This is a genomic window from Neisseria sp. 23W00296, assembly GCF_044772855.1.
Classification (GTDB): Bacteria; Pseudomonadota; Gammaproteobacteria; order Burkholderiales; family Neisseriaceae; genus Neisseria.
The window spans coordinates 1959897-2414773 of record NZ_CP173024.1; the positions used below are offsets into that span (position 1 = coordinate 1959897).

Sequence of the window (454877 nt, forward strand, 5' to 3'; positions counted from 1 at the left end):
AAGAATTCGAGTTAGCTTACGCGTGTCGATATCTGCAATGGCTACCGTTTTATTGCGCACCAAAAATTCCTGCAAACTCTCCGTTTCGCGAAAATTACTACCCAATAAAGGTAAATCACGAATAATCAAGCCGGATGCATGCACAGCCTTACCTTCGACATCTTCGGGATTGATACCTGTATTACCGATATGGGGATAGGTGAGTGTAACAATTTGCTTGCAATATGAAGGATCCGTCAGGATTTCCTGATATCCGGTCATGGATGTATTGAACACAACTTCACCGGACGCATTACCCTGGTAGCCGATAGATCGGCCGTGAAATACGCTGCCGTCGGCAAGAACGAGAAGAGCGGGAATAGTCATTATAAAAATCCTAGTAATTTCAATCTTCGCGAAAAAGCACGCATATGCCGTATATATGAGACATATTGCGTGCCTAATCAAATATCAAACCAAGCCGAAACGAGGGTGTGAATTGTAAACGAACGCACCACTCAAATTCAAGCAAACCTAAAATTTATTTTGTTTCAATCAGTTAATAAAACTTTTTGAAACCAAACTCAGATAATATCGGCAATATGTTTCGCCGCACGCTTCGCATCCAGCAAAATCAGTCCGAGTTTACCGCTTTCGTTGGCAATTAAAGCCAATACAGCATCGGGACCTGCTTGGTTTAAGAGAATATAACCGTTTTTGCCTTTAACCATTACCTGATCCAAATCACCGCAATTGAGTTCATTGGCAGCGTGACTTCCCAAAGCCAGCAGAGTTGCCGACATTGCACCGACACGATCCGGATCAAGACCATGTGGAATCAAAGTGGCAATCGGCAAGCCGTCGCTGGAAATTACGGCAGAAGCAGTAATATCCGCAGAAGTCGCATTCAAATCGCTCAATACCGAAATCAAAAGTTGTTCACGCATATTTGTAATCCAATTAATTTGTATCTTTTATATAAGATGCCGACATGACAGCATCAAGAATTTACCCGTAATACCAGAAATATTTCTGTTTATGACATTGAGGAATCACAACCAATATTTAAGCATACCGATTGCATAACACTTTAATTAAAGAAACAAACGCTTCCTTATTCAAATCCGGCATGCCTGCAACTACCAAAACCAGCTTCACTTTTCCCGCATATAATGGGAAGAAAGTCAGCTCTGTTTGCCCTGAAGGATCACAAATACCCCATGCATTATGATGGATATTGAGATTGTTTTTTACCAGCAGCTGATGCTTTTCACCTAAAGCGGCAACCTCGCTGGACATCAATCCGACTTCTTCCGCAGTCTCATGATGAAAACCCGCATTGGCAAAATACAGGCCGTTCGCATCGGCCAACAAAGCCTTACCGACACTTGACAATTGAGCCAACAGTTCGGGCAGCTGATCATCCGTCATACTGGACTCTTGGTATACAGGCTGCTCATCTCCATACAAGAACTCAAGTCTTTGCAAACGATAAAGCAAGTTCAACGCAGAATCGGCATCGTCGGTTTCAGCCCATGCCAAAAGATTATCCGTGCTGGCAGTTTCATCACCGGAGGCACGTAGCAAACCGTGCAGCAAAGTTCTGCTTGCACTCGGCACGTTGCTCGAAACAGCATAATAAGCACCCGCAGGTGTCACGCGCGGATATAAATTTGATTGTAAAGAAAGTGTAGAATCCATTTTATGCCTCTAAACCCGGATCAATTGAAAACAACATTGCACTGACCAACTGCTTGACATCTTCTTCTTCGCGCGCATCTACCTCAAACACAGGAACATTAAAATTATGTTGCGCCAAATATTTTTGATAAACATCAATTCCCGGCAAAGAGCGGACGTCCATTTTGGTAATCCCCACTACTAAAGGGGCAGTTTTCAGCAAGTCCTTAAACGCATCCAGAAAAAAAGTTAAGTCTTTTAACGGATTGGCACGAGTATTATCCAGCAACAAAATCAACCCCATACTGCCTTTGCTGAGAATTTCCCACATAAAATTGAAGCGCTCTTGACCCGGTGTGCCATACAGATGCACTTTTACATCTTCATCCAAGCGGATGACACCATAGTCCATTGCCACAGTAGTATGCCCTTTACGCACAAGTGTCATATCTGAAGCACGGGCATCGGTTTTAACCGGGGGATCATCCGACAAAGCTGCAATAGCAGTTGTTTTTCCCACTCCGACAGGGCCGGTAAAAATAATTTTATTCTCTTTCATTCCATTAAATCCTTATTTACCGCCAGATAATTTGCGCATCAAACGCTGCAATAAACCACGAGGCTGATTTTGCGAAGGAGTAACCGCACTTAACGCATCTTTAGACATCTTATTGTCGGGCACATGGGTGTTCACATTCATCGTACCCGATGCCAATTCTTTATTACCCTGAGCCGAGAATTCATTATCTGTTGCCAAATAGCCGGTAACATAGGTAGCAGCAAGATAATTGAGGATGTCGGCCATATCCAAAGGCATAACTTTATAAAGAATATTCAAGTTTACTGATGTCTTAGTCAGAAATGCCGATAAGCGCATAGACTCGGGAACAGGAGCCAACCGTGTCAGATTCGGCCACCTTTTTAAGGTAAACACCGTTTGCGGAGTCATCGGAAATACCAATCTGCCCTGAGCAGTCCAAATAGCCATCTGCCACAGGCAGGACATAATGGTCACTTTGGCTTTCTCTTTCCACTGAGGATTATCAGGAACAGATTTGCATACCACAGCCAAATGATCATCCTGACACATTTTTTCCAATTCTTCGGCACCAACAGTAAGCAAAACTCGCTGGATACTCGGGAATACAATCAAAACCGGCTTCCCACCCACTAAAACAGCAGTGTCCTGCTGGCGCTCACTGGATGCCCTTAACGCACCAAGCAATCCTCTTTGCGGATTAAAACGGCGGATAGTTGTTTTTCTGTTTTGTACACCGGCATTGACAGAAGTCGATTGCACTGCCGCATCAGGTTTCGCCTGTTTGGCTTCGACGACATTCCCTCCCTGCGCCAAACTCCTTAAAATAGGAAACAGCGTATCAAACTTTACCGGCTTGGGTAGATACGGAGCAGTAACGACAGGTTCATGAGCAGAAAAGACAACCACCGGAACATCTTGATAATTTTTTTTGGCCTCATGCCATGCCAGCATCCCCTTGCTGCCATCGACATCTACCAAAACCATATCGGGTTTATGAGCCGAACTCTGATCAACGATTTCATAATTTGTGGTGTTGTGCATTTTAAATGCCATTTTGAACACGGCATTCTGTTGCTCACCCATTTCCTGCAGCATTACCCGTACTGTCTTCACTTTCGGTATTAAATTATCCATTGTTCAGTACTCTTATTTATTGGAATTGCGATGAATACGCTGTTGCAACTGACTGATTGCCAAAACAACTTCTTCCGGCAAATTAGCCTCTTTTTCCCTCAGCAATCTTAAGAATTGTTCCAGCTTAACCCAATCCTCGGAACGCTCGTACAGATCGAACAACATAATGTACAACTGGGACTCTTGCGGATATTTTAAGACGGCCTGTTCCAATGTACCGATAGCCTGATCCAGCTGACCATACATCAACAGAGACTCAACTTCCTTCAAGGCCAACTCGGCAGGCGAAGTGCTTTCGTTCAAAATAGAATCGTTGCGCTGAACCAGTTCGCGGTATTTGACTTTTGATTGACGCGCACTACCTTGAAGATAACCTTGGCGCAAACCGATTTCACGAACCTGCTGTTCGCTTGGAGATTGCTCCAAATTATCAAAAACCTCATGCTGTCCCAAGCTGTAACCCCAGCCCAGCATACGCTCTTTAACCTGCCGCCCGTTAGAACCCAAAGAGTAATACAGCTTCCACAAGTGTTTGGCAAACTCGTTTACATCGGCATGTTGATAATCGAGTTTCAAGGCATCAATAATCAGACCGGCAGGTTTCTCGGCTTTTTGAATGGCTTTATTGTATTGGCGACGGGCAGTTTCATAATCCACTTGGTTTTTCAGAAGCTTGGCGGATTTCTCCGGTTTAACAAAACCGATCACCGCACTCATTTCTTCTTCCGTCATATCACCGACTTCGGCTTTGCCGATAATCAGCGGACTCGGTTTGCTCAAACGTCTGAATTCCTGACCGCTCTGATTCACGGCCACTTCAACAGTCGGAGCAGCAGAACCGCTGTATGTATCGGAATCGGACGACTCCAAACCTGTCTGCTCGCCGATTTGGCGTGCAACTTCCTGCATACCCCAATTCAGCTTCGATTCGGCCAATACGCGCAAGCCCAAATGGTTCGGATCGATTGCCAAACCGGCCTTGACGTATTCGGCCAACTTATTCTGCGGCAGCACGGAAGCATGGCGATCCAGCGTAGCCGACAACAAATCGACATCACCTACATTCAGGCAGAGATTGACCAATTCGACAACCAGTTTCTCTGGCGCATCGCCTTTCATATTATTCAGATAGCCCGCCAACGAAACTGCGGCCTTATCTTCATAGCCGAACTGTTTGTAAACCTGATATTCGGTCAGCGGATCGACTTCCTGTGCCGACACGGACGCGGTGGACAAATCCGTATTTTCGGTATTGTCCCAATCCCAGCTTTGCAGATCGTCATTCGAGGCATCCGACTGAACCGTCCACTCGTCCGGCTCGGCCTGTTCTTCCGCCTGTACTGCGGGGCGGGAGCCGGCATGCCTGCTTTTGGCTTTAGCCTGCACAGCCGACTGCTGTTCCTTCCCTCGCTGTTTGAGCAGGACGATAACCAGCGCAACGACGGCGACAATCCCAAGTATAAGTATGTAATCCAAGAATATCTCCCAATATCTGGCGTATCCAACAAACGGGCAGCATTTTCAAGACTGCGTAAAATTTGTTGTAGATCCGTTAATCCCTTAGCTTTTTATAATAGCATGACTTACAAAAAACCGAACATTTATCCCAATGTTTTACCAAATTAAACACACCGCTTATCTCTCAAAACAACCGACAGACTCGACATGTGCGGTTTGCGAAAACAAATTCATCACGCCTAGCGATTTGAATTTATAACCCTTTTCCACCAACACCGCCGCATCGCGCGCAAAGCTGGCCGGATTGCAGGAAACATACACGACCCTTGCGGGCATTTCAGACGGCCTCAGCGATTTTACCACTTCGTAAGCACCCGCACGCGGCGGGTCGAGCAGCATTTTGTCGGCACCGCGCCAGAAACGGGACAATCCGTCGGCACAAAACAGATCCGCCGTTTCAAACGACGCATTGCCGCAACCGTTCAGCACCGCATTGCGCCGTGCGCGGTCGGTCAGTGCGGGCAGACCTTCCACTCCCGTCACATGCGCACCGCTGCGTGCCAGCGGCAGCGTGAAATTGCCCAATCCGCAAAACAGATCGACCACCCGCTCGCCCGCTGCGGCGACAGCATTTCCACCGCGCGGCGCACCATCACATTGTTCAGCCGCTCGTTGACCTGCGTGAAACTGCCGACATCAAACGGCATTTCCACAGCGAAATCGTCCAGCCGGTAGCTCAAACCGCCCTGCCCCCCATATAAAGGCTCTTCACGATCGCCCGCTTTCCAACTCAGCAGCCAGCCGCTGCCCAACGTTTCCGACAATGCCCGCAAAGCGCCACGCTGCTTTTCAGACGGCCTCTTGTCCGTCAGCAGGCAAAGCGCCGTTTTGCCGCCGCCAACCGCAAATTCAATGCCCCGCAAGATGCCCGCAAACGTTTGCAGCGCTTCTTTCAACAAGGGCAGCACCGCCGACAGATGGCGCGGCAGCACCATGCAGGAAGATATGTCGGCAAGCCGGTTGCTCCTTTTTGCGCGAAACCCGATTTTCAGACGGCCTCCCTCGTCTGCCTGAACGCCGAAACGCCCGCGTTCGCGGTAGTGCCACGGCAAACCGTATACCGGCGCCAGCATCTGCGTGGGGCGCACTCTGCCGATGCGTTCGCACTGCTCCTCAACCGCGCGCTGCTTCATCGCCACCTGCGCGGCAAACTCCACATGCTGCATCGAACAGCCGCCGCATTCGGCATAATGCGGACACGGCGGCGTACGGCGGGATTCAGACGGCCTGAGCACACGCACCGCCTCCGCTTCATCGAAACGCTTCCCCGTGCGCGTCACCCGGCAGAGCACCCGCTCGCCCGGCAGCGCGTCGGTCACAAACACCGCCTTGCCGTCGCGGCGCACGATGCCGCGCCCCTCCGAGTCCCAACCCGACACATCCGCTTCAAACAGCGCCGCCAGTGCACTTTCGTTCCTTTCTGCTTTTGCTGCCACTATTGCCATTTCGCCACGCCCGTTGCGCCCAAACGCACAAAAAGGCGGCATTTTCCCACAAATCGCCGGGGTTTGCGGTATGATGCCGCCCCTCATTATCCTCACTGAAAACAACATCATGAAAAAACTAGGATTCAGTCTGCTCGCACTTGCCGCCGCGCCGGCCTTCGCAAACACCCCCGTTCCCGACGTCGCACCCGTCTCCTCCGGCCACCACGTCGTTATCAATATCCCCCAACAGCGCCTCTTTCTCTACACTGACGGCAAACTGTCGAAAATCTACCCCGTCGCCGTCGGCAAAGCATTAACGCAAACCACCATCGGCGCACACAAAATCGGCGCCAAAGCCTACAACCCCACCTGGCACATCCCCAAATCCATCCAAAAAGAACTGAACAACGGCGTCACCTCCATTCCGCCCGGCCCGAAAAACCCGCTCGGCCCCGTCTTCGTCCGACTGGGCGACCCGAAACTCGGCCTCGGCATCCACGGCACCAACGCCCCCGCCAGCGTACCCGGCGTGCGCAGCCACGGATGCGTGCGCATGAAATCGCCCGACGCCCTGCAATTTGCCAAAACCGTCTCCTCCGGCTCGCCCGCCGACGTTATTTACCAAATGGCATCGCTGAACGTCGACGGCGCGGGCAATCTCTGGCTGGCCGCCTTCCGCGACCCCTATAACAAGAAAAACCTCGACACCGCCGCCCTGCGCAAAAGCATCGCCGCCTGGTCGAAAGCCAACGGCAAAAACGTGTCCGCCAAACAAATCGACGCCGTGCTGAAAAACCGCACCGGCGCGCCCAACTGCCTCACCTGCGGCGGCAAAGGCAAAATCAGCGGCAGCCTGCAATCGCTGGCCTGGCTCTCCGGATCGGGCGCATTGAGCAAACCGAAAGCCGTCAAACCCGCCGCTCCCGCGGTCGACCAAACCCTGCCCGAAGGCAGCGAAATCGAAATCGACGCCGGCGACGACACCCTCAACAACGCCGCCCCCGTCCTGCCCGCCACACCCGTCAAACCCCGCGCCGCCGCGCCTGCCGCCTCCGACGTACCCGACGAAAGCGCAGACGGCAGCGACAACCTGTTCTGACCCGCCGCATCCCGTCAGGCCGTTTGAAAGCCTTGCCCGCAACGGACGGCTTTTCAGACGGCCTCTTTACCGCTCACGGAAACCCGCCATGCCCCGCCCCACCGTTCCCCCGCCCGCAGCCGTCTGTTTCAGCACCCTCGTCACCGTACAGGTCGGCGACCTCAACTACGGCAACCACCTCGCCAACGACGCCGTTTTGAAAATGGCACACGAAGTCCGCCTGCGCTGGCTCGCCTCAATCGGCCTGAGTGAAACCGACATCGGCGGCTGCGGCCTCATCATGAGCGCCGCCGTCGTGCAATACCACAACCAGGCCTTCCACGGCGACGAACTGCGCGCCGATGCCGGCATCGCCGAAACCGCCGCCGCAGGCTTCCGTTTCGACACCGCCATTATCCGCCGCCGCGACGGCCTGCCGATTGCTGCCGTCCAATGCCACATGGCCGCCTTCGACTACGACGCAGGACGCGTCCGCCGCCTGCCGCCCGAATTCCGCCAACGCCTCGCCGCCCTGCCCCGCGCCGACAGCACTGAGGCCGTCTGAAAACTCCGCGCCATGAAAAAAAGCAAACGCATCAAACTGTCCGTGTTTCTGAAACACGCAACCTTCTTTCCCGACACTCCGCCGCGCCAAGCCTGCCGTTTTGTCCGCCGCAAGGCCGATATGCGCTTCGGCGACGGTTTCGTCATGTATTCTTTCCGCCTGCCCAGCTGCCATGCCGCCTTTATCGTTGACGAACAGGCGGGACGCATCAGTGCCGAACAAATCGAAATCCGCCGCCCGCAGAAAATCCGCAGCAAAGCCCTGCGCGCCGTCCTCAACCTGAAAAAGCTGGTGCGCGGCAAATACCGCAAAAACATCGCCGCCCTCTACCGCGCCGACGGTGAAACCGTCGCCTTTCTGAGCAACGGCCTGAACTTCCTACTACCACCGCAGCGGCAAAAAACACCTGCTGTCGCTTATCATCGGCCCGCACGAAGCTTCGCGCGAACTGGTTAGGAACACCATGCAGCCGCTGCCCTTGAAACGAGTATTCGGCAAAATCGGCAAGGCCGTCTGAAAAAACCTGCTTCGCAGGTTTTTTCAGACGGCCTTGCCGTTTCAGACGGCCTTAAATTTTCGGCTGCCGCGCTGCCGTCAGCCACTCTGCTCCCTCCCCTGCGCCAAAGCGCGGGGGAGGGTTGGGGTGGGGGTGGCGGTTCGCAGAACCGCTTGTCCGCCGCCGTATAAACGCTGTTCACTCCCCGCCCCAGCCCTCTACCGTTTATACCCCAACGGGGTACAAGCGGTAGAGGAAACAGGTTTCAGACGGCCTCAACCCGTTTCTCCGATACGGTCAAACAAAACAACAAGGACACGATATGAGTTGGATTTACCTGATTACCGCCGGGCTGCTGGAAATCGGCTGGCCGCTGGGTTTGAAGCTGGCGCAGCAGGAAGGGCGCGCCCTGATCGGCACGCTGGCCGCCGCCGCCTTTATGGCTGGCAGCGGTTTTTGTCTGTTTCTCGCGCAGAAAACGATTCCGATGGGCACGGCCTATGCGGTGTGGACGGGTATCGGCGCGGCGGGCGCGTTTTTGGTCGGCGTGGTGTTTTTCGGCGACGCTTCCACCTTCGGCCGCTGGCTCGGCGCGTTTCTGATTATTTCGGGCGTAGTGGTGATGAAACTGTTGTCGTAAGGCGGCATGAAAAGAAAGAGGCCGTCTGAAACGCTTTCAGACGGCCTCTTTAAACTGTTCTGCTTAGTGCATTACCTGCGCGAGGAACTGTTTGGCACGTTCGCTTTGCGGGTTTTTGAAGAAGGCTTCGGGCGGGGCGTCTTCGACGATTTGGCCGTGGTCGACGAAAATCACGCGGTCGGCCACTTCGCGGGCGAAGCCCATTTCGTGGGTGACGCACATCATGGTCATGCCGCTTTGCGCGAGGTCTTTCATCACTTTGAGCACTTCGCCGACCATTTCCGGGTCGAGGGCGGAGGTGGGTTCGTCGAACAGAAGGACGGCAGGCTCCATCGCCAGGCCGCGGGCGATGGCGACGCGCTGCTGCTGGCCGCCGGAGAGTTCGCCCGGCAGGGCGTCTTTTTTGTGGGCGAGACCGACGCGTTCGAGCAGGGCGAGGGCTTTGGGCACGGCTTCTTCGCGTTTTTGTTTTTTCACCTGCATGGGCGAGAGGATGATGTTTTCCAGCACGGTGAGGTGGGGATAGAGGTTGAAATGCTGGAAGACGAAGCCGACTTCGGTGCGGATTTTGTTGAGGTCGGTTTTCGGGTCGGCGACGTTGATGCCGTCCACCCAGATTTCGCCGCTCTGGATGCTTTCAAGCTGGTTGATGGTGCGGATGAGGGTGGATTTGCCGCTGCCGGAGGGGCCGCAGATGACGACGACTTCGCCCTGTTTCACTTCAAGATTGACGTTGTTGACGACGTGCAGGTCGCCGAAGTGTTTGTTGACGTTTTTCAGTTTGATCATGATGGTTTCCAATGGTTTTTCGATTTCAACTTTACCGGAGTTGCGTTTTCAGACGGCCTTTTTCACCAGATAATTGCTTAATTCGACATATTTTTCCGGCGCGATGTGTTCGGCGCGGTCTTGCGGGTTGATGCCCACGGCCTGCAAGTCTTCGTCGTCCGCCAGCTCTTTGAGGTTGTTACGGATGGTTTTGCGCCGCTGGTGGAAGGCCAGTTTGACCAATTTGGCAAAATGCGCGAAATCCTGCGCCTGTCCGATGCGGTGTTTGAGCGGAATCATGCGCACCACGGCGGAATCGACTTTCGGCGCAGGATCGAACGATTCGGGCGGCACGTCTATCAGCATTTCCATCTCGAAAAAGTATTGCAGCATCACGCCCAAGCGGCCGTAGTCGTTGGTTTTGGGCGCAGCCACCATGCGTTCGACCACTTCTTTTTGCAGCATGAAGTGCATATCGACGACATCGTCGGCAATTTCACTCAGGTGGAACAAAAGCGGCGTGGAAATGTTGTACGGCAGGTTGCCGACGATTTTCTTTTTGCCCGCGATGCTGTTGAAATCAAACTGCAACACGTCGCCCTCGTGTATCACGAGCTTGTCGGCAAACGGCAGGGTTTTCAGACGGCCTACGATGTCGCGGTCGATTTCGATCACGTGCAGGCGGTCGAGCTTTTCCGCCAAGGGCTTGGTAATCGCCGCCAAGCCCGGGCCGATTTCGATCACCGTGTCGCCCGCCTGCGGCCGCACGGCGTTGACGATGTCGGCGATGATGCGCGTATCCTGTAAAAAATTCTGCCCGAAACGCTTTCGGGCTTGGTGTTCTTTCATAGTCGCACGCTTTGGGATAAAGTCGCGCATTGTAGCCCAAACGGCAGAAGGCCGTCTGAAAAGATGGGCTTGCCCCCTCCTCAAACTGTTTTACGAAAGGAATCCGCAATGAAAATCCTGTTACCCGCCCTTATCCTGCCGCTGCCGCTGCTGCTGGCCGCCTGCGCCGCCGACCACTCTTCGGGCGAAAACGGCTTTTACGGCGAAATCAAAGCGGGCGTGGAAACGTCGCACAGGCATTGAGGCAGCTTTGCCCGCTTCGGCGTTTCCCTAGGGTGTGTTGACAATCAGCCTTGCGGCCTGTAACGCCGATACAAAAAGGCCGTCTGAAAACACGTTTTCAGACGGCCTTTCTCTGTGATGGGAATCAGCGGTGGCGCTTGACCTGGCTGCCGATTACGCCGCCCAAAGCGGCGCCGCCGAGAGTCGAGCCGGTGTCGCCGCCGATCAGGTTGCCGGCCACGCCACCGATGACTGCGCCCGCAGCGGTGTTGCGCTGGGTTTGCGACATGCCGTTGCATGCGCTCAGGGACACGGCCAAGGCAACCAGTGCGGCAGTTTTGAGGTAAAACGGTTTCATGGGAGACTCCTTAACTTTAGGGGAAGAAAAAAACGCCATTTGCTACAATGGCGGCGCAAGGATACACAGGCCGCGCGTTGGCGGGTGTGTATCGCGGGTTAATCTTTCCAAAGGTTTGTTATGTCTGCCTACGCCTGGGTTCACATTGCCCATCTGTTTTGCGCCGTTGCCTTTGTCGGCGGCGTGTTCTTTGAAAGCCTGGTTTTGAGCGTGATGCACACGAAATCCGTGTCGCGAGAATCGCGCCGCGAGGTGGAAAAGGCGCTGTCGCGGCGGGCGGTGAAGGTGATGCCGTGGATTGTGGCGGGCGTGTTCGCTTCGGGCATCGGCATGGCCTGCCTGCGCTACCTGCCCAATCTTGCCGATCCGTTTGCCGCATCGTTCAACACCCAGCTTACCCTGAAAATCTGCCTCGCCCTCGGCATCCTGCTGCATTTTGTCGTTGCCGTAAGCAAAATGCGGCGCGGCACGCTGACGAAAAACTGGTCGCGCTACATCCATGCCGCCGTGCTGGCGCAGATGGTTTTGATTGTGCTGCTGGCCAAAACCATGTTTTATTTCGTGTGGTAGTCCGTCTGAAAAACAAAGAAAGGCCGTCTGAAACCCGTTTTCCGGTTTTTCAGACGGCCTCCCCGCTATCCAACCCGGCAGGCGAAACATCATGAGCGTATCCGATACCCGCCCCAAAAACCGCATCATCATCAGCTTTCTCGGCACTATTCTCGACAACGCATACGGCGCTGGGCGCTGGCAGAAATGGCGGCCGAACATCGCCATCCACCAGCACCCCGCCCAACGTTTCGACCGGCTCGAACTCTTTTACAGCGAAAAATTCCGCGAGCTGGCCGAACTTGTCCGCAGCGATTTGGCGCAGGCCGCGCCGCATCTGGCCGTCAGTCTCGTGCCGCTGGAGCTGGCCAATCCCTGGGACTTCGGCGAAGTCTATACCAAGCTGCACGACTGGGCGGCCGCCTACCCCTTCGAAACCGAAGGCGAAGAATATTTCACTCACATCACCACCGGCACCCACGTCGCCCAAATCTGCCTGTTTCTGCTGGTGGAAAGCCGCCGCATCCCCGGCGTTCTCCTGCAAACCGCCCCGCCCAAACGCCAGCGGCACAGCATGGAGCAGGGCGACTTCGGCACCATCGAAATCATCGACCTCGACCTTGCCCGCTACGACGCCATCGCCCGCCGCCTGGCCGCCGAAAGCGACGACGCCGTGCGCTATCTCAAAAGCGGCATCGCCACCCGCAACGCCGATTTCAACCGCATGATTGCCGAAATCGAACAAGTCGCCCTCAACTCCCCCGCCCCCATCCTGCTTTCCGGCCCCACCGGCGCCGGCAAATCCATGCTCGCCCGCCGCATCTACGAAATCAAAAAAGCCCGCCGCCAGCTTTCAGGCAGCTTTGTCGATGTCAACTGCGCCACCCTGCGCGGCGACAGTGCCGCCTCCGCCCTGTTCGGCCACAAAAAAGGCGCCTTCACCGGCGCCGCCGAAAAACGTGAAGGCTACCTCAAAACCGCCGACCGCGGCCTGCTCTTTCTCGACGAAATCGGCGAACTCGGCCTCGACGAACAAGCCATGCTGCTCAAAGCCATCGAAGAAAAACGCTTCTACCCCGTCGGCAGCGACCGCGAAAGCGAAAGCAGCTTCCAACTCATCGCCGGCACCAACCGCGACCTGCGCCGCGAAGCCGCCGCCGGCCGCTTCCGCGAAGACCTGCTCGCCCGCATCAACATCTGGCACTACCGCCTGCCCGCCCTGGCCGAGCGCCGCGAAGACATCGAACCCAATATCGACCACCAGCTCGCCGTCGCCTCGCAAGAACTCGGCCGCGCCACCCGCTTCAACAAAGAAGCCCGCACTGCCTACCTCGCCTACGCCCTCTCCGAGCAAGCCCTCTGGCGCGGCAATTTCCGCGACCTGGCCGCCAGCATCATGCGCCTGGCCACCCTTGCCGGCCACGGCCGTATCCAAAACGGACACGTCGCCGCCGAAATCGAGCGCCTGCAATGGCAGTGGCAGGACGGCCTGCCCGACAGCGTTTTCAGGCAGCCTGAACACCCGTCCGACCCCGCTTTCAGGCTGCCTGCCGACAGCGCAAGGCCGTCTGAAAACCATCCCGCCCTTCCCGACCAATTCCATCCATACGGCCAACCCGAAACCCCCGCCGATCGCATCCGCCGCATTCTCGAAGCCAAAGACCGCAGCTGGGACGACATCGACCGCTTCGACCAGCTCCAACTGGCCGCCGTCGCCGCCGAATGCCGCCGCCACAAAACCCTCGCCGCCGCCGGCCGCATCCTCTACCAAGCCTCCCGCCGCCAACGCGCCAGCCCCAACGACAGCGACCGCCTGCGCAAATACCTGCGCCGATTTGGTTTGGAATGGGCGGATGTGGCGGAGTAAGCGCCGTATGGCAGTTTCTTATGTTCAGAAGGCCTTTACACCGTTCAGGCCGTCTGAAAAACAGTCCCGATGCGGCGGACAAGCCTGTCGTTTAGCAGATAAAAAGCCGCCCGCAACCAATGCCGTTGCGGGCGGCTTTTTATTTCAGACGGCCTCTGTATATCGGCAGAGGCCGTCTGAAAACACAATTTCCACGACATGAAACCCTCATTGCCCCAAGCGGCTCAATGCACTCCCGCCAGTTCGGTTTTGCGGATTTCGTCCACCCAGAAATCGGGGCTGTTTTGCTGTTCGGCAAAGTGGCCGATGCTGGTGAAAACGTGGTCGGAGAAGCCGCCGATGTTGAGGATGTCGGCACGGGCGGGGGCTTGGGCGCGGGTGTAGGGCTGGATGTCGATGCACACCAGTTTGGCCTGCGGGCAGCGGCGTTTGAGGGTTTCCCATTCGCGCAGCATGGCGGTGCCGCCGTGCCAAGTGTTGCCGGTGTCGATCCAGCTTTCGTTGTCGGAAACGAAAATAACCAAATCGACTTGCGCTTTTTCGCGGTTGAGCAGGGCGAGCGGTGCGCTGCACGCGGTGCCACCGCCGCCGGTTGCGGCGAGTTTCTCGGCGTTGGTCATGATGCTGTCGCGCGGGTTGAGCCGCACGTTGACGACGTTTTCTGCAAACGGCAGCACGCGGGCGTGCGGGTTGCCGCGCAGCAGGGCGGCGGCGGTGAGGGCGGCGGCGTCGATGCAGCGGGTTTTGCTTGTCGCGCTGCCGCGGTAGCCGCTGACGGGGCTGTGCATGGAGCCGGAAACGTCGGGGCAGACGATAACGTTGCCGCGCACGGCGGGCACGTTGGCAACGGCGGTTTCCATGGCGTCTTGCAGGGCGTTGCGGATGTCGGCAGGCATGTCGTCGGATGCCGCTTGAAAAGCGGCCAAAAGCTGGAAGGGCAGCACGCGGGCGCGGGCGATGGCGGCTTTGTCGCGCAATTTGGACGCGGCGTCGCGCACGCTGCCTTCGCGCTCGAACACGCCGTGGCGCAGAAAGGTATTGAGATTTTGACGAAGCTGCTGCCACGAGCTGTTGCGGGCGATTTGCGCCCAGGCGGCGGTGTCCAAATCAAGCGCGGTGAGCATTTGGAAGGGTACGTCGGGCAGCTCGCCGCTGCGGTTGCGTTTGTAGGCCTCAAAAGCGCGGGTGAGCGGCGGCAGTGCGGCTTCGTCGCAGGGTTTGCCGATAAGCCATGCGAACCAAGCGGCGCGCCAGGCTTCCTGCGGTTTGGGGTGCACCATTTTGACGATGTCGGCGAGCGACGGCTTGTTGCCGACGGCGGCGTTCAGCAGTTGTTTTTCGTCGGCGGACAAGAGCCACGCCTGCATCAGTTTTTTCGGACGCGAGCCGAAGGATTTGCGGCCTGCCGCGCCGCTGCGGACGATTTGGGCGAAGTTGCGCAGCATTTTGCCGTTGTCGATAACTTGGTCGAAAACGCGGGCGAGCAGGGAAACGTCGCGCTGCGCCAGCACCGCCGCCAGCAGCGCGGGCATATCTTTCATATGGCCGTGCCTGCGGGCGTAAACGGCGGTTTGGGCGAGAAACAGCGGCGATACTTGGTTGGCTGGTTGCAGGGTTTGTTCGAGCTGGTTTTGGGCGGTGGCGTAAAAGGTGTTGTTCAGGCAGCCGGTAGCAGCCAGTTGGGCAAGCTGCTGCTCGGCGGTTTGGGTATAAGCCGCGCCGCCTGCTTCGTTGCGGGTGTCGGCGGGGAGAATGCGGTTTTTCAGGGATTGGAACAAGTTGGCATTAGCCATGGCATTTCCTTTCGTTTTGTTGAGGCCGTCTGAAAACGGCTTTTCAGACGGCCTTGGACGGGGTGGGCGGCCAGTATGGCAAAGCACGGCGGTAAACCGTGTTATCGGCACGGCGAAGGACGCCACTCTTCCAATGGATGCTTTGCCGCATCCGCCCGTTGGACAGTTCGGCTGCAAGGCAGCCTGAAAAATAGAGACGGCAACGGTGCAGCAAGAAATTGGAGAAATATCCGCGCTCTATCCGCTGAGCTACCCTGCCATTGATGGCGGCAGGGGCGGGACTCGAACCCGCGGCCTCGGGCTTATCAGGCTGTAATTCCTCCGGCATCTGCGGTTGCCGACGGCGGCAGCAAGGGGTTGGTGAGATGGTGCTCCCGCTCTACCTGACTGAGCTACCTTCACGCTGCGGCGCAAAGGGCGGGACTCGAACCCGCGACACAGAGATGATTAATGTAATCTCACCGGCATCTGCCTGCCGTGTTGGGTATATAGAAATCCGAATGCCAAGTACGGAACGGTTACGAAAAAATATTTTAAGATATTGAAACAATAGAAAAGATATTTTTAGTCCGCCTGGAAGCAGATTTTCGCCTAATACAATTTTATAGAATTAAAACTAGAAATTTATGCTTTTAAATACGTTAATTCGATATTTTGTGATATGGCAATATCTGCCCGCCACCTGACGAACAACGCAGGCCGTCTGAAAACCGTGCGGCGAAACGGCGCGATCGCAGCCCGTTTCCCGTACAATCCGCCTGTTTTCCACAACGGAGATTCCGCCATGACCCGCATCCCGTCCGTCGCCCTTGCCGCCCTGCTCGCCGCCTGCGCCGCGCCGGAAACTGCGCCGCAAGATACGCCTGCCAAGGCGCAAATTAGCAGCCAACGCGAGCAGTCGCGCACCATTCTGAACCAAGCGGTTGCCCTGTATCAGAACGGCGATTACGCCGCCGCGCTGCCGCTGTTTCGCCAGTCCGCCGCGATGGGCAATCTGAAAGCCCCGCGCTACATCGGCCTGATGTACCTGAACGGCAGCGGCCTGCCGCAAGACCCCGCGCAGGCGTTCGCGCAGTTTCAGGCTGCCGCCGACAAGGGCGACATCACATCGCAATACTGGCTCGGCTGGTGTTATGAAAACGGTAGCGGCACCGCGCAAAACTATGCCCAAGCCCTGCGCTGGTACGCCGTTTCCGCCCAACGCGGCGACCACGTCTCCGCCCCCGCCATGCTGGCGCTGGGCAGAATGCACGAGCAGGGCAAAGGCGTGCCTGCCGACCGCAAAACTGCTTCCGAGTGGTACCGCAAAGCCGCCGACGCGGGCGATGACAAAGTGAAAACCGAAGCACGCGAAGCCTTAGCAAACTTGTGAGAGCGCGACGATTCTGAAGTTGGATTGGCAGTGGGGCGGATAAGGGCGGCGGTACTCGGCGGTTTGCCGTGATGATCGCAATCGCCGTCCGCTGCCCGTTTTGTATGGACAAAGGCCGTCTGAAAAGTCTTTTTGCTTTTCAGACGGCCTTTTGGGGGGTTTTCAGGCTGCCTGAAACCGTTGCGCGCCTTGCTCCCTCCCCTGCGCCCCAGCGCGGGGGAGGGTTGGGGAGGGGGTGGCAGTTTGCAAAACTGCGTTTACCGCTGCCGTTGTCCCGTAAAAATTTTCCCAGCGGCAACCGCCCCTACCCTAGCCCTCCCCCGCAAGCGGGAGAGGGGATGCGCTGGCTGATATGTTTCAGGCTGCCTTATGCGAGCGTAGTTTCGCGGCGAAAAACACCAGTGTCGCCGCTACGGCCAGGGCGCAGCCCATGGCCAGGTGGATGCCGTCGAGCATTTTGGCCTGCGGCGTGGCGGCGGATGAGAGCTGTTCGCCGATATTGGTGGTGCCGACGAAAAACGCTGCGCCCAGTGCGCCGGCAATCGGGTTGATGGTGGTCATAATCGCCGCGCCGTGCGGGTTGAGCTGCTTGGGCAGGGCGTTTAAGCCGTGGGTTTCGCCGGTAACGCAGGCGGATACGGATACCGCCATCAGGGCAAACATCGCCGAGAGCGCGGCGGTTTGCGTGTCGAGCCGCAAAAACAGCCACATTACCGCCAGCGACACCACCATCATCACGGTGGCGGGCAGCACGACAAAGCGCCCACCTTTTTTGTCGAGCAGACGGCCAAACAGCGGCGCGGCGGCGGCCTGCGCGATGCTGGCGGGCAGCAGAATCAGGCCGGTGGCGGTGCCGGTGAGCAGCAGCACTTGCTGGGTGTACATCGGCATCATCAGTTCCAGCCCCAAAAACAAAAACACCGCGCCCGCCAGTATCACCACGCTGTACCGAAACTGCGCGTAGCCGAAGGCGCGCAGGTTCAACAACGGCGTGGCCAGCTGGAACTGCCTGCGGGCAAACCAGCCCACCAGCAACACCGAACCGGCGCTAATCAATACAAACTCGGCCATCGGCAGCGTGGAAAAACTACTGCTGGCGTACACCAGCCCGCCGAAACCGGCGACGGACAGCACCGCCGAGAGCGCGTCGATTTTCGGGCGGGTAACGCGGCTTAGGTTTACGATGAGAAACTTCGCCACCAGCGCCATCGCCGCCAGCATAAACGGCGCGGTAAAGCCAAACAGCACGCGCCAATGGGTGTGGTCGATGATGATGCCCGAGAGCGTCGGCCCCATCGCGGGCGCGGCGGTGAACATCATGGTAATCACGCCCATCGCCGTGCCGCGCCGCTGCGGCGGGTAAATCGACAAAATACCGTTAAACAAGAGCGGCACGAAAAACGCCGCCGACACCGCCTGCACCATCCGCCCGGCCACCAGTACGCCGAAAGTCGGCGCAAAGGCGCATACCAGCGAGCCGGTTAAAAACACCGCCTGCGTCAAAAGCACCATGCGGCGCGTGTCCAGCCATTGGATTACCCCCGCCGTAATCGGCGTAAACGCGCCCATCACCAGCAAAAAACCGGTGGTCAGCCACTGCACCGTGGTTTTGTCCACGCCGAAATCGCGCATAATCGGCGTGAGCGCGACATTGAGCAGCGTGTCGTTGAGATAACCAAAAAACGCGCCGATAAATAATGTGGCAACGATGGTTTTGGCGGGGAAGTCGGGGTGGTCGGCGTGGTATTCGGCGTCGGTTTGTCGGCCGTCTGAATCTGAAGCGTGCATGGCGGTTGACTAAAAATTTGAAAAGGCGGGGATTTTAACATGGGGAGAAGGATGGCTGACTCACCCCGCCGATACCGCATTTTCAGACGGCCTCCGTTCACAACCTACGTTTGGGCAGCGGGTAGTTACCGACGGTTATATGGAAAAGGTCGTCTGAAACCCTGTTTCGGGTTTTCAGACGGCCTTCGGTTTTGCCGCCGCCGTTGTCGGCAATGCTCTGCCTGCGGCGGCGCGTTTTATTTTTTGCTCAGTGTCAGTCCCGTCCAACCGAAGAGGAGGGTGAGCGCGAGGCTGAGGTAGCAGAAGAAGGCGTAGGGCAGGTAGTCGAGGACGGGCACGCCGAGGGCTTGGGCGATGAAGACGCCGCAGACGCTCCACGGCACGAGGGGGTTGATAACGGTGCCGGCGTCTTCCAGTGTGCGCGACAGGTTGCGCGGGTGCAGGCCGAGTTTGTCGTAGACGGGTTTGAAGGTTTCGCCCGCCAGCAGGATGCTCAGGTATTGTTCGCCGATCAGGACGTTGACGCCGACGGAGGTGGCGGCGACGCTGGCGGTGGCGCGTCCGGCGCCAGTGAGGAAGCGGCGGATGCCTTCGAGCAGGCTGGGGATGATGCCGAGGGTGAAGAGGAGGCCGCCGAGGCTCAGGCCGAGAATGACGATGGTTTGGGTGAAGAACATGCTCTCCAAGCCGCCGCGCGAGACGAGGCGGGCGATGCGGTCGAAGCCGTCGCCTTCGAGTTTGAAGCCGCCGTAGAACCAGCTGCCGAGTTTGGCGAGGTCGGGGCTGCTGTGCAGGTAGGTGAGGGCGAGGGCGGCGAGGATGGTGGCGAGCATGGCAACGATGGCGTTGACGCGGCGCACGGCGAGGACGACGAGCAGGGCAAAGGGAATCAGCGAATAGGCGTGAACGAGGCCGGAGGCTTCGAGCTGCTGGCGGAAGATGGCGGTGCTGTTGAGGTTTTCGGCGGCGACGGCGGGCAGCAGCCAGCCGGTGGCGAGGGCGGTGAGCAGCCAGGCAGGCACGGTGGTGTAGGCCATGTTTTTGATGTGTTCGAAGAGGTCGATGCCGACGATGGAGGCGGCGATGCCGGTGGTGTCGGAGAGGGGGGACATTTTGTCGCCGAAAAACGCGCCGGAGACGACGACGCCGGCGGTCATGGCCAAGTCGGCGTGGAAGGCTTCGCCCATGCCGATAAAGGCGACTCCGACGGTGGCGCAGGTGGTGAGGCTGCTGCCGATGCTGATGCCGATAAGGGAGGAGAGGACGAAGGCGGAGAGGTAGAAGTATTGCGGCGAGATAAGGCCGAAGCCGTAGTACATCAGGGTGGGTATCGAGCCGGACATCATCAGGGCGCTGACCATCAGGCCGATGAAGAAGAAGAGGTAGACCGCGCCCATGCTCTGGCTGAGGGCGGCAATCATGCCGCGCTGCATGTCGTCGTATTTGAGGCCGCGCGCGAGGCCGTAGGCAACCAGGGCGGTGATGGCGGCGATGATGGTCATGTGCGGCAGCCAGCTCAGGGAGATGATGCTGTAGCCCATGGCGGCGACGAGGACGGCAGCAACGGCGGTGGCTTCTTTGCGCGGCATGTCGATCAGGGGTTTGAAGGCGAACACGGTTTGGCTCCGTTTGTTTCAGTGTGAACAGCGGCGCATTGTAGCGTATTGACGCAATGTTTACATGATTTAAAGAAAGGCCGTCTGAAAACACGGTTTGTGTTTTTTCAGACGGCCTTTCTGCGCGGCGGACGGCGTTCAGACGGCCTGCAACAGCAGGCGGACGAGGTGTTCGTCTTGCGGCAGGGTGAGTTTGAGGTTGCGCGTGTCGCCTTCGACCAGCAGCGGGCGGATGCCGATGGCTTCGACGGCGGAGGCTTCGTCGGTGATGCCGCCCAAATCGGCGGCGGACAGGGCACGCTGCAATAAGGCCGTCTGAAAAAGCTGGGGGGTTTGCGCCTGCCACAGGGCGGCGCGGGAGACGGTGGCGGCGATGCGGTTGGCGTCGTCGGCACGTTTGAGGGTGTCGGCCACGGGCACGGCGAGGATGCCGCCCTGCTCCGCCGCGCCTGCCTGTTCGATGAGGCGGCTGAGGGAGGCGGCGGGCAGGCAGCAGCGGGCGGCGTCGTGGACAAGGATGCTGTCGTCTGCCGCCGCGATGCCTTGCGAGACCAGTTCGCGCAGGCCGTTGCGCACGGTTTCGGCGCGGGTTTGCCCGCCGACGCGGAAGACGCCGAATTTGGCGGGACTGTCTGTGGAGGCCGTCTGAAAAACGGTGTCGTCGGGCGCGAGGATAACGGCGGTGTAGTCGATTTGCGGGTGGTTTAGAAAGATGTTGACGGTGTGGCGCAACACGGTTTTGCCGTTGATTTCGACATATTGTTTGGGTTTGCCCGCGCCGAAGCGTGCGCCGACGCCGGCGGCGGGGATGAGGGCGATGTGGCGGCTCATGCGCTTTCGTCCTGCGCTTCGGCCGGGTCGGCCTCTTCCGGCTCTTCGGGCTCGGGCGGCGCTTCCTGCGCGGCTTCGGCGGCGGGCTGCCAGATGCAGCGTCCGCCGGTGGCTTGGTTGAGGTCGTCGAGGATGGCGGCGTGGGCAGCCAGTTCGCCAGCGTCGGCGGCAATGACTTTCAGACGGCCTGTACGTTCGGTTTTGGCGGCTTGCCGTGTGGCGGCGGAAGCGGCCTGTTCGTTCGGCGTTTCGCTGCTTTCGCCGACCAGGTCGAACTGTTCGCGGGTCATGGCAAGGTAGACTTCGGCGAGCAGTTCGCAGTCGATGAGTGCGCCGTGGTAGACGCGTTTGCTGCGGTCGATGTCGAGGCGGTTGCACAGGGCGTCGAGGCTGGCTTTCTGGCCGGGGTATTTTTCGCGTGCCATGGCGAGGGTGTCGGTCACTTCGCAGCCGAGTTCTTTGATGGTGGGCAAGCCCATGCGCTCGAATTCCATGTCGAGAAAGCCGACGTCGAAGCGGGCGTTGTGGATGATGAGCTCGGCACCGCGCAGGAAATCGGCGATTTGCGTGCTGACGGCGGAGAATTTGGGCGCGTTTTTTTCTTCGAGCACGTCGAGGGTGATGCCGTGCACCGCCGCCGCTTCGGCGGGGATGTCGCGGTCGGGGTGGATGTAGAGGTGGAGGGTGCTGTCGGTGAGCTGGCGTTTGCGCATTTCGATGCCGGCAAATTCGAGAATGCGGTCGCCGCGGTCGGGGTAGAGGCCGGTGGTTTCGGTGTCGAGGATGATTTGGCGTTCGCGTGCCATGTGTGTTCCTTCAAATAAACGGGCAACCGGTGCGGCTGCGGCCGCGCATTTTACCGCAAGGCCGCCTGTTTGGCTGTTCAGACGGCCTGATTGCCCGAAAATCAGGCAGAAAAGGGACTTTCAGACAAATTTTATTCTTTTGTTTTTCAAACAGATGGAAAAATATTTTATAACAGTAATAATTATCGTTTGATTTGGATGGAAAGTTGGGATAATATGCGATCCATCGAAGCAGACGGATGTTGCCGCAAGCAAGTAAGCACACGCAGGGAGGAAGAAATGTCCGAAACGATGTTCAAGCTCTTTGCCCCGGATATTTTACAGCTGCACCGGCAGATTTTTTCTTCATGGCTGGCTGTATCCCCGGCAAAAGATAACGGCGAACCGGCCGTATTCAGTAGCGTGTACGCCCATATCGACGGCCATTATTATTTCGCTCTGCCCGAACAGTGCCCCGCCCTCGACAGGCAAAACGGTATCGTACTGATTGAAAACGAAAAGGCCGATATCCGCCTGAGCTGGGTCGGTCGCACGCGGGAAGTTTCCTGCAAAGAATGTGTTTACCGCGAAGCCTGCGCCGTATTGCAGCGGCGCTGCGGAGGGGAGGCAGACTTCGACGAAAACTGCCGTCTGTTGGAGCTTGATCCCGAACAGGGTCATTTGAGCATCAGCGGCAAATACGATTCCGCGCTGTCTCCCAATCTTCTGCAACGCGCTCTTTATCCTGCCGCACAACGTGTTCCTGCGGCAGCCTGATGTAAAAGTTTTGGTAGTGGTTTGTGTTCCTTTTGCGCCCCTGTTCTCAGGGGCGATTTTTTTGTACGGCTTTTTTCAGACGGCCTTATCTGTCACAATCAGGCCGTCTGAAAAAGCTTATCCGAATATGCAACTGATCAAATATTTGCAGGCGCAGGGGCTGGGCAGCCGCAAGCAGTGTCTTTGGTTGATTGAAAACGGCTGCGTCGCGGTGAACGGCGAAATTCTCAACGGCGCAAAAACCGAAATTTCGCCCGCCGAAGTCTCTTCTCTGGCAGTTGACGGCGAAGCGGCAACGGTGATCCCCCTGCCTTATTTCTATATCGTGCTCAACAAGCCCGCCGGTTACGAAACCTCGCACAAACCGCGCGATTATCCGAGCGTGTTTTCCCTGTTTCCCGACCAGCTGCGCAATACCGATATGCAGGCTGTCGGGCGTTTGGATGCGGATACGACGGGCGTTCTGCTGATTACCAACGACGGTCAGTTCAACCACCGTCTGACTTCGCCGAAGCACAAAGTCCCCAAGTTGTACCGAGCCGTTTTGAAACACGCGGCGGACGAAGCGTTCTGCCAAACGCTGAAAAACGGCGTGCTGCTGCACGACGACAATGCAACAGTTTCGGCTGCCGATGCCGTGCTCGAAGATCCGCACACGCTGCTGCTGACGATTACCGAAGGCAAATACCATCAGGTCAAACGCATGGCCGCCGCTGCGGGCAACAGAGTGGAAAGCCTGCACCGCCTGCAATTCGGCGAATGGTCGGCGGAGGATTTAGCGGCGGGGGAATGGCATTTTGTTACTCTGTGACAGCGGTTGCGCCGACTGCCGCTTGTCCGCATCCGGCAACCGCTCGTACATCTGCGGTTTGCGCTCCTCGCTGCTGCCGCTAGTATGCGAAGCGTCTGACAGACGTTTGCTTTTTGGCAGACATGTGAGTAAGACGTTTTCCCCGTAATGTGTTTGGCCATCTATACTTCCCCTTGGTATAGATGGTATTTTTTTGCCTGCCGTTTTGGCCGATAGGACAGACAAAACCCCGAAGCGCGTGTCCGCTTCGGGGTTTTGCTGTGGTGGGCAGCTTATTTCATGCCGGGAAATACGCCTTTCATGCTTTTGGCCATACTCATCAGCTTGCGCATATTGTTACCGCTGAACATTTTCATCATTTTTTGCGACTGCTCGAACTGGTTGAGCATTTTGTTCACTTCCTGAACAGTCGTGCCCGCACCTGCGGCGATGCGGCGCTTGCGGCTGGCTTTGATGAGTGCGGGATTGGCACGCTCTTTCGGCGTCATCGAATTGATGATGGCTTCGACGTGTCCCATCGCTTTTTCCGCCGTGCCTTCGGGAATCTGCTGGGACAGGCGGCCGATTTCGCCCGGCATTTTCGACATCAGGTTTTCCAAACCGCCCATATTGCGCATCTGCTGGATTTGCAGTTTGAAATCGTTGAGGTCGAAGCTTTTGCCTTTGCGCAGCTTCTTCGCCATCTCTGCGGCTGCGGCTTCGTCTATGCCTTTTTGCACGTCCTCAACCAAAGTGAGCACGTCGCCCATGCCCAAAATGCGGCTGGCGATGCGGTCGGGGTGGAAGGCTTCGAGGCCGTCGATTTTTTCGCCGACGCCGATGAATTTGATCGGCTTGCCGGTAACCTGGCGCACGGAAAGTGCCGCACCGCCGCGCGAATCACCGTCCATTTTGGTGAGGACGACGCCTGTCAGCGGCAGGGCTTCGTTAAACGCTTGCGCGGTGTTGACGGCGTCTTGGCCGAGCATGGCGTCAACGACAAACAGCGTTTCCGTCGGATGAAGCGCGGCGTGCAGGGCTTTGATTTCGTCCATCATTTCCCGATCGATGGCGAGACGGCCGGCGGTGTCTACCATCAGCACGTCGTAAAAGCCGCGTTTGGCTTGGTTCAGCGCGGCCTGCGCGATTTCGACGGGCTTTTGCGAAGTGTCGGACGGGAAAAAGTCGACCTGCACCTGTTCGGCCAGCAGGCGGAGCTGTTCGATGGCGGCGGGGCGGTAAACGTCGGCAGACACCAGCAGGATTTTTTTCTTTTTGTCCTGCGACTTGATCAGGCGGGCGAGTTTGCCGACGGTGGTGGTTTTGCCCGCGCCCTGCAAACCGGCCATCAGCACCACGGCGGGCGGCGCGACGGACAAATCCAGCCTGCTGTTTTCTTTGCCCATCAACTCGATGAGCGCCTGGTTGACGACGGTAATGAAGGCCTGTTCGGCGGTGAGGTTGTCGGAAATTTCGCGTCCGACGGCTTTTTCTTTCACGGAGGCGACGAAATCGCGCACCACGGGCAGGGCGACGTCGGCTTCCAAAAGGGCGAGGCGCACTTCGCGCAGCGCGGGTTTGATGTTTTCTTCGTTCAGCGTGGCAATGCCGCGAACGTTTTTAAAGACCGAATAAAAGCGGCCGGTCAGATTGTCTAACATGGACTTCCTTCGAGTAAGCTGCCACGCGGACAGTGTAGTTTGATAAAATCGGCGCATTTTACACCAACCCGCGCGTTTGATGGATACGCGCCCAGCCGAAAGAGCGCCATGCCGATTATGCTGATTTGTCTGATGCTTGTTTACGCCGCTTTGGCCGCTTTTGTGTGGTTTTGGCGGCTGAAGAAAAACGCGGACGGCTATCCGCTGGGCAGGGAGCTTGCCGTTCTGGCTGCCGCCCTGCTGCCGCACGGCGCGGCGCTGCTGCTGCCCGTGCTGCACGACCGCATGCTGATTTTGGGTTTCGGCTATGCCACGGCGGTGATTGTATGGCTGATGCTGATGCTGTATCTGGCGGGCAGTTTTTTCTACCGCCTGCGCGGCTTGCAGCTGCTGCTTTATCCCCTGTCGGCCGCGCTGCTGCTGGTTGCCGTTTTGTTTCCCGGCCACTCGGCGGCCTACCGCCTGACCGACTGGCCGTTTATGCTCCACATTGTGTCGTCCCTGCTGGCATACAGCCTGTTCGGCATCACCACGCTGATTGCGGTGCTGATTTTGTGGCTCAGCCGCGATCTGCACAAACACACGCTCTCGCCCGCCCGCTCTTTTCTGCCGCCGCTTTTGAGCTTGGAAAAAATGATGTTTCAGGCGATGTGGGCGGGTTTTGCGCTGTTGACGGCGTCGGTGGTGAGCGGCACATTTTTCTCCGAGGCCGTGTTCGGGCGGCCGTTTACCTTCACCCATAAAAACCTGTTCGGCGTGCTGTCGTGGTTTATTTATGCGGCGCTGCTGCTCAAACGCGCCATGACCGCCTGGCGCGGCAAACGGCCGGCGGTGTGGACGATAGTCGGTTTTGCCAGTCTGATGCTGGCCTACGCGGGCAGCAAGTTTGTGTTGGAAGTGCTGTTGCACCGCTAAATGCCGCCCTGTACGGAAGAGGCCGTCTGAAAAATACTTTTCAGACGGCCTCTCCGTTTCATTTCGCCTTTTTCAGACGGCCTGTACATAAAACAGGCCGTTCTTGTGAAACGGCCTGCCGGTCAAACTTCCTGATTTTATTTGGGATCGCGCCCTGTTTTCTCTATTTCTGTTTATCGGCCTTTGTTTACTTGGCTTTGTGTAGCGCAATGTAATCCATCAGTAGCGCTTATGGCAAGAGTACTTATCGTTGATATTTTAATAAAGGCGCAAAATTGCCGAATTTTATCTTTTTGTAGCGGATTATGCTTCTAAAACCGAATTTGCGTCTGCTTGCCGATTTGTGCTTAAAATACCGTTTAGTCGAATGTAGTTGCAATTTTCTCGCGCAAAGGCCGTCTGAAAACGGAGCTGCAACGAAGTCAAAACCCGCCCTGCAGCCTCGGGCAAACCGTATGACGCCGTTTTCCGTTTTCCATTAGAATGCCGCCTTTTTTCAGACGGCCTCACGCCATGCGCCTCACCCACATCAAACTCTCCGGCTTCAAATCTTTTACCGACCCGACCACAATCCATGTACCCGGCCAGCTGGTGGCCGTTATCGGGCCAAACGGCTGCGGCAAATCCAATGTAATCGACGCGGTGCGCTGGGTATTGGGCGAGGCTTCAGCCAAGCAGCTGCGCGGCGAAAGTATGCAGGACGTGATTTTCAACGGAGCGGCCACCCGCCGCCCCGCGCCGAGGGCTTCGGTGGAACTGGTGTTTGACAACGCCGACCACTCCTTGCAGGGCGCATGGGGGCAGTATGCCGAGGTGAGCATCAAACGCCAGCTTACGCGACAGGGCGAATCAACTTATTTCATTAATAATCAGGTAGTGCGCCGCCGCGACATCACCGACCTGTTTTTGGGTACGGGCGTGGGCGCGCGCGGCTATGCGGTGATTGAACAGGGCATGATTTCGCGCATCATCGAAGCGCGGCCCGAGGAGCTTCGCGCCTATATAGAAGAGGCGGCCGGCGTGTCCAAATATAAGGAGCGGCGCCGCGAAACCGAAGGCCGTCTGAAAGACACGCGCGAGCATTTGCAGCGGCTGGGCGATTTGCAAAACGAGTTGGCGCGGCAGGTGGAAAAGCTGGAAAAACAGGCCGAAACCGCCGAACGCTACCGCTTTCTCACCGAGCAGCTCAACCGCCAGCAGGATTTGCTCGATTACAGCCAATGGCGGCAGTCGCTCGCCGCCGCCGACAAAGCCACCGCGCAGCATCAGGCTTTGCAGGCGCAGCAGGACGAGGCCGCCGCCCAAATCCAAACGCTTTCAGACGGCATCCGCGATTTGCAGCAAACCGAGCAGGCGCAGCAGCAGAGCGCACACGATTTGGCCAACCGGCGCGGCGTGTTGCGCGAACAGATTGCCCGCCTCGAAGAGCAAATCCGCCACCGGCAAAACCTGCACCAGCGCATCGAGCGCGACAAGCAGGCGGCGCAGGCGCAGATGCAGCGAATCCGCCAAGAAGAGCAGCAGATTCGCGCCTTGATGGAAGAAAACGACATGGCGTTTGAAGAGCGGCAAACCGAGTTGGCCGAACTGGCGATGCAGGTGGCCGAACACGAAGAGAGCCTGCCCGAACTGGAAGAAGCCCAAGCCGCGCTCAACGCCGCCTACCAGTCGCAACACGACGAAGCCGCGCGGCTCAAACGCGAGCTGGCCTTGAAGCAGCAGCAGCTCTCCCACGCGCAGCAAACCCTGCGCCGCCATGAAGAGCGCAAAGGCCGTCTGAATGCCGAAAGCCAAGCCCTCAACCTGCCCGATGCGGCCGACACCGCCGCCGCGCAGGAGGCCGCCGCGCTGCTGCAAAGCCAACAGGAGCATTACGAAGAGCAGATTGCCGCCGCCGAGCAGCGTTTGACCGCCGCGCGGCAGGCTTTTCAGACGGCCTCAACCCGTTTCCAAAACCTGCAACAGCAGTCCATCACGCTGCAGGCGCAGCAGCAGGCCATCTCGCAGCTTTTGGCGCAGCAGGAAACTGCCGATTTCTGGCCGCATACCGAATGCGCCGACGCGCCGCAGCTTTGGCAGCACATCCAAGCCCCGTCCGAATGGCAGCACGCGCTGGGCGCGGTGTTGGCCGAACGCCTGCACGCCCGCGCCGTACCCGATACCTTCGCGCCGCCCGCGCCGCTGCCGCAGGGCGCAGCCGCCTGGTTTTCAGACGGCCTCAGCGGCGGCGTGAAAAAATCCCTGCCCGCGCAAGCCCTGCTCAACCAAATCCAAGCGCAGCCGCCGTTTCAGACGGCCTTGCACCACTGGCTCGACGGCGTGTTGTGCGCACCGAACCTCGATTACGCCCTCGCGCACCAATCCGACTTGGGCGGCGGCCAAATCTGGCTCACGCCCGAAGGCCACCAAATCGACAAAGTCAGCGTGCTGCTTTACGCCACAAACACGCAGGAAAGCCTCATGGCGCAGAAAGCGAGTTTGGACGACATCGCCGCCTCGCTGGCCACCCTCGCACCCGAGTTGGAACACGCCCGCGCCGCGCAGCAGCAAGCCCAAGCCGAAGCCGAAGCAGCCGAGTCGCAACACCGCAGCCTGATTGGGCAGCAGCAACAGAACAGCCGCGAACACAGCCGCGCCCAGCAGCGCGCCGCCGAGCTGCTCACCCGCACCAACCAAGGCCAAATCCGCCGCGAACACATCGAGCGCGAGCTTGCCCAAATCGAAGAAGAAGCCACTGTATTGGCGCACAGTTCAGACGGCCTCGAAGACGACATCGCCACGCTGGCCGAAGCCGCGTCCGAACTCGAAACGCAGCAGCAGCACGCCGCGTCCGAGCGGCAAACGCAGCAAGGCCGTCTGAAACAGGCGCAGCTTGCCCTTTACGAAGCCAACCGCCGCTACGGTTTGGCCGAAGTGGCCGTACACAAAATCCAACAGCAGCAGCAAAACCATCAGGCGCAAATCCTGCGCCTGCAGGAGCAGGCCGAAGAATGGCAGGAGCGCCAGCAGGAGCTTGCCCTTGCCTACGAAACCGAAATGCAGGGCGACGAGCAGCACATTCAGCTCGAACACTTGGGCGAAGCCGTGCACACGCTCGACGAAGAATACGCCGAGTTGCAAAGCGCGTTGGCCGACACGCAGGCACAAGGCCGCGAACAATACGCGCAGCTGCAAGCCGCGCAAACCAAGCTGCCGCAGCTTCAAGCCGCCACCCAAACCGCCCTGTTGCAGCAGCAGGAAGCCCTGCTCAACGCCAAACGCTTCCACCAAAACCTCACCGAACGCGGCGCGGATTTGGACGCGCTTGAAGCGTCTGCCAAAGAAGCAGGCCGTCTGAATATCCAAAACAGCCAAATCGCCGACACCGCCCGCCAAATCGAAGCCCTCGGCGCGGTCAACCTCGCCGCTCTGCAGGAACTTGAAGACGCACGCGAGCGCGACGGCTACTACCGCAGCCAAAGCGAAGACGTACAGTCGGCCATCGCCCTGTTGGAAGAAGCCATCGCCCAAATCGACGGCAAAACCAAAGAGCGTTTCAAAGCCACCTTCGACGCCGTCAACGAAAAAGTCCAAACCTTCTTCCCCACCCTCTTCGGCGGCGGCGAAGCCGCACTGCACATGATAGGCGACGATTTGCTCACCGCCGGCGTATCCATCATGGCGCGGCCGCCCGGCAAGAAAAACTCCACCATTCATCTGCTCTCCGGCGGCGAAAAAGCCCTCACCGCCATGAGCCTCGTGTTCGCCCTGTTCAGCCTCAACCCCGCGCCCTTCTGCCTTTTAGACGAAGTCGATGCCCCGCTGGACGATGCCAACACCGGCCGCTTTTGCAAGCTCGTCAAAGAAATGAGCGCGCAAACCCAGTTCCTCTACATCTCGCACAACCGCCTCACGATGGAAATGGCCGAACAGCTCGTCGGCGTAACCATGCAGGAAAAAGGCGTATCACGCATCGTGGCCGTCAATATCCAAGAAGCCCTGAAAATGGCCGAGAGCGCGTAGGGTGCATGGGCGCAAAAAGGCCGTCTGAAACCCCCGTTTCGGTTTTTCAGACGGCCTTTCTTTATCTGACTATGCTTTCAGACGGCCTTACGCCTTACTCTGCCTAAAAATCCAATCCAACACCGGCGCGATGTTGTAGGCGTATTTCCAAGTGGACGTATGCCCCGACGCGCCGCCGGCATTAGCTTCTGCTGCGGTTTTAAACACCGTGCCTTTGGCAAAGGCAACGAAATTCACATTGGCGTTTTGCGCGGCGATTTTGTCGAAGGCCGTCTGAAACTTGTCGGCCGGCCATTGCGCGTTCCAATCGTCGGCGCGGGCGACTTTCGCGCCGAAGGCGGCGAGTTTTTCGGTGATGGCGATTTCGCCCGGGTAGGCTTTGGCATCGTCCTGCGACACGGTAATCCACCATTTCACGTTTTTCATCTGCGGCGTGAGCAGCGCGGGATTCCATTGGCAGGCAACGAGATACGACGCGGCGAAAAAGTCGGGATATTTGATGTTCATGGCGATGGACATCATGCCGCCGCCCGACTGGCCGGTGGTGTACAGGCGATTGCCGTCTATCGGCAACTCGGTTTGCAAGTGTTTGATTAGGTTGATGGTAGCATCGAGATAGTTTGACGCGGTGCTGGTGTCGTCGACAATAATTTCGTCAAACTCGGGCGCGATGACAAAGCAGGGATGCTGCGCCTGAAACCCGGGCGACGCCCACGCAATCGCGCCGTTGCCCTGATAGAGCGGGGCTTTGACGATGGTGCCGGTTACGCCCGCGTCGTGCATAAACAGCACCAACGGATAGCGTTTGCCGTCTTCGATATTCTTCGGCGCAAACAGGTTGTAGCGCACGGTTTTGCCCGTTTGTTTGTCGGCGTATTCGCGCTGGACGAAGTCGTCGAATACTTCGTTGATCACAGCGGCCGTCTGAAACGTTTGCCCGCCGATATTCACTTCGGCCGACGCGGCCTTGAGCGTGGGCGCACTGTCGCCCTTGTCGCCCGCCTTGCCCGGGCCGTTTTTGGCGGGATCGGCATTGGCGGATTTGCCTGCGGGGCGGCCTTTTTTCACGGTAAGCAGCGCGCCATCGTCATACGGATTGAGCTGTACAATCACAAAACGGCCGCGCTCGGACGGCATGCCGTCGGCACTCTGCGCCACATAAACGCGCTCTACCGTGCGCCCCGCCACGCTGTATTGCGACGGCTCAAGCGCGGCGGCAGACACATCGTCGCGGTACTTCACCGCCACCGCCACCAGCCGCATCCCGTCGCCAAACACACGGGTTACGGCAGTGGCCGACTCAACAGCATTATCCGACGCGCCGCCCAACGCGGCACAGCCACCCACGGTAAACAACACGGTTGCACCGGCAGCGGACAATAAAAATTCACGGCGGGTAGGCATGGGAACTCCAATCGGTTCAAATGAGAAAGGCCGCCTTTTAGCACGCTTTGCGGCGTGCCTCAACCGCAGGCCGTCCGCCGGAGCGCAAACAGGAAAGGCCGTCTGAACAGCCGTTTCAGACGTCCTTTGCTCGCTCGGGCTGCGTCATGAGGCCGTCTGAAAGCAAGGTTTCAAAGAAATGAAACCGCATGCTTGCGGGTTCGGCCGTTTTCACGCCGTTGATGCTTCGCTTTCAGACGGACTCTGCGTGCCTCTGTAAAACAAATTCAAACAAAACTTATTAAAAACAATGCTAAACAAGTATAATCGCTATCGTTTTTCAACTTTAACCACCATCAAGGACATCCTTATGAAATACCCGAAAAGCCGTCCCACCCTGCTCGCGCTGGCGCTGATGCCGCTGTTTGCCTTTGCCGAAGACGAAGCCGTGTTGGACACCGTTACCGTCACCGGTACGAAATCCGCCTCCCTCAACCAGGGCTATTCCACCGCAGGCACTTACGCGCCGCTGGGCATCGGCATGACCCTGCGTGAAACGCCGCAAAGCGTGAGCGTAATGACCGCCAAGCAGATGGAAGACTGGAAGCTCGACAGCCTGCGCAAAGTGATGGAACAGACCAACGGCGTTACCGTGAAAAGCGGCAGCGGCGGCAGCGACCGCTACACCGGCCTGCACGCAAGAGGCATGGAAGTACGCAATTTCCAAATCGACGGCGTACCCATGCGCAGCTCCGGTTTCAGCAAAGATTCGTGGACGGGCTGGGGCGGCATCGACACCCGCTCGCTCGACCGCGTGGAAGTGTTGCGCGGCGCGTCGGCACTCTTGGGCGGCACGGGCGATCCCTCCGCGCAAGTGAGCCTGGTCCGCAAACGCCCCACCAAAGAACGCCAAGGCGAAATCGGCATCGAAGCGGGCAGCCACAGCCGCGCAGGCATCAGCGGCGACCTCTCAGGCCGTCTGAACGACAGCGGTTCGCTGCGCGGCCGCATCGTTACCGGATACGAACGCAGCGGCTACCAAACCGAAGACGCGAAAATGCGTAACAGCAGCCTGTATGCCGTAGCCGAATGGGATGCCGCGCCCGACACCACGCTTTCCGTTGGCACGCAGCTGCAACACCGCCGCGAAACCGACACCCCCATCTTCCTGCCCACCGCCTACGACAGCGAAGGCTATCCGCTCAAAGACGAAATCAGCCGCCGCGCCAACAACTCAACCGCAGACACATCCTACAAATACAGCAGCCGCAACGTGTTCGCCGAACTGCGCCACCGCTTCTCGCCCGACTGGAAAGGCAAACTCGAATACAACTGGATGCGGAACACCATACACGACCGCCAAGGCTACGCGGCGATGAAAACCGATCACGACAGCCGCGAAATCGACCTCATCGAAACCCGCGACGACGAAAAAACCACCAGCCACAGCTTCGTCGCCTCGGTTGACGGCAAATACAGCCTCCTCGGCCGCAAACACGACATCATGGCCGGCATCAGCGGCTTTCACACCAAAACCCGCGACCCCGCAAGCTTCGCCCGCTACGACAACGCCTTCGGCCTGCACGACTTTCTAAACAACCGCAGCCTGCGCCCGGCCAACCCCGTACCCGACGCGGAATACACCGTTGACGACGACATCCGCGCCCGCCAAATCGGCGGCTACTTCGCCACCCGCTTCCGCCCCGTCGAACGCCTCGCCCTCATCGGCGGCGCGCGCTACAGCCGCATCACCATGCAAAAAGCCGAACACGTCGCAGGCACAAGCGAAAAAGTCAGCCGCAGCAAAGCCACACCCTACATCGGTGCCGTATTCGACCTGAACGAAAACCTCTCCGCCTACACCAGCTACGGCACATCGTTCGAACCCGTGTTCGAGCGCGGCCAAGACGGGCGTTTCCTCAAACCCACCACCGGCCGCAACGTCGAAATCGGCCTCAAAGGCGAATTTTCCGACCAACGCCTCAACGCCTCCGCCGCCTTCTTCGACACCCGCAAAAACGGCATGGCCAAATACGTAGAAAGCGGCGACTACTACGTTTCCGAAGACAACATCCGCACACGCGGCTTCGAGGCCGAAATCTCCGGCCGCATCCGCGACAACTGGTCGGCCAACGCAGGCTACACCCTGCAAAACCGCAAAGGCGGCGAAGACTCCTACGAAGCCGACCTGCCGCGCCACCAGATCAAACTCGCCACCACCTATGATCTGAACGAGCGCCTCACCCTCGGCGGCAGCCTGCGCTGGCAGAGTAAAACCAGCAACATCAACAAAAGCGCACTCAACGACGAAACCGACCCCGCCGCCCTCGAACGCGCCCGCCGCTCCGCCACCCAAAAAGCCTACACCCTGGTTGACCTGATGGCCGCCTACCGCATCGGCAAAAACGCCGAAGCCACGTTAAACGTGAACAACGTGTTCAACACCCGCTACCGTACCCTATCCACATTCCTCGCCTACGGCGAAGCGCGCAGCGCAGTGTTGGGCTTCAAATACCGCTTTTAAAAAGCGGCAAAAGGCCGTCTGAAAAACCTTTCAGACGGCCTTTTCATACGTAGGTTGGGTCAAGACCCAACAAGCCTTAAAATCCTAACAGCCACGTAGGTCGGGCATCCCGCCCGACCCCCGCTTTTAAAACCACCGAAAGAAAGGCACACCCATGTCCCTCAACCCCGTCTACCTCTGGAACCCGCAAAACTTTCCCGATCCGCAGGCCATGCTGCCCGACGGCTTCGACACGGCGCACCGCATCGTCTCCGAATGGGCCGGCCAACCCCTGCCGCAAGGCGCGGACACAAGCGCGTTTGACAAACTGGCCGGATACATCGCCGAAGCCGCCCGCAGCGGCAAAGCCTCGGCCGGCTTCAAAGCCGCTTACGCCGATATAGGAACCCAAGTGGCCGAACAACTGAAAAGCCGCGCCGTACTCGAACTGTACGAACATTATCTGGAGCTGATGCCGATACTGACCTGCCGCAGCGAAAGCCTCGCCCTCGTGCTGTACGACGCCAACGGCTACCTGCTGCTGCCCGACGGCCGGGAATACCCCGACCAAGAAACCCAAGACGAAATCACGGCATACTGGCGGCAGCGCGAAGCCGAAGAACAAAAATGGCGGCAGGAAAACAGGGGCCTGCCGAAGAACATCAAAGACTTCTACAAATACTTCCGCCCCAAAGTAGACGAACTGATGGCGCGCCACGGCTTCGAATATGCACCGCAACTGTTCAATCCGGCAGCATACGGACGCAAAAAAATGGAGCCTGATCTCATCATTTACGCCAAACCGACGGCAACCGGCCAGCAGACGATATACATCGACTACGAAGATATTTACAAAGACGGCGAATACAGCGGCCTAGGGTTGGGCTGGTATCTTTCCGACGAAACCGTGGAGCGGATTTACCTGCACGAGCTGGACAATATTCATCCGCGTTACGGACAAACCGAGAAAAAACAATTGATTAGGGGAGGAGTGGTCGATATGGAATACTACCTGACCCAAATGTGGTACCACACCGGCCCGTCAGTCAGCTACAAAACTGAAACCGAGATAGAGGCGCTGCTGGCCTATTGGGACCAGAAGCTGCGGGAAGTGGCGTGGATTGATACCTACGACGATGTGGAAGCCTATATTGCCGCCAATTTGGAAGAAATCGGCAGGCTGCACCTCCGTATCGTGATTTCCTACCTGCGCGGAGTAAAAGACCTCATCGCCGAAAAAGAAGAGTGGTTGCGGACTTATCAGATGGTCGGCAGGGAAGAGGAACTGCTGGAAAAATCGGTTTCCTATCTGATAAACAAACAGAAGGAAGAAAGTTAGACGCAGGGGCATACGTTGCCCCTTTTTAAAACCACCGAAAGAAAGGCACACCCATGTCCCTCAACCCCGTCTACCTTTGGAACCCGCAAAACTTCCCCGACCCGCAAGCCATGCTGCCCGACGGCTTCGACGCGGCATACCGCATCGTCTCCGAATGGGCCGACCAACCCCTGCCGCAAGGCGCGGACACAAGCGCGTTTGACAAACTGGCCGGATACATCGCCGAAGCCGCCCGCAGCGGCAAAGCCTCGCCCGACTTCAAAGCCGCTTACGCCGATATAGCCGCGTAGGTCGGGCATTCATGCCCGACGCGCTCCCGTTTGTGTTCCATTTGTCGGGCATAAATGCCCGACCTACCGCACCCCGCTTTCAGGCTGCCCTGATGCCGTCTGAAAAAGCCCAAAAGCCAGCCTGAAACCCCACCCCACCTTCCCCACAGGCAATCTCCCATGAAAAAAACCCTCCTCCCCCTCCTCCTCGCCCTATCCCTCCCCGCCCCCGCCGACCCCATCGACGACTTCGCCCAAGACGAGCTTGAGCGGCAAAAAATCCCCGGCCTTGCCGTCGGCATCTACCGCAACGGTAACATCGTCAAACAACAAGGCTACGGGCTGGCGAATGTCGAACACCAAATCCCCGTATCCGCCGACACCGTGTTTCAGACGGCCTCCATCGGCAAAATGTTCGCCGCCGCCGCCGTGATGCTGCTGGTGGAAGACGGCAAAATCCGCCTTGACCAATCCGTGCGCGCCTACCTGCCCGAAGCCCCCAAAAGCTGGCAGCCGATTACCATTCGCCACCTGCTCAACCACACCGGCGGCATCGGCAACACCGAAACCGACTGGCAGCAAAACAGCAGCGAAAAACACATGCTGCGCCGCATCTACGCCGCCCCGCTGCAATTCAAACCCGGCAGCCGCTGGGCATACAGCAACAACGGCTACGCCGTGCTCGGCGCCGTCATCACCCGCGTTTCCGGCAAACACTACGGCGAAATCCTGCAAGAACGCGTGTTCGCCCCGCTGGGCATGACCTCCGCCCGCGTCATCAGCGAGCGCGACATCGTCCCCCACCGCGCCGCAGGTTATGAGCTTGACGACGCCGACGGCAGCCTGAAAAACCAAGAATGGGTCGCCCCCTATCACAACCAAACCGCCGACGGCTCGCTCTACCTCTCGCTCAACGACTACCGCCGCTGGCTCGCCGCCGTAGAAGCCCGCCAAATCCTCAAGCCCGAATCCTGGCGCGAAATCTTCACCCCCGCCCGCCTCAACAACGGCGACACCTACCCCTACGGCTTCGGCTGGTCGCTCGTGCCCGCCCCCGACGGCAGCCCCATGAGCGGCCACCCCGGCGCATGGCAGGGCTTCAGCACCGAGCTGCGCCGCTACGAAGGCGACGGCACCGCCATCGTCGTCCTCACCAACCTTGCCGGCGTCGATACCGAAACCATCATCGAAGGCATCGCCGCGCGCACCAACCCGCGCTACCAAAAAACCCACGCCCCCATCGCCGACCAGCATCCCGCCCTCACCCGCGACTTCGAGCGCGTCCTGCTGCTCGTCAAACAAGGCAAACCGCACCCCGCCGTGCCCAAAGGCCGTCTGAAAGACCTGCACGCCAAATTCGCCGACGCAGGCAAGTGCCAAGCCCAGCCCACCCGCCACCAAAACAACGGCGACATCCAAGAGCGAGACTACCGCGTTATCTGCGAACGCCGCAGCTTTGAAGGCAACGCCGATTTTGTTAAGGGAAAAACGGTGAGATTGTGGTTGGAAGAGACGGGGGACGATAAAGCGCAGGGGCAATAGGCAGCCTGAAAACATTTTTAGTTTCGCCCCAGCCTGCTGCACTGATTTTCAGGCTGCCTTCACACAGCGCGGCTTGATTCCCGCTGCCGACAGCTTGGCGCGCGGCGAGTATTACCGCTGGCTGTGCTTCGCCATCAATCTGGAATACGCCGTGTTTGACCGTCTGAACAACGCGCCAAACGATGAAGAACACCGAAAATCCATCGGCTACGGCGATTTTGACACCGCGTTTGGCGCATTGCGTGCGCATCTGGCGCAGCATGATTACATCGTCGGCGGGCAATTTTCCGCGCTGGACCTCTACTACACCATGCTGCTGGTGCAGTTCACCCGTGTGAAACCCGTGGAAGGCATTGCCTGCGACGTGTTTGATGCCTACATCGCACGGCACACCGCCCGCGCTGCATTTGGCGAAACCATGGCTTGGACGGGGGAAGAGATGGCGAAAATGGGGATCGCGCAGTAAAACAAGTAAAGCAAAGGCAGCCTGAAAAGCGGAATTTAGCTTTTCAGGCTGCCTTTTTGCTATGCCAACTGGCGATATTCAACCTTAAAAATCAACCATTTCAACTATAATCGCTGCACGAACAACCCAAACACAGCCTGAAAGGAACAACCTATGCCCGCCGTCCGTCTCTACCACCCGCTGAACACGCTCAAACCCTTTGGCGACAACATCTGGATTGCCGACGGCGGCGAAATCCGCATGGCGTTTCCGCTCGGCGTCAAAATCCCGTTCAGCACGCGCATGACCGTGGTGCGGCTCTCGGACGGCGGTTTGTGGTGCCACTCGCCCATCGCCCCCACGCCCGAGTTGTTCGCGCAAATCGACGCGTTGGGCGAAGTAAGGCATTTGGTCTCGCCCAACAAAATCCACTACGCCCACATTAGCGCATGGCAGGCGCGCTATCCGCAGGCACTGGTGTGGGCAAGTGCTGGCGTGCGCGAACGGGCGGCGGCGCAGGGCATCGCCGTGGCGTTTGACGACGATTTGGGCGATGCCGCACCAAGCGCATGGGCAGACGATTTGGCGCAAATGCCGTTTTCAGGCAGCCGCGTGATGACCGAAACCGTGTTTTTCCACCGCGCCAGCCGCACGCTGATTCTGACCGACCTGATTGAAAACTTTGAAACCGCGCGCTTTCCCAGGGGCTGTTGACATTCAGCTTGCGAGACGGTTTTTTGAGTAAAAAATGCCCGAATGCAAGGAAAAAAGCGCAGCAAGGTTAGACACCTTGCGAGCATTTTTGACGCGGCAGGCGGGTATTTTTTGCCAAAAACACCGCCGCAAGGCTGATTGTCAGCAGCCCCTAACCGTTTTTGGGCGGGCGTGATGAAACTGGCGGGCATCGCCGACCCCGACGGCAAAACCCCCGCCGATTGGCGCGCCACCTTCAGCGACAAAGCCGCCGCCCGCGCCTGTCTGGCGCAAATGCTGGCATGGCAGCCTGAAAAAATCATTCTGGCGCACGGACGCTGCTACGGGTGCGATGCCGTCGCCGAGTTGGAACGGGCGTTTCGCTGGTTATGCTAGGCTGAAAGTGGCCGTCTGAAAGGGTTGAGGCCGTCTGAATCCATGTTCAGACGGCCTTGAGTTTTTTCAGGTTGCTTGGGGATGCTGCGGCAGCCTGAAAATCAGTTGTCCAGCAACACGCGCAGCATCCAGGCGTTTTTTTCGTGGGTCTGCATGCGGGTGGTTAGGAGGTCGGCGGTGGGTTCGTCGTTGGCTTCGTCGACGACGGGAAACAGCTCGCGGCAGGTGCGCACCACGGCTTCCTGCCCTTCGACCAGCTCGCGGATCATGGTTTTGGCGTCGTTGCGGCTGTTGCCTTCGGGTATCGAGGCGAGCTTGGCAAACTCGCCGTACGAGCCGGGCGCCAGTTCGCCCAAGGCTCGGATGCGCTCGGCCACTTCGTCCACCGCCAGCGCCAGCTCGTTGTATTGCTGCTCGAACATAGCGTGCAGGCTGTGGAACATCGGCCCGCGCACGTTCCAGTGGTAGTTGTGGGTTTTCAGGTAAAGGGTGTAGGTGTCGGCCAGTACTTTGGACAGGCCGGCGGCAATGGCTTGGCGTTGCGAATCGGTCATGCCGATGTTGATGCTCATGGGGCTTTCCTTTCAGGTTAAGGATTAAAAAGGGTTTTTCGGGAATGTGAAACCCGTCGGCATCATACCACAAATGAGAATACCGATAAATTACATAACTTGACACCCTGTCGCCCAAACGGCCGCTTGCATCACGCGGGGAAAACACGAAATCATCCGAAAGGCCGTCTGAAAACTGTTTTTCAGACGGCCTGACCGCTTTCAGACGGCCTATAATCGCGCTTTCCCAAACCGTCCCGTCAAAGGAAAACCCCATGACCCCCTTGGCCAAAGGCGTTGCCCTGTGCCTGCTTTCGCAAATCCTGTTTGCCGTGCTTTACCTGTTCAGCCACTGGATGCGGCCGATAAGCGGCACCGGCGTGTTCGCGCTGCGGATGCCCGCGATGGCGGCGGGGCTGTGGCTGATGGCGCTTTACGCCGTCGGCGCGCGCGTGATGGCGTCTTTCGCCCTGCGCCTGTGGCGCGGCGGCTGGAAAACGCAACTGCTGTTTCTAATCGGAACTGTCGACGTCGGCAGCCAGTTTTGGCTGTTTATGTGGGCACCGGTCAACGGCGAGGGCGTGAACGTGGCGACGGGCTATTTCCTCTTTCCGCTGGTGATGGTGCTGGTCGGTCGGCTGTGGCGCAAGGAGCGGCTCGGCCGCCTGCAAACCGCCGCCCTCGCCTGCGCGGCCGCGGGTGTGGCGCACGAATTGTGGGAGGCGGGGTCGTTTTCGTGGGCGACACTGTGGGTGTGCGGCCTCTATCCCGTGTATTACGTCAGCCGCGTGGCGATGAAAACGCCCGCTTTGCAGGGGCTGACGCTGGATTTGACGCTGCTGACACCGTTTGCCCTGTGGCTGCTGGCGCCGGGAAACATGCCCGCGCTGGTGGCCGCCGAACTGCGCTATTGGCCGCCGAACTGCGCTACTGGCTGTTGGTGCCGCTCCTGGGGCTGTTCAGCGCACTGTCGATGTCGGCCAGCCTGAAAGCGGGGCAGCTTCTGCCCGTGAGCCTGTTCGGCATGTTGAGCTACGTCGAACCTGCCCTGCTCTTTCTCGCCGCCGTGCTGGTGCTGCACACGCCCGTGCCGCCCTCGTCCTACATCACCTACGGCCTGATTTGGGCGGGACTGCTCCTGCTGGCGGCACACGGCTGGAACAGTTTCAGACAGCCTCCCGTGCAGGCATAAGGCCGTCTGAAAGCCGATACGGCGGCAAAGGCAAACGAAAGGCCGTCTGAAACCCAGAAAACGGGCTTTCAGACGGCCTTTTGCCTCTCCAACCTGCCGACGGTCGGTTGCCGGGATGCAGCGAGGCGGACGGATTACCGATACGGATACAGCCAGTTTAAGCGTAGCGCGCTTACGGTTTAAAGGCCGTCTGAAACCGATTAGGGATTTTCAGACGGCCTCTGTGATACGGAGTTTAATCAGGGAATTTGTCGGGGTATTTGGGTTTCCAGTTGTCGACAATATTCATGACAAAATCACGATGCTCTGGGTGAAGTTCAATAAAACGCAGACAGGCTTCTTTGGCATAGCGGAAAAATTGGCGTTCGGTCAGATATACCCTATGGTCTTCATCATCATAACAAACAGCAAAACATACTAAGCCATTATGAAAATGCATCTCCTGATAAGGACTTTCCCAATCTGGATAATATCCGTAACAACCTTCAATAGAAAAATCACCATATTGCTGCATTAGTTTCTGTATAGCTTGTAAAAAATATCCATCCAAATAGATACGATTAAGGTATTCTATAATGGTAATTTCTAAAAAACTGGGCATTTCATTAAACTCAATAAGTTTATAGTTTAATATATTTGTTTTTTTATAAGTAAGTTTATTCTGGATGAACATTTTCAATTACTCCTGTTTTTAATTTTGTTCTTGGATTAATCCCCATATACATTATGAATTTAATTCCATTAAACTCTACATTATGCATATAGCCTACTTTGTTCATTGCTTCTTCATACCCTTTCTCAGCCGCTTTCTTCGCCATCTCAAACATTTCCTTGTCCGAATACTTTGCAGGATCGTAAACGGTTTTGAGGCTTGATGTCTATTTATTCAGACAAAAATTTCCAAGAGTTCTCCACAACAAATAATTCTCTCTCTATTCCGATTCTCTTCATACTCTTTGTATACCTCATCAAGATATTCAAAAAAACTTAAATTAGTACACCTCACTTTTTCTATGTTTTCATTATAATGATATACTAAATTATTCATTTTTTTTTGTTATTAAGAAATAGTATTGAGTTTCACCCTCTAAAGAAAAGCAAAATATTTTTCCTAAAAAATCAAATGCACCAATACCTTGTAATTCATCAAACAGTTTCGCCTGAAACATAATTTGCGTACGCACACTCCAATAGGATCGATATAAAATGATGGGATCGTCATTCAAACCCCCCCCTGAGCATCTTCCGGCTAACAGCATAAAATCTCTAAATTCTCCATTTATACTGACATTGTATAGCGCTTCAATCTTCTTAAGCTCATATTCAGTATAGCCAACTACATTACCCAGTTCAGATTGACGTTGTTTGATTAAGTTCATTACTCTGCTATTGTCCATTATGGATTCACTCCTGTTGTTCCATGATAAATAGTTATATCCATATCAGGGTTTTGCATACCCAATCTACTAATGGGAACACCTCCTTTTTCTCCTTGACATCGTTCGCAAACACCCGCACTACTTTTTGATGTATTTTGTGCAGAAATTTCTACTTTGGCGTTACTTCCGCCGTAAACAACTATAGGTTGGAAAACGATCTAACAAACCAGACTCCGGATCAACCTGAAAGTTAGGGCTAAAGCCAGCCTATGCTTAGCTTATTTAGACAAAGATTTCCAAGAGTTCGCCACGGCAGATAACATGCTCTTTTTTAGATTCTTCTTCATACATATGATCTAGATACTCGAAAAGAGTCAAGCACGTACATTCAACGCTTTCTTCATTTTCATCATAGCAATAAACTAAATTATCGTTATGTTCTGTAATCAGATAGTAATATCTACTCTCATTTTCCCAAGAAAAACAGAATGTTTTAGCACTTTTTCCTACATATTTATATGCTCTTGCATTTAGCAAGAAATCCAGAAGTTTTATTTGGAATAATATTTGCGTTCTAACATCCCATGCTGGCCTATATAGGATAATTGGGTCATCACCAACGACTCCTCCTGAGCAACGGCCAGCTAACAGCATAAATTCCCGAAATTGCCCTTGTATATTGATATTGTATAAAGATTCAATTTTTTTTAATTCATGAATACTGTAACCAATAACATAAGGATTATTATCTACCAGTTTTTGTAACGTGCTGATAAATTTGTAGCTACTCATTAAGGGTTCACTCCCGTTGATCCGTGGTAAAAAGTTATATCCATTTCTTGATTTAGCTTACCCAGTATACTGATGGGTGTCTCACCTTTTGCACCTCTGCAATATTCGCAAGCTCCCAGCTTATCGCGAGATGTATTTTGTACAGCAATCTCTACCTTAGCATTAGTACCACCATAGGTTTCATTAATGTGGCTAGCTAATTTTATTTCAGCATGATTGAAGTTTTCAGCAGATTTTTTACCATTTTCTGCTGTACCAAGCGAACCACTATCACGCCTAATAACTTCATATTCAACATTATTTATTGTTACTTCATCAGGAGAATTACCTTTCCAACTTGAGCCACTAACACCCAAATAATGCTTGGTTTCTCCATTAATAGTTACTCGCGCAGCAGCAATACTAATATCTCTAGTATTATTTGAAGCCACCCAAAAAGTTAATTCATGCCTTAAAGCATCCACATCAATAGATGTTCCTTTAACCTCAGAAAGCCCTTTAACACGAATATTAGGCACATTGGTTTCAAAATAGTCTCCATCGCGCGGATGCCCTCCATCATGGTTTCCCAATCCATTACCAGCGCCATTGCCACCGTTATTGCCACTCAAACCATCGTTATGGATGCCGCCCGCACCGCCGTAGTTTCCTGACGGATTGCCGCTGCTGCTGTTGCCGCCGTTGTGGCTGCCGTGTCCTGCCGACGGGCGGCTGCCGTAATGGCCGCCGTGGGTGTACGGGATACCGGGTCTGCGGTTCGGCAGTGCGGTGTGGCCGCCGGAGTGGCCGGGATGCAGGGAGGCGGACGGATTGCCGATGCGGATACAGACGGTTTAAGCGTAGCGCGCTTACGGTTTAAAGGCCGTCTGAAACCGATTGGGGATTTTCAGACGGCCTCTGTGATACGGAGTTTAATCAGGGAATTTGTCGGGGTATTTGGGTTTCCAGTTGTCGACAATATTCATGACAAAATCACGATGCTCTGGGTGAAGTTCGATAAAACGCAGACAGGCTTCTTTGGCATATCGGAAGAATTGGCGTTCGGTAATATCAACCCAATCCCCTTCATCATCACAGTTATCAATTCGTATCATACCCTCTTCAAAATGGTATTTTGAAGAAGGGTCATTCCAATCAGGATAATTAGCAGAAGTGTATTCATGTGCATAACTATCATAATTTTTCATAATATTCACAATAAGATCTAAAAAGTCACCAAAAAAATATGCATGATTAAAAAGTTGCGATGCAGCTTCTTCTTTAGGATCATTACTAATTCTATTTTTAGGAAATAGAAAATCAACTTTATCTTGTTCCCTCCCAAATGGCACATAACAATTATTTTTTTGTAGGAAAGACATGTTTTATTACTCCTGTATTTTGTTTAATGCCAAAATCATCTTTTTATATAATCCATATAACCATAAAAGTCTATCCCATTAAACTCCGAAGAAAACTCCTGCTTATTCATCCGCATAGTTTCTTCATATTTTTTTAATGCAGCTTGTTTACCCATCTCTACCATTTGCTCATCGGAAATTTTAGCAGGATCATAAACTGTTTTTGGAATTTTAATATCTTTATATCCAACAACCTCCTTCTTATGATTGTAGATTGGAACCCTATAATAAATATGAGAAATACCATCTATATCCGATAATTCTTTTCTACTAATTAGATCTTCAACGGTCATTTTCCCATGGGGGTCGAGTGCCGCCAGTCTTTCCAGCTCTTTCATAAAGTTATCCTGATTGTGCCCGCCTTTGATACCGTTTCTATCGACACCATCCACATTGGCCAGATGGCGTTCCAAATCAGGGTTAAACCTAATATCGGGCGGCGGCGGGGGAGTGCCCTTGCCATCGCCACCCTTGCCGCCATTGCCTGCTCCGTCTCCGTTGAAACTACCGCCAGAACCATCGTTATGGATGCTGACTGTGCCGTTGTAGTTTCCTGACGGATTGCCACCGTTGTGGCTGCCGTGTCCCGCCGACGGGCGGCTGCCGTAATGGCCGCCGTGGGTGTGCGGGATACCGGGTCTGCGGTTCGGCAGTGCGGTGTGGCCGCCGGAGTGGCCGGGATGCAGGGAGGCGGACGGATTGCCGTGCGGGTTGCCGCTGCTGTGTGGGTTACTGCCGTGCGGCTTGCTGTGGTTTTCGCCATGCGGGCTGCCGCGGTTCGGGTGCGGGTTGCCGCCGTGGGGCGACCCCGATCCGCCGTGCGGTATGTCGCCGTGCGGGCTTCTGCCTTTTCCGGCATGGGGAATTTTGCCTTTGCCGAAGCGGCCGGGCACAACATTGGCGGCTGTTTCGGTACCGGCAAGGGCAAGGGCGACATAGGCCTGTTTTTCGGCGTCGCTGCCTGCCCAGTTGTTCATGTCGTTTTTGACTTGCCCGATTTGATTGCCGATGCTCTGCGATACATCGTCGGGAACGACGGTATTCCATGCAGCTCCGAAGAGCGGATTGATGCCTGAGGCATCGCCGGCATAGTTGGCAATGTGGTTAAAGCCGCGCAGGGCTGCGGCCGTTTTGTTTGCCGTATTGCCTTTCCAGCTGAGGGTGGGATCAAACGGGCGGAAGATAAGGTCTATTTCCCTTGTTCCAGACTCTATCAGCTTCTGCCCCTGCTCCGATTCGTACCGTTCCAGCCGGTTTAATCCCTGACTGACTGCCTGTACATATTCGTCGGGATGTTTGCGTGTGAGGCTTGCGCCTTTCGCTACGGCAAGCGCTTCGGGCGGCATGCCGTAGCCCATTTTAATCAGGTCGTCATAAGAGAAGCCTAATTTGACACCGTCGATGTGATAGTCGCGGAGCAGTCTTTCCGCTTGGGCAACACCCCTTGCCGCTGCTGCCGCATCAGCCTCTGCGCGCATGCCATCGGGCAGGGCGTTTTCCGTCTGCTCCCGCCGTTTCTCCGCGCCTAGCCCCGGCTCGACCGAGGGCTGGCAGGCGCCGGCAAAACAGGGGGCTTTTTCGGGCTCGACCAGGCGGCTGCGGCTGGCTGTACCGCTGACGGAGTAGCTGTAAACATCGCGCGCGCCTGTGGGGGCGGGATAGCCGCCGCCCGCTGCACCGTCGTAGCCATCGGCAGGATGCACCATTGAGCCGCTGATGCTGTACACATAGTTGGCTGCGCCGTAGCCGTCGGCCGCAGCCGCTCCTTTATTCCCGCCGTTGCGCACCGCGCTATGGTCAAACGGGGAGTGATCCTGCCAGGGATGGCTGCGGAAGCGGGTTTCGTAGCCGTAGTGGCCGCCGAAGCTGACATACTCGGTCTCGATATTCCCCGCCCGCATGGAAGATGAGGCAATAATGCCGAGATTGCCGTGGCGCTCTCTCACGTTGCCGCGTGCGCCGCCGAACAGGTGGTTTTTTCCGCCCGGTTCGTAGCTTTTTTTATCGACGAGTTTGAGTATGGCGGGATCGGTTGCCAACGGCTGTGCCGTTGCCTGCGCGGCTGCGCCGAACAGGGCGGAGGCTGCAAGCAGGATGGCGGCCAGTTTTTGTTTAAGGGCGGTTTTCATCATTTGTCTCCCGTTTGCGCAGGGTGGCATTGTCGGCTGCGCCTGTGCCTTCGGCCGCGTCTTCTGCTTTCGCATTCTGCGGATAGGACGGGGGGGTGCCGTTTTCGTACTTGCCGTAGGGGGTGATGTCGGAGAAGCCGACCATCAGGCCGTCTGAAGCTTTGACGTTTTTCTTCACGCTGTACGGCCCCATCCACAGGGTGTATTTCTCCTGATAGGCGGCTTCGTAGGCGGAAGTTTTCGGGGGAATGACGATGCGGCCGGTTTTTCTGTCGACGGCAAAATATTCGAGCTTGGTTTGCGCGCGCAGGGTTTCGGCGTTGTAGAGGTGCAGTTCGGTGCGGCTGCGGATGGTGCCGAATACGTCGACATTGACGAATACGTCGGTGTCTGCCGCTTCGGCGGGGACGATATCGAGGCCGCGCAGGAAAAAGACGGTCTGCACGAGGCCGCTGAGGTAGGCGGCATCGCGCGGGTTGGTGGTGAGGGTTTCGTTGCGGTAGCCGCCCAAGCCGTTGATGCCGAGGCCGAGGTTGCCGCTGCTGCCGGCGCCGCGCGAGCGGGTGAGGCTGTGTGCGGGGGCGTTGAGCACGGAAAGGGAACGGGTGGTGCTGTCAAGGCCGCTTGCCGAAGTGTCGGCGCGGGTTTGGTAGCTCGGATAGGTGTGGTCGGTGCGGGTGTCGGGGCTGTTGGCGTATTCGCCGCGTATCAGGGCGTCGATGGAATATCTGCCGCCGGTCATGCTGCCCGAGCCCTGGTCACCCATGGCGGAGATGTGGACGGCCGTCCTGCGTCCCTGCAATGCGGCGAGATCCATTTCTTTTACCGCCGCACGGGCGGAGGCGGCGACCAGCTCTTGCTCGACGGCAAAGCGTTTGCCGCCGCCGTGGGCGGGAATGCCGGTGAGTGTGCCGCAGGCGGAGAGCAGCAGGGAAGCTGCGGCGGAAAGCAAAAGTTTGCAGTGCATTTTTTATCCTTTACAAATAAATCTGTTGTGTAATTCTTTAGGCAGAAACGTATCGTTTTTAGTAAAGATTCGGATTCTATTTATTCCGTATGGGTTTGTAAACGGAATAATTAAAGGCCGTCTGAAACCCCGAAAACGGGCTTTCAGACGGCCTTTTGCCTTTATGCCGCGCCGCAGAAGGGCTAAAATGCGCGCTTTTTGCAACTTACGCACGAGAGCCCGCCGCCATGAGCAAAACCGTCCATTATCTGAAAGACTACCAAGCCCCCGCCCATTCCGTTTCGCAAACCGATTTAACCTTCGACATCGGCGACGATTACACCGAAATCACCGCCCGCCTGTCCGTGCACACCGAACGCGCGGGTGCGCCGCTGGTGCTCGACGGCTCGGCCGAACTCGTTTCCTTCAAAATCAACGGCGCGGATGCCGCCTATGTTCTCGAAAACGAAAAGCTAACCGTCACCGCGCCGCCTGCGGGCAGCTTCACCGTGGAAACCGTTACCCGCGTGCGGCCGTCTGAAAACAAAACCCTGATGGGTCTGTATGAAAGCGGCGGCAATCTTTACACACAATGCGAGCCCGAGGGCTTCCGCAAAATCACGTTTTACCCCGACCGTCCCGACGTGATGGCGGCGTTTACCACCACCATTGCCGCCGATAAAAAACGCTATCCCGTGCTACTGTCCAACGGCAACAAAACCGACGGCGGCGAGCTTGCAGACGGCCGCCATTGGGCAAAATGGCAAGACCCGTTTAAAAAACCGAGCTATCTTTTCGCTTTGGTTGCGGGCGACTTGGTCTGCACGGCCGACCGTTTCGTTACCCGCAGCGGCCGCGAAGTGGCGATTGAGTTTTTCACCCGCAAGGAAGACGCAGGCAAGGTGGGCTTCGGCATCGAGTCACTGAAACACGCGATGAAGTGGGACGAAACGCGCTTCGGCCTCGAATACGATTTGGACATCTACATGGTTGTAGCCGTGGGCGACTTCAACATGGGTGCGATGGAAAACAAGGGCTTGAACATTTTTAATACGTCCTGCGTTTTGGCCGACAGCCGCACCGCCACCGATGCCGACTTCGAGCGCGTCGAAGCCGTGATTGCCCACGAGTATTTCCACAACTGGACGGGCAACCGCGTAACCTGCCGCGACTGGTTCCAGCTCTCGCTGAAAGAGGGGCTGACGGTGTTCCGCGACCAAGAGTTTTCCGCCGACCGTGCAAGCCGCGCCGTGCGCCGCATCGAAAACATTTCCCGCCTGCGGACGTTCCAGTTTTCCGAAGACGCGGGGCCGATGGCGCATCCGGTGCGCCCCGCCAGCTATGAGGACATGAACAATTTCTACACTATGACCGTGTATGAAAAAGGCGCGGAAGTGGTGCGCATGTATCACACCTTCCTCGGCGAAGAAGGCTTCCAAAAAGGCATGCAGCTCTATTTCCGACGCCACGACGGCCAAGCCGTTACCTGCGACGATTTCCGCGCCGCGATGGCCGATGCCAACGGCTTCGATTTCGAGCAGTTCGCCCTCTGGTACAGCCAGGCAGGCACGCCGACGCTCGATATCACAGGCCGTCTGAAAGACGGAAACTTCGTGCTCACGGTCAAACAAACCGTGCCGCCCACGCCCGACATGACCGACAAACAGCCCATGCAGATGCCGCTCAAAGTCGGCCTGCTCGACAGCGCGGGCAAGTCCCTGACCTTCACATACGGCGGCAAAACCCTGACCGAGGCCGTCTTAACCGTCAGCCGCGCCGAAGAAGAATTCGTCCTCGGCGGCGCGGACACCGCAGCCGTACCCTCGCTCGTGCGCGGCCTCTCCGCCCCCGTCCACCTGCGCTACCCCTACAGCGATGCCGACCTCGGCCTGCTGCTCTCTTTCGACCCCGACCCCTTCGCCCGCTGGGAAGCCGGACAAACCCTGTTCCGCCGCGCCGTGGCCGCCAACATCGACGCCCTCGCCGAAAACCGCCCGCTGCCCGCGCACACCGCCCTGCTCGAAGCCGTCGGCCGCGTACTCGCCGCCGACATCGACCCCGCCTTCCGCACCATCCTGCTGGCCGTACCCGCCGAAGCCGAGCTGTGGGCGGACATGGAAAACATCGATCCCCTGCGCGTCCACCACGCCCGCGAAGCCCTGCTCGACCTGATTGCCACCGCCTTCCAAAACGAGTTCGCCGCCCTCAACCAAAAAGCCCGCGCGCAGGAAGAACAGTGCCCCAACCCCTACGAATACGCGCCCGAACCCGCAGGCTGGCGCGCCCTGCGCAACGTCTGCCGCGCCTTCATCCTGCGCGCCGACCCCGCGCATATCGCACAAGTGGCGCAAAACTATCCCGAAATGGCAAAAAACATGACTCACGAATGGGGCATCCTCAGTGCCGCCAACCACAACCCCAGCCCCCTGCGCGGCACCCTGCTCGACAACTTCGCCGCCAAGTTCGCCGACCAGCCGCTGGCGATGGACAAATACTTCTCGCTGATCGCCGCCTCGCGCCGCGCCGACACCCCCGCGCAGATTCAGACGGCCTTGCAGCACCCCGGCTTCAACGCGCAAAACCCCAACAAAGTGCGCGCCCTCATCGGCGGCTTCACCCGCAACATCCCGCACTTCCACTCCGCCGACGGCTCGGGCTACCGCTTTTTGGCCGACAAAATCATTGAAACCGACCGCTTCAACCCCTCGCTGGCCGCCGGCCTCGCCCGCGCCTTCAACATCTGCCGCCGCCTCGAACCCGCGCGTCAGGCTCTGATGCGCGGCGAACTCGAACGCATCGCCGCCGTGGCAAACCTGTCGTCGGAAACCGGCGAAATCGTCGGCAAAATCCGTTTGAGTTTGGACAAATAGCTTGGACAAATAAGACACAGAGGCTTTGCCGTGCCGAAAGGCCGTCTGAAAACAAAAAAGCAGCCCGTAAAGGCTGCTTTCTCTGTGGCGCGTTACTCAGTGATCCGACGCTTCCGCCGCGCCGATGCCTGTCATCGAGCGCACGTATTGGGCGTCGAAACCGGCTTTGTCCTGCGCGGCCTGCTCGGATTTGTCGAGCACGGAAACTATCCACGACACGACAAAGGCCAGCGGGATGGTAAACAGCGCGGGGTTGCCGTAAGGGAAGATGGCGCTTTCGTTGTGCAGCACGCTCACCCACACGGTGGGGCCGAGCACGATGAGCACCAGCGCGCCGATGAGTCCCGCAAAGCCGCCGGCCACCGCGCCGCGCGTGGTCAGCCCTTTCCAGAACATGCTCAGCATCAGCACGGGGAAGTTGGCGGATGCGGCAACGGCAAAGGCCAAGCCCACCATAAAGGCGACGTTTTGGTTTTCAAAGGCAATGCCGAAGATGATGGCGAGCACGCCCAAGCCCAAAGTGGCGGCGCGGGAAACGCGCATTTCTTCTTTCGGCAGAGCTTTGCCTTTGCGGATTACCGAAGAGTAAATATCGTGGCTCACCGCCGATGCACCCGACAGGGTCAGCCCGGCCACCACCGCCAAAATGGTGGCGAAGGCCACGGCGGAAATAAAGCCCAACAGCAGGTTGCCGCCGACGGCTGCCGACAAATGCACCGCCGCCATATTGGTGCCGCCGATCATTTCGTACACAGTTTTGCCGTCTTTCACCACCGCTTTGAAAAACTCGGGATTATTGGTCAGGAAAATAATCGCGCCAAAGCCGATGATAAAGGTGAGCAGGTAGAAATAGCCGATAAAGCCGGTGGCAACGACTACCGATTTGCGCGCTTCGCGGGCATCGGGCACGGTGAAAAAGCGCATCAGGATATGCGGCAGGCCGGCGGTACCAAACATCAGCGCCAAGCCGAGCGAGAGCGCGTCCACCGGATTTTTCACCAAGCCGCCGGGCGCGAGTATCGCCTCGCCGCTTGCATGCGTATCGACCGCTTTTTGAAACATCGCCTCCATGCTGAAACCGCTGGCATACAGCACCATAAACGACATAAACGTTGCGCCGCCCAGCAGCAACACGGCTTTAATCATCTGCACCCAAGTCGTCGCCAGCATGCCGCCGAACAGCACATAGGCCACCATCAGCGCACCGACAATCAGCACGGCAGACAAATAATTCATGCCGAACAAAAGCTGGATCAGCTTGCCCGCGCCCACCACCTGCGCAATCAGATACAGCATCACCACCAACAGCGAACCGGAAGCCGCAAACAGGCGCACCGGCGTCTGTTTCAAGCGGTAGGCCGCCACATCGGCAAAGGTAAACTGCCCCAAGTTGCGCAGCCGCTCGGCCACCAGAAACAGCACCAGCGGCCAGCCGACCAGAAAGCCCGTCGAATAAATCAGGCCGTCGTAACCGGTGGTGAACACCATCGCCGAAATGCCGAGAAACGACGCGGCCGACATAAAGTCCCCCGCAATCGCCAGCCCGTTTTGAAAGCCGGTGATGCCGCCGCCTGCGGTGTAAAAGTCTTCGGTGGAACGGTTTTTCGTCGCCGCCCACTTGGTAATCCACAGCGTCGCGCCCACGAAGATGAAGAACATAATCACAGCCGTCCAGTTGGTCGCCTGCTTCTCCACCTCGCCCGAGAACGCCTCAGCCCACAGGACACCCGAAGACAAAGCCGCCAGAGCGGCAAACAGAAATTTATTTTTCCCCATCATTTTTCTCCCTCCTGCGTTTCGCGTACCGCTTTTTGCGTCATTTCTTCAAATTTGCCGTTGGCCAGCCAGACATAGATCAGCGTAATCACAAACGAAAACACAATCACCAGCATCCCGATCCAGATGCCCCAAGTGGTTACCCCGTTGGGATTCACCTTAGCCGCCAGTACCTGCGGCGCCGTGCCGATTGTCCAGATAAAAGCCACATACACGGCGAAAATAGCGGCGGAAAAGCCCCAGCCCAGCCATGCTTTCTGTTTGGCCATCGAACGGAAGGCCGGATGCGCCAGCACCTTGGCCGCCCGCTCTTTTTCCGCGGCATGGTTTCGAGTTTGCGCTTTACTCATCGGTTTGCTCCTCTTTGAATATCAGTTTTCGGGTTTTTGCCGGAAGAGGCCGTCTGAAAGCCCCGTGTCCCGACATGCGCGGTTTATAAACAAGCCCGCCCGCCGCAGGCTAATTTTTTTTTCTGATGCCCTGCATCCGCTGCACAAATACCTTCCAAATATCCTTTTGATTTTATTTCTGTTTTCTCAAAACAAGCCTCACCATTCCGCTGCCGTTTTTTGTTAAAAAACGAAAAGCGGGCAGGCAAAAGGCCGTCTGAAAAACGTGAACAAACCTTTCAGACGGCCAAAAACCCGATGGGCTTGTACCATCGGGTTTTGCGTTGCCGTTTCTGATTTTACGGCGCGGTTTCGGCGTGCGAAGCCTGCCTGCGGTACGGTCTTACTCCGCTTTGCCCACGCCTTTGTCCAAGCCTTGGGTCAGGCCGTTGATGTCGCTGCCGTTGAGGCCGAGTTCTTTCAACAGGCCGTCAACCAGCGGGGCTTGGCTGCGGTAGCGCAATGCACTGTTAACCATTTGGTCGGCGAGGCTGCCTTGGGTTTGGCCGTCTGAAACGCTCTCGCCCGCCGCGCCAAGCGCGCCACCCAGGCCGTTGACCTGCAGAATTTTGATGCCGTCGATGTTTTCCATCGGGCGCACGGATTCGCGGATGATGTCGGGCAGGTGTTTCAACAGCGCGAGGCGGATTTGCATCTCGATTTGCTCCACGCTCAACACGTTGGCCGCTTCGTTTACCGCGCGTTTGCCCTCGGCATCGACTTTGTACTGCTGCTCCTGCGCCTGCGCCAGCAGCACTTTGGCATCGGCTTCGCCCTTGGCTTTGAGACGGAACTGCTCGGCTTCGGCTTCGGCGGCGATACGCAGCGCTTCGGCCTTGTCCTGCGCGGCCTGTTTCTCGGCTTCGGCGGCGACGGTTACCGCGATGGCTTCGCGCTGGGCGACTTCGGCGGCGGCAATCAGCTCCACCGCTTTGGCACGCTCGGCGCGCTCGGTTTCGCGCACGGTAATCACGCTTTCTTCTTCGCGCACGGCGGCGGCGCGGGCTTTGTCGGCTTCGGCTTTGGCTTCCGATTCGGCGCGGGATTTTTCGGCCACGGCGATGGCTCTGTCCTGCTCGGCCAGCTCGATGGCTTTGCGCCGCTCGACTTCGGCCTGCTCCACGGCCTGCGCTTTGCGGATGTCTTCGTTTTTGATGTCGCGCTCGGCGGCGATGCGTTTCAAATCCACTTCGCGCGCGGCGGCGATTTTGGCTTCTTCGGCTTCGCGTTTTTTCGCCGCTTCCTGCTCGGCAATGCCCGCCTCCTGCTCGGCGCGGCGCACGGCGATTTCGCGCTCCTGCTCCAGCTTGGCGTATTCTTCTTCGCGGGCGATTTTCAGGCGTTGCTGCTCGGCTTCGAGATTTTTGGTTTTTATCGCCAAATCGGTTTCCTGCTCGATGTCGTTGCGTTTTTTGCGGCGGCCTTCGATGGTTTCGGTGAGCTTGGTCAAGCCTTCGGCGTCAAACGCGTTTTGCGGGTTGAAAAACTCGAAGCTGGTCTGGTCAAGGCCGGTGAGCGATACGGTTTCCAATTCCAGGCCGTTTTTAAACAAATCTTCGCTGACCACCTGCTGCACTTTCTGCACGAAATCAACACGTTTTTCGTGCAGCTCTTCCATCGCCATTTCGGCGGCCACGGCGCGCAGGGCATCGACGAATTTGCCTTCGACCAAATCTTTCAACTCGTCGGGCGACATGGTTTTCATGCCCAAAGTCTGCGCGGCGGTGGCGATGCTCTCGGCGCTGGGTTTGACGCGCACATAAAACTCGGCCATCACGTCCACGCGCATACGGTCGCGCGTAATCAACGCCTGCTGCGCCGCGCGGCGCACTTCCAGTCGCAGCGTGTTCATGTTGACGGGGATAATTTCGTGCAATACGGGCAACACCATCGCGCCGCCGTTCATAATCACTTTTTCGCCGCCAAAGCCCGTGCGCACAAACGACACTTCCTTGCTGGCGCGGCGGTAGAGACGGGTGAGTATCAGGCCGAGCACAAACAGGGCGGCGAGAATAACGCCGGCAATGATGCCGATGGAAACTAAAGTCATGGGTTTTCCTTTTGTTGCGGTTGTCAAAATGCCTTGCGGCGGCGGGGTTCAGGCTGCCTTGTTTTGAAGGCCGTCTGAAAAAAGGGTTTGGCGGGGTTGGTGTTGATGGCTGTTGCTTCGTCGATCGGATACTTGAATCCGACGTTTTTTCAAATGCTTGCCGTTTGGCCAACGGTTGTCGGATTCGAGAATCCGACCTACGGGCTTTCAGACGGCCTAATCCACTAAGCTGCCGCTGGGATTGGCAATTGCTTTAAAGGTATTGCCCGAGAGCGACACCAGCAATACCGCCTCACCCTGTTGCAGCGTTTGGCTGCCGTCGGCTTCGGCCATCACATAATGCGTTTGGCCGAAGCCGTCTTTCACGCGCACTTGGGCAGGGCTGCCGGTGCGGGCTTGGCCGATCACAATCACGCCGACGCGGCCGATTAGCGTGTCTTGCGATACGGCGGTGGTTTCGTCTTTGGGCAGGATTTTGTACAACCCGCCGGCGGTGGCGCGCACCAGCGGCAGCGAAAGAAACCATACGGCGACGGCGGCCAAAGCCCCATTCAGATACACACCGAACACGGCGGCAAAGGCCGTCTGAAACACATAGCCCGCCAGCCCGTACACGGCAAGAAACACCACCAACAGCATCAACACCGGCACCCTGCCGACATACAGCCAGCTTAGAAAACGCACCATCACGCCGTCGGCCGCATCCAGCCCCACTTCGGCATGGGCGCTGTCGGCCAGGCTGTCGGGCAGCAGGTTGTCCAGCCACTCGCTCGCGCCGCCCAACAGCATCGACAGGATTTCGAGCGCACCGAGCAGCAGCATCAGCGCCAGGGCAATGCCGAAGATTTCGGTTTCGGGAGCGGTAATCAGATTCCACATCGGCGGTTTCCTTTATGGGTTTGGGGGCGTTCAGACGGCCTTTGGGTTTTTCAGGCAGCCTGAAAGCGGCTTCGTGTGTTTGTCGGATTCAAGAATCCGACCTACGTCTGCTCAATCGCCGCTCACATTCAACACCGGCGCAGCGTTTTCTTCGGAAAGCAGCACGGTCATCATATTGGTTACCAGCTTGGCTTTTTCGCTGTCGCTCATTTTCACGATATCGCGCTGCTCGAGCTGGCGGACGGTGCCTTCCACCATGCCGATGGCGCCGCGCACCAGCGCGTAGCGGGCGGCGATAACGGCTTCGGCCTGCTGTTTTCTCAACATGGCTTGGGCGATTTCGGGCGCGTAGGCCAGATGGGTGAAGCGGGCTTCGTCGATGCTGATGCCGGCGCGTTCGACGCGCTCCTGCACCATGTCGCGGAACTGCTCGAGAATATGCTCGGAATGGCGGGTCAGGCTTTCGGTATCTTCAGCGGCGTAGGGGTGGTGGGTGGCCAGCGCGCGCAGGGCGGACTCACTCTGTACCTGCATAAAATCGTGGACGTTTTCCACATCGAGCACGGCGGCGGCGGGGTTGCTGATGTGGTAAACGATGGCGGCGGCGATTTCAATCGGCGTACCGGCGGCGTCGTTCACTTTCAGCGTGGGGGTAACGTAGTTGCCCGAGCGCAGGGAAACGCTTTGGGTTTGGTAAATCAGCGGGATAATCCAGAAAAACCCGCTCTCGGACAGAATGCCGGAATAACGGCCGAAACAGGTGCTCACCAGCGCGGTGTTGGGCTGGACGATACGGAAGCCGCTTGCCGCCAGCACGATAAAAACAAACAGCGGCGCGGCCAGCATGCCGACGGTGGAAAACAGCGCCATGGCAATCAGTACGGCGGCAGCGGCCAGCATGGCGGCGGCAAGCCAGCCGTTGAGATAAAACATATTGTGTCTGCTGCTGGTTTGATTCATGGCGGGGTCTCCTTGATAAATGGCGGAACGGGATTTCAGGCTGCTTTCAGGCTGCCTGAACGGGCAGGTTTCAGTTTCAGACGGCCTTCGGGTTTGCGTAGGTCGGATTCTCGAATCCGACGTTTTCCCACAGGGAAAAATCCGCGCTGCCGGTTTTAACTTTGCTGAAGCCTGTGGTTTTCAGACGGCCTTTGGGTTATTTCAGGCAGTCTGAAAGCCGCTTCGGGTGTTTGTCGGATTCAAGAATCCGGCCTACGGAACTGACGCGAATCAGTGTTTTTCCAATTCTTCCCGGCACATGGCGGCGTTTTCGCGGCCGTTGTCGGTATTAAGCTGCTGCTGCGCCGCTGCCATCAGGCGGCAGCCTTTTTGCGGATCGGCGGGCACACCGCGCCCTTCGGCATAGGCCACGCCCAGATTGTTCTGCGCCTTGGCGTGCCCCTGCGCGGCGGCTTTTTCATACCACGGCACCGCCAAATCCCAACGGTTTTGCCGCATATAGTGGCCGCCTGCCTGATACTGCGCTTCGGCTTCGCCCGCTTCGGCACGGCGGACAATTTCCGCAGGCGGCGGCTCGGCTTCGGACTTGGCAAACAATTTGCCAAACGGCGCGGCATTCTGCCAACCGCCGCGCTCATCGGCCTGCTGCACCAGCCACACCAGCGCGGTGGCGGCGGCCAGCACAACCATCATCGCCAGCAGCGGCGCGGTCAGGGCATTGTCGTTGTTGCGTTTCATCGCGTCGTTTCTTTCTTCAGACGGCCTTCGGATTTGCGTAGATCAAATTCTCGAATCCGACGTTTTCCCACAGGGAAAATCTGCGTTGCCGGCTTTAACCTTGCTGAAGCCTTTGGTTTTCAGACGGCCTTTAGTTCTTTCAGGCTGCCCTAGCGCGCCAGCAGTTGGCGGATGCGCTGTTGCAGGCGTTCGCGCTGCTCGGGGCGGCCGTCGGGCAGAATCTGCGCCCAGTCGGCGTGTGCGGGGTCAATGCGTCCGCCGAAGCCGCCGAAGCCGTGCATTGTCAGACTGCGCTTTTTCCAATCCAGCGTAAAAACGGCAAGGGCGCGGCCGGTAGTCAGAACGCTGTTGATGCGCTTGAGCATCCACAGGGCGAACATTCCCATCGCCACCGACATCAGCAAAAACGGCAGCGCGTTGGCGGCTTTGAACGTGCCGTCGCTGTGGAAAAACAAATCGGGCAGCATCCGGTGCAGAAACAGAACCGACAGCGGCACGGTAAAACACGAAGCAAGCATGCCGAAACGCATGATGTTCACCGATTTTCGATCGGCATCGCTTAGGGAAACGGTTTTACGCCAAGTCAGCGGACGGCTGCCGTTTTGCTCGGCGGCCTGCAGTTCGGCAAGCGGGGTTTCGGGCTGGGGCATGGTTTTCTTTCCAATAATCGGGGCGGGGTTTTCTTTTCAGGCAGCTTTAGGGTCTTTCAGGCTGCCTGAAAGCTCTGTATTTCGTCATTCCCGCGCAGGCGGGAATCTTTTTTCAGCTTGGGTGATGGCGTTTTTTTCTGCCGTTTGCCGAAGCTCGCAAAAGATTCCCGCCTGCGCGGGAATGACGGCAGTTTTATTTTCAGACGGCCTTTGCCAAGCAGCCTGAAAGGCCGTCTGAAAGCCGCTTCGTGCACTTGTCGGATTCAAGAATCCGACCTACGGCACTCACTTTCCCGCCTTCAAAGCCGCCAGCCGTTCGGCGATGCGGTTGCTGCGGCTTAGGTCTTCCAGCTCTTTCAACTTGGCCAGCTGCGCCGCGTCGCTGCTGCTGTGTACGGCGTTTTGTCTGCCCATCACGCGGTCAAACGCGTTGCCGCTTTTTTCGGCGTTGCGGGCGATGCGCTCGATGTTGCCGCCGGTTGCGCCGCCGTCGGCTGCCGCGCTTTGCTGCGCGGCGCGCCAGTCTTGCAGCTGCTGTTGCATTTCGCGTTTTTTCGCTTGTAGGGCGGCGATAAAGCCTTCGAACTCTTTTTCCTGCGCGGCGCAGTCGGCGATGGTGTTTTCAAGCACCGGCAATCGCGCTTCGATGTCCATCTGCTCGGCGATGCCGCTTTCGGCCAAATCGTCGCGCTCGGCGGCCACGGCGGCGCGGATTTGGTCGGACAGCGCTTCGTGGCGGTTGCTCTCGTCGGCCATTTTTTTGGCGGCCAGATGTTTTTGCGCCAACACTTTACCCAGCTCGGCGCGTACTTCGTCCACCGCGCGCTCGATTTCGCGGATGCTCTCGTTCATCACCGCTTCGGGCGCCAGGTTTTCGGCAGCGTCAATCAGGGCGTGGAAGCCGCCGCTCACCAGGCGGCCGACGCGGCGGGACAGGGTTTCGCTCATTTTGTTTCCTTTCGTTTCGGGTTTCAGACGGCCTCTGCGCCAACCTCAGACGCACGGCGCACGATATCGGCCAGTTTCAAAGTGTTTTCAAGCTGTTGCAACACGGCATCGTCGTAGGCCGCGCCTTTGCCGGTAACGGCAAGCTGCAAAATGCTGTCGGTCAGGCGCACGATGCGCCACATCAGCTCGCGCTCGTATTTTTGCAAATCCTGCGGCGCGGCCTCTTCGGGCAGGTCGGCGGCCAGCGTGGCGGCCAAATCGGGCAGTTGTTCAAACAAGCGCGCAACGATATGCGAATGCACGCCCGCCTGTTTTTCGGCGTTCAACACGTTGCGCCTGGCAGCCTGAAAAAACTGCTCCTGCGCGGTGAGCGCGGATTCGTAATCACGCGTCTGCGTGTGCGCCAGTCTGGCCTGCTTCAACAATTCGCGGATTTTTTCCGACGGCGTATTCGCGCCTTCGATCTTCAACTCTGCAATAAAATCAGCGTCTTCCTGGCTAATCCGTACACTAACGGGGATGCGGTTGGTTGTATTCATATTCAAAATACTCTTTTCGTATTTATTTGAATACGAATATACAAAATCCGTTTGCAAAGCGCAACCGGCAGCTGTGTTTTTTTATGTAAAAGCGTTTTGCTCCGCCTGCTCTGCTATCATCGCCGCATTTTTCAAACCGAAAGCCAACCATGCCCCGCACCCCGCGCATGCGGCTGCCGCTTTGGTGGCGGCTGCTGCAATTTTTACTGTTTTTTCCTTTGCTGTGGACGCTTGCTTACGGCTTGTCCGAACTACCCGGCGAGCATTACGCGGCGGGCGACGCGCCACACCAAAGTTTCCGTTTCGCCGCAGCCGACGGCCGGGGCGGCTGCCGCGCCGAGCCTTTGGGCGCGAAAGCCGAACCGTGTACCCTGCCGCCGGGTTCGCCCTCTGCCGAACCAGTCTGCCGCGACTGGCGCGAACGGGAAATGAGGCTGTGCGTCCTCGGCGGCGACACCTACCAAATGACCGACCGCGGCGGCGGCTGGACGATAACCACGCGCTACCGCATCGAAAACGGCCGCGTCGTGCCGCTGTATTTCAAGCTGTTCACCTTCCTCCACGCCGGTGCGGCCTTCGTTCTTGTCTTCGCCCTGTACGCCGCCGCCGATTTCCTGCTGCGCCGCCGTTTGCGGCGAAAAGAGGTTTAGCAAATACAAAAAGGCCGTCTGAAAACCCTGACTCGGGGTTTTCAGACGGACTTTGCTGTATCAGGGTTTAACCTTGCGCGTATTGGGAAAGCAACTTGCGGAAGGCTTCGCCCGTTTCGGGATGTTTGAGGCCGTAGGCGAGGGTGGCTTCGAGGTAGCCGAGTTTGCTGCCGCAGTCGTAGCGTTTGCCGGAGAAGGGGTGGGCGAGGACGGGTTCGGTGTCGAGCAGGCGGGCGATGCCGTCGGTGAGCTGGATTTCGCCGCCCGCGCCGCGCGGCAGGTTGGTGAGCAGGTCGAAAATGCGCGGGGTGAGGATGTAGCGGCCGACTACTGCGAGATTGGACGGGGCTTCTTCGGGCTTGGGTTTTTCGACGATGTTGGTAATGCTCTGGAAGTTTTTCAGTTTTTCCACTTCGACGATACCGTAGGAGCCGGTTTGCGCGGGATCGACGGTTTCCACGCCCAAGACGCTGTTGCCGCTTTGGTTGTAGATATCGACCATTTGTTTTAACGCACCTTGCGGGGCGTCGATGAGGTCGTCGGCCAGGATAACGGCAAAGGGTTCGTTGCCGACGGCGGCGCGGGCGCACAAGACGGCGTGGCCGAGACCGAACGCTTCGGCCTGGCGGATGTAGAGGCAGGTGATATTGGGAGGCAGAATGTCGCGCACATGTTCGAGCAGTTGTCCTTTATTGCGCGCCGCCAATTCGGTTTCCAGTTCGTAGGCTTTGTCGAAATGGTCTTCGATGCTGCGTTTGTTGCGGCCGGTGATAAACACCATTTCGGTGCAGCCCGCGTCGATTGCTTCTTCGACGGCGTATTGAATCAAAGGTTTATCGACGATGGGTAGCATTTCTTTCGGGCTGGCCTTGGTGGCGGGCAGAAAGCGCGTGCCCATGCCTGCGACGGGGAAAACGGCTTTTTTAATCGACTTGGGGTTCATCGGTCTCTTTCATATTTTCCATACGGAGGCCGTCTGAAAACCTGTTTTCAGACGGCCTTTATTGTTGTCAGGCTTGGCCGAGCATGGCCAAAAGAGCGGCTTCGTCCAACACGGCCACGCCCAGCGCGTTGGCTTTTTCCAGCTTGCTGCCTGCGGCTTCGCCGGCGACAACGTAATCGGTTTTTTTCGACACGCTGCCGGAGACTTTGCCGCCTGCGGCTTCAATCATGGCTTGGGCTTGGTCGCGCTTGAGCGTGGGCAGGGTGCCGGTGAGGACAAAGGTTTTGCCTGCTACGGCTTCGTTGAGGCCGTCTGAAACGCCGTTTCCGCCGTCTGCGGAGCTTTCAGACGGCCTGTCGGCCAGCTCGTTTAAAAATGCGACGGTATGGCGCAACAGGGCGGCGTTTTGCGGCACGCTGCGCCATGCCTGCCAGTCGGCGGATAGGGCTTGGTCGGTAATGAGCGCGTCGGCATTTTTGCCCGCAAGTTCCCACAGGGCTTGGGCTTTGGTTTCGCTGATTTTGAAACCGGGCAAACGGGCGAGCCAGCGTTGCGGTTCGGCATAGTCGGCCGCGCGCAGGCTGACGGCTTGCGCTTTGGGCGCAACGCCTGCAAAGAGCAGCTCGTCTATCATGGCCTGCTGCGCGTCTTGGGCGAAAAAGTGGGCAACGGAGCGGGCGACGACTTCGCCGATGTCGGGCAGGCAGGCGAGTACGGGTTCGGGCGCGCGGCGCACGGTGTCGAGTGTGCCGAATGCCTGCGCGAGGGTTTTGGCGGTGCGCTCGCCGACGTGGCGGATGCCGAGGGCAAACAGGAAACGGGCGAGGTCGGGCGTTTTGCTGGCTTCGATGCCGGCGAGGATGTTTTCCGCCCACTTGGTCGGCTGTTTTTTGCTTTTGCCCACAGCCTGCGTGAGGCCGCCTGAATCTGCCCCGCCGTTTTCAGACGGCCTTTCGGCCTGTTCGGCGGCCTCTTTCATTTTTTGCAGTGTCGGCACGTCGAGACGGTAGAGGTCGGCAAAGTGGCGCACGAGGTTTTGCGCCACCAGCTGCTCGATTTGTTTCTGCCCCAAACCGTCGATATCCATCGCTTTGCGCGAGGCAAAATGAATCAAACCCTGTGCCCTTTGCGCGCTGCACAGCATACCGCCGCTGCAACGCGCCACCGCTTCGCCTTCTTCGCGCTCGATGGGGCTTTGGCAGATGGGGCATTGCGCGGGCAGGCGGTAGGGCGGATAAAGCGGCGTGCCGTTTTCAGAGTGCGAAGCCTCCCGCTCTCGGGGCGGTACCGCGTCGAACAAATCGCTTTGGACGTCCCGAGGGCGGGAGGCTTCGCACTCTGAAGCGGCAGCAGACGGCGCGGTCTGCACCGGCCGCCGCTCGAAAATCACGCGCACCACTTCGGGAATCACGTCGCCCGCGCGGCGCACCACCACGGTGTCGCCCACGCGCACGTCTTTGCGCGACACTTCGTCTTGGTTGTGCAGCGTGGCGTTGGTTACGGTAACGCCGCCGACAAACACGGGCTGCAAACGGGCAACGGGCGTTACCGCGCCGGTGCGGCCGATCTGCACGTCGATGGCTTCCACGGTGGTGAGGGCTTCTTCGGCGGGGAATTTGTGCGCAATCGCCCAGCGCGGCGCGCGCGAGATGAAACCGAGTTCGCGCTGCTGCGCCAAACTGTTTACCTTGACGACCATGCCGTCGATTTCATAGGGCAGGGCGGGGCGTTTTTGCTGCATTTGTTCGTAAAATGCCAAAACTTCGGCGATATTGCCGAAACAGCCGTAATTGCCCTCGGGCAGGCTGAAACCGAGTGTGCCGCAGTATTCCAGTTCCTGAATATGGGATTCGGCGGCAAAACCGCCTTCCTGCCGCGCGATGCTGTATGGGAAAAAATGCAGTTTGCGCTGCGCGGTAATGCGCGAATCGAGCTGGCGCAGGCTGCCCGCCGCCGCGTTGCGCGGGTTGGCAAAGGGTTTTTGGCCGGCTTCTTCCTGACGGCAGTTGAGTGCGGCGAAATCGGCTTTGAGCATTAACACTTCGCCGCGTATTTCGATCAGCGCGGGCGTGTTTTCTCCGTGCAGCCGCAGCGGGATGTTGGAGACGGTTTTCACGTTTTGCGTAACGTCTTCGCCCGTTGCACCGTCGCCGCGCGTGGCCGCCTGCACCAATACGCCGTCGCGGTAGAGCAGGCTGATGGCGAGGCCGTCGAACTTGGGTTCGATGACATATTGCGGATTGGCGCCACCCAAGCCGCCGCGCACGCGCTCGTCAAACGCCAGCATTTCGGCATGGTCGAACGCGCCTTGTGCGTCTTGCGGCGAAAAGGCGTTGGTAAGCGAAAGCATGGGGACTTCGTGGCGCACTTCGTCAAAGCCCGATAAAGGCGCGCCGCCGACGCGCTGGGTGGGGCTGTCGGGCAGTTTCAACTCGGGATGCGCCGCTTCGAGGGCTTCGAGTTGGCGGAACAGGCGGTCGTATTCGGCATCGGGCACGCTGGGCGCGTCGAGCGTGTAGTATTCGTAGCCGTAGCGGTTGATGAGGTCGGTTAATTCGCGGATTTTTTGTGCGGTGTCGTTCATGGCGTGATGGGATGGGGGTTTCAGACGGCCGTCTGAAAGCGCGGTTTCACAATGATTGGGAAAAGGTGTTTTTTACGGGCTGTTCAAAGGCCGTCTGAAAACTTTTCAGACGGCCTTTTGCGTTCAGACGGCCTGCGCGGCGTTTACGAAAACAGGCGCTGCGCCAGCTCGCCGCCGGGTTCGATGCCGACTTTCAGCATTTCGTCCTGACGCGCGGCAACGTAGCGGCCGACGTCTTTGAGCCATTCCATCGACAGCTCTTCCAGTTTGTCGTTCACCAAATCCAAGCCCAGTTCGCTGGAAAAACGCACGGTCAGATCCATGAAGCGGTCGAAGTTTTTGCTGCCTGCGGGCACGTTGGGGATGTCGAACAGGATGCTGAAGCCTTTGTAGGGTTGTGAGGCCAAAAGGGCGGCGGTGAAGGCGCTGCCGTCCATGGTGACAATGCTGAACAGCGTGCGGCCGTCGCCGCCGTCGAGATGGAAGGCGCCGTCGTGGCCGAGGGCGAAGCCTGCGCGTTCCACGGCGGCACGCAGTTCGCTGCCGCTGACGGAAGTACGCGAAATCAGGTGCATGGCGATGGTTTGGTCGACGCGCTCGCACAATTCGTCGAGCGGGCGGGCGGTTTCGAGGAAAGCGGGGATGTCCATCAGTTTCATGCCCGCATCGAGTTTGCCGGCAAATTCGTCCACCTGCCGGCCGAAATCTTCCAACTCCTGCGTGGTGGCCAGCCCCTTGCGCGAGATGGCCTGCATGGCGACGATAAAGCCCTGGTAGTAAACGTTGGGCACGGGTTCGACTTCCTGCCACAGGCCGTCCATGGTGCAGCCGGCGATGCGGAAGCGGTGGCGGCCGGAGAAGCGCGGCAGGGTGCGGAATTCCTGCGGCTCGCGCAGGGCGATGTAGGCCATGTAGTCGAAGCGGGGCTCGAACCAGGGCAATTCCTGTTTGACCATGTCGTCCAAGTCCATCAGCAGGCGGCCTTTGCGGGCGGCTTTTTCCTGCGCATGTTCGGGGCTGCCGACAGTGGCGAAGGCGTAGGCGTTTTCGGCCGTGCCCTCTTCTTGCAGGACGGGCTCGTTTTCTTCGGCTTCGGGTTTGCGGTCGGAGAGAATCTGCGCCATGACTTTGGCGGCTTTTTCGCGGGCGAGGCGGCGTTCGCGTTCGAGTTTTTCGGCAAAGGAGAGCGGGCGGCGCTCTTCTTCGCTTTCTCCTTCTCCATCTTCTTCGTTTTCCGCCACGGCATCGGCGTTTTCAGACAGCCTCTGTGCTTCGTCGAACAGGTCGGCGGCATTCGGCTCGGGCTGCGGCACGGCGGGTTTTTCGGACGGCTGCGGCGCTTCGGCGGCGGGCGTTTCGATTTGGGAAACGTCGGCTTCGCGCACGACCACCAGCGGCCTGCCCTGTCTGCCCTGCTCCTCCTGCCGGATGGCGGCCGCGCCGTGCGTTTTGCCGTCGCGCACCGAATTGGTGTGGCTTTCCATCAGGGCGTCTTTGTCGGAACTGCCGAACTGCTCGCGCATACGGCGGCGGTATTGGTTTTCCTGATACATGTTGTAGGCGATCACGCCCAGGATAATCAGCAGGCCGAATGCCGCCGCAATCCAGATTTTTCCGTCCATATGTTTGTCTGCGGGTTGTGAATCAAACGGCGGCGATTATAACGGAAAACCGCAATCTTCATCACTTTTGGCCGCCGCCCGGTTTCAGACGGCCGTCTGAAAGCCCCATGCGGCAACGGCGTCCCAATCGAAAAAACGGCCGGGGTCGCTTTTGCGGCTGGGGGCGATGTGCTCATGGCCGGTAACGGCTTCAATCGGATACTGCGCGCAAAGGGCGACCAGCAGGCAGCGCAGGCTTTGGTATTGCGCGTCGGCAAACGGCTCGAAGTCGCAGCCTTCCATTTCGATGCCGACGGAAAACAGGTTGCATTTTTCCCGCCCGCGAAACGACGACACGCCCGCGTGATAGGCCGTGTCGTCGCAGGAAACAAACTGCACTGTCTCGCCCGTGCGCGCGATAAAGAAATGGCTGGACACGCGCAAGTCTTTAATCACGCTGAAAAACGGGTGTTCCGCTTCGTCAATTTGGTTGGCAAACAGCTTTTCCACCGCACCCGTGCCGTATTCGAAAGGCGGCAGCGAAATATTGTGTATCACCGCCAGCGTGACGCGCTCTCCTGCGGGGCGCGGCTCGCAGTTGGGCGAAAATGCCTGCCGCGCGCCCTGCCAGCGGCCTTGGTTCCATTCGTTCATCGTTTTGCTCCAATGTTCGTGCAGGCCGTCTGAAAAAGCATCTGACGGCCTCCACGGGGAAGATTGGTTTTCAGACGGCCTCACATCAGCCAGCCGTCGGGCGTAACCGGGCGGTTGTCGAGCAGGCGCACAATGCCGACGACAACGCGGAAGAGATACCACAACGAAGCCAGCCAGAGTATCGGTATGCCGATAAGAATAACGGACAGCACGCCGCCGACGGCAAAGCCCAGCAGCGTGCCCCAAAACGTGCGGATCAGAAAACGGATATGGTCGGCATAAAACGTGCCCGCCATATCGTCACCTTTGACATAGGCGATGATAACGCCGATCAGCGCCGCCATGCCGCCGGTGAACACCGCCGCCGCATACAGGCCGTAAATCACATACATATAGTTGCGCCGCCGCTCCTCAGCCGCATCGGGCACGCCGTCCTGCCGCGTTTCCACGCGCACAGGTTCGACATCGATCACATCATAGCGCGCATTGCCGTTTTGTCTGTCCATTGCCGCTCCTTCGCCGCACAAAATGTCAAAAGCCGCACTTTACCCGCGCCGCGCCGACGAAGCAAACAGGCCGTCTGAAATTGCCCGCCGCAGCCGTTGCCTTTATACTGCCGCCCTTTGTTTTGCGCCTATCCCGTTATGAAAAAAGTGTTTTATACGGTTTTCGCCGCCCTCATATCGGCAGCCGCCGCCTTTGCCGCCCTGCTGTTCGCGCCGAAAACCCGCCCCGAACCCTACCGCCTCAAAATCGGCAGCGGGCAAGGCATCTCCGCCGTCGGCAGCCGCCTCGAAGCCGACGGCGTTATCTACAGCCGCCACGTCCTCACCGCCGCCGCCTACCTCACCGGCACCCACAACAAACTGCGCGGCGGCAGCTACAAACTGCCGCAAACCGCCTCCGCCTGGCAGATTCTGCAAAAACTCAAACGCGGCGACACCGACACCGTCACCATACGCATCATCGAAGGCACACGTTTCGCACAAATGCGCAAAATCATCGACAACACCGCCGATCTGCAACACGACACCGCAGGCTGGAGCGACGAGCGCCTGCTCAAAGAAATCGACCCCGAAGCCCCCGCCGCGCACGCCGAAGGCCTGTTCGCCCCCGACAGCTACGAAACCGACGCCGGCGGCAGCGACCTGCAAATCTACCGCCTGGCCTACCGCACCATGCAGAACAACCTCGCCGCCGCCTGGGACGAGCGCCAAAGCGGCCTGCCCTACAAAACCCCCTACGAGCTGCTCACCATGGCCAGCATCATCGAAAAGGAAACCGCCCACCCCGACGACCGCCGCCACGTCGCCGCCGTCTTCGTCAACCGCCTCAACAGCGGCATGCGCCTGCAAACCGACCCCGCCGTTATCTACGGCATGGGCGACGCCTACGCCGGCCGCATCCGCAAAGCCGATTTGCAGCGCGACACCCCCTACAACACCTACACCCGATCCGGCCTCACCCCCACCCCCATCGCCCTGCCCGGCAAAGCCGCCCTCGAAGCCGCCGCCCACCCCTCGGCGGAAAAATACCTCTACTTCGTTTCCAAAATGGACAACAGCGGCAAAAGCCAGTTCAGCCACACCCTCGACGAACACAACGCCGCCGTGCGCCGCTACATTCTGAAACGCAAATAGGCTTCGGCGCAGCCAAAACGTGAGGCCGTCTGAAAACGTGAGGCCGTCTGAAAACGTGAGGCCGTCTGAAAACGTGAGGCCGTCTGAAAACGTGAGGCCGTCTGAAAACGTGAGGCCGTCTGAAAACGTGAGGCCGTCTGAAAACGTGAGGCCGTCTGAAAACGTGAGGCCGTCTGAAAACGTGAGGCCGTCTGAAAACGTGAGGCCGTCTGAAAACGTGAGGCCGTCTGAAAACGTGAGGCCGTCTGAAAACGTGAGGCCGTCTGAAAACGTGAGGCCGTCTGAAAACCGCATTCGCGGTTTTCAGACGGCCTCCCTCCGCTGTACCGCGGCCTGCGGTACAATCCGCAGCCTGCCAACGACAACAATAGAGGATTCCGATATGCACAAACCCACCGACAAGGTTTCTCCGCAGCTCAAAGCCGACATCCTGGCCGAAGCCCTGCCCTACATCCGCCGTTTCTCCGGCAACATTTTCGTTATCAAATACGGTGGCAACGCCATGACCGAGCAACACCTGAAAGAGGGGTTCGCCAAAGACGTGGCCTGGCTGAAACTGGTCGGCATCCATCCCGTGATCGTCCACGGCGGCGGGCCGCAGATTAACGAAATGCTGGAAAAAATCGGCAAAAAAGGCGAATTCGTCCAAGGCATGCGCGTCACCGATGCCGAAACGATGGACATTGTGGAAATGGTGCTCGGCGGCCATGTCAACAAAGAAATCGTCTCGCTGCTCAACCAAAACGGCGGCAGCGCCATCGGCATCACCGGCCGCGACGGCCACTTCATCCGCGCCAAAAAGCTGCTGCTGGACACGCCGCAAGGCCGCGTCGATATCGGCCAGGTCGGCGAGGTGGACAGCATCGACACGGCGCTGGTGCACACCGTTATCGAACGCGGCGGCATCCCGGTCATTGCCCCCATCGGCGTCGGCAGCGCGGGGGAGGCGTTCAATATCAATGCCGACTTGGTGGCCGGCAGACTGGCCGAGGAATTGGGCGCGGAAAAATTGCTGATGATGACCAACATCACGGGGGTGCTGGACAAATCCGGCCGCCTGCTCACCAAGCTGACACCGAGCCGCATTACCGAGCTGACAGCCGACGGCACACTGCACGGCGGAATGCTGCCGAAAATCGCATCCGCCGTAGACGCCGCCACCAACGGGGTACGGGCGGTGCACATTATCGACGGCCGCATCCTGCACGCCCTGCTCTTGGAAGTGTTCACGGACACGGGCATCGGCACAATGATTTTGGGTCGGGAAGATTGAGCAAAGCGCCGTCCCTACCCGAATTGGCGGAACAAAGGCCGTCTGAAAGCGCAGCTTCGGCGAAGTCAAAGCCGCGCTTTCAGACGGCCTCTTCCGTTATCCGCTAACCAACCGCGTGCCATTTATGTGGCCGAAGCATCTACGCACACAAAAAGCCGAACGGTTTCCCGTTCGGCTTTTCTTTACCGCTGCAAGCAGATTATTGGACTTTGATTTCCACGTCCACACCGGCCGGCAGATCCAGCTTCATCAGCGCATCGGTGGTTTTGTCGGTCCAATCCACGATGTCCATCAGGCGCAGGTGGGTACGGATTTCCAGCTGTTCGCGGGAAGTCTTGTTCACGTGCGGCGAACGCAGGATGTTGAAACGTTCGATTTTGGTCGGCAGCGGAATCGGGCCTTTGACAACGGCACCGGTACGCTTGGCAGTTTCAACGATTTCCTGTGCGGAACGGTCGATCAGGCTGTAATCGTAGGCTTTCAGACGGATACGGATTTTTTGGTTTGCCATTGATTCGTTATCCTTCAAATTAAGCGATTACGGTAGACACAACACCCGCACCGACGGTACGGCCGCCTTCGCGGATGGCGAAGCGCAGACCTTCTTCCATGGCGATCGGAGCAATCAGTTCGACTGTGATGGCTACGTTTTCACCCGGCATAACCATTTCCACGCCTTCTTCCAGAGTAACCGCACCGGTCACGTCGGTAGTACGGAAGTAGAACTGGGGACGGTAGTTGGCGAAGAACGGGGTGTGACGACCACCCTCTTCTTTGCTCAGTACGTACACTTCAGCTTTGAATTTGGTGTGCGGGGTGATGGTACCGGGTTTTGCCAATACCTGGCCGCGTTCCACTTCTTCGCGTTTGGTACCGCGCAGCAGTACGCCGACGTTGTCGCCTGCCTGGCCTTCGTCGAGCAGTTTGCGGAACATTTCGACACCGGTACAGGTGGTTTTTTGGGTTTCTTTCAGACCGACGATTTCGATTTCGTCACCGACGTGGATGATACCGCGCTCTACGCGGCCGGTTACTACGGTACCGCGGCCAGAGATGGAGAATACGTCTTCAATCGGCAGCAGGAAGGGTTTGTCCACGGCACGCTCGGGTGTCGGGATGTAGCTGTCCAGTGCGTCGGCCAATGCAAAGATAGCGGTTTCGCCGATGTCGGAAGTGTCGCCTTCCAGTGCTTTGAGTGCGGAACCTTTGATGATCGGCACGTCGTCGCCCGGGAATTCGTAGCTGTTGAGCAGGTCACGGATTTCCATTTCAACCAGCTCCAGCAGCTCTTCGTCGTCAACCATGTCGCATTTGTTCATGAAGACAATGATGTAGGGTACGCCTACCTGACGGGCAAGCAGGATGTGTTCGCGGGTTTGCGGCATGGGGCCGTCGGCTGCGGAACATACGAGAATCGCGCCGTCCATCTGGGCAGCACCGGTAATCATGTTTTTCACATAGTCGGCGTGACCCGGGCAGTCTACGTGGGCGTAGTGGCGGCCTTCGGTTTCGTATTCTACGTGGGAGGTGTTGATGGTGATGCCGCGGGCTTTTTCTTCCGGGGCATTGTCAATCTGGTCGTAGGCTTTGGCCGCGCCGCCAAATTTTTTGGCCAAAATGGTGGTCAGTGCGGCGGTCAGGGTGGTTTTACCGTGGTCGACGTGACCGATGGTACCGACGTTTACGTGCGGCTTGCTGCGTTCGAATTTTTCCTTAGCCATGAGCTAATTCCTTTACAAATAAAGATCACAAAGAACAAAGGCCGTCTGAAACGGATTCCAGAATCTTCAGACGGCCTGGCGGGGTACCGAATCAGCCTTTGCGGGCTTCGGTTACGGCTGCGGCCACATGGGCGGGCGCTTCCGCGTATTTTTTAAACTCCATGGAGTAAGTGGCGCGGCCTTGGGTGGCGGAACGCAAATCGGTTGAGTAACCGAACATCTCCGCCAAAGGCACTTCGGCACGGACTTTTTTGCCGCCGATACCGTCGTCGTCCATACCCAATACAATGCCACGACGACGGTTCAGATCGCCCATTACGTCGCCCATGTACTCTTCGGGAGTTTCCACTTCCACTGCCATAATCGGCTCGAGGAGAACGGGGTTGGCTTTTTTCATACCTTCTTTAAAGGCCATGGAAGCAGCCAATTCAAATGCAATCTGCGAAGAGTCCACATCGTGGTACGAACCGAAGGTCAGGCGGACACGGACGTCGACAACAGGGTAACCGGCAACAATACCGTTAGACAGGGTGTCGCGGATACCTTTATCTACTGACGGAATGAATTCACGCGGAATCACACCGCCTTTGATCTCGTCGATAAATTCGTAGCCCGCACCGCCCGGTTCCAACGGCTCCATTTTGATCACAACGTGACCGTACTGGCCTTTACCGCCGGACTGTTTGACGTGTTTGGCTTCGGATTCGACTTCTTTGCGGATGGTTTCGCGGTAGGCCACCTGAGGCGCACCGATATTGGCTTCAACACCGAATTCGCGCTTCATGCGGTCTACAATGATCTCCAAGTGCAGCTCACCCATACCGGAAATAATGGTCTGACCGGATTCTTCGTCCGTGCGCACACGGAAAGAAGGATCTTCCTTAGCCAAGCGGTTCAGGGCAATACCCATTTTCTCTTGGTCGGCCTTGGTTTTCGGCTCGACAGCAATGTGAATCACCGGCTCGGGGAATTCCATGCGTTCCAAAATAATGGGAGCGTTTTCGGCACACAGGGTTTCGCCTGTAGTTACATCTTTCAGGCCGATGGCAGCGGCAATGTCGCCTGCGCGGACCTCTTCAATCTCCGTACGGTCTGCGGCGGTCATCTGCACCAAACGGCCGATGCGCTCGCGTGTGCCTTTTACGGAGTTCAATACGTTGTCGCCCGATTTGACAACACCGGAGTAAACGCGGATGAAGGTCAATTGTCCGACATATTTGTCGTTCAGCATTTTGAACGCCAACGCAGAGAACGGAGCTTCATCGGCAGCCTGACGGTTATCGGGTTCTTCGCTGTTGGGATTAACGCCCTGTACCGGCGGAATGTCGGTAGGTGCAGGCAGCAATTCGACAACGGCATCCAGCATACGTTGCACACCTTTATTTTTAAAGGCAGAACCGCACAACATCGGCTGAATCTCGCCTGCCAGAGTGCGCTGACGCAAAGCACCAACGATTTCTTCCTCGGTCAGCTCTTCACCTCCCAAGTATTTGTCCATCAATTCTTCATTGGCCTCTGCTGCGGCTTCGATCATGTTTTGCCGCCACTCTTCAGCGGTATCGACCAAATCGGCAGGAATGTCGCCATATTCGAAAGTCACGCCCTTATCGGCTTCGTTCCAAATGATAGCTTTCATTTTCAACAGGTCAACGACACCTTCGAAACCGTCTTCCGCACCAACGGGAATCACGATCGGCACGGGATTGGCGCGCAGACGGGTTTTCATCTGTTCGACAACACGGAAGAAATTGGCGCCTTGACGGTCCATTTTATTTACAAAGGCCAAACGCGGAACTTTATATTTGTTGGCCTGACGCCATACGGTTTCAGACTGGGGCTGAACGCCGCCCACAGCACAGTAAACCATAACGGCACCGTCCAGCACGCGCATGGAACGTTCTACTTCGACGGTAAAGTCCACGTGTCCCGGAGTGTCGATAATGTTAAAACGGTGCTCAGGGAACTGCTTGGCCATACCTGACCAGTAGGAAGTTACGGCAGCGGACGTGATTGTGATACCGCGCTCCTGCTCTTGTTCCATATAGTCGGTAGTAGCCGCACCATCGTGCACCTCGCCCAATTTGTGGGTCAGCCCGGTATAAAACAGGATACGTTCGGTAGTAGTGGTTTTACCTGCATCGATATGCGCGGAAATACCGATATTGCGATACAGGTTAATTGGGGTTTTACGAGCCATTTTTTCAGCCTTTCAAATTTAGAAACGGAAATGGGAGAAGGCTTTGTTGGCTTCGGCCATGCGGTGTACTTCTTCGCGTTTTTTCATTGCGCCGCCACGGCCTTCGGAGGCATCGATCAATTCGCCCGCCAAGCGCAGATCCATTGATTTTTCGCCGCGTTTGCGTGCGGCATCGCGCACCCAGCGCATTGCCAAAGCCAATCTGCGTGAAGGTCTGACTTCAACAGGGACTTGGTAGTTCGCACCACCGACACGGCGGCTTTTCACTTCCACAACAGGCTTGGCATTGGCAATAGCTTCATTGAAGACTTCAATGGCTTCTTTGCCTTGTACTTTTTTAGCGATTTGCTCAAGCGCGCCGTATACGATGCGCTCGGCAACGGCTTTTTTGCCGTCAATCATCAGTACGTTCATAAATTTGGTCAATTCAACGCTGCCGAACTTAGGATCGGGCAATACGTCGCGCTTGGGGACTTCTCTACGTCTTGGCATTTCAATTCCTTTAACTATTCAGTCGGGGACTTGCCCCATGAATGCCCATCGGGACATCCACTTACTCGGCCGTTTCAATTTAGGCGGCCGACGTGCCTTTCAATATCCTTACTTAGGACGCTTCGCACCGTATTTGGAACGGGCTTGTTTGCGGTCTTTCACACCGGCAGTATCCAAAGAACCGCGGACGGTATGGTAACGGACACCCGGCAAGTCTTTTACACGACCGCCGCGAATCAGAACGACGCTGTGCTCTTGCAGGTTGTGGCCTTCACCACCGATATAGGAAATCACCTCAAAACCGTTGGTCAGGCGCACTTTGCAGACTTTACGCAAAGCGGAGTTCGGTTTTTTCGGAGTAGTAGTGTACACACGGGTACAAACACCGCGTTTCTGCGGACATGCTTCCAGTGCGGGCACTTTGTTTACGTACACGGGCTTTTTACGGCCTTTGCGTACCAATTGGTTAATAGTAGGCATACTTTCTTTGTCCTGTTGAAATGAAAATATTTGCCGGCACCATGCCGACAAGAGCGGAATTATAGTAGCAAGGCAAACATACGGTCAAGAAAGGCTTTGACAGCCGGATACATCGAACATCTGAACAGATGCGGATTTTCCACACAAAAAGGCCGCCTGAAAAACGAAATCTTTTTTCAGACGGCCTCATCACAACAAGCAGACTGCAAATTAATTTTTAAGATTTGTCAGCCATTCTGCCGCGGCGGATAACCGCAGGAATCTCCAAATCGTCCAATACGCGCTGATCGGACAAATCGGGACCGGTCAGGTTCATATTGCGGACTTCACGCCCCGAAGTAACCACCCCTGCAATATTGGAAAAATCCGCATCCGCAGAATCGCCCGACAAGCCGTCGAGATCTTCACGCACCGCATGCTGGCGGCGCGCAGACGGCGTCCGACCGTATTGAGCCGCAGGAGCCTGGGGAGCAGAGTAGTGGTTATTTTCCTTCAAACCTGTGGCGATGATGGTGACGCGGATGGCGTCTTCCGGCATGTTTTCGTCTTCGGCCGTGCCGTATTTGCGCTCCGAGTCCGGGTGTGCGTAATCGTCGATTACGCGCATGATTTCACGGTATTCCGACATTTTCAGACAGCCCGGTGCGGTAGTGATATTGACCAGCACGCCGCGCGCACCGTCCAAGCTGACATTATCGAGCAGCGGACTGGAAATCGCCTCCTCGGTCGCCAGGCGGGCACGATCGACACCCTGCGAAGCCCCCGAACCCATCATAGCCATACCGGTAATGCCCATCACGTTTTTCACGTCGGCAAAGTCCAAATTGATAAACCCGGGACGGGTCACAACCTCCGAAATCCCCGCTACTGCCGCATGAAGTACGTTATCGGCCGCCTGAAATGCCTCGCGCACGGTAACGTCTTCGCCCAACGCGGTCATCAGCTTGTCGTTCGGAATGACAATCAGCGAATCCACCTGACTTTTCAGATGTTCCAAACCCTGCTGGGCGATATGGATGCGCTTGCCTTCGTGCTCGAAAGGACGGGTTACCACGGCAACGGTCAGAATGCCCATTTCCTTGGCAATTTCCGCCACCACCGGTGCTGCGCCGGTACCCGTACCGCCGCCCATACCGGTTGTAATAAACAACATATTGGCGCCGCGCACGGCCTCGGTAATGGCTTCGCGCTCTTCCAAAGCGGCTTCGCGGCCGACTTCGGGATTAGCTCCCGCACCGAGGCCTTTGGTGAGATTGGTACCCAACTGGATACGTTTGGGCGCGTTATTTTTGCTCAAAGCCTGCGCATCGGTGTTGGCACTGATGAATTCGACACCCTGAATGGTGTTTTTAATCATGTTGTTAATGGCGTTGCAGCCGCCCCCGCCGATACCGATTACCTTGATAACCGCAGGGCTTGCGGCGGAATCCACTACATCGTAAACCAAATCCATTAAAACTACTCCTTTGCGCCCTGTTCGGGACGGCATACTCTGAACAAATACTGCGGATTATATAAGAAGCCGCATAATCTTAGCAAAAAACCTGCGGCGGACGCAGCCTGCCGCCTTATCGGCAGCAAACGGGCATCAGCGGACTAAAAATTGTTGCGCAGCCATTCTTTAATCTTGGCCAGCAAGCCTTCGCCTTCCTCTTCGTGATAAGACACCGAACCACCTTCGCCGCCGGCTTCCACATCGCCGCGTGCGGCATAGAGCAGGCCGATAACGGTGGCGTTGCGCGGATTGCGGATGCGCTCGGACACACCGGGCATTTCGGGCGGCACACCGACACGGGCGGGCAGGCCGAAAATATCTTCGGCCAGATCGACGATACCGTTCAACATGGATGCCCCGCCGGTCAGCACTACGCCGGAAGTGAGCATGTCTTCATAAAAGCCGCTGCGGTGCAGTTCGTGCAGAGTCAGTTCCAAAATTTCCTCGACGCGCGGACCGATAACGGTGGCGAGGCCGCGCCGTGCGATTTGGCGCGGCTGGCGGTCGCCCACGCTGGGCACTTCCACCATTTCGTCCAAATCTTCGTCTTCCAGATCGGGATGCGCCACGCCGTGGTGGATTTTGATGTATTCGGCGGCGGCATACGGCGTACGCAGAGCCTGTGCCAAATCGCTGGTAATCAAATCGCCCGCCACGGGTATCACGGCGGTATGGCGGATGGCGCCGTTGGTGTAAACGGCAATATCGGTGGTGCCGCCGCCGATGTCGATAACGCACACGCCCAAATCTTTTTCGTCTTCGGTTAAGACGGCCTGACCGCTGGCCAAAGGCTGGAGCATGATTTGCTCCATTTCCAGGCCGCAGCGGGTAATGCATTTTTGGATGTTTTGCAGCGCGGTGACCGCGCCGGTGATGATGTGGACGCGGGTATCAAGGCGTACGCCGCTCATGCCGATGGGGTCGCGCACGCCGGGCTGGTTGTCGATGATGTATTCCTGAACCACGGTATGCAGGATGCTGTGGTCGGGCGGGATGTTTACCGCCTTGGCGGTTTCGATGGCGCGGTCGATGTCGGCCTGCGTCACCTCGCCGTCTTTGATTTTCACCACGCCCTGCGAATTGAGGCTGCGGATATGGTTGCCCGCGATGCCTGTGGTAACGCTGCCGACTTTGCAGTCGGCCATCAGTTCGGCCTCGCCGACAGCCTGTTTAATCGCCTGGGCGGTCGCGTCGATATTGGTGACCATGCCCGCCTTGAGGCCGCGCGAAGGCGCCTGACCGATGCCGACGATATGGATTTCGTTGTCCTCCTGCACTTCGCCGATCAGGGCGATAACCTTGGAGGTGCCGATATCAAGGGCGCTGATATAGTGTTTGTCTTTTGCCATATGTAAATTCCAGTCCTGTTTTTAATCTTATCCGAATCTTGTCCGCTCAATCGTTTTCAGACGGCCTTTCGGCAGCGTCTTCGCTGTGTTCCGCTTTTTTCAGTCTGACGGCAAAACCGTCTTTGTAACGCATGTCCACATAATCCAATCTGTCCGCCTGCGCCGCCAGCAGCTCAGGCCATGCCTTGGCGAAGCGCCGCAGCCGTTCGCGCTCCTGCTCGCGGCCGAGGCGGACGGTCACGCCGTTGTCCAGTTCGATTTCCCACGCCGAGCGCGGCGTATAGGACAGCACGGCAATACCGAGTTTCTGCCCCGCCAGGTCGCGGCGGAACATAGCCAGATGTTCGACCATGGTTTTGCCCGCTCCGGCCTGCCCTCGGAAACGCGGCAGTTCCGTGTCGTCGTCCACAGCCGCGCGGAACACTTCGCCTTCGCTGTCGACCAAGCGGTTTTCATCCCAATGGGCAACGGGTACGCGCTCGGTCAGGTGGATGTCCACCGTATCGGGCAGGCGGCGGCGCACTTCGGCGGACGCTATCCACGGCATACGGGAAAACGCGGCCTGTGCGCCGTTCAAGTCGGCGCGGAAAATATTGCCGCGTATGTAGCGCCGCGCAATTTCTTGCAGTTGCGCGCCGTCGGCATACTGCAAACTGCCGTCGATGTTGACTTTTTTAATCGGGAAATACGGCGAACGGTAGAGCCATACGGCTGCCGCACCGATCAGCATGACAAAAACGGCAAAATAAAGCCAGCCGCTGACGCGGCGCATGGCCTGCGCGTTATTCCACATAGGCGGTTTTCAAAATCTCGATGCACAGCTGCGGGAAATCCATGCCCGCCTGCGCCGCCGCTTTGGGTACGAGGCTGTGCGAGGTCATACCCGGCAGGGTGTTGGCTTCCAGCAGATACAGGCGGCCGCTTTCGTCTTTGAGGAAGTCGATTCTGCCCCAGCCACGTCCGCCGACGGCGTCGAACGCGCGCACGGTCAGTTCTCGCATGAGTTGTTCGTCTTCGTCCGACAAGTCCGACGGGCAGAGGTAAACGGTATCGTCGCGGTCGTATTTCGCTTCTTTGTCGTAAAACTCGGTGGCGGGGATGATGCGCACGGCAGGCAGCGCATGGCCGCCGATGATGCCGCAGGTATATTCGCCGCCGCCGATGAATTTTTCGGCGATGATTTCGCCCTTGTACTGTTTCAGCTCGCGATACACGTCTTTCAGACGGCCTGCTTCTTTCACCTTCACCACACCGACGCTGCTGCCTTCGTTGGCGGGTTTGACAAACAGCGGCAGGCCGAGTTTGGCTTCCACGGCGGCGAAATCGCTGTCGTCGCGCAGCACTTCGTAATCGGGCACGGGCAGGCCGAGGCCTTTCCACAGGAGCTTGCAGCGGTATTTGTCCATCGCGACGGCGGAGGCGAGGACGCCGCAGCCGGTGTAGCGGATGCCGAGGGTTTCGAGCGCGCCCTGCACCGTGCCGTCTTCGCCGAATATGCCATGCAGGATATTAAACGCGCAGTCGAAGCCCTGCGTTTTCAATTCGCCCAGCGGCGTTTCTTTCGGGTCGAACGCATGGGCGTCGACGCCTTTTGCGCGCAGGGCGGCCAATATGGCGCGGCCGCTGTCGAGCGAGATTTCGCGTTCGCTGGAAAAGCCGCCTGCCAGCACGGCCACTTTGCCGAAATTCTGCATATTTCTGTCTTTCGTTTGTTGCCTGTCGGCAGCCGCTCCGATACGGGCGGCATTGCCGGAATGGTTGGTTCGCTTTTCAGACGGCCTTGTGCCTGACTGCCGCTCTGAGGCCGTCTGAAAAAGAGAAAACGTGCTTCAACCGTGTTGAAGCTTGGTTTTCAGACGGCCTCTTTCGCCCGCTCTGCCAATGCGGCGGGCACTTTGTTGATGCTGCCCGCGCCCATGTTGAGCAAAACGTCGCCGTCGCGCAGCACGGTGTCCAGCAGCATAGCGGGCAATTCGTTCGCGTCGGCGCAGTAGAGCGGCTCGACTTTGCCGTAGGCGCGGACGTTGCGCGCCAGGGCGCGGCTGTCTTCGGGCAACGGGTCTTCCCCTGCGGCGTATACGTCGGTGAGCACCAGCGCGTCGACGGTGTTGAGCACTTTGCTGAAATCGTCGAACAAATCGCGCGTGCGGGTGTAGCGGTGCGGCTGGAAGGCGAGGACGAGGCGGCGTCCGGGATACGCGCCGCGCGCGGCTGCAATGGTGGCGGCCATTTCGGTGGGGTGGTGGCCGTAGTCGTCGATAAGGAGGGCGCTGCCGCCTGCTTTCAAGGGAATGTCGCCGTAGCTTTGGAAGCGGCGGCCGACACCGCCGAAACCGGCCAGCCCCTGCTGCACGGCTTCGATGCCGACGCCGCATTCCAGCGCGATGCCGACGGCGGCCAGCGCGTTGAGGACGTTGTGGCGGCCGGGCAGGTTGAGGGTGACGTCGAAATCCTGCCGCTGGTGGCCTTTCATGCGCACATGGACGGTGAATTTCATCTGTGCGCCGACGCTTTGCACGTTGTCGGCGTAAATATCGGCGGTGTCGTCGAAGCCGTAGGTGGCGTAGGGTTTGCTCACTTTGGGCAGGATGGCGCGGACGTGGGCGCTGTCGGCGCACAGAAAGGCTTTGCCGTAGAAAGGCATGCGGTGGATGAAGTCGATAAAGGCCTGGTGCAGTTTGTCGACGCTGTGGCCGTAGGTGTCCATATGGTCTTCGTCGATATTGGTGACGACGGACATCAGCGGCGTGAGATAGAGGAAGGAGGCGTCGGACTCGTCGGCTTCGGCGACGATGTAGCTGCCTTTGCCCAGCCGCGCGTTGGTGCCTGCGGCGGTGAGTTTGCCGCCGATAACGAAGGTGGGATCGAGGCCGGCGGCGGCGAGCACGGAGGCGGTGAGGCTGGTGGTGGTGGTTTTGCCGTGCGTGCCGGCGATGGCGATACCGTCTTTGAAACGCATCATTTCGGCCAGCATCAGGGCGCGGGGGATAACGGGAATCTGCTGCGCGGTTGCGGCGGCCACCTCGGGATTGTCTTTTTTGACGGCGGTGGAGGCGACGACGACATCGGCGCCCGCGATGTGTTCGGCGGTGTGGCCGGGATAGACGCGCACGCCCAAATCGGACAGGTGGCGGGTCACGGCGCTTTGCGCCTGGTCGGAGCCGGAGACGGTGTAGCCCTGGTTGTGCAGCACTTCGGCGATGCCGCACATGCCCGAGCCGCCGATGCCGACGAAATGGATGTGTCTGACTCTGTTTTTCATGATGGTGTTCCGTATGCTTTTCAGACGGCCTCCTCAGGGCGGACAGGCCGTTTGCGACGGGGCAAAAGCGCAAACGGGTGCGGGATTTCCGAAAAGCGTAAAAGGGGCGGATTGTAAAGTTTTTGCCGCACCTGCGCCATGCGCGGCGAAGTAAAAACAGGTTTTTCCGCCGTTTCAGACGGCCTCGATGTCCCGCCTGCGCGAAGGTCTGTCAGGCCGTCTGAAAGCGGGGCTGCGGCATGGCAAAACCTAAAACGGATGTTTACGCGTTTGCCGCCGCCACGGCCGCTTCGGCCACTTTGTCGGCGCTGTCGGGATTGGCGAGGCGGCGGGCGTTTTGTGCCCGATGCAGGCATTGTTCGCGCGTGAGGCCGCCGAGGATGTCGGCGAGTTTGGCGGCGGTGAGTTCGGGTTGCGGCAGCAGCAGCGCCGCGTCGGCCTGCACCATAAAGCGGGCGTTGGCGGTTTGGTGGTCGTCCACCGCGTGCGGATAGGGCACGAGCAGAGCGCCGACGCCTGCGGCGGTCAGCTCGGCGATGGTGAGCGCGCCGGCGCGGCAGATAACGAGGTCGGCATCGCGGTAGGCGGACACCATATCGTCGATAAATTCGCTGCATTCGGCTTCGACGCCCGCGTTGCGATAGGCCGTCTGAAGCGCCTGCAATTTGCCGCGTCCCGACTGGTGGCGCACCTGCGGACGCTGTTCGGGCGGCAGGGCGGCAAGGGCGGCGGGCACGGTTTCGTTCAGCACCTGCGCGCCGAGGCTGCCGCCGACAATGAGGATTTTCAGACGGCCTTCCCTGCCCGCAAAGCGCGCTTCGGGCGCAGGCAGGGCGGCGATGTCGGCGCGCACTGGGTTGCCGACGAGGCCGCCCGCTTTGTCGAAGGCGTCGGGAAAGGCGTACAGCACACGGTCGGCTGCTTTCGCCAACAGGCGGTTGGACAGACCTGCCACGGCGTTCTGCTCGTGGATAACGACGGGCACGCCGCAGAGTTTGGCCGCCGCGCCGCCCGGGAAGGTGACGAAGCCGCCGAAGCCGATTACGCAGGCGATATTGTATTTTTTAATCACGGCGCGGGCGGCGCGCACGGTTTGCAGCAGAGTGAAGGGCAGCAGCAGCTTGCGTTTGAGGCCGTTGCCGCGCACGCCTTTAATCGCCAGCGTTTCCAGCGGGATGCCGTGCTGCGGCACGAGCCGCTCTTCCATCGAGTCGCGGCTGCCGAGCCAGACGACTTGGTGGCCGCGCTCCCGCAACGACTGCGCCACGGCCAGCGCGGGGAAAATGTGGCCGCCCGTGCCGCCGGCCATCAGGAGAAATGTTTTCGCACCCATGTTTTATCCTTCCACTTTGTAACCGCGCATTTTCAGGCGGTTTTCGTAATCCGCGCGCAGCAGCAGACCCATGCTCACCAGCATGACGACCACCGCCGAGCCGCCGTAGGACACCAGCGGCAGGGTCAGCCCCTTGGTCGGCAGCAGGCCGATGTTGACGCCGATGTGGAAAAAGCTCTGCACGCCTATCCACAGGGCGATGCCGTAGGAGACGAAGGAGCTGAAAAACAGCCCGAGATCGCGCGCCTGTTTGCCGATGGAAAACGCCCGCCACACCAGCCAGCAGTAGCAGAACACCAAAAGGCACATACCGAAAAAGCCCCATTCTTCGCTGATAACGGCGAAGATGAAGTCGGTGTGCGCCTCCGATTCGGTGAGGAAAAAGCGTTTGTCCAAACTCGCACCCGGCCCCGTGCCGAACCACTGGCCGCGCGCGTTGGCAATCAGCGAATGGGTAAGCTGGTAGCCCTTGCCCAGCGGGTCGCGGAAGGGGTCGAGGAAGGAGGTGACGCGCTCCATGCGGTAGGGCGCGAGCAGAATCGCCATCACCAGCCCCAAAAAGCCGAAGGACACGGCGGTGAAAAACCATTTTTTCGGCAAATCGGCGAGAAACAGCATGCCCAGCGCAATCAGCGCGGCCACCACCGTCGCGCCCAAATCGGGTTCGAGCAGAATCAGGCCGAGGCCGCCGCCGATAACGACGGCGGGGAAAATCAGGCTTTTGAGTTCTTTGAGCACTTCGGCGCGGCGGTTGAAAAAGGCGGCCAGATAGAAAATCAGCACCAGCTTGTAGCTTTCGCTCGGCTGGTAGCTGAAAAAGCCGAGGCTGATCCAGCGCTTGGCGCCGTTGATGTTGCGGCCGACGAATAAAATCAGCAGCAGAACCAGCGTATTGGCCAGCAGCAGGTGCAGCGAATAGCGGCGCCAGAACGACATTTTCACGGTGCAGGCCAAAAGCGCGGCAAAGGTGCCGCCGCCGACAAACACGGCCTGTTTGCGCACCACCTGCCACTGGTCGCCGTCGTAGCCCGCCCAGGCGATGGAGGCGGAATAGACCATCAGCAGGCCGAAGGAGACCAGGAGCACCAGCATCCACAGCAGCGACTGGTCGAATTTGTCGCCGTTTTTCAAGATTTTGCGGTCGAGCAGTTTGGATTCGTTAATCATGTTTCCGATACTTCATACTTCAAAATTTTTCTTTCAGACGGCCTTTCGGCAGTATTAAGGCCGTCTGAAAAGGCGGGACCATGTTTTCAGACGGCCTGTCATACTGCACCCGACGGCCGCCCCGCGCCGAGACGCCGAGCGGCTTCTACAAGCCCTGAAACGCTTCGACAAACACTTCGGAGCGGTGGGCGTAGTTTTTAAACATATCCATGCTGGCGCAGGCGGGGCTGAGCAGCACAATGTCGCCGCTTTGCGCCCTGGCATAGGCCGTCTGAACCGCCTCTTGCAGCGTGGCGCAGTCGATCAGTTCCACATCCGCGCCCGCCAAATCGCGGCGTATTTGCGGCGCGTCGCGGCCGATGAGCAGCACGGCTTTGGCCTTGCCGCGCAACACGTCGGCAAGCGGCGTAAAGTCCTGCCCTTTGCCCAAGCCGCCGAGTATCACAAACAGCGGGTTTTGCAAACCGTTAACCGCGGCGGCGGTGGCGCCGACGTTCGTGCCTTTGGAGTCGTCGATAAACGTGATGCCGTTTTTCTCGCCGATTTTTTCCACGCGGTGCGCCAGCCCTTTAAAGGTTTTGACGTGCGGCAGCAGCGTGTCGCGCGGGATGCCGACGGCTTCGCACAAGGCCAGCGCGGCCATTACGTTGGCGGCGTTGTGCAAACCCTGCAAAGGAATGTCGGCAATGTCGATGAGGCCGTCTGAAGCCGCTTTCAGACGGCCTGTGTCGCGGTCAAACCAATAATCGGCCTGATTTTCCAGCGAAAACCATTTCACATCGCGGCCGGCGCGTTTCATGGCGCGGCAGAGCGCGTCGTCGGCGTTGAGCACCTGCACGCCTTCGCCGCGAAAGATTTTGTCTTTGGTGTGCGCGTAGTCGAGCAGGTCGTCGTAGCGGTCGAGATGGTCTTCGGAAATATTGAGCACGGCGGCGGCGGCGGGGCGCAGGCTTTCGGTGTTTTCAAGCTGGAAGCTCGACAGTTCGAGCACCCACACATCGGCCTTTTTGCCGCCGCGCTGCATTTCGGCTTCCAAAACCGGCGTGCCGATATTGCCCGCGATTACGGTATCCAAGCCGCTTTGTCGGCACAAATGGCCGACCAGACTCGTTACCGTGGTTTTGCCGTTGCTGCCCGTGATGGCGATAACCTTGTCGCCGCGCGCGTTGAGAATGTGTGCGAGGATTTCCACGTCGCCCAACACGCGCCCGCCGTTTTGCTTGAACGCGGCGATGTCGTCCTGCCGCTCGCTGATGCCGGGGCTGAGGGCGAGGATGTCGAAACCGTGTGCCAGCGCGTCTTTCAGACGGCCTCCGTAGCACTCAATGCCTGCGAAACGGGTTTGTAATTCGGAGGCGCGCTCGGCCGACAGTTTTTCATCGTAAGCCGCCACGCTTGCGCCCTGCGCGTGCAGATACGCCAACATAGAAAGGCCGCTGCCGCCCATGCCGGCGACGAGGATTTTTTGGTTTTTCCAGTTCATTTTGCAATCTCTTTCAGGGGTTTCAGACGGCATCAGTCAAACGTTAAAGGACGTCTGAACGATTAGGCTTGCGCCGCCCATTGTGCGGCCAGCGTACCGAAGGCTTGGGCGTAATTCGGGTCGTAGCGGCGGCGCGCTTGGATGTAGTTTTCCAGCCGCCGGTAGTCGGCAGTGAGGGCGCGGCGGCGGATAAGGCGGTAGGCTTCGGGTTCGAGCAAGCCGTTTAACACGGCTTCGGCGGCGGCGTTGCGCGATTCGATAACGGTGCGGATATGGCCGCTGTTTTCGAGATATTGGCGCAACAGGGCTTGCGCGGCTTCGGTGTCGGCGGCGGTGTAGCTTTGGCTGCCGTCTGATCGGCGCGTGGCGGAGATGTTTTGGGCTTGGCCGTGGTGCGCGAAAAAGGCGGCGATGTCGGCATACAGGGCGAAATCGTGCTGCGGGTCGGCGGCGGCCGCGTCGAGCCAGCGGCGGGCGGCGTAGAGGTGCGGGTCGGCGTTTTCGGTTTCGATAAAGCGCAGGGTGAAGTTGTCGAAGGTCTGCCGCGAGGAGTGGCGGGTGTTTTGGTAACCGGTGTAGGCAACGATGGCGGCGATGCCGACGGAAATCACGGCGGTGAGGTCGGCGAGGGCGAGGGTTTCGGTAAGCTGCATGGTGTTTCAGACGGCCTTCGGGGTTTCAGACGGCCTCTGAGGCCGTCTGAAAAGACAAATCAGCGGATTTTCAGCGTGCTCAGGCCGACAAGCACCAAGACGATGGTGATGATCCAGAAGCGGACGACGACTTGGGTTTCTTTCCAGCCTTTTTGTTCGTAGTGGTGGTGGATGGGCGCCATCAGGAAGATGCGTTTTTTGGTGCGCTTGTACCAGCCGACCTGCAACATCACGGACACGGCTTCGACAACGAACAGGCCGCCCATGATGAAGAGGACGATTTCCTGGCGCACAATCACGGCCACCGTGCCCAGCGCCGCGCCGAGCGCCAGCGCGCCCACGTCGCCCATAAACACCTGCGCGGGATAGGCGTTGAACCACAAAAAACCGAGGCAGGCGCCGCACATGGCTGCGCAGAACACGGCCACTTCGCCCGCGCCTTTGACAAAGGGCAGTTGCAGGTAGTGGGCGAAATCGTAGTGGCCGGAAACGTAGGCGAAAACGGCGAGGCCGCCCGCCACCAGCACGACGGGAAAGGCAGCGAGGCCGTCGAGGCCGTCGGTCAGGTTCACGGCGTTGGACGTGCCGACGATCACGAGATAGGTGAGGATAACGAAGCCCAGCCCGCCCAGCGGATAGGCAAACTGTTTGAAAAACGGAATAAGCAGCTCGCCCGAGGCGGGCAGCTTGACGACATAAAACAGCGTGATGCCCGCCGCGAGGGCGACGGCCGACTGCCAGGCCATTTTGAATTTGGCCGACACGCCGTTCGGGTCTTTGTAGACGACCTTGCGCCAGTCGTCGTAAAAGCCCAGCGCGCCCGTGGCGAGCAATACGCCCAGCAGTATCCAGACATAGGGGTTTTCCCATCTGCCCCACAGCAGCACGGACACGGTGATGGCGGTGAGGATGAGCGAGCCGCCCATGGTGGGCGTGCCGTTTTTAATCAGATGGGTTTGCGGCCCGTCGGTACGCACGGCCTGGCCGACTTTGAGTTCGGCAAGTTTGCGTATCGTCCAGGGGCCCAGAAGCAGCGAGAAAACCAGCGCGGTGAGCGCGGCCATCACGGCGCGGAAGGTGGTGTATTGAAAAACATTCAGCGCACTGAACCAGCCGCTGAAATGCGAGAGCCAGACAAACATGGGGCTTCCTTTTGTTTATTGCTTGGGTTGTGTGGTTTTGGTATGTGGTTTTTGGGGTGTTTCAGACGGCCTGACGCGGCTTGTTCACGGCGCAAACGATGCCGTCACGCACAGCGGCGGATTGCCCGGCCGCACGCTGCCGCCGATATCGCGGCAGAGGTCTTCGTACAGAAACGCCTGCGCGCGCATACCGGCGTAAAACATACCCAACAGGGCGGCGGTCAACAGCAGGATTCTGCCCGTTTTGGCTTTGTCCATCGTTGTCCTTTCTTTTTCAGACGGCCTATTTGAAATAATCTTCGGGCATCAGGAAATACAGGCACACCATCACCGAAGCAAAGGCCGCCACATCCAGCCACGACATCCACGGCTGCCACGGATAAAGCCAGTGGCGCAGGGTGTTTTCGGCGATAAAGGCCAGCCCGCCCAACAGCCCGATGCGCCGCGCCCAATTACGCCCGCGCCACAGGCCGTAGGCCACCGCGCCCATCGCCAGCGAAAACAGCAGCGGCTCGGCCACGGAAACGGCAAACCAACCCGTGCCGATGGTGCCTTCTATCGTTTTGCCGTCCAGCTCCGTGCGCCCGTGCCACAGATAAATCGCGGTGTTCAGCGGCCACAGCACAGCCGTGGCGGCCACCACGCAGACGATAAACTGCAAAAGCACGGGTCTTTTCATCGTTGTTTCCATTAAGCCGTATGAGCCGCAGCAGCTTTCAGACGGCCTCTTTCTCTTCCAGCGCCCCGACGACTTCTTCCATTTCCATAAAGCGCGAACCTTTCACCAAAACGCTCGCGCCCTCGGGCAGGTTGTATTCCAGCACCTGGATCAGCGGGTCTTTGGCGGCAAACCACAAGCCTGCCGCGCCGAAGGTTTCCGCCGCTTCCACGCTTTCGTCGCCGACAAAATACGCCGCTTCGATGCCCTTGTCGCGGGCGTATGCGCCGACTTCGGCGTGCATCGCGGCGGCTTCGTCTTCGCCCAACTCGCCCATGTCGCCCATCACAAACACGCGCGGCGCGGGCAGCGCGGCCAGTACGTCGATGGCAGCTTTCATGCTGTCGGGGTTGGCGTTGTAAGTGTCGTCAATCAGCGTCGCACCTTTGATGCCGCGTTTGACTTTCAGACGGCCTTTGATGTTGCTGAAATCTTTGAGGCCGTCTGAAACCTCGTCCAGGGTCAAACCGGCGGCCAAAGCGAGCGCGGCGGCAGCGGCGGCGTTATGCACATTGTGGCGGCCGGGTACGGGCAGCGACACGGCGGCGGTTTCATCGCCACACACCAAATCAAATTCGCAGGAAAGCGGGTGCAGCACGATATTTTGCGCGTGCACACCGCCGCCGTCCACGCCGAAAGTCTGCTGCTTGTGTGCGGCAGAGGCCGTCTGAAAAACCGCCGCGTTGGCATCTTCGCAGGGAATCAAGGCCAAACCGTCTGCGCCCAAGCCCTGATAAATCTCTCTTTTGGCGCGGGCGATGTCGGCCGTACCGTCGAAGCCGCAGCCGACATGGGCGCGTAGCGCGTTGTTGACCAGCGCGGCATCGGGCTGGGCGATTTGCGTCAGCACCGCCAGCTCGCCGAAATGGTTCATGCCCATTTCAATTACGGCATAGCGGTGGTTTTCGTTTAATTTCAACAGCGTGAGCGGCAGGCCGATATGATTGTTGAAATTACCCGCCGTCGCCAGCACGGCCGCATCGCCGAAGCGGCGGCGCAACACGGCGGCCAGCATTTCTTTCACGGTCGTCTTGCCGCCCGAGCCGGTGATGCCGAACACAAACGGATTCACGTTTTTGCGCCACGCGTGCGCGAGTGTCTGCAAGGCTGCCAGCGTGTCGCCCACAAGCAGCGCACCGCGCAAACCGGCGCAATCTCCGCGCGACACCACCACCGCCGCCGCGCCTGCGGCCGATACGTCTGCGGCAAAATCATGGCCGTCGAAACGCCCGCCCTCGAGCGCGAAAAACACATCGCCCTCACGGATGTCGCGGCTGTCGGTAACAATGCGCGACACGGCGCGGTTTTCCGACGGCAGCGGCAGATTGAGGGCTTGGCAGATGAAGTTTAGGTCTAGTGGTTTCATGTTTGATTCTAAAATTTTGTTTTGTTTTCAATCAGCAGTGTTTTCAGACGACCTTTTCATGTTTGCCGGACAAAGGTCGTCTGAACCATTTTCAAACGGCTGCACATTGTTGCCGTTTCACAACCTTCTTTTTTCAAACGGGTTTTCAATACACTTCAGTATTTACGCGGATTGTCGCTTTCCGTTAGTTTGACCGTATCCATATTTTTCTCGGAATCCCGTTTCAGGCAATCTCAAAGCTCACATTATTATCCGCAAATGTTCCATCAGATTCTTAGGCGTAGTAAACGTCAGTCCATACATACTGCTTAACGCGGCTGCTTGTGTATTGTCCAAATCGGCTACCAAAATAATAAAATTATCATCAGCCAGATTCAGCCGTTTTTTCAAACGTACATATTTTTCGATGTCTTTTCTAAACTCACCTGATTTGCACTCGATAACCACAGGTTGCTTCCCACTTGGCAGAAACACAACATCCAACTCATGTCGGTCTTCATTGCCAAATTGGATTTTGACGTTGCGGGCGCAAGAAAAAACATAAGACTTTCCTCTGTGCTTTGCCTCTGCCAACATTTTTCCCAATGCAAACCATTCCAGCCATCCTCCATTGAAAAAATGTTTGATCAAAGTAGCACTTTGCAGATTCAAGCGAACAATTTTGTCCTGCTTTTGGTAGAAATACTTGGAAAACAGGGTATGGCTGTAAAATTGGCGGCAAAGATTATTGATAGCCTGCCCGTCTTTTTGGCTCATTTTTCCCAAATCCAAACTGATACCCGTATGGTTGTTCCTGTATGCCCAGCCAATACGGCTCAGAATATCTTTTGTCAGATGATATTTGCTGCCTAAAACATCGGCAGCTTCATCAAAATAACCGCTCATATCCACTGCTGAAAAATCAAACTCGGCAACAATATTATTTTGAGCAAACCAACGTTTCAAAGGCTCATGCTGCTCCGATGTAGCCAAAATATCGGTTGCAGAAAGATTTACACCGACCAGTAGATTGCCCTGATCGGTTTGCTCTTGGTCGGCCTGATTTGCTTCATCAGTTTCGCCTTGCTGCTTCAAAGCCTGTAATTCGCGGTTCACTGAAAAATAACGCTCCAAGAGTTTTTTCACAAAAAACAGCGTATCGTAAACTTTTACAGGCGACTTGCACTGCGGGCAGGAAATATCAGCCATTTGAGGCTGATACGGATGTTCGGCCATATAGCCGCATTTGTTACAGCGGTGAATACCCATCGGTTCTCTTTCCCTATTATTTTGGATTTTACAGTTAATGAATATATCAAATATGTTTTTCAGACGGCCTCAAATGCCCTAGCTGCCGATTTTGCCGTACCGCTGGTAATCGGAAAAAACAAGGACGACGGTTTTGCCGTTTTTGCGGTAGGGGTAGTACAGGGTGTAGTTGCCGCCGTCGGCACGGAAGCGGCTGCCTTCGCGGCCGGCGAAGGCTTGTTGCAGGTAGGCGCGGTCGGCGGGGTCGGTGGTGTAGACGTGGTCGATTTTGCGCACGGTTTTGACGTTGTCCCGCTCTTTGGCGGTGAAACCGTCGGCGGCGGGCTGCATGTCGGCTAGGTTGCGGTAGCTGTCGGCCTCGTCGTAAAAGGCCAGGTAAACGGGTTTGCCGCCGATGGTGTCCGGCGTGATCAGGAAAACGTTGCGAAAGGCGGTGTTTTCCTTTTCCATCAGTTTGAGCGTGTCGGCCGTTTGCAGGATGTAGGGCAGATCGAAGCGGTAGTCGGCCAAAGAAGCCGTGTCGCCGCTTTGCACGATGCGCTCGGCCGATTGCAGCAGAATCCGCTGCTTGCGCTGTTCGGAAAGGTAGTTGCCGCCAAACAGCAGCGCGGCCAGCAGGGGAAACAGAGCCAGCAGCAGCCACGCCGTTTTTTTGCCGCCCGCCACCGCCGTTTCCTGATTGCGCTCGGCAATGCGGGTCAGGTTCAGCATGATGTTGAGCATCAGCGCGCCCGCCATCAGGGCGATGATGCCCAGCACGCTCATGGCGAACATTTCGGTGATGTGTTCGCGAAACACTTTGAGGCCGAACACCTGCGCCAGTATGAAGGCAAACACCCAGTACACCAGCAGCAGCACCGAGACGATGCCGATGATATTGCTGAGTTTGACCAGTTTTTTCATGTTCATTGCTGACTCCTGTTTTCAGACGGCCTCCGCCATAAGAAAGGCCGTCTGAAAAGGGTTTTGCAGCTTTCAGACGGCCTTTTTGCTTTTACTGCCGTTTGCCAGCGCCGCTTGGGCAATTTCAAAGTCGGAAAAATGGTGTTTCACGCCCTGCACGTCTTGGTAGGTTTCGTGGCCTTTGCCGGCAATCAGGATGATGTCGGCACTTGCGGCGTGCTGCACGGCAAATTCGATGGCGGCGCGGCGGTCGGCTTCGACACGCTCGGGCGCGGATACGGCGGGCAGGATGTCGGCGATGATGTCGTTAGGATTTTCCATGCGTGGGTTGTCGCTGGTGACGACGACTTTGTCCGCACCCTGCACCGCCGCCGCGCCCATCAATGGGCGTTTGCCCCGGTCGCGGTTGCCGCCGCAGCCGAACACGCACCACAAGGCCGCGCCCTGCGGTTTGATTTCCTGCAGGGTGGCGAGGGCTTTTTCCAGCGCGTCGGGCGTGTGGGCGTAATCGACCACCACCAGCGGCTTGCCGCTTTCGATGATGCAGTCCATGCGGCCGGTAGCGGGGCGGATTTGCGCGAGCGCGGCCAAGACTTTATCGAGCGGATAACCGTCGGCACACAATACGCCCACGCAGGCGGCGAGGTTTTGCGCGTTGAACCGCCCCAAGAGGCGGGTTTTGACACTGCCTTTGCCCCACGGCGTGTCGAGGGCAACTTCCATGCCGTCTGAAGCGGCGGCAAACCCTGTGATGCGGATGTCGGCTTGTTCGCCGAAACCGTAGCCGTACACGGCCAAATCGGGGCGGTCGGCTTTCAGACGGCCTATCAACTCTGCGCCGTAGGGGTCGTCTGAATTAATCACGGCGTGTTTCAGGCCGCGCCAGTAAAACAGGCGTGATTTGATTGCGCCGTAGGCTTCCATTGTGCCGTGGTAGTCGAGATGGTCGCGCGTGAGGTTGGTAAACACGGCCGTCTGAAAAGCCGTACCGTTGACGCGGGCTTGGTCGAGGCCGTGGCTGGACACTTCCATCGCGGCGGCGGTTGCGCCCTGTTCGCGGAAACGGTGCAGCAGGGTTTGCACTTCCACCGGCGCAGGTGTGGTGTGGGTGGTGTCTTCGAGCGCGCCCCAAAAGCCGTTGCCCACCGTACCGATAATCGCGGTTTTGTCGCCGAGCAAATCTGCCGCCTGCGCGAGCCATTGGGTAATCGAGGTTTTGCCGTTGGTACCGGTTACGCCCCAGACTTTGAGGCCGTCTGAAAGGTTGCCGTACACTTGCGCGGCGAGGATGCCCGCGCGGTGTTTCAAGTCTTTGATGCCCTGATTGGGCACGTTCCACTCGGGATTCCATTGGAACGCGCCGTCGTCGTCCCAAAACACAAACGCCGCGCCATTGGCAATCGCGGCGGAAATGTAGCTGCGGCCGTCTGAATATTCGCCCTGGCAGGCGACGAAAATATCGCCGCGCTTGATTTGGCGGCTGTCCGAATGCAACAAACGCCCTGCTGCGTTTTCACACAGCAGAGGCGGAAAGCCGGTTTCCACCGGCGGGTTCGAATCGCTGAACATGATGGCTGGTTTCCTTATCCGGCAGCGGGCACGGCGGCTTTTACGGGCTTGGTGGGCGTGACGCCGAGGATGTTGAGGCTGCCCGACATGATGCCTTTGAAGACCGGACCGGCGACGATGCCGCCGTAGTAGCCGTTGGCGCGCGGCTCGTCGATGGCAACAGCAACGATAACGCGCGGTTTGTCCGCCGGAGCGAAGCCGATAAACGTGCCGATGTGTTTGTCGCGGGCATAGCCCCTGCCGACGACTTTCTGCGCCGTGCCGGTTTTCGCGCCGACGTCGAAGCCTTCAACCGCACCCGCCGTGCCCGTGCCGCCTTTTTCGGTAACAGCAACCATGATTTTGCGCATGGCTTTGGCGGTGTCGGGTTTGAGGATGCGTTCGCCGTCGGGTGCGCCGTCGAGTTTTTCAATCGAAAGCGGCATCAGGCGGCCGTCGGCGGTCAGCACGGTGTAGGCGCGCGCCAGTTGCAGCAGGCTCATCTGCATTCCGTAGCCGAAGGACATGGTAGCCTGGTCGAATTTGCCCCAGTTTTTCCAGTTGCGCAGCTGCCCTGCGGCTTCGCCGGGGAAGCCGATATCGGGCTTGGTTTTGAAACCGAGGCTGCGGTAGTAGTCGTACATGTCTTCGGCGTCGTACATCAGCGAGATTTTGCTGGTACCGACGTTGGACGATTTCTGCATGATGCCGCGCACGTCGAGCGAGGGATACAGGTGGGTGTCGCGCACGGGATGACCGCTGATGCTGTACGGCTGGGTGTTGAACTGGGAGCGCGGGTTGATTTTTCCGTCGTCCAGCGCTTTGGCGATGGGGAAGGGTTTGAGTACCGAGCCGAATTCGTACATATCGGTCACGGCTCTGTTGCGGCGCTGGTCGCTGTCGGCTTCGCCCGGTTCGTTCGGATCGTAGGACGGGCCGTTGACCATGGCGAGGATTTCGCCCGTGCGGGCATCGAGCACGACGGCGCTGCCCGCTTTGGCCTGGTGGTGTGCCACAGCTTTGGTCAGCTCTTCGTAGGCCAGGGTTTGGATGCGCTGGTCGACCGATAAAACGATGTCGCGGCCATCGTGCGGCGCCCGGCTGCCGCCGTCTTCCATGCTGTCGACGATGTGGCCTTTGTTGTCGCGCAGCACGACTTTGCGGCCGTCGCGGCCGTGCAGTTCTTTTTCGCGCGACAATTCCAAGCCTTCCTGGCCTTTGCCGTCGATATTGGTGAAGCCGATGATCTGCGCGAACAGGCTGCCGCCCGGATAGTGCCGCTGCGGCTCCTGCTGGAAAGCCAGACCTTTGATTTTCAAGGCGGCAATCCGCTTGGCGGTTTCGGGTTTCAACTGGCGTTTGAGAAACACGAAGTCGATTTTTTTGCCCATATCGGCTTTGAGCACTTCGACGCTTTTTTTGTCGAGTTTGGACTGGATGGCGGGATTGAGCACGTCGGCCAGCTCTTGCAGCTTGGCATCGTCGGGCAGCACGGCCAATTCGCCCGGGCGCACGTAGAGCGACTGCGTGCCGGAAGGCGTGCCGTCTTTTTCTTTGTCGTCGCGGAATTTCAGGCCGTCGATGCCGAGCGCTTTCACGGCTGCGACGGTATCGGGTTTCAGACGGCGTGCGATATAGGAAACGGTGCTTTTTCTGTCGAGGCGCTCGCTGATGATGTCGGCGGGCACGTCGATCATCTCGGAAAGGGTTTCGATTTCTTCGGCCGTGAGATTGGCTTCGGAAGGGATGGCATACAGGGATTCGGCGGGCGCGCTCAATGCCAGGCGCGCGCCGTTGCGGTCGCTGATCAGGCCGCGCGCGGCGGGCAGCTTCACGGTGCGCACGAAGCGTTTGTTGCCTTCTTCGGTGAGGAATTCGTGATGCGAAGTCTGCAGATACAGGCCGCGTCCGATCAGCGCAAGAAAACCGGCGCCCAGCGCGCCGAGCATGAAATAAATCCGCCCGTTGCTGGTAACCGGCTTTTTGCTCTTTTCCTGCCCGGGCAGCATCTTCGGCTTGTATTCGTTCTTAATCAACATACTGCTACTGCTTTCTTGTGGGAATTTTCTCTGCGTGTCCGGCACAGGCCGGTTTTTGTTGTTATTCGGTTTCCACCACTCGGGTGTCGGCGGCCTGCGGCGGCGCGAGCCCTGCTTGGGCGGCGGCCTGTCTGACCAGCCGGTGGTTCGACAATTCCGCCTGTTTGAGTTGCAGGCGGGCGAAATCCTTTTCCAGCTCCTGCTGCTGCTTTTCCGCCTCCGCCAGCTCGATATGCTGCTGGCGGGCGCGGTTTTGCTGGGAGACGACGGCAAAGCCCGATCCGAGCGCCAGCACCAGCAATGCGATATTGATATAGTTCATCCGTTTTTGCTTCCGCAAACTCTGTTGGTTTTCAGACGGCCTCACGGCCGCCGAATGCGCCTTCCGTACGCTCCGCCACCCTCAGCACCGCCGAACGGGCGCGCGGATTGGCCGCCACTTCGCCTTCCGACGCCTTCACAGGTTTTCCGACCGTTTTCAGCGGCGGCTGCGGCAGATCCGCATCGCGCACCATCGCCCATTTGGGCAGCGGCTCGTGGGCGGAATACCGTTTGAAAAATTGTTTGACAATGCGGTCCTCCAAGGAATGGAAGGCAATCACCGCCAGCCTGCCGCCGTTTTTCAGACGGCCTGCCGCCTGCGGCAGCACCGCTTCTATTTCTTCAAGCTCACGGTTGATGAAAATCCGAACGGCCTGAAACGTCCGCGTCGCCGGATCTTGGCCGCGCTCGCGAGTACGGACGTTTTGCGCCGCGATACGCGCCAGCTTGCCGGTTGTATCGACAGGATTTTCGCCGCGCTGCGCGACAATGGCGCGCGCAATCGGGCGAGCAAACCGCTCTTCACCATAATTCCTGATTACCTCGCAAATTTCGTTTTCATCGGCAACTGCCAGCCACTGCGCCGCCGACATGCCGCGCGTGGTGTCCATCCGCATATCCAGGGGCGCATCGAAGCGGAAGCTGAATCCGCGCGAACCGTCGTCTATCTGCGGCGACGAAATGCCCAAATCGAACAGCGCACCGTCTATTTTTCCGATACCCAGCGCATCCAAGGCCGTCTGAAAAGAGGAAAAACCGTCGTGCACCACGCTGACGCGGCTGTCCTGCCGCGCCAATTCCTGCGCCACGGCAACCGCCTGCGGGTCCTTGTCGAACACAATCAAGCGGCCGTTTTCGCCGAGCTTGGACAAAATCAGGCGGGAGTGTCCGCCGCGTCCAAAAGTTCCATCAACATAGATGCCATCTGAAACCACGTTCAGCGCATCCACCGCTTCGTTCAACAAAACGGTGACATGGGAAAACGTTTCGCCGCTCACAGCTGAAATCCTATCTGACCCAGCTCGAAATCCAGCTCTTCGGGATCGATATCGAGCGCGGCATCGTCTTTGGCGTGGAACACCTCCCTGTCCCACAGCTCCAAACGGTTGACCCTGCCCGTCAGCGCCACTTCCTTATCAAGCTGCACTTTGCGGCGCAGGTTGGCGGGCAGCAGAATCCGCCCCGCCGCATCCATTTCCATCACTTCGGCATTGTTGAGCAGCAAATCGCGCCACGCCGAAAGTTTGGCGTTGCCCGCCACGTTTACCGACATCAGCCGCTGCGCTTCCTGCTCCCAAACGCTTTCGGGATAAAGCAGCAGCCGCTCGCGGTTTTCCAGCGTGGCAACCAGTGCGGGCGTGTATTTGCGCAGCAGCAAATCACGGAACTTGGCGGGAACCGCCAACCGTCCTTTGCTGTCGATATTTAAATCGTGAATGCCGCCAAACATAAAACGCGCCCGAAAAATTCTTCAACCAGGGAAAATTGACACACTTTGCACCACTTTCCCCCACTCAGGCCGTACTATAAATAAAAACACGGCATACGGTCAAACGGAAAAATTGGGAAAACAAAATAAGGAACAGATACTTAAAGGTAGCCCGAACCAGCCTCCGCACAAGAGCGCAATGCCTTGTCATACCACCCGCACCGCCTTCCCGTATAAAATACACGCACTTAACATTTCGCCGCATACCGACGAAACAGTAACGCCCCGCACTTTTACACCGTCAATCATCGCGATTGCCATTTCATTTTTACACAAGTTAACCATGACCGCCGCAAACCTTCCCGAACCCTCCGCAGAAGCCCTCGAATCTTCCGAACGCCTCAAACAAACCATCCGAGAAGAAATCGCCCTTTCAGACGGCCTCATCCCCTTTTCCCGCTTTATGGAACTCGCCCTCTACGCCCCGCAATACGGCTACTACACAGGCGGTGCGCACAAAATCGGCGCACAGGGCGACTTTGTTACCGCGCCTACACTCACCCCGCTGTTCGGCCAAACCCTAGCCCGCCAAATCGCCGCCCTGCTGCCACAAACCGCCGGCAACGTTTACGAATTCGGCGCAGGCACGGGCGAGTTGGCCGCCACGCTGCTCAACAGCCTTTCAGACGGCCTCAACCGCTATTACATCGTCGAACTCTCGCCCGACTTGGCCGAACGGCAACGCCAGTTCATCGCCGACAACACCACCCCCGAAGCCGCCGCCAAAGTCGTCCACCTCAACGCCTTACCCGATACCGTCGACGGCATCGTTATCGGCAACGAAGTACTCGATGCCATGCCCGTGGAACTCGTGCGCCGCGAACACGGCTGCTTTTGGCAAATCGGCGTCGGCTTGGAAAACGGGCAGTTTGTCCGCCGCACATCGCCGCTTACCCGCCCTGCCCTGCTGCAAGCCGCCGCGCAATATTTCCCTGACGCAGAGCCTTACACCGGTGAGCTGCATCCCGCACAATACGCGTTCGTACGCACGCTGGCCGAACGCCTCACGCGCGGCGGCATCATCTTCATCGACTACGGTTTCGATGCCGCCCAGTATTACCATCCGCAGCGCAACGAAGGCACGCTCATCGGCCACTACCGCCACCACACCGTGCACGACCCGTTTTTTCGCGTCGGCCTCACCGACCTCACCGCCCACGTCAATTTCACCGACACCGCACAAGCCGGCACCGACGGCGGATTGGATTTGATCGGCTACACCACACAGGCCGATTTCCTGCTCAACCTCGGCATTACCGAACTGCTCGAACGGCAAAACCTGCCGCCCGACTCCCCCGCCTACGTTCAGACGGCCTCCGCCCTGCAAAAGCTCCTGATGCCGCACGAAATGGGCGAGCTGTTCAAAGTTATCGCCTTCGGCCGCAATATCGGCGTCGACTGGCAGGGCTTTGCCCGCGGCGACATCTGCCACAAACTGTGAAGCGGTTTTTTAACGATTAAAATCAATCGGAAAAGAAAAAGCCTTGAAAAAGCGGTTGCCCGAGCAGAAAAAAGCCGTATAATCACGGCTTCACTTCACGGCGAATTAGCTCAGTCGGTTAGAGCAGAGGAATCATAATCCTTGTGTCCGGGGTTCGAGTCCCTGATTCGCCACCAAAAAATTCGGGGGTATAGCTCAGTTGGTAGAGCGCTTGCATGGCATGCAAGAGGTCAGCGGTTCGATCCCGCTTACCTCCACCAGACAACACAAAGGCTTGGTTTAAAAACCAAGCCTTTTTTACTGCCTGAGTGCACAGGAAACCGCATCGCCGTCCCCGTTTGGAAACACCGCACACCGCATCCCCTGCCCTGCCAAAGCGTCCAGCCACACGAGAAAAGCACACAGCGTCATTTGACGGACGGAAAAGCCCGCCCCGCCCAAGGCTTCCGCCACCGCCTCTTCCGGATACAGGCACACCGCCCTGCCGTCAGATCCGACCACACGGACACCGCCCGCACCGTCTTCCAACAGCCACACCGCCCCAAAATCCACCACCTTGCGCACAAAATATTCATAACGCGTCCGCGCATCCATCGCCAGCAAATTTGCCGGCTTATTCGGGTGGATAAAAGCCATTTTCCCTCTCCTGTATTGACGCCTGCCAACAGCCATAGAGGCCGTCTGAAAACGTATAACAGCATTTTCAGACGGCCTCAACCCCGCCGCCTGCGGTACAATCGCCGTTTTCCCAACAACTGCAAAGGATCAAGCATGACCACCGCCACCATCCTCCAATCCCTCCCCGTCGGCCAAAAAGTCGGCATCGCCTTTTCCGGCGGGCTGGACACCTCCGCCGCCCTGTTGTGGATGAAACTCAAAGGAGCGCTGCCCTACGCCTACACCGCCAACCTCGGCCAGCCCGACGAATCCGACTACGACGCCATCCCGAAAAAAGCGCTGGAATACGGCGCACAGAACGCCCGCCTGATCGACTGCCGCGCCCAGCTTGCCCACGAGGGCATCGCCGCCATCCAGTGCGGCGCGTTTCACGTGTCCACCGGCGGCATGCCCTATTTCAACACAACCCCGCTCGGCCGCGCTGTAACCGGCACCATGCTGGTTTCCGCCATGAAAGAAGACAACGTCAACATCTGGGGCGACGGCAGCACCTACAAGGGCAACGACATCGAACGCTTCTACCGCTACGGCCTGCTCACCAACCCCGCGCTGAAAATCTACAAACCCTGGCTGGACCAGCAATTTATCGACGAACTCGGCGGCCGCCACGAAATGAGCGAGTTCCTGATTGCCAACGGCTTCAACTACAAAATGTCCGTCGAAAAAGCCTATTCCACCGATTCCAACATGCTCGGCGCGACGCACGAAGCCAAAGATTTGGAGTTCCTTAACAGCAGCGTCAAAATCGTCAAACCCATTATGGGCGTCGCCTTTTGGGACGAAAACATTGAAATCAAAGCCGAAACCGTGTCCGTGCGCTTTGAAGAAGGCGTCCCCGTCTCCCTCAACGGCAAAGAATACGCCGACCCCGTAGAACTTTTCCTCGAAGCCAACCGCATCGGCGGCCGCCACGGCCTGGGCATGAGTGACCAAATCGAAAACCGCATCATCGAAGCCAAATCGCGCGGCATCTACGAAGCCCCCGCCATGGCCTTGTTCCACATCGCCTACGAACGCCTGGTAACCGGCATCCACAACGAAGACACCATCGAGCAATACCGCATCAACGGCCTGCGCTTGGGACGCTTGCTCTACCAAGGCCGCTGGTTTGACAGCCAAGCGCTGATGCTGCGCGAAACCGCCCAACGCTGGGTTGCCCGCGCGATTACAGGCGAAGTAACGCTCGAACTGCGTCGCGGCAACGACTACTCGATTCTCAACACCGAATCGCCCAACCTCACTTACCAGCCCGAACGCCTGAGCATGGAAAAAGTCAAAGACGCCGCCTTCACCCCGCTCGACCGCATCGGCCAGCTCACCATGCGCAACCTCGACATCACCGACACCCGCGCCAAACTCGGCATCTACTCGCAAAGCGGATTGTTGCAACTGGGCGAAGGCTCGGTATTGCCAAAGTTGGATAACAAATAAAACGCCCATAAGGCAGCCTGAAACGGGGAAACGGTTTTAGCTTCGCAGAAGCTCGCAAGCTCGCTTTCAGGCTGCTTTTTCAAATATGAAAGGCCGTCTGAAAACATCGTTTCCACATCCCCCCATACAAACAAACGCACACCAAGGAAAACCCATGAACACCCCCACCCTGCGTCTGAACCGCGTCCGCCTCGAACCCCTCGCCCCGCAACACGAAACCGCCCTGCGCGAAGCCGTGTGCGACGGCAACATCTGGGAGCTTTTAGTCACCACCGCACCCGCATCCGATCAAGTGGCAGCCTATATCCAAACCGCCCTGCAAACACGCACCGCCTTTGCCGTTATCGACGAAGACAGTGGCCGCATCGTCGGCAGCACCTCGCTCTACAACACCGACCCCGCCGTCCCCCGTGCCGACATCGGCTACACCTGGTACGCCCGCTCCGCGCAGCGCACCCGCATCAACACCTGCTGCAAACTCATGCTGCTGGATTACGCCTTCGACACTCTCGGCTGCACCTGTGTCGGCTGGCAGACCGACATCCTCAACACCGCCTCGCAAAGCGCCATCGAACGGCTGGGTGCCAAAAAAGACGGCATCCTGCGCCGCCACAAACTGCGTAAAGACGGCAGTGTGCGCGACACCGTGGTTTACAGCATGCTGCGTGAAGAATGGCCGCAGGCCAAAGCTGCGCTGGAAGCAAAACTGGCGGCGTTTGGCTGACGTACAGATCAAGCAAAGGCCGTCTGAAACCTTTTTCAGACGGCCTCCAAACTGCCAACCGAAAGCCCCGCCATGACCGTCACACTCAAACAAGCTCAACTTCCTGCTTCTACTCTATGCAGCCGTTTCCGCCTGCATCTTTCAGCTTGCCCTCCCCGACCCTCCCGCTACCTGGCCGGCATGGAGCGCCCTCACCGCCTTTTGCGCCCTGCACGGCTTTATCGTGGCGCGTCGGCTGAAACGCGGGCAGGACGCATCACCTGCCGGCATCGGCAACTACCTGACCGGTTTGCTCGTCGGGATCTGGCTGATACAGGGCATGGACATCCTGATCTACGCCGATTACTACACCGCCGACTACCGCATCCCGCGCGACCGGCTTTCCACCATCGAATTTACCGTGCCCCAAGCCCCCGAATGCAGCGGCAGCAACCGCGTCAGATTCTGCTACCTGCCTGCCGCGGAAGACCTGCACCTTTACTGCCAAACGGTTGACAAAGACAGCTGCACCCGTGCCTACCGCCACGCAGGCCAAACCGCCCGCGTCCGCTACTACGGCGGCCGGCTCTACGAAATGAGCGTCGGCAACACCGCCGTATACCGCTACGAAGAACAAACCGCCGTTTTCGAGCGCGAACAGTCGCAACTGCGCCGCCAGCCGCTTATCCTGCTGCTGTTTACCCCGCCGCTGATCTGGTTTGTCCGCCGCTACAAACGGCTTGCGCGCAAACAGGAGCATCAAACCGAAGGCCGTCTGAAACCCTTTTCAGACGGCCTCTTTTCCATCCCCGCTCCCACTGCGGCAACACGCCCCAGGGGCTGTTGACAATTGGTTTGCGAAGCGGATTTTGCGTCAGAAAGCCGCCGCAATACCAAATGTCGACAGCCCCTAGCCCAGCGCAAACAGCTCGCGCCCGTGCCGTTTGAGCCAGTCTTTCGCCGCCTGCGTGTGCGGCGTGTGGCGGGAAACCAGTTCCCAAAACGCCGCGCTGTGGTTCGGGTGCGGCAGGTGGCAGAGTTCGTGCACGCAGACATAGTCGGCGACGAAATCGGGCGCGCCGACCAGCCGCCAGTTGAGGCGGATGCCCGTGCGCGCGCGGCACACGCCCCAAAAGGTTTTGGCGTCGGTGAGTGCGGCGGCGGCGGGGCGCAGGTTCAGACGGCCTGCGTGCGCCCACAGGCGCGGCGGCAGGGTTTGCGCGGCGCAGGCGTACAGCGCGTCTTTCAGCAGCCGCCTTTGTGCGGCCGCGCCGATCGGCGGCAGCAGAATCCGCCGCCCGTCAAACACCGCCTCCGCCACGCCCGCATCGGTTGCCACTTGCGTCAGCCTGCCGTGCAGCCACACCGCCTGCGGCAGGCCGTCTGAAAGGTTTTCAGACGGCAGCTCCTGCCAACGCGCCAGCGTCCGCCGCAGTGTTTCGCCGTTTTGCGCCAGCCAGTCTTGCAAGCCGCGCCGCCCCAGCCATTTGGGCGCGCTGACGCGCAGCGCATCGGCGGCAAGCGGGCGCAGGATGATGTTTTTCTTGGCGGCAAAGCGCACGGCAATGCGCACGGGGCGGCCGTCGAGATGGTGGATGAATTCGGTAATGACGGGTTTTCTGTTTTCATATTCGGTATTTGAGGCCGTCTGAAAAGCCGGAAACGCGTTTTCAGACGGCCTCTTGCGTTTACGCGCGCATGCAGGTCGGATACTTGTATCCGACATTGTGCCAACGTCAAAAAAACGCCGCACGGGTTTCAGACGGCCTTTGCCGTTTTGCCAACGGTTGTCGGATTCGAGAATCCGACCTACGGGATTGGCCGGATACCGTGCACAATGAGGCCGTCTGAAAAGGTGAAAACGCTTTTTCAGACGGTCTCTTGCCGTTTACGCGCCCATGTAGGCGGCGCGGCTGGCGAGCCATCTGTCCAAATGGGCTTTGACGATGTCGGGATTCTGTTCGATTAACTGCGGGGCGATGTCGCGGGCGTGTTCCAACAGGTGCAAATCCTGTTCCAAGTTGGCGAAGCGCAGCATGGGTACGCCGCTCTGGCGTGCGCCGAGAAATTCGCCGGGGCCGCGGATGTTGAGGTCTTGGCGGGCGATTTCAAAGCCGTCGGTGTGCTCGTAAATCACTTTCAGCCGTGCTTTGGCCAATTCGCTCAACGGCTCGGCAAACAAAAGGACGCACACGCTTTTGGCCGCGCCGCGCCCGACGCGCCCGCGCAGTTGGTGCAGTTGCGCCAGGCCCATGCGTTCGGCGTGTTCGATCACCATCAGCGCGGCGTTGGGCACATCCACGCCGACTTCGATCACGGTGGTGGCGACGAGTACGTTCAGACGGCCTGCGGCAAATTCGGCCATCACAGCGGCTTTTTCGGCGGCTTTCATGCGGCCGTGTACGAGGCCGATGTTGAGTTCGGGCAAGGCCGTCTGAAGCTGCTCCAGGGTTTCGGTGGCGGTTTGCAGTTGCAGGGTTTCGCTCTCTTCAATTAGGGGGCAGACCCAGTATGCCTGTTGCCCTTTGCGGCAGATATTGAGCAGGTAGCCTTCGACTTCGGCGCGGCGCAGGCTGTTGACGAGGCGGGTTTGGATGGGGGTGCGGCCGGGCGGCAGCTCGTCGATGACGGATACTTCGAGGTCGGCGAAAAAGCTCATGGCGAGGGTGCGCGGGATGGGGGTGGCGGACATCATCAGCTGGTGCACGTCGCGGCCTTTGTTTTTGAGGGCGAGGCGTTGGGTAACGCCGAAGCGGTGTTGTTCGTCGACAATCACGAGGCCGAGGTTTTGAAAGGCCACGTCGTCTTGAAACAGGGCGTGCGTGCCGACGGCGATTTTGGCAAGGCCGTCTGAAAGCTGTGCTTTGGCTTCGTCTTTGGCTTTTTTGCGCTGGCTGCCCGAGAGCCACGCGATGTCGAGGCCGAGCGGTTCAAACCATTGTTTGAACTTGATAAAGTGCTGTTCGGCGAGGATTTCGGTGGGGGCCATCACGGCCACTTGTGCACCGGCTTCCACGGCGGCAAGTGCGGCCAGCGCGGCGACGATGGTTTTTCCGCTGCCGACATCGCCCTGCAACAGACGGTGCATGGGAAAGGTTTGCGCCATGTCCTGCCGGATTTCGGCCAGGGCTTTTTCTTGGGCGCGGGTGAGGACGAAGGGCAGTGCGTTTAACAGGGGCTGCGACAATGTGCCGTTGCCGGTCAGCGGTGCGGCCTGACCGCTGATGCGCTTTTGCCGAGCCAGCCGCATGGAAAGCTGCTGCGCCAGCAGTTCGTCGAATTTGAGCCGCTGCCATGCGGGCAGTGCGCCGTCGGACAACTGCTGCACGCTCAGGCTCGGCGGCGGCGCGTGCAAAAGGCGCAGGCTTTCGGCCAGATGCGGCAGTTTCAGACGGCCTAACAGCGCGTCGGGCAGGGTGTCGTGCAGCGGGGTGTCGTCTAAGGCCGTCTGAATGATGCGGCGCAGGGTGGGCTGGTTCAGCCCGTTTACGGTGGGATAAACCGGAGTGAGGCTCTCGGCGAGGCCGCTCGTTTCGGCATCGCGGATTTTGGGGTGAATCATCTCGTCGCCGTAAAAACCGTGTTTGATTTCGCCCACGGCGCGGATGCGCTTGCCGACGGCAAGCTGCTTCTGCTGACTCGGGTAAAAATGGATAAAGCGCAAAAACAACACGTTGCCCGCGTTGTCGCCGATTTGCACAATCAGTTGCTTGCGCGGTTTGAACATGACTTCCTGATGCAGCACCGTGCCTTCCACCTGACAGGGTACGCCGACGGGCGCGTCTTGCAGCGGCATGATGTGGGTTTCGTCTTCATAGCGCAGCGGCAGGTGCAGCACCAAATCCCAAGCGGTGTGCAGATTGAGCTTTTCCAGCTTTTTGGCGGCGGTGTCGGTGATTTTGAGCTGTTTTCGGGTTTCGGGCGTCATGTTGCGGGCTTTTCTGCGGGAGGCGGCGGATTATATAACAAGGCCGTCTGAAAGCCGTTCAGACGGCCGCCAAACGGCACAAACCCGCAGTTTCAGGCTGCGGGTTCGTGCTTTGGTTCGGTTTTTGAGTATCGAGGAAAAAGGCTGAATCGTATAAAGGAATCTCCAAGAAAGTTGTTGATGAAAGTTGATATGAACGACTGAAATAACGTTGTTTAATGACCCGGCCGGTGAGCCGGTAGGGCGTATTATATACAAATAATAATGGTTATCAAGATTTATTTTGATTTTTTGCCGATTTATTTTTAGAAAGCTGTTTTTAAAGAGAATATTTTTGCCGATTATCGGCCGCGAAACGGCGTATCTGCCTCCGTGGCAATGCCGTATAATCGCGCTCCAACCGCAACAGCGAAAATCCTTATGCCGCACCAAGATACCGTCCAAACCGTCCGCCGCGACCTTCTCGCCGCCAACGGCCTCGATGCCGAAAACCTCGCCCGCAGCCTCGCCCTTATCGGCGCGCACCACGTCGATTATGCCGACATCTACTGCCAGCGCACCGCCTACGAAAGCTGGCACCTCGAAGAAGGCATGGTCAAATCGGGCAGCTTCCAAATCAGCCAGGGCGCGGGCGTGCGCGCCGTGTCGGGCGACAAAACCGCCTTTGCCTACGCCGACAGCCTGAACCTCGATTCCGTCAACCGCTCGGCGCAAACCGTGCGCGTTATCGGCGCTGCGGGCGGCGAAACGGCCGTGCACACGCCGTCTGAAAAAAGCGTCCGCCGCATCCACGACGATGCCGACCCCATCCGCAGCATGGACGCCGCCGCCAAAATCACCCTGCTCCACCGCATCGAAGAAACCGCCAAAGCCGCCGACCCGCGCATCGTGCAGGTCATGGCCGGGCTTGCCTGCGAATACGACATGGTCTACATCGCCCGCCTCGACGGCAGACACGCCGCCGACATCCGCCCTCTGGTGCGCCTGAGCGTCACCGTCATTGCCAAACAGGGCGATAGGCGCGAAATGGGCAGCGCGGGCGGCGGCGGACGCGGCGGACTCGAATTTTTCGACGACGAACGCGTGCGCGGCTATGTCGAAGCCGCCGTCAAACAAGCCCTCACCAACCTCGAATCGCGTCCCGCGCCCGCTGGCGAAATGACCGTCGTTTTGGGCAACGGCTGGCCGGGCGTATTGCTGCACGAAGCCGTAGGCCACGGCCTCGAAGGCGATTTCAACCGCAAACAAACCAGCGTGTTCTCCGGCCGTATCGGCGAGCGAGTGGCCGCCAAAGGCGTAACCGTGGTCGATCAGGGCGACATCGCCCACCGTCGCGGCTCGCTCAACATCGACGACGAAGGCAACGAAACCGGCCGCACCACCCTCATCGAAGACGGCATCCTCGTAGGCTATATGCAAGACGAAACCAACGCCCGCCTGATGGGCGTATCCCCCACCGGCAACGGCCGCCGCGAAAGCTACGCCTCCGCCCCCATGCCGCGCATGACCAACACCTTTATGGAAAACGGCAGCTACGGGCCGGACGAAATCATCACCTCCATCGGCAAAGGCATCTACGCCGTGAATTTCGGCGGCGGCCAGGTCGACATCACCAGCGGCAAATTCGTGTTTTCCGCCTCGGAAGCCTGGTGGGTGGAAAACGGCAAACCGCAATACCCCGTGAAGGGCGCAACCATCATCGGCAACGGCCCCGAAGTGCTCAAACACGTTTCCATGATCGGCAACGACACCGCGCTCGACAGCGGCGTAGGCGTGTGCGGCAAAGACGGCCAAAGCGTGCCCGTAGGCGTAGGCCAGCCCACGCTGCGTATCGACGCGGGCTTAACCGTCGGCGGCAGCGAAATTTAAGGCCGTCCCCGCCTACGCGGGAATGACGTTTCTGAAAGCCAAGTCCGGCACAGCAAAACCCGTCCGACACAAAAACAAAGAGGCCGTCTGAAACCCCGCAACAGGGTTTTCAGACGGCCTCTCCGCATCCGCGCTACTTGCGCCGCAACACCATACGGAACACACCGTCCGCCTCGTCCGAAGCCAAAAGGGCATGCCCCGTCTGGCGGCAGAACGCGGCAAAATCGTCGGGCGCACCCGCATCCGTCGCCTCCACCGTCAGCACCTCGCCGCTCGCCAAAGCCGCCAGCGCCTTCTTCGCACGCAAAATCGGCAGCGGGCATTTCAAACCCTTCACATCCAGATAATGTCCGTCCATCAAACGCTCCTCACACAAAAAAGCCGCGGATTATAGCCCAAGCCCCCGCGCGGCACACAGCCCGCCGCAAAACCGCCGCCCACCCTGCCGCCGGTGTTACAATCCGCTGCATTTCCCACCCCTAAGGACAGCCATGACCCGCACCCTCCTGCTCAGCCTCCTCCTCGCCGCCCCGCTGGCACACGCCAGCGAAAAAGAAACCGACTACAACACCCGCTACGTCGAAACCGAAGCCGACCGCCGCCGCGCCGTCTTCACCGAAACCGAAGAACCCCTGCCACCCTTCCCCACCGCCGACGGCTGGACGGAACTCTACGTCTCCCCCACCTACCCCGGCCAACTCCTCATCAGCCGCGACAGCATCCACCCCGCAGCCGACCGCACCGTGCGCTACGTCCTCAACCTGCGGCCGCAACACGGCGGCACCGACAACATCAGCGCAGAAGCCCTCTACTGCGCCGACACCTCCTTCAACATCCGCGAAGGCAAAAAAAGCGCCTACAAAACCTACGCCTACGGCGACCCCGTCAACCGCCGCTGGATAGCCGCCCGCAACGCCCGCTGGCAAAACCTCGGCGGCCGCCCCGACAGCGCCGCCGCCGTGCGCGAAACCCTCTACCGCATCTGGTGCCACGACGGCACACCCGAAACCCGCGAAGGACTGCTGCGGCGTCTGGACGAACGCGGCGGCAAAAACGCCGCATCCGGCAGACAAAACCGCAAAGAAAGCGACTGAGCCCGCCGCATCGGATAGGCCGTCTGAAAGCGAAGCTGCAACAAAGTCAAAAGCAGATTCAAGCGCTTTCAGACGGCCTTTTTGCAAACAGCAGATATTGAAACCTTTGCAAAACCCCAACTCCCTGCCAAACGGCATCATTCCCGCACAGGCGGGAATCTTGCTTAATGTCAAAACATTTCTGACAAAACCCTATATTGCTTAAACCCTGAAAAGACTCCCGCCTGCGCGGGAATGACGGAATTTATTACCGTTCACGCTGTATTTGGGGTTTTGCAACAATTCCACATTAAACGCACACACCGCCGGGCGGCACACCCTACCGCCGTACCGCCAGCGGAGGCCGTCTGAAACCTGTCGGAGCAACAGAGTCCCCTCTCCCGCTTGCGGGGGAGGGCTAGGGTGGGGGCTTGCGATGCTTCGGCAACTTTTGCGGAAACGGCACAAAAGCAGTTCTGCGAACTGCCACCTCCTCCCCAACCCTCCCCTGCGCCCCAGTGTACAGACCGGACACATAGGTAACACCTGTGCGGGGACATGGGTAACAGTTTTTCGGGCAGTTTGGCAGAAGTCGTTCAGGTCAATCCGGCCGAGGCGGTAGAAGCAGAAACAGACTTCGTACACACCGTCTTCGCTTTGTACCGGACGGCAGGCTACGGCTTGTCCGACCAGCCCTTTGCCGATGCGTATCTGCCGACCCGGCAGGCTGATTTGGCCGTTGGTGTCCGTTTTGCGCACCAAGTCTCCCGGCAGGTATTCGACCGGTGCCAAGTGTTCGGGAAATTCCCTCGGGCTGCTGCGGTAGTGTTGCGGAGGAGTGTCCGGTCCCAGTGCTTCATGCGGCCTTTCGTGGTTGTAGCAGTGCCGCCAGCTGTCAAACGCCTGCTGTGCCTGCTCCGGGGGCTGTTGGCAACCGGCCTTGCGGCGGTGTTTTTGGTAAAAATCCGCGCTTGCCGCGTCAAAAATGCTCGCAAGGTGTCCAACCTTGCTGTGCTTTTTTCCTTGCATTCGCGGATTTTTCCTCAAAAAACCGCTTCGCAAGCTGATTGCCAACAGCCCCGCCGAAGGTTCTGCCTTTGAGCACTTCGGCTTTCAGGCTGCGGTGGAAACGTTCGTCTTTGCCGTTGGTCTGCGGGTGCAGCGGACGGCTGCGGCCGGGGCGGATGCCCAGTCGGATAAGCCAGGCGGCCAGGCGGGTCAGTCCGCCTTGCGCGCTGTCGCCCCGGGGTGTGCCGTTGTCGGTGTTGATTCTGTCGGGCAGTCCGTATTGTCTGAATGCTTCGGTCAATGCTGCCTGTACGCCTTCCCTGCGCTCGTTTGCCGGGGCACGCAGGATGATGTTGTAGCGCGATCGGTCGTCGATAACGGTCAGCGGGTGGCAGCGGCCGCCGCCGGTGGCGAAATGGCCTTTGAAATCCATCTGCCGCAATGCGTTGGGATAGGGATGTTCGAAACGCTGCCGGTTGTGTGCCGCATGGGTGTTTTCGTGAATGATGCGTCCGTTGCGGTGCAGTATGGAGGTGATGGTGCCGGGGGCGATGCGTATGCCGTGTTCGCGCTGCAGTATGCGGGCGATTTTGCGGCCGCCCCATGCGGGATGTTCGTCGCGTACGGCGAGTACCTGCTGTTCGGTTCGGCTGCCTGTCTGCTTCGGGCTGTTGTGCGGACGGCGGGATTGTTCTTGGGTGCTGTCGCGTTTGAGCCATTTGTAGGCGGTTTTGCGGCTGATGCCGAATTGTCGGCACAGACGGCTGATGTTGCGGTCGGGTTGTCGGGCTAGGGTTAAAAATTCCTGTCGTTCTCGGGACACGGTGGTTTCTCTCCAAGGCATGGTAGGGATTCCGTCTGTTGGGACGGGGAAGTGTTACCTATGTCTTCGTACGGGTGTTACCTTTGTGTCCGGTCTGTACACTGTGGCGCAGGGGAGGGAGTAAAATGCCGATGCAGCCGAGAGGCCGTCTGAATGTGGCCGTCTGAAAAAGGCCGTCTGAAAACCGCGTTCGCGGTTTTCAGACGGCCTTTCCGTGTCGGCTGCGGACGCTGTGCGGGCGTTCAGTCTCCGGCGCATTCCTGACATTCGGTGTGGTGGTCGCCGCCGATTTTGAGTTTGGCCATGACGTCGCGCAGGGCGGTGCGCAGGCCTTCTTCTATCACGGGGTGGTAGAAGGGCATGTCGAGCATTTGCGGTATGGTCATGCGCATTTGGTGCGCCCAGGCGAGGAGGTGGGCGAGGTGTTCGGCGTCGGGGCCGACCATTTCGGCGCCGATGAAGCGGCCGCTGCCTTGTTCGGCATAGACGCGCAGGCGGCCGCGGTTGACGAGCATGACGCGGCTGCGGCCTTGGTTGCGGAAGGAGACTTCGCCGACGGCGACGCATTCGGGGTTTTTGTAGCGTTCGCGCATTTGGGCGTATTTCATGCCGACGGTGGCAATCTGCGGGTCGGTAAACACGACGCCGATAAGGCTGCGGCGCAGGCCGTTTTCGATGTGCGGGTAGCGGCCGGCGTTGTCGCCGGCGATTTTGCCCTGGTCGCTGGCTTCGTGCAGCAGGGGGAGCTGGTTGGAGGCGTCGCCGGCGATGAAGATGTGCGGGATGCTGGTCTGCATGGTGAGCGGGTGGGCTTGGGGCACGCCGCGCGCGTCGCGTTCGATGGCGAGGTTTTCGAGGCCGATGTTGTCGGTGTTGGGGACGCGGCCGGCGGCGGCGAGCAGGTATTGGGCGGTGAAGACGCCGCTCCCGCCGTTTGTGCGGTCGCGCCAGTTGACGACGACGTCGCCCGCTTCGTTGCGGCCGACTTCGGTGTCGGCATCGAGGTGGAGGACGAGTTCGCCACCGAAGATGTTTTTGGCTTCGGCGAGGACTTCGGGGTCGGAGATGCCGCCGAGGGAGCCGCTGAGGCCGAAGATTTCGACGCGCACGCCCAGACGGGTGAGCGCTTGGCCGAGTTCGAGGCCGATGACGCCGGGGCCGAAGACGGCGACGCTTTCGGGCAGGGTGTCCCATGAGAAGACGTCGTCGTTGACGATGAGACGGTCGCCCGCGGCTTCGCGCCATTGGGGCAGGACGAGGGGGCGGGAGCCGGTGGCGATGACGATGCGATCGGCGCGGATTTGTGTATGGTCGTCGATTTGCACGGTGTGTTCGTCGATGAAGCGGGCGTGGCCGATGATGCGTTTTTCAGACGGCCAGGCTTCTACGTCTTCGAGCACAAAGCCGACGAAGCGGTCGCGTTCGGTTTTGACGCGGTTCATGACTTCGCGGCCGTCGACGCGCACGCTGTCTTTATCGAGATGGACGCCGAAGGGGTCGGTGTGCAGGGCGTGGTAGCGGGCGTCTGCGGCGGCGATGAGGAGTTTGGAGGGCATGCAGCCGACGCGGGCGCAGGTGGTGCCGAAGGTGTGGCTTTCGATGAGGTAGGCATTGTCGGTGTGCATGAGGGCGTTGCGGAACGCGCCCATGCCGGCGGTGCCGCCGCCGATGACGACGACGTCTGCGGTGAGCTGTTTCATGTGGTTTCCTTTCAGACGGCCTGTGCCGTGGCGGCGCGGCCTGCGGGTGGGTGTGAAAAAGAGTTATCCGGGTAACGCGGCCTGTCTGCGGCGGCGTTACCCGGATAACCCTTGGCGGTTATCCGGGAGGGCTGTTATGGCGCAGCCCTCGGTTTCAAACGGTTTTATCGGTTTTTCGCCAGCCAGGCTTCCAAGTCGTTGCTGCCGCCGATGTATTGGCCGCCGATGAAGACTTGCGGTGCGGAGGTTTTGCCGGTGATGGCGCGCACGGAAGTGGTGGTGGCGTCGCGGCCGAGGACGATTTCTTCGTAGGCCAGGCCTTTGTCTTGCAGAGCCTTTTTCGCTTTGGCGCAGAAGGGGCAGCCGGGTTTGGTGAAGATGGCAACAGAGGGCTGCTCCTGCCAGGACGGATCGATATATTTGAGCATGGTGTCGGCATCGGACACTTCGAAGGGGTCGCCGTCTTTTACGGGTTCGATGAAGGCTTTGGTGACTTTGCCATCTTCGACCAGCATGGAGTAGCGCCAGGAGCGGTCGCCGAAGCCCAGGCCTTCTTTGCTCACCAGCATGCCCATGCCGCGGGTGAAGTCGCCGTTGCCGTCGGGTACGACGGTGATGTTTTCGGCTTCCTGGTCGGCCAGCCAGGCGTTCATGACGAAGGTGTCGTTAACCGATACGCACAGGATGCTGTCGACGCCGCGGGCGAAGAATTCTTTGGCCAGCTCGTTGTAGCGCGGCAGGTGGGTGGAGGAGCAGGTGGGTGTGAACGCGCCGGGCAGGGAGAAGACGACGACTTTTTTGCCTTTGAACAGATCGTCGGTGGATACGTCTACCCATGCGTCGCCCTGACGGGTGTGGAATACGACGGAAGGAACGGTGCTGCCGACCAGTTCGGCTTCGGTTTTGATGTTGATGCTCATGGAAGTCTCCTGAAACAAACGGGTTGTAAAAAGTTTGGGCTGCGGCGCAGCCTCTGTATGAAAACGGAGTGAAAACACAAAACGGTATATGGGATGCCGCGCATTTTAACGGCGGCGGCATGATTTGTATAATTTATTGTTCAAATTTTTTTGATTGCAAACCGCTATTCATTGCCGCCGTTTTGCAGCGGCGGGGCGGATTGTACGCCTATCTTGTCCACCATGCTGCCGACGGCGGCCTCCACGCGGTCTTTCAGGGCGAAACGGTCGCCCTCGGGGGGGATTTGCGGCAGGAAGTCGACGCGGATTTGGATTTCGGGCATCGACACGATGCGCCACAGGGTGACGGGCAGGGAAACATCGCTGAACGCAGGGCGGTCGGTGCGGCGGTTGCGGCCGTCGTAATAGCGCAGCGCCAGAGGCTGCACGTTCACGCCCGCGTCGATGGCCGACTGGAACAGCGCGGCTTTGAAGGGCAGGATGCCGTCGCCGCTCGATGTGCGCGCTTCGGGGAAGAAGCAGACGTTTTGGCCTTTTTCCAGCGAGCGGACGATGGCTTCGTTGATAACGTTGATGTCTTTGCGGCTGCTGCGGTCGATGAAGACGGTGTCGGCGTTGCGGGCGGCGCGGCCGACAAGCGGCCAGCGTTCGAGTTCCTTCATGGCGATGAAGCTGCTCGGGCATTGCGCGGTGATGGCGAAGATGTCGAGGAGGGAAACGTGGTTGGCCGCCACCAGCACGCCCTGCGGCGTTTCAGACGGCCTGTCGCGCACGTCGAGCCGCACGTTGAGGATGTTGAGCGCGTTGTTGCAGATAGCGGCAAATTCGGCGTTGCGCACACTTTGCGGCGCACCGTCGAGCCTGCGGATGCGGCGTACTGTGGCAATCAGCCAGCCCGCCATTTTGAACAGGCGGCAGATGCGGGTGGCAAAGGGCGTGGGGCGGAGCGGCATGGCGGCGGGCAGTCAGACAAAAGGCGCGATGGTAATTTCAGACGGCCTGCCGTACCAGTGCTTTTGCGGTTTTTTGCACAGACGCGGGAGGCCGTCTGAAAACGGCGGTGGGGTTTCGGACGGCCTTTCAGGCTGCTGTGCCGCTTACGGCCGTCTGAAAGGCCGAAACCTGCCGCTGTGTGACGCTTTACCCCCTGCGCTCGCGCGGGGGAGGGTTGGGGAGGGGGTGGCGTTTCGCAGAAATGCTTTTGCTGCCGCAGTTTCCGCAAAAGTTGCCGCAGCGGTGCCCCCCCACCCTAGCCCTCCCCCGCGCGGGCGGGGGAGGGAATCAAGGGGCAAAAACGGCCTGAAAGCAAAAAGGGGAACCGTCTGAAAAGGGTGGCCGTCTGAAAAACCTGCTTTGCAGGTTTTTCAGACGGCCTTTTGCCGCGGGCTGCACAGTCGGCGGTTCAAATATGGTGGATAACGAGTTTCTTGCCTTTGTAGTCGAGCACGTCGACGTCCATGTCGAACAGTTCGCGGATGTTGTCGGGGGTGAAGATTTTGTCGGGGGTGTCGGCCATGAAAACCGCGCCGTTTTTCATGGCGACGACGTAGTCGGCGTAGGCGGCGGCCTGGTTGATGTCGTGCAAAACGACGACGGTGGTGCGCTTGTGTTCGTCGGTGAGGCGGCGCAGCAGGCGCATGAGGGCGCGGGCGTGGTACATGTCGAGGTTGTTGAGCGGTTCGTCGAGCAGGACGTAGTCGGTCTGCTGGCAGAAGACCATGGCGATCATGCCCCTCTGACGCTGGCCGCCGGAGAGTTCGGTGAGGTAGCGTTCGGCGAAGTCGCGCAGTTGGAAGGCGTCGAGGGCGTTTTCGACGATGGCGTAATCGTTTTCAGACGGCCTGCCCTGGTGGTAGGGGTAGCGGCCGAACATGAGCAGGTCGCGCACGCTGATGCGGCTGACGATGCTGTTGTCTTGGGTGAGGATGGAGAGGATTTTGGCCAGTTCGGCTGTGGGGGTGGCGGCGACGTCGTGGCCGCCGACGCTGATGCTGCCTTGTTTGAGGGGTTGCAGGCGGGCGGCGAAGGACAGGAGGGTGGATTTGCCCGCGCCGTTGGGGCCGATGAGGGCGGTGATGCCGCCTTGCGGGATGTCGAGGCTGATGTCGCGGAGGATGGGGCGGCCGCCTATGCTGTGGCCGACGTTGCGGATTTGTATCATGGTGGTTTTTTCGGGTCGGGTTGTTGGGGAGGCCGTTTCTGAACGGGTTTTCGCTTCGTTGAAGCTTCGATTTCAGACGGCCTTTCTGTGGCAGGCCGTTTGGAAGCCTATTTTTTCTTTTTCAGCACCAGCCAGAGGAAGACGAGGCCGCCGGCAAATTCGATAACGACGCTCAGCACGGCTTTCATGCCGAGGAGGTGTTCGAATACGGTTTGGCCGCCGACAAGCAACACGGCGGCGGTGAGGAAGACCATGGGCAGGCGCAGGCTGTGGCGGACATGTGGGCTGAAGCGGTCGGCCAGGGCGACGACGAGCAGGCCGAAAAAGCTCACCGGGCCGACGACGGCGGTGGCGGTGGCGGTGAGGGTGGCGATCCACAGCAGTATCCATAAGGTGTTGCGCGTGTAGTCTATGCCGAGGTTGACGGCCTGGTCGCGGCCGAGCAGGTGGACGTCGAGGCGGTGGCGTTCGCGCCAGAGGAAGACGGCGCTGGCCGCCGCAATCACAAAGCCGACGGCGAGCAGGTTGGTATGGATGGTGTTGAAATTGGCGAAGCTGTTGCTCTGCACGGCGGCGAATTCTTCGGGGTCGATCAGGCGTTTGAGCAGCGCCGAGAGGCTGCGGAAGAAAACGCCGAAAATCACGCCGATCAGTATCATCCGCGCCAGATCGCAGCCGCCCTGCCGCAGCAAAACGTTAAATAAGAGCAGCGAGCCGCCCATCATTGCCGCCAGTTCCAGCGCGAATTTGCCGTTTACCGGCAGCGCACCGTAGCCGACACCGCCCAGCAGCACCACCAGCAGGGTTTGCAGGAACAGATAGAGGGAGTCGAAGCCGAGGATGGCGGGCGTGAGGATGGGGTTGTTGGTGAGCGTTTGGAACAGCAGGGTGGACACGCCGACGGAGTAGGCGGCCAGAAGCAGCCCGGCCAGCGTCGTGCCGCGCCGCTGCAAGACGAAATCCCAGCTGCCGTGCACGTTGAGCGTGAGGAACAGGGCGCAGGAGGCGATCAGCAGAAGCAGGGCAACCCACAGCGGACGGCGGCTTGCGGACGGATTTTCAGACGGCATGGGCGGGTTTCCTCATCAGAAGATAGAGAAACAGCACGGTGCCGAGCACGCCGAAAACGGTGGACACCGGAATCTCGAAGGGATAGCGCACGGTGCGGCTGACGATGTCGCACAGCAGCACCATGCCCGCGCCGATCAGGGCGACGGCGGGCAGGCTGCGGCGCAGGCGGTCGCCCATCAGGCGGCTGACGATATTGGGCACGACCAGGCCGATAAACGGGATGTTGCCCACCGTCACCACCACCAGCGAGGTAATCAGCGCGACGATAATCAGCCCCGCCCACAACACCGCCGTGCGGTTCAGGCCGAGGTTGACGCTCACCGCCTCGCCCAGCCCGGCGATGGTGAGCTGGTCGGCAATCACATAGGCCAGCACGGCGACGATGCCGCCCAGCCACAAGAGTTCGTAACGCCCCTGCAAAATCCCCGAAAAATCGCCCGCCTGCCACACATCGAGCATCTGCATCATCTCGTTTTCATAGGCGACAAACAGCGTCAGCGACTCGATTACGCCGCCGAAAATAATCCCCACCAAGGGCACCATCAGCTGCGCCGTCGGCGGCAGGCGCGAAATCAGCGCCATAAACAGCAGCATGCCCGCCATTGCCGCAGCGGCGGCTGACGACATTTTCAGCATCACGCCCGCCGCCGGATAAACCAGCGTCAGCAGCACCAGCGCCAAGGCCGCGCTCTGGCTCGCGCCCACCATCGACGGCTCGACGAAACGGTTGCGCATCAGAATCTGCATAATCATGCCCGCCACCGCCAGCGACGCGCCGCTGAGCACCACCGCCAGCGTGCGCGGCAGGCGGCTCACCACCATCAGCATCATGCTGTCGGACGGCGAAAAAAGCTGCGACCAGCGGAAATCGGCCACGCCGATAGACAGGCTGAGGCCGAAGAGCAGCAGCAGCGCGGCAAAAGCGGCCGCATAAAGGGAAAAGGGATTTTTTATCATCGTATCAAAAGGGTTAAAGGGCTTTCAGACGGCCTCTGCCGCAACGGGAGGCCGTCTGAAAACACAGCTTCGGCGCAGCCGAAAACAAAACGGCAGTTGATGATTGTCTGCATCGCGCGCAAACGGTTGGGAAAACAGAAAACGCCGCCGCTTCGGGCGTCTTGTCCGTTACTGCTTTCCCTGCCGGAAAACGTTTTTCAGACGGCCTCCGCCAAGAGGAGGCCGTCTGAAAGCACAGATTTACTTCGCCGCGTCAAACGCGTCTTTAAGCTGCTTGGTCGAGTTCAGCAGCTCCTGCGCGCCGCCGGTGGCGAGGTAGGTTTCCGGCAGCAGATACACCACTTGGCCTTTTTTCCACGCCGTTGTTTCGGCAATCAGCGGGTTGTTCAAAACATCTTTCGCCGCCTGTCCCTCCTCGCCGATGGCGGCGGTGCGGTCGAGGACAAACAGCCAGTCGGGGTTTTTCTCTTTCACATATTCGAAGGAAACGGGCTGGCCATGCGAGCCTTCTTTAATCGCTTCGTCCACGGGCGGCACGCCGATGTCTTTGTGTATCCAGCCGCCCAGGCGCGATTGTGCGCCGAAGGCAGACAGTTTGCCGCCGTTCACCATCAGCACCAGTCCCTTGCCTTTGCCCGCAGCCGCCGCTTTGGCCGCTTCAAAGGATTGGTTGATTTGTGCTTTCAGCGCGTCGGCCTCGGCCTTTTTGTTGAAAATCGCACCGAAGGCGTCGATGCGCTCGTCGGCGCTTTGACGCATATTGTTGGAATCTATGCCCATTTCGATGGTGGGCGCGAGTTTGGCCAACTCGTCGTAAGCCTTGGCCATGCGCCCGCCGATAATGACGAGCTGCGGGTTGTAGGCATTCAGCGCTTCATAGTCGGGATCGAACAGCGTTCCTGCCTTCACCGCGTCTTTTACCGCAGGCTGCAAGTAGTCGAGGCTCAGCGTATTGGGCGCGGCGCCGACTTTCACACCCAGCGTGCTCAGTGTGTCGAGCGCGCCCAAATCGTACACGGCGATGCGCTCGGGATTTTGCGGCACGGCAGCCTCGCCGCGCATGGTTTTCACGGAAACCGAGCCTGCGGGCGCGGCCTGCTGCGCGGATGCGGGCGCCTGCGCGGCGGCACCTTCCTGCTGCCCGCCGCAGGCGGCCAGCGCGGCGGCGCAGCACAGGGCAAGTAAAGTGTGGCGGAATATCATCGAATCGCTCCTTATGGATAAACAAACACAATGCCGCAAATGCGGCAGGCCGTCTGAAACCGCGTTTCAGACGGCCGATAAAATTAAGAGCGATTTTCACATAAAACCGCCCGCGCTGACAATTCGCATCCTTTCGCAAACGCCATCCCGCGCCCATGTCTCCAAAAGGCATGGACGGATGGCAGACAACCCGTTTTCACACTGGCAGATTTATTTTAATTTCTGTATTGACAGAAATTTTAAAATACCAATACAATGCCGCGAAACCGACCCGAGGCATCCGCCGCCACCGCCACCGCAACAAGGAAACCCGCCATGAATGAATCCGTCCGCCCCGCACCATCCCCCGCCAAACCCTATCCGCGCGCCGGTGTGTTTTGGATTTCGCTGTTGTGCGGCGCACCCTTGGGCGCGCTTTGGTTGGGAGGTGCAACCTTCTTCGCCGCACTTGTTGCCGGCGAAATGTCGTTTTCAGAAACCTTTGCCGGCGTGCTGGTTCTGCCGTTTTTCCTGATTTTCGGCACGGTGCTCGGCTTCGTGCCCGCCGCCGTGCTGTCCTGCATTCTGACGCTTTGGCGGCCGTACCGCAGCGCGGCCAACACGTTTCTGACGGCGGCGGCGGGAGCGGCGGTGTCCGCGCTGTTCGGCTTTGTTCTGCCGTATCTCGGTTTTGGCGGAGACACTCCCTCAGCCGACAGCTTCGTAATCTATACCTTCGCCCTCGCGGGCGGCCTGAGCGCGGCGACGCTGGCGCGACTGGTGCTGCCGAAGCCGAATGACGAGTAGGCCGTCTGAAACGCCCGCCGCTGTCCCGCAAATTTTTTTGACCCTTTATTTCTGTTTTGACGGAAATTTAGAAAGACAAATAATGAACACCACCCCGCGCATCCCCGCTTATCTGCCCGCCTCGCTAGGCCTGTTGTGGCTGTGGAGCGGCCTGCAACCGGTGCTGACCGCGCCGCAGCAATCGCTGGATTTGCTTGCGGCAGTGGGTTTTCAGACGGCCTTCCGCTATCCCGTTTTGCTGGCGGCCTCGCTGTTAGACATCGTCTTCGGCCTGCTCTGCTTCACCCGCGCCCGCCGCCTGCCGCTTTTTTGGGCGGTGCAGGCGGCGACGGTGACGGCATACAGCCTCATCACCGCCTTTGCCCTGCCCGCCATGTGGCTGCACCCCTTCGCGCCGCTGGTGAAAAACCTGCCGACAGCCGCGCTGATGCTGTTTCTGGCACAGGCCGCACGGCAGAAGGCCGTCTGAAACCTGCCTGCCGCAACTCTTAAATAAAAGGAGTAAATCATGAACACTTATCTGATAGTCAAAACCCTGCATATCCTGTCGGCCACGCTGATGGTGGGCACGGGCTTCGGCACGGCGTTTTACCTGTTTTGGGCAAACCGCAGCGGCTCGGTGGCGGCACAGTCGGTGGTGGCCAAATGGGTGGTGAAGGCCGACTGGTGGTTCACCACGCCCGCCGTGGTTTTCCAGCCGCTGTCGGGCTGGTGGCTGATGTCGCAGGCGCATTTGTCCTTCGACACGCGCTGGATCGCCTGGACGCTCGGCCTCTACCTGCTCTGCGGCGCGTGCTGGCTGCCGGTGGTGTGGCTGCAGCTCAAGATGGCGAAAATCGCCCGCGATGCCGCCGCTGCGGGGGCAGAAACCATGCCGCCGCGCTATTTCCGCTATGCGCGGGCTTGGGAGCTGCTCGGTTATCCCGCCTTCTGCGCCACGCTCGTTATCTATTTTCTGATGGTGTTCAAACCGGCTTAGGCCGTCTGGAAACAGCAAACCCGTCCCCGTCTTCATTTATCTTCATTTAAAGAAAGGAAACCCGCCATGCAAAACCTCACCATTATCCTGACCGCCGTTGCCGTCTCCCTCACCGTCTCCGCCGTCTGCTGGTTTGCCGTCGGCAGCGTCCTGCGCCGCGTCACCGCCTTTTTGTGCGACGACGGACGCGAAGGCGTGAAAGAAACCGGCGGCCTCTTCTGGCAGCGGATCTATGGAAGTCTCAGCGTCTTCGTCCCCCTGCTGTTCGTGTTGCTGTTCGCCCCGAACTTCGAACGCGGCCTTGCCGACAACCTGCTCTACGCCCTGCGCTGGTCGGTGTTCGGCGGCGTGTCGCTGCTGCTCGCCCTCGCCTATCAGGTGAGCCGGCAAATCCGTTTCAACAGCCGGGCCAAACAGCTGCCCTCCGCCGCGCCCTCCGCTTACCGCCTGCAACAGCTCGCCGAACAGAAAAACCCACCCGAAACGCCGCAAAAGGCCGTCTGAAAAACAAAGTACTCGGCTTTCAGACGGCCTCTAGGGCGCGTTGACATTCAGCTTGCGAAGCGGTTTTTTGAGGAAAAATTCGCGCCTGCAAGGAAAAAAGCGCAGCAAGATTGAACATCTTGCGAGCATTTTTGACGCGGCAGGCGTGGATTTTTACCAAAAATACCGCCGCAAGGCTGATTGTCAACGCGCCCTAGGAAACAAAAAACACTACGTCCCGCCGCAAACGCACTTTCAGACGGCCTCCGCCGCCCAAGCAGGGTGTGTTGCGCAGCAACGCACGCGGTTTGAACGTTCGCGGGAAACGCCCCTCCTCCAACCGTTGCAAAAGAAAGAACCCATGAACATCCTGCTCCTCGGCGGCAGCGGCTTTATCGGCCGCCGCGCCGCCCGCCGCCTGCGCGAAGCGGGTCACAGCGTCCGCACGCCGCCGCACGCCGAACTCGACCTGCTGCGCCCCGACAAAGCCGCCGCCGTGCCGCTGCTCGAAGGCTGCGGTGCGGTGATGAACTGCGTCGGCATCATGAGCCGCCATGCCGACATTTTGGAAACCGTCCACCACACCACGCCCGCCCTGCTCGCCGCCTGGGCGAAAGAAGCGGGCGTGCGCCGCTGGGTGCAGCTCTCCGCGCTGGGCGCAGACCCCGCCCATGCCGTCGCTTTTCTTGCGAGCAAAGGGCGCGGCGACGCGGCCGTGGCCGCCGAATTGGACAGCGCAACCGCCCGCCCTTCCGTCGTGTACGGGCGCGGCGGCACAAGCTGCGAACTGTTTGTCAAACTCGCGCGCCTGCCCGTGCTGCCCCTGCCCGCAGGCGGCGCGTTCGCTTTGCAGCCCGTGCACGCCGAAGACGTTTCAGACGGCCTCTGCCGCCTGCTCGATGCCCCGTCGGGCGCGGTCGTCAACATGACAGGCCGTCTGAAAACCACCCTCGCGGCCTATCTCGCCATCCTGCGGCAAACCCTGCACGGCAAACCGCCCGCCAAAGTCCTGCCCGTCCCCCTTGCCCTGCTGCGCCCCGCCCTGCCGCCGGCCAATATTCTGAGCAACGGTTTTCTCAGCCGCGACAGCATCCGCCTGCTGCAACAGGGCTCGTGCGCCGACTGCGCCGGCTTCGCCGCCCTGCTCGGACGCGAACCGCTCGGCGCGGACGGATTCGCCCGTTTGCCATAGTTTCGATTAAAATCTGCGGCCGTCTGAAAGAGAAGTAAACGCAGCAAAAACCTTTCAGACGGCCCCAACCGTTTTTCTATAGTGAAACAACACGAAAATCTACGGCGTTGCTGCGCCTTAGCTCGAAGAGGGCGGTTTGCTAAGGCATTAAAAATGCTTTGCTAAGGCATTAAAAATGCCAAGCAAACCTGCCCCGTATTACTCATACTGTCTGCGGCTTGCTGCCTTGTATCTTTCCGCGTTGTTTCACTATATTTGTCAAAAAACAAGGATAAACCCCATGATCTACGGCATCGGCACCGACATCGTCGCGGAAAAACGCATCGAAACCCTCTACAAAAAACACGGCCGCGCCTTCGCCGAGCGCGTGCTGCACCCGGCCGAGCTGCCCGAATTCGAGGCCGCCGCCCGCCCCGCCGCCTTCCTCGCCAAACGCTTCGCCGCCAAAGAAGCCGTTGCCAAAGCCCTCGGCACGGGCATACGCGGCGCCGTGTCCTTCCGCAATATCGGCGTCGGCCACACCGCGCAGGGCAAACCGGAAACCGTCTTCGCCCCGCCGCTGCAAGCCTTTCTCGACGAAATCGGCGTCGCGCGCGTCCACCTGAGCATCGCCGACGACAGCGGCACCGTTACTGCCTACGCCGTTGCCGAAAAATAATTTATCCCCGACAAAGGCTGTCTGAACAACCAAGCAAAAGGAAAACACCGTGAACAAAATCCTCCCCGCCCTCCTCGCCGCCGCCCTCGCCCTGCCCGCCGCCGCGCAGCCGCCGAAAATCAAAACCGCGGAATTCACCGCCAAATACTGCCCCAAACCCGCGGCCGACAGCAGATGCAGCGAGTTCACCGTCTCCCGCCCCGTCTTCGCCGACCAAGCGCAAAACGCCTTTGCCGAAAACCTTATCCGCAAAATGTCGGTTACAGACGGCCTCAAAACCCTCAGCAAAGCCGCCGCCCTGCGCGAACTGAAAAAACGCGTCGACGAATTCCGTGATAACGAAGGCTACCCGCGCCACCAATACATCGCCGAAGTCTCCCTCGAAGGCTACACCCCCCACTACTACGTCCTCTCCACCACCGACTACGAATACTCCGGCGGCGCGCACGGCGCGGGCGACGGCGGCAGCTACGTTATCCCCCGCAGCGGCAAACCCGTCCCCCTCAAACTCGCCGACATCCTCCTGCCCGGCAAAAAAGCCGCCTTCGCCGCCCTGCACCGCCAAGGCATGCTCGACTACTATCTGCAAGAAGGCGGCAAAACCCGGCAGGAACTCGAAGCGGATTTCGACGACAAAAACAGCCCCCACCACCTCACCGACGAACACCTGGAAAACTGGACTTTCGACAAAAACGCCCTTTCCTATTCCTACGGCACATACAGCTTCGGCAGCTACATCGACACCCCATCCTTCATCCTACCCGCCGACAAACTCCAAGGCATCGTCAAACCCGAAATCCTGCGCGAACTCAAAGCCTACCGCGAAGTGAAACGGTGATTTCCCGAAAGGCCGTCTGAAAGCGATGCTTCAACAAAACCAAAGCCTTTCAGACGGCCTCATCACCCCCTTCCATAACGCCCGAAAGCCGCCCATGCCCGACACCCGCCGCACCACCGCCGCCATCGCCTTCGGCAGCAACCTCGGCGCATCCGCCGACACCGTCGCCCAAGCCGCAGGCCGTCTGAAAGCGCACCCGCAAATCCTCTCCCTGCGCCTCTCCCCCCTCTACCGCACCGCCCCCGTCGGCTATACCGACCAGCCCGATTTCACCAACGCCGCCGCCATCATCGAAACCACCCTCGCCGCCCGCGAACTGCTCGATCTGCTGCAACAAATCGAGCATGACTTCGGCCGCGAGCGCCCTTTTGCCAACGCCCCGCGCACCCTCGATTTGGACATCATCGACTACGCGCACACCGCATCCTCCGACCCCGCCCTCGCCCTGCCGCACCCGCGCGCCCACCTGCGCGCCTTCGTCATGCGCCCCCTCGCCGACCTCGACCCCGCCTACACAATCGGGCAACACGGCACGGCAGGCGAACTGGCCGACGCACTTGGCAGCGACGGTATCCGTCTCCTATAAACCAATAAACCAACACAGACCCGCAGGCCGTCTGAAAACCTTTCAGACGGCCTTAAACCTTTCAGACGGCCTTACTCCCGTTATTGGAAAGCCCGCGCCCGAAGCCGTATAATCCGCCCCTTTGCCGACAAACAGGAAACAGGCGATGGATTACCGATACATAGTGGTCGAAGGCTCGATAGGCAGCGGCAAGTCCGAACTCGCGCGGCGGCTGGCGGGTTATTTCGACGCGCTCTACCTCACCGAAAGCCCCGAAACCAACCCCTTTCTCTCACTCTTCTACGAAAACGCCGCCAACCACGGCCTGGCCACAGAGCTGCATTTCCTGTTGCGCCGCGTGAAGGCCATCGACATCATCAACGCCGAAGAAGCCAGAGGCGGCCGCGTCGTTGCCGATTTCCTGCTGGAAAAAGACCAGATTTTCGTGCCCGTCGTGCTCGACGACGACGAAAACGCCAACGAACAAACCCTGTTTTGGGAAGCCAAACACCGCATCATGCCCGAGATGCCCGTTCCCGACCTCGTCATTTATCTGCAAACCGCCGACGAAGCCGCCGACAAACGCCTGATTTCGCGCGGCGGCGGCACATTCAACCTCTTCCCCGCAGGCTACCTCGGCCGCATCCACGAAGAATACCGCCGCTTTTTCCACCTCTACGACAACGCCCCGCTGCTCATCGCCAACAACGACGAAATGGACTTCACCGGCAACGACGACCACTTCGAGCTGCTGCTGCGCACCATCAGCCACATGCAGGGCAACCGCCACTACCTCAACCTCAAAGACATCTGATCCTTTTCAGACGGCCTCAAAACAACAGGCCGTCTGAAACACATACACACCACAAAGGAACACCGTGATTACCGTCAACACCCTGAAAAAAATGAAAGCCGACGGCGAAAAAATCGCCATGCTCACCGCCTACGAAGCCAGCTTCGCCGCCCTGATGGACGACGCCGGCGTCGACACCCTCCTCGTCGGCGACTCGCTGGGCATGACCGTGCAGGGACAAAGCTCCACCCTGCCCGTCACCCTCGCCGACATGTGCTACCACACCGCCGCCGTCGCACGCGGCGCGAAAAACGCCCTCATCCTCGCCGACCTACCCTTCGGCGCCTACCAGCAGAGCAAAGAACAGGCCTTCGCCGCCGCCGCCGAACTGATGGCTGCCGGCGCGCACATGGTCAAACTCGAAGGCGGCACATGGATGGCCGAAACCACCGAATTTCTGCAACTGCGCGGCATCCCCGTCTGCGCCCACATCGGCCTCACCCCCCAGTCCGTCCACGCCTTCGGCGGCTACAAAGTGCAGGGCAAGGCCGACGGCGGCGCGGCGCTGACGGCAGACGCAAAAGCCCACGACGCGGCGGGCGCGGCCATGATCCTGATGGAATGCGTGCCCGCCGCGCTGGGCAAAGCCGTTACCGAAGCCGTTGCCGCGCCCACCATCGGCATCGGCGCGGGCGTCGACTGTGACGGCCAAGTGCTCGTCATGCACGACATGCTCGGCGTCTTCCCCGGCCGCACCGCCCGCTTCGTCAAAAACTTTATGGCGGGGCAGGACAGCATCCAAGCCGCCGTCGCCGCCTACGTTGCCGCTGTGAAAAACAAAACCTTCCCCGCCGCCGAACACAGCTTCCTGTAAACCCCAAAGGCCGTCTGAAAACGCAAAACCCGCTTTCAGACGGCCTCAAACCAATCCCGAACCATGCCCGAACTGCCCGAAGTCGAAACCACCCTGCGCGGCGTCGCCCCGCACATCACCGGCAAAACCGTCGCTGCCGTCAGCGTGCGCCAAAGCAAACTGCACCTGCCCGTGCCGCCCGATCTCGCCGACACCCTGAGCGGGCAGACCGTGCTCGAATGCGGCCGCCGCGCCAAATACCTCCTCGTCCGCTTCGCCCACGGCATCCTGCTGATCCATCTGGGCATGTCGGGCAGCCTGCGCGTCTTCACCCCCGGCCAAGCACCCGAAGCGGGAAAACACGACCACCTCGACATCGCCTTTTCAGACGGCACCCTGCTGCGTTTCCACGACCCGCGCCGCTTCGGCATCGTCACATGGTATGCGGGCGCGGCCGAAACCCATCCCCTGCTGCAACACCTCGCCCCCGAGCCGCTGGGCGCAGCATTCACCGCCGACTATCTCCACGCCGCCCTTCAAAACCGCCGCAGCCCCGTCAAAACCGTGCTGATGGACAACCGCGCCGTCGTCGGCGTCGGCAACATCTACGCCAACGAAAGCCTGTCCGCCGCCCGCATCTCGCCGCTGCGCCCCGCCGACAGCCTCACGCGCGAAGAGGCCGCCGCCCTCACAGAAAGCATCCGCGACACCCTCGAGCGCGCCATCGCCAAAGGCGGCAGCACCCTGCGCGATTTCGTCGACAGCAGCGGCAACAGCGGCTATTTCCAACAGGAATACCGCGTCTACGGCCGCGACGGCCAAGCCTGCACCGAATGCGGCGCACCCATTGTCAAAACCACCCTCGGCGGCCGCGGCACGTTCTACTGCCCCGTCTGCCAGCAATAACAGACCGTCTGAAAGCGCGGCGCAGCAAAAAGGCCGTCTGAAAACACGAAACGGTGTTTTCAGACGGCCTTTTGCCTGCCCGACGGTTCGGCCTTTATCCCGCCTGTTCCGCCCCGTCCAAGCCGAGCACGAAAACGGCCGACTGCCGCCCGCTGCTGCGGTATTCGGCCTGCCGTACGGCGGGCAGGTCGGCGGGAGAGGCCGTCTGAAAGCCGCGTTCGGCAAACCAGTCGCCCGTTTGCGTGGAGAGGGCAAACAGTTTTTTCAGGCGCAGGCTGCGGGCGCGGCCGATCAGGTGTTGCAGCAGCAGCTCGCCGTAGCCGCCGTCCTGCGCCTCGGGCGAGACGGCAAGGCAGGCCAGTTCGCCGCTCTCGGGCGCGTCGGCAAAGGTTTTCAGGGCGACGCAGCCGTAGATTTGGCGGTCGTGTTCGAGCACGGAAAAACCGCCGATATGGGTTTCCAGATATTCGCGGCTGCGGCGCACGAGTATGCCCTGCGCTTCGAGCGGGCGGATAAGGGCGATGAGGTCGGGGATGTCGCTGCCCTCGGCGGGGCGGATGCGCATAAAGGGGGCTTGGGCAACGGTGGTGCCCGTGCCGCTGCGGGTGAAGAGTTCGCCGATCAAATCGCCGTCGGCGAGGCCGGAGAGGATTTGGCAGCGCTGCACGCCTTTGTCCACGGCGTTGAGGGCGGTGCGCAACAGGCCGCGCTGCTGCGGCAGGATGCTGCCGTTTTTCAGACGGCCTTCGGCTTCTTCGGATGAAAGATTGCTCAGGCGGCGGCCTTTTTCGTCGAGTATGCCTTCCTGCTCGATCAGGAAAACGAGTTTTTCCGCCTGCAAGGCGGCGGCGGCGGACTCGGCGATGTCGGTCATGGCGAGGTTGAAGGTTTTGCCGCCCAGCGAGGCGGCCAGCGGGCTGATGAGGACGACGGCGCCGCTGTCGAGGCAGGACTGCACGGCTTCGGCGTCGGTTTTGCGCACGCGGCCGGTGTAGCCCATGTCGATGCCGTCGATGATGCCGATGGGGCGGGCGGAAACAAAGTTTCCCGACACAACGCGCAGGCGGCGGCCGCGCTGCGGCGAGTGCGACAGGCCGACGGACAGCGCGGCTTCGATTTCGTAATTCAGACGGCCGCAAACCTGTTTGGCAATTTCGATTACGGTGTCGTCGGTGACGCGGCGACCCAGATGGTAGCGCGGCTCGATACCCTGCGCGGCGCAGGCGGCGCTGATTTGGCTGCGGCTGCCGTACACCAGCACCAGACGGATGCCCAACCCCGCCATCAGGGCGAGATCGGCGGCAATCGGGCGGAAACGTTCGGGCGTAAGCAGGCTGCCGGCAATGCCGGCCACCAGCGTTTTGCCGCGCAGATAGTCGATATAGGGCGCGGCTTCGCGGAAGTGGCGGATAAAGGCGGGCGTGTCGGCGGGCTGCATGGTTCAGACGGCCTGACGGCTGAGCAGGATGAAGAACAGCTGCAAAATAAGGACGGTGAGGGCGACCAGGGCGGCAAGCGTCCAGTTGGTGCTGCCGCTTTTGGCGGGCGCGGGGGATTCGCTGCGCGGCGGCGGCTCGGGCATGGGCACGGGCTGCGCGGCGCGATGTTCCTGATCGTTGGGCACGGCGGCAGGCTGCCCCGCTTCGGCGGGGTGTTCGAGCAGATAGTCGATCTGGCACTTGTCGAAGGAATTTCGCCCGCGCACATAAGTGCCCAGCCGCCGCACGAGATCGATGTCGCTGACGCCGTCGGGCAGCCAGTCGATGGAGGAAACCTGCTGTCTGGCAACGAAGTCTTTGGCTTTGAACAAGCCCTGGCAGTCGGTGCATTTGACAAAGCCCTGGGCAACGTTGAGCTGGCTTTCTTTGACTTTCAGATAGGTTTGGCAGTGGGGGCAGGAGCAGATGGGCATGATGGTGTTTCCCTTGTGTTGCGCGGCGCGGCGTGCGCTCAGCCGCGCGGGGCGCCGTAGCGTGCGCGGTAGGCTTTCACGGGTTCTAAAAAGCCGCCGAACTCGGCGCTGTTTTGCAGCAGGGCGAACAAGTCGTCCAAATCGGCAATCGGGACAACGGGCAGGCCGTATTGTTTTTCCACTTCCTGCACCGCCGAGAGTTCGCCCGTGCCTTTTTCCATGCGGTCGAGCGCGATGGCGACGCCTGCGGGCGTTGCGCCTTCGGCTTCAATCAGTTTCACCGATTCGCGCACCGAAGTGCCCGCCGAAATCACGTCGTCGATAATCAAAACGCGGCCTTTGAGCGGCGCACCGACCAGAACGCCGCCTTCGCCGTGGTCTTTGGCTTCCTTGCGGTTGTAGGCAAAGGGCACGTTGACGCCTTTTTCCGCCAGCATCATGGCGGTGGCGGCGGCGAGAATGATGCCCTTGTAGGCCGGCCCGAACAGCATGTCGAACTTCACGCCGCTCTCGATAATCGAGCGGGCGTAAAAGCGCGCCAATTCGAGCGTGGACGCGCCGTCGTCAAACAATCCGGCGTTGAAAAAATAGGGCGACTGCCGCCCGGCTTTGGTGGTGAATTCGCCGAATTTCAGCACATTGCGGTTGAGGGCGAATTTTAAAAAATCTTGACGGAAATCGGACATAGCCGCGCTTTCTGTTGGCAAATTCAAAGCGCGGATTATAAATGAATGACGGACAAATGGGCAGGCCGCACACACAGGCAAAGACGGCCTTTGCACTCCCGCCGCCGACAGAGGCCGTCTGAAAAATCGGTTACAATGCCGTCCGTTTTTCTTAACCCGTTTTCACACCATGCTCAAAATCGTCTCCGCCAATGTAAACGGCATCCGCTCGGCCTATAAAAAGGGTTTTCTCGACTACATCGCCGCCTCGGGCGCGGACATTGTCTGCGTGCAGGAACTCAAAGCGCAGGAGGCGGATTTGTCGCCGGAAATGAAAAATCCGCACGGAATGCACGGCCATTGGCACTGCGCGGAAAAACGCGGTTACAGCGGCGTGGCGGTGTACAGCAAACGCGCGCCCGACAATGTAACCATCGGCATCGGCGTGGAAGAGTTCGACCGCGAAGGGCGGTTTGTGCGCTGCGATTTCGGCAGGCTGTCGGTAATCTCGCTGTATCTGCCCAGCGGCAGCAGCGCGGAGGAGCGGCAGCAGGCGAAATTCCGTTTTCTCGACGTGTTTTATCCCATGCTCGCCGACATGAAGGCCGAAGGGCGCGATATTGTGGTGTGCGGCGACTGGAACATCGCGCATCAAAACATCGATTTGAAAAACTGGAAGGGCAACCAGAAAAATTCGGGCTTCCTGCCCGAAGAGCGCGAGTGGATAGGCAAGGTTATCAACAAGTTGGGCTGGACGGACATCTGGCGCACGCTTTATCCCGACGCGCCAGGCTACACCTGGTGGAGCAACCGCGGGCAGGCTTATGCGAAAGACGTGGGCTGGCGCATCGATTACCAGATGGTGACGCCCGAATTGGCCGCCAAAGCGGCAGCGGCACACGTTTACAAAGACGAAAAATTTTCCGACCACGCGCCCTTGGTTGCGGAGTACGACTATGCCTTCTGACAAGCGCAAAAAAGCGGCGAAAAGGCCGTCTGAAAGCCAAACCGCGCAGAGGCCGTCTGAAAGGCCGTCTGAAAAGAGCAAACGCCGCCTGATCGAATTCACGCCCGCCTTCAAACGCGGCGTTCTCTGGATGGCCGCCGCCTTTTTGCTGCCGCTGGCTTTGTGGACGCTGTTTACCGCCGCCACCTTCGCCGGCCTGATACCCGTGTTCCGCCCGCACTGGGGCTGGGCAATCGCCTGGCTGCTGCTCGCCCTGCCCTGCCTCTTGAACGCCCCCCGCTGCTTCAACTGGCGCGGCTTTGAAAAATGGAGCTGGATGGTGTCCGCACTGGCCGGATTCGCCATCCTCACCCTGCCCGCCGCCATGCTGGTTTACTTCACGCTGGCGCAGTGGATGGGGGTGAAGCTGTAGGGGCTGTTGACAATCAGATTGCGAGACGGTTTTTGAGTAAAAAATGCCCGAATGCAAGGAAAAAAGCACAGCAAGGTTGGACACCTTGCGAGCATTTTTGACGCGGCAGGCGGGTATTTTTTACGCAAAAACACCGCTGCAAGGCTGATTGTCAACAGACCCTAAAGACCGTCTGAAACTTCCGCCAACCCGTTGTCCATAAGGAGTCCGCCATGAAAAAACCCCTCTTCGCCGCCCTCATCTGCGCCCTGGCCGCCGCGGCAACCGCCCAAGACTACGCCCTCTACGACAGCCCCACCGAGTCCGGCGGCATCAGCATCAAGGGCAAACGCTTTTCCCTCAACACCGCCAGCCAGCGCGGCAACATCTGCGACCTCGACGGCATCATCAAAAACAACCAATACCGCGACGGCAAAGGCTGCGTCGTCCGTTTCCATTTCTCCGGCAAAAACCTGGTCGAACTCGAAGTGCCCGAATCCGCACGGGAAGAGTGCAGCGAATATTGCGGCATGAACGCCCGCTTCGACAGCGCCTACGCCGTCCTCCCCGCCGCCTGCACCGAACAGGGCGAAAAGGCCGCGGAAAAACGTTTTCAGACGGCCTACCGCGCCAAACAATACCGCCAGGCCGCCCAAATCAAGCAGCAATACATCGCAAGCTGCGGCAAATTCATCAGCTTCACCGATCGCATGCACGCAGCCAACGACCTGGCCGTCAGCCACAAAAACGCCGGCGACAAAGCCGCCTGCCGCCGCGCCCTCGCTACCATAAAAACCTGGCTCGACCCCGAGTTCGATCCCGGCTACATCTACGAACAAGACTACCAACGCGAAGCCAAAGCCGCCGCCCACAACCTCAAACTGTGCCGCTAACCACCCGCCGCCAACGGCAAAGTCCGTCTGAAAAGGCAAAACCGGTTTTCAGACGGCCTTTGCTGTTTACCCTTTCTTAACAAACCGCACCGCCAAACCGTGCTTAAATCGCGCCGCTTTACATTCACCACAAAGGAAACAACATGAAAAAACTCATCCTCGCCGCCGCCGTTACCCTGATGGCCGCCACCGCCACCGCCCGCGACCGCCACGACTACCGCGGCATGGATCGCGAAGACCGTATCGAAGCGCAAATCTACGACGACCCCAACTTCGACGCCAACCTTGATAAAGCCGAAAAAATCCTCGAACGCCAAGGCTACCAAGTCCACGACATCGAACCCGACGTCTACCGCGGCAAACCCGCCCTCGACATCGAAGCCACCAAAGACGGCCGCGACTACGACATCAAAATGAGCTATCCCGCCCTGAAAATCCTGTCGAAAAAAATCGACCGCTGATTCCGAACCGAACACAGAAAAAGGCCGTCTGAAACCCATTCCGACGGCCTCCCTTTTCCCGCCATGCACAGCCACGACCTCGAAGACCTCACCCTGCTGCTGATACGCGACGAAGCCGAAAGCGAAATGTGGATAGACCGCTGGGCACTCGGCTACCCCACCGTGCGCACCGCCGCCGCAGGCCGCAGCCAAAGCCCGCAACAATGGCAGCGCCTCGTTCAGACGGCCTGGGAAGGCATACGCGGCCGCAACGCCGCCGTTGTCGCCCACGGCGCGGGCGTTTCCGCCTTTCTCGCCTGGCTCTACCGCGCCGACCTCGCCGCCCACCGCCGCCTGCGCAACATCATCCTCGCCGCGCCGCTGCAAAGCGCCTTCCCCGACGACGCCGAACACAGCCTGCAACGCGCCCGCTGCCCCTGCCGCGCCGCCCTCGTTATCGGCCGCGACGATCCCGAATGCCCGCCCGAATGGGCGGCGCAACAGGCAGCCCTCTGGCGCGCCACCCTCCTCACCGCGCCGCAGACAGGCCGTCTGAACACCCCCATGCAGGGCTGGCAGTGGGGCATGAAGCTGATGCAGGAAATGCTGCTTTCCTGAGCCTTATAGTCAAACAAGCCGAAAGAGGCCGTTCCCGCCTGCGCGGGAATAACGTTTCCGAAACCCTGTTTTCAGACGGCCTCTGTCCGTTGCCCGCCGTCTGCGAAACCGCTAAACTGCGCCCCGTCCGAAAGCCCTTTTCAGACGGCCTTTTTTTATCCGCAACAAGCCGCCGACGTCATTGCGACTGCGGCAGGCGGGTCAGCGTCATTACGCCGCTGCCGACATACGAAAGAACACAATATGACCCTCTCCCCCGTAGCCTTGCGCCGCAAAAGCGAGCCCAAGCCGCATCCGACTGCGCGTTATTGGAAAAAATGCGATGTCGAAGCCCTGTTTTCCCAACCCTTTCTCGAACTCGTCTTCCAAGCCGCCGAAATCCACCGCCAGCATTTCAACCCGCGCGAAATCCAGCTTTCCACCTTAATGTCCATCAAAACCGGCGGCTGCCCCGAAGACTGCGCCTACTGCCCGCAGTCGGCACACCACAACACCAACCTCGGCAAAGAGCAGATGATGGACGTGGACGAAATCGTCGCCAAAGCCCGCATCGCCAAATCGCGCGGCGCCAGCCGTTTCTGCATGGGCGCGGCCTGGCGCGGACCCAAGCCCAAAGACGTGGCCGCCGTGTCCGAAATCATCCGCGCCGTCAAAGCCCTGGGCATGGAAACCTGCGGCACATTCGGCATGCTTGAAGAGGGTATGGCCGAAGATTTCAAAAACGCGGGGCTGGACTACTACAACCACAATCTCGACACCGACCCCGACCGCTACAACGACATCATCCACACCCGCAAACATGAAGACCGCATGGACACGCTGGGCAAAGTACGCAATGCCGGTTTGAAAGTCTGCTGCGGCGGCATCGTCGGCATGAACGAAACCCGTGCCGAACGCGCCGGCCTCATCGCCAGCCTCGCCAACCTCGACCCGCAGCCCGAAAGTGTGCCGATTAACCAACTCGTCAAAGTCGAAGGCACGCCGCTTTTCGACGCCGAAGATTTGGATTGGACGGAATTCGTGCGCACCATCGCTGTTGCCCGCATCACCATGCCGCAAAGCTACGTGCGCCTGTCGGCCGGACGCAGCAATATGCCCGAAGCCATGCAGGCCATGTGTTTTCTGGCGGGCGCCAATTCGATTTTCTACGGCGACAAACTTTTAACCACCGAAAATCCCGATGAAGACGGCGACCGCCTGCTGATGGAAAAACTCAACCTGTATCCGCTGGGCTTCGATCCCGCCACCCATAACGATGCGCGGGAAACGCCGAAAATCCGTGTCGATTATTAGCCTGCGGTAGGGTGTGTTGCACAGCAACGCACGCGGTTTTTGGTTTTACGGAACACCGCGCGGACACACAAAGGCCGTCTGAAACCCGCCGCAGGTTTTCAGACGGCCTCAGACTATGATTGAGGCCGTTCCCGCCTATACCCCTTCGGGGCATAAACGCGGCAATGACGTTTCCGAAAACAAAAAAGCAGCCCGACAAGGCTGCTTTTTCCATGTCCAAACGCCGCATCAACACACGGCCGCGCGCGGCTCGGACAAGTTTTCACACCTCGGCATAAAGCGGAATAAACGCCGCCGCAACCACCGTCAGCAGCGACAGTGAAAAAATCCACTCCGCCAGCGTCACCCAAACGCGCGACATACGGGCGGCCGCTGTTTTTCTGCACGGTGTAGCCGACCACCACCACAAGCAGAAAGCCGATGGAGGAAAACAAAAACAAATCGTCGGAAATCATCTCGCTGGGCTTGAGCGACTGCTTGGCAGCAAGAATACCCACCAGCGCCAAACCCATGCCCGCGATTGTGCCGCTGGCGGAAATCAAGGTATTGAGGGAAGCGTCTGTCTGTTGCGACATGGCGCCAGTCCGTTTGTAAAAAAGCGCGATTGTATAGTGAAACAAAATAGGAAAGATACAAGGCAGCAAGCCGCAGACAGTACAGGTAGCAACAACCGTAGCAACTGTATTTTTCACCCCGTCGGGCAAAAATACAGTTGCTACACGCTGGTTCAAGTCGATACGCCGCAGGATATTCAAAACCATCCGGCGGATGATTATGTGCGCTCCCTGTTCGGCGCGGCGCAGCCGGAAAACACCGCCTCCGCCGACGAAGTCATCAATCTTTACCGCCGTTTGGACGCAGACGGCAAAGCGCGGGTAAGGAAGCATTGGGCAAAAGAAGAAAACAAAGAAGATTGAAAAGAGGTCGTCTGAAAACGGACATATTGGATTTTGTCCAATCGTTTTCAGACAACCTCAAACCATTTTTCAGTACACGCTCAAGCACCGGGTCTGCTTTCCGCTAACACCCAATTTCGCAAAAACTCTACTGTAAGTCCAAATCAAAAGCATCCATGCCGTCATTCCCGCGCAGGCGGGAATCCACTTTTGAATTTCGGCAACCGTTTTGCAGACATCTGTTGTTCAAAGTTTCCGACGGTTTTCCGCCTGCGCGGGAATGACGGCCGCTGGCAGGTACCGTATCAAAAATCAAGCGAATCTGCTATATATGCTTTCTCAAAACCCCAAAGGAGAATCAAGATGGACATTCTTTCCCGCCTGCAAGCATTGCCGCCGGGCAGGTTCCACTACAAATTACTGGTATTGGTCGGCATCGGTTGGCTGTTTGACGCAATGGATACCGGCATCGTGTCGTTTATATTGCCCGAATTAGGCAAAGAATGGGGTTTGCAGCCGGCGCAACTGGGTTGGATAGTCAGCATCGCCTTTATCGGCATGGCACTGGGGGCGGTAGCGAGCGGCTGGCTGGCAGACCGCTTCGGCAGGAAAACCGTATTTGCCGCAACCATGGCGGTGTACAGCACGGCGACGGGCCTATGCGCCTTTGCACCCGACATTGCAACACTGCTTATCTGCCGCTTCTTTGTCGGCGTAGGACTGGGCGGACAGCTTCCCGTCGCGGTGTCATTGGTCAGCGAATACGCCCCGCCGAAAGTACGCGGACGCTTTATCGTGTTGCTGGAAAGTTTTTGGGGCTTGGGCTGGCTTGCCGCCGCACTCGCTTCCTATTTCTTTATCCCCAAATTCGGCTGGCACAGCGCGTTTTTAATCGGCGCACTACCGATTTTGTATATCCCGCTGGTGTTGAAATTCATCCCCGAATCCGTCCCATACCTGCTCTCGCAAGGCAAAACGGACGAAGCGCACCGGCTGGTCAGCCGCTTGGAAGAGGAAGCGGGGATTGCGCCCGCCGCAACAGCCGTAGCACCGCCGCAACAAGAAAAACAACGCATCCGTTTCATACAACTATGGCAACAGCCTTTCGCACGGCGCACGCTGATGCTGTGGCTGGTCTGGTTCGGCATCGTCTTTTCCTATTACGGCATTTTTACTTGGCTGCCGAAACTCTTGGTCGAACAAGGCAATACGGTGGTCAAAACCTTTGAATATGTGCTGGTGATGATTGTCGCGCAACTGCCCGGCTACATCGCGGCGGCGGCATTGGTGGAAAAAATCGGGCGCAAAGCGACTTTGGCAGGTTTTCTCGCCGCCTGTGCCGTCTGCGCGTGGTTTTTCGGGCAAAGCAGCAGTGCCGCCGAAGTCATGGCGTGGGGCAGCCTGATGTCGTTCTTCAATCTCGGCGCATGGGGCGTTTTATACACCTACACGCCCGAACTCTACCCCCTCCGCTTCCGTGCCTTCGCCTCCGGCTGGGCGGGCGCAATCGGACGCATCGGCGGCATCCTCGCGCCTATGGTGGTCGCTAAAATGGTCGGCGGCAGCGGCGGATTCGGCAATATTTTCATGATGTTCGCCGGCGTGATGATGCTGATTGTATTGGTGATTTTGGCTTTAGGCGAAGAAACGAAAGGCAGGACGCTGGAGGAAATCAGCTCTTAAACAACTGTATAGAGAGCCTAAAATCAGCAAAAGGCCGTCTGAAAACTCAAAATTGGTTTTCAGACGGCCTTTATGCTAGAGGTTTTCAGACGACGTTTGAGGTCGTCTGAAAGTTTGAAACAATGGTTTGAACGGTAAAAAACGCGTGCGCCCCCACCTCACACACTACACGTCGAATTGAAAGTTTGTGCCGCCCACAGGTAAGGTGTGTGGCATAGCTACGCACGCGGTTGGTAAAAATGCAGGCTAGGGCTTGCTGAAACTTTCATAATGATTATTAATAAATACATCTAAAAAATTAATAAATTTAATTGAATCATTTAATATTGATTTAGAAACACCCATTAAACCTAATTTGTCAATATTAAATTTCTTTGAAATTTTATCAAAATTTGAACCTTTCCTATGTGCAGAACTAGCTGAACGTAAATTCTGTAATTTTCTTAAAAAGAAAATTTGACTACTAAGCATATTATCGTCGATATTACATCTTTTTAACAATGCTTCCAACTTAGATATACTCCCTTTGAGATTTACTAACTCCTGCTTATCGAGTAACTCATTAATTTTTTCTTCATTGATAGAATCAATCAAAATTTTAGTTAAGGCAAGGACTAATATATCAAATTTATGTTGTTCTTCTACGGTCAGTATATGTAGCTCATCTAAATATGGCTTATCTTTTTCTGCTAACGGTAGAAGTATATGCCAATTTAGAAGTTTCAAACTTTTTTCTAACAACTTTAAATATTTTGCTTTAAAAATATGATCTGGGTAATCCGAATCTGTAAATTCAGCCATTATTTGCCTTTTGAAATAAGTATTACTCACTTTCCCAATATTTTGAATATTAAATGATCTCCAATAAATTTGTTCTTTTTCCGACAAGCCACCTAAATCGCCTAACCAAACTTGGACATAATCATCATGGTTATTATCTATCGATAAACTCCATAGACTTCCACAATATAAATGAGAATCTTCTACTCTATACTTTGTAGGTTCTAGATAATATTTTTCTAATACCTTTTTCTCAAAACAAACTGGAGTTAAATAATTTGGGCTGTCCGGATTTTTTCCAAAAAAATCTGCAAGCTCATCAGGATTGCACGTAAAAGTAATATCATCTCCTTGTGCATCTATATCTATAATAAAATCCTGATATTTTTTACTCTTACTTACCGATGAAGGTATAAATGGCAAGAGAATCTTCTTTGCAGATAATCTGGTAAAAGTATCATTTCCCATACAATCACCACAATAAATTTCATAAATATAATTACTTTTGCCATTGGATTTTAAATTAGATTCTAACACTCCCTTTGTTAACATCAATTTATCAATTGAATAAGGCGTATGCTCTCTACAATCATATTGAATCAATAGATACATGCTCTTAGCAGCAAGAAACTGCAGTAGCTCTTTTAAACGAATTTTAACTTCATTTTCTGAGAAAGTTATTATGATTTCACTGTTCCCATCATCATCAAATTTTATATAAGATTTTTTTGTTTCATCTAAATATAAATTATAAAACAATCTGAACTCTTCAGATATTTCAATATAAGACGGTTTAAGATCATTAAAATTCCTTGATATAACCAAAGGCTCCAATCCTTCTTGATTACCAAATCTTAAATATTTTGATTCACCAGAGTAAAAACTCTCTATTCTAGGCTTCGAATTATCAGAATTTAAATTCCAAGCCAAATCTGACAATGCTTTTTCCTTATAAGAAATAGGTATAAAAATACTGTCTATAAAATGATGGTGATCATCTTTTGACTCACATAAAAATACTGTTTCCATTTCTGACAATTTGTATTGTTTTTGAATTTTATCCAATAAGTTTTTTTGCAAAATTCTATTTTTAGCCTCTTTTTCAGATTCATTTTGTAAATGGTTACTCATATACTTCTTACCTTTAAAAACAAAATATCTAATTATAAAATTGATATAATACTTAATTATCTACTACCAAACAATAAATTCTCCTTAATCCCCCGTATCCTATCCCGCAACACTGCCGCCTCTTCAAACTGCAAATCCCTAGCCGCCTGCTGCATGGCTTTTTCCAGTTTGGCAATTTCTTTAATTGCGTCTTCTTCGTTGTGAATTTCGCCGACTTTAACCTTGTTTTTGCCTTTCAGACGACCTTTGCCGCTGTCTTCTTCGTGGTACACGCCGTCGATAATGTCTTTGACCTGTTTTTTAATCTGCTGCGGCACGATGCCGTGTTCTTCGTTGAATTTAATCTGTTTTTCGCGGCGGCGTTCGGTTTCGTCGATGGCGGCTTTCATGGAGTCGGTGATTTTGTCGGCGTACAGGATGGCGACGCCGTTCACGTTGCGCGCGGCGCGGCCTATGGTTTGAATCAGGCTGCGGTGGGAGCGCAGGAAGCCTTCTTTGTCGGCATCGAGGATGGCGACTAGGGAGACTTCGGGGATGTCGAGGCCTTCGCGCAAGAGGTTGATGCCGACGAGTACGTCAAACAGTCCGAGCCGCAAATCTCTAATGATTTCAACGCGCTCTACGGTGTCGATGTCGCTGTGCAGGTAGCGCACCTTGATGCCGAGTTCGCTGTAATAGTCGGTGAGTTGCTCTGCCATGCGTTTGGTGAGGGTGGTAACGAGCACGCGTTCGCCTTTTTGGATGCGGTCGTTGATTTCGCTCATTAAGTCATCGACTTGGGTGGCGACGGGGCGGATGATGATTTGGGGGTCGACCAGTCCTGTGGGGCGGACGACTTGTTCGACCACTTGTCCGGCGTGTTCTTCTTCGTATTTGGCGGGGGTGGCGGAAACGAAGACGGTTTGAGGCATGACTTTTTCAAATTCGTGGAATTTGAGCGGGCGGTTGTCGCGGGCGGAAGGCAACCTGAAACCATAATCGACGAGGTTTTGCTTGCGCGATGCGTCGCCTTTGTACATGCCGCCGATTTGGGTAACGGTAACGTGGCTTTCGTCGATGAACATGATGGCGTTGCTTGGCAGGTAGTCCATCAGCGTGGGCGGCGGTTCGCCTTCTTTTTTGCCGGAGAAGTGGCGGGAGTAGTTTTCGATGCCTTTGCAGAAGCCCATTTCGTAGAGCATTTCGAGGTCGAAACGGGTGCGCTGTTCGATGCGTTGTTGTTCGACGGGGCGTTGTTCGCGGGCGAAAAATTCGATGCGTTCGCGCAATTCTTCTTTGATGGACTCGCAGGCGCGCAAGACGGTGTCGCGCGGGGTAACGTAGTGGCTGGACGGGAAGACGGTGTAGCGGCCGACGCGCTGGTGCAGGCTACCTGAAAGCGGGTCGAACATATCGAGGCGGTCGATTTCGTCGTCAAACAGGCTGATGCGCAGGGCGTTTTCGGAGCTTTCGGCGGGGTACACGTCAATCACGTCGCCGCGCACGCGGAAGCTGCCGCGTTTGAAGTCCAAATCGCCGCGTTCGTACTGCATGGAAACGAGCGTGGCGATGATGTCGCGCTGTTCGATGGTGTCGCCTTCTTTGACGGACAACACCATTTGTTGATACTCGGTCGGGTCGCCGATACCGTAAATGGCGGACACGGTGGCGACGATAATCACGTCGTCGCGCGTCATCAGGTTTTTGGTGGCGGAAAGGCGCATCTGCTCGATGTGTTCGTTGATCGCGCTGTCTTTTTCGATGAACAGGTCGCGACTGGGCACATAGGCTTCGGGCTGGTAATAGTCGTAGTAGGAGACGAAATATTCCACCGCGTTTTCGGGGAAAAACTCGCGCATTTCGGCGTAGAGCTGGGCGGCTAGGGTCTTGTTGTGCGCCATGATGATGGCGGGGCGGCCGCTTTGCGCGATGACGTTCGCCATGGTGTAGGTTTTGCCCGAACCGGTTACGCCAAGCAGGGTTTGATAGGCTAGGCCGTCTGAAAGCCCTTCGAGCAAGCCGGCAATGGCGGTGGGCTGGTCGCCGGCGGGCGGGAAGGGTTGGTGGAGTTTGAAGGGGGAATCGGGGTATTGGATGATTTGCATGGCAATCGTTCGACAACGCGGGGAAAGCGGGCGATTATATAGCAAGAGGCCGTCTGAAAAGTTTTCAGACGGCCTCTTCTCTGCGCGGCTTATTCGGCGGCAGGCTGCTCGCTCTCGGCGGCTTTGTTCTCGTGTTGCAGGCTGACGGCGCGGGCGGGAACAATGGTGGAAATGGCGTGTTTGTACACCATTTGGGTCACCGAGGTATTGCGCAGCAGCACAACGTATTGGTCGAAGGATTCGACTTGGCCTTGCAGCTTGATGCCGTTTACCAGATAGATGGAAACGGGCACATGCTCTTTACGCAGGGCGTTCAAAAAGGGGTCTTGCAACATTTGGGCTTTAGCTGTCATTTTTTATACTCCACTTTCGGATGGTTTTGTTTATTAGAAAAACGGTGCGGATTGTAACGGTTATCGGCTGCCTTGACTACCTTTTAGGCAGGACGCTTTTTCAGACGTATTCCACCGCCACGATTTCGTACTCGCGCACGCCGCCGGGTGCCTGCACTTCGGCCACGTCGCCCTCTTCCTTGCCGATCAGGGCGCGGGCGATGGGGGAGCCGACGGAGATTTTGCCCGCTTTGATGTCGGCTTCGTCTTCGCCGACGATTTGGTAGCGGACATGGTCGCCGCTGTCGAGGTCTTCCAAATCGAGGGTCGCGCCGAAGACGACTTTGCCTTCGGCATGGATTTCGGCGGGGTTGATGACGTGGGCGTGCGAGAGTTTGTGTTCGATTTCGGCGATGCGGCCTTCGATAAAGCCCTGGCGCTCTTTGGCGGCTTCATATTCGGCGTTTTCCGACAAATCGCCGTGCGAACGCGCTTCGGCGATGGCGGCGATGACTTCGGGACGCGCCACGCTTTTGAGCTGTTGCAGCTCGTTTTTCAGCAGCTCCGCGCCGCGCACGGTCAGAGGGATTTTTTTCATTCGGCAGTTCCTAAAAAACGGGACGGCAGAGCGCCGCCCAAAAATACAAAAAGGCAAGCCGCGCGGTAAAACGGCGGCTTGCGGTGTTCGATGCGGCGGCATTGTACCAAAAACGGGTGTTTTGGCAATCTCTGTTTTCAGACGGCCTGCACGCATTCGGAGGCCGTCTGAAAACGCGGTTTGTCAGAACGGAATATCGTCGTCGATGTCTTCCACCGGCGCGGCAGGCGCGGGGGCGGGGCGGCGGGCAGGGGCGGCGGGCGGTTCGGAATACTGCTGTTGCGGCGCGGCCTGCTGGTAGGGCTGCTGCGGCGCGCTCTGTTGGTAGCCGCCTTCCTGATAGGGCGCGCCGCCGCCGCTTTGGCGGCTGTCGAGCATTTTCATTTCGTTGGCGATGATGTCGTAGGACGTGCGCTCGATGCCGTCGCGGTCTTGGTATTTGCGGCTCTGGATGCGGCCTTCGATGTAAATCTGGCTGCCTTTTTTCAGATACTGTCCGGCGATTTCGGCCAGGCGGCGGTACATGGTGATGTTGTGCCACTCGGTGCGCTCCTGGCGCTGGCCGCTCTGGCGGTCGTTCCACGTTTCGCTGGTGGCCATCGAAAAGTTGCAGACGGGCTCGCCGTTGGGCATATAGCGCACTTCGGGGTCGCGGCCGAGGCGGCCGATGAGGATTACTTTGTTTAAAGACATGGTTTTACTCTCCTGAAATAATGACTTTGGCGGCCGCCTCGTCAAAGCCTTTCTGCATGGCTTTGATGTACACGGTTTCGCCGTCGCTGCTGAAACTGATTTGCTCGACGCCCGCAAGTGTGCCGAGTGCGGCGGACAGCTGCTGCTGCCTGCCCGTCCAAACACTGCCGACGCGCAGGGCGACGGTTTTCACGGGCTTGGGCGCGGGGCTGGCGGCGGCCGATGCCAGCCACACCAGCGTCAGCACCACCACAAACGATAGCACGGCATACATGCCGTGGTGCTGGAACAGCCAGCCGCCGAGCCAGAAGCCGCTCATCAGGCCGACCGATTGCAGGGTGTTGTACACGCCCATCGCCGTGCCCTTCAAATCGGCGGGAGCGATTTTCGACACCATCGACGGCTGGCTTGCTTCGAGAATATTGAAGCCGACGAAATAGACAATCAGACAGGCGCCGATCAGCCACAGCGAATGCAGCGACAGCATCAGCGCGGCCACGGCGGCGGCGGTGAGCACGATGCCGATAACGAACACCTGTTTCAGACGGCCTCTGGTCTCGCCGACGATGATGGCGGGTATCATCAGAATCAGGCCGAGCAGCGTGGCGGGGAAATAGACTTTCCAATGGCCGGTTTTGTCCAGCCCCAGTCCTTCCATCACAAAGGGCAGGCTGGCAAACAGCGCCATCATGCCGCAGTGCAGGGCGAAAATACCGAAATTGAGGCTCATCAGGCGGCGGTCGGCAAACACTTCGCGCAAACGCGAGGGCTGCGCCTGCGCGTCTTCGTGCAGCTTGGAAACCTGCGGATCGGGCGTCCAAAACGCCACCACCAGAATGCTCGCCAGCGTCAGCACGCCCGTGAGCAGAAACAGCCCTTTCACGCCGATAACGCCCGTCAGCATCGGCGACAAAACCAGGCTGGCGGAAAAGGTGATGCCGATGCTCAAACCAATCATCGCCATCGAACGTGTGCGCACTTCCTCGCGCGTCAGGTCGGCCAGCAGCGCCGTTACCGCCGCGCTCACCGCGCCCGCACCCTGCAAGGCACGTCCCAGCACCAGCATCGCCCAAGTGTCGGCGGCGGCGGCGGTAAAGCTGCCGGCGGCAAACAGAATCAGGCCGAAATAAATCGTTTTCTTGCGGCCGAAGCGGTCGGAAGCGATGCCCAGCGGCAGCTGCATCAAGGCCTGCGTCAGCCCGTACATCCCCGCTGCGAAGCCCGCCAGCGCGGCGTTGCCTTCCGCGCCGGGCAGACCCGCCGCATACAGCGACAGCACGGGCAGCACGAGAAACATCCCCAGCATACGCAGCGCGTACACGCCCGCCAGCGAAGTGCTGGCGCGCCATTCGTCGGGGAACATTTGTGTTTGGTTTGCTCTTGCCATGCTGCCGCCTTTATTGCTGTTTCCGGTTGTGTGTGTGCCGTTGTTTTGAGTGACGGAGGCCGTCTGAAAGGCCTGAAAGCGGCGGATTATACAGCATCGCGCCGCCGCCGAACGATGCGCCGCCAAACTCTGCTAAAATCGCCGCCTTCCCTTGTCCGCAACCGCTTTCAGACGGCCTCAACCGACAAAAAAGGCCGTCTGAAAACACCAGAAAGCATCCGCACCATGACTAAAAAACGCGTTCTCACCGGCGTAACCACCACCGGCATTCCCCACCTCGGCAACTACGTCGGCGCCATCCGCCCCGCCATCCGCGCCGCGCAAAACCCCGACACCGAATCTTTTCTCTTTCTCGCCGACTACCACGGCATCATCAAATGCCACGAGCCCGAGCGCATTCACGAATCCACCCAAGCCGTAGCCGCCACCTGGCTCGCCTGCGGCCTCGACCCCGAGCGCACCACCTTCTACCGCCAAAGCGACATCCCCGAAGTGATGGAGCTCAACTGGATACTCACCTGCATCACCGCCAAAGGCCTGATGAACCGCGCCCACGCCTACAAAGCCGCCGTGCAGGCCAACACTGAAAATAATCAGGAAGACCCCGACCACGGCGTAGAAATGGGCTTGTACAGCTACCCGATTCTGATGACCGCCGACATTCTCATGTTTAACGCAGAGGAAGTGCCCGTCGGCCGCGACCAAATCCAACACGTCGAAATGGCGCGCGACATTGCCGGACGCTTCAACCACCGCTTCAAAGAGCTGTTTACCCTGCCCGAAGTGAAAATCGACGAACAGGTCGAGCTGCTGGTCGGCCTCGACGGGCGCAAAATGAGCAAAAGCTACGGCAACACCATTCCCCTGTTTGAAACCGAGAAAAAGCTGCAAAAATCGGTGAACAAAATCATCACCAACCTGAAAGAGCCGGGCGAGCCCAAACAGCCCGACGAAAGCCCGCTGTTTGAAATCTACAAAGCCTTCGCCACGCCCGCACAAACCGCCGAGTTCACCCAAATGCTCTCCGACGGCCTCGCCTGGGGCGAAGCGAAGAAACTCCTCGCCGCCAAAATCAACGCCGAGCTCGCCGACAAGCGCGAACGCTACAACGAGCTGACCGCCCGCCCCGCGCAAATCGAAGAAATCTTACAGGCCGGCGCACAAAAAGCCCGCCGCGAAGCACGCGAGATTTTAGACAAAGTACGCGACGCCGTCGGCATCCGCGCCTTGAAGTAAACCGAAAAGGCCGTCTGAAAGCGCAGCTTCGGCGCAGCCAACACCGCTTTGCCCGCTTTCAGACGGCCTCAAACCATCCGACAGAGGCCGTACCATGTCCGCCATCGAACCCATCCGCCAGCTCACCCTGATCGGCGTCGGCCTGATCGGCGGCTCGTTCGCCCTCGATTTGAAACGGCTCGGACTGGTGCGCCACGTTGCGGGCGTCGACACCGATGCCGCCAACCTCGAACGCGCCCTGGAGCGGCGGGTAATCGACAGTGCCTCCTGCGACATTTCCGCCGCCAACGTCGGCGAAGCCGAACTGGTGCTCATCGCCACCCCCGTTGCCGCCCTCGCCGCCGTCTGCCGCGCCGCCGCCCCCCTGCTGCGCGCCGACGCCATCGTCAGCGATGTCGGCAGCACCAAACAGTCCGCCCTCGCCGCCTTCGCCGAACACCTGCCGCAGCACCTGCCGCGCTGCGTCGCCGCCCACCCCATCGCCGGCTCCGACCGCCACGGCGCACTGGCCGCGCAATTCGGCCTCTACCGCAACAAAAAACTCGTTATCTGCCCGCACGAAGGCCAGCAGCCCGCCGCCGCCGGACGCATCGCCGCCCTATGGCAGGCCGTCGGCGCACAGGTGCACAGCATGGACGCGGCGGAACACGATGCCGTTTTCGCCGCCGTTTCCCACCTGCCCCACCTGCTCGCCTTCGCCTACGTCGGCCAGATCCGCGAACATCCCGACGCGCAAACCTTCCTCGACTTCGCCGCCAGCGGTTTCCGCGACTTCACCCGCATCGCATCCAGCCACCCCGCCGTCTGGCGCGACATCGCCCTCGCCAACCGCGGCTTCCTGCAACAGCTCGCCGCCGCCCAGCGCGCCCAGCTCGAACGTTTGGAAACCATGCTGCAAAACGGCGACGCCGACGGCCTCTACCGCTACTTCGCCGCCGCCAAACAAACGCGCGACGAATGGCTGGACAAGCAGGACGGCTGAGGCCGTCTGAAAACTTGTGCATGCAAGGTTTTAGATGGCCTTCGGGCGGATGGCGGATATCACATGGAACACGTGCATCGTTTGGGCAACATCCCTATCTATAACCCGTACAGCGTTTGCCGCCGACAACCGCCACCGACGGCATTCACGACACGGATTATTTGTATGCGAAAAATTTGAGCAAGAACGTTTGGAATCAGAAAAAGGCCGTCTGAAAACCCTGTGAATTCAAGGTTTTCAGACGGCCTTTGGGAATTTTGAAACCGCGTAAGCGGCAAAGCCTTACACTCTACGCTTCGCCTGTTAGGGTGTTGACAATCGATACACCCTAGAAACTTTGTTTTAAACCCTGAATGCCTTTCTTACATTCGTTGAGCGAAACAGTTTCGAAATGCGGGCGGCCGACCCATACGCCCATATCTATACTTGCACGTACGCAGCGCGTTTCATTTGGTTTTAGCTCAACCAAGGTGCTGCGTTTTGCTTCCGTTTGCGCCCAAACATCATACTCTCCGGGCGGCAGTTCTTTTTCCACGTAGCCCCCGTTGCGCAGGCGACCGATAATTGTATCGTTTGCTGCAACTTTAAAATGTGTACCACCACCTACAAACGCTTTCGGCCGGTAGACATAGAGCATTGCCTGGCCTTCGGAAGGCTGTTTGAAGCTGTCAAATTGCGTTCCGGTTGCGGCACAGGCCGAAAGCATTAAAGCGGCAAGAGACATGGGTAAAAATTTCACAATCTATTTCCTTTTGTTAAATGGGTTTAAAGTTTGATAATTTTACACATTCATTTTTAAACTATCAATGATGCCTGACCGATTTATACTGCGCCGATTACTTAGGTTGCAGAATGCAGGCACTCACGCGGGTTTTGGGCTTTGCAGAAACCCGTGTGGGTAGATAAAAAAGGCCGTCTGAAATGGCCGTCTGAAATGGCCGTCTGAAATGGCCGTCTGAAATGGCCGTCTGAAATGGCCGTCTGAAATGGCCGTCTGAAATGGCCGTCTGAAATGGCCGTCTGAAATGGCCGTCTGAAATGGCCGTCTGAAATGGCCGTCTGAAATGGCCTGAAATGGCCGTCTGAAATGGCCGTCTGAAATGGCCGTCTGAAATGGCCGTCTGAAATGGCCGTCTGAAATGGCCGTCTGAAATGGCCGTCTGAAATGGCCGTCTGAAATGGCCGTCTGAAATGGCCGTCTGAAATGGCCGTCTGAAATGGCCGTCTGAAATGGCCGTCTGAAATGGCCGTCTGAAATGGCCGTCTGAAATGGCCGTCTGAAATGGCCGTCTGAAATGGCCGTCTGAAATGGCCGTCTGAAATGGCCGTCTGAAATGGCCGTCTGAAATGGCCGTCTGAAATGGCCGTCTGAAAAAAACCGCATTCGCGGTTTTTTTCAGACGGCCTGTTTTGTCGACGGCGGCAGGTTTAACGGAAGCAGGCTTCGTAGAGCGGTTGCAGTTCGTGTATGGTTTGTGCGATCCAGGCGGCGGTGTCGGTTTTGCCGAGGTCGCCGCCTTCGATGTGGCGGCCGATGCAGTAGAAGTCTTCGCCGCTTTCAAGTTTGACGGTGCTGTCGGCAACGGTCGGGTAGTCGGCGTATTCGCTTTCGGCGCCGTGCCATAGCTCGTAGGCGGCATAGCGTTCGGTATCGAGTTCGTCGAGCCATTGGTTGTATTGCGGCAGGGCGATGGGGGAGACGTCGGCTTTGTAGCAGTGCCAGTCGAGGCTGACGGTGAGGCGGCGGCGGTTGAGGAGGACCGAAAGAATGGCGGCGGCATCGCGGTAGGCTTCGTATTTGAAGTAGGCGAAAAAGTGGGCGCGTACCTGCCAGCCGTTGCACCAGCGTTCGATATGCGGCGGGGCGAAGGGGGCGCCGAGATCGGCGGCAACCTGGCGGATCAGGCTCTGCCAGTCCTGCCAGGCGGCTTTGTAGTCGGCTTTGATTTGCGGGATGGCTTCGGGTTGGTATTTTTTGAGTTGGGCGAATTGGTAGAAGGGGATGTCGAACAGGCGGCTGTGTTGCGGGGTGAGCATGGCGTTCCTTTTTAGTCGGCCGACATGAAATCTGCGGCGCTGTGGCTTTGGCTCGAAGGGTTGTCGGATACGGCAAGGCCGTCTGAAAACAAGCGCGGCCGGGGCGGGGTGTTTTCAGACGGCCTCAGTCTGCCTGCGGCGGGGCGGTTTCGGAGAAGATATCGGGCTCGGCTGCGGCGACGCGGTAGTCTTCGCCCGCCCATGCGCCGAGGTCGGTGGTTTTGCACCGTCGACTGCAAAAGGGGCGGTAGGGGTTTGCTGGCGACCATTCGGCGGGTTTGCCGCAGCGGGGGCAGCGGACGGTTCGGATGGTTTTGTCCATTTATTCCACCACTTGGTCGAAGCTGCTCATGATCATTTTGAAGGGGATGTCGCCGTCTACCTGCGGGCCGCGCGGGCGTTCGTTGGAGATGGTGAGGAAGCGGATGTGGGTGAAGTATTTGTTGGCGGAAACTTCGGGCATGGCGCCGTGTTCTTTGCCGACTTCGATGCTGAGCAGGTGGATGTTTTGCGCCAGGCTGGCGTGCTGGTAGTTTCCGCGTTTGGCGTGGCAGCCGACTTCGCGCGAGTTGTTGCGCAGGATGCGCAGGAGGACGGAGATGGCGTCGTAGGTGGGCATCAGGGTGCGTATCCAGCGTTTGAGATCGGCCTGGCGTTCTTCGTACGGGCGCTGCTGCCAGTAGTAATACGAAGGGACGTCGAACGGGCTGGTGCCGCCGGGAACGAGCATGCGCTGTTTGAGCGCCATCAGCCATTCGTTTTCGCGCAGGTGCTGGCCGAATTTCTGCTGGATGCCGAGCAGGCCTTGCGCGACTTGTTTGAGGTCTTCCTGCAACTGCCGGGCGGATTCGGGGCTGCGGGTTTTGGCGACCATTTGTTTCTGGCGTTCCAATTCCTGCAGGATGTCGAGCTTTAATTCGGCGCGGGCGGCGGATTCCATGATATCGAACAGGGTGGACAGCGCCAGATGGTGCGCCCACACCGAATGCGGGCAGGCGATTTCGTCCTGAAAGCGTTTGAACAGGTATTCGATGCGCAGGAAATTGCGTACCCGCTCGGACAATGGGTGTTCGAATTTAATCATTTGGATGTCTGTGGTTGGTGGTGGAAACGGGCGCGGAAGTAAGCGTTCAGACGGCCTATTTTCTGCCGCAGCTCTTGTGTGCTGCCGTTGTTGATCACGATATCGTCGGCCAGACGCCGGCGCTGTTTTTCTCCGGCCTGCGCGGCGATAATCCGCTTCACTTCGTCTTCCGAAAGACCGCTGCGCCGCATGACGCGCCCGATTCTGACCGGCTCGTCAGTTTCTATCAGCAAAACGCGCCGCACCAGCGTTTGAAAACCGGCCTGTTCGGCCAGCAGGGGGATTTCGATTATACCGTAGCTTCGATTGGTGTATTGCTGCTGCTCCCGACGGATTTCATCGAAAATCAGCGGCAGCAGAATGTCTTCCAAACGTTTTTTTGCCACAGCATCGGCAAAAACTGTTTCTCTCAATGCGGCACGGTTCAGCGTGTCACCGTCGAACACTTTGTCGCCAAACGCCTGCCGCACCGCCGGCAGCGCCCTGCCCTGCTCTGCAGTCAGCCCGCGTCCCACCTGATCCGCATCGATAACCGGAACACCCAAAGACGAAAATTCGGCAGCGGCCTGTGATTTTCCGCTGCCGATTCCTCCTGTCAGCCCAATCCAAACGGTCATGCCGAAAAACCCGACATATGCAGCCACCAGCGCACGCCTGCCAGAACTTTGTCATGCGTGACGAAAACAATCCAGCCGGCAATAATCAGGCAGGGGCCGAAAGCCATCGGCTGGCTTTGTCTGACTTTCATAATGAGGGCAGAAACAATACCGACAACGGCCGCAACAAAAACGACAACGGGCAAAACCGCCGCGCCAAGCCACGCACCCAATGCGGCCAAAAGCTTGAAATCGCCTCCGCCCATGCCGTCAATTCCGCGAATCTGCTTATGAAGCCGGTTTAACAGCCATAAGCTGAGATAGCCGCATACCGCGCCCATGACAGACTGCTGCAAGGTAACCAAGCCGCTGCCGCCATAAGCCGCAAGCAAACCCAGCCAAACCAGAGGAATGGTCAGCTCGTCAGGCAGATATTGCGTATCCGCATCGATAAAGGCCAAAGCCACCAAGAAACCCGTAAACACCAAGCCTGTCAGCGTTATCCAAGACCAGCCGTAACAAGCGGCAACAATGCCGAACACAACGGCCGTCAATACTTCGACAGCGGGATAACGGGCACTGATATGGGTATGGCAATGGCCGCATTTGCCTTTCAACAGCAAGTAGCTGACAACCGGTATGTTCTGCCACGGCCTGACCCGGTTACCGCATTTCGGACAGCGCGACGGCGGCCGGGTCAGACTGAACGGCTGCTTTTCCTCATCGGTCAGCTCGATTCCCAAATGCTCTTTGGAAAACAGAGTCCACCCGCGTTCCATCATCACGGGAACGCGGTAAATCACGACATTGAGAAAACTACCGACCAGCAGGCCGAGAATTACCGAGATGGGAATGACCAAAGGGGCATAATATTCCGTCATCCATGAATACAGATTATTCATGAACCATCAGCCTACTACGTTACCCAAGTTGAACAGCGGCAGGTACATGGCTACCAATATCACACCAATAATGCTGCCCAATACCACCATAATAATCGGTTCCATCAGTGAAGACAGCTGGGCAACAGCTGTGTCGACTTCTTCCTCATAAAACTCTGCTACCTTGTTCAACATGTCGTCTAAGGAACCGGACTCTTCACCGATAGATGCCATCTGTATGACCATATTGGGGAACAAACCCGTACTTTGCATGCCCGAAGTCAACGACAGACCTTGGTTTACTTGGGATTTAATTGTAATTGTACCCTCTTCGTACAAAATATTACCTGAAGCACCTGCCACAGAATCCAAAGCTTCAACCAAAGGCACACCAGCGGCAAAAAGGCTGGCGGTTGTCCTTGCCCATCGGGCAATAGTGGCTTTGCGCACAATGTTACCAAATATTGGTAATTTCAACACCCAAGCATCCACCCTTTTCTGAAACTTGGGAGAATTTTTATGAAAATGAACCAAGGCAACCACCATACCGATCAGTCCTATAATAATTACCCATCCATAACTGACAAAAAAGTCAGAAATATTCATCATAACCTGGGTAAGGAAAGGCAGTTCCGCCCCCATGTCGTGATAAACTTTTCCGAATGCCGGCAACACAAACATCATCATAATAATAACCAATACAACTGCCACAACAACAATGGCAATCGGATAAGTCAATGCTGATTTCACTTTTTTCTTGATAGACTGGGTTTTTTCCTTGTAGACAGCCAATTTGTCCAACAAGTTTTCCAACACACCACCAGCCTCACCCGCAGCAACCAGATTGCAGTAGAAACGGTCAAAATATTTCGGATGCTTGGCAAAAGCGGCGCCCATAGACGTGCCCTGCTCCACATCGCTTCTGATAGACATCAGCAACTGCGTCATCGACGGATTCGAGTGTCCGCGCGCCACAATTTCAAAAGCCTGCATCAACGGCAAACCGGCCTTCATCATAGTTGCCAACTGACGGGTAAAAACCGTGATATCTTCCTGAGTAATGCGCTTTTTGCGCGTGGCTTTGACCTGCGTAATCCGCAACGGTTTGATACCTCTGCGCAGCAGTTTCTTACGCGCTTCTTCCTCGTTGGCAGCTACTACTTCTCCGCGGACGATTTGTTCGCTCTGAGTGTGCTTACCTTCAAAAGTAAACCGTTTACCTTTTTCATTATTGACTTTATTTGCTTTCATTTTCCCAGTCCATTTGATTAATCGTTAGTGTTACCCAATACTTCTTCCAAAGAAGTAATCCCATCCATTACCTTCAACAAACCTGCTCTGCGCAAATCGACCATACCCTCCTGATAGGCCATCTGCTGTATATCGACTTCCGTACCACCTTCCATAATTACCCTCTGCATTTCACCGGTTATCGGCATAACTTCATAAACACCGGCTCGGCCTTTGTAACCTTTACCGCGGCATGTGTCGCAGCCGACCGCACGATACATCATCCATTCACGTGCCAAATCTTCATCGGTAAAACCGGCTTTTTTTAATGCATGTTCAGGCGGCCTGTCCATTGGCTCTTTGCAGTTCGGACACAGGCGGCGGAGCAGCCTCTGCGCCATAATCAGACTAACCGAGCTGGCAATATTGAACGGCGCGACACCCATATTCAACATACGGGACAAAGTTGCCGGCGCATTATTGGTATGCAGCGTTGAGAACACCATGTGACCGGTTTGCGAGGCTTTAATTGCAATATCCGCCGTCTCCAAATCGCGAATCTCACCGACCATGATGATATCCGGGTCTTGACGGAGAAACGATTTCAGTGCTGCTGCAAAGGTCAGTCCCTGTTTGTCGTTTACGTTTACCTGGTTAATGCCGGGCAGGTTAATCTCGGCTGGATCCTCTGCGGTAGAAATATTCACACCTTCGGTATTCAGAATATTCAGGCATGTATACAACGAGACGGTTTTACCCGAACCGGTCGGTCCGGTAACCAAAACCATGCCGTAAGGCCTGTGAATTGCCTCCAACAGCAAATCTTTTTGGAAATCCTCAAAACCGAGTTGATCTATATTGAGCGATGCCGCATCGGAATTCAAAATACGCATCACCACTTTTTCGCCAAAAAGGGTAGGCAGTGTGCTGACACGGAAATCCGTGGGGCGGCCATGTTTGGAAAACGCAATCTGAATACGGCCGTCTTGAGGGACGCGCTTCTCGGAAATATCGAGTTTGGCCATCACTTTGATGCGCGATGCGAGCTGGCTTCGTACGGTCACAGGAGGTTTGACAACCTCCCTAAGCTGGCCGTCGACACGGAAACGAACCCTTGCCGTATTTTCATAAAACTCAAAGTGGATATCCGACGCGCCCGAATTAAGGGCATCAGAAAGCGTTTTGTGGATGAAACGTGCAATCGGCCCGTCTTCTGCTTCTTCATCGCCGATAAACAATGCCTGAGAAGTCGAGGTATCCAACTGATCTTGCGACATCTCGCGCAAAATAGTGGTGGAGCGCTGACCCAGCCACTCGACCAAAGTCATCAGCTGGTCATGTCGTACGACAACCAAATCAATCGTATACCCGGTTACCAGTTTTTGAAATTCCTGAATTTTGGTCGGATCGGAAACTGCCAGAAACACCCTGTTTCCGCGTTTGAATACCGGCACGCAGGCGTTGGCCTGCATCTGCTCTTCCGGTAACACATCCTGCACGATATTGCTGCGCGGGTAATAACTCAAATCCAAAACCGGATAATTGAAAATCTGAGCCAACAATTCCGCCAGCGCTTTCGGATTGGTAATATTATCGCCAAACAGCATGGGGATAATGTCTTTATTTTCCCCTAAAGCTTTCTGATAGCGCCCCGTCTGTTCGTTGGACAGTATACGGTTTTGCACTAAAACCCTTAACAAACCTAAACTCATGCCATCCCTATTCCGGCTTCCGGCGTACCCGGTTTTTGCCGTTCAAATTGCGAAAATTTTGTCCATTATAAATACTTGACCGGCATATGACAAAATTTTCCTATTATTTGTAAAAATTATTAAACACCAAGCCACATTATCAGCCAAAGGCCGTCTGAAGCACGAAGAAGCAGGTAACCGAAAGCAGCGATGCCGCGGGCAAGGTAATTACCCAAGCCAAAGCGATAGGCTTCATCGCTTTCCAGTTGGCATTACGGTTGACCAAACCGATGCCCAAAACCGCTCCGACCAGAATATGCGTGCTCGACACCGGCAGCCCCAGAAACGAAGCCGCCATCACAACCGAAGCCGCAGACAGCTCGGCCGTAAAACCCGAAGCAGGATGCATTTCGGCCAAACTCGTACCCACAGTCGCAATCACTTCCTTACCGATAAACCACAAACCGACGATAAGCGCGATACCGAACGTCAAGAGAACTATCGGCGGCACGGGCGCGGAAATACCGATGGCATCGGTACGCAGCACGTCCATAATCGCCGCAAACGGGCCGATGGCATTGGCAATGTCGTTCGCTCCGTGGCTGAACGCAAACCCGGCTGCAGTAAACACCTGCATCCAGGAAAACATCAAAAAAGTGGATTTTGCCAAATCCTTGCGTTTCAATGTCTTAGCATAAATAAACGTAGCTAACCAAATACCTGCGCCTATCATCAGAATGGTCAGATAGCTGCCCAGCTCGCCGATACCCAAATTCAGGTTTTTCAAACCTTTGAAAATCAGCATCGAGGCAATCATCATACCGCCCACCGACGAAATCAGCGGCACCCAAGAATGAAGCGCCTTATAGGCGTCGATACTGCTCTTGCGCTGTTCGATATGGTACAGACCCTGGTAATAGGCCGATTCCAATTCATTCGGATCAAAGTCCGCCTCGCCGTAAATCTGCGCGTCACGCGCCATGGCCGACGCCGCTTTCAGGCGTTCAGGCTCGGGCAGAGCTTCGAAGCGCAGGCGGTGTTCTTCTTTATAGGCTTTTTTCTCGGCTTTGATGTCTTTAAGCTGTCTTTCGATTTCCGTGTTGTAATCCAGCACATGTTTTTTTACCTGATAAAACAGCACATACGACACTAGCCCGCCCAACACCGGCGACAACACCCAAGACACGGCAATTTCGCCGATTTTTTCCCATTTTATCAAAGCAAACGTGCCGTCGCTGCTTTTGGTTAACAGAAAACCCAGCACCATCGAGCTGCCGACAATGCCGCCGATGATCGCGTGCGTGGTCGAAACGGGCAGGCCTTTTTTTGTGGCAAACAGCAGCCAGAGGGCAGCCGCCAAAAGCGCGGACAGCATCACATAGACAAACTGCATCGGCTCCATCGGCAAAGCCTCCATCCGCACAATGCCGTTGCGGATGGTGGCGGTTACCTCGCCGCCCGCAATCACCGCACCGCTCACTTCGAACACGGCCGCGACAATCAGCGCCTGCGGAATCGTCAGCGTACCCGCGCCCACGGAAGTGCCGAAGGAATTGGCCACATCGTTGCCGCCGATATTAAACGCCATAAACACGCCGAAGGCCGTGGCAAGCAGGAACATGGTGATATGGTTGTAATGGGTGTAATCCAATCCCCAGTAAATAAAATAGCCGACCATACCGATAAGCATGGCGGCAAATGCCAGATTGGTTTTATACATGGGACTCGAATCGTTGTTCGTCGGAGCCATGAGGACAGTCCTTCAAAATAATTTGAAAACGGAGAAATTCGGCACAACCATCACAAACACGCCAAGCGGCGTTTGCGCATTATAAGTTTAATAATCTCCGCCCGAAAGGCTTTACCGGACAATCCGGCGGGAAATTCCCCGCCCGCTTTGCCGCATACTCCCGCCAAATGCCTGTAAACACAAAATTGCCTCACCATACCGCTGCCCGGCAGGCCTTTTCAGACGGCCTGTTGTTTTTCTTTCAGCACCCGCGGCAGCACGCCTGCGGTAAACGTGGCCGCCACGACAATCAGAATCCCCAGCCACGAAAGCGGAGAAATGTCCTCGCCCAGCAACAACACCGCCAGCAACACGCCGAAAATCGGTTCGAGCGAAGTCAGCAGCCCCGCCAGATTGGCCGGAACGGTCAGCATCCCCTTATTCCACAACAAATAGGCCAGCCAGCTGCACCCGATGCCCAAATACAGCAGCGCCGCCGTCCCCTGCCAGCTCCAAACCACCGTATAGCGCTCGGCCAGCAGCAGGGAAAACGGCAGGCACAACACCGCCGAAACGGCCAGCGAAACCGAAGTATAGGCCGGCGCACCGATTTCGCCGATCAGCTTCTGCGTCGGCCGCGTGATGCTGCAAAACACGATGCCTCCCATAAACACCAGCATACAGCCGAAAATGCTGATGCCGCCGCCCTCGCCGCCGCCGAGTATCAGCACGGCCACACCCGCAAACGCGGCTGCGCCGCAAAGCCAGTGGTACGGGCGGGCGCGGTCGTTGAAAAAAAAGTGGCCGACAAACACCATCATCAGCGGCTCCAGCCCGATCATTGTTGCAGCGCTGGCGGCAGACGTATATTTGACGCCGATAAATTGGAACATCAGCACGCCGACATAGTTGAGAAACGACAGCCACAACAACGGCTTCCATTTATCCTGCGGAATGCGTCCGATATAGCGGCGGCAGACCGGCAGCACGGCGAGCGCGGCGATAACCAGCCTGATCTGCACCGTCATTGCGGGATCGACCATCCCCTCGGCGTACTTGGCAGCGATAAAGGTGCTGCTCCAAATCACCAGTGCCAGAATTTGATAGATCATTCGGTTTCCTTGTCCGACTCCGCATCCGGGCGGTAATAGGCCGTCTGAAAACATATTCGGCAAAGCGCATTGTGCAGGCGCAAGGCTTTTTCAGACGGCCTCGGGGCTGTTTGCAAGCGTTTTGAGAAGCGGATTCCGTACACGGAAACAGACGGTGCGGGAAGCAAAAACCGTCGCGGCAACGAAACTGCAAAACAGCCCCGATTTAATGGTTCGACAAACCGCCGCGGCAAAAAACGCACGGCGGCGGCAAAGCGGCGGATTGTAACCCAAGGAGGCCGTCTGAAAAAGCCGGAGCGGCAGGCAAAACGGCATATCAGAGGCCGTCTGAAAGCCAAACCGCAAGCCTGTTTTCAAAGAACCGAAATCCGTTTTCAGACGGCCTACCTTTCTTTTCGCACTTAAAAACCGTATGATTGCGAGCCGTTTTCAACTCAACACACACCCATGGAAAATATTGCCGACACCGTGGCCGACCACACCCGACAATGGATGGAAAAAGCCGTTATCGGGCTGAACCTCTGCCCGTTTGCCAAAGCCCCGCACGTCAAAGGCCGCGTACGCATCGCCGTGAGCGGGGCCAAACACGGCGACGGTTTTTTGGAAGACCTCGACCGCGAATTGCAGCTTTTGGCCGACACACCGCCCGAACAGTTGGAAACCACGCTGCTCGTCCACCCGACGCTGTTTACCGACTTTTTGCAGTTCAACGACATGCTCGACACCGCCGAAGCCGCCATTGCCGACAACGGCCTCGAAGGCATCATCCAAATCGCCCCCTTCCACCCCGACTTCCGTTTCGAAGGCACCCAGCCCGACGACATCGGCAACTACACCAACCGCAGCCCCTACCCTACCCTCCACCTCATCCGCGAAGACAGCATCGCCAAAGCCGCGCAGGCTTTTCCCGATGCCGAAGCCATTTTCGGCCGCAACATCGAGCTGCTGGAAAAAATGGGCAAAAGCGGCTGGGACGCACTCGGCATCCCGCAGGGCTGCCCGTTCCACAAGGAACAGCCGTGATTTCCCGTCCGTTTTTCTGGCTGCTGGGCGCGGTGTCGCTGGCGGTGGGAATCGTCGGCATCGTGCTGCCGCTGCTGCCGACCACACCCTTCGTCCTTCTCACCGCCGCCTGCTGGGCAAAAGCCTCGCCGCGTTTTCACCGCTGGCTGCACCGCCACCGTTATTTCGGCCCGATGATTCAAAACTGGGAAGAAAAACGCGCCGTGCCCCGCCGTGCCAAATACCTCGCCTTTTCCATGATGGCGGCTTCCTGCCTGATTATCCTGTGGCGCATCCCCGATCCGTGGTGGATACCCGCCGCCGCAGCCGCGCTCTGTCTGGGCAGCGCATGGTGGATGTGGCGGCTGCCCGACGCATAAGCCCGCCGCTACCCAATGTGCGGCATCTCTTATAGAATGCAAACATTCAGTTAAAAGAAGTTAAGGAATCAAGATGGCAAATAATACAACCCTGCAAGCCCTGCTGCGTATGAGCGTGGTGAAGCAGATTATCATCGGACTCGTACTCGGCGTTGCGGTATACGCAGTTTCCGTCCCCGCCGCCAAAGCCGTCGGCATTTTGGGCAGTATGTTCGTCGGCGCGCTCAAAGCAGTCGCGCCGTTTTTGGTGTTCATACTGGTTACCGCCGCTATTACAAAACATCAAAAAGGCAACGAAATCCACATCAAACCCATTCTGGTGCTCTACCTTATCGGCACACTGGGCGCGGCTCTGGTTGCCGTTGCCGCCGGTCTGGCCTATCCGACCGAACTCAAACTGGTGAGCGGACAGGAAGGCATCGCTCCGCCCGAAGGCATTACCGCCGTATTGAAAACCCTGTTGCTCAACCTGGTCAGCAACCCCATCAAGGCGCTGGCCGAGGGTAACTACATCGGCATCCTTGCCTGGGCGCTGCTGCTCGGCTTCGCTCTGCGCCATGCCTCCGCCACCACCCGCGCCGCCGTTGCCGATATGGCTGATGCCGTCTCCGCCATTGTGCGCTGGGTAATCCGCTTCGCCCCGCTGGGTATCTTCGGCCTGGTCGCCTCCACTCTTGCCGAAACCGGTTTTGAAGCGCTGGCAGGCTATGCCAAGCTCCTCGTCGTGTTGGTCGGCTGCATGCTGTTTGTCGCCTTCGTCTTCAACCCGCTGATTGTCTGGTGGAAAATCCGCGCCAATCCCTATCCGCTCGTTTTCACCTGCCTGCGCGAAAGCGGCATTCCCGCTTTTTTCACCCGCTCCTCCGCCGCCAACATCCCCGTCAATATGGCACTGGCGAAAAAACTCGATCTGCACGAAGACACCTATTCCATTTCCATCCCGCTGGGCGCCACCATCAATATGGCGGGCGCGGCCATCACCATCACCGTGCTGGCGCTTGCCGCCGCCCATACCGAAGGCATCAGCGTTGACTTCCCCACCGCCCTGCTGCTGAGCCTCGTCGCCACCGTCAGCGCCTGCGGAGCATCCGGCGTGGCCGGCGGCTCGCTGCTGCTGATTCCCCTCGCATGCAGCCTGTTCGGCATCAGCAACGACGTCGCCATGCAGGTGGTCGCCGTCGGCTTCATCATCGGCGTGGTACAGGACTCTTGCGAAACCGCGCTCAACTCTTCCACCGACGTCCTCTTCACCGCCGCCGCCGACCTCGGCAGCCGTAGGAAAAACTGATCGGGTAAAAAAGCAAAAGAGGCCGTCTGAAAGTTTCAGACGGCCTCTTTTTTGGCATTTGGAAACATGGCGTACCCGTTCAAAACAAGCCATAAAAACCGCAATGCGGTAAAGCCGCAGACCTTTTACCCTGACCCTCACACGGCAAAACGCCGGACAGATTATGTTCGGCAGCGGCAAAAAGGCCTTACATAGCGGAACAACACGAAAATCTGGCAACACCCCAAATACGGCAGACAAAAAAATAACCGCAAATGCGGTTAGTGGTGCCCGGAACCGGAATCGAACCGGTACGCCCGTATCAGGGGCGACGGATTTTAAGTCTAACATCTTATTTTATTTAAATTATAACTATTTGATAATGCTGAAAGTGATGCCTGCATAAATCCATCATTTGCAGCCTAACAGAGTCTGAATCAGCCACATTCAGGTACAAATCAGACACAAGCCTGTAAAGAACAAAAAACGTAAACATCCATGCGGATTTTTACGTTTTTCTTTTTTGCAGAAGCATAATTTAAGGAATTGAAGCAATGTTTGTAAAAGTTGTATTGATGGCCGCACTGGCCGCCATACCGGCACTTGCTACCGCAAAGACCCAACCCGCTGCCGTTTCGCAGCGGGTTTTATTTTCCCAACTGGCACAGCAGTGTGGCAAAGACGTCCATCCCGATACCCTGCAGGCCGTTGCCCGTGTCGAAAGCCAGTTCAACCCCTATGCCATCGGCGTGGTGAAAGGTGCGCTGCCCCGCCAGCCGCGCAGCATGGCCGAAGCGGTTGAAGCGGCCAAAATGCTGCACGCGCAGGGTAGGAATTTCAGTATGGGGCTGATGCAGGTAAACCGTTACAACCTGAAAAGCTACGGGCTGGACTACCGCACGGTGTTCGACCCCTGCACCAATGTGCGTACAGGTGCGGCAATCCTGTCCGACTGCTTCAAGCGTACGGGAGGCAGAGGACAGACTGATCTGCAAAAAGCCTTTTCCTGCTATTACAGCGGCAATTTCCGTACCGGTTTCCGTGCCGATTTCAAGGGGCAGCCGCCGTATGTGATAAAAATCCTCAATGCCGCGCGGCAGAACCATGCCGGACAGACGCTCGCTTACAGCGTGCCTGCGGTGAATCCGGCGGTGATGCCGGTTGCAGCCGGCAAGCAAGAGAAAGCCGTCCGGCATCAGCCTGTCGGACAGAAACAAGCCGCGCAACCTTCCGGCAATGTTCTGCCTGCGGCCTATACCGCAACCGTCTCCGAACAGACGGCTGCCGAAACAGCCCCTGTCCGCAAACGCGAAGCATGGGACGCATTCGGCGATTTTTAAGCACAATCCTTTACCCGAATTCCTGCCGCCTGCCGCAAACGACGGGCGGCGGAATGCTTTCAGGCCGTCTGAAAGCGCAACCGCGCCCTTTAAGGGCGTTTTTTTATTAACCGACTATGGAGTTTAAAAACATGAACCAAAACAACGCAGCCGTTGCGCTGCACGATACGGGAAAACGCAAAGCGGCAGCCGGCCGCGCCGCACGCTTCCTGCTGATGTTCGTATTAGCCTTCGGGGCACAGGCGGCAATGGCGGCGGGCGGGTTTTCCGAAGCCACCGGACCTCTGGAAAAAGTCCGCGATACGATTTACACGATCGTCGGCATTGTCGCTACCATCGCCCTGCTTTGGCAATGCGCACTGGGTTTTATGCAGAAAAAAGACTGGCCTGACGTGCTGGGTACCTGCCTGTGGATTGTCGGTGCGGGGGCAGGCATTGCTTTGGCCACCTACCTGTTTACCCAGGGCGGCAAAATGAAGTTCAGCTAAGCGCGTTCAGGCCGTCTGAAAACGCAGTTTCGGCGCAGCCGAAAAAGTTTTCAGACGGCCTGTTTTCATGCAAACGAAAAGGAGTTTGCGTCATGAGCGACGAAAACATCGACACCGAGTTTCCCACTTACAACGGCATGAACCGCCCCGCCATGTTTTTCGGGGTGCCGATGATGCCGATGGTGCTCTGTATTTTGGGATCGGTATTCGCCGGCATGTTCGGACAGTTGTTTGTCGGCAAGGCGGCATTGCTGCTGGTCGGTTTGAACATCCCGGTTTACTTCGGCCTCAAAACCGTCAGCGCGAATGACGATCAGGCAGTGAGAATTTACGCGATGGAGGCCAAATGGCTGCTGCGCCGCATCGGAGCGGGCGCGGGGCTGTCCACTTTCACACTGCACGCAGGCAGATACGGAAGACAAAAAGATGACTACAAAGATTACCAGCGACTACTGGAGCAAGACCCTCAACAGAACGGCATCGGCAGCAGATTTTCTCCCGAAAATTTGCCAACACGTCAGCAATGAAGTGGTGTATTACGAAAGCGGCCATTACGGCTTTGTGATCAAGATGGAAGGGCTGCCGTTTGACGGCGTGGACGACAACCGCCTGTTCACCTACTTTGCCAATCTCCGCGCCGTGCTGACCGGCGTCGGCAAGAGCCTCGGCAACCGCGGCGCGGTATGGACGACACTCAAACGCGAGCGCATCGACTTCGACCGCGAATACGGATTCGACAATGCTTTCTGCCGCCGTTTCGCCCACGATTATCTGCGCCGCTTCCGCGAAGAGGACTACTACGAAAACCGCTTCTACCTGTCCCTGCTGGTCAAAGCCGACAGCATCGACGCCGGTATCAAAGAATGCAGCGAACAGATGCAGATTCTGCTGCGCGCGCTCGAACCCTATGCGCCGCAGGTATTGTCCGCATGGCAGAACCCCGAAGAGGTGGCCTTTTCCGACGTGTACCGCTTTTACGGCAGCCTGATCAACGGCCATGCCGACAACATCCCGCTGTCGCCGCAGTCGGCCTACAAAACCATCCCCGCTGCCAACCTGCATTTCGGCACCGACATCTGCGAGATCCGCCCCGAAAGCGGCGGCCGCAAATACGCGGTGATGTACGATTTGCGCGACTTCGGCCTCTCCAAACCGAAAATCCTGACCAATATCCTGACTCTGCCCTGCGAGTTCACCCTCACGCAAAGCCTGATTTTTATCAGTCCCTACGAGATGCAGCAGAAAATCAAACGGCAGCTTCACAACTTCGCTTCGGTGGATGACAAAGCCGTCAACCAGCAGATCGAGCTGGAAGACGCGCAAGGCAGGCTGATGGCGGGCGAAATCATGTTCGGCGACTACTCGTCCGCCCTGACCGTATTCGGCGGCACGCCTGCCGAAGCCGTCGGCAACGGCGCGAAAGCCTATTCCGCCTTTCTCAATTCAGGCGGCTTCCGCTTTATGAAGGCAGGCTATTCCGCCCCGTCCACATGGTTCAGCCAGATTCCCGGCTGCAAAGACCGGCCGCGCAGTTTCCCGAAAACCACGGAAAACCTCGCCTGCACCTTCGGCATCCACAATTACTCGCACGGTAAAAAACACGGAAATCCGCTGGGCGACGGCAGCGCGGTGATGCCGCTGCAGACCGTTTCCAAAACCGTGTACGACTTCAATTTCCACTTCACCAATCCCAAAGACGACAACATCGGTGAAAAAATCGCCGGCCACACCCTGATACTGGGTGCCACCGGCGCGGGCAAAACCACCCTGCAATGCGCCCTGATGGCCTTTGCCGAACGCTTTGCCCCCTACATCTTCGCCCTTGATTTGGACAGGGGCATGGAGATTTTCATCCGCGCCATCGGCGGCAGCTACTTCGCACTGGAAGCGGGCGTGCCCACCGGCCTCAATCCCTTCCAATTGCCCGACACCCCGTCCAACCGTGAGTTTCTCTACACGCTGGTCGGCATCTGCGGCCAAAACGAAGAAGGCAGGCTGACGGCGGCAGAGGAAAAGCAGATACAGGATGCCGTGGACGCACTGATGGATTTGGACTGGCCGATGCGCCGTTTCAGCCACCTGCTGCAACACATCCCCAGTCTGGCCGATCCCGACTGCCTGCATGTACGGCTGGCCAAGTGGTGCGAATCCGAAAACGGCCGCTTCGCATGGTGCTTGGACAACCCCGAAAACCGCTTCGATCCGGCCGATTTCTGGCGCGTCGGCTTCGATCTGACCGACATACTCAAAGACGGCTATCCGCCTACCGCCCCGGTGCTGGCCTATATGTTCCACCTGCGCAACATCATGATGGACAAAGTGGCCGAAAAAGACGGCCTCTTGGCCAGCATTATTGAAGAGTTTTGGTGGCCGCTGCGCTTTTCGGCAACGGAAGAGCTGATGCTGAAAATCCTCAAAACCGACCGCAAACGCGGCGGCTGGCTGATTCTGGTTTCCCAATCGCCGGAGGACGCCATCAGCAGCAGCATCTTCCCGGCCATCGTTCAGCAGACGCCGACCAAAATCTTCCTGCCCAACCCCGACGCCGAATACGAAGGCAGCTACCAGCGCTGCGGCATCAGCAGGAAGGAATACCAACAGTTGGTGGAACTGCCGCTGGAAAGCCGTACCTTCCTCGTCAAGCAGTCCAAACAGTCCGCCTTTGCCAAACTGGATTTGTTCGGCATGCACGAAGCCATCGCCGTATTGTCCGGCAACACCGCCAACGTCGAGCTGCTGCACCGCACGATGGAGGAATACGGCGAAGACGTGCGCGACTGGTACCGGCCTTTCGTTACGGCGGCCACCAAAGACCGTGCCGACTTCGGGCAGGCTGAAAACTGATGTCCGGGTTTTCAGAGCCTGAAAGGTTTCAGGCTGCCTTTTGGCATTTTCACCACACTGATCCACCCCTAGCCGCACGGGCAACCGCCGGCTTTTTTTGCAGCCTGAAAAGCTGCTTTCCTGCCGCGCAAGCGGCATTTTATCCTTAAGGAGTATTAAGATGACAAAACAACGTTTGTCCAAATTGGCTGCTGCCGTTTTGCTTTCCGGCGGTCTTGCCGTTTCCATGCCGGTCTTTGCAGGCGGTATTCCGGTTTTTGACGGAGCGGCAGTTGCCCAAGCCATCCAGCAAGGCATTCAAATGAAGCAGCAGATAGAAAATCAGATCAAACAGATTAACGAGCTCAAATCGCAGGTTAAGGCGCTCACCGGCAGCCGCAATATCGGCAAACTGTTGCGTAACGAAGCCCAAGAAGCCCTGCCCGACGAATGGAAATCCGTCTACGAAGCGGCCAAGAAACAGGGAGGCAGCGGCGGCAGAAACCTGATATCAGCCAACGCCTACGACGCCAAAAACAGCGACGAAAGGCTGATTAAACAGTTTGATATGACGCTGAAATCCATCAAGGACTCGCAGCTTCGGATGAAAAACATCAGCGCCCTGATCGATCAGGTAGACAAAACGCAGGATGCCAAAGCGGCGGCCGATTTGCAAAACCGCATTGCCGGCGAGCAGGCGAAAATCCAGCAAAACCAAATCAATCTTGATACAATGGCGCGTCTGTACGAAATGCAGAAAGAAATCGACGAGCGCAACTTCGCCCTGCGCAACAAATGCGCCCGGGCGGCAAAACACGGCTGGAAGGAGCAGGGATGCTGACCGGCCTTTTTTAAAGGAAACAAATGATGAAAAGCATACGGGCTTTGCTGTTGTGTGCGGCTGCTGCTGCCATTCTGGCCGGATGCGGCGGCAGTTCCGCCGATTCCGAGCTTAGACGGCAGTTGGAAGAAGAAGAGGCCAATGATCACAGAGAAAAATGCGCCCGCGCCGCAAAGCACGGCTGGACGGCGGAAATGAAGGAATGGGGCTGCCCGCAAAATGCGGCCGCATCCCAAAGCAACTAAATACCGTTATGCGCCCTGTAGGCCGCATCCTAAAAAAGGATGCGGCCTTTTCTTTTCCCAAGGAGCAAAAAATGGCCACGAGCATTTTTACCGATTTGTCCAAAGAGTTTGTCGCCACGCTGGGGGACAATCTGTTTTCTGCGGTCGGCAGTTTCATTTCCGGCCTTGCGCCGCTGTTTGCCGCAGGTTTCGGGATTTATGTCATGATTGTTGCGCTCAACGCCTACAACCGGGGGTTGGACGATAACATTATCGATATGGCGAAGAAGTTTGTCGGGTGGATGATCGTCATTTCCTGCGCATTCAACGCTTCGCAATATTCCGAAATAGCCAAGTTAATCTATTCCTTGCCTGAAAACATGGCATCATTATTCAGCAACAAATCCTTCGATGCGAGCGCGTTTGACGCCAGCGCGCAGAAACTGGATGGTTTGTTGGATAAAATCACTGAGCTGGCTGACAGTAAAAGCGGTATTGAAGGCGTCGGTTTCAGAATCAACATTACTGCCAAAATCTGGCTGGTCGTCTTTTTGTGCGGCAACCTGATGCTGGCGATGTCTTTCGCCTACTACATCGTAACCAAGATCTGTCTGGCGATGACCATCATGGTCGGCCCGCTGTTCATCGGCATGATGCTGTTTCCGGCAACACGGCAGTACGGCATGAACTGGATCGGCCAGTGTCTGAACTATACGGTAACGGTGGTGCTGTTTTCGATTTTAGGCATGGTTCAGACGGCCTATTTCGACAACCGGATAGACAAATACATCACCGGTAATATCGCCGCAGACTTGGTGGCGGCAGAAGCGCTGCCGCCTATCTTTTTCCTGATGACCTTGTTCTTCGTACTGGCCGCAATTAAGATACCGGGAATCGCTTCCGCATTAACGGGCGGCGCGAGTATGGAAGGATTTACCGCCGGTCTGGTGCGGGCGGTATCGCATAGCAACCTGCTGACCCGGATGGGACGCGGCGCGTCCGGAATGTTCGGCAACCGTGCCCGTACCGGCGGTGCCATCGGCAGGCGTTAGTTTCCGACAAACCATAGGGAGGGTTTATTATGCTGTCACGCTTTTTGTTGGTCATCATCCTGTCGTTTCCCGTGCTGGGTTATTTCTTCCACGGCACAAAACTGGGACAGTTTTTCGGGATGATGGCCGGATTCTCCGTTATTTTCTTCGTTTTGGCCGCCTGTTCCAACGGCCGCCCCTACGACGGGCACTGACTGTCGCCGTCCGTTTGCTCATACCGGCCTTCTCCTTTGCGGAAGGCCGCTTTTGTTATTGATGAAAGGTAAAACCGAAAAATGTTTTTCAAACTTTCCGCCGCCGCGCTTGCAGCGGCCTTTTTATTGTCTGCCTGCGCCCACCGCGCACCCAAACCGCACGGCAAACCCTTTCCGATCAACGTACCGCAGTTGCAAGCTGCGGACAGCACCGCCAAAACCACGGAGCAGCCATGAATCAAAAAGCACAACAGCCGTCCGCCCAAGACAAAGCCGTGCCGCCCTTGAAATTTATCCAAGCCGCCCGTGCCTTTGAAACCGCAGAAATCGACCGTGTCCGTAAAAACGCCAAAATCGCATGGCGCATTTCCGCCTCCTGCCTGCTGATTACCGGTTTGGCCGTCGGCGCCGTTGCCGGCCTTACCCCGCTTAAGACCGCCCTGCCGTTTCTTATCCGGGTGGACAACAACACCGGTGCCACCGATATTGTTACCACCCTGAAAAAACACGAGCAAAGCTATGGCGAAGTGATGGACAAAGCCTATCTGTCCCGCTACGTCCGCGACCGTGAAGGCTATGACTGGTATTCCGTCCAAGACACTTTCGACGCGGTAAATCTGATGTCCGATCCGTCCCTGCAGGCCGATTTGGTCAAGCTCTACAAAGACAGCCCCAACGCACCGTACAAGGTGCTGACCGACCGTTTCCGCATCAACGTCAAAATCCTGTCCGTCAGCTTTGTCGGCAAAACCGCCCAAGTTCGCTATGAAAAAACCATGATTCCGCTGACTGCCGACAAAAACGTATTGCCGCCGCAGCGCTACATTGCCACCATCAGCTACGAATACCGCGACGTATCCATGCCCGACGAAGCCCGGCTGATCAATCCGCTGGGCTTTACCGTAACCAGTTGGCGCACCGACAAGGAGACCGTCCAATGACGAACCGTTACCTGCCGCCATGCCGTTTGAGGCCGTCTGAAAACCGCGGACGGCTGTTCCGTCCCAACCGCCCCGCCGCCCTTGTCTTTGTATGGGCGGCTTTGCTTTGTGCCAACGCCGCAGCCGATTCGCGTATCCGCACCGAAAACTACAGCCCCGAACGCGTTTATACCGTGTACGCCCAAGTCGGCCGCGCCGCAATGGTGCAACTGCAGGACGGCGAATACCTCGACGCCCGCTATTCCGCTTTGGGCATGGGGGATGCAGAGGCTTGGAAAATGTCGGTGCGCGGCAACAACATCCTATTCAAACCGACCGAAGAGAAACCGGCCACCAACATGATTGTTGTATCAGACAAACGCACCTACGTCTTCGACCTCAAACTTGCCGGAGCCAAACAGCCGCCGACTTATGTGCTGCGTTTCCGCTATCCGGACGATATCCGCCGCCAACGCGATGCGCTGGCGGAAAAACGCCGCAATGCCGAAGCCGCACTGGCCGCCGCCGGCGGACTGCGGGCAATGGACGACAACCGCGACTACTGGGGCTATGGCGACAAACAACTCGCCCCTACCGCCCTGTGGGACAACGGCCGCTTTACCTACTTCCAATTCGACAACGGCCGCGCCCTGCCGACGGTGTACCGCATCAATGCCGACGGCAGCGAAAGCCTGACTGACAGCCATACCGAAGGCGACACGCTGATTGTCCACGAGACCGCCGCCAAGTTTGTACTGCGCTCCGGCAAATCAGTGCTGGGCATAGACAACCGCAGCTACGACGGCACCGGCACCTTCAACCGCACCGGTACGGACGACAAAGAATCCGTCCGTCTTTTGAAATAGAAAGGATTCACGATGGGACTATTCGACCGCTTTCGCCGCCCCAAGCAAAACGGGGACTCTGCCCCGGAAGACGACGGGCAGCCTGAAAGCATGTTTGAGAAAGTAGGCGATCCGCAGATCGAAGGCGGAGTGCCGGATGTGCAGAGCGCCTCCGGCACATCTAAAAGCCCGCAGCAGCTGATGTTGCTCGGGGCGGCCGTTGTCGGCTGCGGCCTTGCCATTGCCGGACTGATGATATGGATAAACAGTGCGCCTTCCGAAGAGGAAACGGAAGAAAAAGAAGTGCCGGAAATATCGGCCGACAGTCAGTACGACATGGCAGCCGACCAAGCCCGGCTTCTGGCCGAGCAACAGCAGGAAGCAGACGCATCCGCTCCCGAAGGAGTGGAGCCGGAAGAGGAAGAAAACCCGCCCGCCTCCGCACCCGAAGGCGTCACTGCCGAAGGTCAGCCCGAAACCCGGACTGCCGAAGCCTCCGCGCCCGAACTGCCGCCCAAAGACCGCCGGCTGACCGGAGAAGTCTTGGTGGCCACCGACGGCGGCACAACATCCTCCATGCAGTCCGATGCCTTCGCCGTCGGCAGTGCCGGCAATACCGCCGCCATCGGCGCCAACGATCCGTATATGAGCGACAATCCGCCGGCGGAAGGGGAACAGGCGCAAAGCGTCGGGCTGGCCGGCAGGCTCAACCCCACCTTGACCGCCTCCGTCCAAGCCTCACGCCGCGCAAGCAGCGATTATCTCTTGGCTAAAGGCACCAATATCCCCTGCACCATGCAGACTAAGATTGTTACCATCCAGCCCGGCTTTACCCGCTGCATCGTCGAGAAAGACGTTTATTCCGCCAACGGCAAAGTGCTGCTGCTCGAACGCGGCAGCAAAGTTACCGGCGAACAGGCATCCGCCCTGCTGCAGGGACAGGCGCGCGTATTCGTGCTGTGGAACGAAGCCGAAACGCCCTACGGCGTGCGTGTTGCGCTGGCCAGCCCAGCCTCCGGCCAACTTGGCGAAGCCGGTATCGGCGCACGGGTGAACTACCACTTCTGGCAACGCTTTGGTGGGGCAGTGATGATCAGCCTGATCGGCGACTTGGGCAACTATGCCTCCAACCGCCGCAACAGCAAGGGTAACGGCGGCCAGACCTTCAACTTCGATAACACGTCCGAATCCGCACAGGATATGGCCACCGAAGCCCTGAAAAACAGCATCAACATCCCGCCGACCGGCTACATCAATCAGGGCAGCCGCATCAACATCATCGTCGCCCGCGACGTGGATTTCGGCAGCGTGTACGAACGGGTCAGCCCATACCGCATGCCCATACCGGATGCGGGCGATACCGCCATCAGGCAATAAAGGTACAGGCCGTCTGAAAAACTTTCAGACGGCCTTTCCCAAGTGGCAGACAGTCTGAAAAACAGCAAACTGTCTTTATCCGGCTGCCTGACTGCTGCAAAAGAAAACCGCCCGCCCCAAAGGGTAGGCGGAAACCTTACAGCGTTTTTTGATTGCCGTTAATTGACTAAGAGCAGGAACAGGGCTAAGATAATCTTAACGACTGTCCGCAGTCTCAGCCATGAACGACCAGTGCTAGTGGTACGTTTCATACTTGAAACCATCCTTTCTAGGGCGGTTTCAGCACAAAGCCCCACTGCCATGGGGCTTTGTTGCTACCCAGCCCCATAGCCATTATATACACAACAAGGCAGCCTGAAACCTTTCAGGCTGCCTTTTCCTAATTGGAATGACATGCACGAAAGAACCCATATCCGCGCCGACGCCTCCGCATTGAATTTTCTCGACAAACTCGGCATTAACGACCAGCTTGCCCGCGACGGCCTGACCGAAGTCATGATTAACCGTCCCTACGAAATGTTTGTCGAAGGCAGCTTCGGCATCGAGCGCATAGAAAACCCCGAACTGTCGCTGGACAAGCTGATGAAGCTGGCCAATGTGCTGTGCAACTACAACGACAAGCACATCAGCGCCGCCAGCCCCATCCATTCCGTAACCCTGCCCGCCGGCGAGCGCGGCCACATCATGATCCCACCTTCCTGTGAAGACCGTACCGTGGTGATGGCCATCCGCAAACCTTCCACCAGCCGCTTCTCGCTGGACGGCTACATCGAAACTGGCCGCCTGCAGGGTTTTGACGACGCCTCGCGCTACGGCAGCGCAGGCAGCCTGAAAGACGGCGCGTCGGGCGCAAACGGCATCGGGATCGACGGCCGCCATTTCCGCGACATCAGCGACAAAATGGGTCTGCCGCACGACGTGCCGCTGGCCGACTGGCAGTACCAAATGCTCGAAGCCAAAGCCAACCGCGATCTCGATACCTTCTTCCGGCTGGCCATCACCCACAAACTCAACATCTGCATGGTTGGCGGTACCGGTTCCGGCAAAACCACCTTCACCAAAGCGCTAGTGGACATGATTGATCCGCAAACCCGGCTGATCACCATCGAAGACACCCACGAACTCGATACCCCCAATCATCCCAACCATGCCCACTTGTTCTACAAAGAACACATCAGCGCCAAACAGATTATCGCCGCCTGCATGCGGCTCAAACCCGACCGCATCCTGCTCACCGAGCTGCGCGGCGACGAAGCGTGGGACTACCTGTCTGCACTGAACACCGGCCATCCCGGCGGCCTGACTTCCGTCCACGCCAACGACGCCCGCAGCGTCCACTACCGCATCGCCCAACTGGCGATGGAATCGCCTGCGGGCAAAGCCATGCCCTACGACTACATCCTCAACACCGTACGCACCACCATCGACGTTGTCTGCTTCTTCCACCGTACCTACATGACCGAGCTGTACTTCGACCCCGTGGAAAAATATCAGGCATTGCGCGGCAAGGTATAGGACGGAAAAGGCAGCCTGAAAAGATTTCAGGCTGCCTTCGATTGACAAAGCGCCGTACGGCAGGCAGTATCGCGCCAACCCTTTATGCAAAGGACAGCAAAATGAATACCGTACTGAAAACCGACCCCTTGACCTACGAATTTGCCAGCGAGCAGGAAGCCGCCGAATACGACGCATGGTTCCGTGCCAAAGTGGAAGAAGCCCTAAACAGCGGCAAACCGCCGATTCCGCACGACGAAGTGGCTACCCGTATACGTGCCAAACTGGCGGAGATGACAAAAAATGCAGGTTAATTGGACACCAGAAGCGCAAAGCGATTTGGACGGCATTGTGGAATTCATTGCCGCCGACAATCCTTTTGCTGCATCCAACCTTGCCGAAACCCTGTTCGAGACTGCCGAAAAACTCGGGCAGATGCCTTATATCGGCCGTACCGGTAGAGTGGCGGGCACCCGTGAGTTTGTTGCCCATCCCAACTACATTCTGGTTTACAAAGTGGCTTTGGACGAATTGCGGATTCTGCGTGTACTGCACGGCAGCAGACAATATCCGTAAAGATCCCAAACACCGGCAAAGGCCGTCTGAAACTTTTCAGACGGCCTTTGTGCATTCCGAAACAAACAAAACGTAAAAGGAAACCCCATGAACGACACCGACATCCTGCATGAGATTCTGTACACCCTGCGCCAAATCCGCGACCGTTTGCCCGAAGCCGGACAACAGCCGTGTTTGCAAAAAAAGCAGCCTGAAACCGTCGGCAGAAACCCGGACAATCCTGACCGTCTGCGGGTTTTGGCGATATTGGGCGAGAGTCAGTCATCCGCCCCAACCCTGCCCGCCGAACCGGACGTTAAGGGCAGCTCACCGAAACGTTCTGTGTAACGAGTCAATGCGCCGTTGAGCCGTACCCAAAAGGCGTCTTGGCCGAAGGTTTCCGACTGTACGTAAAGCGTGTCCACCGCTTCCACCAACTTGCGTATGCGGTCTGCCTGTTCCCGTCCCATTTCTGCGGACAGCAGCGTTTCCGCCGCAAACAGGGTCAGCGTTTCCAAATAGGCGGCCATCGCCTGAATTTCCGTTTTCAAAGCCGCCAGCTCCTCGGGTTGGCGGTTGTCTGTTTGATGTTCCATTTTGTTCTGTTCCGAAAAAAGAAAGGCCGAGTATGCCATACGACAACACCCTGTACCTGATGGGCTATTTGGGCAGCGATCCCGAAGGCGGTTATTTTGCCGACGGCAACGCGCACGCCAAGATTTCCGTTGCCTGCAACGACAGGCGGCGCGACAAAGACGGCAACGAGACCGACCATGTGGAATGGTTTGCCGTGCTGCTGCGCGGCAAGCCTGCCGAATTTGCGCTGAACTATTTGAAGAAAGGCAACTGCGTGGCCGTGTGGGGCAGCATCTGGTCGCGGCACTTTACCGACAAAAGCGGGCGGGCGCGGACGGTTTACGAAGTGCGCGGCAACAAGGTGAAATTTATCGCCGCATCCAAAGCACTCGAAGAACATACGGATGAGCGCAGCAGTGCGAATGACGGCGGTGCGTCGGCCTATTTGGGCTGATTGCCGCTTCTGTCGTTGGTTTCAGGCTGCCTGAAACCGTTTTTTTCTGTTTGTCCGTACGGAGACACCGATGTCCGAACCCAAAAAACTGCCCGCCGTACTGTTCGGCTTGGGCATTACCCCCTTATCCGCCGCCGGCGGACTGTATCTCGGCGCGTTTGTGCTGACCCGCTGGCTGGATTTGAAAAGCGCGCCCGCCCTAGCCATGCTGCCGCGCTACTGGGAATACTCTGACCGCCTGCCGCAGAACTTCCGCTTTCCGCTGTATGCGGCATCCGGTCTTACCGCAGTGGTGGCCGTCGCGCCGCTGTTTATTATCTTGGCGGTGCTGTTTGCCAAACCCAAACGCGAGTTGCACGGTTCGGCACGCTTCGCCAACGGTGCAGAAATCGCCCAAACCGGCCTGCTCAAACCGCCGGCCAAGCAGGAAAAGGGCAAACCGCTGCCGCCGCCGGCCATCCTGCTGGGACGCTACAAAGGAAAATTCCTGCGCTGGGCGGGCAGCGAATTTCTGTTTGTCGCCGCCCGTACCCGTGCCGGTAAGGGTGTGTCGCTGATTGTTCCGAACTGCCTGAACTACCGCGACAGCATGGTGGTATACGACCCCAAGTTCGAGAACTTTCTCTTAACTGCCGGCTACCGTGCCAGCGTCGGCCAACAAGTGTTTCTGTTCAACCCCGGCGGACTGATGCCCGGCATGAGCAAAGCCGATTGGGAGACCGACGACGAAGCCCACCGTGCCAACCTGTCGGCGCAGGCCGCGCAGATTACCGGCCTGAAAAGCCACCGCTGGAATCCCTTTACCTACGTCTCGCGCAATCCGCTGTTCATGTATAAAGATGTTTCCAATATGGCCGCCATCATGCTGCCGATGAGCGCGAAAAGCAGCGGCGGCAACGACAGCTTCTGGGTGGAGTCCGCGCGCAAACTGTTCGTCGGACTTGCCCTGTATATGCTGGAAACCGAACACGAGCGGCCGAACCGCGACGCCGACTACCGCGAACGCAGTACCCTGTCCTATCTCTACCGGCTGACCACACCTGCCGACGGCCAAACCCTGACCGACTGGATCAAAAAAGAGCTGGAAACGCGCAAACGCAGCGGCAAACCCTTAAGCGACGCCTGCCAAACCCTGCTTTCCGGCTTTGCCAACGGCAATGCCAAAACCAATGCAGACATTCTCGCCACCATGACCGCCCCGCTGGGCATCTTTCTCGATCCCGTTGTCGAAGCGGCCACTTCCGGCGACGATTTCCGGCTCGACGATCTGCGCCGCAAACGCATGACGGTATACATCGGCATCAACCCCACCGAAACCGCCACCTTCAGCCGCCTGACCAATCTGTTTTTCAGCCAGCTTGTGCAGGTAAACGTCGCCCAAGGTCTTCCGGAAAACAATCTCGATGCAAACGGCCAGACCACACTGCCTTTCCAATGTCTGCTGCTGATGGACGAATTTCCCGCACTGGGCAACGTCCAAGCCATCCAAGAAGGCGTATCCTACGTCGCCGGCTACGGTCTGCGTCTGATGATTATCGCCCAGTCGCCCGCGCAGATCGAAGCCGTGTACGGCCGCGAAAACGCCCGCACCTTCTTCACCAACTTCACCGCCCGCGCCATCTTCACCCCGCGCGACCAAGCCGAAGCGGAAGAGTACAGCCGGATATTGGGCAACGAAACCGTCAAGGCCAAATCCGTTTCCCGCAGCAGCGGCAAAGGCAGCAGCCGCAGCCAAAGCACCAGCGACCAGAAACGCGCCCTGATGTACGACAGCGAGATCAAACAGATGCCGATGGACAAGTGCATTCTCGACATGGCCGCCGCCCGTCCCATCTATGCCGACAAAATCCGCTACTACGACGATCCGGCGTTCAAAGAACGTGCAGGCATGGACATCCCCTTTATTCCCGACCTGCATTTCCGTACCGGCAGCCTGAAGCGGCACGATGATCAGCCGCAGCCCATCCCGCGCGAACAGGTCAAAAACACCCACCCGTCCGACTACGGCAACAAGCAGGAGCTGGCACAGATCTACACCGATCTTGTCAGCGGCGATCCCGAAACCGCCGCCCTGCTTGCCCGCAGCCTGAAAGGCAGTTGGCAACTGGAAACCATGCCCACCGTCCGCGCCATGCTTGCCGACAGCACGGCAGCGGACACCCCGCCCTTTGACGGTGAAGACGGTGAAAACGGCATCGCAGACGCTTCCGGCGACGGCCAAGCGTATGACGACGCAGACGCAGAAGATGCCGAGACCGAAAACGGCGGAGGACTGTTCGACAACATAGAAGACTAGGCAGCCTGAAAGGGGTTTCAGGCTGTTAGCACAACCCATAAGCAACAAGGCCGTCTGAAACTCGTTTTCAGACGGCCTTTTCCATTTCCACTTTCGGAGACCCGTTATGGCCAACGACTACGCACCGCCCACCTACGACGAAGTTCAGGCTGCCCTGAGCTATATTCCCACTCCCGCCACCCACAACGAATGGTATCCGATCGCCATTGCCATCAAAGACGCTCTCGGCGAAAACGGATTTACCCTGTGGGACGAATGGTCTAGGCAGGGCAAAGGCTACAACAGCAGCGTCGTCAAATCGACATGGAAATCTGCCACGCCCAAACCCGGCGGCATCACCGCCGCCACCCTGTTCAGGCTTGCCCGCGACAACGGCTACCGTCCCGAGCATCCCTACGTTCCGCCTACACCCGAACAGATGGCTGCCCGTGAAGCCGAACAGCGCGCCCGCGACGAAGCTGCCGCCCGTGAGCTGGCCGATACCCGCCGCCAAGCTGCCAAAAAAGCCTACGGCATCTGGAAAAATGCCGATAAAACCGTCGATCTTAACCATGCCTATCTGCAACGCAAAGGCATTGCCGAAGCCGAACTGGTGCGCGGCATCCGCCAAAACGAATACCAAGGGCAGCGGCAGCTTGTCATCCCCCTGTATCAGGGCGGCGAACTGGTTTCCGTGCAAACCATCAACGAAGCGGGCGGCAAACACTTTCTCAAAGGCGGTGAAAAAAGCGGCAGCTACGCCGTACTCGGCAATCTCGAGCGCGAAGCGCACAAAGGCATCGTACTGGCCGAAGGTTTCGCCACCGCCGCCAGCATCCGCAAAGCCACCGGCGCGCCCGTTGTTATCGCTTTCGACAGCGGCAATATGATCCGCATCGCCGAAAACATGGCTACCCGTCTGCCTAAAACCCAACGCGTCATACTGGCCGCCGACAACGACCCTTCCGGCACCGGCCTGGCCGCCGCCTCGCAAGCCGCCGTCATTCTCGGCGGCCGCGCCCGCATCGCTCTGCCCGATTTCAGCCCAGAAACCGTCGGGCGTTTTCAGGCTGCCCACGGCGCATGGGACGAAAAACGCAACCGCGAAAACCTACCTACCGACTTCAACGACCTGCATCTGACCGAGGGCATCGAAGCCGTCCGAGCACAAATGGCCGCCGCTCTGCAGATGCCCGAAAGGCAGCCTGAAATTGCCCCAGCAAGCGAAACGCCCCAACCCGCAGCCGCCCGCAACGCGGCTTTTTCTATGTCTGCCGCAAACGAAAAGCAGGCAGAGCAGGAGCAAAGCATGGCACAACCGCCCGAAACACCATCCCAAACCCCGCCGCATCCCGAAGGCAGCGGTATCTATGCCTATGCATCCCGGGAACAGAACGGCAGGCACTATGCCGTATTCACCGGCGCGTTCGGCAAACTGTTCAACTATCCTGTTGTTCCTGCCGAAGGCGCTCAAACGGAGCAGGAAGCACGCGAAGCGGCCGACCAAACCATAACCATGCACCGAAACGATGACTTTATCGGCACGGCATGGCAGAGCAACAAAGGACAGGCCGAAGTGTACGGATGGACGAACCTGCCCACCTTTATGCCAGCCAAAACCGGCAAAGAACCGCAATACGGCGTGCGCTACGAAAACGACGAACGCCGCCAAACCGTCGGATACCGCTCGGACATCGAAACCATGATGCAACGCGATGCCGTACAGCTTGCCGAAAAGCAGGTACAAGCTGACGAGCGCCAACCCGTCAGCGGCTGGCTTGCCCAATCCGGCCTGTCCGCCATACAGGCCGGCCGCGCCCGCAGCATATTGGACAAGCGCATCAATTACCGGGGCTACGGCGAAACAAGCCGCGCCGACTTTATCCTCGAGCGCACGGCCGAAGGCTGGACAACCCGTCGCGGCACGGACGGCAACGGCAAACCCACCCTCGGCATTTGGTCGCCTGATGGAGAGGTCGGCTATGACATCACCGAAACTGAAAAACAGTTCGCCGACTGGCTGGCACAACGGCAGACTGAAAACATCCGCCCATCACACGAACCAAACACAGTGCGGCAGCCTGAAAGGCCGTCTGAACGCCCGGCCGTCCGCCTGAAAGAAGGCCACATCCGGCTGGAAAACCCTGTCGCCTTCGAGCGCACCCCGTTCGGCTACCGCACCGCAGAGATGGCGCACAACGCCGCTTTCGAGCGCAGGCACATTACCATCGCAGGCGGCAGAATCGTCGGTGCACACCCGGGACTGGCTCAGGAAATGGGCTGGGCAACGGTTGGCGCAATCCGGCCTAAGTCCGAACAGACCCTGCAACAAGAAGCGCAGGCCGCGGCCGAACAGGCCGCACGCGCAGCCGAAACGGCCAAAACGGCGCAGGCCGCAGTGGCCGCCATGCGGCTGAACGAGACCGCCGCACAAATCGCGCCCGAACTGCGACAGCAGGCGCAGCAAGACATCAATGCCGCATTAAACGATCCGACGCTGGACGGACGGGAACGCATCATCGCCGCCCAAGAAACGGCGGCAGCCTACCGCGATAACGGCAGGCCGTCTGAAAATCCCGCCGCTGCCGCCCCGCCCGTCGATCCCGAATGGGAGCAGGCTGTTGCCGACGAGCGCCGCATGAATGAAGAACGCCGCGCCGAACGCGCCCCGTGGCGCGATTTCCCGCGCCTTATCCGCAACGGCAGTTTGGCAGAATTGAAAGACGCTGCCGGTTATACACAAGCCAAAGCGGGCGACGCTGAGGCAGCGTATGATATGGTAAAATCTTTATTATCAACCGAGACTTTGGACAATATCCGGGAACTGGCCGGCGGGCGGGTGCCCATTTTGATTTCGGTAAAAGCCCAGGAAAGTTCCGGCAAAAACAAAATTCCCGAAGCAATGGCACATGCCATCCGCGCATCGACCGGCTGGCCGGTTGATGCCGAGATCGTCCAAATCAACAAACCCGGCCGCACCGGCAGCGGCAGCAGCCACCGTCTGGCTTTTCAGCCCGTATTTGACGGCAAAGTGGAAGCAGGCCGCGACTATCTGATTTTGGACGACAATTCGACAATGGGCGGCACGATTGCATCGTTACGCGGCTATATCGAAAACCGCGGCGGTCGTGTGATCGGAGCAGCCGTCATGAGTGCGCGGGAAACCGCGCTGGATATTGTTCCCACCCGAAACCAACTAAACGAAATACAACGAAAACATGGAGACGCACCCAATGATTACTGGACAAGAGAGTTTGGCTATGGCATCGACCGGCTTACACGCGCAGAGGCAGGCGTCATCAGAAGCGCCGGGGTTTTTGACAGCATCCGAGATCGAATTGCTGCGGCAAGACTTCAGACAGGCGTCGGCGTGGATGGAACAACAGTTCCGAGAACACCCGTGGACACCGCGCAGCCGCAGCGAGATCGAAGCGGAACAAACCGCCCGCAGCAAGAACAGCCCGACAGCATAGCCCCCGCACCCACCCAAGCCGCCGCACCCGATGCAGCGGCTTTTTCCATGCCTGCCGAAAATGCAGGTCAGACCGAACAGGAGCAAAACATGGCACAGCAAGCAAATACCCCGAAAGCCGCAAGGCAGCCTGAAAACCACTCACCCGCACCCGCTGAACCTGCATCGGAAGCAGCATTTGCCGTATATCCGGGCAGAAACTATGGCGATGCCCCCCGCGCCGAAGTCGATGCCGACAACCGTGCAATCCATTTTTACGAATCCGACTTCAAAAAGTACGAATTTGACGATATAAGCACCAACATCGGATACAGGGGCCTCACGCCTGAAGCCATACAGCAGCAGATGGATAAAGATCCGGTACTGCGGGGTTATTACGGCATCACCCACAACGACGGCACGGTCTTTTTTCCCAGAAACGAAAAAGGCTGGTCGTCGCCGCAGAAGGGAAAGCGTCCGGAGAAAAATTCCGAACCTTTACCGCAGCAAACGCCTGCGTCCACTCTTGCTGCCAAACAGGAGGAATCTGTCCTGACTTCTTCCCAACAGGAAAACGGCATCGAGTACGGCGGCAGCCGCACGCAGAATACTCCCGAGCCGGAAACCATCACCGCAGTCGAAGTTCAGGAAAGCCTGCGCCGCATCCGCTCCGCCGAACGGATGCAGGATAGTTTCAGGCAGCCTGAAACCCCGCAGCAGCCTGAAATCCTTCTCACCAAACGCCCCGAACCGGAAATACCGGCCGCCGTGCAAAAGGATGCAGAACCTGCTCCCGAAACACCTGCCAAACCCAAACCCGTACTCGATTTGAACTATGAAACCGCTGCCGGTTTGGATGCCCGCTATGTCCGTTACGACGGCCGCTATCTCGATCCGAACAACGCCCGCACCGTGCTATTTGAAGACAAGGGTGCAAAAATCAAAACCGCCCGCGAAGACGCGCAAACCATCAGCGATATGCTCGATACCGCCCAAGCCAAAAACTGGGACAACATCCGCATTTCCGGCAGCCGCGAGTTCAAACGGCAGATGTGGCTGGAAGCCGAGCTGCGAGGTATTCCGAATAGCGGTTATTCGCCAAGCAAAGAAGATCTGGCCATGCGCGATCAGATGCGCGCGGCACGCGAGCGCAACAGCATTGAAGCAGGCGGTATCAACCGGACGGCCGAAGCGTCTGCCCATAATCCGCCGCCAAGGCAGCCTGAAAACCGGCAAAGCGCACACAGCCCGTCCGAGCAGCTTGTTGCCGACGACAGCGTCAGCCTGAAGTCCGAAGCCGCAAACCTGCAGATGCGCGCCGAAACACCGGGGCAGACGCGGGCAGCCAACCGTGCGGCAGAAACCGCCGTACAGGCGGCCGGCGAGCGGCAGTCCGTACCCGAACCGGATATCGGCCGGGCCGCGGACAAGCCCCAAGATCCGTCGGCGCCCAACCATGCGCTCGAAGCTGCACGCGCCGCCTATCTGGCCAAGGCCGACAAGCTGTCCAAAGCCGCCAAAGAACAGCTGGCCAACCACGAACGCGACTTTGCCGAAGCGGTGAAAGGCATTCCCGAAAGCAAACACGAATCCGCCATGCTGAACTTTTACACCGGCATGCAAAAGCGGATGAACGGCACCAAACTGGATATGCCCGAACCCACTGCAGCGGCAGAACGCAACCGGACTCAGCCTGAACAGCAGCCCGATCAGCCCAAACGGCGCGACGACGGCATGGACATGGATCGCTGATGCCGGACAGGCCGTCTGAAAACGGTATGATGGTTTTCAGACGGCCTGAAAGAATGGGAGAGAGAATGAACAAACCGCTGAAAGTATATGGCCTGCCGCCGGAAGCGTACGAACGCTTGTCGGAATTATCCGCACAACGTTACGGAAAACCGAATATTTCCCTGCTTGCGCGAGATTTACTGCTGGCCGGGTTGGGAGAAAACAAAACGGAAGCGGTCAGGGCAGATTTTAGCAATGAGAGAAAAACAAGGCTGGAACTCAAATTGCCGCACTATCTTGCCCAATGGCTGGATACTGCGGCAAAACAGGCCAAGATGTCCGCAAACCGCAGGGCACTGCACATCTTGGCCGAGTATGCCGAACAAAATCCGGTTTTGACCGACAATGAAATCGCCGCACTGTACCAGTCCAACGTCCAGCTCGGTGCCATCGGCCGCAACCTCAACCAAATCGCCCGCCATCTGAACGCCGGTGAGAGCGCGTCCCTGTCGGACAGACACATCAGGGAGTTAGAAAAAATGATCCGCAACCATACAAAACAGGTTTCCGCCATCATCCGCGACCATCGGCAGCGGCAGGAAAACTGAACAGCCGGTTTACCCAAGCAGGCAGCCTGAAACCCGAACAAGGTTTCAGGCTGCCTTTTTTCGTTTGCACAACGGAGAAAACCATGAAACACACCGATTTGGACAAGTGGTTTTTATACGACACTTTTGCCGTTCAGGGACGGCGGCATCCGCTTTCCGGCGGTAGCAGACGTCCCCTGAAAACCGGCACTGCCCTCACCAACCTGCGCGCGGCCGCACGCAAGCATCCTGAAGTGATGGTCAAAATTCCCAAACGCCACAGCAGCAATTCCAAAGGCGTGAAGGGCATCCGCAACCATCTCGACTACGTTTCCCGCAACGGCAAAATAGAGTTGGAAACGCAGGACGGCGAAAAGCTCCACGGCAAAAAGGCCGTCACAAATCACCTTGACCACTGGCGCGACACCCTGGGCATCGAAGAAGAAACCAAACACCGCGAAGCCCTCAACATCGTTCTTTCCATGCCCGCCGGCACACCGCCGCAGGCCGTACTCAACGCCGCCCGCGAGTTTGCCGCCGAGCAGTTCAAAGGCCACCTCTACGCCTTCGGCCTGCACCACGAATCCGACGATCCGAAAGAGCCGCCGCACCCGCACGTCCACCTGTGCGTACTGATGCGGGACAGCATGGGGCAGCGCATCAACCCGCGCAAAAACGATCTGTTTGAGTGGCGCGTGCGCTTTGCCGAAAAACTGCGCGACGAAGGTGTGCAGTGCGCCGCCACTCGCCGCCAGCACCGGGGTAAAACGGTTAAAGGGCAGAACGGCACCGTCCGCGCCATCGACCGCCGGCTGGCCAAACGGCAACCGGGCAACAAATCCCGCGTCAGCACCGAGCGCGACCGCAGCCTGAAAGCCGCCCTGCAAAACGGCCGTCGGCCGGACAATCCCTACCGCAGGAAAAGCACGGATACCCGCGCCGAACTGGTTAAACGCTACAAAGGGCTTGCCCGCAGCCTCTACGCCTCCGGCATGAAAACCGAAGCACGTGACATCGCCAAACTGGCGCAGCAGCTTGCCGAAGCCGGCCACGATACGCGGATGCAGCAGGAATACGACAAACAGCGCACCGCCTTGCTGCAACGCAGGCGGGAGCAAGCGCACAAGCAGCCTGAAACACCCACACCGCAGCGGCCGGAACGCGACAACGGCGACATCGAGCGTTAAACCGGCATTTTTACAACCATCAAACACCCAGCAAAAAGCAGCCTGAAACGGTATCCGTACCGTTTCAGGCTGCTTTTTTTGTTGCCGCCGGATTTTAATCCGACCACGGATTAATAACCTTCACTCCTGCCGCACGGAAAGGAGAAACGTCCCGCGTTGCCACAACCATTCTATGCAATTTTGCCGTAGCCGCGATATAGCCGTCTGCAGCGGCAACCGCTTTGCCCTGTTTGCGGGCGGTCGAACGTATTTGTGCATAAACCGCCGCCGCCGGCTCGTCAAAAGACAGAATCCGCCCTTCAAATAACGGAAATATTCTGTTTTCCAAACGATCGACCAGCAAATCCTTTTTGCGGCCGTCAGGCAATACGGCAGCCCCCATCCGCAATTCCGCAACCGTAATGGCGGACAAATAGAGCGTTTCCCAAACCTGTTCGTCCAGCCATGAAATGACTTTGGTAGACGGCTCAGGACGCAGCGCTTCTGAAACAACATTGGTATCCAGCAAAATCATTCGAAATTCACTTCAATACCTGTTGATCTGTCGCGGACATCTTCCAACTCCACACCGCCAATTTCCCTACCTATCCCAGCTAAAAGAGATCCTAACCGAACAGGATTTTTAGCCTGTACGGCGGCATCCAGTATCAGGCGGATTTCAGCCTCTGTGCTGCGGCCGGCCGCCCGTGCCCGGGATTTGATCGCGTTGTGGGTGCTGTCTGACAGATTTCTGATGAGGACGGATGCCATGATTTGTTGTCTCCTAAGACAAAGCAGACTAATGCTATCAATTTTTTAAACTGATAGCAACACTTAGGGCTTGCACCGTAGCCGCGCAGCGGCGTTTCCGCCGTGAGGCGGAATTCTCCCCGATAGGGGTCGTTTTATCGGCGCAAGCCTATCCTGCGTTCTTAGTTTTGTATTGTTTATTTGTTTTTGATTTTGTTTTTTGAAAAATGAAAAATTCCGCGCTGACAATAACAGCCTTTATTTACAGTTTTAAAACCCTTAAAGCTCAAAATATCCCTATATTTTGCCAATACTTAACAAAATAACCATTAAATTATATTTTTAATTAACGTAAAATTAACAATAAATGTATTTATATTTTCAATAATTAACTGTAATTATGATTTTATACATACTTATAAACGTTTAAAATGTCGGTAAATATGTTTATAAGTATGTTTAAATATTTTTATGTAGTTATAAGCGTTTATAAAGGTTTATGCGATGGACAAAAAGATAACGGTAGATGAGTTTATGGCTCAGAGAAAGGCAGCGGCAAAGTCTTCAAGACTGGATCCGTGGGCTGATGATATTTTCACGCTGAAAGACAACGGCTATACCCAAAAGCAAATATTGGAGTTTTTGGAAGCCAACGGCATCAAGGTCAGCCAGATGACATTGAGTGTGTTTATCCGTTCGCGCCAAGAGAAACAGTACGGCGACAGCACCCCATTGCAGGAAAAAAAGACGGCAGGCAGGCAGCGGAAAGGCAGTCAGAAGCGACAAATTGATGCGCCGCTTTCAGAGCAGAACGGACACGAATCGGAAAAGTCGGAAACAGCCACGATACCGGAAGACGAACAAAAAGAGGCTGAGCGTATCCGTAAATTGGACGATGTCCATGTAGGGAACAGAAAGTTCGAATGGCCTGCGAAAGATGTGGATGTAAAAGATCTGATTTGAAACAGGTATGGCTGTCCACAAATAATGTGGATAAGCTGCTTCATCGGTTCCTAAGCGGCTATTTTCCTTTTGCAAAATACTCCGCCTGTTTTTTGAGCAACAAGAAAAGGCCGCCTGATCTCATTCCGGCGCGCTGTGAGCCACTCCCTAAAAAATAAAAAACCAAATCCGCCAAAGCAGCCTGAAGGCTGCTTTTTCTATGCCTGTCGTCTCTGTAAGTTATCTCTGTATAGAGTTTGGTTTTTTTGAGCAAAGAGCTTGTGCCGTTTTGTGCAGTGTACTTTGCCCGTTTTGTACAAAGACATGATAAAAAAGGGGAATTTAAACAGAAGAAAAACGGCAGAAAATCAGGAAAAAAACCGTTTTGCGGGAGAAAACCGGCCGTTTTGCGGGCAAAAAAATCCCGCCGGCGGCTTTTTAACGGCTCGGGCGGGGAAAATTGGCGGTTTGGGCAGGGAAAACGGCCGGTTTTACGCTTTGCAGGCAGCCTGAAAGCGGCTGTACCGTAAAGCCAGCCTTTTCAGCGTTTTTTCAGAAGATCCAGCGTTTTTAGCCTGGCTTCGTTGTCGGGATTGCGACTGCGGGGCGGCGGATCGGGCGGCGGCTTGGCTTTTTCGGCCATTGCCTTTTGATATTCGGCCATCGCGGCGGCACTGCCGTCGTTTCCAACAGAGGGAGTAGGTCGGTTGTCTGGTGCATAAAAGCCGAACCAGCCGCCGTTGACGGCATTATTGATGATGACGGAAAGATCCAGCTTTCTCTTGTGAAAGCCGGTCAGGGTTTTGAGCAGGTTTTTCTTTTGCGAGGCGGAAACGGGCTTGCCTTTTTCGGCACGCATTTTGAGATAGGCGTTCCACAAATCCAGCGGTACAAAGGCAGGCAGCCTGAAACCGTCGGCATCGAACTGTTCGCCGGATTTGAACACGGGCGCGGGACGGCCGCGCACTTTGGTGTAAATCAATTCGGCCAGTTTGGCTACATTCAGCAGCCAGTGCATTTTGCCGTGTACCCCGCCGCGCCGGTATTGGATAACACCCAAATCCAGCAGACAGGCTCGTGCTTTCTGATAGCCGCGCCGGTTCATGCCCAGCTCCGCTTTCAGATGCTCGGCGGTCTTGTAAATCCACCCGCAGCGTTCGCGGTAATCCGGCTGCTGTTCCGCCCATTCCGTCCAATGAAACAGATTGGCCAGCAGTTCGCATGCCTGCATATTGCCGTCGCACAGCGGAATGAAGTCCGTGTACAACGGGGAGAAGGCTTGCGTCAGGTGGGGTTTGAGGTCGGGGATGAGCATTATCAACTAGAGAATCGTTCAGGAAAAATGATCTCTATTTCCGTTATTTCATTTTGAGAAAAGACATTTGCTAGTTTCTCTGCCAATTCCTTACTTGGTGTTTGGATACCGCGCTCAATTCTTGAAATATTGCCAGCATCTGATCCTGTAAGTTCCGCTAATTTAGCCAACGTAAGACCTCGCGCTTTTCTGATTTTTCGCAAAGGTGTGCTCATTTATTTTGACTTCCCAGTGTTAAAAACTGGGATATTTTGCGTTATGTGCAAATTTAATGCAAGGATAATTTGCGCAATTAGCTTTGTGCCAAACGCAAATTCTAGTAAGAATTGCGGGATGGAAATAGGACAGATGATTCGCCAGCGGCGAAGAGAATTGAAATTGACGCAAGAGGCATTAGCCTTAGAGGTTAATTCTGATGCAGGCAATATTTCGCGCATTGAAAATGGAAAACAAAGCGTACCCTTGGAAAAAATCGAATTGTATGCCAAGGCACTAAATTGTAGCGTTACCGATTTATTTACTGACAAAACAAAAAAAGATGAGCCAACACTCCCTGAAGGCTTTTCTAAGATTCCATGTATTGACGAAAAGCAAGCAGAAGTTTGGAACATTATTAAAAATCAGCTAAATCATCAGGGAATTACTGATTGGATAGTTACTTCATCGGAATATTCGGGTGCCGTTTTTGCATTTGTTGTCAATAATGAAAGAATGTTTCCTGAAATGAAAATTGGTGATGTCTTAATTTTTGATTCAGAACTTCAACCAGATGCTGGCGATGTAGTTTTAAGCCTTGTTAGAGACTTGAATGAGATAATTTTAAGTAGATTTCAGAAGCGCGGCATTGATCAAAATGGCCAGCGATTTGAACTACAGCCTACCAACGAAAATTTTGAGACCATTCAATCGTGGGAATATCAAGTGGAAATAATTGGAGTAATGGTAGAGCATCGAAGATTTAGATCTAAAAAGTAAATCTGGTTAGCAAGCCGCCCATTTGTTGCAAAAGTGGGTGGCTTTAAATTATTTTCTAATTTGCGCTTGACGCAAATTAGAAAATAATGCAGAATGACATAAATTGCGATTTACGCAAAATTGATCCTTAACAATCCGTCAGCGTTGCAGCCGCCCAGCAGTCAGGGGAAAGCGTTAACAGGCTGCCGGCCTTATCCGACAGGCCGACGCAAGTAAATACCGTGCATCCGGGTGGCGCGTTCGCGTCCGGTAACAGGCGGCAGCCGGACGTATCTTGTAATCGGGGCGTATCCCCGATGCGGGGCGATAATCTACGGACAAGCCCCAAACGACAATTTGACTTTAAACCCGCATCTGCGGGCAAACGGGTTTGACCCGTCTATATATATAGAGCCGTCTTTTCAGACGGCCTGAACATTACCCAAATTCAAGCCTGCTTGTGCAGGACATAAGCAGGCTTCTGTTTGGGGAATTGTCCTTTTTTGATAAGACAAGCAGGGAGGTGAGCAAAAAAGCAGAACATTATTAAATCAAACCGAACTTTAACGGCAGGCTTGTCGTTTCCACCGGCAGTAAAGGCGGAAAGGACGCAGCGGCGCAGGTGTGGCCTGTCGTTACCGTATACTTTGGGACACCGCAGCTTTGTCTTGGCCGGGGCATTAATGCATGAATAGGCCGGTATTCTCTTCTAGGCAGCCTGAAACCGTTTTCAGGCTGCTTTTTTTTAAGACCAAATCAGGAGATTTGATTATGACTTTTATGAAGAACAAACCCAAACCGCAAGCAGTTACCGAAGCGGGCGTTTATCCGACGCAGGCGGCAGCCCTGCGGCTGGTGGACAGACTGATGTCCGGCAGCGTTCGGGCGGCCTCTGTCAGCAGGTGTGCCGAAGGATGGGCAGTGAGGGTTGTCAGGATATGAAAAAGCCGCTTTCTTGCAAAAGCGGCTTCTTCGTTGGTGAAAAACAGGGTAATCACGCTGTGAGAGGCCGCAATTATCCGGTTTTTATCTGACAAAAGCAAGGATGCTGCCGCACTATCGGGCGGCATTTTTATTGTTCCGCCCTTGGCGGATATTTAGGAGTCAATTATGAAAGCAAAAATCAAAACTCTGTTTGCCGCCGCCGCTGTTGCCGCCGTTCTGCCGGTTCAGGCGGCAGCCTTGGACAAAGTGCAGGATTTGGGCAAAGAACTGACGGGTGACACACGGCTGGCTTGTGAAGCCGTTTTGTGCCTGTCGAGCGGTACGCGGCCGGGTGAGTGCGCGCCGTCGCTTCGCCGTTATTTTTCCATCCACCATAAAAAATTAGGCGACACCATCCGTGCCCGTTTCAATTTCCTGAAAATGTGCCCTGCCTCGGGAGAGGACGGGATGTCCGATCTGATCGGCGCTCTGGCTAACGGGGCGGGAAGGTGTGATGCTGAGTCGCTGAACCGGCAACTGCGCTATGTTGTGGAAACATATAAATGTACCGGTTATCACGGTGACAACTGCCGGATAGAAAAGGAGGTGCGCATCAGAGACACCCCGCCGTCGTATTGCCGCGCCTACTTCGATCATCCGTGGACGGACATGAACGAACACATCCGCTATCAGGGTACGCCTGACAACGGCGGCCGGTGGGTGGGACAGTAATCTAAAACCAAACAAGGCAGTTTTCAGGCTGCCTTCCGTTCACTCCTGCCTTAGCATAAATGATTTAGGCAGGTTCACCCGCAATCCTACCATTATTGCGGGTCTTTTTATTCCGGCCGGCCGCCGGCAATCGGGTGGCCGGCATTACAGAAAGGTTTTTATGAAAGAAGTCCATTTTGTGTTGCAGGGAAAAGGGGGCGTCGGCAAGTCGTTTACCGCCTGTCTGCTGGCACAATACCTGCACGACCGGGCGGACGCTCCGGTCTATTGTTTCGACACCGATCCCAACAATCACACCTTGGCCAACTATGCCGCATTGTCGCCGCAAATTATCGAATTGCTGGATGAGACGACCCAAACCATCGACACCTCCCATTTCGACGGTTTGATGGACAGCCTGATCGATACCGACGGCTACGGCGTAGTGGACAACGGCACCGCCACTTTCGGACCACTGATGGCCTATATCGCCGAAAACGACGTCGCCGACATTCTCGCTGACGAAGGTGTGCGCCTGGTACTGCATATTCCGCTCAACGGCGGGCAGGCAAGGGATGAGTGCTTGAAAGGTATGGGGCAGATATTGAAAGCTGTCAATGCCGACGCGGTCATTTGGTTGAACGAGCATAAGGGCAGAATCCACGACAACGGCAAGCCCTTCGACCAATTCAAGGTCTATGAAAAATACAAAAAACGCATCGCCGGCATTATCCGTATTCCCGCGCTCAATGCCGACACCTACGGCAAAAACATCGCCGATATGACCGAGCGCAACCTGACGTTTGACGAAATTGATGCCGCCGAATTTGGCCGTTGGGCGCGCAACCGGTTGTTGAAACTGCGCGATACCATTTGGACGCAGTTGGACGATGTTTCCTTCCTTGCCACGCAAAACAAACAAGCGGCCGCCGAAGTGGAGAGTCGGTCATGAATCCGCTTGGCACGGCAACAGGGCAGGCAATCCCGTCCATGCGTCTGCTGGATGCCGACGAGTTGGCTGCCGCCGTCCTGACCCAAGCCGGTTTGAAAATAGAAGCCGACGATCCGGCCATGACCGATATGCTGATTCAACAGGCCGTACTGGCTGCGGTTTTTACCAATTTCCAAACGGCTTGGGCGCGGCAACACGAGCAGGCAATGGCAGGTTTTCAGGCTGTTTTTGCTGAGACTGCCGCCCCGGTACTGGAAGCGGTGCAGCAGATGGAGCACAAAAAGCAGCAAATGGTCGCGGAAATTTTGCAGGCGAACAGCGCCGACCGCGCTGCCGGCCAAGCCGAACTGCAGCGCAATGTTTCCCAACAGGCTGCCAAACAGGCGCAGCGGCATTTGGACGGTTTTACCGGCAGCCTGAAAAAATTACTGCTGAAAGCCGTAATCCTGCTGCTTGTTGTGCAACTGCTGATTTTAGGATTGGCGGTTTGGTTGGTTAAGTGAAAGGGTAAATAGGAATGAACGAAAAACCATTTACAGCTGATGAGATATTTAATGCCTGTGCTTTGATAATAGAGAGAAAAATATTTAGGCAAACTCCGGAATCTGTTGCAGTCAATCAGCGCAGAGAAAGGAAAATGCTGTTGGCCGGTATTTTTGTTTTTGTTGTTGCAATAGCTATTTCAATGGTACTGAAAAGCCCACTTGTTACAGCGGCTATAGCGGCTATATTTATTTTTGCCATGATTACATTGTCGTTATTTAACAAGGACTATATCCTTGCTTTCAACGAAGATAACCCTTTCCCTATACGACGGGAAATGATGCAAATCTATCAAGAGCTGGACAACCAACGCGAAACTGACAAAGAAGCCTTCGCCCGTGCCTATTTGGCCAAAGCCAAAGCCGAATACGACGCACAAACGGATGCCAAACGTCGGGAAATATTTGGAGAAGGGTAAAAATGAAATTAACCATGACGCGACGCATATATTCAGATCAACCGCAGAATTGGCAGGGGCAGCATCTTTTGAAATGCACCCACTCGTTAAATTTAAAGTCAAAAATCCACTATCTGATGTACTGCGATGTCCTGAAAAAAATGCCGGGTGGCCGTCTGAAAATCAAAGTGTATGGCGAACGCTATCGTTCCATAGAAGGCGAAAAAATCCGCTATGTGGATGCTGATTGCGTAGCAAATGCTGGAGATTGGTTGGATAAAAAGGAGTAAACCATGCTGAATACCACACCTGCAACACTCCGCTCAACCAAACTGCCCCCGGATGTGATGCCGGCATCCGACCGTTATCCGCATTACCGTCTTGTGCCGCTGGCCGGTAGCGACAGGCGCTACTGCCTGTTTTTTCACATCACGCCCAAACACTGGTTGGTGTTGGAAGCCAATGCACCGCGCCGCCGCATGGCAGAGCTGTTGGGCAGAATGCGGGAAAACGCACCGTATGAAGTTTTTGAAACTCTGGAATAAACACATGGAACAGAACACACCGCAAGATGCGGAACGCCAAATCGCACTGGCCGAAGCGCAAATACTCGGTTTCATTCATGGCAGGGGCGGTTATTCCCTGGCTTCGCTGGTTGAAAGCATGGGACTGCAGCGCAGAGAGTGGGAAGCCATCAAAGCCAGCTACCCGATACGCTGTTATCTCGATGACAACGATATTGGCGAAATCGAACAAACCGTCAAGGCAGCCTGAAACTTTCAGGCTGCCTTTGTATTAGGAGAAGAGCATGCCGCCATTAGCACAGCCAACCTATAACGTTGAGGAAGCCGCAGCCTTTCTCAAAGTCCACCCACAGACCGTGCGCGAGCTGATCCGCGACCAAAAACTTGCCGCCGTCAAAGTAGGGCGCAGTTTCGTTATCCGCTACAGCACACTTGACGCTTTTCTAGCTGAAAAAGAGAATGATGCCGTGCAGGCATCACTCCCAAGCAGGAGTGAACAAAAATGTCCAAACAATCAAAATCCCGACAGGGAATCTATCAGCGGGGCGGCATCTGGTATCTTGACATCCGCCTCCCGGGCGGCACGCGTCTTAGACGATCTGCTGGCACACAAGACAAGCAGAAAGCCCAAGAACTCCGTGCCAAGCTAGAACACGAACTTTGGCAGCAGACGCGGATGGGCACCAAGCCCAAACGGACTTGGGACGAAGCCGCAGTCAAATGGCTGCAAGAGAAAGGGGGTAAAAAGAGCATTATCGACGATATCCGCCGCTTACGCCGGCTTGGTTTTCTGCGCGGCGTTTATTTGCACCAAATCAGCCGCAAACTGGTCATGGATAACGTTGCTGCTTTCAGTTGCGGCAACAGCACCAAAAACCGCTATCTCGCCCTGATCCGTTCCATTCTTTACAAAGCAGAACGGGAATGGGAGTGGATAGACAAGGCACCCAAGCTGACGCTGTACCAAGAACCGAAAAAGCGCATCCGCTGGCTGACTACCCAAGATGCACAACGGCTGGTTGATGCGCTTCCCGGGGTTTGGCAGCAGATGGCACTCTTCAGCCTGAACACCGGACTGCGCCAAAGCAACGTATTCGGTCTGACTTGGGAGCAGGTGGATTTGCAGCACCGCACCGCATGGATCCATCCCGATCAAGCCAAAAACGGCCGCCCTCTAGCCGTGCCATTGAATGACCGTTCGCTGGATATTCTGTCTGAAAGGATGGGGATGCACCGGAAATACGTTTTTACGCAAAATGGCAGAGTCATTACCAAACTGAACCGCAAGATTTGGGAAAAGGCACTGGCTGATGCCGGTATAAGTGATTTTCGCTGGCATGATTTCCGGCACACATGGGCAAGTTGGCTGATACAGAGCGGCGTGCCTGTTGCGGTGTTGAAAGAGATGGGTGGCTGGGAGAGTATGGCGATGGTAGAACGCTATGCCCACTTGTCGTCCGCACATCTGCTGACGCATTCGCGTGCATTGGACAATCTAATGGGAGGCACAGTAGAAAATTCGGACACAAAATGGACACAGTCCGTTTTGAAGTCAAGAAAAGTACCAGGAAAAAGAAAAAGCCCAACTAATTGATTGAGCTTTAAATTTCTGGTGCCCGGAACCGGAATCGAACCGGTACGCCCGTATCAGGGGCGACGGATTTTAAGTCCGTTGTGTCTACCAATTTCACCATCCGGGCTTTATCCCTGCCCGAAAGGAGGAAAAAGCAGAGATAAAACTTTGGAGGCGGGGGCGCGGATTTTAACCGGCCTGTACGGGGTTTGCACACCCCGTCGCATCAACACTCTGCCACCCCGCCGTGAGGCTTGAGATTTGTGGAGGCGGGAGTCGGAATCGAACCGGCGTCGACGGATTTGCAATCCGCTGCATAACCACTTTGCTATCCCGCCATAAAGAAAAAAGTTGTCTGACAACAACTTCGTTTTATGGAGCGGGAAACGAGTCTCGAACTCGCGACCTCAACCTTGGCAAGGTTGCGCTCTACCAACTGAGCTATTCCCGCATACGAATACGGTTTTATGGAGCGGGAAACGAGTCTCGAACTCGCGACCTCAACCTTGGCAAGGTTGCGCTCTACCAACTGAGCTATTCCCGCATAGACCGGATTGCATTTCAAACTGTGGAGCGGGAAACGAGTCTCGAACTCGCGACCTCAACCTTGGCAAGGTTGCGCTCTACCAACTGAGCTATTCCCGCTTGTATTTCGCTGCCCTAGGGCAAAGAAGGCGCCATTATAGTGTCTTTTGTTTGACTGTCAAGCGCCGTGGCGGATTTATTTGAAGTCCTTCCATGCCATTTTGAGGTAGTAAAACATCGACCAGATGGTAAGCACGGCGGCGGCGGCCATTAATGCGTTGCCGACAATGAGCAAATTCCAGCCGTGCCAGTCGCGTTCGCCGACAATCAGAAGCAGGATGGCGGCCATTTGCGCGGTGGTTTTGAGTTTGCCGATTTGCGCGACGGCGACGCTGCCGCGTTTGCCCATCTGCGCCATCCATTCGCGCAGGGCGGAGATGGTGATTTCGCGGCCGATGATCACCATGGCAAAAATGGCGTGGGTGCGGTGCAGGCTGACAAGCAGAATCAGGGCGACGGCCACCATCAGTTTGTCGGCGACGGGGTCGAGAAAGGCGCCGAAGTCGGAAGTCTGCTTCCAGCGGCGGGCAAGAAAGCCGTCGAACCAGTCGGTCACGGCGGCGGCGGCGAAGACAAAAGCGGCCGTCCAATTGGCGGTTTGCGGCGCAATCCAGCTTTCGGGCAGGTAAAACAGCAGGGTGAACACGGGTATCAGGACGACGCGCATCCAAGTGAGCAGTATCGGTATGTTCCACGGCATGTCGTGATTCTTTCGTACGGATTGGGCGTGCGCGCCTTGTTTTTCAGACGGCCTCCGTATGGCGGGAGGCCGTCTGAAACCGCTAGGGCGCGGTGTGTGTGTGCGGCATTATAGCGGATTGCCCGCGCCTTCGGTTTTCACGGCGGAGGCTTTGTTTTAGAATGTTGCACCGTTCAAACAGGCCGTCTGAAAAGCGGCTTTCTTTATTATTGGGCAACAGGAAACCATGTCTGCAAACCATTACGAAAACTTCCCCGTCGGCTCGTGGGCGCTGCCGCGCCGCCTGCGCCGCCCCGTGCACGCCGTGTACGCCTTCGCCCGCCATGCCGACGATTTGGCCGACGAGGGCGACGCGCCCGCGGCCGAACGGCTGGCCGCCCTGAACGCATTGAAGGAAGAACTCGGCCGCATCGGCGCGGGACAAGAGCCGCAAACCGCCCTGATGCGCCGTCTGAACAACGAAGCCGTCTCCCCCTTTTCCCTGCCGCTGCAACCCTTTCACGACCTTTTGAGCGCGTTTTCGCAGGACGTGGAAAAAACCCGCTACCAAAACTTCGCCGAGCTGGCCGACTACTGCCGCCGCTCGGCCAACCCCGTCGGCCGCATCATGCTGCACCTCTATGGCGAAAGCGACAGCCGCAGCATCGCCCAAAGCGACGGCATCTGCACCGCCCTGCAACTCATCAACTTCTGGCAGGACGTCGGCATCGACCGTGAAAAAGGCCGCATCTACATCCCGAAGGACGACATGTCCAAATTCAAAGTCAGCGAAGAGCAGATTGCCGCAGGGCGCGCCGATTTCGCCTTCCGGCGGCTGATGGCCTACCAGTGCGACCGCGCCTTTAAAATGCTCAAAGCCGGCTCGCCCTTGGGCAACACGCTCAAAGGCCGCATCGGCCTCGAACTGCGCATGATCGTCGTCGGCGGCCAAATGATTCTGCAAAAACTCGACGCCGCCGGTTACGACGTCTTCACCGAACGCCCCGTGCTGCAACGGCAGGACTGGTGGCTGATCGTCAAACGGGCGGTGATGAAGAAATAGGCCGTCTGAAACAACCCGGAAACCGCCTGTGAACCTGAGCAAACCCGTCCTCCTCTCCGGCTCCGCCCTGCTCTTGGGCGCCTGCCAGTCGCTGCCCGACCTCGCCGGCCGCAGTGTCTCCACCTACATCGAAAGCGAAAGCGCCCCCCGCCTCGAAGCCGCCCTGCCCGCAGGCAGGCCGTCTGAAAAACAGACAGAGCAAAGCGGCGTTTACCTTTTGGCCGACCCGCACGACGCCTTCGTCGCCCGCGCCGTCCTCATCGAACACGCCGACCGCACCCTCGACATCGCCTACTACATCTGGCACAACGACGTCTCGGGCAAAATGCTGTTCCAAATGCTGCAACAGGCCGCCCGGCGCGGCGTGCGCGTGCGCCTGCTGCTCGACGACAACAACACGCGCGGCATGGACGACGTACTCGCCGCCCTCGACGCCGAAGCCAACATCGAAATCCGCCTGTTCAACCCCTTCACCCACCGCCGCTTCCGCGCCCTCGGCTACCTCACCGACTTTCCCCGCCTCAACCGGCGCATGCACAACAAATCCCTTACCGCCGACAACCGCTACACCATCGTCGGCGGCCGCAACATCGGCGACGAATACTTCAACGTCTCCACCGAAACCGGCTTCGCCGATCTCGACGTCCTCGCGCGCGGCACCGTCGTCACCGATGTTTCGCAGGATTTCGACCGCTACTGGGCCAGCGGTTCGAGCTACCCCTTCGCCGACATCGCCAAACGCGCCGACGCCGAAAAAGGCCGTCTGAAACTAAACCGCTCGCGCCAAAGCGACGCCGCCGTGCGCGAAAGCTACCTCGAAGACCTGCGCAGCTCCCCGCTGGCCGCTGCCGTCGACAGCGGCACCATCCCCTGGCTCTACGCCGACGCCCGCCTCGTCAGCGACGACCCCGCCAAAGGCCTGTCACGCAGCCGCGAAAAACCCTCCGTCGCCGACAAACTGTTCGACACCCTGGGTGAACCGCAGCGCGACCTCTTCATCGTCTCCCCCTACTTCGTCCCCAGCAAATGGGGCATGAACGTCATCCGTGCCATCCGCAAAAAAGGCGTCGCCGTCACCGTGCTCACCAACTCCCTGCGCGCCACCGACGTTGCCGCCGTCCACTCCGGCTACGCCCGCTACCGCAAAGCCCTGCTCGAAGCGGGCGTCGGACTCTACGAAGTCAAACCCGACTTCGCCCCTCCGAAAGCACGCGACAAAGGCCTCACCGGCAGCTCCGCCACCAGCCTGCACGCCAAAACCTTCGTCGTCGACGATAAACGCGTCTTCATCGGCTCGCTCAACTTCGACCCCCGCTCCGCCCGCCTCAACACCGAAATGGGCATCGTCCTCGACAGCCGCGAAATCGCCTCGGGAATGCGGCAGGAACTGGCACAAATGACCCCCGAGTACGCCTACAAAGTCGTCCTCGACCACCAAAAAAAACGCCTGCGCTGGCAAGACCCCGACCAGCCCGACACCCTGCTGAAAAAAGAACCCGACGCCGGCCTGTGGAAACGCCTGCTCAACAACATCCTGTCGCTGCTGCCGATTGAAAAACTGCTGTGAGCACCCGTTTGCAGACCGTCTGAAACCAACAAGGGGAATGCCGTGGACTTCGTCATCACCGTACTGCTGTGGGGCTTCGCCGCCCTCTGCGCCCTGATACTGCTGGCGAATATGCTGCTGATACTGCCGCGCCTCATTGCCTTTTCCACCGCCCTGTTCCTGCTCGGCCTACCCGTTTACCTGTACATCAAAACCGGCTGGTTGGCCGCCCTGCCCTGCGCCCTTCTCTGCTGGCCGGCCGCCTGCAAAATTCTCTTTTTTATGACCGGTTCCGACCAAATTCCGTATCAGGATAAAGGCACAAAGGAAGACTGAGGCCGTCTGAAAGCGAAGTTTCAATGAAGTTAAAACCAATCACGGCCGCAAGAGTGTTTAACTCCGCGGCACTCTTGCATATTTACCCGCACGCCGCTGATCAAACAGATTCATGAAAGCCAAAGAAAAAACATTACTAACTTAATAGACCATCCGAACAAACTGATTAACGTGCCTCCGCGGGTCACCGTAGAGTACAAACGCCTCACCATACTATCGAAGTGATTCTGCCACCACACCAAAGTAACAATACGGGAAAGAAAACCAGCTGCACCGGCGACAGGATGACGGTACACAACATGCTGGGCAATACTGACAATGAGCCCCAAAGCACCAATATCCGAGACTTTACAACAAAACAAAGACATCCGGGCATAAGTAACAAAATGGAGGCTAAGAATCCCTGCAAGCCTTATCCTATAGTGAGCCAAAATAAAAAAGATACAAGGCAGCAAGCCGCAGACAGTATGGGTAATACGGCAAGGCGCAGCAACGCCGTAGATTTTTTATTTTGGCTCACTATATAAGGCTTTAAAAGAGATCAAAGGCTTTGAATACAAAAAATGCCCTTTCTGCCGCTCAAAACAAGTCAAAAAGAACGGCTGTCGAAACGGCAAACAACGCCACAAATGCCACCTCTGCGGCAGGCAGTTTGATGGCGGCAGATGGCTTAATCCGCAGAAAATATGGCAGAGATACAGAGAAGGCAGACAAACCGCCGTACAGCTTGCCAAAACTTACGGATGCAGCAGGCAGACCATTCTGAGACATCTCAAAAAGGTTCAAATTGAAGCGCACTTCATTGCTCCCGAAGTAGCCAACGTCATCATGGACACCACCCACTTCGGCCGTACGTTCGGCGTCATGGTTCTGTTCGACAGCATCAGCGGCAAAGCCCTGCCCGTCAGCGAAGCCAAATACGAAACCAACACGCTATATGCCCAAGCCATAGGCAGACTGAAAGCCAAAGGCATTGAAATACAAAGCATCGTTTGCGACGGACGGCGCGGTTTGGCACAGATGTTTCCCGACTTTCCCGTTCAACTCTGTCAGTTTCATCAGGTTAAAACCATCAGCCGCTACCTGACGCGCAACCCGAAAACCGAAGCAGGCAGGGCGCTTTGGCGGTTGGCTTTAACACTCAAAAACAGCAGTAAAACAGAGTTTGAAAGCGGTTTGCAAAAGTGGTTTGGGCAACACCAAAACTACCTGAGCGAAGGCAAAACCAATCCCGAAACGGGCAAGTCGCATTACACGCATAAGCAGCTCAGAAGCGCATATTTCAACCTGAAACGGAATTTGGCTTACTTGTTTGTGTTTGAGCAATATCCCGATTTGAATATCCCAAACACCACTAACCTGCTTGACGGTATGTTTGCGGGCTTAAAGCGCCATTTGGCGTGCCATAACGGCATGAGTAAAGAGAATAAGATTATGTTTGTTAAGGATTATTTCTCAATTAAACCTTAGACTCAGCCTCCATTTTGTTACTCATGCCGACATCCGCTTAATAACGTTTGGCTTCCCTACCCGAAACAACAGCAACAAATTTGCGCGGGATTTGTTTGATTCGTCCGGTTATAAAAAACGCCGTCTTTTCGGACGGCGTTTTTTCCTGCGGTCAGTTTTCCAATCCGCTGTCGGCGGCAGCTTCGGCGGCAGTCAGCGCGGTATCTTCGGCCTTCGCATCTGCCAGCCGCTCCGCCCATTGGCGGCGGCGGGAGCGGTGGTAGGTGAGGCCGGTACCGGCGGGAATCAGGCGGCCGACAATGACGTTTTCTTTCAGGCCGCGCAATTCGTCGCGTTTGCCCATGATGGCGGCTTCGGTCAGCACGCGGGTGGTTTCCTGGAAGGACGCGGCGGAGATGAAGCTGTCGGTGGAGAGCGAGGCTTTGGTAATACCCAAAAGGATGTTGTCAAAGCGGGCAGGCTCTTTGCCTTCGGCCAGGGCTTTTTCGTTGGCGGCCATCACGTCGGCGCGCTCGACCTGTTCGCCGGTGATGAAGCGGGTGTCGCCTGCGTCGGCGATGTTCACGCGGCGCAGCATTTGGCGGATGATGACTTCGATGTGTTTGTCGGAAATCTTCACGCCTTGCAGACGGTAAACCTCCTGCACTTCCTGCACGATGTAGCGCGCCAGGGCTTCGATGCCTTGCAGGCGCAGGATGTCGTGCGGATCAACGGAGCCGTCGACGACGGTTTCACCGCGGTTCACCACTTGGCCGTCGTGGACGAGGATCTGTTTCTCTTTGGAAATCAGGGTTTCGTGTGCCACGCCGTCGACATCGGTAATCACCAGGCGCTGTTTGCCTTTGGTTTCTTTACCGAAGGAGACGGTGCCGGTTACTTCGGCCAGCATGCCGGCATCTTTCGGGATGCGGGCTTCAAACAGCTCAGCCACGCGCGGCAGACCGCCGGTAATGTCGCGGGTTTTGGTGGAGGCTTGCGGGATACGCGCCAGTACGTCGCCTTTGCCGATTTCCTGTCCTTCGCGCACGGTAATCACGGCGCCGACGGGGAAAGCCATGGACACGGGGGTTTCCGTGCCGGGGATTTTGACTTCTTCGCCGTTTTCGTCGACAAGTTTCACGGTCGGACGCAGCAGTTTGCTGGTGCTGGAACGGCGTTTGCCGTCGATGACGACGAGTGTGGACAGGCCGGTGATTTCGTCGGTTTGTTTGGCGACGGTAACTCCTTCTTCGACGTTTTCAAATTTCACCGTACCGGCGTGTTCGGTAATCATCGGGCGGGTGTGCGGATCCCAAGTGGCCAGGGTGGTGCCGGCTTTGACGGCTGCGCCGTCCTGAACCAGAAGCGTCGCGCCGTAGGGCACTTTGTGGCGCTCGCGCTCGCGGCCGATATCGTCGTGGATGACGACTTCGGAGGAGCGGCCGATGACGATGAGCTCACCTTTGTTATTGGCAACATAGCGCATCTGGCTGTTGAAACGTGCCGTACCGTTGGATTTGGCTTCCACCTGGCTGGCTGCTGCCGCACGCGATGCCGCACCGCCGATGTGGAAGGTACGCATGGTGAGCTGTGTGCCGGGTTCGCCGATAGACTGGGCGGCAATCACGCCGACGGCTTCCCCCGCATTGACCAGTTTGCCGCGCGCAAGGTCGCGGCCGTAACACTTGGCGCACAGGCCGTAGCGGGTTTTACAGGTAATCGGCGTGCGTACTTTCACTTCGTCTACGCCCGAATTGTCGATGAGGTCGACAAGCTGCTCGGACAACATCGTGCCTGCTTCCACCAGGGTTTCATGGCTGGAAGGATCGACGATGTCCTGCGCGGCCACGCGTCCCAAAATGCGGTCGCGCAGCGGTTCGATCACGTCGCCACCCTGCACCACGGCTTTCATGACGAAGCCGTCGGAAGTGCCGCAGTCGTCTTCAATGACAACCAAGTCTTGGGTAACGTCTACCAAACGACGGGTCAGGTAACCGGAGTTGGCGGTTTTCAAGGCGGTATCGGCCAAGCCTTTGCGCGCACCGTGTGTCGCAATAAAGTATTGCAGTACCGACAAGCCTTCGCGGAAGTTGGAGGTAATCGGCGTTTCGATAATCGAGCCGTCCGGTTTGGCCATCAGGCCGCGCATGCCGGAAAGCTGTTTAATCTGGGCGGCGGAACCGCGCGCACCGGAGTCGGCCATCATGTAGATGGAGTTGAACGACTCCTGCTCGACTTCTTTGCCGTCGCGGTCGATGACTTTTTGTTTGGACAGGTTGTCCATCATCGCTTTGGCGATTTTGTCGCCCGCGCGCCCCCAAATATCGACCACTTTATTGTAGCGCTCGCCGTTGGTAACCAAACCTTGGCGGTATTGGTCTTCGATTTCCTTCACTTCGGCCTGAGCTTCGGCCAGCAGCTGCGGTTTCTCTTTCGGAATTTCCATATCGTCGACGCAGATGGAGATGCCGCCCTTGGCCGCGAAGCCGAAGCCTGTGTACATCAGGTGGTCGGCAAAAATCACCGTGTCGCGCAGACCGCACAAGCGGAACGATGCGTTAATCAGCTTGGAAATCTCTTTTTTCTTCAGAGCCTTGTTGATGTATTCGAAAGGCAGGCCTTTGGGCAGGATTTCGGACAACAAGGCGCGGCCGACGGTGGTTTCGTAGCGTTTGACCACCGGCTCGAATTCGCCCGCTTCGTTTTTCACCCATTCGCGCAGGCGCACAGTGATTTTCGTGCCCAATTCGACCTGTTTGGTGTGGTAGGCGCGGTGCACTTCTTTCACATCGGCAAACAGGCTGCCTTCGCCTTTGCCGTTGATTTTGTCACGGGTCATGTAGTAGAGACCCAAGACGATGTCCTGCGAGGGCACGATAATCGGCTCGCCGTTGGCAGGAGACAGCACGTTGTTGGAAGCCAGCATCAGGGTGCGGGCTTCCATCTGCGCTTCCAGGCTCAGAGGAACGTGGACGGCCATTTGGTCACCGTCGAAGTCGGCATTGAATGCGGCGCACACCAAGGGATGAAGCTGGATGGCTTTGCCTTCAATCAGAATCGGCTCGAAGGCCTGGATACCCAAGCGGTGCAGGGTCGGCGCACGGTTGAGCATAATCGGATGTTCGCGGATGACTTCGTCCAAAATATCCCAAACTACCGGCACTTCCTGCTCAACCAGTTTTTTTGCCGCTTTGACGGTAGACGCTTCGCCGCGCAGTTCCAGTTTGTGGAAAATAAACGGTTTGAACAGTTCCAACGCCATTTTTTTCGGCAGACCGCACTGGTGCAGGCGCAGGTAGGGGCCGACGGTAATCACGGAACGGCCGGAGTAGTCGACTCGTTTACCCAACAGGTTTTGACGGAAACGGCCGCCCTTGCCTTTAATCATGTCGGCCAGAGATTTGAGCGGACGTTTGTTGGCGCCGGTCATGGCTTTGCCGCGGCGGCCGTTGTCGAGCAGGGAATCCACCGCTTCCTGCAGCATGCGTTTTTCGTTGCGCACGATGATGTCGGGTGCGTGCAGTTCGAGCAGGCGTTTGAGACGGTTGTTACGGTTGATGACGCGGCGGTAGAGATCGTTCAAATCGGATGTGGCAAAACGGCCGCCGTCCAGAGGCACGAGCGGGCGCAGATCGGGCGGCAGCACGGGCAGCACGTCCATAATCATCCATTCGAGCTTCATGCCGCTGCGCTGGAAGGCTTCCAGCACTTTCAGGCGTTTGGCGATTTTTTTGATTTTGGTGTCGGAGTTGGTGCTTTCCAATTCCTGACGCAGCATTTCCACTTCGGCGGAAATATTGAGGCTTGCCAGCAGGTCGCGGATACCTTCCGCACCCATTTTGGCATCGAAATCATCGCCGTATTCGTCAAGCTTTTGATAGTAGTCTTCCTCGGTCAGCAGCTGGCGGCGTTGCAGCGGCGTCATGCCGGGATCGGTGACAACGAAAGCTTCAAAATACAACACGCGTTCGATGTCGCGCAGGGTCATGTCCAGCACCATGCCGAGGCGGGAAGGCAGGGATTTGAGGAACCAAATGTGGGCGACGGGCGCGGCCAGTTCGATATGCCCCATGCGCTCGCGGCGCACTTTCGACAGAGTCACTTCCACACCGCATTTTTCACAGGTGACGCCTTTGAATTTCAGGCGTTTGTATTTTCCGCACAGGCATTCGTAGTCTTTGACCGGGCCGAAGATTTTGGCACAGAAGAGGCCGTCGCGCTCGGGTTTGAAGGTGCGGTAGTTGATGGTTTCAGGTTTTTTCACCTCGCCGTAAGACCACGAACGGATGGTTTCCGGCGATGCGATGCCGATTTTGATGGCATCGAATTCTTCTTCCATTCCTGCGGCTTGCAGGGGATTAAACAAATCTAACAATGCTTTCATTTTTGCTCCTTAATAAGGAAGTGTGTTTTTCGTCCCGTCCGGCCGATGGGATGCCGAAACGTTTTTTCAGACGGCCTGCAGACAGCGGAAAGGCCGTCTGAAAACGGAAGAAAAGATACCTGCCGTATTCTGTTTCAACAAAACAGGCGGGTTCCGGTCTTTTCAGACGGCCTCATGCAGGCAGAGGCCGTCTGAAACTCCGTTTTAATGGCGTTCCAAGTCGATATCCAAGCCCAGTGAGCGGATTTCTTTGACAAGGACGTTGAACGATTCGGGCATGCCTGCGTCGATTTTGTGCTCGCCCTTGACGATGTTTTCGTACATTTTGGTACGGCCGTTGACGTCGTCGGACTTGACGGTAAGCATCTCCTGCAAGGTGTAGGATGCGCCGTAGGCTTCCAGCGCCCATACCTCCATCTCACCGAAACGCTGGCCGCCGAACTGTGCTTTACCGCCCAAGGGCTGCTGGGTTACAAGCGAGTACGGGCCGGTCGAGCGGGCGTGCATTTTCTCGTCCACCAAGTGGTGCAGTTTCAGATAGTGCATCACGCCGACGGTTACTTTGCGGTCGAAAGGCTCGCCCGAGCGGCCGTCGTAGAGCGTAATCTGGGTTTTGGTGTCGTTGAAACCGAGTTTCTGCACTTCGGGGTCGTCGCTGGGGTAGGCCAGTTCGAGGAAGGCTTTGATTTCGCTCTCGTGAGCTCCGTCGAATACGGGCGAAGCGAAGGTCGCGCCGTTGCGTAGATTACGCGCCAGCGTGAGGATTTCTTCGTCGCTGAGTTTCGACAGGTCTTCCTTGTGCATATCGGGGCCGCCCAAATCGCCGTTGTACATGGTGTCGAGGAATTTGCGGATTTCCTTGACTTTGCGCTGCTCGTCAAGCATGCGGCCAATGCGTTCGCCTATGCCTTTCGCTGCCCAACCCAGGTGCACTTCGAGAATCTGGCCGATGTTCATACGCGAAGGTACGCCCAGCGGGTTCAACACGATGTCGACCGGACGGCCGTCTGCCATGTAGGGCATGTCTTCCACGGGCAGGATGCGCGATACCACACCTTTGTTACCGTGGCGGCCGGCCATTTTGTCGCCTGCCTGCAGACGGCGTTTGATGGCGATGAATACTTTCACCATTTTCTGTACGCCGGGCTGCAGTTCGTCGCCCTGGGTCATTTTCTTTTTCTTGATTTCAAACAGGCTTTCGGCTTCTTCGCGTTTGTCTTGCAGGCTGCCTTTAATCAGCTCCATCTGTTTGGCAATACCTTCGTCGGCCACGCGCACGTCAAACCAGTCGTGCTTGCTCGGCAAGCCGGCCAGATATTCGGCAGTAATGACGCTGCCTTTGGCCAGTTTCATCGGGCCGCCGTTGGCTTTTTGGCCGACAATCATGCGCTCGATGCGGTCGAATGCGTCGTTGTCGAAAATACGCAGTTGGTCGTTCAAATCCAAGCGGTAGCGTTTGAGCTCAGCATCGATAATCGACTGGGCGCGTTTGTCGCGCTGGATGCCTTCGCGGGTAAATACCTGCACGTCGATTACGGTACCGCTCATACCTGTGGGCATACGCAGCGAAGTGTCTTTTACGTCGGACGCTTTTTCGCCGAAGATGGCGCGCAGCAGTTTTTCTTCGGGGGTAAGCTGGGTTTCGCCTTTAGGCGTTACTTTGCCGACCAGCACGTCACCCGCTTCCACTTCCGCACCGATATAAACGATGCCGGATTCGTCCAAACGGTTTTGCATACGCTCAGACAGGTTCGGGATGTCGCGGGTGATATCTTCCGCACCCAATTTGGTATCACGCGCAACCACGTTCAGCTCTTCGATGTGAATCGAGGTGTAGCGGTCGTCGGCGGCCACTTTTTCGGAAATCAGAATCGAGTCTTCGTAGTTGTAACCGTTCCACGGCATAAAAGCGATGGTCATGTTCTGACCCAACGCCAGCTCGCCCAAATCGGTCGAAGCGCCGTCGGCCACCAAATCGCCGCGCTGCAACACGTCGCCTGCCTTAACGGCAGGGCGCTGGTTAATATTGGTCGATTGGTTAGAGCGGGTGAATTTCACCAGATTGTAGATGTCCACACCCACTTCGCCGGCCACTGCCTCATCATCGTGCACACGCACCACAACGCGGTTGGCATCGACATACTCGACCACACCGCCGCGGCGGGCAACGATGGCGGTTGCCGAATCGACGGCCACGGCGCGTTCGATGCCCGTCCCCACCATCGGTTTTTCCGCACGCAGACAGGGAACTGCCTGACGCTGCATGTTCGCACCCATCAAAGCGCGGTTGGCGTCGTCATGCTCCAAGAATGGAATCAGCGAAGCCGCTACCGATACCGCCTGGCCGGTTGCCACATCCATATATTGGACACGGTCGACGGTAGCCATGATGGTTTCGCCTTTTTCACGGCAGGTAACCAGCTCGTCAATCAGACGGCCTTTTGCATCCAAGGCGGCATTGGCCTGCGCAATCACGAACCGGCCTTCTTCAATGGCCGACAAATATTCGATTTCATCAGTCACTTTGCCGTCAACCACGCGACGGTAGGGAGTTTCCAAAAAGCCGTATTCGTTGGTGCGCGCGTAAACCGACAACGAGTTGATCAGGCCGATGTTCGGGCCTTCCGGTGTTTCAATCGGACAAACGCGGCCGTAGTGGGTCGGATGCACGTCGCGCACCTCGAAGCCTGCGCGTTCGCGGGTCAGACCGCCCGGGCCGAGTGCGGAGACACGGCGTTTGTGGGTAATTTCCGACAGCGGGTTGGTCTGATCCATAAACTGCGACAGTTGGCTGGAACCGAAAAATTCTTTGATCGCGGCAGATACGGGTTTGGCATTGATCAGATCCGTCGGCATCAGGTTTTCCGATTCGGCCTGATTGAGACGCTCTTTCACCGCACGTTCGACACGTGCCAAACCGCTGCGGAACTGGTTTTCCACCAATTCGCCCACTGAGCGGACACGGCGGTTACCCAAATGGTCGATATCGTCTACTTCGCCGTGGCCGTTTCGCAGCTCTACCAAAGTGGCAATAGATGCCACAATGTCTTCTACGCTCAGCACAAAACCGCCTTTTTCTGCAGCACCGGCAAAAGTTTCATTCAGCAGACGTCCGTACCAAGAAGCTTTCTGTTCGTCGCTCAGCTTCTGCTCGTAAGTACGCGTATTGAATTTCATACGGCCTACACGGGACAAATCGTAACTCTCTTCGTTAAAGAACAATCTGTTAAACAACAACTCAACTGCTTCGTCGGTAGGCGGCTCGCCCGGACGCATCATGCGGTAAATAGCAATGCGTGCGGCATGTTGGCCGTTTGTTTCATCGGTACGCAAAGTGGCAGAAATATAACCGCCCTGATCCAAGTCGTTGATATACAGGGTTTCGATTTCTTTAACACCGTGAATATCCAACTGCGCCAACAGCTCCTCGGTGATCTCGTCATTGGCGGAAGCCAGCACTTCTCCGGTATCTTCAACTACAACATCTCTTGCCAATACCTTGCCCACCAGACTGTCGGGATCGACAGGCAGGTGCTTGATGCCTGCTTTTTCGATATCTCGAATATGTTTGGCAGTAATTCGTTTACCCGCAGCAACTAGGACGTTACCCTCCTTATCGGTAATGTCCAACTTCGCGCTTTCGCCTTTCAGACGGCCTGCAACCAAATCGGTACGTACGCCGTCTTTGGAAAGGTAAAACTTTTCCTTGTCGTAGAAAGTATCGAGAATCTGCTCGTTACTGTAACCCAAAGCTTTGAGAAGAATGGTCACAGGCATTTTGCGGCGACGGTCAATACGGAAATAAAGCAGATCTTTCGGATCAAACTCAAAATCCAGCCAAGAGCCGCGATAAGGAATCACGCGCGCAGAAAACAGCAGTTTGCCCGATGAATGGGTTTTACCGCGATCATGTTCGAAAAACACGCCGGGGGAACGGTGCAACTGGGAAACGATTACCCGCTCGGTACCGTTGATAATGAACGATCCGCTTGGCGTCATTAGGGGAATTTCGCCCATATACACTTCATTCTCGCGAACTTCTTTTACCACATCCTGCTTGGACGACTCTTTATCAAGAATGACTAAGCGGATACGCGCACGCAGAGGAGCCGCATAAGTGATACCGCGCAACTGACATTCGGGAATATCAAAGAGCGGTTCGCCCAAGACATAGTGAACGAATTCCAAACGGGCATAGCCGTTATGACTCACGATTGGGAAAATCGAATTGAAGGCAGCCTGCAAACCTTCATCGATGCGCTTATCGTAGCCCTTTTCCTGTTGTAAAAATTTAGCATAGGAATCCAGCTGTGTAGCCAGCAAAAAAGGGACTTCCAAGACGTTTTCACGCTTCGCAAAGCTTTTGCGGATACGCTTTTTCTCAGTAAAAGAATAAGTCATGGCGTAACACTCCAACAAAATAATGAATAAAAAATAACCGACTAAAACGGCTCATCACAATCAAGCAGCCCGAAAAGCTTTTTCAGACATTTAAACTTACTTAAATTTTTACGGTTGGTAATTCGCAAACCAATATGAAAATTTAAGTAAATTCACCAGAACAATTCGAACAGACACAATAAGGCTGGCAGACAAGCTGCCAGCCCACAGTCAGGTAAACCTTATTTGATTTCGACTTTAGCGCCTGCTTCTTCCAACTGTTTCTGAATATCTTCAGCTTCAGCTTTAGAAACACCTTCTTTAAGAGTTTTAGGAGCACCGTCAACGATGTCTTTAGCTTCTTTCAGACCCAAACCGGTAATCGCACGAACAACTTTAATCACACCGACTTTCTGCTCACCAGCAGCAGCCAAGATTACGTCAAACTCGGTTTTCTCTTCAGCAGCGGCACCACCTGCAGCAGGACCGGCAGCAACTGCAACAGCAGCAGCAGAAACACCAAATTTTTCTTCAAATGCTTTAACCAAGTCATTCAATTCCATTACGGTCAAAGAACCAACGGCGTCCAAAATGTCTTCTTTAGTAATAGCCATGCTATTTATACTCCAAATATTGTATTAAAAAATAAATCAAATAGACAAATATCGATAGCGATTAAGCAACTTCTTCGCTTGCTTTTTTCTCTGCCAAAGCAGCCAAACCGCGTGCAAAGCCCGAAACAGGCGCCTGCATAACAAACAACAGTTTGGACAACAGCTCTTCACGGCTCGGAATAGAAGCAAGTTCAGCAACCTGAGCAGCATTCATTACTTCGCCATTATAAGAACCGGCCTTTACGACAATTTTGTCATCTTTTTTCGCGAATTGGTGCAACACTTTTGCAGCAGCAACTGCATCTTCAGAAGCAGCATAAACCAACGGACCAACCATTTGGTCTGCTAATGCTGCAAATGAAGTACCCTCTACTGCACGACGAGCCAGAGTATTTTTCAGAACGCGCAGATAAACGCCTTCCTTACGTGCATTTGCACGCAACTCGGTCATACTGGAAACACTGATACCGCGATATTCGGCAACCACGAGAGTCTGCGCATTAGCGATCGCTGCACTGATTTCCTCTACGGCCACCTTCTTGGTTTCAATATTGAGACTCAAGGTCTACCTCCCACTGTTTATCAAAAGAGTGTTATTTCAGCACTCCACCAGCGCGGTAACCTAAAAAGACATTTTGCAAACAATATTGCATTGCAATTTGTTTCAGGACTACCGTCTGCGCAGGGTTGTCACAATTAAATCTTTCGATCCCTACGGTCTTGGACATCTACTTAATATTAAGTAGCCCAAATTCAAGCAATCCAAGCGTACTTGGATTGCCCGAAACTTTTAAATGAATATTAGTTATTCACACTTGAAGTATCAACACGAACACCCAAACCCATGGTACTGGAGACAGCTATTTTCTTCAGGTACTGGCCTTTCGCAGCAGCAGGCTTGGCTTTTACAATTGCATCAAGCAGAGCATCGAAGTTCTCTTTCAAATCCGCCTCAGCAAATGAAGCACGACCGATTGTTGCATGCACTATACCCGCTTTGTCGGTACGATATTGAACTTGGCCGGCTTTAGCATTTTTAACAGCTTCAGCAACATTTGGAGTTACTGTGCCGACTTTAGGGTTTGGCATCAAACCACGGGGGCCTAAAATAGTACCAAGTTGGCCAACGATACGCATCGCATCAGGAGAAGCGATAACCACGTCAAAATTCAAATTACCTGCCTTGATATCAGCAGCCAAATCTTCAAAACCAACCACATCGGCACCAGCAGCTTTTGCTGCATCGGCATTCGCCCCCTGAGCAAATACAGCCACACGGGTTGTCTTACCGGTACCTTTAGGCAACACGACCGAACCACGGATTACCTGATCGGACTTGCGAGGATCCACACCCAAATTAAACGAAACATCTACAGATTCGTCAAATTTGGCGGTAGCCGCTTTTTTTACCAGCGAAATAGCCTCATAAATAGCATATAACTTATTAGCCTCAACAGAGGAGCGCAATGCTTTCAAGCGTTTAGATACTTTTGCCATTATACAACACCCTCCACATCAAGACCCATAGAGCGGGCAGACCCTGCAATTGTGCGAACAGCCGCATCCAAATCAGCAGCAGTCAGATCAGGCTCTTTGGTTTTTGCAATCTCTTCCAATTGAGCACGCGTCAACTTACCCACTTTATTGGTTAAGGGATTAGAACTACCTTTTTGCAAACCTGCAGCTTTCTTTAACAAAATGGAAGCAGGAGGCGTCTTCATTACAAAAGTAAATGACTTGTCTGCAAACGCAGTAATCACCACAGGAATCGGCAAACCAGGCTCCATCCCTTGAGTTGCAGCGTTAAACGCCTTACAAAACTCCATAATATTCAAACCGCGCTGCCCCAAAGCAGGACCAACTGGAGGGGAAGGGTTGGCTTTGCCTGCAGGAATCTGCAGCTTAATATAGCCGATAATTTTCTTTGCCACTTAAATAAACTCCTAAAATGGGTATTAACGCAATGAACTTGCTCCCCAGTTATTTACCAAAAATAAAACAGTCTATTATTATACTGCTTTTTCAAAAAAAAGCACAAGGGTAGGCAAGTAAATTGTCCTTCCTATCTAATCTTTCTCAACCTGACCAAACTCTAATTCAACAGGAGTTTCTCGACCAAAAATTTGAACGGAAACTCTCAGCCTATTTCGCTCATAATTAACTTCTTCAACGATTCCATTAAAATCAGCAAACGGTCCTTCATTTACTCTGACCTGCTGCCCAATCTCAAACTCCACTCTTGGTTTTGGTTTTTCACCGCCGGTTTGTACTTGCGCCATAATCGCATCCACTTCCCTCTGCGAAATAGGCAAAGGACGGTTTCCACTCCCACCAACAAAACCTGATACCCTTGGGGTACTTTTTACCAAATGCCAAGAATCATCCGTCATTTCCATTTCAACAAGCACATATCCAGGAAAAAATTTCCTTTCGCTAACCGTTTTTCGTCCGTTCTTAATATCCACCACTTCTTCAACAGGAACCAAAATCGAACCAAAATAATCCAGCATTCCTTCACGCTCAACTCTTTCTTTAAGCGTTTTTTGTACATTCTTTTCAAATCCAGAATATGCCTGAACCACATACCATTTTTTAGACATTTATTCCTACCTCATCAGCAGATCAAACAATACCCAAGAAATTACAGAGTCAACGACATAAATAAAAACAGTAAGCACACCGGCAAACACCAAAACAAAACCTGTCATTTTTATCGTATACGCTTTCTCAGGCCATACAACCTTCCTAAGCTCGACTACAGAATCCTTAACATATCGGACAAATCGAGAAAAGTTACCCCACATGACAATAACAATACCCGCAAAGATTGCAAAAGCAATGAGTAGATTTTGAATATAGCCAGGAACACTGGTTGTTTGACCAAGTGCAAACCACACCCCCACAGACAGCAACATAATAAGCGCTAATTTTATCAAAAATCTAGCCATTGATTTCCTAACCTGCTTTTGCAACTTAGGATCCATAAGTACACTTACCGACTCAGCCCGTTTCCCAATATCTTGTTTATTCATTATATAAAACCCTTAAAAATAAAAAAACCAACCGACCCTAGGCCGGTTAGTTTTCTTATTTGGCAGGCCAGGAGGGTCTCGAACCCCCAACCCTCGGTTTTGGAGACCGATACTCTACCAATTGAGCTACTGGCCTCTAAACTTTAAGCGATTACGGTAGACACAACACCCGCACCGACGGTACGGCCGCCTTCGCGGATGGCGAAGCGCAGACCTTCTTCCATGGCGATCGGAGCAATCAGTTCGACTGTGATGGCTACGTTTTCACCCGGCATAACCATTTCCACGCCTTCTTCCAGAGTAACCGCACCGGTCACGTCGGTAGTACGGAAGTAGAACTGGGGACGGTAGTTGGCGAAGAACGGGGTGTGACGACCACCCTCTTCTTTGCTCAGTACGTACACTTCAGCTTTGAATTTGGTGTGCGGGGTGATGGTACCGGGTTTTGCCAATACCTGGCCGCGTTCCACTTCTTCGCGTTTGGTACCGCGCAGCAGTACGCCGACGTTGTCGCCTGCCTGGCCTTCGTCGAGCAGTTTGCGGAACATTTCGACACCGGTACAGGTGGTTTTTTGGGTTTCTTTCAGACCGACGATTTCGATTTCGTCACCGACGTGGATGATACCGCGCTCTACGCGGCCGGTTACTACGGTACCGCGGCCAGAGATGGAGAATACGTCTTCAATCGGCAGCAGGAAGGGTTTGTCCACGGCACGCTCGGGTGTCGGGATGTAGCTGTCCAGTGCGTCGGCCAATGCAAAGATAGCGGTTTCGCCGATGTCGGAAGTGTCGCCTTCCAGTGCTTTGAGTGCGGAACCTTTGATGATCGGCACGTCGTCGCCCGGGAATTCGTAGCTGTTGAGCAGGTCACGGATTTCCATTTCAACCAGCTCCAGCAGCTCTTCGTCGTCAACCATGTCGCATTTGTTCATGAAGACAATGATGTAGGGTACGCCTACCTGACGGGCAAGCAGGATGTGTTCGCGGGTTTGCGGCATGGGGCCGTCGGCTGCGGAACATACGAGAATCGCGCCGTCCATCTGGGCAGCACCGGTAATCATGTTTTTCACATAGTCGGCGTGACCCGGGCAGTCTACGTGGGCGTAGTGGCGGCCTTCGGTTTCGTATTCTACGTGGGAGGTGTTGATGGTGATGCCGCGGGCTTTTTCTTCCGGGGCATTGTCAATCTGGTCGTAGGCTTTGGCCGCGCCGCCAAATTTTTTGGCCAAAATGGTGGTCAGTGCGGCGGTCAGGGTGGTTTTACCGTGGTCGACGTGACCGATGGTACCGACGTTTACGTGCGGCTTGCTGCGTTCGAATTTTTCCTTTGCCATAGCAAATTTCCTATCTAAAGCTTACTAATAAAGAAAATGAGTTTAAGGGTAATTATTTGGTGCCCATGGGCAGATTTGAACTGCCGGCCTCTCCCTTACCAAGGGAGTGCTCTACCCCTGAGCTACATGGGCCAATAGATATTGGAGCGGGTGAAGGGAATCGAACCCTCACCGTAAGCTTGGAAGGCTTCTGCTCTACCATTGAGCTACACCCGCAGACTTACTGCCTGTAATCCAGCTCCAACAAATTGGAATTTGGTGGTGGGAGAAGGATTCGAACCTTCGAAGCTCTCGCAACAGATTTACAGTCTGCCCCCTTTGACCGCTCGGGAATCCCACCAAAGAGAAGCGGAATATTACTTACACCGCCCATCTTCGTCAAGAAAAATATTTAAAAATCCCTGCCAATCCGCATTAAGTTTATATTTATACTTGTTTTAATTATTTTTCTTCGATGATACGAATATACTTGGCATAAAGCTCGTCATGCGTTTCAGGATGTTCTTCATCTATCAGAATGCAGTCCACAGGGCAGACCTGCTGGCATTGTGGTTCGTCGTAGTGGCCGACGCACTGGGTGCAGAGATTCGGGTCGATTTCATAAATCTCTTCGCCCTGCGAGATGGCGTCGTTGGGGCACTCGGGCTCGCAAACGTCGCAATTGATGCACTCGTCTGTAATAAAGAGTGACATATCGGAATCCTTCTGAAATGTGTGTGTCTGAAATTTAGCGGGCGCGGATTATAGCACGCTTTTCGCTAGATGATTGTTTTTTATATATTTATGAATAATTATCATTAAATCGGGAGCTGCTCTGATACACGGCAAGCAGGTATTTGCTCTGCCCCGCCCGTCCCTCTCGGCGGACGTCGAGCCATTGCGGCAAATCGGGTATTTTTCCCGCTTCGATATAGACTTCGGCACCGGGTTTCAGACGGCCTGACAGCAATCCGAACAAATCGTCCCACCCCTGCCAGGAGAACGGCGGATCGAGAAACACGACATCAAATTGCACCGCTGCGCTTTGCAGATACGCAGCGGCATCTTGGCGGACGACGGATACGGCGGCATCCCAACCGAAAATTTCTGCCTGACGCACAAGATTCTGCGCAACCCGACGTTCAAATTCGACCATCACCACTTTTGCCGCCCCCCGCGAAGCGGCTTCAAAACCGAGCGCGCCGCTGCCCGCAAACAAATCCAGCACGGTTTTGCCTGTCAAATCCTGCCCCAACCAGTTGAACAGGCGTTCGCGCACGCTGTCGGGCGTGGGACGCAGGCCGTCTGAATCGGCGAAAGCGATTTTCCGACCACGATGTGTCCCGCCGACGATGCGCACCTGATTGTTGTGTTTGGCATTTTTCATTTTGTTTTCTTTTTCATCCGTTTGATTTTGCGCCAGCCGAACAGCGATGCGGCAGCCAATAAAACCAGAGGCCACAGGCCGAACAGGAACAGAACGCCGCGTAAAAAGCCCGCCCAGCCCTGTTTCAGCATCACGCCGACCGACTGCCAGAAGCCCGGCGCATACTGCCGCGCTTCGGCGTCGCTGTCAGGACGGGTGTAGCGGAACACGGCTTCGGGCTGCTCGAAGCGCAGGCGAACGGTGGCGAAATCCACTCTGTCCTGCCAGTATGCCCGCTGCAATTCGGCGTATTCCTGCTGCGCGCGGGCGTCGGACTGCCTGACCTGCACGTCGGCCGTGCCGCTTTTGTCGCTTTTTTCCGCCGAATCGGCGGTGTTCTGCAAACGCTCGGCCAACTCGCGCTGCCGTGCGGCTTCCAAAGCAGCGCGGCGCAAATCGAGAGCGACATCGGCCGCGCTGAAATTCTGTTCCTGCAAAAACACAATGTGTTTCTGCATATCGCGCAAAAAGTCTGCCGTTTTGTCTTTCGGCAGGCGCACGGTCATATCGCCCGCCTGCCCGTAGCGGCGGATAACCAGCAGCTGTCCGTCCTGCTGCGGATAGGTCTGTTCGTCGGACACCGAGGCGGAAATGCCGCTTTTTTCGATAAATCCGTCGTATTGCAGCGTGAGTTTTTCCACTTCCGCCACGGTCTGACGCGTGTTTTCGGTTTTAAACTCGATATCAGCTTCCACTACCAGTTGCCGCCCTTCCGCCTTTTGTGCCAGCACCATGTTGTCGGCGCGGACGGCGTTTTCCTGCTCGCGCTCGGGCGCAGCTTCGCTGTATTCCATCGCGGCGGCGGGGGCATAGGCGGCGGGGGCGCTTTCTTCCGCGTGTTGGCCGCAGGCCGCCAGCAGGACGAGTGTGACGGGCAAAAGCAGGATGGGTTTGGTTGTACGCATGATTTTCTCTCTGTGGTGTTCAGACGGCCTTATCGCGGATATCCGAAGGCCGTCTGAAAATATGGCGCGGAACGGAAACCGTCTCCGTTTTTCAGGCTTTCAGACGGCCTCTGTCGTTTTGTCTGCGGCGCATTATAGTGAAACAAAATAGGAAAGATACAAGGCAGCAAGCCGCAGACAGTACAAGTAGTACGGGGCAGGTTTTCTTGGCATTTCCAATACCGTAGAAAACCGCCCTCTTCGAGCTAAGGCGCAGCAACGCCGTAGATTTTCGTGTTGTTTCACTATATAGCCAATCCTGCGGTAAAGGCAGGCCGAGGCCGTCTGAAAACGGCCGGCCGCACTTTCAGACGGCCTTCCAATCGTGCCGCGCATGATATCCGTGCCGCAGACAATAAAAGGCCGTCTGAAACCTGTTGCAGGGTTTCAGATGGCCTTTTTTATCCATTAAACCAAACACGCTATTCTTTGGGCGCAGGCGGTTCAATCTGCTCTTTCCAACCGCATTCTTTTTGCGGGCAGACTTTTTCCACGCCCCAGCGTTTGGTGGTTTTGATGGTTAAAATCGGCCAATGGCAGTTGGGGCATTCTTCGGAGAGCGGCGGGTTCCAGGTGGCGTAGTTGCAGTCGGGGTAGGTGCTGCAGCTGTAAAACAGTTTGCCGTAACGCGATTTGCGCTCGACCAGATGGCCTTTTTTGCATTGCGGGCATTCGACGCCGGTGTCTTTGGGTTTTTCCAGCGGTTCGATGTGTTTGCACTTGGGATAGTTGGCGCAGCCGATGAATTTGCTGCCGGTGCGGCTGTATTTGTACACCAGCCGTCCGCCGCATTTGGGGCACTCGCGCCCGTCGAGTTCGGCCTGTTCGGCTTCGGCTTTGGCGATGCGCTCGGCTGCCTCTTCGGCGGTTTCGTTGACGTTGCGGGTGTAGCTGCATTCGGGATAGCCGGCGCAGGCGACGAAACGACCCATTTTGCCGAACTTGATTTGCAGTTTGTGTTCGCCGCATTTAGGGCAGGTTTCGTCCAGCTCTTCGGTGGTGAATTTGGCGCGCTCGATGCCTTCTTTTTCGGCCACTTGTTTGTGGAAGGGCTTCCAGAATTTGTCCATCACGGGCACCCACTCGCGTTTGCCGCTGGCGATTTCGTCGAGCTGGTCTTCGAGTTTGGCGGTGAAGTGGTAATCGACGTATTGGGCGAAGTGGTCAGTAAGGAATTTGTTGACGATGTCACCGGTGTCGGTGGGCATGAAGCGTTTTTGCTCGAGGGTAACGTATTCGCGGTCTTTGAGCGTGGAAATAATGCTGGCGTAAGTGGAAGGGCGGCCGATACCGTATTCTTCGAGGGCTTTGACCAGCGTGGCTTCGTTGTAGCGCGGCGGCGGAGTGGTGAAATGCTGTTCGCCGTAGAGTTTGTCAACCGGCAGTGTGTCGCCCTCGGCCATTTCGGGCAGTTTTTTGCCCTCTTCGCTCTCTTCGTCGTCGCTGCCTTCTTCATAGACGCTCAAGAAACCGGCGAAGGTCTGCACTTGGCCAGTTACGCGGAACACGCCTTCGCCCACGGCGATGTCCACCGTGGTTTGGTCAAATTTGGCGGGCGTCATCTGGCAGGCGACGGTGCGCTGCCAAATCATTTGGTAGAGCTTGAACTGGTCGGCGGTGAGAAACGGTTTCACGCTTTCGGGCGTGCGGTAAACGGAAGTCGGGCGGATGGCTTCATGAGCTTCCTGCGCGTTTTTCGATTTGGTTTTGTACTGCTTGGCCGCGCTTGGCAGGTATTCTTTGCCGATTTTGTTTTCGATGTAGTGGCGGATTTCGGTGAGGGCTTCGTCGGCCAGGTTGACGCTGTCGGTACGCATATAGGTAATCAGGCCGATCGCGCCCTGCCCTACGTCGATGCCCTCGTAAAGCTGCTGGGCGGTGCGCATGGTGCGGTCGGTGGTCATGCCGAGCTTGCGTACTGCGTCCTGCTGCATGGTCGATGTAGTAAACGGCGCGGCCGGGTTGCGGCTGCGTTTTTTCTTTTCCACGGCGGAGACAACGGCTTCTCTGCCTTCGAGCGCGGCCAGCACTTCGGCCTGCGCGGTTTCAGACGGCATGTCGAACTGTTCGAGTTTTTTACCGTCGAACTGCACCAGCTTGGCGGTGAATTTGCTGCGGCTTTTGTGGCTGTCGAGGTGTACCGTCCAATACTCCTGCGCTTCAAAGGCGCGGATTTCGTTTTCGCGCTCGCAAATCAGACGCAGCGCGGGGCTTTGCACGCGGCCTGCGGAGAGGCCGCGACGGATTTTTTTCCACAACAGCGGCGAGAGGTTGAAGCCGACCAGATAATCGAGTGCGCGGCGAGCCTGCTGGGCATCGACGAGGTTGATTTCCAACTCGCGTGGGTGGGCGATGGCATCGAGCACGGCGTTTTTGGTGATTTCGTGAAACACCACGCGCTTGGGATGGATGTTTTTCAGACCGCGTTTGGATTTGAGGATTTCCTGCAAGTGCCATGAAATCGCTTCGCCTTCCCTATCCGGGTCGGTAGCCAGATAGATGTTTTCGGCTTCTTTGGCTTCGGCCACGATGGCATCGACGTGTTTGGCGTTGCGGGCGACCAGCTGGTATTTCATGGCGAAATGGTTGTCGGGATCGACCGCGCCGTTTTTCGGCACGAGATCGCGCACATGGCCGTAGGAGGCCAAAATTTCAAAATCGCCGCCAAGGTATTTTTTCAGGGTTTTGGCTTTGGACGGGGATTCGACGATTAAAAGGTTTTTTGCCATCGCTCTTCTCTGTGTCTGAATGGTTTTCGGGTGTTTCAGACGGCCTCATTAAGGGGGGATGAGGCCGTCTGAAAAGGTTTTCCTGCGTCTGCCGCCGCCTGTTTTCAGACGGCCTTGACTGATTGTCAACAGCCCTAGTGCATGGTCGCCTTGCCGTGCAGGACGGCCATCAGTTCGTCGCCGATGAGCACGGGCAGCTCGGCCTTCTGCGCCCACAATACCAAAAGGCACACGACTTTGGCTGTGTCCGCCGTCACTTCTTCCGTCGGCATGAACATCAGGGCGTTGACGACAAACTCGCGCTGGCCGGTAGTCAGTGCGCCCGCCTGTTCGAGCTGGTGCAGCAGTCCGCGCACTTCGGGCGGCAGACGGTCGCATTCTTCCGGCCAGTAGACGCGCAGCGCGCCGCTGCCCTGCTCCGCCGCCTGCCATTGCGATTCTTCGTTCAACACGTCGATCAGCATCAGCGTTTTGTGGATGTCGTCTTCGCCGAAGCCCACTTCTTCCAGCAGGCTGCCCAAATCGCCGCCCGAGGGGCAGGCGTCGAAGTCTTGGAAATGTTCGATCAGAAAGGCGATGAGTTCCGCCATAGTGCTGTTTCCTCTTACTGTGATGCGGCCTCGCCGCGCCTGCGCTTTCTAGCGGATTCTCTGGTAGCGCCCGCCCGCTGCCGCCGCCACGCGGCCTTCCAGTTCCATTTCGAGCAGCGCGGCGTAAATGTCGGCGGCGGGCAGGCCGAGCCGCTCGGCCAAAGTGTCGGGGTGTATGGGGTCGTAGCCCATTTTATCAAGCAGGCTGTCTGACGCGCCGCCGTCTGCCGTTTGCGCCTTTTCCTGTGTTTCAGACGGCCTCTGCCGCTTTGGGGCAGAGGCCGTCTGAACTGGGTGCGGCGCGCTCTGCCGCGTTTGTCTATTTATAGAATATGACGAAGCCGCGCCGTTTGGCAACAGTTGCGGGCATTCGCTCAGAATGTCTTCCAGCGACTCGGTGAGTTTCGCGCCTTCCTTAATCAGCCTGTGGCAGCCTTTGCTGTGTGGGTTGTCGATCGAGCCGGGCACGGCCATCACTTCGCGTCCCATTTCCGCCGCCAGCCGCGCGGTGATGAGCGAACCCGATTCCACAGCGGCTTCCACCACCAACACGGCCTGCGCCAGCGCGGCGATGATGCGGTTGCGGCGCGGGAAGTTGCCCGCCAGCGGCCGCGTGCCCAGCGGAAACTCGCTGACAATCAGGCCGCGTTCGGCGATTTGGTAGGCAAGGTTTTTGTTGGACGGCGGATAGATGCGGTCTATGCCCGTGCCCCACACGGCCGCCGTGCCGCCCGCGCCTTCGAGTGCGCCCAGATGGGCGGCGGTGTCGATGCCCGCTGCCATGCCGGAGACGACGGCGATGCCCTGCTGCGACAGGGCGCGGCCGAAGTCGCGGGCGATGCGTTCGGCCTGCGGCGTGGCGTGGCGGCTGCCGACCACGGCGACAGACGGGCGGTGCAGCAGCGCGGTGTCGCCGCGTGCAAACAGCAACGGCGGCGGCGTCATGCCTTCGCCGAGCATGGCGGGAAAATCGCCGTCGCACAGCATCAGCAGGCGGCAGCCTTCGCCTTCTTCCCAACGCAGGGCGGCTTCGGCGGCGCGTTCGGCCTCGCCGCGCCGGTTTGCCCAAGCCTCCCGCGCCTGTTTGCGGGCAAGCAGCGGCCGCACGGCGTCCGAGGCGGCCTGCCACGCGGCGGCGGCGCTGCCGAAGTGGCCGACCAGCTGCAAAAAGGTTTCCGCGCCGATATGGGGCATCAGGGAGAGTTTCAGCCAGGCTTGGCGTTCGGCTGTTTGTTCCATATCCGTTTGCTCCTTTGTTTGGTGTGGGAATCTGTTCAAAGGCCGTCTGAAAACCCGTTTTCGGTTTTTCAGACGGCCTCTGTGCCTGTTTATCCGTGCTGTTCGCTGTTGAGGAAACCGCCGCTTTGGCGCGACCAGAGTTTGGCGTACAGCCCGTTTTGCGCCAGCAGCTCTTCGTGGCTGCCTTCTTCGACGATGCGGCCTTTGTCGAGCACGATGAGCCTGTCCATTGCGGCGATGGTGGAGAGGCGGTGGGCGATGGCGATTACGGTTTTGCCGTCCATCATTTTGTCGAGGCTCTCCTGAATCGCGGCTTCCACTTCCGAATCGAGCGCGCTGGTGGCTTCGTCAAGAAGCAGAATCGGCGCGTCTTTGAGCATCACGCGGGCGATGGCGATGCGCTGGCGCTGGCCGCCGGAGAGTTTCACACCCCGCTCGCCCACATGGGCATCGTAGCCGCGCCGCCCTTTGGCATCCGACAGGTTGGGGATAAAGTCGGCGGCTTCAGCCAACTCGGCGGCGGCCACCATTTCTTCGTCGCCGGCATCGGGGCGGCCGTAAACGATGTTGTCGCGCACAGAGCGGTGCAAGAGGCTGGTGTCTTGCGTCACCAGGCCGATTTGCGCGCGCAGGCTCTCTTGGGTAACGCTGTCGACGTTTTGCCCGTCGATGGAAATCGTGCCGCTTTGCGGCTCGTAAAAGCGCAAGAGCAGGTTCACGATCGTGGATTTCCCCGCGCCGCTGCGGCCGATAAGGCCGACTTTTTCGCCCGGCTTGATGGTGAGGTTGAAGCCGTTGAGCAGCGGTTTGCCCGCTTCGTAGGAGAAATCGACGTGGTCGAACTTGATTTCGCCCGCGCTCACTTTCAGCGGCAGCGCGGCCGGTTTGTCCAAAATCGTCTGCGGTTTGGAGAGTGTGGCCATGCCGTCTGAAACAGTGCCCATGTTTTCAAACAGGCGCGCCGATTCCCACATGATGTATTGCGACAGGCCGTTGACGCGCAAGGCCATGGCCGTGGCGGTGGCCACCGCGCCCGCGCCGACCTGACCCTGATGCCACAGCCAGATGCCCAGCGCGGCGGTGGAGAGCGTCAGCGAGGAATTGACGATAAAGCTGGACGTGTGCAGCAGCGTAGCCAAACGCATCTGCGCGTGTACCGTTACCATAAATTCTTCCATCGACTGCCTGGCATAAGCCGCCTCGCGCGCGCCGTGGGAGAAAAGTTTTACCGTCGTGATATTGGAATAGGCGTCGGTGATGCGGCCGGTCATCAGGCTGCGGGCATCGGCCTGCGCGGCGGCGGTTTTGCCCAGCTTGGGAATCAGCAGCTTCATCACCAGCACAAAGCCGACAATCCAGCCGACAAAGGGCAAAAGCAGCCAGCCGTCGAGCGACACCAGAATAATGCCCGACGTGATGAAATACACCAGCACATACACCACCATATCGGCCACGGTCATCACCACGTCGCGCAGCGCCAGCGCGGTCTGCATCACTTTGGCCGACACGCGTCCGGCAAATTCGTCTTGATAAAAGCCGAGGCTCTGCCCCAGCATCAGGCGGTGGAAATTCCAGCGCAGGCGCATGGGGAACACGCCCTGCAAGGTTTGCAGGCGCACGTTGGAAGTGAAAAACGTCCAAAACACGCCGAACACCATCATCGCCGCCATACCGAACAAAGCCCAGCCTTTTTCGGCAAACAGCGTATCGGGCGTGTATCTGCCCAGCCAGTCGACCACTTTGCCCATAAACTGAAACAGCAAGGCTTCCATAATGCCGATGCCCGCCGTCATCAGCGCGAGTACGGCAATCCATTTGCGCACGCCGTCGGTGGCCGACCAGATAAAGGGAAACAGCCCCTTTTTCGGCGTCATCGGCGCCACGTCGGGATAGGTTTCGATACGGTTTTCAAACCAGGAAAAAATTTTTTTAATCATATTGTTGTTTGCTCTGCGTATTTCAGACGGCCTGCGTAATCGCAGGCCGTCTGAAAAATGGAAAGGCCGCATTCTACGGGAAAAGCCGCGGCGGCAAAAGCAGCGGCACACAGGGCAAAAGGCCGTCTGAAAACGCCTTTTCCGCTCGGAAACGGGCTTTCAGACGGCCTCTTGCGGTAGCTTTACCGCTCCGCTTCCGGCTCGCGTATCGGCAGGTTCAGCAGCGCCGCCGCGCCCGCCAACGCCATATCGGCATACCACATCCAGCCGTAGTCGTTGAAGGCCGACACCACGCGCCCGCCCAGATACGAACCGAGAAAACCGCCTATCTGGTGGCTGAGCATGGTAAGGCCGAACAGCGTCGCCAGATAGCGCGTGCCGAACAGCTTACCCGTCAGCGCGGCGGTGGGGGCGACGGTCGCCAGCCAGGTAAAGCCCAGCCCGGCGGCAAACAGGTAGAAATTCATATCGGTGCGCGGCGCTGCAAGATAGGCCGCCACCAGCAGCACGCGCGAACCGTACAGGGCGGCGAGCACGTATTTGGCACGGAAGCGGCCGACGCACCAGCCGGAAAACAGGCAGCCGGCAATGTTCGCCAAACCGATTACCGCCAGCGAGGCCGAAGCCACCGACGGCGGCAGGCCGCACAGCGCGATTTCCGTCGGCAGGTGCGTCACCAAAAAAGCAATGTGAAAGCCGCAGGTGAAAAATCCCGCGTGCAAAAGCAGATAGCTGCGGTTGCGGAAAGCGGCGGCCACCGCGCCTTTGAGGCCGCCTGCTTCGTGCGCCTGCGCCGAGGCAGCTGAGGCCGTCTGAACGCTGCCGCGCATCAGCCACCATGCCACGGGCACAATCAGCAGCGCGATGCCGCTCCATACATAAAACACGCCCTGCCAGCCCGCATAGGGCAGCACCAAAAGCCCCTGCACCAGCGGCGCAAACAGAAACTGCCCCGCCGAGCCGCCCGCGTTCACCGCGCCCGAAGCCAGCCCGCGCATCTGCGGCGGCAGCTTCGCCGCCACCTGCCCCATGATGATGGAAAAGCCGCCCGCGCCCGTACCGAAAGCCAGCAGCACGCCCACCGTCAGCATCATGCCCCACAGCGTCGGCAGCTGCGGCACGAGAAAACAGGCCGCCGACAGCAGCAGCGCGCCGCCCGCCAGCACCCTGCGCGCGCCGAAACGGTCGGCCAGTGCGCCCGTCACCGGCTGCGCCACGCCCCACATCAGCTGGAACACGGCAATCACCAGGCTGAACTGTTCGATGCCCAGCGTCGTGGTGTTGACGACGGGTTGGACAAATAGCCCCAAAGACATCCTCATGCCGATGGTAACCAAAAGGATAAAGGCCGCCGCCGAAATCACCGGCCACGGATTGACATGTGTCTGATGCGTATCCATAAAATAATTTTAACGCTGTGCGGGTTTCAAGAGCGGCGGACTATAACAAACTTTGCCGCCGCCGCTAAATAACCGCTGCTTCTTTCGATATGTCGGACAAAGGCCGTCTGAAAACCCCGAAAGGGCTTTCAGACGGCCTTTAAACCGCGTATCGGGAATCAGGCGTTGCCCTGTTCCTGCTGCTGTTGGTACATCGCCTCGAAGTTGATCGGGGCAAGCAGCACGGGCGGGAAACCTGCGCGGGTGATGGCGGAAGACACGGCTTCGCGCGCGTAGGGGAACAGGATGTTCGGGCAGGCCACCGACAGCAGCACCGACATATCCTCTTCGGGAATGTTTTCCAAACGGAAGATGCCGTTTTGCGTGACTTCGTTGAGGAACATCACGCGCTCGTCTTCGAGACGGGCGGTGACGGTAACGGTGACGGACACGTCGTAGAAGTTGTCTTCCAGTTTTTCGCTCTGCGTGGAAATACGCATTTCGACATTGGGCTCGCCCTGTTCGAGGAAGACGCGCGGCGCGTGCGGCACTTCCAAAGACAGGTCTTTGACGTAGATTTTTTCAATGCTGAAAACGGGTTGCTGCTGGTTTTCTTGTTCGCTCATGTTTGCTCTCGCTTTTGGGTTGTGCCGTCTGAAAACGGCGGGGTTGGAAAATCTATTCGCCCGACAGCATTTCGGTCAGGCGGCCGGCGTTGTGCAGGGCGCGCAGCTCGCTGAAACCGCCGACGTGTTTGCCGCCGATGAAAATCTGCGGCACGGTGCGCGTGCCGGTGGCCTGGCGCATGATTTCAAAGGCTTCGGGGTCGGTGTGCGCGCCGATTTCGACGATGTTTTCGACGCCGAGCTGTTTGAGCAGGGCTTTGGCCATATTGCAGTAGGGGCAGTGCGGGCCGGAGTAGAGGGTAACTGTGGGCACGGAGTTTCCTTTTAAAGGCCGCCATTATGGCGGCTGCGGGCGGATTTGCAAGTGGGAGGCCGTCTGAAATCCCGTTTTCGGTTTTCAGACGGCCTTCTGCCTATCGCTATCGGGTTTTGCCGACAAACAGGGGCAGCGTCCACGCGCCGCCCAAAAAGCCTTTGCACTGGCCGGTGGTATGTTCGCTGCTGCGCACGAACGTGTGGCCGTTCCACACCGCGCTTTGCCCGCTCCAACAGTCGCCCAAGCCGCGCCCTTTGAAACTGCCCGACAGCGTGGCGGTTTTCGGGTCGAAGCCGCCGTATTGGCGCGGCAAAACCTGTTCGACGCGGGTCAGTTTGGTATCCATCACGGCATTGAAACCCGTGCCCTGGTAGGCACCCGATATGCACGAAGTGTCAACCAGCACCTGTTTGGCGTTCAGCGGATAAACCGTAATGCCGCCCTGCCGCTCGGCTTCGTGCAGGTCGGGGCAACGGTCGGTCAGGTCGCCTTCTTCCCTGCCGTTATTGCTCTTTTGCAGCAAGGCCATGACTGCTTTGTGTTTGGCCGTACCCTTTTTCAGTTCGTACTCTCCTTTTTGCGGTACGGCCACGGCGCGGATCAGCGGCACGGGTTGCGGCGGCAATGCTTCGCTGCGGCTCTGCCCTTTGCGTATCAGGGCGGAGGGCGTGTTCAGACGGCCTTGGAATTCGTCAACCTTCAACATGGCCGCCGCCGCGCCTTTGTCCGACAGCGTCCATTTTTGTGCGCCCGACACGACTTCGATTTTCGCGTCGCCCCGCAGCGCGGCAAGCAGGGCTTGGGTTTGCGCGCTGCTGAGTTTGCCGTAGCCGTCTTTGTCAAAATGCAGCGTGCCGAGTGTTTTGCCGTTGAGCCGCAGTTCGCTTTTGGCCGCCAGCTTCAAATCGGGGGCGTTGTCTATAAAATCGGGGGCGACAGCGATTTGCCCGACAACCGGCGCATTGCCGCCCGCTTGGCGCGTGAACAATACGGATACGGGATGTTCGAGATCTTCGTCGCTCTGATAACCGGCAATGCGGCAGGTGCCCGTGTTGTCGCAGGCGGCATCCCAGTCTTGGTAGCTTTCATAAAAGCCCTGCGAGGCGGCGGGCGGGGCGACGCGGTAGTCGGGGCCAGGATGATAACCCAGCGCGAAGGCGGCGGCAGGAAGGAGGGAGAGTACGGGGATAAGGACGGGGGATTTCATGGATTTCCCTTTTGAAACAATCTGAAAAGGCCGTCTGAAAACGCAAAAAATGCTTTTCAGACGGCCTTTGTTACGCTTTACAGCCCTGCGGCAGCTTTGAGCGCGGCGGCTTTGTCGGTGCGCTCCCAGGTAAACTCCGGCTCTTCGCGGCCGAAGTGGCCGTAGGCGGCGGTTTTGCTGTAAATCGGGCACAGGAGGTCGAGCATTTTGACGATGCCTTTGGGGCGCAGGTCGAAATGTTCGCGCACCAGCGCAATCAGTTTGTCTTCGCTGATTTTGCCTGTGCCGAAGGTGTCGATAGCTATCGAGGTCGGCTCGGCGATGCCGATGGCGTAGGAGATTTGGATTTGGCACTGGGCGGCGAGGCCGGCGGCGACGATGTTTTTGGCAACGTAGCGGCAGGCGTAGGCGGCGGAGCGGTCGACCTTGCTCGGGTCTTTGCCGGAGAATGCGCCGCCGCCGTGCGGAGCTGCGCCGCCGTAGGTATCGACGATGATTTTGCGTCCGGTTAAGCCGCAGTCGCCGTGCGGGCCGCCGATGACGAATTTGCCGGTGGGATTAATCAGGTATTTGGTTTCGGCGGTGAGCATTTCGGGCGGCAACACGGGCTTGATAATCTGCTCGATAACCTGTTTTTCCAGCTCTTCATGGCTGATTTCGGGGTCGTGCTGGGTGGAAAGGACGACGGTGTCGATGCGTTTGACCTTACCGGTTTCGCTGTCGTACACGGCGGTAATCTGCGCTTTGGCATCGGGGCGCAGCCAGCTCAGGCGGCCGTCGCGGCGCAATTCGCTTTGGCGCTGCATCAGGCGGTGGCTGTAGTAGATGGCAAAGGGCATCAGGGTGGGCGTTTCGTCGCAGGCATAGCCGAACATCAGCCCTTGGTCGCCCGCGCCCTGCGCCAAATCCAAGCCTTCGCCTTCGTTCACGCCTTGGGCGATGTCGGGCGATTGTTGGTCGTAGTACACGCCGACGGCGCAGCCTTTGGCATCAAAACACAGCGCGGGGTCGTTGTAGCCGATGCGCGCGATGGTTTCGCGGGCGACTTTGATGTAATCGACGTGGGCATGGGTGGTGATTTCGCCGGCGAGTACGCACAGGCCGGTGTTGACTAAGGTTTCGGCGGCCACGCGGGCGGCGGGGTCTTGCGCCAAAACGGCGTCGAGAATGGCATCGGAGATTTGGTCGGCCACTTTGTCGGGATGGCCTTCGGACACGGATTCGGAGGTGAAGAGGTATTCGCTCATGGTGTTTCTTTCTGGTTCGGCAGGCGTTCAGACGGCCTGCGGGGTTCTGTAAGGCCGTCTGAAAAACAGACAGCGGGCAAACAGCATTTCAGCGGGGCAAAAAAATACCCGCATTCAAGCGGGATTTCGATTGCCTGCCGCCGCAACGGCGCAAGCCACATCGGTTTTTGAAAAACCGTCCACCTTACTCTTACCTGTCAAAACCGTAAAAAAGCAGGTTGGCATGGAAGTCCCAACTCTTAATGCGCCGCGGATGGTAGCAAATCCGAGGCGGCGCGGCAAGGAGGCGGACGTGTCAGCCGAAGCCGAAAAAGGACATGACGCTGCTGCCCGCCCGCCATGCGTAGTAGCCCGCCAGCAGGACGGTTTCGCGCAGCCAGAAGCGGAATTGGCTTTCGCGGTCGGTGTAGCGCGTGGTGGGCGTGGGCGACACTTCGGCCTCCAAACCCAAATCACGGGCGACGGCGGCGGTGCGCGCCAGATGCAGCGGGTCGCTGACGATCACGATTTTGTACAGCCCTTCTTCGTGCAGCAGCGGGCGGATGTTGGCGAGGTTTTCGTAGGTGGTGCGCGACTTGGTTTCCATGATGATGTCGCGCGCGGGCACGCCCTGTTTGACAGCATAACGCCGCCCGACGGCAGCCTCGCTCATAAAACCTTTTTTCACCGCGCCGCCGGTGAAGGCGATTTTGCGCACGCGGCCGCTCTGGTAGAGCACGATGGCGTGGTTGATGCGCTCGCGGAACACGGGCGAAGGGCGCGAATCCCAAGCCGCCGCGCCCAGCACCACCGCCGCATCGCCGTGATAGCCCGGCGGCAGCGCGGCGCGGGCGGTGCGGTAAACCTGCACGCCGCACAAAACCAGCACCAGCAGCACCGCCAGCACGCTGGCAATCATGCCGCGCCACAAATAACCCCACAAAATACGCGGCCGTCTGAAAAGCCGCCGGGCTTTGCCGTTCATCGCCACACGTCCCGTTTCCTATCGTTTAGGCCGTCTGAAAGCGCGCCGCCGTGTTTCAGACGGCCTCTTCCCGCACCAGATCGACAATGTTTTCCAGCGGCCTGCCGATGGCGGCTCTGCCGCCGTACACGGCAATCGGCCGCTCCAATAAGGCGGGATGTGCGGCAATGGCGGCCAGCAGCGCCTCGTTGTCCGCACCGTCGAGGTTTAATTCGCGGTACAAATCGTCTTTCACGCGCATCATGCCGCGCACGTCGGCAAGGCCGAGTTTGCCGGCCAGATCGCGCAGCCCGCCGACCGACAGCGGCTCGTCGAGATAGCGCACCGTGTCGGCGGCAAAGCCGTTTTCTGCCAGCCACTCGGCGGCGGCACGGGATTTGGAACAGCGCGGATTGTGGTAGAGCGTAACGGATTTCATGCGGCCTCCTGTTGCCTGCGGATTTGAGCAATTTAGGTTAAGCATTGTAAACCCGCCCCGCCGTTTGTGGCAAAGATTTGCCCCCGCGCAAAATCTGCCGCGCGGCAAAGGGGTTATAATCGCCGCCGTTTTCCCGTCCGCATCCGCGATATATATATAGGAGCCAGTCATGAAACCGTCTTTTCTGTCCGCCGCCGTCCTCATCCTTGCCGCCCTGCCCGCCGCAGCCGCCGATCTGGCCGCCTTTCCCGAGGGCAAAGCGCGCGATTTCGCCGATTTGAAAGCACCCGTGCGCATCGTCAACTTCTGGGGCTCGTACTGCAAACCCTGCGTCAAAGAAATGCCCGAAATGTCGGCCTGGTTTAAAAAACAGAAAAAAGGCAGCGTCGATCTGGTCGGCATCGCCGTAGACCGCAAAGAAAACATCGCCGCCTTTTTGAAACAAACGCCCGTGTCCTACCCCGTTTGGCACTACACCGGCAACGACAGCCGCAGCTTCATGAAAGCACACGGCAACACCGTCGGCGCCCTGCCTTTCACCACCGTCGAAGCCGTCAAATGCGGCAAACGCGAAGCCATCCTCGGCGGCGTCGACAGTAAAAAACTCGACGAAGCGGTGAAAAAAGTCTCCGCCGCCTGCAAATAAGCCGCCACGGCAAAAGGCCGTCTGAAACCTCTTTCAGACGGCCTCACGCACATCCAAACACCATGAACGAACCCATCCGCAACCGCCAAGACTTCCTGCTTTTTCTAGAAAAATTTTCCGCCGAAGCGGCAAAGGGCGGCCTCACCAACGCAAGCCTGCCCGAATTCCTCGCCGCAATGGCAGGCTGGATAGAAGACATGGACGGCTACTACACCAATATGAACCAACCCTTTTGCGACGGCGAAACCCTCACTTGGCGCACACTGGCCGACATCCTCTGCGCGGCGGCGGTGTACGAATAAAGGCCGTCTGAATTTGGCCGTCTGAAAAACCTGCTTCGCAGGTTTTTCAGACGGCCTTTTCGCGTTGTGCCGCCGTTTACAGCCCGCCGTAGGAGTGCAGGCCGCTGAGGAACATGTTGACGCCGACGAAGGCGAAGGCGGTTATCAGCAGGCCGACAATCGCCCACCAGGCAAGGATTTTGCCGCGCCAGCCGGCAACGAGGCGCAAGTGCAGCCAGACGGCGTAGTTGAGCCAGACGACAAACGCCCAGGTTTCTTTCGGGTCCCAGCTCCAATAGCGTCCCCATGCGTCGGCCGCCCACAGTGCGCCGAGGATGGTGGCGAGGGTGAAGAAGAGGAAGCCGACGGCGATGGCTTTGTACATGATTTCTTCGATGAGGGCGGAATCGGGCAGGCGGCGGGGGGTGTCGGCTTCTTCGGCGCGGATCGCCAAAAGCTGCGCCACACCGAGCATGGCGGCGATGCAGAAGGCACCGTAGCCGATGAAGTTGGCGGGGACGTGGATTTTCATCCACCACGATTGCAGGGCGGGGATGAGGGGCTGGATCTGCTGGGCGTTGCGGCTGAGGCTGTACCAGAGGACGAAGCAGACGACGCCGGCCATGAAGAGGTAGACGAAGCCGCCGAGTTTCTGTACGGCAAAGCGGCTTTCGTAGTACCAGTACATCAGGGCGCAGATGACAAGGAAGAGGATGAAGACTTCGTAGAGGTTGGACACGGGGATGTGCCCCGCGCTGCCGAGGATGAGGTAGCTTTCGTGCCAGCGCACGAGCAGGCCGGTGAAGCCGGCCAGTGCGGAGAGCCAGCCGAAGGCGGTGGCCATGCCCAGGAGGGTGTTGCTCTGCCGTTGTTGGCGCACGGCGATGAGGCCGCCTGAAAGATAGGCGAAGAGGGCGCAGAAGATGAGGGCGCACTGCCACATGATGGCGGACTGGCTGCTGAGGAAGTAGCGCAGCAGGAAGCGGTCGTGGTTGGCGAAGTCGCCGCCGTAGAGGGCGACACCGCCGTAGGCCAGAGCCAGGGCGAGGGGGACGAACCAGCGCAGGGGCTTGAAAAACCAGCCGATGGCGGCGGCGGCGGCGGCGCTGAGCCAGAGCATGACGGTTTCGTAGCCGTCCATGCGGTACGGCAGGCTGTATTGGGCGAAGGCGGCGACGGCGAACATCAGGGCGGCATAGAGCCAGTCGGCGGCGGAGAGGGTCTGCCAAACGGTGTGTTGCGCGAGCAGGCGGTGTTCGGGGACGGGGGAGTCAGTGGGGCGTGTCATGGTTCAGGTCCTCGGCAAGCTGTTGCAGGTTTGCCAGATGGGCGGGAAATTCGGTTTTCAGGTCGCGCTCGTGGCGGTTGGACGACATGGCGAAGCGGATTTGTCCGCCGTCATACAGCAGCCAGGCGCGTTTTTCGCGGATATAGAACATGAATACCGTGCCGAGCACCAGCAGCAGGGAGCCGAGGTAGACCAGTGAGGCGCCGGGCGATTTGGTCATTTGCAGGCCGGAGGAGCGGACTTCTGTGAAGCCGTCCAGTTGCAGCAGCACGGGGGCGGGGTATTCGGTGAGGCCGGTGTAGGCGTCCATGGCGGCGAGCAGGTAGCGTTTGTGCGCTTCGTCGTCCATAGGCGGCAGGTTTTGTTTTTTCAGGGCTTCGTCGAGTATGGGGCGGGCGCCGGCGAAGAGCATTTGGTAGAAATATCCGTTCATTTTGTCGCGCTCGTTTTCGGGAACGGCGGTTTGCACGAAGCGGTCGAGTTCGAGATAACCGCCGCGCGCGAAGAGGGCGAGGGTGTTTTCCACGGCGGTGGCAAACTGGGCGCGCACGGCCTCGGGCGCGGCCTGGGCGGCATCGGCGGCGGTACGGCGGCGCAGGGTTTCGTCGTTCATCAGTTCGCGCCAGAGCATAAAGGTGTCGATGTTGTTTTTGCCGTCGGCGGGAATGCGCAGCCAGCGGTATTGCTGCTCCAAGCCCGAGCGCGTGCCGGTGACGAAAAACAGGCCGTCTTCCTGTTTGACGGGCAGCATGTAGTTTTTGAATTCGACGGCCTGCCCGGCTTTGTCGCGCAGGCGGTAGATGATGCTGGGGCCGAGGTTGGTGAATTTTTTGTCCTGGCGCACGCTGCGCACGTCGTTGATTTTGCCTTGGAGGCCGTCTGAAGCCTTTTCAGACGGTCTGCCCATGTCTTCGACATTGGTGGAGGCGAATTGGTCGAGTTCGAGCGCGTATTTCTGTTCGCCGCCCATATTGAGCGGGAAGGTGTTCATCGAGCGGCCTTTCAGCTCGGCGAAGCGGCTGCTGGCGGAGGCGAGATTCCAGGCTTTGAAGGCGACGTCGGAGCCGCCGTCGGCAAAGCTGGCCTGATAGATGGTGACGCCGTGCAGGGTGTAGGGATGGTTGACGCGCACGGTGTGCGTTTCGCGTTTGCCGCTGGCTTTGTCGGTGATTTCCAGCTCGCTGGCAAAATCGCTGGGCATGCCCGTGTGGTAGAAGTCGATATTGAATTTTTTCAGTTTCACGGCAAAGGGCAGCTTCTGCACCAGCATGCCTTTGTCGGCGTTGAGAAACACCACGTCGGCTTCCTGTCCCTCGCTGAGGCTGACATTGCCGCGAAACGACAGGTTGCCCGCGCCCAGCACGCTTTGCGGCTGGAAATCGCGGGCGAAAACGGCGGCATCGTCGGGGACGATTTTGCCCGTGAGCATGCCGATTTTCAGCAGCAGGTTGCTGTCGATCAGGCCGCCGACGCAGATAACGATAACTGCCAGATGGGCGAAAATATAGCCCCATTTGTTCATCGCCCCTTTTTTCGCCGCCACCAGCACCGAGCCGTCTTCGCGCGCGCTCTGTTTGACGGCGAAACCCTGCACGGCGAAATAGCGCGTCGCCACTTCGGGCGCAACCGCACTTTCCAGCAGCGCGCTGTGTTTCATCGCCGCGAGCGAGCGTTTGGAGGCTTTCAGGCGGAAAGAGCGCATTTCTCGCCAAAACGGCGGCACGTTGCGCCACAGGCACAGGCCGGTACTGAGGACGAGAAACAGCATGATAACGACGAACCAGCCCGAGGCGTACACGTCGTAAAGGCCGAGGAACTCGAAAATCTTCGCCCAAAACGGGCCGAACTTGACGATGTAGTCCGCCGGCGCCTGGTTCTGCTGCAATACCGTGCCGATCACCGAAGCCACCGCCAGCACGCACAGCAGCGCCACGGCAAAGCGCATGGAGCTTAGAAAGGCAAACCACGGGCGGCGGATAAGGGGGATTTTTTCGGAACGGGTCATTTTGAAGAGAGGGAAGGGACGGGCGGGAAACGGAAGGCGCGGATTTTACTACAAACCGGGCTGCCGATACGCTGGACGTAGCGGCAGCCCGATGTCTGATTGACCGAATCAATCGCAGCTGTTTTCAGACGGCCTCCTGCAGCGCAAGAGGCCGTCTGAAAACCAAGATGCCGTCTGAAAGCCGCGTTTTGCAAAAAACGCGGCTGCTGCGGTTTGGGGTGTGTCGACATTTGGCTTGCGAAGCGGTTTTTTGAAGAAAATTCGCGAATGCAAGGAAAAGAGCACAGCAGAATTGGACATCTGCGGGCATTTTTGACGCGGCAGGCGTGGATTTTTACCAAAAATACCGCTGCAGAGCCGAATGTCAACACACCCTAGTGCAGGCCTTGGATGAAGTTGGCTACAGCGTTGATTTCTTCTTCCGACATGCGTTTGACGATGTCTTCCATCATGCCGTTCGGGCTGGTACGCTGGCCGGATGCGTAGGCTTTGAGCTGGGTGACGGTGTAGTCTTTGTGCTGGCCGCCCAGTCGGGGATAGGCGTTGACATCGGTGCCGCCGCCGACCATACCCGCGCCGCTGGGGCCGTGGCAGGACATACAGGCGGGCAGTTTTTTGCCGGCGAGGCCGCCGCGGTAAATCTGCGCGCCGAGTTTGAGGTTGTCTTTCGGATTGGCTTCGCCCGATTTGGGGGTCTGCGTGGCGTAGAAGGCGGCAACGTTGGCGATATCCTGCTCGCTGAGGCTCATCACCATCGGCTTCATCGCCGCCGCGCCGCCGGTGGTGCGCTTGCCGTCTTTGATGGCCGCTGTTTCCACGGCGATGTATTTCGCGTGCTGCGCCGAGAGTTTCGGATAGGTGGAAATACCGCTGTTGCCGTCGGCGGCATGGCACGCCGCGCAGACGGTTTGGGCAATCTGCTTGCCTTTGGCCACGTCGGCCTTGGGCGCGGCAAAAGCCGTACCGGCGGCCAGTGCCAGAGTCAGTAGGGTTAAACGTTTCATGGAGGCTCCTGATTGCAGCATTGCGGTATCCGCAACACCCTTTTTTCTATATTTTCGATACTCGATACGCGGCGCTTTTTTACCGCTGCGTTAAACCGTTGGTCTGCAAACGTGGTATTCTATACCAAATTTAACTATTTTTTCCATAGTTATGAACTTATTTCAAAACGCAAAATTCTTCACTACGGTCAACCATTTGAAAGACCTGCCCGACACGGGCGCGGAAATCGCCTTCGTCGGCCGCTCCAATGCGGGCAAGTCCAGCGCCATCAACACGCTGTGCAACCATGTGCGGCTGGCCTATGTGTCGAAAACGCCCGGGCGCACGCAGCACATCAATTTTTTCGAGCTGGCCGACGGGCATTTCATGGCCGATTTGCCGGGCTACGGCTACGCGCAGGTGCCCGAAGCGGTGCGGCGGCACTGGGTGGCGCTGCTGGGCGACTATCTGCGCACGCGCCGCCAGCTGGTCGGGCTGGTGCTGATTATGGACTGCCGCCATCCGCTCAAAGAGCTGGATATGCAGATGCTGGATTTCTTTGCCGAAACCGGCCGTCCTGTGCATATCCTGTTGTCCAAAGCGGACAAATTATCTAAGAACGACCAAATCAAAACCTTGTCTTCTGTCAAGAAAGCGTTAAAACCGTTTTCCGAGCGGCAGGAGGTGACGGTGCAGCTTTTTTCCAGCCTGAAAAAGCAGGGCATGGCGGAAACGGAAGCGGTTGTCGCGGGCTGGTTCGCGCGTTTGAACGAAGGGCAGGCGCAAGAACCGCAGAAACCTGCAAAACCGGATTGAAACTGTCCGCAGGAGGCCGTCTGAAACGCTTTCAGACGGCCTTTTTTCTTGGTGTGCGGTTTGAAAGCCGTGCGGCGGCTGTTTTCAGACGGCCTACTCGGCCATCTCGCCGTCTATCAAACGGTAAAGCTCGGCGAAATCGGGTTCGCCGACAAAGGTTTTCAGCACCCTGCCCTCTTTGTCGACCAGAAAAGAGGTGGGATATACCGCCGTGCCGAAGGCGCGGGCGGCGGCTTTGTCGGCGTCGTACACCACGGTGAAATCCATGCCGCGCTCTGCGGCGTAGGTTTTCACGCTCTCGAGCGGGTCGTAGGGTTCGGCGACGGCGAGGATTTGGAAGCCGTCGCGGTTTCGGTAGTCGTGCGACATTTTCACGATTTTCGGCATTTCCGACACGCAGCCGGGGCAGGAGGGAAACCAGAAATTGATAAAGGTGACCTTGCCGCGCAAAGCGGCGTCGGACACGGTTTTGCCGTGCAGATCAGGCAGCGAGAAGGCGGGGGCGGGCGTACCCGAAGGAATCAGGATAAAGGCCAGCAGGCCGCAGACCAGCGCGGCGGCGGCGAAAACGGCGGTTTTTTTCATGAGCGGAACATCTGTTGCAGGGTTTGGAAGACGGCGGCGGGAAACTCGGTGCTGCGGCCGTCTGAAACGGGCACGAGGGTGACATCGGCCTGCGCGGAGGTTTTGCCGCTGTCGGCAAAGGAGACAATCTGGCGGATAACGGCCAGACGCGGCTCGACGGTTTTGACGCGGTTGCGCACGGTAAGCACGTCGCCCGCCACCGCGCTGCGGCGGTAGCGGATATCGACGCGGGCGACGACTATCTGCACGCCTGCCAGCCCGCCGAGCAGGCCGTGCTGTTCGAAAAAGTGCCAGCGCGCTTCTTCGAGAAATTCGAGGTAGCGCGCGTTGTTCACATGGCCGTAGCCGTCGAGGTGGTAGCCGCGTATGCGGAAAACGGCGTCTTCCATCTCAGTGCGTTTCAAAGGGCACGAAGCTTTCGCGCGCCAGCGGTTCGGCAGACAGGTCGGTAACGAGGGAGGCGGGGCGGATGTCGAACCATTCGGCGAAAATGTCGGGATGGAGATCCGGCCACAGGCTTTCGTCTTCGCACCAGTCGGCCAGTTCGGCGGCGAAAATCTCGGCGGCGCGGTGTTCGATGATGTCCCAAACATCGTCGGCATGGTCGCACGGATCGGTAAGGTAGGCGTTGGCGTCGGCCTGCAAATCTTCGAGGGCGACATCCCTGACGCCGACCGAGTGCAGCCAGTGTAAAAAGGGTTCTTGCGGAATCAGAAGAAAAGCGCTGCGGTTGACTTCATACATGGTTTTGCTCCTTGGTAAACAGCGGGAATGACGTTTCCGAAAGCGGGGCTTCAACAAAGTGAAAGCGTTTCAGACGGCCTTTTCGGTTTCGCTCCATCCGGCATACGGGTGTTTGCTCAGATAGGCGTTGGTAAAGCGGCCGTCGGAGGTGATTTCGCGGCCGAGCCAGGCGGGGCGGGGAAAGGCGGCGTCTTCGGCGGGCAGCTCGATTTCGGCCACAACCAGCGGCGCGTTGTCGCCCGCGTATTCGTCGATTTCGAAGGTAAAGCCGTCGCAGCGGATTTCGTAGCGGCGTTTTTCCATACGGAACGGACACATGGTATGCAGAATCTCCCGCGCGTGCGCCAAAGGGATTTCATACTCGAATTCGCTGCGCGTCACGTCGGAAATATAGCCTTTGAGCGTCAGCCACGCTTGTTCGCCGACGATGCGCACGCGGATGGTGCGCTCTTTTTCCACGCTCAGATAACCCTGGCTCAGCAGGAGCGGTTCGCCCGCTTCGGCGCGCCAAAGCTCGTTTGCCAACAAAAAACGGCGTTCGATTTCCACAGTCATTCAGACGGCCTCTTTGCTTAAAACGGTTTGAAAACCACCAGATACAGCGCGGCAATCATTGCCAGCACGGGAATTTCGTTAAATACGCGGTACCATTTGTGGCTGCGGCGGTTGCGGTGCGCGGCAAAACCGCGCAGCAGAAAAAAACAGCAGACATGATAGGCGGCGAGAAACAGCCCCAGCGCCAGTTTGCCGTACACCCAGCCCTGCCCCCACCAGCCCGCGGCAAAGGGCACAAGCAGGCCGAACACCAGCGCACCCGCACCCAGCGGCGTCATAAAACGCAACAGCCGCCGCGCCATGTCGAGCAGACGGCGGTATTCGGCCGAACCTGCGTCTGCCTGCGCCAGATTCACATAAATACGCGGCAGGTAAAACAAACCCGCAAACCACGAAATGATGAAAAACAGATGGAGAAACTTAAACCACAAATACATTTTTCAGACGGCCTCCCCCCGAGAGGCGCGCATTATATAGCAGCCCGCCGCGGCCTGCGGCGGCTTTTGCGCTATAATGCGCGCCTTTCAAACCAACCGACAAAAAGGGAAACAAAGTCATGCTCAACCAGTTTGAAATCCACGGCGGCGTGGTGAAAAACCTCAACGCCTTCCTCGCCGAAAAAGCCGTCGATCTGAAAACCGCAATGGACGACGAGGCGCTGAACAAAGAAGTCGCCGCCATCATCCACGCCGGCCTGCCCGGCATGGTGCGCCGCATCTACTCCCTGCAAAAAATGGAAACCTTTTTCTGGGAGAAAAAAGACCTGATGGTGGACTACGTAGCCGCCCGCCTGGAAGCGTCGGCAAAAAAAGCCGAAGCGCGCGAAAAGAAAGAAAAGAAATAAGGTCTGCAATACACAAGGCCGTCTGAAACCCGTTTTTCAGACGGCCTTTTGCCTGCCTGCCGCACTATTGAGGCCGTCTGAAAGCCCGTTTCCCGCCATCACTTCGTCGAGGCTGCGCTTTTGGAAACGCTATCCCCGCGAAGGCGGGGACGGCCTTGTCCAATGTTGCCTTTTGTTAAGCCGCCCGCTATATTCCGCCGCAGACCAAAACATTCATCCTTTAACTACAACTACAAGGAGCACGCCGCCCATGCACCTCATCCGCGCCCTGAGCATTATTTTCGGTTTTCTCGCCGCCGGAGAGGCGGTGATTCATTTCACCGGCCTGCAACTGCCCGGCAGCATCATCGGCATGGCGCTGCTGTTTGCCGCCTTACAGGCCGGCTGGGTGAAAACCGCGTGGCTGCAGGGCGCGGTGGACACGATGATGGCCAATTTGTCGCTGTTTCTCGTACCGCCCTGCGTGGCGGTAATGGAATATCTCGATCTGGTGGCGCGCGACTTTTGGCCGATTGCCGTGTCCACCGTGTTCAGCACGCTGGCGGTAATGTTCGTCACCGGCAAAACGCACGAACTGCTGCGCAAACGCTGATGGATATGCTGCGCCACCCCGCCGTGCTGCTCTGGCTCACCGTCACCGCCTACTGGCTGGTCAACATTGTGCGCGCCCGCACCGGCAACGTCCTCTTCAATCCCGTGATGTGCACCACCGCGCTGGTCATCATCTATCTGAAACTCTGCGGCATCGCCTATCCCGACTACCACCAGGCGGCGCAATTCATCGATTTCTGGCTCAAACCCGTCGTCGTCGGCCTGGCCGTGCCGCTGTATCTCAACTGGGACAGAATCCGCCGCCAGTGGCTGCCGATTATCCTGTCGCAAACCGCAGGCAGCGTCACCGGCATCGTCAGCGCGGTCTACCTCGCCAAACTCGCGGGCGCGGGACGGGAAACCGTGTTAAGCCTCGCCGCCAAATCGGTCACCAGCCCCATCGCCATCGAAATCACCCGCAGCATCGGCGGCCTACCCGCCATCACCGCCGCTTCGGTGATTGCCGCCGGCATGATCGGCCAGACGGCGGGCTACCGCATCCTGCAACTGGGCACGGTGAAAAAACCGATGTCGCAGGGCATGTCGGTGGGCGCCGCCTCGCACGCGATGGGCATGGCCGCTTCGCTCGAACGCAGCAAAAAATACGCCGCCTACGCGGGCTTGGGCCTAATCGTCAACGGCGTGCTCACCGCCTTTCTCGTGCCTCTGCTGCTGCCGCTGATGGGTTATTGAACCCTGCCAAACAGCACAGAGGCCGTCTGAAAAAGGCCGTCTGAAACTTTTTCAGACGGCCTCCCGCCATGCCGCTGCGTTAATTTTGCTTTACAATACCGCCCTTTTCCCCCAACCCTCCCCGCGCATGATTCACGACACCCCATCCCCCGTTTCCGACCACGACACCCTGCTGCTCGGCCAATACGCCGAACGCGCCTATCTCGAATACGCCATGAGCGTGGTCAAAGGCCGCGCGCTGCCTGAAGTTTCAGACGGCCAAAAGCCTGTGCAGCGGCGTATTTTGTTTGCCATGCGCGATATGGGTTTGACGGCGGGGGCAAAACCGGTGAAATCGGCGCGCGTGGTCGGCGAGATTTTGGGTAAATACCACCCGCACGGCGATATTTCCGCCTATGAAGCGATGGTCCGCATGGCGCAGGATTTTACCTTGCGCTATCCTTTAATCGACGGCATCGGCAACTTTGGTTCGCGCGACGGCGACGGAGCGGCGGCGATGCGTTACACCGAGGCGCGGCTGACGCCGATTGCGGAATTGTTGTTGTCCGAAATCAATCAGGGGACGGTGGATTTCGTGCCGAACTACGACGGCGCGTTTGACGAACCGCTGCACCTGCCCGCCCGCCTGCCTATGGTGTTGCTCAACGGTGCGTCAGGCATCGCGGTGGGCATGGCAACCGAAATTCCGTCGCACAATTTGAACGAAGTTACGCAGGCGGCGATTGCGCTGTTGAAAAAGCCGACGCTGGAAACCGCCGACCTGATGCAATACATTCCCGCGCCCGATTTTGCCAGCGGCGGTCAAATCATCACGCCGGCGGACGAATTGCGCCGAATTTACGAAACCGGTAAAGGCAGCGTGCGCGTGCGTGCGCGTTACGAAATCGAGAAGCTGGCGCGCGGACAGTGGCGCGTGATTGCGACCGAGCTGCCGCCGAACGCCAATTCCGCCAAAATCCTCGCCGAAATCGAAGAGCAGACCAATCCCAAGCCCAAAGCGGGCAAAAAGCAGCTCAACCAAGACCAGCTCAACACCAAAAAGCTGATGCTCGATTTAATCGACCGCGTGCGCGACGAGTCCGACGGCGAACATCCCGTTCGCCTTGTGTTCGAGCCGAAATCCAGCCGCATCGACACCGACTCGTTTATCAACACGCTGATGGCGCAGACTTCGCTGGAAGGCAATGTGCCGATGAACCTGGTGATGATGGGTTTGGACAACCGCCCGGCGCAGAAAAACCTGAAAACCATCTTGCAGGGATGGCTGGATTTCCGCGTGGTAACGGTTACGCGCCGCCTGAAATTCCGCCTGTCGCAGGTGCAAAAACGGCTGCACATCCTCGAAGGCCGTCTGAAAGTGTTTTTGCACATCGACGAAGTGATTAAAGTCATCCGCGAATCAGACGACCCCAAAACCGATTTGATAGCCGCGTTCGGCCTGTCAGAAATCCAAGCCGAAGACATTTTGGAAATCCGCCTGCGCCAGCTTGCGCGCTTGGAAGGTTTCAAGCTGGAAAAAGAGCTGGTCGAATTGCGTGAAGAAGAAGGCCGTCTGAACCTGTTGCTTGGCGACGAAAACGAAAAGAAAAAGCTCATCATCAAAGAGATGCAGGCCGACATGAAGCAATACGGCGACGCGCGCCGCACACTGGTGGAAGAAGCAGGCCGCGCCGTACTCACGCAAACCACCGCCGACGAGCCGGTTACGCTGATTCTGTCGGAAAAAGGCTGGATACGCAGCAGAGCCGGCCACAATCTCGATTTGAGCCAAACCGCGTTTAAAGAAGGCGACGCCCTCAAACAAACCCTCGAAGGCCGCACCGTGTGGCCGGTGGTGATACTCGACACACAAGGCCGCACCTACACGCTCGATGCCGCCGAAATCCCCGGCGGACGCGGCGACGGCGTGCCCGTATCTTCATTAATCGAGCTGCAAAACGGCGCGAAACCCGCCGCCATGCTCACCGGCCTGCCCGAACAGCATTATTTGCTCGCCAACAGCGGCGGCTACGGCTTTATCGCCAAACTCGCCGACATGGTCAGCCGCAACAAAAACGGCAAAGTGCTGATGACGCTCGATGCGGGCGAAACCGTGCTGCCGCCCGCGGCCTTGTACGCCTCCTCGCTCATCAATCCCGACTGCAAAGTCGTTACTGCCGACAGCGGCAACCGCCTGCTGGCCTTCCCGCTGGGCGAATTGAAAGTGATGCCCAAAGGGCGCGGTTTGCAGCTCACCCCGCTTTCAGACGGCCTCCACCTCGAACACATCGCCGTGGTGTCCACGCCCGAATTTGTCGTTGAAACCGTCGGCAAACGCGGCGCGGTGCATCAGGAAAAACTGCGTATCCAAGACATCGCGGGCAAACGCGGCCGCAAAGGGAAAATTTTGGAAGTTTCAGGCCGTCTGAAAGCCATTAAAGCCAAAGATTAACCGCAAATGCCGTCTGAAAAACGGGCGCGGCCGCAATTTGCGACAATGCGCGCACCAAACACAAAAAGGCCGTCTGAAACCTTTTAACTCCGCTTTCAGACGGCCTATACGGAAAAATGCCAAACAACAATATGAAAAACTCCTTCCTCAGCAGAACCGACGACTGGGAAGAGCAGATCGACCGCATCCCGTGGCTCATCAACATCTGCCGCCTCACCATCGTCACCGCCATGACCGCGCTGCACCTGATGGCCATGTTCTCCGACAACGCCGGCCTGCGCAAAATGGTCACCCCCGCCACCTTCTACCTGTGGGCGGCGGTTTACGCAGGCATCACCCTGTTTTCCTTCGTCCGCCCGCACTGGGTGCAGCAGAAAACCGACCGCCTGCCCAACGCCAGCGCCGTCATCGACATCCTGATGATTATGGTGCTCGTCTACCTCACCGGCGGCATCGGCACTGGCATCGGCATCCTCGTGCTGCCCTTCATCGCCACCTCCTGCATGCTCAGCTACGGCCGTTTCCCCGCGCTTTACGCCGGCTTCACCACCCTGTGCATCGTCTGCGTCATGTTCCTCACCGACCAGCTCGTCCTCGACACGCAGCAGTGGGACGGCCGCAACATCGGCACGGGCATAGTCCTCATCGCCGCCTCCTTCGCCGTCGCCTACCTCACCTCCTACAGCGCCAAATTCCTCAAAGCCGCCAACGCCTCCGCGCTCAAACACAAGCGCAACTACAACCGCGTGCGCGGCCTCAACCTGCTGGTGCTCAACCGCGTGCAGGAAGCTGTCATCGTCATCGACCCCGAGCTGAAAGTCTGGCTGTTCAACCGTCAGGCCAAAACCTACTTCCCCGGACTCGCGCCCGAACAGAAAGAGCCGATTTTCGAAGACCTGGCCGGACGCTGGCTCTACAACCCCGACCGCCCCTTCGAAACCGACATCCACCTGCACCAGCATTCGATGCACGTGCGCGCCGTGCCGCTGGTTCAGGAAGACGGCCAGCTCCTCATGCTCTTCGTGCGCTCGCTGCGCGAAATCGCCGCCGAAGCGATGGCCACCAAACTCGCCTCCCTCGGCCAGCTCACCGCCAACCTCGCCCACGAAATCCGCAACCCCATGTCGGCCATCCGCCATGCCAACGACCTCTTGCAGGAAGGCGTGGAAGACCCGATGAGCCGCAAGCTGCACGGCATCATCGACGGCAACATCCGCCGCATCGACAAAATGCTCGAAGAAGTGTCGATGCTCAACAAAAAAGACAACCTCGGCCGCGAACACATAAACCTGATGAAATTCTGGCTGGCGTTCAAACAGGAATTCACCCTCAGCAATCCCGACGCGGTGCACTGCATCAAAATGGAAATGCAGGGCAAACAGCTGGCCGTCACCGCCGACCCGATGCACCTGCAGCAAATCATGTGGAACCTGTGCAACAACGCCTGGCGGCACAGCAAAAAAGACGAAAGCGCCATCCGCGTGCTGATACGCCCCAGCGGCAAACTCAACATTTCGATAGTGGTGTCCGACAACGGCGCAGGCGTGCCGCCCGACATCCGCAACCAACTCTTCGAGCCCTTCTTCACCACCGAAAAAACCGGCACCGGCCTCGGCCTCTACGTCGCCCGCGAACTGGCACACGCCAACCTCGGCCAGCTGCACTACCACCCCGAAATGAACGGCTTCGAGCTCATCCTTCCGAAGGACAACAACCATGAAGAACAGTGACCTGCAACACCCCGTACTGGTCGTAGACGACGAAGCGGACATCCGCGACCTGATGGAAATGACCCTGATGAAAATGGGGCTGCGCGTCGACACCGCCGTCGGCGTGGAAGACGCCAAAGACAAGCTGGAAAACAGCGACTACTCGCTGGTGCTCACCGACATGCGCATGCCCGACGGCTCGGGACTGGAAGTCGTCCAGCACATCAACCGCCTGTCGCTGGACACGCCCGTTGCCGTCATCACCGCCTTCGGCAACGCCGACCAGGCCGTCGAAGCCCTGAAAGAAGGCGCGTTCGACTACCTGCAAAAACCCATCACCCTCTCGCAGCTGCGCTCGCTGGTGAAATCGGCGGTGAAAGTGAACGAACCCGAAGCCGCCGAAACCAAACCCGCAGCGCCCGCTCCGCAGCCCGCGCCGGCCGCGCCCTATATGCCGCCGCCCGTGCCGCCGCGCCCGCAGCCCGTCGCCGCCACGCCCGCCCGTGCGCCCGACGCGCCCAAACCCGTGCGCAAAGGCATTTCCGGCGGCATCGACCGCCCCGTCACCCCGCCCAGCGCCCTCAGCTCCCTGCGCGAACGCTTCCGCAGCGCCACGCCGCAAACCGCGGCCGCATCAGACGCGCAGGCGCCCGCACACCACGAAAACGAAGTCGGCGGCGATGCCGACATGCCCCGCCTGCTGGGCATGTCGCCGCAGATGGTCGAAGTGCGCCACCTCATCCGCCGCCTCGCCGGCAGCGGCGTGCCCGTCTACATCTCCGGCGAATCCGGTTCGGGTAAGGAACAGGCCGCCCGCAGCATCCACGAACTCTCGCCGCGCGCCGACGGCCCCTTTATCGCCGTCAACTGCGGCGCGATTCCCGAAAACCTGATGGAAAGCGAGTTTTTCGGCTACAAAAAAGGCAGCTTCACCGGTGCCGACCAAGACCGCATGGGCTTCTTCCAACACGCCGACGGCGGCACCCTCTTCCTCGACGAAGTGGCCGACCTGCCGCTGGCCATGCAGGTCAAACTGCTGCGCGCCATTCAGGAAAAAGCCGTACGCCGCATCGGCGACGCCAAAGAAACGCCGGTAGATGTACGCATCGTCTGCGCCACCCACAAAAACCTCGAAGCGCTGGTAGAAAGCGGTGCCTTCCGCCAAGACCTTTACTACCGCCTCAACGTCGTCACCCTGCACATGCCGCCCCTGCGCGAAATGCGCGAAGACCTCGGCGGCCTCATCATGCGCATGCTCAACAAACACGGCAACGGCATCCCCGGCGGCTACCGCCTCAGCCCCAAAGCACAGGAAGCCCTGCTCTCGTACAGCTACCCCGGCAACTTCCGCGAACTGGAAAACATCCTCGAACGCGCCGTCGCCCTCACCGCCGGCAGCGTCATCCAAATCGACGACCTGCAAATCACCGCCGGACACGGCCCCCGCCCCGCCGACCTTGCCCCCGCCGCCACACCGGCAGGCGAAACCCGCGCCCCGCGCCCAGAACCGGCCGCCGAAAGCGAAGAGCTGCCGCCGATGAACTTCGACGCCATGCCGCCCTTCGTCCCCGGCCAAAGCCAGATACAGGAATACCTCGACCTGCTCGAGCGTTCCATCATCGAACAGGCGCTGAACATCACCCGCTACAACCGCACCCAGGCCGCCAAACTCCTCGGCATCAGCTTCCGCTCCATGCGCTACCGCATGGAAAGGCTGAACATCGAATAAGGCCGTCTGAAATCAGGCCGTCTGAAAACGCAGCCCCGACGAAGTGAAAAACACGGCGGGCAAAACGGATCATCCGCAAAGCATCACACCCCGCCCGCCGCCCACAAAGGCCGTCTGAAAAAGGTTTTCCCCCTTTCAGACGGCCTCCGTCCGCCAACTACCGCCCCGCCGCCATGCCCAAACGCCTACCCTTCCTGCTTCTACTCGCCGCCCTTGCCGCAGCGCGCGCCGACGACCTGCCCGACTCCGCCCTCAGCCAACCCGACACCCGCTTCGACCTCACCGGCTCCGACGAGATGCCCGCCCCCGCATCCGCGCCCGAGGGCGGCGTTTCCCAAACCGGCGGCACCCTCACATGCAGCGACCCCGAAGAACTGCTGCAACACCCCGGCCTGCTGCACCGCGCCCTCTCCTCCTCCGTCATCGCCGCCAACACCGCCGCCATCAAACTCCTTCTGCCCGTCTACCGCCGCCTGCCCGAAGGACAAGGCCCCGTCCTGCTCGAGACGGCCGAAGACATGGCCGCCCAAAGCGACGGCCGCTACCGCGAAGCCGTCAGGCGCCTGCAAAACGCCCGACGCCAAATGCCCGACGCCTTCCTCGTCCGCCTCCGTCTGGCGCAGGCACTGAAAGACGACCGCCGCAACGTCTCCGCACAAGCGCACTACACCAACCTGCTCGCTCCTCCCGACCTCGACCCCCAAACCCGCGCCGCCCTGCAAAGCCAGCTCGACGAAATCCGCAGCCGCAGCCGCTGGACGCCCCGCCTGAGCGCCAACTACACCCGCAACAACAACGTCAACAACGCCGCAAAAGAACACACCCTGCGCTACGGCAACGGCGAATGGACGCTGCCCGCCCCCGAAAAAGCCCGCGGCCTCTCCTACTCCGCCGGCCTCGCCCGCGACTTCAACCTCGCCGACAATCTGCTCCTGCGCAGCGAAACCGACCTCTACGGCAAATTTTATTGGGACAACCACCGCTACAACGATCTCACCGTCCGCACCGCCCTGGGCGCCGCCTACCAAAGCGGCCGCAGCGAAGCCTCCCTGCTCCCCTATTACGAGCGCCGTTGGTACGGTACCGAACCCTACTCCCGCGAAACCGGCCTGCGCGCCGAATGGCAGCGCAGCCTCAGCCCGCGCCACCGCCTCGCTGCCGCCGCCGAATCGGACTACCAGCACTACGACACGCGCAAATTCCTCGAAGGCCGCAACAGCAGCCTGTCCGCCACCTGGATATTCCAACACAGCCCGCGCCAATACTTTACCCTCGGCGCCAACTTCTCCCGCAAACGCGCCCGCACCGACGACGCCTACCACAGGCGCGGCATCCGCGCGTCCGCCGTGCGCGTCTGGGGAAAAGGACTCGGCACCGCCCTCTCCGCCGGCTACGGCCGCCGCTACGACGCCGCCGACTTCCTCGCCATCCGCCGCGACGACAAAGAATACTCCGCCTCCCTCTCCCTCTGGCACAAGCGCCTGAGCCTGTGGGGCGTCACCCCCCGCCTCGTCACCGTGTGGCAGAAAACCACAAGCAACCACCCGCTATACGGCTACCGCAAAGCCAACGCCTACCTGCAAATCGGCAAATCCTTCTGACCCGCCTTTTCAATTCGTCAAAACCATACTTTCAGACGGCCTGATGTTCCGTGAGGCCGTATGAAAGCACGGTTCACAGCCAAAAACGCGGCAGCGTCCAACGCCCTCCGCCGCACACAATGACGGCGCATCCCACCGCCCCGCCTGTTTTCAGACGGCCTCACAGAACATCAGGCCGTCTGAAAGCATAGCCCCCAACGAATCAAAAAACCGAAGCCGCCCGCCGCAAAGATTGCTGTTCCCGACAAAAAACGGCCTGAAACCGCAAAGGTTTCAGGCCGTCCGCACACGGCTTGGTCAGAATGTGTACTGCAAACCTGCGCCGAGGTAGTGGTTGGCTTTCCAAGTGAACTTGTCGCCGTCGGTTTGCGACTCTTTCTTGCGGAAATAGTAGTCGTAGTCGGCACGCAGGGCGAGGTTGTCGGTGAAATTGTAGGTCATGCCCACGCCCATGGTCGGGCGCGCTTTGGTTTTCGAGCTGACTTTTTCGCCGTCGGCATCGGTGATTTTGTGCTTCACGCCCGCCACGCCCGCTTTGCCGAACAGGCGGAATTTGTCGGACACATTGCCGCCGACGGTGGCGCGTGCGCCGTAAGTGTGGTTTTGCGTGCGCACTTCGTCGTTCGAGCCGTCGTCGTAGCGGTAGCGGTGTTTCTGGCCGCCCTGGTAGAAGGCTTCCGCGCCCAAGAGTTCGTTAAACTGCACGCCCGCGCCGACCTGTCCGGCAAAGCGGGTGTCGTGCGCCTGCTCGGTTTCGGCGGCGCTTTCGTATTTATAGCCGTCGCGCAGCGCGCCCAATGTACCGAACACATAGGGGCGCACGGACGATTTGGCCTGCGGCTCGGGTACGGGCTGCGGTGCGGGTTCGGGCGCCGCAACCGGCTCGGGCTGGCGCTCGGGCATCGGCACGGGGCGCGGAACGTTGTCGGAGAAGCGGTTGTCGCACTGCTGCATGCTGACGCGCACGGGCTGCCCGGCAGCATCGGAATAAACGTTCACCGCCATGTCGGGGCTGTAGGGCACATATTTGCCCTGCAAGGCTCTGGCGACGCCGTCGCGGTTGAATTTGCGGCCGACGCCGATGTCGCACGCGCCCAGCGCGTACTGCGGGCCGAGATCGCGCAGAGTGGCGGTGGCGACGGAGCGCTCGCCTTTGTGCAGCAGCGGTTTTTGATGGGTGGCCGACTGGTAGAAACGCGCCGTGCCGTTTTGAACGGCGGCGTCGCACTCGGCGGCGGTGTCGTAGCCGACGTTGCCGTGCGCGTCGCTGACCATGCCCGCCTGCGCCGATGCCGACATCAGGGCAAGGGCGGAAACGGTGAGGGCGGGAAGAAGTTTCAAATGCTTCATAATCTGTCTCCTGTGTGGGGTAGGGAAACCGCCGCACCGAAAGGCTTCGGTTTTGCGGAGGACTTGCCGGAAGTTTACTATCGGCAGCGTTTTTGCGCGTATCTTGGAACAAAAGGGAAGGCGCACCGACAGGCGGCGCGTTCAGACGGCCTCTGAAGCCCTAAGGCCGTCTCGCGCTGCTGTTGCCGATACGCCAAGCAGACAGAAAGATTGTCTATAGTGAACCAACACGAAAATCTACGGCGTTGCTGCGCCTTGCCGTACTACCTGTACTGTCTGCGGCTTGCTGCCTTGTATCTTTCCGTGTTGGTTCACTATGCATTTTCACGGCCGCTGCTGCGTGCACCGCGAAAATAACGGATAATGTGCGCCGCAAAAACATCCGCCGCGCCGTTTCAGACGGCCTTTTTCCTGCCCGAATTTTCCGATTCACCCGATGCAAAGGAACATCATGTCCACCGTAAAAATCCAACGCGCCCTGATTAGTCTCTCCGACAAAACCGGCGCAGTCGAATTTGCCCAAGCCCTGCACGAAGCGGGCGTAGAAATCCTCTCCACCGGCGGCACCGCCGCGCTTTTGGCCGATGCGGGCATCCCCGTTATCGAAGTGGCCGACTACACCGGCTTCCCCGAAATGCTCGACGGCCGCGTGAAAACGCTGCACCCGAAAATCCACGGCGGCATCCTCGGCAGGCGCGATTTGGGCGAACACGTCGCCAAAATGCAGGAACACGGCATCGGCAACATTGACCTGGTGGCTGTAAACCTCTACCCCTTTGCCGCCACCATCGCCAAGCCCGGCTGCACGCTGGAAGACGCGATTGAAAACATCGACATCGGCGGCCCGACTATGGTGCGCTCGGCGGCGAAAAACTGGAAACACGTCGCCATCGTTACCGACAACGCCGATTTTGCCGCCGTGGTTGCCGAGCTGAAAGATTCAGACGGTCTTTCCGACAAAACCCGTTTCAACCTCGCCCGCAAAGCGTTCAGCCACACCGCGCAATACGACGGCATGATTTCCAATTATCTGACTTCGCTGTCAGACGACAAACTCGCGGGCGAACCCGAAATCGGCGAATTTCCGCAGCAGTTCAACCAAAGCTGGCTCAAAGTGCAGGAAATGCGCTATGGCGAAAACCCGCACCAGCGCGCCGCGTTCTACCGCGACGTTTATCCGTTTGCAGGCAGCCTGTCGAACTACACCCAGCTTCAAGGCAAAGAGTTGTCCTACAACAATATCGCCGATGCCGATGCCGCGTGGGAAGCCGTCAAATCGTTTGACGCGCCCGCCTGCGTGATTGTGAAACACGCCAACCCCTGCGGCGTGGCCGTGGCCGACAACACGCTTGCCGCCTACCGCCTGGCCTACGCCACCGACACCACCAGCGCATTCGGCGGCATCATCGCCTTTAACCGCGAAGTGGACGGCGAAACGGTGAAACAGATTACCGACAATCAGTTTATGGAAGTATTGATGGCGCCCAAGTTCACCGCCGAAGCGCTGGAAATCGCCGCCGCCAAGAAAAACGTGCGCGTGCTGGAAGTGCCGATCGACAAGGGCGCAAACCGCTTCGAGCTTAAACGCGTCGGCGGCGGCCTGTTGGTACAAACGCCCGACATCCACCGCATCCGCCGCGAAGATTTGAAAGTCGTCTCCAAACGCCAACCCACCGAACAGGAATGGAAAGACCTGCTGTTTGTGTGGAACGTGGCGAAATTCGTCAAATCCAACGCCGTCGTGTTCGGCAAAGGCGGCCAAACCTACGGCATCGGCGCAGGACAGATGAGCCGCGTGGATTCCACCCGCATCGCCGCCCGAAAAGCGCAGGACGCCGGCTTGGATTTGCACGGCGCGTGTGCCGCTTCGGACGCATTCTTCCCCTTCCGCGACGGTGTGGACGTGATTGCCGAGCAGGGCATTAAAGCCGTCATCCACCCCGCAGGCTCGGTGCGCGATGAAGAAGTGTTTGCCGCAGCGGATGAGCACGGCATGGCGATGGTGGTAACGGGCGTGCGCCACTTCCGCCATTAAGAATAAAACGCCAAGGCCGTCTGAAAGCCAAAAGAGTTTTCAGACGGCCTCTTCACAACCAAGCCGCAGGTAATTCCCCAAATAAAAAAGGCCGTCTGAAACACCGTTTTCGGGTTTCAGACGGCCTTTTCTTTGCGCCGCTGTTTTTTAACTTTGTTGAAGCGGCGCTTTCAGACGGCCTCTTCCGCTTCCCCATCCGTGCCGAAGACTTGGCGCTGCAAGGCGCGCACGGCGGTGTAGGCGGAGAGGGTTTCGCTGTCGGCGGCGGGGGTTTGCGCTTCGTCGAGGACGGCGCTGTGCTGGCAGGCGCGGAAGCGGCGGTAGGCGCGGCGGGCTCGGCCGCAGAGGGTGGGGTCGGCGAGACCGTTTTCCGCCGCCGTGCCCAAAAGGGCGATGTTGCCGTAGTTGTCGAGCAGGGCGGGAAATTCGCGGGCGTGGGCGAGGATGAGGTATTGCACGGTGAATTCGACGTCGACGATGCCGCCGCGTGCGTATTTGACGTCGTTATCCTGCGGCGGGTGGGCGGCGGCGATTTTTTCGCGCATGGCGAGGATGTCGTTTTTGAGGGCGGCTCTGTCGCGCGGCAGGGTGAGGATGTCGCTGCGGATGCGTTCGAAGGCCGTCTGAATGGCGGCATCGCCGCAGACGAAGCGGGCGCGGGTGAGGGCTTGGTGCTCCCATGTCCAGGCGTGGCCGCGCTGGTATTTTTCAAAGGCGGCGAGGCTGTGGACGATGAAGCCGCTGTCGCCGTCGGGGCGCAGGCGCAGGTCGGTTTGGTAGAGCGTGCCCGCGCCGGTGGCGGCGGAGAGCCAGTTGGTGAGGCGGTTGGCGAGGCGGGCGTAGGTGTGGGCGGCATCGGGATGGGGGTCGTCGTAGAGGTAGACGAGGTCGAGGTCGGAGGTGTAGCCGAGTTCTTTGCCGCCGAGTTTGCCGTAGCCGATCACGGCGAAGGCGGGGTGTTGGCGGTGTTTTTTCGGCATTTCGCGCCAGGCGTGTTCGAGGGTGAGGGTAAGGATGGTGTCGGCCAGTTCGGAGAGTTGGTCGGACAGGGCTTCCACCGTCCATTTGCCCGCCAAATCCTGTACGGCGAGACGGAAAACGCGGGCGTGGCGGAAGCGGCGCAGGGCGTCCATTTTCGCTTCGGCGTCTTCGCAGGCATCGAGTTCGGCGGCCAACTCGCACCGCAGCTGCGGCCAGTCGGGGCGGCTTTCGGTGAGTTGGGCGCTGAGCAGTTCGTCGAGGAGGGCGGGGTGTTGTTGCAGGTAGCCCGCTATCCAGGCGCTGCGGCTCATCAGGGCGGCGACGCGCGCGAGTTCGTTGGGGTATTCGAGCAGGAAGGCGAGGTAGGCGGGGCGACGGCTGACGGTTTCGAGAAAGTCGGTGAGGCGGAAGAAGGTGTCGTCGGGGCGGGGGTATTCGGCGGCGGCTTCGGCAGCCTGCGGCACGAGGGTGTCGAAAAGGCGCAGGCTGCGCGGCGACAGGCTGCGGTAGCGGCTGCTGCGGGCGAGGCTGTTCAGACGGCCTGCCACGGCCTGCGGCGAGAAGCCTGCTTCGGCCAGTTGCGCGTAAACGGGGGCGTCGGGTTCGGCGGGCGGGTTCGGCCACAGGGCGGCGAAGCGGGCGGCGTTTTGTTCTTCGGGCGCGGCAAGGATGTTGTCGAACTCGGCGGACACGGCGGCGCGGTGGGCGTTGAGGCCGTCTGAAAAGGCGGCGTAGCTGTCAAAGCCCATGCTCTCAGCGAGCAATTGCTGCTGTTCGGGGTTGTGCGGCAGGGTTTGCGTTTGTTGGTCGTCCCAATATTGCAGGCGGTGTTCGACATCGCGCAAAAAGCGGTAGGCCGCCAGCAGCGTTTGCGCGGTTTCAGACGGCATGATGCCCTGTTCGGCCAACACGGCGAGCGTTTCCTGCGTGCCTTTCAATTGCAGGGCGCGGTTTTGGCCGCCGCGTATCATTTGGAAAATCTGCGCGACAAACTCGATTTCGCGGATGCCGCCCGCGCCGAGTTTGATGTTGTTTTCCATGCCTTTGCGGGCGACTTCGGCGCGAATTTGGCTGTGCAGGCCGCGCATGGCTTCGTATGCGCCGTAATCGAGATATTTGCGGAACACAAACGGCCGCACCAAAGCCGCGATGCCGTTGGCGTGCGGCGTGACCACGCGGCCTTTGCACCACGCATAACGCTCCCACTCGCGGCCGTGGGCAATCAGGTATTGCTCCAGCGCGGTTTCGCTGCACACCAGCGCGCCCGAGTCGCCGTCCGGCCGCAGGCGCATATCGACGCGGAACACTTGGCCGTCGGCGGTGATGTCGTTCAAGAGCGCAATCAGTTTCTGTCCCACTTTGGTGAAAAATTCCTGATTGCCGCGCTCGCGCCGCCCGTTAGTATCGCCCGATTCGGGATAGACGAAAATCAAATCGATGTCGGACGACACGTTCAACTCATAGCCGCCCGCCTTGCCCATCGCCACCACACTCAAATGCTGCGCTTCGCCCGTGTAGCGGCCGATGGGCGTGCCGTACATATCGCGGTAATAGGCATAGGCAAAATCCAGCGCGGTATTGACGGCAAAATCGGCAAACAGCGTAATCGTACGGGTAACTTCGTTTAAATCGCTGATGCGGTTCAAATCGCGCACCATAATCTGCGCCACCACATAGCGGCGCAATTCGCGCAGCTTTTGCGCCAGCGTTTCTTCGTCTTCCGCCGCCAAAATGCCCGCCCAGTCGGCAAACGCGTGAAAATCCTGCGCGGTGAGCACCTTATCCGTCATGGCGCGCAGAATGTCGGCGTTCAGACGGCCTGAATCGAGGTTGCGGGCGAGAAAAAGCGAAAAGCGGCGGGCGTATTCGATTGGGTTCATGGCGGTTTTACCGGAGCGGATAGGGAGGAAAATATGCGTGAGGCCGTCTGAAAATGCCTGTGCGGGTTTTCAGACGGCCTCCTGCTGCATGGCGGCGGATTATTTCAGGCGCACATCGACAAAGGCGCCCTCGTGCAGCTGCTGCAAGAGCTGCGAGCCGGCTTGGGCGGCTTTCTGTTCCATGATGTATTGGCGCACGGCGTTGCGGCGGCGCTCTTCGGGCGTGCCCGCCTCGCGGGTGTCGGTGAGCTTGATCAGGTGCCAGCCGAACTGGGTTTTGACGGGGCGGCTGATCTGGCCTTTTTTCAGTTTTTTCACCGTGCTTTCGAATTCGGGCACCATCACGCCGTCGCCGAACCAGCCCAAATCGCCGTTTTGCTGCGCGCTGCCGGGGTCTTGCGAATACTGCCGCGCCAGCTCGCCGAAATCGCGCCCGGCGGCGGCCTGGTTTTGGATTTTGCGGATAACGGCTTCGGCGGCGGCCGAGGCGTTTTCTTTTTCGGCTTTGATCAGGATGTGTTGGGCGCGGTATTGGCGCACGGGTTCGCCTGCGGGGATGGCGATGCCCTGCTGCTGCGCGCGGGCGATGGCGGCATCCACTTCGGCGTCGCTGACGCGCGCGCTCTGCAATACGGCCTGCTGCTGCACTTTTTCGGCAACAATCTGCTCTGCGGTTTCGCGGCGCACGGCGGACTTGGGCGCGCCTTCTTTCAAGGCGTCGGCATAGAATTTGTCGATGGAAACGTGTTTTTGCGCGGCTGCCAGGGCGATGGCTTCGTCTACCTCGGCCTCGCTCGCGGAGAGGCCGCGCCGTTTGCCCGCCTGTACGACAAGCGCGCGGTTGACGAGTTGGGCGAGGACGTGGCGGCGCAGTTCGTTTTCAGACGGCCTCTGCGCGGCGGGGATACGGCGTTTGGCTTCCGCCAGCGCGCGTTCGAACTGGCTCATGGTGACGACGCTGTCGCCCGCTACGGCGGCGATGCCGTCCACGGTTTTGATGTCGGCGGCAAAGGCCGTCTGAAAGGCTGCGCCGATAAGGGCGGCAGCGAGGATTTTCGTGTGGGATTTCATTTGACTACCTCGTTGGTCTTTTTGTAGCCCGGAATGGCCGGGCGCAGGGTTTCGTCGGCTTTGTTGCCGATGTTGCTCAGGTTTTTCAGTTGCAGGGTGAAGAAGAAGGCGTTTTTGTAGCTCGGCTTGTTGCGTTCGGTATCCCAGCCGGAAACGTAGCGCTGGGCGGCGGCGCTGACGCTCCAGCAGCCGCAGTCGTTTTTGTATTCGAGTCCGGCGAGGATGTCGAGCGGCTTGCGTACGTTGAGGGCGTAGTTGTAGCGCGCGAGGGCGTAGAGGTTGGAGGTAATCGGCCATTGCGCGCCGAGGTCGATCTGGCTGATTTTGTCGCGGTAGTAGCTGCCGTCGTCCTGCAGCCAGATGGCTTTGTCGCGGCCGTAGCGGTAGCGGGCGGACAGGGTTTTGCCGTCTTCGGGCGTGTAGCGGATGCCGGCGGCAAGGTTCTCGAAGCGGGATTGGTTTTCGTTGAAGTGGGCGGTGGCGTAGCCGCTGACGCTGCGGCTGATTTCGCCGTCGGCAAAGGCTATCCAGTCGGAACGGTTGCGTTTGCCGCTGCCGATGTTGCCGTCGGCCAAAACGCTGTCGTTTTTGAAATAGAATTTCTGGCCGATGCCCGCGCGTATGCGCTCGGCGCCGCTTGCGCGGTCGAGATAGCGGGTTTGCAGGGCGAGGCTGAGGCTGTTGGCGGCGTTGATGCGGTCGTTGCCGGAATAGAGGTTTTCGCGGAAGAGCTGATCGTAGCTGAAGCTGTTTTCGGAGCTGTCGAAGTTGGGCAGGTCGTTCTGCGATTTGGTGGGGATGTAGTTGTAGAACAGGCGCGGTTCTAGGGTTTGGATGTGGTCGCGGCCGAAGAAGCGGGTTTCGCGCTCGAAGGTCATACCCGCGTCGATGTTGGCAATGGGGATGCTGCGCCCTGCGGTGCGGCCGCTTTTGTCGTTGAAGCCGTCGAGGATGTAGTGGGTGTAGTGCAGGCCGACTTTCGGGCGGATGTAGCCCCAGTCGTTGTGGATGTTGCGGCTGAGTGAGGGATAAAGGACGAAGCGCTGCCCTGCCTGTTTGCTGTCGTGGGCAAAACGGGTGTACTGGCCGCTGAGGGAAAAGAGGTTGCCGGCAAAGTTTTTCTGCCAGCTGCCCGACAGGCGCGGCAGGATGGCGTAGGGTTCGTTTTTGTAACCGTCGGCGTTGGCGAGGGTTTGGTATTTCTGGACTTTCAGATTGGCTTCGAGCCACTCGCCAAGCACGTCGGTTTTGTAGTCGAGACGGGCTTCGCGGTTGAGGTTGACGTTGCGGGCGATGTCGGTGCGGTTGTAGAAATCGCGGTAGTAGTCGTCGTCGGAGACTTGGTTGAAATCGACTTTGCCGCTCAGGCCTTTGCCGAAGTCCTGCGTGTGCCGCCATTGGGCGGTGTAGCGGTTGTTGTGGCGGCTGCGGCGGTCGTCGGGCATCCATTTGCCGGCAATTTCGCCGTTGTATTTGGGCTGCAGGTAGCGGAACTCGCCGCCCAGCTGCACGCCGCGCGCGCTGATGATGCCGGGGGTGAGGGTGGCGTCGTAGTTGGGGGCGAGGTTGAAATAATAGGGCTGGTCGATTTCGGTGCCGTTGGAGCCGATTTTGAGGGTGGGCACGAGCAGGCCGCTTTTGCGGTTGCCGTTGAGCGGGAAATCCGCCCACGGGGTGTAGAGCACAGGCACGCCGTGGAAGACGAGTTTGGCGTGTTTGGCCACGCCGACGCCTTTGCCGTAGTCGGCGTCGATGCTGTCGGCGGCGATATACCACGATGCGTCGCCCTTTTGGCAGGTGTTGAACTGCACGTCAGTGAGCTTGTAGCGGTTTTTGCGTTCGATTTCGGCTTCTTTGCCGACGGCCTGCAAACGGCGGCCGTCGCGCTCGGCTTCGATTTCGACGTTTTGCGCCGTGCCGCTGCCTTCGGTCAGGTTGTATTGCAGCTTGTCGCCGCGCACGGTCGAGCCCGCATCGTCCAAAATAAAGCCTTCGCCCGCTTTGACGGTGTCTTCGGGCTGGTCGTAAACGACGCGCTCGGCGTTGAGCACCTGCGCGTTGCGTTCGATGATAACGCCGCCTCGCGCTTCGACGCCGACGCCCGTTTGGCCGCGCACGTCGTCGGCGGTGATGCGGGTGTAGTCGGCGGGCAGCGTTTCTTCGCCGCTGCGCCGTACGGCGTTTTCGGGTTGGGAGGCCGTCTGAACCGGTTTGCCGTCTTTGCATTGCGGGCAGGTGCTGCCCAATGCGGACGTTGCGGCGGCGGCGCTGCCCGCAGCGGCGGCCATGCCCACGGCGATCGCCAGCGGTTTGACTGAAAATAAACGTGCCAAAGTATCACCCAAGCGGTTTTGACGGTTAAAATGGCGGCCATTCTAACACCGTTTCACCGAAAAACCGTCATGCAGCGCCAATCCGAACTGAAAAACTGGCTCGCCGCCGTTTATCCGAACCAAGCCTTCGAACTCTCTTTCGCCGCCGCCGATGCCGACTTCCGCCGCTACTTCCGTGCCGCGTTTTCAGACGGCCAAACCATTATCTGCATGGACGCGCCGCCCGACAAAATGAGCGTCGCGCCCTATCTCAAAGTGCAAAAACTGTTTGATATGGTAAACGTGCCGCAGGTTTTGCACGTTGACGAAGCGCATGGCTTTATGGCGCTCAGCGATTTGGGCAGTACTACCTACCTCGCCGCCATGCAGCACGATACGCGCGAGATCGTGCACAAAACCCTGCTGCTCGAAGCCATCGACGAATTGGTTACGCTTCAGACGGCCTCCAAGCCCGATGTGCTGCCCGAATACGACCGCGAAGTCATGCTGCGCGAGGTCAACCTGTTTCCCGAATGGTTTGCCGCCAAAGAGCTGGGCAAACCCTTGAATTTCAAGCAGCGCCAACTCTGGCAGCAGGCAGTCGATACCTTATTGCCGCCGCTTTTGGCGCAGCCCAAAGTGTATGTGCACCGCGACTACATCGTCCGCAACCTGATGCTCACGCGCGGCCGCCCGGGCGTGCTCGATTTCCAAGACGCGCTCTACGGCCCGATTTCCTACGATTTGGTTTCGCTGCTGCGCGACGCCTTTATTGAATGGGAAGAAGAGTTTGTGTTGGATTTGGTTATCCGCTACTGGGAAAAGGCCCGCGCCGCCGGTTTGCCCGTGCCGCAGGATTTTGACGAGTTTTACCGCTGGTTTGAATGGATGGGCGTGCAGCGGCATTTGAAAGTGGCCGGCATCTTCGCGCGGCTCTACTACCGCGACGGCAAAGACAAATACCGCCCCGAAATCCCGCGCTTTCTCAACTATCTGCGCCGCACTTCGCGCCGCTATGCCGACCTCGCGCCGCTTTACGCGCTTTTGGTCGATTTGGTCGGCGATGATGATTTGCAGACGGGTTATACGTTTTAAAACCTGTTCAAACATACACAGAGGCCGTCTGAAAGCATTCAGACGGCCTTTTCGTGCCAAGCTGCAAGCAAGTCTTACGCCCTGCGGCGGAACAAGGGAATCCAAACCATCGTACCAAGCAGGATGGCGGCGACAGAAGTGTAGATGTTGCGGTGGTAAAACTCGAGCCAGCCGAAGAAATAGCAGACGCCGTAAGCCGTCAGCACGCCGACCGTGCCCAGCAGCCAGGTGCGCAAAAAGCCCATGCCGTTGTCGCCCGGCAGCAGCGCGCGCGCCGTCAGGCCGATCAGATAGCCGGCTGCCAGCATCAAAAGCAGTTTCAATAAAAACGGATTCGACATTTTTTTCACTCCCTTAATGTAATGACCTTATTTTTAAGTCCTTAATAAGCATAACGCTGTTTGTATTGCAGGCCGTTTGAAAGCGTTCAGACGGCCTCGTTTTATTCTGCCGCTACGGGCGGCTCGGGCGCACCGGCGGGCTGTTTGTAGCGGTTGTAGGCGAAGAGATATTGCTGCGGGAAGCGGCGTATCCAGTATTCGGTGTTTTCGTTGATGATGCGGGCGTCGTGTGCCTTGTCGCCGTTGAGCGTGCCGCGCAGGGGTTCGATGTGGAGGACAAAGCCCTGCCCGTTGGGCAGGCGCTCGCCGCAGAAGAAAAAGGCGGCGACGTTTTTCACCTGCGCGAGCTTGCCGGCAAGGGTCATGGTGTAGGCGGGGCGGCCGAAGAAGGGCGCCCAAACGCCGTCGCCGCCCTCTTCCGGCGCGGGAACGTGGTCGGGCAGGACGATGGCCGCTTCGCCCGCGCGCAGGGTTTTGATGATTTGTTTGACGCCCTGGATATTGGTGGGCGCGGTTTTACCTTTGCCGCGCACGCGCCCCGCCTGCATCACGGCGTCGAAAGCTTTGATTTTCGGCGGTTTGTACATGGCGGTCAGCGGAAAGGGCAGACGCTGGCTGATGTAGCGTCCGGCCAGATCGTAGCTGCCCAGATGCGGTGTGATGAAAAGCAGGCCGCGCCCTTCGGCCAATGCCTGTCCGACGTGTTCCCAGCCGTGCACCGCTTTGAAGAGGGCTTCGATTTCTTCAGGCCGTCTGAAAAAGGCGACGGGCAGCTCCAAGCCGCCTTTGGCGGTTTCACGCAGAATGGTTTTGACGGCTGCGTCGCCACTCGGTAAATCGGCGGTTTGCAGGTTGGCGCGGATGCGGTCGCGGTCTTCGCGCAGGATGTAAAAGGCAAGGCCGCCCCAGAAGTGGGCGATGCGGTGCAGGACTTTGAGCGGCAGGGCGGCAAAGAGGCGGAAAAGGAAGAAAACGAGGCTTTGCATGGCGTTGGGGCAGGTTGGTTCAGCCGCGATTGTATAGTGAGTCAAAATAAAAAATCTACGGCCTTGCCGCGCCCGAATGCGCCCGTCAGGCAGCAGGAGGCCGTCTGAAAGCGCATCTTCAACGGAGTGAAAAGCGGTTTCAGAGGCCTTTCTCCTGCGCTAATTAAGCAAGGATGCCGCTTTCGTTCAACACAAACAGCACGGCGAAGCCGACCAGATACACCAGCCCGACCACGGCCAGCGCGTTCATGGCGGGGGTGAGCCTGTGTTTTTTGTCGCCGCGCACCAGGCGGTAGTTGAGCCAGGCGAAAACGGGGGCGGCGAGGAAGGCGGAAATCATGGCGAATTTCAAAAGTTCGGCCAGCGCGCTGTCGAACCACAAAATCAGGGCGAGGCCGGAGAAGGACACCCAGCCTATCCAGGCCAGAAGTTCGCGCGTACGGAAGGTTTCGCGGCCGCGCACGAGACGCACGGATTCGGCCACGGCGCGGGCATAGCCGTCGATGACGGTAATCGTTGTGCCGAACATGCAGGCGAAGGCGATAAAGCCCACCAGCGGCCGTGACCACGCGCCGATGGTGCCGGTGTACATATTGATAAGCTGGCCGACGTATTTGCCGCCCGCCATCTGCACCGCCTCGCCGTTGCCGTATTGCACGAATGCGCCCAGCGCGAGGAAAACGACGGCAAGCACCGCGCTGGTGATGTAGCCGACGTTGAAATCGAACATGCCGTCGCGGTAGCTGGCGGGGTCGCTTTTCTGCTTGGCCGTCACCCACAGCGAATTGATGGCGGAAATTTCAATCGGCGCGGGCATCCAGCCCATCAGGGCGATGATGAAGCCGAGTCCCGCCAGCGTCCACGGCGAGGGTTCGACAAAGTCGGGCTTCATCTGCATACCCTTCGAGGCGGCGATGGCGGCGGCGGCCACGGTGGTGATGCTGAGGCTGACCACAATGATTTTCGACAGATTGTCCAAAGCCTTATAGCGGCCGGTGAGCAGAATCAGCACGCATGAGCCGACCACAACCACCGACAACACGCCGACGGAAAACGGCAGCGAAGGCACGGCCATTTTGACGATGGCGGCAGTCAGCAGCGCCACCGCGCCCGTGCTGATGGTGGACGACAAAAAGCACATCACAAGAAACACCCACAAATAGGCGCGGCTTTTCTCGGCGTAGCCCTCAATCAGGCTCTTGCCGCTGTCGAGCGTGTAATGGGCGCTGAAACGGAAGAAAGGATATTTGAACAGATTGGTCAGCACGATAATCAGCGCCAGCTGCCAGCCGTAGAGCGCGCCCGCCTGCGTCGAGGCGATGAGGTGCGAACCGCCGATGGCGGCCGAAGCCATCAGAATGCCCGGCCCCAGCGCGCGCAGGCGGGTTTGCCAGGTGGAAACTGCGGGTGTGTTTGGTGTGTTTTCAGACATGTTTTTTCCGCCTTTTCAGACGGCCTCTGTAATCTCAAACGGCGGCAGTTTAACGCAAAGCCGCACAAGGTAAAATTTTCGGTTTTGAAATTTTATACTGCACAAGATGAAGAAAATTTGTCTGCGCTGCGTTTGAAATGCGAAAACGGCAGAAAATAGCAAAACGCCTGCGGGCGCGGGAACAAGCGTGCTTTCGCCGCCGGACGTTTCAGACGGCCTTTTTACCCATTCTCAAACCACGTGCGTACCTGCGGCACACACCCTACTCATGGGAAAAAAGGCCGTCTGAAAGCGCAGTTTCAACGAAGTTAAAAACAGCGGCGCAAAGAAAAGGCCGTTCCCGCCTACGCTGGAACGGCCTTTTCTTTTGCTTATTCTTCGGGCAACGCGGCGGAACCCATGCGGCGCAGGATGATGTTGGTTTTGCTGCGCAGGCGTTTGCTTTGCGGGTGGTCGGCGTAGTACAGCGGGGCGGGGACGCGGGCGGCGAGGGCGGCGGCCTGCTGTTTGCTGAGATTGGCGGCGGGTTTGCCGTAGAACTTTTGTGCGGCGGCTTCCGCGCCGTAGACGCCGTAGTCCCATTCGATGATGTTGAGGTAGAGCTCGAAGATGCGGTCTTTGTCGGTGGTGGCTTCGAGCATGGCGGTGATGGCGGCTTCTTCGCCTTTGCGGATGTAGCTCTGCCATTCGCTCAAAAACAGGTTTTTCGCCAGCTGCTGGCTGATGGTGGAGCCGCCGCCTTTGATTCTGCCGCTTTTTTCGTTGCGTTTGATGGCGTTGCGGATGCCGTTCCAGTCGAAGCCGCCGTGTTCGGCGAAGGCGGCGTCTTCGGAGGCGATAAGGGCTTTTTTCAGGTTGGCGGAGATGTCGGGGTAGGCGCGCCAGCGGTAGTCGAGGGGGATGTCGCGCCCTTCGCGGCGGAACTCGGCCATGCGGGCGGTCATGAAGGCGCTGTGGTGCGGGGCGACGGCGCGGAAGGTAAGGATGCTGCCGTAGACATAGGCGTTAAAGAGGATGAAGAGGGCAAAAGGCAGGGCAAGTATCCATTTGAGCATTTTCAGACGGCCTTTCGCAATGCGGCGATAACGGGGGCGGTGTCGGGGGCGAAGCCGCGCCAGAGGCGGTAGGACTCGGCGGCCTGGCAGACGAGCATGCCGAGGCCGTCGGCGGTTTGTGCCGCGCCATTTTTTGCTGCAGCCGTCTGAAAGGCGGTGGCGGTGTCGGCATAGGCCATGTCGTAGGCGAGGGCGCAGTTTTGGAAGACGGCGGCGGGGATGTCGGGGGTTTGGCCGGAGAGGCTGCCCGATGTGCCGTTGACGATGATGTCGAAGCCGCTTTTCAGACGGCCTGTTTCCACGGCGGCGATGCCGAACTGCCGCGCGAGGGCTTCGGCTTTGGCGTGGGTGCGGTTGGCAATCGCGAGTTCTGCGGGGTTTTCGCCCAGCAGGGGTTGCAGTACGCCGCGCACGGCGCCGCCCGCGCCGAGGACGAGGATGCGTTTGCCGGAAAGGGAAATGCCGAGGTTGCGCGTGATGTCGCAGACGAGACCGAGGCCGTCGGTGTTGTCGGCGCGGATAAGGCCGTCTGAAAGGGGGATGAGGGTATTGGCCGCACCGGCGGCGGCGGCGCGTTCGGACTGTTCGTGCGCCAGTGCGAGGGCTTGGGTTTTGAACGGCAGGGTAACGTTGGCGCCCGCGCCGCCTGCGGCGAAAAACGCGGCGATGTCGCGGGCGAAGGTGTCGGGCTGCGACAGGCGGCGCTCGTAAACGATTTGCACGCCTTCCTGCGCGGCAAACATTTGGTGGATGGGCGGCGATTTGCTGTGGGCGACCGGGTTGCCGAACACGGCGTAGAGCGGGGTTTGCGTCATGGGTTTTCCTTTCAGAAACGTCATTCCCGCGTTTATGCCCCGAAGGGGTATAGGCGGGAACGGCCTTTTCAGACGGCCTGATTGTTGCGGTAAATCTTTTTGTCCACCAGATACACCAGCAGCAGCACCGGCAGGCCGAGCAGGGCGGTGAAGAGGAAGAAGCCGGGGTAGCCTATGCTTTCCACCATCGTGCCCGAGTAGCCGCCCAGCGTTTTCGGCAGCAGGGTCATCAGCGAACTCAAAATGGCGTATTGCACGGCGGTGAAGCGGATATTGGTGAGCACCGACAAAAAGGCGACGAACACCGCGCCTGCCAGCCCCGAGGCAAGATTGTCGCTGCCGACGGCCAGATACATCAGCGTCAGATCGCGGCCTTGGTAGGCCAGGGCGACAAAGAGCAGGTTGGTGGCCGCCGCCAGCACCGCGCCCAGCATCATCATTTTCATCAGCGAATAACGCTGCGACAGCACGCCGCCGACAAAACCGCCCGCAATCGCCATCAGCACGCCGAAGGTCTTCACCGCCCAGGCGATTTCCTCTTTGCTGAAGCCCAAGTCCTGATAGAAAACATTGGAAATCACGCCCGCCACGATGTCGGAAATGCGGTAAAGGCCGATTAAGGCCAAGAGCAGCAGGGCGGAGCGGCCGTAGCGGCGGAAAAAATCGGTGACGGGCGACACCCAGGTCTGCACGGCCAAAGCGGCGGGCGCGACTTTCGCCGTCACCAGCAGCGCACCCGCCGCCGCCGCCGAGGCCAACGCCGCGGCCAGCCGCAGCGTCTCCCACGCCAGGCCCGACAAAGCGCCGTCCGCCTTCGGCAGCAGGCCGCCGACCCAAACGAAGGCGGCGACAAAAGCCGACACCGCGCCCAAAAACAGCAGCACCAGCCGCAGATGGTCGAGCGGCGGGCAAGGTGCTTCCGAGGCCGCCGCCGCTTCCGGCTCGCGCATCAGCAGCGTCGTCAGCACACCCGCCGCCATTACCGCCGCCATCGCCAGATAAGTCTGCCGCCACGCCTCATAAGAATAATGTTCTGCCGCCGAGCCCAGTTTCGCCGCCAGAAACAACGCCCCCGCCCCCGACACCACCATGCCGATGCGGTAGCCCGCGCTATACGTTGCCGACATCACCGACTGCATCGCCGCATCGCCCGCCGCCGCCTCGATGCGGTAGGCGTCGATAACGATGTCCTGCGTCGCCGAAGAAAAACCCAGCAGCACCGCCGCGGCCGCCATCAGCCGCAGAGCCTGCGGATCGGCGGGGTCGACCATCGCCATCGCCGCCGCCGCCGACACCACGCCCGCCTGCGCCAGCAGCAGCCACGAGCGACGCCGCCCCAGCATTTTGTGCAAAAACGGCAGCGGCAGGGAATTGACCAGCGGCGCCCAGACGAATTTGAAGGAATAGGCCAGCGCCGCCCAGCTGAACATCGTCACCGTATCCCGCGCCACGCCCGCTTCGCGCAGCCACAGCGACAGGCTGGAAAAAATCAGCAAAATGGGCATGCCGGCAGAAATACCGAGGAAAAACAGGATAATGGAGCGGTAATCGGCGTAGGCGGCAAAGGCGGAACGCCGGCCGGAAGAAGGTTTGTTCATGGGAAATACGGGCGCGGGCAAAAGCGGCATTGTAGCAAAAAGGCCGTCTGAACGTTTTTCAGACGGCCTCTGCGCTCGGCGGACACCGGATTCCCAAATATTCCGTTGTAAAATGCGCGCCCCGAAAGCAATCAACAATCAATAAGGAAAACATCATGCGCGACACAGAAAACTATTACGGCTACGGCGGCTACGGCAGCGACTACGATAACGGCGTGCCCTATCTGCTCGATGCCCCTTCGTGGCGGCCGATAGGCGACATTGCAGTATGGCTCAAACACACGCTGCTGCTGGTCGGCGGCAGGCTGCCCCAGTGGATTTTGGCGATACTGCTGATGCTGGTCAGCATTGTGGTCATGGCATGGGGATCGTTTTTTGCGATGGCCGCGCTGGATATACAAACGGCAGCAGCGCAGCATAAATGGTGGGCTTATGTGCTGTCGTTTGCGGTTCTTTTATTTGTACAGATGCTGCCCCTGCTTTTTGCCGCCGGATTCGTCTCGATAGCGGCGGGGGTGTCGGAAGAGCGCTCGTTTGTGTTCGGCCGCCTGTTCAGCGGCTTTGGCGAACGGAAATGGACACTGGTGAGGCTGTATCTGTTTTGGTTCTTGGCAGCGACGGCCTATTTGATGGCAATGGCAAATCTGAAAAATCCCGTCGAGAGCAGGATTTTTTGGGCACTTTTCGGCATCGTCCCCCTGTTTTTCCTGTGCAACTGGATGTCGCTGCCGCTGATTATGCTGCAAGGCGTGCCCGCCGCCAAAGCCATGTGGATGAGTCTGACAGGCAGCCTGAAAAATATTGCCCAGCTGGGCGTCTTTCTGTTGATAACGCTCGTGCTGGGATATGGCGCAGTGACATTGTTGCTGTTCAAAACCGCCAAAATGGCAGTCGAACACAACAACCTGATATTTGTGGTCAGCCTGCTGCTGTTTTATGCAGTCGTGTTTCCGCTGCTTCCCGTTATCAGCTACGTCTCCTACCGCAACATCTGGACGACCAGCCCGCTGAAATAAGCATCCCGCAGCGAAAGGCCGTCTGAAAACCGTGTTTGCGGTTTTCAGACGGCCTCCTTGTTATAATCCGCCGCCAAGCAACCCAAGAAAGCCCAGCCATGCAATTCTCCCGATTCGGCCAAAAATTCACCCGCCAAAGCGGCATCCTGCAACTGATGGACGACCTCGGCCGCGCCCTGTCTGAAGGCAAACCCGTCAATATGCTCGGCGGCGGCAACCCCGCCCACATTCCCGCCGTGCAGCAGGCCTTTGCCGACACCCTGCGCCAAATCGCCGACAACGGCGCCGCCATCGAAAGCCTCGCCAACTACTCCACCCCCCAAGGCGACGCCCGCCTGATCGCCGCCCTCGCCGCCTACTTCCGCCGCCAATACGGCTGGGACGTTACCGAACAAAACATCGCGCTCACCAACGGCTCGCAAAACGCCTTCTTCTATCTATTCAACCTGTTCGGTGGCAAATTCGACGACGGCAGCGACAAATCCATCCTGCTGCCCTTCGCCCCCGAATACATCGGCTACGCCGACGCCCACATCGACGCCCCCCGCTTCATCTCCGTCCCGCCGCAAATCGAACGCACCCGATACCAAGGGCAAGACGGCTTCTTCAAATACCGCGTCGACTTCCCCGCCCTCGAAAACCTGCCCGAGCTGCAAAACGGCCAAATCGGCGCCATCTGCTGCTCCCGCCCCACCAACCCCAGCGGCAACGTCCTCACCGACGACGAAATGGCACGCCTCGACGCCCTTGCCCGCGCCCACCACATCCCACTCATCATCGACAACGCCTACGGCCTGCCCTTTCCCGACATCATCCACGTCCCCGCCCGCCTTACCTGGCACGACAACATCATCCTCTGTTTCAGCCTGTCCAAAACCGGCCTACCCGGCGTGCGCACCGGCATCGTCGTCGCCGCCCCCGAAGTTATCCGCGCAATCGGCAGCCTGAACGCCATCACCAACCTCGCCCCCACCCGCTTCGGTGCCGCCATCGCCGCCCCCCTAATCGAAAGCGGCAAACTGCAACAGCTCTCCGCCGACGAAATCCAACCCTTCTACCAAAAACAGGCCGATCTCGCCGTCTCCATTCTCAAAAAACACTTTTCAGGCAACCTGAAAGAGCGCCTGCTTATCCACCAACCCGAAGGCGCCATCTTCCTCTGGCTCAACTTCCCAGGCCTGCCCGTCCCCGCGCAAACCCTCTACCAGCGCCTCAAAGCACGTGGCACCCTTATCATCCCCGGCGAGCCCTTCTTCATCGGCTTCGATACCGCAAACTACCCCCACGCCCGCGAATGCATCCGCATCAGCATCGCCCAAAACGAAGCAACGCTGGAACAAGGCATCGCCGCCATCGCCGAAGAAGTGAAACGCGCGTTTGCCGAAGCCTAAACCGCTCAGAGGCCGTCTGAAAACCCGTCAAACCGGTTTTCAGACGGCATCCCACCCAACCGAAAGGACAGCACCATGAACTTCCAAAACCTGCTCAACCAAGTACTCGACGGCGTACAAAAAACCGCCGGCGACAAAAACCTGCTCGGCAAAATCGGCGGCGGCACGGCCGCAGTCGGCCTCGCCTCCATGCTGCTGGGCAAAAAAACCCGCAAAAACCTGCTGAAAACCGGCTCGTCCGCCGCCCTCGGCGCACTGGCCTACCACGCCTACCAAAGCTGGCAGCAAAGCCGCAACACCGAAACCCCGCCCGCGCAAAACGCCTTCGCGCCGCAGGGCACGCAAAGCGAAGACAGCGGCCGCCTCATCCTCAAAACCATGATTGCCGCCGCCGCGGCCGACGGCAGCATAGACGAAACCGAACGCAGCCTGATCGAACAGGAAAGCGGCAGCAGCGAAGAGAGCCAATGGCTGCTGGCCGAAACCCGCAACCCCGCCGCCGCCGCCGAACTGGCTGCCCTGGCAGGCGGCGACACCGCCGCCGCAGCCGAAGCCTACCTTGCCGCCCGCATGGTGTGCGGCGAACTCTCGCGCAAAGAAATCGTCTTCCTCTCGCAACTGGCCGACGCCTTCCGCCTCGACCCGCAACTGGTCGAACAGCTCGAAAGACAGGCCGGGTTTTAAACCAATCGAAACAAAAGGCCGTCTGAAAACGTCTGCCCATTTCGGGATGCGACGTTTTCAGACGGCCTTCCCCGCCGCCAAGCAGATGCGGCAACGCATTCAGACGGCCTGCGCCGCCGCGTCCGCCCAAACACAGCAGCGGAAAAATTCAGGCCGTCTGAAACAAGGGCGCGGCACGCGCGCAGCTTTCAGACGGCCTGACGGATTACGGCTTCGCATAAGCCGTTTTCAGGCGGCCTTTGTGCACCCGTCCACCCATTCGCGCCGCGGATACTCCCAATCGTCGCTTTTCAGCACGAAGCCTTGGATTTCGTCGGGATAACGGCGGACGGTTTCGGCGAGGACGGCGCGGTAGAACCGCAGGGAGAAGGCGGTTGCCGCCGATCCCTCGGGCATAAAGCCGACGACCTGCCACAGACGGCCGTCTGAAACAACCTGCCAGTCCCTGTATTGCAGGGTAACGCTGCCGCGCCCGTATCGCAGGCATCTTTATCATCATCTTCGCTTTCGCCGCCATTCCCCATCTGCCTAGGGTGTGTTGACAATCAGCTTGCGAAGCGGTTTTTTGAGGAAAAATTCGCGCCTGCAAGGAAAAAAGCGCAGCAAGATTGGACATCTTGCGAGCATTTTTGACGCGGCAGGCGTGGATTTTTACCAAAAATACCGCCGCAAGGCTGATTGTCAACACGCCCTAGGCCGTCTGAAACCCGTTTTCAGGTTTTCAGACGGCCTCTGCCGCTGATGTAGGGTGTGCAGCGCAGCGACGCACGCGGTCTCGACTGACCGGCAAGCCATACGGATTCGTTGCACGGCATAGAATGCGTGCGCCGCCTCGGGCGACACGCCCCACGAAATCCCCGCCGACGTCATTCCCGCGCAGGCGGGAATCTTCTCCAAAATTCGAAAATTACTGAAGAAACAACTATCTGACAAGATTACCAAGATTCCTGCCTGTGCGTGGATGAGGTTTCTGAAAAGGCGGTTTTCTGCTTTTCAGACGGCCTCAATCCGCAATCCGCCGTTTCAAACCGACGGCGCGGCTTCTTTCACCGCCTGCAAAACGCAGGCGATGTCTTCGGGCAGCACGGCCAGGGTTTGGCGCACGGTTGCGGCGGGGATGTCGCGGTAGTATGCCTCGGCGATGCTGCCGGTAATGGCGGCGATGGTGTCGGAATCGCCGCCCAGCGACACGGCAAGGCGCACGGCGTGTTCGAAGTTTTCGCTCTCGAAAAACGCCGCCAGCGCGTCGGGCACGGTTTTCATGCAGCTTTCGTCGAAGGTGTTGGCCGCTCGGATGGCGTCGCAGCCCGCATCCGAAGCATAGCCGAAACGCTCGCGGATTTCGTGACGGATAAAGGCTTTGTCCCGCCCGCAGCGCGCCCAGAAAATCGCGGCGGCCACGGCCTGTGCGCCTTTGATGCCTTCGGGGTGGTTGTGGGTGACGGCGGCGGATTCGGCGGCATAGTGCAGCACCTCGTCCAGACTGCCGAACGCCCAGCCCACGGCGGACACGCGCATGGCCGAGCCGTTGCCCCAGCTGTTATAAGGCTGCGGCTCGGCCATGCCGATCCAGCGGCCGAACATGCCGCCGTAGCTGCCTTTTGGGTGCGGATAGCGACGGCACCAGTCTTGCAGAATCTGCGCCAAATTGCCGCCGAAGCCCTGCGCCACCCAGTCGGCCACGGCGGCGGTGCAGATGGTGTCGTCGGTGAAACTGCAATCGGGATGAATCAGTTCGAAATCGGTGCTGCGGCAGTTGTCAAACTCAAACCGCGAGCCGGCAATATCGCCGATGACTGCTCCTAACATAATGTTTCTCCTAGAAAATGATATAGTGAGTCAAAATAAAAAAGATACAAGGCAGCAAGCCGCAGACAGTACAAATAGTACGGCGAGGCGCAGCAACGCCGTAGATTTTTGTGTTGGCTCACTATAAAACGCGCTTTCAGACGGCCTTTGTCTCTACCAAAAAGCGCAGGGCGGCTTCGTAGCCGTACACGCCCAGCCCGGCAATCACGCCCAGCGCGATGTCGGACAGATAGGAGTGGTGGCGGAAGGCTTCGCGTTTGTACACATTGGAAATATGCACTTCGACAAAAGGCAGCGCAGTGCCGGCCAGTGCGTCGCGCAGGGCGACGCTGGTGTGGGTGTAGGCGCCGGCATTGACAATGGCGGCGGCCGCACCCTCTTCGCGCGCGCGGTGGATGCGGCCGACCAGCTCGCCTTCGCTGTTGCTCTGATAACAGGCAACGGCCACGCCGAGCTGTGCGCCGAGTGCGGCAATGTGTTTTTCGATATCGGCAAGTGTCGTGCTGCCGTATATCTGCGGCTCGCGCGTGCCGAGCAGGTTGAGGTTGGGGCCGTTGAGCAGGAGGACGGATTTCATGGCGGGTTTCCTTTGTGGCGGACGGTTTCAGACGGCCTTTTACAATCGAGGCCGTCTGAAAAGGGGAACAGGAACTTTTCAGACGGCCGCACACCGCTTGGGCGCGGATGCCGTCTGAAAAGCACTACGGAGCGGATGATACGGGCAAACGCACAAGCTGTCGCGCCGGGTTTGCAGACGGCGGGCACGCGGTTGCACCAACATTGGGAAAAACGTGAGTGCCTGCGGCACACGCCTTACGCGTTGGCCGACAGGTGGGAATACGGTTGCTGTACGGTGTTGTGAAAACGCCGTTTCAGTGCGGTTCGGGCTGGATGTTTTTATCAGGCATTCCACTCTGGCCTCAGTTTGAAAAAGGCCGTCTGAAACCCGGAATCGGGTTTCAGACGGCCTTTGAAGTCCAAACCTGTTTAGAACGACATTTTCAGGCTGCCGTAGAAGGCGCGGCCGGGTTCGTTGTAGGTTTGCGCGCTGGCGTTGTTGGCGCTGCGGTAGAGCTGTTTGTTGAACAGGTTGTTGATGCCGACGCGGGCATTGAGGTTTTTATTGAAACGGTAGCCTGCGTTGATGCCGACCAGGCCGTAGGGGCTGACGGTGTGGCTGGTCAGGTTTTCATAGCTGTCCTTGTTGTTTTCTTTGACGCCGCGCGATTCCTGTTTGCCGTAGTAGGTAACGTTGAGGGCGGCGTCGAATTTTTCGTTCGGCTGCCAGTTCAGGCTGCTGTTGACGGTGTATTTCGGAATCACCGACAGGGGGTTGCCTGTGTCTTTGTTCACCGATTTGCGCATATAGGTGAAGTTGGTCGTCCACTTCAAGGTGCTGTGCAGCGGCAGGGTGAGGTTGCCCTCGAAGCCTTCCACCAGTGCTTTTTTGGCGTTCGCCCAGCGGTAGAGGTAGTTGCCGAGGTTGCTCAGGGCAACGGGTTCGTCGCCGGCAACGATTTTGTTGCGGTAGTCGTTGTGGAAGTAGGCTGCCGATGCCAGATAGCCGTTGCGGGCAAACTCGAAGCCGATTTCCTTGTTCAGGCTGGTTTCGGGTTTCAGGTTTTCGTTGCCGATCAGGTAGCAGCGGATGGTGTTGGGGGTGCCGACTTTACAGCCTTGGCCGCGTGTGTAGAGGATGTAGTTGGGGTTGCTTTGGTACAGGTTGGGCGCTTTGTAGGCGCGGGCGATGCCGCCTTTGATGTTCCAGCCTTCGCCGATGCGCTGTACGAAGTTGAATGCGGGACTCCAGTTGCCGCCCGATTTGCTGTTGTGGTCGAAGCGCAGGGCGGAAATCAGCTTGGTGCTGCCGCCGTTGAGATCGATATGGTCTTCGACATAGAGGGCAAAGTTTTTCTGGCTGTTTCTGCCTGCACGGTTGGTACCCAATCCTGCAAAGACGTCGGTTTTGCCTTGGTCGGTAAAGCCTTGTGTCATTGAGCTTTGGTCGTCCAGTTGGTCGCGGATGTATTCCGTGCCGACGGTAACGACGTGCTCCGCACCCAGTTTGAAGGGGATATTGGCTTCGGCGGCAAAACGGCCGGTTTTCAGGGTGCTTTCGGTGAACTGTTTGGGCGATTGGTAACGGCCTTCGGGGCCGCCCATCAGACCTTCCACCAAATGTTCGTTTTCGGTGCGGTCGAACTGGGCGGTGACTTTGGTGTCGCCCCAGTTCCAGACGCCTTCGTGGACGAGCGCGCTGCTGGTACGTTTGAGGATGGCGGTTTCTTCGCCGTAGAGCGATTTGGTGAAATCGTCGGGGTTGTTGTTTTGGTTGTCGCCCGCGTAGATGTTGCCCTGGCGGCTGTACATGGTGTCCCAGGTCAGGGTTTGCTCGGGCGTGATGCGCCAGGCGAGACGGCTCGCGATGTCGCGGTTGCGCACGCCGTCGCGGCCTGCGCCGAGTGTTTCGGTGCGTACCAGGCGTCCGCCGCGGTTGACGTAGCTGACGACGGTCGGGTTGATGTCTGCCGCGTCGGCATCGGTTTTGTTGAGGCTGCCGTAGAGGCGGAAGCCGAGTTTGTCTTGGACAACGGGGCCGCTGACGTTAAAGCCGATGCGGTTGGTTTTGCCTTCTTTGCTGTCCTGCGGGCGGTTGGTAAACAGGTTGAGCGAGCCGTGCCATTCGTTGCTGACTTTTTTGGTAACGATGTTTACCACGCCGCCGGCCGCGCCCGAGCCGTAGCGGGCGGCGGCGGGGCCGCGCAATACGCTGATGGATTCGATTTCTTCGGGCGGCACCCAGTTGCTGTCGCCGCGCGTGTTGCGCTCGCCGCGCCAGCTGTAGCGTTCGGCGTTGCGCGAGGTGACGGGGCGGCCGTCGATCAGAATCAGCGTGTTTTCCGGCCCCATGCCGCGGATGTCGATCTGGCGTTTGTTGCCGCGCTCGCCCGAGGCGGTATTGCCGGTGAGGTTGACACCGGGCATGGTGCGCACGATGTCGGAGATGTCGTTTACCGCAGGGCGGATTTCCAAGTCTTTGGCGGTGATGCGCGACACGCCCAGCGACTGTTGGAGCTGGCGCTGGGCGCTGACATAGACGGTTTCCAGTTCTCCGCCTTCGTCGGCTGCGGTGTCGGCCTGCGCAAAAGCGGCAGCAAGCGCCAGCGGCAGCACGGCCAGGGCGGAACGGGGGAAGGGGTTGCGTTTCATCGGGTCTCCTTGAAATTATGTAAAGCAAAATTTACAAAGCCGGAATATAAAGGACGGTTGCGCCGCTGCCAACCAAAACAGGAACAAATCACATTATTTTTCCCCGCTGTCGGCAGAATGCAACAAGGCCGTCTGAAACGGCATACGCGGGAAAACGCCCGCGCCGCGCCATGGCAAACGGATTATTTGCTATACTCCGCGCTCTGCAAACGACACACTCTATGGAAAACACCGTCATGAACATCCGATCCGCCGCCCTTGCTGCCGCCGCCCTGTTCGCGCTGGCCGCCTGCGACACCAAAGTCAGCAACCCGCAATCCGCCGACGCCGCGCCCGCTGCCGCTTCCGAAGCTGCGGCCGAGGCGCCCGCACCCGCCGTTTCGGCACAAACGCTTACCAGCCGCGACGGCGCGGTCAGCATTTCCGTTACCGGCAATTTCCAAGACCAAAGCGGCAACGCCGGGCTGCTGCCCGAAGGCACCAGCGCCGAAGAAGTGACGCTGCTGCAACGCGACGAAGACGCCGACATCACGCTCTCCGTTATCGATTTGGGCAAACCCGCCAAACCCGCCAAAGAATACTATGCCGGCCTGAAAAGCGCCTTGCAGGCGGCAGAACTGGCCGACCTGAAAGCGGGCGCGGCCACCGAAAACCGCATGGACTATTCCTTCACGCAGGCTGACGGCAGCAGCGAAAACTGCATCGCTATCTACCATCCCGAAAATCTCTACACCGTCTGCGCCAACAGCGCCACCGCGGGCAACGCCCGTCTGGCCGAAGCGCTCAAAGACGTGAAGCTGCTGAAAAAGGCCATGTAAGGCCGTCTGAAACGCCAAAAGGCCGTCTGAAAAGTTTTCAGACGGCCTTTTTGTCTTTGCGTACGGATGCGGGTTCTTACAAAAAGCCGATAATCAGCGACGTCATGGACAGCGATTTGCCGACGATTTCGTCGTTGAAAAATTCCAGCGGCTCTTTTTCGCCGCGCAGGGCGAGGGCGTAGAGCAAGGGATAGAAGCAGCGGCGGTCGTGCAGCGCCTGACGGATGGCGACGGGGTAGTTTTCCTCGTCGAGCAGGCGGTCGTAACGGCGGCCGTTTGCCCATTTGTTAATCAGCTCGCGCGCCAGATCCGCCCACGGATAGGCGTTGCCCGGGCGGTCGGGATGCTGCCAGTCCTGCAACTGCGGATTGGAAACGGTGTGGCCGGTGGCAACGACAAGCACGCCTTCTTTGCGCAGCGGCGCGAGTTTGCCGGCCAAATCGAAATGCCCCTGCGCGTTCAGGCGGCGGTCGAGGCTGAGCTGGACGACGGGGACGGAAGCGTCGGGAATCAGGCGTTTGAGCACCGTCCATGCGCCGTGGTCGATGCCGCGCTGCGCGTCGGCCTCCGCTCCCAGCAGGGCGCAGACGCGCTCCGCCAACTCGGGACTGCCTGCGGCGGGGTAACGGATTTCGTGCAGCTCGGGCGGGAAACCCGAAAAATCGTGCAGGGTGGGCGGCTCGGCGGCGGCGGTGACGCGGCTGCCTTCCGTCACCCATTGCGAAGAAACGCACAGCACGGCGCGGATTTCGCCGTCGAACTCGTCGAGCAGCTCGTCGCCGTAGTTTTGCCACTCTTCCGTGTAGGCGTTGTCGCGCACGGCATTGAGCGGGCTGCCGTGGGCAACGAAGAGTACGGGCAGTTTCATAACATTCTCCTGTGCGAAGGGGCGCAGATGATAGGCCGCGGCGGCGGTTTGGGCAAGCGCGCGCTTTCAGACGGCCTGCCGCAGCCTGTATAGTGAGTCAAAATAAAAAAGATACAAGGCAGCAAGCCGCAGACAGTACAGGTAGTACGGGGCAGGTTTGCTTGGCATTTTTAATGCCTTAGCAAACCGCCCTCTTCGAGCTAAGGCGCAGCAACGCCGTAGATTTTTTATTTTGGCTCACTATACAATGTCGCGTTTTCCGACTGACGGCACACACGAAAGACCCCATGAAAGCGATGATACTGGCCGCCGGGCGCGGCGAAAGAATGCGCCCGCTTACCGACACCACGCCCAAGCCCCTGTTGCAGGTCGGGCGCGAGCCCCTTATCGGCTGGCACCTGCGCCGCCTCAAAGCCGCGGGCATCGAAGAAATCGTGATTAACCATGCCTGGCTCGGCCGCCAAATCGAAGAGCGTTTGGGCAGCGGCGCGGAATACGGCGTCTCCATCGCCTACTCGCCCGAAGGCGGTCAGGGTTTGGAAACCGCGGGCGGCATCGCCACCGCCCTGCCGCTGCTGGGGAACGAACCGTTTTTGGTCGTCAACGGCGACGTGTTCACCGACATCGACTTCGCCGCCGCCGTGCACCAGGCCGAAACCCTGCTTTCAGACGGCCTCGCCCACCTCTGGCTCACCGCCAACCCGCCGCACCATCCCGAAGGCGATTTCGTCCTGCGACAAGACGGGCGCGTGCACAGCGAAGGCGAAGGCGTGCGTCTGACCTTCAGCGGCTGCGGCCTCTACCGCCCCGAACTCTTCGCCGCCACGCCGCCGCACCAGGCGGCCAAACTCGCGCCGCTGCTGCGCCTTGCCATGACGCAAAACCGCGTCGGCGGCACGCACCATACGGGATTGTGGCTCGACGTCGGCACACAGGAGCGGCTGGAAGAAGCGCGGCGTCTGGCGGCAGATTGCCAAATATAAGCCGCCGTCGGTGCGGATTAAACGGACAGAGGCCGTCTGAAAACCCCCGAACGGGGTTTCAGACGGCCTCCTGCCTTTTACGCCCCGTCCGTAAAGGGTTTCGTTTCGCGGACACTCCATCCGCCGATACGGTTTCGCTGCTTCGTCCCAATTAACAGGACAAATGTCCTGCCGCATATTTTTGCAACGCGGGCAACGGCCAATCTTTTACCGCCTACGCCGCCGTCGGCGCACGAAAAACCGACAGAGGCCGCCTGAAAGCCCCCGAACGGGATTTCAGACGGCCTCCTGCCTTTTGCGCCCCGTCCGCAGGCGTTTTCGCGGCGCGGGTATTCCCGCCGCCAATACACCCGCCCGATGCGGAACGGCATGGGTCGACAAACGCCGCCGCCCGTTCCCCGCCCCGTTTTCAGACGGCCTGCTCTCTGCGGCCGCCCGCCTTTCTGCTACACTCCGCGCTCTTTCACGGAGGGCGCGCGATGCGTTTTGTTTTTTCGCTGCCGGTTTGGGCGGTGCTGGCAGACATGATTTACACCTTTATATTGAACGTGATGCAGAGCGTGGCGCTGGGGCAGCGCAAAACCGCACCCGCCGACGGCCTGCCCGTGTCGCCCGAAATCGCTTTCAACGGCTTGCAGGTGCTGGCCAACGGCGGCATGGTGCTGGTGGTCGGCTTCGGCCTGTTGGTGCTGCTGCGGCTCAACCGTACCGTACCGCGCGGCGAGGCCGTGCCCGTCGGCGTGTTTTCCACGCTGGGGCTGCTGGCCGTGCTGGCGTTTTCGCTGACTTCGGTGTGGCAGTGGGGTTGGGCGCTGTTGCGGCTGGCGGGCGGCGAACCTGCGGTGTCGGCAGCCAACCCGCGCTACCTCGCCGTGGCCGCCTGCCTGCCCTTTGTCGCGCTGCTGTGCCTGTGGCGGCTGGCGGGCTGGTACCGCATCACCAAACGGCACGCGGCCGCCGACAGATTGGAGGATATCGGTCAGGACGGTGTTTGACCCGCCGCGCCGCCAAGCATGAGGCCGTCTGAAAGCGAAGCTTCAACGAAGCGAAAAGGCTTTTTTCAGACGGCCTTTATGCTTTCAGACGGCCTCAATGCTTTGTGCGGCGGCAAGTCTAACGCGCTTCCTGCCTGCGTATCAGCCACACCGCCCAAACGGCGAAGATCAGGGTGGGCAGCACGGCGGCGATAAAGGGCGGGATGCCGTAGAGCTGGCTGGTGAAGCCGAACAGGCGGCCGGCGAAGTGGAAGGCGAGGCCGAGGCAGATGCCGCCGAAGAGTTTGAGCCCCATATTGCCGTGGCGCGTCGATTGCGGGGTGAAGGCGAGTGCGACAAGCGCCATGACGACGGTGGCGACGGGGTACATGAGTTTGCGCCACCATTCGATGCGGTAGAGGTCGGTTTTCTGGCGGTTGTCTTCGAGGTGGGCGATGTAGGCGGTCAGCGCGGTGACGGACATTTGGTTGGGGCTGACGAGGAGGACGTCGAGCAGGCCGCTGCGGATGTCGGCCTGCCAGTTTTCGCTGTCGTGCCGCTCGGTGCGCACGCGCTCTTTTTCGAGGATGCTGCGACGGACGTTCTGCAGATGCCATGTGCCGTCGGCGGCAACTGTGGCGGCGTCGGCCTGCCAGCTTTCGGCCAGTTGGAAGGCGTCGTTGAGGCGGAAGGCTTTGATGCCGCGCAGGCTTTGGTCGGGCAGCATTTCGCGCACGTTGACGATGGTGCTTTTTTCTTTAATCCACAGGCCTTCGGCGCCGGTGCTGATGCGGCCGTTTTTGGCGGTGGTTTTCAGGTTTTCGGCGTAGCGGTTGGCGGCAGGCGCGGCCCATTCGCCGAGAACGGCGGTGCCGCAGGCGAAAATCAGGCCGAAGGCAAGGAGGATGGAGATGAGTCCGGCGGTGCTCATGCCGCTGGTTTTGATCACGGTGAGCTCGCTGTTGGCGGCGAGGCGGCTGAGGGCGATGAGGCCGCCGATTAAGACGGCCAGCGGCATCATCTGATAGGCGTGGTCGGGAATTTGCAGCAGGACGTACTGCATCATTTTGACGCCGTTGTAGCTGCCTTCGCCGATGTCGCCCACTTCGCCGACGATGTCGAAAAAGCTGTAGAGGGTAAGCAGGGCAAACATGGCATAAAGGCTGGCGCCGGCAAGCTGCCTGACGAGATAGCGGGCGATGAGTTTCATGGTTTGCTGCCTTTCAGGGCGGCTTTGAGCGCTTGGCCGAAGGGCTGCGCAGGCATGGAGCGGATGCGCAGCAACAGGAGGGCGGCGGCCAGCATGGCAAGATGCGGCGGCAGGAGTCCCGCCCAAAAGCCGATTTTGCCGTTTTCGATGGCGTTGCGCAGGAAGGTGAGGCCGTTTTGGTAAATCAGGAAAAAGCCGATGGCAAACAGGATGTTGTAGGTATGGCCGGTGCGTGGGTTGTAATAGGAGAGCGGCACGGCAAGCACGGCGAGGATGAGCGCGGCCAGCGGCAGGCTGACGCGCCACATCAGTTCGGCGCGGTATTGCGGGTTGTCGCTGCCGATAAGGCGGGCGGTGGGAATGGTGCGGCGGTGGTCGATGGGGTTGATGATTTTCGGCGTGGTGCTGATGACGAGGCTGAGGCGCTCGAAGCCGACGCGGTTGTAATCGGCTTCGCCGGGGATGCCGCTGTAACGGTAACCCTGCGTCAGTTCGAGCGTGCGTTTGTGGTCGTTGAGGGCGAAGCGGCCTTCTTTGGCGAAGACGACGTTTTCCCGTCCTTTACTATCCTGCTCGCGCAGAAAGAGGTTTTTCATCACGCCCGATTCGGTGTTGAAGGTTTCGACGAAATACACGCGGCCGTTGCGTTTGCCCAGCGTGCGGAACTCGCCCTCTTCCACCAGCGACAGTTCCTGCTTCTGCTTCAAAAGTTCGGCAAACTCGCGGCTGCGCAGTTCCGCCCACGGCAAAACGGAAAGCTGCATCACGGCAATCAGCACGGCAAAGGGCAGGGCGAAGGCAAGCACGGGACGCAGCCACTGTTTCAGCGACAGGCCGCAGGAGAGCCACACCGACATTTCGCTGTCGCGCCAAAAGCGCGTGAGCACGGCGAGGGTGGAAATATAGGCGGTGAGCACCAGCAGAAGCGGCGTCATGCCCAGCGTCCAGAAGCCGATCAGCGCGGCAACGGCGTCCACCGCCACGCGCCCGTCGGCGGCGCGGCCGAGCAGGTTCACGGCCTGCGTGGACACCAGCACCGCCAGCACCACGGCAAAAATGCCGACGGCGGCGAAGGTGAGTTCTTTAATGAAGTTTTGGCGGTAAATCATAAACGCATTATCGGCAAAGGCCGTCTGAAAAGGCGCGGCGGCGGTTTCAGACGGCCTGTATGATGGAGTACAATCCTGCGGATTCTCACAGCAACCGACAGGAAATTAGGAAAATGGAATTTATCACAAAAGCCGAATCTTTGCAGCCGCAGGCCGCAGGCGCAGTGCTCTATATCGTGCCCGCAGGCATCACCGTCCGCACCGACGAAACCGCCGCCCTGCTGCTTGCTTCGCTGGAAAACGGCGACACCTTCGCCACCGCGCAAACCGTGTCCGAAGGCAAACTGCGCGCCGTTGCCGTCTGCCGCCCTGCCGCCTTCGCCCGTGCCGAACTTGAAAAAGCCGCCGCCGAAGCCGCTGCCTGGGCACAGAAGCAGGAAAGCGTTGCCGTCGACTTGTCCGCACTGGATGCCGCCGAAGCCGCGTCGGCCGCCGAAACGTTCGCCCTCGCCATCGGCGCGGCGGTTTACCGTTTCGACCGCTTCAAAAAAGAAGCCAAACCCGCCAAGCTGCAAAGCGCCGCTTTTTACGCGCCCGAACACGCCGCCGCCGTTCAGACGGCCTTAGCCGCCGCCGAAGCCGCCCTCTACGGCATCAACCTGTGCAAAGACCTCGGCAATACCGCCCCCAATGTCTGCACCCCGCAATACCTCGCCGAAACTGCCAAAACCGAAGCCGAAAAATTCGGCGCCTCGGCCAAAATCCTCGATAAAGAATACATCCGCGAACACATGGGCGCGTTTTGGTCTGTCGCCAAAGGCAGCGTGCAAAACCCCTATCTGATCGAGATGCGCTGGATGGGCGCCTCCGACCCCGCCGCCGCGCCCGTCGTCCTCGTCGGCAAAGGCATCACCTTCGATTCAGGCGGCATCTCCCTCAAACCCGGCGAAGCAATGGACGAAATGAAATACGACATGTGCGGCGCGGCAAGCGTGATCGGCACATTCATTGCCGCCGCCAAAGCCAGGCTTCCCGTCAACCTGATTGCCGTCGTCCCCACCTGCGAAAATATGCCCGATGCCGGCGCGAGCAAACCCGGCGACATCGTCACCGCCATGAACGGCACCACCATCGAAATCCTCAACACCGACGCCGAAGGCCGCCTCATCCTCTGCGACGCCCTCACCTACGCCGCACAATTCGAGCCTGCCGCCGTGATCGACGTCGCCACCCTCACCGGCGCCTGCATCATCGCCCTCGGCCACACCGCCAGCGGCCTGCTGGCCAACAACCAGGAGTTGGCCGACCAACTCCTCGCCGCCGCCCGCGCCGCCAACGACAAAGCCTGGCAGCTCCCCCTGTTCCCCGAATACAAAGAACAGCTCAAATCCAACTTTGCCGACCTGCAAAACATTGGCGGCCGACCCGCCGGCACGATTACCGCCGCCGCCTTCCTGTCGCACTTCACCGAAACCTACCCGTGGGCACACCTCGACATCGCCGGCACCGCCTGGAAATCCGGCAAAGAAAAAGGCGCCACCGGCCGCCCCGTCCCCCTCCTGCTGGAATTCCTGCGCAACAGAGCGTAAACCCCTTCCGCAACACAAAAGGCCGTCTGAAAACCGCAAAGGTTTCAGACGGCCTTTTAATATTGGGTAGGGCGTACCGCACGGGGCAACGCCCCACTTGTAACCCAAAGGCCGTCTGAAAAACAAAATCTTTACAAAAAATCAAAAGCAGTTACAATGCCGATCTATACCGCTTGTCAAATAATCAAACCGTTTATATAAAGCAAAAAAAAAAAAAACAATTTCAAAACAATCGACTAATAAAAACATCAAAAACCCGTTTTTGCCACGACAAATCCTGTCGCAGCACCCGCGCATACTGTCGCCCATCCAAACACAGCGAACCGAAAACATGGCTTCACCCAGCAAAAACCAGCTCAAAATCGCCGAAAGACTGGCCGACATCCTCACCCGCCTCAACAACGGCGAAATCCTCGTTCCGCAGCAACTGGCCGCCAAATACGAAATCTCATTGCGCACCATCCAGCGCGACATCGGCCGCCTCTCCCACCTGCTCGACAAAAACAGCAAAGGCTACTTCATCGACAAAAACCGCCACGGCCACCTCGGCGCGGGCGAAATCGAACGCATCTGCCGCTTCGCCAGCATTCAAGACCTCTTCCCCGAACCCGACCGCAAATTCTTCCGCGAAGCCCTGCGCCAAAGCGTCACCGTCAAAGGCTTCCAATACGAAGACATCAAAGAGCGCCAAAACGAATTCGACCTCATCACCCAAGCCGTCGAACAGCGCAACATCCTCTCCTTCGCCTACGTCAAAACCGACGGCAGCATCAAAAACTACCGCCTCGAACCCTACCGCCTCGTCAACAAAAACGGCATCTGGTACCTCGCCGGCCTCGATTGCGGCAAACAGAAAACCTTCTGTTTCAGCCAAATCCGCAACCCGCAAAAAGAGCGCGACACCTTCCTGTTCGACGAAGACCTCTCCCGCCGCATCGAAGAGAGCGACAGCCTCTACCACGGCAACCACATCGGCGAAATCGTAGTCCGCATCGCCGCACGCGCCGCCCCCTACTTCACCCGCCGCGCCCTGCTGCCCAACCAGGAAACCGTGCGCAGCCTCGAAGACGGCAGCCTGCTTCTGGCCTGCAAAAACGTCAGCCCGATGGAAGTCGTGCCCATCGTCCAATACTGGATACCCCACGTCTCCATCGTCAGCCCCGCTGGTTTGCAGGAACAGATGGAACGCAAACTGCGCGCCTATCTCGACGGAAAGGATGAAAAATGGGAAAGATGATCGGCGAACTTCTTGAAATACTCCTACGGCTGATAGGCAACGCCATCTCCCATTCCGGCGGCTGGCTGCCCTATCTGCCCACATGGGCGGCGATATTGCTGGTTTTGGCCGCTTTCGCGCTCGGCCTGTTTTTTATGACCCGCAACAGGAAATAAACAAAAGGCCGTCTGAAAACCCTTTCAGACGGCCTCAGGAAAAGAAAACCATATATTGCAGCCGTAAAAGACCCCTACCGCTTTGCAACCCAAAGCTGCCCGCAACACCATACCGCCAAAACAAGCAAAAGGACAAGCCATGACCGAAACCCGAAAAATCGCCCTCGCCGACCTGAACGGACAACTGCCGCAACTGATCGAAAGCCGCAGCAGCTTCCAAATCTGGGACGTCGATTTGGACGCCCTGACCGACACCGTTCTCGCCGTCGAGGCCGAAATCGAAAAACAGCGGCTCACCTGCCGCATCTACACCCGTGGACGCCTGGCCGCCGCCGCAGTCGGCATTTTCCACGCAGGCGCAGGCATCGCCACAGCCGTCGGCATCGCCGCCCACAATATCGCCACCTACAACCCCGATTACGAAGTCTGCAAAGACTTGGCGAATAACCGGCTGATTGTGGAATTTAAGAAATAACCGTTTTTCGCGGCATCCGCCGCATTTCCGCCGCAAGGCTTTTATCTGAAACCAGTGTAGGAGAGTAAAACCATGTTTAATATTTTTGATGTTTTGGAAAACAGTGAAATTCAAGGTTTAAGCAAATCGCAACTTAGAGAATTAACCAACAGACTGCGAAGCACCAAAGTCAATGTTCTGCTGGTTGGCGGAACAGGTGTCGGCAAAAGCTCTACCATTAACGGGCTGTTCAAAGATAATCGTGCACCTGTCGGACAAGGCGCAGAACCCGAAACTGCCGAACTTAAAGCCTACAAATGGGACAACCTGATTATTTGGGACACTCCGGGATTTGGCGACTCTGCTGCTAATGACCGGCGTTATAAGGAGCAAATCGAGAAAAAACTGCATGAAAAGGATGAAAACGGCCAGCCGTTAATCGATATGGTGCTGCTGATATTGGACGGCGCCAGCCGCGACTTTAGCTCTGCCTACACCATTATCAAAGACGTTATCAGCCCGAATTTAGCCGAAGCAGATAAAAACCGCCTATTGGTTGCCATCAATAAAGCCGATATGGCCAACAGCGGGCGCGGATGGGACAGCGAAAACAACCGTCCCACTAAAAAATTGGAAACCATATTACAGGAAAAACTCGAATCCACCCGCAAACGGATTCAGGAAGATACCGGTTTGAATGCCGACATGATTTACTATGTGGCTGGTTTTAAAGACGGAGACGAAACACAACAGCCGTACAATATGGAAAAACTACTGAGCCATATCCTGACCCATCTGCCATTGAAAAAAAGGGCAATCGTCATGCAGGATGTAAATCAGGACGAGTCTGTTTTTCAAGATAATGACAAAGACTATCAAGATGAAATAAAAGAAAAAATTGAAGAATCTCTTTGGGAAAACATCAAATTGTTTGCAACGGATATGGGGCTTAAAATTATTGACTCCACCAAAGAGGTAGCAGAAAAAACTGTTGATTTTGCAAAAGATACAGTTGTTGCCGTACTTTCATCAAAAGAAGCTCGTGAAGCCGCTTTTAACTGGGCTATATCGCTGTTTAAAGAAAAAGCAAACAAAAATAACGAATAAAGGATCGAAACATGGCATATCGTGAAGACAAAGATCTAGAATTTCTTGCGGAAATGGAAAGCCGTGATTTGAATGATTTGGTGTACTGCCTAATCTACGATACCGATGGCAAAGAACGGATTACCGAAGAATTAAGCAAATCTGAATCCTACAAAAAATACGTTCCCGATCATCAGAAATACTGGCAGGAGATTGCTGCTGAAATCCAAACGTTTGGCGCAAACTCCTTTGCCACAATGGCACGCGGCGGAAAAGGCGTGCTTTATCGGGAAGTTTTGTCTGATGTGGCTGAAAAAATGAAAGTCAAATTTGACAAAAACGTATCAACTGCTGATTTGGAAAGTGCACTTTTAGAGAAAATCCTTGAGACTGGCGCCAGCAAACTCGATAGCAAAGATTTACAGAAATTAGCGAACAAAATCGGTATTTCTTCTGCCACTTCCCTGAGCAAAGAAGCATTGCTAGCGGCATTTATCACTGCTTTTCGTTCGGGCGGCATTCAATCTTACCAATTGGCATCAATCATTATTGATAGCGCATTGACTGCTATTCTTGGCAGAGGCTTGGCCGTTGCAGGCAGCTCTTTATTGGCTCGAACAGTATCTTTTCTTACCGGTCCAATTGGTTGGGCAATTATAGGGGCATGGACAGCGATTGATTTCGCAGGGCCGGCCTACCGTGTAACCATTCCTGCCGTATTAAATATTGCCTGGCTGCGTCGACAGGACGAATTAGAGAAAAAACATCTACTTACCGAATACCAACGTGAATTGGAGAGGTACAAACGCGAAGAAAGCGATTTAACCTCCCAGTAATCCGCAAATACCGGCCGTCTGAAAGCAAAGCTTCAACGAAGTTAAAACCTTTCAGACGGCCTCAACCTTATAAGGAGCTTCCCATGACGGCAAATCTTGACAGCACCAACTCCTACTACCGCCAACACCGCGACACCTACCCCGAATCCTTCCGCCTGCGCATCCACCGCGCGCTAAGCTGGCTCAAAGCCGCCGCAGAGGCGCAAAGGCCGTCTGAAAACAGCGAAGGTTTGGATTTCCGCTTTATCGCCCTGTGGATTGCCTTTAACGCCGCCTACGCCAATGAAATCGACAGGCATTCGATGCCCACGGAGCGCAGCGATTTCAGGCAGTTTCTGCAAACCGTGTGCAGCCTGGACAAGGAGCGGCTGCTCTATAAGCTGGTTTGGCAGACCTATTCGGGCAGCATCCGCACCTTGCTGGACAACCGCTACACCTTCCTGCCCTTTTGGGATTTCCACAACGGCAAAATCAGCGAGGCCGCATGGCAGGAGGATTTTGCCCGCGCCAAAAAGAAAGCGCATGCCGCATTGGCCGCGCAGGATACCGATACCGTGCTGGCCGTGTTGTTCGACCGTCTTTACACCCTGCGCAACCAGATGGTGCACGGTGGCGCGACCTTCGGCAGCAGTGCCAACCGCCGCCAGCTTAAAGACGCCTGCCATATCCTCGCCGACCTGATTCCCGCCGTGCTGCACATCATGCAGCAGCACCCGCAGCGCGATTGGGGCAGGCCGTTTTATCCTTATGTCAAAGACAACGGTTAGGCGGAAGCAGGTTTAAAAAGGCCGTCTGAAAACCCGATTAAAAGGTTTTCAGACGACCTCTATCTGCAAAACTCATCCGGCAAACGGCGCAATATCGACCGTTTCGCCGCAGGCGGCGGACAGCACTTCGGAGAGCACGGCGAAAAACTCCTGCCCGTCGCGCGTGGCGAGCCATCGGCCGTTCTGCTCGGCGAAATGGTAGCCGCCGCTTTTGGCCGCAATCCACAATTCCTGATTGGGCGTGTGGCGGTTAACGATCACCTGCGTGCCGTCGTCCGCCTCTATCGTCAGCACATTGCCCGCGCGCTGGCAGTCGAAGTCCAAGCCGCTGCCGTCGATTTCGTCTTCGATATAGGCAAACAGCGCGTCCGAATGCTGCAAAAATTCACTTTCCGTCATCATTTGCTTTGTCAGATTGGGTTAAAATGGCGCGCATCTTGCCACAGGAAACGCAAAAAAACCATGAAAACCCCCGTTGCGGCCGCTTTGGCCGCCCTTCTGCTGCTGGCCGCCTGCGGCTTCAAAGGCGACCTCTATCTGCCCAAAGAAAACGACAAAGCGGGCTTCGGCGCGGTACAAACCGGTCTGAAAAAACCCGTCCGCCCCGCCAAAACACCCGCACAATCCACGGAAACCCGACCATGACCCTGCGCTGCGAAAACCTCAGCTACACCGAGCTGGCCGAACGCTACGGCACGCCGCTTTACGTTTACAGCCAAGCCGCCCTCGACCAAGCCTACGCCGCCTACCAAACCGCCTTTGCCGCCCTCAACCCCCTCATCTGCTACGCCGTCAAAGCCAACGGTAACCTGGCCGTTATCCGCCGCTTCGCCGAGCTGGGCAGCGGCTTCGACATCGTTTCCGGCGGCGAACTCGCCCGCGTCCTGGCCGCAGGCGGCAGCGCGGCGAAAACCATTTTCTCCGGCGTCGGCAAAAGCGAGGCCGAAATCGAGTTTGCCCTCAAAGCGGGCATCAAGTGTTTCAACGTCGAGAGCCTGCCCGAGCTCGAACGCATCAACGACGTTGCAGGCCGTCTGAACCTGCGCGCGCCCGTTTCCCTGCGCATCAATCCCGATGTGGACGCGCAAACCCATCCCTATATCTCCACCGGCCTGAAAGAAAACAAATTCGGCATCGCCATGCGCGACGCCGAAGCCGCCTACCGCCGCGCCGCCGAACTGCCGCACCTGCGCGTCGTCGGCATCGACTGCCACATCGGTTCGCAGCTCATCAAACTCGACCCGCTCGTCGAAGCCTGCGAACGCATCCTTAGTCTCGCCGACCGCCTCGCCGCGCAGGGCATCGCCTTGCAGCACATCGACTTGGGCGGCGGCGTCGGCATCGTCTACCGCGACGAAGACACACCCGATCTCGCCGCCTACGCCGCCGCCGTGCGCGAACTTATCGGCAGCCGCACACTCGGCCTGATACTCGAACCCGGCCGCAGCCTCGTCGGCAACGCGGGCGTTCTGCTCACCCGCGTCGAATACGTCAAACACAACGAAAACAAAAACTTCGTTATCACCGACGCCGCCATGAACGATTTGATGCGCCCCGCCCTCTATCAGGCCTACCACCACATCGAACCTGCCGAAACGCCGTCCGCCGCCCCCTTCGCCGCCGACATCGTCGGCCCGATTTGCGAAACGGGCGACTTCCTCGCCAAAGACCGCAGCATCGCGGCACAGGCGGACGATTTGCTGGTTGTGCACAGCGCGGGGGCTTACGCCTCGAGCATGGCGGGCAACTACAACACCCGCCCCCGCGCCGCCGAAGTGCTGGTTTGCGGCAGCCAAGCCCGCCTTGTGCGCCGCCGCGAAACCATCGAAGAAATGCTGGCCAACGAAAGGGAATGCCTGAACGCGGCGGACTGATTGCTGCGGATGCAAAAAGGCCGTCTGAAAACCGAAAAACGGGTTTCAGACGGCCTTGATGATGCTCCGCCGACGCGCCGCGCGATAAAGGTTTGAGGCCGTCTGAAACAGCGGCGGCAGTCGAACGGCAGCACGGTTTGCGTTTTCAGACGGCCTTTTGCTCAGCCGTTTTGCTGTTACGCCGCCCGCACCCAACCGATTGCTGTGGATACAGAAAGGCCGTCTGAAAACCAAAAAACGGGTTTCAGACGGCCTGATGCCTTTTGCTCAGCCGTTTTGCTGTTGCGCCGTCCACACCAAATCGCACAGGCCGTCTTGCGGGTTGAAGGCGGTGGGGGCGGCGAGCAGGAGGCGGCGGATTTCGGGCTGGTCGCCGCGGTCGCAGGCGGCGGCGATTTGGTCGAGCAAAACGGAGAGCTGCGGCCAGGGCAGCATGGTTTCGCTGGCGGTGAGGATGCGCGGGTGGCCGGTGGGGGCGGCGTTGTCGCCGATCAGCAGCTCTTCGTAGAGTTTTTCGCCCGGGCGCAGGCCGGTAATGCGGATTTCGATGTCGCCCTGCGGGTGGGTATCGTCTTTCACTTCGAGGCCGGAGAGGCGGATCATTTGGCGGGCGAGGTCGATGATTTTGACGGATTCTCCCATGTCGAGCACGAACACGTCGCCGCCTTTGCCCATCGCGCCGGCCTGGATAACGAGCTGGGCGGCTTCGGGGATGGTCATGAAATAGCGGGTGATGTCGGGATGGGTGAGGGTGACGGGGCCGCCTGCGGCGATTTGTTTTTCAAAGGCGGGGACGACGGAGCCGGACGAGCCGAGCACGTTGCCGAAGCGCACCATGGAAAAACGGGTGTGGCAGGCGGGTTCGGCGGCGAGCGCCTGTAAGACGAGTTCGGCCATGCGTTTGCTCGCGCCCATGGTGTTGGTGGGGCGCACGGCTTTGTCGGTGGAAATCAGGACGAAGGTGGAGACGCCGCTTTCTTGTGCGGCTCGGGCGCAGGCGAGTGTGCCGAAAAGGTTGTTGCGCACGCCTTCGACGGTATTGAGGGCAACCATGGGGACGTGTTTGTAGGCGGCGGCGTGGTAGATGGTGTCGACATCGAAGGCGGACATGACGCTTTTCAGACGGCCTTCGTCCTGCACCGAGCCTAAAAGCGGCAGGATTTCGCAGCCGCCGCCGTGCTGCTGCCGCCATTCGTCCAGCTCGCGTTCGATGGTGTAGAGGGAAAATTCCGACAGTTCGAACAGCACCAGCCGCGAGGGCGCGAGGGCGATAATCTGGCGGCACAGCTCCGAGCCGATAGAGCCGCCCGCGCCCGTTACCATCACGCTCTTGCCCGCGATGTCGCGCGCCATCAGGTCGGGGAGCGGAGCGACGGGTTCGCGTCCCAAAAGGTCGGCGGCGGAGATTTTTTTCAATACGCCGGTGTGGATGCGTCCGTCAACCAGGTCTTTCATGCCGGGAATGGCGAGCACTTCGCAGGGATAGGCTTCGAGGCGGCGCAGGATGTCACGCCGCTGTTGTGCGCCCGCGCTGGGGATGGCGAGGAGGATTTTGCGGATGCCGTATTGTCTGATCAGCCGTTCGATTTCTGCGGGGGCGAACACGGGCAGGTCGCTGACGGTGGTGTTTTGCAGGCGCGGATTGTCGTCGACAAAGGCGGCGGGGCGGTATTCGTGTACCTGCCGCACCGCTTCGGCCAGCTGCCGCCCCGACTGTCCCGCGCCGTAGATAATCACCGCCGCCGCGCCGTGGCGCTCGCTGCGTTCGGTGAGCACCAGCCGCAGCAGCAGGCGCGAACCGGCAATCAGCACCACCATCAGGAAGAAAAACACCACGGGCAGGGCAAGGCGCAACTGGCGCTCGAACAGCAGCACGCTGAAAAAAAACGCCAGCATGGAGGCGAAGCTGCCGAACAGGGCGACGGCGAGAATGCGCAGGCTGATGTAGCGCGTTACCGCGCGGTAAAGCCCCAGCCGCACGAAGAGCAGCACGGTGAAGGTGGTGGTGGCGGCCAGCGCATACCAGTTGGCGGGGTCGGCCCATTCGTTGTCGTAATCGGCTTTCAGGCTTTGGGTAAACCAGAAGGCGCAGAAAACCAGCAGGATGTCGTGGACGACAAACAGCAGTTTTTTCACATTGCGCGGCAGCGCCAGCAGGGTTTCGAGCATCATTCGGGAAAGGTGTCGGAAAGAAATGACGGACAGGCCGTCTGAAAACAGGGTTGCGGCAAAGCGGGCAAAACGTGTTTCAGACGGCCTGCATTATAGCGCGGCGCCGCTTGCATCTGCGGCGTGGGAGGCCGTCTGAAAACGTGGCGGAACGGGATGCGGGCAGGCGCATTTGTGTCTTTCGGCTGCCCCGTTTTCGCCATGCGGCGTTCGGTTGGTTTTGAAGTCGGCCTCCAAGCTTCAGACGGCCTCCAAGTTATCGGTGAAAGACAGCGCATGCTGCCGATACCCGAAGCGCCGCGGGCGGCGGCAAGACACAAAAAACCCGCCCAAAGGACGGGTTCGCTGCATACTGTCTGCCGTTTACGCTTCTTCCGCGCCGGTGTAGGGGCGCACGCTCACGGTTTTTCGGTTCAAACGGCCTTTGACGGCGAATTCCACATAGCCGTCCACTTTGGCAAACAGAGTGTGGTCTTTGCCCATGCCGACGTTGTCGCCTGCGTGGAATTTGGTGCCGCGCTGGCGCACGATGATGGAACCTGCGGGAATCAGCTCGTTGCCGTAGGCTTTCACGCCCAAGCGTTTGGCTTCGGAATCGCGGCCGTTGCGGGTACTGCCGCCTGCTTTTTTACTTGCCATGTTGGATACTCCTGACTTGGATTAGAAATTAGGCGATGGCCACGATTTCGATTTGGGTGAAATTCTGGCGGTGGCCCTGGCGTTTCTGGTAGTGTTTGCGGCGGCGCATTTTGAAAATGCGGATTTTCTCGCCGCGGCCGTGTGCCACTACTTTGGCCGTTACTTTCGCGCCTTCGATAAAGGGCGCGCCTACTTTTACAGATTCGCCGTCAGCAATCATCAAAACTTCGGTCAGTTCGATTTGGCTGTCGAGTTCGGCAGGTATCTGTTCTACTTTCAATTTTTCGCCAACGGCAACTTTGTATTGTTTGCCGCCGGTTTTTACGACCGCGTACATACTCAACTCCATAAATGGGATTTCGGTTAAACAAAAATTCCGCGCACCATGCGCGAAACGGCGCATTCTAGGGACAAGTGTCTGTTTTGTCAAACCGTATGCCGCATATATGGCCGCCTGCCCACGCAACATCCCGTTTTTCAGATGGCCTTTGTGCTATAATCCCACGCTTTCTGACTTCTGCCCGCCGCGCAGCAACCCTTCCGCCGCCGATACCGCCATGCTCGAACATCTGCCCTATTTCCAACAAAACCTTGCCGCCGACCTTGGCCGCGTCAATCAGGTGGTCGAACGCGCGGTACAGTCGGAAGTCGCCCTGATTTCGCAGATAGGCAACTATATCATCGGCGCGGGCGGCAAGCGTTTGCGGCCGATTATCACCATTTTGGCAGGCAAATCGCTGGGCTACGACGACGACAAACTCTACTCCCTCGCCGCGATGGTGGAATTCATCCACACCTCCACCCTGCTGCACGACGATGTGGTCGACGAAAGCGATATGCGGCGCGGCCGCGAAACGGCCAACAACCTGTTCGGCAACGCCGCCGCCGTTTTGGTAGGCGACTTCTTATATACCCGCGCCTTCCAACTGATGGTCGGCTCGGGCAGCATGCGCATCCTCGAAGTCATGGCCGATGCCACCAACATCATTGCCGAAGGCGAAGTAATGCAGCTAATGAATATCGGCAACACCGACATCAGCGAAGAAGAATACGTCCGCGTCATCCAATACAAAACCGCCAAGCTGTTCGAGGCCGCCGCCCAAGTCGGCGCGATACTGGCAGGCGCGACGCCGCAGCAGGAAGCCGCCCTGCGCGACTACGGCATGTATGTCGGTACCGCCTTCCAAATCGTCGACGACATTCTCGACTATTGCGGCGACCCGGCCGAAATCGGCAAAAACGTCGGCGACGACCTGGCCGAAGGCAAACCCACCCTGCCGCTGATTTACCTGATGCGCCAAGGCAGCCCCGAAGCCGCACAGGACGTGCGTGACGCCCTGCAAAACGCCGACCGCAGCCGCTTCGCGCAAATCCATGCCCACGTCGCCACCTCCGACGCGCTCGCCTACGCCGCGCAGCAGGCACGCAAAGCGGTAGACCAAGCCCTCGCCTGCCTGCAAAACCTGCCCGACAACGAAGTAAGCCGCGCCATGCGCCAACTGGCCGAAGAATCATTAGCGCGCGTGTCGTAAGCAACTGTTTTCCAAAATTGATTTTCCACACCTCGCCGTAGTTCAACGGATAGAACGTATGCCTCCTAAGCGTAAAATACAGGTTCGATTCCTGTCGGCGAGGCCAAGTCCAAACGGACGCACTTACGGGGGCGCCCGTTTTCCCGCACCAGGCCGTCTGAAAACGCAGTTTCAACAAAGTCAAAGCATACTTCCAACCAAACCGCCCTACCACCCCGCTTTCAGTCGGCCTTTTCTCCACCGCCGTTTTCCCTTACATTCTCCCTTTCCCAATCCGTCGGAAACACCATGAAAACCCTTATTACCGCCCTCGCCTTGCTACCCGCCCTTGCCGCCGCCGCGCCGTCCTCCTCGCCCAACAACGAAATCACCCGTCCCGCCGATCTCTCCGCCCTTACCGCGCCGCACAGCGGCTACACCTTCCAAACATTAGCCTTCCAAGACCAAAACGGCCGAGCCTACCGCGTTTTCCTCGGCATTCCCGACAGCCCGCCGCCCGCCGCAGGCTATCCCGTCCTCTACGCCCTCGACGGAAACGCCCTGCCCGAATACCTCGCTGCCCCCGCATTGCAGGACTTGTCCGCCAATCCACCCGTGCTGGTGCTGATCGGTTACCCGACCGATCTGCGCTTCGACACCACCCGCCGCGCCTACGACTACACCCCGCCCGACTTGTCCGGCAACAGCCTGCCCGACCAGCTGATGGACGGACGGCGCAACGGCGGCGCGCCCGCCCTGCTCGAACTTATCGACGGCAAAATCCGCCCCGCCGTCGAACGCGCCGCCCATACCGACCCCGCGCGGCAAGCCCTGTGGGGCCACTCCTACGGCGGCCTGTTCGTTCTCTACACCCTGTTCCAACGGCCGCAAACCTTCACCCGCTACATCGCCGCCGACCCCGCCCTGTGGTGGCAAAACGGCCTGATGCTGCGCTACGCCGAACGCGCCGCCGCCAAAGCAGATGCTTATTCCGGCCGCAGCCTGTTGCTGGAGAAAAGCGGCAAAGCACACCACAAACAACCCGCCGACGCCAAACAGGCCGACATGCTGGCCAAACGCGCCGCCGTCATCGCCTCCGTACCCGCCGATGCGGGGGAAAAACTCGTCGCCAAGCTGCGCGGACAAGGGCTGGCCGCCGAATACCGCCATTATCCCGACCTCACCCACGGCGGCCTGCTCGGCATATCCTTCAAGCAAGCCCTACCCGCCGCCGCACGCTGAAACACCCCCGGCCGTCTGAATATATTGGAGCACATACCGCAGATACTTGTTCTTCCGTATAACAAACCATCCGCATAGCAAGCGCTTTACCGCGTTGCACATACAAAAGGCCGTCTGAAAGTTTTAACTTCGTTGAAGCTTCGCTTTCAGACGGCCTCTATTATCGATTCGACGATGGCAGCGGCTGCGGCGCAGCCGTCGCCCGCAGAATGCTGGAATACGAAGAGCTATACAAAAAACGCCTAGAAAAACATAAAAAAATTATTCAAAAACAGGTCGAAATCAATCACGAACAAATCATCCGACATCACGAAATTCAACAATTCTTCCATAACCTTCATCTCGCTTTTATTCATATGCTCTCCTCTCAAGCTTCAGAAAGAGCCTTGTCTGCATTCAACGATACGGTGGTGGCAAATACCTCTATCGAAAAACTGGAAAAAGTTGAATGGATGATGAGTTCGGAAATGCGTAAGGAATATGAAGAAACGCTTCCACTTGTGAAGAACGAAATGAATGCCAGCAAACATGCGTTTTGGCATAAAAATCACCGGAAGAACAAGAAAAATTTGCCAAAATATTTAAACAAAACAAGGTTGTGATTAATGCAATGGCCAAAAATGAAGACGGATGAAATTTCATTCAAAAAATTCTGAAAAGCCATCCCGATAAACGGATTGACCTGAGCAAATTGAAACCCGGACAAACAATTCCTGACCTTTTATATGAACAGCTTGGAGAAGATTCACTGTATGTCATGTTTGATTTGGCTGAAGAGCTCAAAAACAGTAAATCTCTTGATAAATCTAGGGGTGTTGACATTCAAGCCAGCCTTAAAACCGTAGCAGCCAGATAAATGTTGGCAGCAAAAGATTCATCCGTCTTTTCACAACGCATCGCAATCTTTTTAAACTCCTTTATCCGGCAGAAAAAGTTTTCAATCAGATGCCGCCATTTGTATTTCCCACGGTCATAACACCTCTCCGTGTTACGACCTTTGCGTGGGGGGATAACGGGCTCGATACCCTTTTGTGTCAATTCCTTAATCAGCCAGTCTGCATCAAAGGCTTTGTCGGCAAGCAGTGCACCAAAGCTTTTATCCTTAATCAGTGATAGGACGCCGCAAATGTCGTTGCGCTGTCCGGGCAGCAGTATGAAATCACATAAATTGCCCAAAGCATCGGTCAGTGCAGGGATTTTGGTCGTCATCCCGCCTTTGGATCGGCCGATTGCCTGTTTGAGCGTCCCCCTTTTGCGCCCTGACCGTGCCGATGGGTTTTGACGATGGTGCCGTCTATCATGGTGTATTCATAGTCGGCATTTGTGTTCGGATGTGTGAAAATATTTTTGAAAACATCTAATTGCACCCACCGGCGGTAGCGGCGGTAAACGCTGTTCCAGTTGCCGAACTCCTGTGGCAGATCGCGCCACGGACTGCCGGTGCGGACTATCCACAGTACGGCCTCAAGAAACAGGCGGTTGTCTTTGGCGGTTTTACCCGGGTCGGCTTTTTTACCCGGACAAAGCGGTTCGATGGCTGCCCACTGGGCATCGGATAGGGTATGTCTGGTCATATCTGTATGATACTGTGAAAAATTGAATGTCAACAGCCCCTAGTATAGTGAGCCAAAATAGAAAAGATACAAGGCAGCAAGCCGCAGACATTATGGGTAATACGGCAAGGCGCAGCAACGCCGTATATTTTTTATTTTTGCTCACTATATTATTAATTGCTTGCCAGCCGCCGCCCACGCAGGCTACCATGCCGCACATAAACGATACCGATACGACCCGATCCGGAGCCCAAATGGATTCCCCCGCGAACACGCCGTACCGCCGTACCAACAGCAACACCGCTGCCGCCAGCATGGCCTTCATGCTGCGCACAGCGGTGTTTTTGTTTGACGGGTACGGATGCGGAAGAGGCTGCCTGAAAACAGGCGGTGAAGATTGGTAAAGAGCAAAGGAAAGGTTTTCAGGTGGCCTCAAGAAGGGAAAAGTGCCTACCGAAAGGCTACCTGAAAACTAAGAAACTTCAGCGAAGCGAAAACTTAAAAGCCAAGCCTGCAATCAGAAAGCCCCTCCCACACATGCCGAAAACTTTTCAGGTAGCCCTATAGGCAGACCGATTCAAAACCCGGCCAGACAAGCAAAGGACACCATCCTTCATGATTACCACACGCGATGTTCTCTTCATCTATAACCTGTTTCATTGGGGCGGGATAATATTGCTGATCGTAGCCGTAAGTTTTGTCTGTTATCAGATAAACCCCAAACTATTTAATAAAAACCCGCAGTTAATATTTCTGCCCGGGCTGGCTGTAGCCGGGCTGCTTTATGCGGCAGGGCAGGTAGAAAAAATGCAGGAGAGGCGGGAAGCCGAAGCGGAAGAAGCCGCATGGCGCAAACGCTACGATCCCGCCAAAGCCCGCTTCGACCAGCTGTGCCAAAACGCCGGCGAGAAGATTTACCGCACCGCAGACAATGTGGACGGCATCCTGCTGCTGAAAGTGCGCGGGGATGACGAGAAATATCAAGACAGCTTCTACAACCCGCTGAAAGACCAGATGTGGGAGGATGCGGCGGTGGAGAGTGAATTCGAGCGAGAGGAGTATGTTGCCAGCTTTTTGCCATATTTTTCCCGTGCCCATTATGATTATGTTGATGTATTACAAAAAGACGGGTCTATCATCCGCTATAGTGGTGATTGGCATATGTCCGACAAGCCATTTAATCAAGAAATTAACCCGCCTCATCCTGCCCGCTATGCCGTTACCTATGAGAATGATGTTTCTTGGGAAAACCGAAAACATTGGATAGCGGGCACAACTATCAAGATTATCGATACCAAAACTAACACACTGATGGCTGAAAAAACGATGTATGTTTTTGTGCCGGAACTAGGCTATTCTAAATTTGAGCAAAATCCAAATCCTTGGGGCAGAGGGGAAAGATGTCGTCCTAATGAAAATTCCTATGAGCAGAGAACTAGTACATTTGTAAAAAGAGTTTTACTTTCACCATCATTCAAACCGGAGACTAAAAATGACTAATCAACAACAAAATACCAATACTAACCCTGCAACTATTTTAGAATTTGCTAGATTGCAATTGGCAGCAGAAGTTTTGTATGGGTTTAAAAATGCAAAACCAAACTGGAATCAGGCAGGTAAAAATCCAAATATAGGTAATCTATCATTTGAAAATCTAATAACTGATAAATTATTAGAACAAGGAAATGATCATAACAGCAAATTTACCCCAACCGATGCAGCAGAGTTTGCTGAAAACTGGGAGATGGTGGCGCATATTGCCAATACCACAACCGGATTTTCAGCAAGCTTAGCCCGTACGCCGTAGCAAGCGTAGCCTGCATAAGCCAGCATAGCCTGCATTGTAGGGAGTGTCGCCTAAGCGACGCACGCGGTTTCCGAATCCCAAAAGCAGCCTGAAAAACCCAAAAGCCGTCTGAAAACAGCATCAGAAGATTTCAGACGGCCTTTGTTTATTGACGCTGTGCGTCCAGACGGCCTCTAATATTTTTTGCGGTTTTATATTCGGCGTCTGTTTTGCTCCATCAACACTAAGCTTTTTTGGTCTCAGGCATCCGCAAGCAGTTTGCCCCGCAGCGAGAAAGTGAAGGCTTCGGTAATTTCGATATCGACCATTTCGTTAATCAGATCGGGGCTGCCGGTAAAGTTGACAACGCGGTTATTGGCCGTGCGCGCCTGTAATTGGTCAGGGTCTTTTTTCGACACACCTTCAACCAAGCAGCGCTGCACGGTGCCTATCATGGTTTGGTTGATGCGTGCGGTTTCGGCTTCGATAACTTCGTTCAGTGCTTCGAGACGGCGCACTTTTTCTTCATGCGGGGTGGCGTCGTGCAGACTCGCCGCCGGTGTGCCCGGGCGGGGGCTGTAGATAAAGACAAAGCTCAAATCAAAGGCGATGTCTTTTACCAGTTTCAGGGTCTGCTCGAATTCGCGCTCGGTTTCACTAGGAAAGCCGACAATAAAATCGCTGCTCAGGCACAAGTCGGGACGGATGGCGCGCAGTTTGCGGATGATGGATTTGTATTCAAGGGCGGTATAGCCGCGTTTCATGGCCGAAAGGACGCGGTCGGAACCGCTTTGGATCGGCAGGTGCAGATGGGAAACGAGTTTGGGCAGGTCGCGGTAGCATTCGATGATGGCATCGGAAAATTCGCGCGGGTGGCTGGTGGTAAAGCGGATACGCTCGATACCGGGGATTTCATGGACAATGCGCAGCAGGGTGGCGAAATCGCAGATGCCGCCGTCGTCCATCAGGCCACGGTAGGCGTTAACGTTTTGTCCCAACAGGTTGATTTCTTTTATGCCTTGTTGCGCCAAGCCTGCGATTTCGGCGAGCACGTCGGCAAGCGGTCGGGAAAATTCTTCGCCGCGCGTGTAGGGAACGACGCAGAAGGAGCAATACTTGGAGCAGCCTTCCATGATGGAGATAAATGCGGCGCCGCCGTCCACACGGGCGGGGGGAAGATGGTCGAATTTTTCGATTTCGGGAAATGAAATATCGACCTGCGGGCGGCCGGTGTGTTTTTTATCGTCAATCAGCTTGGGCAGGCGGTGTAAAGTTTGCGGGCCGAACACCACATCAACAAAAGGAGCGCGCTTCACAATCGCTTCCCCTTCCTGAGAAGCAACGCAACCGGCCACGCCGATAATCAAATCGGGATTTTTGTCTTTGAGCGGACGAACACGTCCCAAATCGGAAAAAACTTTTTCCTGCGCCTTCTCCCGAACGGAACAGGTGTTAAACAAAATAATGTCCGCCTCATCAGGTTCGGATACTTGCTCGATACCTCCATGCTCTTCTTCCAAAACGGAAAGCATTTTTTCGCTGTCGTATTCGTTCATTTGGCAGCCGAAGGTGCGGATAAAGACTTTTTTCATGGTTTGGTTCTTTCTCAGGTTGCCCGTAATTGCGGGGCTGATTGTTGTAAAAAGCGGCGGATTATAGAGTATTTTCCAAAAAAATAAAATTAAATCACGCAATTACGATTTATAGTGAGTCGAAATAAAAAAGGGTGCTGTACTAGATAAGCCCTAAATTTCACACCACCGGCGCAGCACTTTAAGCTGCTCGGAGGGTGTGCCAAAGTTAAAACGGAACTCGCATTCTTTCAAGAAAAGCGGGAAAAATTTACGGTCGATTCCATTGTATTTGCGCAGTACGCGCTTTGCCTGATTCCAGAAATTTTCAATGCCGTTGATATGGTTTTGTCTGTCGGCAAACAGCTTGCTGTGGTTGATACGGTGGTGGGTAAATCCGCTTACATCCAACACATCATAGCTGCTCAAACAATCCGTATAGACAATACTGTCAGGCATAATTTTCTTTGTTATAACAGGAAATAACGTCTCTCTTTTAGCGTTTTCAACAACCACGGTATAAACCTTGCCGCCGCGTTTGAGAATGCCAAAGACTGCCACCTTTCCTGCCGCACCGCGTCCGCGTTTGCCTTTGCGGTGTCCGCCAAAATAACTCTCGTCCAACTCAATTGAGCCGTCAAAAACCGTATCGGCTTCCAATGAAAGATGATGGCTGATGACTTCGCTAATCTTGCGGTAAAACAGCACTGCCGAATTGGGATGGATGCCCAATAAATCAGCTGCTGAACGGGCAGTAACTTCGAGTACAAAAAACTGAAGCAGTTTATTTTGAATACTCTTTTTTAGTTTACAACGGGTTATCTTCATTTTTGCAGTCTGACATGACTGCTTATCTAGTACAGCCCCTAAAAAAGATACAAGGCAGTAAGCCGAAGACAGTAAAAGTATAGTTAACCAAAAAAAAGTATATAATTCTCTCCCTTAACTCCACACCTTACCCGTTCCCGTTTTATGGCCTACTCTATCGATTTCCGTCAAAAAGCATTAGACCACTACGAACAGCACGGCAACATCAGCCAAACCGCACGCACCTTCCGCATTACCAACCGAACCCTTTACCAATGGATTGCCCTCAAAAAGGAAACAGGTTCGCTGCAACACCGCACCAAAGGCGGCAATTCGGAACGTATCGACAAAGAAGAACTGCGCCGCTATGTGGCAGAACATCCCGATGCCTATCAATACGAAATAGCACAGCACTTGGGCTGCACCGCATCCAATGTCGGCTACCTGCTCAAAACACTCAAGATCACGCGTAAAAAAAGACAACCGTCTACAAAGAACAAGACCTCCAAAAAGTAACCGGCTACCGAAAACAGCTGGAACAATATTCGGAAATGCCAAAGGTTTACTTGGATGAAACGGGTTTTGATACTTTCTATTACCGCCCGTATGCCTATGCCTTGAGGGGACAGATTGTCAAAGCGCGGATTTCCGGCAAACGCTATGAAAGAATGTCATTGGTTGCCGCCCGTGCGGATGGGAAACTGATTGCGCCGATGGTTTACAAAGGCACGATGGAAAGCAGCTTGTTTGAAGCGTGGTTTGGGCAGTTTCTGTTGAAGGAACTTAAAGAGCCTTCGGTCATTATTATGGATAACGCCCGTTTTCACAGGATGACGGTACTGCGTGAAATGGCGCAGAGGGAGGGACATATCATTCTGCCGCTGCCGCCATATTCGCCTGAGTTGAACCCGATAGAAAAGGTGTGGGCGAATATCAAACGGCATCTGAGAAAAGTGATGTCCGGCTGTTTGTCTTTTGAGCAGGCTTTGTTGGATATTTTTTGTTTTGTTTGACTATAGTACGGGGCAGATTTTCTTGGCATTTCCAATGCCGTAGAAAACCACCCTCTTCGAGCTAAGGCACAGCAACGCTATAGATTGTTTATTTTGACTCACTGTATTGCCATCCACAGGTAGGATTCAAAACAGTAACCGTCGTGCGGATAAATATTCAAATAACAAACCCGGGTACATAACTGAAGTTATGTACCCGGGTTTGTTATCGTTTGTATTAGGGCGTGTTGACAATCAACACGCCCTAATGTCTGATCCAATTATTAGCCTTAGCCAAATAGCGCTCTTGCACCTTATAGCCAACTATTTGAAGCCTATATTTTTCTTAGTTCAATAGGTTTATTTCTGGCTAATCATATTTGAATAAGCGTACCTCGCTATTTTCTCTGCTTCAATTCTTCACGTTCTTTCAGCGTCAAAATCCAAACTTCCTTCACCTGTCCCTGCCGATCAAAAAATACTCCCACAGGTTGCCCCACATGAGCCGGCAACTTGTTTTTGGTAATAAACCGATTATACGTATCTTTAATCCGAATACTGCCCAAAGTTTCTGTTTCAGTTCTGTTGTTATCAACAATCCCCAAAGTTAGGATTTGTGTCCACGTCCACCCGTCACCTGCCAGCACGACATTCGGATAATCAACCTTTTTCAGCACAGCCAAACGTATATCCTTCGGCAAAAATCTACCGGCCAAAGCTATTTGTGAGCTGAGCAATAACGCACATACTAATAAAATTGTTTTTTTCATAGGATTACCCGTTTTGTTAAATCATAGGGAAGGAATTATAGCCAATTTCTCCATCAGCATGCTGAAAGTTTATATGATATGCAATGAATTCATAGAAAATAAAACCGATCCCAAAGGATCGGTTTTTCTCACTTATTCAGCGGCCGTTTCTGCTTTGTCCACCAACTCAATCAGAGCAAGCGGAGCATTATCACCCTTACGGAAACCGTATTTCAAAATACGCAAGTATCCGCCATTACGGTTGGCAAATCTTGAACCCAAATCATCAAATAATTTAACTACAACGTCTCGATCGCGGGTACGGTCGAATGCCAAGCGACGATTAGCTAAAGACGGTTTCTTACCTAAAGTAATCAGCGGCTCTACTACACGGCGTAGCTCTTTTGCTTTCGGCAAAGTCGTCACAATAGTTTCATGGGTAAGCAACGAATTAGCCATGTTGCGCAACATAGCAGCACGGTGGCTGCTAGTACGATTTAATTTACGGTTTCCATTACGATGACGCATGTCATTTTCCTTTAATATTTAAACTTACGGCTTTTCTAAGCCCACAGGAGGCCAAGAGTCGAGTTTTGATCCCAATGTCAAACCTTTTGAAGCCAATACCTCTTTAATTTCATTCAAAGATTTTCTACCCAAATTTGGCGTTTTCAACAATTCTGTTTCAGTCCGTTGAATCAAATCACCAATATAATAGATATCCTCTGCCTTCAAACAATTTGCCGAACGTACTGTCAGCTCCAAATCATCAACTGGGCGCAACAATATGGGATCAATCGGAGGAGTTTTTTCCTCAACTTCCTCCATAGCAGTACCCTGCAAATCAGCAAAAATCGACATCTGATCAATGAGGATACGTGCTGCACTGCGAACAGCCTCTTCAGGCTCTAAGGAGCCATCCGTTTCAATATCTAAAATTAAACGATCCAGATCGGTTCTCTGTTCAACTCGCGCAGATTCAACTTCGAAACTAACTCGGCTAATAGGTGAAAAACTAGCATCCAAGTAAATAGCTCCGATGCTGTTATCGCCTCGAACTGCGCGAAGACCAGAGGCAGGTTGATAACCACGACCCCGTTCCACTTTGATTTCCATTTCAATACTGCCATTATCAGCCAAATGACAGATCACATGATCAGGATTGATAATTTGGACATCATGAGGCAACTCAATATCACGAGCTAAAACTGCACCTACTCCTGATTTTTTTAACTTTAAGCGAACCTCATCACGCCCATACAACCTGAAAACAACACCCTTAATATTCAACAATATATCAACAACATCTTCTTGGATACCGTCTAATGTTGAATATTCGTGCAGCACACCTGCAATAGAAACCTCTGTCGGAGCAAACCCGTCCATGGATGACAGTAAGACACGGCGCAAAGCATTACCAAGAGTATGACCAAAACCACGCTCAAAGGGCTGCATAGATACTCTTGCTCTCGTTGCCGAAATAGTATCCACATCAATATGCCGTGGTTTTAAGAATTCGGAAGTGCTATTTTGCATTAAACTGTCCCTCATTAGGCTAGCTTCTATTTAGAATAAAACTCTACTACTAGCTGCTCATTAATATCACTAGTCAACTCAGAACGATCTGGCCTAGTTTTAAAAATACCTTCCATCTTTGCTGTATCTACAGATACCCAATTTGGAAAACCTATTTGCCCAGCCAAATTTAAAGCTTCTTGAATTCGAACCTGTTTCTTTGCTTTCTCTCGAATAGAAACTATATCACCAGCGCGTACTTGGTATGAAGGGATATTAACAAGTTGTCCATTTACAACAACTGCTTTATGGGAAACAAGTTGACGCGCCTCAGCTCTAGTTGAGCCAAAACCCATTCTGTAAACAACATTATCTAAACGAGATTCCAATAATTGGAGCAGCAGCTCACCAGTAGAACCTCTTTGACGATCTGCTTCGGCAAAATAACGTCTAAATTGGCGCTCCAAAACCCCATACATACGACGAATTTTCTGTTTCTCGCGCAGTTGCAAACCATAACCCGACAGCCGCGGTTTTTTTGCACCATGCTGACCCGGAATAGTATCAATTTTACATTTCGATTCTAGCGAACGACGTGCACTTTTTAAAAATAAATCAGTACCTTCTCTGCGAGAAAGCTTACATTTAGGGCCTATATAACGTGCCATATCTTAAATAACTCCAAATATTAAATTCTGCGTTTCTTCGGTGGACGACAACCATTATGCGGTAAAGGTGTCACATCCGTTATACTAGTAATTTTAAAACCAAGAGCATTAAGGGCACGAACAGAAGACTCACGGCCAGGGCCAGGACCTTTAATACGAACCTCTAAATTTTTTACGCCATACTCTTGTGCAATCTTACCAGCAGATTCAGCGGCAACCTGAGCTGCAAAAGGAGTACTTTTACGAGATCCCTTAAAACCTGCTCCACCAGAAGTTGCCCAAGATAACGCATTTCCTTGGCGATCCGTAATAGTAATAATGGTATTATTAAAAGAGGCATGAACATGAACAATGCCTTCATTAACAGTCTTACGTATTTTTCTACGTACTCTTGCTGCTGTATTTGCTTTAGCCATTAAATAAAGTCCTTAAAAATTACTTCTTACCTGCAATTGCTTTACGCGGCCCTTTTCGAGTACGGGCATTTGTTTTAGTCCGTTGTCCCCTACAAGGTAATCCGCGACGATGTCGAAAACCACGGTAACACCCCATATCCATTAATCGTTTAATAGACATTGTTACTTCACGGCGCAAATCACCCTCAACCTCATACTTAGCAACCTGCTCCCTCAAAGATTCCAGTTGAGCCTCATCAAGATCTTTGACTTTAATATCAAACGATACACCAGCTGCTTCACAAATTGACTTAGCACGAGTAGCGCCAATACCATAAATTGCTTGCAAACCAATCACAATATGTGCGTTATTAGGGATGTTAACCCCTGCTATACGAGCCATAAATATTCCTTTATCTATAAGATTTTTTTAAATTAAATCTTAAATTTAAACCTATCCTTGGCGTTGTTTATGCCTTGGATCAGTACAAATAACACGAACCACTCGATTGCGCCGAATAATTTTACAATTCCGGCAAATTTTTTTAACAGAAGGCTGTACGCGCATTTTTGTTTCCTTTAAATAAATTACCTAGCCCTAAATACGATACGTGCACGGGATAAATCATAAGGCGTAAGTTCGACAGTCACCTTATCTCCTGGAGAAATACGGATATAATGCATACGCATTTTTCCTGAAATATATCCCAAAACCACATGCCCATTCTCCAACTTTACTTTAAAAGTAGCATTTGGGAGTGTTTCTAAAATCTCCCCCTGCATTTGTATTGTATCTTCTTTTGCCATTTCATTTACCAACTATTAATTCAAATTCTTTGTACGATTTATCAGATTCTCATACTGCTGAACCATTCCATATGAAAATACTTGAACATTAAAATCCATTGTTACAACAACAAGAATCAGAAGTGATGTACCACCTAACGCAAATGAAATATTAAAAAAAGATATAAAAAACTCAGGAATTAAACAGACTGTCGTAATATAAATTGCTCCCCACAATGTCAATCTATTTACCACAGATTCAAGATAAAATGCCGTCTGAGCACCAGGACGAATCCCTGGAACAAATGCACCACCTTTTTTCAAATTTTCAGCCATTTCTTTAGGACTAAATACTAAAGCAGTATAAAAATAACAGAAAAAGATTACAGCTGATGCAAATAGCGCTATATATCCAATAGTACCATGTTGAAAACTCAAAGCAAATTTCTGAAGTTCAGAATGATTATTTCCCAACCAATTAACTATAGTAGCAGGAAAAAGAATGACACTTGAAGCAAAAATAGGAGGTATCACACCAGCCATATTTAGCTTAAATGGTAAGTAAGCTCCTTTTCCCCCATCTAGAATTTGTCTTCTAGCATAATGGATAGGAACTTTTCTTAATGCAGATTCAAAAAATACAACTATATATATCAATAAAATAGCTGCAAATAGAATAAACAAAACCGAAAGTAACTTACCAGAAACGATCATACTCCATAATTGACTTAGTCCTGACGGAATGCCGGCACAAATACCTGCTGTAATAATTAACGAGATCCCATTCCCGATTCCACGCTCTGTAATTTGTTCTCCTAACCACATCAGGAACATAGTGCCAGTTACCAAACAGATTAGAGTCAACAAATAAAACTCAACCTGAGAAATAACAACTACTCCCTGCTGAAAAACAAACGTTGCAGCCACAGCTCCTTGAAAAAGAGCAAGAATAACAGCAGCAAATCTCGTATACCTTGTAATTTGCCTTCGTCCTAAATCTCCTTCTTTTTTCAAAGCTTTCAAAGAAGGTAGAATTTCCGAGGCCAACTGCACAATAATAGAAGCAGAAATATAGGGCATAATTCCAATGGCAAAAATACTAAATCTCTCTAACGAACCACCAGAAAATACATTTAGCATACCCAAAATTCCATTGCCCTGATCTTTATAAACTTCTGCAAGAGCAGAGGTATTCACTCCAGGTACTGGAATATGTGCACCAATTCTAAAGACTATTAAAGCCGCTAATAGAAACAGCAATCTATTTTTTAATTCAACAGATTTAAATAGTCTCAAAATTAGCTGTCTATTTACCACTATGCTATCCTATTCTACCCGTCCACCAACAGCTTCAATAGCTTGTTTGGCACCTATCGTTGCTTTTAAGCCTTTAACTATTACAGGCTTTTTAATTAAACCATTTGCAATGATCTTTACACTCTGCACATGAGAAGAAATTATTCCAATTCTCTTCAGAAAGAGCAAATCAACCTGCTCAACATCAAGTGATTGCAATAAACTCAAAGAAATTTGCTCGGTCAGTTTAGCAGATAGTGATTTAAAACCACGCTTTGGCAAACGCCGTTGTAATGGCATCTGACCACCCTCAAAACCTATTTTATGAAATCCTCCAGATCTACTTTTTTGACCCTTATGACCTCGACCAGCTGTTTTGCCTAATCCACTACCAATACCTCGACCTACTCGTCGTTTTGCATGAGTAGACCCTAATACAGGACGTATCGAATTTAAATACATTTAATACTCCACTTTTAAAAGATAACTAATCTTATTAATCATTCCAATATTCTCAGGTGTATTTAAAACTTCAACACTATGATGCCTATGTCGGAGTCCCAAACCTTTAGCACATGCACGATGTGTAGATATTGTACCAATTAAACTTTTTATTAATGTTACTTTTATTTTTCTAACTTCAGCCATTATTACTTAACCTCCAAAAAGTCTTCCACAGATAAACCTCTTTTAGCAGCAATCTCTGACGGAGTATACAACTTCTCCAAACCATTAAAGGTGGCCCGAACAATATTATATGGATTTGTAGAGCCATGAACTTTAGCTGAAATATTATGTATTCCCAGTGCATCAAATATCAAACGCATCGGACCACCAGCCTTTACGCCGCTACCATCTTTAGCAGGCTGCATAAAAACACGAGTAGCTCCATGCTTACCAATAACCTCATGATAAATAGTACCATTTTTAATAGGTACTCTTATCATTGAGCGACGAGCCTGATCCATAGCTTTTTGAACAGCGACAGGGACTTCCTTGGATTTACCTTTACCCATTCCAATTCTGCCATCTCCATCTCCAACCACTGTTAAGGCAGAAAAAGCCATGATTCGACCACCTTTAACCACTTTAGTGACACGATTCACAGAAATCATCTTTTCTATAAGACCATCACCACGATCTTCTATTTCATGTTTTGCCATATCTTTAGATATCTCCAACTTATATCATATTTAAAAAGCTAAGCCATATTGACGCGCCGCCTCAGCCAGAGCTTTAATACGACCATGATATTGAAACCCAGAACGATCAAAGGCAACTCGGTCGATACCAATCAACTTTGCTTTCTCTGCAATACGCTTCCCAACCACAGTCGCCGCTGCAATATTTCCAGTAGATTCTAACTGATTTCTGACATCAGCTTCTAAAGTGGAAGCTGATGCCAATACACAGCTGCCATCATTACTGATTATTTGAGCATAAATATGCTCATTAGTCCGTAATACACATAAACGTACCATTCCTAACTCAGAAATACGGATACGCGTCTTTCTTGCGCGACGAAGTCTAGCTATATTCTTATTCATTTTAGATCCTTATTTCTTTTTTGCCTCTTTCATAACTACAACTTCACCAGCGTAGCGAACACCCTTCCCTTTATAAGGTTCTGGGGAACGAAAAGCTCGTATTTCAGATGCCACCTGACCAACAGCCTGCTTATCAGCACCAAATAATACTATTTCTGTTTGTGATGGGGTTTGCACTGTTACTCCGCTAGGCATTTGATATACAACGGGATGCGAGAAACCCAATGATAAATTTAGGATGTTACCCTGTGCTTGCGCTCTGTAACCCACACCGATTAGTTGAAGCCTTCTCTCAAATCCATCAGCAACACCCTTAACCATATTGGCTACCAAAGCACGAATAGTTCCAGATAGCGAATTTGCTTCTCTACTATCATCATTAGGAACAATAAGAAGCTGGCTATCAGAAAATACAACAGCCACTTTACGAGGCAAAGGTAAAGTCAATTGACCATTTTTACCTTTAACCAGCAAAACCTCTGCCTCAATCTTTACGTCAACCCCAGAAGGAACAAATACTGGGTTTTTTGCTATACGCGACATCTTTCTTAACCTCCTAAGCCACTACACATAATAGCTCGCCACCAACACCTTCCGATCGAGCCTTTCTATCGGTCATAACACCTTTAGAGGTACTTAAAATAGCAATTCCCAAACCATTCATCACAGTAGGAATAGCAGCAGATGGCTTATAGACTCGTAAACCAGGTCGAGAAACTCGTTTTATTTGCTCAATAACAGGACGGCCTAGATAGTACTTTAATTCGATTGTCAATAAAGGCTTATTATCAGCAGAAACGATAAAACTTTCAATGTATCCCTCATCCTTTAAAACTGAAGCTATCGCTTTTTTTAGTTTGGATGATGGCATTTCTACAACTGCCTTCCCCGCGCGCTGCGCATTACGAATACGCGTCAGCATATCTGAAATAGGATCATGCATACTCATTTTAATGTCTCCATTACCAGCTAGCTTTTATTACACCAGGAATTTCACCACGCATGGCAATTTCACGAATTTTTATACGACCCAAACCAAACTTGCGGAATGTTCCACGGGGCCGACCAGTTAACGCACAACGCCGCCTTTGGCGAACGGGTAATGCATTTCTAGGTATACTTTGTAATTTCAAACGTGCCTCAAATCGCTCAGCATCTGTTGCAGTTGCATCATTGATAATGGAAAAAATAGCAGCGCGCTTTTTCTCATACCGCTTGGCAAGAGCGAGTCTTTTTACTTCTCTATTAATAAGAGCTTTCTTAGCCATAATTATCCCTTAAATGGAAATTTGAACAATGCCAGCAATGCTTTGGCCTCTTCATCTGTTTTAGCAGAAGTGGTAATAGTGATATTAAGACCCCTTATGGCATCAATTTTGTCATACTCTATCTCTGGAAATATGATTTGCTCACGAACTCCCATATTGTAATTACCACGACCGTCAAAAGATTTATTACTTACACCACGAAAATCTCTAACACGAGGCAAGGCTATAGTAATTAAGCGATCTAAAAACTCAAACATTCTTTCACGGCGCAGAGTTACTTTACATCCAACTGGGTAATTATCTCGAATCTTAAACCCTGCAATGGATTTACGAGCTACCGTAACAACAGGCTTTTGCCCAGAAATTTTCTCCAAATCGGAAACAGCGTGCTCCATAACCTTCTTATCAGCAACAGCTTCCCCAACTCCCATATTCAAAGTAATTTTTTCAATACGAGGAACCTCCATGACAGTTTTGTAGCCAAACTGCCTAACCAACTCAGGCACCACAACATTATTATAAAAATCTTTTAAACGAGCCATTATTAATCCTCTAAAGTATTAACCGCAACACCGCTAGATTTAAATACCCGAATACGCTGCACTACTCCATTCTCATTTTTAAGAACTTTAATACCGACGCGATCAGCTTTATTTGTGCTCGGATTTAAAATGGCAACATTAGATATATCTAGCGATAAATTCTTAACAACGATACCACCCTCAATACCTCTAGAAGGATTAGGCTTTATATGCCTCTTCACAAGATTGATACCATCTACCGCAATTCTTGACCCTTTAACATAAGATACTACACCAATCTTACCCTTATCTTTGCCAGCAAGAATGATGACACGGTCGCCTTTAATAATTTTATTCACGCACAATTCCTTTACAGAACTTCGGGAGCCAAAGAAACAATTTTCATAAATCTCTCAGTACGCAACTCTCGCGTAACTGGTCCAAAAATACGTGTTCCCATAGGCTCAAGCTTATTATTTAATAATACAGCCGCATTATTATCAAATTTTATTAACGCGCCATCAGCTCGACGAACACCTTTTGCGACTCGAACTACAACAGCATTATAAACATCACCCTTCTTAACGCGACCGCGCGGAGTTGCATCTTTCACAGCAACTTTAATAACATCACCAACACTTGCGTAGCGCCGTTTTGACCCGCCCAACACTTTAATACACATCACACGGCGAGCACCAGAATTATCAGCCACGTCCAAGACTGTCTGCATCTGAATCATATTTTTACCTTTTTCTAAAATCCAACTTAACTTACTATTTTTAAATTCTCAACATTGAAAATAATTACTTAATTCGAATTTAAAATTTAAAACCAATAGAAGGTATGAGTAAATCAGTTTTGGCCCCGAAGGGAAGAAACTTTCACGAAAAGAAAGCTAAAAACGAAGTTTACAGATTTTTTTATCAAACTGCAAGCTTCGTTTTGTCTAAAAATTTTATAAACTAAACAGTACGTGCCTTTTCAATAAGTTCAGTCACTATCCATGCTTTCGTCTTGGAAATAGGTTTACTTTCCTCAATAAGCACAATATCACCAATACCATACTGATTGGCCTCATCGTGAGCATGGATTTTAGTTGAGCGACGGATAACCTTCCCATACAAAGGATGCTTAACTTTACGCTCAATAAGTACAGTAACTGTTTTATCCATCTTGTCACTAATCACCTTACCTTGCAAGACACGGATATTTTTTACGTGATCCATTATTTCACACCCTTTTCAGCCAAGACGGTTTTAATACGAGCAATATCGCGACGAGTTTTTTTTAACTCACTTGACTTACTTAACTGCCCTGTAGCATTTTGCATACGCAAACCAAATTGAGATTTCAACAAATCAAACATATGATTACGTAATTGCTCAACAGATTGATCTCTTAATTCACTAGCTTTCATTATTTACCTACCTGCTTAATTACGAATACTGTCGGAATAGGTAATTTGGCAGCAGCCAATGCAAATGCCTCCCTTGCCAACGATTCAGCAACCCCATCCATTTCATAAAGTATTTTACCAGGTTTAATTTCTGCTACGTAATATTCAACAGAGCCCTTACCACCACCCATACGTACTTGGATAGGTTTCGCGGTAATCGGTTTATCAGGAAATACTCGAATCCAAATGCGGCCACCACGCTTAATATGACGAGTCATTGCACGACGGGCAGCCTCAATTTGCCGGGCAGTTAATCGCCCGCGACTCACAGATTTCAAACCAAAATCTCCAAAGCTTACCGAATTGCCACGCGTAGCAATACCAGTATTCCTGCCTTTATGTTGCTTACGATATTTCAGTCTAGTTGGTTGCAGCATTTTTACCTGCCTTTCTGCGTTTACTTTCCGATTCAGATTTTACCTGAGCTGACTCCTTGCTCTCACCTGTATAAACCCAAACCTTCAGACCAATCACGCCGTAGGTCGTATGAGCTTCACTAGTAGCATAATCGACATTGGCACGCAAAGTATGCAATGGAACTCGCCCTTCACGATACCACTCGCTTCGTGCGATATCCGCACCATTAAGTCGACCCGAAGTCATAATTTTGATACCTTTTGCCCCAACTCGCATAGCATTTTGCATTGCACGTTTCATAGCACGGCGAAATTGAACACGCTTTTCCAACTGCTGTGCAATACCATCAGCAATAATTTGTGCATCCAATTCAGGCTTACGGATCTCTTCAATATTAACATGAACCGGCACACCCAAAAGATTTTGCAAATTGCGTTTTAATATTTCAATATCTTCGCCTTTACGACCAATAACCATACCAGGTCGGGCAGAGAAAATTGTTACGCGAGCAGATTTTGCAGGGCGTTCAATAACGATGCGTCCAACAGAGGCATTTGCCAACCGTTTCTGCAAATATTCCCGAACATCAATATCCTGTTTCAAAACAGTCGGAAACTCACTATTTTTAGCAAACCATTTTGAAGACCAGTTTTTATTTACCGCCAAGCGAAAGCCAGTCGGATGAATCTTTTGTCCCATAGCTTTTCCTTAGTTTCCCACTGTCAGATTGATGTGACAGGTCTGCTTTTCGATACGGTTACCTCGCCCCTTTGCACGAGCCTGAAATCGTTTCAATGACGCCGCCTTATCCACATATACAGTGACAACTTTTAAATCATCAATATCCGCACCTTCGTTATGCTCTGCATTGGCAATAGCTGATTCCAATACTTTCTTGACCAATTCCGCCCCCTTTTTGGGACTGAACGCCAAAATATTTAACGCTTGTGCGACATCTTTACCACGAATTAAGTCTACTACCAATCTGACTTTCTGCGCAGACATTCGTGCATTTTTATGACTTGCTGATACTCTCATGATTCACCTTATTTCTTTTTAGCCTTTTTATCGGCCAAATGGCCTTTAAAGGTACGGGTCAATGAGAATTCACCTAACTTATGACCAACCATGTTATCACTAATAAAAACAGGAACGTGGGTTCGACCGTTATGAACCGCAATAGTGAGGCCGATAAAGTCAGGCAAAATAGTGGATCGACGCGACCATGTTTTGATAGGACGCTTATCGTTGCTTGCACGAGCCGCATCCACTTTTTTTAGCAAATGCAGGTCTACATATGGACCTTTTTTCAATGAACGAGCCATATCAATTAACCTTTATTTGAGTAACGGCGACGGACAATCATATTATCCGTACGTTTATTATTACGAGTACGATAACCTTTAGCTGGTGTACCCCATGGACTTACCGGTTCACGGGCTTCACCAGTTCGACCTTCACCACCACCATGGGGGTGATCAACGGGGTTCATTACAACACCACGAACGGTAGGACGGATACCACGCCAACGATTTGCGCCAGCTTTACCGATTTTCTGAAGACTTTGTTCTTCATTACCGACTTCGCCAATAGTTGCACGGCAATCAACATGAATTTTACGCACCTCGCCCGAACGCAAACGAACTTGGGCATAAATACCTTCTTTAGCCAATACAACAGCAGACGCGCCTGCAGAACGGGCAATCTGCGCACCTTTACCGGGCTTCATTTCGATGCAGTGTACGGTAGTACCTACCGGAATATTGCGGATGGGCAAAGTATTACCTGTTTTAATTGCCGCTTCTGCACCAGACAGCAGCACCGCACCGGCTTGAATACCTCTCGGAGCAATGATGTATCGACGTTCACCATCTGCATAACAAAGTAAGGCGATGTGGGCTGTACGGTTAGGATCGTACTCGATACGTTCCACTTTTGCAGGAATACCGTCTTTATTCCGTTTAAAATCTACTACACGGTAATGATGTTTGTGACCGCCACCTTTATGGCGCGTAGTAATATGGCCGTTATTATTACGACCCGCGGTAGAGTTTTTCTTTTCAAGAAGCGCAGCGTACGGCGCACCTTTATGCAAACCTTCTGTGGTAACGCGAACCATGCCGCGACGACCCGCAGAGGTAGGCTTCATTTTTACAATAGCCATTCCACTTATTCCTTATCTGCAGCTGCAGCGGCGGATTCAAGGTCAAGTTCTTGACCCTCAACCAAGCTTACATAAGCTTTTTTAACGTCGCTGCGACGACCTACCGTACGGCCAAACCGTTTGGTTTTGCCTTTGGTTGTAACAGTAGTAACCGACGCAATCTGCACACCAAACAATAACTCAACAGCAGCTTTGATTTCCTGCTTAGTCGCACTAGGCAATACTTTAAAAGTCATTTGGTTGCGTTTCTCAGCCAGCATATTGCTCTTTTCAGAAACAACGGGAGCCAAAATTACTTTCGTCAAACGCTCTTGATTCATACCCATTGCTCCTCCAGTTGCTGAACGGCAGCCTTAGTAATCACTACTTTTTTGTAGCGCAACAGGCTGTAAGGATCGATCTGCTGTGCTTCCAAAACCAATACATTGGGCAAATTGCGCGAAGACAGGTACAGATTTTCATCGAGTTGTTTGGTAACGAACAACACTTGTTCCAAACCAAGATTTTTTACCTGTTCTGCGAATGCTTTCGTTTTGGGAGTTTCAGCAGACAATTCGTCAATAACAAACAAACGCTCATCACGCACCAATTGAGACAGGATAGAGGCCATGCCTGCACGGTACATTTTACGGTTTACTTTTTGGGTAAAGTTTTCATCGGGCTTGTTCGGAAACGCACGACCGCCGCTTCTCCACAGAGGAGAAGAAGTCATACCAGAGCGTGCACGACCGGTGCCTTTTTGACGCCACGGTTTTTTGGTGGAATGTTTCACCTCGGCACGAGTCAGCTGCGCACGGTTACCGGAACGGGCATTAGCCAAATAGGCGGTAACCAGCTGATGAACCAAAGCCTCATTGTATTCGCGCGCAAACAAAGCATCAGAAGCGGACAAACTACCTGCAACCTGACCTTGCGCATTAATTACTTTTAATTCCATTACGCACCTACTTTCACGCTGGGACGCACAATCACATCGCTGTTTACCGCACCGGGAACGGCACCTTTAATCAACAGCAGATTACGCTCGGCGTCGACACGGACGATTTGCAGATTCTGAACTGTAGAGCGGGTATTGCCGTACTGACCGGCCATGCGCTGACCGGGGAATACGCGGCCGGGATCCTGTGCCATACCGATGGAACCGGGAACACGGTGGGAGCGCGAGTTACCATGGGAAGTACGCTGGGAATCAAAGTTGTGGCGTTTGATGGTACCAGAGAAACCTTTACCTTTGGAGGTACCGGTAACATCCACCAACTGACCTGCCTCAAACAAAGCGACGGTTACTTCGCCGCCGGCTTGCAACTCGGCCAGCTTTTCGGCAGAAACGGCAAACTCAACCAAACCGCGACCCGCTTCCACACCTGCTTTCGCAAAGTGGCCGGCTTCGGCTTTGCTGACACGGTTTGCCTTTTTCTGACCGAAGGTAACCTGAACGGCGGTATAGCCGTCGGTATCTTCGGATTTCAGTTGAGTGACGCGGTTCGGAGTCATTTCCAGCACGGTTACCGGAACAGAAGCACCCTGTTCGTCGAACACGCGGGTCATGCCGACCTTGCGTCCAACCAGACCTAAAGTCATGATTATTTTCCTTAAATTAAAGGGGTCAGCTGCGATTGGCCGACCATTTGGACAAAAATAAAACCTTGGCGAAAAAGGCCAAGGCGCGCACTATACTATATTAGCGGCTGTATTTTCAAGGAAAAAATCATGTTTTCCGCCATTGTGAAGCAAACGGGAAACAGGTCGTCTGAAAACGTGCGGCCGCTGGGGTCGGTTTTCAGACGGCCTGCATATATTTTTACCGGCTATCCAAGGCGGCAAACAAAGGAAAACGGGCAACAAGATACAGCAAAGCCGCCGCATTCAGGAAAACCGTTATAAAAAACACCCTGCGGAAAGACGCTTTCTGCGATTTGTGCCGGAGGTACGCCTGCGCCAGCAGCGCACCGCCCCAACCGCCTGCGAGGGACAGTATATGCAGCGTGCTTTCTTGCGTACGCCATCCGCCCGTCTGCGCCGCATATTTGTCGAAATCATAGGCGTAAAAAGTGATACACCCGGCCAGCACATACCAGCCGAATATCAGCCACGACAGTTTGCCGAAAGCACATAAAGCAGCAAGGGCGGCGTAAAGGGCAATCACAATCAGCAGTTGCACCGCTTGGCCGGACTCAAAGGCTTCTTGCTGTTGCTGTCGCAGCCGTTCCCTATTCCGCCTTTCCGTTTCCTTGCGCTCTACGAAAGCCTGCTCCTGCACCCGCACGGCCTGCAATCGGCCTTTGCGTTCAGCCGTCTGAAATATAACGCGCTCACCCGCCTGCGGCCGTCTGCCGGCACAAAATTCGCTGATATGGAAAAACAGCTCCCTCCCGTCGGCATCGCTGCGGAGAAAGCCGTATCCTTTGTCGTCCTGCCAGCGGACAACCGTTCCCGTTTGTTGCTTCATTATTTTTCACTTCTCATCAAGGCTGAGGCCGTCTGAAAGCCACCAAACAGTTTTTCAGACGGCCTATTATCCGTTCCGACGTTTAACCGATGATTTGGTTCAACTCGCCTTTGGCATAGCGGTCGGCCATTTTTTCCAGCGACACCGGTTTGATTTTCGCCGCCTGACCTTCGCAACCGAAGGCCAGATAGCGGGCGACGCAGACTTCCTTCATAGCATCAATAGTTTTCGCCAGATATTTGCGCGGGTCAAACTCAGACGGATGCTCGGCCAAAAAGCGGCGTACCGCGCCGGTGGACGCGAGGCGCAGGTCGGTGTCGATGTTGACTTTGCGCACGCCGTGTTTGATGCCTTCGACGATTTCTTCTACGGGTACGCCGTAGGTTTCGCCGATGTTGCCGCCGTATTCGTTAATCACTTTGAGCCATTCTTGGGGCACGGAGCTGGAGCCGTGCATCACGATGTGGGTATTGGGCAGGGCTTGGTGGATTTCTTTGATGCGGTCGATGCGCAACACGTCGCCTGTGGGCGGGCGGGTGAATTTGTACGCGCCGTGTGATGTGCCCACGGCAATCGCCAGCGCATCCACGCCGGTGTCTTTCACAAAGCGCACGGCGTCTTCGACGCTGGTGAGCATTTGGTCGTGCGACAGTTTGCCTACCGCGCCCACGCCGTCTTCTTCGCCCGCTTCGCCGGTTTCGAGGTTGCCCAACACGCCGATTTCGCCTTCAACCGATACGCCGCAGGCGTGGGAAAACCTGACGACGGTGCGGGTCACTTCGGCGTTGTATTCGTAGGACGCGGGCGTTTTGCCGTCCTCCATCAGCGAGCCGTCCATCATCACCGACGAAAAACCAAGCTGAATGGAGCGTTGGCACACGTCGGGCGATGCGCCGTGGTCTTGGTGCATGACGACGGGAATGTGCGGAAATTCTTCGACGGCCGCCAAAATCAGATGGCGCAAAAAGGGCGCGCCGGCATATTTGCGCGCACCGGCCGAAGCCTGCACGATAACGGGCGCGTTCACCGAGTCGGCGGCTTCCATAATGGCGCGCATTTGTTCGAGGTTGTTGACGTTGAAGGCGGGCAGGCCGTAGCCGTTTTCGGCGGCATGGTCGAGCAGCTGGCGCATGGAGACGAGTGCCATGGGAAACTCCTGAAATAATGAAAAGGTAAACGGTTGAAAGGCGCGGATTATAGCAAAAGATAAAAGGCCGTCTGAAACCTTTCAGACGGCCTCTCGTTACACCGGCAAACGGGTTTTATGGCGTCTGCCGCGCCATCGGCCCTTTGCCGTTGATTTCGAGCTGGCGCTCTTCTATCCAGTCCTCGCAGCGGCGGATAAGCTCCGTTTCGCTGCCGCTGTCGTAGCGGATAACCGGGCCGACAATCACGTCTACCGTGCCGGGGTATTTCAAAAACGAGTCTTTCGGCCAAAATTCGCCGCTGTTGAGGGCGACGGGCACCATGTCCATTTCAAACAGCTTGGCCATCCGCGCCGCGCCGCTTTTGTATCGCCCCCTGCTGCCGGGGGCAACGCGTGTGCCTTCGGGGAAGATGGTGATCCAGTAGCCTTCGTCGCGCCGCTCTTTGCCCTGTTTGGCCAGCTGGGCGCTGGCTTGGGCGCTGCCGCGCTCGATGCCGATGGTTTTGACGATTTTCAGCCCCCAGCCGAAAAAGGGGATTTTGAACAGCTCGCGTTTGGCGACAAACACTTGGTGCGGGAAGATTTCCTGCAAGGCCAGGGTTTCCCAGCCGCTTTGGTGTTTGGCGCAAATGATGGACGGCCTGTCGGGTATGTTTTCCGCACCGACAAGGCGGTATTTGAGGCCGACGACGTTTTTCAGCGACCACATCAGCACTTTCACCCACTGCTGGCCGACCCAAAACGCGCCGTTGGGTATCAGCGCGCCCAAGAGCAGGAAGGGAAACATGGTGATGAGGCTGACGACGAGTATCAGCCAATAAAGCAGGTTACGCGCCAAGAGCATGGGCGGCCTCCGTTTCCTGTTTTTCCTGCTGCATCAGATATTGGGCGAAGGCGGCGAGGTCGTCGAAAATCTGCGTACCCTGCGGCAGCTCCCCCGCGTGTCCGGCCAGCGTTTTTTTGCCTTTGCCGCTCAACACCAGCACGGGTCTGCCGCCCGCGCCCGCCACGGCCTGCAAGTCGCGCAGGCTGTCGCCCACCATGTAAACGTCGGCGGCTTTGGCGTTGAAGCGGTCGATGATGTCTTCCACCATGCCGCTTTTGGGTTTGCGGCAGTTGCAGTCGGCGGCGGCGGTGTGCGGGCAGAACCAGATGCCGTCGATTTCGCCGCCGGCCTGCCGCACCAGCTTGTGCATTTTGGCGTGCATTTCGTTCAACTGCTGCATGGTGAAGAGGCCGCGGCCGATACCGGACTGGTTGGTGGCGACGGCAACGGTGTAGCCCGCCTGCGTGAGAAAGGCGATGGCGTCCATGCTGCCTTCGAGCGGCACCCACTCGTCGGCGGATTTGACGAAGTCGTCGCGGTCGCGGTTGATCACGCCGTCGCGGTCGAGAATAATCAGTTTCATAAGGGTTTCCGGAAAATCGTGCGGCATTTTAGAGCCTGAACGGGGGCTGTCAAGGCTTTGAGACCGTCTGAAAGCGGGGTTTCAACGAAGCCGGAACGGGGCGGACGACGTCTCGGTATGAAGACAGAATGCGGTTATAATGCGCGCTTTGCGCCACCAACGACACGGAAACCGCCATGAGCCAGACCGACCGACAGCCCTCCTCCCTGCGCCGCGACAATATTTTCGCCCCCTCCAGCCTGATCTGCGGCATTTTGGCCTGGACGCTGCTGCCGCTGCTTGCCGCTCCCGCCGCCATGCTGGCCGGACACATTGCCTACGCCAAAAGCAAACGCCTCGGCGTGGGCGGGCGCGGTATGGCGCTGGCGGGCATGGTGCTGGGTTATTCCGGCCTTGCCGCCGCCGCCATGCTGATCGGCGTGCTGCTGGCGCTGCCCGAAGGCAAATCACTGTTTCCGCAGGAAGCCGCCGAACAGCCAGCGCAGGCTGCCGAGCCGCAGCCGAAGCCCCGCGCTGCCAAGCCCGCCAAACCCGTGGCCGTTGGAGAAAAACCGCTGCCGCCCGTCATCCCGCCGCAGGCCGAGGCCATATTGGCGGCGCAGCACGCGGTGGCCGAACGGCTGGCGGCGGGCGAGTCGCTCGACGAAATCAACGAAGGCTTCCCGCTCAACGAAGAAGGCCGCCGCTACTGGCAGAACATCGAAGCGCGGCAGGGCACGGTAATCATCACGCCCAAGCCCGACGCCCGGGGTTTCGCCCGCCAAATCATGCTGCTTTCGGCACAGGAAAACGGCCGCCTCACCTGGTCGTGCGTCGGCGAACTGGAAAAAAGCGTCGAACAGACCGTCTGCCGCTGAACAATCGTGAAACAACACGGGCGGCCGTCTGAAAGCGCACATCCCCGCCGCCTTTTCAGACGGCCTTTTTTCAGACGGCCTCAGGCCGTCTGAAACCTTAAAAGCAATCGAAAACAAAGGCCAAGCATGAAAATCATCCTCGCCACCTCCATGCGCGGGCTGGGCGGCACGGAAACCGCCGGCCTGCGCTTGGGCGCCTTGCTCGTGCGGCACGGCCACGACGTCGTCCTCGCCTCCTCCGACGGCCCCCTGGTCGAACAGGCACAGGCGGCGGGAATGCGCTGGCAGCCCATCGATTTCTACGGCGGCGCGGCGGGCTACCTCAAAGCCGCCTGGGCGTTTGCCAAACTGCTGCGGCGCGAGCGGCCGCAAATCGTCCACTGCCAAATGGCGCGCATCGTCCCCGCCTGCGCCCTCGCCGCCAAAATTGCCGCGCCGCAGACCAAAACCTTCTACCACGCCCGCGGCCTCGACGCTGCCACCTATCCCAAAATCGCCCGCCTGTTTGCCCGCCTCGGCGTTTTCCTCATCGCCAACTGCCGCCACGAGCGCGACAAATTCGTCCGCCACGGCTTCCCCGCCGCACGCGCCGCCTACACCTACAACGCCCTGCCGCCGATACCCGCCGCGCCGCAGAAAACGCCGCGCAGCCACATCGCCCTCGGCACGCTGTCGCGCTTGGACAAAGTCCGCGCCGTCCACCTCACCCTCGACGCCTTCGCCCTCCTCCTGCAACGCGGCCTCAACGCCCGCCTGCACATCGCGGGCGACGGAGAAGAGCGCGCCGCCCTCGAAGCGCAGGCCGCCGCGCTGGGCATAGGCGGCCGCGTCTCCTTCCTCGGCGCGGTGCGCGATTTGGACGCCTATTTCGCTGCCACCGACATCCTGCTCAACACCCCCGACCTGGCGGGCGACCACGGCGCGGGCGTCGGCAACAACATCCTTGAAGCCGGCCTCTACGAAACTGCCGTCGTCAGCTACGACGTGGCCGGCATCTCCGAAATGGTGGAAAACGGCGTCACCGGCTACTGCACCCCGCTGCGCGACCACACCGCCTTCGCCGCCGCCGTCGAAACCCTCGCCACCGATCCCGCCCTGCGCCGCCGCTTCGGCAGCGCTCTGCGCCGCCGCGTCACCGCCCTCTGCTCCGACGACGAAATCTACCGCACCACCCTCGCCGCCTACAAAATGGCGGAAAAAACATAAACGTGTCCGCCCGCAAGCGGCAAGGGCGAAAGGCCGTCTGAAAATTTCAGACGGCCTGCGTTTGCCGACCCTACCCGCGCGTAGGGCGCAGCAGAGAAAAACAGACAAGACAAGCACACGTTTTTTTATCCGCAGGAATCAGGCCGTCTGAACCCTTTTTAACTTCGTTGAAGCTCCGCTTTCAGACGGCCTTTCGCTCTTTAATTTAAAGAGCCGCCGCGCCACGCCCGCCCGCACCGCCCGTATTATCCGCCACCACCGCAGCGCCGATGTCCGCCGCCAAAGTCTGCGCGTTCAGCGTGCGCAAGGCCGTCTGAAAATCCGAGAAATCCATGGCTTGCGAACCGAAGCGGCGCAGGTGCTCCGTGTCCTGCTGGCAGTCGATCAGCGCGATGCCGCAGCGGGCGAGAAAGGGAACGGCGCAGGCAAAGGCGGTTTTCGACGCATCGGGCGCGTCGGCAAACATCGATTCGCCGTAAAACACACGCCCGATCTGCACGCCGTAAAACCCGCCCGCCAGTTTCAGACGACCGCCGGCATCGGGCAGAAAACACTCGAAGGAATGCGCGTGCCCCAGCCTGTGCAGCGCCGTATAGGCCGTCTGAAATTCGGGCGCAATCCATGTGCCGTCCTGCCCCGGGCGCGGTTTGGCGGCGCAGGCGGCGACAACGTCGGCAAAACGGCGGTTGGCGGTAACAAGATAAGGCTTGTTGCGCAGCGTCTTCGCCAGCGAACGGCCGACGCGCAGATTCTGCGGCAGCAGCACCGCCCTCGGCGCGGTGGCAAACCAGTAGAACAGCCCGTTTTCGGAAAACCACGGAAACACGCCCGCGCGGTAGGCCGCCAGCAGCCGCCCCGTGTCCAAATCGGCGCTGACGCCCACCAGCCCGTCCCTTTCGCGCAGGGCGCGGGCGGGGTCGGGGAAACGGTAGTCGAGCGGCGGAAGAAAGGGAACGGTCATAACGGCAGCCTGCGGAAAAAAACGCGATTATAGCGAGCCAACACGAAAATCTACGGCCTTGCTGCGCCTTAGCTCGAAGAAGGCGGTTTTCTACGGCATTGGAAATGCCAAGAAAACCAGTTTCATACTGCTTGTACTGCCTTCGGCTTACTGCCTTGTATCTTTTGTGTTGGCTCGCTTACAGAGTGCAGGCTGCCAAGGCGGTTTTGCAAACCGCCACCCCCTCCCCAACCCTCCCACGCGCTTGGAGCGCAGGGGAGGGAGTGGAAATACAGAGGCGGCAGAAAGGCCGTCTGAAAACCCGTAACACGGCTTTCAGACGGCCTTTTATGCCTTTAAAGGGAGCAAAACGCTACCTGCGTTCAGTCTTGGTAATCCTCAACCGGCGGGCAGGTGCAGACGAGATTGCGGTCGCCGTATACGTCGTCGACGCGTTTGACGCTCGGCCAGAATTTGTGTTCGCGGTTGTGCGGCAGGGGGAACACGGCTTCTTCGCGGCTGTAGGGGTGCGTCCATTCGCCGGCGAGGTCGTCGGCGGTGTGCGGGGCGTTGACAAGCGGGTTGTCGTCTTTCGGCCAGGTGCCGTCAATGACTTTTTGCACTTCGCCTCTGATGGCTTTGAGCGCGGCGATGAATCGGTCGAGTTCGGCTTTGCTCTCGCTTTCGGTCGGCTCGATCATCAGCGTGCCGGCCACGGGGAAGGAGACGGTGGGGGCGTGGAAGCCGTAGTCCATCAGACGTTTGGCGATGTCGGTTTCGGTGATGCCGCTCTCGGCTTTGAGCGGGCGCAAATCGACGATGCATTCGTGGGCGACGCGGCCGTTTTTGCCGGTGTAAAGAATCGGGTAGTCTTCGCCCAATTTTTTGGCAACGTAGTTGGCGTTGAGCAATGCCCATTCGGTGGCCTGTTTCATGCCCTGTTTGCCCATCATGGTGATGTACATCCAGGTAATCGGCAGGATGGAGGCCGAGCCGAAGGCGGCGGCGGATACGGCGGTTTCGCCGGCACTGGCGCTGCGGGTGTCGGTGAGCGTGTGGCCGGGGGCGTAGGGGGCGAGGTGGGCTTTGAGGCCGATGGGACCCATGCCGGGGCCGCCGCCGCCGTGGGGGATGCAGAAGGTTTTGTGCAGATTCATGTGCAATACGTCTGCGCCGACTTCGGCCGGCTGCATGATGCCGATTTGGGCGTTCATGTTGGCACCGTCCATGTACACTTGGCCGCCGTTGTCGTGGATGATTTTGCAGATGTCGCGGATGCCTTCTTCGTACACGCCGTGGGTGGACGGGTAGGTAATCATCAGTGCGCCGAGGGTGTCTTTGTATTGTTCGGCTTTGGCTTTGAGGTCGGACACGTTGACGTTGCCGTGTTCGTCGGTATCGACCACGACCACTTTCATGCCGAGCATGGCGGCGGTGGCGGGGTTGGTGCCGTGGGCGGATTTGGGAATCAGGCAGACGTTGCGCTCGGGGTGGCCTTGTGCTTCGTGGTAGCGGCGGATGGCAAGCATACCGCTGTATTCGCCTTGTGCGCCGGAGTTGGGCTGCATGGAGATGGCGTCAAAGCCGGTGATGGCTTTGAGGGCGACTTCGAGACCGTCGATGAGTTCGCGGTAACCTTCGGCCTGGTCGGCGGGGGCGTAGGGGTGGAGGTTGGCAAACTCCGGCCAGGTGATGGGCAGCATTTCGCTGGTGGCGTTGAGCTTCATGGTGCACGAGCCGAGCGAAATCATACTGCGGTTCATCGCCAGGTCGCGGTCTTCGAGTTTTTTCAGGTAGCGTAGCATTTCGTGTTCGGTGTGGTAGCGGTTGAACACGGGGTGTTGCAGGATGGCGTCGCTACGCAGCAGGCTGTCGTTCAGACGGCCTTTGACTTCGTCGGAGAGCGTGAAAGTCTGTTTGCCGGTGAAGATGTAATACAACACGGCCATCTCTTCGCGGTTTGACTCTTCGTGGAAAGCCACGGCGATTTGGCTGTCGGCGGCGCGGCGCAGGTTGTAGCCCAGCGACAAGGCCGTCTGAAACACTTGGTCGGCTTTTTCTTTGCTGCCCAAGTCCGCCAATACGGTGTCGAAAAATACTTCGTGTACGACTGTGAGGCCGTCTGAAACCAGCGCGTCGGCAAAGGCCGAAGCCAGCGCGTGAATGCGCTGCGCGATGCGTTTTACGCCTTCGGGGCCGTGGTACACCGCGTACATGCCCGCCAAATTGGCCAACAGAGCCTGCGCGGTGCAGATGTTGGACGTGGCTTTTTCGCGGCGGATGTGCTGCTCGCGCGTGGACAAAGCCATACGCAGCGCGGGTTTGCCCGACGCGTCTTTCGATACGCCGATGATGCGGCCGGGGGCGGAGCGTTTGAACTCGTCTTTAAAGGCAAAATAAGCCGCGTGCGGGCCGCCGAAGCCCATCGGTACGCCGAAACGCTGCGTGTTGCCCAAAGCAATGTCCGCGCCCATCGCGGCAGGCGGTTTGAGCAGAACCAGGCTCATGATGTCGGCGGCCACGGCCACAATCGTGCCTTTTTCTTTCAGACGGCCTATCACATCGGTTAAATCCACTACATCGCCGTCGCTGCCCGCATATTGCAGCAGCGCGCCGAAATACTCGCCCTCAAAGGCCGTCTGAATGTCGCCGACCACCAGCTCGAAGCCGAAATACTTGGCACGGGTTTTCATCACGTCCAGCGTTTGCGGGTACACGCGGCTGTCGACAAAGAAACGCTCCGATTTCACCTTGCCCACGCGGTGCGCCATCGCCATCGCCTCGGCGGCGGCCGTAGCCTCGTCCAACAGCGACGCGCCCGCCACTTCAAAACCGGTCAAATCGATGCACACCTGCTGGAAATTCAACAGGGCTTCCAAACGCCCCTGCGCGATTTCCGCCTGATAGGGCGTGTAGGCCGTGTACCAGCCGGGGTTTTCCAACACATTGCGCAGAATCACGTTCGGCAGGCGGGTAGGGTAGTAGCCCAAACCGATGTAGCTTTTGTTGATTTTGTTTTTCGCCGCGATGCCCTTGATTTTCAAAAGCGCGTCGGTCTCGGTGAGCGCGTCGGGCAGGCCGAGTTCGGACGGCATACGGATGCTCTGCGGCACAGTGTTGTCCACAAAACCGGCCATGTCTTTCTCGCCCAAAGCCGCCAAAAGCGCGGCCTCGTCGGCAAAGCTGATGTGGCGCGAAGCAAATTCGTTGTTGTTGAAGAGATCGGATAGTTTCATGTTTTTTCCTTTGAGTGGGTTGGCATGAGGCCGTCTGAAAACGGGCGCGGCAAAACGCGCGGATTGTAACACCGTTGCCCGCGTTTTCACGTTGGCGGAGCGGTGTTTCAGACGGCCTCAAACACAACGGGGCGGGGCTGTGCGGCGGTACGGGCGCGATGGTGGAAAAAATTGTCCTGCGGGGCTTGAATTCGCCTGCCGCAGCCCTATTTTCCCGCCGTTGGGTCGGGCGGCGCGCCGTCCGACTGCCGATTCGACCGCAAAGGTCTGTTTTTTATGACTGTCAACTTAATGGAGATTTTTTTATGACCATCCGTCCCCTGCACGACCGCGTCGTCGTCAAACGCTTGGAAGCCGAAGAAAAAACCGCCTCCGGTATCGTCCTGCCCGGCGCGGCCGCCGAAAAACCCGATATGGGCGAAGTGATCGCCGTGGGCGCGGGCAAAGTCGGCGAAGACGGCCAACGCCGCGCGCTTGACGTGAAAGTCGGCGACAAAGTGATTTTCGGCAAATACAGCGGCCAAACCGTCAAAGCCGACGGCGAAGAGCTGCTGGTGATGCGCGAAGAAGACATCTTCGGCATCGTCGAGTAAGTTTTTATGCGGCCGTCTGAAAGCCCCCTTTTCCTTTTTTCAGACGGCCTCCCGACAGCAGAAACAAACATTTGATTATTGATATTTGGAGTAAATGAATATGGCAGCAAAAGATGTACAGTTCGGTAACGAAGTCCGCCAGAAAATGGTCAGCGGCGTAAACACCCTGGCCAACGCCGTGCGCGTAACCCTCGGCCCCAAAGGCCGCAACGTAGTGCTCGACCGCTCCTTCGGCGGCCCGCACATCACCAAAGACGGCGTTACCGTTGCCAAAGAAATCGAGCTGAAAGACAAGTTTGAAAACATGGGCGCGCAGATGGTGAAAGAAGTCGCGTCCAAAACCAACGACGTGGCCGGCGACGGCACCACCACCGCCACCGTGCTGGCACAGGCCATCGTCACCGAAGGCATGAAATACGTCACCGCCGGCATGAACCCCACCGACCTCAAACGCGGCATCGACAAAGCCGTGGCCGCGCTGGTGGGCGAATTGAAAAACATCGCCAAACCCGTGCCGGAAAAATCCAAGGAAATCGCCCAAGTGGCCTCCATTTCCGCCAACTCCGACGAAGCCATCGGCGACATCATCGCCAAAGCGATGAACGAAGTGGGCAAAGAAGGCGTGATCACCGTGGAAGACGGCAAATCGCTGGAAAACGAAGTGGAAGTCGTCAAAGGCATGCAGTTCGACCGCGGCTACCTGTCGCCCTATTTCGTGTCCAACATCGAAAAACAAATCGCCGAGCTGGACGCGCCCTTCGTGCTGCTGTTTGACAAAAAAATCAGCAACATCCGCGACCTGCTGCCCGTATTGGAACAGGTTGCCAAAACCAGCCGCCCGCTCTTGATCATTGCCGAAGACGTGGAAGGCGAAGCCCTCGCCACCCTCGTGGTGAACAACATCCGCGGCATCCTGAAAACCGTGGCCGTGAAAGCCCCGGGCTTCGGCGACCGCCGCAAAGCCATGCTGCAAGACATCGCCATCCTCACCGGCGGCACCGTGATTGCCGAAGAAGTCGGCCTCTCGCTGGAAAAAGCCACCCTCGAAGACCTCGGCCAGGCCAAACGCATCGAAGTGGGCAAAGAAAACACCACCATCATCGACGGTTTGGGCGACAAAGCCGCCGTGGAAGCCCGCGTGGCCGAAATCCGAAAACAGGTTGAAACCGCCACCAGCGACTACGACAAAGAAAAACTGCAAGAGCGCGTGGCCAAACTGGCCGGCGGCGTGGCCGTGATCAAAGTGGGCGCGGCCACCGAAGTGGAAATGAAAGAGAAAAAAGACCGCGTGGAAGACGCGCTGCACGCCACCCGTGCCGCCGTTGAAGAAGGCGTGGTGGCCGGCGGCGGCGTCGCCCTCTTGCGTGCCCGCGCCGCGCTGGAAAACCTGCACACCGGCAACGCCGACCAGGACGCAGGCGTGCAGATCGTACTGCGCGCGGTTGAGTCCCCGCTGCGCCAAATCGTCGCCAACGCAGGCGGCGAACCCAGCGTGGTGGTGAACAAAGTGCTGGAAGGCAAAGGCAACTACGGCTACAACGCCGGCAGCGGCGAATACGGCGACATGATCGAAATGGGCGTGCTCGACCCCGCCAAAGTAACCCGCTCCGCGCTGCAACACGCCGCCTCCATCGCCGGCCTGATGCTGACCACCGACTGCATGATTGCCGAAATCCCCGAAGACAAACCGGCCATGCCCGACATGGGCGGAATGGGCGGAATGGGCGGCATGATGTAAGAGGCCGTCTGAACGCCTGACGCGCAAGCGTTGAAAACAACACCCGCAGGGTTTGCGCCCTGCGGGTGTTTTTTATAGTGAACCAAAATAAAAAAGATACAAGGCAGCAAGCCGCAGACAGTATGGGTAATACGGCAAGGCGCAGCAACGCCGTAGATTTTTTATTTTGGCTCACTATATCGTTGAGGCCGTCTGAAAAGTACAAAACGTTTTTAGACGGCCTTTGTGTTTGGCGATTTCGTTTTATCTCAACCTACCATCGCCTTAAACACTTCTTTCACGGCAGACACGGTTTCGTCTATCAGCTCAGGCGTATGCGCGGCGGAAACGAAGCCTGCTTCATAGGCCGAAGGGCCGAAGGCGACTTGTTTGTCGAGCATGCCGTGGAAGAAGGTTTTGAAGCCGTCGGTGTTCGAACGGGCCATGTCGGCGTAGTTTTGCGGCAGGCCGTCTGAAAAATACAGGCCGAACATGCCGCCCACGCTGTCGGCACAGAAGGCGACGCCTGAAGCTGCGGCGGCAGCCTGAAAGCCTTGCACCAGCTGTTCGGTACGCGCGGCCAGGTTTTCGTAGAACCCGGGGCGCTGGATGATTTCTAGCGTTTTCAAACCGGCGGCGACGGCGACGGGGTTGCCCGACAAAGTGCCGGCCTGATACACGCCGCCCAGCGGCGAGATGCAGGCCATAATGTCTTTGCGGCCGCCAAACGCCGCCAGCGGCATACCGCCACCGATCACTTTGCCCATCGTGGTCAAATCGGGCGTGATGCCGTGCAGCGACTGCGCGCCGCCAAGCGCGACACGGAATCCGGTCATCACTTCGTCGTAAATCAATACCGCGCCATGTTTGGCGGTGAGTTCGCGCAGGGCTTTGACAAAGCTTTCAGACGGCCGCACCAAGTTCATATTGCCGGCAAAGGGCTCAACGATGACGCAGGCGATTTCGCCGCCGATTTGCGCGAAGGTTTCTTCAAGCTGGGCAACGTTGTTGTATTCCAGCACCAGCGTGTGCTTGGTGAAATCGGCGGGCACGCCTGCGGACGACGGGTTGCCGAAGGTAAGCAGGCCGCTGCCCGCTTTCACCAGCAGGCTGTCGGAATGGCCGTGGTAGCAGCCCTCGAATTTGACGATTTTGTCGCGGCCGGTAAAGCCGCGCGCCAGACGGATAGCCGACATGGTGGCTTCCGTGCCCGAGCTGACCAAACGCACCTGCTCGACGCTGGGCACCAGTTTGGCGATTGCTTCGGCGATCACAATCTCGCCTTCGGTGGGCGCGCCGAACGACAGCCCGCCCAAAGCCGCTTCGCGCACGGCTTCAATCACTTCGGGATGGGCGTGGCCGACGATGGCCGGTCCCCATGAGCCGACATAATCGATATAGCGCGTGCCGTCGGCGTCCCACACATAGGCGCCCTCGGCCTTTTGGATAAAGCGCGGCACGCCGCCGACGCTGCCGAAGGCGCGCACGGGCGAATTGACGCCGCCGGGGATAATGGCTTTGGCGCGGGTGAAAAGTTGTTCGTTGCGGGTCATGGGGGTTTCCTTATTTTGATGCGGATGGGGTTTGAGGCCGTCTGAAAATATCTTTAATCAAACTGCCTGCGGGAGAGTCGGTTTCGGTTTTGACATCGTGGCTGAAACGGTAGTCGGACACGGTGTCGCCGTCGTAGTCGATGCACAGCTTCCATGTGTCGCGGCGGCTTTTCATGTAGAAAAAATTGGTCGGTAGGAAATTGTAGAGCGGCAGGCGGCGCACGGCGGTTTTCCAAACGGATAAAAGCACGGCATTTTACCCTGTTTTCACTTCGTTGAAGCCGCGCTTCGGAAACGCCGTTTCCATGCGGCGGGCGCGGCCTCCCCGCCGCAGAAGCTGCCGCCGCAAAAAATTGCAGAAAATGCTTGACGGGGCGCGTCTGGCTCATTATTATGCGCGCTTTCCTTTCTTACGGGTCGTTAGCTCAGTCGGTAGAGCAGCGGACTTTTAATCCGTTGGTCGAGCGTTCGAATCGCTCACGACCCACCAATTTTAAAGCCGGGTTTTCCAACCCAGCTTTTTTTTGCCCGCATGGCTGACTATGTTTTTCAACCTGTCGGACATGCAGTGAAAAACGCCGCCCTTTTTGCAGGGCGGTGTTTTTGCGGAAACGCTCTGCGTATGCCTTTCAGACGGCCTCAGCCTGCCCCGCCCTGTTTGGCTTCGAGCGCTTCCCAGCGTTCGAGTTTTTCCATCAGCTCGTTTTCCACCGCTTCCGCACGCTGTTGCAACTCGGCGGCTTTTTCGTAGTCGCGGAACACTTCGGGGTCGGACAGTTGCGCGGCCAGTTCGTTTTGTTCGGTTTCGAGGGCGGCGATTTCGTCGGGCAGGGTATCGAGTTCGCGCTGCTCTTTGTAGGAGAGTTTGACGGTGCGGTTGGCCTTGGGTTTGGCAGACTTGGCGGATGCGTCTTCGGGCGCGGGTTTCGCAGGTGCGGCAGCCTGAAAAGCCTGCTCGCGGTTTTTGGCATCGAGATAGTCCTGATAGCCGCCGACATATTCTTTCAGACGGCCTTCGCCTTCAAAGACGATGCTTTGGGTAACGACGTTGTCGAGAAAGGTACGGTCGTGCGACACCAGAAACACGGTGCCGTCGTAGTCGCGCAGCAGCTCTTCCAGCAGCTCCTGCGTGTCGATGTCCAAGTCGTTGGTCGGCTCGTCGAGTACCAGAATATTGGCCGGGCGGGTAAACAGTTTGGCCAGCAGCAGGCGGTTGCGCTCGCCGCCGGAGAGCGAAGACACGGGGCTTTGCGCGCGGGCGGGGTGGAACAGGAAGTCTTCCAAATAGCCCATCACATGCCGTTTTTTGCCGCCGATTTCCACATAGTCGTTGCCCTGGCCTAAGGTGTAGAACACGGTGTCGTTTTCGTTGAGCGCGCTGCGGAACTGGTCGAAATAGGCGGTTTCCTGCTTGCTGCCGAGACGGATTTTGCCCGAAGTTGGCGAGAGTTCGCCCAAAATCAGCTTTAAAAAGGTGGTTTTACCGATGCCGTTGGCGCCGATCAGGCCGATTTTGTCGCCGCGCTGAATCACGGCGGAGAAGTCGCGCATGATGGGCTTGCCGCCGTAGTCGAAGCTGGCGTGTTCGAGTTCGGCGATGATTTTGCCGCTTTTTTCGCCGGCATCGAGTTTGAACGACACCTGCCCCTGCCGCTCGCGGCGCGCGGCGCGTTGGCGGCGCAGCTCTTCCAAACGGCGCACGCGGCCTTCGTTGCGGGTGCGCCGCGCTTCGATGCCTTTGCGTATCCACGCTTCTTCCTGGGCGTGGAATTTGTCGAACAGGCGGTTGTGCTCGGCTTCCACCGCCAGCTCTTCGGCTTTTTTCTCGCTGTAACGCGCGAATGAGCCGGGGTAGGGGCGCAAAATGCCGCGATCAAGTTCGACAATGCGCGTGGCAATGTGGTCGAGAAAACGGCGGTCGTGGGTGATCACAATCAGGCTGCCTGAAAAGCCGCGCAGCAGGTTTTCCAGCCAGATGATGGCATCGATGTCCAAGTGGTTGGTCGGCTCATCGAGCAGCAGGATATCGGGCTTTTGCACCCAGGCCTGCGCCAGCGCGACGCGCTTTTTCTGGCCGCCGGACAGGTTGGCGATGGTTTCGTTTTCAGGCAGCCCCAATTCGCCGATGGTCTGGCGCACGGCGGCGTCGAACTGCCAGCCGTTTTGCGCTTCGATTTGGTTTTGCAGCGCGTTCATTTCGGCGGTGAGTTCTACGTTTTCAGGCTGCTTTTCCAGTTCCGAGAGCACCGCATGATAGCGGCGCAGCACGTCGCGCAGGCTGCCCAGCCCTTCGGATACGGCGTCGAACACCGTGGCCTGCGGGTCGAAAAAACTTTCCTGCGGCACATACACCGTTTTCAGGCCGTTTTGTAAAACGAGCTGGCCGTCGTCGGGCTTCTGCACACCGGCCAGGATTTTCAACAGCGAGGACTTGCCCGCGCCGTTGCGCCCGATGAGGCCGACGCGCTCGCCGGCGTCGAGTTGGAAAGCGGCTTTGTCGAGCAGGGCGACATGGCCGACGGCAAAAGACAGGTTTTCGGCTTGGAGGATGTTCATGGGTTTGGGTTTCAACGGGATGGCAAAGGGGCGGATTGTACAGGCAAAAGGCCGTCTGAAAAGCACGGGGCATGGGTTGGGAAAGGCCGTCTGAAAGTTTCAGACGGCCTTTGGTTCACAATATTGTCAGCGCGATACGGTAAAGCTGCCACAGCGCCCAGGCGCAGACGGAAAGTCCGGCGAAGAGGCGGACGCGGCGGTTTTGCAGCAGGGTTTTGAGTTGTCCGGCAAACCAGCCGAAGGCCAAAAGATTGGGCAGGGTACCCAGCGCGAAGCAGAGCATCAGCAGGCCGCCGTGCAGGGCGCTGCCGCTGCCGAGGGCGTAGAGCGAGGCGCTGTAAACCAGGCCGCAGGGCAGCCAGCCCCACAGCAGGCCGACAGCGAAACAGGCGGGCACGCTTTTAATCGGCAGCAGGCGGTTGAGCAGCGGGTTGAGCCGTTTCCAGATCGGTTTGCCCGCGCTTTCGATATGGCGCACGAGGTCGGACAGCCCCGCCAGATAGAGGCCGAGCAGCAGCAGCAGGATGTTGGCGGCGAGGAACAAAACGGTTTGCGCGCCGCGCGTTTGGTCGAGGGAAATGCCGAACTGGCCGAGCGCGCCGACAATCAGGCCGATGGCGGTGTAGCTGGCGATGCGGCCGAGGTTCATCAGCACAATCAGCCACAGGCGGTTGATATGCGGCGGCAGTTGCAGGGCGAAAGCGGAAGAGAGGCCGCCGCACATGGCCAGGCAGTGGCCGCCGCCAAAAAAGCCGAGCAGAAAGAGGGTGAGGAAGGAGAGGTCGCTGTTCATGGGTGTGTGCGGGTGGGAGGCCGTCCCCGCCTACGCGGGGATGACGTTTCTGAAAAAAGAGAAAACAGGGTTTTCAGACGGCCTTAATGCAGTTAAATCACAAAATCTTCCGCCGCGTCTGCCTGTTTGCGATACTGGCCGGGCGTGAGGCCGTAGGCTTTTTTAAACGCTTTACCGAAGTGGGTTTCCGAGCCGAAGCCGCAGGCCAGGGCGACGGCCAGCACGGAATCCGCGCTTTGTTTGAGCATGGCGGCGGCCTGTTGCAGGCGGATGCGGTTGACGAAGGCGTAGGGGCTGGTGCCGGTGTGCGCTTTAAACAGGCGCATCAGTTGGGCGCGGGACACGGTGGCGGCGTCGGCCATTTCTTCTATCGTCCACGCGCGCGCCGGGTCGTCGAGCACCGCCTGAATCACGCCGCGCAAACGGCGGTCGCGCCAGCCTTTGAGCAGCCCCTCGGGCAGCGGCCGCACCGGATGTTCGGCCAGGAAAACGCGCACCAGCGACACCAGCAGCACCGCCGAGAGCGCGTCGACCACCGCCTTCGAGCCGGGCTGCGGCCTGTCGGCCTCGGCCTGCAACAGCGACACCAGATGCGGCAGCGGCGTGCCGCGCATATCGAGCAGCACCGTTTCCGGCAGCCCCGCCATCAGGTCGGCCTGCGTATCGTAGGCGAAGCGGGCGCAAAACAGGCTCAAATCGGCCGCGCCTTCGCCGCTGCGTTTGAGCGTGAACGCGCCGCTGCGCTCCGAAACCACCGCCGCGCCGCTGTTGGCGCAGTCGGCCTCGCTGCTCAACACATGATCGGCGGTGCGCGGAAAAAACACTACGTCGCCCGCGCGCAGCCGCCGCGCCTTGTCGTCGGCATCCGCTTTGAGCCAGCCCTCGCCGCCCGTAACGATATGCACCAACCCCTGCCCGCGCCGCGCCTCGTGCCGCACATACCATTCGCCCTGAAACAGACACTGCACATCGACGCTGCCGCTCACCTGCGAGAGCGCCACCAGCTTGTCGAGAATATCCATTTTGCGCCACCTCATGATACGATTTGACGGGTATTATAGAACGAAAAAGACAATAATGGCGGTGTTGTCTGTTTTAATTAGTAAAACAACACGGAAAGATACAAGGCAGCAAGCCGCAGACAGTACAAGTAGTACGAGGCTGGTTTTCTTGGCATTTCCAATGCATTAGAAAACCGTCCCCTTCGAGCTAAGGCGCAGCAACGCCGTAGATTTTCGTGTTGATTCACTATAACCACAAGATTAAGGAAAGAGACCATCATGGAAACCACATTCAAAAACTGGCCCGAACATACCGCCCACGTTAAAAAAGCCTTCGGCGAAATGGGCAAAAAACACCCGAAAATGCTGCAAGCCTACGGCACATTGGAACAGGCCGCCGCCGCCGAAGCCCTCGACGCGAAAACGCGCGAACTGATCGCCATCGCCGTCGCCATCACCACCCGCTGCGAAAGCTGCATCAGCGTCCACGCCGCCGCCGCCGTCAAAGCGGGCGCAACCGAGAGCGAAATCGCCGGCGCACTGGCCACCGCCATTTCCCTCAACGCCGGCGCGGCCTATACTTACGCCCTGCGCGCCTTCGAAGCGGCGGAAAGCCAAAGCTGAAAACCGCCTAGGCCGTCTGAAATAATGCTTTCAGACGGCCTTTGAGCCGCATTATTTGTGCCATAATTACCGAAAGGAAACCCGATGAAAAAACTGCTTCTCCCCGTATTTGCCGCCGCCGCGCTGCTCGCCCAGCCCGCCTTCGCCCTCTCCCTCGCGCCCGCCCAAACGGCGCAGCAGCAGGCGCATGAGGGCGGCGTGTGGATAGACGTGCGCAGCCCCGAAGAATACGCCGCAGGCCACCTGTCGGCCGCGCAAAACATCCCGCTCGAACAAATTACCGCCAAAATCGCCGAAGCCGTGCCCGACAAAAACGCCCCCGTCAACCTCTACTGCAAATCCGGCCGCCGCGCCGGCCTCGCCAAGCAGATGCTGGAAAAACTGGGCTACACCCGCGTCACCAACCACGGCGGCTATCAGGATCTCGTCGCCAAGGGCATGAAATAACAGCCCGTTTGCAAAAAGGCCGTCTGAAAGCCTTTCAGACGGCCTCTTTTCCCAAGTGCCGCAACCGTGAAACCGTAAACCGAAGGAGAACCGAATGAATATGAAACGAAAATTTTCCGCACTGGCCGCTGCGCTGTCTCTGTCTGCCTGCGCGGGCACGCAAACGGGAACGGCGCAGCCTCCTGCGGGCGTGCACAACGCCGCCGCCGAAGCGTCAGAGGCGCGGGAGGCTGAAATGCCGCCTCCGACGAACGTGCACAGCTTCGCCAGCCGCTACGGCTTCGACGAAACCGTTTCCCGCCTGAAAAACGCCGTGCAGGCCAAAGGCATGACCGTGTTCGCCCTGATCGACCACCGCGCCGCCGCGCAAAAAGCGGGGCTGGATATGCAGCCGGCCACGGTGATTGTGTTCGGCGCGCCCAAAGCGGGCACGCCGCTGATGGCCAAAGACCCCGACTTTGCCCTGCGCCTGCCGCTCAAAGTACTGGTAACGGAAACCGACGGGCAGGTGCGCGCCGTCCTCGCCGACACCCGTTCCCTGATTGCCGACAGCCGCATTTCGGTTGCCGACGTGGAAAACACGCTCGACCGTGTGCCGGCGCTGATTGAAAAAACCGTCAGCGAATAGGACGTGTTGACATTCGGCTTGTGGGTATTTTTTGCCAAAAACACCGCCGCAAGGCTGATTGTCAACACGCCCTAAAACGCGGCGCAAAATGGCTGAGGCCGTCTGAAAACTCCGTTTGAGGGTTTTCAGACGGCCTTTCGTTTACCCACAATCTCTGTGGATAAATCTGTGTACAACTTGCGGGTAAACGGAAAAATCCCTATTGCGGCAACCGGCCGCTTAAACTGCCTAAAAAATATTCAAAAATAAAACACATAAAAATCAACAGAATATATATTTCACGATGAGACGGTTTAGCACGGCGTACTAAATTTCCAGCGAAAACAAACCGGTGCGAAATTGTGCATAAACAGAGATTGACAAGCCTGTTCCGCCGCCTGTTCCGGCTTGACTGACACTCTGTTTTTCAGACGGCCCAAGCCGCCCTGCCCCCTCTTCGGGGCATCAGCGCAGGAAAACGGTTTCGCGGTACAATGCGGCCTCGTTTTTTACAAAGAAGAACAATGCCATGAAAGCCAGCCAATTTTTCATTTCCACTTTAAAAGAAGCCCCCGCCGAAGCCGCTCTGGCCAGCCACAAGCTGATGATTCGCGCGGGTTTGATCAAAGCCAACGCCTCCGGTTTGTACACCTGGATGCCGATGGGTCTGCGCGTGCTGCGCAAGGTTGAAAACATCGTACGCGAAGAGATGAACCGCGCCGGCAGCGTCGAATTGCTGATGCCCGTGGTGCAGCCTGCCGAATTGTGGCAGGAATCCGGCCGCTGGGAGTTTTACGGCAAGGAGCTCTTGCGCCTGAAAGACCGCCACGAGCGCGATTTCTGCATGGGGCCGACCTGCGAAGAAGTCATTACCGACATCGTGCGCAAAGAAATCACCAGCTACAAGCAGCTGCCGCAAAACTTTTACCACATCCAAACCAAATTCCGCGACGAAGTGCGCCCGCGTTTCGGCGTGATGCGTGCGCGCGAATTTGTGATGAAAGACGCCTACTCCTTCCACGCCGACTACGAATCGCTGGTGCGCGACGGCTACCAGCCGATGTACGACGCCTACTGCCGCATCTTCGATCGTCTGGGGCTGAACTACCGCCCCGTCGCCGCCGACACCGGCAGCATCGGCGGCACCGGCTCGCACGAGTTTCAAGTGCTGGCCGAGAGCGGCGAAGACGTGATTGCCTACAGCGACACTTCCGATTACGCCGCCAATATCGAGCTGGCGCCGACTTTGCGTCTCTCTGGCGAGCGCAGGCAGCCTGAAAAAACGCTAGAGAAAGTGCACACGCCCGATGTGAAAACCATCGTCGCGTTGGTGGAATTTCTCAATATTCCGGTTGAACAGACGCTCAAATCCATCGTCGTCGAAGGCGAAAACGACGGCGAACCGGTGTTGCTGCTGCTGCGCGGCGACCACGAGTTCAACGACATCAAAGCCGAAAAACTCGCCGGCGTAAAAGCCCCGCTGACCATGGCCGCACCCGAACTTATCCGCGCCCAATTCGGCGCCGACGGCGGCTCGCTCGGTCCCGTAGGCTTTGCGGGCAAGGTTTACGCCGATTTTGCCGTCGAAAAAGGCGCAGACTGGGTGATCGGCGCGAACGACAACGGCTGGCACTACACCGGTTTCAACTTCGGCCGCGACGCTGCCGAGCCCGAATTTGCCGATTTGCGCAACGTAGTTGAGGGCGACGCAAGCCCTGACGGGCAAGGCAGCCTGAAACTCGCGCGCGGCATCGAAGTCGGCCACGTTTTCCAATTGCGCGACAAATACTCCGCCGCCATGAACGCCAGCTTCCTCGACAACAACGGCAAAGCGCAAATCATGGAAATGGGCTGCTACGGCATCGGCATCACCCGCATCGTCGCCGCCGCCATCGAGCAAAACAACGACGAGCGCGGCATCATCTGGACCGACGCGATGGCGCCCTTCCAAGCCGTGATCGTGCCGATGAACTACAAAAAATCCGACGCCGTGCGCGAAGCCGCCGACCGCCTTTACGCCGAATTGCAAGCCGCCGGCGTAGATGTATTGCTGGACGACCGCGACGAGCGCGCCGGTGTGCTGCTCAACGACAGCGAATTGCTCGGCATCCCGCACCGCATCGTCATCGGCGACCGGGGCTTGAAAGAAGGCCAAGTCGAATACGCCCGCCGCACCGACAGCCAAGTGCAGAGCATCGCGCTCGCCGAAGCCGCAGCGAAAGTGGCCGCAGCGGTGAAACAAGCATAAGCAACGAAGCACAAAGGCCGTCTGAAAAGATGTTTTCAGACGGCCTATCACACACCCAAACCCAAAGGAACTCCCTTGCCGCTCACTTCCCCCGCGCTCTGCCGCATCCGCGCCATTACCGCCTTTGCCACCCTGTCGCCCGCGCAAAACACTTGGGCGGACACCCTCGCCGCCGCCAAGCACCAGTGCGACCGTCTGGCCGCCGCCTTCGCGCAGGAAGGCTACACCGTCCAATCCGTGCGCATCGTCGCCAACCCCTTCGGCGAATACCTCGACACCGCCTCGCCCGAGTCCGCCAAACAAGGGCTCGCCTACATCCAGCGCATCCTCGCCGGGCTGAACCAAAACGGCCTGCGCATCCGCTTTGCCATCGGCGAAGCCCGCAGCGCCGAAGAAATCGCCCTGCTGCCCGAGTTAATCCGCGACTACGGCGATTTGAGCAATGCCTGCGTCAACATCGCCGCCGACGAAAACGGCATCCCCGAACACGACCAAATCGAGCGCTGCACCGCCGCCGTGCAAGAAATCGCCCGCATCACCCCGCGCGGCGAAGGCAATTTCAACTTCACCGTCAATTTCAACTGCGCCCCGCTGATCCCCTACTTCCCCGCCGGCTTCCACCGCGGCGCACAGGGCGACTGCATCGTTGTCGGCTTGGAAACGCCCGACCTGCTCGCCGCCGCACTGCGCGCCTTAAACCCGCCTGCCGACCAGTCCGCCTTTCTTCAGGCTGCCTACACCGCCATGCGCCAAGCCCTGCAATACCACGCCGACCGCGTGCAGGAAATCATTGCCGCCACCGCATTGGACGGCGGCTGGCGCTATGCGGGCATGGACACCTCCGCCGCACCGTCGAAAAACTGCACCTCGATGACGGAAATCTACCGTCTGCTGCGCGTGCCGCACTTTGGCGCGGCAGGCAGCATCGAAGCCTCCGCCCTGCTCACCCGCGTGTTCAAAACGCTGGCAAACGTCAACGCCGTCGGCTTCTCGGGGCTGATGCTGGCGGTAACCGAAGACGCGGGTCTCGCCGCCGCCAGCCGCGTGCCTACCTTCGATTTGCGCGCGCTTTTGACGTACAGCAGCGTCTGCGGCATCGGGCTGGACACCGTTCCCATCCCCGGCGACACCCCCGCCGACCGCATCACCGCGCTGATGCGCGACACCGGCACCATGGCCTTCCGCCTGAACAAACCGCTCACCGTGCGCCTGTTCCCCGTACCCGGCCTGAAAGCGGGCGACATTACCGCCTTTGAAAGCGACGATTTGTGCAACTGCGCGGTGCTGGCGGTACAGTAAGCGCGGCAAAGGCAGCCTGCAAGCGTGGTTTGGGGTTTCAGGCTGCCTGAGAACAGCGAAAAACAGCCTGAAAGACTGATTGACACGTAGGTCGAGTATTTATGCCCGACAAACACGGCTGCCATACAAGCGAGCTTGGTGTCGTTGGTGCACTTGTTTGAATAAAAGGCCGTCTGAAAGGTCGATTAAGGTTTTCAGGCTGCCTTTGCCATTCCGCGTAAATCCTAAAAAACAGCCTGAAAGCTGCAACGGCACTTTCAGGCTGCTTTTTAGGCACGCAGGTCGGGAATTTATGTCCGGCAAATTGACAACAAAACAAAAAATATCGGGCATAAATGTCCAACCTTGTATATCGGAACTCCAGTATCATAGCAACAAACCGCCCGGCCGCCACCCGTACCCAACCGAGGCAAAAAACCGTTGCGTAGCTCAGGGAGCGGCCGGACACCCATCGACACAACCGGACAGTTGCCGGACAACACAACCGAATGCAAGGCAGGTTTATGATGAGTACCCAACACAATTACGCAGGCATCGACATTGCCAAACGAAACTTCGTCATCTCCGTTTCGTCTTTGTCTAAAACCAAAACCGAAACCAACAACCCCAAAGGGATCGCCCATACCGTCGAATACCTTAAAAAACACAACGTCGCACTCGTCGTGATGGAAAGCACCGGCGGTCTCGAAGTCCCCGCCGCCAAAGCCATCCACCGTGCAGGCATAGCCGTGATTATCGCCAACCCTCGTCAGACGCATCAGTTTGCCCAATCACAGTCGCTGACCAAAACCGAAGCGGGGTTGAAAAAGGTCGTCTGAACATTTTAAAACATGGATTTTCATGTGCAATACTGTTTTCAGACGACCTTTTCCCTGATAAGAAATTTCCAATAAAGCCTGAATCATCATGCCCATAGATTCCTTTTTCTACCTCTTACTCCTCACCGGATTTTGCGCCGGACTGATGAATGCGGCGGTCGGCGGCGGCGGGCTGCTGCAAGTCCCGGGGCTGTTCAACCTACTGCCCACTTCCACGCCCGTGGCTTCGGTGGTTGGCACCGACAAATTCGCTGCCTGCTTCGGCATGCTGACCGCAACGGGGCAATACCTGCGCAAAATCCCCGTGCCGTGGAAAGTGCTGCTGCCCGCCGCCGCGCTGGCGTTTGCCGCTTCCTATCTGGGCGCGAATGCCGTGGCGTATCTGCCCGTGCACTACATGAAACCGGCGATGTTGGTCATCATGGTGGCCATGTGCCTTTATACTTTTCTGAAAAAAGACTTGGGACAGGCGGTGCGCACCGAAAAACTGACGCGCCGCGAAACCTTATGCGGCTTGCTGTTCGGCACGCTCATCGGTTTTTACGACGGCATCTTCGGGCCGGGCTCAGGCAGCCTGCTGGTCTTCGTGTTCGTCCGTTTTTACGGTTATGATTTCCTGACGGCGAACGCATCCGCCAAAGTCATCAATTCCACCACCTACCTTGCCGCGCTGGCGTTTTTCATCCCGCAAGGCCATGTCATGTGGGCATGGGCGGTGCCGCTGGCGCTGGCGAATTTATGCGGCAGCGTGGTCGGCGCGAAATTGGCGATACGCGGCGGAACCAAGTTTCTGCGTTACGGATTTATGGTGTTGCTATGCCTGACCATAGGCAAATTTGCTTGGGATTTGATTCGATAGAGATGGGGCGCGCCATAGCAGGATTAGCGTCCTGAAAGCGTTTCAGACGACCTTTGGATACCAAATATGCCCAAATGCTCGCCTTCTTCGCACAGATGACGGCACAGAAAGAAGGTTGGCAAACCATGCTCTACCACCCGCCCACCGAAGCGGAAGAAGTGTTGGAAGCATTGGTTAACCGCCGCAACCAGCTGGTGGAGATGCGGACTGCCGAGAAAAACCGTCTGCATCAGGTTCACGAAACGCAAGTTAAAAGCGTCAAACAACTGATTGCCCATTTTGACCGGCTGATTGACGACTTGGACAAACAAATCGATGACCACACCCACACGCATTTTGACGGCAAAGCCCAAGTGGCGGAACAAATCAAAGGCATCGGTTCGATAACGACGGCTACGCTGATGGCGATGCTGCCCGAATTGGGACGGCTGAGCCACAAACGGATAGCGAGTCTGGTCGGTATTGCCCCACACCCGAGGGAGAGCGGGGAAACCAAATTCAAAAGCCGCTGCTTCGGCGGAAGGTCTGCGGTGCGTAAGGCGCTGTATATGGCAACCGTGGTGGCGGCACGTTTTGAACCGCTTATTCGGGATTTCTATCAGCGCCTGCTGTCCAAGGGTAAGCCGTATAAGGTTGCCGTTACGGCATGTATGCGCAAACTGCTGACGATATTGAATGCCCGGATGCGTGATTATTTTGCCGAAAACGGTACCACCGAAAACGGTATCCAAACGGCTTGATTTGAGTTTTGGTATTTTTGCCCGACGGGGTGAAAAATACAGTTGCTACGCATTTGCCACACTCGGTTTTGCATCATCGGCGTGCTTGTTTCAACAAAAGGCCGTCTGAAAGCGGTTTTTGGGTTTTCAGACGGCCTTTACCATCACAAACAATCAAACCGTTTGCTCCAGCCATTCATCTGCCACGCGCGCCACGGCGCTTTCCGCGTCCGCCAGCGACTGCTGCAAGCGTTCGCCGCCGAACTCGTCGTATTCCGCCGCCACGCTTTGCACATTACTGATGCCGATGTAGGCGAAGGCAGTGCGCACCGACGCTTCGACGTGGTTGGCGTAATCCGCCTGGCCGCTGTCGTAACCGTAGTCGCCGCGGGCGGAGACAATCAGCAGACGTTTGTCTGCGTCCGCCAGCATCGGCCAGTAGGGCTTGCCCGCGCGGCCGCGGTCGAAGCCGAAGGTGCGGCCGACGCGCACGATGTTGTCGATATAGGCCTTGAACTGGGCGGGCGGCGCGAAGTTGTACATCGGCACGCCGGCCACGATGATGTCGGCGGCGATTAGTTCGTCCACCAGCGCGTCGCTTTCGCGCAGCACTTCGTTCATCCACGGCTCGCGCGCTTCGGGCGGGGTGAATGCGGCGTGTATCCAACGGCCGCTCACCGGCGCAGGCGGGTTTTGCCCGACGTCGCGGTAAACGATGCGGCTGTCGGGGCGCGCCTGGCGCCAGCGTTCGACAAAACGCGCGCTCAGGCGGCGGGTGTGCGAACCGTAGGCGTCCTGCCCGGAAATGCCGCTACGGGCGCTGGAATCAATGTGTAAAATCGTGGTCATTTTTGGCTCTCCGAAACAAAACAGAAGCGCGATTCTGCCGCCCTGCCCTGATTCCGGCAAACGCTGTTTTCTCAGCCGACAGTCGAGATTTTTTCATCCATTATCACTGCGATATGAACCGTATTCCCTTCTCTCTTGGCGCACTGCACGCCTTTGAGGCCGCCGCGCGGCTGGGCAGCTTTAAAGCCGCCGCTGCCGAGCTGGCGCTCAGCCCCACCGCCGTCAGCCACCGCATCCGCACGCTGGAAGCGCAGTTGGGCAAAACGCTGTTCGAGCGGCGTACCCGCGCCGTGGTACTGACTGCCGACGGGCGGCTGCTGGCCGAAGCCGTAAGCGGCAGTTTCGCCGCCATCGCCGAGGCCGCCGCCCGCATCCGTCGTCCCGAACGCAGCCGCGTGATACTGGCGCTGACACCCGAATTTGCCCGCCAATGGCTGGTGCCGCGCCTAGCCGGTTTTCAGGCTGCCTGCCCCGATGTCGAGCTGCATATCCGCGCCGACTACCGCACCGCCGATCTCGCGGCGGGCGAAGCCGATTTGGCGGTGCGCTACGGCGGCAGCGACAGCGCGGGTATCGAAGCCGTGCCGCTGTTTGGCGAAACTTTTGCCGCGGCCGCCGCCCCCGCGCTGTTGTCCAAACTTCCCGCCGAACCGCAAAACTGGCCGCTGCTGCATCTGGACTGGCACAAGCCGCAGGGCGCCGCCGACTGGACGGCTTGGGCGCAGGCGGCAGGCGTTCCGCCGCATGCCATGCAGGGCGGCACCCGCTATTCCGACGCCGGCCATCTGATTCAGGCCACCCTGGCCGGACAAGGCGTCGCCCTGCTCGGCCGCAGCCTGCTGGCCGAAGAGTTCCGCCTCGGCCTGGTTCACAGCGTGTCGGACATCGTCCTGCCCGGCCGCCGCTATTACCTGTGCCGCGCCACCGGCGTTGTGCTGTCGCCCGCGGTGCGGGTGGTGGAAGGGTGGTTGTTGGCGGCGGGGGATGCCCATGACTGCGGCACGCTTTTGCCGTAATGCCGCCCACGCAGCGGTTTTCAATCAAAGAGGCCGTCTGAAAGCTGTTGCGGGCTTTCAGACGGCATGATGGTTGTTCGCCATGGGAAATGCCGTCGACAACAGACAAGAACGACATGCGGCAATTTCCGATAAATGTCGCGCTATGAATGGTGCGATCAGACGGCGGAAGACAAAAAAATAACCGCTGAAAAGCGGTTAGTGGTGGCCAGAGGCAGGATCGAACTGCCGACACACGGATTTTCAATCCGTTGCTCTACCAACTGAGCTATCTGGCCTTGCGGAAAGACGGCATTAAATCATGTTCGTTATGGAGAGGCAAGGAATATTTTAAAAAAATCCATAAGTAGCTAATATTTTTCATGCTTTAATTCGACGGGGAAGTTTGTTCTGTGCTGCCGGGTCATGCCGCGTGGCGCAAAAGGCCGTCTGAAAACAGGTTCCCACTTCGTTTTCAGACGGCCTTTTTGCCGCTTATTTGCTTATTTCGGGTTTTTCTCAATCAGGGCGACGAGTTGGTCGATGTAGCCTTGGACGAATTCACGCGCCGATTCGGTGAGTTTGCCGTTTTCGTCGAACAGGGTCGGCGAGTTGCCGAGGAAGACTTCAGGCTGGCTGGTGAGCGGCATGTTGAAGTAGGACAGGGCGAGGCGCAGGTTTTTCTGCGAGCTGTAGCCGCCCATTTTGCCGACGGAGTGGCTGATGATGCCGGCGGGGGTGTTGCGCCAGGCAACGTCGGCGTTCGGTTTCGAGCCGATGTCCACGGCGTTTTTCAGGCAGGCGGGCACGGTGCGGTTGTTTTCGGCGGTGACGAAGAGCACGCCGTCAGACGCTTTGATGGTTTCGCGGAAGGCAGTGTAGCTTTCGGGAGTAGGGAAATCGGTTTCGTTCGGGTCGTCGTAGTCGAAGTTGTAGAGCGGCAGGTGGCCGATTTCGACGATTTCGGCCTCATAGCCTGCGGGAAACATGGAGATGGTGTTTTGTGCGATTTTGCGGGCAAACGAGCCTTTGCGCAGGCTGCCGACCAAGATGCTGACTTTTTTCGCCATTTTGCTTTCCTTTTCTGATGGGTAAACGAATCCGCCAAGGCGGGACGCCAATGATAATAATTGTAAAAACCATAAGGCGCAAGCGCGGAGCGCAGACGGACGGTTTGCCTTTTCGATGTTAGAATGGCGGCTTTTTACAGGCCGTCTGAAAGGCTTCAAACGATGCAGCCCCTCTCCCCCGAATTACAGGCACGCGCCGCCAAAATCAAACTGCTGGTGATGGACGTGGACGGCGTGCTCACCGACGGGCGGATTTTCATCCGCGACGACGGCGAAGAAATCAAATCCTTCCACACCCTCGACGGCCACGGCCTGAAAATGCTGCAGCAAAGCGGCGTTCGGACGGCCATCATTACCGGCCGCGACGCCCTCTCCGTCGGCGTGCGCGTGCGCCAGCTCGGTATCGCTTATTACTTCAAAGGCATACACGACAAACGCGCCGCCTATGCCGAGTTGCGCGAACAGGCGGGCGTGGCCGAAGACGAATGCGCCTTTATCGGCGACGACGTGGTCGATTTGCCCGTGATGGTGCGCTGCGGCCTGCCCGTCGCCGTGCCCGAAGCGCACTGGTTTGCCAAACGGCACGCCGCCTACGTCACACAGCGCGGCGGCGGCAAAGGCGCGGTGCGCGAATTGTGCGACCTCATCATGCAGGCGCAGGGCACGCTGGACGATGCCCTTGCGGAATACGTCAAATGAGCGGCAGACGCGGCTACGGCTGGCTCTTCCCGCTGGTTTTGGCGGGCGCGCTCGGCGGCCTGTCCGCCTGGCTCGACCGCATCAGCGCCGTTACCGTCGAAGAAACCGCCCTCAACCCCAACGAACCGCAATACCTGATGGAAGGCATCGCAGGCAGACGTTTCGACAAACAGGGCGCCTTGCAGGAGCGGCTCGACGCCGAATCCGCCCGGCAATACCCGAACGTCAAAGAAATCGTTTTCAGACGGCCTCTGCTGCAAGTGTACGCCCAAGGGAAAAAAGCCTACCAAGTCGGCAGCGAAGAAGCGCGCTACGGCACGGAAAACCGCAAAATCCTGTTTGAAAAACAAGTCCTGCTCCTCAAAGAAGCAGGCGACGGCAAACCCGCAGGCCGCCTCGCCACCGACCGCCTCACCGTCGACACCGCCGCCAAAACCGCCGCTACCGACCGCCCCGTGCAATTCTCCTACGGCGACTCGCACGGCACGGCCGACGGCATCACCTACGACTACAACCGAGGGCTGCTCAACCTGCCCGCACGAGTGAAAGCAACCGTTTATGACCCGAAAAACCCTTCTTAACGCCGCCGCAGCCGCCCTCCTGCTTGCCGCCACCCAGGCGCACGCCCTCGAAAGCGACCGCAAACAGCCCATCGAAATCGAAGCCGACCAGGGCGAGCTCGACCAAAAAAACCGCTCCACCACCTTCAGCGGCAACGTCTCCATCAAACAAGGCACGCTCAACATCCGCGCCGCAAGCGTCAACGTCGTGCGCAGCGACGACGGCCAGCAAACCATGAAAGCCACCGGCAGCCCCGTGCGCTTCGGCCAAACCCTCGATGGCGGCAAAGGCACGGTCAACGGCGAAGCCTCGCAGGTCGAATACTCCTCCGCCACCAACGTCGTCCGCCTCAGCGGCAACGCCAAAGTCACGCGCGGCGGCGACAAGGCCGAAGGCGCGGTCATCACCTACAACACCCGCACCGAGGTCTACACCGTCAGCGGCAGCAAAGCGGCGGGCGGCAAAGCGGGCAAACGCGTCAGCGTCGTCATCCAGCCCGACAGCATGGGCAAAAACAAAAAATAAAACGCGCCGCCCTGCGGACGCAAGAGGCCGTCTGAAAGCCCGATTCAAGGCTTTCAGACGGCCTTTATGCCGCCGTTGTATTTCCACTCCCTTCCCTGCGTCCGCACGGGAGAGGGAACAGGTTTCAGACGGCCTCAACAAGCGGCTTCAAGCCGCAAGGCCGTCTGAAATCAAAAGGCCGTCTGAAAGCCCCAAACGGTTTTTCAGACGGCCTTTTTATGTTTTAAAACTGCCTGCTGCGGCGGCATAACGCCGCTGCGTATCAGCAGTGCACCAGCGTGCCTTCGTCTTCGCCGCTGATTACGCGTTTGAGCGCGCCTTCTTTGGCGATGCCGAATACGACGATGTTGAGCTTGCGTTCGCGGCAGAGGGCGAAGGCGGTGGCGTCCATCACTTTGAGGTTTTTGTTGAGTGCCTCGTCAAAGGTGATGGTCTCGTAGCGGGTGGCCGACGGGTCTTTTTTCGGGTCGGCGGTGTACACGCCGTCGACGTTGGTGGCTTTGAGCATAACGTCGCAGTTCATTTCCGCGCCGCGCAGGGCGGCGGCGGTGTCGGTGGTGAAGAAGGGGTTGCCCGTGCCGGCGGCGAAAATCACGACTTTGCCTTCTTCGAGATATTGGATGGCTTTGGGGCGGGCGTAGGTTTCGGCTATCTGCTGCATGGAGAGGGCGGATTGGACGCGGGCTTTGACGCCGAGGCTTTCAAAGGCGTCTTTGAGGGCGAGGGCGTTCATCACGGTGGCCATCATGCCCATGTAGTCGGCGGTGGCTCTGTCCATGCTGCCCGCTTGGGCGGACACGCCGCGGAAGATGTTGCCGCCGCCGACAACGACGCCGACCTGCACGCCCATGTCGGTGATTTCCTTCACTTGGCCGACTATCTGCATGATGGTGTCGCGGTTGATGCCGAAGGGGTCGCCGCCCATCAGGGCTTCGCCGGAGAGTTTGAGCAGGACGCGTTTGTATTTTGCGGGGGTGGGCATGGGATTCCTTTCGGGTAAACGGATGGGGAAGTCAAAACGGCGGGCATTATACGCGCTTCGCGGCGGCGGGAAAAAGGCCGTCTGAAAGCGCCGCCGCCGGCCTTTTGGGCTTTCAGACGGCCTTTTCGGGAGTAAAATCCGCCTGCCGCCTTTTCAGACGGCCTGTCATGTTTTTTTAGGAGACTCTGATGATGAAAACGAAATTGGCCGCCGCGCTGCTCTGTCTGCTTTCCGTTTCCGCCTATGGCGCGTGCAAGGAAAGCGGCCAGCAGTGCGTGCATTACAAAAACGGCAGCGTCACCGCCGAAGGGACGTGCACGGTCACGAAATGCCAGGACGCGGCGGGCAGCTCGCTGAAATGGAAGCTGAAAAACACCGCCGTTGCGGTGCAGACCGACAAAAGCGGCAAAACGCTGGTGAACGGCAAAGCGGGCGCGCAGGCGAAAAACGCCAATGCCGCCGCCATGGGTCTGACCTGCTACGCGGCGGACGCGAAAAAAGGCGATTTGTTCTGCGCCACCGGTTATTGAGCGGGTGCGCCGCACAGAGGCCGTCTGAAAGCCCGCTTCGGGTTTCAGACGGCCTGATATTTTTCCGCCGACGCGTGGGGGGTGTTGCTCCGCAACGCACGCGTTCTTCGATTTCCGACAAACCGCCAAACAGTTTTGCAAACCCAAAACCGCGTGCGTGCCTGCGGCACACACCCTACATACGATGTCAAAAGAGGCCGTCTGAAAGGTTTTCAGACGGCCTCTCTCATACCTGCGGGCGCGGTTTACCAGATATCCGATTTGATGCGCCGTTTCAGGCTGGGATGCTCGGAGAGTTTGAACTCGGGGTCTCTGCCCATGCGCAGCTTGGCGGTGTAGTCTTTGAGCAGCAGGAACACCAGCGGCGAGAGCAGCAGGATGGCAATCAGGTTGATCAGTGCCATCGTGCCCATCGTCAGGTCGGCCATGTCCCACACCACGGGCACGTTGGCCACCGCGCCGAAGTACACCATCGCCAGCACCGCCGTGCGGAACACGGCCATCGTCAGCCAATGGCTGTTGATAAACTGGACGTTGGACTCGGCGTAGGCGTAGTTGCCGATGATGGTGGAGTAGGCAAACATAAACAGCACGACGGTGAGGAAATGCGCGCCCCACGCGCCGACGTGTCCGGCGATGGCCGCCTGCGTCAGCTCCGCGCCTTTGAGTCCGGCGGGCACGTCGGTCGAGAGCAGCACGATAAAGGCGGTGCAGGAGCAGACGATGATGGTGTCGACGAACACGCCGAGCATCTGGATCATGCCCTGCGACACGGGGTGTTTCACATCGGCCGCCGCCGCCGCGTTGGGCGCGGAACCCTGTCCCGCCTCGTTGGAATACAGGCCGCGTTTGATGCCCTGCTCCATCGCAACGGAAATCAGGCCGCCGAGGATGCCGCCGCCTGCGGCGTTGAAATTGAACGCGTTGTCGAAAATCAGGCCGAACACATGCGGCACCTGCGGCAAATTGGTGGCGACGATGTACAGCGCCATCGCCAGATACAGCACGGCCATCACCGGCACCAGCATTTCGGCCACGCGCGACACGCGGCGGATGCCGCCGAAAATAATCGGCGCGGTGAGGATAACGAGGCCGACGCCGAAGGCGTGTTCGTTCCAACCCCAGGAATTTTTCGCCGCCGCCACCATGGTGTTGGCCTGCACGGCGTTGTAAACCAGGCCGAAGCAGAAAATCAGGCTGAGGGAAAACAGCACCGCCAGCCAGTTTTGTTTCAAACCCGTGCGGATGTAATAGGCCGGCCCGCCGCGAAACTGGCCGCTGTCGTGGTCGCGGATTTTAAAAAGCTGCGCCAACGACGACTCGGCAAAGGCCGAACTCATGCCGATTAAGGCCGTCACCCACATCCAAAACACCGCGCCCGGCCCGCCGTTGGCAATGGCAATCGCCACGCCCGCAATATTGCCGACGCCGACGCGGCTGGCCAGGCCGGTGACAAAAGCCTGAAACGGCGTGATGCCGTGCGGGTCGGACACCGCCTTGCGCCCGCCGAGCATCTCGCGCACGCTGCGGCCGAACAGGCGGAATTGGACGAAGCCCGTCGCCAGCGTGAAGAAAATTCCCGTGCCCAGCAGCAGGAAAATCAGGCCGTTCCATAAGGGCGAGTTGATTTCCTTCACCCAGTGGTGGATTGTTTCAATCATATGCAAACCTCTTTGGTTATAGTGAAACAACACGAAAACCTACTGCGTTGCTGCGCCTTGCCGTACTACTTGTACTGTCTGCGGCTTGCTGCCTTGTATCTTTCCGTGTTGTTTCACTATAAAACGCCCCAAGGGGGCAAAAAGGGCGCATTGTAACGGAGCGCAACAAAATTGCAGACAATTTTACGCAGAGGCCGTCTGAACGGCGCTTTTGCCTTTCAGACGGCCTGATGCCGTTTGCCAATTTTCAGACGGCCTATATAATCCGCCGCTTCGCCAACCCGCCGCCAAGTCTCCCGCCATGATCGACATCCTCAACAAAATCCTCGCCACCAAAGTCCAAGAAGTCGCCGCCGAGCGTGCCGCCGTGCCGCAGGCGCAAATCGAAAAACTGGCCGCCGACGCCGGCGCGCCGCGCGGTTTTTTGCAGGCCGTCCGCGCCAAACACGCCGCCGGCCTGCCCGCCGTGATTGCCGAAATCAAAAAGGCCAGCCCGTCCAAAGGACTGATACGCGCCGACTTCCGCCCCGCCGAACACGCCGCCGACTACCAACGTGCGGGCGCGGCCTGTCTGTCGGTGCTCACCGACAAACAATATTTCCAAGGCTCGCCCGAATATTTGCAGGCTGCCCGCGCCGCCGTGTCGCTGCCTGTGTTGCGCAAAGACTTTATCGTCGACGAATATCAGATTTACCAGGCGCGCGCCTGGGGAGCGGACGCCGTTTTGCTGATTGCCGCCGCCCTCGAAGCCGCCGAACTCGAACGCTTCGAACAAACGGCGCACGCTTTGGGCATGGACGTGCTGCTGGAAGTGCACGACGAAGCCGAGCTGGAAAAATGCGCCCGCCTCGCCACGCCGCTGGTCGGCGTCAACAACCGCAACCTGCGCACCTTTGAAGTGTCGCTCGACCAAACCCTGCGCCTGCTGCCGCATCTGGCGGGCAAAACCGTCGTCAGCGAAAGCGGCATCCGCAGCCGGGACGACATCGTCTTCATGCAGTCGCACGGCGTGCACACCTTCCTCATCGGCGAAACCTTTATGCGCGCCGACGACATCGCCGCCGAAGTCGCCAAGCTGTTTTAACCGCCCGCCGCCGCGCCGCGCCGCTGCTCCCGAACAAACAGACGGCGCGGCGGCCTGTGTTATAGTCCGCCCGTTTTCCATTCCCACGTTTTTCAGGCCGTCTGAAAGCAGGATTCCTTTCAGACGGCCTCCCGTTTTTAAGATGAACAAAACCGCATCCCGCACCGCCCTCCTCCTGCTCGCCGCCATTCTGGCCGCCTGCACATCGAAAAAACCCGTCAAGCCCGCCCATCCCGGCCAAACCCTGCAACCCCTCCCCTACCGCACGCCCCAGCCCGCAGGCCGCCCCGTGCCCGCAGGCACCACCGCATCCGGCGGCGGCGCGCTCTACACCGCCGCAAGCTACGCCGCCCTGCCGCAATGGCCGCAGCAGCCCTTTGCCGACAGCCTCGCTTCCTTCCTCAAAGGCTGCGAAAAACTCAAAGCCCGAGCCGAATGGCAGGCCGTCTGCGCCCAGGCCGCGCAAACCCCGCGCGACCACGCCTCCGCCCGCCGCTTCTTCGAACAATACTTCACCCCCTGGCAGGTTGCCGGCGGCGGCAAAGCCGCAGGCACGGTCACCGGCTACTACGAACCCGTCCTCCACGGCAGCGCGACGCCCTCCGCCCAAGCCCGCTTCCCCATCTACGGCGTGCCCTACGACTTCGTATCCGTCGACCTGCCCGCCGCCCTGCGCAACAGCAAAGCCACCGTCCGCATCCGCCAAACCGGCCAAAACAGCGGCGTTATCGACCCCGCAGGCGCCTACACCGCCAACCTCGCCGCCTTCCCGCTGAACGAGCGCAGCAAAGCCCTCAAAGGCCGCTTTGCCGGCAACCGCTTCGTCCCCTACCACACCCGCCGCGAAATCAACGGCGGCGCACTCAACGGCAAAGCCCCCGTCCTCGGCTACGCCGCCGACCCCGTCGAACTCTTCTTCCTGCAAATCCAAGGTTCAGGCCGTCTGAAAACCCCCGACGGCCGCTACATCCGCCTGGGCTATGCCGACAAAAACGAACACCCCTACGTCTCCGTCGCCCGCTACATGGCCGACCGCGGCTACCTCGCCCTCGCCCAAACCGACATGCAGGGCATCAAAAACTATATGCGGCAAAACCCGCAGCGCCTGGCCGAAGTGCTCGGCCAAAACCCCAGCTACGTCTTCTTCCGCCCCCTGCCCGACAACGGCGACGGCCCCATCGGCGCATTGGGCACACCGCTCACCGGCGGCTATTCGGGCGCGGTCGACAAACACTACATCACCCTCGGCGCCCCCCTCTTCCTCGCCACCGCCCACCCCGAAACCGGCCGCGCCCTCAACCGCCTCATCATGGCGCAGGACACCGGCAGCGCCATCAAAGGCGCCGTGCGCGTCGACTTCTTCTGGGGCTACGGCGACGAAGCCGGCCGCATCGCCGGCAAAATGAAGCACACCGGCTACGTCTGGCAGCTCCTGCCCAACGGCATGATGCCCCAATACACACCCTGACGCCGCAGGCACGCACGCGGTTTCGGGTTTGCAAAGCTGTTCGGCGGTTTGTCGGAATATAGTGAGTCAAAATAAAAAAGATACAAGGCAGCAAGCCGCAGACAGTACAGGTAGTACGGCAAGGCGCAGCAACGCCGTAGATTTTTTATTTTGGCTCACTATATTTGGAGAACGCGTGCGTTGCGGAGCAACACACCCTACGCGGCGGCGGAAAAATGTCGGCCGTCTGAAACCCCGATTCGGATTTCAGACGGCCTTTTTCAGACGGCTTTACGTTTTCCCGTCCAGATACGCCGCCAGCGGTTTGGGCAGGCCGTAGTTTGCCAAATCCTGCGGCGGCACCCACAGGCCGTCTGAAACGTCTTCTCCACACGCGGCGGGCGTTTGGGCGCATTCGGCGGCAAAGGGTGTTATCAGCAGCAGGCGGTGGGTGAGGCGGTGGGTGACGGGGGCTTGTTCTTCGAGGCTGTCTGAACCTATGCCGTGGCGGGCGGCGGCGGCCTGCGTTTCGGCGAGGGTGGGGAAACAGGGGACGCAGTAGAGGCCGCCCCAGATGCCTTTGGCGGGGCGTTTTTGCAGCAGCAGTGTGCCGTCGCGGCGGCGCAGGATAAGCCAGTAGAGCGGCAGGGTTTGCACGGCGGGCGGGGTTTTGCGGCGGGGGAGTTCGGCGGTGCGGCCTTGGGCGCGGGCTTGGCAGATGTCTGCCATCGGGCAGGCGGGGCATTGCGGTTTGGCGCGGGTGCAGACGGTTGCGCCGAGATCCATCAGCCCCTGGGTGTAGGCGGGCATGTCGGCGGGGTCGGCGGGCAGCAGGCTTTCGGCCAGCGTCCACAGGCTTTGCTCGAATTTTTTGTCGGACGGGTCGCCCTCGCGCGCGAAAACGCGGCAGAGGACGCGTTTGACGTTGCCGTCGAGGATGGTTTCGCGTTGGCAGAAGGCGAAGGCGGCGATGGCGGCGGCGGTGCTGCGGCCGACGCCGCTGAGGGTTTCAAGGCCGGCGCGGGTTTGGGGAAACGCGCCGCCGTGTTCTGCGGCGATTTGTTTGGCGGCTTTGTGCAGGTTGCGGGCGCGGCTGTAATAGCCCAAGCCCTGCCAGAGGGCGAGCACTTGGTCTTCGGGTGCGGCGGCGAGGTCGGCGACGGTGGGGAAGGCGGCGAGAAAGCGGGGGTAGTATTGGGCAACGGTGGACACCTGCGTTTGTTGCAGCATGATTTCGGATAGCCAGACGCGGTAGGGGTCGCGGCTGTGCCAGGGGAGATTGTGGCGGCCGTGTTGTTTCTGCCAGCGGATAAGGCGTTCGGCGAAGGTGTCGTTGAGGCCGTCTGAACGGGTTTCAGAAACGTCATTCCCGTGTGTTTGAGGCAGGAGCGGCCTTGGCTCGGGCGGGGCGGCGGTGTGCATGGTTTGTTTTTATGTCGAGGGAGTTTTCAGACGGCCTTTGCGGCGGGCGGCGGCAGTTCGACGGTTTTGCCTTTGTATTCGCACAAGTCGTTGACGATGCATTGGTGGCACAGCGGTTTTTGCGCTTTGCAGACGTAGCGGCCGTGCAGGATGAGCCAGTGGTGGGCGTTGAGCAGGAATTCTGCGGGAACGACGCGCATCAGTTTGTCTTCCACTTCGCGCACGTCTTTGCCGGGGGCGAGGTTCATACGGTTGCTGACGCGGAAGATGTGGGTGTCGACGGCCATCACGGGTTGGCCGAAGGCGGTGTTGAGGACGACGTTGGCGGTTTTGCGGCCGACGCCGGGCAGCGCTTCGAGTTCTTCGCGCGTTTCCGGCACTTGGCCGCCGTGTTTTTCCAAGAGGATGCGGCAGGTTTCGATGATGTGTTTGGACTTGGTTTTGTAAAGGCCGATGGTCTGCGTGTATTCCATCACGCCTTCCAGCCCCAAATCGAGCATGGCCTGCGGCGTGGGCGCGGCGGGAAACAGGCGGGCGGTGGCCTTATTCACGCCTTTGTCGGTGGCCTGTGCCGACAGCAGCACGGCAATCAGCAGCTGGAAGGGCGAGCCGTATTGCAGCTCGGTTTGCGGATGGGGATTGGCCGCGCGCCAGCGGGCGAAAATTTCTTGGCGGGTTTGCTTGTTCATGGGTTCAGACGGCCTCTTGCGGGCGGGAAAGGCCGTCTGAAAGGGCGTTTCGCTTTTCAGACGGCCTGTTTTGTTTTACTGCCGCTCGTGCGCCTGGCGGCGGAACTGCCAGGGCGCAAGCGGGCTGCGTGCCTGCCACAGGCCGGTGCGGCCTGCGCGGGCGGCGGCTTCGGCGGCGGAGTAGGCGGCGAAATCCGCTTTGGCCTGCTGCCGTTTGGCGATGGAAACATAGTGCCAGGCCGCGCCGCTTTCGATTTGGCGGCGGTTGACGTCGAGGCCGTCTGAAACCAGATAGGCGACTTCGCGGCCGTATTGGTCGACGTCGGCAACGCGCACTTCCACCGTTTTATCCAGCACCAGATTGCGCAGCATATCGCGGCTGGCCGTGCCGAAAGCCTGACCGGTTTCCGGCGCGTCGATATAGGCGAGACGGATTTTGTGCTTCGCGCCGTCGCGGTCGGTAACGCGCACCGTGTCGCCGTCGTGCACCGCCGTCACCCGCCCTTCGTAACGCCGCCCCGCCTCGGCCTGCACCGTGCGCCCGCGCGCCGCCTTGCGCGGCGTTTCGGCCTGCGGCCGTTCAATCTGCCGCGCCCAAGCCTGCGCCCGATGCAGCCATTTTTGTGCTTCTTTCACTTCGGGCAGGCTGAACACGCCCAGCGCGGCAGCCAGCCAGAGAAGCAGCATTTTCGGTTGGAACATCTGTTTTTCCGTGTCGTTGCAAAAGGCGGCATTTTAGCGCATACGGCAAAGGCCGTCTGAAAGCCTTGCGCTGCGCTTTCAGACGGCCTTTGTTCACTCCAACTCCCCTGCTTTTTTCACCACCCGATACCCCACCTCCTTCACCTTCTCAAAACACGCCCGCGCGCATCGGATTTTGAGCTGCTCTTCATCACGCAGTTTGTCCTCGTCCACGCCGCCCTGTATGCCTTGGCCGGTGTTTTTGGTTTCGGCAACGAAATAGGCTTTTTCGCCGTTTTGCTTCACCACCGCCCAATCGGGGTTGTAATTGCCCAGCGGCGTAGGGATTTTGAACCAGCGCGGCAGTTTGAAATAGAGCGACACGTTTTCGTAGTTTTCGCAGTCGGCGGCAAATTTTTGCTCGGTTTCCGAATCCAGCGGGATATAGTTTTCGGCGATGGTTTTTTGCCCGTTTTGCACGGTAAACGTGGTGCGTTCGTCAAAATAAAACTCTTCGCCTTCGTTTTCCATTTTTTGCAGGTTGCGCAGCAGTTCTTGGCGGTATTGTTCGTTGTCGGTCAACTCGTAAACAATGCCTTCGCTCATCAGCGCGTGCAGGCAGCGGTTGATTTTTTCCGCCGCCAAATCGATAAAGCGTTGCGGATTGTTTGCCGCATCGTTCAGACGGCCTGATGCTTTGAGAATGTCAAACACCGTGCGCCGTGTTAAACCCGTTTTGCTTTGGATTTCGCCCAAAATATCGGGAATGGCAAACGCCGTTTCGGTTTTCAAGCTGCCGTTGGCGGTTTCTTTGGCTTCAAGCTGATACGCCTGCTCTTGTTTGGCTTCGTTAATTTCAATTTTCGCCTTGCGCGTTTGGATTTTCGGCGCGTGGATTTCAGGCAGCCTGAAAACGGCATCGGCGGCTTGTTTGACTAATTCCGCCGTATCGTATTGCACACGATAACGCGGTTTGCGGTCGAGTTTCTGCCAAATGGCCTGAAATTCGGGGTCAAGCGGGAAGTTTTTGCGGAAAGTCTGCGTTTTGCGTTTGCGCCCGTCTTTGATATTGCCGGCGGCAAATTTAATGCCGCATTCGTCTTCGTATTCCTGTTGCAGATTGGCGGCGAAACTCTCATAGCTTTCATTGGGAATCACGGTCAGCACATTCACGCTTTCATCGCGCACGCGTTCGCCGTTTTGGTTGACCGCCAGCCGCAGCCCGCGCCCGATTTCCTGCCGTTTTTTAATGGCAGAGCGGGTCTCGTTGAGCGTGCAAATCTGGAACACATTCGGATTGTCCCAGCCTTCTTTCAGTGCGGAATGGGAAAAGATAAAACGCAAGGGGCTCGCAAAGGAAAGCAGCGTTTCCTTGTCGCGCATAATCAAATGGTAGGTATCGTTATCGGCCTGCGTATCGCCTTTGGTGTCTTTAAATTTCCCATTTTTATCCTGCGAAAAATAGCCGTTGTGCACGCCGTCTGAATCTTCGCCTGCCAGCTCGCGGTAAAGCGCATCAAACCATCGTGCAAACTTGCCCGCGCTGCCGTCGGCTTGGCGGTAATGCTCCACCTTGTCGATAAAAAACAGCGACAACACTTTAATCCCTTGCGCTTTGAGCTTTTTCTCGCGCTTCAAATGCTCTTCAATGGTGCAGCGGATTTGCGCTTTCATCACTTCGTCTTGCAGCGCGCCTTGGTTGTCGGCGCGGCTGATTTGCACGCCGTTGGAAAATGCAACCATCTGTTCATCAAAATTGAGTCCATCCACGATATAACCGTGCCGATAGGCTTCATTCCCGTTTGACTTATCAAACAAATCATCACCTTGTTTGCCATTTTTGCCGCTTCTCACCCACACAGTTTTTTTCTTGGTTTCCTTTTTATCGCGGTAATGAATGTTTAACTTGGCTTTCAGGCTGCCTTTTGCCGGCGGGATTTCCACCAGTTCCACAAAAGCGCCGTTGCTGTCGTTTTCCGCCAACACCGACTGCACTACAATCTGCTTCACCAGCTTTTGATTGTAGGCTTCAACGGGATTGAGGCTGTAAACCTTATGGCGGCTGTTTTTATGCGTTGCCGAATAGCGCAAAATAAACAGCGGATTAAAGGAACCCAACGCGGCAAGGCGGTTTTCCGTTTCCATATTTTGCGGCTCGTCCACAATCACAATCGGGCGCGTTTGCTGAATCCAATGAATCGGCGCATCGCCGCTTTCGTTCACTTGGTTGATCACATTGCCGTCTTTTTCAAACGACTGGATATTGATCACCATAATCTCAATGCCGTCATTCACCGCAAAATTACGCAACGCGCCCAAACGCTTGCTGTCGTACTCGCCAAAATTCATCACCGGCTTGTTAAACAGCTCGGCAAAATGGTTTTTCGTCGCCCGCAGCGTTTGCAACACGCCCTCGCGAATCGGCACACCCGGCACGACAATCACAAATTTCGTCCAGCCGTATTGGCGGTTCAACTCAAAAATCGTGCGCAGATAAACATAGGTTTTGCCCGTGCCCGTTTCCATTTCCACCGAAAAATTCAGGCCGTGCTGCCCGATTTCCGTTTCAGGCTGCCCAAAGGTTTTTTGCACGTTGTTCAGGTTTTCGCCGATTTGCGCCCAATCCAAATCCAGCTTATTGCCGACAAACCGCTCCGCACCTTGATTTTGCAGGCTGAACGCCTCGCGCTTGTTGCTCTGCCCCTCAAACAGACGCACCACCGCATTCACGGCATCGGTTTGATAGGCTAATTCTTCAAATTTCAGTTCCATGATTTTTCCTTTTTTCAGACGGCTTTTCAGGCTGCCGTGCCATTTACTCCCTCTCCTGCGCCCGCGCGGGGGAGGGGACGCAGTCGCCCGATGATTTTCAGGCTGCCTTCAGACGGCCTATTGCCGTTTTGCAAACGGCTGTCGGATTCGGGAATCCGACCTGCGAAGCCGAAAGGCCGTCTGAAAACGCAAATCCCGTCGCGCATCCGGCTCCCTCCCCTGCGCCCGCGCGGGGGAGGGTTGGGGTGGGGGGGCGTTTCGCAGAAACGCTTTTGGCAGCCGATGTATCCGTCAGATATTTCCGCAGCGGCAACCGCCCTAGCCCTCCCCCGCAGGCGGGAGAGGGAACGCGGCAACCCGATGATTTTCAGGCTGCCTCACACACACTCAAACACAATGCCCGCGTCTTTCATCTGCAACACCGTATTGCTTTTGAGCGCATCGTTGCCGTCAAACCATTTGTCCAGCACCACCACTTTGGCGGGCGCGGCGGCGATCACCTCGTCTATCAGCGCTTGGTTGGCGGCTTCCAGCAGCAGGGCGATGCGTTTGCCCGTGTCTTCGTCGGTTACCCAATACACGCCGTTTTTGTATTCAACGGGGCTGGTGAGTTTGCAGCCCAGGCGTAGCATCAGCTCGTAAACCATATTCTCGGGTATGGCGTGTTCCGCGACGGAATCGATGGCAAGGCGCAACTGCTTTTCCAAATCCGCGCCGTTTTCAGGCTGCCGCCATTGTTTGAAACTGCTTTCGGACAATTTGAACACCTTAAAGCCCGTATCCACGCGCTGCCCGTCTTTCAGGCTGCCTGAAACGGCTGCGCCCGCACAGCGGATGCGCTCTTTGGCGATTTCGGCGATGGTGGCAAACCCTGCTTTGCGGGCTTCGGATTTTTCGTCGGTTTCTTCGGGCAGTTGCACGCAGATATAGCGGCGGTTGCCGCCGTCTTTGGCGTTCAGTTGCATCACGGCGTGGGCGGTTGTACCAGAGCCAGAGAAGAAGTCGAGGATTAGGGCTTGATCGTCGTGTAAGGTGTTGAGAAAAAAGCTGATGAGAGAAGAGGGTTTGGGAAAATCAAACAGTTTTCCGTCAAACAAATCGGTAATTTCTTTTGTGCCGTTTAAAGACATTCCCACGTTTTCAGGCAGCTTGGTGCTGACGGCGATTCTGCCGAATTTTTCACCCGCTTTTGCCATATCGTCGTCTTTGAAATAGCGCATAACGGGATTGCTGATATTCAAAAAATCGTAGTCGTCGGGAAAAACGATTTTTCCTGCATCGTAATACTCTTGAAACGTATCTTGCGTAACCGCCCAAGTACGCAACGGATTGGCTGGATATTCCTTGCCTGTTTTGGGATCTTTAAGCGTAAAAAAACTATTGGGGCGTTCGCTGGCTTTGGTTTGTTTTGTTAAATCGTGGATACGCCAAGGTCGGTTGGGAAAATCATCGGTTTCAAAATAACGGCGTTCCTTGCCTTCCACGCTGGCAACAAACTCCGTTGATTTTGCATAAGCCAAAATAAATTCATAGTCGGCGGATACGCCAAACGGCACATCGGATTTTGCCGTGCGTTTGCGCCACGGGAATTGCCCAACAAAATTCTCCGCCCCAAATACTTCATCACAAAGCAGTTTCAACTGCGCCTGTTCGTTATCATCGATTGAGATAAAAATCACGCCGTCGTCGCGCAACAGCGTGCGTGCCAAATGCAGGCGCGGCAGCATCATGGAAAGCCAGTTGCTGTGGTAATGCCCGTTTTCTCTGGGATTTTTACGCCATGCGCCTTGGAACACGCCGTCGCGTTTCAAATAGCCGTCGGCATCTTTGTCGCCCACGCGGCGGGCGTATTCTTCGCGGGTTTCGGAAAATTTGTCGGGATAGATAAAGCTGTCGGAGCCGGTGTTGTAGGGCGGGTCGATGTAAATCATCTTCACGCTGCCGGCGTAGGCTTTTTGCAGGATTTTCAAGGCTTCCAGATTTTCCGCCTCGATAAACAGATTGCGCGTGCCGTCAAAATCCACCGATTCGGCGCGGCAGGGGGAAAGGGTGTTGAAGGTCGGCGCCTGCAGCGTGCGGTAGGCATCGGTTTTGCCCGCCCAGTTAAGCTGGTAACGCTCGTTTTGATGCGCGAGATTGTCCGCGCCGAGGATGAGTTTGAGCTTTTCCCAGTCGATTTGCTCTTCGCAAAAGGCTTCGGGGAATAGGGATTTGAGTTGTAATATCTTGTTTTGGGTGAAATTATTTTCTAAATCGTGTATAATTTCGGTTCGGTTCGGTTCGGTTCGGTTCGGTTCGGTTCGGTTCGGTTCGGTTCGGTTCGGTTGCCATAATTGCGTCCTAGTGTCGGGAAATTGTAAAAACAAGCGGCGGCTTCTAACACATCATTGTGCCAAGTACAAGAGATTCCATAAAAAGGCCGTCTGAAAGCGTTGCGCTGTGCTTTCAGACGGCCTTTTTGCCGCGTTTTATTTGCCGATGCAAAAGCGCGAGAAAATCACGCCGAGCAGGTCGTCGGCGGTGAATTCGCCGGTGATTTCGCTGCACGCGGCTTGTGCGAGGCGCAGGTGTTCGGCCATTAATTCAATCTGGCCGCTGCCGCACAGGGCGGCGTTGTCCAATTCGCTTTGCGCGGTTTCGAGGGCGTGGGTGTGGCGGCGGCGGGCGAGGAACAGGCCTTCGCTTTCGCCCTGCCAGCCGATTTGCTGCAACAGCGCCTGTTTGAGCAAATCAAGTCCCGCGCCGGTTTTGGCGGAAAGGGCAATCAGCGTGTCCGCGCCGCTCTCAAGCGTGAGGCCGTCTGAAAGACTCGGCGCGGTGCCTGCGAGGTCGATTTTGTTGTGCACTTCGATTTTTTTCAGATTCGGCGGCAGCGCGGCGAGGATGTCGCGCGTTTTTTGGTTCAAACCTTCGGCCGGGTCGATGAGAATCAGAGCGACATCGGCTTCGGCAAGGGCTTTGCCGCTGCGCTCGATGCCGATTTTTTCTACGGTGTCGTCGGTGTCGCGCAGGCCGGCGGTGTCGGTGATGTGTACGGGGATGCCGTCAAGGGTGATTTGTTCGCGCACGGTGTCGCGCGTGGTGCCGGCGATGTCGGTAACGATAGCGATGTCGTCGCCCGCCAGTGCGTTGAGCAGGCTGGATTTGCCGACGTTCGGCGCGCCCACCAGCACCACGTTCATGCCCTCGCGCAACACCGCGCCCTGCTGCGCCTGCGCCAACACGGTTTTCAGACGGCCTTGCAAATCGGCCAGCCTGCCGCGTGCGTCGGCGGCTTCGAGAAAGTCGATGTCTTCTTCGGGAAAATCGAGCGTGGCTTCCACCAGCATCCGCAGCGTGATGAGTTCGTCCACCAGCGCGTGAATGTGTTGCGAAAACGCGCCTTTGAGCGAGCGCACGGCCATGCGGGCGGCGGACTGGCTGGACGCATCAATCAAATCGGCCACGCTTTCGGCCTGCGCCAAGTCGAGTTTGTTGTTGAGAAAGGCGCGTTTGGTAAATTCGCCCGGCTCGGCCAGCCGCGCGCCGAGTTCCAAGCAGCGCGAGAGCAGCATCTGCATGACAACCGGCCCGCCGTGGCCTTGCAATTCAATCACGTCTTCGCCGGTAAAGCTGGCGGGGGCGGCAAAATAGAGCATCAGGCCGCTGTCGATGGCGCGGTTTTCGGCATCGAGAAAATCGGTGTAAAGGGCAAGGCGCGGCTTGGGCATTTTGCCGCCGCTGATTTGCTGCGCCAGCGGCAGCAGGTTTTTGCCGGAAATGCGGATCACGCCCACGCCGCCGCGCCCGGGGGCGGTGGCGACGGCGGCGATGGTGGGGGAGGGAGTGTGGGTCATGCGGGGGCTTTCGTTTGGGGTTCAGACGGCCTTTTTTGGCGGGATGAGGCCGTCTGAAATATAGTGAGTCAAAATAAAAAAGATACAAGGCAGCAAGCCGCAGACAGTACAGGTAGTACGGGGCAGGTTTACTTGGCATTTTTAATGCCTTAGCAAACCGCCCTCTTCGAGCTAAGGCGCAGCAACGCCGTAGATTTTTTATTTTGGCTCACTATACGTTTTCAGACGGCCTGATGCTCACCGGCAGGGCTGCGGGTTTACCAGCCGACGGTAACGCCGTATTCGCCGAGCAGGTTTTGCAGGCGGTCGAACAGTTCGGCGCGGGCTTCGAGCTGCCATTGTTTTTGCAGGTCGATTTCGCCCAGCGCGCCGTCGTTGCGGTAGCGCACGCGCAGGGGGATGCCGCCTGTGTCGCGGCGGTATTCGCCGAGCAGGGCGGCGAGGGCGGCGGCGTCGCTGCCGGGGCGCACGGTGAGGGTGAGGTTTCTGGCGTATTTTTCGCGTGCCATCTGCAAGGTCATGACCTGGTTGGCCATAATCCGCAGGCCGTCGCTGCCGCCGTAGTCGTCGCGGCTGACTTTGGATTCGATAATCAGCACTTGGTCGGCTTTGAGGTGGCCGGCGCAGTTTTCCAGCGTTTGGCCGCTGATGAGGATTTCGACTTGGCCGCTTTGGTCTTCGAGGGTGGCGAAGGCGATTTTGCCGCGTTTGCCCATCATGGTGCGCACGGCGGTAACGAAGCCGGACAGCCGTACGCTCTCTTGCGGTTTCAGACGGCCTAGGCGCGTGGGGGCGATTTGGCGCACTTCTTCGGCGTAGGGGCCGAAGGGGTGGCCGGAGAGGTAGAAGCCGATGACGGTTTTTTCTTCGGCGAGTTTCTCCGATTCGCTCCATGCGGGCGCGTCGGCAAGCTGCACCGGTTCGATGGCGTCTTCCATCATGTCAAAGAGGCCGCCCTGGTTGGCGTTGGCGGCTTTTTGTTCGGCGTTGTCCATCGCCAAATCGATGTTGGCGATGAGTTTGGCGCGGTTGGGTTCGATGTTGTCAAACGCGCCGCCGCGTATCAGGGCTTCGAGGGTGCGGCGGTTCATGTGTTCTTTGCCGATGCGCTCGCAAAAATCCAACAACCCTGTGAATTTTCCGCCGGCTTCTCGGGCGGCGATGATGGATTCCACCGCCGCTTCGCCCGTGCCTTTGATTGCGCCGAGGGCGTAGCGGATCTGTTTGTTGCCGTCGGGCACAAAGCGGTAGGACGATTCGTTGATGTCGGGCGGCAGAAACTCGATGCCGTTGGCGCGGCAGTCGTCGTAGAAATGTTTGAGCTGGTCAGTGTTGTCCAATTCGGACGACATGGTGGCGGCCATAAACTCGGCAGGGTAGTGGGCTTTGAGCCAGGCAGTCTGATAGGAAATCAGGGCGTAGGCGGCGGCGTGGGATTTGTTGAAACCGTAGCCGGCGAATTTTTCCATGTAGTTGAAGATTTCGTCGGATTTTTCGCGCGAAATGCCCTGTTTGGCCGCGCCTTCGGCGAAGATTTCGCGGTGTTTCACCATTTCTTCGGGCTTTTTCTTACCCATCGCGCGGCGCAGCAAATCCGCGCCACCGAGCGAGTAGCCGCCGATAATCTGCGCCGCCTGCATCACTTGTTCCTGATACACCATGATGCCGTAGGTCGGCTCGAGAATCGAAGCCAGCAGCGGATGGATGTATTCGAATTTTTCGCCTTTCATGCGGGCGACGAAATCGGGAATGTTGTCCATCGGGCCGGGTCGGTAGAGCGATACGAAGGCAATCAGTTCTTCAAATTTGGTGGTGTGCGCCGTTTTCAGCATTTTTTTCATGCCGGTGGATTCAAACTGGAATACGGCGGTGGTGTTGGCATCGCGGAAAATCTGATAGGCGGCCTGGTCGTCGAGCGCGATTTTGCCTACATCAACGATGTCGCCCGTGGTGTTTTTGATGTTTTCCTGCGCCATTTCGATGATGGTGAGGTTGCGTAAGCCCAAGAAGTCGAATTTCACCAAGCCCACGTCTTCCACGTCGCCTTTGTCGTACATCGACACGGGCGAGGCAGATTCGTCGGCCTGATACACGGGGCTGTAATCGGAAATTTTGCCCGGCGCGATGAGCACGCCGCCCGCGTGCATGCCCAAGCCGCGCGTGAGGTCTTCGAGTTTTTTCGCCAGCGTGATGAGTTCGTCCGCCTCTTCGGCTTCGATAAGTTCCTGAATCTGCGGCTCGGCTTCCATCGCCTTGTCGAGGCTCAAAGGTTTGTTGGCTTCCAGCGGAATCAGCTTCGAGAGTTTGTCGCACAGGGTAAACGGCAGCTCCAACACGCGCCCCACGTCGCGGATTACCGCCTTGGACGACATCGTGCCGAAGGTAACAATCTGGCTCACCGCTTCCGCGCCGTATTTGTCGCGCACATATTCGATCACGCGGCCGCGGTTGGACTGGCAGAAATCCACGTCGAAGTCGGGCATGGACACGCGTTCGGGGTTCAAAAAACGCTCAAACAGCAGCGCGTATTTCAGCGGGTCGAGGTCGGTAATCTTTAAGGAATAGGCCACCAGCGAACCCGCGCCCGAGCCGCGACCCGGCCCTACGGGGCAGCCGTGCGTTTTTGCCCAGTTGATAAAGTCTTGTACGATAAGGAAATAGCCGGGGAACTTCATCTGAATGATGATGTTCAGCTCAAAATCCAGCCGCGCCTGATATTCGGGCATTTTCGCCGCGCGTTCGGCCTCGTCGGGATAAAGCTGCGCCATGCGCTCCTGCAAACCTTCGTTGGAGAGCTTGACCAGATAATCGTCGAGCGACAGGCCGTCGGGCGTGGGAAACAGCGGCAGGAAGTTTTTGCCCAAAGTGATGTGCAGATTGCAGCGTTTGGCGATTTCCACCGAGTTTTCCAAGGCTTCGGGCAAATCGGCGAAACGCTCGATCATGGTTTCGGGCGGAAGGAAAAACTGGCCGGACGTAAACTCGCGCGGACGTTTTTTATCGGTGAGCACCCAGCCGCCGGCGATGCACACGCGCGCCTCGTGCGCGTTAAAGTCGCCCTCGTTCATAAACTGTGCCGGATGCGTCGCCACCACCGGCAGCCCCAATTCCTCCGCCAGCTTCACGCTGCCCGATACCGACGCTTCCCATTCCGGCCGCTCGGGCAGGCGTTGCAATTCCAAATAAAACGCGTTCGGAAACCAAGCCGCGTATTTCAAGGCCGCCGCGCGCGCCGCGTCTTCATGCCCGTTCATCAGGTTCGCGCCCACTTCGCCCAAATGCGCGCCCGAAAGGCAGATCAGGCCGCTGTTGTCGCCGTTTTCCAGCCATTCGGGATTGAGTTCCGCATGATGGACATTGCGGTCTTTGCCGACATAGGCCGCCGTCAAAAGCTCGCTCAAGCGCAGATAACCGGCCTCGTTGCGGATAATCAGCATCGCGCGGAAAGGCTTGTCGGGCGACTCGGGGTTGCCGATCCACACGTCCGCCGCACCAATCGGCTTGATGCCCGCGCTGCGGCAGGCTTTGTAGAATTTCACCAAGCCAAACTCGTTCATCAAATCGCTGATGCCCAGTGCAGGCAGGCCGTATTCCTGCGCCTTTTTAACCACTTCTTTGATACGCACCATGCCGTCGGTAATCGAAAACTCGGTGTGCAGGCGCAGGGGGATGTAGGCGGGCTGGTTCATGGCGGTTCGGCGGGGGAAACAAAGAAAGCGCGCATTATATAACAGGCCGTCTGAAACGGTTTCAGACGGCCTGAGGGCAGGCAAATCAGGAGGCCGTCTGAAAACGGAGAGACGTTTGTTTTCAGACAGCCTCAAACCTATGCCGAACGTGTTTGGCGGATCGGCTGCAAAGGCAAAAAGGCCGTCTGAAAATGTTGTTCCAACGAAGTCGAAACTTTTCAGACGGCCTCCGACGCATTCCGCATCTGTCAGCTTTGCTCTTTCAGGCTGAGCAGATGGCGGCGGGTGGCGAGCCAGGCGCCCGCGATGCCCAGCGCAATCACAATGGCGAACACGGCCAGCCATTCGGCGGGACGGAAAAAGCGCCAGACGATGTCGATGCCGTAGGGGCGGAAAATCTGCACCACCAGCGGGCGGGTGGCGGCAATCAGCCAGCCGCACAGGCCGAGGCTGACGGCGGAGGCAATCACGCTCTGCAAGGCGGCCAGATAAAGGAAGGGGCGGCGGATAAAGGACGCGGGTGCGCCGAGCAGGCGGGCGATTTCGATTTCTTCTTTGCGCGCGAGGATTTGCAGGCGGATGGTGTTGTGTGCCACCAAAACGAAAGCCACGCTGAGGGTGACGGACAAAAAGGCGAGTATCTGCCGCACGAGGCTGTCGATGCGGTAAAGCGTTTGCAGCCATTCGGTGTCCAGCCGCGCAGACTCGACCATCGGCAGCTTGGCAAGCTCCTGTTGCAGGGCTTCGGTCTCGGCGGGCGTGCCCGTTTTCGGTGTGACGACGAACACGTCGGGCAGCGGGTTGTCGTCGAGTATGGAAACGATGTCTTCCCCGCCCATGCTGTTTTTCAACTCGTCCAAACCCTGCGCCTTGCCGACAAACTCGCTTTTGGCGACGCGCTTATCGGCGGCGAGCAGCTCTTTCACGGCGGCGCTGTCGGCTTCGGCGGCAGACGTTTCCATATAGAGCGTAATCTGCGGCGTTTCGCTCATTTTGCCCAGCACGGCGCGGCTGCTCTCTATGCCCAGATACAGGGCAAGCGGCAGGGTCATGGCAACGGCCAGCATCAGCAGGATGAGCAGGGTGGCGACGGGCTGGCGCAACAGGCTGCGGGCGGCGTTTTTCGCGGCATCGAGATGGAGGGCGGCGTAAGTCATGCGGCGAACCTGCCTTCCTGTAAGCGCAGAATGCGGTGGCCGTAGTCGGCCATCAGGGTTTCGTCGTGGGCGGCGACAATGACGGTGGTACCCGCTTCGTGGAAGGTTTTGAAGAGTTCCATAATGTCCAGCGCGTAGGCGCGGTCGAGGTTGGCGGAAGGTTCGTCGGCAATCAGCAGGCCGGGTTGGTGGACGACGGCGCGGGCGATGCACAGGCGCTGCTGCTCGCCGCCCGAAAGCGTGACCGGATCGGCGGCTTCGCGTCCGCCCAATCCCACTTTTTCAATGGCCACCCGCGCCCGCTTTTCCGCTTCGGCACGGCCGTAGCCCGCGATTTGCAGCGGCAGCAGCACGTTTTGCAGCACGTTGCGGTCGAACAGGATTTTGTGGTCTTGGAAAACGATGCCGATGTGCTGGCGCATAAAGCCCGCCTGATCGTCGTTCAGACGGCCTGTGTCCTGCCCGTTGATCCACACGCGGCCTTCGCTGGGGCGCGTGATGCCCGCAATCAGTTTGAGCACGGTGGACTTGCCCGCGCCCGAATGCCCGGCCACAAAAATCATCTCGCCCTTGCCGATGCTGAAGCTGACGTTTTTCAAAGCCTGAAAGCCGCCGCGGTAGGTTTTGGAAACTTGTTCGAAACGTATCATGTCGCAATGCGTCCGTTGTCGGAAAGAAGCGCGGATTATAGCCGAAACGGATAAAGGCCGTCTGAAAGCGCGTAAGGCGGTTTTCAGACGGCCTTCCGGTAAAGAAATTGATGCAGGCGGGCAAATACAGTAAACTGCCGCCATTAAAAAAATTTATGGTAATGCAGAATGAAAGCTGCTTTTGAAATCAAATCCGCCCGCACCGACGCACTCGCCGTGCATCTGAACAGCGCGGATGCGGCGGCGGTGGGCGCGGCGCTCGACAAGTGCGCCGCGCAATACCGCGAGCTGAACCTGCCGCTGATTCTCGATATGCAGGCCTTCCGTCCGGCCGCCGTGGACATCCCCGCGCTGTTGGCCGTTTTCCGCTCGCGCCGCCTGCCGGTGGCCGCGCTGCGCCACAGCGACGAAACCTGGGCGAAAATCGCCGCCGTCAACGGTGTGGCGTTCAGCCCCGCAGGCAGGCACGCCCCGACCGACACCGCCGACGCACCGGCTCCCGCGCCGCAGGCGTCCGCTCGCGAAACCGCCCCTGCCAAACCGGCCGGTCACCCGACGGTGTTCGTTGCCGAACCCGTGCGCACCGGCCAGCAGGTTTACGCCGAAAACGCCGATCTGATCGTCACCGGCATGGTGAGCGAAGGCGCGGAGCTGATTGCCGACGGCAACATCCACATCTATGCCCCGATGCGCGGCCGCGCGCTGGCCGGGGCGAAAGGCCGCCGCGACGCACGCATCTTCATCCATTCCATGCAGGCCGAATTGGTGTCCATCGCCGGCATCTACCGCAACTTCGAGCAGAAGCTGCCTGCACACTTGGACAGACACCCCGTCCAAATATACCTTCACGAAGACCGTTTGGTCATCGCGGCCATAGACGCATAGCGGCTGCCGTATCATTTTTCACCTCCGAAACCCAAAAAAGGAAACACCGTGGCAAAAATCATTGTTGTAACTTCGGGCAAAGGCGGCGTGGGCAAAACCACCACCTCCGCCAGCATCGCATCCGGTCTCGCCCTGCGCGGCCACAAAACCGCCGTTATCGACTTCGACGTCGGCCTGCGCAACCTCGACCTCATCATGGGCTGCGAACGCCGCGTCGTTTACGACCTCATCAACGTCATCCAGGGCGAAGCCACCCTCAACCAGGCACTCATCAAAGACAAACACTGCGACAAGCTCTTCATCCTGCCCGCCTCGCAAACCCGCGACAAAGACGCCCTCACCCGCGAAGGCGTGGAAAAAGTGCTCGACACGCTCACCGGCGAAATGGGCTTCGAATACGTCATCTGCGACTCCCCCGCCGGCATCGAAACCGGCGCGCTGATGGCGCTCTACTTCGCCGACGAAGCCATCGTCACCACCAACCCCGAAGTCTCCAGCGTGCGCGACTCCGACCGCATTCTGGGCATTTTGCAGAGCAAATCGCGCAAAGCCGAACAGGGCGGCCGCGTCAAAGAACACCTGCTCGTCACCCGCTACTCGCCCGAACGCGTGGAAAAAGGCGAAATGCTGTCGGTGCAGGACATCACCGACATCCTGCGCATCCCGCTTTTGGGCGTGATTCCCGAATCGCAAAACGTTTTGCAGGCATCCAACGCCGGCACCCCCGTCATCCACCAGCCCGACGTCGTCGCCGCCGAAGCCTACAAAGACGTCATCGCCCGCCTCTTGGGAGAAAACCGCGAAATGCGCTTCCTCGAAGCCGAGAAAAAAGGCTTCTTCCAACGCATCTTCGGAGGTTGATATGTCGCTGATTGATATGCTGTTCGGCAAAAAACAGAAATCCGCCGAAGTTGCCCGCGACCGTCTGCAGATCATCATCGCGCAGGAGCGCGTCAAAGCGCAGGCGCCCGACTATCTGCCCACCCTGCAAAAAGAGCTGCTGGAAGTGCTGTCGAAATACGTCAACGTATCGCTCGACGACATCCGCATCTCGCAGGAAAAACAAGACGGCCTCGACGTGCTCGAACTGAACATCACCCTGCCCGACCAACAGAAAAAGGCATAACCCATGACCCTGACCGAATTGCGCTACATCGTTGCCGTGGCACAAGAGCGCCACTTCGGCAGGGCGGCGCAGCGCTGCCACGTCAGCCAGCCCACCCTGTCCATCGCCATCAAAAAGCTGGAAGAAGAGCTGGCCGTATCCCTGTTCGACCGCAGCAGCAACGAAGTCATCACCACCGAAGCGGGCGAGCGCATCGTCGCCCAAGCCCGCCGCGTGCTCGACGAAGCCGACGTCATCCGCCGCCTGGCCAGCGAAGAGCAGAACGAATTGGACGGCACCTTCAAGCTCGGCCTCATCTTCACCGTCGCCCCCTACCTGCTGCCCAAGCTCATCCTGTCGCTGCGCGACATTGCGCCCAACATGCCGCTGGTGCTCGAAGAAAACTACACCCACATGCTCACCGAAGCCCTCAAACGCGGCGAACTTGACGCCATCGTCGTTGCCGAACCGTTTCAGGAAGCCGGCATCGTCACCGAGCAGCTTTACAGCGAACCCTTCTTCGTCATCGTTCCCAAAGGCCATCCGTTCGAAGAACTCGACGCCGTCACCCAGTACGAGCTGGCGCAGGAACAAGTGCTGCTGCTCACCGAAGGCAACTGCATGCGCGACAACGTACTCGACAACTGCAACGAGTTGGCCGCCAAACAAAAAATCAACGGCCTGGCCAACACCCTGCAAGGCAGCTCCATCAACACCATCCGCCACATGGTTGCCAGCGGCCTGGCCATCAGCGTCCTGCCCGCCACCGCCCTCACCGAAAACGACCACATGCTGTTCAGCATCATCCCGTTTGCCGGCGAAGCCCCCAGCAGGCGCGTCGTCCTCGCCTACCGCCGCAACTTCGTGCGCCCCAAAGCCCTCACCGCCATCCGCAGCGCCGTTATCGGCTCGCAGCTGGCCGGCGTCACCTTCGCCGCCGCATAACACAGGCAGAAGGCCGTCTGAAAACCCTTTTCAGACGGCCTCCTCCCCCCATCCCCTTAGGAAAACACATGACCGAACAAGAACTCCAAGACCTCGAACGCATGGTTGCCGTTGCCGTCGAAGCCCTCGACGACATCAAAGGCAAAGACATCTCCGTCCTCGAAACCCAAGGCAAAACCTCCCTCTTCGCCCGAATGATCATCGCCAGCGGCGACAGCACCCGCCAAGTCAAAGCCCTCGCCAACAACGTTGCCGTGCGCCTGAAAGAAGCCGGCTTCGAAATCCTCGGCAGCGAAGGCGAAAGCGGCGAATGGTCGCTCGTTGACGCGGGCGACCTCGTCGTCCACGTCATGCAGCCGGCCGTCCGCGATTTCTACGACATCGACACCCTGTGGGGCGGCGAAAAACCCGAATTCCACAACGGCGCCGCCAAACCCTGGCACACCGCAGACTGACCCGCCTGCCGCCAAACGCAGAGGCCGTCTGAAACCCACAAAAGGTTTCAGACGGCCTCAAAGCCAAAGAAAGCATCCCAAAATGAAAACAACCGTCCTGACAACCGCCCTGGCCGCACTCACATTGGCCGCCCTGCCCGCCGCAGGCGCGGAAGAAAACGCCAACCGCCGCGCCTGCCACCTCGGCGCCGAGCTGTTCTACATCATCAACGATGCCGCCATCAACGGCCAAACCGAACAACAGGCCATGAGCCGCGCCGAAAACGCCGTCACACAGAAATTCCCCGGCGCGGGACAAGAACTCTACCGCCGCCTGCGCGATTCCGGCCACCTCGCCCAAAAATTCAGAGAGATGAAATCCTTCGACCAAACGGCAGACAAAAACATCGGCACAGCAGACAAATTGCGGCGCAACAAAGAATCCTACGCCCTGGCCATGCAAAAATGCGCGGCAGAGAACTGATGTCCGAATGCCGCTCCGAACACATTGAGGCCGTCTGAAACCCCGTTTTCAGACGGCCCCATAACCTGTTCAAACTACTGCCCGCCTCCCCGATACGCCCGCGCCGTTTCCAGATAACTTTCCGCCGAACGTTTTAAAAACGCCCGTTCCGCATCGGTGAGCGGACGCGCGGCTTGGGCGGGTGAACCGGTATAGAGGAAACCGCTTTCGAGGCGTTTGCGCGGCGGCACGAGGCTGCCCGCGCCGAGTATTACTTCGTCTTCGATCACCGCGTCGTCCAGCACGATTGCGCCCATGCCGATCAGCACGCGGCTGCCGATAGTGCAGCCGTGCAGCACGGCGCGGTGGCCGACGGTGACATCTTCGCCCAACACCAGCGGCGAGCCGTCGGGTTTGGCAGCAGACGCGCCGGAAACGTGCAGCACGCTGCCGTCCTGAATATTGCTGCGCGCGCCGACGCGGATAAAGTTCACGTCGCCACGCAACACGGCAAACGGCCACACCGACACGCCGTCGCCCAGCTCCACGCGGCCGACCACCACGGCGGCGGGGTCGATGTAAACGTCGGCGGCAAGCTGCGGCAGGTGGTTGCGGAAGGGGCGGATATTGTCCATTTTCGGTTTCCTGTTTAAAAGGGCTACGGGCGGCCATTGTAGCAAAAGGCCGTCTGAAAAGATTTCAGACGGCCTTTCTGCCTTTGATGCGGCAACCGGTTTCTGCCGTTTGCCGACAGCGTGCGCCGTCGTCGGCAAACCGCGTGCGTTGCTGGACGACACGCCCTACGCGCAATCATTAAAGAGGCCGTCTGAAACCGCAAAAACAGGTTTCAGACGGCCTCTTGTCAGCAAACCGGATCAGCCGACGATTTCCACCGGCCCGTGGTCGTCGCAGTGGTCGCCGTGCTGGTGGTGCAGGCGGCCGTTGACGATGTAGTCGATATGGTCGCCGTGCGGCACGGCTTCGTGGCCGCAGCCTGCGCCGTGGACGTGGCTGCCGCAGGTGTGGACGGGGTGGCAGCCGTCGGCGTTGGTTTCGTTCACTTCGAGGACGTGCTCGTCGTAGTGGCCGTTGTGTTCGTGGTGCAGGTGGCCGTCGTGCAGGTAGTCGATGTGGCCGTCGTGGCGGATGGCGGTGTGGCCGCAGCCCGCGCCGTGGACGTGGTTGTGGTTTTCGTGGGTTTGACAGTTGCTCATGGCGTTTCCTTTTCGGTTTGTGTTAAGAAGGTGCGGCATTATAGCCCAATTTGTCGGCAATGCAAGTTTAAGATAATGTTTTATAACGAATTATTATAGTGTAACGGTTACAGTATAGCGGCAGCGCGCGTGCGGGAGGCCGTCTGAAAAGCTATAATCGCGCGTTTTCGCCCGTCCGCTTCCCCGATATGTCCGCCGTCAAAATCCAAACCCGCCCCGTCAACCCGAATATCTGCCAAACCCTTATCCAATCGGGTGCCGACCCGCTTACCGCCCGCCTGTGCGCCTCGCGCGGCGTGGTGTCGCCTGCCGAGCTTGACGACAAACTTGCCGCGCTGTTGCCCTACCAAACGCTCACCCATTGCGAAACCGCCGCCGCGCGTCTGGCCGATGCCATCGGGCGCAAAGAAAAAATCCTGATTGTCGCCGACTACGATGCCGACGGCGCCACCGCCTGCTCCGTCGGCATGGCGGGCTTGGGCGCGATGGGCGCGGCGGTGGATTTTCTCGTGCCCAACCGCTTCGAACACGGCTACGGCCTCACGCCCGAGCTGGCCGACATCGCCGCCGCGCAGGGCGTAAACCTGCTGCTGACGGTGGACAACGGCATTGCCAGCATCGCAGGCGTGGCGCAGGCGCAGGCTTTGGGGATAGACGTTATCGTTACCGACCACCACCTGCCTGCCGACGAAGTGCCAAACTGCATTATTGTGAACCCCAACCAGCGCGGCTGCGGCTTTGCCAGCAAAAGTCTGGCGGGCGTGGGCGTGATTTTTTATGTGCTGATGGCCTTGCGCGCCGAATTGCGGCGGCGCGGATATTTTTCAGACGGCCTCAAAGAGCCGAATCTGGCCGATTTGCTCGATTTGGTGGCACTCGGTACGGTGGCCGATGTCGTCCCGCTCGATCACAACAACCGCATTCTCGTTTCACAAGGCTTGAAACGGATGCGCTCGGGCAAAATGCGCCCCGGCATCCGCGCCTTATTTGACGTGGCGCGGCGCGATTGGAAAAAAGCCCAGCCCTTCGACATGGGCTTCGCACTCGGGCCGCGCATCAACGCTGCCGGACGGCTCGACGATATGTCGCTGGGCATCGCCTGCCTGCTCGCGCAAAGCGACGATGAAGCGCAAACCCTCGCCGTGCAGCTTAACGATTTGAACATCGAGCGGCGCGAAATCGAACAATCCATGCTGCAAGACGCACTCAACGCCTTTCCCGACAGCCTGCCCGCAGGACAAACCACCCTCGTTGCCTACCGCGACGACTTCCATCAGGGCGTGGTCGGCATCGTCGCCAGCCGTCTGAAAGACCGCTTTTACCGCCCCACCGTCGTATTCGCCCCCGCCGACAACGGCGAAGTGCGCGGCTCCGGCCGCTCCATCCCCAACCTGCACCTGCGCGACGCGCTCGATTTGGTGTCCAAACGCCACCCCGATCTGATTTTGAAATTCGGCGGCCACGCCATGGCGGCCGGTTTGAGCATACTCGAGCGCAACATTCCCGCCTTTCAGACGGCCTTTGAAGCAGCCGTGCGCGACATGGTGCGCGAAGAAGACCTCTCGCAAACCTTCATCACCGACGGCAGCCTGCCCGCCCGCGACATCACCTTGGAGCAGGCGCAAAACCTCGCCCGCCATGTGTGGGGGCAAGGCTTCGCCCCGCCCAGCTTCACCGACTGCTTCCGCGTCGTGCGCCAGCAAAACCTAGGCGCGGAGGGCAAACACAAAAAAGCCTGGCTGCAAAAAGACGGCCGGGAATTTGAAGCCATGTTCTGGCGTTGCAGCGAAGACATTCCCGAATATGTCCGCACCGTATACCGCCCCGTCGCCAACGAATGGCGCAACAATCTCGAATTGCAGCTTTATATCGACTATTGGGAAGCGGCGTGAAAAAGGCCGTCTGAAACATTCAGACGGCCTGATGCCCGTGCCAAACGGCCGCCGCCCACAAAACGGAAACCGCGCCGCGCATATCGGGTAAAATGCCGCCCTTGTTTACAACAGGCCGTCTGAAAACGGGCGGCCGCGGAATCGGAAATATGGCAACACAATCCACTCTGCGCTACTGGCTGCTCTCTGCGGCGGCCATCGTGCTCGACCAAATCACAAAATACGCGGTGCTGGCGCGTTTCGCCGACTACGAACGCCTGCCCGTTATCCCGCATTTTTTCGACCTGACGCTGGTGTACAACACCGGCTCGGCGTTCAGCTTTCTCGCGGCAGCGGGCGGCTGGCAGAAATATTTTTTCGTCGCGCTGGCGGCCGTGGTGTGCGCGTGGCTGGTGCGCGCGGTGAAAAAAGGCGAATTCGGCGCTTGGGGCAGCTGGGGCGCGGCAATGGTGGTCGGCGGCGCGCTGGGTAATGTGATCGACCGTTTCGTCCACGGCAAGGTGGTGGATTTTCTCTTGTTTTACGGCGAAACGTGGTCTTATCCCGCCTTCAATGTGGCCGACAGCTTTATCTGTGTCGGCGCGGTGCTGATGGTAATCGACGGCTTTAAGCAGAAAAAACACGGCAGGCCGTCTGAAAAGGATGCGGCATGAGCGGCAAAACCATTATGCTGGCCAATCCGCGCGGCTTCTGTGCGGGCGTGGATCGGGCGATCAGCATCGTCGAGCGCGCGCTGGAAGAGTTCGGCGCGCCGATTTATGTGCGCCACGAAGTCGTGCACAACAAATTCGTGGTGGACAATCTGCGCGAAAAAGGCGCGGTGTTTATCGAAGACTTGGCCGACGTGCCCGAAGGGGCGACGCTGATTTATTCGGCGCACGGCGTGTCCAAAGCGGTGCAGGACGAAGCGGCGGCGCGGGGTTTCCGTGTGTTCGACGCCACCTGCCCGCTGGTGACGAAGGTGCACAAGGAAGTGTCGCGGCTGGATACGCAGGGCTATCAGATTATTATGATCGGCCATGCGGGGCATCCCGAAGTGGAAGGCACGATGGGGCAGCTGCCCGAAGGCGCGATGCTGCTGGTGCAGACGGTGGAAGACGTGGCAAAACTCGAAGTGGCCGACCCCGACCGCCTGTCGCACGTCAGCCAGACCACGCTGTCGGTGGACGAAACGAAGGACATCATCGCCGCCCTCAAAGCGCGTTTCCCCAATATCAAAAGCCCGCCGAAGGACGACATCTGCTACGCCACCACCAACCGTCAGGAAGCGGTGAAGCAGCTGGCGGCGGAATGCGACATCGTGATTGTCGTCGGCTCGCCCAATTCGTCGAACAGCAACCGCCTGCGCGAAGTGGCCGCCCAGCGCGGCGTGGATGCGTATATGGTGGACAACGCCTCCTATCTGCGCCGCGAGTGGTTCGAGGGCAAAAAACAGGTCGGCGTTACCGCAGGTGCGTCCGCACCCGAAGTGCTGGTGCAGGAAGTGCTGGCCACGCTCAAAGCCTGGGGACACGACACTCTGCGCGAGGGCGATGGCGCGGAGGAGAGCATCGTGTTCGTGCTGCCCAAAGAGTTGCGCGGCGAGAAGAAATAAACGCCGCAACATAAACAAAGGCCGTCTGAAAAGGTTTTCAGACGGCCTTTTGTTACACCATAACAAATAATTAAATAATTTGACAGATATTATCAATCGGCCTATAAACCGAATAAATGGTGTTTTTCGTTTGTCCACCCTCTGTCCTGAAAGGAAGCATTATGAAAGCAATGGTTTACCACGGCGCCAACGACATCCGTTTGGAAGACAAACCCAAACCGCAGATCATCGATCCCACCGATGCGGTGGTGAAAATCGTCAAAACCACGATTTGCGGCACCGACTTGGGGATTTGGAAAGGCAAAAACCCCGAAGTGGCCGACGGCCGCATCTTAGGGCATGAAGGCGTGGGCATCGTCGAAGAAGTCGGTTCGGCGGTGAAAAACATCAAAGTCGGCGACAAAGTCATCATTTCCTGCGTCAGCAAATGCTGCACCTGCGACTACTGCAAAACCCAGCTCTATTCCCACTGCCGCAACGGCGGCTGGATACTCGGCTATATGATCGACGGCACGCAGGCCGAATATGTGCGCACGCCCTATGCCGACAACAGCCTGATTCTGCTGCCGGCAAACGTCAACGACGAAATCGCCCTGCTCTTGTCCGACATCCTGCCCACCGCCCACGAAATCGGCGTGCAGAGCGGCGACGTAAAACCGGGCGACACCGTATTTATTGCCGGCGCCGGCCCCGTCGGCATGTCCGCGCTTCTCACCGCCCAGCTCTACAGCCCCGCCACCATCATCGTCTGCGATATGGACGAAAACCGCCTGAAACTGGCCAAAGAACTGGGCGCGACCCACACCGTCAACCCCGCTTCGGGCGACGTGGCAAAACAGGTGTTCGAAATTGTCGGCGCAGACGGCGTGGACTGCGCCATCGAAGCCGTCGGCATTCCCGCCACCTGGGATATGTGTCAGGACGTTGCCAAAGCGGGCGGCCACATCGCCGTGGTCGGCGTACACGGCAAGCCCGTCGATTTCAAACTGGAAAAACTGTGGATCAAAAACCTGGCCATCACCACCGGCCTGGTAAACAGCAACACCACCGAAATGCTGCTCAAAGCAGTAGCCACCAGCTCGGTGGACTACACCAAAATGCTGACCCACCGCTTCAAGCTCTCCGAGTTGGAAAAAGCCTACGATGTGTTCAAACACGCTTCGGAGAATCAGGCGATGAAAGTGGTGCTTATCAACGGCTGACAAGCGGGTAAAACACAAGGGCGGAAATTCCGCCCTTTTTTGTTGCCGAAGCCATCCGTTTCACCATGCAAGAGGCCGTCTGAAACACCCTGCGGATGTTTTCAGACGGCCTCCGAATGTGCAAAGCCTCAGTGCCGTTGCAGGCTGTAGCGTTTTTCCAGCCACGAGAACAGCCAGCTCAGACACAAAGTCATCGCCAGATAAATCAGCGCGATGGTGTAGAGCGGCTCTTCGTAAATCGAGTAGCGGCCGGAGATGGTGCGTTGGACATAGGCCAGTTCGGCCACAGCGATGGCCGACAGCAGCGAGCTGTCTTTGAGCAGCGTGATGAATTCGTTGGCAAGCGGCGGCAGCATGCGGCGCACGGCCTGCGGCAGGATAACGAAGCGCATTGCCTGCGGGTAGGTCATGCCCAGCGAGCGGGCGGCTTCCATCTGGCCTTTGTCGATGGACTGGATGCCCGCGCGGAAAATCTCGGTGATGTAGGCGCCCGAGTTGGCCGTCAGCGCCAGCACGCCGGCAATCACCGCACCGTAGCTGCGGCGCAGCTCGACGGCGGCCTGACCGTCTACCAGCCAGCCGCCGTTGGGATGGATGAGCGCCGCCAGCCAGACGAAATACCAGATGAAAATCTGCACAAACAGCGGCGTGCCGCGGAACACCGTCACATAAAGCGCCGACAGATTGCGCAGCAGCCAGGCCAGCGCTTTGAGCGGCGCGCCGCCTTTTTCAAAACGGATAATCCGCGCCAGCGCGCCGAACAGGCCGAGCAGCGAACCGCCGAGGGTGGCGACGAAGGTCAGCCCCAAAGTGGTCAATGCTCCGGTCAGGAACATTTCGCGGTATTCATAAATGATGTCGAAACGGAAACTCATAAAACGGTCCGAAAGTGAAAGGGCGGGCGGATTTACCCGCCGCGAAAAACCGCGCATTTTACAAGAAAAAACACAATCCGAAAGATTTAATTGCGTTTTTTACCCGCGGCGGGGCAAGCGGGGCAGACTGTAAACGCTGTGCGAATCCGTTTACAATGGCCGCTTTTTTCCACCCGCCTTGCACCACATGAACATTTTTCCGGGCGGCCGCCTGCCGTCTGAACCCGCTCCTTCCGCCGTCACCATCGGCAATTTCGACGGCGTCCACCTCGGCCATCTGCACATCCTGCAAAGGCTGAAAACCGAAGCCGCCGCGCGCGGCCTGCGCAGCACCGTTGTGCTGTTCGAGCCGCAGCCCGCCGAGTTTTTCGCCCGCCTTGCAGGCAAAGAACCGCCGCCGCGCCTCACGCCGCTGCGCGACAAGCTGCGCCTGCTGCGCGAGAGCGGCTGCGTCGATGCCGTGCGCGTGCTGCGCTTCAACCGCGCTTTCTCGCAAATGCCCGCCGAAGGCTTTATCGACACCGTGCTGCGGCGCGAACTTGACACGCGCTATCTGCTGGTGGGCGACGATTTCCGTTTCGGCCGCGGCAGGTCGGGGGATTTCTCCCTGTTGCAGGCGCAGGCGGATTTCGCCACCGAGCGCACGCCGAGCATACTGGTTGCGGGCGGCCGCGCCAGCAGCACCGCCGTGCGCCTGGCCTTGCAGGAAGGCCGTCTGAAAGAAGCGGAAGCCATACTCGGCCACGGCTATGTGCTCAGCGGCCGCGTCAAACACGGGCGCAAACTCGGCCGCACGCTGGGCAGCCCCACCGCCAACATCCATCTGCCGCCGCACCGCTACGCCCTGTCGGGCGTGTTCGTCGTCGAAGCCGCAGGCGCGTTCGGCAGGCTGCGCGGCGTGGCGAGCTTCGGCTACAACCCCACCGTCAGCGGCGGCAGCGGCGGGCAGAAGCTGGAAGTGCATCTGTTTGATTTTCAGGGAAACCTATACGGCGAACGCCTGTTTGTCCGCTTCCTGCACAAGCTGCGCGACGAAGAAAAGTTTTCCGACATCGAAGCGCTGCGCCGCCAGATTGCCGCCGACATAGCCGCCGCGAAAAACCGGCAGGCCGTCTGAAAAATGCCGCCGGCAAATGGCACGAAATAACGCATCCGGGTATAATCGCGTTAATTTTTGCAAACTGTATGACCCTGACTTTAAAGGAGCGTTAACCGTGAACCAACCTTCCAATCCCTTGTTGAACCAACAGCAGCAGCAATACGGCTACCAACAGCAGGCGCCCGTTATCGGCATCGGCGAATGGATCGTAACCAGCATCGTGCTGGCCATTCCCATCGTCAACCTGATTATGGCGCTAGTGTGGGGCTTCAGCAGCACCACAAATCCGAACAAAGCCAATTTCTGCAAAGCCTGGCTGATTTTTGTTGCCATTGCCTTCGTTCTCTATATCCTGCTGATCGTATTCGTGCTCAGCGCGGCGGGAGCGGCAGGCGCGATGCAACAGCCCTGATTGGCAAACCCGTCACCAAGAGGCCGTCTGAAACTTTCAGACGGCCTCTTGGTTTGCACGCGCAGGCGGTGCGGCGGTTTTAAAAACGCTCGCCCGGATGCAGATAGCGCCATTTGCCCGGCGGCAGTGCACCGAGTTTGACGCGGCCGATGCGGATGCGTTTGAGGCCGACAACGCGCAGGCCGACGAGTTCGCACATGCGGCGGATCTGGCGCTTTTTGCCCTGCTTCAACACGAAGCGCAGCTGGTCTTCGTTTTGCCATTCCACTTTGGCCGGACGCAGCCTTTCGCCGTCGAGGCCGAGGCCGTGGTTGAGCAGGGCGAGGCCTTGTTCGTTCAGACGGCCTTTCACGCGCACGAGGTATTCTTTTTCCGTGCCGCTGTTGTCGCCGATCAGGCTTTTGGCGGTGCGGCCGTCCTGCGTGAGCACCAGCAGGCCGACGGAATCGATGTCGAGGCGGCCGGCGGGGGCGAGGCCGCGCAGGTGGGCGGGATTGAAAGCGATGCGGCAGGTGTCGCCCTCCCAGTGGTTTTCCGGCGTAATCAGCTCGGCGGCGGCGCGGTAGCCTTTTTCGGGCTGGCCGCTGACATAGCCCACGGGCTTGTTGAGCAGGATGGTGACGCGCTGCGCCTGCGCTTCGTGCGCCTCTTTGGCGAGATCGATGCGGTCGGCGGCGGTGACTTTCTGTCCCAGCACCGCCGCCGCACCGTTCACTTTCACCCAGCCGCGTTCGATGTAGCCGTCGGCTTCGCGCCGTGAACACAGGCCGAGTTCGGCCATGCGTTTGGACAGGCGGACGGGTTCTCCTGTACTCATCATTTTCCTCAGGATAATCGGTGGAAACGTTTTCAGACGGCCTCAACGCTGCGTCAGGCCGTCTGAAAAGGCAAAACGGAGGCGGCTCAGTCCGCGCCTTTGAGCAGGCGGTTGAGCAGCGGCGCAAGCAGCAGCAGCGCGCCGCCCGACACCGCGCCGATGGCAAACAGCAGCCAATAGAAACCGGTGTCCGCGCCTTCGTGGTGGAATTTGTCAAACAGCAGCCCGCCCAGCGTAAAACCGATGGAAAGGGCGAGGAAGTTCAGCGCCACCATCTGCGTTTTGAACATCGGTGGCGCGATTTTGGTGGCGAAAGACAGGGAAATCGGCGAGAGCAGCAATTCGCCCACGGTAATCGCCAGCAACACCAGCGCAAACAGCACCATCGGCATCGGCGTGCCCGAAGACACGAAGGGCACGAAAGAGAGATAGGCCGCGCCGGTAATCAGCAGCGACAGGGCGAATTTCAGCGGCGTTTTCGGCTGGCGCGCGCCCATTTTCGTCCACATCGCCGCCATCACGCCGGAAAACAGCACCACCCACATGCTCTGCATCGAATCCTTCCACGACACCGGCACGGTAAACCCGCCGATAGTGCGGTCGACCGTTTCGTCAAAATACACCGTCGCCACCGTATACACCTGAAACCACACCGCCCAAAACAGGCAAATCGCGAGAAACAGCGGAATATAGGCAATGATGTGGCGCTTGTTTTCCGCCCCCGTGTGCGGACTGGCCAGCAGGCGGACAAAATACGCGGCCACCACGGCCACCACGCAGGCGAGCAGCCGCTCGGGGAAATTTTCCAGCGTCAGCCAGCCCGAATACACCAGCGCCGCCAGCGCGGCGGCAATGCCCGCCGCCACGGCCGCCGCCACCCTGCCCTGCCCCTGCGGCAACGGATAGGGCGCGGGCGTGTGCGGCAGGTTTTTGCGGCCGAGCCAGTAGCGCCACAGCCCGAATGCCATGCCCACCGCCGCCGCGCCGAAGCCGTAGTGGAAACCCGCTTTGGTTTGCAGCACGCCCGTCACCAGCGGTCCGAAAAAGCCGCCGATATTGATGGAAATATAGAAAATCGAAAAACCCGCGTCGCGCAGTGGCCGCAGTTTTTCATCCTCATACAGCGAGCCGACCATCGAATTGGCCGACGCCTTCACCCCGCCGCTGCCCAGCGCAATCAGCACCAGCCCGCACAGCAGCCCCGCCAGCCCCGGCACAAGCGCCAGCGTCAGATGGCCGAACATCACCACCACGCCCGACACAAACAGCGTCTTTTCCGCGCCCCACAAACGGTCGGCCATCCAACCGCCGAACACCGTCGCCAGATAGACGCTGCCGCCGTATGCGCCGACGATGCTGCCCGCCAGCGACTTGTCCACCCCCAGCCCGCCGCGCGACGTTTCGTAATACAGATAAAGCATCAGAATGCCTTGCAGGCCGTAAAACGAAAAACGCTCCCACAATTCGATGTGGAACAGCGTCGACAATTGGACGGGGTGTCCGAAAAAAGTTTTCTGCGTACCGGTTTGCGGCATGGTTTCTCCTCCGTTGTCATAATGCCCGCCCGAAATCCGGCGGAAGGCGCTGTTTTAACCCAATGGCGCGGTTTTGTCAAAAAACGCAAAGAAAAAGCAGCGCGGCGCAAATACCGCCAAGCCTTCGGCAAAGGGCAAAGGCCGTCTGAAAACCAAGCCGTAACACACGGCGGCAAGCTTTCAGACGGCCTCAATGCGGCAGGGGAACCGCATCACGTCCTTTTCAGAAACGTCATTCCCGCACAGTTTTGGCGGGAACAGCCTCAATGCGGCGCAACGCGCCCGCGGCGGCTTTGTCCGCGCCCCATTCGCGCTCGGCCGCCGTCGGTCGGGCGGCGATGCGGCGGATTTCGCGCAGGCTTGCGCCTGCGGTATGGCGGTCGGCCAGATAAAGCAGAAGGCTCAGCTTCCAAGCCCCGTCGTCTCCGCGCAGAACAGCCGCCGCGGCTTCGTCTAACAGCGATTGGTGCGGCCGCAGGGCGGCAGCCAGCGGCGCGGTCAGCGGCCAGTCCGGGTCTTGCAGCCATTCGAGCAGCTGCGGCAGTAGCGGGATAAGGGCGGCGGCAGACGCGGCGGCAATCCGTTCGGCGGCGGCTAGGTCGAATTTGTCCTGCGGCAGGAGGGGGCTTCGGTCGGTCATGGTCGGATTTTCCTTGCGGTGGAACAGACGGAGGTCGTCTGAAACCCGTTTGGGCAGCTTTCAGACGGCCTTGCGGCAAGCGGGCGGAACGGCGCAAGACATCGGGATGTTGCCTAAGCCTGTTCGGAATCTCTGCGCGGGCGCGAAAAGGGGCAAGACGCGGGCAACGGCGGAACTCTGCCCGGTTTCGCAAGGCAGCCGCGCCGGAAATGCCGAACAGTCTGTCAGGCCGTCTGAACGTTTCAGACGGCCTTTCGGTTTGGCGGCAGATGGTCGGCAGGCGGCGCAGAAGCCGCACGGGCATCCGTACCCGCCCGATTGCCAGACATCGGCGTTTTCCGTGCGAACTGTGCTTGCCGCCGACGGTCGTGGCGGAGATTGCGAACGGTTTATCAGGCCGTCTGAAACCTTTTCAGACGGCCTTTGCCTGCGGGTATTGGGAAGCGTGCGGTGGCTTTCAGACGGCCTTTTGCCCGATGGTGACGCGCTCGTGTCCGGCGAGGTCGGGCAGGGTTTCGATGTGGCGCAGGCCGGCGGCGGCGAAGATTTCTCGGGCGGCCTCGCCCTGGTCGTAACCGTGTTCGACAATCAGCCGCCCGCCGTCGGCCAGTCTCGCGGGCGCGCCCTGCGCGAGGATGCGGATGCAGGAGAGGCCGTCTGAAAAGTCGGTGAGGGCGGTTGGCGGCTCGAAGCGCAGGTCGCCCTGTTGCAGGTGGGGGTCGTTTTTTTCAATGTAGGGCGGGTTGGAAACGATAAGGTGGAAGGAGGTTTGCAGGTCGGCGGGCAATGCGTCGAACCACGAGCCGCAGGCGAAGCGGATGCGGGCGCGGTGGGCGGCGGCGTTTTGCTCGGCGACGGCGAGGGCGGCGGGGCTGATGTCGGTGGCGGTGATGTGTGCGTCGGGGCGTTCGCAGGCGAGGGTAACGGCGATGATGCCGCTGCCGGTGCCGATGTCCCATGCGCGGCCGTCGGGTGGCAGGTGCGTGAGGGCGGCTTCGACAAGGTGTTCGGTTTCGGGGCGGGGGATAAGGGTGGCGGGGGAGACGGCGAAGGGGCGGCCGTAGAATTCGCGCTCGCCCAAAATGTAGGCGACGGGTTCGCCGTTCAGACGGCGTTGTTCGAGAGCGGCGAGGGCGGCGGCGGTGTCGGGCGGCAGGGGCTCACGGTCGCAGGTGAGGAGTTGGGCGCGAGTGTAGCCCGTGGCGGCCTGGGCAAGCAGGCGGGCTTCGTTTTTCGGCAGTGCGGTTTGGCGCAGGTAGTCTTCGAGAGTCATGGGGTTTGCCGTGGTGAGGCCGTTCCCGCCAAAACCGTGCGGGAATGGCGTTTCTGAAAGGCGGTATCGCAGAACAAAATGCAGATAACGCAAATGCGGCGGGTAAGGTGAGGTATATGACGCAGCCGTACACGCGTTTCGACAAGCTGAGCATCATATGCGGAAATTTGTAATGCACGGGAATATGTACGCTGCTTCTGGGTGGGCAAAACCGTATTGCGGGGTTTTAACTTCATTGAAGCTTTGCGTTCAGCGGCCTATTCGTGATTGCGCCGGGTCGTTACGGCATAACGACAGCAGGAATTTCGTGCCGTTTCAGCATGCGCGAAAAAACTTCGGCGCGGCCTTCAGGCGTGGATACGGAATCGCAGACATCAAACACTCCCGTTATCCCCAACCAATGCCAACGCACGGAGTCGTCCGACATCGAACGGTAGGCGGTTTCCCGCTCTGCGGCATACGCGGCGGCGGCTTGTTTGGCGGTTTCGCTATCAAGGGCGCGGATAAGGACGAGCGATTCTTCAAACCAATCGTCGTCTGCCGGCATGCCGTTACGGATGGAGCAGTACAGAAGGCCGACGCAGAAATATTTTTCCATTATGTTCCTCTGTGCGGGACGTCATTTAGATCCGTTACCACAGCGGTAGGGCGGGCGGTTTCGTGAATCGGTTTACCCGTCGAATGAGCGGCATCAGGGATAACGCGATAATCGCAGGAGACCCTTTCGCCGCTTGGCCTGTTTTGCCATAGCACTTATGTTTTCAGATATGGCTGCCGATTGGTGCAGGACAAAACAACGGCGAGCAGACCAGACATACGCTTAGCAACGGGTTGTCAGACCTTCGCATCTGCCGCGTTTTGCACCCAAATTATGCCGATGCATCATTTCAAATACGCTTTATGACACGACGGCCTGCGATTTTGCAACGGCTTTTCCCTCGGAACGGCACGGCCAAAACAGTCAACGCAGCGCAAAATATGGGGCTCTATGTCCATTGGATAAGACCGTCCCCGCCTACGCGGGGATGCCGTTTCTGAAAGCGAAACTTCAACGGAGTTAAAACGCATTGGCGTTTTAATGCCTGATATGGATGCTGCTTTTGTCTGCCTGGGCGGAGTGGCTGCGGTTATTTTCAGACGGCTTCTCTGCGGCTTCGGCATCCGCGCTGCCGGCTCTGACCGCCTGTAACAGCACTGCACCTCGGCCGTCTTCAAGCAGCAGGCTGCGGCGGCCGATGCGGAAGGTTTCGATTTGGGTAAAAGTACGGCTGATGCGGCTTTCGGCTTCGGCCTGCTCTTCGCCGCAGGCCATGCGTGTGGAAGCGGTATAGCCGAAATTCAGACGGCCTGCGCCTGCCGATGTGTAGCGGGTGTTCATGCGGTTGCAGCCCGCATAACTGGAGAGCACGTTGCGTTCGGTGTCAAACAATAACTCGGCTTGTCCGCCGAACGGTGTGCCATCGACTTTTTCCACTTTCCATTTTCCGGCCAATGCGCTGCTGTCGGCGGGATGTGCGACGCAGCCTTCCAAAAGCAGGGCGGTGGCCAGACAAATTACTGCTTTCATATGTTTTCCCTTTTTTCAGACGGCCTTTTAGGCCGGTTCGGACAAGATGCGGGCTGTCCGCCTGCCCGACATGGTGAATCAACACAAAAATATTGTGCTGCTGCATCCTAGCTTGAAGAAGGCGGTTTCTACTGCATGTGGAAATACCAAGAAAACTGGCTTGCTGTCTGCAGTTTACCGTTTTGTTTCTTTTTTATTTTACTCACTATATTTATGTCGGCATACTGCAATCAAACAAAAGCACGGACATGCCGTGCTTTTGTTATCCAAATCCCGAAGGATTTATTTGTGTTTTTGTGAGCGGATATATTCCAGCGTTTTGAGTTCGGCAATCGCCGCAGCCAATGCGGCGTGTGCTTTAGCCAAAGATTCGTCGTCGGTTGCTTTGGCGATGTTGCTCTCTGCGGCTTTTTTCGCTTCCTCCGCACGCGCCTGATCCATTTCGCTGCTGCGCACGGCCACGTCGGCCAATACGGTCAGCTTGTCGGGCTGCACTTCGAGCACGCCGCCGGAAACGGCAACCAATACTTCTTCGCTCTGTCCGGGCACTTGCAGACGCAGTGCTCCCGGACGTACCAAACTCATAATCGGCTCGTGTCGCGGGTAAATACCGAGCTCACCTTGCACGGTCGGCACTACCGCAAAGGCAGCCTCGCCCGAATAGATGTTGTATTCGTTACTTACCACTTCAACTTGCATGACACTCATGCCGCTCTCCTATCAGCTTAAGGTTTTCGCTTTCTCAGCGGCTTCTTCGATCCCGCCCACCATGTAGAACGCTTGTTCGGGCAGGTGGTCGTATTCGCCGTTCAGAATGGCTTTAAAGCCTGCGATGGTGTCGCGTAGCGAAACGTATTTGCCGGGAGAACCGGTAAACACTTCTGCCACATGGAAAGGTTGGGACAGGAAGCGCTGGATTTTACGTGCGCGCATCACAGTCAATTTGTCTTCGTCAGACAATTCATCCATACCCAAGATGGCAATAATATCGCGCAACTCTTTGTATTTCTGCAAGGTAGACTGTACGCCGCGTGCTACGTCGTAGTGTTCCTGACCCAATACCATCGGGTCAAGCTGGCGGGAAGTCGAATCCAGCGGGTCAACCGCAGGGTAAATACCCAAAGAGGCGATATCGCGGCTCAATACAACGGTAGCATCCAAGTGGGCAAATGTGGTTGCGGGAGACGGGTCAGTCAAGTCGTCCGCAGGTACATATACGGCTTGGATAGAGGTAATCGAACCGGTTTGAGTGGAGGTAATGCGCTCCTGCAGACGACCCATTTCTTCCGCCAGCGTCGGCTGGTAGCCCACTGCAGACGGCATACGACCCAGCAGCGCGGATACTTCGGTACCGGCCAAAGTGTAGCGGTAAATATTATCGACAAAGAACAATACGTCGCGGCCTTTACCGTTTTCGTCTTTCTCATCGCGGAAGTATTCGGCCATAGTCAGACCGGTCAGGGCTACACGCAGACGGTTGCCGGGAGGCTCGTTCATCTGGCCGTAAACCATGGCCACTTTGTCCAATACGTTGGAATCTTTCATCTCGTGGTAGAAATCGTTACCTTCACGAGTACGCTCACCTACGCCGGCAAACACGGACAAACCGCTGTGCGCTTTTGCGATGTTGTTGATCAATTCCATCATGTTCACGGTTTTGCCTACACCGGCACCGCCGAACAAGCCTACTTTACCGCCTTTAGCAAACGGACAAAGCAAGTCGATCACTTTAATCCCGGTTTCCAGCAATTCGGTAGTGGAAGAGAGTTCGTCAAATTTGGGCGCTTCTTGGTGGATTGCGCGGGTATGGGCTGCGTTTACCGGGCCGGCCTCATCAACAGGATTACCCAAAACATCCATAATCCTGCCCAACGTTTCTTTACCGACAGGTACGGTAATCGGTGCTCCGGTATTGTGTACTTCCATACCGCGTTTCAGGCCGTCTGAACTGCCCATAGCGATGGTTCGGACGACACCGTCGCCCAACAGCTGCTGGACTTCCAATGTCAGTCCGTTTTCAACCAATTTCAAAGCATCATAAACATGCGGGATGGCATCACGCGGAAATTCCACGTCTACCACCGCACCGATGATTTGTACGATTTTGCCTTGGCTCATTATCATGTCCTAATTTACAGTACAGGCCTGCAACACTATACGGCTGCCGCACCCGCAACAATTTCTGACAATTCTGTGGTAATTGCGGCTTGGCGGGATTTGTTATAAACCAACCGCAATTCTTTAATGGCATTACCCGCATTATCGGTAGCTGCTTTCATTGCCACCATACGTGCAGCCTGTTCGGATGCCATATTGTCACTTAACGCCTGATAAACCACAGATTCCAAATAGCGGCGAACCAAATACTCCAACACTGCGACGGGGCTGGGCTCATAACGGTAATCCCAGTTATACCCCTTAGCTTCTCCGCTTGCCTCTACCAAGGTATTTTTGCCAATGGGCAGCAATACCTCCATCCGAGGCTCCTGTCGCATGGTATTCACAAAGTACGAATAAACCATGTGAATGACATCGATTTCATTGTTTTCGTAACGCCGGAACAATTCAGTCAATGCACCGACCAGCAATTCCAACCTAGGCGTATCACCCAAATTGGTTACGCTGGCAACCACATTAAGACCAATGCGCTGGCAAGCAGCCAAACCTTTGCTGCCGATGCATACGATATCAACGTCAATTCCGCGCTCTTGGTAATGCTGAACTTGAGCAAAAAACTTTTTCAGCACATTCGCATTTAAACCGCCACACAAACCTTTATCTGTCGTAATCAGAATAAAACCCGCTCTACGGATTTCACGATGATCACTTAACAGTTTGATGCTGTGGTTCTCTTGTGTTTGTGCCAAATGCCCCATTACCAACCGCACTTTATCCGCATACGGACGGGCAAGACGCATTCTATCTTGCGTCTTCCGCATTTTGGAAGTGGACACCATCTGCATGGCTTTAGTGATTTTTTGGGTATTCTGAACACTACGGATTTTGGTAAGAATCTCTTTCCCTACGGCCATTTCAGACTCCTTTTATTCAGCCTTACACTGCGTAGTTGTAAGAAACTTTGAAGGATTCCATAGCTTTGGTCAGAACTTGCTCGTCCTCATCGGACATTGCTCCAGACGCATTAATATGCTCCAGCGTTTGGGGGTTCTGAGTACGGATAAAATTCAAAAACTCGGCTTCAAATGCCAATGCCTTGGAAACCGGCACATCACTGTAAGACCCATTGTTAATTGCCCACAGAGTCAGAGCCATTTCCGCCGTATCCAAAGTGCTGAACTGCTTTTGCTTCATCAATTCAGTTACCACTTCGCCATGTTGCAACTGCTTGCGCGTAGCCTCGTCCAAATCAGACGCAAACTGTGAGAATGCAGCCAATTCGCGATATTGAGCCAAAGCCAAACGGATACCGCCACCCAGCTTCTTAATCACTTTAGTCTGCGCCGCACCACCTACGCGTGATACGGAAATACCGGCATTAATCGCAGGACGGATACCGGAGTTAAACAAATCCGTTTCCAAGAAAATTTGGCCGTCTGTAATCGAAATAACATTTGTCGGGACGAACGCGGAAACGTCTCCTGCCTGAGTCTCAATAATCGGAAGTGCTGTAAGAGAGCCGGTTTTACCTTTTACCTGGCCTTCAGTCAGTTTCTCCACTTCATCGGCATTGATGCGGGCAGCACGCTCCAAAAGACGGCTGTGAAGATAGAAAACGTCACCAGGATAAGCCTCACGACCGGGAGGACGACGAAGCAGTAGGGAAATCTGGCGGTATGCAACAGCTTGTTTGGACAAGTCGTCATAAACAATCAGGGCATCTTCCCCGCGGTCACGGAAAAATTCACCCATAGTGCAGCCCGCATACGGAGCAATAAACTGCAGTGCAGCTGCTTCAGAAGCAGTTGCTGCAACAACAATGGTATGTTCCATTGCGCCATGCTCTTCAAGTTTGCGTACCACGTTTGCAATAGACGAAGCTTTTTGTCCTACTGCAACATAAATACAGATAACACCCGTACCTTTTTGATTGACAATCGCATCCAATGCTACTGCTGTCTTACCAGTTTGGCGGTCACCAATAATCAGTTCGCGCTGACCTCTGCCAATAGGCACCATCGAGTCGATGGCTTTTAATCCGGTTTGCATCGGTTGGTCAACCGACTGACGGGCAATCACGCCCGGAGCGATTTTTTCAATAGGTGCAGACAAACCTGTATTGACAGGGCCTTTACCATCAATAGGCTGACCCAGCGCATTGACTACGCGTCCGATCAATTCACGGCCAATAGGAACTTCCAAAATACGACCAGTGCATCGGACTTCATCGCCTTCTTTAATATGCTCATACTCGCCAAGCACTACCGCACCAACCGAGTCACGCTCCAAGTTCATTGCCAAACCAAATGTATTGCCGGGAAACTCAAGCATTTCACCTTGCATCACATCCGACAAACCATGCACGCGGACAATGCCGTCTGTTACAGAAATTACCGTACCACGTGTGCGCAGTTCTTGTTTGGTATCCAAATTTTCAATTTTGGATTTTAGCAAATCACTGATTTCAGCAGGATTAAGCTGCATGAAAACTCTCCTAATTTATCATTGCCGCATACAGTTTTTTTAATTTTCCCTGCATGGACAGATCCAAAACCTGATCACCCACTTCTACCTTGACTCCGGCAATTAATTCGGGATCAACTTTGAAGACTGCTTCCAAACGGGTATTAAAATGCTTTTCCAAGTCTGCAACAATCTTGGCTTTTTGCCCTTCGCTGGCAAAATCAAAAGCACTAAAGACAACCGCTTGCTTGACGCTATTGCGTGATAAAGCCAAATCTTGATATTGGGTGTAGATCTCAGGCAAAACTACAAAACGTTTTTCCTCCGCAATCACTTTGACAAAATTACGGAATATTTCGTTTTTTGCTACCTGTTCGTCGCTAAGCAAACCAAGCAAAATATTTGCCTTATATTCGCTGATGCTGCCGGCATCTTCAATCAGCGCCGCCACTTTGGGCTGCTGCACAGACCATGCCAGCTCATTCAGTCCGCCCAACCAAGACTCGACTTGGTGTTTCTCATCTGCCAGCTCGAACAATGCTTTCGCATAAGGTCTGGCAATGGTTGCGAACTCAGCCATAATTTACAGCTCCTGTTTCAGGTTACTCAACAGATCCGCATGCTTGGCAACATTCACTTCACTGCGGAGGATCGCTTCGGCACCTTTAACAGCCAAAACAGCAACCTGCTCACGTAAAGTTTCACGCGCACGATTGGTTTCCTGTTCGACATCGGCTTTTGCCTGCGCTGTAATTCTTGCGGCCTCTGCAGAAGCTTGGCTTTTCGCATCTTCCACAATTTGAGCCGCCCGTTTTTCCGCATTGGCTACCAATTCGGCAACCTGGCTGCGGCCTTCGGCCAAGAGTTCTGCAACTTTCTTTTCCGCCTGTTCAAAATCGCTTTTTCCGCGCTCGGCAGCAGCCAAGCCTTCTGCAATTTTGTCGGCGCGCTCATCAAGAGCTTTGGCAATAGGTGGCCACACATATTTCATGGTAAACCAAACCAAAATGCCAAAAACAATTAATTGCGCAAATAAGGTTGCATTTAAATTCACTTTACTTAACCTTTGTATTGGGGTTAATCAACCAAACATTGATTCCGCATTCGTTGCGGAACAGTCTGTATGCGGATTAGCCTTGTACAAACGGGTTAACGAAGGCGAACAGTAACGCGATGGCTACACCAATCAGGAATGCCGCATCGATCAAACCGGCAATCAGGAACAGTTTGGTCTGCAGAGGACCGATCAGTTCAGGCTGGCGCGCAGAGGATTCCAGATATTTGGAACCGACCATAGCGATGCCGATAGAGGCACCCAACGCACCCAGTGCTACGATCAAACCACAAGCGATAGCAATCAAACCCATTTCAAAACTCCTTAAATTAAAACAAAAGGTTAAACCACATTAAACAACTTAAAAAACAAAAGAACAGCTATCTAACAACAAAATTTAGTGGGCATCATGAGCCTGGCCGATGTAAACGAATGCCAAAGCCATAAAGATAAATGCCTGCAAAGTAATAATCAGAATATGGAAAATTGCCCATGCCGCACCAGCAACAATGTGGAACAGAAACAGAACCGGATCCATCAATGTCACGCTGCCTGAGGCAGCCCAAGCACCACCGAGCAAGGCAATCAACAAGAACACCAGCTCGCCTGCATACATATTACCGAACAACCGCATACCGTGCGAAACGGTTTTGGACAAAAATTCCAAAATATTCAATAAAAAGTTTGCAGGGAAAAGGAGCGGTCCGAAAGGAGCAGTAAACAATTCGTGAACCCAGCCTTTTCCACCTTTGATTTTGATATTGTAATAAATACACACCAGCAAAACACCAACGGCCAAGGCCAAGGACGTATTCAAATCGGCTGTCGGCACCACACGGAGCAATGCATGATGATCCCCTGTTGCACCCTGCCAGGTAATCGGCAGCAAATCTACCGGCAGCAAATCCATCGCGTTCATCAGGAAAATCCAGACAAACAGCGTCAGACCGAGCGGAGCAACGGCTTTGCGCGATTCGGCATTATGGATAATACCTTTGCACATATCGTCGACAAATTCGTAAAGCAGTTCGACGGCAGCCTGAAAACGACTCGGAACACCGGCGGTGGCATTTACCGCTGCACGGCGCAGCAGAAAACAACCCAGCGCACCCAGCACCACAGCAAAAAATATCGCATCCAAATTGATATAAGAAAAGTCAGCGATATTTTGCAGCCCCTGGCCTTTGGTCACATCCGACAGACTGGTCAAACTTTGCAAATGGTGTTTGATGTAGTCGGCCGCAGTCATGGTTTCACTTGCGCTTGCCATAATATTCAGCTTTCCAAAAAACAAAAAAAATCACATGGCTGACGGCCAACAAACCGAAAAGAAACGGCAGAAACCGCAGGCTTTGACGGAAAAAGACAAATATCGAAACCATCATCACCAACGCCAGCACTATTCTTAAACCTTCTCCGACGATAAACGCATATCCCGCATATTGCGGCACACGGCGGAAAAGATTTAAGAACAGCACCGTAACAACCGATGGGAAAAAGAAACTCGCACCGCCTGCTGCCGCAGACCACGCAGCCGAAATTCCTGCCGCCAAGCCGCTTACCAGCGCAACTGCCAACAAAGCGGCAAACTGCAGATACAGAATTTTTGCCATCGGCGCACACAGTGGGAGTCACATTAAGCTTCGGCACTATAATAAATGCCCTGTTTTCCGTCAAGCCGATTGGTTAAATTTCGTGAAATATTCCGTTTGAAAAACAGCGGAAGATTATCACGGGTAAATTTTCAGACGGCCTTTGTGTGCACAGGCGCCATTCTTAACAAAATTTTTCGAAATCACAAGCCGCCACACAAAATTGGCGAGAAACCGACGCAGCAGGCTGCTTCTGCTTTATTTTCTGCCTGCGGCGCGCGGTTTTGCTGAGGTTTGTTGCTTTCAGACGGCCTAACGGAACTCCACGCCAAGCCGCTGCAGCAGCGCGTCTAAGGTTTCGGGGGTGTCGAAATGGAGGACGATTCTGCCTTTGCGGCCGTTACCGCTCTTAACTTCGGCGTTCACGCCCAACGTTTCGGTCAGCGTTTCGTTGAGCCGACGGATATCGGGATGGACGTTTTTTGCCACCGCATTTTCAGACGGCCTGTGCGCCATTTGGCTGCGCCGTTCCACTTCGCGCACCGACCAGCCGTTTTTCACGGCCTTCTGCGCCAATTCGAGCTGATCGACTACCGGCAGGGTCAGTAGGGCGCGGGCGTGACCCATTTCCAAACGGCGCTGATAAAGCATGTCCTGCACCGGTTCGGGCAGGGCGAGCAAGCGCAGGCTGTTGGAAATGGCACTGCGGCTTTTGCCGACGGCTTTGGCGATGGTTTCATGGGTGAGGCTGAACTCGTCGGCCAGGCGTTTCAGGCCGCGCGCTTCCTCTATCGGATTGAGGTTTTCGCGTTGCAGGTTTTCAATCAAACCCATGGCCAGCGCGGTTTCGTCGCTGATGTTTTTGACAACGACGGGGATTTCCGCCAAGCCGGCCATCTGCGCCGCCCGCCAGCGCCGCTCACCCGCAATCAACTCGTATTGAGACAGACCGTGTTCGCGCACGATAACGGGCTGGATAACGCCCTGTGCCTTGATGGATTCGGCCAATTCGTGCAGAGCCTCGTCGTCCATCTGCACGCGCGGCTGGTAGCGGCCGGGGCGGATGTCGCCCACCGGCACGGCGGTGAGGCGGTCGCCCTGTCCGTCTTCGATGCTGCCCGACAGCAGCGAATCGAGCCCGCGCCCGAGTCCGCCCGGTTGTTTTGCCATAACTCTTTCCTCGCTTAAAAAATGTGCGCCATTTTAATGGAAAGGCCGTCTGAAAGCAGTTTTATTTTTTCAGACGGCCTGCCTCGTGTATGATGCCGCCCCTGTTTTTCAACGACTTGGACGGGTGACGGATTTGGAAGTTTATCTGGTGCGCCACGGCAAAACCGTGTTCAACACGCTCGGCCGCCTGCAGGGGTGGAGCGATTCGCCGCTCACGGAAGAAGGCCGCACGGCGGCGGCAGATTTCGGCGCAAAGCTGGCGCGGCGCGGCATAGAGTTTGATGCGGCGTTTTCCAGCACGGCACCGAGAGCCGCGGCAACGGCGCGACTGCTGCTCAAACACGCGGGGCAGGCGGCTTTGCCGCTTGTCGAACTGGCGGATTTGCGCGAATGCTGTTTCGGCGGGTTTGAAGGCGAACACGCGCAAACGCTGTACCGCCTGCTGGCCGGGCGCAACGGCTTTGCCGACGCGGATGCGTTTCAGACGGCCTTCCGTCGGGCGGATCGTTTTATGCTGCTCGATGCCGTGGCGCAGGCCGATCCTCTGCATCTGGCGGAAAACCACGAACGTTTTACCGCCCGCACCGCCGCCGCGCTGAAACAAATCGCCCTTGCCGAGCAAAACTGCCGCCGAGTGCTGGCAGTGGCGCACGGCATGACCATTACCGCCGTGCTGAAAAGCATCGACCCTGCCGCAACGGAATACCGCAGCGTGCCCAACCTTTCGCTGTCGCGCCTGCGTTTTTCAGACGGCCTGTGGCGGATAGAATCGGTCGGCGAAGTGTTGTAAACGCAAGAAAGTGTGTCGTTTTGTATCGCGAAGTGTAAAAACGGCGGCACACTGTCTATGCAATATGGATTAATTTCGGACTATCGGTTAGAATACAAACATTCACTTCATAACAATCACTGTTACAAAGGACTGTTTTATGGACTACAAGCGAACCTCCATCAATATTGCCATGTTACAGGCACGCGATATGCTGCTTTCGCATTTCCGTCCGATTTTGCACAGCGCGGGCATTACCGACCAGCAATGGCGCATCATCCGCCTGCTGGCGGAAAACGGCACTATGGATTTTCAGGAGCTGGCCTCCTCCGCCTGCATCCTGCGTCCCAGCCTAACCGGTATCCTAAACCGCCTCGAACAGAGCGGCCTGCTGATCCGCATGAAACCTTCCAACGACCAGCGCCGCGTCTTCCTCAAGCTCACCGCCGCCGGCATGGAAATCTACGAAAACACGCGTTCGCAGGTTGACAAACGCTACGAAGAAATCGAGCAGCGGATGACCCGCGAGAAAATGAACCAGCTTCACAGCCTGCTGGGCGAACTGGCCGCGCTCAAACGCCCCGACGGCAAAGACGGCGGCGCAGACGCAGACGAAGAATAACCCCCGCCCGCATTCGCGGGCATACCGCCAACGCGGCAGTGTCGGGTAAAATACCAGCCTGCCGCGTTGCCTATGGCGCGGCGGCAAACGATAGCAGACCGCTCCCGCCTGCCCCTTCGGGGCATAAACACGGGAACGGCGTTTCCGAAACACGGTTTTTCCGCCAATCCGCAGCCGGAGGCCGTCTGAAAACGCAGCTTCAACGAAATTAGAACACGGTGCCGACCCAACAAAACCACCGCCGCGAAACCCGAATCCCATGCCGCATCCCCTGCAACTTCCCTTCCGCGACGCCATGTCCGTCTGCGCCGCCGGCGTCCACGTCATCACCACCGACGGCGCGGCCGGGCGCTACGGCATCACCATGACCGCCGTCGCCCCCGTCACCGACGAGCCGCCTACCGTCATGCTCTGCATCAACAAACAGGCGGGCATCATTCCCGTTCTTCTGGAAAACCGCGCCGTCTGCATCAACGTCCTCGCCGCACACCAGCAGGATGCCGCCGAACACTTCGCCGGCCTCACCGCCCTCTCGCCTGAAGAGCGCTTCGAATACCATATCTGGCACAGAGGCCGCAGCGGCCAGCTGCAAATCGAAGGCGCACTGGCGCACCTGCACGGCAGCGTCGCCGCGCAAAACGAAGTCGGCACACACCACGTTTTCATGATCGAAATCGACGAAATCGCCGTCCGCGGCGGCTCCGACCCCGCGCTGGTCTATTTCAGACGCCACTTCGCCGCCCTGCCCTGAAACGGGCTTACGGCTTCTGCGAAGCCGAAACCACCAACCCACCGCACACCAACCCGCAGCCGAAAGGACACCCGATGGGCACCCTCAACGAAATCCTCGACTTCAACCGCAGCTTCGTCGAAGCAGGCGAATACGCCCGGTTTTTCAGCAACAAATACCCCGAACGCGGCCTGGCCATCCTCTCCTGCATGGACACCCGCCTGTCCGAACTCCTGCCCCGCGCCCTCGGTCTGAAAAACGGCGACGCCAAACTCATCAAAAACGCCGGCGCCCTCGTCAACCATCCCTGGGGCTCGGTCATGCGCAGCCTGCTGATAGCCGTTTTCGAACTGCGTGTCAGCGAAATCATGGTCATCGCCCACTACGACTGCGGCATGCGCGGCATGAGTGCCGACGGCTTCCTCGAAAAAACCGCCGAACACGGCATTCCCGCCGACCGCATCGACACCCTGCGCAATGCCGGCATCGACCTCGACAACTGGCTCACCGGCTTTGACGACGTCGAAGACAGCGTCCGCCACACCGTCGGCATCATCCGCCGCCATCCCCTCATGCCCGCCGCCGTCACCGTCCACGGCCTCGTCATCCACCCCACCACCGGCAAACTCACCCTTGTCGTCGACGGCAACGCCCAGACAGAGGCCGGACGGCCATGAGCGGCAAAACCGGACTCTTCGGCGGCACCTTCGACCCGCCCCACAACGGCCACCTGCACATCGCCCGCGCCTTTGCCGACGAAACCGGCCTCGACACCGTCATCTTCCTGCCCGCGGGCGACCCCTACCACAAAAGCGCCCCGTGCACCCCCGCCGCCTACCGCCTCGCCATGACCGAACTGGCGGCTGCGGCCGACCCGCGTTTCGCCGTCTCCGACCTCGACATCGTGCGCGGCGGCGCGACCTACACCGCCGACACCGTGCAAATCTTCCGCCAGCATTATCCCGCCGCCGAACTCTGGTGGCTGATGGGCGCCGACAGCCTCGCCGCCCTCCACACCTGGAAAAACTGGCAAACGCTCGTGCGGCAAACCAACATTGCCGTTGCCGCCCGCAGCGGTTTCAGCCTAGCCGCCCTGCCGCCCGAACTGCACGACTGGGCGGGATACGCCCTGAGCCGCGGCAGCCTGCGCCTGCTGCAAGCCCCCCTGTCCGACATCTCCTCCACCGACATCAGAGGCCGTCTGAAAAACGGCCATAGCGCCGACGGCCTCATCCCGCCGCAGGTAGCCGCCTACATCCGCCGCCACAATCTGTACGCCGAAAACCCGCAGGCCGTCTGAATCACCGCCACGGCTTTCAGACGGCCTCAACGCACCGGTAAAACGCACAAAAAGGCCGTCTGAAAAACCGCCCCAACGCCAGACAGGCTTTCAGACAGCCTTTTGTTATACTGCGCCCTTTTCGCCGCACAGGCCGTCTGAAACGGCACACCGTCCAAACCGAACCCTTATGAACCTGCTCTCCATCCTCGGCAAACTCGGCAGCATGACCATGCTGTCGCGCATCCTCGGCTTTATCCGCGACATGATCATCGCCCGCGTCTTCGGCTCGGGCGACGCCGCCGACGCCTTCTTCACCGCCTTCAAACTGCCCAACCTGCTGCGGCGCATTTTCGCCGAAGGCGCATTCGCCCAAGCCTTCGTGCCCGTGCTGGCCGAATACAAGCAGACCAAATCGCCCGAAGCCACGCGCGAATTCGTGCAATACATCGCCGGCATGCTCACCTTCGCCCTCACCGCCGTCACCGCAATCGGCGTGCTGGCCGCGCCGTGGATCATCACCGCCACCGCCACGGGCTTTACCAAAAACCCCGACAAATTCGCCCTCGCCACCGACCTTCTGCGGATTATGTTTCCCTACATCCTGCTGATTTCCCTGTCCTCTTTCGTCGGCTCGATACTCAACACCTACCACAAATTCCAAATCCCCGCCTTCACCCCCGTCCTGCTCAACCTCTCCTTCATCGCCTTCTCGCTCTTTTTCGTGCCCTATTTCGACCCGCCGATCACCGCGCTGGCCTGGGCGGTGTTCGTCGGCGGCATCCTGCAACTCGTCTTCCAACTGCCGTGGCTCGCCAAACAGGGTTTTCTCAACCTGCCCAAACTCGATTTCAAAAACGCCGCCGTCAACCGCGTTATCAAACAAATGATGCCTGCCGTTTTCGCTGCCAGCGTCGCGCAGATTTCCTTAGTAATCAACACCATCTTCGCCTCCTTCCTGCAAAGCGGCAGCATCTCCTGGATGTACTACGCCGACCGCCTCACCGAACTGCCCACCGGTGTGCTCGGCGTCGCGCTCGGCACGATACTGCTGCCCACACTGTCGAAATACGCCGGCGGCCGCAACCCGCACGAATTCTCCAAGCTGCTCGACTGGGGGCTGCGCCTGTGCTGCCTGCTCGCCGCCCCCGCCGCGCTCGGGCTGGCAATGCTTGCCTACCCGCTGATTGCGACGATGTTCGTCAGCCAGAGTTTCAGCGCGCACGATGCCATAATGACAAAAAACGCCCTGATCGCCTGCTCCTTCTGCGTCATCGGCCAGATTATGATTAAAGTGCTCGCCCCCGCCTTTTACGCGCAGCAGAACATCAAAACGCCGGTCAAAGTGGCCGTCGTTACCCTGATGGCGACGCAGCTGATGAACCTCACCTTTATCGTGCCGCTCAAACACGTCGGCCTGTCGCTTTCCGTCGGCCTCGGCGCCTGCCTCAACGCCGCCTTCCTCTATATCCTGCTGCGCGTCAAAGGGCTTTATTTTCCCGACGCGGGCTGGAAAACCTTTCTTGCCAAACTCGCCGTCGCGCTGGCCGTGATGGGTGCGGGGCTGTGGGCGGCGCAGGCGCTGACCGGCTTGGAATGGATCAACATACGCGGCTGGCAAAAAGCCCTGCAACTGGCCTGGCTGGTGCTCTTGGGCATCACCCTCTACTTCACCACCCTCGCCGCCCTGGGCTTCCGTCCGCACCATTTCAAACGCTCGGAACACTGATACTCGGCGGACAAGACAAAAGGCCGTCTGAAAACCCGAAACAGAGTTTTCAGACGGCCTGACGTATGCCGTGGGAAACAGCCGATACCCGCGTTGACGGCAGGAGTGCGATAAGGCCGTTCCCGCCTACGTCCACCATTCGGAACGAAAACGTCCGCGCTGACAAAAAAGGCCGTCTGAAAACCCTGTTGCGGGTTTTCAGACGGCCTTTTGCCGCACAAAACGGCGCGGCGGCCGTGTTCGGACTGCCTTACCGTGCCTGCGGCTGCGCGGCGTTTTCGCTGCCGTCGAGCGTGACCCGTTTCAGGCCGCCGCCTAGGGCTTTGTAGAGATCGGCCATGTTTTCCAGCATGGTCAGGCGGGTGGCGATGAGGGCGGTGTCGGCGGTGTAGCTGCTGCGCTCCGCATCCAAGAGGTCGAGCGCGCTGGATACGCCGTGTTTGTAGCGCAGGCGCACGAGGCGCAGCTGGTCGGCGTAGGCGGTGCTCTGCCTGCTGTTGGCATGGTAGGTTTTGTCGAGCTGCTCACGGGCGACAAGGGCGTCGGCTACGTCGCGGAAGGCATTCTGCACGGCGGCTTCGTAGTTGACGACCTGTATTTCCTTACGGATTTTGGCGGCGTCGAGGCTGGCTTTGAGGCTGCCCCAAGTGAAGACGGGGATGTTGATGGTGGGGGCGAACGCCCAAGTGCCGTTGCCTGCGTGGAACAGGTTGTTCAATTCGTGCGAGGCCGTGCCGACGCTGCCGGTGAGGCTGATGCTGGGGAAGAAAGCCGCACGCGCCGCGCCGATGTTGGCATTTGCCTGTTTGAGGGCGTGTTCGGCGGCGCGGATGTCGGGGCGGTTGAGCAGCACGTCGGAGGTAAGGCCGGCACCCAGGCGGTCGAAGACGAATTGTTTGTTCAGCGGCAATCCGGCGGGCAGATCGTCGGGGATGGGCTGGTTGATGAGGACGGACAGAGCGTTGCGCGCCTGTTCGCGGCTCTGCACGGCAGACGCGTAGGCGGCTTTGGCCGCTTCGATCAGGGCTTGCTGCTGGCGCAGGTCGATGGCGGAAATCACGCCCGCTTTGTGGCGGATTTCGCTGAGACGGAAGGTTTCTTCGCGGCTTTTGAGCACTTTTTGCGCTAGCGCCATGTTTTCTTCGGCGGTGCGCTCGTTGAAATAGGCTTTGGCAACGGAGGCGACCAGAGCGAGATGGGCGGAGTCGCGGGCGGCGGCGCTGTTGAAGTAGCCTTCGAGGGCGGCCTGTTTGTTGCTGCGGGCTTTGCCGAAGAGGTCGAGTTCGTAAGAGGAGACGCCGAGGCCGACGCTGTACGACTCGGAAATCACGCCGTGTCCGGTGCCGTTGAGGTCGCCCGCGCTTTTCTGGCGCGCACCGCTGCCGCTTGCGCCGAGGGAGGGGAAGAGGGCGGCGCGGCTGATGCGGTATTGTTCGCGCATGGCTTCGGCGTTGAGGGCGGCGGCGCGCAGGTCGGTGTTGCGTTCGAGCGCGATGTCGATCAGGCGGTGCAGGCGCGGGTCGGCGAAGTAGTCTTTCCAGCCCAAGGCGGCGGCCTGAATGCCGTTGTCGGCGCGGTCGTATTTGAACTGCTGCGCCACGGCTACCTGCGGCTCTTGGTATTTGGGAATCATGGTGCAGGCCGACAGGGCTGCGGCGGCGGCAACGGCGGCGAAGGCCGGTTTGAGTGTGATGTTTTTCATTGGGATCTCCTTAAACAGGCCGTCTGAAAACCGTGTTTGGCGTTTTCAGACGGCCTTTTGCTTAGTGCCTGTCGTGCGGCTCGTCTTCCGCGCTCACGCCTGCTTCGAGGGCGTGCTGGTGTGCCAGTTCGAGCTCGTGCGCGCTGGGTTTGAAGATTTTGCGCACGGCAACATAGAACAGGGGCACGAGGAATACGGACAGTATTGTGCCGACCAGCATGCCGGAGAGCACGGTGGTGCCGATGGCTCTCTGGCTGGCGGAGCTGGCGCCGGAGGCGAAGAACAGCGGTACGACGCCGAGAATAAAGGCGAACGAGGTCATGATAATCGGGCGGAAGCGCAGGTGCGCCGCACGCAGGGCGGCTTTCACTGCGTTCATGCCCTGTGCCTGCAGGTCTTTGGCGAACTCGATAATCAGAATGGCGTTTTTCGCGCTCAAGCCGATCACGGTAATCATGCCGACCTTAAAGTAAATATCGTTGAGATATTGCGGCGGCACGCCGAAGAGGGCGAGGAAGCCGTTGCGGCCGGTGACGCCCAGCACGATGCCGAGAAAGCCCAGCGGCACAACGAGAATCACGGCCAGCGGTACCGACCAGCTTTCATACAGCGCGGCCAAGACGAGGAAGACGGCAAGGATGGCGAGGCCGTAAACCAGATAGGTTTGCGAGTTGCCTTTTACTTCTTCGCGCGACTGTCCCGCCCATTCGAGGCTGTAGCCGCCTTCGAGTTCGTTGACCAAGCGCTGCGCTTCGGCCATCACCTGGCCGGTGGAATAGCCGCTGGCGGCCGCACCTTCGAGTTTCATCGCGGGATAGCCGTTAAAGCGCACGCTCTGCTGCATGCCGGTTTCCCATTTGGCGGTCACGAAAGTGGACAGCGGCACGGCCACGCCCGACGAATTGGGCACGGTGAGCGCGAGGATGTCTTCGGGCTGCATGCGCGAGGCGGCGTCGGCCTGCACGATTACCCTTTGCAGACGGCCGTTGTTGGGGAAGTCGTTGATGTAGGACGAGCTTAACGCGGTGGCCAGCACGGTGCGCAGGCTGGAGAAGTCGATGCCCTGCGCGGCAGCGGCGGCGCGGTCGATTTCCAGTTTGAGCTGCGGCGCGTCTTCAAGGCCGGAGGCGCGCACGGCCGAAGCGTCAAACATCGGGTTTTGCCGCATTTTGTTCATCAGCTCGTTGCGCTTGGCCAGCAGGGCTTCGTGGCCGTTGTTGTTGCGGTCTTGCAGGTACAGCTCGAAGCCGGAGCTGGTGCCCAGCTCCATGATGGCGGGCGGGTTGATGGCGATACCGAAGCCGTCTTTGATGCTGCCCATCAGCGCACCGGTGATTTTGCCCGACACGGCGGCCGCGCCGCTCATCGGGTCGGTACGCTCGCTCCAGTCCTTCAGGGTGATGAAGCCGAAGCCCATGTTCTGACCCGAACCGCCGAAACTGAAGCCGGATACGGTGAGGTAGGTGTCGACTTCGGGCATGTTTTGCAGCACGCCGTCGACCACTTTCATGGTTTCGTCGGTGCGCTCTTTGGTTGCGCCCGCAGGCAGCTGCACCATCATCATCAGGCTGCCCTGGTCTTCCTGCGGCAGGAAGGAGGTGGGGATGTTTTTGTACAGCACGCCGGCCACGCCGGCCAGGGCGATGTACACGGCAATCATCGGCACGCCGCGCTTCATCAGCTTGGCTACCCAGCCCTCATAGCCGTGTGTGGTTTTGCTGAAGGTGCGGTTAAACCAGCCGAAGAAGCCTTTTTTCTCGATATGGTGGCCTTTGGGGATGGGCTTGAGCAGCGTCGCACACAGTGCGGGCGTCAGCGACAGGGCGAAGAAGGCCGAGAAGCCGATGGCTATCGCCATGGTGGCGGCAAACTGGGTGAAGATTTTGCCTTGCGCGCCGGAGAAGAAGAGCAGCGGCACGAATACGGAAATCAGCACGGCGGTGATGCCGACAATCGCGCCGGAAATCTGCGACATGGCTTTTTTGGTGGCGGCTTTCGGCGGTAGTCCTTCTTCGGACATGATGCGCTCCACCGCTTCCACCACCACAATCGCATCGTCCACCACGATACCGATCACCAGCACCATGGCAAACATGGTCAGCACGTTGATCGACATGCCCAAGTATTGCAGGCAGGCGAAAGCGCCCAACAGCGAAATCGGCACGACGATGGTCGGAATCAGGGTGTAGCGGAAGTTTTGCAGGAAGAGATACATCACGATAAACACCAGCACGATGGCCTCGATCAGCGTGTGCACCACTTTTTCAATCGAAATGGAGACGAATTTGGAGGTGTCGTAAGGCGCGCTCCAGGTCATGTCGTTGGGGAAGAAGCGTTTGAGCTCGTCCATACGCGCGCGCACGGCGGCGGCGGTCGCCATCGCGTTGCCCTTGTTCGACAGCATCACGGCCATGCCGACGGCGGGTTTGCCTTTGAGCTTGGTGGAGGTGGAATAGTCCTGGCTGCCCAGATTGATGCTGGCGACGTCTTTCAGATAAACGTTCGAGCCGTCGGTGTTGGCGCGCACGATGATGTTGCCGAACTGTTCGGCGGTGGAGAGCTGGCCTTCGGCGGTAATGGTGGCATAGATGGTTTGTCCGGCCACATTGGGCAGCGCGCCGATCGAGCCGGCGGAAATCTGCACGTTTTGCGCGGAGATGGCCGCGTTGACTTCGGCTACCGACAGATTGAAGTTTTGCAGCTTTTTCGGATCTATCCACACGCGCATCGCACGCTGCGAGCCGAACAGGCGGGCAGTACCCACGCCTTCGACGCGCTGGATTTCCGGCTTGATGTTGCGCTCGACATAGTCGGCGATTTCCTCGGTCGTCATGCTTTCAGACGACATCATCAATACCATCAGGAAGTTGGAGCGCGATTTGGATACGGTGACGCCGTTCTGCTGCACGGTGGCGGGCAGTTGCGACAAGACTTCGGAGAGTTTGTTCTGCACCTCGACTTGGGCGAAATTCTCGTCGGTTTCCGGCGTGAAGGTCAGCGTCACCGAGCCCGAGCCGCTGCTGTCGGCGCTGGTGGACATATAGTCCAAACCTTCCACGCCGTTCATATTGCGCTCGATAACGGCCAGCACGCTGTCTTCCATCACCTGCGCCGACGCGCCCGGATAGACGGCCTGCAGCGAAATGGTGGGCGCGCCCACGCTGGGATACTGCGACACCGGCAGATTCATGATGCCGATAACGCCCGCCAGAATAATAAATATCGCGATTACCCACGCGAAAATGGGACGGTCGATAAAAAACTTAGCCATGTGCGCATTCCTTATTTGGCGGCAGACGCAGCGGCGGGTTTGGCTTCGGAGGCCGTCTGAACGGCTTCTTCGGGCGCGGAGGCAGGCGCGTCTTTCGCACCTTCCTGCGGCTTGGCCTGCGGCGCGGCCTGGGCGGCGGCGTTTTCAGACGGCCTCACCCATTCTTTGGGCGTCACCTTTTTCGACCCGGTTTGCGCGCCCATCATTGCGGCGATGGTCGTACCGGCCACCACCACCTTGTCGCCTGCTTTGAGGCCGTCTGAAACAATCCAGTCGCCGTTTTGCTGCGCGGCGACGGTGACCACGCGCGGCTCGAGCTCGCTCTGCGCGTTCACCACCATCACGGTGTCCTTCTGTCCGCGCGTTACCGCCTGCTGCGGCACGGCGAAACCGCCCTTGATAACCGACTGCGCCATCACGGCGCGCGCATACAGGTTGGGCAGCAGGATGTTTTGCGGATTGGGCACGATAACACGCAGCTTCACCTGTCCCGTCGTTTCGCTGACCGTGGTGTCGGCAAACATCAGATAGCCTTTTTCGCCATAGGTCGAGCCGTCTTCAAACTTGATGTCCACTTCGATGCGTCCGTTCACCGGCTGCACCTTGCCTTCGGCAATCTGCCGGCGCAGCTTCATGATTTCCGTTGCCGACTGGGTCACATTGGCATACATCGGATCGGTCTGCTTGATATTGGCCATCGCCGTGGTGTCGCCCGCACCCACCAGCGCGCCTTCGGACACGTTCGACTGGCCGATGAAACCGGAAATCGGCGCGGTGACACGGGAGTAGTTGACATTAATCTGCGCCGAACGGATGGCCGCCTTGGCCGCTTTCACGCTGGCGTCGGCCGAACGTTTGGCGCTGACGGCGGCGTCGTATTCCTGACGGCTGATGGCGTCGGCCTCAACCAGCGGACGGTAGCGCGCCACATCGGCATTGGCTTTGGCCTGCGCCGCCTCGGCGGAAGCGAGCTGGGCGCGCGCGCTTTCCAGCGAAGCCAGATAGGACGCGTCTTCCAACTGGTAGAGCGGCTGGCCTTCGCGTACGAAGCTGCCTTCCTGGAACAGGCGGCGTTTGACGATGCCGCCCACCTGCGGACGCACGTCGGCCGAGCGTACGGCTTCCAAACGGCCGGGCAGTTCGACGCCGATTTCGATATCCTGAGGCTGCACAGTCAACACTTCCACCGCCGGCGCGGGCATTTGCTGCTGCGCCTGCTTACCGCCGCCTTGTTGCGCTTCCTGCGTACCTTTTCCGCCGCCGCAGGCCGTCAGAGCCAGCAGCACGGCGGCGGCCAGAGCCGCCGGACGCCATATATTCCGTATCATGGTGTTCTATCCTTCATCTTTTTGACGTTAAATAAAAATAAACTGTGGCAGGCCGTCTGAAACCCTTTCAGACGGCCTGCCGAACCTTGTTAGGGCGCGGATTATACATACAGCCTTGAATGTAATAAAAGCGGAATCTATAATGCGCGCCGTTTTTTTACACTTTTTCAGGGTGTGCCGACATTCGCTGCCAAACCCCCAATAACGCCGTTTGGGGAAATTCCGGTTTTTTCAGACGGCCTTTCGCATTTCGCAAGCCGAATGCCGGCACACCCTGCAACAACGTCTCCCCAATGCGCAAAACCAAAGCCGAAGCCCAAAAAACCCGCGAGCAACTTTTGCAGTCCGCCCTCGACACCTTCCTCGAAAACGGCGTTTCCCGCACCTCGCTTGCCGCCATCGCCCGCAACGCCGGCGTCACGCGCGGCGCGCTCTACTGGCATTTCAAAAACAAAGAAGATTTGTTTGAAGCCCTGTTCCAACAGATTTTCGCCGACTGTGGCACCTCCTTCGCCGCCTGCCTCGAACAGCCCGACCGCCGCAGCCTGCGCCGCATGTTCGTCGACATCTTCGACCACATCCAACACAACGCCCTGCACCGCCGCCTCATCATCATCCTCCACACCAAATGTGAGTTCACCGAAGAAACCCGGCCGATTATGGCGGCGCACCAAAAATACATCGGCCTGTGGGAACAGCAGCTGCGCCGCATCCTCGAAACCTGCACCGACGGCGGCGAACTGCCCGCCGACCTCGACATCAACCTCGCCGTCCACTACCTGCACGCCGTCACCTGCGGCCTGATCGACATATGGGTGTACGAACAGCAAACCAACCTTGCCGCCCTCGTCCCGCCATCATCGACGCCGCCATCCACACCCTGCAACACAGCCCCGCCCTGCGTCAGGCCGTCTGAAAGCGCATCCATATAGAAAGAATCCCATGACCAATCCCACCCGCCCCCGCCTGATACAGGTGCAAAGCAGCACCGCCCTCGGCAAAAACATGCGCCGCATCGTCTTTTGCAGCCCCGAGCTGGCCGACTACCCCTGCGAAAGCCACGGCGTCCCCTTCAAACTCCTCCTGCCGCAGCCCGGCCAAAGCGCGCCGAAACTGCCCGACATCTTTGAAAACGGCCGCCCCAAATGGCTGAGGCCGTCTGAAAAACCGCTTACCCGCACCTACACCGTGCGCCATTTCGACCGCGCCGCGCAAACCCTCACCGTCGATTTCGTCCTGCACGGCGAACACGGTCCCGCCGCCGCCTTCGCCGCCCGCGCCCAAGCGGGCGACACCGTCGGCATCGCCGCCCCCAAACGCGGCGCGATGCTCAAACCCGCCGCCGAATACCTGATGGCGGGCGACCTCACCGCCCTGCCTGCCATCGCCGCCATGCTCGAAGAAATGGCGCAGAGCCGTCCCGACGCGCGGGGCACTGTCTTCCTGCTGCTGCCCGACGAAGCCGACCTGCCCGAACTCGTCCGCCCCGCAGGCATCGCCGTGCGCCCCTTTATCGGCGGTGCGGAACAAAACGCCGCCATCGCCGCCGCCGTCGCCCAAGCGCGCCCCACCACCACCGACTGCCAAATCTGGTTTGCCGCCGAAGCCGCCCTCGTCGCCGCCCTGCGCCCCATCGCCCGCCAAGACTGGCAACTGCCGCCCGCCCGCTGCTACGCCGTCCCCTACTGGCGGCAAGGCGAAGCCGAAGAAGCCTACCACCAACAGCGCCACGCCTTTGTCGACAGCGACGGCGAAGAGGCCGTCTGAAAGCAGGGTTTCAACAGCCGCCATGCAACGAGAGGCCGTCTGAAAGCGAAGCTTCAACGAAGTTAAAACCTTTCAGACGGCCTCTTGCCGTTTTCCCGCCGCCGACACGCGCCATCGGCTACAATCCCGCCCCGAACACAAAAGGCCGTCTGAAAAAACATGCTCACCGACTTGGAAAAAAACGCCATCCGCGACCACTACCGCGCTATCTCCGAAAACCTGCCGCAATTCCGCCCGCGCGCGGCGCAACGGCAGATGATCGCGGCGGTGGCCAACGCCTTCTCGCGCAGCAAAACCCGCGCCGAAGGCGAAGAGCCGCCCAAGCGCGAAGGCGAGAGCATCGCCGTGATCGAAGGGCCGACCGGCGTGGGCAAATCCCTGTCCTACCTGCTGGCGGGCGGCATCATGGCGCAGACGCGCGGCAAACGCCTCATCGTGTCCAGCGCCACCGTCGCCCTGCAAGAGCAGCTCGTCCACCGCGACCTGCCCTTTCTCGTCGGCAACAGCGGCCTGGAACTCACCTTCGCCCTGGCCAAAGGGCGCGGCCGCTACCTCTGCCCCTACAAGCTCTACCAGCTCACGCAAACCCACGCCCAGGGTACGCTCGCCGGTTTCGACCGCCCGCCCTCCGTCTTGTGGGACAACAAACCCAGCGCCTCGGATCTGCACACCCTCAACAGCATCGCCGACGAATTTTCCGCCCGCCGCTTCAACGGCGACCGCGACGAGTGGCCGGAAAAAATCCCCGACCCGCTCTGGCAGCAAGTCACCAACGACCGCCACGGCTGCCTGAAAAACGCCTGTCCCAACCGCGCCGAATGCCCCTTCTACCTCGCCCGCGACACCCTCGAAACGGTAGACGTCGTCGTCGCCAACCACGACCTGCTGCTCTCCGACATCGCCATGGGCGGCGGCGTCATCCTGCCCGCCCCCGAAAACAGCTTCTACTGCATCGACGAAGCGCACCACCTCGCCAAAAAAGCCGTCAGCCGCTTCGCCGCCGAACACTCCCTCAACCAAGCCCTGTGGATGCTCGACAAACTGCCGCCCGTGCTCGACCGCGTCGCCGGCCTCACCGACAAAAACGAAACCGGCAGCCTTGCCGACGAAGCCGCCGCCTCCCTGCTCGACAGCCTCAACGAATGGCAGTTCCACCTCGGCAGCGAACCCGCGCTCGATCTGCCCGACGACGGCTCCGACCCCGTCTGGCTGTGGCAGGACAGCAAAATCCCCGACGGCCTCGACCTCCTCGTCGCCAACACCGCCGCCGCCGCCCGCGCCCTCGCCAACCACATCGCCCGGCTCAACGACGCCCTCTCCGCCGCCCGCCGCGACAAAGACCAGGACAGCGCCCTTATCGACCGCACCACCACCGAGTTCGGCATCTTCGTCGCCCGCAGCGAACAAACCGCCGACGTGTGGGAACTGCTCGCCACCGCCACCCCCGAAGGCGGCGAACCGCTGGCCAAATGGATAGAGCGGCGCGTCGGCGACAAAAACGACTACCACTTCCACGCCTCCCCCATCTCCGGCGCCGCCACCCTCGCCAACGGCCTGTGGCGGCGCGCCGCCGGCGCCGTCCTCACCTCCGCCACCCTGCGCTCGCTCAACAGCTTCGATCTGCTGCTGCGCCAAACCGGCCTTGTCTGGCTGCCCGACACCGAAACCCTCGCCCTCGACAGCCCCTTCGACTTCCCCAAACAGGGCGAACTCTACATCCCGCCCCTGTCCGCCAGCCCCAAACAGCCCGCCGAACACACCGCCGCCGTCATCGAATGGCTGCCCAAACTCGTCTCCGCCGCCGAACCCGTCGGCACACTCGTCCTCTTCACCTCGCGCAAACAAATGAACGAAGTCGCCATGCGCCTGCCCGAAGACTACCTGCCGCTCATTTTGGTGCAGGGCGAAATCCCCAAAGCCGTCCTCCTCGAAAAACACCGCGCCGCCCTCGCCGACGGCCGCGCCAGCATCATCTTCGGCCTCGACAGCTTCGCCGAAGGGCTCGACCTGCCGGGCGAAGCCTGCGTCCACGTCGTCATCGTCAAACTGCCCTTCTCCATGCCCGACAACCCCATTGAAAAAACGCAAAACCGCTGGATAGAACAGCGCGGCGGCAACCCCTTCATCGAAGTCACCGTGCCCGAAGCCGGCATCAAACTCGTCCAGGCCGCCGGCCGCCTCATCCGCACCGAAAGCGACTACGGCCGCGTCACCATCCTCGACAACCGCGTCCTCACCCAACGCTACGGCCGCCAACTCCTCGCCTGCCTGCCCCCCTTCAAACGTATAGGCTGAACGGCAAGAGGCCGTCTGAAAGTGAGAAACGGGCTTTCAGACGGCCTTCAATTATCGGTATATCGTTTACCGTTCGCGCAAACTCTCATCCACTTTGGTCTGTAGAGGACTGAGCAAATAATCAATCACCCGCCGTTTGCCGGTTTTAATTTCGGCGGTGATGTTCATGCCGCCGGTCAGATTGACTTTCTGCCCGTCTATCATCAGGTAGTTTTTGTCGAGCGCAACGGTTACGGCGAATACCAGACCCAGTTTTTCATGTTCCACCGCATCGAAGCTGACATTTTTCACTTTGCCGGTGAGATAGCCGTAGCGTGTATAAGGGAAGGATTCGATTTTGATAACCGCATCCTGTCCTGCTTTGACAAAGCCGATATCTTTGTTCGGCAGTAGTGCTTCGATTTCCATCTGCTCTTCGTCAGGCACTACCACCATAATCGGCTGGGCGGCGGTAACCACGCCGCCTATGGTATGGGTAGCCAGCTGCTGCACGGTGCCGTTGACGGGGGAATCGAGCTTCATCAGCTCCTTACGCCGGCGGGCTTTTTCGGTCTGGCTGTCGAGCTGGGCAATTTGTTCATCGGCCTGACGCAAAGCATCAAGCGTGTCGCGTTTTAGCGTTTGGGTATTGAGAACACGGTTTTGCTGAGCCTGACGGATGCTCTCGTCGATTTCGCGCATCTGGCTTTTTTGGCCGGCGAGATCGTTGCGGTTTTGGATAAGCTTGCTTTCCTGCTCGTAATACGCGTGTTGGGAGACGAAGTTTTCCGCCAGCAGTTTTTTATAATCGGCAGTGCGTTTGCTTTCAATGCCGCTGATTTGTTCGAGTTTGCGCACTTGGGCAGCCGTTACCTGTTTTTCCGCTTCATGGCCGCGCAGGGCAGCCTGAAGCTGCATATCCTGTGCCGACCAGGTTTGGTACTGGTTTTGCGCCAAAACCTGCGCGGCGGCAAGTTCGCTTTCAGGAATCTGCCATTGCTGCGCCCGCTGTTTGTCCAGCTGCGGCAGCCGGTTTTGTTCCAATGCCGCCAGCACGGCTTCGTAGCGCAGTTTGTTTACCCGCGCTGCCCGCAGCGCTTCGGCAGACTGCACATAATCGGATTCGGAGCCGATGCCTTCCAGTTCAACCAGCGTCTGCCCGGCTTTGACGTGTTCGCCGTTTTGTACGGCGATTTTTTTGACTACGGCGGTTTCCAGCGGTTGGATGGTTTTACTGCGGCTGTTCGGAGCGGTTCTGCCTTCTGCCACCGCAACAATATCGATTTTTCCGACCAGCGCCCACAGCAGCGCCAAGAGCGCAAACAGCATAATCAGCCGTGCAGTCCATTTGGGTGCAGCCGACAGCGGGGTTTCGACCAATTCCAGATGGGCGGGCAGAAAAGCACGCTCGTCCTTATCTCGCACCGGTGGATCAAGTTGGGCACGTACCGACCAAACATTGCGCCAAACAGTAAGATAACGGGAAAAAAATTCTTTATAGGCTTGGAAGCGGATACCCATGGCGGTAGTTTTGTAAAGATTTGACAAAAGTAGCACGATAACACAGCAGGTTGTGCATCTCAATAAAGAAAGCACACCCGCCAGCCTCTGACGAGTGTGCTTCTCACGAACCGTTTTCACACGGTCTTTTCAGTCTCTATTTAGAGTGGAGAAGACGCTAACACAGGTTGTTGCATTTGTGGCGAGATACCGGCAGAAGTTCCCCCTGCTTGGGAACCAAATACAGACATCGACTGCACCAAATTGTCTGCCATCTGTGCGTACTTGGCAAAATCTGATGCCTGCACCACTTTATCCGTAAACTCAAAACGTTCAACAATATAACTAGAATTATTGAAGAAATTTTGTACACGCACGGAATCTTGACGGTTATTGGTTCGCAAGATTAAGTCAGATCCTGTTTTGAAAAATTCAATATCGACCAACTTCAAGCTGTCCAAACGCAAAGTATCCGCTGCACCATCAACAGCATAGTCATTGATAACATCATTTCCAAAACCTCTTCCGAAGATGTAGGTGTCGCTGCCGGCTCCTCCTTCCAGGTAGTCGTTGCCGAAACCGCCTATCAGGGTGTCGTTACCGTCATTACCATACAGATAGTCGTTGCCATCCCCTCCGTCCAGTTTGTCATTGCCTTCGTTTCCGTTCAGACGGTCGTTATCCGCTCCGCCTATCAGATTGTCGTTGCCGGAAGAACCGTACAGCGTGTCGTTACCCGCTCCGCCGTTCAGTGTGCTGCCTTTGGCATAGGCATACAGAACGTCTTCTCCTGCCGTACCGCGTTGTACCAGCGATTTCACTGCTTCTACATTCAGACGGCCTCCGTCGGAAAATTCGATGGCGTCTACGCGGTAATTGCCTGCCGCATCGCTTTCAAAGAAGTAGCGGACGGTTACTTTGTCGGTGCTGTTTTTGGCCGCAATTATCAAATCGTTGCCGCTGCGGGTAAAGTTGAAGTGGCTTTGTTTCCAGCCGTCGGTAAAGCGGATGGTGTCTTTGCGGCCTTCGCTTGCGTCGTAGTTAGATACGGTGTCTTCGCCGAATTTTCTTCCGAAGATGTAGGTGTCGCTGCCGGCTCCTCCTTCCAGGTAGTCGTTGCCGAAACCGCCTATCAGGGTGTCGTTACCGTCATTACCATACAGATAGTCGTTGCCATCCCCTCCGTCCAGTTTGTCATTGCCTTCGTTTCCGTTCAGACGGTCGTTATCCGCTCCGCCTATCAGATTGTCGTTGCCGGAAGAACCGTACAGCGTGTCGTTACCCGCTCCGCCGTTCAGTGTGCTGCCTTTGGCATAGGCATACAGAACGTCTTCTCCTGCCGTACCGCGTTGTACCAGCGATTTCACTGCTTCTACATTCAGACGGCCTCCGTCGGAAAATTCGATGGCGTCTACGCGGTAATTGCCTGCCGCATCGCTTTCAAAGAAGTAGCGGACGGTTACTTTGTCGGTGCTGTTTTTGGCCGCAATTATCAAATCGTTGCCGCTGCGGGTAAAGTTGAAGTGGCTTTGTTTCCAGCCGTCGGTAAAGCGGATGGTGTCTTTGCGGCCTTCGCTTGCGTCGTAGTTAGATACGGTGTCTTCGCCGAATTTTCTTCCGAAGATGTAGGTGTCGCTGCCGGCTCCTCCTTCCAGGTAGTCGTTGCCGAAACCGCCTATCAGGGTGTCGTTACCGTCATTACCATACAGATAGTCGTTGCCATCCCCTCCGTCCAGTTTGTCATTGCCTTCGTTTCCGTTCAGACGGTCGTTATCCGCTCCGCCTATCAGATTGTCGTTGCCGGAAGAACCGTACAGCGTGTCGTTACCCGCTCCGCCGTTCAGTGTGCTGCCTTTGGCATAGGCATACAGAACGTCTTCTCCTGCCGTACCGCGTTGTACCAGCGATTTCACTGCTTCTACATTCAGACGGCCTCCGTCGGAAAATTCGATGGCGTCTACGCGGTAATTGCCTGCCGCATCGCTTTCAAAGAAGTAGCGGACGGTTACTTTGTCGGTGCTGTTTTTGGCCGCAATTATCAAATCGTTGCCGCTGCGGGTAAAGTTGAAGTGGCTTTGTTTCCAGCCGTCGGTAAAGCGGATGGTGTCTTTGCGGCCTTCGCTTGCGTCGTAGTTAGATACGGTGTCTTCGCCGAATTTTCTTCCGAAGATGTAGGTGTCGCTGCCGGCTCCTCCTTCCAGGTAGTCGTTGCCGAAACCGCCTATCAGGGTGTCGTTACCGTCATTACCATACAGATAGTCGTTGCCATCCCCTCCGTCCAGTTTGTCATTGCCTTCGTTTCCGTTCAGACGGTCGTTATCCGCTCCGCCTATCAGATTGTCGTTGCCGGAAGAACCGTACAGCGTGTCGTTACCCGCTCCGCCGTTCAGTGTGCTGCCTTTGGCATAGGCATACAGAACGTCTTCTCCTGCCGTACCGCGTTGTACCAGCGATTTCACTGCTTCTACATTCAGACGGCCTCCGTCGGAAAATTCGATGGCGTCTACGCGGTAATTGCCTGCCGCATCGCTTTCAAAGAAGTAGCGGACGGTTACTTTGTCGGTGCTGTTTTTGGCCGCAATTATCAAATCGTTGCCGCTGCGGGTAAAGTTGAAGTGGCTTTGTTTCCAGCCGTCGGTAAAGCGGATGGTGTCTTTGCGGCCTTCGCTTGCGTCGTAGTTAGATACGGTGTCTTCGCCGAATTTTCTTCCGAAGATGTAGGTGTCGCTGCCGGCTCCTCCTTCCAGGTAGTCGTTGCCGAAACCGCCGTCTAAAATGTCATTGCCTCCATTACCATATACATAATCGTTTCCTTGTCCACCGGAAATAATACTAATACCCTCACCACCTCTGAGATAATCATTACTCCAAGTACCATTCTGTATATTGAGCAAGGTGTCGGCATCTTTTCCTAAAGCTTTCATCCAATCGGTTAGTTTGCCACTTTTTTCACCAGTTCTAATAAAATCTAAAAGCAACGCTCCCGCACCGCCCCAAGATTTGACATGGTTTTCGCCATAAATGACAAATTCAGCCAAATCGATAAAGGCTTTTTCCTGATTTTTAGCAAAGGCCTTCTCAAAGGCTACCTGAACACCGCGAAAATCTAATTCGAAATTGCCGTTTTGCAGTTTAACCGAAATTTCTTTGACATAAGGCTGTAATCTGGTTTGAAATAGCAAGTTTTCATAAACACGTTGCGCTAATTTATCATAAGTTTCGGAAATAACTTTTAAAATATTGTCAGCCTGAGCACTTGTTCCAAAACTCAGTGTGGAAGAATTCGTCCCCGTAAAAGCATCAAGAATCCGTACTTTTTCTTTAGAAGATTCCCATGCAGATTCTTGTTCCTTAGTTAAAGAAACCACCCCATTTTTCAAATCAGCAATTTGGGAAGGCGTAAGCGCAATACCTTGTCCGTTGCCAGACTGGGATGTTACAAAGCCAAAAGTAGGTTGCCGACTAAATTGCGGGTCTGTTTTTGCCCATTCAAGAATCAACTTACCCAATCGTGCCATTTGGGTTTGTTTGGTTTGAGACGAAGAATAAGATGCCAATGCATTTGCCAAATTGCCTGACAATGCAGCAGCCTCACGCAGATCGCGCAACCTGCCGATACCTTGAAGATTTGCCGCCTCCATCTGTTTATCAGTCATTTTAACAGTATCAACATAACGACTATAAAGTGGATCGGCTTGCAACAACAAATCTCCCATTTGCGCAGTACTGCCGTCAGTTTTGGTGTAGCTGCCGACCTGAGCAAGAATATTGCCGTTACCCAAGTCTTTGTTTATATCCTGATAAATCAAATTCAGAGATTTGATTTTAAGATCAGCTAATTTAAACAACTCTCCTTCTTGGGTAATGCCATCTTGGTTTAGATCACGCCAAATACGCAATTGTTTGAAGACATTATCTTTATTATCAATAATACCGTCTCTGTTACTGTCGTGCTGAACCAACGCAGAAAAACCATGAGCAGCATTGCTGCCGTCTAGCCAACGTGTACTGTCACCGAAAAGCTCCGAACCGTTGTCGATCCGGCCATTACCGTTTTTATCCCAAACCAGCAAACCGTCATCGGCAGAAACCCAGCCACCGGCAGTGCGGATGCCGTCGTTATCGTGGTCAAACAGACTGCCGACGAACCCGTTAGCAGCAAGGGTTTCGATGCCGTCGCCATCGAGATCGAGAGCGATTGGATCGTAGATGTGGTATTTGTTGGCGCGATTGAGATTTTTCCATTCCTCAAATGCTCTATATCCTGCTTCAAAACCAGCTGCAATTCCAAATGCTGCAAGTGCACCAAGCTTAGTAGCCGGATTAATAGAAACTGCAACAGATGCAGCAATAGTAGCAATATTTCCAGCTACTGCAATTGCATCCGACAATGATACTTTTCCCGTTTTATCAAAATCATTAATCATTTTACCTAAAGTTAAAGTTGCCGCTCCTGCATTTGTAGCAATCGCAAGTCCTGCAGTTACAGGATTTAGAGCAGCGGCACCTAAAGCAGCTGCCGCTTGTGACAAGCCCGTGGCAACACCAATTGAGTTATTTGCATTGAGCGCCCCCTCCATACCCGACATCGCTCCATTTACTGCCTCTAATACCGCTCTATTCATGATCAAACTCCTAAATTATTTGTCACAATTTATATATATTGATGAAATTAAATGAGATTTATCATCGCCATACTTAAATAAGTCATTTTTAAAAAAACCAGGTGCATATGTAATTTCCAACTCCTTTAAAATTTTAGGTACTATAATTTGTTCATAAACGCCATCTTTAAGACATTTTAATTTTGAATCTGTCATTCTTACTGACAAACTATCTTTATCGATAGCAATCCATTTATATATCTTATCTCTTGCGCAAATATCTAAACTATTCTTGGTAACAAAACGTCTAGGATTATTAGTCAAATTATTACTTTTAAAACACAAACAAATATCTGAAACGCCCTTATTAAATTCTTGTTTACCTACATAAAGCGGAACGGTATTAATTAAAGCTCTTTCAAATGATGTGCAACTTAATAAATCAGGGCGTTCTAAATGTTTTTTTATAATTAAAATGAAGATTATTAATACACCAATAAAAGGCAAAGCACATATAGATATATATACTATATACATTCTCTTCATAGCTATACCTATTTTCAATGAATAATAATAGATATGGAAACAAACTTTACAACTACGCGTTTGCTATATTGGGCATAAGTAACAAAATGGAGGCTAAGAATCCCTGCAAGCCTTATCCTATAAGGCTTTAAAAGAGATCAAAGGCTTTGAATACAAAAAATGCCCTTTCTGCCGCTCAAAACAAGTCAAAAAGAACGGCTGTCGAAACGGCAAACAACGCCACAAATGCCACCTCTGCGGCAGGCAGTTTGATGGCGGCAGATGGCTTAATCCGCAGAAAATATGGCAGAGATACAGAGAAGGCAGACAAACCGCCGTACAGCTTGCCAAAACTTACGGATGCAGCAGGCAGACCATTCTGAGACATCTCAAAAAGGTTCAAATTGAAGCGCACTTCATTGCTCCCGAAGTAGCCAACGTCATCATGGACACCACCCACTTCGGCCGTACGTTCGGCGTCATGGTTCTGTTCGACAGCATCAGCGGCAAAGCCCTGCCCGTCAGCGAAGCCAAATACGAAACCAACACGCTATATGCCCAAGCCATAGGCAGACTGAAAGCCAAAGGCATTGAAATACAAAGCATCGTTTGCGACGGACGGCGCGGTTTGGCACAGATGTTTCCCGACTTTCCCGTTCAACTCTGTCAGTTTCATCAGGTTAAAACCATCAGCCGCTACCTGACGCGCAACCCGAAAACCGAAGCAGGCAGGGCGCTTTGGCGGTTGGCTTTAACACTCAAAAACAGCAGTAAAACAGAGTTTGAAAGCGGTTTGCAAAAGTGGTTTGGGCAACACCAAAACTACCTGAGCGAAGGCAAAACCAATCCCGAAACGGGCAAGTCGCATTACACGCATAAGCAGCTCAGAAGCGCATATTTCAACCTGAAACGGAATTTGGCTTACTTGTTTGTGTTTGAGCAATATCCCGATTTGAATATCCCAAACACCACTAACCTGCTTGACGGTATGTTTGCGGGCTTAAAGCGCCATTTGGCGTGCCATAACGGCATGAGTAAAGAGAATAAGATTATGTTTGTTAAGGATTATTTCTCAATTAAACCTTAGAATCAGCCTCCATTTTGTTACTCATTCCCTATATTATATTAATTAATATTCTTAATTCATATGCATCAACTGTCAAGAATTAATTTTCACGATGATTGTAAATATATTGTAAATTTCATTTTTAGATGGTTTTTCTCTTTTGCTTGGACATCAAACCGAGCTATCTCTCGCGTAAACTCTCGCCCACTTTGGTTTGCAGTGGGCTAATCAGGTAGTCGATTAACCGCCGTCTACCGATTTTGACTTCGACAGTGATGTTCATGCCGCCGGTAAGGCTAACCTTTTGACCTTCTATCATCGTCCAGTGCAACGGTAACGGCAAACACCAAACCCAGTTTTTCATGTCCCACCGCGTCGAAGCTGACGTTTTTCACTTTGCCAGTCAGATAGCGTAGCGTATGTAGAGAAAGGATTCGATTTTGATCACGGCATCCTGCCCTGCTTTGACAAAACCGATGTCTTTGTTCGGCAGCAGGGCTTCGATTTCCATCTAATTTTCGTCAGGTACAACTACCATAATCGGCCAGGACGTCGATTTCGGCGCGGCCGAAACAGGGATTCCGACAAACTCAAAATGGGCGGACAGAAAAGCGCGTTCATATTCACTGCGTGCCGACTCGCGATCCGAACAGACATTGCACCATACGGTGAGGTAGCGGGAGAGAAATTCTTTATGTGTAGAAATCAACCGCGTTGTTTACACTACAGGCTTATTTTTCTCAACCTGTGGTGTAAACAACGCGGTTGATTTCTACACTTTGTTTTTCAGACGGCCTTTTATCCGTTCTGCAAGCGGTACAGATAACTGTAATACCCGTCCTCCTGCGCCAGCAGTTCTTCATGCGTTCCCGCTTCCACGATTTGTCCTTTGTCCATGGCAATAATGCGGTGCGCCATGCGTACGGTGGACAGGCGGTGGGCGATGATGAGCACGGTGCGGTTGCGGCAGATGGCCTGCATGTTTTGCATAATGGCGCGTTCGGATTCGTAGTCGAGCGCGCTGGTGGCTTCGTCGAAAATCAGGATGCGCGGGTCGCTGATCAGGGCGCGGGCGATGGCGATGCGCTGGCGTTGGCCGCCGGACAGGCCGGCGCCCTGTTCGCCGACTTCGGTGTCGTAGCCTTCGGCAAGTTCCATAATAAAGTCGTGGGCGCCGGCGAGCTTGGCAGCCTGAATAATGCGCTCGAGCGGCATGCCGGGATCGGCCAGGGCGATGTTGTCGCGCACGCTGCGGTTGAGCAGTACGTTTTCCTGCAGGACGACGCCGACCTGCCGTCTGAGCCAGGCGGGATCGGCCAGGGCCAGGTCGTTGCCGTCCACCAAAACGCGGCCGCGCTCGGGTACGTAGAGCCGCTGGACGAGTTTGGTCAGGGTGGATTTGCCGGAGCCGCTGCGCCCGACAATGCCGAGCACTTCGCCGGCGCGGATGTCGAGATTGAGATCGCGCAGGATTTCGGCACCGTCGGGGCGGTAGCGGAAGGAGACGCGCTCGAAGGTGATGCGGCCTTGGATGTCGGGCAGGGCGAGGCGGGAAGAAGGGTTTTCGGTGGGGCTGTTGAGAATGTCGCCGAGACGGGAAACGGAAATGCCGACCTGCTGGAAGTCCTGCCACAGCTGCGCCAGCCGGATAACGGGGGCGGCTACCTGCCCGGCCAGCATATTGAAAGCAATGAGCTGGCCGACGGTAAGCTGTCCGTCGATCACCAGCCGCGCGCCCAGCCACATGGTGGCAACGGTAACCAGCTTTTGGATGAGCTGCACGCCCTGCTGGCCGATGGTGGCCAGGCGGGTAACGCGAAAGCCGGAAGAGACATAGGCGGCAAGCTGCTGATCCCAGCGGCGGGTCATCTGCGGCTCGACGGCCATGGCTTTGATGGTGCCGATAGCGGTAACGGATTCAACGAGAAAAGACTGGTTGTCGGCATTGCGGGCGAATTTGTCGTTCAGACGGCTTCTGAGCAGCGGGCTGATGGTGGCCGACCAAAAGGCATACAGCGGCAGGGAAACCAGCACAATCAGGGTGAGCCGGCCGCTGTAGTACCACATCACCAGCAGGAAAATGAAGGAAAAACACAAATCCAGCACGGATGTGAGCGCCTGGCCGGTGAGAAAGCTGCGGATTTGCTCCAATTCGCGCACACGTGCCACGGTATCGCCGACACGGCGGCGTTCGAAATAGGCCAGCGGCAGCGACAGCAGGTGGCGAAAGAGCCGCGCACCCAGTTCCACATCGATGCGCGAAGTGGTATGGGCAAAAATATAGGTACGCAGCCCGCCCAAAACCACATCAAACAGGCTGACCGCCAGCAGGCCAACGGCGATTACGTCCAGCGTGGAAAAGCCGCGATGCACCAGCACTTTGTCCATCACCACTTGGAAAAACAGCGGGGTAATCAGGGCAAACAGCTGGATAACGACGGAAACCACCAGCACTTCCAGCAAAATGCGCCGGTATTTGACAACGGCGGGGATAAACCAAGTGAAATCAAACTTGGCCAGCTGCCCCAGCACCGACGCACGGGAAGCGACGGCAACTACGGTGCCGCAATAGCGTTCGGCAAACTGCGCTTCGTCGAGCACGGCGGTTTTCTGTCCGGCCAAATCCTGAATCAGATAGCGGCCGTTGTCGGTTTTGGCAAGGATAAAATGCCGCCCGTCGTCGCACCACACCAAGGCGGGCAGCGCCATCAGGTGCAGCCGCTCGATTTTGTGCTTTACCGGCTTGGCTTTCAGGCCGAGGCTTTTGGCCGCCAGCAGCCATTGGTCGAGCGACAAATCGGCGCTGCCGCTGCCGAAGCGGTGGACGATGTCGGCCGGATTGGCGGCAATGCCGTGAAAGTGGGCGAGCAGGATTAGGGCAGAAAGAGCAGGGTGAGAAACAGTATCAAAAGTCTGCATAATAGGATTGCGAGTCAGAATAAATGAATCAGAACAGTTTATCGGGATGATAAATACTAGTAGTTTGGAATAAAACGAACAGCTGACTTTCAGAATGATTAAACCAAATTATTTTATGGTATTTTGTTTGATGATGCGCCTCTACTGTTTGACTTTTCTTAATGATGCTTTTTTCAGCACCCTTGTGACAACTATACCATTTCCACTATTCGCAGTTTCCGACACGATGCCTTCAAGGCGGGCAAAGCGTTCCCGTTCACTACCACCATCAAGCAAACCGGCATGGTGCAACAGTTCGGCGTAAGACGACAGCCAAGCATAGCGGGTCTCCGCGAGTTTCTGCTGCGTTTCCGATTCGGCCTGCCTCGCCTGTACCACCTGCAGGATGGTACTCAAACCAAGACCAAGACCTTTTTCCGCAGCTTGGAATTTGGCGCGATTGGTCTCCAGCAAACGTTCTTGAGCTTTGCTCTGATACCACTGTCCAACAGTATCGAGATAGGCGCGGCTGACAGCTTGGCGGATCCTGCGTTCGGCTGCTTCTACCTGCATGTTGCTTTGATTGAGGCGGGCAGCAGCTTCTCGGCTTTGGCTGACGGTAAGGCCGCTATTGAAGAGAGGAAGGGTAAGCTGCACAGATACGGTAGCACCACGGCTGCGGTAGTTTTGGCCGCGACCGCCATATTCCTGGCGGTTATGATAATCCTGATAACCGGCTGACGCGCTAAGACGGGGTAAATGGCGGGCTCTGACTTCAGACAAAGCAATACGGGCATTAGCAGCAGCCAACCGCTGTACGGCCAGTTCGGGATTATTACGGTCAGCGTTTTCCTGCCAATAGGTCTGAGGTCTATCTTGAAGAATATCCGGTAGCGGCGAGGGAAATGCGGGAGCTTCGGCTTCGCGGGCATCGAGGCCGGTCATCTCGGAAAGAGTGCTACGTGCAAGCTGTAGCCGGTTGAGGGCAGCCATTTCTTTGGCAACAGCGGCATCATAACCGGACATGGCTTCCTGCACATCAATTTTGGTGGCTGCACCGGTTTGGAACATGGCCTGTGCCTGCCGCACCTGTTGTTCGAAAGCCTGCCGTTCATCTCGGACCGCAACCAGCTGCTCCTGTGCAGATAAAACATCGAAATAGGCACGGGCAGTCTGAAAGGCGGTTTCGGAAGCTGCATGGCGTAGTTGGAAATTAGCGCTTTGTGCAGTAATTTTTCCCTGTTTGTATTGCAACCATCTGCCGCGATCAAACAAAGCCTGCTCGGCCTGAATGCTCCAACCTCTGCTGCGGGTACTGGCAGAAACAGACTCCGGCTGATGCTGATGGAGAACATTAGCATTGACCTGGGGCAACAGCGCAGCACGTGCTTGGATAGGCTTCTCCTGTGCGGCTTTGCTCTCGTAAAAAGCGGCAGCGTAGTCCGCAGAATGTCGCTCAGCGGCAGCAATAGCGTCGCCGAGAGTGAACGCACAGGCAGGAGCCAACATAGAGGAGAAGAAAAAAACAGAAGAAAAAAATCTAGCTAACATAATGGTATAAGTAGTCAGTCAATATTGAGGGCACAGCTTTAGAATATTTATTGAAAGACAGTAGAAAATAATTTGATTCGTCCCAGACAAATAATGTAAATATAATTTAATTATCAAATAAATATTCAAACAGAAAACGTACTACGCATATCGGCCGAAATACTACTCTTACCAACGTAGAGGCCGTCTGAAAACCGTCTTTCAGACGGCCTTTCCCGTGCGTTGCAGCAGCTCGGCGGCCAGTTGGCGGTAGGCCAGCGTGCCTTTGGCTTTGGGGTCGTAGGCCAGGGCGGGCATGCCGTGGCTGGGGGCTTCGGCCAGGCGGATGTTGCGCGGGATGGTGGCGGAGAAGAGTTTGCCGCCGAAGTGGCGGCTGAGCTGTTCGCCCACTTCCACGGCCAGACGGCTTCGGTTGTCGAACATGGTGCGCACGATGCCGAGGATGTCGAGCTTGGGGTTGACGGCCTGGCGGATTTTGCGCACGGTGGCGACAAGGTCGGAGATGCCTTCGAGGGCGTAGTATTCGCACACCATCGGCACGATGACGCCGTCGGCGGCGACAAGGCCGTTGAGGGTGAGCAGGGTGAGGGTGGGCGGGCAGTCGATGAGGACGTAGTCGTAGTCGTCCGCCACTTCGGCCAGGGCGTTTTTCAGACGCATTTCGCGGGCGATTTCCTGCACGAGTTCCACTTCCGCGCCCGCCAGCGCGCGGTTGGCGGGCAGGACGCGGTAGCCGCCGGCGGGGCTTTCGGACACGGCTTCGCGCACGGTGGCTTCGCCGAGCAGGACGTGGTAGACGCCTTTGGCGATGGCGGTTTTGTCGACGCCGCTGCCGGTGGTGGCGTTGCCCTGCGGGTCGAGGTCGACGACGAGCACGCGCATGTTTTCCGCCGCGAGCGAGGCGGCGAGGTTGACGGCGGTGGTGGTTTTGCCCACGCCGCCTTTCTGGTTGGCGACGGCGATGACGTATGCGCTCATGACGGTTTCCGGTCGGGTTGGAAAGGGGGCGGATTGTACCGTTATTTGCGGCCGTCTGAAACGGCACGCGGACGGGTTGCGGCGGCGCTCTGCGCTTTCAGACGGCCTTAGCGCCCTGCGGGCGGAAGGTCTATAATGGCGGCTGTTTTTCGCAGAGGAATCCGTATGATGATGAAAAAATGCCTGACTGCCGCCCTGCTGGCGGCGCTCGCGGCCTGCGGCGGCGGTGAGCCTGCCGCCGATGCGGCGCTGATGCCGCCCAAACCGGGCTTTACCGTGAAGTTTATCGATATTGCCGTGCTCGCGCCGAAACTGCCTTTGGGCGAGCCGGTAATCAGCGAAGGGGAACACGGCGAAAAGACCTACCGCTATCCGGTCAAAGGGTTGCCGGAGGGCAATTTCGTCGCGTTTACGGGCAAGTTTCCGGAAAATATGCACGAGCTGAACGGGCAGTGTATGGAGGATGCGGCGGCAGGCTGGGCGGCGGGCGGCGTGTGCCGCGATTTGTTCGACAAGCTGGCCGCCGCGATTACCGCCAAGCCCGACGAGGTGGGGAAATATATGCTGGAACACGCGGGCTTGCAGCCTGTGTCGGAGCGGCAGACTTACGCGGCGGTGCAGGACGGGCGTTTTGTTTTCGATGCCGACAGGAAGGGCGCGTTTTCGCTGCGGCGCAGGCACTAGCTTTGCGTGCGCAGATTATTTGAGGCCGTCTGAAAACTCCCATTCGGAGTTTTCAGACGGCCTCAAAGCATTTGGGCGGGTGGCGGTCAGAGCATCGGTTCGGACGCGTTTTTTACCGCAGCGGTAACGGAAGCGGCCGCCGTTTTCGGCGGCGGGAATCTGTTTGCCGCATTTTCCGGTGTGGAAGAAGGCGGTTTCTGGCAACGGGCGCAGTGGTTAGCGGCGCAAAAAGGCCGTCTGAAAACGGGATGGGGGTTTCAGACGGCCTTTTTGCGTTCAGGTTCAGGGATGCGCCTGCCATTCTTCCATCAGGCGGCGCAGTTCTTCAGGGTGGTCGTGGCCGCTGTCGATGGCGGTTTGCAGCCATTTGCAGGCGATTTCGGTGTCCTGCGGCACGCCTGTGCCGGAGTAGTGCAGGCAGGCGAGGTTGTATTGGGCGGTGGTGTCGCCCTGGGTGGCGGCCTGGGTGAACCAGCGGGCGGCCAGTTTGGCGTCGGCTTCGACGCCCTCGCCGTTGTAATACATCATGCCGAGGTTGGTTTGCGCTTTGGGGTGGCCGTTGCGGGCGGCCATGGAGTAGTAGGCAAAGGCGCTTTCGAAATCCTGTGCCACGCCGATGCCGTAGTGGAGGGCGAAACCGGATTGGTAGTTGCGTTCGAGCGACTGCTGGAATTCGAGTACTTCCTGATTGTAGGCGGGGTTGTCGACGTGGCTGCGCGAGTCGAGCATCAGCAGGCGCTGCATGGCGACGAGGCTGCCGTATTTGACGGCGTGTTCGTAGTATTCGCGGGCTTTTTCGAGATCGGTTTGGATGCCGAGGCCGTATTGGCGGATGTCGCCGAGCAGGCAGAGGGCGTCGGGCTGGTTGTGGCGGGCGGCTTTGGCGGCGTAGAGGGCGGCTTTTTTGTAGTCGCGGCCGATGTGTTCGCCCGTCAGGTATTGTTTGGCGATGAAGGCGCAGGCGGCATCGTCTTCCTGACGCACGGCCTTGTTGATCCATTTCATGCCTTCTTCGGCATCGGCGGGCAGGTAGCGGCCTTCAAGCAGGAGTTTGCCCAGTTCGGCTTGGGCGGGGGCGACGTCGGCTTCGGCGGCGATGCGCAGATGGTAGAGCGCCTGTTTGTGGTTTTTCGGCACGCCCTGTCCGTGCAGGAACTGGTTGGCCAGCTGCCAGTGGGCAGACACGATGCCCTGCGCGGCGGCCTGCTGGTAGAGTTGGTGTGCGGCGGGCAGGTTGGGGACTTTGCTGTGCTGGTAGTGGCGGGCGAGGAAGATTTGCGCTTGGGGATGGTGGTTTTTCGCCGCCTGCTGCGCCCAATGAACGGCGCGTTCGTCTTGTTTTTCGGCGTAATAGTGCATGACGCGCACCTGCGCGTCGGTGTGGCCTTCTTCGGCCAGCGAGAGATAGGCGGGGATGACGGTTTCAACGGGGACGCCGTTGTCTTCGCGCAGGAGGGCGAGGTTGTAGCGGGCGGTGGTGTGGCCGCCTTCGGCGGCTTTGCGCAGCCAGTAGGTGGCTTGTACGCGGTTGGGTTCGGTGCCCATGCCGTACTGCATGCAGCCGCCCAGTTGGAACGCCGCTTCGGCATGGCCGGCTTCGGCCGCCTTTTCCAACAGGGGCAGGGCGGCGGCGTAGTCGGTGGGCACGGCGGTGAGGTACTGCCGTACCTGCTGGAAGAGTGATTCGGCGTTTTCGGTCATGAACGTGGCGGGTTTATTGTTGTGTCTTTATGGCGGCGGATTTTAGCGGATAACCGGCTTTTTTTCCATCGGGAAAACTGTTCGTCATGTCGGCCGGGCACGCGTTAAAAAGGCCGTCTGAAAACCTGTAAAACGGTTTTTCAGACGGCCTTTTGTCAGCCGATTTCGAGCGGCGGGAAGGATTTGACCAAGTCGTCGACGGCTTTGACGCGGGCGAGGAAATCTTCCAGTTTGTCCAGCGGCAGGGCGCTGGGGCCGTCGCATTTGGCGCGGTCGGGGTCGGGATGGGCTTCGATGAACAGGCCGGCGAGGCCGACGGCCATGCCCGCGAGCGCGAGATCGAGCACCTGCGCGCGGCGGCCGCCCGATGCGGCCGAGCCGGAATCGCGGGTTTGCAGGGCGTGGGTGACGTCGAAAATCACGGGCACTTCGGGGTTGGCTTTTTTCATCACGCCGAAGCCGAGCATGTCGACGACGAGGTTGTCGTAGCCGAAGCTGCTGCCACGCTCGCACAGAATCAGTTTGCCGTTGCCCGCTTCTTTGAATTTTTCGACGATGTTTTTCATCTGCGACGGGCTGAGAAACTGCGGTTTTTTGATGTTGACGACGCGGCCGGTCGCGGCCATGGCCTGCACGAGGTCGGTTTGGCGGGCAAGGAAGGCGGGCAGTTGCAGCACGTCGCACACTTCGGCAACGGGCGCGCACTGGTAGGGTTCGTGCACGTCGGTGATAACGGGCACGCCGAACTCGCGTTTCACGGCGGCGAAGATTTCCATGCCTTTTTCCAGACCGACGCCGCGGTAGGAGTGCACGGACGAGCGGTTGGCCTTGTCGAAGGAGGCTTTGAAAACATAGGGAATGCCGAGCTTGCGGGTGACTTCGACGTATTTTTCGCAGGCAAAGAGGGTGGAATCGAGGTCTTCGAGGACGTTGAGGCCGCCGAAGAGGACGAAGGGTGCGGTGTTGGAGACGGTGATGCCGTTGATGGAGACGATCATGGCGTTTTCTTTCGTAACGTGCGGACAAAAAACGGCGCGGGACGATGCCTGCGCCGCCAAGCGGACGGGTTTACACCACGGAAAGGGCGTTGATGCTGTAACCGCCGTCGACATAGGTAATCTCGCCGGTGATGCCGGAAGACAAATCGGACAGCAGGAAGGCGGCGGTGTTGCCCACTTCTTCGATGGTAACGTTGCGGCCGAGCGGGTTTTGGTCGGCAACGTGTTTGAGCAGCTTGCCGAAATCGGCGATGCCCGAAGCGGCCAGCGTTTTGATCGGGCCGGCGGAAATGCCGTTGCAGCGGATGCCGTCGCGGCCGACGGAAGAGGCGGTGAAGCGGATGGCGGCCTCGAGGCTGGCTTTGGCCAAACCCATCACGTTGTAGTTCGGAATCGCGCGCACCGCACCCAGATAGGTGAGGGCGACAACGGCGGCATTGCGGCCTTTCATCATCGGGCGGGCGGCCTTCACCAGCGCGGGCAGGCTGTAGGCCGACACGTCGTGAGCGGTGTTGAAGGCTTCGCGGCTGATGCTGTCAAGAAAATCGCCGTCCAGCGCTTCTTTCGGCGCGAAAGCGATGGCGTGAACCAGGCCGTCCAGACCGTCCCACGCTTTACCCAAATCGGCAAACAGGGCGGCAATTTCGGCATCGCTCTGCACGTCGCAGCGGAACACCAGCTCCGAACCGAGCTCTGCGGCCATTTTGCGCACGCGCTCTTCGAGTTTGTCCACCACATAGGTGAACGCCAGTTCCGCGCCCTGTTCGCGGCAGGCGCGGGCGATGCCGTAGGCGATGGAGCGCTCGGAAATCATGCCGGTAATCAGGATTTTTTTGCCTTGCAGAAAGCCCATTTGCTTGTCCTTATTGTGAGATTGTCAAAAAACGGGCGCGATTATAGCCGAGATTGCCGGGCATGGGAAAAGGCCGTCTGAAAGCCGGACGGGCAGTTTCAGACGGCCTTTTCAGACGGCCTCCTGCGGCAAAAACAGTTACAATGCGCCCGCACCGCATATTTGCTTCAAACTGCCGCACGCAAGAGGCGGTGAGGCCGTCTGAAAGCGACACTCCAACGAAGTTAAAACCGCATTCCCCCCCCCGCGAAAGATTTGCCGTGAAGGCCGACACTGACGGCCCGGCAGTCGGCTGCCTCTTCCGCTGCCTGCACTGCGGACAGCACATCCTGCACGTCGATTTGGACTAGCCCTTTTTTACCTGCGCCGAAGCAGCACTGCGATTTCAGACGGCCTATACGGCAGACCGCCCCGCCTGTGCGGGACGGCGTTGCAACAACACAAAACACGGACACATCATGACCGCCCCCATGTACACCCTCATCGCCCTCGCCCTCATCCTGGCCAACCTGCCCTTCCTCAGCACGCGCCTGTTCGGCGTCAAAGCCTTGCCGCGCAAACACGCCGGACACCACCTGCTCGAACTGGCCGCCGCCTTCGTCCTCACCGGGGCGCTTGCCCGCCTGCTCGAAAGCCGCGCCGGCAGCGTCCACCCGCAGGGCTGGGAATTTTATGCCGTCTGCGCCTGCCTGTTCCTCGTCGCCGCCTTCCCCGGCTTCGTCTGGCGTTATTTCTGGCAGGAGCGCGACAAACAGTAAACCTGCATTCCGAAACACCGTCCGACAAATACAAACAAAGGAAAAAACATGGAAAACCCCAACATCGCCCAAGCCCGCCTGATCGTCGTCAAAGCCGGCTCCAGCCTCGTCACCGCCGAAGGGCGCGGCATCGACCAAGACGCCCTCAACCGTTGGGCATCGCAAATCGCCGCCCTCAAACAGCGCGGTATCCGCATCGTCTTCGTTTCCAGCGGCGCCATCGCCGAAGGCATCAAACGCCTCGGCTGGCCGCACCGCCCCACCGCCCTCAACGAACTCCAGGCCGCTGCCGCCGTCGGCCAGACGGGTATCGCCCAAGCCTACGAAGCCGCCTTCCGCCCGCACGGCATCCACACCGCGCAAATCCTCCTCACCCACGAAGACCTCAGCAGCCGCACCCGCTACCTCAACGCCCGCAGCACCCTCAAAACCCTGCTGGACAAAGGCATTGTCCCCGTCATCAACGAAAACGACACCGTCACCACCGACGAAATCAAACTCGGCGACAACGACACCCTCGCCGCCCTCGTCGCCAACCTTATCGACGCCGACGCCCTCGTCATCCTCACCGACCAGCACGGCCTCTACGACAGCGACCCGCGCAAAAACCCGCAGGCGCAATTCATCGCCTGCATCGCCGCCGACCACCCCGAACTCGAAAACATGGCGGGCGGCGCGGGCAGCGGCATCGGCACGGGCGGCATGTACACCAAAGTGCGCGCCGCCAAACGCGCCGCCTTGGGCGGCGCCGCCACCGTCGTCGCCTCCGGCCGCGAAGCCGACGTCCTCCTGCGCCTGGCAGACGGCGAAAACATCGGCACCCTTTTTACCAGCAGCCAAAACCGCATCGCCGCACGCAAACAATGGCTGCTCGGCCACATCCGTCCCGCCGGAAAAATCACCGTCGACGCAGGAGCCGAAACCGCCCTGGTCAAAAAACACAGCAGCCTGCTGCCCGTCGGCTGCACCGCCGTCGAAGGCAGCTTCCACCGCGGCGGACTCGTCGCTATCTGCAACGCCGACGGCCGCGAAATCGCCCGCGGCCTCGCCAACTACGGCAGCGGCGAAACCGAACGCATCCTGAAAACCCCGTCCGAACACATCGCCGCCAAACTCGGCTACGTCTGGGAAGAAGAACTCGTCCACCGCGACAATATGGCGCACTGGTAAACCCGCTGCGCAAAAGACAAGAGGCCGTCTGAAACGCTTTTCAGACGGCCTCATATTCACTTGTATTCAATAGCAACTGACGACGTTGCCTTTTTTGTCATGAAGGCAATTTTGTTTATAGCCGTCGTTCCAGCGGTAATCCGTGTATTTTTCTTCCGCCGGTTGGACAATAACGACGGGTTCTGTTTTCGGCGGTCGGCCGTAGATCCTGTCCAATTGTTCGCAAGACGGCGTGCCGTTGCGATGGCGCAGCAAAGATTCCCGCTCCAAAGTACATTTGCGTTCCAATCTTTCGATTTCATAACTGTCGGCGGCTGCAACAACGGCGGGCATAACGGCCGCCAGCATCCAAAACAAACGGGACATGACTTAAACTCCTTATTTGGAAAATAAAAAAACAGTGCCAGAGTAACAGAACCGGCACTGTCGTTTATAAAATAAACCGATTTCAAACTAATTCTGTAAATTGTCTAAAATCTGCTGCAAGGTTTCCTTAACTTGGTAATTATTAGTATCAGCACCTTGATAAATCGTTCAGAATGACCCGAAATCAACAACTTTCGATACATTATTGCCATTAATAATTGCCTTGTTTCCTGAGTTGGAAGTAACAACAAAATACGCCATTTTAATCTCCTTGTTAGCTGAGAATTGAGTAATCAATAAGGTTCATCTAACCGTTTCCAAACAGTACTCTTAATCCAGCAAGCAGACCAGCCGATTTACCAATCATTTTCTTTTATAAATTTACTATTCAATAACATATAGAAAAACAAACGAAAGCAAACAATCATTCAAAACCGATGTAACGCACCATGTCGGCCTACAACTGCCCTTCACAACTTCAGGCCGTCTGAAACAGTTTTTCAGACGGCCTTTTATGTTCAGCGGTTGCTGCCGGCCACCATGTCGAGGAGGAAGAGGCGGCAGTCGAGTTTGCCGTTGTAGAGGGGGATTTTGCGTTTGGGGGTGAGGCGCATGATTTTGGGCATGTCGCGGTCGCCCGTGAACATGCCGACGAGCCAGCCTGCGTAGTGTTGTTTGAGCCAGCTCCCGAGTTGCGGGTAGAGGGCGTGCAGGCTTTGGATTTCGGCCAGGCGCACGCCGTAGGGCGGGTTGGAGAGCATGATGCCGCCCCCGCCGTTGGGGCGGGCGTCTTGTGCGTCGCAGGTGACGATGTCGATGAACATATCGGCTTCGGCGGCGCGGGCATTGGTGAGGGCGGCGCGGGTCATGGCGCGGTCGTTGTCGCCGGCGGCGATGTTTTCAGACGGCCTGTTTTTGATTTGGGCGCGGGCTTGGGCTTTGAGGCGCGCCCACAGGGCGGGATCGTGCACGGCCAATTTTTCGAAACCGAAGCGGCGCATGAGGCCGGGGGCGCGGTTAAGGGCGATCCAGGCGGCTTCGATGGCGAGGGTGCCGCTGCCGCAGAAGGGGTCTTGGAAGGGCTGACTGCCGTCGTAACCGGCAAGGAGGAGGAGGCCGGCGGCGAGGTTTTCGCGCAGGGGGGCTTCGCCGGTGTCTTGGCGGTAGCCGCGTTTGAACAGGGCTTCGCCGCTGGTGTCGAGGAAGATTTGCGCGGTTTTGTCGTCGAGGAAGACGCGGATGCGGATGTCGGGGCGGTGTTTGTCTACCGAGGGGCGGCGGCCGGTGCGCTCGCGGAAGTGGTCGCAGAGGGCGTCTTTGGTTTTGAGGCTGACGAAGTCGAGGCTTTTGACGGCGGCGCGGCGGCCTTCGCTGTGGACTTTTATGGTGTGGCCGTCTGAAAACCATTCGTGCCAGGGGATGTTGCGGGCGAGGCGGTAGAGGTCGTTTTCGCTGCGGTATGCGCCGCGGGCGAGGCGGACGAGGACGCGGGAGGCGGTGCGGGAATGGAGGTTGGCGCGGTAGATTTGTTCGAGGCCGCCTTGGCAGGACGCGCCGCCGTCGGCGGCTTGGATGTGTGTGCAGCCTTGGCCGGCGAGTTCTTGCGCGAGAACGGTTTCGAGGCCGCGCGGGCAGGTAGCAAAGAGGGTGTAATCGGTCATGGAATGGGTTTTCTGCGGGTTTACGGGCGGCCTGTGCCGGACGGTTTGGCGGAAGGTTTACGGGGTATCGGTGAAGCGGATGCCTGCGGGCCGGCTGTTTGCGTCGTAGAGGATTTTGCCTTCGGAGAGTTTTTTGTGACGCAGGTTTTTGACGAATTTTACGGGGCGCCCGTTGCGGTAGGTAACGGTGTAGCAGGAGGGTTCGCCTTGTTTGCGCACTTCGGCGGCGCGTTCGCGGCTGATTTCGTCGTAGAAGACGACGGGTCGGTTGCGCTGTTTGGGGTAGACGATGCCGAGGTAGTGGCGGGTTTCTTCGGCGGCGCGGGCGGCGGACGGGCTCAGGCCGAGAAACAGGAGCAGGCCGGTGAGGAGCGTCTTTTTCATGGCGGGGCAATGTGAGGCCGTCTGAAACAGGTTTTCACTTCGTTGAAGCTTTCGTTTTCAGACGGCCTCATTCCGTTTTACATGCCTTCCATCAGCATGGTGTCGATGCAGTCGCACAGGGCGTGGACGAGCAGGATGTGGTTTTCCTGGATGCGGGCGGTGCGCGGGTGGGGGACGTTGAGCAGGATGTCGCTGTCGTTCAGCATGGCGGCGATTTTGCCGCCGTCGCGGCCGGTGAAGGCGAGGATGCGCATGTCGCGCTCGTGCGCGGCTTTGATGGCTTCGATAACGTTGGCGGAGTTGCCCGAGGTGGAGATGCCCAACAGCACGTCGCCGGGACGGCCGAGGGCGCGGACTTGTTTGCTGAATATGTGTTCGAAACCGTAGTCGTTGCCGATGGCGGTGAGGGCGGAGGTGTCGGTGGTGAGGGCAAGGGCGGCCAGCTCCATGCGTTCTTTTTCAAAACGGCCGGTGAGTTCGGCGGCGAAGTGTTGGGCGTCGGCTGCCGATCCGCCGTTGCCGCAGACGAGAATTTTGCCGTCGTTCATCAGGCATTCGAGCAGCATTTGCGCGGCGGCGGCGGTGGGTTCGGCCAACACTTCGACGGCCTGCCGCTTGGCGGCGATGCTTTCTTCAAAATGGGCGCGGACGCGCTCTTCCAATGTGGTCATGGGTTTATCCTGTGATGTTTTGCAGCCAGACGGGGGCGGCGTTTCCTTCGATCAGCACGGCGTCGATGCGGCAGGCGCGGCCGCGTTTCGGGTGCTGTTGCAGATACAGTTCGGCGCTTTTTTGCAGCTTGACGAGTTTGGACGGCGTGATGCTGTGCGCCGCGCCGCCGAACGCTGCCGATTTGCGGTATTTTACTTCAACAAACAGCAGCACGCCTCCCGATTCCATAATCAGGTCGATTTCGCCGTGCGGACAATGCCGGTTGCGCTCGACAAGGCGGCAGCCCTGCCGTTGCAGAAAGGCCAGCGCGGCATCTTCGGCGGCCTGTCCTTGCGGATGGTTCAGGCGCATTCGTTTTTCCCAAACAAAGGTTTTCAGACGGCCCGAATGTTACGGGACAACGTGTTTTGCTGCAAACAGGCCGTCTGAAAGCTATAGTGGGTCAACACAAAAAGATACAAGGTGGCAAGCCAAAGACAGCATGGATAGTACGGGCCTGGTTTTCTTGGCATTTCCAATGCCGTAGAAAACCGCCCTCTTCGAGCTAGGGGCGGCAACAGCGTAGATTTTTTATTTTGGCTCACTATACAATGCGTCGTTTCCTCACGGATGCAAAACCATGCTGCAAAAACACCTGCAAAAAGCCGCCGACAGCCTCGAATCCGCGCTGTATGTCGTCGCTACGCCCATCGGCAACCTTGCCGACATCACCCTGCGCGCGCTGGCCGTGCTGCAACGGGCCGACCTCGTCTGTGCAGAAGACACCCGCGTCACCGCCCGCCTGCTCGCCGCCTACGGCATACAGACCAAGCTCCTCAGCGTACGCGAGCACAACGAGCGGCAAATGGCGGAAAAAATCGTTTCTGCCCTTTCAGACGGCCTCATCGTCGCCCAAGTGTCCGACGCGGGTACGCCCGCCGTGTGCGATCCGGGTGCGCGGTTGGCGGAACACGTCCGCGCGGCCGGTTTCAAAGTCGTCCCCGTACCCGGCGCCAGCGCGGTGATGGCCGCCCTCAGCGCGGCGGGAGTAGCCGAGTCCGACTTTTATTTCAGCGGTTTTCTGCCACCGAAAAGCGCCGAACGCAAAAAACTGTTCGACACATGGCAGGAGGCGGATTACCCGATCGTGATGTTTGAAACCCCACACCGCATCGAAGCCGCCCTAGCCGACATGGCCGCCGCCTTTCCCGAACGCCGCATGGCACTGGCACGCGAACTGACCAAAACCTTCGAAACCTTTTTAAGCGGCACGGTAGCGGACATTCAGATGGCCTTGCGAGAAGACGCAAACCAAACGCGCGGCGAAATGGTGCTCGTCCTCCACCCCGCCGCGCAGGAAAAAAGCGGAACCCTGTCCGACGAAACCCTGCGCGTGCTCCGCATTCTTGCTGACGAACTGCCCACCAAGCAGGCTGCAGCATTAACGGCACAGATTACGGGCGAAGGAAAAAAGATATTGTATGAAGCGGCGTTGGCTTTGAAGCAGCAGTAATCTCAGGGACTGTCGTACTAGATGAACCCTAATTTTCACACCACCGACGCAATACTTTAAGTTGCTTAGAAGGCGTCCCAAAGTTAAACGAAACCCGCATTCTCTCAAGAACAGCAGAAAAAATTTGCAGCGGGTTCCATTATATTTGCGCAGTACGCGCTTTGCCTGATTCCAAAAATTTTCAATCGAGAGAAGATGAAAGGCTTCCACCCAAGGCAAAGCCGCCGGCAGTGAAGCTCCCGGCGGCTGCGGATACGGGTTTTCCCGTCTACTTTTTGGCGGCGGGAGCGGGCGGTACGTTTTTGGCGGCAGGTGCGGCGGGTTTGGCTGCTTTGGCATTGGGTGAGGAACCGACGGTAGCCTCATCCTTGAGCTTGCCGAAGATACCCTCGCCGATGCCTTTGACCTTTTTCAAATCCTCAACCGATTTGAAATCACCGTTTTCCTTACGGTAGTCGGCAATGGCCTGGGCTTTGGCCGGGCCGATGCCCGGCAGGGCTTTCAGCTCCTCCACCGTTGCCGTATTGATATTAACCGCAGCGGCGGCCAGAGCCGCCAGCGCATAGGCTGCCAATCCGAACAGGATTTTCTTCATCATAATTTTCCTTTCTGACACATAAGCGGCACACCATTCCGGTTTCTTTTTGCACACAACCGAAATAATGTTCCGGCACACACACCGGACGGGCCGGCACAATCAAGAACGGATATCATAATTAAAAACTGCCGAATCGGCAAGCATTTTCCCGGAGCAACATTCTGTTTTATCCGACAGAAGAAGCTTAAGATAAAGATAGCAGCAGACCGAAACCTACACCATGATGCATACCCGGCCCGAATGACGCATACCCGGGATAAAGCCTCAAACCCCTACTACGGCACAAACAAACAGGCACGAATTCTTACTCCGGCATGAACAAACAAAAACCCCCGCTTTTTGCGGGGGTTCGGAATAAGTGTCTGGCAGTGACCTACTTTCACATGGGAATCCACACTATCATCGGCGCTGAGTCGTTTCACGATCCTGTTCGGGATGGGAAGGCGTGGGACCAACTCGCTATGGCCGCCAGACGTAAACTGTCAAATCGGTAAAGCCGGACGGTTACAAACCGTCGTCAAATCAACTGTGATGAAAGTATCGGAACAAGTCCGATGTAAGCATTATCTTAAAGGTTTTAAAGTCCTTCAAATGATAGAGTCAAGCCTCACGAGCAATTAGTATGGGTTAGCTGCACGCGTTACCGCGCTTCCACACCCCACCTATCAACGTCCTGGTCTCGAACGACTCTTTAGTGCGGTTAAACCGCAAGGGAAGTCTCATCTTCAGGCGAGTTTCGCGCTTAGATGCTTTCAGCGCTTATCTCTTCCGAACTTAGCTACCCGGCGATGCCACTGGCGTGACAACCGGTACACCAGAGGTTCGTCCACTCCGGTCCTCTCGTACTAGGAGCAGCCCCCGTCAAACTTCCAACGCCCACTGCAGATAGGGACCAAACTGTCTCACGACGTTTTAAACCCAGCTCACGTACCACTTTAAATGGCGAACAGCCATACCCTTGGGACCGACTACAGCCCCAGGATGTGATGAGCCGACATCGAGGTGCCAAACTCCGCCGTCGATATGAACTCTTGGGCGGAATCAGCCTGTTATCCCCGGAGTACCTTTTATCCGTTGAGCGATGGCCCTTCCATACAGAACCACCGGATCACTATGTCCTGCTTTCGCACCTGCTCGACTTGTCGGTCTCGCAGTTAAGCTACCTTTTGCCATTGCACTATCAGTCCGATTTCCGACCGGACCTAGGTAACCTTCGAACTCCTCCGTTACTCTTTGGGAGGAGACCGCCCCAGTCAAACTGCCTACCATGCACGGTCCCCGACCCGGATCACGGGTCTGGGTTAGAACCTCAAAGACACCAGGGTGGTATTTCAAGGACGGCTCCACAGAGACTGGCGTCTCTGCTTCTAAGCCTCCCACCTATCCTACACAAGTGACTTCAAAGTCCAATGCAAAGCTACAGTAAAGGTTCACGGGGTCTTTCCGTCTAGCAGCGGGTAGATTGCATCTTCACAACCACTTCAACTTCGCTGAGTCTCGGGAGGAGACAGTGTGGCCATCGTTACGCCATTCGTGCGGGTCGGAACTTACCCGACAAGGAATTTCGCTACCTTAGGACCGTTATAGTTACGGCCGCCGTTTACTGGGGCTTCGATCCGATGCTCTCACATCTTCAATTAACCTTCCAGCACCGGGCAGGCGTCACACCCTATACGTCCACTTTCGTGTTTGCAGAGTGCTGTGTTTTTAATAAACAGTCGCAGCCACCGATTCTCTGCGACCCTCCTATGCCTACAGAGCAAGTCTTTCACATTAGAGGGCATACCTTCTCCCGAAGTTACGGTATCAATTTGCCGAGTTCCTTCTCCCGAGTTCTCTCAAGCGCCTTAGAATTCTCATCCTGCCCACCTGTGTCGGTTTGCGGTACGGTTCTGATCCAACTGAAGCTTAGTGGCTTTTCCTGGAAGCGTGGTATCGGTTACTTCGTGTCCGTAGACACTCGTCGTCACTTCTCGGTGTTATGAAGACCCGGATTTGCCTAAGTCTTCCACCTACCGGCTTAAACAAACTATTCCAACAGTTTGCTAACCTAACCTTCTCCGTCCCCACATCGCATTGAATCAAAGTACGGGAATATTAACCCGTTTCCCATCGACTACGCATTTCTGCCTCGCCTTAGGGGCCGACTCACCCTACGCCGATGAACGTTGCGTAGGAAACCTTGGGCTTTCGGCGAGCGGGCTTTTCACCCGCTTTATCGCTACTCATGTCAACATTCGCACTTCTGATACCTCCAGCATCCCTTACGAGACACCTTCGCAGGCCTACAGAACGCTCCCCTACCATGCACTAAAAGTACATCCGCAGCTTCGGTTACAGATTTGAGCCCCGTTACATCTTCCGCGCAGGACGACTCGACCAGTGAGCTATTACGCTTTCTTTAAATGATGGCTGCTTCTAAGCCAACATCCTGGCTGTCTGTGCCTTCCCACTTCGTTTACCACTTAATCTGTCATTTGGGACCTTAGCTGGCGGTCTGGGTTGTTTCCCTCTTGACACCGGACGTTAGCACCCGATGTCTGTCTCCCGAGGAACCACTTGATGGTATTCTTAGTTTGCCATGGGTTGGTAAGTCGCAATGACCCCCTAGCCATAACAGTGCTTTACCCCCATCAGTGTCTAGCTCGAGGCACTACCTAAATAGTTTTCGGGGAGAACCAGCTATCTCCGAGTTTGTTTAGCCTTTCACCCCTATCCACAGCTCATCCCCGCATTTTGCAACATGCGTGGGTTCGGTCCTCCAGTACCTGTTACGGCACCTTCAACCTGGCCATGGATAGATCACTCGGTTTCGGGTCTACACCCAGCAACTCAATCGCCCTATTAAGACTCGGTTTCCCTGCGCCTCCCCTATCCGGTTAAGCTCGCTACTGAATGTAAGTCGTTGACCCATTATACAAAAGGTACGCAGTCACGGAATAAATCCGCTCCCACTGTTTGTATGCATCAGGTTTCAGGTTCTATTTCACTCCCCTCCCGGGGTTCTTTTCGCCTTTCCCTCACGGTACTGGTTCACTATCGGTCGATGATGAGTATTTAGCCTTGGAGGATGGTCCCCCCATCTTCAGACAGGATTTCTCGTGTCCCGCCCTACTTGTCGTATACCTAGTACCACCGCCGGAATTTCGAATACGGGGCTATCACCCACTATGGCAGAAGTTTCCAATTCTTTCTTCTATCCCGACGGCTATCGTATACAGGCTCCTCCGCGTTCGCTCGCCACTACTTGCGGAATCTCGGTTGATTTCTTTTCCTCCGGGTACTTAGATGGTTCAGTTCTCCGGGTTCGCTTCTCTTGTCCTATGTATTCAGACAAGGATACCGCACTGAATGCGGTGGGTTTCCCCATTCGGACATCACCGGATCAAAGCTTTATTGCCAGCTCCCCGATGCTTTTCGCAGGCTTACACGTCCTTCGTCGCCTATCATCGCCAAGGCATCCACCTGATGCACTTATTCACTTGACTCTATCATTTGAAGCACCTTTCTGACTTTGGAGTTTCGCCGTTGACTAGCTACGTTCCTTAAGGCCTTTACTTTGATAAAGCTTACTGCTTGTTGTGTCTTAACCCTGCCTTTTGTGTTTCAGGGTTAAGTCGATACAATCATCACCCAAATTTCTGTATTCGGTTTGTCTGTTATTTAAAACTACCTGCTTTCAGACGGCCTTCCGGCTGTTTCATGCAGACACAAACCTTACTTCGTTTGTTTGTTGATTTCGGCTTTCCAATTTGTTAAAGATCTATGCGTTCGATTTTGTCTACTTCGCAAATCAAAACGGGCTGCGCATTATAGCAACCCTTTTTGATTTGTAAAGTATGTGGTGGAGGCAAACGGGATCGAACCGATGACCCCCTGCTTGCAAAGCAGGTGCTCTACCAACTGAGCTATGCCCCCGTCTTGCTGCATCGGATTTTGTCCGTACGGTTTTTTTGGTGGGTCTGGTAGGACTTGAACCTACGACCCCACGCTTATCAAGCGTGTGCTCTAACCACCTGAGCTACAAACCCTTTGTAACGCTCTTTCGATTACCGATAAGTGTGAATGCACAAGCCTCTTTTTTCTCTAGAAAGGAGGTGATCCAGCCGCAGGTTCCCCTACGGCTACCTTGTTACGACTTCACCCCAGTCATGAAGCATACCGTGGCAAGCGGCCTCCTTGCGGTTAGCCTACCTGCTTCTGGTATCCCCCACTCCCATGGTGTGACGGGCGGTGTGTACAAGACCCGGGAACGTATTCACCGCAGTATGCTGACCTGCGATTACTAGCGATTCCGACTTCATGCACTCGAGTTGCAGAGTGCAATCCGGACTACGATCGGTTTTCTGGGATTGGCTCCGCCTCGCGGCTTGGCTACCCTCTGTACCGACCATTGTATGACGTGTGAAGCCCTGGTCATAAGGGCCATGAGGACTTGACGTCATCCCCACCTTCCTCCGGTTTGTCACCGGCAGTCTCATTAGAGTGCCCAACTTAATGATGGCAACTAATGACAAGGGTTGCGCTCGTTGCGGGACTTAACCCAACATCTCACGACACGAGCTGACGACAGCCATGCAGCACCTGTGTTACGGCTCCCGAAGGCACTCCTCCGTCTCTGGAGGATTCCGTACATGTCAAGACCAGGTAAGGTTCTTCGCGTTGCATCGAATTAATCCACATCATCCACCGCTTGTGCGGGTCCCCGTCAATTCCTTTGAGTTTTAATCTTGCGACCGTACTCCCCAGGCGGTCGATTTCACGCGTTAGCTACGCTACTAAGCAGTCAAGCTGCCCAACAGCTAATCGACATCGTTTAGGGCGTGGACTACCAGGGTATCTAATCCTGTTTGCTACCCACGCTTTCGGGCATGAACGTCAGTGTTATCCCAGGGGGCTGCCTTCGCCATCGGTATTCCTCCACATCTCTACGCATTTCACTGCTACACGTGGAATTCTACCCCCCTCTGACACACTCTAGCCTGCCAGTTCAGAACGCAGTTCCCGGGTTGAGCCCGGGGATTTCACATCCTGCTTAACAAACCGTCTGCGCCCGCTTTACGCCCAGTAATTCCGATTAACGCTCGCACCCTACGTATTACCGCGGCTGCTGGCACGTAGTTAGCCGGTGCTTATTCTTCAGGTACCGTCATCAGCTCCTGGTATTATCAAAAGCCTTTTCTTCCCTGACAAAAGTCCTTTACAACCCGAAGGCCTTCTTCAGACACGCGGCATGGCTGGATCAGGCTTGCGCCCATTGTCCAAAATTCCCCACTGCTGCCTCCCGTAGGAGTCTGGGCCGTGTCTCAGTCCCAGTGTGGCGGATCATCCTCTCAGACCCGCTACTGATCGTCGCCTTGGTAGGCCTTTACCCCACCAACCAGCTAATCAGATATTGGCCGCTCGAATAACGCGAGGTCCGAAGATCCCCCGCTTTCCCCCTCAGGACGTATGCGGTATTAGCCAATCTTTCGATTGGTTATCCCCCATTACTCGGTACGTTCCAATACATTACTCACCCGTTCGCCACTCGCCACCCAAGAAGCAAGCTTCTCTGTGCTGCCGTCCGACTTGCATGTGTAAAGCATGCCGCCAGCGTTCAATCTGAGCCAGGATCAAACTCTTATGTTCAATCTCTAACTTATAACTTCTGGTCTGCTTCAAAGAAACCGACAGTCAATGAAAACATCTTCTGTCTGTTTTTGTCGCAGTGTGAGGCTCGCGCACTCACACTTATCGGTAATCGTTTTGTTAAAGAACAGCGCCGCCGAAGCAGCGAAGATGTGAACTATACAGAACCCGGAAAACTTCAGTCAAGCAGGAAAAACGGAAAAAAATAAAGCAAATTTGTCATGTCAATGTGCGGAAAGGGAATTTTGTTCAGCCACGGGAAACAAAATCTGCAGGCCGTCTGAAAAAGCGCGGGCTTTTCAGGGCTGCTACAATACGCGGCTTTGTGATTTTTGATTTTGAAAGGCCATCTGAAAATGAGCAAACCCGCCGTTTCCCCGATGATGCAGCAGTATTTGGGCATTAAAGCCGACCACCAAGACAAATTGATGTTTTACCGCATGGGCGATTTTTACGAGCTGTTTTTCGACGACGCGGTAGAAGCGGCCAAACTGCTCGATATCACGCTGACCACGCGCGGGCAGGTAAACGGCGAACCGGTGAAAATGGCGGGCGTGCCCTATCACGCAGCGGAACAATACCTGGCGCGGCTGGTTAAAATGGGCAAAAGCGTGGCCGTGTGCGAGCAGGTGGGCGAAGTCGGCGTGGCGAAGGGGCCGGTGGAGCGCAAAGTCGTCCGCATCGTCACCCCCGGCACGCTGACCGACTCGGCGTTATTGGAAGACAAAGAAACCAACCGCATCGTTGCCGTCTGCGCCGACAAAAAACGGCTGGGGCTGGCCTGGGCGTCGCTGCAAAGCGGCGAGTTCAAAACAAAAATCACCACACCCGACCGCCTTTCCGACGAACTTGCCCGCCTGCAGGCGGCGGAAATCCTGCTGCCCGACGGCAAATCCGCGCCCGAAATCACCCTGAGAGACGCCAACCTCACCCGTTTAAACACCTGGCAGTTTGCCGCCGACAGCGGTTTCGACCTGCTCACCCGCTACTTCGGCGCGCAGGATTTGCGCGGCTTCGGCCTCGACCCCGACGAACACGCCCCCGCCATCGGCGCGGCCGGCGCCCTGCTCAACTACATCAAACTCACCCAATCCGGACTGCCGCGCCACCTCGACGGCCTCTCCCTCGAAAGCGAAAGCCAATATATAGACATGGACGCCGCCACCCGGCGCAACCTCGAAATCACCGCCCCCCTCGGCAACAAAAAATCCCCCACCCTCTTTTCCGTCCTCGACACCTGCGCCACCCACATGGGCAGCCGCCTGCTCGCCCTCTGGCTGCACCACCCCCTGCGCAACCGCGCCCACATCCGCGCCCGTCAGGAAGCCGTTGCCGCCCTGATGGAAAGCGGCACCGAAGCCCTCAAAGGCCGTCTGAAAACCCTGTCCGACATCGAACGCATCGCTGCCCGCATCGCCGTCGGCTCCGCCCGCCCGCGCGATCTGGCCGGCCTGCGCGACAGCCTCGACACCCTCGCGCAAACCGAACTGCCCGCCTCCCCCCTCCTAGACACCCTGAAAAACATCTTCCCCGAAGGCACGCAGATTGCCGCCACCCTGCGCGCCGCCATCCTGCCCGAACCCGCCGTCTGGCTGCGCGACGGCGGCGTCATCAACCACGGCTACTCCCCCGAACTCGACGAACTGCGCTACATCCAAAACCACGGCGACGAATTCCTCCTCGCCCTCGAAGCCCGCGAGCGCGAGCGCACCGGCCTGACCACCCTCAAAGTCGAATACAACCGCGTCCACGGCTTCTATATAGAACTCTCCAAAATCCAAGCCGAACAAGCCCCCGCCGACTACCAGCGCCGGCAAACCCTCAAAAACGCCGAACGCTTCATCACCCCCGAACTCAAAACCTTCGAAGACAAAGTCCTCACCGCCCAAGAACAAGCCCTCGCCCTCGAAAAAAAACTCTACAACCAACTCATCAAAGACCTGCAAAACCAACTCCCCCTGCTGCAAAAAACCGCCAAAGCCGCCGCCGCCCTCGACGTCCTCACCGCCTTTGCCGGACTTGCCGCCGAACACAACTACAGCCGCCCCGAATTCACCGACTACCCCGCCATCGACATTTCAGACGGCCGCCACCCCGTTATCGAACAACAAGTGCGCCACTTCACCGCCAACCACACCAGCCTCGACGACAAACACCGCCTCATGCTCCTCACCGGCCCCAACATGGGCGGCAAATCCACCTACATGCGGCAAACCGCCCTCATTGTCCTCCTGGCACACACCGGCAGCTACGTCCCCGCCGCCGCCGCCAAAATCGGCCCCATCGACCGCATCTTCACCCGCATCGGCGCCTCCGACGACCTCGCCTCCAACCGCTCCACCTTCATGGTCGAAATGAGCGAAACCGCCTACATCCTCCACCACGCCACCCCCCAATCCCTCGTCCTCATGGACGAAGTCGGCCGTGGCACCTCCACCTTCGACGGCCTCGCCATCGCCCACGCCGTTGCCGAACACCTCCTGCAAAAAAACAAATCCTTCAGCCTCTTCGCCACCCACTACTTCGAACTCACCGCCCTGCCCGAAGCCCACGCCGCCGCCGTCAACATGCACCTGGCCGCCCTCGAAGAAGGCCGCGACATCGTCTTCCTCCACCACGTCGAACCCGGCCCCACCGGCAAAAGCTACGGCATCGCCGTCGCCAAACTCGCCGGCCTGCCCGCCCGCGCCCTCAAAGCCGCACAAAAACACCTCGAACACCTCGAAACCCAAGCCGCCGCCGCCCGCCCCCAACTCGACATCTTCTCCCTCCTGCCCGAAGAGAGGCCGTCTGAAAAAGAACACGGCCAAACCGATTTGTCCGACGGGGCAAACAGCCTTTCAGACGGCCTCCATACCCCCGCAGCCGAAAATTCCGAAAATACAAAAAGGCCGTCTGAAAACACACCGCCAAACCCAAACAGCGAAACCCTCATCCGCACCCTCGCCGACATCCGCCCCGACGAACTCACCCCCCGCCAAGCCCTCGACCTTATCTACCGCCTCAAAGCCCTCAGCAGCGAAAAGGCCGTCTGAAAACCGCGTAAGGTACCGCCCCAAGGCGACACACACGTTCCATACAACACCCGCCACCCGCCCAAAGGCCGTCTGAAAGCTCAGTAAGATATGGTTTCAAACGGCCTTTTATTTTTCCGCACAACTTCCCGCAACAACCCAAAACCGCGTGCGTCGCGGGGCGACACACCCTACACGGCGACAAAAAAGCCCGCCGGATGCGGGGCGGGGCATAATAATTTCAATCTTTGCAAAAATTTGCGTGCAGCGTGCAGCGTGCAGCGTGCAGCGTGCAGCGTGCAGCGTGCAGCGTGCAGCGTGCAGTATAATTTTAACGCTTTTCATTGATTTGGAAGGTATTTTTTAACAACTTTTTTATGGATAAAAACATGAAAACCAACAAAATCTTACAAATTGCAATGATAACAACCTTGCTCGCAGCACCAATGGCAGCATCCGCGTATGAATTGGGGGAGAAAGGCATAAGCGCAGCGGATGCCAAGTTGTACAGCCAAATAGGTTATGACAGCACGGGACGTTATGAGTATTTGAATGGCAGGGCACAGGAATCTTTGGTTGAAGTTGGGGGCAAAGGTGCTGCTAAAAACAATATTAATAAAAAACAATCACCTAATAGTGGTGAATATAAAATGAGCAAGGCACAAAAGGCACGAATTCATAGAAAAGCTCTTAAAGCCGCACGGGAAACAGAAGCTAAACGTAAGGCTGGAATCACTGCATTTGACGAATATTTATAATTCAAAAATAACAGTAATAAACAAACAGTGCCCATTGGGCACTGTTTTTACATCTGGTACTGCTGAGAATTGCTTTGATTTTCTTCAATCGTATCTTTCTGGATAAGAACGTTTGATAAATTTGGTGATGGTTGTAGTTTTTTGTGTTCCATATTACTAGACACAAATGCAGCCATTTTTTTCGCTTGGGGAGTCTTAACTTCTCCGTGTACATTATTACTTACTTCTAATATCACATCAGTTAAATCCACCTTAATATGTCCTTGTTCTAATTCAGCCCCCAAGAAATCAGACAAGGGCATATTTTCAGGCTTTTTGCTAAGGTCTATGTTTCTGCTTTTAAATAATTCATCAAGATATTGTTTGCCATCGGGTGTTTTATAAAGCTCGTCCAACCCAATCATCTTGTCTGCCATCATCAACGAAAATTCATACTGTTCTTCCGGTGATTTATTCATATAGCCAGCAATATTATGTTGCACATATCCATTGTGGAATTTTTTTGCATCTCTTCCCTTTTTCTGGCGAAATCCGGAAAGTCTGCGGAGAAGCGTTCCATAAATTCTTCGTTTGCCCTGTTCAATAGTTCTGCGGTGGTTTTGTGTTTATCCATATCGCGCTGCACTGAGGCAAAGGCTGTTTGAGAGGTAATCATTTGAATAAATGCTTTATGAAGGTGTTCAATATAGAACTCAATTTGGTGATGACGAGAGATTTCTGCCTGAGCGTGTTCTAGTTGTTTTTGGATGTGTTTTTTATGTTTTTCTAGCCGTTTTTTGTATTGCTCTTCTTACGGGGGTGTCGGTACTCGGTCTTGCGGCGGTGTTTTTGGCAAAAAACCGCTTCGCAAGCCGAGTACCGCCACCCCCTTCCTGCATTCTGCGGGAGATTTTCGGGGCGCTGCGCGGGGGTGCCGCCGGTTTTATTGATAAAACGGGCAAAAGGCCGTCTGAAAAGAGTTTCAGACGGCCTCTGTTTATTAAAACTGCGCTTTCAGACGGCCTTGTTTTACACGTCGTAAGTGGTAGACGCGGTGTCGCCGCCGCTGCCTGTCCAGTTGGTGTGGAAAAACTCGCCGCGCGGGCGGTCGGTGCGCTCGTAGGTGTGGGCGCCGAAATAATCGCGCTGCGCCTGCAACAGGTTGGCGGGCAGGCGCGCGGTGGTGTAGCCGTCGAGGAAGGTGAGAGCGGCGGCGGTGCAGGGCATGGGCAGGCCGCTTTCGATGGCTTTGGCGGCGACTTTGCGCCAAGCGGGCAGGGCGTTTTGCAGGATGGCGCGGAAGTAGGGGTCGCTGCCGAGGAAGATTAAATCGGGATCGGCGCGGTAGGCGTCGCGGATGTTGCCCAAAAACGCGCTGCGGATGATGCAGCCTTCGCGCCACAGGAGGGCGGTGTTGCCGTAATCGAGGTTCCAGCCGTGGGTTTCGCCCGCTTCGCGGATAAGCATGAAGCCTTGGGCGTAGGAGATGATTTTGGAGGCGAGCAGGGCGAGACGCAGGGCTTCGAGCCATTCGCTGCGGCTGCCGTCGATTTTCTGCACGCTGCGGCCGAAAAGGGCGGCGGCGGTTTCGCGCTGGCCTTTGACGGCGGAGACGCAGCGGGCGAAAACGGCTTCGGTAATCAGGGTGAGGGGGATGCCGAGGTCGAGGGCGTTGATGCCCGTCCATTTGCCGGTGCCTTTTTGGCCGGCGGTGTCGAGGATTTTGTCGATCAGGGGCAGGCCGTCGCTGTCTTGGTGGCCGAGGATGTCGGCGGTGATTTCAATCAGGTAGCTGTTGAGTTCGCTTTGGTTCCAGGCGGCGAAGGTCTGCTGCATTTCGGCGGCGCTCATGCCCAAGCCGTCTTTCATGAATTGGTAGGCTTCGCAGATGAGCTGCATGTCGCCGTATTCGATGCCGTTGTGCACCATTTTGACGAAGTGTCCGGCACCGTCGTTGCCGACCCAGTCGCAGCAGGGTTCGCCTTCGGGCGTTTTGGCGGCGATGGCCTGCAAAATGGGTTTGACGTGCGGCCAAGCGGCTTTGTTGCCGCCGGGCATGATGGAAGGGCCGTGGCGCGCTCCTTCTTCGCCGCCGGAAACGCCGGTGCCGATAAAGAGGATGCCTTTTTCCGCCAATTCGTGCGTGCGGCGGGTGGTGTCGGGGTAATTTGCGTTGCCGCCGTCGATGATGATGTCGCCTGCGTCGAGGTGGGGCAGCAGTTGGGCGATAAAGTCGTCAACAACTTGTCCGGCGCGTACCATCAGCATGATTTTTCGTGGTTTTTCCAGTTTTCCAACCAAGTCTTCGATGCTGTATGCGCCGATGATTGCGGTGTTTTTCGCCGCGCAGTTGAGGAAGTCGTCCACTTTGGACACGGTGCGGTTGTAGGCCACGACTTTGTAGCCTTTGTCGTTCATGTTGAGGATGAGGTTCTGACCCATAACGGCCAGGCCGATGACGCCTATGTCGCCTTTCATTTTTCTGCCTTTTTTCAGGGATGGAAACGGCCGCCACTTTACCCGAATGGCGGCGCAAGCGCCAATTTCCGGCGCTGCGGGAAAAATATATAGTGAACCAACACGGAAAGATACAAGGCAGCAAAGCCGCAGACAGTATGGGTAATACGGCAAGGCGCAGCAACGCAGTAGATTTTCGTGTTGGTTCGCTATAGAAGCCGCTTTATTAAAATACGGTTTATAAAATGATATTTTTGATGAAGGGCGGACAATGATGTGGATAACTCTGTTTTCCTTATTGGAAACAAGGTTTCAGGCCGTCTGAAAAGCTGCGGACAGATGTTTTTTTTTCTGTGGAGGGCAGGGGATGCTTTTCAGACGGCCTGAGATTGCGGTGGACAAATACGGCGTTTCCCACCGCGTTTTCACTTTGTTGAAACTTTGTTTTCAGACGGCGGGAAATGTTTTACGGCTCTTGTCCGTCAACACGGAAAAAGGCGGGCGGCAGATTGGTGTTGTCGGGAAATTCCACCCATTCGTAGGCACTTTCGTCGGCAAAGAGGGCGCGCAGCAGGGCATTGTTGACGGCGTGGCCGGATTTGTAGCCCTCGAACGCGCCGATGATGGGATGGCCGGCGATGTAGAGGTCGCCGATGGCATCGAGGATTTTGTGGCGGACGAATTCGTCGGGGTAACGCAATCCTTCAGGGTTGAGCACGTCGGTGTCGTCGATCACGATGGCGTTGGACAGGTTGCCGCCGAGGCCGAGGCCGTGCGAGCGCATCATTTCCACTTCGTGCATAAAGCCGAAGGTACGGGCGCGGGCGATTTCGTCGATATAGGACTGGCCGGCGAAGTCGATTTCAAAAGTGGGCGCGCTGCGGTTGAACACGGGGTGGTCGAACTCGATGGTGAGGCTGACTTTGAATCCGTTGTAAGGCGTGAAGGCCACGCGCTTGCCTTCGGTTTCAACGGCAACAGGTTTGACGATTTTCAAAAAACGCTTCTGCGCTTTCTGATCGACGATGCCCGCATCCTGCAAAAGATAAATGAAGGGCAGGCTGGAACCGTCCATAATCGGGATTTCCGGCGCGTCCAGCTCAATCAGGACATTGTCGATGCCGTAGGCCGCCAGCGCCGACATGATGTGTTCTATCGTGCCGATGCGCACGCCGTTTTCGGTGACGACGGTGGACGACAGGCGGGTGTCGTTGATAAGGTAGGGCGTGAGTTTGACGATTTCGCCCTGTTCGCCCGCCAGGTCGCTGCGGCGGAACATAATGCCCTCGTTTTCCGCAGCGGGATGCAGGGTGAGCGTCACGCGCTCGCCCGAATGCAGGCCGACGCCGGTGGCGCTGACGGATTTGGCCAGGGTTCTCTGCAACATGGTTTTTTCCTTATTGAAAAGCCGTCGCATGATACGGCAAAGCGCTCTTTGCGGCAGCAGCGGCATCAATAGATTTTCGCAATCTTTTCAGACGGCCTTTTTAGAGACGGAAAAAAAAGCGGGAGGCAGTGGATAAAGAAAAACTGTCCACAAAACAGAAAGGCCGTCTGAAAAACATCCACATTTTTCCCAAAACACAAAGATGCGTTTTACGCAGGTTTTTATCTGCCGGTAAATATTGAAAGAAAAAGGAAAAACCGGTTTATCCACAAAAGAGGCGGCGCATCATCCAAATCGTCTTTTTATATATTTAATTTTTTGGTTTGTGGTTTGGCTCAACCGCGTTTTCAGACGGCCTCAAAAGGGTCAGGCCGTCTGAAAAGGCAAAAGCGGCAAAACCCGTTTGCGAACGGTAAAAAAACAGGCTTTCAGACGGCCTGAATCCGATATAATCCGCGCCTGTTGCCGCGAGCGCGGCTTTGTTTTCCGGGATTGGAGAGAATTATGAAAAAAACGCTTTTGGCCGCGCTTTTATCTGCCGCCGCCGCTTTGTCCTGCGCCGCCGACAACAGCCGCATCGGCCGTTTGGAAGCGGAAATCGCCGCCATGAAACAGCGCATCGCCGAATTGGAACGGCAGGCCGGCATATCCGCCCGACCCGCAGCACCCGCCGGAGAACAGACAAACGGTTCTGCCCCGCCCAGACTGGTGGCACCGACCGCCGCCGATTTTGCCGACGGCAAAGCCCGACTCACCAATGTGGTTTACGAATGCGGCATTTATGTCAACGGCCAGCGTTACGAATCACGCAACCGTGTCAAAGCGGCAGCGATGGCGGCAGCAAAACAGTCTTGCCGCGAAGAGGAAAGCAATGCGCTTTCGTGCAGCGAATCGAATATTTTGTGTACCGAGTGGAAATAAGTTAAAAGCATACAGGCCGTCTGAAAAGGTTTCAGACGGCCTTTTTCCGTCCGCCTCGGGCGGTTTCGGCTAAAATACGCCGCATTGTCTTTATAGTGGAGGAAAGCATGAATCAGGACGCGCAAAAGCCGAACGTGGATCACGGCGAAATCGACAAATTCAGCCGGTTGGCGGAAAAATGGTGGGACACCGAGGGTGAGTTCAAGCCGCTGCACGACATCAATCCCTTCCGGCTCGACTATATCGACGGTTTTGCCGATCTGGCGGGAAAAAAGGTGCTGGATGTCGGCTGCGGCGGCGGCATTTTGAGCGAGAGCATCGCCAAACGCGGCGCGGTCGAAGTGCTGGGCATCGATTTGGCGGAAAAATCGCTGGAAACCGCGCATTACCACGCGCAGGCGCAGCAGTTGGACAATTTGTCCTACCGCTGCGTCAGTGTCGAAGATTTGGCAGCGGAAACACCACACGCCTACGACGTAGTGACTTGCATGGAAATGATGGAGCACGTTCCCGATCCCGCTTCGGTGATCCGCGCCTGTGCCAAGCTGGCCAAGCCTGACGGAATGGTGTTTTTCTCCACCATCAACCGCAACGCGAAATCTTATCTGCACGCGATTTTGGGGGCGGAATACATTTTGAACATCGTGCCCAAAGGCACGCACGACTGGCAGAAGTTCATCACGCCCGCCGAGCTGGCGCGAATGTGCCGTCAGGCCGGGTTGGACGTGGCCGACAGCAGGGGTTTGGGTTACAACCCGCTGTTGCAGCGTTATTTTTTAAGCGATAAGGTGGATGTGAATTATATGGTTGCCTGCCGCCCGGTTGCGGCCGCTTGAACTGTTTGAGCATGACGGAGGCCGTCTGAAACCCGTTTTCAGACGGCCTCTGCCGACAGAATCACCGCCGTGCGCCCGTTTATGCGGAATTTCACCGCCAGCCCGGCGATTTCCATTACATAAACCCGTTCGGGAATGTCCTGATAGGCGGGGCGCGGGTCTTGGGCGACGGATTGCCCGATCAGGCTTTTGAGGCCGTCTGAAAGATCTGCCGCGTCGGTTTGCCAAACCACATCGAGCAGCGGCGGCGTTTCGACGGCGAAACCGGCCGCCGCGTCGGGTTTGGCTTCGACAAAGGGAATATAGGGTTTGATGTCGACCACCGGCGTGCCGTCGAGCAAATCTGCGCCGCTGCAACGGATGCTGATGCCGCCAGCGCAGTCGATGTCTTCCAGTTTCAGCAGCGACAGGCCGAGATGGTTCGGCCGGTGCGGGCTGCGGGTGGCGAACACGCCCATTTTCCGTTTGCCGCCCAAACGCGGCGGCCGCACCAGCGGCGACCAGCCTTCGTCTAACACGCCGTGGAAAATGAAATGCAGCCAGATATAGCCGAAATTTTCCAGCCCGCGCACCGAGTCTTCGTTGAAACGCGGGTCTAAAACAATGCGGACTTCCGCCGCCGGAACCAGCCCGGGCTGGCGGGCAATGCCGAATTTCTGCGTATAGGGGGAAACGACGCGGCCTATGGTTTCGATGGTGTGGCGCATTGTGGATAACTGTGTTGAAAAGTTGTGCGGATTGTAGCACGGGGCAGGGGCGGTTTTGCTATAATGCCGCCCTGTTTGTAAACGTTAAGGCGGGACGCCATGATTATTTCGATAGACGTCGATGCGCAGAAAACCTTTACCCCGCTTTGTCCGGCGGATCTTCCCGTAGCAGGCGGCGACGCCATCGCAGCGGAATTGAACGCACAGGCGGCCTTGGCGGATCTGCGGGTAATGACCAAAGACGCACACAGCCCGCAGGCAAAATGGCTTGTGGATAATCCTGTGGATATGTTGCAGCCGACCGGTTTGAAAAACGCGGATTTGACTTGGGTTGCCCACGCCGTAATCGGCAGCGAAGGTTACGCCCTGCTCGACGGCCTGCCCGCATTGGACGGCTACGATTTCTGCGTATGGAAGGGTGTCGATCCCGATCTGCACCCCTACGGCGCGTGTTATCACGACATCGAAGAACGGTTGAGCACCGGCCTGATCGAATGGCTGCATGCGCAAAATGCCCGTTTTGTTTTGGTGGGCGGACTGGCCACCGACTACTGCGTCAAACATACCGTGCTGCAACTCTGCCGTGGCGGAGACTGGCAGGTTATCGTCAACGAAGCAGCCTGTCGCGGCATCGCCGAAGAAACCGTTGCTTTGGCGCGGCAGGAAATGCAGGCGGCGGGCGCATTATTGCTGCCGAACGCCGAAAAAATAAAACAATATTTAAAATCAAATAATTAATTGTGTTTCACGTGAAACATGTAATGTGAAATACGCAAAACTGCCTTGCGAGCAGATTCCTGAAAATCCATGAAAGTCCTACTGGTGCGCCTGTCGAGCATGGGCGATTTGATACACACTCTGCCCGCCGTCAGCGATTTGGCGTGCATGCGCCCCGATGTCGAACTGCACTGGCTTTGCGAGGAGGGTTTTGCCGATATTGCCCGCCTGCATCCTTTCGTGTGCAAAGTCCATACTTTGAGCTGGCGGCGTTGGCGCAAAGAATTGGCAAAACGGGCGACTTGGCAGGCGATAGGCCGTCTGAAAGACAGTTTGCGGCAGGAGTGTTTTGATTTTGCCCTCGACAGCCAGGGTTTGCTGAAAAGCGTGTTGCCTGCGAAGATGGCCGGAGTGCCGGTTAAAGGTTTGGATAAACACAGCGCGCGCGAAAGTTTGGCGGCATTTTTTTATACACAGACTTTTTTCGTGCAAAAAGGGCAGGATGCCGTATTGCGCAACCGCTTGTTGTTTGCCCAAGCCTTCGCTTATGAGATGCCGTCTGAAATGTCTTTCGGCGCGCTTGTACCGGAAAATATCCGTTTGCCGAATCCGAACCATCCTTATTGCGTTGCCCTTCATGCCACCAGCCGCGACAGCAAATTATGGCGGCAGGGAAACTGGCGCGAACTGATGGCGAAGCTGCACGAATTGGGCGGTTATACCGTTTATCTGCTGTGGGGCAATGCACAAGAATTGGCGCGGGCGCAGAAATTGGCCGACGGCCTGCCTTATGTCCGAGTGTGTGAAAAAATGAATTTATTGCAGGCGGCCGCACTGCTCGACGGTGCGCAATGCGTGGCGGGTGTGGATACCGGCCTGCTGCATCTGGCCAACGCGTTGGACAAGCCTCTGGTCGGCATTTATACCGACACCGACCCGCAGAAAACCGGTGTCCAACAGTCGGCCAAAGCGCGCAATATCGGCGGCGTCGGCCAAATGCCGGAGACAGAAGAAGTTTATCGTTTATTGTTGGAATGTATGGCGGCGCAGCAGACAGGTTGCCAGGGAGAGGAAAAATGAAAGCATTGGTTGCGGTAAAAAGGGTGGTGGACTACAACGTCAAAGTCCGTGTGAAAAGCGACGGATCGGATGTGGACATCGATAATGTGAAAATGTCGATGAACCCGTTTGACGAAATCGCCGTGGAAGAAGCCGTCCGCCTGAAAGAAGCGGGCAAAATTGGCGAAATTGTCGCCGTGTCGCTGGGCGGCAAAAAATGCGAAGAGACCCTGCGCACCGCTTTGGCAATGGGTGCCGACCGCGCCGTCCATGTTGAAACCGAGGTCGCTTTGGAGCCGCTGGTAGTGGCAAAGCTGCTGAAAGCGGTGGCGGATAAAGAGCAGCCGCAAATCCTGCTGCTGGGCAAACAGGCCATCGACGACGATGCTAACCAAACCGCACAAATGCTCGCCGCGCTGTTAAACGCGCCGCAGGGCACGTTTGCCGGAAAAGTGCTTATCGAGGGCAACGAAGCCCTTGTTACCCGCGAAATCGACGGCGGTTCGGAAACCGTTGCCCTGAAGCTGCCCGCCGTTATCAGTGCCGACCTGCGCCTGAACGAGCCGCGCTACGTCAAACTGCCGCAGATTATGCAGGCCAAGAAAAAACCGCTGGAAAAAACCACGCCGGAAGAATTGGGCGTGTCCACCGCTTTGCGTTTGCAGGCCGTGCGCTATGCCGAGCCGAAAGCGCGGCAGGCAGGCGAAAAAGTCGGCAGCGTTGCCGAATTGGTGGAAAAACTGAAAGCTGCCAAAGCGGTTTGAGGAGGATAAAGATGAACGTTTTAGTGATTGCCGAACACGACGGCCAAACCCTAAATCCCGCCACGCTGCACGCCGTTACCGCCGCCGCCAAACTCGGCGAAGTGCATCTGCTGGTTGCCGGCAGCGGCGTGGAAAACATTGCCGCGCAGGCCGCACGGCTTGAGGGCGTAGCCAAAGTGCTGACCGCCGATGCGCCGCATTACGCCGACGGCTTGGCCGAAGAACTGGCACCGCTGGCCGTATCGCTGGCTGCGGAATACCGCTACCTCACCGCCGCTGCCGACGCCTTCGGTAAAAACCTGATGCCGCGCATCGCCGCGTTGCTCGATTGTCCGCAGGTTTCCGACTTGGTGGAGATCGTCGACGCCGATACCTTCGTCCGCCTGATTTATGCGGGTAACGCGCTGGTAACCTTGAAATGCACAGAAGCCAAACTGGTTCTGACCTTCCGCACTACCGCCTTTGAGGCCGCAGGCAGCGGCGGCAACGCGCAAATTGCCGCGGTACCCGCCACGCCCGCGCAGAATCTGAGCCGTTTTATCGGCCGCGAACTGCCGCAGCTGGAACGCCCCGAGCTGACGCAGGCCAAAGTCGTAGTGTCCGGCGGCAAGGGCTTGGGCAGCAAGGAAAACTTTGATGCGTTGATTCTGCCGCTGGCCGATGCCTTGGGTGCAGCCGTCGGAGCATCGCGTGCGGCGGTGGATGCCGAATACGCGCCGAACGATTACCAGGTGGGGCAGACCGGCAAAGTCGTCGCGCCGGAGCTTTATATTGCTGTCGGCATTTCCGGCGCAATCCAACACGTTGCCGGCATGCAGGACAGCAAAACCGTGGTCGCTATCAATAAAGACCCCGAAGCGGCGATTTTCAATGTCGCCGATTACGGCATCGTCGGCGATTTGTTCGAAATCGTCCCGGAACTGACCGCCGCGCTGAAAGCCTGATTTATCCGCATATCCGGCATTTCGAGGCCGTCTGAAAACGTTTTCCGGCTTTCAGACGGCCTCTCGGATTGTTGGCAGGCTTATTCCGGCAATAATCCGTCCGCTTTATAAGGCTGTCTGAAACCATGTCTCCCGCCACCTATCAAACCCTTGCCGCACCCGTCGAAGCCGAGTTCAAAGACAAAGGCAGCCGTTTCATCGCCTATGCCTATCCCGTGCGCAGCGCGGAAGATGTGAAAAACCATGTCGAACGGCAGCGGCAGGCGCACCACAAAGCGCGGCATTGGTGCTATGCCTACCGCTTGGGTACGGACGGCCTGCAATTTCGCGCCAACGACGACGGCGAACCGTCGGGCAGTGCCGGCCGGCCGATACTCGGGCAAATCGACTCCTTTGCCGTAACCGACACGCTGATTATCGTCGTACGCTATTTCGGCGGCACCCTGCTCGGCGTGCCCGGCCTGATTCACGCCTATAAAACCGCGGCCGCCGAAGCCCTGAAAGCGGCGGAGATTATTGAAAAAAATATTGAAAAAACCGTTTTTCTGCGCTGCGGCTACCCGCACTTAAACGACGCCGTACGCATTGCCAAACAACATCAGGCCGAAATCGTCGCGCAGGATTTGCAGCTCGACTGCCGCCTCACCGTGCGCGTGCCGCTGGCAGCCTATGAGAGCTGCTTGGCCGTCTGGCGGCAGACGCGGCAGATGGAAATCGACACCGACGGACAAAGCGGAGAACAAGAAAATGGCTGAAACCGATTACGCCGCACACGGCATCACACTCAACCGCGTGGAAATCGACACACCGCTGGGCGAAATGGCTGCCGTCTTTTCGCCGCACGGCCTGTGCCTGCTCGAATTCACCGACCAAAAAACGCTGGACAGGGAATTACGCGCCCTGAACGCGCATTACCGCCCGTCCGCTATTACCGCCGTAGAAAACGAAGCCGCAGCCGCCTTGCGCCGCCGGTTAGACGAATATTTCGCCGGTTCGCGGCAGCAGTTCGACCTGCCGCTTGATTTGGTCGGAACGCCGTTTCAAAAACAGGTTTGGCGCATCCTGCTCGACATTCCCTACGGCCAAACCCGCAGCTACAAAGCGCAGGCGGAAATCTTCGGCAATGCAAAAGCCGTCCGCGCCGTTGCCGCCGCCAACGGTGCCAACAAAATTTCCATTATCGTTCCCTGCCACCGCGTAATCGGCAGCAGCGGCAGGCTTACCGGCTACGCGGGCGGCCTGCCGCGCAAGCAGGCACTGTTGAACTTGGAAAGCGGCAACGCATCCTTATTTTGAGGCCGTCTGAAAAGCCGTTTTTGCCTTTCAGACGGCCTCCATGCGGTATTCCAAGGCAAAAGGCCGTCTGAAACCCCAAACCCATTCCCCATCATCGGAGACATCATGACCGTCAAAACCCGTTTTGCCCCCAGCCCCACCGGCTATTTGCACATTGGCGGCGTACGCACCGCCCTGTTTTCATGGGCATTTGCCCGCCACCACAAAGGCGAATTCCTGCTGCGCATCGAAGACACCGACCTCGCCCGCTCCACCGCCGAATCCGTCAACATCATTCTCGACGGCATGAACTGGGTCGGCCTCAACTACGACAACGCCGACAACGTCGTGTACCAAACCTGCCGCTTCGACCGCTATAAAGAAGTCATCGCCCAACTGCTCGAACAAGGCCATGCCTACTACTGCTATTGCAGCAAAGAAGAACTCGAAGCCATGCGCGAAAAAGCCGAAAAAGAAGGCACGGCCACTTACGACCGCCGCTGGCGGCCGGAAGAAGGCAAAGTATTGCCGCCGGTACCCGAAGGCCGCGAACCTGTCGTGCGCTTTAAAATGCCGCTGGAAGGCGCAACCCACTGGCACGACCTGGTTAAAGGGGACATCACCATTCCCAACGAAGCCTTAGACGACCTCATCATCGCCCGCGCCGACGGCACGCCCACTTACAACTTCTGCGTGGTGGTAGACGACTTCGACATGGGCATCACCCATGTGATACGCGGCGACGACCATGTCAACAACACACCCAAGCAAATCAACATTTTAAAAGCTGTCGGCGCCACGCTGCCCGAATACGGCCACCTGCCGATGATACTCAACGAACAGGGCCGCAAAATTTCCAAACGCAGCGGCGACACCGTAGCGATTACCGAGTTTGACGCCATGGGCATCCTGCCCGAAGCCATGCTCAACTACCTGGCGCGGCTCGGCTGGGCGCACGGCAACGACGAATTTTTCACCATGCAGCAGTTTGTCGAATGGTTTGATTTAAAAGACGTATCCGCCTCGCCCAGCCGCATGGATTTGAAAAAACTCTACTGGATCAACGGCGAACACATCAAAATCACGCCCAACGGCAAACTGGCCGCGCTACTGAAAGAGCGTTTGGCCATACGCGGCATCGCCGACAACGCCGCGCCGAATCTGGAAGACGTACTCGCCCTCGTCAAAGACCGCGCCCAAGATTTGAACACGCTCGCCGACGAATGCCTCTACTTCTACCAAAAACAAACGCCTGCCGAAGCAGACGTACAAAAACACTGGGACGAAGAAGCCCCCGCCCGTATGCTGCGCTTTGCCGACCGCCTCGAAGCCTTAAACGAGTGGACAGTCGAAGCCATCCACGCCCTGTTCAAACCCTTCTGCGACGAAGAAGGCATCAAAATGGGCAAACTCGGCATGCCGCTGCGCCTGGCCGTATGCGGCACAGCCAAAACCCCGTCGGTCGATGCCGTGCTGGCACTCATCGGCAAAGAAGAAGTATTGCGCCGCATCCGTGCCTGATGCAGAGCAAAAAGGCCGTCTGAAATCCGAATTTGGATTTCAGACGGCCTTTTCGCGTCGTATGTAGGGTGTGTACGCAGCAACGCACGCAGTTTGCCACTTAAATACAGCGTCGGCCAACGTTTAAAAGAGTAGTTTCAACAGAGTGAAAACCGCTAATCTGCAAATACAAAAAGGCCGTCTGAAATCCGAATTTGGTTTTCAGACGGCCTTTCGTGTCGTATGTAGGGTGTGTCGCCCGCAGGCGACGCACGCGGTTTGCGGATTGGGCAGAAGCCTTCCGACGAAATCTGCCGAAACATCGGGAAACGCGTGCGTTGCGGAGCGACACACCCTACGCATCGGCGGAAAAGTATAAGGCCGTCTGAAACCATGTCTTATGGGCTTTCAGACGGCCTTTTTGCGTTTTTTATCGGATACGTCCGTGCGCTTTTCAATCCACCACTTTTTTCCCCAGCAGCACAACATCGGCGCTGATGCCGTCGAGGTCGCACACTTGCGGCAGCCTACCCCATTCTTGGAAGCCGAAGGAATGGAACAGGCGGATGCTGGCGTGGTTGTGGCCGAAAATAAGGGCGATGATGTTGCGGATGCCGAGCGCGGGAGCCTGTTCCAGCATATGGCGCAGCAGGATTTTGCCGACGCCGACGCCGCGCATGTTGTGGCGGACGTAGATGCTGATTTCGGCGGTGATGCGGTAGGCTGCGCGCGGGTAGTAGTCGGAAAACGCGCCCCAGGCAAGGAGGGTGTCTGTTTCGTCTTTCAGGACATACAGCGGGCGGTTGCCGCCGTGCGCGTCGAGCCAGCTTTGGCGGCTTTCGGAGGTGGCGGGGCTGAGGTCGGCGGTGGATTGGCGGCTGTCTATAGTGCTGTTGTAGATGTCGACGATGGCGGCCAGGTCGTCCTGTTGCGCTTGGCTGATGCGGTAGCGGTGCATTTCAGACGGCCTAGCGCACAAGTTGCGAAACGGTTTTGAAGGCGGGGTGTTTGGCGTCGCGCATCAGGGCGAAGAGCAGGCTTTCGCTGTTGCCGACGGTAACGCCGGCCGCGCGCATTTGTTCGAGGCCGTTGGCTTTGTTGGCGGGGTTGCGCGAGGCGGCGCACTCAAAGGGCAGGTAGACGTTCAGCCCCTGCGCGCGCCAGTCGAGGGCGGTTTGCAGGATGCAGATGTGGGTTTCCGCACCGATAAGGATGACGTTTTGCGCCTGTTTTTCGCGGATGAAGTCTGCCGTGGCGGGGGCGGCGGAAAACAGGGTTTTTTCGGCGACGGGTGCGTCGGGCAGCAGCAGGCGGACAGCAGGCAGGGTACCGCCGAGGCCTTTGGGGTATTGTTCGGTAATCATCATCGGCACGTTTAAGGCCTGCAAGCCCTGTATCAGCAGGCGGCAGGCGGCGGTGAAGGCTTCGCTTTCGTGCAGGGCGGGGGCGAGGCGTTCTTGGATGTCGACGACAATGCAGACGGTGTTTTTGGGGGTCATTTTGCTTCTCCTTTGTTTGCGGGTTTTTCAGACGGCCTTTTGCTTTGAGGCCGTCTGAAAACACAGTTTACAGGCCGTCTGAAAGCTTTTCAGACGGCCTTAAAACAGTTTATGAGCGGTATTCCGCATTAATGCGGACGTATTCGTGCGTCAGATCGCAGGTGTAGACAGTGGCGGATTCGCGGCCGCGCTGCAAATCGATGCGCACGCTGATTTCGGCTTCGTCCATCACGCGCTGCGCGGCTTCTTCGCTGTAGCTTTCGGCGCAGCCGCCGTTTTCGGCGACGAGTATGCCGCCCAGCCACATTTTCAGTTTGTCATCGTCGAAGGGCACACCGGCGTAACCGGCGGCGGCGAGCAGGCGGCCGAGGTTGGGGTCGGAGGCGGCGAAGGCGGTTTTCACCAGCGGCGAGCGGGCAACGGCGTAGGCAAGCTGCTTGGCTTCTTCGCGGCTTGCGGCGTTGTCCACGCGGATGGTGACGAATTTGCCCGCGCCTTCGCCGTCGCGGACGATGGCCTGCGCCAGTTCGAGGGCGAGGCTGCCGAGCAGTTCTTTGAGCTGGCCGTAGCGCGGGTCGGCGATGTTGTCGATTTCGCTCTGGCCGCATTTGCCGGTGGCGATGATAACGAAGCTGTCGTTGGTGCTGGTATCGCCGTCTACCGTGATGCAGTTGAACGACATATCGGCGATTTCCTGCGTCAGCAGTTGCAAAACGGGTTGGGAGACTTTGGCGTCGGTGGCGATAAAGCCGAGCATGGTGGCCATATTGGGATGGATCATGCCCGAGCCTTTGGCGATGCCGGTGGCGCGGACGGTGTGGTTTTCGCCGACGCGGCCTTCGCGCGAGGCGGCTTTGGGCATGGTGTCGGTGGTCATGATGGCGCGGGCGGCGTCGAGCCAGCCTGCGGGGGCAACTTTGGGCAGGGCGGCGATGATGCGGTCGGAAGGCAGGGTTTCGAGAATGACGCCGGTGGAGAAGGGCAGCACCTGGCCGACGGCGCAGCCGACCTGTTCGGCCGCCGCTTCGCACACGGCCAGCGCGCGGTCGATGCCGTCGGCGCCCGTGCCCGCGTTGGCGTTGCCGGTGTTGACAACGAGGGCGCGCACGCCGTCGGCGTCGAAAAGGTGGCGTTTGCAGATGCGCACGGGCGCGGCGCAGAAGCGGTTTTGCGTGAACACCGCGCCGACGGTGCAGCCGCCCGCCAGCACCATCAGGGTGAGGTCGTCGTGATGCGGCTTTTTGATGCCGGCCCGGCCGGTGAACACGCGGATGCCGTCGATGGGCAGCAGGCTGTCGGCGGCGGGCGTTTGGTAGTTGACGGGCATTTTGTCCTCCTTTGTTAAACGGTTATAAATCAGGTAAGCGATTATGAACGTTTTTGTGGTGACAGGAAACCGAAACGGCAAGAGGCCGTCTGAACGCGCCAAAACGGCTTTCAGACGGCCTCAAAACCTTTCGTCCGCGTTTTTTCAGACGGCCTCCGTGCATATCGCGCCGCGCGGCACGTTTTGCAGATTCCAGTTTGCCGCCGCCCAGTCGAGCAGGTCGCGCGGCTTGTCCACGGGCGGCGCGGGCGGCAGATTGAGATAGGCCGACACCTGCCGCAGCCATTCTTCGCGCCGCGCCAAATCCAGCGCGGGGGCGAGGGTCTGTTTCGACCACTTCTGCCCCCGCGCGTTCACCAGAAGCGGCAGGTGCGCGTATTGCGGCGTCGGCACGCCCAGGCAGCGTTGCAGCCAAATCTGGCGCGGTGCCGACACCAGCAGATCCTGGCCGCGCACCACGTGCGTTACCCCCTGCGCCGCATCGTCGGCCACCACCGCCAGCTGGTAGGCCCAAAAGCCGTCGGCGCGCAGCAGCACGAAATCGCCGATGTCGCGCGCCAAATTCTGCGCGTAATGCCCGACAATGCCGTCGTCAAAACCGATTTCCCCATCCGGCACGCGCAGCCGCCAGGCGGGCGTTTTGCCGTTTCCAGACGGCCTCTGCACCGCATCGCGGCAGCGGCCGCCGTAGACAAAGCCGTCTACCCCCGGCCGCGCCTCCGCCTGCCATTGGCGGCGGCTGCAATAGCAGGGATACACCGCCCCCGCCGCTTTGAGTCCGGCCAAAGCCGCTTCGTAAACGGCATAGCGGCGGCTCTGGTATTCGACCGCTCCGTCCCACTCGAAACCGAAGGCTTCCAGCGTGCGCAAAATATCGTCGGCCGCGCCCGCCACCTCGCGCGGCGGATCCAAATCCTCCATCCGCAGCAGCCAGCGGCCGCCGTTTGCACGCGCATCGGCATAAGACGCCAGCGCCGTCAGCAGCGAACCGATGTGTAAAAGCCCCGTCGGACTGGGGGCGAAACGGCCGGTGTAAGCCATCTGAAAACTCCGAAGCCGCCCGCAGGCGGCAAAACAGCGAAAACCGTTACATCCGCGCAACGTTATGGCGGCGGAATGCGCTTGTGTCAAAAAAAATCAAAATGATAACGGATTACGACGCGTATAATCCGCCCGCTATTTTAACCCGTGTTTACACATTAACATCAGGACAATCATGCTTCACAAACATTTCAAACTCAGCACCATCGCCGCCATGATTATTGCGGCAAATGCCGTTTACGCGCAATAAAACACTACCATCCCCCAATCCGAAGCAGATAATGCTAATGCCGTATCTTCTTCCGCCATCGAAACCGTTACCGTCACCGCGCAAAACCGCTCCACCCGCACCGAAAACCGCAATTCCTACACCACCTCCGCCATGCGCACCACCACCGGCCTGGCGCTATCGCCCAAAGAAACGCCGCAGTCGGTGAGCGTGATTACCAAGAAGCAGATTGATGAGCAAGGTATTTCCCGTATGGAAGATGCGCTGCGCAAAACCACAGGCATCAATGTTGTAGCCGACGGCGGCCGTTACCGCTACCAGTCGCGCGGTTTTTATATCGACCAGATTGAAGAAGACGGCATCTCCTCCACCGTACCCAGTGCGTCCACCAATATGTATCAAGACGCGTAAAGCATGTCCGATCTGGCGCTTTACGACCATATCGAAGTGGTACGCGGTGCTACCGGTCTGACCCAGGCCAACGGTGCGCCCGGCGGCACGATCAACGCCACGCGCAAGCGCCCGACCGCGAAAACACAAATCCAAGCCGAAGCATCGGTCGACCGCTTCGGTGCGGTACGCACGATGGGCGACGTATCCGGAAGCCTGAACGAAGCGCACACCCTGCGCGGCCGTGCCGTAGCCCTGCTGGAAAAAGACAACAACTTCAAAGACGATGTCGACGGTAAAAAAGGCCTGATTTACGGCATTCTTGAAGCCGATGCGGGCGAAAATACCAAAATTACCTTCGGCCTTTCCCATCAGAAAAAACACGAAACATTAGATCCTTCCGGTCTTTTGCTGTCCAAAACAGGCCAAGACCTGCATCTGCCGCGCGATACTTTCCTTGCTGCCGGATGGAATAAAGGCAGATTCGACAAAACCAACGTATTCGGCGAAGTCGAGCACCAATTTAACGACAATTGGAAGCTGACCGGCAAACTGGCCTATACCCACAACAAAAGCCATCAGGAATTGGGCACGCTGGCCAGCCGCCAAAGCACCGACAGCGACTACCAAGCCCGTATCGGCATCCTCAGCAAATACTTCGGCAGCAGCAACCTGTATGACTTCAGCACCAACCTGACCGGCAAATTCCATACTCTCGGCCGCAGCCATGATGTGTTCGTAACCTATTCCTACTCCAAGGAAAAAGGCGATATGCGCAATATCGATGCCAAAAAAGACAGCACGTTGGTGTATGACTTGCGCACTTTCCGTCCGAGCGACATCGCCTATCCCGACTGGAACAACAAAAGCTGGGACGGCGTAAGCGACACCCTCTACGTTACCAATATGCTCTCGGCCGGCGTACGCTTCAATCCGTTGGAGCAACTGCACATTCTTGCAGGCGGCAGCTATGCCAAATTCAAGAGCCATTATGTGGAAAACGCCACCCGCGCCAACGGTTCGCTCTACAACGAAGACACGCTGACCGAGCAAAAACATTTCACCCCTTATCTCGGCATCACGTTCGACGTGACGCCCAACCAGAGCCTGTATGCCAGCTACACCAGCATCTTTAAACCCAGCTACGGCAAAAAAGACAAGCAGGGCAACCAGATCAAGCCCAAAACAGGCAACAACCTCGAAATCGGCTGGAAAGGCGCATGGTATGCCAACCGTCTGAATGCCTCCGTCGCCCTGTTCCAAATCGACGAGAAAAACCGCCCGCTGAACATCAGCAAAGCGCAGGCGCAGGCCGAAGACCCCAGCGCGACACGCGGCTATTCCATCCCCTTCGGCAAAGTCCGCAGCCACGGTTGGGAAGCCGAAATTTCCGGCAAACTGACCGACAACTGGCAACTGTTTGCAGGCTATACCTTTAACACCAGCAAATACAAAAAAACCGAATCCGCATCGCTGCCCGAAGGTTTGAATTTCAGCACCCACACGCCCAAACACATTTTCCGTCTCTACACCAGCTACAAACTGCCTGTAAACAGCGGCAAATGGCAGATTGCCGGCGGCTTGGAAAGCCAGAGCAAAACCCAAAGCTCGCGCGGCATTAAGCAAGGCGGCTACACCCTGTGGAACGCCAACCTGCAATACAGGCCGTCTGAAAACGCCACCGTCAGCCTGATCGGCAGCAACCTGACCAACAAACGCTACTATCAGAACCAGGCCAACCGCAACGTTCTGGCAGGCAACTACTTGGGCGAGCCGCGCAATATCACGCTCAAATTCAACTACAAGTTCTAAACCCGCAGCAAAAGGCCGTCTGAAACCCGTTTTCAGACGGCCTCAAACCTTTTCAGACGGCCTCAACGCCGCCGCAAACACAATCAAACATGAAAACCCTCCGCCGCTTCCTTGCCCTTGCCGCCCCCTTCTGGCTGCGGCAAAACCCCTGGTACAACTGGCTGCTCTTGGCCGCCGTGGTCGGCTTCTCGCTGGCCATCGTCCGCGTCGGCGTGCTGATTACCGACTGGAACAAAACCTTCTACGACGCCCTGGCCGCCTTCGACGGCCGCGTCATGCCCGCGCTGATACTCGAATACCTTGTTTACATCACCCTGGTTACCGCCTTTGTCGCCTGCGGCAACTGGCTGCGCAAAGTCCTGCTCTTCCGTTGGCGCGAACACCTCACCGGCCAATTCCAAACCGACTGGCTCGGCGGCCACAAACACTACCGCCTGCAACTTGCCGGCGAGCCCGATAACCCTGACCAGCGCATCGCCGAAGACATCGCCCTGCTGTCGGAAAAAAGCATCGATCTTTTCAAATACTTCATTATGAACGCCGCCAAACTCGGCGCCTTTATCGAAATCCTGTGGCAGCTCTCCGGCGTGCAAACCTTCGTGCTGTTCGGCCACAGCATCACCGTCAAAGGCTATCTCGTCTGGATGGCGCTCGCCTACTCCGCCGCCTGCACCCTGCTCACCCACCTGATCGGCCGCAAACTGCAACCCCTGAACATCGAGCGCCAGCACCGCGAAGCCGACTACCGCGCCACCCTGCTGCGCGTGCGCGACCATGCCGAACAAATCGCCCTCTACCACGGCGAAAACGCCGAACAAGGCCGTCTGAACGCCCGCTTTGCCGCCGTTAAAAACAACTGGCGCAGCCTGATACGGCGCGAGTTCTACCTTGAAAGCTTCTCCGCCGCCTACCTGCGCCTGTCGATGTTCATCCCCATCATCGCCACCCTGCCCATGTACCTCGCCCACAGCATGAGCTTCGGCGACATGATGAAAGCCCGCAGCGCCTTCTCCAACGTCCAAGACGGCTTCGGCTGGTTTATGGACTACTACAAACGCATCATCGAATGGGCGGCCGTTGTCGAGCGTCTCGCCCACTTTCAGGCTGCCCTTGACCAAGTCCCCGCCGACAGCAGGCAGCCTGAAACCCTTGCAGACGGCCTGAACAGCGTAGGTCGGATTCCCGAATCCGACACCGCGCCCAATGCAGGCGAAACGTCGGATACAAGTATCCGACCTACTCAGCTTTCAGACGGACTTTCGGGATGTGTGCCCGCAGACACGCACGCGCTTACAGAAACCGCCAATCCCGCCAGCCAATCCGTCCCCTCCCCCGCCCGCGGGGGAGGGTTAGGGTTGGGGAAAACCGCCGACACACCCGCAAACCCTGTTTCTGCCGAAACCACACCCCCACCCCAACCCTCCCCCGCGCAAGCGCAGGGGAGGGGGCAGGTTTCAGACGGCATCACCAGCAGCCTGAATACCCAAAAGCAGCCTGAAAACTCCAACAGCGCCCCGCCGCTGCTCGCCATCCGCGCCTTAAACCTGCACACCGCCGAAGGCCGTCCGCTGCTCTCCGGCCTCAATCTCCAAGCCGCCGCGTGCCAATGGCTGCTGCTCGACGGCCCCAGCGGCATCGGCAAAACCACCCTGATGCGCACCCTTGCCGGCCTGTGGCCCTACTATTGCGGCAGCTTCATGCTCGGCAGCCGCCGCAGCCTGTTTCTGCCACAACGCCCCTACCTGCCGCAGGACACGCTCTACAAACTTATCTGCTACCCCGACGCACCGCAAGATAGCAGCCGCGAAAGCACCGTTGCCGACGCGCTGGAAAAAGTCAGCTTAGGCCGTCTGAAAGAACATCTGCACCGCGACGACGCCTGGTACAAAACCCTCTCCGGCGGCGAACAGCAGCGCGTCAGCATCGCCCGCGCCCTAATCGCCCGCCCCGACATCCTGTTTCTCGACGAAGCCACCAACCAGCTCGATGACGCCTCCGCCACCGCCCTGCTGTCCGTACTCAAAACCGAGCTGCCCGACACTCTCGTTATCGGCATCAGCCACCAACCGCCGGTAAAAGCCCTGTTCGACCGCCGCGAAGACTTGGCCACGTTTGCGGAAAACTGAAAGCAGCCTGAAAGCCGTTTTGCGGCTTTCAGGCTGCTTGTGATTGTGATGCTTATACGGGCGGCCGTCTGAAAATTTTTTAGGCTGCTTTTGGGCGTTCAGGCTGCCTGTGAGGCCGTCTGAAACCTGCTCCCTCCCCGCTAGCGGGGGAGGGAACCGGATTCGTGGTGGGATTGGCGGTTGCAGCGGTTTTATCGGATTCGAGAATCCGACTTGCGTCGTTTAGGCCGTCTGAAAGCCCAAATCGGAATTTTCAGATGGCCTCCGCTTTTTATCCGCAAAGGCCGTCTGAAAATAAGCACCTTTCCTGTAACCTTCAAAAAAGCTTCCCTTTTGCGCGGAAATGACGCCGTTTGGGCGGATTTGAGGCTTTGCCAAGACAGGAGGCCGTCTGAAAATTTTTCAGGCTGCCTTTGGATTTTCAGGCCGCTTTGGAGGTTGTCTGAAACCCGCTCCCTCTCCTGCGCTCGCGCGGGGGAGGGTTGGGGTGGGGGTGTTGTTTCGGCAGAAACAGTGTTCGCGGACAGGTATGCGCTTTGTACCCGCCCCGGCCTTCCCCCGCAGGCGGAGGAAACGGATTGAAGGCCGTCTGAAAAAACACAGGCCGTCTGAAACCCCGAATCAGGGTTTTCAGACGGCCTGTTGCGTGTTGCCGGGCAGGTCAGACTACGGCGTTGAGATAGCTCAGGGCGATAAAGCGTTTTTCCGTATCGAGGCCGGTGATTTTCAGTCTGACGGTGGTGCGCGGCGGCAGTTCGAGCGGGATGCCGGTGGCACGGGTGACGAGGGGCAGGCCGTTGATGCGCACGAGGTCTTCTTTTAATACGACGGCTTCGAGTTCGGCGGCCTGCTGCTGTTGCAGCCGGACGAGGCTCCAATAGTGTTCCATCTCGCGCTGGAAGTCCTGATAGGCGGTGTAGGCGGTGTCGAAGTCGCGCAGTTCGGCGAAGAGGGCGGCGTCGTTGCCGGTGTAGCGCGGTGCGGCGGCGGGGTCGATGAGCGACAGGAGCTGTTTTTGGTTGACGTAGTCGGCGGCGCGGCGCAGGGGCGAGGTGAACCAGCCGTAGTGTTGCACGCCCATGCCGACGTGCGGCTCGGAGCGGGTGCTCATGCGCACTTTGCCCAAGGCGGGCTGGACGCGGAAGAGGCCGCCCAAATCGGCTTCGTCGAGCATCTGCGCCCAGGTGCTGTTGGCGAGTATCATCATTTCGCTCACCAGTGTGTCGATGGGCGAGTTGCGCTCGCGCACGGTTACGGCAACCCGGCCGTCGGCAAGGATGTCGATGCCGTAGTCGTATTGTGCGGGGCGGTCGGGCTCGTATTTGCCGCGCTGTTTCTGCAATTCGACGGCCAGGCGGTAGAACCAGGCCATGTCGTCGTGGTGCGGGAAGGCTTGGCCGCCTTCTGTGCCGGTGTTGCGGTTGAAATGCGGCTCTATGGTTTGGATACGCAGGTTGTCGGCGATGAAGACGCGCTCGGTTTTGCAGACGGGATTGGATACCCGGAAGTGTTCGTCTACGTCGAAATAGATGCTGACGGCGGGTTGGGTTTTGCCTTCGTCGAGGCTGAATGCGGCAATCCAGTTGTCGGGCAGCATGGTGATTTTGCCGCCGGGGAAGTAGGCGGTGCTCTGGCGCTTGAAGATGATGCGCTCGATTTCGCTGTCGGGCGCAACGGCGAGGGCGGGGACGGCGATGTGGATACCGATGCGGCGGCGGCCGTCGGGCAGGGTCTGCACGGAGAGGGCGTCGTCCACTTCGGTGGTGGATTCGTCGTCGACAGAGAAGGCGGCAACACCTTCGGCTGCCGGCAGTTCGGGCAGCGGCGGCAATTCGGCGGCGGGCGCCTGCGTGCCTTCGGGGAAGTGTTGCAGCTCGAAGCCGTCGAGCAGGTATTGCGGCAGGGAGGTGACGGCGCCGGTTTGGCGGGCAAGCTCGTAGGGGCTGAGTTTGAGGGCGTCGGCGGCTTTGGCGAAGGCTTTGTAGGTGAGCGCCTGTTTGTCGGGCGCGTGCAGGATGGTTTTCAGGTCGGCGGCGATTTCAGACGGCATTTCTTTGTTTTTCAGCCTCGCTATCCAGCCTTCCATCATTTCGTCCTGCTGTTTTTTGCGTTCGACGGCCGCCAGTGCCTGTTTCAGGGTTTCGGCGGGCGCGGCTTTGAACACGCCTTTGGCTCTTTTGTAGAAATACATCGGCGCGGCGTAGAGGGCGACGAGGGTGGCGGCCAGCTCGTGTTTGGTCGGGGCGTGGCCGAAATATTCGGCGGCAATGTCGGCGGCGGAAAATTCTTCTTCGCCGCAGGTTTCCCATAAAAGATCGGTGTCGATTTGCGCCGCTTCGGCCTGCGCGCGTTCGAGGAAGGCGGCGGCGTCGCCGTCGAACTCGGCGAACACGTTGGCGGCTTTGACTTTGGTGCGCTTGCCGTGCAGGGTGTCGGCCTGGTAGGTGGCGTCGTTTTTCTGCACGACGGCGGCCACTTTGAACTGGCCTGATT

At 57.3% G+C, this 454877-nt stretch carries 450 protein-coding genes, 17 tRNA genes, 3 rRNA genes and 7 pseudogenes (2 of these 477 cut by a window edge); 188 read left to right on the forward strand and 289 right to left on the reverse strand.

Going from position 1 to position 454877, the window contains the following annotated elements:
- From carA to ACG2K1_RS09800, 8 genes are all read right to left on the reverse strand, one after another.
- Positions 1-366: the 5' portion of a glutamine-hydrolyzing carbamoyl-phosphate synthase small subunit gene (gene carA, locus ACG2K1_RS09765; protein WP_395429113.1), read on the reverse strand. 768 nt of this gene lie to the left of the window's left edge; the window shows 366 of its 1134 coding nt (coding positions 1-366); its start codon is at positions 364-366; its stop codon lies beyond the left edge, outside the window.
- Positions 367-563: 197 nt separating this feature from the next.
- Positions 564-926: a roadblock/LC7 domain-containing protein gene (locus tag ACG2K1_RS09770; protein ID WP_009426311.1), complete on the reverse strand. Its 363-nt coding sequence runs from the start codon at positions 924-926 to the stop codon at positions 564-566.
- Positions 927-1044: 118 nt separating this feature from the next.
- A complete protein-coding gene (locus ACG2K1_RS09775; protein WP_036496175.1) occupies positions 1045-1680 on the reverse strand; it encodes a hypothetical protein in 636 nt (211 codons plus the stop codon).
- 1 nt (position 1681) lies between these two features.
- Entirely contained in the window at positions 1682-2218 is a 537-nt protein-coding gene (locus ACG2K1_RS09780) for an ATP/GTP-binding protein (protein WP_009426309.1), read from the reverse strand.
- A gap of 12 nt (positions 2219-2230) precedes the next feature.
- Complete coding sequence (locus ACG2K1_RS09785; protein ID WP_395429114.1) at positions 2231-3334, reverse strand: response regulator; 1104 nt, start codon at positions 3332-3334, stop codon at positions 2231-2233.
- A 12-nt stretch (positions 3335-3346) separates the two neighbouring features.
- Positions 3347-4810 carry a tetratricopeptide repeat protein gene (locus ACG2K1_RS09790; RefSeq protein WP_395429115.1) on the reverse strand — a complete coding sequence of 488 codons (1464 nt, stop codon included), beginning with the start codon at positions 4808-4810 and terminating at the stop codon, positions 3347-3349.
- A 159-nt stretch (positions 4811-4969) separates the two neighbouring features.
- Complete coding sequence (locus ACG2K1_RS09795) at positions 4970-5398, reverse strand: methyltransferase domain-containing protein (protein ID WP_395429116.1); 429 nt, start codon at positions 5396-5398, stop codon at positions 4970-4972.
- Positions 5332-6288 carry a TRAM domain-containing protein gene (locus tag ACG2K1_RS09800; protein ID WP_395429117.1) on the reverse strand — a complete coding sequence of 319 codons (957 nt, stop codon included), beginning with the start codon at positions 6286-6288 and terminating at the stop codon, positions 5332-5334. The genes ACG2K1_RS09795 and ACG2K1_RS09800 overlap by 67 nt, the downstream gene beginning before the upstream one ends.
- A gap of 118 nt (positions 6289-6406) precedes the next feature.
- Here ACG2K1_RS09800 and ACG2K1_RS09805 point away from each other — a divergent pair, with 118 nt between their 5' ends.
- The 4 genes from ACG2K1_RS09805 to ACG2K1_RS09820 all read left to right on the forward strand — a co-directional run bounded on the left by ACG2K1_RS09805 (position 6407) and on the right by ACG2K1_RS09820 (position 9058).
- Positions 6407-7378 (forward strand): L,D-transpeptidase, encoded by a 972-nt coding sequence (locus ACG2K1_RS09805; RefSeq protein ID WP_094031203.1) that lies wholly within the window; start codon positions 6407-6409, stop codon positions 7376-7378.
- An 88-nt stretch (positions 7379-7466) separates the two neighbouring features.
- Positions 7467-7922 (forward strand): acyl-CoA thioesterase, encoded by a 456-nt coding sequence (locus tag ACG2K1_RS09810; protein ID WP_395429118.1) that lies wholly within the window; start codon positions 7467-7469, stop codon positions 7920-7922.
- Between the two features lie 12 nt (positions 7923-7934).
- Complete coding sequence (locus ACG2K1_RS09815) at positions 7935-8378, forward strand: hypothetical protein (protein ID WP_395429119.1); 444 nt, start codon at positions 7935-7937, stop codon at positions 8376-8378.
- Positions 8379-8740: 362 nt separating this feature from the next.
- Positions 8741-9058, forward strand: a complete 318-nt coding sequence (locus ACG2K1_RS09820; protein WP_395429120.1) for a DMT family transporter — start codon at positions 8741-8743, stop codon at positions 9056-9058.
- 63 nt (positions 9059-9121) lie between these two features.
- Here ACG2K1_RS09820 and ACG2K1_RS09825 read toward each other — a convergent pair whose 3' ends face one another.
- Positions 9122-9847, reverse strand: a complete 726-nt coding sequence (locus ACG2K1_RS09825; protein ID WP_395429121.1) for an amino acid ABC transporter ATP-binding protein — start codon at positions 9845-9847, stop codon at positions 9122-9124.
- A 48-nt stretch (positions 9848-9895) separates the two neighbouring features.
- A complete protein-coding gene (gene rsmA / locus ACG2K1_RS09830) occupies positions 9896-10675 on the reverse strand; it encodes a 16S rRNA (adenine(1518)-N(6)/adenine(1519)-N(6))-dimethyltransferase RsmA (RefSeq protein WP_395429122.1) in 780 nt (259 codons plus the stop codon).
- A gap of 108 nt (positions 10676-10783) precedes the next feature.
- Between rsmA and ACG2K1_RS09835 the strand changes: the two genes are divergently transcribed.
- Positions 10784-10918: a hypothetical protein gene (locus ACG2K1_RS09835; RefSeq protein WP_395429123.1), complete on the forward strand. Its 135-nt coding sequence runs from the start codon at positions 10784-10786 to the stop codon at positions 10916-10918.
- A 124-nt stretch (positions 10919-11042) separates the two neighbouring features.
- On the opposite strand, the gene ACG2K1_RS09840 is transcribed toward ACG2K1_RS09835, so the two are convergent.
- The gene (locus tag ACG2K1_RS09840) at positions 11043-11255 is read right to left on the reverse strand and encodes a glycine zipper 2TM domain-containing protein (RefSeq protein WP_036496874.1); all 213 of its coding nucleotides are present in this window, start codon (positions 11253-11255) and stop codon (positions 11043-11045) included.
- Positions 11256-11375: 120 nt separating this feature from the next.
- Between ACG2K1_RS09840 and ACG2K1_RS09845 the strand changes: the two genes are divergently transcribed.
- A complete protein-coding gene (locus ACG2K1_RS09845; RefSeq protein ID WP_009427557.1) occupies positions 11376-11825 on the forward strand; it encodes a CopD family copper resistance protein in 450 nt (149 codons plus the stop codon).
- Positions 11826-11916: 91 nt separating this feature from the next.
- Positions 11917-13671: an RNA repair transcriptional activator RtcR gene (gene rtcR, locus ACG2K1_RS09850; RefSeq protein ID WP_395429124.1), complete on the forward strand. Its 1755-nt coding sequence runs from the start codon at positions 11917-11919 to the stop codon at positions 13669-13671.
- Positions 13672-13895: 224 nt separating this feature from the next.
- On the opposite strand, the gene ACG2K1_RS09855 is transcribed toward rtcR, so the two are convergent.
- The gene (locus ACG2K1_RS09855; protein WP_395429125.1) at positions 13896-15464 is read right to left on the reverse strand and encodes an RNA-binding protein; all 1569 of its coding nucleotides are present in this window, start codon (positions 15462-15464) and stop codon (positions 13896-13898) included.
- 784 nt (positions 15465-16248) lie between these two features.
- Between ACG2K1_RS09855 and ACG2K1_RS09860 the strand changes: the two genes are divergently transcribed.
- Positions 16249-16836, forward strand: coding sequence for a tetratricopeptide repeat protein (locus ACG2K1_RS09860; protein WP_395429126.1), 588 nt, complete (start codon positions 16249-16251; stop codon positions 16834-16836).
- A 357-nt stretch (positions 16837-17193) separates the two neighbouring features.
- Here ACG2K1_RS09860 and ACG2K1_RS09865 read toward each other — a convergent pair whose 3' ends face one another.
- The 4 genes from ACG2K1_RS09865 to dnaQ all read right to left on the reverse strand — a co-directional run bounded on the left by ACG2K1_RS09865 (position 17194) and on the right by dnaQ (position 21877).
- Positions 17194-18624 (reverse strand): MFS transporter, encoded by a 1431-nt coding sequence (locus ACG2K1_RS09865; protein WP_395429127.1) that lies wholly within the window; start codon positions 18622-18624, stop codon positions 17194-17196.
- 236 nt (positions 18625-18860) lie between these two features.
- Entirely contained in the window at positions 18861-20240 is a 1380-nt protein-coding gene (gene nhaC, locus ACG2K1_RS09870) for a Na+/H+ antiporter NhaC (protein WP_395429128.1), read from the reverse strand.
- A gap of 138 nt (positions 20241-20378) precedes the next feature.
- On the reverse strand, positions 20379-21071 hold the full coding sequence (gene ispD / locus ACG2K1_RS09875; protein ID WP_395429129.1) for a 2-C-methyl-D-erythritol 4-phosphate cytidylyltransferase: 693 nt from the start codon (positions 21069-21071) through the stop codon (positions 20379-20381).
- Positions 21068-21877, reverse strand: coding sequence for a DNA polymerase III subunit epsilon (dnaQ, locus tag ACG2K1_RS09880; RefSeq protein ID WP_009427547.1), 810 nt, complete (start codon positions 21875-21877; stop codon positions 21068-21070). The genes ispD and dnaQ overlap by 4 nt, the downstream gene beginning before the upstream one ends.
- Before the next feature lie 90 nt (positions 21878-21967).
- On the opposite strand from dnaQ, the gene ACG2K1_RS09885 reads away from it, so the two are divergent.
- Together ACG2K1_RS09885 and ACG2K1_RS09890 are read left to right on the forward strand one after the other, a co-directional pair.
- Entirely contained in the window at positions 21968-22633 is a 666-nt protein-coding gene (locus ACG2K1_RS09885; RefSeq protein WP_232304422.1) for a hypothetical protein, read from the forward strand.
- Between the two features lie 127 nt (positions 22634-22760).
- Positions 22761-23444: a pseudouridine synthase gene (locus ACG2K1_RS09890; protein WP_036496872.1), complete on the forward strand. Its 684-nt coding sequence runs from the start codon at positions 22761-22763 to the stop codon at positions 23442-23444.
- 272 nt (positions 23445-23716) lie between these two features.
- Here the strand turns inward: ACG2K1_RS09890 and ffh are convergent, their stop codons facing one another.
- Entirely contained in the window at positions 23717-25084 is a 1368-nt protein-coding gene (ffh, locus tag ACG2K1_RS09895; RefSeq protein ID WP_395429130.1) for a signal recognition particle protein, read from the reverse strand.
- A 108-nt stretch (positions 25085-25192) separates the two neighbouring features.
- On the opposite strand from ffh, the gene ACG2K1_RS09900 reads away from it, so the two are divergent.
- Together ACG2K1_RS09900 and smc are read left to right on the forward strand one after the other, a co-directional pair.
- Positions 25193-25999, forward strand: a complete 807-nt coding sequence (locus ACG2K1_RS09900) for an inner membrane protein YpjD (protein WP_009427542.1) — start codon at positions 25193-25195, stop codon at positions 25997-25999.
- Positions 26000-26512: 513 nt separating this feature from the next.
- The gene (gene smc / locus ACG2K1_RS09905; protein ID WP_395429131.1) at positions 26513-30001 is read left to right on the forward strand and encodes a chromosome segregation protein SMC; all 3489 of its coding nucleotides are present in this window, start codon (positions 26513-26515) and stop codon (positions 29999-30001) included.
- 87 nt (positions 30002-30088) lie between these two features.
- On the opposite strand, the gene ACG2K1_RS09910 is transcribed toward smc, so the two are convergent.
- Complete coding sequence (locus ACG2K1_RS09910; protein ID WP_009427539.1) at positions 30089-31405, reverse strand: Tat pathway signal sequence domain protein; 1317 nt, start codon at positions 31403-31405, stop codon at positions 30089-30091.
- A gap of 349 nt (positions 31406-31754) precedes the next feature.
- Here ACG2K1_RS09910 and ACG2K1_RS09915 point away from each other — a divergent pair, with 349 nt between their 5' ends.
- The 7 genes from ACG2K1_RS09915 (at position 31755) to ACG2K1_RS09945 (ending at position 38571) form a co-directional block, all read left to right on the forward strand.
- Positions 31755-33908, forward strand: a complete 2154-nt coding sequence (locus ACG2K1_RS09915) for a TonB-dependent siderophore receptor (RefSeq protein WP_036496871.1) — start codon at positions 31755-31757, stop codon at positions 33906-33908.
- Between the two features lie 154 nt (positions 33909-34062).
- Positions 34063-35226, forward strand: coding sequence for a hypothetical protein (locus ACG2K1_RS09920; RefSeq protein WP_395429132.1), 1164 nt, complete (start codon positions 34063-34065; stop codon positions 35224-35226).
- 53 nt (positions 35227-35279) lie between these two features.
- Positions 35280-35516, forward strand: a complete 237-nt coding sequence (locus ACG2K1_RS09925) for a hypothetical protein (protein ID WP_395429133.1) — start codon at positions 35280-35282, stop codon at positions 35514-35516.
- A 159-nt stretch (positions 35517-35675) separates the two neighbouring features.
- Positions 35676-37037, forward strand: coding sequence for a serine hydrolase domain-containing protein (locus ACG2K1_RS09930; protein WP_395429134.1), 1362 nt, complete (start codon positions 35676-35678; stop codon positions 37035-37037).
- Between the two features lie 73 nt (positions 37038-37110).
- Entirely contained in the window at positions 37111-37503 is a 393-nt protein-coding gene (locus ACG2K1_RS09935) for a glutathione S-transferase C-terminal domain-containing protein (RefSeq protein ID WP_232504845.1), read from the forward strand.
- Between the two features lie 153 nt (positions 37504-37656).
- Positions 37657-38196 carry a DUF4336 domain-containing protein gene (locus ACG2K1_RS09940; RefSeq protein WP_395429135.1) on the forward strand — a complete coding sequence of 180 codons (540 nt, stop codon included), beginning with the start codon at positions 37657-37659 and terminating at the stop codon, positions 38194-38196.
- A 138-nt stretch (positions 38197-38334) separates the two neighbouring features.
- Entirely contained in the window at positions 38335-38571 is a 237-nt protein-coding gene (locus ACG2K1_RS09945) for a hypothetical protein (RefSeq protein ID WP_232304416.1), read from the forward strand.
- Between the two features lie 101 nt (positions 38572-38672).
- On the opposite strand, the gene ACG2K1_RS09950 is transcribed toward ACG2K1_RS09945, so the two are convergent.
- A complete protein-coding gene (locus ACG2K1_RS09950; protein WP_009427428.1) occupies positions 38673-39143 on the reverse strand; it encodes a Dps family protein in 471 nt (156 codons plus the stop codon).
- Between the two features lie 254 nt (positions 39144-39397).
- Between ACG2K1_RS09950 and ACG2K1_RS09955 the strand changes: the two genes are divergently transcribed.
- Together ACG2K1_RS09955 and ACG2K1_RS09960 are read left to right on the forward strand one after the other, a co-directional pair.
- Positions 39398-40111 (forward strand): EamA family transporter RarD, encoded by a 714-nt coding sequence (locus ACG2K1_RS09955; RefSeq protein ID WP_395429136.1) that lies wholly within the window; start codon positions 39398-39400, stop codon positions 40109-40111.
- Positions 40096-40314 carry a hypothetical protein gene (locus ACG2K1_RS09960; RefSeq protein WP_009427430.1) on the forward strand — a complete coding sequence of 73 codons (219 nt, stop codon included), beginning with the start codon at positions 40096-40098 and terminating at the stop codon, positions 40312-40314. The genes ACG2K1_RS09955 and ACG2K1_RS09960 overlap by 16 nt, the downstream gene beginning before the upstream one ends.
- A 235-nt stretch (positions 40315-40549) precedes the next feature.
- Here ACG2K1_RS09960 and cdiI (ACG2K1_RS09965) read toward each other — a convergent pair whose 3' ends face one another.
- From cdiI (ACG2K1_RS09965) to ACG2K1_RS10000, 8 genes are all read right to left on the reverse strand, one after another.
- Positions 40550-40987 (reverse strand): ribonuclease toxin immunity protein CdiI, encoded by a 438-nt coding sequence (gene cdiI, locus ACG2K1_RS09965; protein WP_009427432.1) that lies wholly within the window; start codon positions 40985-40987, stop codon positions 40550-40552.
- Positions 40971-41132 carry a hypothetical protein gene (locus ACG2K1_RS09970; RefSeq protein ID WP_157058161.1) on the reverse strand — a complete coding sequence of 54 codons (162 nt, stop codon included), beginning with the start codon at positions 41130-41132 and terminating at the stop codon, positions 40971-40973. The genes cdiI (ACG2K1_RS09965) and ACG2K1_RS09970 overlap by 17 nt, the downstream gene beginning before the upstream one ends.
- 222 nt (positions 41133-41354) lie before the next feature.
- Complete coding sequence (locus tag ACG2K1_RS09975) at positions 41355-41693, reverse strand: hypothetical protein (RefSeq protein WP_395429138.1); 339 nt, start codon at positions 41691-41693, stop codon at positions 41355-41357.
- Positions 41694-41975: 282 nt separating this feature from the next.
- A complete protein-coding gene (locus tag ACG2K1_RS09980) occupies positions 41976-42485 on the reverse strand; it encodes a hypothetical protein (protein ID WP_009427435.1) in 510 nt (169 codons plus the stop codon).
- Positions 42485-43057, reverse strand: a complete 573-nt coding sequence (locus tag ACG2K1_RS09985; protein WP_157697485.1) for a hypothetical protein — start codon at positions 43055-43057, stop codon at positions 42485-42487. Before ACG2K1_RS09985 ends, ACG2K1_RS09980 begins: the two co-directional genes overlap by 1 nt.
- A 339-nt stretch (positions 43058-43396) precedes the next feature.
- Positions 43397-43846, reverse strand: coding sequence for a ribonuclease toxin immunity protein CdiI (gene cdiI / locus ACG2K1_RS09990; RefSeq protein ID WP_157697487.1), 450 nt, complete (start codon positions 43844-43846; stop codon positions 43397-43399).
- 35 nt (positions 43847-43881) lie between these two features.
- Complete coding sequence (locus tag ACG2K1_RS09995) at positions 43882-46017, reverse strand: MafB family polymorphic toxin (protein ID WP_395429139.1); 2136 nt, start codon at positions 46015-46017, stop codon at positions 43882-43884.
- Positions 45998-46981 carry an adhesin gene (locus ACG2K1_RS10000; protein WP_094030865.1) on the reverse strand — a complete coding sequence of 328 codons (984 nt, stop codon included), beginning with the start codon at positions 46979-46981 and terminating at the stop codon, positions 45998-46000. Before ACG2K1_RS10000 ends, ACG2K1_RS09995 begins: the two co-directional genes overlap by 20 nt.
- Positions 46982-47208: 227 nt before the next feature.
- Here ACG2K1_RS10000 and pepN point away from each other — a divergent pair, with 227 nt between their 5' ends.
- On the forward strand, positions 47209-49830 hold the full coding sequence (gene pepN / locus ACG2K1_RS10005) for an aminopeptidase N (protein WP_395429140.1): 2622 nt from the start codon (positions 47209-47211) through the stop codon (positions 49828-49830).
- A gap of 96 nt (positions 49831-49926) precedes the next feature.
- Here pepN and ACG2K1_RS10010 read toward each other — a convergent pair whose 3' ends face one another.
- The 9 genes from ACG2K1_RS10010 to ACG2K1_RS10050 all read right to left on the reverse strand — a co-directional run bounded on the left by ACG2K1_RS10010 (position 49927) and on the right by ACG2K1_RS10050 (position 58759).
- Positions 49927-51609 (reverse strand): cation acetate symporter, encoded by a 1683-nt coding sequence (locus tag ACG2K1_RS10010; RefSeq protein ID WP_395429141.1) that lies wholly within the window; start codon positions 51607-51609, stop codon positions 49927-49929.
- Positions 51606-51956, reverse strand: coding sequence for a DUF485 domain-containing protein (locus tag ACG2K1_RS10015; protein WP_009427442.1), 351 nt, complete (start codon positions 51954-51956; stop codon positions 51606-51608). Before ACG2K1_RS10015 ends, ACG2K1_RS10010 begins: the two co-directional genes overlap by 4 nt.
- Before the next feature lie 382 nt (positions 51957-52338).
- A complete protein-coding gene (locus ACG2K1_RS10020) occupies positions 52339-54045 on the reverse strand; it encodes a flotillin family protein (RefSeq protein WP_094030866.1) in 1707 nt (568 codons plus the stop codon).
- Between the two features lie 216 nt (positions 54046-54261).
- Positions 54262-54924, reverse strand: a complete 663-nt coding sequence (locus ACG2K1_RS10025; RefSeq protein ID WP_395429142.1) for a YqiJ family protein — start codon at positions 54922-54924, stop codon at positions 54262-54264.
- Between the two features lie 111 nt (positions 54925-55035).
- On the reverse strand, positions 55036-55884 hold the full coding sequence (locus ACG2K1_RS10030; RefSeq protein ID WP_036496809.1) for an SPFH domain-containing protein: 849 nt from the start codon (positions 55882-55884) through the stop codon (positions 55036-55038).
- 270 nt (positions 55885-56154) lie between these two features.
- On the reverse strand, positions 56155-56622 hold the full coding sequence (locus ACG2K1_RS10035; protein WP_009427449.1) for a tetratricopeptide repeat protein: 468 nt from the start codon (positions 56620-56622) through the stop codon (positions 56155-56157).
- A 149-nt stretch (positions 56623-56771) separates the two neighbouring features.
- The gene (locus ACG2K1_RS10040) at positions 56772-57272 is read right to left on the reverse strand and encodes a hypothetical protein (protein ID WP_395429143.1); all 501 of its coding nucleotides are present in this window, start codon (positions 57270-57272) and stop codon (positions 56772-56774) included.
- Between the two features lie 285 nt (positions 57273-57557).
- Entirely contained in the window at positions 57558-58220 is a 663-nt protein-coding gene (locus ACG2K1_RS10045; RefSeq protein WP_395429144.1) for a PspA/IM30 family protein, read from the reverse strand.
- Between the two features lie 23 nt (positions 58221-58243).
- Complete coding sequence (locus ACG2K1_RS10050; RefSeq protein WP_395429145.1) at positions 58244-58759, reverse strand: hypothetical protein; 516 nt, start codon at positions 58757-58759, stop codon at positions 58244-58246.
- Positions 58760-58908: 149 nt separating this feature from the next.
- Between ACG2K1_RS10050 and ACG2K1_RS10055 the strand changes: the two genes are divergently transcribed.
- Complete coding sequence (locus ACG2K1_RS10055) at positions 58909-59409, forward strand: hypothetical protein (RefSeq protein ID WP_395429146.1); 501 nt, start codon at positions 58909-58911, stop codon at positions 59407-59409.
- Between the two features lie 67 nt (positions 59410-59476).
- Here ACG2K1_RS10055 and galU read toward each other — a convergent pair whose 3' ends face one another.
- The 5 genes from galU to ACG2K1_RS10080 all read right to left on the reverse strand — a co-directional run bounded on the left by galU (position 59477) and on the right by ACG2K1_RS10080 (position 65697).
- Positions 59477-60352, reverse strand: coding sequence for a UTP--glucose-1-phosphate uridylyltransferase GalU (gene galU, locus ACG2K1_RS10060; RefSeq protein ID WP_395429147.1), 876 nt, complete (start codon positions 60350-60352; stop codon positions 59477-59479).
- A 67-nt stretch (positions 60353-60419) separates the two neighbouring features.
- A complete protein-coding gene (ligA, locus tag ACG2K1_RS10065) occupies positions 60420-62936 on the reverse strand; it encodes an NAD-dependent DNA ligase LigA (protein WP_395429148.1) in 2517 nt (838 codons plus the stop codon).
- A gap of 143 nt (positions 62937-63079) precedes the next feature.
- Positions 63080-64558 carry a cell division protein ZipA C-terminal FtsZ-binding domain-containing protein gene (locus ACG2K1_RS10070; protein ID WP_395429149.1) on the reverse strand — a complete coding sequence of 493 codons (1479 nt, stop codon included), beginning with the start codon at positions 64556-64558 and terminating at the stop codon, positions 63080-63082.
- 84 nt (positions 64559-64642) lie between these two features.
- Positions 64643-65191, reverse strand: a complete 549-nt coding sequence (gene ampD / locus ACG2K1_RS10075; protein WP_395429153.1) for a 1,6-anhydro-N-acetylmuramyl-L-alanine amidase AmpD — start codon at positions 65189-65191, stop codon at positions 64643-64645.
- A gap of 80 nt (positions 65192-65271) precedes the next feature.
- A complete protein-coding gene (locus ACG2K1_RS10080; RefSeq protein WP_395429150.1) occupies positions 65272-65697 on the reverse strand; it encodes a DUF4870 family protein in 426 nt (141 codons plus the stop codon).
- 138 nt (positions 65698-65835) lie between these two features.
- Here ACG2K1_RS10080 and mltG point away from each other — a divergent pair, with 138 nt between their 5' ends.
- Positions 65836-66831 (forward strand): endolytic transglycosylase MltG, encoded by a 996-nt coding sequence (mltG, locus tag ACG2K1_RS10085; RefSeq protein WP_009427460.1) that lies wholly within the window; start codon positions 65836-65838, stop codon positions 66829-66831.
- Between the two features lie 382 nt (positions 66832-67213).
- Positions 67214-68104 carry an acetylglutamate kinase gene (gene argB, locus ACG2K1_RS10090; RefSeq protein ID WP_395429151.1) on the forward strand — a complete coding sequence of 297 codons (891 nt, stop codon included), beginning with the start codon at positions 67214-67216 and terminating at the stop codon, positions 68102-68104.
- A gap of 199 nt (positions 68105-68303) precedes the next feature.
- Here argB and rpsJ read toward each other — a convergent pair whose 3' ends face one another.
- From rpsJ to mraZ, 25 genes are all read right to left on the reverse strand, one after another.
- Complete coding sequence (gene rpsJ, locus ACG2K1_RS10095) at positions 68304-68615, reverse strand: 30S ribosomal protein S10 (RefSeq protein WP_002642322.1); 312 nt, start codon at positions 68613-68615, stop codon at positions 68304-68306.
- A gap of 19 nt (positions 68616-68634) precedes the next feature.
- Entirely contained in the window at positions 68635-69825 is a 1191-nt protein-coding gene (gene tuf, locus ACG2K1_RS10100; RefSeq protein ID WP_094031176.1) for an elongation factor Tu, read from the reverse strand.
- 91 nt (positions 69826-69916) lie between these two features.
- Complete coding sequence (fusA, locus tag ACG2K1_RS10105; protein ID WP_009424947.1) at positions 69917-72022, reverse strand: elongation factor G; 2106 nt, start codon at positions 72020-72022, stop codon at positions 69917-69919.
- An 18-nt stretch (positions 72023-72040) separates the two neighbouring features.
- Complete coding sequence (gene rpsG / locus ACG2K1_RS10110) at positions 72041-72514, reverse strand: 30S ribosomal protein S7 (RefSeq protein ID WP_009424946.1); 474 nt, start codon at positions 72512-72514, stop codon at positions 72041-72043.
- A gap of 108 nt (positions 72515-72622) precedes the next feature.
- A complete protein-coding gene (gene rpsL / locus ACG2K1_RS10115; protein WP_003783497.1) occupies positions 72623-72994 on the reverse strand; it encodes a 30S ribosomal protein S12 in 372 nt (123 codons plus the stop codon).
- Positions 72995-73211: 217 nt separating this feature from the next.
- A complete protein-coding gene (gene ftsZ / locus ACG2K1_RS10120) occupies positions 73212-74447 on the reverse strand; it encodes a cell division protein FtsZ (RefSeq protein WP_009424944.1) in 1236 nt (411 codons plus the stop codon).
- A 143-nt stretch (positions 74448-74590) separates the two neighbouring features.
- Positions 74591-75838 (reverse strand): cell division protein FtsA, encoded by a 1248-nt coding sequence (ftsA, locus tag ACG2K1_RS10125; protein ID WP_009424942.1) that lies wholly within the window; start codon positions 75836-75838, stop codon positions 74591-74593.
- A gap of 46 nt (positions 75839-75884) precedes the next feature.
- Positions 75885-76631: a cell division protein FtsQ/DivIB gene (locus ACG2K1_RS10130; protein WP_395429491.1), complete on the reverse strand. Its 747-nt coding sequence runs from the start codon at positions 76629-76631 to the stop codon at positions 75885-75887.
- Positions 76621-77532, reverse strand: a complete 912-nt coding sequence (locus ACG2K1_RS10135; RefSeq protein WP_009424940.1) for a D-alanine--D-alanine ligase — start codon at positions 77530-77532, stop codon at positions 76621-76623. The genes ACG2K1_RS10130 and ACG2K1_RS10135 overlap by 11 nt, the downstream gene beginning before the upstream one ends.
- Before the next feature lie 158 nt (positions 77533-77690).
- The gene (murC, locus tag ACG2K1_RS10140; RefSeq protein WP_094031153.1) at positions 77691-79100 is read right to left on the reverse strand and encodes a UDP-N-acetylmuramate--L-alanine ligase; all 1410 of its coding nucleotides are present in this window, start codon (positions 79098-79100) and stop codon (positions 77691-77693) included.
- A 262-nt stretch (positions 79101-79362) separates the two neighbouring features.
- Positions 79363-80433 (reverse strand): undecaprenyldiphospho-muramoylpentapeptide beta-N-acetylglucosaminyltransferase, encoded by a 1071-nt coding sequence (gene murG, locus ACG2K1_RS10145; protein ID WP_395429490.1) that lies wholly within the window; start codon positions 80431-80433, stop codon positions 79363-79365.
- 3 nt (positions 80434-80436) lie between these two features.
- A complete protein-coding gene (gene ftsW / locus ACG2K1_RS10150; RefSeq protein ID WP_094031154.1) occupies positions 80437-81600 on the reverse strand; it encodes a putative lipid II flippase FtsW in 1164 nt (387 codons plus the stop codon).
- Between the two features lie 145 nt (positions 81601-81745).
- Positions 81746-83083, reverse strand: a complete 1338-nt coding sequence (gene murD, locus ACG2K1_RS10155; RefSeq protein WP_094031155.1) for a UDP-N-acetylmuramoyl-L-alanine--D-glutamate ligase — start codon at positions 83081-83083, stop codon at positions 81746-81748.
- A 62-nt stretch (positions 83084-83145) separates the two neighbouring features.
- Positions 83146-83736 (reverse strand): DUF4760 domain-containing protein, encoded by a 591-nt coding sequence (locus ACG2K1_RS10160; protein WP_009424934.1) that lies wholly within the window; start codon positions 83734-83736, stop codon positions 83146-83148.
- Between the two features lie 59 nt (positions 83737-83795).
- On the reverse strand, positions 83796-84878 hold the full coding sequence (gene mraY / locus ACG2K1_RS10165) for a phospho-N-acetylmuramoyl-pentapeptide-transferase (protein WP_395429489.1): 1083 nt from the start codon (positions 84876-84878) through the stop codon (positions 83796-83798).
- Positions 84879-84962: 84 nt separating this feature from the next.
- Positions 84963-85136, reverse strand: a complete 174-nt coding sequence (locus tag ACG2K1_RS10170; RefSeq protein WP_395429488.1) for a hypothetical protein — start codon at positions 85134-85136, stop codon at positions 84963-84965.
- Positions 85137-85161: 25 nt separating this feature from the next.
- Entirely contained in the window at positions 85162-85557 is a 396-nt protein-coding gene (locus ACG2K1_RS10175) for a hypothetical protein (protein WP_395429487.1), read from the reverse strand.
- A 37-nt stretch (positions 85558-85594) separates the two neighbouring features.
- Positions 85595-86962, reverse strand: a complete 1368-nt coding sequence (gene murF, locus ACG2K1_RS10180; RefSeq protein ID WP_395429486.1) for a UDP-N-acetylmuramoyl-tripeptide--D-alanyl-D-alanine ligase — start codon at positions 86960-86962, stop codon at positions 85595-85597.
- Between the two features lie 240 nt (positions 86963-87202).
- Entirely contained in the window at positions 87203-88210 is a 1008-nt protein-coding gene (locus ACG2K1_RS10185) for a Card1-like endonuclease domain-containing protein (protein ID WP_395429485.1), read from the reverse strand.
- 78 nt (positions 88211-88288) lie between these two features.
- Positions 88289-89119, reverse strand: coding sequence for a peptidase (locus tag ACG2K1_RS10190; RefSeq protein ID WP_395429484.1), 831 nt, complete (start codon positions 89117-89119; stop codon positions 88289-88291).
- 66 nt (positions 89120-89185) lie between these two features.
- The gene (locus ACG2K1_RS10195) at positions 89186-90682 is read right to left on the reverse strand and encodes a UDP-N-acetylmuramoyl-L-alanyl-D-glutamate--2,6-diaminopimelate ligase (protein ID WP_094031156.1); all 1497 of its coding nucleotides are present in this window, start codon (positions 90680-90682) and stop codon (positions 89186-89188) included.
- A 14-nt stretch (positions 90683-90696) separates the two neighbouring features.
- Complete coding sequence (locus ACG2K1_RS10200) at positions 90697-92700, reverse strand: peptidoglycan D,D-transpeptidase FtsI family protein (protein ID WP_395429483.1); 2004 nt, start codon at positions 92698-92700, stop codon at positions 90697-90699.
- Positions 92701-92761: 61 nt separating this feature from the next.
- Positions 92762-93022, reverse strand: a complete 261-nt coding sequence (ftsL, locus tag ACG2K1_RS10205) for a cell division protein FtsL (protein WP_009424925.1) — start codon at positions 93020-93022, stop codon at positions 92762-92764.
- Between the two features lie 31 nt (positions 93023-93053).
- Positions 93054-94019: a 16S rRNA (cytosine(1402)-N(4))-methyltransferase RsmH gene (rsmH, locus tag ACG2K1_RS10210; protein ID WP_395429482.1), complete on the reverse strand. Its 966-nt coding sequence runs from the start codon at positions 94017-94019 to the stop codon at positions 93054-93056.
- Positions 94016-94471 (reverse strand): division/cell wall cluster transcriptional repressor MraZ, encoded by a 456-nt coding sequence (gene mraZ / locus ACG2K1_RS10215; RefSeq protein ID WP_009424922.1) that lies wholly within the window; start codon positions 94469-94471, stop codon positions 94016-94018. Before mraZ ends, rsmH begins: the two co-directional genes overlap by 4 nt.
- A 322-nt stretch (positions 94472-94793) precedes the next feature.
- Between mraZ and ACG2K1_RS10220 the strand changes: the two genes are divergently transcribed.
- The 3 genes from ACG2K1_RS10220 (at position 94794) to ACG2K1_RS10230 (ending at position 96211) form a co-directional block, all read left to right on the forward strand.
- Positions 94794-95951, forward strand: a complete 1158-nt coding sequence (locus ACG2K1_RS10220; RefSeq protein WP_009424921.1) for a class I SAM-dependent methyltransferase — start codon at positions 94794-94796, stop codon at positions 95949-95951.
- Between the two features lie 99 nt (positions 95952-96050).
- Positions 96051-96127, forward strand: a tRNA-Met gene (locus tag ACG2K1_RS10225).
- An 8-nt stretch (positions 96128-96135) separates the two neighbouring features.
- Positions 96136-96211, forward strand: a tRNA-Ala gene (locus ACG2K1_RS10230).
- A 37-nt stretch (positions 96212-96248) separates the two neighbouring features.
- On the opposite strand, the gene ACG2K1_RS10235 is transcribed toward ACG2K1_RS10230, so the two are convergent.
- Positions 96249-96587: a DUF2750 domain-containing protein gene (locus ACG2K1_RS10235; RefSeq protein ID WP_395429481.1), complete on the reverse strand. Its 339-nt coding sequence runs from the start codon at positions 96585-96587 to the stop codon at positions 96249-96251.
- A 135-nt stretch (positions 96588-96722) separates the two neighbouring features.
- On the opposite strand from ACG2K1_RS10235, the gene argG reads away from it, so the two are divergent.
- From argG to ACG2K1_RS10250, 3 genes are all read left to right on the forward strand, one after another.
- Positions 96723-98060 (forward strand): argininosuccinate synthase, encoded by a 1338-nt coding sequence (gene argG / locus ACG2K1_RS10240; RefSeq protein WP_395429480.1) that lies wholly within the window; start codon positions 96723-96725, stop codon positions 98058-98060.
- Positions 98061-98214: 154 nt separating this feature from the next.
- Positions 98215-98784 (forward strand): GNAT family N-acetyltransferase, encoded by a 570-nt coding sequence (locus ACG2K1_RS10245; protein WP_395429479.1) that lies wholly within the window; start codon positions 98215-98217, stop codon positions 98782-98784.
- A 223-nt stretch (positions 98785-99007) separates the two neighbouring features.
- Positions 99008-99610: a hypothetical protein gene (locus ACG2K1_RS10250; protein ID WP_395429478.1), complete on the forward strand. Its 603-nt coding sequence runs from the start codon at positions 99008-99010 to the stop codon at positions 99608-99610.
- Between the two features lie 63 nt (positions 99611-99673).
- On the opposite strand, the gene ACG2K1_RS10255 is transcribed toward ACG2K1_RS10250, so the two are convergent.
- The gene (locus ACG2K1_RS10255; RefSeq protein ID WP_395429477.1) at positions 99674-100489 is read right to left on the reverse strand and encodes a M48 family metallopeptidase; all 816 of its coding nucleotides are present in this window, start codon (positions 100487-100489) and stop codon (positions 99674-99676) included.
- A gap of 162 nt (positions 100490-100651) precedes the next feature.
- Positions 100652-102691: an ATP-dependent DNA helicase RecG gene (gene recG / locus ACG2K1_RS10260; RefSeq protein WP_395429476.1), complete on the reverse strand. Its 2040-nt coding sequence runs from the start codon at positions 102689-102691 to the stop codon at positions 100652-100654.
- A gap of 378 nt (positions 102692-103069) precedes the next feature.
- Between recG and tldD the strand changes: the two genes are divergently transcribed.
- Positions 103070-104560, forward strand: coding sequence for a metalloprotease TldD (tldD, locus tag ACG2K1_RS10265; RefSeq protein ID WP_395429493.1), 1491 nt, complete (start codon positions 103070-103072; stop codon positions 104558-104560).
- 133 nt (positions 104561-104693) lie between these two features.
- On the opposite strand, the gene ACG2K1_RS10270 is transcribed toward tldD, so the two are convergent.
- Positions 104694-104918 carry a sulfurtransferase TusA family protein gene (locus ACG2K1_RS10270; protein ID WP_009424911.1) on the reverse strand — a complete coding sequence of 75 codons (225 nt, stop codon included), beginning with the start codon at positions 104916-104918 and terminating at the stop codon, positions 104694-104696.
- Between the two features lie 133 nt (positions 104919-105051).
- Here ACG2K1_RS10270 and ACG2K1_RS10275 point away from each other — a divergent pair, with 133 nt between their 5' ends.
- Positions 105052-105654, forward strand: coding sequence for a CNP1-like family protein (locus ACG2K1_RS10275; RefSeq protein WP_395429475.1), 603 nt, complete (start codon positions 105052-105054; stop codon positions 105652-105654).
- A gap of 201 nt (positions 105655-105855) precedes the next feature.
- On the opposite strand, the gene ACG2K1_RS10280 is transcribed toward ACG2K1_RS10275, so the two are convergent.
- The 9 genes from ACG2K1_RS10280 to ACG2K1_RS10320 all read right to left on the reverse strand — a co-directional run bounded on the left by ACG2K1_RS10280 (position 105856) and on the right by ACG2K1_RS10320 (position 115476).
- On the reverse strand, positions 105856-106662 hold the full coding sequence (locus ACG2K1_RS10280; RefSeq protein WP_395429492.1) for an integrase core domain-containing protein: 807 nt from the start codon (positions 106660-106662) through the stop codon (positions 105856-105858).
- Entirely contained in the window at positions 106613-107485 is an 873-nt protein-coding gene (locus ACG2K1_RS10285) for a DDE-type integrase/transposase/recombinase (RefSeq protein ID WP_402837154.1), read from the reverse strand. Before ACG2K1_RS10285 ends, ACG2K1_RS10280 begins: the two co-directional genes overlap by 50 nt.
- Positions 107486-107706: 221 nt before the next feature.
- Positions 107707-109164 carry a dihydrolipoyl dehydrogenase gene (locus ACG2K1_RS10290; protein WP_009425347.1) on the reverse strand — a complete coding sequence of 486 codons (1458 nt, stop codon included), beginning with the start codon at positions 109162-109164 and terminating at the stop codon, positions 107707-107709.
- Between the two features lie 164 nt (positions 109165-109328).
- Positions 109329-110084, reverse strand: coding sequence for a glutathione peroxidase (locus ACG2K1_RS10295; protein WP_395429213.1), 756 nt, complete (start codon positions 110082-110084; stop codon positions 109329-109331).
- A 164-nt stretch (positions 110085-110248) separates the two neighbouring features.
- Complete coding sequence (locus ACG2K1_RS10300; RefSeq protein ID WP_009425345.1) at positions 110249-111037, reverse strand: 1-acylglycerol-3-phosphate O-acyltransferase; 789 nt, start codon at positions 111035-111037, stop codon at positions 110249-110251.
- Positions 111038-111486: 449 nt separating this feature from the next.
- A complete protein-coding gene (locus tag ACG2K1_RS10305; protein WP_094031157.1) occupies positions 111487-112245 on the reverse strand; it encodes an ABC transporter ATP-binding protein in 759 nt (252 codons plus the stop codon).
- Positions 112246-112352: 107 nt separating this feature from the next.
- Positions 112353-113315 carry an iron chelate uptake ABC transporter family permease subunit gene (locus ACG2K1_RS10310; protein ID WP_395429215.1) on the reverse strand — a complete coding sequence of 321 codons (963 nt, stop codon included), beginning with the start codon at positions 113313-113315 and terminating at the stop codon, positions 112353-112355.
- A complete protein-coding gene (locus ACG2K1_RS10315) occupies positions 113305-114273 on the reverse strand; it encodes an ABC transporter permease (protein ID WP_009425143.1) in 969 nt (322 codons plus the stop codon). Before ACG2K1_RS10315 ends, ACG2K1_RS10310 begins: the two co-directional genes overlap by 11 nt.
- Before the next feature lie 240 nt (positions 114274-114513).
- On the reverse strand, positions 114514-115476 hold the full coding sequence (locus tag ACG2K1_RS10320; protein WP_094031158.1) for a siderophore ABC transporter substrate-binding protein: 963 nt from the start codon (positions 115474-115476) through the stop codon (positions 114514-114516).
- A gap of 315 nt (positions 115477-115791) precedes the next feature.
- On the opposite strand from ACG2K1_RS10320, the gene ACG2K1_RS10325 reads away from it, so the two are divergent.
- The 11 genes from ACG2K1_RS10325 to mutM all read left to right on the forward strand — a co-directional run bounded on the left by ACG2K1_RS10325 (position 115792) and on the right by mutM (position 123529).
- Positions 115792-116262 (forward strand): hypothetical protein, encoded by a 471-nt coding sequence (locus ACG2K1_RS10325; RefSeq protein WP_395429216.1) that lies wholly within the window; start codon positions 115792-115794, stop codon positions 116260-116262.
- An 82-nt stretch (positions 116263-116344) separates the two neighbouring features.
- Entirely contained in the window at positions 116345-116731 is a 387-nt protein-coding gene (locus ACG2K1_RS10330) for a DoxX-like family protein (RefSeq protein ID WP_395429217.1), read from the forward strand.
- Positions 116732-116770: 39 nt separating this feature from the next.
- Complete coding sequence (locus ACG2K1_RS10335) at positions 116771-117241, forward strand: DUF2269 domain-containing protein (RefSeq protein ID WP_009751825.1); 471 nt, start codon at positions 116771-116773, stop codon at positions 117239-117241.
- Positions 117242-117307: 66 nt separating this feature from the next.
- Positions 117308-117745, forward strand: a complete 438-nt coding sequence (locus ACG2K1_RS10340; protein WP_094031159.1) for a hypothetical protein — start codon at positions 117308-117310, stop codon at positions 117743-117745.
- A 340-nt stretch (positions 117746-118085) separates the two neighbouring features.
- Positions 118086-118916 carry an NAD-dependent epimerase/dehydratase family protein gene (locus ACG2K1_RS10345; protein ID WP_036496103.1) on the forward strand — a complete coding sequence of 277 codons (831 nt, stop codon included), beginning with the start codon at positions 118086-118088 and terminating at the stop codon, positions 118914-118916.
- A 280-nt stretch (positions 118917-119196) separates the two neighbouring features.
- A complete protein-coding gene (gene acpS, locus ACG2K1_RS10350) occupies positions 119197-119574 on the forward strand; it encodes a holo-ACP synthase (protein ID WP_395429218.1) in 378 nt (125 codons plus the stop codon).
- A 49-nt stretch (positions 119575-119623) separates the two neighbouring features.
- Positions 119624-120412 carry a PdaC/SigV domain-containing protein gene (locus tag ACG2K1_RS10355; RefSeq protein WP_395429219.1) on the forward strand — a complete coding sequence of 263 codons (789 nt, stop codon included), beginning with the start codon at positions 119624-119626 and terminating at the stop codon, positions 120410-120412.
- A gap of 94 nt (positions 120413-120506) precedes the next feature.
- Positions 120507-120998: a 2-amino-4-hydroxy-6-hydroxymethyldihydropteridine diphosphokinase gene (folK, locus tag ACG2K1_RS10360; RefSeq protein ID WP_395429263.1), complete on the forward strand. Its 492-nt coding sequence runs from the start codon at positions 120507-120509 to the stop codon at positions 120996-120998.
- Between the two features lie 145 nt (positions 120999-121143).
- A complete protein-coding gene (locus tag ACG2K1_RS10365) occupies positions 121144-121791 on the forward strand; it encodes a deoxynucleoside kinase (protein ID WP_009751819.1) in 648 nt (215 codons plus the stop codon).
- Between the two features lie 64 nt (positions 121792-121855).
- Complete coding sequence (gene panB / locus ACG2K1_RS10370) at positions 121856-122644, forward strand: 3-methyl-2-oxobutanoate hydroxymethyltransferase (RefSeq protein ID WP_009751818.1); 789 nt, start codon at positions 121856-121858, stop codon at positions 122642-122644.
- Between the two features lie 63 nt (positions 122645-122707).
- Entirely contained in the window at positions 122708-123529 is an 822-nt protein-coding gene (gene mutM / locus ACG2K1_RS10375; RefSeq protein WP_395429221.1) for a bifunctional DNA-formamidopyrimidine glycosylase/DNA-(apurinic or apyrimidinic site) lyase, read from the forward strand.
- 94 nt (positions 123530-123623) lie between these two features.
- Here mutM and argA read toward each other — a convergent pair whose 3' ends face one another.
- From argA to pyrE, 3 genes are read right to left on the reverse strand one after another with little or no spacing between them, the layout of a single operon-like run.
- Complete coding sequence (gene argA / locus ACG2K1_RS10380; protein ID WP_395429222.1) at positions 123624-124967, reverse strand: amino-acid N-acetyltransferase; 1344 nt, start codon at positions 124965-124967, stop codon at positions 123624-123626.
- A 3-nt stretch (positions 124968-124970) separates the two neighbouring features.
- Positions 124971-125441, reverse strand: coding sequence for an MJ0042-type zinc finger domain-containing protein (locus ACG2K1_RS10385; protein ID WP_009751815.1), 471 nt, complete (start codon positions 125439-125441; stop codon positions 124971-124973).
- Positions 125442-125479: 38 nt separating this feature from the next.
- Positions 125480-126127: an orotate phosphoribosyltransferase gene (pyrE, locus tag ACG2K1_RS10390; protein ID WP_395429223.1), complete on the reverse strand. Its 648-nt coding sequence runs from the start codon at positions 126125-126127 to the stop codon at positions 125480-125482.
- Between the two features lie 169 nt (positions 126128-126296).
- Here pyrE and ACG2K1_RS10395 point away from each other — a divergent pair, with 169 nt between their 5' ends.
- The 6 genes from ACG2K1_RS10395 (at position 126297) to bioB (ending at position 130708) form a co-directional block, all read left to right on the forward strand.
- Positions 126297-127073, forward strand: a complete 777-nt coding sequence (locus ACG2K1_RS10395) for an exodeoxyribonuclease III (RefSeq protein ID WP_395429224.1) — start codon at positions 126297-126299, stop codon at positions 127071-127073.
- Complete coding sequence (locus ACG2K1_RS10400; RefSeq protein ID WP_395429225.1) at positions 127063-127485, forward strand: hypothetical protein; 423 nt, start codon at positions 127063-127065, stop codon at positions 127483-127485. Before ACG2K1_RS10395 ends, ACG2K1_RS10400 begins: the two co-directional genes overlap by 11 nt.
- Before the next feature lie 212 nt (positions 127486-127697).
- A complete protein-coding gene (locus tag ACG2K1_RS10405) occupies positions 127698-128357 on the forward strand; it encodes a hypothetical protein (RefSeq protein WP_395429226.1) in 660 nt (219 codons plus the stop codon).
- A gap of 143 nt (positions 128358-128500) precedes the next feature.
- Positions 128501-128818 carry a PepSY domain-containing protein gene (locus ACG2K1_RS10410; protein ID WP_395429227.1) on the forward strand — a complete coding sequence of 106 codons (318 nt, stop codon included), beginning with the start codon at positions 128501-128503 and terminating at the stop codon, positions 128816-128818.
- A 63-nt stretch (positions 128819-128881) separates the two neighbouring features.
- Entirely contained in the window at positions 128882-129415 is a 534-nt protein-coding gene (locus ACG2K1_RS10415; protein ID WP_395429228.1) for an alpha/beta hydrolase, read from the forward strand.
- A 243-nt stretch (positions 129416-129658) separates the two neighbouring features.
- The gene (gene bioB / locus ACG2K1_RS10420) at positions 129659-130708 is read left to right on the forward strand and encodes a biotin synthase BioB (RefSeq protein WP_036496096.1); all 1050 of its coding nucleotides are present in this window, start codon (positions 129659-129661) and stop codon (positions 130706-130708) included.
- A gap of 113 nt (positions 130709-130821) precedes the next feature.
- On the opposite strand, the gene ACG2K1_RS10425 is transcribed toward bioB, so the two are convergent.
- On the reverse strand, positions 130822-131283 hold the full coding sequence (locus ACG2K1_RS10425) for a hypothetical protein (protein WP_395429229.1): 462 nt from the start codon (positions 131281-131283) through the stop codon (positions 130822-130824).
- Between the two features lie 147 nt (positions 131284-131430).
- Between ACG2K1_RS10425 and ACG2K1_RS10430 the strand changes: the two are divergent.
- Both ACG2K1_RS10430 and ACG2K1_RS10435 read left to right on the forward strand, forming a co-directional pair.
- Positions 131431-131625, forward strand: a pseudogene (locus ACG2K1_RS10430) (ABC transporter ATP-binding protein); the annotation flags it as partial.
- 342 nt (positions 131626-131967) lie between these two features.
- On the forward strand, positions 131968-133287 hold the full coding sequence (locus ACG2K1_RS10435) for an MFS transporter (RefSeq protein WP_395429230.1): 1320 nt from the start codon (positions 131968-131970) through the stop codon (positions 133285-133287).
- Positions 133288-133533: 246 nt separating this feature from the next.
- Here ACG2K1_RS10435 and ACG2K1_RS10440 read toward each other — a convergent pair whose 3' ends face one another.
- The 6 genes from ACG2K1_RS10440 to ACG2K1_RS10465 all read right to left on the reverse strand — a co-directional run bounded on the left by ACG2K1_RS10440 (position 133534) and on the right by ACG2K1_RS10465 (position 140292).
- Positions 133534-135198, reverse strand: coding sequence for a hypothetical protein (locus ACG2K1_RS10440; RefSeq protein WP_395429231.1), 1665 nt, complete (start codon positions 135196-135198; stop codon positions 133534-133536).
- A gap of 56 nt (positions 135199-135254) precedes the next feature.
- Positions 135255-137282 carry an excinuclease ABC subunit UvrB gene (uvrB, locus tag ACG2K1_RS10445; RefSeq protein WP_395429232.1) on the reverse strand — a complete coding sequence of 676 codons (2028 nt, stop codon included), beginning with the start codon at positions 137280-137282 and terminating at the stop codon, positions 135255-135257.
- Between the two features lie 89 nt (positions 137283-137371).
- Positions 137372-137635, reverse strand: coding sequence for an RNA chaperone Hfq (gene hfq, locus ACG2K1_RS10450; RefSeq protein ID WP_009426117.1), 264 nt, complete (start codon positions 137633-137635; stop codon positions 137372-137374).
- A 100-nt stretch (positions 137636-137735) separates the two neighbouring features.
- Entirely contained in the window at positions 137736-138212 is a 477-nt protein-coding gene (gene greA, locus ACG2K1_RS10455) for a transcription elongation factor GreA (RefSeq protein WP_009426112.1), read from the reverse strand.
- A 183-nt stretch (positions 138213-138395) separates the two neighbouring features.
- Entirely contained in the window at positions 138396-138905 is a 510-nt protein-coding gene (locus ACG2K1_RS10460) for a single-stranded DNA-binding protein (RefSeq protein ID WP_009426111.1), read from the reverse strand.
- 4 nt (positions 138906-138909) lie between these two features.
- A complete protein-coding gene (locus ACG2K1_RS10465) occupies positions 138910-140292 on the reverse strand; it encodes an MFS transporter (RefSeq protein WP_036496092.1) in 1383 nt (460 codons plus the stop codon).
- A gap of 225 nt (positions 140293-140517) precedes the next feature.
- Between ACG2K1_RS10465 and trpS the strand changes: the two genes are divergently transcribed.
- Together trpS and ACG2K1_RS10475 are read left to right on the forward strand one after the other, a co-directional pair.
- Complete coding sequence (trpS, locus tag ACG2K1_RS10470; protein ID WP_395429264.1) at positions 140518-141528, forward strand: tryptophan--tRNA ligase; 1011 nt, start codon at positions 140518-140520, stop codon at positions 141526-141528.
- A 94-nt stretch (positions 141529-141622) separates the two neighbouring features.
- The gene (locus ACG2K1_RS10475; RefSeq protein ID WP_395429233.1) at positions 141623-142510 is read left to right on the forward strand and encodes a prephenate dehydrogenase; all 888 of its coding nucleotides are present in this window, start codon (positions 141623-141625) and stop codon (positions 142508-142510) included.
- Between the two features lie 328 nt (positions 142511-142838).
- Here ACG2K1_RS10475 and ACG2K1_RS10480 read toward each other — a convergent pair whose 3' ends face one another.
- From ACG2K1_RS10480 to ACG2K1_RS10530, 11 genes are all read right to left on the reverse strand, one after another.
- The gene (locus ACG2K1_RS10480; protein ID WP_157058124.1) at positions 142839-143249 is read right to left on the reverse strand and encodes a DUF2846 domain-containing protein; all 411 of its coding nucleotides are present in this window, start codon (positions 143247-143249) and stop codon (positions 142839-142841) included.
- A 123-nt stretch (positions 143250-143372) separates the two neighbouring features.
- Complete coding sequence (locus tag ACG2K1_RS10485) at positions 143373-143894, reverse strand: hypothetical protein (protein ID WP_402837186.1); 522 nt, start codon at positions 143892-143894, stop codon at positions 143373-143375.
- A 44-nt stretch (positions 143895-143938) separates the two neighbouring features.
- Positions 143939-144547, reverse strand: coding sequence for an HI_0552 family protein (locus tag ACG2K1_RS10490; RefSeq protein WP_009425277.1), 609 nt, complete (start codon positions 144545-144547; stop codon positions 143939-143941).
- 124 nt (positions 144548-144671) lie between these two features.
- On the reverse strand, positions 144672-144869 hold the full coding sequence (locus tag ACG2K1_RS10495; RefSeq protein WP_009425278.1) for a DNA gyrase inhibitor YacG: 198 nt from the start codon (positions 144867-144869) through the stop codon (positions 144672-144674).
- Entirely contained in the window at positions 144870-145631 is a 762-nt protein-coding gene (zapD, locus tag ACG2K1_RS10500) for a cell division protein ZapD (protein ID WP_009425279.1), read from the reverse strand.
- Positions 145628-146248 (reverse strand): dephospho-CoA kinase, encoded by a 621-nt coding sequence (gene coaE, locus ACG2K1_RS10505; protein WP_009425280.1) that lies wholly within the window; start codon positions 146246-146248, stop codon positions 145628-145630. The genes zapD and coaE overlap by 4 nt, the downstream gene beginning before the upstream one ends.
- Positions 146245-147108 (reverse strand): A24 family peptidase, encoded by an 864-nt coding sequence (locus ACG2K1_RS10510; protein ID WP_009425281.1) that lies wholly within the window; start codon positions 147106-147108, stop codon positions 146245-146247. The genes coaE and ACG2K1_RS10510 overlap by 4 nt, the downstream gene beginning before the upstream one ends.
- A gap of 27 nt (positions 147109-147135) precedes the next feature.
- Positions 147136-148359, reverse strand: coding sequence for a type II secretion system F family protein (locus tag ACG2K1_RS10515; protein WP_009425282.1), 1224 nt, complete (start codon positions 148357-148359; stop codon positions 147136-147138).
- Between the two features lie 17 nt (positions 148360-148376).
- Entirely contained in the window at positions 148377-150050 is a 1674-nt protein-coding gene (pilB, locus tag ACG2K1_RS10520; protein ID WP_395429234.1) for a type IV-A pilus assembly ATPase PilB, read from the reverse strand.
- A 139-nt stretch (positions 150051-150189) separates the two neighbouring features.
- Positions 150190-151779, reverse strand: a complete 1590-nt coding sequence (locus ACG2K1_RS10525) for an inorganic phosphate transporter (RefSeq protein WP_009425284.1) — start codon at positions 151777-151779, stop codon at positions 150190-150192.
- A gap of 218 nt (positions 151780-151997) precedes the next feature.
- Positions 151998-152870 (reverse strand): DMT family transporter, encoded by an 873-nt coding sequence (locus tag ACG2K1_RS10530; protein WP_395429235.1) that lies wholly within the window; start codon positions 152868-152870, stop codon positions 151998-152000.
- Between the two features lie 447 nt (positions 152871-153317).
- Here ACG2K1_RS10530 and ACG2K1_RS10535 point away from each other — a divergent pair, with 447 nt between their 5' ends.
- The 19 genes from ACG2K1_RS10535 to ACG2K1_RS10625 all read left to right on the forward strand — a co-directional run bounded on the left by ACG2K1_RS10535 (position 153318) and on the right by ACG2K1_RS10625 (position 168020).
- On the forward strand, positions 153318-153893 hold the full coding sequence (locus tag ACG2K1_RS10535; protein WP_395429236.1) for a DUF1415 domain-containing protein: 576 nt from the start codon (positions 153318-153320) through the stop codon (positions 153891-153893).
- Positions 153893-154252, forward strand: coding sequence for a YbaN family protein (locus ACG2K1_RS10540; protein WP_232304371.1), 360 nt, complete (start codon positions 153893-153895; stop codon positions 154250-154252). The genes ACG2K1_RS10535 and ACG2K1_RS10540 overlap by 1 nt, the downstream gene beginning before the upstream one ends.
- Positions 154253-154325: 73 nt before the next feature.
- On the forward strand, positions 154326-155540 hold the full coding sequence (gene sstT / locus ACG2K1_RS10545) for a serine/threonine transporter SstT (protein ID WP_009425292.1): 1215 nt from the start codon (positions 154326-154328) through the stop codon (positions 155538-155540).
- A 533-nt stretch (positions 155541-156073) separates the two neighbouring features.
- Complete coding sequence (locus tag ACG2K1_RS10550) at positions 156074-156859, forward strand: lytic transglycosylase domain-containing protein (RefSeq protein WP_205277237.1); 786 nt, start codon at positions 156074-156076, stop codon at positions 156857-156859.
- Positions 156860-156990: 131 nt separating this feature from the next.
- Positions 156991-157347 (forward strand): TrbC/VirB2 family protein, encoded by a 357-nt coding sequence (locus ACG2K1_RS10555; RefSeq protein ID WP_395429237.1) that lies wholly within the window; start codon positions 156991-156993, stop codon positions 157345-157347.
- 92 nt (positions 157348-157439) lie between these two features.
- Complete coding sequence (locus ACG2K1_RS10560; RefSeq protein ID WP_114922589.1) at positions 157440-157874, forward strand: VirB3 family type IV secretion system protein; 435 nt, start codon at positions 157440-157442, stop codon at positions 157872-157874.
- Positions 157774-160191 carry a conjugal transfer protein gene (locus ACG2K1_RS10565; RefSeq protein ID WP_395429238.1) on the forward strand — a complete coding sequence of 806 codons (2418 nt, stop codon included), beginning with the start codon at positions 157774-157776 and terminating at the stop codon, positions 160189-160191. The genes ACG2K1_RS10560 and ACG2K1_RS10565 overlap by 101 nt, the downstream gene beginning before the upstream one ends.
- 160 nt (positions 160192-160351) lie before the next feature.
- Positions 160352-161011 carry a type IV secretion system protein gene (locus ACG2K1_RS10570; RefSeq protein ID WP_395429239.1) on the forward strand — a complete coding sequence of 220 codons (660 nt, stop codon included), beginning with the start codon at positions 160352-160354 and terminating at the stop codon, positions 161009-161011.
- Positions 161012-161034: 23 nt separating this feature from the next.
- On the forward strand, positions 161035-161256 hold the full coding sequence (locus ACG2K1_RS10575; RefSeq protein ID WP_049256328.1) for a hypothetical protein: 222 nt from the start codon (positions 161035-161037) through the stop codon (positions 161254-161256).
- The gene (locus ACG2K1_RS10580) at positions 161214-162287 is read left to right on the forward strand and encodes a type IV secretion system protein (RefSeq protein ID WP_395429240.1); all 1074 of its coding nucleotides are present in this window, start codon (positions 161214-161216) and stop codon (positions 162285-162287) included. The genes ACG2K1_RS10575 and ACG2K1_RS10580 overlap by 43 nt, the downstream gene beginning before the upstream one ends.
- Before the next feature lie 29 nt (positions 162288-162316).
- A complete protein-coding gene (locus ACG2K1_RS10585) occupies positions 162317-162481 on the forward strand; it encodes a hypothetical protein (RefSeq protein ID WP_162817682.1) in 165 nt (54 codons plus the stop codon).
- Between the two features lie 81 nt (positions 162482-162562).
- Complete coding sequence (locus tag ACG2K1_RS10590; RefSeq protein WP_205277236.1) at positions 162563-162718, forward strand: hypothetical protein; 156 nt, start codon at positions 162563-162565, stop codon at positions 162716-162718.
- Positions 162715-163422, forward strand: a complete 708-nt coding sequence (locus ACG2K1_RS10595) for a virB8 family protein (RefSeq protein WP_395429241.1) — start codon at positions 162715-162717, stop codon at positions 163420-163422. The genes ACG2K1_RS10590 and ACG2K1_RS10595 overlap by 4 nt, the downstream gene beginning before the upstream one ends.
- Positions 163419-164267 (forward strand): TrbG/VirB9 family P-type conjugative transfer protein, encoded by an 849-nt coding sequence (locus ACG2K1_RS10600; RefSeq protein ID WP_114922585.1) that lies wholly within the window; start codon positions 163419-163421, stop codon positions 164265-164267. The genes ACG2K1_RS10595 and ACG2K1_RS10600 overlap by 4 nt, the downstream gene beginning before the upstream one ends.
- Before the next feature lie 12 nt (positions 164268-164279).
- Entirely contained in the window at positions 164280-165623 is a 1344-nt protein-coding gene (gene virB10 / locus ACG2K1_RS10605) for a type IV secretion system protein VirB10 (protein ID WP_395429242.1), read from the forward strand.
- Positions 165624-166016: 393 nt separating this feature from the next.
- Positions 166017-167138 carry an ATPase, T2SS/T4P/T4SS family gene (locus tag ACG2K1_RS10610; RefSeq protein WP_395429243.1) on the forward strand — a complete coding sequence of 374 codons (1122 nt, stop codon included), beginning with the start codon at positions 166017-166019 and terminating at the stop codon, positions 167136-167138.
- Positions 167139-167239: 101 nt separating this feature from the next.
- Positions 167240-167431 (forward strand): hypothetical protein, encoded by a 192-nt coding sequence (locus ACG2K1_RS10615; protein ID WP_395429244.1) that lies wholly within the window; start codon positions 167240-167242, stop codon positions 167429-167431.
- The gene (locus ACG2K1_RS10620; RefSeq protein ID WP_114922582.1) at positions 167421-167693 is read left to right on the forward strand and encodes a type II toxin-antitoxin system RelE/ParE family toxin; all 273 of its coding nucleotides are present in this window, start codon (positions 167421-167423) and stop codon (positions 167691-167693) included. The genes ACG2K1_RS10615 and ACG2K1_RS10620 overlap by 11 nt, the downstream gene beginning before the upstream one ends.
- An 87-nt stretch (positions 167694-167780) precedes the next feature.
- Entirely contained in the window at positions 167781-168020 is a 240-nt protein-coding gene (locus ACG2K1_RS10625) for a hypothetical protein (protein ID WP_162817681.1), read from the forward strand.
- Here the strand turns inward: ACG2K1_RS10625 and ACG2K1_RS10630 are convergent.
- Positions 167951-168268, reverse strand: a complete 318-nt coding sequence (locus ACG2K1_RS10630; protein WP_114922581.1) for a hypothetical protein — start codon at positions 168266-168268, stop codon at positions 167951-167953. The genes ACG2K1_RS10625 and ACG2K1_RS10630 overlap by 70 nt on opposite strands.
- Before the next feature lie 32 nt (positions 168269-168300).
- Between ACG2K1_RS10630 and ACG2K1_RS10635 the strand changes: the two genes are divergently transcribed.
- The 5 genes from ACG2K1_RS10635 (at position 168301) to ACG2K1_RS10655 (ending at position 177933) form a co-directional block, all read left to right on the forward strand.
- Positions 168301-168702, forward strand: coding sequence for a single-stranded DNA-binding protein (locus ACG2K1_RS10635; protein ID WP_114922580.1), 402 nt, complete (start codon positions 168301-168303; stop codon positions 168700-168702).
- Between the two features lie 70 nt (positions 168703-168772).
- Positions 168773-170998, forward strand: coding sequence for a type IV secretory system conjugative DNA transfer family protein (locus ACG2K1_RS10640; RefSeq protein ID WP_395429245.1), 2226 nt, complete (start codon positions 168773-168775; stop codon positions 170996-170998).
- Positions 170999-171104: 106 nt separating this feature from the next.
- Complete coding sequence (locus ACG2K1_RS10645; RefSeq protein ID WP_395429246.1) at positions 171105-176180, forward strand: LPD7 domain-containing protein; 5076 nt, start codon at positions 171105-171107, stop codon at positions 176178-176180.
- A 65-nt stretch (positions 176181-176245) separates the two neighbouring features.
- Positions 176246-176767: a plasmid mobilization relaxosome protein MobC gene (gene mobC / locus ACG2K1_RS10650; protein ID WP_162817680.1), complete on the forward strand. Its 522-nt coding sequence runs from the start codon at positions 176246-176248 to the stop codon at positions 176765-176767.
- Between the two features lie 83 nt (positions 176768-176850).
- A complete protein-coding gene (locus ACG2K1_RS10655) occupies positions 176851-177933 on the forward strand; it encodes a relaxase/mobilization nuclease domain-containing protein (RefSeq protein WP_114922576.1) in 1083 nt (360 codons plus the stop codon).
- A gap of 94 nt (positions 177934-178027) precedes the next feature.
- Here ACG2K1_RS10655 and ACG2K1_RS10660 read toward each other — a convergent pair whose 3' ends face one another.
- Entirely contained in the window at positions 178028-178447 is a 420-nt protein-coding gene (locus ACG2K1_RS10660; protein WP_114922575.1) for a type II toxin-antitoxin system VapC family toxin, read from the reverse strand.
- On the reverse strand, positions 178444-178683 hold the full coding sequence (locus ACG2K1_RS10665) for a FitA-like ribbon-helix-helix domain-containing protein (protein ID WP_114922574.1): 240 nt from the start codon (positions 178681-178683) through the stop codon (positions 178444-178446). Before ACG2K1_RS10665 ends, ACG2K1_RS10660 begins: the two co-directional genes overlap by 4 nt.
- A gap of 483 nt (positions 178684-179166) precedes the next feature.
- Between ACG2K1_RS10665 and ACG2K1_RS10670 the strand changes: the two genes are divergently transcribed.
- Positions 179167-179625: a hypothetical protein gene (locus ACG2K1_RS10670; RefSeq protein WP_395429247.1), complete on the forward strand. Its 459-nt coding sequence runs from the start codon at positions 179167-179169 to the stop codon at positions 179623-179625.
- Between the two features lie 58 nt (positions 179626-179683).
- Here ACG2K1_RS10670 and ACG2K1_RS10675 read toward each other — a convergent pair whose 3' ends face one another.
- Positions 179684-179878 carry a hypothetical protein gene (locus ACG2K1_RS10675; RefSeq protein ID WP_395429248.1) on the reverse strand — a complete coding sequence of 65 codons (195 nt, stop codon included), beginning with the start codon at positions 179876-179878 and terminating at the stop codon, positions 179684-179686.
- Between ACG2K1_RS10675 and ACG2K1_RS10680 the strand changes: the two genes are divergently transcribed.
- Complete coding sequence (locus tag ACG2K1_RS10680; RefSeq protein ID WP_395429249.1) at positions 179871-180134, forward strand: hypothetical protein; 264 nt, start codon at positions 179871-179873, stop codon at positions 180132-180134. The two genes, ACG2K1_RS10675 and ACG2K1_RS10680, sit on opposite strands and share 8 nt — an antisense overlap.
- A gap of 11 nt (positions 180135-180145) precedes the next feature.
- Here the strand turns inward: ACG2K1_RS10680 and ACG2K1_RS10685 are convergent, their stop codons facing one another.
- Together ACG2K1_RS10685 and ACG2K1_RS10690 are read right to left on the reverse strand one after the other, a co-directional pair.
- On the reverse strand, positions 180146-180919 hold the full coding sequence (locus ACG2K1_RS10685) for a hypothetical protein (protein WP_114922572.1): 774 nt from the start codon (positions 180917-180919) through the stop codon (positions 180146-180148).
- 2 nt (positions 180920-180921) lie between these two features.
- Positions 180922-181134 carry a helix-turn-helix domain-containing protein gene (locus ACG2K1_RS10690; RefSeq protein WP_114922571.1) on the reverse strand — a complete coding sequence of 71 codons (213 nt, stop codon included), beginning with the start codon at positions 181132-181134 and terminating at the stop codon, positions 180922-180924.
- Between the two features lie 118 nt (positions 181135-181252).
- On the opposite strand from ACG2K1_RS10690, the gene ACG2K1_RS10695 reads away from it, so the two are divergent.
- Positions 181253-181894, forward strand: coding sequence for a helix-turn-helix domain-containing protein (locus ACG2K1_RS10695; protein WP_395429250.1), 642 nt, complete (start codon positions 181253-181255; stop codon positions 181892-181894).
- Positions 181895-182697: 803 nt separating this feature from the next.
- On the opposite strand, the gene ACG2K1_RS10700 is transcribed toward ACG2K1_RS10695, so the two are convergent.
- A complete protein-coding gene (locus ACG2K1_RS10700) occupies positions 182698-182943 on the reverse strand; it encodes a hypothetical protein (protein WP_395429251.1) in 246 nt (81 codons plus the stop codon).
- Positions 182944-182983: 40 nt separating this feature from the next.
- On the opposite strand from ACG2K1_RS10700, the gene ACG2K1_RS10705 reads away from it, so the two are divergent.
- From ACG2K1_RS10705 to ACG2K1_RS10745, 9 genes are all read left to right on the forward strand, one after another.
- Positions 182984-183529 carry a TrbM/KikA/MpfK family conjugal transfer protein gene (locus ACG2K1_RS10705; protein WP_395429252.1) on the forward strand — a complete coding sequence of 182 codons (546 nt, stop codon included), beginning with the start codon at positions 182984-182986 and terminating at the stop codon, positions 183527-183529.
- Between the two features lie 160 nt (positions 183530-183689).
- A complete protein-coding gene (locus ACG2K1_RS10710; protein ID WP_395429253.1) occupies positions 183690-184460 on the forward strand; it encodes a conjugal transfer protein TraL in 771 nt (256 codons plus the stop codon).
- A 38-nt stretch (positions 184461-184498) separates the two neighbouring features.
- Complete coding sequence (locus ACG2K1_RS10715; protein ID WP_395429254.1) at positions 184499-184963, forward strand: hypothetical protein; 465 nt, start codon at positions 184499-184501, stop codon at positions 184961-184963.
- A 14-nt stretch (positions 184964-184977) separates the two neighbouring features.
- Entirely contained in the window at positions 184978-185421 is a 444-nt protein-coding gene (locus tag ACG2K1_RS10720) for a hypothetical protein (protein ID WP_395429255.1), read from the forward strand.
- Between the two features lie 2 nt (positions 185422-185423).
- Positions 185424-185690 carry a hypothetical protein gene (locus ACG2K1_RS10725; RefSeq protein WP_395429256.1) on the forward strand — a complete coding sequence of 89 codons (267 nt, stop codon included), beginning with the start codon at positions 185424-185426 and terminating at the stop codon, positions 185688-185690.
- 3 nt (positions 185691-185693) lie between these two features.
- Positions 185694-185945 (forward strand): hypothetical protein, encoded by a 252-nt coding sequence (locus tag ACG2K1_RS10730; protein ID WP_395429257.1) that lies wholly within the window; start codon positions 185694-185696, stop codon positions 185943-185945.
- A gap of 4 nt (positions 185946-185949) precedes the next feature.
- Positions 185950-186174, forward strand: coding sequence for a hypothetical protein (locus tag ACG2K1_RS10735; RefSeq protein ID WP_395429258.1), 225 nt, complete (start codon positions 185950-185952; stop codon positions 186172-186174).
- A gap of 34 nt (positions 186175-186208) precedes the next feature.
- Positions 186209-186574: a helix-turn-helix domain-containing protein gene (locus tag ACG2K1_RS10740; protein WP_395429259.1), complete on the forward strand. Its 366-nt coding sequence runs from the start codon at positions 186209-186211 to the stop codon at positions 186572-186574.
- Between the two features lie 26 nt (positions 186575-186600).
- Positions 186601-187518, forward strand: a complete 918-nt coding sequence (locus ACG2K1_RS10745) for a site-specific integrase (protein WP_395429260.1) — start codon at positions 186601-186603, stop codon at positions 187516-187518.
- Positions 187519-187534: 16 nt separating this feature from the next.
- Here the strand turns inward: ACG2K1_RS10745 and ACG2K1_RS10750 are convergent.
- The 7 genes from ACG2K1_RS10750 to pgsA all read right to left on the reverse strand — a co-directional run bounded on the left by ACG2K1_RS10750 (position 187535) and on the right by pgsA (position 188782).
- Positions 187535-187624, reverse strand: a tRNA-Leu gene (locus ACG2K1_RS10750).
- 42 nt (positions 187625-187666) lie between these two features.
- Positions 187667-187744, reverse strand: a tRNA-OTHER gene (locus ACG2K1_RS10755).
- A gap of 17 nt (positions 187745-187761) precedes the next feature.
- A tRNA-Cys gene (locus ACG2K1_RS10760) sits at positions 187762-187835 on the reverse strand.
- 37 nt (positions 187836-187872) lie between these two features.
- Positions 187873-187948: transfer RNA gene (locus ACG2K1_RS10765), tRNA-Gly, on the reverse strand.
- Between the two features lie 17 nt (positions 187949-187965).
- A tRNA-Gly gene (locus tag ACG2K1_RS10770) sits at positions 187966-188041 on the reverse strand.
- Positions 188042-188066: 25 nt separating this feature from the next.
- Positions 188067-188142, reverse strand: a tRNA-Gly gene (locus ACG2K1_RS10775).
- 76 nt (positions 188143-188218) lie between these two features.
- On the reverse strand, positions 188219-188782 hold the full coding sequence (pgsA, locus tag ACG2K1_RS10780; protein WP_395429261.1) for a CDP-diacylglycerol--glycerol-3-phosphate 3-phosphatidyltransferase: 564 nt from the start codon (positions 188780-188782) through the stop codon (positions 188219-188221).
- Positions 188783-189008: 226 nt separating this feature from the next.
- On the opposite strand from pgsA, the gene hpnC reads away from it, so the two are divergent.
- From hpnC to ACG2K1_RS10795, 3 genes are read left to right on the forward strand one after another with little or no spacing between them, the layout of a single operon-like run.
- Positions 189009-189824, forward strand: a complete 816-nt coding sequence (gene hpnC, locus ACG2K1_RS10785) for a squalene synthase HpnC (protein WP_009425295.1) — start codon at positions 189009-189011, stop codon at positions 189822-189824.
- Between the two features lie 28 nt (positions 189825-189852).
- Positions 189853-191391 (forward strand): phospholipase D family protein, encoded by a 1539-nt coding sequence (locus ACG2K1_RS10790; protein WP_395429262.1) that lies wholly within the window; start codon positions 189853-189855, stop codon positions 191389-191391.
- 42 nt (positions 191392-191433) lie between these two features.
- Positions 191434-191706: a hypothetical protein gene (locus tag ACG2K1_RS10795; RefSeq protein WP_009425297.1), complete on the forward strand. Its 273-nt coding sequence runs from the start codon at positions 191434-191436 to the stop codon at positions 191704-191706.
- Between the two features lie 579 nt (positions 191707-192285).
- Here the strand turns inward: ACG2K1_RS10795 and ACG2K1_RS10800 are convergent.
- Entirely contained in the window at positions 192286-192477 is a 192-nt protein-coding gene (locus tag ACG2K1_RS10800; RefSeq protein WP_395429624.1) for a hypothetical protein, read from the reverse strand.
- On the opposite strand from ACG2K1_RS10800, the gene ACG2K1_RS10805 reads away from it, so the two are divergent.
- The gene (locus ACG2K1_RS10805) at positions 192391-193176 is read left to right on the forward strand and encodes a helix-turn-helix domain-containing protein (protein ID WP_395429623.1); all 786 of its coding nucleotides are present in this window, start codon (positions 192391-192393) and stop codon (positions 193174-193176) included. The genes ACG2K1_RS10800 and ACG2K1_RS10805 overlap by 87 nt on opposite strands.
- Before the next feature lie 151 nt (positions 193177-193327).
- Here the strand turns inward: ACG2K1_RS10805 and rpoC are convergent, their stop codons facing one another.
- The 27 genes from rpoC to arsC all read right to left on the reverse strand — a co-directional run bounded on the left by rpoC (position 193328) and on the right by arsC (position 221900).
- Positions 193328-197539: a DNA-directed RNA polymerase subunit beta' gene (rpoC, locus tag ACG2K1_RS10810; RefSeq protein ID WP_009425980.1), complete on the reverse strand. Its 4212-nt coding sequence runs from the start codon at positions 197537-197539 to the stop codon at positions 193328-193330.
- Positions 197540-197743: 204 nt separating this feature from the next.
- Positions 197744-201940, reverse strand: a complete 4197-nt coding sequence (gene rpoB, locus ACG2K1_RS10815) for a DNA-directed RNA polymerase subunit beta (protein ID WP_395429606.1) — start codon at positions 201938-201940, stop codon at positions 197744-197746.
- Between the two features lie 221 nt (positions 201941-202161).
- A complete protein-coding gene (rplL, locus tag ACG2K1_RS10820; RefSeq protein ID WP_395429607.1) occupies positions 202162-202533 on the reverse strand; it encodes a 50S ribosomal protein L7/L12 in 372 nt (123 codons plus the stop codon).
- 61 nt (positions 202534-202594) lie between these two features.
- Positions 202595-203095 carry a 50S ribosomal protein L10 gene (rplJ, locus tag ACG2K1_RS10825; protein ID WP_009425976.1) on the reverse strand — a complete coding sequence of 167 codons (501 nt, stop codon included), beginning with the start codon at positions 203093-203095 and terminating at the stop codon, positions 202595-202597.
- Positions 203096-203334: 239 nt separating this feature from the next.
- Positions 203335-204030 (reverse strand): 50S ribosomal protein L1, encoded by a 696-nt coding sequence (rplA, locus tag ACG2K1_RS10830; RefSeq protein ID WP_395429608.1) that lies wholly within the window; start codon positions 204028-204030, stop codon positions 203335-203337.
- A complete protein-coding gene (gene rplK, locus ACG2K1_RS10835; protein ID WP_002220151.1) occupies positions 204030-204464 on the reverse strand; it encodes a 50S ribosomal protein L11 in 435 nt (144 codons plus the stop codon). The genes rplA and rplK overlap by 1 nt, the downstream gene beginning before the upstream one ends.
- 135 nt (positions 204465-204599) lie before the next feature.
- Positions 204600-205133 (reverse strand): transcription termination/antitermination protein NusG, encoded by a 534-nt coding sequence (gene nusG / locus ACG2K1_RS10840; protein WP_009425974.1) that lies wholly within the window; start codon positions 205131-205133, stop codon positions 204600-204602.
- Positions 205134-205139: 6 nt separating this feature from the next.
- Complete coding sequence (secE, locus tag ACG2K1_RS10845) at positions 205140-205565, reverse strand: preprotein translocase subunit SecE (RefSeq protein WP_395429609.1); 426 nt, start codon at positions 205563-205565, stop codon at positions 205140-205142.
- Between the two features lie 60 nt (positions 205566-205625).
- Positions 205626-205701, reverse strand: a tRNA-Trp gene (locus tag ACG2K1_RS10850).
- A gap of 7 nt (positions 205702-205708) precedes the next feature.
- Positions 205709-206899 carry an elongation factor Tu gene (gene tuf / locus ACG2K1_RS10855; RefSeq protein ID WP_094031176.1) on the reverse strand — a complete coding sequence of 397 codons (1191 nt, stop codon included), beginning with the start codon at positions 206897-206899 and terminating at the stop codon, positions 205709-205711.
- A 57-nt stretch (positions 206900-206956) separates the two neighbouring features.
- Positions 206957-207031, reverse strand: a tRNA-Thr gene (locus ACG2K1_RS10860).
- A gap of 10 nt (positions 207032-207041) precedes the next feature.
- Positions 207042-207115 (reverse strand) — tRNA-Gly (locus ACG2K1_RS10865).
- 40 nt (positions 207116-207155) lie between these two features.
- A tRNA-Tyr gene (locus tag ACG2K1_RS10870) sits at positions 207156-207239 on the reverse strand.
- A 101-nt stretch (positions 207240-207340) separates the two neighbouring features.
- Positions 207341-207592: a YfhL family 4Fe-4S dicluster ferredoxin gene (locus ACG2K1_RS10875; protein ID WP_009425409.1), complete on the reverse strand. Its 252-nt coding sequence runs from the start codon at positions 207590-207592 to the stop codon at positions 207341-207343.
- A gap of 88 nt (positions 207593-207680) precedes the next feature.
- On the reverse strand, positions 207681-208265 hold the full coding sequence (gene rsmD, locus ACG2K1_RS10880) for a 16S rRNA (guanine(966)-N(2))-methyltransferase RsmD (protein ID WP_009425408.1): 585 nt from the start codon (positions 208263-208265) through the stop codon (positions 207681-207683).
- Entirely contained in the window at positions 208262-209209 is a 948-nt protein-coding gene (locus tag ACG2K1_RS10885) for a DUF4349 domain-containing protein (RefSeq protein WP_009425407.1), read from the reverse strand. The genes rsmD and ACG2K1_RS10885 overlap by 4 nt, the downstream gene beginning before the upstream one ends.
- A gap of 461 nt (positions 209210-209670) precedes the next feature.
- Positions 209671-211977, reverse strand: a complete 2307-nt coding sequence (topA, locus tag ACG2K1_RS10890) for a type I DNA topoisomerase (RefSeq protein ID WP_395429353.1) — start codon at positions 211975-211977, stop codon at positions 209671-209673.
- Positions 211978-212111: 134 nt separating this feature from the next.
- Positions 212112-212567: a DUF494 family protein gene (locus ACG2K1_RS10895; protein WP_395429352.1), complete on the reverse strand. Its 456-nt coding sequence runs from the start codon at positions 212565-212567 to the stop codon at positions 212112-212114.
- 48 nt (positions 212568-212615) lie between these two features.
- On the reverse strand, positions 212616-213806 hold the full coding sequence (dprA, locus tag ACG2K1_RS10900) for a DNA-processing protein DprA (RefSeq protein WP_395429351.1): 1191 nt from the start codon (positions 213804-213806) through the stop codon (positions 212616-212618).
- Between the two features lie 89 nt (positions 213807-213895).
- The gene (locus tag ACG2K1_RS10905) at positions 213896-215743 is read right to left on the reverse strand and encodes an ABC transporter ATP-binding protein (protein WP_009425400.1); all 1848 of its coding nucleotides are present in this window, start codon (positions 215741-215743) and stop codon (positions 213896-213898) included.
- A 182-nt stretch (positions 215744-215925) separates the two neighbouring features.
- Positions 215926-217143: an MFS transporter gene (locus tag ACG2K1_RS10910; RefSeq protein ID WP_395429350.1), complete on the reverse strand. Its 1218-nt coding sequence runs from the start codon at positions 217141-217143 to the stop codon at positions 215926-215928.
- A 158-nt stretch (positions 217144-217301) separates the two neighbouring features.
- Positions 217302-217748, reverse strand: coding sequence for a protein-export chaperone SecB (gene secB, locus ACG2K1_RS10915; RefSeq protein WP_009425397.1), 447 nt, complete (start codon positions 217746-217748; stop codon positions 217302-217304).
- 52 nt (positions 217749-217800) lie between these two features.
- Positions 217801-218061: a glutaredoxin 3 gene (gene grxC, locus ACG2K1_RS10920; protein WP_395429349.1), complete on the reverse strand. Its 261-nt coding sequence runs from the start codon at positions 218059-218061 to the stop codon at positions 217801-217803.
- A gap of 106 nt (positions 218062-218167) precedes the next feature.
- On the reverse strand, positions 218168-219271 hold the full coding sequence (locus ACG2K1_RS10925; RefSeq protein WP_395429348.1) for a DUF1176 domain-containing protein: 1104 nt from the start codon (positions 219269-219271) through the stop codon (positions 218168-218170).
- A gap of 77 nt (positions 219272-219348) precedes the next feature.
- Positions 219349-220518, reverse strand: a complete 1170-nt coding sequence (gene metK / locus ACG2K1_RS10930) for a methionine adenosyltransferase (RefSeq protein ID WP_395429347.1) — start codon at positions 220516-220518, stop codon at positions 219349-219351.
- A gap of 295 nt (positions 220519-220813) precedes the next feature.
- On the reverse strand, positions 220814-221482 hold the full coding sequence (locus ACG2K1_RS10935; protein WP_009425393.1) for a YdcF family protein: 669 nt from the start codon (positions 221480-221482) through the stop codon (positions 220814-220816).
- Positions 221483-221537: 55 nt separating this feature from the next.
- Positions 221538-221900, reverse strand: coding sequence for an arsenate reductase (glutaredoxin) (gene arsC / locus ACG2K1_RS10940; protein ID WP_395429346.1), 363 nt, complete (start codon positions 221898-221900; stop codon positions 221538-221540).
- Between the two features lie 169 nt (positions 221901-222069).
- Between arsC and ACG2K1_RS10945 the strand changes: the two genes are divergently transcribed.
- Positions 222070-222546 (forward strand): TlpA disulfide reductase family protein, encoded by a 477-nt coding sequence (locus ACG2K1_RS10945; RefSeq protein ID WP_009425391.1) that lies wholly within the window; start codon positions 222070-222072, stop codon positions 222544-222546.
- 62 nt (positions 222547-222608) lie between these two features.
- Positions 222609-222848: a hypothetical protein gene (locus ACG2K1_RS10950; protein WP_009425390.1), complete on the forward strand. Its 240-nt coding sequence runs from the start codon at positions 222609-222611 to the stop codon at positions 222846-222848.
- Positions 222849-222924: 76 nt separating this feature from the next.
- On the opposite strand, the gene ccsB is transcribed toward ACG2K1_RS10950, so the two are convergent.
- The 4 genes from ccsB to ACG2K1_RS10970 all read right to left on the reverse strand — a co-directional run bounded on the left by ccsB (position 222925) and on the right by ACG2K1_RS10970 (position 227124).
- Positions 222925-224115 (reverse strand): c-type cytochrome biogenesis protein CcsB, encoded by a 1191-nt coding sequence (gene ccsB, locus ACG2K1_RS10955; RefSeq protein WP_009425572.1) that lies wholly within the window; start codon positions 224113-224115, stop codon positions 222925-222927.
- Positions 224099-226120, reverse strand: a complete 2022-nt coding sequence (locus ACG2K1_RS10960) for a cytochrome c biogenesis protein ResB (RefSeq protein ID WP_395429345.1) — start codon at positions 226118-226120, stop codon at positions 224099-224101. The genes ccsB and ACG2K1_RS10960 overlap by 17 nt, the downstream gene beginning before the upstream one ends.
- Entirely contained in the window at positions 226117-226350 is a 234-nt protein-coding gene (locus ACG2K1_RS10965) for a hypothetical protein (RefSeq protein WP_395429344.1), read from the reverse strand. The genes ACG2K1_RS10960 and ACG2K1_RS10965 overlap by 4 nt, the downstream gene beginning before the upstream one ends.
- A gap of 144 nt (positions 226351-226494) precedes the next feature.
- The gene (locus ACG2K1_RS10970; RefSeq protein WP_036495693.1) at positions 226495-227124 is read right to left on the reverse strand and encodes a cytochrome c; all 630 of its coding nucleotides are present in this window, start codon (positions 227122-227124) and stop codon (positions 226495-226497) included.
- Between the two features lie 151 nt (positions 227125-227275).
- Between ACG2K1_RS10970 and yihA the strand changes: the two genes are divergently transcribed.
- Complete coding sequence (gene yihA / locus ACG2K1_RS10975) at positions 227276-227920, forward strand: ribosome biogenesis GTP-binding protein YihA/YsxC (protein WP_009425566.1); 645 nt, start codon at positions 227276-227278, stop codon at positions 227918-227920.
- Between the two features lie 93 nt (positions 227921-228013).
- Here yihA and ACG2K1_RS10980 read toward each other — a convergent pair whose 3' ends face one another.
- The 5 genes from ACG2K1_RS10980 to ACG2K1_RS11000 form a co-directional block, all read right to left on the reverse strand.
- Positions 228014-228505 (reverse strand): peroxiredoxin, encoded by a 492-nt coding sequence (locus ACG2K1_RS10980; RefSeq protein WP_009425565.1) that lies wholly within the window; start codon positions 228503-228505, stop codon positions 228014-228016.
- Entirely contained in the window at positions 228502-228894 is a 393-nt protein-coding gene (locus ACG2K1_RS10985; RefSeq protein WP_094030975.1) for a thioesterase family protein, read from the reverse strand. Before ACG2K1_RS10985 ends, ACG2K1_RS10980 begins: the two co-directional genes overlap by 4 nt.
- A gap of 1 nt (position 228895) precedes the next feature.
- A complete protein-coding gene (locus ACG2K1_RS10990; protein WP_395429343.1) occupies positions 228896-229249 on the reverse strand; it encodes a VacJ in 354 nt (117 codons plus the stop codon).
- Positions 229250-229318: 69 nt separating this feature from the next.
- On the reverse strand, positions 229319-229804 hold the full coding sequence (locus tag ACG2K1_RS10995; RefSeq protein WP_395429342.1) for a CYTH domain-containing protein: 486 nt from the start codon (positions 229802-229804) through the stop codon (positions 229319-229321).
- A 17-nt stretch (positions 229805-229821) separates the two neighbouring features.
- Positions 229822-230241: a CopD family protein gene (locus ACG2K1_RS11000; RefSeq protein WP_009425561.1), complete on the reverse strand. Its 420-nt coding sequence runs from the start codon at positions 230239-230241 to the stop codon at positions 229822-229824.
- 119 nt (positions 230242-230360) lie between these two features.
- Between ACG2K1_RS11000 and ACG2K1_RS11005 the strand changes: the two genes are divergently transcribed.
- The 7 genes from ACG2K1_RS11005 to ACG2K1_RS11035 all read left to right on the forward strand — a co-directional run bounded on the left by ACG2K1_RS11005 (position 230361) and on the right by ACG2K1_RS11035 (position 239402).
- Positions 230361-230648 carry a hypothetical protein gene (locus ACG2K1_RS11005; RefSeq protein WP_009425559.1) on the forward strand — a complete coding sequence of 96 codons (288 nt, stop codon included), beginning with the start codon at positions 230361-230363 and terminating at the stop codon, positions 230646-230648.
- A 250-nt stretch (positions 230649-230898) separates the two neighbouring features.
- A complete protein-coding gene (locus tag ACG2K1_RS11010) occupies positions 230899-231240 on the forward strand; it encodes a CidA/LrgA family protein (RefSeq protein ID WP_009425558.1) in 342 nt (113 codons plus the stop codon).
- Complete coding sequence (locus ACG2K1_RS11015) at positions 231237-231932, forward strand: LrgB family protein (protein ID WP_198142880.1); 696 nt, start codon at positions 231237-231239, stop codon at positions 231930-231932. Before ACG2K1_RS11010 ends, ACG2K1_RS11015 begins: the two co-directional genes overlap by 4 nt.
- A 127-nt stretch (positions 231933-232059) precedes the next feature.
- Positions 232060-234363, forward strand: coding sequence for a DNA topoisomerase IV subunit A (gene parC, locus ACG2K1_RS11020; protein WP_395429354.1), 2304 nt, complete (start codon positions 232060-232062; stop codon positions 234361-234363).
- A 131-nt stretch (positions 234364-234494) separates the two neighbouring features.
- Positions 234495-236093, forward strand: coding sequence for a nitrogen regulation protein NR(II) (locus ACG2K1_RS11025; protein WP_036495688.1), 1599 nt, complete (start codon positions 234495-234497; stop codon positions 236091-236093).
- Positions 236080-237801: a sigma-54-dependent transcriptional regulator gene (locus ACG2K1_RS11030; protein WP_395429341.1), complete on the forward strand. Its 1722-nt coding sequence runs from the start codon at positions 236080-236082 to the stop codon at positions 237799-237801. The genes ACG2K1_RS11025 and ACG2K1_RS11030 overlap by 14 nt, the downstream gene beginning before the upstream one ends.
- Positions 237802-237974: 173 nt before the next feature.
- A complete protein-coding gene (locus ACG2K1_RS11035) occupies positions 237975-239402 on the forward strand; it encodes a surface lipoprotein assembly modifier (RefSeq protein WP_395429340.1) in 1428 nt (475 codons plus the stop codon).
- A 297-nt stretch (positions 239403-239699) separates the two neighbouring features.
- On the opposite strand, the gene ACG2K1_RS11040 is transcribed toward ACG2K1_RS11035, so the two are convergent.
- Positions 239700-240752: an outer membrane beta-barrel protein gene (locus ACG2K1_RS11040; RefSeq protein ID WP_395429339.1), complete on the reverse strand. Its 1053-nt coding sequence runs from the start codon at positions 240750-240752 to the stop codon at positions 239700-239702.
- Positions 240753-241203: 451 nt separating this feature from the next.
- On the opposite strand from ACG2K1_RS11040, the gene purH reads away from it, so the two are divergent.
- On the forward strand, positions 241204-242787 hold the full coding sequence (gene purH, locus ACG2K1_RS11045) for a bifunctional phosphoribosylaminoimidazolecarboxamide formyltransferase/IMP cyclohydrolase (protein ID WP_395429338.1): 1584 nt from the start codon (positions 241204-241206) through the stop codon (positions 242785-242787).
- A gap of 170 nt (positions 242788-242957) precedes the next feature.
- Here the strand turns inward: purH and glnE are convergent, their stop codons facing one another.
- From glnE to ACG2K1_RS11060, 3 genes are all read right to left on the reverse strand, one after another.
- A complete protein-coding gene (gene glnE / locus ACG2K1_RS11050; protein WP_395429337.1) occupies positions 242958-245648 on the reverse strand; it encodes a bifunctional [glutamate--ammonia ligase]-adenylyl-L-tyrosine phosphorylase/[glutamate--ammonia-ligase] adenylyltransferase in 2691 nt (896 codons plus the stop codon).
- Between the two features lie 99 nt (positions 245649-245747).
- A complete protein-coding gene (locus ACG2K1_RS11055; RefSeq protein ID WP_395429336.1) occupies positions 245748-246719 on the reverse strand; it encodes a peptidylprolyl isomerase in 972 nt (323 codons plus the stop codon).
- A complete protein-coding gene (locus tag ACG2K1_RS11060; RefSeq protein WP_395429335.1) occupies positions 246716-249052 on the reverse strand; it encodes an LPS-assembly protein LptD in 2337 nt (778 codons plus the stop codon). Before ACG2K1_RS11060 ends, ACG2K1_RS11055 begins: the two co-directional genes overlap by 4 nt.
- A gap of 69 nt (positions 249053-249121) precedes the next feature.
- On the opposite strand from ACG2K1_RS11060, the gene amgK reads away from it, so the two are divergent.
- Complete coding sequence (amgK, locus tag ACG2K1_RS11065) at positions 249122-250126, forward strand: N-acetylmuramate/N-acetylglucosamine kinase AmgK (protein ID WP_395429334.1); 1005 nt, start codon at positions 249122-249124, stop codon at positions 250124-250126.
- A gap of 74 nt (positions 250127-250200) precedes the next feature.
- Here the strand turns inward: amgK and ACG2K1_RS11070 are convergent, their stop codons facing one another.
- From ACG2K1_RS11070 to ACG2K1_RS11095, 6 genes are all read right to left on the reverse strand, one after another.
- A complete protein-coding gene (locus tag ACG2K1_RS11070) occupies positions 250201-250467 on the reverse strand; it encodes a hypothetical protein (protein WP_009427016.1) in 267 nt (88 codons plus the stop codon).
- 101 nt (positions 250468-250568) lie between these two features.
- Positions 250569-251453 (reverse strand): lysophospholipid acyltransferase family protein, encoded by an 885-nt coding sequence (locus tag ACG2K1_RS11075; protein ID WP_009427015.1) that lies wholly within the window; start codon positions 251451-251453, stop codon positions 250569-250571.
- Positions 251454-251616: 163 nt separating this feature from the next.
- Positions 251617-252885: an NRAMP family divalent metal transporter gene (locus ACG2K1_RS11080; RefSeq protein WP_009427014.1), complete on the reverse strand. Its 1269-nt coding sequence runs from the start codon at positions 252883-252885 to the stop codon at positions 251617-251619.
- 371 nt (positions 252886-253256) lie between these two features.
- A complete protein-coding gene (gene mtgA / locus ACG2K1_RS11085) occupies positions 253257-253940 on the reverse strand; it encodes a monofunctional biosynthetic peptidoglycan transglycosylase (protein ID WP_009427012.1) in 684 nt (227 codons plus the stop codon).
- A gap of 2 nt (positions 253941-253942) precedes the next feature.
- On the reverse strand, positions 253943-254755 hold the full coding sequence (gene aroE, locus ACG2K1_RS11090; protein ID WP_395429333.1) for a shikimate dehydrogenase: 813 nt from the start codon (positions 254753-254755) through the stop codon (positions 253943-253945).
- 68 nt (positions 254756-254823) lie between these two features.
- Positions 254824-256353: an AmpG family muropeptide MFS transporter gene (locus ACG2K1_RS11095; protein WP_395429332.1), complete on the reverse strand. Its 1530-nt coding sequence runs from the start codon at positions 256351-256353 to the stop codon at positions 254824-254826.
- 155 nt (positions 256354-256508) lie between these two features.
- On the opposite strand from ACG2K1_RS11095, the gene ACG2K1_RS11100 reads away from it, so the two are divergent.
- The 3 genes from ACG2K1_RS11100 (at position 256509) to ACG2K1_RS11110 (ending at position 259444) form a co-directional block, all read left to right on the forward strand.
- Entirely contained in the window at positions 256509-257369 is an 861-nt protein-coding gene (locus ACG2K1_RS11100) for a hypothetical protein (RefSeq protein ID WP_395429331.1), read from the forward strand.
- Between the two features lie 98 nt (positions 257370-257467).
- Positions 257468-258760 carry a valine--pyruvate transaminase gene (locus tag ACG2K1_RS11105; RefSeq protein ID WP_395429330.1) on the forward strand — a complete coding sequence of 431 codons (1293 nt, stop codon included), beginning with the start codon at positions 257468-257470 and terminating at the stop codon, positions 258758-258760.
- A 75-nt stretch (positions 258761-258835) separates the two neighbouring features.
- Positions 258836-259444 (forward strand): tellurite resistance TerB family protein, encoded by a 609-nt coding sequence (locus tag ACG2K1_RS11110; RefSeq protein WP_395429329.1) that lies wholly within the window; start codon positions 258836-258838, stop codon positions 259442-259444.
- A 228-nt stretch (positions 259445-259672) separates the two neighbouring features.
- Here the strand turns inward: ACG2K1_RS11110 and ACG2K1_RS11115 are convergent, their stop codons facing one another.
- The 5 genes from ACG2K1_RS11115 to ACG2K1_RS11135 form a co-directional block, all read right to left on the reverse strand.
- Entirely contained in the window at positions 259673-259840 is a 168-nt protein-coding gene (locus ACG2K1_RS11115) for a hypothetical protein (RefSeq protein ID WP_157058147.1), read from the reverse strand.
- A gap of 627 nt (positions 259841-260467) precedes the next feature.
- Complete coding sequence (locus ACG2K1_RS11120; RefSeq protein WP_395429328.1) at positions 260468-261253, reverse strand: ADP-ribosylglycohydrolase family protein; 786 nt, start codon at positions 261251-261253, stop codon at positions 260468-260470.
- A 136-nt stretch (positions 261254-261389) separates the two neighbouring features.
- The gene (gene aroQ / locus ACG2K1_RS11125; protein ID WP_009427001.1) at positions 261390-261830 is read right to left on the reverse strand and encodes a type II 3-dehydroquinate dehydratase; all 441 of its coding nucleotides are present in this window, start codon (positions 261828-261830) and stop codon (positions 261390-261392) included.
- Entirely contained in the window at positions 261827-262018 is a 192-nt protein-coding gene (locus tag ACG2K1_RS11130) for a hypothetical protein (protein ID WP_009427000.1), read from the reverse strand. Before ACG2K1_RS11130 ends, aroQ begins: the two co-directional genes overlap by 4 nt.
- A gap of 222 nt (positions 262019-262240) precedes the next feature.
- Entirely contained in the window at positions 262241-264463 is a 2223-nt protein-coding gene (locus ACG2K1_RS11135; protein WP_395429327.1) for a FepA family TonB-dependent siderophore receptor, read from the reverse strand.
- A 221-nt stretch (positions 264464-264684) separates the two neighbouring features.
- On the opposite strand from ACG2K1_RS11135, the gene ACG2K1_RS11140 reads away from it, so the two are divergent.
- Positions 264685-265281, forward strand: coding sequence for a hypothetical protein (locus ACG2K1_RS11140; RefSeq protein ID WP_395429326.1), 597 nt, complete (start codon positions 264685-264687; stop codon positions 265279-265281).
- A 76-nt stretch (positions 265282-265357) separates the two neighbouring features.
- Here ACG2K1_RS11140 and ACG2K1_RS11145 read toward each other — a convergent pair whose 3' ends face one another.
- On the reverse strand, positions 265358-266149 hold the full coding sequence (locus ACG2K1_RS11145; RefSeq protein WP_009426997.1) for a dioxygenase: 792 nt from the start codon (positions 266147-266149) through the stop codon (positions 265358-265360).
- Between the two features lie 287 nt (positions 266150-266436).
- Here ACG2K1_RS11145 and murU point away from each other — a divergent pair, with 287 nt between their 5' ends.
- Entirely contained in the window at positions 266437-267132 is a 696-nt protein-coding gene (gene murU / locus ACG2K1_RS11150) for an N-acetylmuramate alpha-1-phosphate uridylyltransferase MurU (RefSeq protein ID WP_395429325.1), read from the forward strand.
- A gap of 479 nt (positions 267133-267611) precedes the next feature.
- Positions 267612-268127 (forward strand): hypothetical protein, encoded by a 516-nt coding sequence (locus ACG2K1_RS11155; RefSeq protein ID WP_395429324.1) that lies wholly within the window; start codon positions 267612-267614, stop codon positions 268125-268127.
- A 118-nt stretch (positions 268128-268245) separates the two neighbouring features.
- Here ACG2K1_RS11155 and lptG read toward each other — a convergent pair whose 3' ends face one another.
- Positions 268246-269316 (reverse strand): LPS export ABC transporter permease LptG, encoded by a 1071-nt coding sequence (lptG, locus tag ACG2K1_RS11160; RefSeq protein ID WP_009426992.1) that lies wholly within the window; start codon positions 269314-269316, stop codon positions 268246-268248.
- On the reverse strand, positions 269313-270425 hold the full coding sequence (gene lptF, locus ACG2K1_RS11165) for an LPS export ABC transporter permease LptF (RefSeq protein WP_395429323.1): 1113 nt from the start codon (positions 270423-270425) through the stop codon (positions 269313-269315). Before lptF ends, lptG begins: the two co-directional genes overlap by 4 nt.
- 113 nt (positions 270426-270538) lie before the next feature.
- Here lptF and ACG2K1_RS11170 point away from each other — a divergent pair, with 113 nt between their 5' ends.
- The 7 genes from ACG2K1_RS11170 (at position 270539) to ACG2K1_RS11200 (ending at position 276489) form a co-directional block, all read left to right on the forward strand.
- A complete protein-coding gene (locus ACG2K1_RS11170; protein ID WP_395429322.1) occupies positions 270539-271954 on the forward strand; it encodes a leucyl aminopeptidase in 1416 nt (471 codons plus the stop codon).
- 262 nt (positions 271955-272216) lie between these two features.
- The gene (locus ACG2K1_RS11175; protein WP_395429321.1) at positions 272217-273191 is read left to right on the forward strand and encodes a helix-turn-helix transcriptional regulator; all 975 of its coding nucleotides are present in this window, start codon (positions 272217-272219) and stop codon (positions 273189-273191) included.
- On the forward strand, positions 273179-273346 hold the full coding sequence (locus tag ACG2K1_RS11180) for a hypothetical protein (RefSeq protein WP_157058146.1): 168 nt from the start codon (positions 273179-273181) through the stop codon (positions 273344-273346). Before ACG2K1_RS11175 ends, ACG2K1_RS11180 begins: the two co-directional genes overlap by 13 nt.
- A gap of 139 nt (positions 273347-273485) precedes the next feature.
- A complete protein-coding gene (locus ACG2K1_RS11185) occupies positions 273486-273821 on the forward strand; it encodes a hypothetical protein (RefSeq protein WP_009426987.1) in 336 nt (111 codons plus the stop codon).
- Positions 273822-273893: 72 nt separating this feature from the next.
- On the forward strand, positions 273894-274907 hold the full coding sequence (locus ACG2K1_RS11190) for a GTPase family protein (RefSeq protein ID WP_009426986.1): 1014 nt from the start codon (positions 273894-273896) through the stop codon (positions 274905-274907).
- Between the two features lie 11 nt (positions 274908-274918).
- A complete protein-coding gene (locus tag ACG2K1_RS11195) occupies positions 274919-275722 on the forward strand; it encodes a DUF3944 domain-containing protein (RefSeq protein ID WP_009426985.1) in 804 nt (267 codons plus the stop codon).
- Between the two features lie 83 nt (positions 275723-275805).
- Positions 275806-276489, forward strand: a complete 684-nt coding sequence (locus ACG2K1_RS11200; protein WP_036496546.1) for a HEPN domain-containing protein — start codon at positions 275806-275808, stop codon at positions 276487-276489.
- Between the two features lie 72 nt (positions 276490-276561).
- On the opposite strand, the gene cyaY is transcribed toward ACG2K1_RS11200, so the two are convergent.
- The gene (gene cyaY, locus ACG2K1_RS11205; protein WP_395429319.1) at positions 276562-276891 is read right to left on the reverse strand and encodes an iron donor protein CyaY; all 330 of its coding nucleotides are present in this window, start codon (positions 276889-276891) and stop codon (positions 276562-276564) included.
- 60 nt (positions 276892-276951) lie between these two features.
- Here cyaY and ACG2K1_RS11210 point away from each other — a divergent pair, with 60 nt between their 5' ends.
- Together ACG2K1_RS11210 and lysA are read left to right on the forward strand one after the other, a co-directional pair.
- A complete protein-coding gene (locus ACG2K1_RS11210; RefSeq protein ID WP_009426982.1) occupies positions 276952-277134 on the forward strand; it encodes a lipoprotein in 183 nt (60 codons plus the stop codon).
- Positions 277131-278363 carry a diaminopimelate decarboxylase gene (lysA, locus tag ACG2K1_RS11215; protein ID WP_009426981.1) on the forward strand — a complete coding sequence of 411 codons (1233 nt, stop codon included), beginning with the start codon at positions 277131-277133 and terminating at the stop codon, positions 278361-278363. The genes ACG2K1_RS11210 and lysA overlap by 4 nt, the downstream gene beginning before the upstream one ends.
- Positions 278364-278630: 267 nt before the next feature.
- Here lysA and ACG2K1_RS11220 read toward each other — a convergent pair whose 3' ends face one another.
- The 4 genes from ACG2K1_RS11220 to rplU all read right to left on the reverse strand — a co-directional run bounded on the left by ACG2K1_RS11220 (position 278631) and on the right by rplU (position 281508).
- The gene (locus tag ACG2K1_RS11220; RefSeq protein WP_395429318.1) at positions 278631-280535 is read right to left on the reverse strand and encodes a polysaccharide biosynthesis protein; all 1905 of its coding nucleotides are present in this window, start codon (positions 280533-280535) and stop codon (positions 278631-278633) included.
- The gene (locus ACG2K1_RS11225) at positions 280532-280810 is read right to left on the reverse strand and encodes a hypothetical protein (protein WP_402837566.1); all 279 of its coding nucleotides are present in this window, start codon (positions 280808-280810) and stop codon (positions 280532-280534) included. The genes ACG2K1_RS11220 and ACG2K1_RS11225 overlap by 4 nt, the downstream gene beginning before the upstream one ends.
- Before the next feature lie 85 nt (positions 280811-280895).
- A complete protein-coding gene (rpmA, locus tag ACG2K1_RS11230) occupies positions 280896-281171 on the reverse strand; it encodes a 50S ribosomal protein L27 (RefSeq protein WP_009426977.1) in 276 nt (91 codons plus the stop codon).
- Between the two features lie 28 nt (positions 281172-281199).
- Positions 281200-281508 (reverse strand): 50S ribosomal protein L21, encoded by a 309-nt coding sequence (rplU, locus tag ACG2K1_RS11235; RefSeq protein ID WP_009117569.1) that lies wholly within the window; start codon positions 281506-281508, stop codon positions 281200-281202.
- 220 nt (positions 281509-281728) lie between these two features.
- On the opposite strand from rplU, the gene ACG2K1_RS11240 reads away from it, so the two are divergent.
- The 4 genes from ACG2K1_RS11240 to ACG2K1_RS11255 all read left to right on the forward strand — a co-directional run bounded on the left by ACG2K1_RS11240 (position 281729) and on the right by ACG2K1_RS11255 (position 284526).
- Entirely contained in the window at positions 281729-282703 is a 975-nt protein-coding gene (locus ACG2K1_RS11240) for a polyprenyl synthetase family protein (protein ID WP_009426975.1), read from the forward strand.
- Between the two features lie 31 nt (positions 282704-282734).
- Positions 282735-282809, forward strand: a tRNA-Arg gene (locus ACG2K1_RS11245).
- A 182-nt stretch (positions 282810-282991) separates the two neighbouring features.
- Positions 282992-283924 carry an alpha/beta hydrolase gene (locus tag ACG2K1_RS11250; protein WP_009426974.1) on the forward strand — a complete coding sequence of 311 codons (933 nt, stop codon included), beginning with the start codon at positions 282992-282994 and terminating at the stop codon, positions 283922-283924.
- Between the two features lie 209 nt (positions 283925-284133).
- On the forward strand, positions 284134-284526 hold the full coding sequence (locus tag ACG2K1_RS11255; RefSeq protein ID WP_402837573.1) for a hypothetical protein: 393 nt from the start codon (positions 284134-284136) through the stop codon (positions 284524-284526).
- A gap of 220 nt (positions 284527-284746) precedes the next feature.
- Here the strand turns inward: ACG2K1_RS11255 and ACG2K1_RS11260 are convergent.
- A protein-coding gene (locus ACG2K1_RS11260) for an IS5 family transposase (protein WP_402839176.1) occupies positions 284747-285498 on the reverse strand; the annotation gives its coding sequence in 2 pieces (ribosomal slippage) (positions 284747-285162 and positions 285162-285498; 753 coding nt in all).
- 594 nt (positions 285499-286092) lie between these two features.
- Here ACG2K1_RS11260 and ACG2K1_RS11265 point away from each other — a divergent pair.
- Both ACG2K1_RS11265 and ACG2K1_RS11270 read left to right on the forward strand, forming a co-directional pair.
- Positions 286093-286977 (forward strand): hypothetical protein, encoded by an 885-nt coding sequence (locus tag ACG2K1_RS11265; protein ID WP_395429621.1) that lies wholly within the window; start codon positions 286093-286095, stop codon positions 286975-286977.
- Positions 286970-287284 carry a hypothetical protein gene (locus ACG2K1_RS11270; RefSeq protein ID WP_395429616.1) on the forward strand — a complete coding sequence of 105 codons (315 nt, stop codon included), beginning with the start codon at positions 286970-286972 and terminating at the stop codon, positions 287282-287284. Before ACG2K1_RS11265 ends, ACG2K1_RS11270 begins: the two co-directional genes overlap by 8 nt.
- 239 nt (positions 287285-287523) lie before the next feature.
- Here ACG2K1_RS11270 and miaB read toward each other — a convergent pair whose 3' ends face one another.
- A complete protein-coding gene (gene miaB, locus ACG2K1_RS11275) occupies positions 287524-288855 on the reverse strand; it encodes a tRNA (N6-isopentenyl adenosine(37)-C2)-methylthiotransferase MiaB (RefSeq protein WP_395429617.1) in 1332 nt (443 codons plus the stop codon).
- A gap of 153 nt (positions 288856-289008) precedes the next feature.
- Positions 289009-289662 (reverse strand): IS1595 family transposase, encoded by a 654-nt coding sequence (locus ACG2K1_RS11280; protein WP_402837578.1) that lies wholly within the window; start codon positions 289660-289662, stop codon positions 289009-289011.
- Between the two features lie 144 nt (positions 289663-289806).
- On the opposite strand from ACG2K1_RS11280, the pseudogene ACG2K1_RS11285 reads away from it, so the two are divergent.
- Positions 289807-290654: pseudogene (locus tag ACG2K1_RS11285) on the forward strand (IS630 family transposase).
- Between the two features lie 377 nt (positions 290655-291031).
- Here ACG2K1_RS11285 and ACG2K1_RS11290 read toward each other — a convergent pair.
- The 34 genes and pseudogenes from ACG2K1_RS11290 to gmhB all read right to left on the reverse strand — a co-directional run bounded on the left by ACG2K1_RS11290 (position 291032) and on the right by gmhB (position 308360).
- Complete coding sequence (locus tag ACG2K1_RS11290; protein ID WP_395429082.1) at positions 291032-291403, reverse strand: hypothetical protein; 372 nt, start codon at positions 291401-291403, stop codon at positions 291032-291034.
- Positions 291404-291535: 132 nt separating this feature from the next.
- The gene (rplQ, locus tag ACG2K1_RS11295; RefSeq protein WP_395429081.1) at positions 291536-291910 is read right to left on the reverse strand and encodes a 50S ribosomal protein L17; all 375 of its coding nucleotides are present in this window, start codon (positions 291908-291910) and stop codon (positions 291536-291538) included.
- Positions 291911-291934: 24 nt separating this feature from the next.
- Positions 291935-292918: a DNA-directed RNA polymerase subunit alpha gene (locus ACG2K1_RS11300; RefSeq protein WP_395429080.1), complete on the reverse strand. Its 984-nt coding sequence runs from the start codon at positions 292916-292918 to the stop codon at positions 291935-291937.
- Positions 292919-292944: 26 nt separating this feature from the next.
- Positions 292945-293565 carry a 30S ribosomal protein S4 gene (rpsD, locus tag ACG2K1_RS11305; RefSeq protein WP_036496071.1) on the reverse strand — a complete coding sequence of 207 codons (621 nt, stop codon included), beginning with the start codon at positions 293563-293565 and terminating at the stop codon, positions 292945-292947.
- Between the two features lie 20 nt (positions 293566-293585).
- The gene (rpsK, locus tag ACG2K1_RS11310) at positions 293586-293981 is read right to left on the reverse strand and encodes a 30S ribosomal protein S11 (protein WP_009426098.1); all 396 of its coding nucleotides are present in this window, start codon (positions 293979-293981) and stop codon (positions 293586-293588) included.
- A gap of 19 nt (positions 293982-294000) precedes the next feature.
- Positions 294001-294363 (reverse strand): 30S ribosomal protein S13, encoded by a 363-nt coding sequence (gene rpsM / locus ACG2K1_RS11315; protein WP_009426097.1) that lies wholly within the window; start codon positions 294361-294363, stop codon positions 294001-294003.
- A 51-nt stretch (positions 294364-294414) separates the two neighbouring features.
- Positions 294415-294528, reverse strand: a complete 114-nt coding sequence (gene rpmJ, locus ACG2K1_RS11320) for a 50S ribosomal protein L36 (protein ID WP_003697674.1) — start codon at positions 294526-294528, stop codon at positions 294415-294417.
- 20 nt (positions 294529-294548) lie between these two features.
- Positions 294549-294767 carry a translation initiation factor IF-1 gene (infA, locus tag ACG2K1_RS11325; protein ID WP_083479444.1) on the reverse strand — a complete coding sequence of 73 codons (219 nt, stop codon included), beginning with the start codon at positions 294765-294767 and terminating at the stop codon, positions 294549-294551.
- A gap of 15 nt (positions 294768-294782) precedes the next feature.
- Positions 294783-296063 carry a preprotein translocase subunit SecY gene (secY, locus tag ACG2K1_RS11330; protein ID WP_395429079.1) on the reverse strand — a complete coding sequence of 427 codons (1281 nt, stop codon included), beginning with the start codon at positions 296061-296063 and terminating at the stop codon, positions 294783-294785.
- Between the two features lie 9 nt (positions 296064-296072).
- Positions 296073-296504: a 50S ribosomal protein L15 gene (gene rplO, locus ACG2K1_RS11335; RefSeq protein ID WP_395429078.1), complete on the reverse strand. Its 432-nt coding sequence runs from the start codon at positions 296502-296504 to the stop codon at positions 296073-296075.
- Entirely contained in the window at positions 296505-296690 is a 186-nt protein-coding gene (rpmD, locus tag ACG2K1_RS11340; RefSeq protein ID WP_083479442.1) for a 50S ribosomal protein L30, read from the reverse strand.
- A 2-nt stretch (positions 296691-296692) separates the two neighbouring features.
- Entirely contained in the window at positions 296693-297205 is a 513-nt protein-coding gene (rpsE, locus tag ACG2K1_RS11345) for a 30S ribosomal protein S5 (protein WP_009426094.1), read from the reverse strand.
- Between the two features lie 30 nt (positions 297206-297235).
- Positions 297236-297589 carry a 50S ribosomal protein L18 gene (rplR, locus tag ACG2K1_RS11350; RefSeq protein WP_395429077.1) on the reverse strand — a complete coding sequence of 118 codons (354 nt, stop codon included), beginning with the start codon at positions 297587-297589 and terminating at the stop codon, positions 297236-297238.
- Positions 297590-297598: 9 nt separating this feature from the next.
- Positions 297599-298132, reverse strand: coding sequence for a 50S ribosomal protein L6 (gene rplF / locus ACG2K1_RS11355; RefSeq protein ID WP_395429076.1), 534 nt, complete (start codon positions 298130-298132; stop codon positions 297599-297601).
- Between the two features lie 13 nt (positions 298133-298145).
- On the reverse strand, positions 298146-298538 hold the full coding sequence (rpsH, locus tag ACG2K1_RS11360; RefSeq protein WP_009426092.1) for a 30S ribosomal protein S8: 393 nt from the start codon (positions 298536-298538) through the stop codon (positions 298146-298148).
- Between the two features lie 13 nt (positions 298539-298551).
- Positions 298552-298857 (reverse strand): 30S ribosomal protein S14, encoded by a 306-nt coding sequence (gene rpsN, locus ACG2K1_RS11365; RefSeq protein ID WP_083479441.1) that lies wholly within the window; start codon positions 298855-298857, stop codon positions 298552-298554.
- 2 nt (positions 298858-298859) lie between these two features.
- On the reverse strand, positions 298860-299399 hold the full coding sequence (gene rplE / locus ACG2K1_RS11370; RefSeq protein WP_395429075.1) for a 50S ribosomal protein L5: 540 nt from the start codon (positions 299397-299399) through the stop codon (positions 298860-298862).
- A 2-nt stretch (positions 299400-299401) separates the two neighbouring features.
- Positions 299402-299737, reverse strand: a complete 336-nt coding sequence (gene rplX, locus ACG2K1_RS11375) for a 50S ribosomal protein L24 (protein ID WP_009426090.1) — start codon at positions 299735-299737, stop codon at positions 299402-299404.
- Positions 299738-299748: 11 nt separating this feature from the next.
- A complete protein-coding gene (rplN, locus tag ACG2K1_RS11380) occupies positions 299749-300117 on the reverse strand; it encodes a 50S ribosomal protein L14 (RefSeq protein ID WP_009426089.1) in 369 nt (122 codons plus the stop codon).
- Between the two features lie 223 nt (positions 300118-300340).
- Positions 300341-300604, reverse strand: a complete 264-nt coding sequence (gene rpsQ / locus ACG2K1_RS11385) for a 30S ribosomal protein S17 (RefSeq protein ID WP_395429074.1) — start codon at positions 300602-300604, stop codon at positions 300341-300343.
- On the reverse strand, positions 300604-300795 hold the full coding sequence (rpmC, locus tag ACG2K1_RS11390; RefSeq protein WP_009426087.1) for a 50S ribosomal protein L29: 192 nt from the start codon (positions 300793-300795) through the stop codon (positions 300604-300606). The genes rpsQ and rpmC overlap by 1 nt, the downstream gene beginning before the upstream one ends.
- Positions 300795-301211: a 50S ribosomal protein L16 gene (gene rplP / locus ACG2K1_RS11395; RefSeq protein WP_036496059.1), complete on the reverse strand. Its 417-nt coding sequence runs from the start codon at positions 301209-301211 to the stop codon at positions 300795-300797. Before rplP ends, rpmC begins: the two co-directional genes overlap by 1 nt.
- Complete coding sequence (rpsC, locus tag ACG2K1_RS11400; RefSeq protein WP_395429073.1) at positions 301195-301890, reverse strand: 30S ribosomal protein S3; 696 nt, start codon at positions 301888-301890, stop codon at positions 301195-301197. The genes rplP and rpsC overlap by 17 nt, the downstream gene beginning before the upstream one ends.
- A 9-nt stretch (positions 301891-301899) precedes the next feature.
- Complete coding sequence (gene rplV / locus ACG2K1_RS11405) at positions 301900-302229, reverse strand: 50S ribosomal protein L22 (protein WP_036496057.1); 330 nt, start codon at positions 302227-302229, stop codon at positions 301900-301902.
- Between the two features lie 8 nt (positions 302230-302237).
- Entirely contained in the window at positions 302238-302516 is a 279-nt protein-coding gene (gene rpsS / locus ACG2K1_RS11410; protein WP_002215422.1) for a 30S ribosomal protein S19, read from the reverse strand.
- A 5-nt stretch (positions 302517-302521) separates the two neighbouring features.
- Positions 302522-303355: a 50S ribosomal protein L2 gene (gene rplB / locus ACG2K1_RS11415; protein ID WP_009426083.1), complete on the reverse strand. Its 834-nt coding sequence runs from the start codon at positions 303353-303355 to the stop codon at positions 302522-302524.
- A 5-nt stretch (positions 303356-303360) separates the two neighbouring features.
- Positions 303361-303675 carry a 50S ribosomal protein L23 gene (gene rplW, locus ACG2K1_RS11420; protein ID WP_198142885.1) on the reverse strand — a complete coding sequence of 105 codons (315 nt, stop codon included), beginning with the start codon at positions 303673-303675 and terminating at the stop codon, positions 303361-303363.
- Complete coding sequence (gene rplD / locus ACG2K1_RS11425) at positions 303672-304292, reverse strand: 50S ribosomal protein L4 (protein WP_009426081.1); 621 nt, start codon at positions 304290-304292, stop codon at positions 303672-303674. The genes rplW and rplD overlap by 4 nt, the downstream gene beginning before the upstream one ends.
- Positions 304292-304936: a 50S ribosomal protein L3 gene (gene rplC, locus ACG2K1_RS11430; RefSeq protein ID WP_009426080.1), complete on the reverse strand. Its 645-nt coding sequence runs from the start codon at positions 304934-304936 to the stop codon at positions 304292-304294. Before rplC ends, rplD begins: the two co-directional genes overlap by 1 nt.
- A 220-nt stretch (positions 304937-305156) precedes the next feature.
- Positions 305157-305516: a DUF1294 domain-containing protein gene (locus tag ACG2K1_RS11435; RefSeq protein ID WP_395429084.1), complete on the reverse strand. Its 360-nt coding sequence runs from the start codon at positions 305514-305516 to the stop codon at positions 305157-305159.
- 150 nt (positions 305517-305666) lie between these two features.
- Positions 305667-305804 (reverse strand): annotated as a pseudogene (locus ACG2K1_RS11440) (cold shock domain-containing protein); the annotation flags it as partial.
- An 82-nt stretch (positions 305805-305886) separates the two neighbouring features.
- Entirely contained in the window at positions 305887-306951 is a 1065-nt protein-coding gene (gene fba, locus ACG2K1_RS11445; RefSeq protein ID WP_009426078.1) for a class II fructose-bisphosphate aldolase, read from the reverse strand.
- A 115-nt stretch (positions 306952-307066) separates the two neighbouring features.
- On the reverse strand, positions 307067-307795 hold the full coding sequence (locus ACG2K1_RS11450) for a 1-acyl-sn-glycerol-3-phosphate acyltransferase (RefSeq protein WP_009426077.1): 729 nt from the start codon (positions 307793-307795) through the stop codon (positions 307067-307069).
- On the reverse strand, positions 307779-308360 hold the full coding sequence (gene gmhB / locus ACG2K1_RS11455; RefSeq protein WP_094031224.1) for a D-glycero-beta-D-manno-heptose 1,7-bisphosphate 7-phosphatase: 582 nt from the start codon (positions 308358-308360) through the stop codon (positions 307779-307781). The genes ACG2K1_RS11450 and gmhB overlap by 17 nt, the downstream gene beginning before the upstream one ends.
- Positions 308361-308536: 176 nt before the next feature.
- Here gmhB and ACG2K1_RS11460 point away from each other — a divergent pair, with 176 nt between their 5' ends.
- A complete protein-coding gene (locus ACG2K1_RS11460) occupies positions 308537-309217 on the forward strand; it encodes a DUF4190 domain-containing protein (protein WP_395429072.1) in 681 nt (226 codons plus the stop codon).
- 126 nt (positions 309218-309343) lie between these two features.
- Positions 309344-310423 carry a glycosyltransferase gene (locus tag ACG2K1_RS11465; protein WP_395429071.1) on the forward strand — a complete coding sequence of 360 codons (1080 nt, stop codon included), beginning with the start codon at positions 309344-309346 and terminating at the stop codon, positions 310421-310423.
- A 205-nt stretch (positions 310424-310628) separates the two neighbouring features.
- Here ACG2K1_RS11465 and aat read toward each other — a convergent pair whose 3' ends face one another.
- Positions 310629-311384, reverse strand: coding sequence for a leucyl/phenylalanyl-tRNA--protein transferase (gene aat / locus ACG2K1_RS11470; protein ID WP_009426071.1), 756 nt, complete (start codon positions 311382-311384; stop codon positions 310629-310631).
- 362 nt (positions 311385-311746) lie between these two features.
- A complete protein-coding gene (gcvP, locus tag ACG2K1_RS11475) occupies positions 311747-314599 on the reverse strand; it encodes an aminomethyl-transferring glycine dehydrogenase (RefSeq protein ID WP_395429070.1) in 2853 nt (950 codons plus the stop codon).
- A 305-nt stretch (positions 314600-314904) separates the two neighbouring features.
- Between gcvP and groES the strand changes: the two genes are divergently transcribed.
- Entirely contained in the window at positions 314905-315192 is a 288-nt protein-coding gene (gene groES, locus ACG2K1_RS11480) for a co-chaperone GroES (RefSeq protein WP_036496051.1), read from the forward strand.
- 100 nt (positions 315193-315292) lie between these two features.
- Positions 315293-316930, forward strand: a complete 1638-nt coding sequence (groL, locus tag ACG2K1_RS11485; protein WP_395429069.1) for a chaperonin GroEL — start codon at positions 315293-315295, stop codon at positions 316928-316930.
- 248 nt (positions 316931-317178) lie between these two features.
- Here the strand turns inward: groL and hemL are convergent, their stop codons facing one another.
- Positions 317179-318462, reverse strand: coding sequence for a glutamate-1-semialdehyde 2,1-aminomutase (hemL, locus tag ACG2K1_RS11490; RefSeq protein WP_395429068.1), 1284 nt, complete (start codon positions 318460-318462; stop codon positions 317179-317181).
- A 10-nt stretch (positions 318463-318472) separates the two neighbouring features.
- Positions 318473-318712, reverse strand: a complete 240-nt coding sequence (locus tag ACG2K1_RS11495) for a hypothetical protein (RefSeq protein ID WP_009426066.1) — start codon at positions 318710-318712, stop codon at positions 318473-318475.
- A 164-nt stretch (positions 318713-318876) separates the two neighbouring features.
- Here ACG2K1_RS11495 and ACG2K1_RS11500 point away from each other — a divergent pair.
- Positions 318877-318952: transfer RNA gene (locus ACG2K1_RS11500), tRNA-Lys, on the forward strand.
- 149 nt (positions 318953-319101) lie between these two features.
- On the opposite strand, the gene ACG2K1_RS11505 is transcribed toward ACG2K1_RS11500, so the two are convergent.
- The 3 genes from ACG2K1_RS11505 to ACG2K1_RS11515 all read right to left on the reverse strand — a co-directional run bounded on the left by ACG2K1_RS11505 (position 319102) and on the right by ACG2K1_RS11515 (position 322833).
- Positions 319102-321018 (reverse strand): ATP-binding cassette domain-containing protein, encoded by a 1917-nt coding sequence (locus tag ACG2K1_RS11505; RefSeq protein WP_395429067.1) that lies wholly within the window; start codon positions 321016-321018, stop codon positions 319102-319104.
- Positions 321019-321133: 115 nt separating this feature from the next.
- Entirely contained in the window at positions 321134-321811 is a 678-nt protein-coding gene (locus tag ACG2K1_RS11510; protein WP_036496048.1) for a sulfite exporter TauE/SafE family protein, read from the reverse strand.
- A 92-nt stretch (positions 321812-321903) separates the two neighbouring features.
- Complete coding sequence (locus ACG2K1_RS11515) at positions 321904-322833, reverse strand: AraC family transcriptional regulator (protein WP_036496046.1); 930 nt, start codon at positions 322831-322833, stop codon at positions 321904-321906.
- A 258-nt stretch (positions 322834-323091) separates the two neighbouring features.
- Here ACG2K1_RS11515 and ACG2K1_RS11520 point away from each other — a divergent pair, with 258 nt between their 5' ends.
- The 8 genes and pseudogenes from ACG2K1_RS11520 to ACG2K1_RS11555 all read left to right on the forward strand — a co-directional run.
- Positions 323092-323436, forward strand: coding sequence for a carboxymuconolactone decarboxylase family protein (locus ACG2K1_RS11520; protein WP_009426062.1), 345 nt, complete (start codon positions 323092-323094; stop codon positions 323434-323436).
- Between the two features lie 84 nt (positions 323437-323520).
- Entirely contained in the window at positions 323521-323883 is a 363-nt protein-coding gene (locus tag ACG2K1_RS11525; protein WP_009426061.1) for a rhodanese-like domain-containing protein, read from the forward strand.
- A 94-nt stretch (positions 323884-323977) separates the two neighbouring features.
- Positions 323978-324511 (forward strand): DUF302 domain-containing protein, encoded by a 534-nt coding sequence (locus ACG2K1_RS11530; protein WP_009426060.1) that lies wholly within the window; start codon positions 323978-323980, stop codon positions 324509-324511.
- A 508-nt stretch (positions 324512-325019) separates the two neighbouring features.
- A complete protein-coding gene (locus ACG2K1_RS11535; protein WP_395429066.1) occupies positions 325020-326738 on the forward strand; it encodes a proline--tRNA ligase in 1719 nt (572 codons plus the stop codon).
- 75 nt (positions 326739-326813) lie between these two features.
- Positions 326814-328037 (forward strand): DUF711 family protein, encoded by a 1224-nt coding sequence (locus tag ACG2K1_RS11540; protein ID WP_009426057.1) that lies wholly within the window; start codon positions 326814-326816, stop codon positions 328035-328037.
- A gap of 506 nt (positions 328038-328543) precedes the next feature.
- A pseudogene (locus ACG2K1_RS11545) lies at positions 328544-328834 on the forward strand (transposase); the annotation flags it as partial.
- A gap of 109 nt (positions 328835-328943) precedes the next feature.
- On the forward strand, positions 328944-329714 hold the full coding sequence (locus tag ACG2K1_RS11550; protein ID WP_395429065.1) for a sulfite exporter TauE/SafE family protein: 771 nt from the start codon (positions 328944-328946) through the stop codon (positions 329712-329714).
- 56 nt (positions 329715-329770) lie between these two features.
- Positions 329771-330454 (forward strand): annotated as a pseudogene (locus tag ACG2K1_RS11555) (IS110 family transposase); the annotation flags it as partial.
- Between the two features lie 153 nt (positions 330455-330607).
- On the opposite strand, the gene ACG2K1_RS11560 reads toward ACG2K1_RS11555, so the two are convergent.
- Entirely contained in the window at positions 330608-331282 is a 675-nt protein-coding gene (locus tag ACG2K1_RS11560; RefSeq protein ID WP_395429064.1) for an FMN-dependent NADH-azoreductase, read from the reverse strand.
- A gap of 113 nt (positions 331283-331395) precedes the next feature.
- Here ACG2K1_RS11560 and ACG2K1_RS11565 point away from each other — a divergent pair, with 113 nt between their 5' ends.
- Positions 331396-332298: a LysR substrate-binding domain-containing protein gene (locus ACG2K1_RS11565; protein WP_395429063.1), complete on the forward strand. Its 903-nt coding sequence runs from the start codon at positions 331396-331398 to the stop codon at positions 332296-332298.
- Positions 332299-332500: 202 nt separating this feature from the next.
- Here ACG2K1_RS11565 and ACG2K1_RS11570 read toward each other — a convergent pair.
- A tRNA-Phe gene (locus ACG2K1_RS11570) sits at positions 332501-332576 on the reverse strand.
- A gap of 204 nt (positions 332577-332780) precedes the next feature.
- Positions 332781-333347, reverse strand: a complete 567-nt coding sequence (locus ACG2K1_RS11575; RefSeq protein WP_094031148.1) for an NADPH-dependent FMN reductase — start codon at positions 333345-333347, stop codon at positions 332781-332783.
- A 162-nt stretch (positions 333348-333509) separates the two neighbouring features.
- Here ACG2K1_RS11575 and ACG2K1_RS11580 point away from each other — a divergent pair, with 162 nt between their 5' ends.
- The 3 genes from ACG2K1_RS11580 to lptA are packed head-to-tail and all read left to right on the forward strand — an operon-like array spanning position 333510 to position 335132.
- A complete protein-coding gene (locus ACG2K1_RS11580) occupies positions 333510-334046 on the forward strand; it encodes an HAD family hydrolase (RefSeq protein ID WP_036496207.1) in 537 nt (178 codons plus the stop codon).
- Positions 334043-334627, forward strand: a complete 585-nt coding sequence (gene lptC / locus ACG2K1_RS11585; RefSeq protein ID WP_009426421.1) for an LPS export ABC transporter periplasmic protein LptC — start codon at positions 334043-334045, stop codon at positions 334625-334627. The genes ACG2K1_RS11580 and lptC overlap by 4 nt, the downstream gene beginning before the upstream one ends.
- Positions 334605-335132: a lipopolysaccharide transport periplasmic protein LptA gene (gene lptA / locus ACG2K1_RS11590; protein ID WP_009426420.1), complete on the forward strand. Its 528-nt coding sequence runs from the start codon at positions 334605-334607 to the stop codon at positions 335130-335132. The genes lptC and lptA overlap by 23 nt, the downstream gene beginning before the upstream one ends.
- Positions 335133-335394: 262 nt before the next feature.
- Here the strand turns inward: lptA and pyrH are convergent, their stop codons facing one another.
- A complete protein-coding gene (gene pyrH, locus ACG2K1_RS11595) occupies positions 335395-336114 on the reverse strand; it encodes a UMP kinase (protein ID WP_009426419.1) in 720 nt (239 codons plus the stop codon).
- A gap of 191 nt (positions 336115-336305) precedes the next feature.
- Between pyrH and ACG2K1_RS11600 the strand changes: the two genes are divergently transcribed.
- A complete protein-coding gene (locus tag ACG2K1_RS11600) occupies positions 336306-336644 on the forward strand; it encodes a hypothetical protein (protein ID WP_395429083.1) in 339 nt (112 codons plus the stop codon).
- Between the two features lie 245 nt (positions 336645-336889).
- Here ACG2K1_RS11600 and ACG2K1_RS11605 read toward each other — a convergent pair whose 3' ends face one another.
- The gene (locus ACG2K1_RS11605; RefSeq protein WP_009426415.1) at positions 336890-338305 is read right to left on the reverse strand and encodes a sodium:alanine symporter family protein; all 1416 of its coding nucleotides are present in this window, start codon (positions 338303-338305) and stop codon (positions 336890-336892) included.
- 301 nt (positions 338306-338606) lie between these two features.
- Between ACG2K1_RS11605 and trpC the strand changes: the two genes are divergently transcribed.
- Positions 338607-339389 (forward strand): indole-3-glycerol phosphate synthase TrpC, encoded by a 783-nt coding sequence (gene trpC / locus ACG2K1_RS11610; RefSeq protein ID WP_395429062.1) that lies wholly within the window; start codon positions 338607-338609, stop codon positions 339387-339389.
- Positions 339390-339531: 142 nt separating this feature from the next.
- Complete coding sequence (locus ACG2K1_RS11615; RefSeq protein ID WP_395429061.1) at positions 339532-340857, forward strand: murein transglycosylase A; 1326 nt, start codon at positions 339532-339534, stop codon at positions 340855-340857.
- 270 nt (positions 340858-341127) lie between these two features.
- Here the strand turns inward: ACG2K1_RS11615 and mutY are convergent, their stop codons facing one another.
- The 10 genes from mutY to ACG2K1_RS11665 all read right to left on the reverse strand — a co-directional run bounded on the left by mutY (position 341128) and on the right by ACG2K1_RS11665 (position 355732).
- Positions 341128-342258, reverse strand: coding sequence for an A/G-specific adenine glycosylase (gene mutY / locus ACG2K1_RS11620; RefSeq protein WP_395429060.1), 1131 nt, complete (start codon positions 342256-342258; stop codon positions 341128-341130).
- A 26-nt stretch (positions 342259-342284) separates the two neighbouring features.
- A complete protein-coding gene (nth, locus tag ACG2K1_RS11625; RefSeq protein ID WP_395429059.1) occupies positions 342285-342947 on the reverse strand; it encodes an endonuclease III in 663 nt (220 codons plus the stop codon).
- A 75-nt stretch (positions 342948-343022) separates the two neighbouring features.
- Positions 343023-343649, reverse strand: a complete 627-nt coding sequence (locus ACG2K1_RS11630) for a thermonuclease family protein (RefSeq protein WP_395429058.1) — start codon at positions 343647-343649, stop codon at positions 343023-343025.
- A gap of 93 nt (positions 343650-343742) precedes the next feature.
- Positions 343743-346400, reverse strand: a complete 2658-nt coding sequence (locus ACG2K1_RS11635; protein WP_395429057.1) for a DEAD/DEAH box helicase family protein — start codon at positions 346398-346400, stop codon at positions 343743-343745.
- A gap of 26 nt (positions 346401-346426) precedes the next feature.
- A complete protein-coding gene (locus ACG2K1_RS11640) occupies positions 346427-346606 on the reverse strand; it encodes a hypothetical protein (RefSeq protein WP_395429056.1) in 180 nt (59 codons plus the stop codon).
- A gap of 171 nt (positions 346607-346777) precedes the next feature.
- Entirely contained in the window at positions 346778-348424 is a 1647-nt protein-coding gene (locus tag ACG2K1_RS11645) for a site-specific DNA-methyltransferase (RefSeq protein WP_402839181.1), read from the reverse strand.
- Positions 348425-348868: 444 nt separating this feature from the next.
- Positions 348869-350236, reverse strand: a complete 1368-nt coding sequence (gene mnmE, locus ACG2K1_RS11650; protein ID WP_395429054.1) for a tRNA uridine-5-carboxymethylaminomethyl(34) synthesis GTPase MnmE — start codon at positions 350234-350236, stop codon at positions 348869-348871.
- 257 nt (positions 350237-350493) lie between these two features.
- Positions 350494-353925, reverse strand: coding sequence for a DNA polymerase III subunit alpha (gene dnaE / locus ACG2K1_RS11655; RefSeq protein WP_395429053.1), 3432 nt, complete (start codon positions 353923-353925; stop codon positions 350494-350496).
- A gap of 248 nt (positions 353926-354173) precedes the next feature.
- A complete protein-coding gene (gene ftsX / locus ACG2K1_RS11660; protein ID WP_009426402.1) occupies positions 354174-355082 on the reverse strand; it encodes a permease-like cell division protein FtsX in 909 nt (302 codons plus the stop codon).
- Complete coding sequence (locus ACG2K1_RS11665) at positions 355079-355732, reverse strand: cell division ATP-binding protein FtsE (protein ID WP_009426401.1); 654 nt, start codon at positions 355730-355732, stop codon at positions 355079-355081. Before ACG2K1_RS11665 ends, ftsX begins: the two co-directional genes overlap by 4 nt.
- 168 nt (positions 355733-355900) lie before the next feature.
- Between ACG2K1_RS11665 and minC the strand changes: the two genes are divergently transcribed.
- The 6 genes from minC (at position 355901) to ACG2K1_RS11695 (ending at position 359585) form a co-directional block, all read left to right on the forward strand.
- On the forward strand, positions 355901-356617 hold the full coding sequence (gene minC / locus ACG2K1_RS11670) for a septum site-determining protein MinC (protein WP_395429052.1): 717 nt from the start codon (positions 355901-355903) through the stop codon (positions 356615-356617).
- 48 nt (positions 356618-356665) lie between these two features.
- On the forward strand, positions 356666-357478 hold the full coding sequence (minD, locus tag ACG2K1_RS11675) for a septum site-determining protein MinD (protein ID WP_395429051.1): 813 nt from the start codon (positions 356666-356668) through the stop codon (positions 357476-357478).
- A 1-nt stretch (position 357479) separates the two neighbouring features.
- Positions 357480-357743, forward strand: coding sequence for a cell division topological specificity factor MinE (minE, locus tag ACG2K1_RS11680; RefSeq protein ID WP_009426398.1), 264 nt, complete (start codon positions 357480-357482; stop codon positions 357741-357743).
- A gap of 3 nt (positions 357744-357746) precedes the next feature.
- Positions 357747-358667, forward strand: a complete 921-nt coding sequence (locus tag ACG2K1_RS11685) for a LysR substrate-binding domain-containing protein (protein ID WP_395429050.1) — start codon at positions 357747-357749, stop codon at positions 358665-358667.
- Between the two features lie 68 nt (positions 358668-358735).
- Entirely contained in the window at positions 358736-359122 is a 387-nt protein-coding gene (gene rsfS, locus ACG2K1_RS11690) for a ribosome silencing factor (protein ID WP_009426396.1), read from the forward strand.
- 82 nt (positions 359123-359204) lie between these two features.
- Positions 359205-359585 carry a hypothetical protein gene (locus tag ACG2K1_RS11695; RefSeq protein ID WP_395429049.1) on the forward strand — a complete coding sequence of 127 codons (381 nt, stop codon included), beginning with the start codon at positions 359205-359207 and terminating at the stop codon, positions 359583-359585.
- A 74-nt stretch (positions 359586-359659) separates the two neighbouring features.
- On the opposite strand, the gene ACG2K1_RS11700 is transcribed toward ACG2K1_RS11695, so the two are convergent.
- Both ACG2K1_RS11700 and ACG2K1_RS11705 read right to left on the reverse strand, forming a co-directional pair.
- Entirely contained in the window at positions 359660-360199 is a 540-nt protein-coding gene (locus ACG2K1_RS11700) for a gamma carbonic anhydrase family protein (protein ID WP_395429048.1), read from the reverse strand.
- A gap of 240 nt (positions 360200-360439) precedes the next feature.
- Positions 360440-360778 carry a hypothetical protein gene (locus tag ACG2K1_RS11705; protein WP_395429047.1) on the reverse strand — a complete coding sequence of 113 codons (339 nt, stop codon included), beginning with the start codon at positions 360776-360778 and terminating at the stop codon, positions 360440-360442.
- A 188-nt stretch (positions 360779-360966) separates the two neighbouring features.
- On the opposite strand from ACG2K1_RS11705, the gene recJ reads away from it, so the two are divergent.
- The 4 genes from recJ to ACG2K1_RS11725 all read left to right on the forward strand — a co-directional run bounded on the left by recJ (position 360967) and on the right by ACG2K1_RS11725 (position 365466).
- Positions 360967-362670 carry a single-stranded-DNA-specific exonuclease RecJ gene (recJ, locus tag ACG2K1_RS11710; protein WP_395429046.1) on the forward strand — a complete coding sequence of 568 codons (1704 nt, stop codon included), beginning with the start codon at positions 360967-360969 and terminating at the stop codon, positions 362668-362670.
- Positions 362671-362819: 149 nt separating this feature from the next.
- Entirely contained in the window at positions 362820-363323 is a 504-nt protein-coding gene (gene lspA / locus ACG2K1_RS11715; protein ID WP_036496215.1) for a signal peptidase II, read from the forward strand.
- Entirely contained in the window at positions 363320-364264 is a 945-nt protein-coding gene (gene ispH / locus ACG2K1_RS11720; protein WP_395429045.1) for a 4-hydroxy-3-methylbut-2-enyl diphosphate reductase, read from the forward strand. Before lspA ends, ispH begins: the two co-directional genes overlap by 4 nt.
- 161 nt (positions 364265-364425) lie before the next feature.
- Positions 364426-365466, forward strand: a complete 1041-nt coding sequence (locus tag ACG2K1_RS11725; RefSeq protein ID WP_009426388.1) for a zinc-dependent alcohol dehydrogenase family protein — start codon at positions 364426-364428, stop codon at positions 365464-365466.
- A gap of 128 nt (positions 365467-365594) precedes the next feature.
- On the opposite strand, the gene ACG2K1_RS11730 is transcribed toward ACG2K1_RS11725, so the two are convergent.
- Entirely contained in the window at positions 365595-366341 is a 747-nt protein-coding gene (locus ACG2K1_RS11730) for an amino acid ABC transporter permease (RefSeq protein WP_009426387.1), read from the reverse strand.
- Between the two features lie 187 nt (positions 366342-366528).
- On the opposite strand from ACG2K1_RS11730, the gene ribF reads away from it, so the two are divergent.
- The gene (gene ribF, locus ACG2K1_RS11735; protein ID WP_036496199.1) at positions 366529-367458 is read left to right on the forward strand and encodes a bifunctional riboflavin kinase/FAD synthetase; all 930 of its coding nucleotides are present in this window, start codon (positions 366529-366531) and stop codon (positions 367456-367458) included.
- Positions 367459-367555: 97 nt separating this feature from the next.
- Positions 367556-367852 (forward strand): hypothetical protein, encoded by a 297-nt coding sequence (locus ACG2K1_RS11740; protein ID WP_051040438.1) that lies wholly within the window; start codon positions 367556-367558, stop codon positions 367850-367852.
- A 79-nt stretch (positions 367853-367931) separates the two neighbouring features.
- On the opposite strand, the gene ACG2K1_RS11745 is transcribed toward ACG2K1_RS11740, so the two are convergent.
- The 16 genes from ACG2K1_RS11745 to ACG2K1_RS11820 form a co-directional block, all read right to left on the reverse strand.
- The gene (locus ACG2K1_RS11745; RefSeq protein WP_051040436.1) at positions 367932-368669 is read right to left on the reverse strand and encodes an rRNA pseudouridine synthase; all 738 of its coding nucleotides are present in this window, start codon (positions 368667-368669) and stop codon (positions 367932-367934) included.
- Positions 368670-368755: 86 nt separating this feature from the next.
- Positions 368756-370204: an oligopeptide:H+ symporter gene (locus ACG2K1_RS11750; RefSeq protein WP_395429044.1), complete on the reverse strand. Its 1449-nt coding sequence runs from the start codon at positions 370202-370204 to the stop codon at positions 368756-368758.
- A gap of 232 nt (positions 370205-370436) precedes the next feature.
- Positions 370437-370844, reverse strand: coding sequence for a DUF5071 domain-containing protein (locus ACG2K1_RS11755; RefSeq protein ID WP_395429043.1), 408 nt, complete (start codon positions 370842-370844; stop codon positions 370437-370439).
- Positions 370845-371301: 457 nt separating this feature from the next.
- Entirely contained in the window at positions 371302-372117 is an 816-nt protein-coding gene (gene prmC / locus ACG2K1_RS11760; RefSeq protein ID WP_395429042.1) for a peptide chain release factor N(5)-glutamine methyltransferase, read from the reverse strand.
- 280 nt (positions 372118-372397) lie between these two features.
- Positions 372398-372715, reverse strand: a complete 318-nt coding sequence (locus tag ACG2K1_RS11765) for a DUF4288 domain-containing protein (RefSeq protein ID WP_009426375.1) — start codon at positions 372713-372715, stop codon at positions 372398-372400.
- 477 nt (positions 372716-373192) lie between these two features.
- Positions 373193-373684: an META domain-containing protein gene (locus ACG2K1_RS11770; protein WP_395429041.1), complete on the reverse strand. Its 492-nt coding sequence runs from the start codon at positions 373682-373684 to the stop codon at positions 373193-373195.
- Positions 373685-373966: 282 nt separating this feature from the next.
- Positions 373967-374392, reverse strand: a complete 426-nt coding sequence (locus ACG2K1_RS11775; RefSeq protein WP_009426372.1) for a F0F1 ATP synthase subunit epsilon — start codon at positions 374390-374392, stop codon at positions 373967-373969.
- A gap of 12 nt (positions 374393-374404) precedes the next feature.
- Positions 374405-375802 carry a F0F1 ATP synthase subunit beta gene (atpD, locus tag ACG2K1_RS11780; protein WP_036496196.1) on the reverse strand — a complete coding sequence of 466 codons (1398 nt, stop codon included), beginning with the start codon at positions 375800-375802 and terminating at the stop codon, positions 374405-374407.
- Positions 375803-375837: 35 nt separating this feature from the next.
- The gene (gene atpG, locus ACG2K1_RS11785) at positions 375838-376716 is read right to left on the reverse strand and encodes a F0F1 ATP synthase subunit gamma (protein WP_009426370.1); all 879 of its coding nucleotides are present in this window, start codon (positions 376714-376716) and stop codon (positions 375838-375840) included.
- Between the two features lie 22 nt (positions 376717-376738).
- Complete coding sequence (gene atpA / locus ACG2K1_RS11790; protein WP_009426369.1) at positions 376739-378286, reverse strand: F0F1 ATP synthase subunit alpha; 1548 nt, start codon at positions 378284-378286, stop codon at positions 376739-376741.
- Between the two features lie 10 nt (positions 378287-378296).
- Positions 378297-378845, reverse strand: a complete 549-nt coding sequence (locus ACG2K1_RS11795) for a F0F1 ATP synthase subunit delta (protein WP_009426368.1) — start codon at positions 378843-378845, stop codon at positions 378297-378299.
- A 3-nt stretch (positions 378846-378848) separates the two neighbouring features.
- Complete coding sequence (locus tag ACG2K1_RS11800; RefSeq protein WP_009426367.1) at positions 378849-379319, reverse strand: F0F1 ATP synthase subunit B; 471 nt, start codon at positions 379317-379319, stop codon at positions 378849-378851.
- A 76-nt stretch (positions 379320-379395) separates the two neighbouring features.
- Positions 379396-379632 carry a F0F1 ATP synthase subunit C gene (gene atpE / locus ACG2K1_RS11805; RefSeq protein WP_009426366.1) on the reverse strand — a complete coding sequence of 79 codons (237 nt, stop codon included), beginning with the start codon at positions 379630-379632 and terminating at the stop codon, positions 379396-379398.
- 84 nt (positions 379633-379716) lie between these two features.
- The gene (gene atpB / locus ACG2K1_RS11810) at positions 379717-380589 is read right to left on the reverse strand and encodes a F0F1 ATP synthase subunit A (protein ID WP_395429040.1); all 873 of its coding nucleotides are present in this window, start codon (positions 380587-380589) and stop codon (positions 379717-379719) included.
- On the reverse strand, positions 380573-380932 hold the full coding sequence (locus ACG2K1_RS11815) for an ATP synthase subunit I (RefSeq protein WP_009426364.1): 360 nt from the start codon (positions 380930-380932) through the stop codon (positions 380573-380575). Before ACG2K1_RS11815 ends, atpB begins: the two co-directional genes overlap by 17 nt.
- Before the next feature lie 291 nt (positions 380933-381223).
- Positions 381224-382081: a ParB/RepB/Spo0J family partition protein gene (locus tag ACG2K1_RS11820; protein ID WP_009426362.1), complete on the reverse strand. Its 858-nt coding sequence runs from the start codon at positions 382079-382081 to the stop codon at positions 381224-381226.
- A 124-nt stretch (positions 382082-382205) separates the two neighbouring features.
- Between ACG2K1_RS11820 and ACG2K1_RS11825 the strand changes: the two genes are divergently transcribed.
- The 6 genes from ACG2K1_RS11825 to murJ all read left to right on the forward strand — a co-directional run bounded on the left by ACG2K1_RS11825 (position 382206) and on the right by murJ (position 387210).
- Positions 382206-382871 carry a histidine phosphatase family protein gene (locus ACG2K1_RS11825; protein WP_009426361.1) on the forward strand — a complete coding sequence of 222 codons (666 nt, stop codon included), beginning with the start codon at positions 382206-382208 and terminating at the stop codon, positions 382869-382871.
- Positions 382872-383010: 139 nt separating this feature from the next.
- Positions 383011-383472, forward strand: coding sequence for a homoprotocatechuate degradation operon regulator HpaR (gene hpaR / locus ACG2K1_RS11830; protein ID WP_009426360.1), 462 nt, complete (start codon positions 383011-383013; stop codon positions 383470-383472).
- Positions 383473-383731: 259 nt separating this feature from the next.
- Positions 383732-384223, forward strand: coding sequence for a 4-hydroxyphenylacetate 3-monooxygenase, reductase component (hpaC, locus tag ACG2K1_RS11835; protein WP_009426359.1), 492 nt, complete (start codon positions 383732-383734; stop codon positions 384221-384223).
- A 74-nt stretch (positions 384224-384297) separates the two neighbouring features.
- Positions 384298-384879 carry a carbonic anhydrase gene (locus ACG2K1_RS11840; RefSeq protein WP_009426358.1) on the forward strand — a complete coding sequence of 194 codons (582 nt, stop codon included), beginning with the start codon at positions 384298-384300 and terminating at the stop codon, positions 384877-384879.
- Positions 384876-385502, forward strand: a complete 627-nt coding sequence (gene nadD / locus ACG2K1_RS11845) for a nicotinate-nucleotide adenylyltransferase (protein WP_009426357.1) — start codon at positions 384876-384878, stop codon at positions 385500-385502. Before ACG2K1_RS11840 ends, nadD begins: the two co-directional genes overlap by 4 nt.
- Positions 385503-385671: 169 nt before the next feature.
- Positions 385672-387210, forward strand: a complete 1539-nt coding sequence (gene murJ / locus ACG2K1_RS11850; protein WP_395429039.1) for a murein biosynthesis integral membrane protein MurJ — start codon at positions 385672-385674, stop codon at positions 387208-387210.
- A 250-nt stretch (positions 387211-387460) separates the two neighbouring features.
- On the opposite strand, the gene ACG2K1_RS11855 is transcribed toward murJ, so the two are convergent.
- The 3 genes from ACG2K1_RS11855 to ACG2K1_RS11865 form a co-directional block, all read right to left on the reverse strand.
- Complete coding sequence (locus ACG2K1_RS11855) at positions 387461-388912, reverse strand: efflux transporter outer membrane subunit (RefSeq protein WP_395429038.1); 1452 nt, start codon at positions 388910-388912, stop codon at positions 387461-387463.
- A gap of 61 nt (positions 388913-388973) precedes the next feature.
- Entirely contained in the window at positions 388974-392183 is a 3210-nt protein-coding gene (locus ACG2K1_RS11860; protein ID WP_395429037.1) for an efflux RND transporter permease subunit, read from the reverse strand.
- An 11-nt stretch (positions 392184-392194) separates the two neighbouring features.
- Positions 392195-393511 (reverse strand): efflux RND transporter periplasmic adaptor subunit, encoded by a 1317-nt coding sequence (locus ACG2K1_RS11865; RefSeq protein WP_395429036.1) that lies wholly within the window; start codon positions 393509-393511, stop codon positions 392195-392197.
- A gap of 293 nt (positions 393512-393804) precedes the next feature.
- Between ACG2K1_RS11865 and ACG2K1_RS11870 the strand changes: the two genes are divergently transcribed.
- From ACG2K1_RS11870 to dinG, 3 genes are all read left to right on the forward strand, one after another.
- The gene (locus tag ACG2K1_RS11870; protein ID WP_395429035.1) at positions 393805-394443 is read left to right on the forward strand and encodes a TetR family transcriptional regulator; all 639 of its coding nucleotides are present in this window, start codon (positions 393805-393807) and stop codon (positions 394441-394443) included.
- Positions 394444-394453: 10 nt separating this feature from the next.
- Entirely contained in the window at positions 394454-395278 is an 825-nt protein-coding gene (locus ACG2K1_RS11875) for a siderophore-interacting protein (protein ID WP_395429034.1), read from the forward strand.
- Between the two features lie 159 nt (positions 395279-395437).
- Positions 395438-397573, forward strand: a complete 2136-nt coding sequence (gene dinG, locus ACG2K1_RS11880; protein ID WP_395429033.1) for an ATP-dependent DNA helicase DinG — start codon at positions 395438-395440, stop codon at positions 397571-397573.
- Between the two features lie 66 nt (positions 397574-397639).
- Here the strand turns inward: dinG and ACG2K1_RS11885 are convergent, their stop codons facing one another.
- The 4 genes from ACG2K1_RS11885 to ACG2K1_RS11900 form a co-directional block, all read right to left on the reverse strand.
- Positions 397640-399067, reverse strand: a complete 1428-nt coding sequence (locus ACG2K1_RS11885; RefSeq protein ID WP_036496209.1) for an HlyD family type I secretion periplasmic adaptor subunit — start codon at positions 399065-399067, stop codon at positions 397640-397642.
- A 146-nt stretch (positions 399068-399213) separates the two neighbouring features.
- Complete coding sequence (locus tag ACG2K1_RS11890; protein ID WP_402838204.1) at positions 399214-403677, reverse strand: calcium-binding protein; 4464 nt, start codon at positions 403675-403677, stop codon at positions 399214-399216.
- Between the two features lie 15 nt (positions 403678-403692).
- Complete coding sequence (locus ACG2K1_RS11895; RefSeq protein WP_009426618.1) at positions 403693-404202, reverse strand: hypothetical protein; 510 nt, start codon at positions 404200-404202, stop codon at positions 403693-403695.
- Positions 404203-404377: 175 nt separating this feature from the next.
- On the reverse strand, positions 404378-404569 hold the full coding sequence (locus ACG2K1_RS11900; RefSeq protein WP_395429624.1) for a hypothetical protein: 192 nt from the start codon (positions 404567-404569) through the stop codon (positions 404378-404380).
- Here ACG2K1_RS11900 and ACG2K1_RS11905 point away from each other — a divergent pair.
- The gene (locus ACG2K1_RS11905) at positions 404483-405268 is read left to right on the forward strand and encodes a helix-turn-helix domain-containing protein (protein WP_395429623.1); all 786 of its coding nucleotides are present in this window, start codon (positions 404483-404485) and stop codon (positions 405266-405268) included. The two genes, ACG2K1_RS11900 and ACG2K1_RS11905, sit on opposite strands and share 87 nt — an antisense overlap.
- 160 nt (positions 405269-405428) lie before the next feature.
- Here the strand turns inward: ACG2K1_RS11905 and ACG2K1_RS11910 are convergent.
- The 4 genes and pseudogenes from ACG2K1_RS11910 to ACG2K1_RS11925 form a co-directional block, all read right to left on the reverse strand.
- A pseudogene (locus ACG2K1_RS11910) lies at positions 405429-405833 on the reverse strand (HlyD family efflux transporter periplasmic adaptor subunit); the annotation flags it as partial.
- Positions 405834-406045: 212 nt separating this feature from the next.
- Complete coding sequence (locus ACG2K1_RS11915) at positions 406046-408166, reverse strand: type I secretion system permease/ATPase (RefSeq protein ID WP_395429590.1); 2121 nt, start codon at positions 408164-408166, stop codon at positions 406046-406048.
- A gap of 141 nt (positions 408167-408307) precedes the next feature.
- Positions 408308-409696 carry a TolC family protein gene (locus ACG2K1_RS11920; RefSeq protein ID WP_395429591.1) on the reverse strand — a complete coding sequence of 463 codons (1389 nt, stop codon included), beginning with the start codon at positions 409694-409696 and terminating at the stop codon, positions 408308-408310.
- 201 nt (positions 409697-409897) lie between these two features.
- Positions 409898-410674 (reverse strand): ParA family protein, encoded by a 777-nt coding sequence (locus ACG2K1_RS11925; protein ID WP_395429592.1) that lies wholly within the window; start codon positions 410672-410674, stop codon positions 409898-409900.
- Positions 410675-410839: 165 nt separating this feature from the next.
- Here ACG2K1_RS11925 and ACG2K1_RS11930 point away from each other — a divergent pair, with 165 nt between their 5' ends.
- Positions 410840-411358, forward strand: a complete 519-nt coding sequence (locus ACG2K1_RS11930) for a hypothetical protein (protein ID WP_395429593.1) — start codon at positions 410840-410842, stop codon at positions 411356-411358.
- A gap of 15 nt (positions 411359-411373) precedes the next feature.
- On the opposite strand, the gene ACG2K1_RS11935 is transcribed toward ACG2K1_RS11930, so the two are convergent.
- The 4 genes from ACG2K1_RS11935 to fabI all read right to left on the reverse strand — a co-directional run bounded on the left by ACG2K1_RS11935 (position 411374) and on the right by fabI (position 414910).
- Positions 411374-411562, reverse strand: a complete 189-nt coding sequence (locus tag ACG2K1_RS11935; RefSeq protein ID WP_395429594.1) for a hypothetical protein — start codon at positions 411560-411562, stop codon at positions 411374-411376.
- A 78-nt stretch (positions 411563-411640) separates the two neighbouring features.
- Positions 411641-413059: a tetratricopeptide repeat protein gene (locus ACG2K1_RS11940; RefSeq protein ID WP_395429595.1), complete on the reverse strand. Its 1419-nt coding sequence runs from the start codon at positions 413057-413059 to the stop codon at positions 411641-411643.
- A gap of 155 nt (positions 413060-413214) precedes the next feature.
- Positions 413215-414057: a 3-deoxy-8-phosphooctulonate synthase gene (gene kdsA / locus ACG2K1_RS11945; RefSeq protein ID WP_395429596.1), complete on the reverse strand. Its 843-nt coding sequence runs from the start codon at positions 414055-414057 to the stop codon at positions 413215-413217.
- A gap of 70 nt (positions 414058-414127) precedes the next feature.
- A complete protein-coding gene (gene fabI / locus ACG2K1_RS11950) occupies positions 414128-414910 on the reverse strand; it encodes an enoyl-ACP reductase FabI (RefSeq protein ID WP_395429597.1) in 783 nt (260 codons plus the stop codon).
- Positions 414911-415368: 458 nt separating this feature from the next.
- On the opposite strand from fabI, the gene ACG2K1_RS11955 reads away from it, so the two are divergent.
- Complete coding sequence (locus tag ACG2K1_RS11955) at positions 415369-415668, forward strand: DUF2818 family protein (protein ID WP_009424828.1); 300 nt, start codon at positions 415369-415371, stop codon at positions 415666-415668.
- Positions 415669-415716: 48 nt separating this feature from the next.
- Positions 415717-416838 (forward strand): glutamate 5-kinase, encoded by a 1122-nt coding sequence (gene proB / locus ACG2K1_RS11960; RefSeq protein ID WP_395429598.1) that lies wholly within the window; start codon positions 415717-415719, stop codon positions 416836-416838.
- Between the two features lie 66 nt (positions 416839-416904).
- On the opposite strand, the gene ACG2K1_RS11965 is transcribed toward proB, so the two are convergent.
- The 5 genes from ACG2K1_RS11965 to ACG2K1_RS11985 form a co-directional block, all read right to left on the reverse strand.
- Positions 416905-417171, reverse strand: coding sequence for a hypothetical protein (locus ACG2K1_RS11965; RefSeq protein ID WP_402838213.1), 267 nt, complete (start codon positions 417169-417171; stop codon positions 416905-416907).
- 551 nt (positions 417172-417722) lie between these two features.
- Positions 417723-418865 carry a class I SAM-dependent RNA methyltransferase gene (locus tag ACG2K1_RS11970; protein ID WP_094030850.1) on the reverse strand — a complete coding sequence of 381 codons (1143 nt, stop codon included), beginning with the start codon at positions 418863-418865 and terminating at the stop codon, positions 417723-417725.
- Positions 418866-418922: 57 nt separating this feature from the next.
- Entirely contained in the window at positions 418923-419249 is a 327-nt protein-coding gene (locus ACG2K1_RS11975; protein WP_036495372.1) for a hypothetical protein, read from the reverse strand.
- Positions 419250-419326: 77 nt separating this feature from the next.
- A complete protein-coding gene (locus ACG2K1_RS11980; protein WP_009424822.1) occupies positions 419327-419920 on the reverse strand; it encodes a phosphoheptose isomerase in 594 nt (197 codons plus the stop codon).
- Between the two features lie 4 nt (positions 419921-419924).
- Positions 419925-420272, reverse strand: a complete 348-nt coding sequence (locus ACG2K1_RS11985; RefSeq protein WP_094030849.1) for a YraN family protein — start codon at positions 420270-420272, stop codon at positions 419925-419927.
- Positions 420273-420540: 268 nt separating this feature from the next.
- On the opposite strand from ACG2K1_RS11985, the gene rsmI reads away from it, so the two are divergent.
- Positions 420541-421413, forward strand: a complete 873-nt coding sequence (gene rsmI, locus ACG2K1_RS11990) for a 16S rRNA (cytidine(1402)-2'-O)-methyltransferase (RefSeq protein WP_395429599.1) — start codon at positions 420541-420543, stop codon at positions 421411-421413.
- 28 nt (positions 421414-421441) lie between these two features.
- Here rsmI and ACG2K1_RS11995 read toward each other — a convergent pair.
- The 7 genes and pseudogenes from ACG2K1_RS11995 to ACG2K1_RS12025 form a co-directional block, all read right to left on the reverse strand.
- A pseudogene (locus ACG2K1_RS11995) lies at positions 421442-421611 on the reverse strand (IS1595 family transposase); the annotation flags it as partial.
- Between the two features lie 70 nt (positions 421612-421681).
- Positions 421682-422008, reverse strand: a complete 327-nt coding sequence (locus ACG2K1_RS12000) for a ComEA family DNA-binding protein (RefSeq protein WP_395429613.1) — start codon at positions 422006-422008, stop codon at positions 421682-421684.
- A gap of 363 nt (positions 422009-422371) precedes the next feature.
- Positions 422372-422484: ribosomal RNA gene (rrf, locus tag ACG2K1_RS12005) — 5S ribosomal RNA — on the reverse strand.
- 123 nt (positions 422485-422607) lie between these two features.
- Positions 422608-425499: ribosomal RNA gene (locus tag ACG2K1_RS12010) — 23S ribosomal RNA — on the reverse strand.
- A 354-nt stretch (positions 425500-425853) separates the two neighbouring features.
- Positions 425854-425929 (reverse strand) — tRNA-Ala (locus ACG2K1_RS12015).
- Positions 425930-425965: 36 nt separating this feature from the next.
- Positions 425966-426042, reverse strand: a tRNA-Ile gene (locus tag ACG2K1_RS12020).
- A gap of 59 nt (positions 426043-426101) precedes the next feature.
- A 16S ribosomal RNA gene (locus ACG2K1_RS12025) occupies positions 426102-427642 on the reverse strand.
- Together the 16S, 23S and 5S rRNA genes with 2 tRNA genes alongside form the textbook arrangement of a ribosomal RNA operon.
- Before the next feature lie 356 nt (positions 427643-427998).
- Here ACG2K1_RS12025 and mutS point away from each other — a divergent pair.
- Together mutS and ACG2K1_RS12035 are read left to right on the forward strand one after the other, a co-directional pair.
- Positions 427999-430677 (forward strand): DNA mismatch repair protein MutS, encoded by a 2679-nt coding sequence (mutS, locus tag ACG2K1_RS12030; protein ID WP_395429494.1) that lies wholly within the window; start codon positions 427999-428001, stop codon positions 430675-430677.
- Positions 430678-431045: 368 nt separating this feature from the next.
- A complete protein-coding gene (locus ACG2K1_RS12035) occupies positions 431046-431414 on the forward strand; it encodes a hypothetical protein (RefSeq protein ID WP_395429495.1) in 369 nt (122 codons plus the stop codon).
- Between the two features lie 47 nt (positions 431415-431461).
- On the opposite strand, the gene ACG2K1_RS12040 is transcribed toward ACG2K1_RS12035, so the two are convergent.
- The 4 genes from ACG2K1_RS12040 to lpxC form a co-directional block, all read right to left on the reverse strand.
- Positions 431462-431896: a hypothetical protein gene (locus ACG2K1_RS12040; protein ID WP_395429497.1), complete on the reverse strand. Its 435-nt coding sequence runs from the start codon at positions 431894-431896 to the stop codon at positions 431462-431464.
- On the reverse strand, positions 431869-432069 hold the full coding sequence (locus ACG2K1_RS12045) for a hypothetical protein (protein ID WP_009425550.1): 201 nt from the start codon (positions 432067-432069) through the stop codon (positions 431869-431871). The genes ACG2K1_RS12040 and ACG2K1_RS12045 overlap by 28 nt, the downstream gene beginning before the upstream one ends.
- A 353-nt stretch (positions 432070-432422) precedes the next feature.
- The gene (gene gnd, locus ACG2K1_RS12050) at positions 432423-433871 is read right to left on the reverse strand and encodes a decarboxylating NADP(+)-dependent phosphogluconate dehydrogenase (RefSeq protein ID WP_395429498.1); all 1449 of its coding nucleotides are present in this window, start codon (positions 433869-433871) and stop codon (positions 432423-432425) included.
- Positions 433872-434316: 445 nt separating this feature from the next.
- Positions 434317-435237, reverse strand: coding sequence for a UDP-3-O-acyl-N-acetylglucosamine deacetylase (gene lpxC / locus ACG2K1_RS12055; protein ID WP_395429499.1), 921 nt, complete (start codon positions 435235-435237; stop codon positions 434317-434319).
- 504 nt (positions 435238-435741) lie between these two features.
- Here lpxC and ACG2K1_RS12060 point away from each other — a divergent pair.
- Positions 435742-436158: a hypothetical protein gene (locus ACG2K1_RS12060; RefSeq protein WP_009425545.1), complete on the forward strand. Its 417-nt coding sequence runs from the start codon at positions 435742-435744 to the stop codon at positions 436156-436158.
- 107 nt (positions 436159-436265) lie between these two features.
- Positions 436266-436994, forward strand: a complete 729-nt coding sequence (gene ubiG, locus ACG2K1_RS12065; RefSeq protein WP_009425544.1) for a bifunctional 2-polyprenyl-6-hydroxyphenol methylase/3-demethylubiquinol 3-O-methyltransferase UbiG — start codon at positions 436266-436268, stop codon at positions 436992-436994.
- Positions 436995-437032: 38 nt separating this feature from the next.
- Here ubiG and tsaA read toward each other — a convergent pair whose 3' ends face one another.
- On the reverse strand, positions 437033-437701 hold the full coding sequence (gene tsaA, locus ACG2K1_RS12070; protein ID WP_395429500.1) for a tRNA (N6-threonylcarbamoyladenosine(37)-N6)-methyltransferase TrmO: 669 nt from the start codon (positions 437699-437701) through the stop codon (positions 437033-437035).
- Positions 437702-437800: 99 nt separating this feature from the next.
- Here tsaA and ACG2K1_RS12075 point away from each other — a divergent pair, with 99 nt between their 5' ends.
- The 7 genes from ACG2K1_RS12075 to gltX all read left to right on the forward strand — a co-directional run bounded on the left by ACG2K1_RS12075 (position 437801) and on the right by gltX (position 443981).
- Positions 437801-438439, forward strand: a complete 639-nt coding sequence (locus ACG2K1_RS12075; protein ID WP_395429501.1) for a nicotinamidase — start codon at positions 437801-437803, stop codon at positions 438437-438439.
- Positions 438440-438508: 69 nt separating this feature from the next.
- Positions 438509-439498, forward strand: coding sequence for a lipopolysaccharide heptosyltransferase I (gene waaC, locus ACG2K1_RS12080; protein ID WP_395429502.1), 990 nt, complete (start codon positions 438509-438511; stop codon positions 439496-439498).
- Complete coding sequence (locus ACG2K1_RS12085) at positions 439495-440241, forward strand: electron transfer flavoprotein subunit beta/FixA family protein (RefSeq protein ID WP_009425540.1); 747 nt, start codon at positions 439495-439497, stop codon at positions 440239-440241. The genes waaC and ACG2K1_RS12085 overlap by 4 nt, the downstream gene beginning before the upstream one ends.
- Before the next feature lie 11 nt (positions 440242-440252).
- Complete coding sequence (locus tag ACG2K1_RS12090; protein WP_009425539.1) at positions 440253-441185, forward strand: electron transfer flavoprotein subunit alpha/FixB family protein; 933 nt, start codon at positions 440253-440255, stop codon at positions 441183-441185.
- 125 nt (positions 441186-441310) lie between these two features.
- A complete protein-coding gene (locus tag ACG2K1_RS12095) occupies positions 441311-441940 on the forward strand; it encodes an IMPACT family protein (RefSeq protein WP_395429503.1) in 630 nt (209 codons plus the stop codon).
- Positions 441933-442481, forward strand: a complete 549-nt coding sequence (locus ACG2K1_RS12100) for a methylated-DNA--[protein]-cysteine S-methyltransferase (protein ID WP_395429504.1) — start codon at positions 441933-441935, stop codon at positions 442479-442481. The genes ACG2K1_RS12095 and ACG2K1_RS12100 overlap by 8 nt, the downstream gene beginning before the upstream one ends.
- Positions 442482-442586: 105 nt before the next feature.
- Positions 442587-443981 (forward strand): glutamate--tRNA ligase, encoded by a 1395-nt coding sequence (gene gltX / locus ACG2K1_RS12105; protein WP_395429505.1) that lies wholly within the window; start codon positions 442587-442589, stop codon positions 443979-443981.
- A 433-nt stretch (positions 443982-444414) separates the two neighbouring features.
- Here the strand turns inward: gltX and ACG2K1_RS12110 are convergent, their stop codons facing one another.
- The 4 genes from ACG2K1_RS12110 to gluQRS all read right to left on the reverse strand — a co-directional run bounded on the left by ACG2K1_RS12110 (position 444415) and on the right by gluQRS (position 447827).
- Positions 444415-444918, reverse strand: a complete 504-nt coding sequence (locus tag ACG2K1_RS12110; protein WP_395429506.1) for a GNAT family N-acetyltransferase — start codon at positions 444916-444918, stop codon at positions 444415-444417.
- A 10-nt stretch (positions 444919-444928) separates the two neighbouring features.
- Positions 444929-445459, reverse strand: a complete 531-nt coding sequence (locus tag ACG2K1_RS12115; protein ID WP_009426827.1) for an isochorismatase family protein — start codon at positions 445457-445459, stop codon at positions 444929-444931.
- 109 nt (positions 445460-445568) lie between these two features.
- Positions 445569-446786: a bifunctional glutamate N-acetyltransferase/amino-acid acetyltransferase ArgJ gene (argJ, locus tag ACG2K1_RS12120; RefSeq protein ID WP_395429507.1), complete on the reverse strand. Its 1218-nt coding sequence runs from the start codon at positions 446784-446786 to the stop codon at positions 445569-445571.
- 144 nt (positions 446787-446930) lie between these two features.
- The gene (gluQRS, locus tag ACG2K1_RS12125; protein ID WP_009426825.1) at positions 446931-447827 is read right to left on the reverse strand and encodes a tRNA glutamyl-Q(34) synthetase GluQRS; all 897 of its coding nucleotides are present in this window, start codon (positions 447825-447827) and stop codon (positions 446931-446933) included.
- 382 nt (positions 447828-448209) lie between these two features.
- Here gluQRS and ACG2K1_RS12130 point away from each other — a divergent pair, with 382 nt between their 5' ends.
- The 3 genes from ACG2K1_RS12130 (at position 448210) to ACG2K1_RS12140 (ending at position 452384) form a co-directional block, all read left to right on the forward strand.
- On the forward strand, positions 448210-448467 hold the full coding sequence (locus tag ACG2K1_RS12130) for a TonB-dependent receptor plug domain-containing protein (RefSeq protein WP_395429508.1): 258 nt from the start codon (positions 448210-448212) through the stop codon (positions 448465-448467).
- 3 nt (positions 448468-448470) lie between these two features.
- A complete protein-coding gene (locus ACG2K1_RS12135) occupies positions 448471-450258 on the forward strand; it encodes a TonB-dependent siderophore receptor (RefSeq protein ID WP_395429509.1) in 1788 nt (595 codons plus the stop codon).
- 89 nt (positions 450259-450347) lie between these two features.
- Positions 450348-452384, forward strand: coding sequence for an ABC transporter ATP-binding protein/permease (locus tag ACG2K1_RS12140; protein ID WP_395429510.1), 2037 nt, complete (start codon positions 450348-450350; stop codon positions 452382-452384).
- Positions 452385-453045: 661 nt separating this feature from the next.
- On the opposite strand, the gene ACG2K1_RS12145 is transcribed toward ACG2K1_RS12140, so the two are convergent.
- Positions 453046-454877, reverse strand: the 3' portion of a protein-coding gene (locus tag ACG2K1_RS12145; RefSeq protein WP_395429511.1) for a ribonuclease catalytic domain-containing protein. Its footprint extends 19 nt past the window's final position; 1832 of the gene's 1851 nt are visible here — the last part of the coding sequence; its start codon lies beyond the right edge, outside the window — the gene reads right to left on this strand; the stop codon is at positions 453046-453048.

Bases quoted from the DNA above. Each gene is read 5' to 3' on its own strand.
- ACG2K1_RS09770 (WP_009426311.1), bottom strand. From the start codon at position 926: ATGCGTGAACAACTTTTGATTTCGGTATTGAGCGATTTGAATGCGACT.
- ACG2K1_RS09775 (WP_036496175.1), bottom strand. From the start codon at position 1,680: ATGGATTCTACACTTTCTTTACAATCAAATTTATATCCGCGCGTGACA.
- ACG2K1_RS09780 (WP_009426309.1), bottom strand. From the start codon at position 2,218: ATGAAAGAGAATAAAATTATTTTTACCGGCCCTGTCGGAGTGGGAAAA.
- ACG2K1_RS09785 (WP_395429114.1), bottom strand. From the start codon at position 3,334: ATGGATAATTTAATACCGAAAGTGAAGACAGTACGGGTAATGCTGCAG.
- ACG2K1_RS09805 (WP_094031203.1), top strand. From the start codon at position 6,407: ATGAAAAAACTAGGATTCAGTCTGCTCGCACTTGCCGCCGCGCCGGCC.
- ACG2K1_RS09810 (WP_395429118.1), top strand. From the start codon at position 7,467: ATGCCCCGCCCCACCGTTCCCCCGCCCGCAGCCGTCTGTTTCAGCACC.
- ACG2K1_RS09815 (WP_395429119.1), top strand. From the start codon at position 7,935: ATGAAAAAAAGCAAACGCATCAAACTGTCCGTGTTTCTGAAACACGCA.
- ACG2K1_RS09820 (WP_395429120.1), top strand. From the start codon at position 8,741: ATGAGTTGGATTTACCTGATTACCGCCGGGCTGCTGGAAATCGGCTGG.
- ACG2K1_RS09825 (WP_395429121.1), bottom strand. From the start codon at position 9,847: ATGATCAAACTGAAAAACGTCAACAAACACTTCGGCGACCTGCACGTC.
- rsmA (WP_395429122.1), bottom strand. From the start codon at position 10,675: ATGAAAGAACACCAAGCCCGAAAGCGTTTCGGGCAGAATTTTTTACAG.
- ACG2K1_RS09835 (WP_395429123.1), top strand. From the start codon at position 10,784: ATGAAAATCCTGTTACCCGCCCTTATCCTGCCGCTGCCGCTGCTGCTG.
- ACG2K1_RS09840 (WP_036496874.1), bottom strand. From the start codon at position 11,255: ATGAAACCGTTTTACCTCAAAACTGCCGCACTGGTTGCCTTGGCCGTG.
- ACG2K1_RS09845 (WP_009427557.1), top strand. From the start codon at position 11,376: ATGTCTGCCTACGCCTGGGTTCACATTGCCCATCTGTTTTGCGCCGTT.
- rtcR (WP_395429124.1), top strand. From the start codon at position 11,917: ATGAGCGTATCCGATACCCGCCCCAAAAACCGCATCATCATCAGCTTT.
- ACG2K1_RS09855 (WP_395429125.1), bottom strand. From the start codon at position 15,464: ATGGCTAATGCCAACTTGTTCCAATCCCTGAAAAACCGCATTCTCCCC.
- ACG2K1_RS09860 (WP_395429126.1), top strand. From the start codon at position 16,249: ATGACCCGCATCCCGTCCGTCGCCCTTGCCGCCCTGCTCGCCGCCTGC.
- ACG2K1_RS09865 (WP_395429127.1), bottom strand. From the start codon at position 18,624: ATGCACGCTTCAGATTCAGACGGCCGACAAACCGACGCCGAATACCAC.
- ispD (WP_395429129.1), bottom strand. From the start codon at position 21,071: ATGAGCCGCCACATCGCCCTCATCCCCGCCGCCGGCGTCGGCGCACGC.
- dnaQ (WP_009427547.1), bottom strand. From the start codon at position 21,877: ATGGCACGCGAACGCCAAATCATCCTCGACACCGAAACCACCGGCCTC.
- ACG2K1_RS09890 (WP_036496872.1), top strand. From the start codon at position 22,761: ATGCAACTGATCAAATATTTGCAGGCGCAGGGGCTGGGCAGCCGCAAG.
- ffh (WP_395429130.1), bottom strand. From the start codon at position 25,084: ATGTTAGACAATCTGACCGGCCGCTTTTATTCGGTCTTTAAAAACGTT.
- ACG2K1_RS09900 (WP_009427542.1), top strand. From the start codon at position 25,193: ATGCCGATTATGCTGATTTGTCTGATGCTTGTTTACGCCGCTTTGGCC.
- smc (WP_395429131.1), top strand. From the start codon at position 26,513: ATGCGCCTCACCCACATCAAACTCTCCGGCTTCAAATCTTTTACCGAC.
- ACG2K1_RS09910 (WP_009427539.1), bottom strand. From the start codon at position 31,405: ATGCCTACCCGCCGTGAATTTTTATTGTCCGCTGCCGGTGCAACCGTG.
- ACG2K1_RS09915 (WP_036496871.1), top strand. From the start codon at position 31,755: ATGAAATACCCGAAAAGCCGTCCCACCCTGCTCGCGCTGGCGCTGATG.
- ACG2K1_RS09920 (WP_395429132.1), top strand. From the start codon at position 34,063: ATGTCCCTCAACCCCGTCTACCTCTGGAACCCGCAAAACTTTCCCGAT.
- ACG2K1_RS09925 (WP_395429133.1), top strand. From the start codon at position 35,280: ATGTCCCTCAACCCCGTCTACCTTTGGAACCCGCAAAACTTCCCCGAC.
- ACG2K1_RS09930 (WP_395429134.1), top strand. From the start codon at position 35,676: ATGAAAAAAACCCTCCTCCCCCTCCTCCTCGCCCTATCCCTCCCCGCC.
- ACG2K1_RS09940 (WP_395429135.1), top strand. From the start codon at position 37,657: ATGCCCGCCGTCCGTCTCTACCACCCGCTGAACACGCTCAAACCCTTT.
- ACG2K1_RS09950 (WP_009427428.1), bottom strand. From the start codon at position 39,143: ATGAGCATCAACATCGGCATGACCGATTCGCAACGCCAAGCCATTGCC.
- ACG2K1_RS09955 (WP_395429136.1), top strand. From the start codon at position 39,398: ATGACCCCCTTGGCCAAAGGCGTTGCCCTGTGCCTGCTTTCGCAAATC.
- ACG2K1_RS09960 (WP_009427430.1), top strand. From the start codon at position 40,096: ATGTCGGCCAGCCTGAAAGCGGGGCAGCTTCTGCCCGTGAGCCTGTTC.
- cdiI (WP_009427432.1), bottom strand. From the start codon at position 40,987: ATGTTCATCCAGAATAAACTTACTTATAAAAAAACAAATATATTAAAC.
- ACG2K1_RS09970 (WP_157058161.1), bottom strand. From the start codon at position 41,132: ATGGCGAAGAAAGCGGCTGAGAAAGGGTATGAAGAAGCAATGAACAAA.
- ACG2K1_RS09975 (WP_395429138.1), bottom strand. From the start codon at position 41,693: ATGAACTTAATCAAACAACGTCAATCTGAACTGGGTAATGTAGTTGGC.
- ACG2K1_RS09980 (WP_009427435.1), bottom strand. From the start codon at position 42,485: ATGAGTAGCTACAAATTTATCAGCACGTTACAAAAACTGGTAGATAAT.
- cdiI (WP_157697487.1), bottom strand. From the start codon at position 43,846: ATGTCTTTCCTACAAAAAAATAATTGTTATGTGCCATTTGGGAGGGAA.
- ACG2K1_RS09995 (WP_395429139.1), bottom strand. From the start codon at position 46,017: ATGATGAAAACCGCCCTTAAACAAAAACTGGCCGCCATCCTGCTTGCA.
- ACG2K1_RS10000 (WP_094030865.1), bottom strand. From the start codon at position 46,981: ATGCACTGCAAACTTTTGCTTTCCGCCGCAGCTTCCCTGCTGCTCTCC.
- pepN (WP_395429140.1), top strand. From the start codon at position 47,209: ATGAGCAAAACCGTCCATTATCTGAAAGACTACCAAGCCCCCGCCCAT.
- ACG2K1_RS10010 (WP_395429141.1), bottom strand. From the start codon at position 51,609: ATGATGGGGAAAAATAAATTTCTGTTTGCCGCTCTGGCGGCTTTGTCT.
- ACG2K1_RS10015 (WP_009427442.1), bottom strand. From the start codon at position 51,956: ATGAGTAAAGCGCAAACTCGAAACCATGCCGCGGAAAAAGAGCGGGCG.
- ACG2K1_RS10020 (WP_094030866.1), bottom strand. From the start codon at position 54,045: ATGACTTTAGTTTCCATCGGCATCATTGCCGGCGTTATTCTCGCCGCC.
- ACG2K1_RS10025 (WP_395429142.1), bottom strand. From the start codon at position 54,924: ATGTGGAATCTGATTACCGCTCCCGAAACCGAAATCTTCGGCATTGCC.
- ACG2K1_RS10030 (WP_036496809.1), bottom strand. From the start codon at position 55,884: ATGAATCAAACCAGCAGCAGACACAATATGTTTTATCTCAACGGCTGG.
- ACG2K1_RS10035 (WP_009427449.1), bottom strand. From the start codon at position 56,622: ATGAAACGCAACAACGACAATGCCCTGACCGCGCCGCTGCTGGCGATG.
- ACG2K1_RS10040 (WP_395429143.1), bottom strand. From the start codon at position 57,272: ATGCCCCAGCCCGAAACCCCGCTTGCCGAACTGCAGGCCGCCGAGCAA.
- ACG2K1_RS10045 (WP_395429144.1), bottom strand. From the start codon at position 58,220: ATGAGCGAAACCCTGTCCCGCCGCGTCGGCCGCCTGGTGAGCGGCGGC.
- ACG2K1_RS10050 (WP_395429145.1), bottom strand. From the start codon at position 58,759: ATGAATACAACCAACCGCATCCCCGTTAGTGTACGGATTAGCCAGGAA.
- ACG2K1_RS10055 (WP_395429146.1), top strand. From the start codon at position 58,909: ATGCCCCGCACCCCGCGCATGCGGCTGCCGCTTTGGTGGCGGCTGCTG.
- galU (WP_395429147.1), bottom strand. From the start codon at position 60,352: ATGAACCCCAAGTCGATTAAAAAAGCCGTTTTCCCCGTCGCAGGCATG.
- ligA (WP_395429148.1), bottom strand. From the start codon at position 62,936: ATGAACGACACCGCACAAAAAATCCGCGAATTAACCGACCTCATCAAC.
- ACG2K1_RS10070 (WP_395429149.1), bottom strand. From the start codon at position 64,558: ATGGACGGAAAAATCTGGATTGCGGCGGCATTCGGCCTGCTGATTATC.
- ampD (WP_395429153.1), bottom strand. From the start codon at position 65,191: ATGAACGAATGGAACCAAGGCCGCTGGCAGGGCGCGCGGCAGGCATTT.
- ACG2K1_RS10080 (WP_395429150.1), bottom strand. From the start codon at position 65,697: ATGGACAGACAAAACGGCAATGCGCGCTATGATGTGATCGATGTCGAA.
- mltG (WP_009427460.1), top strand. From the start codon at position 65,836: ATGAAAAAAGTGTTTTATACGGTTTTCGCCGCCCTCATATCGGCAGCC.
- argB (WP_395429151.1), top strand. From the start codon at position 67,214: ATGCACAAACCCACCGACAAGGTTTCTCCGCAGCTCAAAGCCGACATC.
- rpsJ (WP_002642322.1), bottom strand. From the start codon at position 68,615: ATGGCAAACCAAAAAATCCGTATCCGTCTGAAAGCCTACGATTACAGC.
- tuf (WP_094031176.1), bottom strand. From the start codon at position 69,825: ATGGCTAAGGAAAAATTCGAACGCAGCAAGCCGCACGTAAACGTCGGT.
- fusA (WP_009424947.1), bottom strand. From the start codon at position 72,022: ATGGCTCGTAAAACCCCAATTAACCTGTATCGCAATATCGGTATTTCC.
- rpsG (WP_009424946.1), bottom strand. From the start codon at position 72,514: ATGCCAAGACGTAGAGAAGTCCCCAAGCGCGACGTATTGCCCGATCCT.
- rpsL (WP_003783497.1), bottom strand. From the start codon at position 72,994: ATGCCTACTATTAACCAATTGGTACGCAAAGGCCGTAAAAAGCCCGTG.
- ftsZ (WP_009424944.1), bottom strand. From the start codon at position 74,447: ATGGATTTGGTTTACGATGTAGTGGATTCCGCCGCAAGCCCTGCGGTT.
- ftsA (WP_009424942.1), bottom strand. From the start codon at position 75,838: ATGGCAAAAGACAAACACTATATCAGCGCCCTTGATATCGGCACCTCC.
- ACG2K1_RS10130 (WP_395429491.1), bottom strand. From the start codon at position 76,631: ATGTGGAATAACGCGCAGGCCATGCGCCGCGTCAGCGGCTGGCTTTAT.
- ACG2K1_RS10135 (WP_009424940.1), bottom strand. From the start codon at position 77,532: ATGCAGAATTTCGGCAAAGTGGCCGTGCTGGCAGGCGGCTTTTCCAGC.
- murC (WP_094031153.1), bottom strand. From the start codon at position 79,100: ATGAAAAACAGAGTCAGACACATCCATTTCGTCGGCATCGGCGGCTCG.
- murG (WP_395429490.1), bottom strand. From the start codon at position 80,433: ATGGGTGCGAAAACATTTCTCCTGATGGCCGGCGGCACGGGCGGCCAC.
- ftsW (WP_094031154.1), bottom strand. From the start codon at position 81,600: ATGATTAACGAATCCAAACTGCTCGACCGCAAAATCTTGAAAAACGGC.
- murD (WP_094031155.1), bottom strand. From the start codon at position 83,083: ATGAACTGGAAAAACCAAAAAATCCTCGTCGCCGGCATGGGCGGCAGC.
- ACG2K1_RS10160 (WP_009424934.1), bottom strand. From the start codon at position 83,736: ATGCAGCTTACCGAAACCCTCGCCCTCGCCGACCTCACCGCCGTGATT.
- mraY (WP_395429489.1), bottom strand. From the start codon at position 84,878: ATGTTTGTCTGGCTCTCGCATTTCAGCGGCTGGTTCAGTGCGCTGAAT.
- ACG2K1_RS10170 (WP_395429488.1), bottom strand. From the start codon at position 85,136: ATGGACAAAGCCAAAACGGGCAGAATCCTGCTGTTGACCGCCGCCCTG.
- ACG2K1_RS10175 (WP_395429487.1), bottom strand. From the start codon at position 85,557: ATGAAAAGACCCGTGCTTTTGCAGTTTATCGTCTGCGTGGTGGCCGCC.
- murF (WP_395429486.1), bottom strand. From the start codon at position 86,962: ATGAAACCACTAGACCTAAACTTCATCTGCCAAGCCCTCAATCTGCCG.
- ACG2K1_RS10185 (WP_395429485.1), bottom strand. From the start codon at position 88,210: ATGGGTATTCACCGCTGTAACAAATGCGGCTATATGGCCGAACATCCG.
- ACG2K1_RS10190 (WP_395429484.1), bottom strand. From the start codon at position 89,119: ATGAACATGAAAAAACTGGTCAAACTCAGCAATATCATCGGCATCGTC.
- ACG2K1_RS10195 (WP_094031156.1), bottom strand. From the start codon at position 90,682: ATGTTCAGCGATTCGAACCCGCCGGTGGAAACCGGCTTTCCGCCTCTG.
- ACG2K1_RS10200 (WP_395429483.1), bottom strand. From the start codon at position 92,700: ATGTTGATTAAGAACGAATACAAGCCGAAGATGCTGCCCGGGCAGGAA.
- ftsL (WP_009424925.1), bottom strand. From the start codon at position 93,022: ATGAACTATATCAATATCGCATTGCTGGTGCTGGCGCTCGGATCGGGC.
- mraZ (WP_009424922.1), bottom strand. From the start codon at position 94,471: ATGTTTGGCGGCATTCACGATTTAAATATCGACAGCAAAGGACGGTTG.
- ACG2K1_RS10220 (WP_009424921.1), top strand. From the start codon at position 94,794: ATGACCGCCGCAAACCTTCCCGAACCCTCCGCAGAAGCCCTCGAATCT.
- ACG2K1_RS10235 (WP_395429481.1), bottom strand. From the start codon at position 96,587: ATGGCTTTTATCCACCCGAATAAGCCGGCAAATTTGCTGGCGATGGAT.
- argG (WP_395429480.1), top strand. From the start codon at position 96,723: ATGACCACCGCCACCATCCTCCAATCCCTCCCCGTCGGCCAAAAAGTC.
- ACG2K1_RS10245 (WP_395429479.1), top strand. From the start codon at position 98,215: ATGAACACCCCCACCCTGCGTCTGAACCGCGTCCGCCTCGAACCCCTC.
- ACG2K1_RS10255 (WP_395429477.1), bottom strand. From the start codon at position 100,489: ATGTCGGATACAAGTATCCGACCTGCATGCGCGCGTAAACGCAAGAGG.
- recG (WP_395429476.1), bottom strand. From the start codon at position 102,691: ATGACGCCCGAAACCCGAAAACAGCTCAAAATCACCGACACCGCCGCC.
- tldD (WP_395429493.1), top strand. From the start codon at position 103,070: ATGCCGTATAATCGCGCTCCAACCGCAACAGCGAAAATCCTTATGCCG.
- ACG2K1_RS10270 (WP_009424911.1), bottom strand. From the start codon at position 104,918: ATGGACGGACATTATCTGGATGTGAAGGGTTTGAAATGCCCGCTGCCG.
- ACG2K1_RS10275 (WP_395429475.1), top strand. From the start codon at position 105,052: ATGACCCGCACCCTCCTGCTCAGCCTCCTCCTCGCCGCCCCGCTGGCA.
- ACG2K1_RS10280 (WP_395429492.1), bottom strand. From the start codon at position 106,662: ATGCAAGGAAAAAAGCACAGCAAGGTTGGACACCTTGCGAGCATTTTT.
- ACG2K1_RS10285 (WP_402837154.1), bottom strand. From the start codon at position 107,485: ATGCCTTGGAGAGAAACCACCGTGTCCCGAGAACGACAGGAATTTTTA.
- ACG2K1_RS10290 (WP_009425347.1), bottom strand. From the start codon at position 109,164: ATGAAACAGCTCACCGCAGACGTCGTCGTCATCGGCGGCGGCACCGCC.
- ACG2K1_RS10295 (WP_395429213.1), bottom strand. From the start codon at position 110,084: ATGAGCATCAACATCAAAACCGAAGCCGAACTGGTCGGCAGCACCGTT.
- ACG2K1_RS10300 (WP_009425345.1), bottom strand. From the start codon at position 111,037: ATGCCGCTCCGCCCCACGCCCTTTGCCACCCGCATCTGCCGCCTGTTC.
- ACG2K1_RS10305 (WP_094031157.1), bottom strand. From the start codon at position 112,245: ATGATACAAATCCGCAACGTCGGCCACAGCATAGGCGGCCGCCCCATC.
- ACG2K1_RS10310 (WP_395429215.1), bottom strand. From the start codon at position 113,315: ATGCCGTCTGAAAATCCGTCCGCAAGCCGCCGTCCGCTGTGGGTTGCC.
- ACG2K1_RS10315 (WP_009425143.1), bottom strand. From the start codon at position 114,273: ATGATAAAAAATCCCTTTTCCCTTTATGCGGCCGCTTTTGCCGCGCTG.
- ACG2K1_RS10320 (WP_094031158.1), bottom strand. From the start codon at position 115,476: ATGATATTCCGCCACACTTTACTTGCCCTGTGCTGCGCCGCCGCGCTG.
- ACG2K1_RS10325 (WP_395429216.1), top strand. From the start codon at position 115,792: ATGAATGAATCCGTCCGCCCCGCACCATCCCCCGCCAAACCCTATCCG.
- ACG2K1_RS10330 (WP_395429217.1), top strand. From the start codon at position 116,345: ATGAACACCACCCCGCGCATCCCCGCTTATCTGCCCGCCTCGCTAGGC.
- ACG2K1_RS10335 (WP_009751825.1), top strand. From the start codon at position 116,771: ATGAACACTTATCTGATAGTCAAAACCCTGCATATCCTGTCGGCCACG.
- ACG2K1_RS10340 (WP_094031159.1), top strand. From the start codon at position 117,308: ATGCAAAACCTCACCATTATCCTGACCGCCGTTGCCGTCTCCCTCACC.
- ACG2K1_RS10345 (WP_036496103.1), top strand. From the start codon at position 118,086: ATGAACATCCTGCTCCTCGGCGGCAGCGGCTTTATCGGCCGCCGCGCC.
- acpS (WP_395429218.1), top strand. From the start codon at position 119,197: ATGATCTACGGCATCGGCACCGACATCGTCGCGGAAAAACGCATCGAA.
- folK (WP_395429263.1), top strand. From the start codon at position 120,507: ATGCCCGACACCCGCCGCACCACCGCCGCCATCGCCTTCGGCAGCAAC.
- ACG2K1_RS10365 (WP_009751819.1), top strand. From the start codon at position 121,144: ATGGATTACCGATACATAGTGGTCGAAGGCTCGATAGGCAGCGGCAAG.
- mutM (WP_395429221.1), top strand. From the start codon at position 122,708: ATGCCCGAACTGCCCGAAGTCGAAACCACCCTGCGCGGCGTCGCCCCG.
- argA (WP_395429222.1), bottom strand. From the start codon at position 124,967: ATGCAGCCCGCCGACACGCCCGCCTTTATCCGCCACTTCCGCGAAGCC.
- ACG2K1_RS10385 (WP_009751815.1), bottom strand. From the start codon at position 125,441: ATGCCCATCTGCTCCTGCCCCCACTGCCAAACCTATCTGAAAGTCAAA.
- pyrE (WP_395429223.1), bottom strand. From the start codon at position 126,127: ATGTCCGATTTCCGTCAAGATTTTTTAAAATTCGCCCTCAACCGCAAT.
- ACG2K1_RS10395 (WP_395429224.1), top strand. From the start codon at position 126,297: ATGCTCAAAATCGTCTCCGCCAATGTAAACGGCATCCGCTCGGCCTAT.
- ACG2K1_RS10400 (WP_395429225.1), top strand. From the start codon at position 127,063: ATGCCTTCTGACAAGCGCAAAAAAGCGGCGAAAAGGCCGTCTGAAAGC.
- ACG2K1_RS10405 (WP_395429226.1), top strand. From the start codon at position 127,698: ATGAAAAAACCCCTCTTCGCCGCCCTCATCTGCGCCCTGGCCGCCGCG.
- ACG2K1_RS10410 (WP_395429227.1), top strand. From the start codon at position 128,501: ATGAAAAAACTCATCCTCGCCGCCGCCGTTACCCTGATGGCCGCCACC.
- ACG2K1_RS10415 (WP_395429228.1), top strand. From the start codon at position 128,882: ATGCACAGCCACGACCTCGAAGACCTCACCCTGCTGCTGATACGCGAC.
- bioB (WP_036496096.1), top strand. From the start codon at position 129,659: ATGACCCTCTCCCCCGTAGCCTTGCGCCGCAAAAGCGAGCCCAAGCCG.
- ACG2K1_RS10425 (WP_395429229.1), bottom strand. From the start codon at position 131,283: ATGTCGCAACAGACAGACGCTTCCCTCAATACCTTGATTTCCGCCAGC.
- ACG2K1_RS10435 (WP_395429230.1), top strand. From the start codon at position 131,968: ATGGACATTCTTTCCCGCCTGCAAGCATTGCCGCCGGGCAGGTTCCAC.
- ACG2K1_RS10440 (WP_395429231.1), bottom strand. From the start codon at position 135,198: ATGAGTAACCATTTACAAAATGAATCTGAAAAAGAGGCTAAAAATAGA.
- uvrB (WP_395429232.1), bottom strand. From the start codon at position 137,282: ATGCAAATCATCCAATACCCCGATTCCCCCTTCAAACTCCACCAACCC.
- hfq (WP_009426117.1), bottom strand. From the start codon at position 137,635: ATGACAGCTAAAGCCCAAATGTTGCAAGACCCCTTTTTGAACGCCCTG.
- greA (WP_009426112.1), bottom strand. From the start codon at position 138,212: ATGAAAAAAATCCCTCTGACCGTGCGCGGCGCGGAGCTGCTGAAAAAC.
- ACG2K1_RS10460 (WP_009426111.1), bottom strand. From the start codon at position 138,905: ATGTCTTTAAACAAAGTAATCCTCATCGGCCGCCTCGGCCGCGACCCC.
- ACG2K1_RS10465 (WP_036496092.1), bottom strand. From the start codon at position 140,292: ATGGCAAGAGCAAACCAAACACAAATGTTCCCCGACGAATGGCGCGCC.
- trpS (WP_395429264.1), top strand. From the start codon at position 140,518: ATGACTAAAAAACGCGTTCTCACCGGCGTAACCACCACCGGCATTCCC.
- ACG2K1_RS10475 (WP_395429233.1), top strand. From the start codon at position 141,623: ATGTCCGCCATCGAACCCATCCGCCAGCTCACCCTGATCGGCGTCGGC.
- ACG2K1_RS10485 (WP_402837186.1), bottom strand. From the start codon at position 143,894: ATGCGGTTTTTTTCAGACGGCCATTTCAGACGGCCATTTCAGACGGCC.
- ACG2K1_RS10490 (WP_009425277.1), bottom strand. From the start codon at position 144,547: ATGCTCACCCCGCAACACAGCCGCCTGTTCGACATCCCCTTCTACCAA.
- ACG2K1_RS10495 (WP_009425278.1), bottom strand. From the start codon at position 144,869: ATGGACAAAACCATCCGAACCGTCCGCTGCCCCCGCTGCGGCAAACCC.
- zapD (WP_009425279.1), bottom strand. From the start codon at position 145,631: ATGATTAAATTCGAACACCCATTGTCCGAGCGGGTACGCAATTTCCTG.
- coaE (WP_009425280.1), bottom strand. From the start codon at position 146,248: ATGACCGTTTGGATTGGGCTGACAGGAGGAATCGGCAGCGGAAAATCA.
- ACG2K1_RS10510 (WP_009425281.1), bottom strand. From the start codon at position 147,108: ATGACGGAATATTATGCCCCTTTGGTCATTCCCATCTCGGTAATTCTC.
- ACG2K1_RS10515 (WP_009425282.1), bottom strand. From the start codon at position 148,359: ATGAAAGCAAATAAAGTCAATAATGAAAAAGGTAAACGGTTTACTTTT.
- pilB (WP_395429234.1), bottom strand. From the start codon at position 150,050: ATGAGTTTAGGTTTGTTAAGGGTTTTAGTGCAAAACCGTATACTGTCC.
- ACG2K1_RS10525 (WP_009425284.1), bottom strand. From the start codon at position 151,779: ATGGCTCCGACGAACAACGATTCGAGTCCCATGTATAAAACCAATCTG.
- ACG2K1_RS10530 (WP_395429235.1), bottom strand. From the start codon at position 152,870: ATGATCTATCAAATTCTGGCACTGGTGATTTGGAGCAGCACCTTTATC.
- ACG2K1_RS10535 (WP_395429236.1), top strand. From the start codon at position 153,318: ATGGAAAATATTGCCGACACCGTGGCCGACCACACCCGACAATGGATG.
- sstT (WP_009425292.1), top strand. From the start codon at position 154,326: ATGGCAAATAATACAACCCTGCAAGCCCTGCTGCGTATGAGCGTGGTG.
- ACG2K1_RS10550 (WP_205277237.1), top strand. From the start codon at position 156,074: ATGTTTGTAAAAGTTGTATTGATGGCCGCACTGGCCGCCATACCGGCA.
- ACG2K1_RS10555 (WP_395429237.1), top strand. From the start codon at position 156,991: ATGAACCAAAACAACGCAGCCGTTGCGCTGCACGATACGGGAAAACGC.
- ACG2K1_RS10560 (WP_114922589.1), top strand. From the start codon at position 157,440: ATGAGCGACGAAAACATCGACACCGAGTTTCCCACTTACAACGGCATG.
- ACG2K1_RS10565 (WP_395429238.1), top strand. From the start codon at position 157,774: ATGACTACAAAGATTACCAGCGACTACTGGAGCAAGACCCTCAACAGA.
- ACG2K1_RS10570 (WP_395429239.1), top strand. From the start codon at position 160,352: ATGACAAAACAACGTTTGTCCAAATTGGCTGCTGCCGTTTTGCTTTCC.
- ACG2K1_RS10575 (WP_049256328.1), top strand. From the start codon at position 161,035: ATGATGAAAAGCATACGGGCTTTGCTGTTGTGTGCGGCTGCTGCTGCC.
- ACG2K1_RS10580 (WP_395429240.1), top strand. From the start codon at position 161,214: ATGGGGCTGCCCGCAAAATGCGGCCGCATCCCAAAGCAACTAAATACC.
- ACG2K1_RS10585 (WP_162817682.1), top strand. From the start codon at position 162,317: ATGCTGTCACGCTTTTTGTTGGTCATCATCCTGTCGTTTCCCGTGCTG.
- ACG2K1_RS10590 (WP_205277236.1), top strand. From the start codon at position 162,563: ATGTTTTTCAAACTTTCCGCCGCCGCGCTTGCAGCGGCCTTTTTATTG.
- ACG2K1_RS10595 (WP_395429241.1), top strand. From the start codon at position 162,715: ATGAATCAAAAAGCACAACAGCCGTCCGCCCAAGACAAAGCCGTGCCG.
- ACG2K1_RS10600 (WP_114922585.1), top strand. From the start codon at position 163,419: ATGACGAACCGTTACCTGCCGCCATGCCGTTTGAGGCCGTCTGAAAAC.
- virB10 (WP_395429242.1), top strand. From the start codon at position 164,280: ATGGGACTATTCGACCGCTTTCGCCGCCCCAAGCAAAACGGGGACTCT.
- ACG2K1_RS10610 (WP_395429243.1), top strand. From the start codon at position 166,017: ATGCACGAAAGAACCCATATCCGCGCCGACGCCTCCGCATTGAATTTT.
- ACG2K1_RS10615 (WP_395429244.1), top strand. From the start codon at position 167,240: ATGAATACCGTACTGAAAACCGACCCCTTGACCTACGAATTTGCCAGC.
- ACG2K1_RS10620 (WP_114922582.1), top strand. From the start codon at position 167,421: ATGCAGGTTAATTGGACACCAGAAGCGCAAAGCGATTTGGACGGCATT.
- ACG2K1_RS10625 (WP_162817681.1), top strand. From the start codon at position 167,781: ATGAACGACACCGACATCCTGCATGAGATTCTGTACACCCTGCGCCAA.
- ACG2K1_RS10630 (WP_114922581.1), bottom strand. From the start codon at position 168,268: ATGGAACATCAAACAGACAACCGCCAACCCGAGGAGCTGGCGGCTTTG.
- ACG2K1_RS10635 (WP_114922580.1), top strand. From the start codon at position 168,301: ATGCCATACGACAACACCCTGTACCTGATGGGCTATTTGGGCAGCGAT.
- ACG2K1_RS10640 (WP_395429245.1), top strand. From the start codon at position 168,773: ATGTCCGAACCCAAAAAACTGCCCGCCGTACTGTTCGGCTTGGGCATT.
- ACG2K1_RS10645 (WP_395429246.1), top strand. From the start codon at position 171,105: ATGGCCAACGACTACGCACCGCCCACCTACGACGAAGTTCAGGCTGCC.
- mobC (WP_162817680.1), top strand. From the start codon at position 176,246: ATGAACAAACCGCTGAAAGTATATGGCCTGCCGCCGGAAGCGTACGAA.
- ACG2K1_RS10655 (WP_114922576.1), top strand. From the start codon at position 176,851: ATGAAACACACCGATTTGGACAAGTGGTTTTTATACGACACTTTTGCC.
- ACG2K1_RS10660 (WP_114922575.1), bottom strand. From the start codon at position 178,447: ATGATTTTGCTGGATACCAATGTTGTTTCAGAAGCGCTGCGTCCTGAG.
- ACG2K1_RS10665 (WP_114922574.1), bottom strand. From the start codon at position 178,683: ATGGCATCCGTCCTCATCAGAAATCTGTCAGACAGCACCCACAACGCG.
- ACG2K1_RS10670 (WP_395429247.1), top strand. From the start codon at position 179,167: ATGGACAAAAAGATAACGGTAGATGAGTTTATGGCTCAGAGAAAGGCA.
- ACG2K1_RS10685 (WP_114922572.1), bottom strand. From the start codon at position 180,919: ATGCTCATCCCCGACCTCAAACCCCACCTGACGCAAGCCTTCTCCCCG.
- ACG2K1_RS10690 (WP_114922571.1), bottom strand. From the start codon at position 181,134: ATGAGCACACCTTTGCGAAAAATCAGAAAAGCGCGAGGTCTTACGTTG.
- ACG2K1_RS10695 (WP_395429250.1), top strand. From the start codon at position 181,253: ATGGAAATAGGACAGATGATTCGCCAGCGGCGAAGAGAATTGAAATTG.
- ACG2K1_RS10700 (WP_395429251.1), bottom strand. From the start codon at position 182,943: ATGCCGCCCGATAGTGCGGCAGCATCCTTGCTTTTGTCAGATAAAAAC.
- ACG2K1_RS10705 (WP_395429252.1), top strand. From the start codon at position 182,984: ATGAAAGCAAAAATCAAAACTCTGTTTGCCGCCGCCGCTGTTGCCGCC.
- ACG2K1_RS10710 (WP_395429253.1), top strand. From the start codon at position 183,690: ATGAAAGAAGTCCATTTTGTGTTGCAGGGAAAAGGGGGCGTCGGCAAG.
- ACG2K1_RS10715 (WP_395429254.1), top strand. From the start codon at position 184,499: ATGCGTCTGCTGGATGCCGACGAGTTGGCTGCCGCCGTCCTGACCCAA.
- ACG2K1_RS10720 (WP_395429255.1), top strand. From the start codon at position 184,978: ATGAACGAAAAACCATTTACAGCTGATGAGATATTTAATGCCTGTGCT.
- ACG2K1_RS10725 (WP_395429256.1), top strand. From the start codon at position 185,424: ATGAAATTAACCATGACGCGACGCATATATTCAGATCAACCGCAGAAT.
- ACG2K1_RS10730 (WP_395429257.1), top strand. From the start codon at position 185,694: ATGCTGAATACCACACCTGCAACACTCCGCTCAACCAAACTGCCCCCG.
- ACG2K1_RS10735 (WP_395429258.1), top strand. From the start codon at position 185,950: ATGGAACAGAACACACCGCAAGATGCGGAACGCCAAATCGCACTGGCC.
- ACG2K1_RS10740 (WP_395429259.1), top strand. From the start codon at position 186,209: ATGCCGCCATTAGCACAGCCAACCTATAACGTTGAGGAAGCCGCAGCC.
- ACG2K1_RS10745 (WP_395429260.1), top strand. From the start codon at position 186,601: ATGGGCACCAAGCCCAAACGGACTTGGGACGAAGCCGCAGTCAAATGG.
- pgsA (WP_395429261.1), bottom strand. From the start codon at position 188,782: ATGCCGTGGAACATACCGATACTGCTCACTTGGATGCGCGTCGTCCTG.
- hpnC (WP_009425295.1), top strand. From the start codon at position 189,009: ATGTCTGCAAACCATTACGAAAACTTCCCCGTCGGCTCGTGGGCGCTG.
- ACG2K1_RS10800 (WP_395429624.1), bottom strand. From the start codon at position 192,477: ATGTCTCAGAATGGTCTGCCTGCTGCATCCGTAAGTTTTGGCAAGCTG.
- rpoC (WP_009425980.1), bottom strand. From the start codon at position 197,539: ATGAAAGCATTGTTAGATTTGTTTAATCCCCTGCAAGCCGCAGGAATG.
- rpoB (WP_395429606.1), bottom strand. From the start codon at position 201,940: ATGACTTATTCTTTTACTGAGAAAAAGCGTATCCGCAAAAGCTTTGCG.
- rplL (WP_395429607.1), bottom strand. From the start codon at position 202,533: ATGGCTATTACTAAAGAAGACATTTTGGACGCCGTTGGTTCTTTGACC.
- rplA (WP_395429608.1), bottom strand. From the start codon at position 204,030: ATGGCAAAAGTATCTAAACGCTTGAAAGCATTGCGCTCCTCTGTTGAG.
- nusG (WP_009425974.1), bottom strand. From the start codon at position 205,133: ATGTCTAAAAAATGGTATGTGGTTCAGGCATATTCTGGATTTGAAAAG.
- secE (WP_395429609.1), bottom strand. From the start codon at position 205,565: ATGAATAAACAAGATATTGGGAAACGGGCTGAGTCGGTAAGTGTACTT.
- tuf (WP_094031176.1), bottom strand. From the start codon at position 206,899: ATGGCAAAGGAAAAATTCGAACGCAGCAAGCCGCACGTAAACGTCGGT.
- ACG2K1_RS10875 (WP_009425409.1), bottom strand. From the start codon at position 207,592: ATGTCACTCTTTATTACAGACGAGTGCATCAATTGCGACGTTTGCGAG.
- rsmD (WP_009425408.1), bottom strand. From the start codon at position 208,265: ATGAAAAATGCCAAACACAACAATCAGGTGCGCATCGTCGGCGGGACA.
- ACG2K1_RS10885 (WP_009425407.1), bottom strand. From the start codon at position 209,209: ATGCGTACAACCAAACCCATCCTGCTTTTGCCCGTCACACTCGTCCTG.
- topA (WP_395429353.1), bottom strand. From the start codon at position 211,977: ATGGCAAAAAACCTTTTAATCGTCGAATCCCCGTCCAAAGCCAAAACC.
- ACG2K1_RS10895 (WP_395429352.1), bottom strand. From the start codon at position 212,567: ATGGCGGAACTCATCGCCTTTCTGATCGAACATTTCCAAGACTTCGAC.
- dprA (WP_395429351.1), bottom strand. From the start codon at position 213,806: ATGGAACAAACAGCCGAACGCCAAGCCTGGCTGAAACTCTCCCTGATG.
- ACG2K1_RS10905 (WP_009425400.1), bottom strand. From the start codon at position 215,743: ATGATTAAAAAAATTTTTTCCTGGTTTGAAAACCGTATCGAAACCTAT.
- ACG2K1_RS10910 (WP_395429350.1), bottom strand. From the start codon at position 217,143: ATGGATACGCATCAGACACATGTCAATCCGTGGCCGGTGATTTCGGCG.
- secB (WP_009425397.1), bottom strand. From the start codon at position 217,748: ATGAGCGAACAAGAAAACCAGCAGCAACCCGTTTTCAGCATTGAAAAA.
- ACG2K1_RS10925 (WP_395429348.1), bottom strand. From the start codon at position 219,271: ATGAAATCCCCCGTCCTTATCCCCGTACTCTCCCTCCTTCCTGCCGCC.
- metK (WP_395429347.1), bottom strand. From the start codon at position 220,518: ATGAGCGAATACCTCTTCACCTCCGAATCCGTGTCCGAAGGCCATCCC.
- ACG2K1_RS10935 (WP_009425393.1), bottom strand. From the start codon at position 221,482: ATGAACGGCAAAGCCCGGCGGCTTTTCAGACGGCCGCGTATTTTGTGG.
- arsC (WP_395429346.1), bottom strand. From the start codon at position 221,900: ATGAAATCCGTTACGCTCTACCACAATCCGCGCTGTTCCAAATCCCGT.
- ACG2K1_RS10945 (WP_009425391.1), top strand. From the start codon at position 222,070: ATGAAACCGTCTTTTCTGTCCGCCGCCGTCCTCATCCTTGCCGCCCTG.
- ACG2K1_RS10950 (WP_009425390.1), top strand. From the start codon at position 222,609: ATGAACGAACCCATCCGCAACCGCCAAGACTTCCTGCTTTTTCTAGAA.
- ccsB (WP_009425572.1), bottom strand. From the start codon at position 224,115: ATGACACGCCCCACTGACTCCCCCGTCCCCGAACACCGCCTGCTCGCG.
- ACG2K1_RS10960 (WP_395429345.1), bottom strand. From the start codon at position 226,120: ATGACCCGTTCCGAAAAAATCCCCCTTATCCGCCGCCCGTGGTTTGCC.
- ACG2K1_RS10965 (WP_395429344.1), bottom strand. From the start codon at position 226,350: ATGTCGACACACCCCAAACCGCAGCAGCCGCGTTTTTTGCAAAACGCG.
- ACG2K1_RS10970 (WP_036495693.1), bottom strand. From the start codon at position 227,124: ATGAAACGTTTAACCCTACTGACTCTGGCACTGGCCGCCGGTACGGCT.
- yihA (WP_009425566.1), top strand. From the start codon at position 227,276: ATGAACTTATTTCAAAACGCAAAATTCTTCACTACGGTCAACCATTTG.
- ACG2K1_RS10980 (WP_009425565.1), bottom strand. From the start codon at position 228,505: ATGAAAAAAACCGCCGTTTTCGCCGCCGCCGCGCTGGTCTGCGGCCTG.
- ACG2K1_RS10985 (WP_094030975.1), bottom strand. From the start codon at position 228,894: ATGGAAGACGCCGTTTTCCGCATACGCGGCTACCACCTCGACGGCTAC.
- ACG2K1_RS10990 (WP_395429343.1), bottom strand. From the start codon at position 229,249: ATGTATGAAGTCAACCGCAGCGCTTTTCTTCTGATTCCGCAAGAACCC.
- ACG2K1_RS10995 (WP_395429342.1), bottom strand. From the start codon at position 229,804: ATGACTGTGGAAATCGAACGCCGTTTTTTGTTGGCAAACGAGCTTTGG.
- ACG2K1_RS11000 (WP_009425561.1), bottom strand. From the start codon at position 230,241: ATGTATTTGTGGTTTAAGTTTCTCCATCTGTTTTTCATCATTTCGTGG.
- ACG2K1_RS11005 (WP_009425559.1), top strand. From the start codon at position 230,361: ATGCTCAACCAGTTTGAAATCCACGGCGGCGTGGTGAAAAACCTCAAC.
- ACG2K1_RS11010 (WP_009425558.1), top strand. From the start codon at position 230,899: ATGCACCTCATCCGCGCCCTGAGCATTATTTTCGGTTTTCTCGCCGCC.
- parC (WP_395429354.1), top strand. From the start codon at position 232,060: ATGATTCACGACACCCCATCCCCCGTTTCCGACCACGACACCCTGCTG.
- ACG2K1_RS11025 (WP_036495688.1), top strand. From the start codon at position 234,495: ATGAAAAACTCCTTCCTCAGCAGAACCGACGACTGGGAAGAGCAGATC.
- ACG2K1_RS11030 (WP_395429341.1), top strand. From the start codon at position 236,080: ATGAAGAACAGTGACCTGCAACACCCCGTACTGGTCGTAGACGACGAA.
- ACG2K1_RS11035 (WP_395429340.1), top strand. From the start codon at position 237,975: ATGCCCAAACGCCTACCCTTCCTGCTTCTACTCGCCGCCCTTGCCGCA.
- ACG2K1_RS11040 (WP_395429339.1), bottom strand. From the start codon at position 240,752: ATGAAGCATTTGAAACTTCTTCCCGCCCTCACCGTTTCCGCCCTTGCC.
- purH (WP_395429338.1), top strand. From the start codon at position 241,204: ATGTCCACCGTAAAAATCCAACGCGCCCTGATTAGTCTCTCCGACAAA.
- glnE (WP_395429337.1), bottom strand. From the start codon at position 245,648: ATGAACCCAATCGAATACGCCCGCCGCTTTTCGCTTTTTCTCGCCCGC.
- ACG2K1_RS11055 (WP_395429336.1), bottom strand. From the start codon at position 246,719: ATGAAATCCCACACGAAAATCCTCGCTGCCGCCCTTATCGGCGCAGCC.
- amgK (WP_395429334.1), top strand. From the start codon at position 249,122: ATGCAGCGCCAATCCGAACTGAAAAACTGGCTCGCCGCCGTTTATCCG.
- ACG2K1_RS11070 (WP_009427016.1), bottom strand. From the start codon at position 250,467: ATGTCGAATCCGTTTTTATTGAAACTGCTTTTGATGCTGGCAGCCGGC.
- ACG2K1_RS11075 (WP_009427015.1), bottom strand. From the start codon at position 251,453: ATGCAAAGCCTCGTTTTCTTCCTTTTCCGCCTCTTTGCCGCCCTGCCG.
- ACG2K1_RS11080 (WP_009427014.1), bottom strand. From the start codon at position 252,885: ATGTCTGAAAACACACCAAACACACCCGCAGTTTCCACCTGGCAAACC.
- mtgA (WP_009427012.1), bottom strand. From the start codon at position 253,940: ATGCTCAAATGGATACTTGCCCTGCCTTTTGCCCTCTTCATCCTCTTT.
- aroE (WP_395429333.1), bottom strand. From the start codon at position 254,755: ATGACGCAAACCCCGCTCTACGCCGTGTTCGGCAACCCGGTCGCCCAC.
- ACG2K1_RS11095 (WP_395429332.1), bottom strand. From the start codon at position 256,353: ATGAACAAACCTTCTTCCGGCCGGCGTTCCGCCTTTGCCGCCTACGCC.
- ACG2K1_RS11100 (WP_395429331.1), top strand. From the start codon at position 256,509: ATGCGCGACACAGAAAACTATTACGGCTACGGCGGCTACGGCAGCGAC.
- ACG2K1_RS11105 (WP_395429330.1), top strand. From the start codon at position 257,468: ATGCAATTCTCCCGATTCGGCCAAAAATTCACCCGCCAAAGCGGCATC.
- ACG2K1_RS11110 (WP_395429329.1), top strand. From the start codon at position 258,836: ATGAACTTCCAAAACCTGCTCAACCAAGTACTCGACGGCGTACAAAAA.
- ACG2K1_RS11115 (WP_157058147.1), bottom strand. From the start codon at position 259,840: ATGCCCGAGGGATCGGCGGCAACCGCCTTCTCCCTGCGGTTCTACCGC.
- ACG2K1_RS11120 (WP_395429328.1), bottom strand. From the start codon at position 261,253: ATGTTAGGAGCAGTCATCGGCGATATTGCCGGCTCGCGGTTTGAGTTT.
- aroQ (WP_009427001.1), bottom strand. From the start codon at position 261,830: ATGAAATCCGTCCTCCTGCTCAACGGCCCCAACCTCAACCTGCTCGGC.
- ACG2K1_RS11135 (WP_395429327.1), bottom strand. From the start codon at position 264,463: ATGAAACGCAACCCCTTCCCCCGTTCCGCCCTGGCCGTGCTGCCGCTG.
- ACG2K1_RS11140 (WP_395429326.1), top strand. From the start codon at position 264,685: ATGGAAAACACCGTCATGAACATCCGATCCGCCGCCCTTGCTGCCGCC.
- ACG2K1_RS11145 (WP_009426997.1), bottom strand. From the start codon at position 266,149: ATGAAACTGCCCGTACTCTTCGTTGCCCACGGCAGCCCGCTCAATGCC.
- murU (WP_395429325.1), top strand. From the start codon at position 266,437: ATGAAAGCGATGATACTGGCCGCCGGGCGCGGCGAAAGAATGCGCCCG.
- ACG2K1_RS11155 (WP_395429324.1), top strand. From the start codon at position 267,612: ATGCGTTTTGTTTTTTCGCTGCCGGTTTGGGCGGTGCTGGCAGACATG.
- lptG (WP_009426992.1), bottom strand. From the start codon at position 269,316: ATGAAACTCATCGCCCGCTATCTCGTCAGGCAGCTTGCCGGCGCCAGC.
- lptF (WP_395429323.1), bottom strand. From the start codon at position 270,425: ATGATTTACCGCCAAAACTTCATTAAAGAACTCACCTTCGCCGCCGTC.
- ACG2K1_RS11170 (WP_395429322.1), top strand. From the start codon at position 270,539: ATGGAATTTATCACAAAAGCCGAATCTTTGCAGCCGCAGGCCGCAGGC.
- ACG2K1_RS11180 (WP_157058146.1), top strand. From the start codon at position 273,179: ATGGGAAAGATGATCGGCGAACTTCTTGAAATACTCCTACGGCTGATA.
- ACG2K1_RS11185 (WP_009426987.1), top strand. From the start codon at position 273,486: ATGACCGAAACCCGAAAAATCGCCCTCGCCGACCTGAACGGACAACTG.
- ACG2K1_RS11190 (WP_009426986.1), top strand. From the start codon at position 273,894: ATGTTTAATATTTTTGATGTTTTGGAAAACAGTGAAATTCAAGGTTTA.
- ACG2K1_RS11195 (WP_009426985.1), top strand. From the start codon at position 274,919: ATGGCATATCGTGAAGACAAAGATCTAGAATTTCTTGCGGAAATGGAA.
- ACG2K1_RS11200 (WP_036496546.1), top strand. From the start codon at position 275,806: ATGACGGCAAATCTTGACAGCACCAACTCCTACTACCGCCAACACCGC.
- cyaY (WP_395429319.1), bottom strand. From the start codon at position 276,891: ATGATGACGGAAAGTGAATTTTTGCAGCATTCGGACGCGCTGTTTGCC.
- ACG2K1_RS11210 (WP_009426982.1), top strand. From the start codon at position 276,952: ATGAAAACCCCCGTTGCGGCCGCTTTGGCCGCCCTTCTGCTGCTGGCC.
- lysA (WP_009426981.1), top strand. From the start codon at position 277,131: ATGACCCTGCGCTGCGAAAACCTCAGCTACACCGAGCTGGCCGAACGC.
- ACG2K1_RS11220 (WP_395429318.1), bottom strand. From the start codon at position 280,535: ATGATGCTCGAAACCCTGCTGGCGCTGCCGCGCAATGTGAAAAAACTG.
- ACG2K1_RS11225 (WP_402837566.1), bottom strand. From the start codon at position 280,810: ATGCGCTGTCTTTCACCGATAACTTGGAGGCCGTCTGAAGCTTGGAGG.
- rpmA (WP_009426977.1), bottom strand. From the start codon at position 281,171: ATGGCAAGTAAAAAAGCAGGCGGCAGTACCCGCAACGGCCGCGATTCC.
- rplU (WP_009117569.1), bottom strand. From the start codon at position 281,508: ATGTACGCGGTCGTAAAAACCGGCGGCAAACAATACAAAGTTGCCGTT.
- ACG2K1_RS11240 (WP_009426975.1), top strand. From the start codon at position 281,729: ATGCTCGAACATCTGCCCTATTTCCAACAAAACCTTGCCGCCGACCTT.
- ACG2K1_RS11250 (WP_009426974.1), top strand. From the start codon at position 282,992: ATGAAAACCCTTATTACCGCCCTCGCCTTGCTACCCGCCCTTGCCGCC.
- ACG2K1_RS11255 (WP_402837573.1), top strand. From the start codon at position 284,134: ATGCTGGAATACGAAGAGCTATACAAAAAACGCCTAGAAAAACATAAA.
- ACG2K1_RS11265 (WP_395429621.1), top strand. From the start codon at position 286,093: ATGATTACCACACGCGATGTTCTCTTCATCTATAACCTGTTTCATTGG.
- ACG2K1_RS11270 (WP_395429616.1), top strand. From the start codon at position 286,970: ATGACTAATCAACAACAAAATACCAATACTAACCCTGCAACTATTTTA.
- miaB (WP_395429617.1), bottom strand. From the start codon at position 288,855: ATGAAAAAAGTCTTTATCCGCACCTTCGGCTGCCAAATGAACGAATAC.
- ACG2K1_RS11280 (WP_402837578.1), bottom strand. From the start codon at position 289,662: ATGAAGATAACCCGTTGTAAACTAAAAAAGAGTATTCAAAATAAACTG.
- ACG2K1_RS11290 (WP_395429082.1), bottom strand. From the start codon at position 291,403: ATGAAAAAAACAATTTTATTAGTATGTGCGTTATTGCTCAGCTCACAA.
- rplQ (WP_395429081.1), bottom strand. From the start codon at position 291,910: ATGCGTCATCGTAATGGAAACCGTAAATTAAATCGTACTAGCAGCCAC.
- ACG2K1_RS11300 (WP_395429080.1), bottom strand. From the start codon at position 292,918: ATGCAAAATAGCACTTCCGAATTCTTAAAACCACGGCATATTGATGTG.
- rpsD (WP_036496071.1), bottom strand. From the start codon at position 293,565: ATGGCACGTTATATAGGCCCTAAATGTAAGCTTTCTCGCAGAGAAGGT.
- rpsK (WP_009426098.1), bottom strand. From the start codon at position 293,981: ATGGCTAAAGCAAATACAGCAGCAAGAGTACGTAGAAAAATACGTAAG.
- rpsM (WP_009426097.1), bottom strand. From the start codon at position 294,363: ATGGCTCGTATAGCAGGGGTTAACATCCCTAATAACGCACATATTGTG.
- rpmJ (WP_003697674.1), bottom strand. From the start codon at position 294,528: ATGCGCGTACAGCCTTCTGTTAAAAAAATTTGCCGGAATTGTAAAATT.
- infA (WP_083479444.1), bottom strand. From the start codon at position 294,767: ATGGCAAAAGAAGATACAATACAAATGCAGGGGGAGATTTTAGAAACA.
- rplO (WP_395429078.1), bottom strand. From the start codon at position 296,504: ATGTATTTAAATTCGATACGTCCTGTATTAGGGTCTACTCATGCAAAA.
- rpmD (WP_083479442.1), bottom strand. From the start codon at position 296,690: ATGGCTGAAGTTAGAAAAATAAAAGTAACATTAATAAAAAGTTTAATT.
- rpsE (WP_009426094.1), bottom strand. From the start codon at position 297,205: ATGGCAAAACATGAAATAGAAGATCGTGGTGATGGTCTTATAGAAAAG.
- rplR (WP_395429077.1), bottom strand. From the start codon at position 297,589: ATGAATAAGAATATAGCTAGACTTCGTCGCGCAAGAAAGACGCGTATC.
- rplF (WP_395429076.1), bottom strand. From the start codon at position 298,132: ATGTCGCGTATAGCAAAAAACCCAGTATTTGTTCCTTCTGGGGTTGAC.
- rpsH (WP_009426092.1), bottom strand. From the start codon at position 298,538: ATGAGTATGCATGATCCTATTTCAGATATGCTGACGCGTATTCGTAAT.
- rpsN (WP_083479441.1), bottom strand. From the start codon at position 298,857: ATGGCTAAGAAAGCTCTTATTAATAGAGAAGTAAAAAGACTCGCTCTT.
- rplE (WP_395429075.1), bottom strand. From the start codon at position 299,399: ATGGCTCGTTTAAAAGATTTTTATAATAATGTTGTGGTGCCTGAGTTG.
- rplN (WP_009426089.1), bottom strand. From the start codon at position 300,117: ATGATTCAGATGCAGACAGTCTTGGACGTGGCTGATAATTCTGGTGCT.
- rpsQ (WP_395429074.1), bottom strand. From the start codon at position 300,604: ATGGATCACGTAAAAAATATCCGTGTCTTGCAAGGTAAGGTGATTAGT.
- rpmC (WP_009426087.1), bottom strand. From the start codon at position 300,795: ATGAAAGCTAGTGAATTAAGAGATCAATCTGTTGAGCAATTACGTAAT.
- rplP (WP_036496059.1), bottom strand. From the start codon at position 301,211: ATGCTGCAACCAACTAGACTGAAATATCGTAAGCAACATAAAGGCAGG.
- rpsC (WP_395429073.1), bottom strand. From the start codon at position 301,890: ATGGGACAAAAGATTCATCCGACTGGCTTTCGCTTGGCGGTAAATAAA.
- rplV (WP_036496057.1), bottom strand. From the start codon at position 302,229: ATGAGAGTATCAGCAAGTCATAAAAATGCACGAATGTCTGCGCAGAAA.
- rpsS (WP_002215422.1), bottom strand. From the start codon at position 302,516: ATGGCTCGTTCATTGAAAAAAGGTCCATATGTAGACCTGCATTTGCTA.
- rplB (WP_009426083.1), bottom strand. From the start codon at position 303,355: ATGGCTATTGTAAAAATGAAGCCTACCTCTGCGGGTCGTCGCGGCATG.
- rplW (WP_198142885.1), bottom strand. From the start codon at position 303,675: ATGAATCAAGAGCGTTTGACGAAAGTAATTTTGGCTCCCGTTGTTTCT.
- rplD (WP_009426081.1), bottom strand. From the start codon at position 304,292: ATGGAATTAAAAGTAATTAATGCGCAAGGTCAGGTTGCAGGTAGTTTG.
- rplC (WP_009426080.1), bottom strand. From the start codon at position 304,936: ATGACTTTAGGTCTGGTTGGACGCAAGGTCGGCATGACCCGCGTGTTC.
- fba (WP_009426078.1), bottom strand. From the start codon at position 306,951: ATGGCACTCGTCTCCATGCGCCAGCTGCTCGACCATGCCGCCGAAAAC.
- ACG2K1_RS11450 (WP_009426077.1), bottom strand. From the start codon at position 307,795: ATGCTCTTGGCGCGTAACCTGCTTTATTGGCTGATACTCGTCGTCAGC.
- gmhB (WP_094031224.1), bottom strand. From the start codon at position 308,360: ATGAAACTGATTATTCTCGACCGCGACGGCGTGATCAACCGCGACCGC.
- ACG2K1_RS11460 (WP_395429072.1), top strand. From the start codon at position 308,537: ATGAGCCAGACCGACCGACAGCCCTCCTCCCTGCGCCGCGACAATATT.
- ACG2K1_RS11465 (WP_395429071.1), top strand. From the start codon at position 309,344: ATGAAAATCATCCTCGCCACCTCCATGCGCGGGCTGGGCGGCACGGAA.
- aat (WP_009426071.1), bottom strand. From the start codon at position 311,384: ATGACCGTTCCCTTTCTTCCGCCGCTCGACTACCGTTTCCCCGACCCC.
- gcvP (WP_395429070.1), bottom strand. From the start codon at position 314,599: ATGAAACTATCCGATCTCTTCAACAACAACGAATTTGCTTCGCGCCAC.
- groES (WP_036496051.1), top strand. From the start codon at position 314,905: ATGACCATCCGTCCCCTGCACGACCGCGTCGTCGTCAAACGCTTGGAA.
- groL (WP_395429069.1), top strand. From the start codon at position 315,293: ATGGCAGCAAAAGATGTACAGTTCGGTAACGAAGTCCGCCAGAAAATG.
- hemL (WP_395429068.1), bottom strand. From the start codon at position 318,462: ATGACCCGCAACGAACAACTTTTCACCCGCGCCAAAGCCATTATCCCC.
- ACG2K1_RS11505 (WP_395429067.1), bottom strand. From the start codon at position 321,018: ATGAACATCCTCCAAGCCGAAAACCTGTCTTTTGCCGTCGGCCATGTC.
- ACG2K1_RS11510 (WP_036496048.1), bottom strand. From the start codon at position 321,811: ATGAACAGCGACCTCTCCTTCCTCACCCTCTTTCTGCTCGGCTTTTTT.
- ACG2K1_RS11515 (WP_036496046.1), bottom strand. From the start codon at position 322,833: ATGGATATTCTCGACAAGCTGGTGGCGCTCTCGCAGGTGAGCGGCAGC.
- ACG2K1_RS11520 (WP_009426062.1), top strand. From the start codon at position 323,092: ATGGAAACCACATTCAAAAACTGGCCCGAACATACCGCCCACGTTAAA.
- ACG2K1_RS11525 (WP_009426061.1), top strand. From the start codon at position 323,521: ATGAAAAAACTGCTTCTCCCCGTATTTGCCGCCGCCGCGCTGCTCGCC.
- ACG2K1_RS11530 (WP_009426060.1), top strand. From the start codon at position 323,978: ATGAATATGAAACGAAAATTTTCCGCACTGGCCGCTGCGCTGTCTCTG.
- ACG2K1_RS11535 (WP_395429066.1), top strand. From the start codon at position 325,020: ATGAAAGCCAGCCAATTTTTCATTTCCACTTTAAAAGAAGCCCCCGCC.
- ACG2K1_RS11550 (WP_395429065.1), top strand. From the start codon at position 328,944: ATGCCCATAGATTCCTTTTTCTACCTCTTACTCCTCACCGGATTTTGC.
- ACG2K1_RS11560 (WP_395429064.1), bottom strand. From the start codon at position 331,282: ATGACCACGATTTTACACATTGATTCCAGCGCCCGTAGCGGCATTTCC.
- ACG2K1_RS11565 (WP_395429063.1), top strand. From the start codon at position 331,396: ATGAACCGTATTCCCTTCTCTCTTGGCGCACTGCACGCCTTTGAGGCC.
- ACG2K1_RS11575 (WP_094031148.1), bottom strand. From the start codon at position 333,347: ATGGCGAAAAAAGTCAGCATCTTGGTCGGCAGCCTGCGCAAAGGCTCG.
- ACG2K1_RS11580 (WP_036496207.1), top strand. From the start codon at position 333,510: ATGCAGCCCCTCTCCCCCGAATTACAGGCACGCGCCGCCAAAATCAAA.
- lptC (WP_009426421.1), top strand. From the start codon at position 334,043: ATGAGCGGCAGACGCGGCTACGGCTGGCTCTTCCCGCTGGTTTTGGCG.
- lptA (WP_009426420.1), top strand. From the start codon at position 334,605: ATGACCCGAAAAACCCTTCTTAACGCCGCCGCAGCCGCCCTCCTGCTT.
- pyrH (WP_009426419.1), bottom strand. From the start codon at position 336,114: ATGCCCACCCCCGCAAAATACAAACGCGTCCTGCTCAAACTCTCCGGC.
- ACG2K1_RS11600 (WP_395429083.1), top strand. From the start codon at position 336,306: ATGAAAACGAAATTGGCCGCCGCGCTGCTCTGTCTGCTTTCCGTTTCC.
- ACG2K1_RS11605 (WP_009426415.1), bottom strand. From the start codon at position 338,305: ATGATTGAAACAATCCACCACTGGGTGAAGGAAATCAACTCGCCCTTA.
- trpC (WP_395429062.1), top strand. From the start codon at position 338,607: ATGATCGACATCCTCAACAAAATCCTCGCCACCAAAGTCCAAGAAGTC.
- ACG2K1_RS11615 (WP_395429061.1), top strand. From the start codon at position 339,532: ATGAACAAAACCGCATCCCGCACCGCCCTCCTCCTGCTCGCCGCCATT.
- mutY (WP_395429060.1), bottom strand. From the start codon at position 342,258: ATGCACACCGCCGCCCCGCCCGAGCCAAGGCCGCTCCTGCCTCAAACA.
- nth (WP_395429059.1), bottom strand. From the start codon at position 342,947: ATGAACAAGCAAACCCGCCAAGAAATTTTCGCCCGCTGGCGCGCGGCC.
- ACG2K1_RS11630 (WP_395429058.1), bottom strand. From the start codon at position 343,649: ATGTTCCAACCGAAAATGCTGCTTCTCTGGCTGGCTGCCGCGCTGGGC.
- ACG2K1_RS11635 (WP_395429057.1), bottom strand. From the start codon at position 346,400: ATGGAACTGAAATTTGAAGAATTAGCCTATCAAACCGATGCCGTGAAT.
- ACG2K1_RS11640 (WP_395429056.1), bottom strand. From the start codon at position 346,606: ATGCGCGACGGGATTTGCGTTTTCAGACGGCCTTTCGGCTTCGCAGGT.
- mnmE (WP_395429054.1), bottom strand. From the start codon at position 350,236: ATGACCCACACTCCCTCCCCCACCATCGCCGCCGTCGCCACCGCCCCC.
- dnaE (WP_395429053.1), bottom strand. From the start codon at position 353,925: ATGAACCAGCCCGCCTACATCCCCCTGCGCCTGCACACCGAGTTTTCG.
- ftsX (WP_009426402.1), bottom strand. From the start codon at position 355,082: ATGACTTACGCCGCCCTCCATCTCGATGCCGCGAAAAACGCCGCCCGC.
- ACG2K1_RS11665 (WP_009426401.1), bottom strand. From the start codon at position 355,732: ATGATACGTTTCGAACAAGTTTCCAAAACCTACCGCGGCGGCTTTCAG.
- minC (WP_395429052.1), top strand. From the start codon at position 355,901: ATGAAAGCTGCTTTTGAAATCAAATCCGCCCGCACCGACGCACTCGCC.
- minE (WP_009426398.1), top strand. From the start codon at position 357,480: ATGTCGCTGATTGATATGCTGTTCGGCAAAAAACAGAAATCCGCCGAA.
- ACG2K1_RS11685 (WP_395429050.1), top strand. From the start codon at position 357,747: ATGACCCTGACCGAATTGCGCTACATCGTTGCCGTGGCACAAGAGCGC.
- rsfS (WP_009426396.1), top strand. From the start codon at position 358,736: ATGACCGAACAAGAACTCCAAGACCTCGAACGCATGGTTGCCGTTGCC.
- ACG2K1_RS11695 (WP_395429049.1), top strand. From the start codon at position 359,205: ATGAAAACAACCGTCCTGACAACCGCCCTGGCCGCACTCACATTGGCC.
- ACG2K1_RS11700 (WP_395429048.1), bottom strand. From the start codon at position 360,199: ATGGACAATATCCGCCCCTTCCGCAACCACCTGCCGCAGCTTGCCGCC.
- ACG2K1_RS11705 (WP_395429047.1), bottom strand. From the start codon at position 360,778: ATGAGCAACTGTCAAACCCACGAAAACCACAACCACGTCCACGGCGCG.
- recJ (WP_395429046.1), top strand. From the start codon at position 360,967: ATGTCCGCCGTCAAAATCCAAACCCGCCCCGTCAACCCGAATATCTGC.
- lspA (WP_036496215.1), top strand. From the start codon at position 362,820: ATGGCAACACAATCCACTCTGCGCTACTGGCTGCTCTCTGCGGCGGCC.
- ispH (WP_395429045.1), top strand. From the start codon at position 363,320: ATGAGCGGCAAAACCATTATGCTGGCCAATCCGCGCGGCTTCTGTGCG.
- ACG2K1_RS11725 (WP_009426388.1), top strand. From the start codon at position 364,426: ATGAAAGCAATGGTTTACCACGGCGCCAACGACATCCGTTTGGAAGAC.
- ACG2K1_RS11730 (WP_009426387.1), bottom strand. From the start codon at position 366,341: ATGAGTTTCCGTTTCGACATCATTTATGAATACCGCGAAATGTTCCTG.
- ribF (WP_036496199.1), top strand. From the start codon at position 366,529: ATGAACATTTTTCCGGGCGGCCGCCTGCCGTCTGAACCCGCTCCTTCC.
- ACG2K1_RS11745 (WP_051040436.1), bottom strand. From the start codon at position 368,669: ATGAGTACAGGAGAACCCGTCCGCCTGTCCAAACGCATGGCCGAACTC.
- ACG2K1_RS11750 (WP_395429044.1), bottom strand. From the start codon at position 370,204: ATGCCGCAAACCGGTACGCAGAAAACTTTTTTCGGACACCCCGTCCAA.
- ACG2K1_RS11755 (WP_395429043.1), bottom strand. From the start codon at position 370,844: ATGACCGACCGAAGCCCCCTCCTGCCGCAGGACAAATTCGACCTAGCC.
- prmC (WP_395429042.1), bottom strand. From the start codon at position 372,117: ATGACTCTCGAAGACTACCTGCGCCAAACCGCACTGCCGAAAAACGAA.
- ACG2K1_RS11765 (WP_009426375.1), bottom strand. From the start codon at position 372,715: ATGGAAAAATATTTCTGCGTCGGCCTTCTGTACTGCTCCATCCGTAAC.
- ACG2K1_RS11770 (WP_395429041.1), bottom strand. From the start codon at position 373,684: ATGAAAGCAGTAATTTGTCTGGCCACCGCCCTGCTTTTGGAAGGCTGC.
- ACG2K1_RS11775 (WP_009426372.1), bottom strand. From the start codon at position 374,392: ATGAGTGTCATGCAAGTTGAAGTGGTAAGTAACGAATACAACATCTAT.
- atpD (WP_036496196.1), bottom strand. From the start codon at position 375,802: ATGAGCCAAGGCAAAATCGTACAAATCATCGGTGCGGTGGTAGACGTG.
- atpG (WP_009426370.1), bottom strand. From the start codon at position 376,716: ATGGCCGTAGGGAAAGAGATTCTTACCAAAATCCGTAGTGTTCAGAAT.
- atpA (WP_009426369.1), bottom strand. From the start codon at position 378,286: ATGCAGCTTAATCCTGCTGAAATCAGTGATTTGCTAAAATCCAAAATT.
- ACG2K1_RS11795 (WP_009426368.1), bottom strand. From the start codon at position 378,845: ATGGCTGAGTTCGCAACCATTGCCAGACCTTATGCGAAAGCATTGTTC.
- atpE (WP_009426366.1), bottom strand. From the start codon at position 379,632: ATGGGTTTGATTGCTATCGCTTGTGGTTTGATCGTAGCACTGGGTGCG.
- atpB (WP_395429040.1), bottom strand. From the start codon at position 380,589: ATGGCAAGCGCAAGTGAAACCATGACTGCGGCCGACTACATCAAACAC.
- ACG2K1_RS11815 (WP_009426364.1), bottom strand. From the start codon at position 380,932: ATGGCAAAAATTCTGTATCTGCAGTTTGCCGCTTTGTTGGCAGTTGCG.
- ACG2K1_RS11820 (WP_009426362.1), bottom strand. From the start codon at position 382,081: ATGGCAAAACAACCGGGCGGACTCGGGCGCGGGCTCGATTCGCTGCTG.
- hpaR (WP_009426360.1), top strand. From the start codon at position 383,011: ATGGACTACAAGCGAACCTCCATCAATATTGCCATGTTACAGGCACGC.
- hpaC (WP_009426359.1), top strand. From the start codon at position 383,732: ATGCCGCATCCCCTGCAACTTCCCTTCCGCGACGCCATGTCCGTCTGC.
- ACG2K1_RS11840 (WP_009426358.1), top strand. From the start codon at position 384,298: ATGGGCACCCTCAACGAAATCCTCGACTTCAACCGCAGCTTCGTCGAA.
- nadD (WP_009426357.1), top strand. From the start codon at position 384,876: ATGAGCGGCAAAACCGGACTCTTCGGCGGCACCTTCGACCCGCCCCAC.
- murJ (WP_395429039.1), top strand. From the start codon at position 385,672: ATGAACCTGCTCTCCATCCTCGGCAAACTCGGCAGCATGACCATGCTG.
- ACG2K1_RS11855 (WP_395429038.1), bottom strand. From the start codon at position 388,912: ATGAAAAACATCACACTCAAACCGGCCTTCGCCGCCGTTGCCGCCGCC.
- ACG2K1_RS11860 (WP_395429037.1), bottom strand. From the start codon at position 392,183: ATGGCTAAGTTTTTTATCGACCGTCCCATTTTCGCGTGGGTAATCGCG.
- ACG2K1_RS11865 (WP_395429036.1), bottom strand. From the start codon at position 393,511: ATGATACGGAATATATGGCGTCCGGCGGCTCTGGCCGCCGCCGTGCTG.
- ACG2K1_RS11870 (WP_395429035.1), top strand. From the start codon at position 393,805: ATGCGCAAAACCAAAGCCGAAGCCCAAAAAACCCGCGAGCAACTTTTG.
- ACG2K1_RS11875 (WP_395429034.1), top strand. From the start codon at position 394,454: ATGACCAATCCCACCCGCCCCCGCCTGATACAGGTGCAAAGCAGCACC.
- dinG (WP_395429033.1), top strand. From the start codon at position 395,438: ATGCTCACCGACTTGGAAAAAAACGCCATCCGCGACCACTACCGCGCT.
- ACG2K1_RS11890 (WP_402838204.1), bottom strand. From the start codon at position 403,677: ATGAATAGAGCGGTATTAGAGGCAGTAAATGGAGCGATGTCGGGTATG.
- ACG2K1_RS11895 (WP_009426618.1), bottom strand. From the start codon at position 404,202: ATGAAGAGAATGTATATAGTATATATATCTATATGTGCTTTGCCTTTT.
- ACG2K1_RS11900 (WP_395429624.1), bottom strand. From the start codon at position 404,569: ATGTCTCAGAATGGTCTGCCTGCTGCATCCGTAAGTTTTGGCAAGCTG.
- ACG2K1_RS11915 (WP_395429590.1), bottom strand. From the start codon at position 408,166: ATGCAGACTTTTGATACTGTTTCTCACCCTGCTCTTTCTGCCCTAATC.
- ACG2K1_RS11920 (WP_395429591.1), bottom strand. From the start codon at position 409,696: ATGTTAGCTAGATTTTTTTCTTCTGTTTTTTTCTTCTCCTCTATGTTG.
- ACG2K1_RS11925 (WP_395429592.1), bottom strand. From the start codon at position 410,674: ATGAGCGCATACGTCATCGCCGTCGCCAACCAGAAAGGCGGCGTGGGC.
- ACG2K1_RS11930 (WP_395429593.1), top strand. From the start codon at position 410,840: ATGATGATGAAAAAATGCCTGACTGCCGCCCTGCTGGCGGCGCTCGCG.
- ACG2K1_RS11940 (WP_395429595.1), bottom strand. From the start codon at position 413,059: ATGACCGAAAACGCCGAATCACTCTTCCAGCAGGTACGGCAGTACCTC.
- kdsA (WP_395429596.1), bottom strand. From the start codon at position 414,057: ATGATCGTCTCCATCAACGGCATCACCGTCTCCAACACCGCACCCTTC.
- fabI (WP_395429597.1), bottom strand. From the start codon at position 414,910: ATGGGCTTTCTGCAAGGCAAAAAAATCCTGATTACCGGCATGATTTCC.
- ACG2K1_RS11955 (WP_009424828.1), top strand. From the start codon at position 415,369: ATGACCGCCCCCATGTACACCCTCATCGCCCTCGCCCTCATCCTGGCC.
- proB (WP_395429598.1), top strand. From the start codon at position 415,717: ATGGAAAACCCCAACATCGCCCAAGCCCGCCTGATCGTCGTCAAAGCC.
- ACG2K1_RS11965 (WP_402838213.1), bottom strand. From the start codon at position 417,171: ATGCCCGCCGTTGTTGCAGCCGCCGACAGTTATGAAATCGAAAGATTG.
- ACG2K1_RS11970 (WP_094030850.1), bottom strand. From the start codon at position 418,865: ATGACCGATTACACCCTCTTTGCTACCTGCCCGCGCGGCCTCGAAACC.
- ACG2K1_RS11975 (WP_036495372.1), bottom strand. From the start codon at position 419,249: ATGAAAAAGACGCTCCTCACCGGCCTGCTCCTGTTTCTCGGCCTGAGC.
- ACG2K1_RS11980 (WP_009424822.1), bottom strand. From the start codon at position 419,920: ATGACCACATTGGAAGAGCGCGTCCGCGCCCATTTTGAAGAAAGCATC.
- ACG2K1_RS11985 (WP_094030849.1), bottom strand. From the start codon at position 420,272: ATGCGCCTGAACCATCCGCAAGGACAGGCCGCCGAAGATGCCGCGCTG.
- rsmI (WP_395429599.1), top strand. From the start codon at position 420,541: ATGCTGCAAAAACACCTGCAAAAAGCCGCCGACAGCCTCGAATCCGCG.
- ACG2K1_RS12000 (WP_395429613.1), bottom strand. From the start codon at position 422,008: ATGAAGAAAATCCTGTTCGGATTGGCAGCCTATGCGCTGGCGGCTCTG.
- mutS (WP_395429494.1), top strand. From the start codon at position 427,999: ATGAGCAAACCCGCCGTTTCCCCGATGATGCAGCAGTATTTGGGCATT.
- ACG2K1_RS12035 (WP_395429495.1), top strand. From the start codon at position 431,046: ATGAAAACCAACAAAATCTTACAAATTGCAATGATAACAACCTTGCTC.
- ACG2K1_RS12045 (WP_009425550.1), bottom strand. From the start codon at position 432,069: ATGATTACCTCTCAAACAGCCTTTGCCTCAGTGCAGCGCGATATGGAT.
- gnd (WP_395429498.1), bottom strand. From the start codon at position 433,871: ATGAAAGGCGACATAGGCGTCATCGGCCTGGCCGTTATGGGTCAGAAC.
- lpxC (WP_395429499.1), bottom strand. From the start codon at position 435,237: ATGTTGCAGAGAACCCTGGCCAAATCCGTCAGCGCCACCGGCGTCGGC.
- ACG2K1_RS12060 (WP_009425545.1), top strand. From the start codon at position 435,742: ATGAAAAAAACGCTTTTGGCCGCGCTTTTATCTGCCGCCGCCGCTTTG.
- ubiG (WP_009425544.1), top strand. From the start codon at position 436,266: ATGAATCAGGACGCGCAAAAGCCGAACGTGGATCACGGCGAAATCGAC.
- tsaA (WP_395429500.1), bottom strand. From the start codon at position 437,701: ATGCGCCACACCATCGAAACCATAGGCCGCGTCGTTTCCCCCTATACG.
- ACG2K1_RS12075 (WP_395429501.1), top strand. From the start codon at position 437,801: ATGATTATTTCGATAGACGTCGATGCGCAGAAAACCTTTACCCCGCTT.
- waaC (WP_395429502.1), top strand. From the start codon at position 438,509: ATGAAAGTCCTACTGGTGCGCCTGTCGAGCATGGGCGATTTGATACAC.
- ACG2K1_RS12085 (WP_009425540.1), top strand. From the start codon at position 439,495: ATGAAAGCATTGGTTGCGGTAAAAAGGGTGGTGGACTACAACGTCAAA.
- ACG2K1_RS12090 (WP_009425539.1), top strand. From the start codon at position 440,253: ATGAACGTTTTAGTGATTGCCGAACACGACGGCCAAACCCTAAATCCC.
- ACG2K1_RS12095 (WP_395429503.1), top strand. From the start codon at position 441,311: ATGTCTCCCGCCACCTATCAAACCCTTGCCGCACCCGTCGAAGCCGAG.
- ACG2K1_RS12100 (WP_395429504.1), top strand. From the start codon at position 441,933: ATGGCTGAAACCGATTACGCCGCACACGGCATCACACTCAACCGCGTG.
- gltX (WP_395429505.1), top strand. From the start codon at position 442,587: ATGACCGTCAAAACCCGTTTTGCCCCCAGCCCCACCGGCTATTTGCAC.
- ACG2K1_RS12110 (WP_395429506.1), bottom strand. From the start codon at position 444,918: ATGCACCGCTACCGCATCAGCCAAGCGCAACAGGACGACCTGGCCGCC.
- ACG2K1_RS12115 (WP_009426827.1), bottom strand. From the start codon at position 445,459: ATGACCCCCAAAAACACCGTCTGCATTGTCGTCGACATCCAAGAACGC.
- argJ (WP_395429507.1), bottom strand. From the start codon at position 446,786: ATGCCCGTCAACTACCAAACGCCCGCCGCCGACAGCCTGCTGCCCATC.
- gluQRS (WP_009426825.1), bottom strand. From the start codon at position 447,827: ATGGCTTACACCGGCCGTTTCGCCCCCAGTCCGACGGGGCTTTTACAC.
- ACG2K1_RS12130 (WP_395429508.1), top strand. From the start codon at position 448,210: ATGCGCACCACCACCGGCCTGGCGCTATCGCCCAAAGAAACGCCGCAG.
- ACG2K1_RS12135 (WP_395429509.1), top strand. From the start codon at position 448,471: ATGTCCGATCTGGCGCTTTACGACCATATCGAAGTGGTACGCGGTGCT.
- ACG2K1_RS12140 (WP_395429510.1), top strand. From the start codon at position 450,348: ATGAAAACCCTCCGCCGCTTCCTTGCCCTTGCCGCCCCCTTCTGGCTG.